The 461,373-nt window shown below is 34.1% G+C and carries 359 protein-coding genes, 8 tRNA genes, 1 other RNA gene, 42 pseudogenes and 1 riboswitch (2 of these 411 cut by a window edge); of the genes and pseudogenes, 217 read left to right on the top strand and 193 right to left on the bottom strand.

Annotated elements, in window-relative coordinates; all coding sequences use genetic code 11:
* The 9 genes and pseudogenes from mnmG to ACICP1_RS04770 form a co-directional block, all read left to right on the top strand.
* Positions 1-1,647, top strand: the 3' portion of a protein-coding gene (gene mnmG / locus ACICP1_RS04810) for a tRNA uridine-5-carboxymethylaminomethyl(34) synthesis enzyme MnmG (protein ID WP_395461193.1). The gene continues 402 nt to the left of window position 1, outside the view; 1,647 of the gene's 2,049 nt are visible here — the last part of the coding sequence; its start codon lies off the left edge, out of view; its stop codon occupies positions 1,645-1,647.
* Between the two features lie 8 nt (positions 1,648-1,655).
* Positions 1,656-3,452 (top strand): M24 family metallopeptidase, encoded by a 1,797-nt coding sequence (locus ACICP1_RS04805; RefSeq protein WP_395461192.1) that lies wholly within the window; start codon positions 1,656-1,658, stop codon positions 3,450-3,452.
* 94 nt (positions 3,453-3,546) lie between these two features.
* Positions 3,547-3,912, top strand: a complete 366-nt coding sequence (locus ACICP1_RS04800) for a hypothetical protein (protein ID WP_019236690.1) — start codon at positions 3,547-3,549, stop codon at positions 3,910-3,912.
* 155 nt (positions 3,913-4,067) lie between these two features.
* Positions 4,068-4,778 carry an ankyrin repeat domain-containing protein gene (locus tag ACICP1_RS04795; RefSeq protein ID WP_395461191.1) on the top strand — a complete coding sequence of 237 codons (711 nt, stop codon included), beginning with the start codon at positions 4,068-4,070 and terminating at the stop codon, positions 4,776-4,778.
* A gap of 217 nt (positions 4,779-4,995) precedes the next feature.
* A complete protein-coding gene (locus ACICP1_RS04790) occupies positions 4,996-6,333 on the top strand; it encodes an IS110 family transposase (RefSeq protein ID WP_395460864.1) in 1,338 nt (445 codons plus the stop codon).
* On the top strand, positions 6,326-7,006 hold the full coding sequence (locus ACICP1_RS04785; RefSeq protein WP_395461190.1) for an ankyrin repeat domain-containing protein: 681 nt from the start codon (positions 6,326-6,328) through the stop codon (positions 7,004-7,006). Before ACICP1_RS04790 ends, ACICP1_RS04785 begins: the two co-directional genes overlap by 8 nt.
* Before the next feature lie 208 nt (positions 7,007-7,214).
* Positions 7,215-7,860, top strand: a pseudogene (locus ACICP1_RS04780) (alpha/beta hydrolase).
* A gap of 5 nt (positions 7,861-7,865) precedes the next feature.
* On the top strand, positions 7,866-8,645 hold the full coding sequence (locus ACICP1_RS04775) for an SDR family oxidoreductase (protein WP_007302062.1): 780 nt from the start codon (positions 7,866-7,868) through the stop codon (positions 8,643-8,645).
* A gap of 90 nt (positions 8,646-8,735) precedes the next feature.
* Positions 8,736-9,764 carry an ankyrin repeat domain-containing protein gene (locus ACICP1_RS04770; protein ID WP_353281369.1) on the top strand — a complete coding sequence of 343 codons (1,029 nt, stop codon included), beginning with the start codon at positions 8,736-8,738 and terminating at the stop codon, positions 9,762-9,764.
* Positions 9,765-10,018: 254 nt separating this feature from the next.
* Here the strand turns inward: ACICP1_RS04770 and ACICP1_RS04765 are convergent, their stop codons facing one another.
* The 7 genes from ACICP1_RS04765 to ACICP1_RS04735 all read right to left on the bottom strand — a co-directional run bounded on the left by ACICP1_RS04765 (position 10,019) and on the right by ACICP1_RS04735 (position 19,021).
* Positions 10,019-12,913 carry a hypothetical protein gene (locus ACICP1_RS04765; protein ID WP_395461189.1) on the bottom strand — a complete coding sequence of 965 codons (2,895 nt, stop codon included), beginning with the start codon at positions 12,911-12,913 and terminating at the stop codon, positions 10,019-10,021.
* A complete protein-coding gene (locus ACICP1_RS04760) occupies positions 12,894-15,248 on the bottom strand; it encodes a type VI secretion protein (protein WP_264375800.1) in 2,355 nt (784 codons plus the stop codon). The genes ACICP1_RS04765 and ACICP1_RS04760 overlap by 20 nt, the downstream gene beginning before the upstream one ends.
* Positions 15,249-15,302: 54 nt before the next feature.
* Positions 15,303-15,668: a hypothetical protein gene (locus ACICP1_RS04755; RefSeq protein ID WP_010402638.1), complete on the bottom strand. Its 366-nt coding sequence runs from the start codon at positions 15,666-15,668 to the stop codon at positions 15,303-15,305.
* A gap of 104 nt (positions 15,669-15,772) precedes the next feature.
* Positions 15,773-17,173 carry a DUF350 domain-containing protein gene (locus ACICP1_RS04750; RefSeq protein WP_395461188.1) on the bottom strand — a complete coding sequence of 467 codons (1,401 nt, stop codon included), beginning with the start codon at positions 17,171-17,173 and terminating at the stop codon, positions 15,773-15,775.
* A 123-nt stretch (positions 17,174-17,296) separates the two neighbouring features.
* Positions 17,297-18,301, bottom strand: coding sequence for an NAD(P)H-dependent flavin oxidoreductase (locus ACICP1_RS04745; RefSeq protein ID WP_265025294.1), 1,005 nt, complete (start codon positions 18,299-18,301; stop codon positions 17,297-17,299).
* Positions 18,302-18,306: 5 nt separating this feature from the next.
* Complete coding sequence (locus ACICP1_RS04740) at positions 18,307-18,828, bottom strand: cytochrome b (protein ID WP_265025295.1); 522 nt, start codon at positions 18,826-18,828, stop codon at positions 18,307-18,309.
* Between the two features lie 49 nt (positions 18,829-18,877).
* Positions 18,878-19,021, bottom strand: coding sequence for a hypothetical protein (locus ACICP1_RS04735; RefSeq protein WP_395461187.1), 144 nt, complete (start codon positions 19,019-19,021; stop codon positions 18,878-18,880).
* A 41-nt stretch (positions 19,022-19,062) separates the two neighbouring features.
* Here ACICP1_RS04735 and ACICP1_RS04730 point away from each other — a divergent pair, with 41 nt between their 5' ends.
* Positions 19,063-20,235, top strand: coding sequence for an NADH-quinone oxidoreductase subunit D (locus ACICP1_RS04730; protein ID WP_395461186.1), 1,173 nt, complete (start codon positions 19,063-19,065; stop codon positions 20,233-20,235).
* A gap of 18 nt (positions 20,236-20,253) precedes the next feature.
* On the opposite strand, the gene recJ is transcribed toward ACICP1_RS04730, so the two are convergent.
* Entirely contained in the window at positions 20,254-21,987 is a 1,734-nt protein-coding gene (gene recJ / locus ACICP1_RS04725; protein WP_395461185.1) for a single-stranded-DNA-specific exonuclease RecJ, read from the bottom strand.
* A gap of 669 nt (positions 21,988-22,656) precedes the next feature.
* Between recJ and miaB the strand changes: the two genes are divergently transcribed.
* Positions 22,657-23,979 (top strand): tRNA (N6-isopentenyl adenosine(37)-C2)-methylthiotransferase MiaB, encoded by a 1,323-nt coding sequence (miaB, locus tag ACICP1_RS04720; RefSeq protein ID WP_395461184.1) that lies wholly within the window; start codon positions 22,657-22,659, stop codon positions 23,977-23,979.
* Positions 23,980-24,043: 64 nt separating this feature from the next.
* Here the strand turns inward: miaB and ACICP1_RS04715 are convergent, their stop codons facing one another.
* Positions 24,044-24,277: a hypothetical protein gene (locus tag ACICP1_RS04715; protein WP_010402600.1), complete on the bottom strand. Its 234-nt coding sequence runs from the start codon at positions 24,275-24,277 to the stop codon at positions 24,044-24,046.
* Between the two features lie 138 nt (positions 24,278-24,415).
* Here ACICP1_RS04715 and ileS point away from each other — a divergent pair, with 138 nt between their 5' ends.
* Both ileS and ACICP1_RS04705 read left to right on the top strand, forming a co-directional pair.
* Positions 24,416-27,586, top strand: a complete 3,171-nt coding sequence (gene ileS, locus ACICP1_RS04710; protein ID WP_395461183.1) for an isoleucine--tRNA ligase — start codon at positions 24,416-24,418, stop codon at positions 27,584-27,586.
* 44 nt (positions 27,587-27,630) lie between these two features.
* Entirely contained in the window at positions 27,631-30,426 is a 2,796-nt protein-coding gene (locus ACICP1_RS04705; protein WP_395461182.1) for a hypothetical protein, read from the top strand.
* On the opposite strand, the gene pheT is transcribed toward ACICP1_RS04705, so the two are convergent.
* Positions 30,423-32,762 (bottom strand): phenylalanine--tRNA ligase subunit beta, encoded by a 2,340-nt coding sequence (gene pheT, locus ACICP1_RS04700; RefSeq protein ID WP_395461181.1) that lies wholly within the window; start codon positions 32,760-32,762, stop codon positions 30,423-30,425. The genes ACICP1_RS04705 and pheT overlap by 4 nt on opposite strands.
* Positions 32,763-32,872: 110 nt before the next feature.
* Positions 32,873-33,142 (bottom strand): hypothetical protein, encoded by a 270-nt coding sequence (locus ACICP1_RS04695; RefSeq protein WP_254229521.1) that lies wholly within the window; start codon positions 33,140-33,142, stop codon positions 32,873-32,875.
* Positions 33,143-33,358: 216 nt separating this feature from the next.
* On the opposite strand from ACICP1_RS04695, the gene ACICP1_RS04690 reads away from it, so the two are divergent.
* The 6 genes from ACICP1_RS04690 to ACICP1_RS04665 are packed head-to-tail and all read left to right on the top strand — an operon-like array spanning position 33,359 to position 37,910.
* The gene (locus ACICP1_RS04690) at positions 33,359-34,084 is read left to right on the top strand and encodes a F0F1 ATP synthase subunit A (RefSeq protein WP_007302047.1); all 726 of its coding nucleotides are present in this window, start codon (positions 33,359-33,361) and stop codon (positions 34,082-34,084) included.
* Between the two features lie 59 nt (positions 34,085-34,143).
* On the top strand, positions 34,144-34,371 hold the full coding sequence (locus ACICP1_RS04685) for a F0F1 ATP synthase subunit C (RefSeq protein ID WP_006014985.1): 228 nt from the start codon (positions 34,144-34,146) through the stop codon (positions 34,369-34,371).
* A gap of 3 nt (positions 34,372-34,374) precedes the next feature.
* A complete protein-coding gene (locus ACICP1_RS04680) occupies positions 34,375-34,854 on the top strand; it encodes an ATP synthase F0 subunit B (protein ID WP_007302046.1) in 480 nt (159 codons plus the stop codon).
* A gap of 7 nt (positions 34,855-34,861) precedes the next feature.
* The gene (locus tag ACICP1_RS04675; RefSeq protein ID WP_010402542.1) at positions 34,862-35,338 is read left to right on the top strand and encodes a F0F1-type ATP synthase subunit b; all 477 of its coding nucleotides are present in this window, start codon (positions 34,862-34,864) and stop codon (positions 35,336-35,338) included.
* A 5-nt stretch (positions 35,339-35,343) separates the two neighbouring features.
* Positions 35,344-36,933: a glycosyltransferase family 2 protein gene (locus tag ACICP1_RS04670; RefSeq protein WP_052264898.1), complete on the top strand. Its 1,590-nt coding sequence runs from the start codon at positions 35,344-35,346 to the stop codon at positions 36,931-36,933.
* Positions 36,915-37,910, top strand: coding sequence for a COX15/CtaA family protein (locus ACICP1_RS04665; RefSeq protein WP_395461180.1), 996 nt, complete (start codon positions 36,915-36,917; stop codon positions 37,908-37,910). The genes ACICP1_RS04670 and ACICP1_RS04665 overlap by 19 nt, the downstream gene beginning before the upstream one ends.
* Here the strand turns inward: ACICP1_RS04665 and ACICP1_RS04660 are convergent.
* Positions 37,893-39,983 carry an acetyl-CoA carboxylase biotin carboxylase subunit gene (locus tag ACICP1_RS04660; RefSeq protein ID WP_395461179.1) on the bottom strand — a complete coding sequence of 697 codons (2,091 nt, stop codon included), beginning with the start codon at positions 39,981-39,983 and terminating at the stop codon, positions 37,893-37,895. The genes ACICP1_RS04665 and ACICP1_RS04660 overlap by 18 nt on opposite strands.
* A 61-nt stretch (positions 39,984-40,044) precedes the next feature.
* Positions 40,045-40,722 carry an ankyrin repeat domain-containing protein gene (locus ACICP1_RS04655; protein ID WP_395461178.1) on the bottom strand — a complete coding sequence of 226 codons (678 nt, stop codon included), beginning with the start codon at positions 40,720-40,722 and terminating at the stop codon, positions 40,045-40,047.
* 151 nt (positions 40,723-40,873) lie between these two features.
* Here ACICP1_RS04655 and gltX (ACICP1_RS04650) point away from each other — a divergent pair, with 151 nt between their 5' ends.
* Entirely contained in the window at positions 40,874-42,226 is a 1,353-nt protein-coding gene (gene gltX, locus ACICP1_RS04650) for a glutamate--tRNA ligase (RefSeq protein ID WP_395461177.1), read from the top strand.
* A gap of 857 nt (positions 42,227-43,083) precedes the next feature.
* Here gltX (ACICP1_RS04650) and ACICP1_RS04645 read toward each other — a convergent pair.
* Complete coding sequence (locus tag ACICP1_RS04645; RefSeq protein ID WP_017532141.1) at positions 43,084-43,539, bottom strand: Hsp20/alpha crystallin family protein; 456 nt, start codon at positions 43,537-43,539, stop codon at positions 43,084-43,086.
* 372 nt (positions 43,540-43,911) lie between these two features.
* On the opposite strand from ACICP1_RS04645, the gene ACICP1_RS04640 reads away from it, so the two are divergent.
* Positions 43,912-44,619: a pyridoxine 5'-phosphate synthase gene (locus ACICP1_RS04640; RefSeq protein WP_010402508.1), complete on the top strand. Its 708-nt coding sequence runs from the start codon at positions 43,912-43,914 to the stop codon at positions 44,617-44,619.
* A gap of 1 nt (position 44,620) precedes the next feature.
* Here ACICP1_RS04640 and ACICP1_RS04635 read toward each other — a convergent pair whose 3' ends face one another.
* The 3 genes from ACICP1_RS04635 to rplM form a co-directional block, all read right to left on the bottom strand.
* Positions 44,621-44,923, bottom strand: coding sequence for an HU family DNA-binding protein (locus tag ACICP1_RS04635; RefSeq protein WP_019236673.1), 303 nt, complete (start codon positions 44,921-44,923; stop codon positions 44,621-44,623).
* 145 nt (positions 44,924-45,068) lie between these two features.
* Positions 45,069-45,506, bottom strand: a complete 438-nt coding sequence (rpsI, locus tag ACICP1_RS04630) for a 30S ribosomal protein S9 (protein WP_395461176.1) — start codon at positions 45,504-45,506, stop codon at positions 45,069-45,071.
* 11 nt (positions 45,507-45,517) lie between these two features.
* Positions 45,518-45,976: a 50S ribosomal protein L13 gene (gene rplM, locus ACICP1_RS04625; protein ID WP_395461175.1), complete on the bottom strand. Its 459-nt coding sequence runs from the start codon at positions 45,974-45,976 to the stop codon at positions 45,518-45,520.
* A 104-nt stretch (positions 45,977-46,080) separates the two neighbouring features.
* Here rplM and ACICP1_RS04620 point away from each other — a divergent pair, with 104 nt between their 5' ends.
* From ACICP1_RS04620 to ACICP1_RS04605, 4 genes and pseudogenes are all read left to right on the top strand, one after another.
* Positions 46,081-47,319 carry a TolC family protein gene (locus ACICP1_RS04620; RefSeq protein ID WP_395461174.1) on the top strand — a complete coding sequence of 413 codons (1,239 nt, stop codon included), beginning with the start codon at positions 46,081-46,083 and terminating at the stop codon, positions 47,317-47,319.
* A 10-nt stretch (positions 47,320-47,329) separates the two neighbouring features.
* Positions 47,330-47,850: pseudogene (locus tag ACICP1_RS04615) on the top strand (PopZ family protein).
* A gap of 75 nt (positions 47,851-47,925) precedes the next feature.
* Entirely contained in the window at positions 47,926-48,504 is a 579-nt protein-coding gene (locus tag ACICP1_RS04610; RefSeq protein ID WP_395461173.1) for an RlmE family RNA methyltransferase, read from the top strand.
* Between the two features lie 176 nt (positions 48,505-48,680).
* Positions 48,681-49,967, top strand: coding sequence for an ankyrin repeat domain-containing protein (locus tag ACICP1_RS04605; protein ID WP_395461172.1), 1,287 nt, complete (start codon positions 48,681-48,683; stop codon positions 49,965-49,967).
* A gap of 507 nt (positions 49,968-50,474) precedes the next feature.
* Here the strand turns inward: ACICP1_RS04605 and ACICP1_RS04600 are convergent.
* The gene (locus ACICP1_RS04600) at positions 50,475-52,052 is read right to left on the bottom strand and encodes a lysine--tRNA ligase (protein WP_395461171.1); all 1,578 of its coding nucleotides are present in this window, start codon (positions 52,050-52,052) and stop codon (positions 50,475-50,477) included.
* 64 nt (positions 52,053-52,116) lie between these two features.
* On the opposite strand from ACICP1_RS04600, the gene ACICP1_RS04595 reads away from it, so the two are divergent.
* The 9 genes from ACICP1_RS04595 (at position 52,117) to ACICP1_RS04555 (ending at position 67,772) form a co-directional block, all read left to right on the top strand.
* Entirely contained in the window at positions 52,117-52,413 is a 297-nt protein-coding gene (locus tag ACICP1_RS04595) for a type IV secretion system protein VirB3 (protein WP_006015054.1), read from the top strand.
* 9 nt (positions 52,414-52,422) lie between these two features.
* Positions 52,423-54,828 carry a VirB4 family type IV secretion/conjugal transfer ATPase gene (locus ACICP1_RS04590; RefSeq protein ID WP_010402460.1) on the top strand — a complete coding sequence of 802 codons (2,406 nt, stop codon included), beginning with the start codon at positions 52,423-52,425 and terminating at the stop codon, positions 54,826-54,828.
* The gene (locus tag ACICP1_RS04585; protein ID WP_395461170.1) at positions 54,821-57,418 is read left to right on the top strand and encodes a type IV secretion system protein; all 2,598 of its coding nucleotides are present in this window, start codon (positions 54,821-54,823) and stop codon (positions 57,416-57,418) included. Before ACICP1_RS04590 ends, ACICP1_RS04585 begins: the two co-directional genes overlap by 8 nt.
* A 17-nt stretch (positions 57,419-57,435) precedes the next feature.
* Positions 57,436-59,961, top strand: coding sequence for a type IV secretion system protein (locus ACICP1_RS04580; protein WP_395461169.1), 2,526 nt, complete (start codon positions 57,436-57,438; stop codon positions 59,959-59,961).
* The gene (locus tag ACICP1_RS04575) at positions 59,958-62,945 is read left to right on the top strand and encodes a type IV secretion system protein (protein ID WP_395461168.1); all 2,988 of its coding nucleotides are present in this window, start codon (positions 59,958-59,960) and stop codon (positions 62,943-62,945) included. The genes ACICP1_RS04580 and ACICP1_RS04575 overlap by 4 nt, the downstream gene beginning before the upstream one ends.
* Positions 62,946-63,026: 81 nt before the next feature.
* The gene (locus ACICP1_RS04570) at positions 63,027-66,272 is read left to right on the top strand and encodes a type IV secretion system protein (protein ID WP_395461167.1); all 3,246 of its coding nucleotides are present in this window, start codon (positions 63,027-63,029) and stop codon (positions 66,270-66,272) included.
* Positions 66,256-66,885, top strand: coding sequence for a hypothetical protein (locus tag ACICP1_RS04565; RefSeq protein WP_395461166.1), 630 nt, complete (start codon positions 66,256-66,258; stop codon positions 66,883-66,885). Before ACICP1_RS04570 ends, ACICP1_RS04565 begins: the two co-directional genes overlap by 17 nt.
* Positions 66,886-66,989: 104 nt before the next feature.
* The gene (rsmD, locus tag ACICP1_RS04560) at positions 66,990-67,538 is read left to right on the top strand and encodes a 16S rRNA (guanine(966)-N(2))-methyltransferase RsmD (protein WP_007302024.1); all 549 of its coding nucleotides are present in this window, start codon (positions 66,990-66,992) and stop codon (positions 67,536-67,538) included.
* 87 nt (positions 67,539-67,625) lie between these two features.
* Positions 67,626-67,772: a hypothetical protein gene (locus ACICP1_RS04555; RefSeq protein ID WP_164819305.1), complete on the top strand. Its 147-nt coding sequence runs from the start codon at positions 67,626-67,628 to the stop codon at positions 67,770-67,772.
* Between the two features lie 553 nt (positions 67,773-68,325).
* Here ACICP1_RS04555 and ACICP1_RS04550 read toward each other — a convergent pair.
* Positions 68,326-68,856, bottom strand: coding sequence for a hypothetical protein (locus tag ACICP1_RS04550; RefSeq protein WP_395461165.1), 531 nt, complete (start codon positions 68,854-68,856; stop codon positions 68,326-68,328).
* A 135-nt stretch (positions 68,857-68,991) separates the two neighbouring features.
* On the opposite strand from ACICP1_RS04550, the gene ACICP1_RS04545 reads away from it, so the two are divergent.
* Together ACICP1_RS04545 and ACICP1_RS04540 are read left to right on the top strand one after the other, a co-directional pair.
* Positions 68,992-69,600 carry a superoxide dismutase gene (locus ACICP1_RS04545; RefSeq protein WP_264375731.1) on the top strand — a complete coding sequence of 203 codons (609 nt, stop codon included), beginning with the start codon at positions 68,992-68,994 and terminating at the stop codon, positions 69,598-69,600.
* A gap of 1 nt (position 69,601) precedes the next feature.
* The gene (locus tag ACICP1_RS04540) at positions 69,602-70,876 is read left to right on the top strand and encodes a M16 family metallopeptidase (RefSeq protein ID WP_395461164.1); all 1,275 of its coding nucleotides are present in this window, start codon (positions 69,602-69,604) and stop codon (positions 70,874-70,876) included.
* Here ACICP1_RS04540 and ACICP1_RS04535 read toward each other — a convergent pair.
* From ACICP1_RS04535 to ACICP1_RS04520, 4 genes and pseudogenes are all read right to left on the bottom strand, one after another.
* Positions 70,873-71,190 carry a hypothetical protein gene (locus tag ACICP1_RS04535; protein ID WP_395461163.1) on the bottom strand — a complete coding sequence of 106 codons (318 nt, stop codon included), beginning with the start codon at positions 71,188-71,190 and terminating at the stop codon, positions 70,873-70,875. The two genes, ACICP1_RS04540 and ACICP1_RS04535, sit on opposite strands and share 4 nt — an antisense overlap.
* Positions 71,191-71,293: 103 nt before the next feature.
* A pseudogene (tgt, locus tag ACICP1_RS04530) lies at positions 71,294-72,504 on the bottom strand (tRNA guanosine(34) transglycosylase Tgt).
* On the bottom strand, positions 72,505-73,005 hold the full coding sequence (gene nuoE, locus ACICP1_RS04525; protein ID WP_010402402.1) for an NADH-quinone oxidoreductase subunit NuoE: 501 nt from the start codon (positions 73,003-73,005) through the stop codon (positions 72,505-72,507). It lies immediately after the preceding pseudogene.
* Between the two features lie 97 nt (positions 73,006-73,102).
* Complete coding sequence (locus ACICP1_RS04520; protein ID WP_395461162.1) at positions 73,103-75,166, bottom strand: ankyrin repeat domain-containing protein; 2,064 nt, start codon at positions 75,164-75,166, stop codon at positions 73,103-73,105.
* Positions 75,167-75,755: 589 nt separating this feature from the next.
* Here ACICP1_RS04520 and ACICP1_RS04515 point away from each other — a divergent pair.
* Together ACICP1_RS04515 and rnpB are read left to right on the top strand one after the other, a co-directional pair.
* Positions 75,756-77,981, top strand: coding sequence for a hypothetical protein (locus tag ACICP1_RS04515; RefSeq protein WP_395461161.1), 2,226 nt, complete (start codon positions 75,756-75,758; stop codon positions 77,979-77,981).
* Positions 77,982-78,138: 157 nt separating this feature from the next.
* An RNA gene (gene rnpB, locus ACICP1_RS04510) (RNase P RNA component class A) lies at positions 78,139-78,488 on the top strand.
* A gap of 355 nt (positions 78,489-78,843) precedes the next feature.
* On the opposite strand, the gene ACICP1_RS04505 is transcribed toward rnpB, so the two are convergent.
* Positions 78,844-79,614 carry a response regulator transcription factor gene (locus ACICP1_RS04505; protein WP_395461160.1) on the bottom strand — a complete coding sequence of 257 codons (771 nt, stop codon included), beginning with the start codon at positions 79,612-79,614 and terminating at the stop codon, positions 78,844-78,846.
* 323 nt (positions 79,615-79,937) lie between these two features.
* Here ACICP1_RS04505 and ACICP1_RS04500 point away from each other — a divergent pair, with 323 nt between their 5' ends.
* The 4 genes and pseudogenes from ACICP1_RS04500 to ACICP1_RS04485 all read left to right on the top strand — a co-directional run bounded on the left by ACICP1_RS04500 (position 79,938) and on the right by ACICP1_RS04485 (position 83,369).
* Positions 79,938-80,915 (top strand): NAD(P)H-dependent glycerol-3-phosphate dehydrogenase, encoded by a 978-nt coding sequence (locus ACICP1_RS04500; protein WP_139686884.1) that lies wholly within the window; start codon positions 79,938-79,940, stop codon positions 80,913-80,915.
* A 19-nt stretch (positions 80,916-80,934) separates the two neighbouring features.
* Positions 80,935-81,416, top strand: a pseudogene (locus tag ACICP1_RS04495) (phosphatidylglycerophosphatase A).
* Positions 81,406-82,197, top strand: coding sequence for a GNAT family N-acetyltransferase (locus ACICP1_RS04490; protein WP_064085647.1), 792 nt, complete (start codon positions 81,406-81,408; stop codon positions 82,195-82,197). The pseudogene ACICP1_RS04495 and the gene ACICP1_RS04490 overlap by 11 nt, the downstream one beginning before the upstream one ends.
* A gap of 35 nt (positions 82,198-82,232) precedes the next feature.
* The gene (locus ACICP1_RS04485; protein ID WP_265042071.1) at positions 82,233-83,369 is read left to right on the top strand and encodes a hypothetical protein; all 1,137 of its coding nucleotides are present in this window, start codon (positions 82,233-82,235) and stop codon (positions 83,367-83,369) included.
* Positions 83,370-83,372: 3 nt separating this feature from the next.
* Here the strand turns inward: ACICP1_RS04485 and ACICP1_RS04480 are convergent, their stop codons facing one another.
* The 6 genes from ACICP1_RS04480 to ACICP1_RS04450 form a co-directional block, all read right to left on the bottom strand.
* A complete protein-coding gene (locus tag ACICP1_RS04480) occupies positions 83,373-84,161 on the bottom strand; it encodes a succinate dehydrogenase iron-sulfur subunit (RefSeq protein WP_211908529.1) in 789 nt (262 codons plus the stop codon).
* Between the two features lie 54 nt (positions 84,162-84,215).
* A complete protein-coding gene (ybeY, locus tag ACICP1_RS04475) occupies positions 84,216-84,674 on the bottom strand; it encodes an rRNA maturation RNase YbeY (protein ID WP_395461159.1) in 459 nt (152 codons plus the stop codon).
* A gap of 339 nt (positions 84,675-85,013) precedes the next feature.
* Complete coding sequence (locus ACICP1_RS04465) at positions 85,014-85,412, bottom strand: EVE domain-containing protein (protein ID WP_264330442.1); 399 nt, start codon at positions 85,410-85,412, stop codon at positions 85,014-85,016.
* Complete coding sequence (gene ftsZ / locus ACICP1_RS04460) at positions 85,412-86,596, bottom strand: cell division protein FtsZ (protein ID WP_006014742.1); 1,185 nt, start codon at positions 86,594-86,596, stop codon at positions 85,412-85,414. Before ftsZ ends, ACICP1_RS04465 begins: the two co-directional genes overlap by 1 nt.
* Before the next feature lie 232 nt (positions 86,597-86,828).
* On the bottom strand, positions 86,829-87,359 hold the full coding sequence (locus ACICP1_RS04455) for a hypothetical protein (protein WP_395461157.1): 531 nt from the start codon (positions 87,357-87,359) through the stop codon (positions 86,829-86,831).
* A 76-nt stretch (positions 87,360-87,435) separates the two neighbouring features.
* Positions 87,436-88,947: a YifB family Mg chelatase-like AAA ATPase gene (locus ACICP1_RS04450; protein WP_395461156.1), complete on the bottom strand. Its 1,512-nt coding sequence runs from the start codon at positions 88,945-88,947 to the stop codon at positions 87,436-87,438.
* Between the two features lie 120 nt (positions 88,948-89,067).
* On the opposite strand from ACICP1_RS04450, the gene ACICP1_RS04445 reads away from it, so the two are divergent.
* Together ACICP1_RS04445 and ACICP1_RS04440 are read left to right on the top strand one after the other, a co-directional pair.
* Entirely contained in the window at positions 89,068-89,838 is a 771-nt protein-coding gene (locus ACICP1_RS04445) for a polysaccharide deacetylase family protein (protein ID WP_395461155.1), read from the top strand.
* 20 nt (positions 89,839-89,858) lie between these two features.
* On the top strand, positions 89,859-91,415 hold the full coding sequence (locus tag ACICP1_RS04440) for a penicillin-binding transpeptidase domain-containing protein (RefSeq protein WP_395461154.1): 1,557 nt from the start codon (positions 89,859-89,861) through the stop codon (positions 91,413-91,415).
* Between the two features lie 99 nt (positions 91,416-91,514).
* Here ACICP1_RS04440 and lon read toward each other — a convergent pair whose 3' ends face one another.
* The 5 genes from lon to ACICP1_RS04415 form a co-directional block, all read right to left on the bottom strand.
* A complete protein-coding gene (gene lon, locus ACICP1_RS04435; RefSeq protein ID WP_395461153.1) occupies positions 91,515-93,971 on the bottom strand; it encodes an endopeptidase La in 2,457 nt (818 codons plus the stop codon).
* 15 nt (positions 93,972-93,986) lie between these two features.
* Positions 93,987-95,264 carry an ATP-dependent Clp protease ATP-binding subunit ClpX gene (clpX, locus tag ACICP1_RS04430; RefSeq protein WP_395461152.1) on the bottom strand — a complete coding sequence of 426 codons (1,278 nt, stop codon included), beginning with the start codon at positions 95,262-95,264 and terminating at the stop codon, positions 93,987-93,989.
* A complete protein-coding gene (clpP, locus tag ACICP1_RS04425) occupies positions 95,264-95,890 on the bottom strand; it encodes an ATP-dependent Clp endopeptidase proteolytic subunit ClpP (RefSeq protein ID WP_139686893.1) in 627 nt (208 codons plus the stop codon). The genes clpX and clpP overlap by 1 nt, the downstream gene beginning before the upstream one ends.
* Before the next feature lie 11 nt (positions 95,891-95,901).
* Positions 95,902-97,245, bottom strand: a complete 1,344-nt coding sequence (tig, locus tag ACICP1_RS04420; protein WP_139686894.1) for a trigger factor — start codon at positions 97,243-97,245, stop codon at positions 95,902-95,904.
* Positions 97,246-97,400: 155 nt separating this feature from the next.
* Positions 97,401-97,482, bottom strand: a tRNA-Leu gene (locus ACICP1_RS04415).
* A gap of 256 nt (positions 97,483-97,738) precedes the next feature.
* On the opposite strand from ACICP1_RS04415, the gene ACICP1_RS04410 reads away from it, so the two are divergent.
* A complete protein-coding gene (locus ACICP1_RS04410; RefSeq protein WP_019236651.1) occupies positions 97,739-98,338 on the top strand; it encodes a BON domain-containing protein in 600 nt (199 codons plus the stop codon).
* A 211-nt stretch (positions 98,339-98,549) separates the two neighbouring features.
* On the opposite strand, the pseudogene ACICP1_RS04405 reads toward ACICP1_RS04410, so the two are convergent.
* A pseudogene (locus ACICP1_RS04405) lies at positions 98,550-98,973 on the bottom strand (transposase); the annotation flags it as partial.
* An 81-nt stretch (positions 98,974-99,054) separates the two neighbouring features.
* Positions 99,055-99,906, bottom strand: a complete 852-nt coding sequence (prmC, locus tag ACICP1_RS04400; RefSeq protein ID WP_017532120.1) for a peptide chain release factor N(5)-glutamine methyltransferase — start codon at positions 99,904-99,906, stop codon at positions 99,055-99,057.
* A gap of 284 nt (positions 99,907-100,190) precedes the next feature.
* On the opposite strand from prmC, the pseudogene ACICP1_RS04395 reads away from it, so the two are divergent.
* From ACICP1_RS04395 to ACICP1_RS04335, 13 genes and pseudogenes are all read left to right on the top strand, one after another.
* Positions 100,191-101,003: pseudogene (locus ACICP1_RS04395) on the top strand (IS630 family transposase).
* Between the two features lie 242 nt (positions 101,004-101,245).
* Positions 101,246-101,620, top strand: a complete 375-nt coding sequence (rpsL, locus tag ACICP1_RS04390; protein ID WP_395461151.1) for a 30S ribosomal protein S12 — start codon at positions 101,246-101,248, stop codon at positions 101,618-101,620.
* A 5-nt stretch (positions 101,621-101,625) separates the two neighbouring features.
* Entirely contained in the window at positions 101,626-102,102 is a 477-nt protein-coding gene (rpsG, locus tag ACICP1_RS04385) for a 30S ribosomal protein S7 (RefSeq protein ID WP_006014699.1), read from the top strand.
* Between the two features lie 21 nt (positions 102,103-102,123).
* Positions 102,124-104,199, top strand: coding sequence for an elongation factor G (gene fusA, locus ACICP1_RS04380; protein WP_010406835.1), 2,076 nt, complete (start codon positions 102,124-102,126; stop codon positions 104,197-104,199).
* Positions 104,200-104,211: 12 nt separating this feature from the next.
* A complete protein-coding gene (tuf, locus tag ACICP1_RS04375; protein WP_395460931.1) occupies positions 104,212-105,384 on the top strand; it encodes an elongation factor Tu in 1,173 nt (390 codons plus the stop codon).
* 12 nt (positions 105,385-105,396) lie between these two features.
* A tRNA-Trp gene (locus ACICP1_RS04370) sits at positions 105,397-105,469 on the top strand.
* A gap of 10 nt (positions 105,470-105,479) precedes the next feature.
* Positions 105,480-105,689 carry a preprotein translocase subunit SecE gene (gene secE, locus ACICP1_RS04365; RefSeq protein ID WP_012481857.1) on the top strand — a complete coding sequence of 70 codons (210 nt, stop codon included), beginning with the start codon at positions 105,480-105,482 and terminating at the stop codon, positions 105,687-105,689.
* Positions 105,679-106,515 (top strand): transcription termination/antitermination protein NusG, encoded by an 837-nt coding sequence (gene nusG / locus ACICP1_RS04360; RefSeq protein WP_395461150.1) that lies wholly within the window; start codon positions 105,679-105,681, stop codon positions 106,513-106,515. Before secE ends, nusG begins: the two co-directional genes overlap by 11 nt.
* A 2-nt stretch (positions 106,516-106,517) precedes the next feature.
* The gene (locus tag ACICP1_RS04355) at positions 106,518-106,958 is read left to right on the top strand and encodes a 50S ribosomal protein L11 (RefSeq protein WP_395461149.1); all 441 of its coding nucleotides are present in this window, start codon (positions 106,518-106,520) and stop codon (positions 106,956-106,958) included.
* Between the two features lie 4 nt (positions 106,959-106,962).
* The gene (gene rplA, locus ACICP1_RS04350; protein WP_264375820.1) at positions 106,963-107,616 is read left to right on the top strand and encodes a 50S ribosomal protein L1; all 654 of its coding nucleotides are present in this window, start codon (positions 106,963-106,965) and stop codon (positions 107,614-107,616) included.
* 12 nt (positions 107,617-107,628) lie between these two features.
* Positions 107,629-108,147 (top strand): 50S ribosomal protein L10, encoded by a 519-nt coding sequence (rplJ, locus tag ACICP1_RS04345; protein WP_007301987.1) that lies wholly within the window; start codon positions 107,629-107,631, stop codon positions 108,145-108,147.
* Positions 108,148-108,173: 26 nt separating this feature from the next.
* Positions 108,174-108,575, top strand: coding sequence for a 50S ribosomal protein L7/L12 (gene rplL, locus ACICP1_RS04340; protein ID WP_007301986.1), 402 nt, complete (start codon positions 108,174-108,176; stop codon positions 108,573-108,575).
* 58 nt (positions 108,576-108,633) lie between these two features.
* Complete coding sequence (locus ACICP1_RS04335; RefSeq protein ID WP_395461148.1) at positions 108,634-117,153, top strand: DNA-directed RNA polymerase subunit beta/beta'; 8,520 nt, start codon at positions 108,634-108,636, stop codon at positions 117,151-117,153.
* A 34-nt stretch (positions 117,154-117,187) separates the two neighbouring features.
* On the opposite strand, the pseudogene dusB reads toward ACICP1_RS04335, so the two are convergent.
* Positions 117,188-118,138: pseudogene (gene dusB, locus ACICP1_RS04330) on the bottom strand (tRNA dihydrouridine synthase DusB).
* Between the two features lie 12 nt (positions 118,139-118,150).
* Positions 118,151-119,638, bottom strand: coding sequence for a hypothetical protein (locus ACICP1_RS04325; protein ID WP_395461147.1), 1,488 nt, complete (start codon positions 119,636-119,638; stop codon positions 118,151-118,153).
* A gap of 127 nt (positions 119,639-119,765) precedes the next feature.
* Here ACICP1_RS04325 and serS point away from each other — a divergent pair, with 127 nt between their 5' ends.
* Together serS and purD are read left to right on the top strand one after the other, a co-directional pair.
* On the top strand, positions 119,766-121,046 hold the full coding sequence (gene serS / locus ACICP1_RS04320) for a serine--tRNA ligase (RefSeq protein ID WP_264377549.1): 1,281 nt from the start codon (positions 119,766-119,768) through the stop codon (positions 121,044-121,046).
* Between the two features lie 31 nt (positions 121,047-121,077).
* Positions 121,078-122,349, top strand: coding sequence for a phosphoribosylamine--glycine ligase (purD, locus tag ACICP1_RS04315; protein ID WP_265014690.1), 1,272 nt, complete (start codon positions 121,078-121,080; stop codon positions 122,347-122,349).
* A gap of 323 nt (positions 122,350-122,672) precedes the next feature.
* Here the strand turns inward: purD and ACICP1_RS04310 are convergent, their stop codons facing one another.
* On the bottom strand, positions 122,673-123,212 hold the full coding sequence (locus ACICP1_RS04310) for an RDD family protein (RefSeq protein WP_264374984.1): 540 nt from the start codon (positions 123,210-123,212) through the stop codon (positions 122,673-122,675).
* A gap of 89 nt (positions 123,213-123,301) precedes the next feature.
* Between ACICP1_RS04310 and icd the strand changes: the two genes are divergently transcribed.
* From icd to rho, 10 genes and pseudogenes are all read left to right on the top strand, one after another.
* Positions 123,302-124,729 (top strand): isocitrate dehydrogenase, encoded by a 1,428-nt coding sequence (gene icd / locus ACICP1_RS04305; protein ID WP_395461146.1) that lies wholly within the window; start codon positions 123,302-123,304, stop codon positions 124,727-124,729.
* Between the two features lie 66 nt (positions 124,730-124,795).
* Positions 124,796-125,797, top strand: a complete 1,002-nt coding sequence (locus tag ACICP1_RS04300; protein ID WP_395461145.1) for a molecular chaperone DnaJ — start codon at positions 124,796-124,798, stop codon at positions 125,795-125,797.
* Positions 125,794-126,138, top strand: a complete 345-nt coding sequence (locus ACICP1_RS04295; RefSeq protein WP_395461144.1) for a hypothetical protein — start codon at positions 125,794-125,796, stop codon at positions 126,136-126,138. Before ACICP1_RS04300 ends, ACICP1_RS04295 begins: the two co-directional genes overlap by 4 nt.
* Before the next feature lie 21 nt (positions 126,139-126,159).
* The gene (gene nth, locus ACICP1_RS04290; protein WP_395461143.1) at positions 126,160-126,753 is read left to right on the top strand and encodes an endonuclease III; all 594 of its coding nucleotides are present in this window, start codon (positions 126,160-126,162) and stop codon (positions 126,751-126,753) included.
* Between the two features lie 28 nt (positions 126,754-126,781).
* Positions 126,782-127,144 carry a transposase gene (locus ACICP1_RS04285; protein ID WP_395461142.1) on the top strand — a complete coding sequence of 121 codons (363 nt, stop codon included), beginning with the start codon at positions 126,782-126,784 and terminating at the stop codon, positions 127,142-127,144.
* Positions 127,145-127,159: 15 nt separating this feature from the next.
* Positions 127,160-127,664 (top strand): annotated as a pseudogene (locus ACICP1_RS04280) (IS630 family transposase).
* Between the two features lie 4 nt (positions 127,665-127,668).
* A pseudogene (locus ACICP1_RS04275) lies at positions 127,669-127,767 on the top strand (endonuclease III); the annotation flags it as partial.
* Positions 127,768-128,037: 270 nt separating this feature from the next.
* Positions 128,038-128,152: pseudogene (locus ACICP1_RS04270) on the top strand (IS5/IS1182 family transposase); the annotation flags it as partial.
* 114 nt (positions 128,153-128,266) lie between these two features.
* The gene (locus tag ACICP1_RS04265) at positions 128,267-128,872 is read left to right on the top strand and encodes a cell cycle transcriptional regulator TrcR (protein WP_064086031.1); all 606 of its coding nucleotides are present in this window, start codon (positions 128,267-128,269) and stop codon (positions 128,870-128,872) included.
* A 194-nt stretch (positions 128,873-129,066) separates the two neighbouring features.
* On the top strand, positions 129,067-130,473 hold the full coding sequence (gene rho, locus ACICP1_RS04260) for a transcription termination factor Rho (RefSeq protein ID WP_264378026.1): 1,407 nt from the start codon (positions 129,067-129,069) through the stop codon (positions 130,471-130,473).
* Between the two features lie 88 nt (positions 130,474-130,561).
* Here rho and guaB read toward each other — a convergent pair whose 3' ends face one another.
* Positions 130,562-132,049 (bottom strand): IMP dehydrogenase, encoded by a 1,488-nt coding sequence (guaB, locus tag ACICP1_RS04255; protein ID WP_010402276.1) that lies wholly within the window; start codon positions 132,047-132,049, stop codon positions 130,562-130,564.
* Positions 132,050-132,172: 123 nt separating this feature from the next.
* Positions 132,173-132,967, bottom strand: a complete 795-nt coding sequence (gene rsmA, locus ACICP1_RS04250; RefSeq protein WP_264374959.1) for a 16S rRNA (adenine(1518)-N(6)/adenine(1519)-N(6))-dimethyltransferase RsmA — start codon at positions 132,965-132,967, stop codon at positions 132,173-132,175.
* A gap of 77 nt (positions 132,968-133,044) precedes the next feature.
* On the opposite strand from rsmA, the gene ACICP1_RS04245 reads away from it, so the two are divergent.
* The 6 genes and pseudogenes from ACICP1_RS04245 to ACICP1_RS04220 all read left to right on the top strand — a co-directional run bounded on the left by ACICP1_RS04245 (position 133,045) and on the right by ACICP1_RS04220 (position 138,207).
* A tRNA-Thr gene (locus ACICP1_RS04245) sits at positions 133,045-133,117 on the top strand.
* Positions 133,118-133,141: 24 nt separating this feature from the next.
* A complete protein-coding gene (locus ACICP1_RS04240) occupies positions 133,142-133,852 on the top strand; it encodes a triosephosphate isomerase (protein WP_341815426.1) in 711 nt (236 codons plus the stop codon).
* 150 nt (positions 133,853-134,002) lie between these two features.
* On the top strand, positions 134,003-135,358 hold the full coding sequence (gene murD / locus ACICP1_RS04235; RefSeq protein ID WP_395461141.1) for a UDP-N-acetylmuramoyl-L-alanine--D-glutamate ligase: 1,356 nt from the start codon (positions 134,003-134,005) through the stop codon (positions 135,356-135,358).
* An 18-nt stretch (positions 135,359-135,376) separates the two neighbouring features.
* Positions 135,377-135,967: a COQ9 family protein gene (locus tag ACICP1_RS04230; RefSeq protein ID WP_395461140.1), complete on the top strand. Its 591-nt coding sequence runs from the start codon at positions 135,377-135,379 to the stop codon at positions 135,965-135,967.
* Between the two features lie 339 nt (positions 135,968-136,306).
* Positions 136,307-136,756: pseudogene (locus ACICP1_RS04225) on the top strand (helix-turn-helix domain-containing protein); the annotation flags it as partial.
* A 110-nt stretch (positions 136,757-136,866) separates the two neighbouring features.
* Positions 136,867-138,207, top strand: coding sequence for an ankyrin repeat domain-containing protein (locus ACICP1_RS04220; protein WP_395461139.1), 1,341 nt, complete (start codon positions 136,867-136,869; stop codon positions 138,205-138,207).
* 1,068 nt (positions 138,208-139,275) lie between these two features.
* Here the strand turns inward: ACICP1_RS04220 and ACICP1_RS04215 are convergent.
* Positions 139,276-140,304: a class I SAM-dependent methyltransferase gene (locus ACICP1_RS04215; RefSeq protein WP_395461311.1), complete on the bottom strand. Its 1,029-nt coding sequence runs from the start codon at positions 140,302-140,304 to the stop codon at positions 139,276-139,278.
* An 82-nt stretch (positions 140,305-140,386) separates the two neighbouring features.
* On the opposite strand from ACICP1_RS04215, the gene ACICP1_RS04210 reads away from it, so the two are divergent.
* Together ACICP1_RS04210 and ACICP1_RS04205 are read left to right on the top strand one after the other, a co-directional pair.
* The gene (locus ACICP1_RS04210) at positions 140,387-140,779 is read left to right on the top strand and encodes a hypothetical protein (RefSeq protein ID WP_264374965.1); all 393 of its coding nucleotides are present in this window, start codon (positions 140,387-140,389) and stop codon (positions 140,777-140,779) included.
* Complete coding sequence (locus tag ACICP1_RS04205; protein ID WP_007302102.1) at positions 140,780-141,061, top strand: DUF2610 domain-containing protein; 282 nt, start codon at positions 140,780-140,782, stop codon at positions 141,059-141,061. It abuts the gene before it with no gap.
* Here the strand turns inward: ACICP1_RS04205 and dapD are convergent, their stop codons facing one another.
* A complete protein-coding gene (dapD, locus tag ACICP1_RS04200) occupies positions 141,062-141,895 on the bottom strand; it encodes a 2,3,4,5-tetrahydropyridine-2,6-dicarboxylate N-succinyltransferase (protein WP_265014680.1) in 834 nt (277 codons plus the stop codon).
* Positions 141,896-141,933: 38 nt separating this feature from the next.
* Here dapD and ACICP1_RS04195 point away from each other — a divergent pair, with 38 nt between their 5' ends.
* The gene (locus tag ACICP1_RS04195) at positions 141,934-142,344 is read left to right on the top strand and encodes a zinc-ribbon domain-containing protein (protein WP_264374967.1); all 411 of its coding nucleotides are present in this window, start codon (positions 141,934-141,936) and stop codon (positions 142,342-142,344) included.
* A 208-nt stretch (positions 142,345-142,552) separates the two neighbouring features.
* Positions 142,553-144,352: a succinate dehydrogenase flavoprotein subunit gene (gene sdhA, locus ACICP1_RS04190; protein WP_264374968.1), complete on the top strand. Its 1,800-nt coding sequence runs from the start codon at positions 142,553-142,555 to the stop codon at positions 144,350-144,352.
* Here sdhA and ACICP1_RS04185 read toward each other — a convergent pair.
* The 9 genes from ACICP1_RS04185 to rpmE all read right to left on the bottom strand — a co-directional run bounded on the left by ACICP1_RS04185 (position 144,324) and on the right by rpmE (position 155,339).
* Positions 144,324-146,372, bottom strand: coding sequence for an ankyrin repeat domain-containing protein (locus tag ACICP1_RS04185; RefSeq protein ID WP_395461138.1), 2,049 nt, complete (start codon positions 146,370-146,372; stop codon positions 144,324-144,326). The genes sdhA and ACICP1_RS04185 overlap by 29 nt on opposite strands.
* 243 nt (positions 146,373-146,615) lie before the next feature.
* Complete coding sequence (gmk, locus tag ACICP1_RS04180) at positions 146,616-147,224, bottom strand: guanylate kinase (RefSeq protein WP_010406904.1); 609 nt, start codon at positions 147,222-147,224, stop codon at positions 146,616-146,618.
* Positions 147,225-147,259: 35 nt separating this feature from the next.
* Positions 147,260-149,026, bottom strand: a complete 1,767-nt coding sequence (locus ACICP1_RS04175) for a pentapeptide repeat-containing protein (RefSeq protein WP_264683087.1) — start codon at positions 149,024-149,026, stop codon at positions 147,260-147,262.
* The gene (locus ACICP1_RS04170; RefSeq protein WP_395461137.1) at positions 149,010-149,984 is read right to left on the bottom strand and encodes an ankyrin repeat domain-containing protein; all 975 of its coding nucleotides are present in this window, start codon (positions 149,982-149,984) and stop codon (positions 149,010-149,012) included. The genes ACICP1_RS04175 and ACICP1_RS04170 overlap by 17 nt, the downstream gene beginning before the upstream one ends.
* Before the next feature lie 660 nt (positions 149,985-150,644).
* Positions 150,645-151,532, bottom strand: a complete 888-nt coding sequence (locus tag ACICP1_RS04165) for an aspartate carbamoyltransferase catalytic subunit (protein WP_395461136.1) — start codon at positions 151,530-151,532, stop codon at positions 150,645-150,647.
* An 80-nt stretch (positions 151,533-151,612) separates the two neighbouring features.
* Positions 151,613-152,629 carry a Fe(3+) ABC transporter substrate-binding protein gene (locus tag ACICP1_RS04160; RefSeq protein ID WP_007302093.1) on the bottom strand — a complete coding sequence of 339 codons (1,017 nt, stop codon included), beginning with the start codon at positions 152,627-152,629 and terminating at the stop codon, positions 151,613-151,615.
* Between the two features lie 98 nt (positions 152,630-152,727).
* On the bottom strand, positions 152,728-154,236 hold the full coding sequence (locus ACICP1_RS04155) for a hypothetical protein (protein ID WP_395461135.1): 1,509 nt from the start codon (positions 154,234-154,236) through the stop codon (positions 152,728-152,730).
* An 83-nt stretch (positions 154,237-154,319) separates the two neighbouring features.
* Entirely contained in the window at positions 154,320-155,105 is a 786-nt protein-coding gene (locus ACICP1_RS04150) for an NAD kinase (RefSeq protein WP_395461134.1), read from the bottom strand.
* Between the two features lie 21 nt (positions 155,106-155,126).
* Entirely contained in the window at positions 155,127-155,339 is a 213-nt protein-coding gene (rpmE, locus tag ACICP1_RS04145) for a 50S ribosomal protein L31 (protein WP_052264949.1), read from the bottom strand.
* 125 nt (positions 155,340-155,464) lie between these two features.
* Here rpmE and fabD point away from each other — a divergent pair, with 125 nt between their 5' ends.
* Positions 155,465-156,430, top strand: a complete 966-nt coding sequence (gene fabD / locus ACICP1_RS04140) for an ACP S-malonyltransferase (RefSeq protein WP_395461310.1) — start codon at positions 155,465-155,467, stop codon at positions 156,428-156,430.
* Between the two features lie 417 nt (positions 156,431-156,847).
* On the opposite strand, the gene gpmI is transcribed toward fabD, so the two are convergent.
* Positions 156,848-158,344 (bottom strand): 2,3-bisphosphoglycerate-independent phosphoglycerate mutase, encoded by a 1,497-nt coding sequence (gpmI, locus tag ACICP1_RS04135; protein ID WP_395461133.1) that lies wholly within the window; start codon positions 158,342-158,344, stop codon positions 156,848-156,850.
* Between the two features lie 196 nt (positions 158,345-158,540).
* Between gpmI and ACICP1_RS04130 the strand changes: the two genes are divergently transcribed.
* On the top strand, positions 158,541-159,278 hold the full coding sequence (locus ACICP1_RS04130) for a hypothetical protein (RefSeq protein ID WP_265030985.1): 738 nt from the start codon (positions 158,541-158,543) through the stop codon (positions 159,276-159,278).
* Positions 159,279-159,365: 87 nt separating this feature from the next.
* Here ACICP1_RS04130 and ACICP1_RS04125 read toward each other — a convergent pair.
* The 8 genes from ACICP1_RS04125 to ACICP1_RS04085 form a co-directional block, all read right to left on the bottom strand.
* Positions 159,366-159,437, bottom strand: a tRNA-Asn gene (locus ACICP1_RS04125).
* A gap of 476 nt (positions 159,438-159,913) precedes the next feature.
* A complete protein-coding gene (gene purH, locus ACICP1_RS04120) occupies positions 159,914-161,434 on the bottom strand; it encodes a bifunctional phosphoribosylaminoimidazolecarboxamide formyltransferase/IMP cyclohydrolase (RefSeq protein WP_395461132.1) in 1,521 nt (506 codons plus the stop codon).
* A gap of 380 nt (positions 161,435-161,814) precedes the next feature.
* Positions 161,815-162,714, bottom strand: coding sequence for a methionyl-tRNA formyltransferase (fmt, locus tag ACICP1_RS04110; protein WP_064085375.1), 900 nt, complete (start codon positions 162,712-162,714; stop codon positions 161,815-161,817).
* Positions 162,715-162,726: 12 nt separating this feature from the next.
* Positions 162,727-163,083 carry a 50S ribosomal protein L20 gene (gene rplT / locus ACICP1_RS04105; protein ID WP_063630562.1) on the bottom strand — a complete coding sequence of 119 codons (357 nt, stop codon included), beginning with the start codon at positions 163,081-163,083 and terminating at the stop codon, positions 162,727-162,729.
* Between the two features lie 21 nt (positions 163,084-163,104).
* Positions 163,105-163,311 carry a 50S ribosomal protein L35 gene (gene rpmI / locus ACICP1_RS04100; RefSeq protein WP_010402777.1) on the bottom strand — a complete coding sequence of 69 codons (207 nt, stop codon included), beginning with the start codon at positions 163,309-163,311 and terminating at the stop codon, positions 163,105-163,107.
* A gap of 98 nt (positions 163,312-163,409) precedes the next feature.
* Complete coding sequence (locus ACICP1_RS04095) at positions 163,410-163,955, bottom strand: PAS domain-containing protein (RefSeq protein WP_395461131.1); 546 nt, start codon at positions 163,953-163,955, stop codon at positions 163,410-163,412.
* Positions 163,956-164,069: 114 nt separating this feature from the next.
* On the bottom strand, positions 164,070-164,831 hold the full coding sequence (locus tag ACICP1_RS04090; RefSeq protein WP_395461130.1) for a hypothetical protein: 762 nt from the start codon (positions 164,829-164,831) through the stop codon (positions 164,070-164,072).
* Positions 164,832-165,120: 289 nt separating this feature from the next.
* Complete coding sequence (locus ACICP1_RS04085) at positions 165,121-166,077, bottom strand: hypothetical protein (RefSeq protein WP_395461129.1); 957 nt, start codon at positions 166,075-166,077, stop codon at positions 165,121-165,123.
* A gap of 218 nt (positions 166,078-166,295) precedes the next feature.
* Here ACICP1_RS04085 and alaS point away from each other — a divergent pair, with 218 nt between their 5' ends.
* Positions 166,296-168,869 (top strand): alanine--tRNA ligase, encoded by a 2,574-nt coding sequence (gene alaS, locus ACICP1_RS04080; protein ID WP_395461128.1) that lies wholly within the window; start codon positions 166,296-166,298, stop codon positions 168,867-168,869.
* A 289-nt stretch (positions 168,870-169,158) separates the two neighbouring features.
* Here alaS and nth (ACICP1_RS04075) read toward each other — a convergent pair whose 3' ends face one another.
* From nth (ACICP1_RS04075) to ACICP1_RS04065, 3 genes and pseudogenes are all read right to left on the bottom strand, one after another.
* A complete protein-coding gene (gene nth / locus ACICP1_RS04075; protein WP_108784611.1) occupies positions 169,159-169,797 on the bottom strand; it encodes an endonuclease III in 639 nt (212 codons plus the stop codon).
* Positions 169,798-169,818: 21 nt separating this feature from the next.
* The gene (locus tag ACICP1_RS04070; RefSeq protein ID WP_395461316.1) at positions 169,819-170,217 is read right to left on the bottom strand and encodes a hypothetical protein; all 399 of its coding nucleotides are present in this window, start codon (positions 170,215-170,217) and stop codon (positions 169,819-169,821) included.
* 15 nt (positions 170,218-170,232) lie between these two features.
* Positions 170,233-170,976 (bottom strand): annotated as a pseudogene (locus ACICP1_RS04065) (IS5 family transposase); the annotation flags it as partial.
* 189 nt (positions 170,977-171,165) lie between these two features.
* Between ACICP1_RS04065 and ACICP1_RS04060 the strand changes: the two are divergent.
* The 5 genes from ACICP1_RS04060 (at position 171,166) to trpS (ending at position 176,048) form a co-directional block, all read left to right on the top strand.
* Positions 171,166-172,965, top strand: coding sequence for a peptidylprolyl isomerase (locus ACICP1_RS04060; RefSeq protein ID WP_265042129.1), 1,800 nt, complete (start codon positions 171,166-171,168; stop codon positions 172,963-172,965).
* 134 nt (positions 172,966-173,099) lie between these two features.
* On the top strand, positions 173,100-173,414 hold the full coding sequence (gene rpsP, locus ACICP1_RS04055; RefSeq protein WP_006015540.1) for a 30S ribosomal protein S16: 315 nt from the start codon (positions 173,100-173,102) through the stop codon (positions 173,412-173,414).
* A gap of 10 nt (positions 173,415-173,424) precedes the next feature.
* Positions 173,425-174,411: a polyprenyl synthetase family protein gene (locus ACICP1_RS04050; RefSeq protein WP_395461127.1), complete on the top strand. Its 987-nt coding sequence runs from the start codon at positions 173,425-173,427 to the stop codon at positions 174,409-174,411.
* 62 nt (positions 174,412-174,473) lie between these two features.
* Positions 174,474-175,034 (top strand): nucleotide exchange factor GrpE, encoded by a 561-nt coding sequence (locus ACICP1_RS04045; protein ID WP_395461126.1) that lies wholly within the window; start codon positions 174,474-174,476, stop codon positions 175,032-175,034.
* Positions 175,035-175,049: 15 nt separating this feature from the next.
* On the top strand, positions 175,050-176,048 hold the full coding sequence (gene trpS / locus ACICP1_RS04040; RefSeq protein ID WP_265042132.1) for a tryptophan--tRNA ligase: 999 nt from the start codon (positions 175,050-175,052) through the stop codon (positions 176,046-176,048).
* A gap of 7 nt (positions 176,049-176,055) precedes the next feature.
* Here trpS and ACICP1_RS04035 read toward each other — a convergent pair whose 3' ends face one another.
* The gene (locus tag ACICP1_RS04035) at positions 176,056-177,423 is read right to left on the bottom strand and encodes a hypothetical protein (RefSeq protein WP_395461125.1); all 1,368 of its coding nucleotides are present in this window, start codon (positions 177,421-177,423) and stop codon (positions 176,056-176,058) included.
* A 386-nt stretch (positions 177,424-177,809) separates the two neighbouring features.
* Here ACICP1_RS04035 and ACICP1_RS04030 point away from each other — a divergent pair, with 386 nt between their 5' ends.
* Together ACICP1_RS04030 and ACICP1_RS04025 are read left to right on the top strand one after the other, a co-directional pair.
* The gene (locus ACICP1_RS04030; protein ID WP_395461124.1) at positions 177,810-180,485 is read left to right on the top strand and encodes a 2-oxoglutarate dehydrogenase E1 component; all 2,676 of its coding nucleotides are present in this window, start codon (positions 177,810-177,812) and stop codon (positions 180,483-180,485) included.
* A gap of 203 nt (positions 180,486-180,688) precedes the next feature.
* On the top strand, positions 180,689-181,462 hold the full coding sequence (locus ACICP1_RS04025; RefSeq protein ID WP_213863778.1) for a hypothetical protein: 774 nt from the start codon (positions 180,689-180,691) through the stop codon (positions 181,460-181,462).
* A 73-nt stretch (positions 181,463-181,535) separates the two neighbouring features.
* Here the strand turns inward: ACICP1_RS04025 and ACICP1_RS04020 are convergent, their stop codons facing one another.
* From ACICP1_RS04020 to ACICP1_RS04010, 3 genes are all read right to left on the bottom strand, one after another.
* Entirely contained in the window at positions 181,536-182,129 is a 594-nt protein-coding gene (locus ACICP1_RS04020) for a TIGR02217 family protein (RefSeq protein WP_213863777.1), read from the bottom strand.
* Between the two features lie 53 nt (positions 182,130-182,182).
* The gene (locus ACICP1_RS04015; protein WP_395461123.1) at positions 182,183-183,763 is read right to left on the bottom strand and encodes a hypothetical protein; all 1,581 of its coding nucleotides are present in this window, start codon (positions 183,761-183,763) and stop codon (positions 182,183-182,185) included.
* 191 nt (positions 183,764-183,954) lie between these two features.
* Positions 183,955-184,695, bottom strand: coding sequence for a DsbA family protein (locus ACICP1_RS04010; RefSeq protein WP_052264650.1), 741 nt, complete (start codon positions 184,693-184,695; stop codon positions 183,955-183,957).
* Positions 184,696-185,034: 339 nt separating this feature from the next.
* Between ACICP1_RS04010 and ACICP1_RS04005 the strand changes: the two genes are divergently transcribed.
* The 5 genes from ACICP1_RS04005 to ACICP1_RS03985 all read left to right on the top strand — a co-directional run bounded on the left by ACICP1_RS04005 (position 185,035) and on the right by ACICP1_RS03985 (position 189,648).
* Complete coding sequence (locus ACICP1_RS04005) at positions 185,035-186,918, top strand: DUF3857 domain-containing protein (RefSeq protein ID WP_395461122.1); 1,884 nt, start codon at positions 185,035-185,037, stop codon at positions 186,916-186,918.
* Between the two features lie 47 nt (positions 186,919-186,965).
* Positions 186,966-188,453, top strand: coding sequence for a UbiD family decarboxylase (locus tag ACICP1_RS04000; RefSeq protein WP_264374949.1), 1,488 nt, complete (start codon positions 186,966-186,968; stop codon positions 188,451-188,453).
* A 40-nt stretch (positions 188,454-188,493) separates the two neighbouring features.
* Positions 188,494-189,021, top strand: a complete 528-nt coding sequence (locus tag ACICP1_RS03995) for a phospholipase D family protein (protein ID WP_264374948.1) — start codon at positions 188,494-188,496, stop codon at positions 189,019-189,021.
* An 84-nt stretch (positions 189,022-189,105) separates the two neighbouring features.
* The gene (locus tag ACICP1_RS03990) at positions 189,106-189,228 is read left to right on the top strand and encodes a hypothetical protein (RefSeq protein ID WP_395461121.1); all 123 of its coding nucleotides are present in this window, start codon (positions 189,106-189,108) and stop codon (positions 189,226-189,228) included.
* 69 nt (positions 189,229-189,297) lie between these two features.
* On the top strand, positions 189,298-189,648 hold the full coding sequence (locus tag ACICP1_RS03985; protein WP_395461120.1) for a hypothetical protein: 351 nt from the start codon (positions 189,298-189,300) through the stop codon (positions 189,646-189,648).
* A 214-nt stretch (positions 189,649-189,862) separates the two neighbouring features.
* Here the strand turns inward: ACICP1_RS03985 and lgt are convergent, their stop codons facing one another.
* From lgt to ACICP1_RS03970, 3 genes are all read right to left on the bottom strand, one after another.
* Positions 189,863-190,654 (bottom strand): prolipoprotein diacylglyceryl transferase, encoded by a 792-nt coding sequence (gene lgt, locus ACICP1_RS03980; protein ID WP_010402205.1) that lies wholly within the window; start codon positions 190,652-190,654, stop codon positions 189,863-189,865.
* A 6-nt stretch (positions 190,655-190,660) separates the two neighbouring features.
* Positions 190,661-191,110 carry an SsrA-binding protein SmpB gene (gene smpB, locus ACICP1_RS03975; RefSeq protein ID WP_395461119.1) on the bottom strand — a complete coding sequence of 150 codons (450 nt, stop codon included), beginning with the start codon at positions 191,108-191,110 and terminating at the stop codon, positions 190,661-190,663.
* 88 nt (positions 191,111-191,198) lie between these two features.
* Entirely contained in the window at positions 191,199-192,110 is a 912-nt protein-coding gene (locus ACICP1_RS03970; RefSeq protein WP_007301945.1) for an ankyrin repeat domain-containing protein, read from the bottom strand.
* 103 nt (positions 192,111-192,213) lie between these two features.
* Here ACICP1_RS03970 and ACICP1_RS03965 point away from each other — a divergent pair, with 103 nt between their 5' ends.
* Complete coding sequence (locus ACICP1_RS03965; RefSeq protein ID WP_006015458.1) at positions 192,214-192,735, top strand: Na+/H+ antiporter subunit E; 522 nt, start codon at positions 192,214-192,216, stop codon at positions 192,733-192,735.
* Here ACICP1_RS03965 and ACICP1_RS03960 read toward each other — a convergent pair.
* Positions 192,728-193,144 (bottom strand): hypothetical protein, encoded by a 417-nt coding sequence (locus ACICP1_RS03960; RefSeq protein ID WP_007301944.1) that lies wholly within the window; start codon positions 193,142-193,144, stop codon positions 192,728-192,730. The genes ACICP1_RS03965 and ACICP1_RS03960 overlap by 8 nt on opposite strands.
* Before the next feature lie 266 nt (positions 193,145-193,410).
* On the opposite strand from ACICP1_RS03960, the gene purN reads away from it, so the two are divergent.
* Positions 193,411-193,977, top strand: a complete 567-nt coding sequence (gene purN / locus ACICP1_RS03955; protein ID WP_007301943.1) for a phosphoribosylglycinamide formyltransferase — start codon at positions 193,411-193,413, stop codon at positions 193,975-193,977.
* On the opposite strand, the gene ACICP1_RS03950 is transcribed toward purN, so the two are convergent.
* From ACICP1_RS03950 to ribF, 4 genes are read right to left on the bottom strand one after another with little or no spacing between them, the layout of a single operon-like run.
* Positions 193,971-195,293: a M16 family metallopeptidase gene (locus tag ACICP1_RS03950; RefSeq protein WP_395461309.1), complete on the bottom strand. Its 1,323-nt coding sequence runs from the start codon at positions 195,291-195,293 to the stop codon at positions 193,971-193,973. The genes purN and ACICP1_RS03950 overlap by 7 nt on opposite strands.
* Complete coding sequence (locus tag ACICP1_RS03945; protein WP_395461308.1) at positions 195,280-196,611, bottom strand: M16 family metallopeptidase; 1,332 nt, start codon at positions 196,609-196,611, stop codon at positions 195,280-195,282. The genes ACICP1_RS03950 and ACICP1_RS03945 overlap by 14 nt, the downstream gene beginning before the upstream one ends.
* 4 nt (positions 196,612-196,615) lie before the next feature.
* A complete protein-coding gene (lspA, locus tag ACICP1_RS03940; protein WP_007301940.1) occupies positions 196,616-197,092 on the bottom strand; it encodes a signal peptidase II in 477 nt (158 codons plus the stop codon).
* Positions 197,089-198,021 (bottom strand): riboflavin biosynthesis protein RibF, encoded by a 933-nt coding sequence (gene ribF, locus ACICP1_RS03935; protein WP_064085258.1) that lies wholly within the window; start codon positions 198,019-198,021, stop codon positions 197,089-197,091. The genes lspA and ribF overlap by 4 nt, the downstream gene beginning before the upstream one ends.
* A 68-nt stretch (positions 198,022-198,089) precedes the next feature.
* Between ribF and ACICP1_RS03930 the strand changes: the two genes are divergently transcribed.
* Together ACICP1_RS03930 and ACICP1_RS03925 are read left to right on the top strand one after the other, a co-directional pair.
* Complete coding sequence (locus ACICP1_RS03930) at positions 198,090-198,461, top strand: glutaredoxin (RefSeq protein WP_006015443.1); 372 nt, start codon at positions 198,090-198,092, stop codon at positions 198,459-198,461.
* A 95-nt stretch (positions 198,462-198,556) separates the two neighbouring features.
* Positions 198,557-199,429 (top strand): hypothetical protein, encoded by an 873-nt coding sequence (locus ACICP1_RS03925; protein WP_007301937.1) that lies wholly within the window; start codon positions 198,557-198,559, stop codon positions 199,427-199,429.
* Positions 199,430-199,668: 239 nt separating this feature from the next.
* On the opposite strand, the gene lepA is transcribed toward ACICP1_RS03925, so the two are convergent.
* The 4 genes from lepA to ACICP1_RS03905 form a co-directional block, all read right to left on the bottom strand.
* Entirely contained in the window at positions 199,669-201,465 is a 1,797-nt protein-coding gene (gene lepA / locus ACICP1_RS03920) for a translation elongation factor 4 (protein WP_395461118.1), read from the bottom strand.
* An 81-nt stretch (positions 201,466-201,546) separates the two neighbouring features.
* Positions 201,547-202,014, bottom strand: a complete 468-nt coding sequence (locus ACICP1_RS03915; RefSeq protein WP_395461117.1) for a hypothetical protein — start codon at positions 202,012-202,014, stop codon at positions 201,547-201,549.
* A gap of 48 nt (positions 202,015-202,062) precedes the next feature.
* Positions 202,063-202,407, bottom strand: coding sequence for a hypothetical protein (locus ACICP1_RS03910; protein WP_395461116.1), 345 nt, complete (start codon positions 202,405-202,407; stop codon positions 202,063-202,065).
* A 277-nt stretch (positions 202,408-202,684) separates the two neighbouring features.
* A complete protein-coding gene (locus ACICP1_RS03905; RefSeq protein ID WP_395461115.1) occupies positions 202,685-204,061 on the bottom strand; it encodes a malonyl-CoA decarboxylase in 1,377 nt (458 codons plus the stop codon).
* 282 nt (positions 204,062-204,343) lie between these two features.
* On the opposite strand from ACICP1_RS03905, the gene ACICP1_RS03900 reads away from it, so the two are divergent.
* A complete protein-coding gene (locus tag ACICP1_RS03900) occupies positions 204,344-205,036 on the top strand; it encodes a TerC family protein (RefSeq protein WP_265022388.1) in 693 nt (230 codons plus the stop codon).
* Between the two features lie 232 nt (positions 205,037-205,268).
* On the opposite strand, the gene ACICP1_RS03895 is transcribed toward ACICP1_RS03900, so the two are convergent.
* The 5 genes from ACICP1_RS03895 to ccmC form a co-directional block, all read right to left on the bottom strand.
* On the bottom strand, positions 205,269-206,075 hold the full coding sequence (locus ACICP1_RS03895; RefSeq protein ID WP_395461114.1) for an ankyrin repeat domain-containing protein: 807 nt from the start codon (positions 206,073-206,075) through the stop codon (positions 205,269-205,271).
* Positions 206,076-206,347: 272 nt separating this feature from the next.
* Positions 206,348-207,910: a glutamine-hydrolyzing GMP synthase gene (gene guaA / locus ACICP1_RS03890; RefSeq protein ID WP_395461113.1), complete on the bottom strand. Its 1,563-nt coding sequence runs from the start codon at positions 207,908-207,910 to the stop codon at positions 206,348-206,350.
* A 227-nt stretch (positions 207,911-208,137) separates the two neighbouring features.
* Positions 208,138-209,598 carry a secretion system protein gene (locus tag ACICP1_RS03885; RefSeq protein ID WP_395461112.1) on the bottom strand — a complete coding sequence of 487 codons (1,461 nt, stop codon included), beginning with the start codon at positions 209,596-209,598 and terminating at the stop codon, positions 208,138-208,140.
* Positions 209,599-210,178: 580 nt separating this feature from the next.
* The gene (locus ACICP1_RS03880) at positions 210,179-210,775 is read right to left on the bottom strand and encodes a hypothetical protein (protein ID WP_395461111.1); all 597 of its coding nucleotides are present in this window, start codon (positions 210,773-210,775) and stop codon (positions 210,179-210,181) included.
* A 338-nt stretch (positions 210,776-211,113) separates the two neighbouring features.
* Positions 211,114-211,824, bottom strand: coding sequence for a heme ABC transporter permease CcmC (gene ccmC, locus ACICP1_RS03875; protein ID WP_264377995.1), 711 nt, complete (start codon positions 211,822-211,824; stop codon positions 211,114-211,116).
* 142 nt (positions 211,825-211,966) lie between these two features.
* On the opposite strand from ccmC, the gene ACICP1_RS03870 reads away from it, so the two are divergent.
* A complete protein-coding gene (locus ACICP1_RS03870) occupies positions 211,967-212,785 on the top strand; it encodes a pyruvate, water dikinase regulatory protein (RefSeq protein ID WP_395461110.1) in 819 nt (272 codons plus the stop codon).
* Between the two features lie 69 nt (positions 212,786-212,854).
* Entirely contained in the window at positions 212,855-212,983 is a 129-nt protein-coding gene (gene ykgO / locus ACICP1_RS03865) for a type B 50S ribosomal protein L36 (protein ID WP_006015378.1), read from the top strand.
* Between the two features lie 736 nt (positions 212,984-213,719).
* Here the strand turns inward: ykgO and recG are convergent.
* Positions 213,720-215,759 (bottom strand): ATP-dependent DNA helicase RecG, encoded by a 2,040-nt coding sequence (gene recG / locus ACICP1_RS03860; protein WP_265042147.1) that lies wholly within the window; start codon positions 215,757-215,759, stop codon positions 213,720-213,722.
* A 144-nt stretch (positions 215,760-215,903) separates the two neighbouring features.
* Here recG and ACICP1_RS03855 point away from each other — a divergent pair, with 144 nt between their 5' ends.
* The gene (locus tag ACICP1_RS03855; RefSeq protein ID WP_395461109.1) at positions 215,904-216,872 is read left to right on the top strand and encodes a hypothetical protein; all 969 of its coding nucleotides are present in this window, start codon (positions 215,904-215,906) and stop codon (positions 216,870-216,872) included.
* A 364-nt stretch (positions 216,873-217,236) separates the two neighbouring features.
* Here ACICP1_RS03855 and ACICP1_RS03850 read toward each other — a convergent pair whose 3' ends face one another.
* The gene (locus ACICP1_RS03850) at positions 217,237-217,485 is read right to left on the bottom strand and encodes a hypothetical protein (protein ID WP_395461108.1); all 249 of its coding nucleotides are present in this window, start codon (positions 217,483-217,485) and stop codon (positions 217,237-217,239) included.
* Positions 217,486-217,848: 363 nt separating this feature from the next.
* Between ACICP1_RS03850 and ACICP1_RS03845 the strand changes: the two genes are divergently transcribed.
* The 3 genes from ACICP1_RS03845 to ACICP1_RS03835 all read left to right on the top strand — a co-directional run bounded on the left by ACICP1_RS03845 (position 217,849) and on the right by ACICP1_RS03835 (position 220,823).
* A complete protein-coding gene (locus ACICP1_RS03845; RefSeq protein WP_007301922.1) occupies positions 217,849-218,403 on the top strand; it encodes a hypothetical protein in 555 nt (184 codons plus the stop codon).
* Positions 218,404-218,622: 219 nt separating this feature from the next.
* Complete coding sequence (gene mtaB, locus ACICP1_RS03840) at positions 218,623-219,849, top strand: tRNA (N(6)-L-threonylcarbamoyladenosine(37)-C(2))-methylthiotransferase MtaB (RefSeq protein WP_010402133.1); 1,227 nt, start codon at positions 218,623-218,625, stop codon at positions 219,847-219,849.
* A gap of 59 nt (positions 219,850-219,908) precedes the next feature.
* The gene (locus tag ACICP1_RS03835) at positions 219,909-220,823 is read left to right on the top strand and encodes an outer membrane protein (RefSeq protein ID WP_395461107.1); all 915 of its coding nucleotides are present in this window, start codon (positions 219,909-219,911) and stop codon (positions 220,821-220,823) included.
* Positions 220,824-221,102: 279 nt separating this feature from the next.
* On the opposite strand, the gene secD is transcribed toward ACICP1_RS03835, so the two are convergent.
* Positions 221,103-222,617 (bottom strand): protein translocase subunit SecD, encoded by a 1,515-nt coding sequence (gene secD, locus ACICP1_RS03830; RefSeq protein WP_010405309.1) that lies wholly within the window; start codon positions 222,615-222,617, stop codon positions 221,103-221,105.
* Between the two features lie 72 nt (positions 222,618-222,689).
* A complete protein-coding gene (locus tag ACICP1_RS03825; RefSeq protein ID WP_010405308.1) occupies positions 222,690-223,064 on the bottom strand; it encodes a hypothetical protein in 375 nt (124 codons plus the stop codon).
* 119 nt (positions 223,065-223,183) lie between these two features.
* On the opposite strand from ACICP1_RS03825, the gene hemC reads away from it, so the two are divergent.
* Positions 223,184-224,062, top strand: a complete 879-nt coding sequence (hemC, locus tag ACICP1_RS03820) for a hydroxymethylbilane synthase (protein WP_264683152.1) — start codon at positions 223,184-223,186, stop codon at positions 224,060-224,062.
* The gene (murB, locus tag ACICP1_RS03815; RefSeq protein WP_395461106.1) at positions 224,053-224,937 is read left to right on the top strand and encodes a UDP-N-acetylmuramate dehydrogenase; all 885 of its coding nucleotides are present in this window, start codon (positions 224,053-224,055) and stop codon (positions 224,935-224,937) included. Before hemC ends, murB begins: the two co-directional genes overlap by 10 nt.
* 81 nt (positions 224,938-225,018) lie before the next feature.
* Here the strand turns inward: murB and ACICP1_RS03810 are convergent, their stop codons facing one another.
* Positions 225,019-225,489: a hypothetical protein gene (locus ACICP1_RS03810; protein ID WP_353281162.1), complete on the bottom strand. Its 471-nt coding sequence runs from the start codon at positions 225,487-225,489 to the stop codon at positions 225,019-225,021.
* Between the two features lie 121 nt (positions 225,490-225,610).
* Here ACICP1_RS03810 and ACICP1_RS03805 point away from each other — a divergent pair, with 121 nt between their 5' ends.
* Both ACICP1_RS03805 and pyrE read left to right on the top strand, forming a co-directional pair.
* A complete protein-coding gene (locus tag ACICP1_RS03805) occupies positions 225,611-226,795 on the top strand; it encodes a dicarboxylate/amino acid:cation symporter (protein ID WP_010402120.1) in 1,185 nt (394 codons plus the stop codon).
* On the top strand, positions 226,792-227,382 hold the full coding sequence (gene pyrE / locus ACICP1_RS03800) for an orotate phosphoribosyltransferase (RefSeq protein WP_010402118.1): 591 nt from the start codon (positions 226,792-226,794) through the stop codon (positions 227,380-227,382). Before ACICP1_RS03805 ends, pyrE begins: the two co-directional genes overlap by 4 nt.
* Before the next feature lie 625 nt (positions 227,383-228,007).
* On the opposite strand, the gene ACICP1_RS03795 is transcribed toward pyrE, so the two are convergent.
* From ACICP1_RS03795 to rpsB, 5 genes are all read right to left on the bottom strand, one after another.
* A complete protein-coding gene (locus ACICP1_RS03795) occupies positions 228,008-229,024 on the bottom strand; it encodes a substrate-binding domain-containing protein (RefSeq protein ID WP_010407224.1) in 1,017 nt (338 codons plus the stop codon).
* A gap of 193 nt (positions 229,025-229,217) precedes the next feature.
* Positions 229,218-229,775: a ribosome recycling factor gene (gene frr / locus ACICP1_RS03790; protein WP_395461105.1), complete on the bottom strand. Its 558-nt coding sequence runs from the start codon at positions 229,773-229,775 to the stop codon at positions 229,218-229,220.
* 7 nt (positions 229,776-229,782) lie between these two features.
* Positions 229,783-230,526 carry a UMP kinase gene (gene pyrH, locus ACICP1_RS03785; protein ID WP_010407219.1) on the bottom strand — a complete coding sequence of 248 codons (744 nt, stop codon included), beginning with the start codon at positions 230,524-230,526 and terminating at the stop codon, positions 229,783-229,785.
* On the bottom strand, positions 230,510-231,355 hold the full coding sequence (tsf, locus tag ACICP1_RS03780; protein WP_264375865.1) for a translation elongation factor Ts: 846 nt from the start codon (positions 231,353-231,355) through the stop codon (positions 230,510-230,512). The genes pyrH and tsf overlap by 17 nt, the downstream gene beginning before the upstream one ends.
* Complete coding sequence (gene rpsB, locus ACICP1_RS03775; protein WP_064085438.1) at positions 231,352-232,167, bottom strand: 30S ribosomal protein S2; 816 nt, start codon at positions 232,165-232,167, stop codon at positions 231,352-231,354. Before rpsB ends, tsf begins: the two co-directional genes overlap by 4 nt.
* Positions 232,168-232,348: 181 nt before the next feature.
* On the opposite strand from rpsB, the gene ACICP1_RS03770 reads away from it, so the two are divergent.
* From ACICP1_RS03770 to ACICP1_RS03750, 5 genes are all read left to right on the top strand, one after another.
* Positions 232,349-232,425: transfer RNA gene (locus ACICP1_RS03770), tRNA-Asp, on the top strand.
* A 130-nt stretch (positions 232,426-232,555) separates the two neighbouring features.
* The gene (gene yajC, locus ACICP1_RS03765; protein WP_006012489.1) at positions 232,556-232,969 is read left to right on the top strand and encodes a preprotein translocase subunit YajC; all 414 of its coding nucleotides are present in this window, start codon (positions 232,556-232,558) and stop codon (positions 232,967-232,969) included.
* 8 nt (positions 232,970-232,977) lie between these two features.
* Positions 232,978-234,789: a glutamine--fructose-6-phosphate transaminase (isomerizing) gene (gene glmS, locus ACICP1_RS03760; protein WP_395461104.1), complete on the top strand. Its 1,812-nt coding sequence runs from the start codon at positions 232,978-232,980 to the stop codon at positions 234,787-234,789.
* 625 nt (positions 234,790-235,414) lie between these two features.
* A complete protein-coding gene (locus ACICP1_RS03755) occupies positions 235,415-236,164 on the top strand; it encodes a hypothetical protein (protein ID WP_010407202.1) in 750 nt (249 codons plus the stop codon).
* Positions 236,165-236,391: 227 nt separating this feature from the next.
* A complete protein-coding gene (locus ACICP1_RS03750; RefSeq protein WP_395461103.1) occupies positions 236,392-237,417 on the top strand; it encodes a hypothetical protein in 1,026 nt (341 codons plus the stop codon).
* On the opposite strand, the gene ACICP1_RS03745 is transcribed toward ACICP1_RS03750, so the two are convergent.
* Positions 237,407-237,931, bottom strand: a complete 525-nt coding sequence (locus ACICP1_RS03745) for a gamma carbonic anhydrase family protein (RefSeq protein WP_010404888.1) — start codon at positions 237,929-237,931, stop codon at positions 237,407-237,409. The two genes, ACICP1_RS03750 and ACICP1_RS03745, sit on opposite strands and share 11 nt — an antisense overlap.
* A 116-nt stretch (positions 237,932-238,047) precedes the next feature.
* Between ACICP1_RS03745 and secG the strand changes: the two genes are divergently transcribed.
* The 4 genes from secG to ACICP1_RS03725 are packed head-to-tail and all read left to right on the top strand — an operon-like array spanning position 238,048 to position 240,733.
* On the top strand, positions 238,048-238,368 hold the full coding sequence (gene secG / locus ACICP1_RS03740) for a preprotein translocase subunit SecG (RefSeq protein ID WP_007302593.1): 321 nt from the start codon (positions 238,048-238,050) through the stop codon (positions 238,366-238,368).
* Positions 238,368-239,975: a CTP synthase gene (locus ACICP1_RS03735; protein WP_127464150.1), complete on the top strand. Its 1,608-nt coding sequence runs from the start codon at positions 238,368-238,370 to the stop codon at positions 239,973-239,975. Before secG ends, ACICP1_RS03735 begins: the two co-directional genes overlap by 1 nt.
* A gap of 39 nt (positions 239,976-240,014) precedes the next feature.
* A complete protein-coding gene (locus ACICP1_RS03730; protein WP_007302591.1) occupies positions 240,015-240,308 on the top strand; it encodes a hypothetical protein in 294 nt (97 codons plus the stop codon).
* 17 nt (positions 240,309-240,325) lie between these two features.
* Positions 240,326-240,733, top strand: a complete 408-nt coding sequence (locus ACICP1_RS03725) for a nucleoside deaminase (protein WP_010404879.1) — start codon at positions 240,326-240,328, stop codon at positions 240,731-240,733.
* 158 nt (positions 240,734-240,891) lie between these two features.
* Here the strand turns inward: ACICP1_RS03725 and ACICP1_RS03720 are convergent.
* Positions 240,892-242,012: pseudogene (locus ACICP1_RS03720) on the bottom strand (IS256 family transposase).
* Positions 242,013-242,091: 79 nt separating this feature from the next.
* Positions 242,092-242,469, bottom strand: a complete 378-nt coding sequence (locus ACICP1_RS03715; RefSeq protein WP_007302671.1) for a TraR/DksA family transcriptional regulator — start codon at positions 242,467-242,469, stop codon at positions 242,092-242,094.
* Between the two features lie 108 nt (positions 242,470-242,577).
* On the opposite strand from ACICP1_RS03715, the gene ACICP1_RS03710 reads away from it, so the two are divergent.
* Entirely contained in the window at positions 242,578-243,225 is a 648-nt protein-coding gene (locus tag ACICP1_RS03710) for a heme exporter protein CcmB (RefSeq protein ID WP_264686454.1), read from the top strand.
* 78 nt (positions 243,226-243,303) lie between these two features.
* Positions 243,304-244,124, top strand: a pseudogene (locus ACICP1_RS03705) (IS630 family transposase).
* 190 nt (positions 244,125-244,314) lie between these two features.
* Here the strand turns inward: ACICP1_RS03705 and ACICP1_RS03700 are convergent.
* Positions 244,315-245,025 (bottom strand): class II aldolase/adducin family protein, encoded by a 711-nt coding sequence (locus tag ACICP1_RS03700; protein WP_139686912.1) that lies wholly within the window; start codon positions 245,023-245,025, stop codon positions 244,315-244,317.
* A gap of 235 nt (positions 245,026-245,260) precedes the next feature.
* On the opposite strand from ACICP1_RS03700, the gene ACICP1_RS03695 reads away from it, so the two are divergent.
* Positions 245,261-245,845 carry an AAA family ATPase gene (locus tag ACICP1_RS03695; RefSeq protein ID WP_250120390.1) on the top strand — a complete coding sequence of 195 codons (585 nt, stop codon included), beginning with the start codon at positions 245,261-245,263 and terminating at the stop codon, positions 245,843-245,845.
* Here ACICP1_RS03695 and tsaB read toward each other — a convergent pair.
* The 3 genes from tsaB to ubiG form a co-directional block, all read right to left on the bottom strand.
* Positions 245,815-246,420 (bottom strand): tRNA (adenosine(37)-N6)-threonylcarbamoyltransferase complex dimerization subunit type 1 TsaB, encoded by a 606-nt coding sequence (gene tsaB / locus ACICP1_RS03690; RefSeq protein WP_264730634.1) that lies wholly within the window; start codon positions 246,418-246,420, stop codon positions 245,815-245,817. The two genes, ACICP1_RS03695 and tsaB, sit on opposite strands and share 31 nt — an antisense overlap.
* The gene (locus ACICP1_RS03685; protein ID WP_395461102.1) at positions 246,420-247,550 is read right to left on the bottom strand and encodes a cation:dicarboxylate symporter family transporter; all 1,131 of its coding nucleotides are present in this window, start codon (positions 247,548-247,550) and stop codon (positions 246,420-246,422) included. Before ACICP1_RS03685 ends, tsaB begins: the two co-directional genes overlap by 1 nt.
* Before the next feature lie 107 nt (positions 247,551-247,657).
* On the bottom strand, positions 247,658-248,824 hold the full coding sequence (ubiG, locus tag ACICP1_RS03680; protein WP_395461101.1) for a bifunctional 2-polyprenyl-6-hydroxyphenol methylase/3-demethylubiquinol 3-O-methyltransferase UbiG: 1,167 nt from the start codon (positions 248,822-248,824) through the stop codon (positions 247,658-247,660).
* Positions 248,825-248,969: 145 nt separating this feature from the next.
* On the opposite strand from ubiG, the gene dnaG reads away from it, so the two are divergent.
* From dnaG to ACICP1_RS03650, 6 genes are all read left to right on the top strand, one after another.
* Positions 248,970-250,703, top strand: a complete 1,734-nt coding sequence (gene dnaG, locus ACICP1_RS03675) for a DNA primase (RefSeq protein WP_010401576.1) — start codon at positions 248,970-248,972, stop codon at positions 250,701-250,703.
* Positions 250,704-250,801: 98 nt separating this feature from the next.
* Entirely contained in the window at positions 250,802-252,100 is a 1,299-nt protein-coding gene (locus tag ACICP1_RS03670; protein ID WP_395461100.1) for a Na+/H+ antiporter NhaC family protein, read from the top strand.
* A gap of 135 nt (positions 252,101-252,235) precedes the next feature.
* Positions 252,236-254,443 (top strand): DnaJ domain-containing protein, encoded by a 2,208-nt coding sequence (locus ACICP1_RS03665; RefSeq protein WP_395461099.1) that lies wholly within the window; start codon positions 252,236-252,238, stop codon positions 254,441-254,443.
* Positions 254,444-254,680: 237 nt separating this feature from the next.
* Positions 254,681-255,028, top strand: a complete 348-nt coding sequence (locus tag ACICP1_RS03660) for a ferredoxin family 2Fe-2S iron-sulfur cluster binding protein (RefSeq protein ID WP_006013713.1) — start codon at positions 254,681-254,683, stop codon at positions 255,026-255,028.
* Between the two features lie 7 nt (positions 255,029-255,035).
* Positions 255,036-256,049 (top strand): hypothetical protein, encoded by a 1,014-nt coding sequence (locus ACICP1_RS03655; RefSeq protein ID WP_395461098.1) that lies wholly within the window; start codon positions 255,036-255,038, stop codon positions 256,047-256,049.
* Positions 256,033-256,434, top strand: a complete 402-nt coding sequence (locus tag ACICP1_RS03650; RefSeq protein ID WP_010401557.1) for a cytochrome c-type biogenesis protein CcmH — start codon at positions 256,033-256,035, stop codon at positions 256,432-256,434. The genes ACICP1_RS03655 and ACICP1_RS03650 overlap by 17 nt, the downstream gene beginning before the upstream one ends.
* Positions 256,435-256,493: 59 nt before the next feature.
* Here the strand turns inward: ACICP1_RS03650 and ACICP1_RS03645 are convergent, their stop codons facing one another.
* A complete protein-coding gene (locus tag ACICP1_RS03645) occupies positions 256,494-259,763 on the bottom strand; it encodes a UvrD-helicase domain-containing protein (protein WP_395461097.1) in 3,270 nt (1,089 codons plus the stop codon).
* Positions 259,764-259,837: 74 nt separating this feature from the next.
* Between ACICP1_RS03645 and ACICP1_RS03640 the strand changes: the two genes are divergently transcribed.
* From ACICP1_RS03640 to ACICP1_RS03615, 6 genes are all read left to right on the top strand, one after another.
* Complete coding sequence (locus tag ACICP1_RS03640; protein WP_395461096.1) at positions 259,838-260,704, top strand: 4-(cytidine 5'-diphospho)-2-C-methyl-D-erythritol kinase; 867 nt, start codon at positions 259,838-259,840, stop codon at positions 260,702-260,704.
* A gap of 3 nt (positions 260,705-260,707) precedes the next feature.
* Positions 260,708-261,055 carry an Mth938-like domain-containing protein gene (locus ACICP1_RS03635; RefSeq protein WP_017532635.1) on the top strand — a complete coding sequence of 116 codons (348 nt, stop codon included), beginning with the start codon at positions 260,708-260,710 and terminating at the stop codon, positions 261,053-261,055.
* Entirely contained in the window at positions 261,049-261,858 is an 810-nt protein-coding gene (locus ACICP1_RS03630) for a metal ABC transporter permease (protein ID WP_007302687.1), read from the top strand. The genes ACICP1_RS03635 and ACICP1_RS03630 overlap by 7 nt, the downstream gene beginning before the upstream one ends.
* Positions 261,859-261,972: 114 nt before the next feature.
* Positions 261,973-262,155, top strand: coding sequence for a hypothetical protein (locus tag ACICP1_RS03625; protein ID WP_015588477.1), 183 nt, complete (start codon positions 261,973-261,975; stop codon positions 262,153-262,155).
* Between the two features lie 5 nt (positions 262,156-262,160).
* A complete protein-coding gene (gene holA / locus ACICP1_RS03620) occupies positions 262,161-263,180 on the top strand; it encodes a DNA polymerase III subunit delta (RefSeq protein ID WP_007302689.1) in 1,020 nt (339 codons plus the stop codon).
* A gap of 31 nt (positions 263,181-263,211) precedes the next feature.
* On the top strand, positions 263,212-263,427 hold the full coding sequence (locus ACICP1_RS03615; RefSeq protein WP_395461095.1) for a hypothetical protein: 216 nt from the start codon (positions 263,212-263,214) through the stop codon (positions 263,425-263,427).
* Here the strand turns inward: ACICP1_RS03615 and gltX (ACICP1_RS03610) are convergent.
* The gene (gene gltX, locus ACICP1_RS03610; protein WP_064085301.1) at positions 263,388-264,737 is read right to left on the bottom strand and encodes a glutamate--tRNA ligase; all 1,350 of its coding nucleotides are present in this window, start codon (positions 264,735-264,737) and stop codon (positions 263,388-263,390) included. The genes ACICP1_RS03615 and gltX (ACICP1_RS03610) overlap by 40 nt on opposite strands.
* A gap of 222 nt (positions 264,738-264,959) precedes the next feature.
* On the opposite strand from gltX (ACICP1_RS03610), the gene typA reads away from it, so the two are divergent.
* On the top strand, positions 264,960-266,789 hold the full coding sequence (gene typA / locus ACICP1_RS03605; protein ID WP_395461094.1) for a translational GTPase TypA: 1,830 nt from the start codon (positions 264,960-264,962) through the stop codon (positions 266,787-266,789).
* 333 nt (positions 266,790-267,122) lie between these two features.
* Positions 267,123-268,349, top strand: coding sequence for a CCA tRNA nucleotidyltransferase (locus ACICP1_RS03600; RefSeq protein WP_395461093.1), 1,227 nt, complete (start codon positions 267,123-267,125; stop codon positions 268,347-268,349).
* Here ACICP1_RS03600 and ACICP1_RS03595 read toward each other — a convergent pair.
* The 6 genes and pseudogenes from ACICP1_RS03595 to ACICP1_RS03570 all read right to left on the bottom strand — a co-directional run bounded on the left by ACICP1_RS03595 (position 268,342) and on the right by ACICP1_RS03570 (position 274,529).
* On the bottom strand, positions 268,342-270,453 hold the full coding sequence (locus ACICP1_RS03595) for a hypothetical protein (RefSeq protein ID WP_395461092.1): 2,112 nt from the start codon (positions 270,451-270,453) through the stop codon (positions 268,342-268,344). The two genes, ACICP1_RS03600 and ACICP1_RS03595, sit on opposite strands and share 8 nt — an antisense overlap.
* A gap of 101 nt (positions 270,454-270,554) precedes the next feature.
* On the bottom strand, positions 270,555-271,088 hold the full coding sequence (locus tag ACICP1_RS03590) for an HK97 family phage prohead protease (RefSeq protein ID WP_264374754.1): 534 nt from the start codon (positions 271,086-271,088) through the stop codon (positions 270,555-270,557).
* A 175-nt stretch (positions 271,089-271,263) separates the two neighbouring features.
* Entirely contained in the window at positions 271,264-271,677 is a 414-nt protein-coding gene (locus ACICP1_RS03585) for a hypothetical protein (protein ID WP_264377900.1), read from the bottom strand.
* Between the two features lie 302 nt (positions 271,678-271,979).
* A pseudogene (locus tag ACICP1_RS03580) lies at positions 271,980-273,100 on the bottom strand (IS256 family transposase).
* Between the two features lie 126 nt (positions 273,101-273,226).
* Complete coding sequence (gene tnpA / locus ACICP1_RS03575; RefSeq protein ID WP_395461091.1) at positions 273,227-273,478, bottom strand: IS200/IS605 family transposase; 252 nt, start codon at positions 273,476-273,478, stop codon at positions 273,227-273,229.
* Between the two features lie 130 nt (positions 273,479-273,608).
* Complete coding sequence (locus tag ACICP1_RS03570) at positions 273,609-274,529, bottom strand: Rpn family recombination-promoting nuclease/putative transposase (protein ID WP_395461307.1); 921 nt, start codon at positions 274,527-274,529, stop codon at positions 273,609-273,611.
* 129 nt (positions 274,530-274,658) lie between these two features.
* Here ACICP1_RS03570 and ACICP1_RS03565 point away from each other — a divergent pair, with 129 nt between their 5' ends.
* The 3 genes and pseudogenes from ACICP1_RS03565 to ACICP1_RS03555 all read left to right on the top strand — a co-directional run bounded on the left by ACICP1_RS03565 (position 274,659) and on the right by ACICP1_RS03555 (position 276,492).
* A complete protein-coding gene (locus ACICP1_RS03565) occupies positions 274,659-275,204 on the top strand; it encodes a helix-turn-helix domain-containing protein (RefSeq protein ID WP_265042172.1) in 546 nt (181 codons plus the stop codon).
* 1 nt (position 275,205) lies between these two features.
* Entirely contained in the window at positions 275,206-275,571 is a 366-nt protein-coding gene (locus tag ACICP1_RS03560) for a transcriptional regulator (protein WP_319803547.1), read from the top strand.
* 299 nt (positions 275,572-275,870) lie between these two features.
* A pseudogene (locus ACICP1_RS03555) lies at positions 275,871-276,492 on the top strand (IS6 family transposase).
* 133 nt (positions 276,493-276,625) lie between these two features.
* Here ACICP1_RS03555 and metG read toward each other — a convergent pair.
* From metG to ACICP1_RS03535, 3 genes are all read right to left on the bottom strand, one after another.
* On the bottom strand, positions 276,626-278,155 hold the full coding sequence (metG, locus tag ACICP1_RS03550; protein ID WP_353281907.1) for a methionine--tRNA ligase: 1,530 nt from the start codon (positions 278,153-278,155) through the stop codon (positions 276,626-276,628).
* Positions 278,156-278,525: 370 nt separating this feature from the next.
* On the bottom strand, positions 278,526-279,446 hold the full coding sequence (locus tag ACICP1_RS03540) for a hypothetical protein (protein ID WP_395461090.1): 921 nt from the start codon (positions 279,444-279,446) through the stop codon (positions 278,526-278,528).
* Positions 279,447-279,527: 81 nt separating this feature from the next.
* A complete protein-coding gene (locus ACICP1_RS03535) occupies positions 279,528-280,931 on the bottom strand; it encodes an NAD(P)H-dependent flavin oxidoreductase (protein ID WP_265042286.1) in 1,404 nt (467 codons plus the stop codon).
* Positions 280,932-281,065: 134 nt separating this feature from the next.
* On the opposite strand from ACICP1_RS03535, the gene coaE reads away from it, so the two are divergent.
* Positions 281,066-281,644 carry a dephospho-CoA kinase gene (gene coaE, locus ACICP1_RS03530; protein ID WP_265042287.1) on the top strand — a complete coding sequence of 193 codons (579 nt, stop codon included), beginning with the start codon at positions 281,066-281,068 and terminating at the stop codon, positions 281,642-281,644.
* Here coaE and ACICP1_RS03525 read toward each other — a convergent pair.
* The 5 genes and pseudogenes from ACICP1_RS03525 to ubiH all read right to left on the bottom strand — a co-directional run bounded on the left by ACICP1_RS03525 (position 281,634) and on the right by ubiH (position 286,543).
* Entirely contained in the window at positions 281,634-282,818 is a 1,185-nt protein-coding gene (locus ACICP1_RS03525; RefSeq protein ID WP_264375319.1) for a ribonuclease D, read from the bottom strand. The two genes, coaE and ACICP1_RS03525, sit on opposite strands and share 11 nt — an antisense overlap.
* An 84-nt stretch (positions 282,819-282,902) precedes the next feature.
* Positions 282,903-284,222 (bottom strand): dihydroorotase, encoded by a 1,320-nt coding sequence (locus ACICP1_RS03520; RefSeq protein WP_395461089.1) that lies wholly within the window; start codon positions 284,220-284,222, stop codon positions 282,903-282,905.
* 104 nt (positions 284,223-284,326) lie between these two features.
* A pseudogene (locus tag ACICP1_RS03515) lies at positions 284,327-284,605 on the bottom strand (lipase); the annotation flags it as partial.
* A 101-nt stretch (positions 284,606-284,706) separates the two neighbouring features.
* Positions 284,707-285,328, bottom strand: a pseudogene (locus ACICP1_RS03510) (IS6 family transposase).
* 45 nt (positions 285,329-285,373) lie between these two features.
* A complete protein-coding gene (gene ubiH, locus ACICP1_RS03505) occupies positions 285,374-286,543 on the bottom strand; it encodes a 2-octaprenyl-6-methoxyphenyl hydroxylase (RefSeq protein WP_264686456.1) in 1,170 nt (389 codons plus the stop codon).
* Between the two features lie 161 nt (positions 286,544-286,704).
* On the opposite strand from ubiH, the gene ACICP1_RS03500 reads away from it, so the two are divergent.
* Positions 286,705-287,421 (top strand): hypothetical protein, encoded by a 717-nt coding sequence (locus ACICP1_RS03500; protein ID WP_395461088.1) that lies wholly within the window; start codon positions 286,705-286,707, stop codon positions 287,419-287,421.
* Positions 287,422-287,435: 14 nt separating this feature from the next.
* Here ACICP1_RS03500 and ACICP1_RS03495 read toward each other — a convergent pair.
* Positions 287,436-288,565 (bottom strand): annotated as a pseudogene (locus ACICP1_RS03495) (IS256 family transposase).
* A gap of 260 nt (positions 288,566-288,825) precedes the next feature.
* Positions 288,826-289,692, bottom strand: a complete 867-nt coding sequence (locus ACICP1_RS03490) for a hypothetical protein (protein ID WP_395461087.1) — start codon at positions 289,690-289,692, stop codon at positions 288,826-288,828.
* A gap of 156 nt (positions 289,693-289,848) precedes the next feature.
* On the opposite strand from ACICP1_RS03490, the gene ligA reads away from it, so the two are divergent.
* Complete coding sequence (ligA, locus tag ACICP1_RS03485) at positions 289,849-291,804, top strand: NAD-dependent DNA ligase LigA (RefSeq protein ID WP_395461086.1); 1,956 nt, start codon at positions 289,849-289,851, stop codon at positions 291,802-291,804.
* A 77-nt stretch (positions 291,805-291,881) separates the two neighbouring features.
* Here the strand turns inward: ligA and ACICP1_RS03480 are convergent.
* Positions 291,882-292,501, bottom strand: a pseudogene (locus tag ACICP1_RS03480) (transposase); the annotation flags it as partial.
* Here ACICP1_RS03480 and ACICP1_RS03475 point away from each other — a divergent pair.
* Complete coding sequence (locus tag ACICP1_RS03475) at positions 292,482-294,020, top strand: ankyrin repeat domain-containing protein (RefSeq protein WP_395461085.1); 1,539 nt, start codon at positions 292,482-292,484, stop codon at positions 294,018-294,020. The pseudogene ACICP1_RS03480 and the gene ACICP1_RS03475 sit on opposite strands and share 20 nt — an antisense overlap.
* Before the next feature lie 340 nt (positions 294,021-294,360).
* On the opposite strand, the gene grxD is transcribed toward ACICP1_RS03475, so the two are convergent.
* The 3 genes from grxD to ACICP1_RS03460 are packed head-to-tail and all read right to left on the bottom strand — an operon-like array spanning position 294,361 to position 296,277.
* Entirely contained in the window at positions 294,361-294,684 is a 324-nt protein-coding gene (gene grxD, locus ACICP1_RS03470) for a Grx4 family monothiol glutaredoxin (RefSeq protein ID WP_395461084.1), read from the bottom strand.
* Positions 294,685-294,700: 16 nt separating this feature from the next.
* A complete protein-coding gene (locus ACICP1_RS03465; RefSeq protein WP_395461083.1) occupies positions 294,701-294,919 on the bottom strand; it encodes a BolA/IbaG family iron-sulfur metabolism protein in 219 nt (72 codons plus the stop codon).
* A 38-nt stretch (positions 294,920-294,957) separates the two neighbouring features.
* The gene (locus ACICP1_RS03460) at positions 294,958-296,277 is read right to left on the bottom strand and encodes a malic enzyme-like NAD(P)-binding protein (RefSeq protein ID WP_395461082.1); all 1,320 of its coding nucleotides are present in this window, start codon (positions 296,275-296,277) and stop codon (positions 294,958-294,960) included.
* A gap of 127 nt (positions 296,278-296,404) precedes the next feature.
* On the opposite strand from ACICP1_RS03460, the gene pgsA reads away from it, so the two are divergent.
* The 9 genes from pgsA to ACICP1_RS03415 all read left to right on the top strand — a co-directional run bounded on the left by pgsA (position 296,405) and on the right by ACICP1_RS03415 (position 302,489).
* Positions 296,405-296,947 carry a CDP-diacylglycerol--glycerol-3-phosphate 3-phosphatidyltransferase gene (gene pgsA, locus ACICP1_RS03455; protein ID WP_006012406.1) on the top strand — a complete coding sequence of 181 codons (543 nt, stop codon included), beginning with the start codon at positions 296,405-296,407 and terminating at the stop codon, positions 296,945-296,947.
* A gap of 99 nt (positions 296,948-297,046) precedes the next feature.
* Positions 297,047-298,003, top strand: coding sequence for a hypothetical protein (locus tag ACICP1_RS03450; RefSeq protein WP_395461081.1), 957 nt, complete (start codon positions 297,047-297,049; stop codon positions 298,001-298,003).
* 67 nt (positions 298,004-298,070) lie between these two features.
* On the top strand, positions 298,071-298,748 hold the full coding sequence (bamD, locus tag ACICP1_RS03445; protein ID WP_264682389.1) for an outer membrane protein assembly factor BamD: 678 nt from the start codon (positions 298,071-298,073) through the stop codon (positions 298,746-298,748).
* Positions 298,749-298,755: 7 nt separating this feature from the next.
* Entirely contained in the window at positions 298,756-299,496 is a 741-nt protein-coding gene (locus tag ACICP1_RS03440; RefSeq protein ID WP_264682391.1) for a YebC/PmpR family DNA-binding transcriptional regulator, read from the top strand.
* The gene (locus ACICP1_RS03435) at positions 299,493-300,533 is read left to right on the top strand and encodes a M23 family metallopeptidase (RefSeq protein WP_264682393.1); all 1,041 of its coding nucleotides are present in this window, start codon (positions 299,493-299,495) and stop codon (positions 300,531-300,533) included. Before ACICP1_RS03440 ends, ACICP1_RS03435 begins: the two co-directional genes overlap by 4 nt.
* Positions 300,517-301,386 (top strand): SPFH domain-containing protein, encoded by an 870-nt coding sequence (locus ACICP1_RS03430; protein ID WP_264687197.1) that lies wholly within the window; start codon positions 300,517-300,519, stop codon positions 301,384-301,386. Before ACICP1_RS03435 ends, ACICP1_RS03430 begins: the two co-directional genes overlap by 17 nt.
* A gap of 76 nt (positions 301,387-301,462) precedes the next feature.
* Positions 301,463-301,565, top strand: a riboswitch (TPP riboswitch).
* Positions 301,554-301,838 carry a SemiSWEET family sugar transporter gene (locus tag ACICP1_RS03425; protein ID WP_017532519.1) on the top strand — a complete coding sequence of 95 codons (285 nt, stop codon included), beginning with the start codon at positions 301,554-301,556 and terminating at the stop codon, positions 301,836-301,838. It overlaps the preceding riboswitch by 12 nt.
* On the top strand, positions 301,810-302,190 hold the full coding sequence (locus ACICP1_RS03420) for a thiamine diphosphokinase (protein WP_395461080.1): 381 nt from the start codon (positions 301,810-301,812) through the stop codon (positions 302,188-302,190). The genes ACICP1_RS03425 and ACICP1_RS03420 overlap by 29 nt, the downstream gene beginning before the upstream one ends.
* A gap of 20 nt (positions 302,191-302,210) precedes the next feature.
* Positions 302,211-302,489: a hypothetical protein gene (locus ACICP1_RS03415; RefSeq protein ID WP_395461079.1), complete on the top strand. Its 279-nt coding sequence runs from the start codon at positions 302,211-302,213 to the stop codon at positions 302,487-302,489.
* Positions 302,490-303,218: 729 nt separating this feature from the next.
* Here ACICP1_RS03415 and ACICP1_RS03410 read toward each other — a convergent pair.
* Together ACICP1_RS03410 and ACICP1_RS03405 are read right to left on the bottom strand one after the other, a co-directional pair.
* Entirely contained in the window at positions 303,219-304,850 is a 1,632-nt protein-coding gene (locus tag ACICP1_RS03410; RefSeq protein WP_395461078.1) for an ankyrin repeat domain-containing protein, read from the bottom strand.
* A gap of 78 nt (positions 304,851-304,928) precedes the next feature.
* The gene (locus ACICP1_RS03405) at positions 304,929-306,077 is read right to left on the bottom strand and encodes a Bcr/CflA family efflux MFS transporter (RefSeq protein WP_214303343.1); all 1,149 of its coding nucleotides are present in this window, start codon (positions 306,075-306,077) and stop codon (positions 304,929-304,931) included.
* A 149-nt stretch (positions 306,078-306,226) separates the two neighbouring features.
* Here ACICP1_RS03405 and ubiE point away from each other — a divergent pair, with 149 nt between their 5' ends.
* From ubiE to argS, 6 genes are all read left to right on the top strand, one after another.
* The gene (gene ubiE / locus ACICP1_RS03400) at positions 306,227-306,925 is read left to right on the top strand and encodes a bifunctional demethylmenaquinone methyltransferase/2-methoxy-6-polyprenyl-1,4-benzoquinol methylase UbiE (RefSeq protein WP_395461077.1); all 699 of its coding nucleotides are present in this window, start codon (positions 306,227-306,229) and stop codon (positions 306,923-306,925) included.
* A gap of 181 nt (positions 306,926-307,106) precedes the next feature.
* Positions 307,107-308,807, top strand: a complete 1,701-nt coding sequence (locus ACICP1_RS03395) for an ABC transporter ATP-binding protein (RefSeq protein WP_395461076.1) — start codon at positions 307,107-307,109, stop codon at positions 308,805-308,807.
* A 107-nt stretch (positions 308,808-308,914) separates the two neighbouring features.
* Positions 308,915-309,190, top strand: a complete 276-nt coding sequence (locus ACICP1_RS03390; RefSeq protein ID WP_395461075.1) for a hypothetical protein — start codon at positions 308,915-308,917, stop codon at positions 309,188-309,190.
* 357 nt (positions 309,191-309,547) lie between these two features.
* On the top strand, positions 309,548-309,958 hold the full coding sequence (locus tag ACICP1_RS03385) for a hypothetical protein (protein ID WP_395461074.1): 411 nt from the start codon (positions 309,548-309,550) through the stop codon (positions 309,956-309,958).
* Between the two features lie 259 nt (positions 309,959-310,217).
* Positions 310,218-310,967, top strand: coding sequence for a hypothetical protein (locus tag ACICP1_RS03380; RefSeq protein ID WP_395461073.1), 750 nt, complete (start codon positions 310,218-310,220; stop codon positions 310,965-310,967).
* Between the two features lie 179 nt (positions 310,968-311,146).
* On the top strand, positions 311,147-312,853 hold the full coding sequence (gene argS, locus ACICP1_RS03375; RefSeq protein WP_395461072.1) for an arginine--tRNA ligase: 1,707 nt from the start codon (positions 311,147-311,149) through the stop codon (positions 312,851-312,853).
* A gap of 62 nt (positions 312,854-312,915) precedes the next feature.
* On the opposite strand, the gene ccmA is transcribed toward argS, so the two are convergent.
* Positions 312,916-313,539, bottom strand: a complete 624-nt coding sequence (gene ccmA, locus ACICP1_RS03370; RefSeq protein ID WP_064085635.1) for a heme ABC exporter ATP-binding protein CcmA — start codon at positions 313,537-313,539, stop codon at positions 312,916-312,918.
* Between the two features lie 3 nt (positions 313,540-313,542).
* A complete protein-coding gene (locus ACICP1_RS03365; RefSeq protein ID WP_264682413.1) occupies positions 313,543-313,974 on the bottom strand; it encodes a hypothetical protein in 432 nt (143 codons plus the stop codon).
* Positions 313,975-314,411: 437 nt separating this feature from the next.
* Here ACICP1_RS03365 and ACICP1_RS03360 point away from each other — a divergent pair, with 437 nt between their 5' ends.
* A complete protein-coding gene (locus tag ACICP1_RS03360; protein ID WP_395461071.1) occupies positions 314,412-316,241 on the top strand; it encodes a hypothetical protein in 1,830 nt (609 codons plus the stop codon).
* 435 nt (positions 316,242-316,676) lie between these two features.
* Positions 316,677-317,806: pseudogene (locus tag ACICP1_RS03355) on the top strand (IS256 family transposase).
* 96 nt (positions 317,807-317,902) lie between these two features.
* On the opposite strand, the gene ACICP1_RS03350 reads toward ACICP1_RS03355, so the two are convergent.
* Complete coding sequence (locus ACICP1_RS03350) at positions 317,903-318,871, bottom strand: hypothetical protein (RefSeq protein WP_395461070.1); 969 nt, start codon at positions 318,869-318,871, stop codon at positions 317,903-317,905.
* A 124-nt stretch (positions 318,872-318,995) separates the two neighbouring features.
* Between ACICP1_RS03350 and ACICP1_RS03345 the strand changes: the two genes are divergently transcribed.
* Both ACICP1_RS03345 and dcd read left to right on the top strand, forming a co-directional pair.
* Positions 318,996-320,453 (top strand): TrkH family potassium uptake protein, encoded by a 1,458-nt coding sequence (locus ACICP1_RS03345; RefSeq protein ID WP_395461069.1) that lies wholly within the window; start codon positions 318,996-318,998, stop codon positions 320,451-320,453.
* A 71-nt stretch (positions 320,454-320,524) separates the two neighbouring features.
* Positions 320,525-321,082 carry a dCTP deaminase gene (dcd, locus tag ACICP1_RS03340; RefSeq protein WP_006012513.1) on the top strand — a complete coding sequence of 186 codons (558 nt, stop codon included), beginning with the start codon at positions 320,525-320,527 and terminating at the stop codon, positions 321,080-321,082.
* 155 nt (positions 321,083-321,237) lie between these two features.
* Here dcd and ACICP1_RS03335 read toward each other — a convergent pair.
* Both ACICP1_RS03335 and ACICP1_RS03330 read right to left on the bottom strand, forming a co-directional pair.
* A pseudogene (locus tag ACICP1_RS03335) lies at positions 321,238-321,578 on the bottom strand (transposase); the annotation flags it as partial.
* 15 nt (positions 321,579-321,593) lie between these two features.
* On the bottom strand, positions 321,594-322,829 hold the full coding sequence (locus tag ACICP1_RS03330) for a metallophosphoesterase family protein (protein WP_264682674.1): 1,236 nt from the start codon (positions 322,827-322,829) through the stop codon (positions 321,594-321,596).
* A 190-nt stretch (positions 322,830-323,019) separates the two neighbouring features.
* On the opposite strand from ACICP1_RS03330, the gene ACICP1_RS03325 reads away from it, so the two are divergent.
* The 8 genes from ACICP1_RS03325 (at position 323,020) to ACICP1_RS03290 (ending at position 331,300) form a co-directional block, all read left to right on the top strand.
* Positions 323,020-323,107, top strand: a tRNA-Leu gene (locus ACICP1_RS03325).
* A 20-nt stretch (positions 323,108-323,127) separates the two neighbouring features.
* On the top strand, positions 323,128-324,213 hold the full coding sequence (locus ACICP1_RS03320) for a GTP cyclohydrolase II (RefSeq protein ID WP_353281027.1): 1,086 nt from the start codon (positions 323,128-323,130) through the stop codon (positions 324,211-324,213).
* Between the two features lie 72 nt (positions 324,214-324,285).
* Positions 324,286-324,966: a virB8 family protein gene (locus ACICP1_RS03315; protein WP_007302609.1), complete on the top strand. Its 681-nt coding sequence runs from the start codon at positions 324,286-324,288 to the stop codon at positions 324,964-324,966.
* Positions 324,953-325,744 (top strand): P-type conjugative transfer protein VirB9, encoded by a 792-nt coding sequence (gene virB9 / locus ACICP1_RS03310; RefSeq protein ID WP_254230093.1) that lies wholly within the window; start codon positions 324,953-324,955, stop codon positions 325,742-325,744. The genes ACICP1_RS03315 and virB9 overlap by 14 nt, the downstream gene beginning before the upstream one ends.
* A 16-nt stretch (positions 325,745-325,760) precedes the next feature.
* The gene (locus ACICP1_RS03305) at positions 325,761-327,272 is read left to right on the top strand and encodes a TrbI/VirB10 family protein (protein ID WP_395461068.1); all 1,512 of its coding nucleotides are present in this window, start codon (positions 325,761-325,763) and stop codon (positions 327,270-327,272) included.
* A gap of 1 nt (position 327,273) precedes the next feature.
* Entirely contained in the window at positions 327,274-328,266 is a 993-nt protein-coding gene (gene virB11, locus ACICP1_RS03300; RefSeq protein ID WP_019236952.1) for a P-type DNA transfer ATPase VirB11, read from the top strand.
* 30 nt (positions 328,267-328,296) lie between these two features.
* The gene (locus ACICP1_RS03295) at positions 328,297-330,315 is read left to right on the top strand and encodes a type IV secretory system conjugative DNA transfer family protein (protein ID WP_265022799.1); all 2,019 of its coding nucleotides are present in this window, start codon (positions 328,297-328,299) and stop codon (positions 330,313-330,315) included.
* A gap of 100 nt (positions 330,316-330,415) precedes the next feature.
* Entirely contained in the window at positions 330,416-331,300 is an 885-nt protein-coding gene (locus ACICP1_RS03290) for a P44/Msp2 family outer membrane protein (protein WP_265041562.1), read from the top strand.
* A gap of 185 nt (positions 331,301-331,485) precedes the next feature.
* On the opposite strand, the gene topA is transcribed toward ACICP1_RS03290, so the two are convergent.
* On the bottom strand, positions 331,486-333,936 hold the full coding sequence (topA, locus tag ACICP1_RS03285; RefSeq protein ID WP_353275641.1) for a type I DNA topoisomerase: 2,451 nt from the start codon (positions 333,934-333,936) through the stop codon (positions 331,486-331,488).
* A 735-nt stretch (positions 333,937-334,671) separates the two neighbouring features.
* Between topA and ACICP1_RS03280 the strand changes: the two genes are divergently transcribed.
* Positions 334,672-335,943 (top strand): MFS transporter, encoded by a 1,272-nt coding sequence (locus ACICP1_RS03280; RefSeq protein ID WP_064085808.1) that lies wholly within the window; start codon positions 334,672-334,674, stop codon positions 335,941-335,943.
* Between the two features lie 66 nt (positions 335,944-336,009).
* Positions 336,010-337,353 (top strand): DNA repair protein RadA, encoded by a 1,344-nt coding sequence (gene radA, locus ACICP1_RS03275; protein WP_010404970.1) that lies wholly within the window; start codon positions 336,010-336,012, stop codon positions 337,351-337,353.
* 1,091 nt (positions 337,354-338,444) lie between these two features.
* On the opposite strand, the gene ftsY is transcribed toward radA, so the two are convergent.
* Positions 338,445-339,356: a signal recognition particle-docking protein FtsY gene (gene ftsY, locus ACICP1_RS03270; protein WP_395461067.1), complete on the bottom strand. Its 912-nt coding sequence runs from the start codon at positions 339,354-339,356 to the stop codon at positions 338,445-338,447.
* Positions 339,357-339,533: 177 nt separating this feature from the next.
* Here ftsY and iscU point away from each other — a divergent pair, with 177 nt between their 5' ends.
* The 4 genes from iscU to ACICP1_RS03250 are packed head-to-tail and all read left to right on the top strand — an operon-like array spanning position 339,534 to position 342,633.
* Complete coding sequence (gene iscU / locus ACICP1_RS03265; protein ID WP_007302620.1) at positions 339,534-339,917, top strand: Fe-S cluster assembly scaffold IscU; 384 nt, start codon at positions 339,534-339,536, stop codon at positions 339,915-339,917.
* Between the two features lie 5 nt (positions 339,918-339,922).
* Positions 339,923-340,309, top strand: coding sequence for a HesB/IscA family protein (locus ACICP1_RS03260; RefSeq protein WP_006012614.1), 387 nt, complete (start codon positions 339,923-339,925; stop codon positions 340,307-340,309).
* Positions 340,302-340,760 (top strand): iron-sulfur cluster co-chaperone HscB C-terminal domain-containing protein, encoded by a 459-nt coding sequence (locus ACICP1_RS03255; protein ID WP_265022219.1) that lies wholly within the window; start codon positions 340,302-340,304, stop codon positions 340,758-340,760. The genes ACICP1_RS03260 and ACICP1_RS03255 overlap by 8 nt, the downstream gene beginning before the upstream one ends.
* Positions 340,738-342,633 carry an Hsp70 family protein gene (locus tag ACICP1_RS03250; protein WP_395461066.1) on the top strand — a complete coding sequence of 632 codons (1,896 nt, stop codon included), beginning with the start codon at positions 340,738-340,740 and terminating at the stop codon, positions 342,631-342,633. The genes ACICP1_RS03255 and ACICP1_RS03250 overlap by 23 nt, the downstream gene beginning before the upstream one ends.
* Positions 342,634-342,636: 3 nt before the next feature.
* On the opposite strand, the gene lepB is transcribed toward ACICP1_RS03250, so the two are convergent.
* Positions 342,637-343,422: a signal peptidase I gene (lepB, locus tag ACICP1_RS03245; protein WP_064085447.1), complete on the bottom strand. Its 786-nt coding sequence runs from the start codon at positions 343,420-343,422 to the stop codon at positions 342,637-342,639.
* Positions 343,423-343,621: 199 nt separating this feature from the next.
* Between lepB and ACICP1_RS03240 the strand changes: the two genes are divergently transcribed.
* Entirely contained in the window at positions 343,622-343,978 is a 357-nt protein-coding gene (locus ACICP1_RS03240; RefSeq protein ID WP_007302624.1) for a TrbC/VirB2 family protein, read from the top strand.
* Between the two features lie 2 nt (positions 343,979-343,980).
* Here ACICP1_RS03240 and ACICP1_RS03235 read toward each other — a convergent pair whose 3' ends face one another.
* Positions 343,981-344,979: a pyruvate dehydrogenase complex E1 component subunit beta gene (locus tag ACICP1_RS03235; protein WP_395461065.1), complete on the bottom strand. Its 999-nt coding sequence runs from the start codon at positions 344,977-344,979 to the stop codon at positions 343,981-343,983.
* Positions 344,980-345,039: 60 nt separating this feature from the next.
* On the bottom strand, positions 345,040-346,509 hold the full coding sequence (locus ACICP1_RS03230; RefSeq protein ID WP_395461064.1) for an ankyrin repeat domain-containing protein: 1,470 nt from the start codon (positions 346,507-346,509) through the stop codon (positions 345,040-345,042).
* A gap of 325 nt (positions 346,510-346,834) precedes the next feature.
* Here ACICP1_RS03230 and uvrA point away from each other — a divergent pair, with 325 nt between their 5' ends.
* Positions 346,835-349,648, top strand: a complete 2,814-nt coding sequence (gene uvrA / locus ACICP1_RS03225) for an excinuclease ABC subunit UvrA (protein ID WP_395461063.1) — start codon at positions 346,835-346,837, stop codon at positions 349,646-349,648.
* Positions 349,649-349,699: 51 nt separating this feature from the next.
* Positions 349,700-350,404, top strand: a complete 705-nt coding sequence (locus ACICP1_RS03220; RefSeq protein ID WP_010405036.1) for a ComF family protein — start codon at positions 349,700-349,702, stop codon at positions 350,402-350,404.
* Between the two features lie 115 nt (positions 350,405-350,519).
* Here the strand turns inward: ACICP1_RS03220 and ACICP1_RS03215 are convergent.
* A pseudogene (locus ACICP1_RS03215) lies at positions 350,520-350,801 on the bottom strand (transposase); the annotation flags it as partial.
* A 482-nt stretch (positions 350,802-351,283) separates the two neighbouring features.
* Here ACICP1_RS03215 and ACICP1_RS03210 point away from each other — a divergent pair.
* The 8 genes from ACICP1_RS03210 to ACICP1_RS03175 all read left to right on the top strand — a co-directional run bounded on the left by ACICP1_RS03210 (position 351,284) and on the right by ACICP1_RS03175 (position 362,100).
* A complete protein-coding gene (locus tag ACICP1_RS03210) occupies positions 351,284-351,652 on the top strand; it encodes an ankyrin repeat domain-containing protein (protein WP_395461062.1) in 369 nt (122 codons plus the stop codon).
* On the top strand, positions 351,601-352,341 hold the full coding sequence (locus ACICP1_RS03205) for an ankyrin repeat domain-containing protein (RefSeq protein ID WP_395461061.1): 741 nt from the start codon (positions 351,601-351,603) through the stop codon (positions 352,339-352,341). The genes ACICP1_RS03210 and ACICP1_RS03205 overlap by 52 nt, the downstream gene beginning before the upstream one ends.
* Before the next feature lie 305 nt (positions 352,342-352,646).
* Positions 352,647-353,981 carry an AAA family ATPase gene (locus ACICP1_RS03200; RefSeq protein ID WP_395461060.1) on the top strand — a complete coding sequence of 445 codons (1,335 nt, stop codon included), beginning with the start codon at positions 352,647-352,649 and terminating at the stop codon, positions 353,979-353,981.
* 511 nt (positions 353,982-354,492) lie between these two features.
* A complete protein-coding gene (locus ACICP1_RS03195) occupies positions 354,493-357,687 on the top strand; it encodes a glycoside hydrolase TIM-barrel-like domain-containing protein (RefSeq protein WP_395461059.1) in 3,195 nt (1,064 codons plus the stop codon).
* Positions 357,688-357,775: 88 nt separating this feature from the next.
* On the top strand, positions 357,776-358,966 hold the full coding sequence (locus ACICP1_RS03190; RefSeq protein ID WP_395461058.1) for a hypothetical protein: 1,191 nt from the start codon (positions 357,776-357,778) through the stop codon (positions 358,964-358,966).
* Positions 358,967-359,085: 119 nt separating this feature from the next.
* Positions 359,086-359,937, top strand: a complete 852-nt coding sequence (locus ACICP1_RS03185) for a hypothetical protein (RefSeq protein WP_395461057.1) — start codon at positions 359,086-359,088, stop codon at positions 359,935-359,937.
* A 95-nt stretch (positions 359,938-360,032) separates the two neighbouring features.
* Complete coding sequence (locus tag ACICP1_RS03180; protein ID WP_395461056.1) at positions 360,033-361,181, top strand: hypothetical protein; 1,149 nt, start codon at positions 360,033-360,035, stop codon at positions 361,179-361,181.
* 91 nt (positions 361,182-361,272) lie between these two features.
* On the top strand, positions 361,273-362,100 hold the full coding sequence (locus ACICP1_RS03175; protein WP_395461055.1) for a hypothetical protein: 828 nt from the start codon (positions 361,273-361,275) through the stop codon (positions 362,098-362,100).
* An 80-nt stretch (positions 362,101-362,180) separates the two neighbouring features.
* On the opposite strand, the gene dnaQ is transcribed toward ACICP1_RS03175, so the two are convergent.
* From dnaQ to rpsD, 8 genes are all read right to left on the bottom strand, one after another.
* Positions 362,181-362,840, bottom strand: coding sequence for a DNA polymerase III subunit epsilon (dnaQ, locus tag ACICP1_RS03170; RefSeq protein ID WP_372436136.1), 660 nt, complete (start codon positions 362,838-362,840; stop codon positions 362,181-362,183).
* A gap of 801 nt (positions 362,841-363,641) precedes the next feature.
* The gene (locus ACICP1_RS03165; protein ID WP_395461054.1) at positions 363,642-364,061 is read right to left on the bottom strand and encodes a hypothetical protein; all 420 of its coding nucleotides are present in this window, start codon (positions 364,059-364,061) and stop codon (positions 363,642-363,644) included.
* A gap of 98 nt (positions 364,062-364,159) precedes the next feature.
* On the bottom strand, positions 364,160-365,023 hold the full coding sequence (gene lipA, locus ACICP1_RS03160; protein ID WP_395461053.1) for a lipoyl synthase: 864 nt from the start codon (positions 365,021-365,023) through the stop codon (positions 364,160-364,162).
* The gene (gene rpmB / locus ACICP1_RS03155; RefSeq protein WP_007302640.1) at positions 365,016-365,330 is read right to left on the bottom strand and encodes a 50S ribosomal protein L28; all 315 of its coding nucleotides are present in this window, start codon (positions 365,328-365,330) and stop codon (positions 365,016-365,018) included. The genes lipA and rpmB overlap by 8 nt, the downstream gene beginning before the upstream one ends.
* 54 nt (positions 365,331-365,384) lie before the next feature.
* Positions 365,385-365,708, bottom strand: a complete 324-nt coding sequence (locus ACICP1_RS03150) for a DUF721 domain-containing protein (protein WP_006012687.1) — start codon at positions 365,706-365,708, stop codon at positions 365,385-365,387.
* Positions 365,709-365,975: 267 nt separating this feature from the next.
* Positions 365,976-366,170, bottom strand: coding sequence for a Fe-S cluster assembly protein IscX (gene iscX / locus ACICP1_RS03145; protein WP_007302643.1), 195 nt, complete (start codon positions 366,168-366,170; stop codon positions 365,976-365,978).
* A 20-nt stretch (positions 366,171-366,190) separates the two neighbouring features.
* Positions 366,191-366,277 (bottom strand) — tRNA-Leu (locus ACICP1_RS03140).
* A 10-nt stretch (positions 366,278-366,287) separates the two neighbouring features.
* The gene (gene rpsD / locus ACICP1_RS03135) at positions 366,288-366,902 is read right to left on the bottom strand and encodes a 30S ribosomal protein S4 (RefSeq protein WP_006012690.1); all 615 of its coding nucleotides are present in this window, start codon (positions 366,900-366,902) and stop codon (positions 366,288-366,290) included.
* A 113-nt stretch (positions 366,903-367,015) separates the two neighbouring features.
* Between rpsD and tkt the strand changes: the two genes are divergently transcribed.
* The gene (gene tkt, locus ACICP1_RS03130) at positions 367,016-368,980 is read left to right on the top strand and encodes a transketolase (RefSeq protein WP_395461052.1); all 1,965 of its coding nucleotides are present in this window, start codon (positions 367,016-367,018) and stop codon (positions 368,978-368,980) included.
* A gap of 346 nt (positions 368,981-369,326) precedes the next feature.
* On the opposite strand, the gene ACICP1_RS03125 is transcribed toward tkt, so the two are convergent.
* Positions 369,327-371,327 carry an AAA family ATPase gene (locus ACICP1_RS03125; RefSeq protein ID WP_265042275.1) on the bottom strand — a complete coding sequence of 667 codons (2,001 nt, stop codon included), beginning with the start codon at positions 371,325-371,327 and terminating at the stop codon, positions 369,327-369,329.
* A 286-nt stretch (positions 371,328-371,613) separates the two neighbouring features.
* On the opposite strand from ACICP1_RS03125, the gene ACICP1_RS03120 reads away from it, so the two are divergent.
* Entirely contained in the window at positions 371,614-372,534 is a 921-nt protein-coding gene (locus ACICP1_RS03120) for a ribose-phosphate diphosphokinase (protein WP_395461051.1), read from the top strand.
* Positions 372,524-372,877, top strand: coding sequence for an Asp-tRNA(Asn)/Glu-tRNA(Gln) amidotransferase subunit GatC (gene gatC, locus ACICP1_RS03115; RefSeq protein WP_010401704.1), 354 nt, complete (start codon positions 372,524-372,526; stop codon positions 372,875-372,877). The genes ACICP1_RS03120 and gatC overlap by 11 nt, the downstream gene beginning before the upstream one ends.
* Positions 372,878-372,915: 38 nt before the next feature.
* Here gatC and ACICP1_RS03110 read toward each other — a convergent pair whose 3' ends face one another.
* From ACICP1_RS03110 to ACICP1_RS03085, 6 genes are all read right to left on the bottom strand, one after another.
* Positions 372,916-374,172, bottom strand: coding sequence for a protein TolB (locus tag ACICP1_RS03110; RefSeq protein ID WP_395461306.1), 1,257 nt, complete (start codon positions 374,170-374,172; stop codon positions 372,916-372,918).
* A gap of 446 nt (positions 374,173-374,618) precedes the next feature.
* Positions 374,619-376,253 carry a ribonuclease J gene (locus ACICP1_RS03105; protein ID WP_395461050.1) on the bottom strand — a complete coding sequence of 545 codons (1,635 nt, stop codon included), beginning with the start codon at positions 376,251-376,253 and terminating at the stop codon, positions 374,619-374,621.
* 169 nt (positions 376,254-376,422) lie between these two features.
* Entirely contained in the window at positions 376,423-377,541 is a 1,119-nt protein-coding gene (dnaJ, locus tag ACICP1_RS03100; protein WP_264337075.1) for a molecular chaperone DnaJ, read from the bottom strand.
* Positions 377,542-377,623: 82 nt separating this feature from the next.
* Positions 377,624-377,701: transfer RNA gene (locus tag ACICP1_RS03095), tRNA-Arg, on the bottom strand.
* A gap of 262 nt (positions 377,702-377,963) precedes the next feature.
* A complete protein-coding gene (locus ACICP1_RS03090; protein ID WP_264376426.1) occupies positions 377,964-378,272 on the bottom strand; it encodes a hypothetical protein in 309 nt (102 codons plus the stop codon).
* Positions 378,273-378,553: 281 nt separating this feature from the next.
* Entirely contained in the window at positions 378,554-381,640 is a 3,087-nt protein-coding gene (locus ACICP1_RS03085) for an AIR synthase-related protein (RefSeq protein WP_395461049.1), read from the bottom strand.
* A gap of 108 nt (positions 381,641-381,748) precedes the next feature.
* On the opposite strand from ACICP1_RS03085, the gene ACICP1_RS03080 reads away from it, so the two are divergent.
* From ACICP1_RS03080 to ACICP1_RS03065, 4 genes and pseudogenes are all read left to right on the top strand, one after another.
* The gene (locus tag ACICP1_RS03080; RefSeq protein WP_395461048.1) at positions 381,749-384,667 is read left to right on the top strand and encodes a WPE palindromic element domain-containing protein; all 2,919 of its coding nucleotides are present in this window, start codon (positions 381,749-381,751) and stop codon (positions 384,665-384,667) included.
* A gap of 215 nt (positions 384,668-384,882) precedes the next feature.
* Complete coding sequence (locus ACICP1_RS03075; RefSeq protein ID WP_395461047.1) at positions 384,883-386,289, top strand: ankyrin repeat domain-containing protein; 1,407 nt, start codon at positions 384,883-384,885, stop codon at positions 386,287-386,289.
* A 191-nt stretch (positions 386,290-386,480) separates the two neighbouring features.
* Complete coding sequence (gene fumC, locus ACICP1_RS03070; protein ID WP_010401666.1) at positions 386,481-387,869, top strand: class II fumarate hydratase; 1,389 nt, start codon at positions 386,481-386,483, stop codon at positions 387,867-387,869.
* 83 nt (positions 387,870-387,952) lie between these two features.
* Positions 387,953-388,467, top strand: a pseudogene (locus ACICP1_RS03065) (IS6 family transposase); the annotation flags it as partial.
* Between the two features lie 63 nt (positions 388,468-388,530).
* On the opposite strand, the pseudogene ACICP1_RS03060 reads toward ACICP1_RS03065, so the two are convergent.
* From ACICP1_RS03060 to ACICP1_RS03050, 3 pseudogenes are all read right to left on the bottom strand, one after another.
* Positions 388,531-388,961, bottom strand: a pseudogene (locus ACICP1_RS03060) (transposase family protein); the annotation flags it as partial.
* 28 nt (positions 388,962-388,989) lie between these two features.
* Positions 388,990-390,299, bottom strand: a pseudogene (locus tag ACICP1_RS03055) (IS110 family transposase).
* 237 nt (positions 390,300-390,536) lie between these two features.
* A pseudogene (locus ACICP1_RS03050) lies at positions 390,537-390,947 on the bottom strand (helix-turn-helix domain-containing protein); the annotation flags it as partial.
* 171 nt (positions 390,948-391,118) lie between these two features.
* Here ACICP1_RS03050 and ACICP1_RS03045 point away from each other — a divergent pair.
* The 3 genes and pseudogenes from ACICP1_RS03045 to ACICP1_RS03035 all read left to right on the top strand — a co-directional run bounded on the left by ACICP1_RS03045 (position 391,119) and on the right by ACICP1_RS03035 (position 392,878).
* On the top strand, positions 391,119-391,280 hold the full coding sequence (locus ACICP1_RS03045) for a hypothetical protein (protein ID WP_264686405.1): 162 nt from the start codon (positions 391,119-391,121) through the stop codon (positions 391,278-391,280).
* Positions 391,281-391,402: 122 nt separating this feature from the next.
* Positions 391,403-391,976, top strand: a pseudogene (locus ACICP1_RS03040) (transposase); the annotation flags it as partial.
* An 81-nt stretch (positions 391,977-392,057) separates the two neighbouring features.
* Positions 392,058-392,878: pseudogene (locus tag ACICP1_RS03035) on the top strand (IS630 family transposase).
* A gap of 29 nt (positions 392,879-392,907) precedes the next feature.
* Here ACICP1_RS03035 and ACICP1_RS03030 read toward each other — a convergent pair.
* The 3 genes and pseudogenes from ACICP1_RS03030 to ACICP1_RS03020 form a co-directional block, all read right to left on the bottom strand.
* Positions 392,908-393,091, bottom strand: a pseudogene (locus ACICP1_RS03030) (IS630 family transposase); the annotation flags it as partial.
* Positions 393,092-393,405: 314 nt separating this feature from the next.
* Positions 393,406-394,074, bottom strand: coding sequence for a septal ring lytic transglycosylase RlpA family protein (locus tag ACICP1_RS03025; RefSeq protein ID WP_012481726.1), 669 nt, complete (start codon positions 394,072-394,074; stop codon positions 393,406-393,408).
* Positions 394,075-394,227: 153 nt separating this feature from the next.
* Positions 394,228-394,849: pseudogene (locus tag ACICP1_RS03020) on the bottom strand (IS6 family transposase).
* 66 nt (positions 394,850-394,915) lie between these two features.
* Here ACICP1_RS03020 and ACICP1_RS03015 point away from each other — a divergent pair.
* Positions 394,916-395,542, top strand: a pseudogene (locus ACICP1_RS03015) (zinc ribbon domain-containing protein); the annotation flags it as partial.
* Positions 395,543-395,954: 412 nt separating this feature from the next.
* Positions 395,955-396,288: pseudogene (locus tag ACICP1_RS03010) on the top strand (integrase core domain-containing protein); the annotation flags it as partial.
* Positions 396,289-396,365: 77 nt separating this feature from the next.
* Here the strand turns inward: ACICP1_RS03010 and ACICP1_RS03005 are convergent.
* The 19 genes and pseudogenes from ACICP1_RS03005 to ACICP1_RS02915 all read right to left on the bottom strand — a co-directional run bounded on the left by ACICP1_RS03005 (position 396,366) and on the right by ACICP1_RS02915 (position 410,528).
* Positions 396,366-397,352, bottom strand: a complete 987-nt coding sequence (locus tag ACICP1_RS03005; RefSeq protein ID WP_395461046.1) for a tetratricopeptide repeat protein — start codon at positions 397,350-397,352, stop codon at positions 396,366-396,368.
* A 46-nt stretch (positions 397,353-397,398) separates the two neighbouring features.
* Positions 397,399-397,812, bottom strand: a pseudogene (locus tag ACICP1_RS03000) (baseplate assembly protein J); the annotation flags it as partial.
* A 2-nt stretch (positions 397,813-397,814) separates the two neighbouring features.
* On the bottom strand, positions 397,815-398,150 hold the full coding sequence (locus ACICP1_RS02995; RefSeq protein WP_264376411.1) for a GPW/gp25 family protein: 336 nt from the start codon (positions 398,148-398,150) through the stop codon (positions 397,815-397,817).
* A 2-nt stretch (positions 398,151-398,152) separates the two neighbouring features.
* Complete coding sequence (locus ACICP1_RS02990; RefSeq protein WP_264376410.1) at positions 398,153-398,407, bottom strand: PAAR domain-containing protein; 255 nt, start codon at positions 398,405-398,407, stop codon at positions 398,153-398,155.
* A complete protein-coding gene (locus tag ACICP1_RS02985) occupies positions 398,404-398,868 on the bottom strand; it encodes a phage baseplate assembly protein V (protein ID WP_264376409.1) in 465 nt (154 codons plus the stop codon). The genes ACICP1_RS02990 and ACICP1_RS02985 overlap by 4 nt, the downstream gene beginning before the upstream one ends.
* Positions 398,855-399,339 (bottom strand): annotated as a pseudogene (locus ACICP1_RS02980) (hypothetical protein). The gene ACICP1_RS02985 and the pseudogene ACICP1_RS02980 overlap by 14 nt, the downstream one beginning before the upstream one ends.
* Positions 399,336-399,827: a phage tail protein gene (locus tag ACICP1_RS02975; RefSeq protein WP_395461304.1), complete on the bottom strand. Its 492-nt coding sequence runs from the start codon at positions 399,825-399,827 to the stop codon at positions 399,336-399,338. Before ACICP1_RS02975 ends, ACICP1_RS02980 begins: the two are co-directional and overlap by 4 nt.
* Positions 399,828-399,846: 19 nt before the next feature.
* Complete coding sequence (locus ACICP1_RS02970) at positions 399,847-400,158, bottom strand: hypothetical protein (RefSeq protein ID WP_264954015.1); 312 nt, start codon at positions 400,156-400,158, stop codon at positions 399,847-399,849.
* Positions 400,158-401,162 (bottom strand): major capsid protein, encoded by a 1,005-nt coding sequence (locus ACICP1_RS02965; RefSeq protein WP_264954014.1) that lies wholly within the window; start codon positions 401,160-401,162, stop codon positions 400,158-400,160. Before ACICP1_RS02965 ends, ACICP1_RS02970 begins: the two co-directional genes overlap by 1 nt.
* Positions 401,163-401,206: 44 nt before the next feature.
* The gene (locus ACICP1_RS02960; RefSeq protein WP_264954013.1) at positions 401,207-401,569 is read right to left on the bottom strand and encodes a head decoration protein; all 363 of its coding nucleotides are present in this window, start codon (positions 401,567-401,569) and stop codon (positions 401,207-401,209) included.
* Between the two features lie 26 nt (positions 401,570-401,595).
* Positions 401,596-402,639, bottom strand: a complete 1,044-nt coding sequence (locus ACICP1_RS02955; RefSeq protein WP_264954012.1) for a S49 family peptidase — start codon at positions 402,637-402,639, stop codon at positions 401,596-401,598.
* The gene (locus tag ACICP1_RS02950) at positions 402,626-404,041 is read right to left on the bottom strand and encodes a phage portal protein (RefSeq protein WP_264954011.1); all 1,416 of its coding nucleotides are present in this window, start codon (positions 404,039-404,041) and stop codon (positions 402,626-402,628) included. The genes ACICP1_RS02955 and ACICP1_RS02950 overlap by 14 nt, the downstream gene beginning before the upstream one ends.
* Positions 404,035-404,721 (bottom strand): glycoside hydrolase family 25 protein, encoded by a 687-nt coding sequence (locus ACICP1_RS02945; RefSeq protein WP_395461028.1) that lies wholly within the window; start codon positions 404,719-404,721, stop codon positions 404,035-404,037. Before ACICP1_RS02945 ends, ACICP1_RS02950 begins: the two co-directional genes overlap by 7 nt.
* A gap of 8 nt (positions 404,722-404,729) precedes the next feature.
* Entirely contained in the window at positions 404,730-404,954 is a 225-nt protein-coding gene (locus ACICP1_RS02940; protein WP_230609214.1) for a gpW family protein, read from the bottom strand.
* On the bottom strand, positions 404,947-406,770 hold the full coding sequence (locus tag ACICP1_RS02935) for a phage terminase large subunit family protein (RefSeq protein WP_264688722.1): 1,824 nt from the start codon (positions 406,768-406,770) through the stop codon (positions 404,947-404,949). Before ACICP1_RS02935 ends, ACICP1_RS02940 begins: the two co-directional genes overlap by 8 nt.
* Positions 406,767-408,263 (bottom strand): ankyrin repeat domain-containing protein, encoded by a 1,497-nt coding sequence (locus tag ACICP1_RS02930; protein ID WP_353272097.1) that lies wholly within the window; start codon positions 408,261-408,263, stop codon positions 406,767-406,769. Before ACICP1_RS02930 ends, ACICP1_RS02935 begins: the two co-directional genes overlap by 4 nt.
* Before the next feature lie 7 nt (positions 408,264-408,270).
* The gene (locus ACICP1_RS02925) at positions 408,271-408,747 is read right to left on the bottom strand and encodes a hypothetical protein (RefSeq protein WP_264374877.1); all 477 of its coding nucleotides are present in this window, start codon (positions 408,745-408,747) and stop codon (positions 408,271-408,273) included.
* Positions 408,744-409,976, bottom strand: coding sequence for a DNA modification methylase (locus ACICP1_RS02920; RefSeq protein WP_264376275.1), 1,233 nt, complete (start codon positions 409,974-409,976; stop codon positions 408,744-408,746). The genes ACICP1_RS02925 and ACICP1_RS02920 overlap by 4 nt, the downstream gene beginning before the upstream one ends.
* A gap of 114 nt (positions 409,977-410,090) precedes the next feature.
* Positions 410,091-410,528, bottom strand: a complete 438-nt coding sequence (locus tag ACICP1_RS02915) for a Holliday junction resolvase (RefSeq protein WP_264376397.1) — start codon at positions 410,526-410,528, stop codon at positions 410,091-410,093.
* A gap of 241 nt (positions 410,529-410,769) precedes the next feature.
* On the opposite strand from ACICP1_RS02915, the pseudogene ACICP1_RS02910 reads away from it, so the two are divergent.
* From ACICP1_RS02910 to ACICP1_RS02860, 11 genes and pseudogenes are all read left to right on the top strand, one after another.
* Positions 410,770-411,763 (top strand): annotated as a pseudogene (locus tag ACICP1_RS02910) (virulence RhuM family protein).
* A gap of 2,258 nt (positions 411,764-414,021) precedes the next feature.
* Entirely contained in the window at positions 414,022-416,136 is a 2,115-nt protein-coding gene (locus tag ACICP1_RS02905) for an AAA family ATPase (RefSeq protein WP_019236567.1), read from the top strand.
* Positions 416,137-416,678: 542 nt separating this feature from the next.
* Entirely contained in the window at positions 416,679-417,428 is a 750-nt protein-coding gene (locus ACICP1_RS02900) for an NTP transferase domain-containing protein (RefSeq protein ID WP_262986641.1), read from the top strand.
* Between the two features lie 125 nt (positions 417,429-417,553).
* Positions 417,554-418,507 (top strand): NAD-dependent epimerase/dehydratase family protein, encoded by a 954-nt coding sequence (locus tag ACICP1_RS02895; RefSeq protein WP_264376250.1) that lies wholly within the window; start codon positions 417,554-417,556, stop codon positions 418,505-418,507.
* Positions 418,464-420,791, top strand: a complete 2,328-nt coding sequence (locus ACICP1_RS02890) for a glycosyltransferase (RefSeq protein ID WP_264377003.1) — start codon at positions 418,464-418,466, stop codon at positions 420,789-420,791. Before ACICP1_RS02895 ends, ACICP1_RS02890 begins: the two co-directional genes overlap by 44 nt.
* Positions 420,752-422,428 carry a WG repeat-containing protein gene (locus tag ACICP1_RS02885; RefSeq protein WP_263858704.1) on the top strand — a complete coding sequence of 559 codons (1,677 nt, stop codon included), beginning with the start codon at positions 420,752-420,754 and terminating at the stop codon, positions 422,426-422,428. Before ACICP1_RS02890 ends, ACICP1_RS02885 begins: the two co-directional genes overlap by 40 nt.
* 4 nt (positions 422,429-422,432) lie before the next feature.
* Positions 422,433-423,422 carry a phytanoyl-CoA dioxygenase family protein gene (locus tag ACICP1_RS02880; RefSeq protein WP_211908674.1) on the top strand — a complete coding sequence of 330 codons (990 nt, stop codon included), beginning with the start codon at positions 422,433-422,435 and terminating at the stop codon, positions 423,420-423,422.
* Entirely contained in the window at positions 423,423-425,198 is a 1,776-nt protein-coding gene (locus tag ACICP1_RS02875; RefSeq protein ID WP_211908065.1) for an ABC transporter ATP-binding protein, read from the top strand.
* A 1-nt stretch (position 425,199) separates the two neighbouring features.
* On the top strand, positions 425,200-426,249 hold the full coding sequence (locus ACICP1_RS02870) for a threonine aldolase family protein (protein ID WP_211908672.1): 1,050 nt from the start codon (positions 425,200-425,202) through the stop codon (positions 426,247-426,249).
* The gene (locus ACICP1_RS02865; RefSeq protein ID WP_211908064.1) at positions 426,246-427,289 is read left to right on the top strand and encodes a threonine aldolase family protein; all 1,044 of its coding nucleotides are present in this window, start codon (positions 426,246-426,248) and stop codon (positions 427,287-427,289) included. Before ACICP1_RS02870 ends, ACICP1_RS02865 begins: the two co-directional genes overlap by 4 nt.
* A 140-nt stretch (positions 427,290-427,429) precedes the next feature.
* Positions 427,430-428,575, top strand: a complete 1,146-nt coding sequence (locus tag ACICP1_RS02860) for an MFS transporter (RefSeq protein ID WP_264685379.1) — start codon at positions 427,430-427,432, stop codon at positions 428,573-428,575.
* Positions 428,576-428,592: 17 nt separating this feature from the next.
* Here the strand turns inward: ACICP1_RS02860 and ACICP1_RS02855 are convergent, their stop codons facing one another.
* The 5 genes and pseudogenes from ACICP1_RS02855 to ACICP1_RS02835 form a co-directional block, all read right to left on the bottom strand.
* Complete coding sequence (locus ACICP1_RS02855) at positions 428,593-429,900, bottom strand: UDP-glucose dehydrogenase family protein (protein ID WP_395461029.1); 1,308 nt, start codon at positions 429,898-429,900, stop codon at positions 428,593-428,595.
* Positions 429,901-429,947: 47 nt separating this feature from the next.
* The gene (locus tag ACICP1_RS02850; protein ID WP_019236555.1) at positions 429,948-430,847 is read right to left on the bottom strand and encodes a DMT family transporter; all 900 of its coding nucleotides are present in this window, start codon (positions 430,845-430,847) and stop codon (positions 429,948-429,950) included.
* A gap of 456 nt (positions 430,848-431,303) precedes the next feature.
* A complete protein-coding gene (locus ACICP1_RS02845) occupies positions 431,304-432,197 on the bottom strand; it encodes a helix-turn-helix domain-containing protein (RefSeq protein WP_250120255.1) in 894 nt (297 codons plus the stop codon).
* A 49-nt stretch (positions 432,198-432,246) separates the two neighbouring features.
* Positions 432,247-433,152: a helix-turn-helix domain-containing protein gene (locus tag ACICP1_RS02840; RefSeq protein WP_395461030.1), complete on the bottom strand. Its 906-nt coding sequence runs from the start codon at positions 433,150-433,152 to the stop codon at positions 432,247-432,249.
* A 79-nt stretch (positions 433,153-433,231) separates the two neighbouring features.
* Positions 433,232-433,960 (bottom strand): annotated as a pseudogene (locus tag ACICP1_RS02835) (hypothetical protein); the annotation flags it as partial.
* 207 nt (positions 433,961-434,167) lie between these two features.
* Between ACICP1_RS02835 and ACICP1_RS02830 the strand changes: the two are divergent.
* The 4 genes from ACICP1_RS02830 to ACICP1_RS02815 all read left to right on the top strand — a co-directional run bounded on the left by ACICP1_RS02830 (position 434,168) and on the right by ACICP1_RS02815 (position 437,575).
* Positions 434,168-435,136 (top strand): transposase, encoded by a 969-nt coding sequence (locus ACICP1_RS02830; RefSeq protein WP_141456909.1) that lies wholly within the window; start codon positions 434,168-434,170, stop codon positions 435,134-435,136.
* A 493-nt stretch (positions 435,137-435,629) separates the two neighbouring features.
* Positions 435,630-436,577: an IS110 family transposase gene (locus ACICP1_RS02825; RefSeq protein ID WP_395460941.1), complete on the top strand. Its 948-nt coding sequence runs from the start codon at positions 435,630-435,632 to the stop codon at positions 436,575-436,577.
* A 139-nt stretch (positions 436,578-436,716) separates the two neighbouring features.
* Positions 436,717-437,064, top strand: coding sequence for an IS630 transposase-related protein (locus ACICP1_RS02820; RefSeq protein ID WP_213864026.1), 348 nt, complete (start codon positions 436,717-436,719; stop codon positions 437,062-437,064).
* A gap of 10 nt (positions 437,065-437,074) precedes the next feature.
* Positions 437,075-437,575 (top strand): IS630 family transposase, encoded by a 501-nt coding sequence (locus tag ACICP1_RS02815; RefSeq protein ID WP_213864029.1) that lies wholly within the window; start codon positions 437,075-437,077, stop codon positions 437,573-437,575.
* Between the two features lie 115 nt (positions 437,576-437,690).
* Here ACICP1_RS02815 and ACICP1_RS02810 read toward each other — a convergent pair.
* The 3 genes and pseudogenes from ACICP1_RS02810 to ACICP1_RS02800 form a co-directional block, all read right to left on the bottom strand.
* A pseudogene (locus tag ACICP1_RS02810) lies at positions 437,691-438,101 on the bottom strand (hypothetical protein); the annotation flags it as partial.
* 106 nt (positions 438,102-438,207) lie between these two features.
* Positions 438,208-438,870 (bottom strand): RadC family protein, encoded by a 663-nt coding sequence (locus ACICP1_RS02805; RefSeq protein ID WP_230609182.1) that lies wholly within the window; start codon positions 438,868-438,870, stop codon positions 438,208-438,210.
* 164 nt (positions 438,871-439,034) lie between these two features.
* Positions 439,035-439,937, bottom strand: coding sequence for a helix-turn-helix domain-containing protein (locus ACICP1_RS02800; RefSeq protein WP_395461031.1), 903 nt, complete (start codon positions 439,935-439,937; stop codon positions 439,035-439,037).
* A gap of 129 nt (positions 439,938-440,066) precedes the next feature.
* Here ACICP1_RS02800 and ACICP1_RS02795 point away from each other — a divergent pair, with 129 nt between their 5' ends.
* On the top strand, positions 440,067-440,996 hold the full coding sequence (locus ACICP1_RS02795; protein WP_262986565.1) for an Rpn family recombination-promoting nuclease/putative transposase: 930 nt from the start codon (positions 440,067-440,069) through the stop codon (positions 440,994-440,996).
* A 347-nt stretch (positions 440,997-441,343) separates the two neighbouring features.
* On the opposite strand, the gene ACICP1_RS02790 is transcribed toward ACICP1_RS02795, so the two are convergent.
* Complete coding sequence (locus ACICP1_RS02790; RefSeq protein WP_395461045.1) at positions 441,344-453,187, bottom strand: ankyrin repeat domain-containing protein; 11,844 nt, start codon at positions 453,185-453,187, stop codon at positions 441,344-441,346.
* Between the two features lie 188 nt (positions 453,188-453,375).
* Complete coding sequence (locus ACICP1_RS02785; RefSeq protein WP_395461044.1) at positions 453,376-454,632, bottom strand: hypothetical protein; 1,257 nt, start codon at positions 454,630-454,632, stop codon at positions 453,376-453,378.
* A 670-nt stretch (positions 454,633-455,302) separates the two neighbouring features.
* Between ACICP1_RS02785 and ACICP1_RS02780 the strand changes: the two genes are divergently transcribed.
* Positions 455,303-456,244 carry a hypothetical protein gene (locus tag ACICP1_RS02780; protein ID WP_395461043.1) on the top strand — a complete coding sequence of 314 codons (942 nt, stop codon included), beginning with the start codon at positions 455,303-455,305 and terminating at the stop codon, positions 456,242-456,244.
* 228 nt (positions 456,245-456,472) lie between these two features.
* Here ACICP1_RS02780 and ACICP1_RS02775 read toward each other — a convergent pair.
* The 4 genes and pseudogenes from ACICP1_RS02775 to ACICP1_RS02760 all read right to left on the bottom strand — a co-directional run.
* Positions 456,473-456,646, bottom strand: a pseudogene (locus tag ACICP1_RS02775) (DUF2924 domain-containing protein); the annotation flags it as partial.
* 4 nt (positions 456,647-456,650) lie between these two features.
* Positions 456,651-457,112, bottom strand: a complete 462-nt coding sequence (locus ACICP1_RS02770; RefSeq protein ID WP_395461042.1) for an ankyrin repeat domain-containing protein — start codon at positions 457,110-457,112, stop codon at positions 456,651-456,653.
* Positions 457,113-457,150: 38 nt separating this feature from the next.
* Positions 457,151-457,408, bottom strand: a pseudogene (locus ACICP1_RS02765) (ankyrin repeat domain-containing protein); the annotation flags it as partial.
* 20 nt (positions 457,409-457,428) lie between these two features.
* Positions 457,429-458,249: pseudogene (locus ACICP1_RS02760) on the bottom strand (IS630 family transposase).
* A gap of 61 nt (positions 458,250-458,310) precedes the next feature.
* Between ACICP1_RS02760 and ACICP1_RS02755 the strand changes: the two are divergent.
* A pseudogene (locus ACICP1_RS02755) lies at positions 458,311-458,856 on the top strand (transposase); the annotation flags it as partial.
* 89 nt (positions 458,857-458,945) lie between these two features.
* On the opposite strand, the gene ACICP1_RS02750 reads toward ACICP1_RS02755, so the two are convergent.
* On the bottom strand, positions 458,946-461,373 hold the 3' portion of the coding sequence (locus ACICP1_RS02750) for a hypothetical protein (RefSeq protein ID WP_395461041.1). The gene runs 209 nt beyond the window's last position; 2,428 of the gene's 2,637 nt are visible here — the last part of the coding sequence; its start codon lies off the right edge, out of view; it ends in the stop codon at positions 458,946-458,948.

Genomic DNA, 461,373 nt, shown 5'->3' with positions numbered 1-461,373 from the left:
TCTTATATAAAAGCTGTAATAACAAGCTCGGGTGAACGTATACTGACAAATAAAGTTGTTTTAACTACAGGAACTTTTTTGCGTGGTGTGATTCATATCGGAGAGCAAACAACTCCTTCTGGAAGAATGGGAGATAAACCTGCAATAGAGCTTGCAAACACGCTAAAGAAGTATGATTTTAAACTGGGCAGATTACGTACCGGAACTCCACCGAGGCTTGATCGTGGCACTATAAACTGGTCGGTATTACAAGAACAAGTGGGTGACAATCCACCTACACCATTTTCTTATCTTACAGAGAAAATTAACCAGCCTCAGGTTTCATGTTTTATTACTCATACTAATGAACATACACACAAAGTAATTCGAGAGAATCTTCACAGATCAGCTTCTTCATATTTAGATAACGTTATTGCACCAAGATACTGCCCATCAATTGAAACTAAAGTTAAAAAATTTGCAGAAAAAAATAATCACCAAATATTTCTAGAACCAGAAGGGATTGATGATAACACTATATATCCAAATGGAATTTCAAATTCATTGCCCATCGAAGTGCAGTATGAAATGATAAAGAGTATAAAAGGGCTTGAAAATGCAGAAATATTAAGACCTGGATATGCAGTTGAATACGATTATATCGATCCACGAGAGCTATTTCATACTCTCGAAACTAAGAAAGTTAAAGGACTATATTTTGCTGGTCAAATTAATGGTACCACTGGATATGAAGAAGCGGCCGGGCAGGGAATTATTGCCGGAATCAATGCAGCACTCTCTTTATCTCAAAAAAGTTTTGTTCTTCATCGTACAGACTCATATATCGGTGTAATGATAGACGACTTGGTCACTAAGGGAATTGCTGAGCCTTACAGATTATTCACCTCGCGTGCAGAATATAGACTGGCAATCAGGTCAGATAATGCAGATAGAAGATTGACACAAAAAGGTTATGACATCTCTCTTGTGTCGCATGAGAGATACTCTGTTTTGCAGGGTAAACTTAAATCCATTAAGCAACTTGAGGAGAAATTAGAGAGCCTAACAATTACTCCTGAGCAGCTCAGGTCCTATGGCATTAAAATATCTTATGATGGAATAAGAAAAACAGCATTAGATTTGCTCGGTTATCCAAATATTGACTGGAATAAATTACGAGAAATATGGCCAGAGTTAAACATGGATTCCAGTGTCAGCTACTTGCATAACACCAAAGCACCTCTTCCTGTCATCCAAGTAGCTGACACTGGGATCCAGTACTTGAATGATGATAGAATGGATGCAGTTGACACTGAAAAAAATGTAGATTCCAGCGTCATGTGCTGGAATAACACTATAACTGATAGCATAGCCAAGAATGAAATATATGAAGCAGTTGCAATTGAAGCAAAATACAAGCCTTATTTAGTAAGACAAGAAGCCGATATGAAGTTTCTACAAGAGGAAGTTAATACTCAAATTCCAACTAATTTCAACTACTCACAGATTAAAGGCTTGTCAACTGAAGTGATAGAGAAGTTGCAATCAATAAAACCAGCAACAATTGGCATTGCAAAGCAAATACAGGGCATCACTCCAGCAGCAATAGTTAGCATATTAGTGTACCTTAGGAATAAGAAAACGAAAATAGCTGCTAATTCTGCGTAAGGTATTCCATGTCAAAAATCGAAGAATTTCGCTCTTTTATGCACGAAATAAATGTTGATGCATTTATGTTGCATACTAAAGACGAGTATTTAAATGAATATTCAAAAGAGTTAGCAGAGTTATGTGGCTTCACGGGAACAAATGGGCTACTTATCGTTACAAAGAGTAATAAGTGCCCATTTTTTACAGATGGACGCTATATCACACAAGCTCGCAGTCAGCTCGATCAGGGCAGTTTTCGAGTATATAATATACAAGAAGAGGATCCACACAAATGGGTAAAAGCAAACTTAACATTGACTACCTCACTGGGTTACTATCCGCAATATTTTACTATGAAGGACATAAGAAAATATGAAGGCATTTGTAAACTAGTACCATACTTAATTAAAAAAGATAGTAGTCATAAAGCACAAACAATAGTCTCACATGTATCTGGTGAGAGTGGTAAGGATAAATGTGAAAGAGTAGCTAAAAACATAGAGGCTGAAGCAGTGCTTCTGACTGATCCAAATTCAATTTCGTGGTTATTAAATTTAAGAAATGAAAGTGCTGAATATACTCCTTGTATATTGGGTCGTGCTATATTGTATAAAAATGCCAATGTTGATTTATTTATTCAAGATAAAGAACATTCAACTATAGAAGCAAATTTTGATAACCATATAAATGTTTTTGATATTAGTGAGCTAGAAAATTCACTACATAAGTTAAATTTGGTGGTGATAGATCCAAGCACGACTCCAATGAGCATTATGAATGCAATAGATCCCTTGTATAACCATTATTTAAATGAAAAATCAGCTTCGGTGTCATTCCAGTGCTTGACCAGAAATAAAAAAGCATGGATCCCAGTGTCAAGCACTGAGATGACAATAAGTAATGAAAGAGGTCTAATGGAAAATAAGCAGATAATTGAGAAGGAGGATCCTTGTTTGATTCACAAAGCAGTAAAAAATCAAACTGAAATAACTGGAGCTATAAGTGCGCACATCAAAGATGGAGTAGCAGTTACAAATTTTCTATATTGGCTTGAAAACAATATTGACAGTGAAATTACTGAGCTTGAAGCTGAAGAAAAAGTTTTAGAATACAGAAAAGAGCAGAATTTGTTTAAGCAACCGAGTTTTCCAACAATTTCAGCATTCAACGAGAATGGAGCAATCATTCATTACCGTGCAAGCAATAAGACAAATAAAGCTATTAAAAAAGATGGAATATATTTGATCGATTCTGGTGGTCAGTACCTTGATGGCACAACCGATATTACAAGAACTATAGCAATTGGTAGTCCAACCAATGAGCAACGAGCTCACTACACAATAGTATTAAAAGCTCACATTGCGATAGCAAGTGCGGTCTTTCCTTCTGGCACTACTGGTGGAGAATTGGACATATTAGCGCGTATACATTTATGGAAATTTGGAATGGATTACATGCACGGTACAGGACATGGAGTAGGAAGTTACCTTTCGGTACACGAAGGACCGCAAGCAATATCAAGAGGAAATAAAGTGGAACTCATTCCAGGCATGATACTTTCTAACGAGCCTGGTTATTATATTCCAGGAAAGTATGGAATAAGAATTGAGAATCTGATGTATATTGAAAGGCGAGAAAACGTCTTTTTAAGCTTTAAACAATTGACCTCTGTTCCTTATGATAAAAAGCTAATAGATATACAAATGCTTACTGAAGATGAAGTTAAATGGATAAATAGCTATCACCAATTTGTTTATAAAAATATAGAAAATGGCATAAAAGATAAGGAATGGTTAAAGAGAGTATGTGAATCTTTAAAATAGTTAATTTGTCATTTAATAAAGTATTAATATAGTTGTTCTTGTATTGTTTTTAATTAAAAACAATATATAATATTAGTTTCAAATAGGTGTAATTATGACAGATAAAATGCAAGATGATGAATTTATGAAGCAGTACATGGATACTTGCAAAGAGCAAATAGAAAAATTGGCAAGCGACCCTAATTTGCTTCAACAGACCTTAAAGCCATTCATGCAAATGTCTCAGCAACTTATGGCTGGCGGTATGCTAGAAGGAAATATGCCTAGCATGATACCTGATATGGGTGGTATGGATATCAACAAGATGATTGCTCAGATGAAGGAAATGTATGATTACATAAAGAGTAATCACAAAGAGCTCATGAGAAAAGATGCTTCACAAATTCAAGAGCTTGATGATTCCAGCAGAAGATTGAGAGGCTTGGTCAAGAAATTGATAGAGAAAGTTGAAGCTAAGTAGTATTTATTCATATCAAAGAGCTATAGCAGTAGTGAGGTTGCTCTCATTCCAATTTTAAATAAAAGGCATAAGTATTAAAAGAAAAAGTCTACAAAATGCTTTCATTCCTTAATAGGGATTAAGATGGTTTCGAAGTTTATTCAGGGGGCTAGTAAATGGTGTATAATTTTAACAATAAAGCAATACTTGATGCTTTGTTAGAATATTATGGTATAAATAGAGAAATTGAAGAAAGTGACAAATCTAATACTGTAAAAAATTTATTGAATCGTTTCACAAAAGAGAATCTTAATTATTTCACACATGTAGCTCCTTGGCTAAAAAATCTTGTACCAAAATTAGAAGGTGATACTCAAGAATTGAGACAACCTTCTACGTTACAAGCATTATCAATTGCACGAATAGTTAGAAGTCGTACTGAGCTACTTTTTAAATTATTTTCATCTGCCAAAAATGGTGATTTAGAGGCAGTGAAATACCTGGTAGAAAGAGCAGAAGTAGATGTTAATGCACAAGATATGTTTGAATTCACTTCTCTAATGTTTGCTGCTGCAAGTGGTCATTTGGATGTAGTAAAGTATCTAGTAAAAGAAGCAAAAGTAGATGTTAATGCAGGAAATGAATTTGGAAACACTCCTCTAATATTTGCTGCTGAAGATGGTCATTTGGATGTAGTAAAGTATCTAGTAAAAGAAGCGAAAGCAAATGTTAATGCAAAAAATGAATTTGGGGAAACTGCTCTAATGTTTGCTGCTAAAAATGGTCATTTAGGTATAGTAAAGTGCCTGGTAGAGGCAAAAGCAGATGTTAATGCAAGCATCGAACAGACAAAATCTGTCAAATCAGAAAGAAACACACAAATTTAAGTTTTTAGTAATTTTCAAGTATAATTGTAGAGGGAGCGCCTCTGCAGTTATGATCGACATTTTCAATGGTGCCTAAGTGCCCGTATGCAAGCATGGTCTTGGAAGGAACGGTCAAATCATTGATGGAGTCATTTAGACTACCTCGGTTAGGAGATTGTACTATCAACCGTTCCAAGCTGAAGCGTTTCCCTGTAACAAATTATATGTAGGAGTTACCATGAAAAAAGCAAAAAGTAAATTAGAAATAGTGAATCCTAATGCAGCAGGAATAGACATTGGTTCAGCTGTACACTATGTGTGTGTACCTGAAGGAGGAGATGAACAACGCGTTCAGAAATTTGGCTGCTTTACTGAAGACCTTCATAACTTAGCACAGTGGTTGAAAAAGTGTAAAGTTACAACAGTAGCTATGGAATCAACAGGAGTATACTGGATTCCTTTATTTCAAATACTTGAGTCATATAAATTCGAGGTAAGATTGGTAAATGCACGGCATGTAAAGAATGTACCTGGTAGGAAGTCTGACGTTCAAGATTGCCAATGGCTCCAACAACTGCATAGCTACGGACTGCTTCATGGATCGTTTAGGCCAGATAATCAGATGTGTGTATTGCGCAGTTACGTGCGGCAGCGCAGAAATCTCACTGAAAGTGCATCTACGCATATTCTACGTATGCAGAAGGCATTAATTCAAATGAATATACAATTACACAAGGTTATTAGTCATATTACTGGGATAACTGGTATGAAAATCATTGAAGCTATAATTGAAGGCGAAAGAGATTCTGAAAAATTAGCAGAATTCAGGGACGTGCGAATGAAAAATGATCAGTCTACTATTGCAAAAGCGTTAGCTGGTGACTATAGAGAAGAACACTTATTCACGCTAAAGCAAGAATTTGAACTATATAATATTTATCAAGAAAAAATAGCAGAATGTGATAGAAACATTGAAGCCTATTATAAAACGTTTGAAACAAAGTCTTGTGAAAGCAAACAGCTAAGTAAGCAAAAGAATAAAAATAGCAAAAGTAAGCCAAGCTTTGCTTTGTATGAGGAACTGCACCGAATCACTGGTATGGATTTCACTAAAATTCCTGGATTTGATGTATTAAGTATACAAACCATAATTTCAGAAGTTGGTATAAACCACAGCAAATGGCCAACAGAAAAGCACTTTTCGTCGTGGTTGGGACTCAGTCCTGCTAATAAAGTTACAGGGGAAAAAGTGTTTAATACAAGAACACGTAAAGTCATTAACCGTGCTGCAAATGCTTTGCGAATAGCTGCTCATTCTGTAGGAAAGAGTAAAAGTGCGTTGGGTGCATACTACAGAAGATTGAAAAAACGACTAGGAGCACCGAAAGCAATAACAGCTACTGCAAGAAAAATGGCATGCATATTTTATAGTATGCTCAAATACGGACAGGAATATGTAGAAAAAGGAATGGAATACTATGAAACACGCTATAAAGATAGAATTGTAAAAAATTTGATCAAAAAAGCGAGCGAATTTGGCTACATATTAGTTCAACAAGAAGAGTTAGTTGAGTGAGTTTCTTAGGAGAAATGACTGTGAAGATACTCCTCTAATATTTGCTGCTGAAAAGGGTCATTTAGGTATAGTAAAGTGCCTGGTAGAGGCAAAAGCAGATGTTAATGCAAGAAGTAATGGTAGACGCTTTGAAGAAACAACTGCTCTAATATCAGCTATATATAAGGTTCATTTGGATGTAGTAAAGTATCTAGTAAAAGAAGGAAATACAGATGTTAATACGCAAGATAGAAAAGGAAACACTCCTCTAATGCTAGCTGCTCAGAGAGGTGATTTAGGTATAGTAAAGTGCCTGGTAGAAGCAAAAGCAGATGCTAACACAAAAAACTACTATGGAGCAACTGCTCTAACACGTACTACTCAAGATGTAAGAAAGTACTTGAAAAATCATGTACGAAAAATTAATGAAATAGAACTTCGGAAGGAGCGTGTCTGCATTAGCGTTTGTGGTGCAGTAGGTTTTATTACAGGTTTTGCGGTAGCATATAATACACAAGCAGCTATTGCAACGTGTGCAACATCAGCTGTTACTGGTTTATTATTGGGTGCAGTAGTTGGTTATTTAGCTATAAAAGTAAAAAGAGAAAAACGTGAAGATCCAGATATAGCTGTAGTTACTGCACTTAAAAATATCCTTACTATTCAATGGAGTACCTGGCCGACAGTATGCTAAGGACGAGAAGCTCGGATTTAAATAACAATAAAAAAGTATTTGAAAAGATATAGCTCTTTTGAGATACTGCTTTGTTTTTAAATAGGATTTTTATCTTTAAAATAGTATTTTACCTTTTTGGGTGATGTGGAAATTCTTGAATTTTATAGAATTTTGTTTAATATTGATGCATGAGTCAGTTTTACAAAAAAACATAAACACAAAAGAGATGATTGAACTTAAAAGCCAAGAAATTTGTCCAAATGGAAATAAGAAAAATTTGATTATTTTTTTTTCATGGTTGGGGTTCAAGTGGCGATAATTTCGCTCACCTTGCTAAAGTTATGAGCAAATTTTTACCCGATTCATGTTTTGTGGTACCGAATGCTCCGTTTGAGAGGGAAATAGGTGATGGTTATCAGTGGTTTAGTTTAGAGGATCGTAGTGAAGAAGCACTATATAATGGGGTGAAAAATGCTGCATCAATTGTAAATCATTTTATTGATACAAAATTAAAGGAGCTTAATTTAAAAGATACTCAGCTTTCTTTAGTTGGATTTTCTCAAGGGGCAATGCTTGCAATACATGTGGCTCTTACCCGGCTTCAGTCTTGTGCATCGGTTGTTGCATATTCTGGTAGGTTTCTTTCACCTTCAAAAATTGCACCGGAGATCAAATCAAAACCCAGCATATGTGTTATTCATGGTGACGCTGATGATATGGTACCTTTTTCTTCCCTTGATTTAGCGGTTAAAGCTCTGAAAGAAAATGGAGTAAACGCTCAAGGATACCCAATTCATGGATTAGGCCATATTATTAATGAAGAAGGAATAAGGTTAGGGGTTGAGTTTATCAAGAAAAATTTTGGAAATTAATTTCCATGCACTTGTTTTGCTTTGGTTACGGATATGTAGCTAAATTTCTATCGAAAAAATTGCTAAATTTAGGCTGGAAAGTTAACGGTACATCAAGAAATAAAGATATACAACTTTTTGATTATGAAAAGGTTGATCAAGATCTGCTTAAAAGCGTAACGCATGTTTTAGTTTCTATTCCTCCAGACGGCGATGATGTTATGGAGAGATACGGTCATTGTCTGGAGAATATTAAATGGCTTGGTTATCTGTCTGCAACTAATGTTTATGGTGACCACTGTGGTAATTGGGTGAATGAGGAATCTGAAACAAAGCCTATAGAAATTAGAGGAGAAAAGCGCCTTGAGTCTGAAAAGAAGTGGCTAAGTAGCAAATTGCCTGTACATATTTTTCGTTTGGCTGGGATATATGGTCCTGGTAGAAATGCGCTAATTGACCTGCAGCTTGGCAAAGCAAGAAATGTGAAAAAAATTTTTTCTCGTGTTCATGTTGAAGATATATCGAATATTTTATTTTCTTCCATGCAAAATATAAAGCCTTATGAGATATACAATTGTGCAGATGATTTACCTGCTACGCAATCTGAAGTGGTCACGTATGCAGCCGAGCTTCTCAATATTAGCCCTCCAGAGCCAGTTGAGATTTCTTCCGTACCAAATTACGCACGGGGTTTTTATTTAGGGTCAAAAAAAGTAAGCAATACTAAAATTAAAAAAGACCTTGGTGTCTCTCTAGTTTATCCTGATTACAAGGTGGGTTTAAAGAGTTTGTATATATTAGAATAGAGAAAATAGATTGCCAGATGCAAAAATTTTTCTTGAATGTTCCTTGTTTTGATGTAGTACCACTAGGCATACTATTATATAGAGGTAAATATGTTCAGCAATCAATCGCTCCCGGTTGAAAATATTCTATTACATCAAGCCGCTTATAATGGTAACATAAATGAAGTTAGGTTATTACTTAATGTAAAAACTGATATCAATATCAAGGATAAAAAAGGATTTACAGCCTTGCATTTTGCTGTTTATTCAGGACATTTAGACGTAGTAAAGTTACTAATCAGTAAAGAAGCTAATATTCATGCAAGAACTACTAAAGGCAGTACAGTTTTACACTTTGCTGTTGTAGCTAAAAGCAAAGCTATAGTAGAGGAGTTAATTAAAGCGGGAGCTGATCCCAATATAAAAGACTGTACTGATGGTAAGACACCTTTACATATTGCTGCTCAAAATGGACTTGTAGAAGTTGTAAAGGTGTTACTTAATACTCAAGAAATTGAGATTGATGCTAAAGACAATGAATTTGGTATAACAGCTCTGTACTTAGCCTCTCAGAACGGACATACTGAAATAGTTGAACTATTAATTAGCACAAAAAATGCTGATGTTAACATAGTAGATAAAAAAAATAATGTCACACCCTTGTATCTAGCTGCTCAGAATGGGCATGAAGCAGTAGTCAAGTTGCTTCTTGATAATGGTGCTAAGGTCAATGGCTGTAATGTCGATAGAGATCCTTTAAGTGTAGCTATCAAGAATGGCCATAAGAAAATAGTTGAGTTATTACTTAGTATAGAAGGAATAAATGTCAATATTGGCGATAAGATTGGCAATACACCTCTACATATAGCAGCTATAACAGGCCGCAAAGAAATAGCAAGATTACTATTAGCAAAAGGAGCTGATGCTAATATTAAAAACCATTCAGGAGATACTCCTTTACAAATAGCTGAGATAATTGAAAACTCTACAGTTTTTATGCTTGAAAAGGATACAAATTCAGTACTTCTTGTGAAAAAAGGAGTTAAGGAGCTTTTGTCACAACATGTGAAGAACAACAAACCTAGCTCATCAGTAGATAAAATTGACGTATCTGTTCAGCAGAGTAGCAAAATAAGATAGATGAGAAAACTAGTTTGTGACATTGGCGTCCAGTTAAATTTACATGGATTCCAGTGTCAAGCACTGGAATGACATTATGGAAGCTGTGATGACAAGGAAGGAAGCACTAGAAAGAAATGGGTGTCACGCACTGGGATGACATTATGGGAACTGAGATACAAGAAAAGAAACACTGGTTTGACATGCACCTGAACAGATACTCTCAGTGATGTAAATTCAACTTTACCCCATTTGCAACCATCAGGGTTCTTTGACTATAGACCTAACAATTCTTTTCTAATTTCTTCTTTAATTGTATCAATAATCTTTTTATCAAGTTTATTTATTAAGGAATCATCAATACCTGTGATGTCATCTGGATTTTGTATCATTTTTTCAATAGCATCATCTATTTTTTTTACTCTTTCTTTATTAATTTCATCAAATATAGGTTTAATGTTTGCGTAACCAGGAGCGCCCTTGCTATAACTTTTGCTGCTTTCGTTGATACAACCACCAGCACCATATGTTTTATTCACGTAGTTTTTACTACATTTTGTTACATCTTTATACCCAATCTCACCATTTTCTATATATGCTATTTTATTATCTTTACTAGAGTTTAGCTTGTCCCCTTTCTTAATTTCTTCTTTTAATTTTAAACTTTGTTCATGAATTATTGTATCTTTGTAATTCTTTCCCCCATAGGTTCTGTATGTACCTCCGCCTGCAACAGTAATTAAATCTTTACAAATTGTTTCTGAAGAGTCTCTGCACATTTTTATTAAAGTTGGTCCCCCATCCTTGTTAGATTCATCATCTTCTTGTCCACCACCTCCTTCTGTCACTTTTACTTTAATATAGGGATAATTGGGGTTGATTTTTAGTTTAGCTTTAATGTAATCACCTGGCATTCCTAGTCTACTTACAGTAGACTGAGCTTTATCAGCTATATGACCAGCTTCACCACCTCCCCATGCTTCTATTTCAACGTAATCATACATTGACAGATCATCTGTATAGCCATCTCCAAGCTCATAAAGTTTTTGATCCCTGTTTTCAATAATCTGCTTCTTATGTTTCAATTGTGCTATTATTATTTCACGTAATCTCTTTTTTAAACCCTCTAAATCGAACCTACACAATTTATCAGCATAAAAGACTTCTGTTCTATTTGCTTTAATCGGTTGATTTTTTAATTGTGTGCACTTTTGTATTTCACCTTTCTCGTTTTTTACTGTTTTACCATCCTTATCCTTGCAATCCACTTCTTCATATCTTAAGTAAAATAGTTTATCATTCTTATCTACATACTGTGTTGAGCGACTACATACTCCATCAAAGCAGAGGCAACCATCATCACCGTGATTACAGTTTTTTTCTTCATACTTTCCATCTGTTAACTCATATACTATTTTGCATTTGTCACAATTTTGTTTTGTATCTACCTCTTTATCCTCTTTTGCCATGCAGTTATCTCTAGACTTATTTTCAGCAGGAATGGAAATATATCCTTTTTTATTAAATATTATTTCATTCAGTGCATCTTGTGGCTTTGCTAAAACCTCAATTGTTTCGTTACAGGGAAAATAATAAAGCTGATCAGACTCCTTTGAATAAACAGTATTGTATTTATTGTATCTTGCCCCCATTGATTTTAGCGATATTAGCTCACTTCCTTTTTCAAGAACAAACTCCTCTGGTTCTGGTTGCCACCCAGAAAGGCAGAGCATTTTACTTTTAGAATTTTCTTTATATTTTATTTCTACTTTTGGATATCCTGAGCCATCTAGTTTGCACTTACCATTCTGAAGCTCTTTACATTCTGCTTCGATATCGGGAACATACCCATATTTTTCTAGAACTTCAAATTGCGAATTATTTTTTAATATACCTTCTATTACGCTATCGATGTCGCTTTTACTGTTACTGCTATCAGTTGTTTTTGCCACTATTGCTGGCTTTACTACTTTTAAAGGTAGATGGCCAACATATGTAGGAGAATTTTTATTAACATAAAAAGTACAGATGCCATTACTGTGAGTTCCACGTGCGTCATAAGTACAAACGTTCTCACTCATTTTCATTTTTACTTTTAGCGTATTTTCGCCTTTACCCTCATTAGGCTTTGGTATGCTCACTTCTTCAATCTTTGGAGCAGGTGGCGCTGGGAAGCAGCGAGCAGGAAATTGTAATTTTCTTTCGGACTCTTCTTCCTCAGTACCATAGTATTCAGCGCAGAGCTGACCTTTTTTTCTATAGGTTTTGAGATAATGGATAGTATCTTTAATAGTAAATGGATAAATTGGAGTATTCTCACTATTTGAAAAACCGCGCGGAAAAGGTAGCTCCCTTCTTTCTTTCAGCTCACCAATAATGACTCCAACTCTTGGATGGAAATAATCATTTTCTTCATTTGTTATAGGAACAATTCTAACTTGTGGTGGTGACATTGCAAGTTGTTCACAAAATGGAGGTGGACCAGGTGCAAGTTGCACAGGGGCACACTTTACTTTTGTTTGATAGCATGTATCACAAGCTTTTTCCATCTCTCCAGGACGAAAAATATTTTCCCCAGAAAATACTCTAGAGCCCCATGAAGAAATTCCTGACATACAAGCCCCCTTTTGACTACAAGCGCATATTTTAGGGGCATTAACAAATTTTACTTTTTCTTCATCAGTAACACCATCTGCCCATTCCCATTCAAGGCGTTTCGCAATTCCTTCTTTGATTTCTTTACTGTTATCTGTCTTAATTGTTCCATCAGCTAACATTTTATCTCCTTCCCAATCGATAAAAGCTGCTGCAGAAACTCCAGCACCTGTGGCTTGTGTGCCATATATTTTGTGGCAAGATGTTCCACTGGATAATATATAACAGTTGTCGTTCCCTTCGTAATTGCAGACCTTAATCTTTGGATCGAAGTAACCTTCTGGTCCCTGATTATTTACTGCTGTAACTTTAATAAATTGCAATAATTTTTTGTCAAAGTCTAAATCGCTCCACTTGCCTTTAAAAAAATTTGCAATACCTTTTCCTGTTTTATTTCCTACAACCTCAAGTTCAGTATTGCTCTTTACAAAATACGGACAATCAGCATATCCTTGATAAGAAAGACAAAATATCAAGGAGAATATCAATAAAAAATTAAGCTTTACATTTTTCATAGAACGCCGGTAACCACTTACTCACTTTTTCGCCTTTTTCCTTTATTGCTTCATACATATACTTTATAGTCTCTTTATTAGCTGAAAGTACATGTATTTCTTTCATATTCTTCAAATCTAGATTTAAAGTTACTAAACCTTTGTATTGCTTTATCAAAAATAAACCTTCCTGTGTTGGTGTTTGCAAAATGACATTCAGTTCCTCTTTCGACAGAGAAAATGCTTTCATGTATAACCTGTTTGCATTTATGTTCGGCATCAGGATTCTCGTATCGACATGCTTATCTAAATATTGAGTAAACTTGCTAGCAAATGCTAGGTTTAAGTTTTCAGTACTTAGAATTACTACAACATTTAACTTTGTCATTCTTTGCATCCAGTCGTCAAACTCTCCCTCTGTAGGAAAAATATTACTTATCTCCCATGCTTCATCCAAAACAAGTATTGCAGGTGAGCCATCACATTTTGCTTCGAAAGAGTATAAGAAATAGTAAAGTATCACGGACATACATTCTTTTTGCTTAGTGAGATTTGCAGTATTGAGGGATATAGTTTTTGTTCCCCAGTCAATATCTGACTCATCACCATCTTGGAATAAGTAAGCAAATTCACCTTCACCACACCATTTACTTATTTTGCCTCCAAGAAGTAAAAGCACTTCAGAAATTTGAGAAATAGATCGCGATTCTCTTGGTATAGCAAATATAGAATCTACAATTTTTTTTGTCTTTTCTTCTACGTCTACCAAACTTGCATCTGCAACCATCCTTTTGATCAATTCAACAAGCATATTGCGATTAGAAGCACTATCTTCAATGTTCAGTGGGTTAAATTTTAGACTTTTATCTTTATATTTTGGATCAATTATGTAATATTGGCCGCTTACTGCTTTAGTAAATATTATTGATTTTCCAGTATTATCCAATATAACAATCCTAGGGTTAAATTTTCTTGATTCCGAAAGTAAGAAATTGATCAGTGAGGTTCTACCTGAATTTGGAGCTCCAAGTATTGTGGTATGACCATTATTTTTCTTTCCATGAAAGTTAAAAAAGTAAGGACTGCCTTTTTTTGAAAAAAAAACTGTTACTGCTTCTTTCCATCTTCCTCCTTTTAACGTACCTGATGTAAAATCATGCAACATAGCAAAGCTGCAAGCATATTTTTCTAATATATTTTTTGGTTGTGTAACAAAAGCAAAGTTTCCAGGAAGCTGTGCCCAAAAATGATTTTCCATGTGCAGATCAGTTCTAAACATCATCAACCCGATTAACGACATTACAGAGGATAAATCGCTGATATTTTTAGCTAACCTATTCTTATCATCTGCAAAGATTGTAACAATAATTTTCTGTTGACAAAAATCCATAGCAGAAATTTTTTCAAGCTCTATTATTTCATTTATTCCTGAGTTTTGAAGTAAGGTATTGTCCTCACTGATTTGCAGTATATTAATTTGTTTTTTGAATTCTTTTACTGCTTTATTATTACTAGTAAATATTATTATTTCTGTGATGATAAGCTCAGAGTCAAGTTGCAAACACCTATCTATATTTTCTAAGGGGATTTCTCGATATTCCTTTATGCAAAAAATAGAACCAAACTTCTGTTGACCTTCAAACGATGTTTGAAATTTATTGAAACCAAAAGCTACTTTTAGGTTTTTCACATGCTGCGATAGATCCCTTTCACATATTGGATAATCTTTGTGCGTTAATGTAATAATGTAATGGAGAAATTCCATCATTTGAGAATATATTTTGCCTTCACTAGATCTAAGGCCCAGTTTTTTAGCTCCAAAAGGTTCTAAATCTTTTTGAATAAGGTCAGTTATTTTTTGTAATTCTTGATGATTTTTTTGTAAAAATAACTTGTGCCTATTCTTTATCCTGCCAAAAAAAAATGCATTATTAATATGTTTGCCAAAATCACTAAGTAACACCACAATGTATAACTCATTTATATACTGTAGTTTACTATCAACTAGTTTATTAAACCACGTTGAGTGTAGCTGATCGGAAAAGTCTGCAGTTTTATTCCACTGTAAGCTCAGTTTATTGCGCTTACGGACAGTGTGAATCCAAACTGTAAAATATAAACTCTGGATATTTTTTGATATACTTTTTCTAATTTCAGTTCTAAGATCACCATAGTTATCAACTGAAGAATAGTCTTCTAACTTGATTATTTTTAACAATTCCCCCTGTTTTGTTAGTATAGTTTCTTCATCGTAGTGGCAAGCATAAGGGATAAAATCTAAATTAATACTTTCTAGTAACGCTAAATTGTTCTTTTTTTCAGAATTAGAGCTAGTGGCCGGTACTTTTGGTTGCATACAACATTATGTGTATTCAATAAAAAGATAATTAAAAAACATAAAAATACTATCTTAATTTTTATCTTTTTTTTCGCTGTCGGGCTGTAATTTTATATCTTTTGCAAAGTTGAATTTTTCTTTCAAGTAATCTGTTGCTTTTTCTGTACTCCCAAACATCATGATCAGTACACCAAACAGTATCATGAAGAAAATTAGACCTCTGAACACTACTGCAAGTATCACTGTAGCTATACATAACCCTATAATTGTCGAAGGATTCATATTTTCCATAGTATCTTTAACTGAAAATGAAGAAATAAGTTCTTTCAACGTTCCTGGTATATTTTTCAATTCATCACTTGCTTTGCTAGAACATGACATGAAGATAAAACTTAACAGGGCTACAATAGCAAAAACTCTACCCAATTGAATACGCATCAGCTAAATACCTTTAAGATACTCCTTAACTGTAACAATTTTTACATCAATAGGCAAGAACCGAATTTACTTACTCACCATAAGTAACGCATATTTAACTTTTATCACCGTGTTAGCTCTTTATTATCAACAAGAGGACTCACACTAATGGATGTCAATTTACTTGACAGAATATTTGAACAAAATTCAGCAGCAGCTGCTGTAGCAAACACTGCAGCCACCACAAACAGTCCTGCTCCTACTAATCCTGATGTCATTGCTCCTGCAACAATGCACCCTATTGCTAAGAGAGCAGAACTTGTTACAAGTGCGACGTGAAGATTTTTGTTTTTACTATTATTTTCATAATTATCAGCTTCTTGTTTATTTAAAACAATTTTCTCCTCTTTTTTTTCGAATTGCACTGAATCTTTTTTCTGATTGCTTGTCATTTGAGTAACTTGATCCATATTTTCTTTTTTCCTGGATTCCAGCATCACGTGCTGGAATGACACCTCTCGCTCTTCTTCTTCAATCTGTAGGTTCTTAGTTACTTCTTGTAGGTCATGATTCTCTACAGCAGAGTTTACGCTGCTCTTTCTTTTACTTACTGGTGATTTCAAACTTTCTTTACTCAGTTCACGTGAACCCATTTCACTATCTAAATCACTACTACTACTGAGTTTAGAAGTATTTGTACCTCTTGGCACTTCTACAGGATCTGCAGTTGTACTAGGGTTTTTATTTTCTAAATCCTCACAAAATTGGCTAGAGAAGCCATTCAATTGCGATTGTGCGCTTTCTTTTTTTGCTTGCGATTGTTTTAATGTAGGAACTGTTGAAGCATCATAACTATCTAAACTTCTCAAGGAATTATATGTTCCAGAGATTCCTATTCCACTTACACCCTTGCCTGCAGAATCCTCTTCCTGAGGAGTCATGTCCGAACTTGTAGAATTTGGAACTTCAGCAGGAAAACTTTTTTTCTTAAATAATCCCATAGCATTATCTTGCCTATCTGTTTGATTGTTTTTACGACTTTTTTGATTTTGAATAGTGCTACTAGAATGATTTTTGTCACTACTTTTATTAGTAATCCCTGTAATCTCTAAAATTATTCCTAATATTTTTCCTCTTCTTGTTGGTGATCTTTGTGATGATTTTTCTTCATTGTTAAGTACTGAAGGTTTCATTAATTCCTCTGACTCTATCACTTCTTTTTCCAATGCTGGAAGAAATTTCTCGGTGTAATAATTATAGTATTTTTGATATTCTTCTTGCTCTCTCAGTAATTTTTCGAATTGAATTAATACGTTAGGATCAGCTCCATTGTTGAACAACTCTATGCATTTTTTGATAGTTCCATCTTCCTTTTTTAGATTTTCATGATTATGTCTTTTTTTTGTGACCTTTTTGTATATATTGGTGAACAGTTTACGATCTTCTTCATTACTCAAAGATTGAATAAGCTCTTCTATTTGATAAGGTAAATCATTACTTCTAGATTTTTTTAAAGTACCTAGCATAACATTCCTCTCATACAAATAAAATGTATGAATACCTCTTTAGCGTTAATTTTACATTAAAACTGGGCAGTTATGCCTTATTACGGATAATTATAGCAATTTGCTAACTATTTTCTTTGCTGATTACTGATTTTGCATTTCAACATAATTGCTTGCCTGTTGAACTAGCATATCTATTACTTCTTTTACAGGCTTTTCTCTATCAACCATGCCAACACTTTGACCAGCCATTAAAGATCCTGTTTCAACATCTCCATCAATTACTGCCCTTCTTAAGGCTCCAGCCCAGAACTTTTCTATTTCAAGCTGCCCATTTTCTTTTGAGATCTTTCCATTTTGATATTTATCGATAATGTCTCTTTGATGCTTCATAAAATCATCACTTGCTTTGTTAACTATAGCTCTTACTGGAATTACAGGGAAATCAGCACTAATCTGCACAGAAGATACAGCATTACGCGCAGCTGATTTGATGAATACTTCTTTAAAATTTTTGTGAGCGATTGACTCATTCGTGCAGACAAATAATGTACCTATTTGACAGCCACTTGCTCCCATTTCTAGGTAGTTCACTATCATTTCACCTCTTCCTATTCCACCTGCAACAAACACCGGTGTTTTCTCATTTTTAAAATGAGGTAATATCTCCTGTGCGAGAACAGAAGTGCTAACAGGACCGATATGTCCTCCTGCTTCCATACCTTCTATTATTAACGCATCTACTCCCATTTTTACTAACCTTTTCGCGAGGCTTAATGCTGGTGCAAAACACATAACTTCAATGCCCGCACTCTTGATTTTTTCTATATTAGGCTTCGTTGGTAGTCCACCGGCAAGCACTATATGGCTTACTTTCGTTTCAATGCACACATCTATCAACTCACTCAACTTTGGGTGCATAGTAATTAGATTTACACCAAATGGTTTGTTAGTTAATTTCTGTGTCTCTATGATTTCTTTTTTCAGTAAGTCTGGAAACATTGCACCGCAAGCAATCACGCCAAATCCACCAGCATTTGAGATTGCTGAAACCAAATTTCTCTCTGAAACCCAGCTCATAGCACCACCCATTATTGAAAATTCACTACCGAGAAAATTCGTTCCTTTCTTCCAAAGCTTGCTCAACATATAGCCTATATCATACGTTTAAAAATGTTTTGTTTATCTATGAATGTATGTTTCAAAGCGCCAAGTATATGTAAGACTATAAAGAGTACCATAAAATACGCAAGTATCGAATGTAGCTGATTAGCTGCACTAGCTAGCTCTTTGTTTTCATTGATTAACAAAGGGATATGAACAAAATATTTGATCTCTTTACTAGAAGCAGAAGACATGACATAACCAGATAGTGGCATTAGCATCATCAAAGCATACAAACCAAAGTGTACCGTTTTGCTCGCGTTGATTACAAATCGAGAAAAATTTGCTGGTAATGGCGGAACATAAGTAAAGACGCGAAAAAATATACGTACTATAATTAATCCAAGAACGGTGATGCCACAAGCCTTATGAATAGCGTATATGCTGAATTTAATTTCACTGCTAATCGGCAAACTTTTCATGTACAGTCCAGAACAAAGCATACCAATAATAAGAGCAGACATTAACCAATGAATGATCCTTAAACCTAAACTATATTTATTGTCTTTCATTAATTTTGATTACTCTAAAGTAGAATTTATATAGTAGAAAAACTATTTCTCAATCAAAATTATCTATACATAATTTCGCTGCCTTGATCAACATAAGTGCAATAATTGTATGTGACACATAAACATTGTCTATCAGATCATAAGGAGATGGTGAACTTTTTGAGAGTTTTTCTATTGTATTGACTTTAAACACATTTTATCCTATACAATTTCAGTACCTTAAACTACCAAAGCATGCCTGATCTAAAGACAATGATGCTAAATTTTGGTCCTCAGCACCCAGCTGCACATGGGGTGCTACGACTTGTTTTAGAGATGGATGGTGAAGTGATCGAGAGAGCAGACCCCCATATTGGGCTTTTGCACCGTGGCACTGAAAAATTGATAGAACATAAAACATATCTTCAAGCTCTGCCTTATTTTGACCGCCTTGATTATGTGTCGCCAATGTCACAAGAGCATGCATATTCGTTGTGTGTAGAGAAATTGTTGCAATGTGAAATTCCAATTAGAGCAAAATATTTGCGTGTTTTGTTTTGTGAGCTGACAAGAATACTAAATCATTTACTAAATATCTCTTCTCAAGCACTTGATGTTGGGGCGATGACCCCTCTTTTATGGCTCTTTGAAGAGAGAGAAAAAATACTCGAGTTCTATGAAAGGGCCTCAGGTGCAAGATTTCACGCAGCTTATATAAGGCCAGGTGGACTTGCAGCAGATATCCCAGAAGGTTTGATTGAAGATATTGCAAAATTTATAGAGCAATTTCCAAAGTATATAGATGATGTTGATGAACTTTTAACGGAAAATAGGATATGGAAGCAACGCACTGTAGGAATTAGTGAAATATCAATAAAACAGGCGCTTGATTGGGGCTTTAGTGGACCAATGCTCCGTGCTGCTGGGCTTGCTTGGGATCTGCGAAAAAGCCAGCCATATGAGATATATGATCAGCTAGATTTTGATATACCAATTGGCCAAAATGGTGACTGTTATGACCGTTATTTAGTAAGAATGGCGGAGATTAGGCAATCTATCAGCTTGGTGAAGCAATGCGTAGAGAAGATACCTGAAGGGCCAATAAAAACTGAAGATAGAAAAATTTCTCCACCGCCAAGAGCAGAAATGAAAGAATCTATGGAGGCTATGATTCATCATTTTAAGCTTTATTCAGAAGGATATCATGTGCCAGAAGGTGAGGCATATGTGGCTGTTGAAGCGCCAAAAGGTGAGTTTGGAGTATATATAGTTTCAGATGGTACCAATAGACCTTATAGATGTCGAATAAGAGCACCTGGCTTTGCGCATTTACAGGCCTTAGATTTCATGGCAAAAGGACACATGCTTGCTGACATTGCAGCAATTATCGGTTCACTCGACATAGTCTTTGGTGAGATTGATAGGTAATTATTTTAAAATAGTAACTTAACTAATGGTTAAGACATCTTCTATCATAAATTGTATAAATTCATTGCCATTCCAGTAATTCATAGAGATTTTACCCAAAATGGCTTTAACATTACCCTGCATAATAGCAGAGCCGAGCTCAGTATTTGCACAGCGAAACGCAATAGCTTTGACCATAACATTATCGTCAGCAATAAAACATTTTATATGGTCAACTCCTATAACTTCCGGCTTTCTTATCTTTGCCCCTTGAATGATGAATCTTGGTTCAGGATTGCCAGCTCCAAATGGCTCTAAGCGCTGCAGTTGATTCCAAAGGGATAAGTTTATTGCTTTAGCTGTTACTATACCATCAGCTTTTATAGTTTTATCGTTTGTGGAGTTTGCAAATCTTTCAGTAAAAAAATCATGTAGATCACTTATTTTATCTTCTTCAATCGAAAATCCTGCTGCCATACTGTGACCACCACCTTCAATGATTAGGTTGGTAAATTTTGCAGAAAGAACCGCAGCACCAATATCTACTCCAGAAATTGACCTACAGCTTGCTTTTCCTATTCCATTGTTTAAAGATATCACTATCGTTGGTAAGTGAAACTGCTCTTTTAGTCTTGATGCAATGATACCAATTATTCCCTGGTGCCAATTACCACTTACCATTATAAAATTTACACCTAAGTGGGCAAAATTTTCCGCTTGTGTTGTGGCTTCCAAAATAGCCTCATTTTCTAGCATTTTTCTTGCATTATTCAAATCTATTAGTTTTAGCGCGATTGAATGTGCATCATCATCGGTGGAAAGCAACCTTGCACCGAGCGATGCTTCTCCAATTCTTCCTCCGGCATTTATGCACGGTCCAATGCTAAACCCTAATCGTGAAACACTTGGTTTTTCAAGGATTCCCAAAGCGTCAAACAAAACACGTAAGCCAACATTTTTTCTTGCTGACATAACTTTTAATCCTTGTAAAACAAAAGCCCTATTTAGGCCTGTAATCTGCATAACATCGCAAACAGTTCCAAGAGCAACCAAATCCAGTAGATCAAATAAATCTGGTTCTTTTTTGTTGGTAAAAAATCCTTGCTCACGTAGGATTCTGTTAAGAGCAACAATTAGCAGAAATGACACTCCAACTGCTGCTAAGTTATTATAAGGAGAGCTCTCATCAAGGCGGTTGGGATTAACAACTGCTACAGCACTTGGTAATTTTTCTGTTCCAAGGTGATGGTCGACAACTATAATATCAAGTCCAAAGACTTTTGCATCTTCTATTGGTTGATATGCAAGCGTACCGCAATCAACAGAAATACATAAATCAATACCATTCTTTTTAAGTTGTAATAAAGCATCTGTGTTCAATCCATAGCCCTCATCAACACGATCTGGAATATAGATTATAGAGTGTGTCCCAATCGCTCTTAGGTACCTATTAATCAATGCTGATGACGTTGCACCATCAACATCGTAATCACCAAATATTGCAATATTCTCATTATTGTTTATTGCTTTTATTATGTGAGAAACAGCTTTATCCATATCAAGGAGGTGAAAGGGATCTGGTAATAGCGATCTGATTAGTGGGTGTAAGAAGTCATGTGCATTTTCTATGTTAACACCACGAGCAACTAATATTCTTGCTAATATTTCTGGCAACTCAAATCTCTGTATAAGAGTAAAAATCTCCCTTTGATCTGCTTTTTGTAACTTCCACAGTGCATTTGTTATGCTGCGTTTTTCAATATCAAGTAGCATATTTTTTGTAAATAAAACTACTTTACCAGAACTTTTACGCTTGTTCTATAATTGTGTTAGACTTCTGTATAACCTAAAGAAAGATATAGGAGAGTGTCACTCGAAAGGAATCACATTTATTTTGACAAAGAGCATCTGTAAAATCTGATACTTCTTCTTGCATAACATGCTCTTTAATTAGTATTATATCTATATTAGCATATAAGTGTGAATATTATATTAGTGTAATTACTTTTTGGTATACATAACAAATTTATGCCTGGAAACAGTTTTTGGTTACTCAAACCTTTTCTACCTTTATTTCATATTCTTTAAAGTATTTTTTGCACTTTCTTTATAAAAACCATAGGTACCAATCGGTTTTTAGCTTAAGAATAAAGGTTAAGTATCTGGAATTCTGGACATAAAATCCTCCTGAAAGATTAGAAAGAAAATGCAGCGCATATACAACAGAATTTGAACACGTGCTGAAGAAGATACACTACGTTTTTTTTTTTTGAAAAATTGACTGAAAAGTCTGCAGACGAAGATAGATTTTTGAGCTCTTAAAATACCTCTACTGTTAGAGTAAGGAAAGCGAGAAGGTTTGTCAAGCAATCTTTATTGGCTGTTGTACTAGAATTCAGTTTTTCGTATAATTTGCTAGAATTTGTGTGAAGAATTTTAAATATGAAAGGCCTATATATTAAAACTTACGGCTGTCAGATGAACGTTTATGACTCCATTTTAATGGAGAATATAGTTAAGCCTTTAGGGTTCAACGTTGTTAGTGATGCAGAACAAGCTGATTTGGTGATATTAAATACTTGTCATATTAGAGAAAAGGCAGCAGAAAAGCTTTACTCAGAGCTTGGAAGAATCCATTCATCACAAAAAAATAAGGAAATGACCATAGTGGTGGCTGGATGTGTAGCGCAAGCAGAGGGAGAAGAAGTGTTCAGAAGGGCTCCTTTTGTTGATATTGTTGTTGGTCCGCAGAGTATTTCTGCTTTACCGGAGTTAATAGTCAAAGCAAGCAGAAGTAAAGGTCATGTAATAAATACTGATTTTCCAGAAGTTGCGAAGTTTGATAAATTGCCAGATGAATGCTATGGCAATAGCCAGGGGTCTTCTGCGTTTCTTGCCATACAAGAAGGTTGTGATAAATTTTGTACGTTTTGTGTGGTACCATATACACGCGGGGCTGAGTATTCACGACCAGTAAATGAAATATTCCGTGAAACATTGAAGTTAGTTGCAAATGGGGCAAGGGAAATCAATTTGCTCGGTCAAAATGTTAATGCTTATCATGGAGAGTGCGAAGGAGAGGTGTGGGATTTAGGAAAATTAATTAGTCACATTGCTAAAATTGAAAAGCTAGAAAGAATCCGCTACACAACTTCTCATCCAAGAGATATGCACGAATCTCTCTACTTGGTACATGCGGAGGAATCAAAACTCATGCCGTTTGTTCACCTACCTGTGCAGTCAGGTTCGAATAAAATATTGCATGCAATGAATAGAAAACACACGGCAGAGGAATATTTGGGAATAATAGACAGATTGCGCAAATTGAAACCTGAAATCGAATTTTCTTCTGATTTTATTGTTGGTTTTCCTGGAGAAACTGAAAAAGATTTTGAGGAAACTATGAAGTTAGTAGAAAAAGTAAAGTACGCTCAGGCTTATAGTTTTAAATATAGCCCAAGGCCAGGAACGCCAGGGGCGGAAAGAAAAGATCAAGTACCAGAAGAGTTTAAAACAGAGCGTCTTCTTCGTTTACAGGAATTAATTAGCAAGCAACAACTTGAATTTAATCAGAGTATGATAGGAAAAACTATTCCTGTTCTATTCAGTGATAAAAAAGGTAAACACCAAAATCAAATTATTGGTAAAAGCCCATACATGCAATCAGTATGCGTTGATGATCCTGACGATAAATACAAAGATAAAATAGTAAATGTAAGGATATTGGAAGCTCGGCAAAATAGTTTGTTGGGATGCGCTGCCTAATTAGAGAAAAGTGCTCCCATGGTCTCATGTAGAAGCACTTTGTGTGTTTTTATAAGTTTATAAGCTATCTAGATTTAATCCTTAAGGGACTACAACTCTCTGTTACGCAATCATATGAGACTTGATATAATAGATTTGCGGGATTTTTTTTCTTTTCCCACTGATAGTGTACTTTTTCAACCTTTCCAGAATTATTATATTCATAAGAAAGCGATCTCCAAATAACGCTGCTTTTACTATTATTTTTGTTAGCATCGTGAAATTTCTGATAAGGCCAACTGTTATTGTCTTTATTCATCTTTAACTTAAGTAAATAAGTCTGATTTATTAATATGCTGTATAATAATGTCAACACCTATCAATGTTTATAGAAACAGAGTTTTTGGATTTGTAATTTTCCAGAAAGCTCTATATTCTTTGATTTTATCCAGTTAAAATGAATATGAAGTATTATCCTGATACAAGCAGCAGTCCTGATTTTTCATTGCTAGAAAAGGAAATCATAAAATTTTGGCAGGAAAATAAAATTTTTGAGCAGTCAGTCGAGAAACGTTCCAAGGATCATTGTTTTGTATTTTATGATGGGCCTCCGTTTGCAAATGGACTTCCGCATTACGGACACTTGCTTACTGGTTTTATAAAAGATGCATTTGCAAGATATCAAACTATGCTGCAAAAAAGGGTTGAACGCAGATTTGGTTGGGATTGCCATGGGCTACCGGCTGAGATGGGCGCGGAAAAGGAACTTAGAATATCTGGTAGAACTGAGATAGAGAAATTTGGCATTGAAAAATTCAATAATCATTGCCGTACTTCTGTGATGAAATTTTCATCAGAATGGGAGAAGTATGTAAATAGACAAGCAAGATGGGTAGATTTTCACAATGACTATAAGACTATGGATAAGTCATTCATGGAGTCGGTCATGTGGGCATTTAAGCAGCTTTATGATAAAGGTCTGGTGTATGAATCAATACGCGTTGTTCCCTATAGCTGGGCGTGTGAAACTCCACTCTCTAATTTTGAAACAAGGCTTGATAATGCATATAGAGAAAAAATTAGCAAAGCTGTAACTGTTGCTTTTGAACTTTTAGAAAATCCAAAGCAATTTAAACAAAAATGTAGATTACTTGCTTGGACTACAACGCCTTGGACGTTGCCGAGCAATCTTGCACTGGCAGTAGGGGAGGATATTGAGTATTGTATGGTGTTAGTAAATGGTGAAGTCTGCATCTTTGCTGAAAGTTATTTAGAGAAATTTGTCAGCCACTGTGAACAAAGCAATATTCAATATGAAAACTGTAATACAAAACTTAAAGCGAGTGATCTTGCAGGTCTTTCCTATAAACCACTGTTTGATTACTTTAAAGATACAAAAAATGCGTTCCGTGTTTTCATTGCTGATTATGTTACAGGAGAAGATGGTACTGGTGTTGTGCACACTGCTCCTGGATTTGGTGAAGAAGATTTTTACCTTTGCCAAAGCCATGATATTCGAGCTGTTTGTCCAATTGATAACGGTGGGAAATTTACTGCAGAAGTTTCAGATTTAACAGGAGTTCATGTTTTTGATGCCAATGATACAGTAATCAAGAAATTAAAAAGGCAGGGGAGCTGGTTTAAAACTGAGCAATATATTCACAATTATCCACACTGCTGGAGAACTGACACTCCTTTAATCTACCGCACTATGCCTTCTTGGTATGTTGCTGTGACAAAGTTTAAGGGAAGAATGACAGAGCTAAATAAGAGAGTTAATTGGATGCCAAATCATATAAGAGATGGTCAATTTGGAAAATGGCTTGAAGGAGCGCACGACTGGTCTATTTCACGCAATCGATTCTGGGGTACTCCAATTCCTGTGTGGAAATCAGACGATGCAAAATATCCAAGAGTGGATGTGTATGGCTCAATAGCAGAACTAGAGCGAGACTTTAATGTTAAGATAGATGACTTGCACAGACCGTTTATCGATACTTTGACGAGACCAAATCCTGATGATCCAACAGGAAAATCAGTTATGCGTCGTGTGCCTGATGTGTTTGATTGTTGGTTTGAGTCTGGCTCGATGCCGTTCGCGCAAGTTCACTATCCGTTTGAAAATAAAGAATGGTTCGAGAAAAATTTCCCTGCGGATTTTATCACTGAATATATAGCACAAACAAGAGGATGGTTCTATACGCTTTTTGTGCTTTCCACTGCTTTATTTGACAGTGAGCCATTTAAGAACTGCATATGCCACGGTGTGGTTCTTGATGTGAAAGGGCAGAAATTATCCAAACGTCTGAATAATTATGCGGACCCAATGGAAGTGTTTGACAAATATGGTTCTGATGCGCTGCGTTTTCTTATGCTGTCTGGTTCCATTGTCTGCGGTGGTAATTTACTACTCGACAAAGAAGGAAATTTAGTGCGTGATGTTCTGAAAAACGTAATAAAACCTATTTGGAACAGTTATCACTTTTTTACTATGTATGCAAATGCAGATGGAATTAAAGCTGAGATTTGTAGGGATTATCAGAATACTATTGATTGCTACATGATTTCAAAATGTTTTGAAGCTGTGGAAGGTATGCGAGCTTCTATGAACAACTATAACTCTCAGGAAGCTTGCAAAATCTTGACAGATTTTTTTGAAGTGCTAAATAATTGGTATATTCGTCGCAGTCGCGAGCGTTTTTGGAAAAGTGACTTAGATCAAGATAAAACCGACGCTTATAATGTTCTGTACACAGTTTTTTATTACATGCTTCGAGCTGCAGCTCCTTTGTTGCCACTCATAACAGAGACTATATGGCAAGGGCTTCAGTACAAAGAAACATCTGTTCATTTGGCTGATTTTCCACAATCAGATAGATATGACAGTGAACTCATTGCCAAGATGGATTTGGTAAGGGAAATATGTAATGCTGCACTCTCTATTAGAAACATGTTTAACATACGTATAAGGCAGCCACTTGGTAGCATGACTATTTATCATAAGTCTTCCTGCAATTTTCTTGAAGATGAATATCAAGAGATGGTAAGAGATGAGGTGAATGTAAAAGAACTAGAAATAGTAAGTGAATTGAAAGAGGTTGCATCACTAGAGTTAAAATTAAATTTTCCTGTGCTTGGAAGAAAAGTTCCAGACAAAATCAAGAAACTAGTTCAATACGTTAAGGAAGGAAAGTGGAAGCAAGTTGAAAACGAACAGATATTTTTGGGAGATGAAACAGAGAGCTATACTATGGAAAAAGGTGAATATGAACTATTATTAAAAGCAAACAGTGAATATTCTGCTGTGTTTGATAATAACAAAGGAGTTGTTATTCTAAATACTGAATTAAATAATGAACTAATTCTAGAAGGGCTGGCAAGAGATATTGTGAGGCTTATTCAAGAAACTAGAAAACAGGCTGATTTTTATATATCAGATAGAATCAGAGTAATAATCAAAGCAGAAGATGAGAAAATTAAGGAAGCAATAAATACATGGGTTGAATATATAAAAGATCAGACCCTTGCCTTATCTTTGGACACTAATAAAGAGATCGAGGCCGATTTCTATTCTAAGGAATACCAAGGTTTGACAGTTGGTATTAAGTTAATAAAGTTGCAAAGTTAGTAATGTTTATGCTATACTTAAATTGCTTTAAGTAGGGTGGTGATATGAATCAAGTTGTTGCAGATGGTCATAGAGAAGTTATTGATTTAAATAACAACAGTGATGGTTCAGGTAAAGTAGAATCTATTTCCAATGTTGCTTTGGAAGAGGAAGAAGAGTTTTTTGATGCTATGGAAGATGTTTCTAATGTAGAAGAAGGGAATGATTTAGGTCTTGCTACTTCAGAGGAGAAGGAAGAGTTTTTTGATGCTATGGAACAACAAGAATCTACTTACGATTTAGAGGAAGTGGAAGAATTCTTTGATAGCAAGGCTGCTACTTTTGATATTCCACTCAGTATATTTCATTATAAAGATTATAATTCTGACTTTTTTACCTCCTGGTATAATATGTCAAGCGAAATATTGAAAGAGATAAACAGAGCTTGCCCAGAGAAGAAAATATTAAATTTAGCTCTGTCAGTTTTAATGCTCCCTTATATTGCTTTTACTGCGCTGGGGTTAGTCATATACAGTAGATTTAAAGCAAATAGCAAGACACAAGAAGGTGTAGTGGAAGATAAGACAAAAAAGAGTGAAACAGGTGTGCCAAAAAGATTGGCATATGGCGCTCTTGCTGCAATGGCAATTTTTGTTAATGTGACTGTACTTGTAGCTTTGGTTGTTCCTGCAACAATTGCTTTAGCTACTTTTTATCTTTTAAATAGAGATTTATCTCATTCTTTAGTGGCTGCTCTTAAAATAAGTATGGGGCATTATTCTAATAAGCACCAAAATATAGAGGTGTCTTTTTATGAAACAGTAGTTTATGATTCAAGAATTAAATATGATATGGAAATAAAATTTCCACCACAATTTAAACAATTACTTAGAGACTTATGTGAGAATGAAAATAATCAGTGGTTTAGTGCAGAGCCGGATTCGGAGCATAATATCGTACTGAAATTGCCAATTAACATCAATTTAAAAAATGGTCTTAAGCCCTTGCATAATGAAATTAAGAATGTGCTTGCAACTTCAATTCAAGAATTTGCAAAAACTATGGAAGAGCTGATGAAGCTAGAAAAGAAAGAGATTACATATGATCAACTGAAGGAATTGTTGAACGAATTCAGGCTGAAAGTGGTGAGTAGCATAGATTCTAAGTTGACAACTCACTTAATAGAAAATGCTTATCAAGTTGCTTTTATACAAGCAATTAAGTTTCAGCAAAATAGACGGGGAGAAGATTTTTCACTGGAGGATGAGCTAAAAAATACTTTAGTGAAACAGAAATTAGAAAGTCAAGGTAAGGAATTACCAAATGAGAAAGAGATGATAATAAAAGATCTGAGAGAAGCAGGAGCAAAAGTACCAGATATCTTAGAAGATAGTGAATTTCCTGTATTTAAAGCAGAATGGGAACGGCTTAAAGAAGAAGGGAAAATAGCTAAGAGGACAATCATTGATGTTTATAAAGAGAAGTATCGTGAAGAAACAGGAACAGCTCTAAATAGTGCTAAAAAAGAGATTGAGAATTTAAGAAAGGCAGGGCATGAAAGGTATCACAGTGTACGTCAAGAATTAGAAAAAATGTCTGATGATAAAGAGGGAAATAACTCAATAAATGATGATGTAAAAAGGAAATTAGAGGATCTTTTTAAGTTCGAGTATAATGATCAAGAAGTTGAGCAAAAGCTAATAAAATCAGTAATGAAAAAAGCAAAGGGTGAGTTAGGTCGATTAGGCATGCTTAGCTTAATAGATCAGTTTCAAAGTTTAGAAAAGAAGATAAAACATCATTCTAGCAAGAAAAGTTTAAAAGAAGCTTTAGATGAAGTGAATGATTTTATAGCAAAGATGTATTTAGAAATAACGAAACGTAAAACGCAAGATTTGTTTAAAAGTCAAGCAAAGGGTATAGAGAATTCATGTAAGCTGTTAGAGGAAAAGGAGCCGGATTTAGTACAGAGGATTAATGTGCACCGAGTGAAAATTGCAGAATGCTTAGATCAACCTATATCGTTAAGAGAAGTAATAGAAGAAAGTGAGGATTTAAACAAATATTTAGAAGATGAGCAAAATAGAAGGGGAGAGAAGCATCCAAGTACAAAATTAATAGAGAAGCATTTGCAAAATAACCAAGAAATCCTAAAAGCATTAAAACAGTTAGAATTAGAAGAAAAAGGATTATTGATAAATGAAGAAACAAAAAATGATTATAGAGAAGAACTGGAATCTCGCGAAAAAATAAAGTTTGCAATAATAGAAGATGATTTACTTAAAGCATTCGAGCATGAAATTTTTGATGAAGAAGCAATTAAGAAGTTACTAGAGAGAGCAGAACTTGAGTACTACTTTGCAGAAAAGTGCATAAAAAGTCCTGTGATTAAGACAAAAGACAATATCAAACATTTTTGTCAAGATTTATTGTCTCCTTTAATAAATAGGTTGGTGGAAAATATAGTAAATAATGTACCAAAAAGTGATAAGAGTTCATGGCTGCAGCCTATAAAAGCTATTAGGACAGGCTTGGGATATATTCAAACAGGTCTTGCCGTTGCAATGCGTGGGGATAAGAGCACAGAAGGGAAAGCATTGAGTGTGGCACATGATACTCATAAGGAAGTAGAGACATTTCTTCAACATTTTCAATCAAGTTATGAGGAAGTAGGAGTTTTTTTGGGTAATTTATTTTCTGATGATGGAACGACATTTAAAAATGATGTATGGCCTAAAGTAGAAGAGCATTTGCATGGAATGTGGGATAGGTTTTTCAAGGATATTGAATTCAAGATAGGGAATAAATTGGATGAAGTAAACGTGACACAGCAAAATCAGGAAACGGCGATTACGGCTTAATAATGAGCTCTCAAAGTTCCTTCAGTATTTTTACACACTAAGTTTACTATCATATTTGATTCTTTTTGGATTTCCTCTTCAGTTAAAGTGTGAGTTGGAGAGCAGAAAGTAACTGAAAATGCTATAGACATCTTATTCGATTCTATATTGTTTCCATGATATACATCAAATATCAAAACTTCTGTGATGAGCTCTGAGCTTTTTTTCACCATATTGATTATACTGCCTGCTGCTACATCTTTATTTACAATAAATGCAAAGTCGCGTTTTACACTTTGATATTTATAATCGATAAATTTTTTTCTACTTATAGGTAAATTTTCGATATTTTCTAATATCAACTCAAAGCCTACAATTTTTTGTTTAATGTTAAAAAAATCCAATATACTCGGATGCAATTCTCCAAAATAACCAACTATTTTACTTCTAAAAGATAAGGAGCCTGATTTTCCTGGGTGATAATATTCTTTTTCTGCTCTCTCTATTGCTAAATTATCACAATTGACATTAAAAAGTTCCAAAGCTGTTATGAGGTCAGCCTTTGCGTCAAAAATATCTATTTTTCTATCAGTGTTATAGTGGTTTTTCGGCGAATTATTTCCTGATCTAATTCCACTTAAAACGTACTTAGACTGAGCCTCACCATTATAAATTGGTCCAATTTCAAAAATTGCGAGATCAGATATCCCGTGAGCAATATTATCTGCAGTGACTTGCAACAAATTTGGTATGACACTTGGCCTCATTATATTGAAGTTATTATTAAATGGATTATCGATAATGAATAACTTATTCAAGTAACCAAACTTTTCAGCTGTTGATTCACTCATAAAAGACCAAGTTATCACTTCATGAAACCCTCTGCTTGTCATTAAAATGCGCAAATCATCTTGTGTCTCTTCTTCTACTGTAACGTCTTCTGCTAGTTGCTCTTCCTTTATTTTATCATAGCCGTATATTCTTACTACCTCTTCAACTAGGTCAGCAGGTATGGTTATGTCTGGTCTCCAGCTTGGTACTTGTATATTCCAATTACCTTCGGTTTTTTTATCGATACTAAACCCTAGCTTTGTTAAAATATCGAATACCTCATTAGGTGATGCAGATACACTTCCAAGTTTGTTTGCATTCTGATAATCAAAATTTATCTTGGTATAAGCCTTATTCAAATTGCCAGCAGACACTATGCTTGACACTTCTCCGCCACATAAATCCAAAATCATTTTGGCTGCAAGATTGAGTCCATCAAGGGTAAATTCAGGGTCAATTGAACGTGCAAATCTGTAACTTGAGTCTGTGGAGATGCCTAGCTGCCTTGAAGATTTAGTGATGGAGATGGGGTCAAACCAAGCAGACTCTAAAAAGATATCAGTAGTTTCAAGAGTGCATTCACTGTACTTACTGCCCATAATTCCAGCAATTGCCTGAACGTTTTTATCATCAGAAATAACGCTTATGTCTTTGTTCAATGAGTATTCTTTATCATTTAAACCAATAAATTTTTCTCCATCGTTTGCTTTACGTACTGTGAGCTCTCCTTCTATTTTTTTTGCATTATATGTATGCATTGGGCGATTAAAGGATATCATGATGTAATTAGTAATATCAACTATTGCAGAAATGGAGCGCATTCCTATCGATTCCAGACTATCTTTTAGCCATTTTGGACTCTCTTTATTTTTTACATTAGTGATATATACTCCACTAATAAAACTCTCCCCATCGATGACTTTGACGTTTATTAGTGAGTTCATAGAAGCGGTAAGTTGTGGAATGATTAAAGTCTTTAACGTTCCAATTCCAGTTGCTGCTAGATCACGTGCTATTCCATAAACACCTAAGCAATCTCCACGGTTTGGAGTGATGTTTATGTCAATTACAGGATCGCAATTGAAAAATTTATCTCCTGTTTTATAATCATCAGAAAGCTCGATTATTCCTTCACTTTCATCTTGAGTCAGCGAAAGCTCAGAGGCAGAGCAGAGCATCCCTTCACTTAGCACTCCTCTTATTTTTGTAGGCTTAATTGTAAAGTTGCTTTCTGGCAATGTGCTACCAAGAGATGCAAGTACAGTCTTCATGCCTTCTTTAACATTTTTTGCTCCGCAGACTATCTGCAGAACTTTACTTCCATCATTTACTCTACATAATTTTAATTTATCAGCATTTGGATGAGGTGCGACTTCTAATACTTCTGCAACAACAAACCCGGCCAATCTGGAATTGTCGATCACATTCTCTACTTCCAACCCTATGTAAGTTAATTTATCAGTAATTTCCTCTAAACTAGCATTGGTTTCTAAGTACTCTAATAACCAAGATAATGTGAATTTCATCTATCTAACAAGAAACAAAAATTCATAGTAATGTAAAATGTGATGTTTTTAAAGTTTGTTGTAATAAGTGGCTTCTATATTGCAAGAAACAACAGAGAAGCCTACTCTTTCTACAAAGAAAGAATTTTCTTTATATCACCTTTGCAGTCCATTTTCATGCAGAGTTGAATGTTCATATTGTGATCATCTATATGGAAATTATAAATGTAAGCATCACCAGTGAAATTTCCTATAACATCATGGCTTTCATTTAGCATTTCACCTGCCATGTGGAAAAGACCAGTGTCTGAGTTAGAAGAATAATCTGTAAACTTGATGTACCCGTTACCACATTCCTGTTCTAAATTTAAAGGTGGATTAGTAAAATCTATTTCGTTCATAATTGCCTCATACTAAAATTAAATTATAGTTAAAATAAGATGTTAAGTCAAGAATTTAGAATAAGATTGGTAGCTGACTATAATTTGCATTTTAATTGTATATTTTGTTAATATGTTAATGCTATAATAATACAGAGCTCCTTATATTAATTCTTGACTTTATTCTATAAAATTTATACTTTATTTACTGCTGCAGTTTAAGTATACAGGGTCAAAATGGCGTTAAATCCGCTAGAACAATTTAAAGTATATACAATAATAGAACTACCAAAATTATTTGGGTATGACATAAACTTTACCAACTCATCTCTTTTTATGATGATCTCGGTGATATTAATGGTACTGTTTTTGCTCCTTGGAATAAGAAAAGGTGCAGTAATACCAGGATATTTGCAAGCTGCAGTTGAATATGTATATGATTTTGTTGTTTCAATAATAGAAAGTAACACTGGAAGCAAAGGTTTGGAGCACATTCCTTTGATATTTACAGTATTTATTTTCATTTTATCGTGTAATTTAGTTGGTGTTCTTCCTTATAGTTTCACAGTTACAAGTCATGTGATAGTTACCTTCGCTTTATCAATGGTGGTTTTTACTTATATAACGATTGTTGGGTTTAAAGAAAGAGGAGTAGAATTTTTACGCATATTGCTACCAAAAGGAACTCCTTCGTGGCTTGCACCTATAATCATCATTATTAAATTATTTGCTTATTTAGTAAGACCGATTAGTTTATCAATAAGGCTTGCAGCAAATATGATTGCGGGTCATACAATCATCAAAGTGATAGCAGGATTCGTCATAAATATGAACATATTTTTTACACCTGCACCTTTTTTGTTTATAATTGCACTAATAGGATTTGAAGTATTTGTTGCAGTTTTGCAAGCTTATATATTTACTATATTAACATGTGTATATTTGTCAGATGCAGTAAAGTAATTGACTTCCTTGCAGAATATTTTACAATTATATTATAAAGAAATAGTTAAAGGTAATATATGGATTTAGTGGCTTTAAAATTTATAGCAATTGGTTTGGCTGTATTTGGAATGCTCGGTGCTGGTTTAGGTATAGCTAATATCTTCTCTGCTATGTTAAATGGGATTGCGAGAAATCCTGAGTCAGAAGGTAAAATGAAAAGTTACGTTTATATTGGTGCTGCCATGGTTGAAATCATGGGGTTGCTTGCGTTTGTACTTGCAATGTTATTAATATTTGCTGCTTAACAGATGCCACAGCTTGATGTTTCAACTTTCTCTTCTCAAATTTTTTGGTTTTTAATTTTTTTCTCTTCACTTTTTTTTGTAGTGAGTTGTTTGTTTTTACCGAAGTTAGATGAAATAATAAGCACTAGAAGTAAAGAAGTGTTAGATTCATTTAATAGTTCTATTCACCTTTTAAGACTTACAGAAGAGCAAATTGCCAAGTATAATGCAGCTTTAAATCAAGCTAGAGTACGGGCAAAAAAAATCATAGATGATGCATTTGCTCAAGTAGAAGAAATGAGAGCGAATGTTAAGGATATATTGGAAGAGGAAGACAAGAAGATGATTAAACTTGTTGAAGAAAAGGTAGTACAATTTAAATCTAAGTATATTAGTGAATTAAAACAAATGGCTACTAGTATTGCTTTGATTTACTATACTAAGTTAACTAATTCTGAGATTGAAGAGGAATTTGTTGCTGATTTGGTATCCAAAGAATTTTAGGGTTTTTATGTCTACATTACTAGTTATAAGCCTTGCTTTTTTAGTAGGTTTTATCCTCTCATATAAATTGCTAAGGAAGGTAATAAAAAACGCGCTTAACAATAAACGTAACAAAAGCAAGTTTTCAAGTGAAGAAACTGAAAAATTCAGAAAAGATATGTTGGAGTATTACAAAAAATCTTCTGAAAAATACAAAAAATTAGATGCAGAAGTTAACAAAATGATGAATGAAGCACTTGATAAGGCTAATAGTATTATTAAGCATAATAGACAGCAACTCGATCAAACGTTAGATGAAAATTCCCATTCTAATTTGAAGAAAGTTACTGACCAAGTTGAAAAAGCTCTTGGGGATTTACAAGCTAACACAGCGAGTATAGCTGCTGATGCTGTAAAAAAAATAATGCATGAACGTAAAGATGATAAGCGTAGTAGTGAGGTTATATCTTCGTTTTCACGTGACTTGAGCAAAAAGTTGCATTAAGTTTAATGCCTGTACTTCAAACTGATAATGTAGAAAAAATTAAATTTGATTCTAGTTTATGCAAAGAACAAGAGAAACTTTTCTACTATAGGTTTAATATAATTCCTTGGCAAAAATTAAATGATACTACTTTTTTTATGGTTGAAGACATAAGCCAAGATATCAACCTTTGGGTCGAATCTCATTACGGTATTGAATATGTATTGATAAAAGTAGATAGCAAACAGATTTTAAATCTTCTTAACTCACACTTTGGTATTTCAGAATTCGCAAGTAACTACTTATATTATAAGAATCCTAATTTTTCAGCTAAAAGCATTAGGCTCAGTTCAATCTTTTTTTCCTCTTTCTTTGTTATGATTTCGACTTTAACACTGACAAAAAAATATGCATATTTTGCTTTGGTGTTGATATTTATAATCGGATGTTCTAGTTCTTTATTCAAATTTGTAACTAAAATTTTTGGCTTGCGTAAAATTTCTAACCAAAAAGCAGATTATGATAAGATGAATGAACCTATATATACTATTTTATTGCCTGCTTTTAAAGAGAATGCGGTTATAAAGCAATTGATTAAGAGCATTGAAAGTTTGGATTATCCAAAATCAAAATTAGATGTAAAGCTTGTGATAGAGAGCGATGATCAAGAAATGTTGGCAGCTATAGAAAAATGCACTTTACCACAGTATTTTGAAGTAATAAAAGTGCCTCATTCTCTGCCTAGAACAAAAGCTAAGTCATGCAATTATGCTATGAGCTTTGCTAGAGGAAAGTATGTGGTAATATATGATGCAGATGACAAGCCAGATCCGTTGCAGTTAAAAAAAGCACTAATTGAATTTAATAAGGGCGACGAAAAGTTGGCTTGTGTACAGGCGAAATTAAATTACTATAACTTTGGTTGCAATTTTCTTACAAAATTCTTTTCTCTCGAGTATATGAACTGGTTTCAATATTTTTTGCCTGGATTTCAAAAAATGAACATGCCAATACCTTTGGGTGGTAGCAGTAACCATTTTTCAGTGGAAATTTTAAAGAAAGTGCTTTTTTGGGATGCTTACAATGTCACTGAAGACGCTGACCTTGGTTTGAGACTTGCGCAAATGGGATATAAAACCAGGATTATTGATTCAGAAACATTGGAAGAATCACCAACTACTGTGTTTGCTTGGATCAAACAAAGAGCACGCTGGATTAAAGGTTATATGCAAACTTATATCGTTCATTTAAAAAATATAAAATTACTTTTTAAGCACACTGGGCTTAAGGGAGTTTTGCTATTAAACCTTTTTGTTGGTTCCTCAGCTTTTATATTTTTCACGACTCCTTTTTTGTTACTTTCATTGGTGCTGACTCAAATTTTGAATGAATTATTCTTATATTATTTTATAATAGTATACGGTATTAACTTGATTTTTTTGATAATAGCTATCAGACAACAAAAAATGCCTTTTTATTTTTATATAGTATCAATATTTTTTCCCGTCTATAGTCTACTACATAGCGTTGCAGCTTTTCTCGCTTTGTGGGAATTTGTTATTCACCCTCAGCAATGGAATAAAACTCAGCATGGATTATGGAAGCAAAACCTGTAGCTATTTGGCTTTTTCTCTGCTCTCTCATGGTGATTTGCATGGTGGGAATTGGTGGATTTACCAGACTTTCAAAAGCAGGATTGTCAATCACGGAATGGAAACCAATTACCGGAACATTGCCACCGCTGAGTGAACAAGACTGGCTAAAAGAAAAATCAAAATATGAAGCTACACCTGAATATAAAGCATTTAATTATGGTATGAGTATGGAAGAGTTTCGCACCATATACTTAATAGAATATGTGCACAGGTTAATTGCAAGGCTGACAGGTTTAGTTTTTATCTTACCATTTATATACTTTACACTAAAAAAAAGAATACCTAAAAATGCAGTAATAAGGTTATCTACAGCACTATTATTTGGAATTTTACAAGCTTTTGCTGGTTGGTATATGGTAAAAAGCGGTTTGGTAGTCAATCCTCATGTTAGTCACTATAAGCTCGCACTTCACTTACTGCTTGCATTGGTTATCTTTGCATTATTGTCATATCAATTTTTTGATTACCAAATCAAACCAAAGCAAATAATTAAAATTAATAGCAACATTACATGTTACATATGGATAATTTTAATCCTAGTTACAATACAAATAATCTTCGGTGCATTTGTTGCAGGGCTAAATGCTGGTTTAATTTACAATACCTTTCCACTAATGGATGGACAAATTGTTCCGGAAGATTTATTTTACTTACAGCCTGCTTGGCTAAATATCTTTGAAAATAGAGTAACAGTGCAATTCATACACCGGGCATTGGCATTGCTGATATTAGTTCTGACAGCAATACTCACAATAAAAAATGCCAGTGTAAAACCAGTATATATTATGCTACTCTCCGTCATTATTCAGGTAATTTTAGGAGTAGTAACTTTGTTGCTGCATATACCAATGGCCATTGCCATAGCCCATCAAATGTTTTCGTTTATCTTATTCGGGTCAAGTTTATACTGCTTATGTTATTTAAGAAACCAGATCTAATACCAAATCACCAGCATGTATATTTTTTCCTTCTTTAACAGGGATATTTTTTATCACCATTTCTGATTCAGCACATATTATATTTTCCATTTTCATTGCCTCTACAACAAATAGAGGTTGTCCTACCTCTACCTGATCTCCAGCATTGACGTGTAATTTAACCAATAAACCGGATATTGGAGATTTTACAGCGTCTACTGAAATCCCTTCTGTTTTGTTGTTTAGCATTAATTTGCTTAGTTCAGCTACATGAGGTTTCAATACACAACATTTAGCTTTCATACCTGCGTGTCTTATAAAGTATTTGCTGCCTTGCCTTTCTATTTTAAGTGCTATGTTGGTATCGCCATTAATTATGATATGTAGCAATCTATAACTTGATTTCCACCTACCTACCACGGAGTATTTATTGTGGTTATATACTGTTGTTAATATATTATCTTGGTATTTTGCATTTATGGAGTACTCATTGTCATTTATTTTCACTATGAATAAATCTCTTGCATGGTCATCTGTTGTTTCAATGCCATAAGGTATCATCCGAGTAGCTGACACTGGTGCCCCTTCTTTTTTACTAGATTCCAGTGTCACGCACTGAAATGACACCTGAGTTGTTTCATTTACTGCTTCGTGATAGTACCTTTCTTCATTTTCTAAATGAACATACAGTGCAGCAAAAATAAATATTTTAATATATTCCTCTGTGATAAAATCGCCTTGAAACCCACTGGGATAATGGTCTGGAATGAATCTCGTGTGGAGCTTTGCTGCAATAAAATTTGGATTATGGAAGATGGATTCTAGAAATTCTATATTATTTGTTACTCCTTCTATATAACATTCAGACAATGCTTTTTGCATTCTGCTGATTGCTTCTATTCTATCTTTTCCATAGGTTATAATTTTTGCAATCATTGAGTCGTAGAACATGCTGATTTCTGAACCGCTAGCTACTCCATCATCTATTCTTACATCATCCGGTTTGTCGTAATATTTTATTCTTCCGCTGAAAGGGAAAAATTTCTTCGATGGGTCTTCAGCGCAAATTCTGCTTTCTATTGCAGAACCAGTAAGTTTAATATCATCCTGATTGAATCTCAATTTTTCTCCACAGGAAGTTCTAATCATTTCTTCTACTATGTCTATTCCAGTTATAAATTCTGTTACTGGATGCTCAACTTGTAATCTCGTATTTACCTCAAGAAAATAGAAGTTTTGGTCTTTATCTACAACAAACTCGACAGTACCTGCTGAAAAATAACCAACTTGCTTTGCCAAAGAAACACATTGGGCATACATTTTTTGTCTTACTTCTTCACTAATAAATGGACTTGGAGTTTCTTCCATTATTTTCTGGTTATTCCTTTGTATCGAGCATTCCCTCTCTCCAAGACACACTATATTGCCATATTTATCTGCTATGATTTGTATTTCAATGTGTCTTGGCAGCTCTATATATTTCTCTATAAAAATACTGCCATCTTTAAAACTTTTCTCTGCTTCATTTGTTGCTGATGTAAATGCTAGTTCAATTTCTTTTTTGGAATATACAATTCGCATTCCTTTGCCACCACCACCTGATGCAGCTTTGAGCATAACGGGAAAACCAATCTCTTCAGCAACGATGGCTGCGTGGGCAGTATCTTCGATCTTACCCATATATCCTGGCACTACATTTACTCCAGCCTTTCTTGCCTCTTCTTTTGCTGTTATTTTATTGGCTGTAACTTCTATTGTTTCTGCACTTGGACCAATGAAATCTATGTTATGTTTTTCCAGAGCACGGGGAAAATCTGGATTTTCTGCTAAAAACCCATAGCCAGGATGAACCGCTTCAGCACCTGTTTCAACTGCCACCTCGCATATTTTTTCAATATTTAAATAACTCAGGCAAGAAGGTGAAGGACCAATGTACTTCGACTCATCTGCTTGCCTTACATGCACAGAATTTACATCTGCATCTGAATATACGCATACACAAGATATACCCATCTTGCGCGCAGTTTTGATTATCCTGCAAGCAATCTCTCCTCTATTTGCTATTAAAATTTTACTATACTTCTTTCTTATCATCTTATCAGTATACTTTCTTAAGTTAAGAAAGTAAATTTCTATATTATTCCTTGCAAGTACTTCATGTTGGGGCTAAACCACCCTCTAAAAGTTGCATAACATTAGGATCTGTCACTATAGTACTTTCGTTATAGAGGCCATATACCTCGTTACATGCCTTAAATAACAGATATGAAGATCCTCCAGAAGCTATTGTCGCTATTGAAGCCAACGCAAGAGACTGAGAAACCGAAAATAGAAGATACAAAGATACACACATAGCGATAGCACACACTATAGCCCCTGCTATATATAAGCATAGATGAAACTTCTTATTACATATAAAGCCACATTTTATATCTGCAATTTGCTTAACTTCTTTCCGCTCTGCAGGGTCCAAGAAATAAAGGGGTGATACTGCCTTCTTCCCGTCATCCTTAATATAGCTTTTATCGAGGAGTGCTTCCTTAATATATTTCTTGTTATTCTTAAATTCCTTTTCTAATCTTTTTACTTTTTCCCAATCTTTAGCTTCTTTTGCTTTTTCAACCTCACTCCTGGTACTTTCTTCTAAATCCTTTATGATCTTCTGTAACGCAGATAATAGAAACCCTTTACTTGCTGCTATATGAAATGGGTTTCCATTTTCATCAATTCTATGCTTAGCTACACAAGCAACTCTTTTCTTGCAAGCTTCAATAAATTTATTTTCATCCTCTTTTGTTACAACTCCTTTTGCAATTTTAAATAAATTATCCATATATACACCTCACTGCATTCACTAATATTAAATTATACAATGCAGTTTGTTAAAAATAAATGTAAATTGATCTTTCAAATTTACTATAGTTCCACGTTGTTGCAAGTACAAATTTTAGTTATCATCGGTTACGTTATCACAATAGACAAATATGCCAGGTATAGTCACTAGATTCGCTCCATCACCAACAGGATTTTTACATATTGGAGGAGCTCGCACAGCTTTGTTTAATTGGCTCTATGCGCAGCGTCATGGTGGCCAGTTTTTACTAAGGATTGAGGATACCGACAGAAAACGTTCAACACAGGAAGCAATTGATGCAATAATAGATGGGTTAAAATGGCTTGGAATAAATTATGATGGAGAAATAATATACCAATCGAGAAGAATAGCTAGACATATTGAAGTTGCAAATCTTTTAGTTGAAAAGGGTAGGGCGTATCACTGTTACTGCCCTGAAGATGAAGTTGCAGAAAAGAAGGCAAGAGCAAGAGAAGAAGGAAAAATATATAAGCATAAGTGTACTCATTCGACATCAAGCGCAAACCCTGTTGTCCGTTTCAAAGTGCCAGACTCAGAAGATATTGTTGTTGACGATAAAATATACGGCCAAGTTACAATAAGTAGCGATCAGCTTGATGACATAGTAATCTTGCGCTCTGACAATACTCCAACATATATTTTTGCTGTAGTGGTTGATGATCATGATGCTGGAATAACCGATATTATACGTGGCTCTGATCATCTCACTAATACCTTCAAGCAATTACTAATATACCAAGCTCTTGATTTTGATGTTCCACGCTTTGCACACGTACCGCTTATTCATGGAGAAGATGGGAATAAGCTATCTAAAAGACATGGTGCAACAAGTGTTTGCGATTATGAAAAGATGGGAATATTGCCACAGGCAATGCGTAATTACTTACTAAGACTTGGCTGGAGTCATGGCAACGATGAGATTATTAGCGATGAGCAAGCAATAGAGTGGTTTAATTTAGAAAGCATCGGTCGCTCACCTGCACGGCTCGATTTCAAAAAACTGGAGCATTTGAATAACCACTATATTAGTAATATGAGCAATGAAGATATTCTGACTCTAATGCTTAGAGAAAATACTCTAACTGACAAAAAAAAGGGCTATTTACTGCAGGGACTGACAGAGCTGAAAAAAAGAGCAAACTATCTGACCGAATTATTGGATTTAGCAAAATTTTATATTCAAGTTGATTTGAGTGAAGAAGCTCAGCAAATTGTCAAATCTAACCTCAATGTAATTAAGTTACTTGCATCATTTCTTTCGAGTGTAGGTAGTGAAGATTGGAATAAGAATTTTTTATCTTCTCAGATTAAGGAATTTTCAAAATTACATAATATAAAAATGAGCGATATATACCACTCATTACGCGCCCCAATAACTGGAATAATGGATGCGCCTGGAATCATCGATATCATGGTAATTCTTGGTAAAGATGAGTGTATAAAAAGATTGCGAGCAGTTTAAATAAAAAATTACTTGACAGACTCTGGTGGCTTCATTATAGTGGAGAATGAAGATTTTTTAGGATCCAAAATCTATCTTCACCTGCAGGTTTTTTCACCAAATAATCAAATTTCAGCAAAAAATATATAAGTTTATTTTTGCTAGCTCTTTATTCATATAGGAGGGTTTATGTCTAGAATTCCTGATACTTGACTTTTATTTTTAAGTTAAAAAAACAATTGGCGCCTATGGTTTTCACATTAAATCATTTTAAATTGTTAAAGTTAATACGGGCTTTTTTTGCCTTTTTTTATTGGTATTTTTTTCATATTTTATTATATCATTATACTGTGGTACCATATAGACTTCAGTTTCATGATAAGGGGAGCAGGCTCCGTCTCAGCTATGGAATTAAAAAATGACTATGCATAAGATCTAATGGTGTGTCTAATCTATAGATAATTTTTTGTATTGCTAAGTTAATATTTTACATATCTGTTCAGTAAAGTGGCAAAAAAGACAACTAAATGAATGTCATGAAAGTAGCTTATACGTAGCTGTAGGAATATTCATTTTTTAAGGTAAATTACACAGCAAATATTGTCATTCAAGTAGCTGACACTGTAATTCCAGCTTCTATAATGTCATGCCAGTGCTCGACACTGGCATCGAGCAAAATTTATCACAAACAAGACAACATTTTCAATTAAAAAATCAGTGTCTGGGTGCTAAGATGACACCTTCATAAGGGAGCCAGCATCAGCTACTTTCATGACATTCATTTAGTTGTCTTTTCTCGTTTACCTTATTTTGCCACTTTGCTGAACAGATATTAAAATAGCAAGCCTCAAGGTCAGAAGCCTGCTATTACTTACTGGTTACTTTACATCAATTTTCTTGATGTGTTTCTCTGACTTAGGTATGGTTACATGCAATACCCCATCTAAAAAGTTGGCAGATACCTTATCTTGCTCTACATTTGTTGGAAGTTGAATAGATCTATAGAAAGAACCATAGTACCTTTCTTTATGGTAAAACTGCTTATCTTTTGATTCATTATTACATGTTTTTTCACCCTTCACTATTAAGTTATCGCCAGATATACTAATGTCTATGCTTTCTTTAGGAATACCTGGTAACTCTAATGATAGGCAATAGCTTTCCTTTGTTTCATAAAAATCACAAACTGGTAGTAGACTACTGCCTCTTTTGGAAAGCTCTGGGTTCCATCCTGTAAAAAAGCTATCAAATATGTCATCAACGGCTCTTTGTAACCCTCTTACACTAAAATTATCACGATTATTGTTTTTATTTAAATGAACTATATTACTCATGTTGTACCTCCTTTTACTAATACATGCATTACATAATCACTCCACTTATTAATTTCAATCCTAAATCTAAAATTTTTTAGATGCGAAAAATTTTCCCCGTTTACTATAACTTGATTATGAGAAAAAATCTTGTTTGGATTACCACGAGTAGTTCTATAAACTAGATTAACTGTAAAAAAGGGCAAGTGTATGCAAATTTATTACTTCTCTTTCCACTTCCACAATCAAACAATTTTGAATGTTTCTTATTTGACTTGCCAACAATGAGAATTGGTATAACTGCTAGCTCCGTCTTTCAGCTATGGCATTAAACAATGACATGCATAAGATCTAATAATATGTATAATTTATAAATAATTTTTGAGGTAAATTGTGAAATTGGGCGTTAATATTGATCACGTTGCAACCCTTCGCAACGCACGTGGAGCTTCTTATCCAGATCCATTAAAAGCAGCAAAAATAGCTATTGATGCTGGAGCAGATTTTATCACCGTACACTTACGAGAAGACAGAAGGCATATCAGAGATGAGGATGTATTCAATCTAAAACAAAACATTAGCACTGAGTTAAATCTTGAAATCGCAGCTACGGAAGAAATGCTCAAAATAGCAAAAGAAGTAAAACCCTATTCGATTTGTATAGTACCAGAAAAAAGAGAAGAATTAACAACCGAAGGTGGCCTGAATATCGTGAATATGCACAGTAAACTTTCTGGTATAATAGAGGAAATGCATAGCTTTGACATAAAAGTCTCACTGTTTATCGATCCAAATATTAATCAACTAAAATATCTTGAGAAGCTAGAAAGAAAGCCTGACATAATAGAAATTCACACAGGGGATTACTGTGATAATCCATCAGAAGAAAAATTAAAACTTATTACTAACTCTGCAGAATACATTAATAAGCTAGGAATAGAATGCCACGCAGGGCATGGCATAAATTATAAACATGCTAAAAGAATAAAAGAGATACCTCACATCTCAGCTCTTAATATAGGCCATTCTTTAATCAGCGAGGCTATATTTCATGGCTTACATAGTGTAACTAAAAAGATGAAAATGACAATATCTAAGTAGCTTATACTTTCTCTTTGGTATTTAAAGTACTTGAAAGAGCTTGACTTGCTTTAAACCTTACTCTTTTCTTTTCAGGAACGGTCATAATCTCACCATTTTGAGGATTACGGCATTGTCTTTCCTTACTTATAGCAGTAGAGAATGTCCCTATTCCATGCAAACGTATTTCACCTTTACGATTTAGATCGTTCTTGATTGTTTCCATAAAAATATCATGAAGCTTACCCAAACTAGCTTTTGTTATATCTATACCTTGACTAGAGCACTCTTGACTCAGTTGGTTTACTATATCTTCTTTACTCATAAATTACCTTAATATTGAAAAATTACATAAACAGCATATTATGCTAATGCCAATAGTCAACTAAATTCGTCATAAAAAGAGAAAATGTCATAAACCCTTGTAAGAACTTGTATAATATTTACAAAAAAATACCATTATGAAACAATTATCTCTTAGAAAACTGACATTTTTTCCGAGCTTTATGTTGACCATATTTCTTACGCTCAACAACACGTGAATCTCTAGTTAGGAATCCACCCTTACGTAATATAGAGTGTAGATCTTGACTTATACTACTTAAAGCTCTGCTTATTCCATGAGCTAAGGCACCTGCTTGGCCAGATAGTCCTCCACCTTTTACAGTTGCAAACACATCATACCTGTCTAACATAGAAGTTGCTATGAATGGCGCTTTAATCATTTGACACACTGATTCTCTTTTAAAATAAGAAATTAAATCATCTTTTTTATTAACACTAAATTTTCCACTTCCTGGCTTTATCCATACTCTTGCTACAGATTCTTTCCTTCGACCTGTAGCATATGAACGACCAAGTGAGTCAATCAATGCCTTTTTTGGCTGATCATTATTATTTATTTTCACTTTTTACTCCATTATTTCTTATTTTTACGATTTAAAGAGGCAAAATCTATTTTTTTAGGTTGCTGTCCTTGATGCTTATGTTCTGAACCAGAATAAACATACAAATTTTCAAACCGTCTACGTGCCATAGGACCATCATCAAGCATTCTTTTTACTGCCATTTTTATCACACGCTCAGGGAATTTGCCATTTAAAATATTATCTGGAGTAGTTTTCTTTAAACCACCAGAATAACCTGTATGCCTATAGTAGATTTTATCTTTAAGTTTCTTTCCGGTAAAATGTACCTTTTCTGCATTAACAATAATTACATTATCTCCACAATCCATATGAGGTGTGTATTCAGGCTTATGCTTTCCACGCAATAGCGCTGCTACAAACGCTGCAAGCCTTCCTACTACTAATCCTTCTGCATCTATAACAAGCCATTTTTTATCGACTTGTTTCTCTTTTAAGAAAAAAGTTTTCATATATCAATACATAACAGTAGATTATGATATACTAAGTTGCTTGATAGTGTCAACAACATTAGTTATTGATTATTAAAGTAATTTATGCTAATAACTTTAATAATATGCTAGAAAGCAAAATGTTTCGATTGATTATTATATTTGTAATCGCTTTTAGTGCTATAGATTGCTATGCAATCGATTTGGAAGAGGCTATAAGCAAAGCTATCAAAAATAGCTCAAAAATAAAGTCTCAATTTTACCAATATAAAAGCGCAGAAAAATATTATAAATCTTCTGGGTTAGCTGGATTTTTACCTGACATTAATTTACAATATAATTTCGATAGTAGTTTTAGCCTGGAAAACTCTGGAAAGCATCTAATATTAAGTCAAAGAATAATAGATGGTGGTGGCACCTTTGCTACATTCAGCCGATCAAGTAATCTTCTCAAAGCAGCAAAAATGCAATTTCAGCAGTCAAAACAAGAGCTTGCACTTAATGCTGTGAAAGCATATGTTAGTGTTTTACAAAAGACAGAAATATTAAAGCTCAGAGAACATAGAGAACGCGTTTCTTTGGAACATTTGTCAGCTATGAAAAAACGCTTTTCCCTTGGAGAAGTTACTAATGCTGAAGTTTTGCTAGCAAAAGCAAAATTTTTGTCTTCTATATCCGAAAGAGTTGATGCTGAAGGTAAATTAAAATTGGCAAATATTGCTTATTATCATTTGATTGGCGAAGATGCTGATGAACTTTCTGAAGCTAATGATAAATTACCTTCTGTTCCAGAGCTAAATGAATGTTTACAATTAGCAAAAACCAATAATTTATCTCTAAAAGCAGCAGTTTATCAAAAAAGAGCTGCTGGAATGGAAGTGATCGCTGAAAGCTCCAAGTGGCTTCCTTCTTTAAATCTAAGAGCAAACAAAAATTTTGGGAAGGATGGTGTAAAATTAGACAAGCTATTAGAAAATGTTCATATAGTTTTTACTCTTGATGTTCCAATCTTTAAAAAAGGAGCGAATGCTTTTGGTGTCAGTAAAGCTAAAATGGATGCAAAAAAATCTACCTACGATTATTATGAAACGGTAAAAAATATAGAAGGAGCAGTTGTAGATGCTTGGAATAATGTGCTAACAGCAAAAGCTATTATTAAAGCAAGTCAAGAAGCGGAAAAAGCAGCAGCTTTAGCATTGGAAGGAGTTGAGCAAGAGGTAAACTTAAGTTTAAAGAGTACATCTGACCTTTTGGACACTGAAGATGCATTATTTAAAGCACGCTCCGATCTGGTTGGAGCAAAAAGCAATTATGTAATTAGTGTTTACAACTTGCTTTTTATGATAAATAGTATAAATCTCTAAATTTAATGATATGAGCGATAATCAATCTGTAAAAGATATCCTAGAAGATATAAAAAAAGCTATATCGGGTAAAAATGCAAGTGTTGATAAAGCAGAAGTAATCGATGAAGATGATGATGTACTATGCCTTGAAGAGGAGTATCCAGAAGACATCGAAGAAAAAGAAAATAGTGAAGAAGAGAATAATTGCCAAAGTGAGAAAATGAATAACCAATTTAATAGCCATAGTTACAACTCAGAAGAGAAAAATTTGTATGATAATATCCAAATGAGTAATAACAAAGTGAGCTATCAAGAACAAAGTAACGAGCATTTAGTTTTAAAAGAAAATATGGAGGAAATTAAAACATTGCTTGAAAAGATGCAAAGCGAACTACGGCATAAACAACAAAAAGAGCGGATCTTACTGTTGAAGAATTAGTTGTATCTCTTTTAAAACCTCAGCTTTCAGAGTGGCTGAATAAGTATCTACATGCATTGGTAAAAGAAGTAGTTGAAAAAGAGCTCAAAGATATAATCAATAATAAGTAGGTTATTAGTATAAAGACCAGAGTAAAAACAGCTAGAGGTAGAAAATTATCTTCAACAAGATGGCTACATCGCCATTTGAATGATCAGTATGTGCAAAAAACCAATAAGGACGGTTATAGATCGCGCTCGGCATATAAGTTAATAGAAATAGACGATAAATTTAAACTACTCCAACAAGGGCAAAAAATTATTGATCTTGGCGCTTTTCCTGGTGGATGGTCACAAGTTGCATCTAAGAAAGGAGCGAGTGTGATTGCTATTGACATAAAACCAATAAACGCAATTAGTGGAGTAGAGTGTATACAGTGTGATATTATCAGCGAACTTGAAATTTTAAGAGAAAAATTCAAGGATCACAAATTTGATGTAATTTTATCTGATATGGCACCAGAATCTTGCGGTTTAAAATCGTTAGATCATATCAGAATTATGCTTTTATGCGAAGCAGCGCTCAATTTTGCAAAGCATTTTTTGAATCATGATGGCAAGTTCGTAGTAAAAATTTTTCAAGGAGAGTCTGATAAAGATTTCTGCAATGAGCTAAAAAAAATGTTTAAAACAGTAAGATACTTCAAACCAAAATCAAGTAGATCTGAATCTACAGAAATGTATTTGGTCAGCTTAGGCTTTATTGGTAGCAACTCTTCTATATAGAAGATACTTACAGAAACGTTGACGAATCTTATCCTATTAAACTGAAGATTAATAACGCTCGCACAAAAGCCCCTTTTTCTTGTTTAAATATTTATGATAATTAATTAGATTCTTGACTTTGTTACTTAGATATATAATAATTAAAGTATATTATTATTTTTATAGGAGAGTTTGATATGTATTTAGAATTGTTGAAACAGATATTAAGTATAGTAAATCGTGAAAATGATTTGAATGGTAATAACATAGTTGAAAAAATAAAAGAGGAACTAAAAAAAAGAGACCTCCCTGCTTATCAAGAGTGGGAGAAGAAAAATTTTGATATAAATTATAAATTTAGTAATAATAATTATTATGGCAAAGAAGAAGAATTAATATTATTACATATAGGATCTCTAGATAATCAAAAAAATGTAGTAAACGCTCTATTAGCAGCACAAGGTATAGATGTTAATTTGCAAAATCAATCTCAAGAAACTTCTTTACATTTGGCTATTGAAAAAGGTAACGAAAATATAGTAAACGCTCTATTAGCAGCACAAGGTATAGGTGTTAATTTGAAAAATCGATCTCAAGCAACTCCTTTACATTTGGCTATTAAAGAAGGTAACGAAAATATAGTAAAAGCTCTATTAGCAGCACAAGGTATAGATGTTAATTTGCAAAATCAATCTCAAGAAACTTCTTTACATTTGGCTATTGAAAAAGGTAACGAAAATATAGTAAACGCTCTATTAGCAGCACAAGGTATAGGTGTTAATTTGCAAGATAACGATAAAAAAACTCCTTTACATTTGGCTATTGAAAAAGGTAACGAAAAAATAGTAAAAGCTCTATTAAATAAGGGGGCTGATGTTAATTTGCGAGATAAAAGTGAAAGAACTCCTTTATATCTTGCTGTTGAGAAAGGCAAAATGGAGATAGTAAAGGCTATATTAGATAAGAAGCCTAGTATTGATCTTCCAAATCAAAATGGATACACGCCTTTGTGCGTTGCTGCTCGGGAACATCATAAAAAGATAGTAAGAGCTCTATTAAGAGCAGGTGCTGATCCTTTATTAGGTAAGCGTGATAACAAAACTCTAGATAAAGAACTTACTGAAGACGCAATTATGCTAGCAATAATCTCGGGTGTTGGTATATTTGTTATTGCATCTGTTGTAGCTGCGATAATAGTTACTTCTGCATATTTTATTGGTGTGTCATTATCAGTAGGTGCTATGGCTGGGATAGCTGTGGCTGCTGCTGTACTCACAGGACTTGTTGCTGGTGGCATTATATATGAAGTGTTGAAGCCTTGTGATGAGTTAAAGGAGGCTATTGCAAAAAAAATATCAGAGCTTAGTCAGAATAGTGCAGTGGACGATAGTAAGCCTGATTGTAGTCTAGAAAATCCTGGAACACGCTTACTGGCACCATTAAAAGATTTTATAAATAATGTAAAAAGTTTTTGCGCTATTTAAGGAAGAAGTCTCTTCTTCCTTTTTTTCCAATTTTTTATTTAGCAAGGTATCTAGATACCTTGCTTAACACCAAAACAGAATTAAGGTTTAAACATCCTAGGTGTATTAACATTCATTTTGAAGACAGCAAATGGTGTCATCCCAGCGCCCTCTTTCTTGTTATTCCAATACTGGGATTCAGAAAACTGACCAGGTTGGTCACGCGCTGGCTCTCTAAAATTACTTTAGCTACAAATATTAAGAAATTTACTAAATAAAAAAAGACAAAAGAATCCCCGTATAGCGAGTTTTAATAATGTAAATTGATAATGTGCTAACAAGCGCGATTTGGCTGAATGTAGAAAAAATAAAAGAAGCCACTATAATTTTATGTAATTTGCCAATAAACATCTGAATTTTGTCATTGAGCCCAAAAACAAGGATAAATACTCTTATTACTATAATAAGGAAAGTGGGAAGGTTTGTCAAGTAATAAAACTAGAGAGCTCAAATGGAAGAAGGTAAACTCTAAAGTGTACGTTCAGTAGCACTTTCTATAAGAGAGATTGTATTATCTATCCCATAAAGCTTTATAAAAGATCCCATTCTAGGACCGGTTTTTTGGCCAAGCAGCGTTTCATATAGCAACTGAAACCAATCGCGTAAGTTATTGTAATTATGTTTTTTTCCGATGGAGAAAACCTGAGATTGAATCTCTTCAGCAGTGGCTGTAATAGGCAGGGAATGTAGGTTGTTCTTTAAATCTAGTAACGCTTCTTTCTCTTTTTCGTTTGAAGCTTTATACGCTTTTGTTGGCTTGATAAAGTCGTGATAATACCTAACTGCAAAATCCGAAAGCCTATCTAGCATTTTGTTGCTTTCTGGTGTAACGTTTGGTGCATAAGTTGATATAAAACCCCAAAGAATCTCTTTATTTTCAGCATTACAAGCTGCTGCCAGGTTTAAAAGTAACGAAAAATTTATGCCTGAAGTTTCTACGTTTGGAACTTTACCCTGGTGGATGTGCCATACAGGGCTATTTACATCCTTTTCTTCACTCTCATTGTAACGCTTAGCAAACTCTAAATATTCATCAGTTGATTTTGGTATCACATCAAAATATAAACGTTTAGCTTTTTTAGGACTCTGAAAGATGTATAACGCTAAACTCTCTGTGGGTGCATAAGTTAGCCACTCCTCAATTGAAATACCATTTCCTTTTGATTTTGATATCTTCTTTCCTTCTTTATCAAGAAATAACTCATAGCAAAACAAAAGCGGTGGCTTTTTTCCAAGTATTTTACATATTTGACTTGAAAGCACAGCAGATGGAGTCAAATCCTTTCCATGAGCTTCGTAATTAACTCCGAATGCAGCCCACCTCATCCCCCAATCAGGTTTCCATTGCAGTTTACATTTTCCTTTTGTCACTGGAACTTCTATTTTTTCCCCGTTTGGGTCTTCATACGTGATTGTTCCTTTATCTGTATTTGTTTCAATTACTGGAACTTGTAAAACTTGGGAAGTTTTTGGGCATATCGGCAAGAATGGACTGTAAGTCTGCTGCCTTTCTTCCCGAAATGATGGAAGCATTACTTCCATCACTTTATCATAATTTTTCAGCAGGAGTAAAAGTTTTTCATCGTAAACGCCAGATTTATAACACTCTGTTGCACTCCTAAATTCGTATTCAAATCCAAACAAATCAAGAAATTTACACAACAACGAATTCATGTGATGACCATAACTCTCATGAGTGCCAAATGGGTCAGGTATCATGGTTAATGGCTTGTTCAGATTCTCTCTTAGCATTTCCTGATTTGGTACATTATCTGGTATTTTTCGCAAACCATCCATATCGTCGGAAACTGCAATGATTTTGGTTTTTATACTAGGAGCTATTTTTTTTAGAGCGTTTGCAATAACTGTGGTACGAAAAACTTCCCCAAAAGTACCAATATGTGGTAAACCCGAGGGACCATAACCAGTCTCAAATATTATCTCTTTTTTATTAGGGAATTCTTGTAGTATTTTTTCTGCTTCTTGAAATGGCCATCTTATAATCATTGAATTTAAATTAATTATCTTACCTAAAGTGCTATTCATTTCAATAGATTTTTAATTAATGATGTAGTATTAGTGTTAGAGCTCTTATTAGAAGGTTAAAGATATGTCTACTGGCAGCATACAAACGAATCAATTATTTAAAGGTCTTACAAGACCTGCAATGCTCTTTGGTGTGAGTTATATGTTTGCAATATTAAACGTTCTAATTTGCATGCTAATTTTCATTAATACAAATGATCTTAGAGTAATTCTCCTGATGTTACCAGGTATACATGGACTTGGCTATATAGCTTCTGCAAAGGAACCGTTGTTTATTGAGTTATTTATGGTAAAGTTGGGAAAATGTTCCAAATGTTTAAATCGGTTTTATCATGGAGCCAATTCTTATGACATTACTTGATGTTATGCAATGTTGAGATTTAGAGCTATTCAATCAAAGAATAAATCTATTCTAAGTAGAGAGGTTCACGCTGCCGAATTTATACCTTATTCTTGCTATTGGAATAGTACAACCTTGATAACAAAGCAGAATTGGTTAGTTAAATTTATAAAATTAAATGGCTTTGCGTTTGAAACGGCCGATGATGAAGACTTGGTGATACAAAATAATATCAGAAATCAGATGCTAAGAAGCATTTCATCTCCAGCATTTAGTTTGTACTTTCATACCATCAGGCGTAAGAAGAATATCTTTTCTGATGAATTTGCAAACCAGAGTTTACCAAATTTTTTTGCTAACCATGTAAATCTAAAATGGAGAGAAAAACACGCAACTAGGCAATCTTTTATTAATGATTTATACATTACGATTATTCGTAGGGCAGATACAAAGGGAGTAGAATTTTTATCACATCTACTGAAAAAATTTGGGCATGTAACTTCAAAACATGCTTGGGAAAGTGATATGCGTGATACCTATGAAGATTTAGAGGAAACGACAAATCGTATAGTAACAAGCCTTAGGAATTATTCGCCTAAAGTCCTTGGAGTAAAAGAAACTCCAAATGGACTGTTTTGTGAAATAATGGAGTTTCTGTCTAGAATTGTAAATTGTGGCTTTGTTACAAATACGCTTTTTCCACTAAAAACTGAAATATCAAGATACTTACCAGTTCATAGGTTATTTTTTGGCCATAAGATGATACAGGTTGTGACTCATAATGAAAGTAAATATGCTGGAATAGTTAGTATCAAAGAATATGGAAATAATACTTCCGCAGGAATGCTTGATTCTTTTTTACAACTTCCTTATGAATTTATTATCACGCAGTCTTTTCAATTTACAAATAGGCAAATGGCAATTGCGAAAATGCAGATACAGCAAAATCGTATGATACAATCTGCAGATAAAGCTATTTCTCAAATAGCAGAAATTTCTCATGCGCTTGATGATGCAATGAGTGGTAAAATTGCGTTTGGTGAACACCATTTAACTATCTTATGTATAGAAAAAAGCCCTAAATCATTGGACAATGCTTTATCATTGGTTGAATCGGAGCTTTCTAATTGTGGTGTTTATCCTGTTCGTGAGAGGGTTAATCTAGAACCAGCATTTTGGGCGCAAATTCCTGGTAATTTTGATTATATAGTAAGAAAAGGTACAATAAGTAGTCTTAATTTGGCCGGTTTTGCATCTCAACATAATTACCCTACTGGTAAAAAATTCAATAACCACTGGGGAGATGCTGTTACAGTTTTTGATACAACATCTGGCACTCCATTTTTCTTCAACTTTCATATAAGGGATGTTGGACATACTATGATAATTGGGCCAACAGGTGCTGGCAAAACTGTTTTAATGAATTTTTTATGTGCTCAAGCAATGAAATTTTCTCCAAGAATATTCTTTTTTGATAAAGATCGCGGTGCAGAAATTTTTTTAAGAGCACTTGGTGGTATCTATACTATAATAGAACCAAGAACTAAGACAAATTTTAATCCTCTGCAACTTGACGATACTCCTGATAATAAAACATTTTTGATGGAATGGATAAAATCTTTAATTTTAGTGTACAACGATAAATTCACTTCAGAAGATATTGCTAGAATTAATGATGCAATTGAGGGAAATTTTAAATTAAAAAAAGAAGACAGATTTTTGAGAAATCTTGTACCATTTTTAGGACTTGCGGGTCCTGATACTCTAGCTGGAGCAATATCTATGTGGCATGATGATGGCTCTCATGCTGCAATATTTGACAATAAAGAAGATTTGCTAGATTTTTCAAAAGCAAGAGTGTTTGGCTTTGAAATGGCTAGCTTGCTAAAAGATCCTGTTGCTCTTGGGCCGGTCTTGATTTATTTGTTTCATAGGATTAGTATATCGCTTGATGGCACTCCATCTATTATTGTTCTTGATGAAGCATGGGCGTTAATAGATAATCCAGTTTTTGCACCTAAGATAAAAGACTGGTTGAAAGTGCTGAGAAAGTTAAATGCTTTTGTAGTTTTTGCTACTCAGAGTGTTGAAGATGCAAGTAAAAGTGCTATTAGTGATACGCTTGTACAGCAGACAGCAACACAAATTTTTTTGCCAAATCTGAAAGCTACTAGTGTCTATCGAGATGTTTTTATGTTAACTGAACGTGAGTACATACTGATCAAACACACAGATCCAAGTACTAGATTCTTTTTAGTAAAGCAGGGAGTTAATGCTGTAGTAGCTAGAATAGATCTGAAAGATTTGGATGATGTGGTCAACGTGTTATCTGGACGTGCGGAAAGTGTTCTATTGTTATATGATATACTGAAAGAAGTCGGAGATGATCCAAAGATGTGGTTGCCTGTGTTTTATCAAAAGGTGAAAAATGTTTAAAACTAAACTGTCATTACTGTTAGTTGCGATATTTTTGTTAAATATAGATTTTTTGCTCTCGTATCCAGTGTTTGCAGATACAGTAAGTGGTACTGACAAAACGGAATTTGTTAGCAGATTTAATTCTACTGGTAGCTTTAGCCGTGCCTCTAATCCTGACTGTAAGGCGTTTAAAACAGCTGCAGCAGTTGCTGGGATAGCAATTGCTATTGGTGCAATATTTACTGGTATTGTTTTGATTGTCTCTTCTGCTGGTTTATTTACTGCTCTTGTTATCGTTGGAATGATAGCTGCAATTGTTGGAGTCTGGAAAGCAATAGGGGGGCTTGTTGTTTGTGAACATAGTTTTGTTAAACACCCAGTTGCACGTGGTCATGATGGAACATACAAAAATTTTAAAGAAGACACAGGTTATAATGGCTGCACCAATAAAAATTACCAAACAGAAGATGAATATTTTTCTTGTTTGCAAGATAAAGCTCGGGAAAACGTGAACAAAAAAGACTATGACGGGAAAAGAGTAGAAAAAGAAGCCTTAAATTCTAACGTTCAGGAGAGTACAGAAAGTTATTACTGGCCAAAAAACGGTGTGCAATACAGTGAATATATAGAAATATGTCATCGAAATCCTTTAACTTTTGGTAATCTTTTTAACAAGAAAGACTTTGATTCCAGAGAAAAACCTGGATACATAGACTTTGATGTAAGGGAAAAAGATACTGGATATGTAGATGGGTCATGGTCCCCGACGGTCGATGGTGAGCTGAAATGTAAAGTTCTCAAAGCAGGACAGAGCGAACCCATACATGGATCAACATTTAAAGCAGTGAAAAAAATGGGCAGATTATGTGTGGAGTTAGCAAGTGTGAGAATGCTTGGTATCGAAATGACTCCTTGGCCGCAAGGGGTTGATATGGGGTGCACGGAATTGCCACCTGACCCACTTGCTCCTATGTGTGAAAAATCTGTGATGAAATTCAAAAATAAAGATGGTACGGGTGAATATAAGGTTGATCTTAGCGACCTTATAAATAAAGATAAAGATTATAGAACTATTATAAGGGAAAAGGAAAAAGAAGGAAAAACTTTTGTAGGTTATGACAATAAGAGTTGTTTTCAAGATTACGTTTCACAAGCCTGCTACAATCAGGCAGGAAGTAAATCATTAGCTCCTATTCCCATAACTTCCATGATAGTGCAATGCATTAAGGAATCGTTAGACAATTTAGTGGCAGGTATCGATTCAAGTGGTGAGCTACTGAAAGACAAGGATAGGAATAACAAAGGCAGTTTCTTGTCTGTGGCACAGAAAAAGCTAAAAAACACCGTAACTGCTGTCCTGGTTTTGGCTTTAATACTGTTCTCTATAAAAGCCATGTCTGGTGGAATGCGTAGTCCACAAGAAATGTATATATTGATCATTAAATTCGCTTTAGTGATTTACTTTACGACAGGTAGCACTATGTCTCATTATTACGGGGAATTAACAAAACTTTCGAACGGCTTATCAGAAATAGTGCTTAAAGCTTCATCTGAGAGTAAAAATATATGTAATTATGAGGCAGGTAAAGATTATGAATACGATCGTGCAGGGCAGAAGGTATCCTACAGTTATCTTGCACCTTGGGATAGGCTTGATTGCAGAATTTTATTTTATTTAGGTGCCCCTTTAGATGGAATTGGTGGCAAAATTGGTACTGGAGGTGTTGCAACGTTAGCGGTTTTGCTTGGCGCTGCTCCTGTCTTGTTAGTTGCAGGTTCGGTGATTGGTATTATTTTCGCTGGTGGACAAATTTTAGTAGCTCTTGTCTGTATATTTATGGCCATTTTGCTGATGATGGTTATTTTGTGGATGTGCTATGTATTTATCTTATCTTTAGTTGCGCTTAGTGTAATTATCATCTTATCGCCTTTATTCATTCCTATGGTTTTATTTCAACATACTAAGGGATATTTTGATGGTTGGCTAAAAGAGTTAATTACCTACAGTTTATACCCAGTTATCCTTTTTGCGTTTTTATCCTTTATGTTCATAGCATGTGATAAAATCTATTTTAAAAATTTAAATTTTAAACTGGACGAGTCATATAAAAATGAACAACCAGACAAGTCATATGAAAAGAAACAAGCAGAAATCTCATATAGTAAGAAAAAACAGTGGTTTAAATTGAAAGATGGGGAATGTGATAAAAATGAAACTACTCTCGCATGTATGATGCAAAATTATAGCTTTAAAAAGAGCAGCATACTTGGTCTATTCGACTTTACATACATGGAGTTTGGCAGCTCTCTAATCGGAGAATTATTAAAATTGTGTTTAGTATTATTCCTCTTTTACCACTTTTTAAACGTTCTTCCCGGCATGGCTGCTGAGCTTGCTGGTAATCACAGAGCAGCACTTGGTTCAGGTAGCACTCCTGCACAAATGGTGAATAAAGCTTTATCTGCTGCCAAAGCTGCTGCTGGAGGTGCTGGTCAAGTTGCTGCTGCGGCTGTAAATAAGGCAAGAGGGGCTATTGGAGGAGGTGGAGATGATAATAAGGGATCGGGATCTTCCTCTAGTGAATCTATAAAACCAGGTGGAGAGTGAGCGCAGGTGAGTAACAGATGTTTGAACATTTGAGCAACCAAAACTTAGTTAAGCTATGCATAAGTTTTGTGATACTCTTTTTATTATCTGGGTGCGGGTGTATTAAGCCAGAAGATTCATCAGGCTTGCGTGAGAAATTGGATATAGTGTCAACAGAGCAGAAATGGGTTGATTCTGGAGTCTATATTTCGAATAAAATAAAAGTAACAGAGATTAATATAATACCTGATAAGGTTAATTTTTGTTCGCAATATAAAGATTTTGTAATTGAACCTGGAGTAAGAAACGTTACATTACCGTTTGCGCTTAAAGCTGGCGATGCTATAAGCTTTAGTGTTGTTGGAAGTAAAATGTGTAGAAACGATAATGGCACGGTCACCTATAAAAAAATTGACGAGAGTTGCGGTGAAGGAGAGACGGAGTATTTTGCACATGTTTTAAATCAAGAGAATTGTCAAGGTGAAATATGCCCTAATAAATATATCATAGGTAACGCAAAATGGTTGAATGGAAAAGAATACTGGAATCCAAGTTTTGTAAAATCTGATCAAGATGAAAAGGAGATTGAAAATATCATTAATTCTATAAAACAAGGAGAAAATATAGATTGCAGGAGGCTTTCAAGCAGTCAGAAAGTTGAGATAGATACGTACCTTTTAAATCTTGCGTGTGAGAATACATGTTATTATCCCAGTCAAGATTGTGTGCAAATTGAATCTAATACTATAGATGGCAATAAACGTAATGTAGCTAAAAATCTTGCCAACGAACTAGCTGTTGGAAAAGTAAGTAAGGAAGAAGCTATCAAGAAGGCTGTAGATGGTATAATGGGAGTGTTAGATGATAGCAACATAGCTAAAGGACACAGCGATAGTTCAGATGGTGAAAAGGATAAAGTAAATACAGAAAAAAATACCAAGGGAGCTGTGGATGATATAAGAAAAAAGAAAATGAAGAGGATAAAGACTTACATTCCATCATTAAAGGTGTCGATAGGAGGAAAGGAAAGTTTTAAATATGTAAGGAGTGATGGTATACGAACTAACTTTGATCATAAGATCAAAGAAAACTATGATAAGGGTACAGAGTTAGTATTTACACTTAAAAATGCTAAAGAAAAGAATGCTGGTAAAGGGGGATATAATATAAGGGTCACAAAGAGCCATAGTCTAGCAAAAAACTTATATATACATGTTTCTGATAAGTTTCCTGAGCACAATCCTGGTGAAATTCTGGGGGATATACCTGTGGATATCAGTGAAGTTCATAATACTGAGTATATGGAAAGATTAAAAGAAAAGCTAAAAGACAAGAGTGGCACTATATATTACGGAATAAGAGATCATGGCTGTGATTATAAGAAAAATGAAGGTCAGTTTAGCATTAACCTTACAACTAAAGAGCCACCTGTAAGAACTTTTAGTGCGATATATAATTTTTTTGATGAAAAAGTAAAAACTGCATTTTTTGGCTCTAGCTACAAAGACACTAATGAGATTCACTCTGATACTAGCCCTGTAAAACTTCTTTATCAAGGTTTTGTGGCATCAAGAACAAAGACCATCAGATCTACAATAGTGTCGTTATTAGTGTTATATATAGTTTTGTACACACTTTACTACTTTTTTGGGTTGACTCATATTTCTATATATGAGTTTTTAATTATATGCGTAAAGATAGGAATCATTACCCAGCTATTGCAGAATAACAGCTGGAACTTTTTTTATAACAACGCATTTTCTATGTTTGTTAACACTCCAAAACAGTTAATAGAAATAGCAAATTTCAGAGGTACAACGTCAAATGTTTTTGAATTTCTTGATTTACCACTCAATAGGTTTTTATCAGCACACTCAGTGTTACTAATAGTATCTCTTATATTCTCTGGTCCTTTGGGTATTGTATCGTTTTGCTTGGTGATTTGGGGTTTGATAACAGTGAGCTTATCGATGTTTAACGCCTTATTTTCTTTTATCACGTCTATAGTAATAGTTGCATTGTTGCTTTCCTTGGCACCTATTTTTATTATTTGTCTTCTATTTGGATATACCAGACAGATGTTTCACAATTGGGTCAAAAATTTAGCAAGATTTGCAATTCATCCGGTAGTGCTTTTAATTTTTATATCATTAATAAGCCAGGTTATGGATTATATTGTGTATTCGGTCTTTAATTTTGAGGTCTGCCCTACATGTATACTTAATCTTAACTTAAAGATTTTTAATCCTTGTATTATTTATGGTTATGCTTCCAAACATGCACCTAATATCACCGCTATGATGGCTTTTGTGATTTTGGGACATGCTATGAAAGCTTTAGTTGAGGCATCTTCAACAATATCTGATTCGTTGTTTGGTGTTTATGTGGCAAGCGAACCAGGAAGGCAATATCAGCAAAGCTTAATGGGAACAGTAGGTTTAGATGAACAAAGTATCCAAAGAAGAGCAGGTCAGCAATCTGGTACACCAAGTCGAAGACCTCAAATACCACAATCAGCTCAAAGATCAGCACCTAAAATACCGACAAACACAGGAAATCAATGATGAGCAGAAAATCATTATTATTGATACTATGTCTTGTAATTACTGGCTGCACAATGGATTGTGTTGAACCTGGGCTGCAGAGCAGAAATACTAGTGTCAGTATAGATGTTCCAGTTCGTGAAGCTGGCGAAGGAGTTAAAATTCATTGGGTTGATTCTGGTCAAGTAATTAGCAAGGATGAGAAAATCAAATTTACTCTTGGTGGGTCAGTAAATTTTTGTCCTCTTAAAGAAGGGAAAAATCCAAAGAGAGTACTTGTGCCCGCTGTATTTTGTGCTAATGATTTAATACCAAATTACAGTAATAAGTTAATTGATAATGCTAGTCTTGATGAACGAGAAATATGTGGGGATATAGGCTTTGGAAATAATGAATTCTATAGCAATAGACGTTATGTAGATACTGGAATTAAAGCAAATCCTGGTGATAAGTTAAGCTTTAGCTTAGTTCCCAGAGAGATAACGATTAATTATGACAATCCGGAAGGGAAAGGTATCAGCTTTGATGACAATTGCTATAGAGCTGAAGAAAATGATAAAAAAGACAAAGCTACAATAAAAGACATGCTCAATGGAGGAACGTTCTTTTGTGGAGAAAGTGGTAAGAGGACTAAAGTAGAATTTCCTAAGATTAATAAAGAGAACATAGAAGAAAGAAGAGTGCTAGTTGGTAATGGCTACACTCCATATGATAATAAGGTACATTTTAATAAGGATTATATTCAAAATTCATGGATAAATGGTGCATTGTTAGATTTACGACGAACTAAAATAGGACTGGATAAATTATGTAATGGGAAAAAATGTGATTTTAATGAGATAAGCAAGTACAGCTCTTATGAGCTTAATTGTTACTATCAAAATATATGTTACAACGCAAAAGGTATAGGGGAGAATTGCGTCTCTTCTATAAGGTATGAGAAGTATGATAAAAGAAATACATGTGACATGTATTCTCACCTTAAACGTATTGAGGATGAACTAAAAGAGATTGAAGAAAATAAGAGGGATTCTAAGCAGATTGACATTAATTTAATATCAAATTCTAAATTAAACTTCAAAGAGGACAGAGAAGATATTTCTTGGGCTGAGGCTCTTGTTGCAAAAGTTGGCGATCTTAATAATCAGAATACTGCTAAAGGTATTCAATGTTTTCCAGAGAGAAAGGGTGCAAAAGGGGATAATGTGTGTTCGCAAATTGGTGATAATTTTGAACATTTTTCTTTGAAATTAAATCATGATTATAAAATAGATGAAAAAGATATAATACCTGGTAGTAGTGTGATGCTTGCTATAGCAAGCAATGGCAATTACTCTCTTCATAGAGGTGGATATCATGTTGCAGTGACTAGATCATGTAACTTCGATAGTGGTGAAAAACTGTATATGTACTTGGGTGATAGCCTGCCAGAAGATCCATCTGCTCGAAAGACTAATAATTTCAAAAAAGTAAAGAAATTAGATAAAATAACAGAGGATAATGTAGACTATTACATAATAGATGGAAGTCATTTAAAGGATAAAGAGTCTAAAAAGATATACTTTGGTATTAATGTAGAGAACGTAAAGAAAGATGATATTACGGACAAAGAAGGCAAATATTATGAAGATAACAAATACACAGTAAATTTATTTTTAAAAAGAAAAATAAACGATTTTATTTCATCAACTATAAGAAATATCTTTTGTATTGCAACAGGAAGAGAATGCCCCTCATGTGATACAACAGCAAGAGAAAAATGCTCCTCATGTACTGAGACAGCAGGAAAAAAATGCGAAACAGGAATTGTAGGTAGTGTTGAAGATTTATACAAAGGATATGCAAGAGGCCTTCTACAAGGAGTAAGAGCTTTGCTTATTCTATACGTTATATTTACTGTTGTTGGCTATATGCTTGGAACAATACAATTAAGTAAATTCGATTTTATTATAAGAATATTCAAAATAGCATTTATAGCTTTTGCTTTTAGTGATAGAAGTTGGGAATTCTTTGGTACAACTTTGTCTGGGCTTTTTGTTGATGGTAGCATTTATTTAGTTGATAGTTTTTCTGGCTATATAGGAGAAGGAGGTAAAAAATTTGCATTCTTAGATTTAACAGCGGGAGTATTATTTACAGGAGAAACATGGCTGAAATTTTTGTCTTTAATGCTATCAGGACCTTTTGGCTTTATTGCATTTTTGGCAATACTTTATGCTACTTTTGTGTTTTTAAGATGCATTATTAGTGCTACGTTTAAGTATGTAATATCTACTGTTTTAGTGGCATTTTTATTGTCATTAGCACCTTTATTTATCGTATTTATTCTATTTCAACAAACTAAAACATTATTTGATAATTGGATAAAAACGCTGGCTCATGTTTCATTGCAACCAGTCATTTTATTTTCATCCTTGTCTCTTTTAAACCAGTTAATGTATTCAGTTCTATACAACCTCACAAATTTTTCTGCATGCTATCAATGCTTAATTAGTGTAAATTTTTTATCGTATGATCTGTGTCTTATGAAATCAATATTACCTCTTGGGTATAGTCCTGGTACTAGTGTTGATGTTGCGTTCAGTACTGGAGAAAGGGCTGGTGGGCACTTTGCAGCATTACCTATAGATCTAATCCAGGCATTTATATATCTCATCATTGCTAGTGCAATGGAAGCTTTTGTTTCTATATCAGAAACTATGGCGCAGGCGTTGTTCAGCTCTGGTTATGGAGTTGCTCAAAGTGTTAGTCATATTTCTAGGAGCGCATCACAAGCTATGCTGTCAACTGTTGGCCTTGATGATAGAACCCAAAATATGATACATAACATCAAGCAGGGAATGAGTAAAGATCGTAGCAAAATTGAAGCTAAATTGCCTGATACACCAAAGCAAGCAGATGGGAAAGGGAGTGCTGGCAGAGAAATGAGCAAATCTGAAACACTAAGCCAGCCAGATAAGCAAAAGGATTCTGATAAAACAAAAGGACAAGTCAAGGAAGATTGATGAGATATATGGAGTAACTAATTAAAAAGATATTTGAAGTAAGGTTTTAGAAATTTATTCTGTATTGGAAAAAGTTTAGGTATGCAATCACGCTTAGGCAAATGTTGGTTTAGGTTATTAATTTTGGTAATCTGTGTTCTGGTTACAGGTTGTAGTAAGAATGATATGCCTTTTCCAAGATGTATATCTGCTGATTATTTTGGTCCTGAACCCATTGCAATTGGTGCTCATTTTTCAAGAGATCATGATGCTTTTGTTCCAGAAGATAGAGAAATTATTGATCCTAATACTGGAGAAATTAATTATGGTTTTCACTCTAATCAAGTGGTGAAGTGGAAAGATACTGGATTTGAAACCAATGGAGATAGTTTAGTAGTACGAGTAAATGGTGCATGGACATCTTGGAGCAATAGTAATAAGAAGAAATCTCAAAGTAGTTATAGTTTTGAAAGTTTGGAGCAGTTAAAATATGCAACCAAATTTGAAAGAGGGGAAGGTGACAACAGTCTGCCTGACTTTCACTTAGTTTGTAATGATTATAAATCTAGCATACAAAAATTTTCAAGTAAGCCTAAAGCAAGTTGCACTGTAAAGTGCAAGTGCATTAATGAAGATGATAGCGCAAATACAGTATCACGTGGTGCTCCATGTTGGTTTACCAACGGTCATGGTGCTTATCTTTTGTTTAAAACGGGGAAAGGTGATCCTAACGAAAATCTAAAGTTAATGCGCGATCCTCAATATCCTACTGTACATCTAGGTTACAACTCCATGGCAGAAAATGGGAGCGGTCTTTTTACTTTAGACAGAGATAACACCATATTACAGGACAGGAATTGTAATACGGTGAGGTTAGAAAAAGGATGGAAAATATATGTAAAGATATTAGATAGATATTATCTAGATAATGCAGGTGGCTACTCTTTTGAATTTTTGAGCGGAGTGCAGAAACCAAGTAACTTTGGATTTTTTGATTACGTTTATAACTATCTAAAATGTGTATTATTGATTAACGAAAATTGTAAAAAGCATTTTGATAGCAATGATCCTGCAGCTGCACAAGCGATATTTCAAAATATAGCTGAAAAAAGTACGAGCTTTCACAATTTTGTTCTTTCCTTGCTTGTTCTATTTATAGTGATTTCATCGCTTCTTTATCTTTTTGGAATGATAAGAGAAACTAAGCATGATATGCTCATCAGAATGATGAAAATCACTCTAGTAATAGTGCTTATATCTCCTGGAAGTTTTAGATTTTTCTATGATCATTTTCTTGTTTTATTTGTTAAAGGTCTTGAACAATTGATAAGCATAATTACTAATTTTGCTCCCAACATGAACACCGGAGGTAATTCAAACGTTGCTCAAGGAAATGAAGCTAAATTGTTTAGCTTCATGGAGGATATGTTTAATAAGTTTTTTGCTTACTCTGTTTGGAAAAAGTTTGCAGCATTTTTACATTATCAAATGTGGGCAAGTCTCCTTATGATACCGGCAATTTTTATAGGGATTGTCTTATATTTCCTGCTGTGTATGTATGCTTACATAATATTCCTTTCTGGTTTTATGGGTATAGCTTTTCTTGTAGCTATAATGCCGCTATTCCTAATCTCTATTTTATTTTCACCACTGAAAAGTCTATTTGAGGGTTGGATAAAATTCTGTATTAGTTTCTGTTTGCAATCAATTATGATATTTACCCTGCTGTCATTACTTGCTGCGATGATAATGAATACCTTTTATAAACAGTTAGGCTTTACTGTGTGCTATAATAAATGGCTTGAAATAAAGTTATGTGCTCCAAAATGGGTATTTGGTGGTTTTTGTATAATTGATAAAGAATACTTTAGCTGGACTCCAGGGCAAATTTTTGTACCTTATGCTATTGGAGAGGCTTCTCCATTGAACGTAGATAAGAATATAGAAGGTATAGAAAAACTAAGCAGAATAGGTGGTACAGTAAAGTTTACTGGTGGCGCTGGATATATCCCTCTTCCACCAGATTACATTAATAAAGGTTTTCGTTATATAGATTATCCTTTCTTTAATCCAATTCCTGGAACTAAAGATAATCCAGCAGACCACTATATTGCGGAAAGTGATATGATAGTTAGTAATGGCTGTAGTGCAAAAGATCTAGTACGCTTAACAAATAGTTTATCTCATGCATCAGAGAGGGCTGACATTATATTACTGATCAACAATATAGAGAAAAGGATAGGTGATGTTAGTGAAATAATAAAACGCTACTGTCAAGATATAAATAAATGCAATAGTTATAGGGAAATAATTAATGAAATAAGATCTTTAGTGCGGAGTGCGATAAAAAAACAAGGTTGTAGAATACTGAAACTTCATGATTTATATAAGGATCCCAACAGTGAATACTGTCAGAAATGTAAAGATTGTGAGGATTGCAAAAATTATAAAGAAAATAGTGATTACCAAAGGGTGCAAGACATACAGAGAGGTTATTTAATCAACGCAGGAGAGATCTTTGTATTGTTCTTGCTTTCGTTTTTGATGTTTTCTTTGAAGGAGTTTGTACAACAGATGGGCTCAAGCATTGCCGGTGGTGGGTTTGGTGTTTACAATATATCTAGTATGTATCAAGCATCACCTGTGACTGGTTTAATGCAGGGATTAAAACAACAGATGCAAGATAAAATTGGTGGAGGGCTAGAGTCTTTAGGTAATTGGGCTACTCATGTACCGGACAGATTAGCTGGAGGTACAGCTAATTTGCTAGGTAGAATACCAGGAGTTGGGGGTGTGATGAAATATTCTATTAATGTGCCACGTAAGCTTGTAGGTGCTACTATTGAAGCAACAAAATTTGCAACATCACCTAAAAATGATGTTGATAAGCTTGAGGAAAAAATCTACAGGGCGTTTGGAATTGATAAAGAAGATATTGCACATAGAAGAATTGATAAATATTTAGAATATTATAAAGGATATGTAGGATCACATTTGGGCTATACAATAGAAGATGCTATGAAGTTTACTTGGGAACATGGTCTCGACTCTATAGGAATTAACCCTGCTACAGGAGAAAAGGATGGTTACCAGCATAATCTACTCTATAGAGCAAAAACATATAGACGGGAATTTCTTGAGAAGCTTCATGACTACACTATTGGCCGCAAGAGAGAACCAGAAGAAGATGAATCATCAAAAGAAAATAAGCCTAATCAATCAAATCGAAAATTAGGTACGGAACCAGAAACCCTAAAAAACACTACAGAAGCTATACGTGCCGGAGAAGATAGAGAGCGTCAAGATAATGAAAGGAATGAGAACATAGAGAATGATGAAGAATCGTAATTTCAAAGGGCTAAGTTATTATGGTCTTCAGCAAGACGAAGATGGTAATATCAAGTTAAACGATTACAATGATGTTTTAAATGCGCGCAGAGCGAGGGTAGATTTGTTACTAGATAGCACTAAGCAAGGTGATGTTAGTCTTTCAAAGCTAAATAAAGCTCTGAATGAGAGACTTATAGATGATAAAGGGCTATCGTCAGAATTTGACAAAGAAGACAAAGAAATTGCACAGAAGGAGCTTAAGATGTTCTCTATTTTAGACGATCTTGATAATCTTGCAAACATTGAAAGTGAAGATCTATTAGAGGTTAGTTTGTTACTATCAGATCTTAGTTTTATAGAGAGAAATATTGTGTTGAATGCCCATAAGAGTTCTGATCTAATAGGGTTCAAAAGTCTATTTATAGAAAAAAAAGCATCTGGTGAGGAATATAGTGATGAAGAGTGTCACAATTTCCTCGATAGTATAGAGAAAATCAATACTTTAATTAAGTTAGAGTTAGAAAGTAGAATTGAAGGGATGGGTCATGATGAAAAAAACAACCATGATGATTTACAAGACGAGATTGGTCGTGCAATCAGTATAGAAAATAAATCAAAGAAAAGCGATTGATCTTGCGTTCCTCCACAAGCAACCTTCTTTCTATTAGACTGCTGAAGCTATGTTGACATTAAATGTGTGTTATAAATAATTAGTTAACTTCGAACTTGTTTTATATGTTACGTGTTATTGCGGGTAAATATCGTGGAAGAAAAATAACTACAGGCAAGAATTTAGCTGCACGGCCCACTATGAGTAGTGTCCGAGAAGCAATATTTAGTATACTTTCTTCAAGAAAACCTATTTATAACCTAAATGTACTTGATTTATTCTGCGGAAGTGGCTCTTTTTCATTTGAAGCACTTTCTCGAGGTGCTAAACATGCATTCATGGTAGATTCAGATTATTACAATTTGCAACTGCCTAAAAAAACAGCAGAAGATTTTGGAATTACGAACGATATCACGTTAATTTGTTGCAATGCTAACGGATTACCAAGACCTATTTCAAAGTGCGATATAGTTTTTATGGACCCACCTTATAATATCAATCTGGTTAACTCAACTTTAGACGAGTTAGCTCACTCAGGCTGGTTAAATGATAATGCGTTAATAATTCTAGAAATGAGGAAAAATGAAGGTTTTGAGTGCAATAAAAACTTCAATATAATTGTGGAGCGTACCTACGGTATTGCAAAAATAATTTTTCTTTCTTCACTCACTTGAATTTCTTTTGTAAACATCTATAGCTAAGCTAAGTAAGATTTTTCCGAGGACTGAAAGAAAAAATCAATTCGTTTTGTTGGGAATAGGGTGTGTAACAGCAAATCAATACGAGTTGATATACTAGAAGAAGCAGTATGGAAAGAAATGAAGATGGTACTCAAAGAACCAGAGGCAATGACTAAGGAATATCAGCTCAGACTCGTAAAACATGAAAGTACGCAAGCAAAGGATTAACTTGAAAAGCGTGCAAGTAAAATAGAACAAGGTATAGAAAAATTAGCTTATGTATATGCAAGGGGTCATATAACGAAGGAAAAGTATGACTTAGAAGTTGAGAGCATGGAAAAGGAGTTAAAGGAATCAGAGATCAAAGGGAAGAAGCTATCGATGAAAAGAGTCTACAGAGAGAATTAGATTTTATCACAAACAGTGTAGAAAGTTTTTCCTCTGAGAGAGCTTAATCAAGCAGACTATGAAACTAAACTTGATATAATAAGAAAGTTAGTTCAACGCATTGAAATTGACGATGATAACGTACATATAGTGTTTCGATTGAAAGAACTTGCTCGAAAGGGAGTGTTAAATAAACTGTGTCAAACCGAGAAGTAAAGTAATAAATTGATAAAATGGAGGTTTGACACAGTTTATTTAACACTCCCCAACATTCTATCGGGATGCCAGTGTCAGCTACTTGCATGACATCCTCTTGCTTCTATAGGTGTCTTTATCTCGTCTACTTTATTTTGCCACACAGATACAATGGTTTCACATGCACTTGGTAGGCTATCTATTTTGACAAAGAAGGACTACCAACACCTTCAGCGTTTGCATCACTAAACTTACTTGCTACTTTATCAATAGTCCAAACGAGTGGCGTAACAACGAGCGCAGCAGCCCAAATAACAGCACTAACAACATAACTCAAAACTGTGTTAACAAATTTAGATAATGCCCTACTATGGTCCCATGTCTTACGTGACAACATGGATGAATAATCTATGAACGATTTTGTGTTACGCTTAAGATCAAAACTATCTACTACTTTCGCTAATCCTTTTGCCGGCCAGTATGACAAATACGCCAATGCTAGATATAAAGGTTGCAGAATTACACTAGCTAACGCAAAAGTAGTAGTCTGAATCATAGAAGGATTTTGGTAACTACCAAGAGCTACATTTTTCACTGGCCCAACAACACTGTTGATAAGGTAAACGGATTTATAGAAACTATTTTGTGGAATTTTGTTACATCCAACACTTTTGGTAGGAACATCTCCAAACTTAGCATATTTCTTAAAATTATCATATAAATTTAACATATTACCCCTCTAAAATAAAAACATAATTATCTTACTAATATCGCTTGTTTTAGAATAAATGCAATCACTACCTAACTAAATTATCTGTTGCGCAAAAGCACATATTACCATACCATCGAAAATAAAGAGGTCAGCATGAGTTTTACTTTACCTGAGCTGCCATATGATAAAGCAGCTTTAGAACCTTACATATCTGCAAATACATTGAATTTTCATTATGATAAGCACCATAAGGGATATTTAAATAAACTCAACGAACTGGTTGAAAACACAGATTATCAACATATGGAAATTGAGGAATTAGTAACGAAAGTTCATGGAAATAATAATACAGTTCCTATTTTTAACAATGCAGCACAAGTTTGGAATCACACTTTTTATTGGAATTCAATGAAAAAAAATGGTGGTGGTGAGCCTAAAGATGATGGTCTTCTAGCAAAAAAAATTCAAGATGATATTGGTGGCTTTGACAAATTTTGTGAAGAATTTTCAAATTATGGAGTAAGCCAATTTGGCAGTGGATGGGTGTGGTTAGTGCTTGAAAAAGGAAAACTCAAAATCACTAAAACTCCAAATGCGGATCTACCGCTAATTTATGGCCAAGTGCCACTACTTACTATGGATGTATGGGAGCATGCATACTATTTGGATTGCCAAAATCGCAGAATTGACTACATAAAAGTTTTTCTTGATCATTTGATCAATTGGGATTTTGTAGAAGAGAATTTAAAGAAGAATATATAAGATGAATATACCACAAGTAACAAAACTAGATAATGGTCTGCGCATAATAACTGAGCGAGTGCATGAAGTTGATTCCGTAGCTTTAAATATACGAGTTGGTGTTGGCAGTAGAGCTGAAAGTGCAAGTCAAAATGGAATATCTCATTTCCTAGAGCACATGGCTTTCAAAGGAACAAAGACAAGAACTGCTTTTGAAATTGCAAAAGCTTTTGACGACATAGGTGGAGCCTTCAATGCCTGCACCGGTAGAGAAAGCACCAGTTATTATGCAAAGGTTCTTAAAAAAGATATAAAAACTGGCATTGATATATTAATAGATATATTAATGAATTCTACATTTCCAGAGGATGAATTGGAACGCGAAAAGGGTGTTGTAATACAAGAGATTTTTCAAACTAATGATTCACCGAGCGATATCATTTTTGATAAGTATTTTGAAGCAGCTTATAAAGATCAACCATTTGGTAGGTCAATCTTGGGTACGCAAGATACTGTCAAATCTTTTACTCGAGCTAATCTAGATAACTACATAAATGAGCATTACTTTGGCGAGAACATTATATTTGCTGTTGCAGGAAATGTTGAACATGAGGAGGTTGTTCAATTAATCAAAGACTTTCTCTCAAAGATTCATTCAAAAGAGCTGAAAAAAAGCGAGAATGCAAGTTATACCGGTGGTGAGTATTTAGAACATCGTAAATTAGATCAAGTACATTTATTAATTGGTCTACCTAGTGTTTCTCGTGATGATAATAGATATCACACATTCAAAGTTCTTGATGCCATACTGGGAAGTGGCATGTCATCACGCCTGTTTCAGGAAGTAAGAGAAAAGCAGGGGCTTGCTTATTCCATTTACTCATTCAACTCTAGCTATGCTGATACAGGAATGCTTTCGATTTTTGCTGGTACAGATAGCAGTAATCTAGATAAGCTTTTGAAAGCTATAACGACAGAGCTAAAGAAATTGTCTACAGATGATTTAAAGGAAGAAGAAGTAAATAGAGTAAAAGAACGAGTAAAATCTCAAATTTTAATGTCACGCGAAAGTGTTAGCTCGCGTGCTGAAACATTAGGACACTACTACGGTAACTATAATAAATACATCAGTAAAAATGAATTAATAGAAAAAATTAGTGCTGTTACTATTTACGATATAAAAAAAGCAGCAGAAGAATTGCTATCTCAGCATGAAAGAATTACTTTAGCTGCGATTGGAGAAATTAAGTCACTGCCAAGTTACGATAAAGTGGTTTCTATGCTTAGTGTACTTTAATTATGTTGCTTATGCTCACTAAAAAGTTCAATGAATGGTTGCAAAATCCTTTCTATAAAAAGTTTGCTTTCTGGTTCATCGCATATACCACTAATCATTTTATTGAAAGTTTTTTCGCTGTTTTGTAAAAATAAATAGCTTTCTACTGATTGCACAATAGACAAGGCAGTTAAAATTCCTCCTGTCACTAAACAAGAAGCTATAGCAGGTACAGTACCCACTGCAATTCCAGTTGCGATCAATGATAAACCAGCTAATAGTGTAAAGGCTGAAACGCAAAACGCTATTTGATGTTTTTCTTTATTTTTAACCATAAATGCCTCACAAAATTATATTTCTAGTATACCCGTATATATACGGTACTGTCAAGTTTTTAAAGAAGATTAAAAAATGCAACGCACATGTGCAAAATATGAACTAGGTATATAATTCACAATGCAGCGGTATTTCACTAATCCAATTATTTTTTCCTGATCTAGCCTATCATTCAATATTGCTTGTCTTATTGATTCCATCAACTTATTCATGAAGAAAACATTGTGAATGGTAACGAGTGTATAAGCCAGCAACTCTTTAGCTTTCAGTAGATGGTGTATATAAGCTCTTGAATGTTTTCTGCAAGTAAAGCACAAACAGTCATTTTCAATTGGGTTATCATCTAGTTCGAATCGTTGATTTCGCAAATTAATATGCTCTTTGCACTTTGAAGAAATAGAATCTCTATTTTTTACTTTAACAAGCGCGCCACCATGTCTTGCGAGGCGAGTTGGATGCACGCAATCAAATGTATCAACTCCAAGCTCTACTCCACGAAAAATGTCTACAATTCCACCAATACCAAGCAAATGAGTAGGCCTATCTTTTTTTAAATGTTCTATAGTAAAGGAAACTACATCATACATCTGCTCTTTACTTTGACCAAGTGATCCACCTATTGCTTGACCAAAAAATGGCAAATCGTTGATAAAATCACAACTTTCTCTACGCAAATCTTGGTACACTCCGCCTTGACTAATTCCATAAAGCACCTGTTTGCCATTATTATTTTTTTCAAATTCATTTAAAGAACGTTCAGCCCATCTATGGCTCATGAGCATCGATTTCCTTGTGTACTCCTTGCTGACGTGAAATGGAGTACATTCATCTAAAACTAAGATTAAATCTGCACCTAATTTTTGTTGAATTTGTATCGACTTTTCAGGAGTTAGACAATAAGTTTTACCATTTATGTAAGAACGAAAAATTGCCCCATCTTCGTTAATTTTGATCAGAGTTTTTTGCTTCTGTCTTATTCCCTTTATCTCTTCTGAAACTGATCCGTGTCCTAAACTAAATATCTGGTATCCACCAGAATCAGTGAGCATTGGCCCACTCCATCCCATCATCTTGTGCAAGCCACCAAGCTTTGCCACAGTATCCTCTCCCGGTTGGAGCATTAGGTGATAGGTGTTGGAAAGTATTATCTGAGTACCTGCTTCTCTGATTCTCTCGATATCTGCAGCTTTAATAGCAGCTTTGGTTGCACAAAATATAAATGCTGGTGTTTCTATACTTCCATTTGGAGTTTTGATCGTTCCAACTCTTGCAGAACCTGATTGCTTGGTTATCCTAAACGAGAACTTTTCCATCTATTTACTTGAAAGTTCTGCTATGATATTTTCCACTTTTTCAGGAGTGAGGTTTTCATAAAAATCGTTATTGATCTGTACAACAGGGGCATTAACACATGCACCAAGACATTCAACTTCCTTTAAAGTAAATAGATTATCTTTAGTGGTTTCACCGATATTGATTCCAAGCTTCTTTTTAAAGGTACTTAAAACTTCCTCGCTATTGCATAACCAGCAAGGAGTTGTTCTACAAACTTGTATTAGATATTTACCTACTGGCTTTAAATTATACATGGTATAAAAATTTGCCACTTCATACACGCGAATATGTGGAATATGAAGCATGTCAGCAACGTAGCGCATGGCAGATTCAGGAACCCATCCGCATTGTTCTTGTACTAGATACAGTAAAGGCATAACAGCGCTTCCTTCTCTACCTTTAGGATACATCTCTATAGACTTTTTTGCTTTGCTAAGATTGTCTGGTGTAAAACTAAACTGCTCTTCTTTCTCTTTCATCTAATAAGGTTCATGTAAATCTCAACAAATTATACTTGAAGAGTTAACAATTGCAATTAGACTTCTTGCATAATCTAAGACCTACTGTAAACCAAGCTTAGTATAATCCAATTTGACGTACCTTATTATTTTTTTTACTTTGTAATTGATCTACATGAGAAACTTTTTCACCACTTTGTAATCTTTCTCCCTGGAAAATTCCTGCAGGCCTTTCAAAGTACCCACGTTCAATAGCATTGTAAACTGAGTAACCACCAAATAAGCAATTTTTTCCTATTTCTTCTCCACAATCTTTTAATTCTTTCAACCTCTCTTGATCTCTTACTTCTACCTTTATCCAGTCTTTATTTTGCTTATCAGGATATAACCTAACGTCTAACTCTCCCTTAGTGGTAGGGAAAGTCAACACTATATCACTATCGTCCGCAAGATTGGTGTAATTCCTTATACCATTCTTTGTTATAATTGCTACCTCACTTTTACCAATCTTTATTATATCTCTTTCATAGCCTATGTTGCCCTGAGCTCGCCTTAACTCACTAGCTTTTTCTGTGAGCCTTGCAACATTTATTATACTATCTTCGGAATATTCCGAGTATAAAGTAGTGTTATCTATTTTTGCATTCTTTACCATACCATTAATAACTGCTCCTTTTATAACTTCCATAAAATCTAGGGTACTCTCTAGATAATCTAGATAAGCTTCTATCATATTTTCTTTGTGCTCTTTAAATTCAGATTCTAGTGTATCAATTACTTTCATATTATCTTTATTATATAACACTGCCCCTATTGATACCAACTTGCATACTATCTTGCTTGCAACTTCAGGATTCTTTCCTAACTCACCAATCCTTTCCATAACACAATCTGTAAAATTACGCTTCTTATCTTGAGAAAATCGTCTATTAATCCTTCCTCCTGAGAGAATAGCTTCGTTTACAACTCCTTCCAGTTCATCCATATTTTGAGCTTTAGAAACTTTATCTAAAAATTCTTTTAGCTTTATCTGTCGATTCGGCGGTAAATTACTCCATAAATCCCTAGAACAATACTCCTTCTCATCATAACTTGACCATTGTAAATTGATTGCATCTGCTTTCAAAAGTAATCTTTTTACTTCAAATTTATTTGCTCTTTCGTCAGTACCTGAACGAGCAAAAGAATCAAGATTTTTAGCATGTTGATGCACCTGTAACTCTCCTTCATTACTTCGAAGATTCAAAACCATTCTTAGATCTTGATCATTCCCAAAATCATCTAAGAATTCTTGTAGATCTTCAACAACTGAATCACCTTCTGAGTTGTTTACTATATCCAACAACTTTCTTCTCAAGCCCCCCTGTCTCTTAGTTAAAACGTAACCTGAACCATCTTCGAACCAATCTTTTGTTTCCATTATAGAGCGTAACTTATCACTCAACTTATCTCGCTTATAAGTCACAAAGTACTTTTCAATATGTTCATGATGATTATCACGTGCAACTTGCAGAGGAGTTTTTCCTTGTTTATCACCTTGATCAGAAATAGCTCCTTTCTCTAAGAGTAAAACTACGCCTTCAGAACAACCAACACTAGCAACATGATGCAAAGGCGTTTTTTTTTCATTATCTTCTGCATTAAGGTCAGCTCCCTTTTCTAAGAGAGCAGCTATACTATAAGGTCCAGTAGCATAGTGTAATGGTGTCCTTCCTTTATCATTCTTGATATTAGGGTCAGCTCCTGCTTCTAAAAGCAAACTTACGGCACAATCATATTGTTTTCTTGCCCAAGCCATACTTGATATTATGTGCAATATCGTCAAACTAGACTCTCCCCTTTCACAATTAAGAACGGTTTTTAGATCTTGATTATCTTTATTATTTAATAAAAACTTTTGAAGTTGTCGGTAACTATCTCCTGCACTCAAAGATCTCATTGCACTAAAAATAGATAGCAATTCCTCATCTAACTTTTCTTGACTGTCTGTCAACTCAGTTGTAACAAGCCACGCACACATTAAATTATCAAACGAGCCTTTTGTAGCTTCAGCAATATCTACCAAATGACGCCTATCAGGAAACATGAATAAACTTTTAATCAATTCATATTCATAATCCTGTTGTAGCTCGTTTTCTATTCTACTTTCCTTATTAGAATCTTCCCCAGTAACTTCTGGCATATTTACTCCTCACTTTATAAAACCGAATGTAATTATAACAAATAAAGCTAATGCAAGCTAGCTTTCTACTACTTCTTGTATAGTTATATCACTAACACGTAGCGGGATTATAAACATTAAGAAATTAACTAGATGGAAAAAAGGCAAAAGAATCCCCTAGTAGTGAGTTTTATAATGTAAATTAGCATTGTAATAATGTTCTAACGCTTATTTTAAGCAGATTTTGGCTGAATGTAGAAAAAATAAAAAAAGCCGCTATAATTTTATGTAATTCGCCAATAAATACCCTGAGTTTTTTACTGAATTTTGTCATTGAGCCTGCAGATCAAAAACAAGTTTTGAGTCATAAATACCCTTGATGTCATGGTAAGGGTATTTGGGGGATTTGTAAAGGAATTTCTGTTGTCAACAAGCTGCTAAATTTATTATATGGTTTCAAAGGAAACATATTGTCTATGGGAAATCTGGGTTTATTAGCGTATTATCTTAGAGTACTTAAAAATTAATTTCTTAATTTTAGTTAAAATTTTATTGACGTTACATATAGAAATAATCATAATAGCGTTTTATTAAAATTTTAAATATAATTATGTCTATATTAAGTAGATTATTTAGAGTTAATACAACTACACTGAAAGTTAAAGAAGCGATAGGTTTTAACCCAGTAAACGTAGGGTTGATTGAAGGAAATGGAGTTACTTATGGACTCAGCTATCAAGATAACGGCAATGGAAGCAGTAGAGTAAAGTTACTTATTAGTCCATTATATCAATCGAAAACATACGAGTGTGATACATGTGTCAACGTAGCAAATGAATTCAAGGGCCAATTATCTCCCACACTAATAGAAAATTCAGCTGAAATAGATAAAGTTGGAGTTATCTTTCCTACAGAAGAAATTAACAAAAAAGAAAAGTGCATCAAAGGCTTAACATTCAACACTTACGAAATCAAGCATTCAACTAATGTTCCCTTAGTTGAATACGTAGGAAAAGTAAAATTACAAAAAAACATTGATATAAATAGTCTTGCAAATGAAGGCAATAATTACTTTCAACCAAAAGCAGTAAAAGTTAGTACTGGTAATGTCATTGTAATCGCTCATAACTTAAAGGATCAAGCTTTAGTTTCTTGGTATTTACAATCAGACACGAATGGAAAGTTCAGAGCTTTACCTGGAGCAAAACACACCATAGAAAGAAAATTATTCAAGTTTAATAATCCAGGGCAATTAGTATTGGATGAAAATACGATGCTTTATACGCAGATAAAGACTACTAAAAACCAAGAAGTAAGAACAAATATTTTTAAGTTCGATATGGCCAAAGTGGTTGAGGATCTAAAAAGTGGAGAGAAAGATGAATGTTTGCTTAGTAAGAAAGGATGCCAATTAAATATAGCACCATCTACTATCTATAATCCAGGAAAAATAAACTTTTTACAGTATGTAAGACGAACTGAAGGTGATGATTTAGTTGCTTTTCTTGCGAAAAAACAATCTTCTAATACGCAAGAATTGCATTTAGCAAGGCTTGCTAAGAGAGGACCAAAATCAAATTTTACTGTTTGTGAATGTGAAGATCCTATAGAACAATTGTATGTTAAAGACAATGGCCAAGGAGGCTTTATCGTCACTGCGGTAAGTGGAGAGAGTATTATAACTTTTAATAGAGAGAGCTCTGGAAAATCTTCTGAAGCAACGATAATACCGACAAGCAGTATCAAAGCTCTCAATGATTTTGTTAATATCATTAACGGCCAATTGATGCCTAGTATTATTTCCAGCAGTACTGTGGCTCCTATAACTGTTACAGAGACGGTTGTGACTTCTAAGAAAACGACGACTGCTGCAATTACTAGCACAACAGAAACCGACACTGTAAAGACTACCAAATTAACAACAGAAGCATCAACTATCATTGTACCAACTTCCACAATGAGTAAATCTTCAACAGAGTCAACAACTCAGGCAAGTACAGTAACAGTGGAGTCAACAACAGTAGCATCAACTACCACTGCACCTACTTCTACAACGAGTAGGCCTTCAACAGAGTCAACAATTCAAACAAGTACAGTAACAGTGGGGCCAACAACAGTAGCAAAAACAACTTCTACTTCACAAACGACCACGGTTGCTAAAACGTCAACTAGTGTGCCTTCGGAAACTGAGACAAGTACTGTAAAATCTACAGCAGCGACTGTTGAGTCAACTTTTACAGCAAGCAGTACTACGATGAGTAAGCCTTTAACAGAATTAACAACTAAGATGAGTACGTCATCAGAACCAACGACAGTAGCTGAAACTATTGCGACTTCACAAGCAACTATGATTACTACAATGCCAACTAATGTGCCAACAACAAACTCAGAGGCAACTATACAAACAGTGTCCACTATATCAAATACTGGAACAAAGGTAACAACTCCTTTGTTCACTACAACTTTACTTCCTCAAACTACTCTTTCAACACAGCCCGCTCAGCTTGCTATAGAGTCTAATAGGGCAGGAATGATAGGTGGGTCTTTGGTTGGAGCGATAATAAGTATTGCTGGAATTATAGGATTCATAGCATACAAATATGTTAAGGGTCGTAATTCTGTCCCTGTGTTAGAACTAACTAATTTCAATGATAGAAGGCGATCATCTTCAAGTGGCAATAGCGATGAAGAAATTTTTATCGCTAATAACAGAATGAGACATATATCTATGCGAACTATGGATCAATCTGAAACAGTGCTAAACAGTATATCGGTGGAGAGTAGTAGTCGGTCAAGAAGTAGCTCATCGTCTTCAAGCGGTGGACCAGGATCTTGACTGACTGAGCTAGAGTCTAAAAGTGAAAAAAGCTTATCTTGGGATAGCAATGATGTACCGGAATATCACCTTTAGCTATTTGTCTGAATGTTTTTAGTATGTAGACTGTTAGGAAATTTTCTTTTGCTTTTGTGATTTTAATGTTAAAGTATAATTTCTAGGTGAAATAAGTAGCTGCTGTTGTGTGATAAACACAGCAGAGGAAAGTCCGAGCTCCAAGAAAAGGTAGTGACGGGTAACGCCCGCCGGAGGTAACTCCAGTTATAGGGCTACAGAAAATTACCGCCTAAAATATTATTAGGCAAGGGTGAAAAGGTGTGGTAAGAGCGCACCATAACAATGGCAACATTGGTAGTCAAGTAACCAACACTAGGAGCAAGATTAAATAGAAGTAGATTTTATGTTTTTCTCATATCTACTCGGGTAAATCGCATGAAGTAAATGGTAACATTTACTCCAGATAAATAGCTACATAAACAGAACTCGGCTTATATTTCACCTAGGCAATGCATGAATGTCAGCCATACTATGTAAATGTATCAAACATTTCACATATCCTGTACGCTCAATTTGACCACCTATATTCCTTTTACTTCTTGGCTTATCTCTTTTTTTATTTCCTTTTGAACTTAACAAAGCTTGAATTTTAACCGAGCTTTTCCTTTAACTCGTCATTCTCTATCTCTAAAACCTTATTTTCTTACCTATAACTTTTTAGCTTAGCTTCCAACTTTTCTATTTTTTGCTGCAAGTCTTTGTAAAGTTCTAAAAGACTAACCATGTTACCTCACTTTTACGATTGGTTTTTATCTTATTTCATCTACCTATTTTGTTGCTTCAATGAATGGGTGAATAAAGCATTTCATGCGTTGTCCTTCACTTGTTCTGCTTGATAGTCACTACTGCTTTCGCTTATATTAACACTAGAGTATTCTTCATCGTCAACATACTCTTTTAGAACATATCCTCTACCCCAAACGGTTTCTATGTGGCTTATTCCATCATTTGCACTTTCAAGTTTTTTACGTAATTTACACATAAAAACATCAACTATTTTGTTGTCTGAAGGTTCGTCCAAGCCATTGTAAAGATGGTTTAAAAACATTTCTTTTGTCAACACTGCTCCTTTACGCAATGCCAGCAATTCTATCATGGAATACTCTTTGTTAGTAAGGTGAACTGTTTTGCCTTTTACCTCAACAATCCTGTGATCAAAATTGATATTCATATTACCAATCTTTATCACTGATTCGGGATGGCCTTTAGTACGTCGGACTATGGCCTTAATTCTAGCTAATAATTCGCTCTTGTGAAATGGCTTGGTTAAGTAATCGTCGGCACCATACCCAAGTCCTTTAGCTTTATGGTTGGCAGCGGAGATACACGAAAGTATTAAAACAGGAACTTTGATTTTTGCACTTCTTAATCTTAACAGTATATCATATCCATCAATATCACCAGGCAGGTGTATATCTAGAATAACTAGATCGTAACAGTCTCCACCCGAGGAAACCATATTATTGTTATAATCTTGTGCAGAAGTAACAACTTCGCAAAAATGTCCATCAGAAGTTAAGGCATTAACTACAGTCCTTGCACTTACTTGATCATCTTCAATTAATAATATACGCATATTTTACACCCCATAAATAATTTATAATTTTAGTAATATATATAACCAAGGAAAGTAACAAATCAAATTTTTATTAATGAATAATAGAAATTACACTTATTAATTAATAGTTAATGTGTCGTTCCAAAATTATACAAATAGATCTAAAATACAATAGATATACTATAATAATACTATTTTTAGTAAATATTGAATAGAAGCTATTTTTATTAAAAGAATACTTAGGTTAATAGATATTTAAACTATTTTATACTTTTATGTTATATTTTTAATTTACTTATTCTACAGTTTTAAATTATAAGTAATACTTTCAGGAATATTGAGTGGTAATATCAGTTTTAGGTGCTGGCGCATGGGGTACAGCAATTGCGATTTCATTAAGTAGTAAGAAAAATGTAATTTTGTGGACTCGCAATAAGGCCATATTTGAATCAATTAAAGAGAAAAGAGAAAGTGACAAGCTACCTGATTGTCCAATTTCTGATAATGTATCAGTAAAATTAGCTATTGAAGATGCAGTTAATGCTTCAGTAATAATTCTAGCTGTTCCCACTCAGTCTCTAAGGGAGATATGTCATCAATTGAATGATTGTAACCTAAAAAAAAATGTGGCAATAATTTTGGCTTGTAAGGGAATAGAAAAATCTACATTAAAATTACCTAGTGAAGTAGTCAATGAAGTTTTACCTAATAATCCTCTTGCTGTTTTTTCTGGTCCTAGCTTTGCTATAGAAGTTGCAAGAAAATTACCATATTCGATGGTTCTTGCATGTCAAAATGAAGTATTAGGTTCAAAATTAGTATCAGAGCTACAGCAAGAAAATATTAAATTGTACCTTAGTAGCGATGTTATAGGAATACAAGTTTGTGCAGCGTTAAAGAATGTTTTTGCTATAGCATGTGGGGTTGTTCTAGGTAGGTTTGGGTTTAATGCTCATGCAGCATTAATTACGAAAAGTATGAGTGAAATTAAGGCTTTATACTCAGCAAAAGTTGGTGACGGCAATGTAGATATAAATACACTACTTGGACCAGCATGCTTAGGCGATTTGGTTGTGACATGCACATCATTAAATTCAAGAAATCTATCTTTTGGATCTAAAGTAGCTAATAGTAATGGTTCTAGTGCTCAGCAGATTTTATCAGAAGGTAAGTCGGTAATTGAAGGTTTTAACACTGCTAAGTCTGCATTTGATTTAGCAGAAAAGCTAAAGATAAAAATGCCCATATGTGAAGCGATCTATAGATTGCTATATGAAAATACTTCTATAGAAGATACTATTTCTGTTCTTGTAAATTAGTTTTATATTTCGGTATATTGTGAAATTTTTATATAAATTAATATCAACATGGTGGCTATCTGGCACGGTAAAACACATGCCAGGTACTATAGGCAGCTTGGCTGCTTACCCAATTGTTCCTATATTACTCAATGACAGAATTTTAGGTACAGCAATTATTTTTTTTTATTCTTAGTTGGATTATGGTCTACAGGCAATTATATACAACATTACAAAGCTCCGCATGATCCAAAAGAGGTAGTAATTGATGAAGTAGTTGGTCAATTGCTGACAGTACTTCTAGTTTCAATATTATTAGAACAAGAAATGAATAGCTCTGTATTGTTGGTGTGCTTTTTCTCCTTTAGGTTTTTTGATATAATAAAAGTGTGGCCTATAAATTTGATTGATAAAAATACAAAAGGTCCTTTAGGTATTATGCTAGATGATGTTGTAGCTGCAATTTTAGCCTTTGTTTTTATAGGAGCCTTTTATTGTTTATTGTTGGTTTATGCAGAATAAAAAAATTTGTTATTCAAGCTTAATTATTCAGAACCTAAAGGATTATATACTTTATGCAACGAATTTGTCCAAGTGGGAAATACATGACGAATTTGATAATGTTATATTTACAGTAAATGGTACCAGAGAATCGTTATTTAATTTTGTGTTTTGTGAAGATCAATGTACTGAGCTTTCCATATGCAGAACTCTAGATTATCTCAAAGCACGAAATATAGAAGCAACATGGATAATAAGTCCACGTATAAAAATAGGGGGTATTTTAGAAAAATGCGAAATAAAACACGTTAGCACACCAAAAAAAGTTTTACTCAATATAAAAGATTATTTTTTGCCTGATGATGCTGTTCCAAATTTGAAGTTCAATGTTGTAAATAGTAGTGAGCTCTTAGAGCAATTAGATTTACACACTTCTAAAATTTTTTATCACAGAATTAGTATTGTTAGCACATTTTTTCGCCAATTATCGAATTATGATGATAAGAGCTCAAGGTTAAGATTTTTTCTTGTAATGCTAAATAACGAAATTGTTGGAACATGCGGTCTTTATATTCAAGACAGCATAGCTGGTTTTTATAGCGATGGAGTTTTACCAATTTACAGGGGTCGTGGAATAGGAACTCAAATGGTTCTAGAAAGAATAAAGATAGCTAGGCAATTTGAATGCAAATACATAGTAGCACATTGCATGAAACCTTCTGTAAACCTTTATAAGAGATTAGGCTTTAGGGTATTGGGCAATCTTCACTTATATACCTCTTCAGTACAATCTCTTTGCTGAGAGGTTATAAATTTTTATATTTGTTTTAGAATACTATGTTTTTTTTGTATGAAATAGTTTTACTACTAATTCTAGTATTCTTCTTTTTCTCATATTCTAAATTAAAAATTAGTAATAAAATTAAGGACTTACAACATCAAAATGTTATCATAAATAATTTAATAGATACTGTAAATGATGGATTTTATATTTGGGACGCAAAAAAACGTATAGAAAAATTTTCTCCCAATTTACTAATTTTGCTTAATACTGTTTTTTATTCATTTAATGAGTTTGTAAATTTTTTTGAGCAATCAGAAAGCTTAATTAAAAGTTTTGCTGAGGCAAAGGAAATAAATAAATCTTTTACTCTAGATTTAAAGTCAAAAGACAGTGAGGTTTATTGCACATGTTATGGTAAAAGCATAATAGATTATTCTAATAATGTGATTGGTGTGTTGTTGTGGATAAGAAATATCTCCGATTATAAGATAAAAGCTAATGAACTTGAGTTAGAAAATAGTAAGCTTATGCGAGAATTGGAGAACTATAAAAAAATTTTTGATTCTTTACCATTTCCAATACTGAAGCACAATAAGAATAAAAAAGTAAGGTTTTATAACTTATTTTATGATAAATATATAGGCAGCTCTAAAAAATTTACTGTTGCGAGTGGCTCCTATAACGTAAAACCAGGAGAGTGTGTAATAACTTACAAGAACGAACCTAAGGTTTTTAATTTTGTTGAAGTTCCAGTGCAAAATTCTAATAGCATAGTAATGTATGGAAAAGATATTAGTGATGAAAAAAAATTACATACTGAGCTAAGCAATTGTTTAGCTGCACAAGAAAGTTTGCTTGAGAAGCTATCGATTGCTGTAGCGATATATAGTAAGAATCAAAAGCTAAAATTTTATAATAATGCTTTTATAAAAACTTTTCAGTTTGATCCAAAATTTTTGGAGTCTTATCCAACTTATCACGAGATTATGCTTCACCTATTTGAATCTAAAAAGCTTTTAGGAAAAGAGGATTTTCAAACTATTAATAATCAAAGACATGAGTTGTTTAAAAGATTACTGGAATCATATGGTGAAACAATACATTTCATGAACGGAAGAACGTTTAGAGTATTAACAATACCCTATGCTTCAGAGGGTCTACTATTTTCTTACGAAGAGTGCCAGAAATAACACTCAAATTCCTTCTCTCTCTACCATAAGCTGTTTTACTTTCGCTATCGCTTTTGCTGGGTTAAGACCTTTCGGGCAGGTTTTTGTACAATTCATTATTGTATGACAACGATACAACTTAAATGGGTCGTTTAAAGAAGCAAGTCTTTCTTCTTTCTTATTATCACGACTGTCAGCAATCCATCTATAAGCTTGCAGTAATACCGCTGGCCCTAAAAATTTATCACCATTCCACCAATAGCTTGGGCAACCAGTCGAACAGCAAGCACATAGTATACAATCAGACAGACCATCCAATTTTTTTCTATCTTCAGGAGATTGAAAGTATTCTTTATTTTGTAAGGCAGATTTATCTGTTTGTAACCAAGGTTTAATCGATTTGTATTGCTCATAAAATTGGCTTAGATCTGGAACTAGATCCTTTACTATATACATATGAGGTAGTGGATATATTTTTACTTCACCTTTTATATCATGTATAGATTTAGTGCATGCAAGAGTGTTGGTACCATCAATATTCATTGCACAAGATCCGCATATTCCTTCTCTGCAAGAGCGTCTAAAAGTTAAGGTTGAATCTATTTCATCCTTTATTTTTATTAATACATCAAGTACCATAGGGCCACAATTATCCATATCGATAAAAAATGTGTCTATTCTTGGATTTTTATCATCATCAGCAGACCAACGATAAATTTGAAATCTTCTAATATTTTTTGCTCCAGTAGGAGTAGGATAAACCTTGCCCTTTTTATTAACTTTAGAATTTTTTGGTAAAGAAAACTGAACCATATTGCTTACCTTTTACAGCTAAAACCCCTTTTTTGTAAATAACATATTTTGGTATTATCTACCATACTTTTCCTTTTCAAATTCAAGCAAAGCTAAAATCTTGCTCTCTAAACTTTTCATTATAATTTCTTCATCTTCTTTTTGATGATCATAGCCAAGTAAATGCAGCAATCCATGAACTAACATGTGTGCAGTGTGAGTGAGGATAGATATACAGTACTCATGAGACTCTCTTTCTATTGTATCTACTGCAATTGCTATGTCTCCTAGATCACATTCACTAGATAACCGTTCGCATGGAAATGATAGTACATTAGTTGGCTTATCTATTTCTCTAAACTTAAGATTAAGTTGATGTAGCAAGTTATCATCAGCGAGAGCTATTGATATATTTGGTTTATAATGATCTATTTTTAATTCTTTTAGAGAAGCATTAATAATATTTAATACAAAACTCTGTGGGTCCTTCGTAATACTATGCCACCTCTTATCAAGAATATTTACTTCTAACATGAATAAATCACCAGAAAGGACATTATCCCATCACTTGACATTGGAACCCAAAAAAGAAGAATTATAGACCATCGTATCATACACACAACTATACGAATATTGTACACTAGAAGTATGTCATCCCAGTGCTCCGACATTGGGATCCAGGAATTCTGATTAGACATTAGGTGAGTGAATATAAAAGCTATATTAAAACACAACATTTTTAATGTGGTTGCATTACAGCTGGATTCCAGTGTCAAGCACTGCTTTGTGTTTGATGAAAAATCGGCTACTTCGAAACAAACACTCATACAGCTGTATGTTGTGTGCTGAGGTAATATTGTTTGGCAACAGGTATTACACATCACTCATCCTTATTATTTCATTCCACTCAGTTTCTAAAACTGGAGAAACTGATAAACGTGATTGTTTTAATATAACCATATTTTTCAAAAGTGGGTTTTGTTTTATACTGTTTAACGTCACTTGGTTACTTAAAGGTTTCAAAAGTTTTACATTCACTAGTCCAAATTTGGAATTATAAACATGATAATACTCCTTTAATACTTCAACTATTCCAAGTATAACTCTCTCTTTACCTGTATGATAAAAAAATGCAAGATCGCCTAATTTCATAGCTCTCATGTAATTTTGAGCTTGATAATTGCATACACCATTCCACTGCGTCACCTGCTCCTTTCCCATTTTTTGCCACGAGTATTCACTTGGCTCTGACTTGAGTAGCCAAAATTGCATTATTTTTTTCTTCTTAAATAAGCTGGTATATCATAAACATTGCTACCCCACTTAACTCTTTCATTTGTTTGCTCAGTTGAAGCATATTCTTTTGTTTCTGATATTGGAATTTGATTATAAGGCCATTTAAAATTTTTTTCCTCTGCTGGGATCTTGTTTTGATTAACAGATGAATTGTTGTTACAGCTATCAATGCCAGTTGCAAGAACAGAAACTCTAACTCTTCCCTCCATCGCCTGATCAAAAGTGGCACCAAATATTATATTTGCATTTTCATCCACTTCTTCACGCACTCTATTTGCTGCAGAATCAACTTCAAATAGAGTCATATCTCCACCACCAGTAATATTAATCAATATTCCTTGCGCACCTTTCATTGATACATTATCAAGCAATGGATTAGATATCGCAGCTTCTGCAGCACTAATTGCCCTATCTTCTCCTTCTGCCTCTCCAGTACCAATCATTGCTTTACCCATCTCACTCATTACTGTTTCTATATCAGCAAAATCAAGATTAATCAGTCCTGGCATGATCATCAAATCAGTTACTCCTCTTATGCCAATATGTAGAACATTATCGGCGAGTTGAAATGCGTCAGCAAATGTAGTTTTCTCGTTAGCAATTCTAAATAAATTTTGATTGGGAATGACAATAAGTGTATCTACGTATTTTTGCAACTCTTCAAGTCCAAGCTCTGCAATGCGCATACGTCGCACACCTTCAAAACCGAACGGCTTAGTTACAACTCCAACAGTCAGTATCTTTTTTTCTTTTGCTCCTTTATCTTTAACTACCGCTCTTGCTTCTCTGGCTGCTTTTGCAATTACCGGTGCAGCACCTGTTCCAGTACCACCACCCATCCCTGCTGTGATAAAGAGCATATGGCTATCTTTTATATGCTCCATAATTTCATCAATTGATTCTTCTGCTGCACCTTTACCAACATCAGGCAAAGCACCAGCACCAAGGCCCTTAGTTAAGTTAATACCAAGTTGAATTTTTTTATCACATAATGACTTCTCTAACGCTTGAGCATCGGTATTTGCTACAACAAAATTTACTCCTTGTAAATTGGATTGAATCATGTTGTTTACAGCATTTCCGCCAGCACCACCCACTCCCACAACGGTAATCCTTGGGTGTAATACAGGTAGCTCTGGTAAACTAAGGTCGATTGACATTTAAATTTTACTCAAATATTAGTGAATTCACTTGATAACAAGTTACTGCTTTTTTAACAATATGCAAACATTTTTCATTTTGACATACGCAAACAGTAAACAAGATTTACTTATTCTTAACATTGTTAATCAGTAGGTATAATAATTGCAGGCTTTCAAACAGCACTACTTAGAATGCAAAAAAAAATTGTGAAAAAGGGATAGAAGCCTATCCCTTTACTTTGTAAAACTACTAATTAAGTTGTTGTAATTGTACAATTCCAAGTTTTACACAAGCGTTAGTAAGAAGTCTTTTTGGTGCATCACCTTCAGCAATTTCAACTTTATTGTTTTCTAAGTTAACATTGCCATCAGAATCTTTCTTAAGAGCATTAGAAATATCTTGTTTCACTTCCTCAATTTGACTTGCCTTATTACTGTTTTTATATGCATACACAGGTGCAGTTATTAAAGCTGCTACTGCAGCAAGAACTACCAAACTAGCAATGAGTGGATGAGCAAATGCAAAATTAGACATTGCAGTAATCGCAGGATTAACAAGTGTTGCAGCTTTTGTTCCAACTGTACCAACAAAGGTTGCATAAGCTGGACTTAAAAAATAAGCAGCTGTAAGTGAAGCTACTGCTGCAATTGCTACAAAAGTAAAAACTGTTTTACGCGGATCTTCTTTTACAAGATCCCAACCTTGCACAGGAACTTCTTTAGCTGCTGACCAAAGCCCTTCACTTCTGTATTTATTTTTTATTTCTTTAATTCCTCTCATAACTTTACTCCAAAAATATTAAAATTTCACTAATGGCAGTATATGGCAAAAAAAGTTTTCTGTCAAGCAGATTAATTTATTTATACATTCTTATTCTGTAATTCAGCGCTTCTGCGATGTGTGCTCTTTTTATTTCCTCACTTTTCGCAAGATCTGCAATGGTTCTTGCAACTCTTAATATGCGCGCGTAACCTCGATTGGAAATGTAATTTTCTTTCAGTACGTATTTTAGCAATTCTAACCCTTCCTGATCTGGTTCAGTGAATTTATTTAATGCTTCACCACTGACTTCTGCATTGCAACGAATATTAAATTTACTATAACGCTCAGTTTGAATTTTTCTCGCTGCTATCACCCTTCCTCTTATAACCTCGGTACTTTCTCCCTCCACAGAGATTTCAGGAGAAAGTATGCTAACGTTTGGCATTTCAATGCATATGTCTATTCTATCAAGCAATGGTCCTGATATTTTATTTCTATAATCTGTGCCGCATTTTGGAGCTTTGTTGCACGATCTACTTGCATCACCTAAGTAACCGCACCTGCAGGGATTCATTGCAGCTATAAGTTGAAAATTAGCTGGATAAGTAATGTGAGCATTTGCACGTGCAATAGTTACCTTTCTATCTTCAAGTGGTTGGCGTAGAGAATCAAGCACAAGCCTTGGAAATTCAGGTAGCTCATCAAGAAATAACACACCATTGTGAGCCATGGTGATTTCCCCAGGCTTTGCATTTTTTCCTCCTCCTATCATCGCTGGCATGGAGCATGAATGATGAGGTTCACGAAAGGGACGAGTTACTTTAAATGTTTCGTTACCGGCTTTTGTTATGCTAGAGATGATATTAACATCAATCATCTCTTGTTCAGTCAAATCGGGTAATAGCCCTATAAATCGCTTAGCAAGCATTGACTTTCCAGTACCAGGAGGTCCAACAAGAAGCATATTGTGTCCACCTGCTGCTGCAATTTCAGCTGCTCTTTTTGCAACAACTTGACCTTTAATATCCTTTATATCTGGAACTGAATTTTTTTCTTTGGGTGCAGCGCTATAGTTAAAAGTTACCGGCTGAATTAACTGCTCACCCTTAAAATGTCTGATAATATCGGTTAATTTCTCTATAGCCAGAATAGAAACATTCTTTACCCATAAAGCTTCTACTCCATTTCCCCTTGGGCAAATTACTCCTTTATTTGCCTGTTTTGCATTGATTGCTGTTGGAAGTACTCCTGAGATTGGTATGACTCTGCTGTCTAGTGCAAGCTCGCCCATAATTATATAAGACTGAACTTTTTCAACTGGTATCACATTCATTACAACAAGTAATCCAACAGCAATAGCTAAGTCATAATGACTACCTTCTTTAAGCAAATCCGCAGGGGAAAGATTAACTGTGATTCTTTTTGGAGGTAGGAGTAAATTAATTGAGTTTAATGCTGCTCTGATGCGCTCTCTGGATTCTGCAACAGTTTTATCCGGCAGTCCAACAATATTAAAAGCTGGAATACCATTTGCCATGTGAATTTGTGCATTAACATTTACTGTGCTGGTTCCCTGAAGTGCAACGGTATTTATATTTGCAATCATACTATATTATATAAAGTTATTAATATAATATATTGACAAAGTAACGAAGTAAACAGTAGCTGTTAAAAGTGGTTTAATTTAGCAAAAAAGTGTAGTACTCTATCACTTTGCTGATTATATATGTTTATAAGAATAATCGCTTTTCTTTTGCTATATTCAAGCGCAGTTTTCTGTAGTGATTGTAACTTTAACTTACCATATCGTGGGCTCAATTGTGATTTGGATCTATCATATAAAAATTTAAGTAATATAAAGAAATTATTGAATAACAACGATAAGTTCGTTGCGCTTACGTTTGATGATGGTCCATCTTATAATAGATCAGGAGATATTATTAATATTCTGGAGAGCAATAAAACAAAAGCGACATTTTTTTTGCTTGGTGAACGCATAAATAAAAAAACATCTAAAATAGTAGAAAAGATCCATCAAGCAGGTCATGAATTAGGTAATCATTCTTGGTCGCATAGGAAGTTGACATCACTTTCAAGTGAGGAGCAATTGCAAGAACTGGAAAAGACAAATATAGCAATTAAAAATGCAACAGAACAGAATATAAAATGGTTTCGCCCACCATATGGATGTCATAACGATAATTTGATCGAAAATACTAATCGATTAAATATGTATTCCATATTATGGACAGTCGATTCTCTGGATTGGCAAGGTGATAAATCAGAGATTTTGGTTGAAAGAGTTTTAAGCAATGTACATAATGGAGCGATTATATTGTTCCATGATCACGATAACAAATCAAATACAGTTGAAGCTTTACCTCAGATTATTGAAATACTAAAAAAATCGGGTTACAAACTTGTTACCTTAAGTGAGTGGGAAGAAAGGGTTTGTGATGTAGTGAAAGCTAGAAATGTGCCAATAAAAGGAGGATGAGTGCGTTCTAAAGGAATTCTATGTGGACAAAAAACAAGGTCTTCAACCGTAGGTCATTCATATTAGGTGGTATTCAGCTTACTATTTCTGCTATTTTTAGTTGTAGGTTGTATACTTTACAAGTACGAGATAGACAAAAATATGAAGTGCTATCCAATAATAATAGGATAAAAGTTGTTACTATTGTGCCTAAACGAGGCAGGATTTTGGATAGGAATAGCGTTGAACTCGCAGTAAACAAAATTTCGTATATTGTTTTGTTTGATGGGCAAAAAAACTTTACTAGGGAAGTTGACTTGCAGATGTTATCAGAAATTAAACCTGATGCGATAAAATCATCAGAAAGAAGAATAACTGCTCTTTATAAACGTTACTACCCATTTGGTTCGATATGTTCTCATATAATCGGATACACGAAAAGACAGCAAGGCATAAACGAAGCAGGGGTTAGTGGCATTGAATATACATATGATGATATATTAAAAGGCAGGACAGGCAAGTCTGAGCAGGAAATAAATTCTAAGAAGCGTATCATGAGAGAGTTGTCTAGCATACCTCAACAAGACGGACAAGATGTACAGCTGACAATTGATGTTGATTTACAGAAGAAAATTGCAGAGATATTTAAAGACCACCAAGGTTCCACAGTGGTAATTGATGTAAATAACGGAGAAATTTTAGCATTATATAATTCACCTTCTTACGATAATAATCTTTTCACTAGCAGATTATCAAATGAAACTTGGGAAAGTTTAAATATTCCTTCGTTACCGCTTGTAAACCGTGCATTATCATATCAAATTCCACCTGGTTCAATATTTAAAATAATAGATGCGCTTGCGGGTTTAAAAGATGGAATAATAACACCAGAAGAAAAATTCTCGTGTAGGGGATATATGAAGATAGGTGAGCGGAAATTTCGTTGCATGAAAAGCAAAGTTCATGGATATGTATCTTTAAATGAGGCAATGGCTCTCTCATGCAACACTTACTTTTATAATATAGGAAAAAAAATAAATGTAGATTCTCTACTAGAAATGGCTAGCAAATTTGGTATAGGAAGTGGACCATTAATTGGAATGTTTAAGGAAGAAGCTCCGGGATTGTTGCCTGACATGAATTGGCGTGCACGCAAGCTATATTCAGAGTGGTATTTAGGTGATACCATTAACTTAGTTATAGGACAAGGGTATTTACTTACAACGCCATTACAGCTTGCGGTTCTTGCAGCGAGGGTTGCAACAGGAAAGGAGGTAATTCCCCACATTGAGATGAGTAAATCAGGGCAAGACTTTCTTGATATTGATGTGAATCATGAGCATCTTAGTGTGGTTCGAAAAGCTATGTTTGACGTGGTGAATTCTAACTATAGAAAAGGACTAGGCAGTATACAAATTGCTGGCAAAACCGGAACACCAGAGATAAACTCTAAAGGTGAAAGTCATAAATTGTTTATCGCTTATGGCCCCTACCATGATCCGCGCTATGCAATCTCAGTGTTTATAGAACATGGTAAAACTCCACGCCAAGATGTTGCAATTGCTAGTGAGATATTGCAATATATGCTTGAAAAATGAACTTATGAAATTGCCATATATGTTACTTGTAATTTATATATTCAAATCAGAGCTTTGAGGTTAAAAAAAAGAAACGAAAATTGCATAAACCTTTTCAATTTAGTGCTTTAATGTTTCTGATGAAAGGAAGGTATTATCCTTATTTTCTATGGAGCTAGACACACTAATTTCGTTATTATCATCAATTGAAGTAATAGGGTGCATCAAAGCAACTTTTATAACTTCATCAATATTCTCAGCAAAAATTACATTGATTTCTTCTTTTATATTTGCAGGAATCTCTTGCATATCTTTCTCATTTTCACTTGGTATAATCACAGTTTTGATTGATCCTCTTAGCGCAGCAAGCAATTTTTCTCTCAAACCCCCAATAGCCAACACTCTACCACGCAATGTTACTTCACCTGTCATAGCAACACTTTTGTTAACTGGTATATTTGTCATAAGAGAAACAATAGATGTACATACTGCACTGCCAGCAGAGGGACCATCTTTTGGCACAGCACCCTCAGGTACATGCAAATGTATATCATTATTTTGAAATTTTTCGGGTTTTATACCGAAAAATAAACAATTTGATCGCACATAACTATACGCAGCTTTTATAGACTCTTGCATAACCTCTCCAAGCTTTCCTGTGTATTTTATTTCCCCCTTGCCCGGAATTAGGACTGACTCTATCATTAAAATATCACCACCTGTTTCAGTATAGGCGAGACCAGTTACTACCCCTACCAAACTCTCATTTTCTGCAATGCCAAAGGTATACTTACGTACCCCTAGGTAATCTTGTAAATTACCAGTCTCTACGGATATTTTCTTATTTTTATCAGTTAATATTGCTTTAACTGCCTTTCTCATGAGTTTTGCAAGTTCCCTTTCCATGCTTCGCACGCCGCTTTCACGTGTATATAAACGTATCAACTCGTATAATGCTTCATTGGTTATTTTCCACTCCTTCTGATGCAAACCATGCTCTTTTTTTAATTTTGGAATAAGGTGATGCGTAGCAATACTGATCTTCTCATCTTCGCTATATCCAGATAATTGTATAATTTCCATCCTATCACGCAAAGGATGTGGCAAATTTAAGCTGTTTGCCGTAGCTACAAACATTACACTTGAAAGATCAAATTCAACTTCCAAGTAATGATCCGTAAAGTGTTTATTGTGCTCAGTATCCAAAACCTCAAGTAATGCAGATGCAGGATCACCACGCGAATCAGAACCCATCTTATCTATTTCATCAAGCAGAAAAAGCGGGTTGCATGAATTAGCTTTTTTCATGTGTTGAATGATTTTACCAGGCATTGAGCCAATATAAGTTTTTCTGTGTCCTCGTATTTCAGACTCATCACGTATACCACCAAGAGATATGCGAACAAAATCTCTTCCTACTGCTTTTGCCATAGACTTAGCTAAAGAAGTTTTACCAACACCAGGTGGTCCAACTAAGCAAAGTATAGGACCCTTTATCTCTTTTACTCTCTTTAATACTGCTAAAAATTCTATTATTCTATCTTTTACTTTCTCTATGCCATAATGATTTTCATCTAAGATTTTTTTAGCCGCATTTAAGTTAATTTTTGCATCTTTGTACTTTCCCCATGGCAAATCAAGCAACCAATGCAAGTAACTAGATATAACTGTTGCTTCAGGAGAAATGGGATTCATTTTCTTATATCTCTTTAAGTCAGTTATGGCTTTCTCTTTTGCTTCCTCAGAAAGCTTTGTTTCATTTATCTTTTTTTCAAATTCATTGAGTATATTCCCTTCATCTCCATTTTCAAACTCACCTAATTCTTTCTGTATAGCTTTTAATTGCTCATTAAGGTAGTAAACTTTTTGAGTACTTTCAACCTGTGATTTAATTGTCTTATACAAGCGGTTTTGTGCACTCAAAATACTTATTTCTCTCTCAATAAGAGCAAAAACTTTTTTTAAACGCTCTTTTGGGTTATAAACTTCAAGTATGTTTTGCTTATCTGATACCTTTATATTTAAGTGCGAAGCTATCATATCTACAATTTGATTAACCTCTTTAACTTGATCAATGGGGTCAATAATAATCTCGGGTCGACTTTTCTTGCTTAGTTTACACCAATTGTCGAATGCATCTATAACAGAACGCCTTAAAGCTTCTAAATCAATATTATCTTCATTTTCTCCATACTCATAATGACCATCTAACGCTACTCTGGCCTGTAACAAAGTGTGAGAGCTAATATATTCTATAACTCTTCCCCTTCTTACCCCATGAATCATGACTTTTACTGCATTGTCAGGCAGTTTTATTAATGGTTGTATAATGTTTGCTAACACGCCTACTTCATAAAGATTCTCTGGCTCTGGATTATCAATAGAACCATCTTTTTGTGCTATGAGAAAAATCTCGTTTTGGTGACTACTGCTACTTATTGCATATTCTAGTGCATGAACAGATTTTTCTCTACCTACGAATAAAGGCAACATTATATTTGGAAAAATTACTACATCTCTTAGAGGTAATACTGGTAATACAGTAGAATTAAAGTTTACAGCACGTCCAATACTCATAATATATGCCTCAAATTAATCATTAACCGTTATAACACTACCCTTATTATTATGATTAATCGTCGCTTTGCCTAATTCTACCATTTTCTTAGTAACCGTTATAGTGCTACCTTCAAAACCTCCGTTGCCGGATATATACATAACATCAAGCAAAAGTGACTCTAAGATAGCACGTAACATCCTTGCACCTGTTTTATAGCTTATAGCTTTTTTAGCAATAGCTGATATTGCTTCATCTGAAAACTCAAGGTTTACTTTACTAAATGCAAGCAATGCTTTATATTGTTTTACTAGCGCATTTCTTGGCTCTGTCAACACATGTATTAAATCCTCGTGATCCAGCTCATCTAGAACAGCAGTTATTGGAACCCGTCCTACAAATTCGGGTATCAAACCGAATTTGATTAAGTCCTCAGGTTGAGCATCGCATAAAGCATTTTTTTTCTTTTGTGCTTTAGACTGACTTATATCTGCTCCAAAGCCAACTGATGTTCCCTTTTTTCTTGCCTCAATAATTTTATTTAGGCCTTCAAAAGCTCCTCCACAAATAAATAGTATGTTACTAGTGTCTACTTGTATAAACTCTTGTTGCGGGTGTTTTCGCCCTCCTTGTGGAGGAACATAAGCAACCGTACCTTCCATGATTTTTAGTAGAGCTTGTTGGACCCCTTCACCTGAAACATCACGGGTTATTGAAGCGCTTTCAGACTTTCTTGTGATCTTGTCTATTTCATCGATAAACACTATACCATGCTGTGCCTTTGCAACATCATAATTTGCAGCTTGTAATAGACGTGACAACACGCTTTCTACATCATCACCTACATAACCTGCCTCAGTCAAAGTTGTCGCATCGGCCATAGCAAATGGCACATCTGAAACTTTAGCAAGTGTTTTTGCTAGCAAAGTCTTACCAGAACCAGTAGGGCCAATAAGCATTATATTTGACTTCTCAATTTCAATATCACTTATAGAATGAAGTTGCACCATGGATTGACAATGGTTATACATAGCCACAGATAAAACGTGTTGCGCATGTTCCTGACCTACAACATGCTTACTAAGAAAATTTTTTATATCTTCAGGTTTCTTTAGTAATAGCTTCATATCAGATATATGATCTGAATTAAAAGCTCTCTCTTTCTTTTGACTTATTGCTTTATGGGATAACTCTATGCATTCATTACAAATGAACACCTTTAAACCATCTGAAGAGTTAGTAATCAATTTATCTACTTCGTTTTGTGCCTTGTTACAAAAAGAACAGTAGTGTAAATCATTATTGTTATCCATTAAACTACCTTTTGTTTAACTTTAATATTTTCAATCTTCATATCTTTACGCTCAGCTATTACTTTATCAATCAAGCCAAGTTTCATTGCTTCTATAGGATCCAAAAATTTATCTCTTTCCATCATTCCTTCAATCTTCTTGAGTGAATGCCCAGTATGTTTTTCATAAATTTGATTTAGCTTTTTCTTAATTCGCAAAATTTCCTTAGCATGTATTTCTATATCAGTTGCTTGACCTTGATAACCACCAGATGGTTGATGTATCATAATTCTTGAATGAGGTAGAGAGTGGCGCTTACCTTTCGCACCAGCTGCAAGCAACAAAGAACCCATAGATGCAGCTTGACCTATACATAAAGTTGAAACGTCTGGACTTATGTACTGCATTGTATCGTAGATTGATAAACCAGCAGTTACAACACCGCCTGGCGAATTAATATACATATGAATGTCTTTATCAGGATTTTCCGATTCTAAAAATAAAAGCTGTGCTACTATTACGCTGGCCATGTTGTCTTCAATAGGGCCAGTTACGAAAATTATTCTTTCTTTTACTAGCCTTGAATATATGTCATAAGCCCGCTCACCGCGACTAGTTTGTTCAACTACAATTGGTATAAGAGTCATACCTTTTCCTATCAAATATTATCAAATAATTCCTTTAATTCTTTCACAGAAACAATCTGTTCTTCTTTACTAGCTTTTTCTATCATATAATCTGTCACTTTATACTCAAGCGCTTGCCCTCTAACTAATTCCTGAAATTGTCCGTCTGATTTAAAATGTTTAAATACTCTGTCAAATGATACATCTTTACTGACATATTGATTTACAATAACATTCATAATATCACTTTGAGTTAATGATATTTCATGTTCTTTACTGAACTCCATAAATAGCATTGCAAGCTTTACACGTCTTTCAGCTTCTTTACAAGAATCATCTTTAGCATTCAACTCTCTTTCCACTCTCTGCTGTTCCTGTTTTACTACTTCTATAGGCAAATCAAAACTATAACTAGCATCCAAACAATCAAATAGCTCTTTCTTAATTAAGAGATCTCCCATTTCTTTACACTGATTATCAATTACTTCTTTTACATGATTTATTAGCGAAGAATGATCTTCAAAACCAATTCTCCTAGCTATTTCATTATCACTTTGCAAATCTTCGGCAATCTGAATATCATTAACTCGAACAGAAAAAGCAGCCTCCTGCCCCGCAAGGGAAATTACCTGGTAATCTTCAGGAAATCTCAACTTAAAGCTTTTTGTTTCCCCTTTTTTCATGCCAATTAATTGATCTTCAAAACCATTTATAAATGTTCCAGATCCTAAATTAACAGTAAAATTTTTGCCACTTCCACCTTGAAAGAGCTTATTTCTAATTCGCCCTTCAAAGTCAATTATCAGTTTATCCTCGTTTTTTGCTTGATAAGAAGCATCATCAACAGAGACAAAGTTAGGAAATTTTGTTTTTATAGAATCAATAAATTCTTTTATGTCTCCCTCTTTGATTTTTGCCTTAACTTTCTTCAAATTTATTTTATCAAGATCTATTACTGGCACTTTTGGCATCGATTCAAAAGATAATTTGTACAGAAAGTCGCCTTTTTCATCCTTTTTATCCAGGTTTGGTAATGACATAATATCAACCTTAGGATGGATGTGAGACTTAACTTCGATTTTTTTCATTAAATCACTTGAGCAATAGTCAATCGTATCTTTTATCACATATTCCAAAGCTTCGTTTTTATAATTTGTAACAACAAGATCGTAAGGCATCTTTCCGGATCTAAATCCAGGCAATTTTGCATCCTTCGCTATTTCTTGTAATCTAGAGTTTATCTTTTGTTCTATATAATCACTACTAACTGTGATTTCATACTCATACTTTAGTTTATCTACACTAAGTTCCTTATAGGTATATATATTACTTAATGTATCTGCTTCGACTGCATTTTGAGTTATATTACTAGACATTACAACCTGTTATCAATATTTTATTTATGTTTTAATAAAGCCATTTTACCAGAATTTAAGTTAAATACAATCCTTAAGAACAGGTTCTTATACAAACAAAAGTGTACTTAGTGATTATAAATTTTCTCTTAAAACCTGAGTTACATGACTTTAAGTGCGGATAGAGGGACTTGAACCCCCACGAGCAAGCTCACCAGGACCTAAACCTGGCACGTCTACCAATTTCGCCATATCCGCAAGAACCCTTCATTAACTTATAGATAACCACTTCTGTCATCTTATGCAATTTAAAGATTAGATTTTAGTACCACAGACTGAACTTATAATACTGGTTAACTCCACTATGAATCTAAGCCTGAATTACTTTAACTAACATTATTGAGATAAGTACTGTCTTAGAAATATTCAAGGCTTATTCAATTTATAGTATTTACACAATAAAAAAAGCTTATTAATATTCTTTAATTAAAGCTCTAAACTCTGGAAATTAATAATGAGATTAATAGCAAGCTTCTTACTCGCAATTTTTCTGATTACACAGAGTGGCTGTACGACTCTTGTGAGTGGTATAGTGGTAACAGCAACTGCAGCGGCTACAGCAATAACAATGCAAGATAAATCCTTGGGAAACATTATTGATGATACAACTATAGTAATAAGAATCAATAAGGGACTCTTAAAACACGGACTGTTCTCATCTATAAAAGTTAAAGTGAGTGAAGGAAGAGTATTACTCATTGGAAATGTTGATAATCATGAAAAGCAACTCACAGCAGAGAAAATAGCTTGGCAGCAAAAAGAGATTAAAGAAGTGATAAATGAAATAAGAGTCACACCAATTAAAATGACTTCTATGCTAGATGTTACTGTAGATGGTATGATAACAGCAGAGATAAGCACGAGGCTTCTGGGAAAAAGAAATATTAAATCAATTAATTATAGCGTTAATACAGTTGATAGAGTCGTTTATTTGATGGGTATAGCTCAAAATAAGGCGGAATTAAAAGCTGTAATAGCAATTGCAAGAAAAGTAAAAGGAGTAAAGCAAGTTGTAAGCTATGTGAGATATAGACATAGCAAATTGCGTCATTGATGAAAATTTACTTGAGTGTTAGTACCATGTAGCTAAGCCATAAAACTCCTTTACAAATTTCGTCAGTTCACTCTTATGGTATGTATAACAATGTTACAAAAAATAATATCATAGAATTCAATAGAATAATTCCTAGAAAATCTCTACATACTAAAAAAAGTAAAATGCTATTTAACACTCCCAAGCTTAAGAATAAATAGCAAACATCTATATCTCGTGCGATATGGCGTTTTATTCCTGAGATTTTTTTACCAGCGTCATAGCCTTTTTCTTCATCAGTGTCTGCGTTCTTTACACTCTGAGTGTCAATTATGCAAAAGCTGATTTTTTCTTTCCAAACATTGTTTTGTCGGACCACACTAACTATTTTTTTTAACATGCACTCCAAAATACTTTTTTTTATTTCCTTTTACTTTTTCACTCCATTTTTGAAATAATCATAACAATTGCGCCATTTTGGAAACTCTTTTGGTAGCATCCTCCACTGATAACCACTTTTTAGGGCGTACAACACTTCGCAAAATATATCATACAAATCAAGTTTTCTTGGTTTTGTTTTTTCCACAAGACTCCAGATCTGGTGAAATAATCTCAAACTTCTCTCGACTTATGTCACTTGGGTATACACTCCTCATATATCCTAATTTATACACTCTATTTCTTACTTTATGCCTTTCTTGAGATTGTGAACAGGTTCTTAGAAAGCTAGCGTTCTGCTAGTCATGTTCTTTATCTTGCTTTACAACAATGCATCTTTTCATTCCAGCCAAGTCGTATACGTATTCCTGAAAAGCCAGTCCATATAAGGGTATTATTTTGTCAATATTGCTTTGATCTTCGCCTATTTCCAATATCGCAAACCCATCTTTTTTAAGGCACTTTTTCAATATTGGAAAAATACTCAGGTAACAGCTCAATCCATCGATACCGCCATCAAGAGCAATTCTTGGCTCTTTTTGCACTTCAGCTTGCAGATCTTTTAACTTACTTCTTTTAATATATGGAGGATTGCTTATTATGAGATCAAATAAATCTCTGCATTCTATCCACGAATTTGGAAATATTTTAGCTCTGTTGAGAAGATTATGTTTCTTTGTGTTCTGGTAGGTAATTTTGTATGCTTCCAGGCTTTTTTCAAAACCAACTCCAATAGCATATTCATACTCACTAAGTACGGAGATCAACAAACAGCCTGTGCCTGTGCCAAAATCTGCAATTTTTATTTTTTGCTTCTTATTTTGGTAATATTTTAACACTGTTGAAATTACTGTCTCACTGTCTGGTCTTGGATCTAGAACATGTTGGTTAACTATAAAATTTTTACTCCAGAATTCACGATTACCTATTATTTGCGATATTGGATATCTTTCTGCTCTTTTTTTTGTTAATTTCCAGAATAGAAGTTCTTTGTTTCTTGGTACCTGATTGATGTGATTCATGATTGTGAATGATCTTTCTACTCCAAGTACGTACTGCATGATGATTTCACAATCCAAATGTGGTGATTCAATTCTATGTGATGATAGTAGCTTTGACCCTTCTTTAATTAAAGCGCTGATTGTTTTCATTATTCTAAAAACGTGTTCCTTGTATGCAAAAACAGCAAAATTGAGTATAGAATTTTGAACTTAGGGTAGCTGCATTAAATCTAAGTGTCAAGAGTAGGATTGTAAAAATCATCCGGCTTTACTGGTAATTCGGTTGGTATTTTTGCATTAATGTTAGAAGCTCTTGGCTCTATTATCAGCATTATTTTCTGCATATTCTTTGATAGCCATCACAGTATATTATAGCCCTTCTCATAATAGTCCAAAAAGAGTAAGATATGGATTGATAGTAGTGGAAGGTAAGGATGCCAGCAGCATATAGTTATAAAAAAAGCAATGGAAGCATTGGATGAAGGAGAGAGTGGAGAAACTGTTGCCAAGAGATTTAAGATCGGAAAAACAACTTTATATGAGTGGAAGAAAAGACGTGAGAAAACGGGAGATTTTCAGTCAAAAAAGCCTGGAAGCGTGGCATAAAATTACCGACTGGAATGCATTTGCCGAATTTGCAAATGAGCAAGGTGGCAAAACTCAGTCAGAGATGCTGGGGCAATATTAGTAGACAAACAATTCATCGAGCACTTAAAAATATAGGATTCACAAGAAAAAAAAGACCTACGGATATAAAGAAAGAAATGAAGAAAAGCGAGCTCAATTTTCAAAGGTTATAGCAACAAAAGAACCTAAAGAATTAGTGTATATAGATGAGTCTGGACACTGAACCTATGGTTATTGCCAGAAAGGACAGCGGTTTTATGCCCTAAAATCTGGGAAGAAAACTCAACGAATTAGCATGGTTGCAGCCTTAAGTGGAAGAAAAATAATTGCTCCGTTAACCTTTAAAGGCCACTGCAATATGGATATCTTTAATAAATGGTTTGAGCAGTTTCTGACACCGATTTTGGAACCTGGACAAACTGTTATCCTTGATAATGCTACTTTTCATAAGTCTAATAAGATTTGCTAAAGGAGTTGGTGCAGAAATTTTATATCTTCCTCCATATTCTCCAGATTTTAACAAAATTGAACATTATTGGTTTGCTATAAAAAACAGAGCTAGGAAAAACATCCCTCTATTCACATCTTTTCGTCATGCTGTTGATTCTTCTTTCTTATGACCTTTTTGGACTATTATGGGAAGGGCTATACTTGTTCCATATCTATATTAATTAGACCACAGCAAGTGATAATTTCTTAATATTAAAACCAATATGCGCTTTAGCATATAATTATCAGTAGCTTTCAAAGCAATTAGGCTGAGATTATTAGAGTAGTAATGTTTATTTTTATATTGACTATTGAGGTTTATTATTTTATAACTTAAGACTTAGTTATTTTTAGAGTTTTAAGTTTACAGTATATGCCTACAATAAATCAATTAATATGTAAAGGTAGATCAGGGTTAACTCGCAAGAAGAAGGTGCCAGCTTTGGGAAAATGCAATCCTCAAAGAAGGGGTGTTTGCACTAAGGTATATACTACAACTCCTAGAAAGCCTAATTCAGCACTACGTAAGGTAGCTAGAGTAAAGATTAGTGGATGCGGTGAAGTGACGGCTTATATACCTGGCGAAGGTCATAATTTACAAGAGCATTCTGTTGTTTTAATACGTGGTGGGCGAGTTAAGGATTTGCCGGGTGTACGTTATCACATAATAAGAGGTGCTCTTGATCTACGTGGTGTGCAAAATCGAAAGAAAGCTCGTTCAAAATATGGTGTAAAGAAATCTGGTTAAAATTTATGGCGCGTCGTAATAAAGCAAAAAAAAGAACAAGCCCTGACTCTCGTTATGGTAGTGTCTTGCTTATGCGTTTTATTAATATAATTATGAAATGTGGTAAAAAATCTATTGCAGAAAAGATTGCTTATAGTGCTTTATCCTTAGCTGAAAAGAAAATAGGCAAAGATGCCTTATCAATTTTTGAAACAGCAGTAGAAAATGTTACCCCTTCTATAGAAGTACGCTCTCGGCGTATTGGTGGTGCAACTTATCAAGTCCCTGTTGAAATTCGTCAAGATAGAGCAATTTCTTTGGCATTAAGGTGGATTGCTAGAGCAACTTCTGCTGCTCGAAAAAAGAGCGGTAGAACTACTGTTTATTGTTTGCAGTCTGAAATATTAGATGCTTATAATAAATGTGGTGGTGCATTTAAGATGTGTGAAGAAAAGTATAAAATGGCTGAAGCTAATAAGGCATTTTCTCATCTTCGTTTTTAATATTAGCTGATTGATTGTGGTATGGAAGTTTTAATATCTAGGTATAGAAATATAGGAATAATGGCTCATATAGATGCTGGCAAGACCACCACAACAGAGCGTATTTTATTTTATACTGGCAAACAAAATAGGATTGGTGAAGTGCACGATGGTGCAGCTTCTATGGATTGGATGGAGCAAGAGAAGGAGCGTGGCATTACAATTACCTCTGCTGCAACAACATGTTTTTGGAATGATCATAGGATTAATATAATAGATACTCCTGGTCATGTTGACTTCACTATTGAAGTTGAGAGATCTTTGAGGGTTTTGGATGGTGCGGTTGCTGTATTTGATGGAGTTGCTGGAGTTGAGCCTCAGTCTGAGACAGTTTGGCGTCAAGCTGATAAATATAACGTTCCTCGTATCTGCTTTGTTAATAAAATGGATAGAATCGGGGCAAATTTTTATCGATGTGTCGATATGATAAAAACGAAGCTTGGCGCATCACCTTTAGTTATTCAGTTGCCAATAGGAAGTGAGAAAGATTTTAAAGGCATAATCGATCTTATTTCTATGAAAGCTATTATATGGCAAGAAGAAACATTAGGCGCTAAATTTTCTTATGAAGATATTCCTTCTGATTTGCTTGATAAGGCTCAAGAGTATCGAAATCTTTTATTAGATGCTGCAGCTGAAATGGATGATGAGGCGATAAATACTTACTTTGAATCTAACGATCTGCCAATTGATTTGTTGAAAAAGTGTGTGAGAAGCGGGACCATTAAAGGAAAGTTTGTCCCTGTATTATGTGGGTCAGCTTTTAAAAACAAAGGCGTGCAATCACTTTTAGATGGTGTGGTTGATTTTTTACCCTCTCCTATTGATGTTGATGTAATTATTGGAACTGATCCTAAAGATTCAGAAAAGAAAATTGAGATCAAACCTTCAGAAAAAGAGAAATTCGTTGCTCTTGCGTTTAAAGTGATGACGGATAAATTTGTAGGTAGCTTGACGTTTATTCGTATTTATTCCGGTAAGTTAAAATCTAAATCTGCTGTGTTAAATGCTGGAAAGAATGAGACTGAAGGAATTGGTAGAATGTTGCTTATGCATGCAAATAACAGAGAAGATATAAACGAAGCTAAAGTTGGTGATATAGTTGCCTTAGTTGGATTAAAGAAAACAATTACTGGTGATACTTTATGTTCATCTGATTTTCCTATACTATTAGAGCGTATGGAATTTCCTGACCCTGTTATTGAAATTGCTATAGAACCGAAAACCACCTCAGATCAGGAAAAATTAGGTGTTGCTTTGAATAGATTGGTTGCAGAAGATCCTTCTTTAAGGATGTCAGTAAATGCAGAGAGTGGGCAGACTATATTGAAAGGTATGGGTGAGCTGCATCTTGAGATTATTATTGATAGAATGAAGCGCGAGTTTAATGTTGAAGCTAACGTTGGTGCGCCTCAAGTTGCATATCGTGAAACTATCACTAAATCTGTTGAAATTGATTACACTCATAAAAAACAATCAGGTGGTGCTGGTCAGTTTGCTAAAGTTAAAATAAAATTCGAACCTCTTGAGCCTGGTTTTGGCTTTCAGTTTGAAAGTAAAATTGTAGGCGGTGCTATTCCAAAAGAGTATATACCTGGAGTGCAAAATGGCTTAGAGTTGATAAAAGAAGGTGGTATAATTTCCGGCTTTCCATTGATTGATTTTAAGGCTACTCTTCTTGATGGTGCTTTTCATGATGTTGATTCTAGTCCTTTGGCTTTTGAACTTGCTGCTAAAGGTGCTTTTAAGGAAATGGCAAATAAAGCTGGTCCAAAAATGCTAGAACCTATAATGAAAGTGGAAATCATTACTCCTGAAGAATATATGGGTGATGTTATGGGTGATATAAATAGTAGAAGAGGCAGTGTTGTTGATATGCTGGATTTAGGTAATAATAGCAAAATAATTACTGCTTCGGTTCCTCTTGCAAATATGTTTGGTTATATAAATGTTTTGCGTTCTATATCTCAGGGAAGAGCTCAGTATAGTATGCATTTTTCTTGTTATGAACAAGTGCCACAATATGTGGTTGATGAGTTAAAGTTAAAGTATAATTAAAGGTTAGTAATTATGACAGCGATAGTAGAAGCATTTGGAAAGCCGCATGTAAACGTGGGAACGATAGGACATGTGGATCATGGGAAGACAACGTTAACAGCGGCGATAACAAAGCATTATGGTAATTTTGTAGCATATGATCAAATAGATAAAGCGCCAGAAGAGAGAAAGAGAGGTATAACAATAGCAACAGCGCATGTTGAATATCAAACAGAAAAGAGACACTATGCACACGTTGATTGCCCTGGACATGCTGATTATGTAAAGAATATGATAGTAGGTGCAGCACAGATGGATGCAGCGATATTGGTAGTGTCAGGGGTTGATGGGCCGATGCCACAAACGAGAGAGCATATATTGCTGGCAAAACAGGTGGGTGTTGGATATATCGTGGTATATATAAATAAAGCTGATGTTGCTGATGCTGATATGATAGATTTGGTAGAAATGGAAGTGAGAGAGTTGCTGAGTAAGTATGGATTTCCAGGTGATGAAGTGCCTGTGATAGTTGGGTCTGCGTTAAAAGCATTAGAGGATGATAGTAGTGAGTATGGAAAGAAATCAATAGATAAATTGATGGAGAAGTTAGATGAGTATGTGGCAGTACCTCCAAGGCCTGTAGATTTGCCGTTTTTGTTGCCAATAGAAGATGTATTTTCAATATCGGGCCGAGGGACGGTAGTAACAGGAAGAATAGAGAAGGGGGAGATAAAGACAGGGGATGAGATAGAGATAATAGGTCTGAAAGCGACGCAAAAGACGACATGTACTGGTGTTGAGATGTTTAAGAAGTTGCTAGATAAGGGGAGTGCAGGACTCAATGTAGGAATACTACTAAGAGGAACAAAGAGAGAAGAAGTGGAGAGAGGGCAAGTATTGGCAAAACCAGGGACAATAACCCCGCATAAGAAATTTAATGCGGAGGTGTATATATTGAAGAAAGAAGAAGGAGGAAGGCATACACCATTTTTTGGAAATTATCAGCCACAGTTTTATTTAAGGACAACGGATGTAACTGGGAGCATAAAATTGCTAGATGGAAAGGAGATGGTAATGCCAGGGGACAATGTGAGTATAGAAGTGGAGTTGCAAGTACCAATAGCAATGGATAAAGGATTACGTTTTGCGATAAGAGAAGGTGGTAGAACTGTTGGTTCTGGCGTTGTTTCGGAAATTTTAGAGTAAACTTTGAATTATAGGAGTGTAGCTCAATTGGTAGAGCGCTGGTCTCCAAAACCAGAGGTTGTAGGTTCAATTCCTATCGCTCCTGCATTAATATTATGGTAGAAATGTTAAAAAACCTGTATGTTTTTTTTTGCGATATAAAGCAAGAAATAAGGAGAATTGCTTGGATAAAAAAACAGCAGGTATTGTCATCTTTGTTTATTGTAATAACTGTTATATTATGCTTTTCGATTTTCTTTTGCTTCGTAGATTTTATGTCTCTTTACGTAATTAAGACTTTATTTGGAATTATTTATGGAATATAAGTATAAATGGTATATCATTAAAGTCGATTACGGGTATGAGAAGGATATATGCGAGTTGGCAACCAATACTGTTTACTTTAAGGAGGTGTTTATTCCTTATCAGACAGTATGTGGTGTAAAATCTGATATAAAAGAGTTATGTGAAGTATATATATGTATGCATCTGTGTGATGAAAGCAAAAATATTTTGAATCAAATGACTGGGTTTTGTGGTGATGAGTCTGGTCATTTTGAGATGATTTCAGATGATGAGGTAATTTTAAAACGTAAGGAATTTAATAGATATAAGTGGTACATTTTAAGAGTTGCCTCTAATTATGAAGAGAAAGTGCGCCAATATATATTAGAAAATTCTATGAGATTGAATATTAATAATTATTTTAATAGGGTTTTTATTCCTTGTGAAGAATTAAGTGAGATGGATTTAAAATCTAAAAAAAATGCTAAACGAAGGAAGTCCTTTCCTGGTTATGTCTTTTTATACATGAATTTATGCGATGAGGTATTAAATTTTATTAATAATATACCAAAATCTCTTAAGGTTTATGGATTTTTGAAAAATGGTAATGTTCCAAAGGTGATTGAGGATAATGAGATTCGCTCAATGTGTAGTGCGCTTTACAATGCTCAAGAAACGAAAAAGTTGAGTTATGGTTATGAGAAAGGTGAAAAAGTAAAAATTAATGATGGTCTTTTTCAAAATTTTACTGGTAAGGTAGATATGGTAAATGATGAGAAAAAAATTATTAATATTGAAGTATCAATCTTAGGTAAGCCAACAATAATAGAGCTTGATTTGGCTCAAGTAAAGAAAATAGAGGATTAATTATGAGTAATGTAGTTGCTAAGATTAACTTGCTTATGGAAGCTGGAAAAGCAGTTCCAGGACCGAAAATTGCTTCAGTACTTGGCCCGCGTGGTATACCTGTTCCTAAATTTTGTGAAGCTTTTAATAAAGCTACTAGCGCTGCTAACGCTAGTTATAAAGTAGGTGATTTAGTAACAGTGAGAATTTCCATAAAGGATGATCGCTCTCATGATTTTACTGTCAGCGGTCCGACTGTGGCTTATTTGCTTAAGCAGGAAGCTAAATTAAGTAAAGGTTCTGGTAATTCTGGTAAAGAATTAGTGGCTAAATTATCTATGTCTGCTATCATTAAAGTGGCAAAGTGTAAGATGGTTGATATGAAAGTGGATAATGAAGATTCAGCAGTGAAGATGGTTATAGGCACTGCAAAATCTATGGGTATAGAAGTTGTGGAAGGTTAGGTAAATGAGTACATATAATGATGATTTTAAGCAGTGTTTGGAGAAGATTGTTGAGTCTGCTTCAGCAAAATTTAATGAATCAGTTGATATCGCAGTCAATTTAGGTGTAGATTCACGTAAATCTGAAGAGCAGGTGCGTGGTACAGTAGTGTTGCCTAAAGGTATCGGGAAGAATATTAAAGTAGCTGTTTTTGCTCAAGATAAACATTTATTAGAAGCTGAAAAAGCTGGTGCTGATATTACAGGAGGAGAAGATTTAATTGAAGAGATAAAAAAAGGTAGAAAGTTGAATGTTGATTGGTGCATCACTACTCCTGATTTCATGGCAAAAATCACTCCTATTGCAAAAGTATTGGGTGCTAAAGGGCTGATGCCTAACCCTAAATTTGGTACTGTGACTTCTAACATTGCGGAAGCTACTAAAACCATTAAGTCTGGTCAAATAAAATTCAGGACGGATAAAAATGGGGTTATTCATGGTAAATTAGGAAGTATTAAATTTGATATTGATGATTTGCTGGAAAATTTAAAAGCCTTTCTTAAAGTAATTAGAGACAATAAACCTGCTTCTGTGAAAGGAGTTTACTTTAAAAGCGTTTTTTTAAATTCAACTATGGGTAAAGCTCATAAAATAAACAAAGTAGAAGATATAATTTAAGGGAGCGAAATTGTGAAGCGTAAAGATAAGGATGAATTTATACAAAACATAATGAATGTGTTTGTAAATAATGATTTCTTAATATTGGTAAATTTCAAGTCTATGAATGTTAGCAATTCATTAATTCTTAGGAATAGTCTAAAATCTGTAATGGGTGGGATGTTAGTAGTTAAAAATACTCTAGCTTGCTTGGCTTTGGAAAGGACTGGTAAATTTTCTTATTTATCAGGTAAATTTTCTGGTTCTGTTGCTATTATATATTCTAGTGCTATAGTAGAAGCTGCAAAGTTAATAGTTGATTTTATTAATGCTAACAAAGAAAAAATGTCTGTGATTTGTGCGGCTCATATAAATGAATTGTTAACAGTGGAAGATGTTAACAAATTGGCTAAGCTTCCCTCTCTGGATGAATTGCGTGTTAAAATTATGCGTTTAATATCTTATGATATTCCTGCTCGGTTAGCATTGTCTATTAATTCATCTTCTATGAGGCTTATGAGAGTTTTGGATTACTATAGTTCTAAAAAATAAATTTGTTGTTAAATAAGGTGGTCAGTATGAATAATGTAACAAGTGATTTGGTTGATAAAATATTATCTTTAAATCTATTAGAAGCTTCTGAACTTGTAAAAGTTCTAGAAGAAAAAATAGGGTTGCCTAGTGGTTCTTTTCTTGGTGGAGCTGTTGGTGCTGGGGTGCCTATTAGTGATAATGCTAATGCTCCTGTTGCTCAAGAAAAAGCTGAATATAAAGTTGTAATCAAAGAGATTGATGCAAGCAAAAAAATAGGAGTGATTAAAGCTATTAGAGAAGTTAATTCTACATTGAATTTAAAAGAAGCGAAAGAATTAGTTGAGTCTTTACCCAAAGATTTGACTGCTAATGTTTCTAAAGACGAAGCAGAAAAAATAAAGCAAAAACTTATTGAAGCAGGAGCAACTAAAGTTGAGCTTGAATAAAATGTTAGTATATTAATTTTATGTTGATATAGCTCTTTTAATTAGTGAAGGTATTTTAATGGTTGATTCTTCTTATATGTGTGCTTCTAGTGCTTTTGTTCCTAGAGTTTCTTATTCCAGGTCGATTGATTTAAAAGATTCTTTGTTGGATTTGGTTAAAGTCCAAAAGGGGTCATATAATTCCTTTACTCCTAATAATGAGAGTAATGAAAGACTTGAAGCTATCTTTCATACAATTTTTCCAATATCTGATCCTTTGCATAGGGCTACTATCGAATTTTTGAATTGTAGGGTAGATGATCTTAAGTATAGTGAGTCTGAATGTATAAAACGTGGTATAACTTTTTCTGCTCAGGTTATTGCTTCTATACGTCTTGTTATTATGCAGGATGGTGTTTCTCTTGAAAAATATCAAGAGATTAAAGAAGATGATGATCATTCTAAGCTTGCAACTGTTATAAAATCTGCTGAAGAGCAGGAGGTTCGCTTTTGTGAACTGCCTATGATGACTGATAAAGGTACTTTCATCATCAATGGCGTAGAGAAAGTTATCGTTTCACAAATGCATAGATCTCCTGGAGTCTTTTTTGATAGTGATAAGGGAAAAACTTACAATTCTGGCAAATTGATCTATTCTGCTAGAGTTATTCCTTATAGAGGTTCTTGGCTTGATATTGAGTTTGATGTTAAAGATCATTTGTATTTTCGTATTGATAGAAAGAGAAAGTTGCCAATATCAGTTTTATTAAAGGCTTTGGGCTTATCGAATAATGACATACTTAATAAATTTTATGAAAAAATAGAGTATATAAAACATAAAAGTGGCTGGAGAGTACCTTTTTCCCCTGATAAATTCAAGGGAGTGAGGCTTCCTTTTGATTTAAAGAATGTTGAAGGCAATGTGTTACTTAAAGCTAATGTTCGTATTACTTCAAAATTAGCTAAAAATCTATATGATAACGGATTGAAAGAGTATCTAATTCCTTATGATTCTATATGTGGTTTATTTCTTGCAGAAGATTTAATAGATAGTGCTAGTTCTACAAAAGTCTTATCTGCTGGTGAATCTATAAAATTAGAGGATATAAAAAAGCTTGAATTATTATCTATAGATAAAATATCAGTGTTGAACATAGATAATGTTTCTGTTGGACCTTACATATTAAACACACTTTTCTTAGATGAAAACATGTCTTATGAGAACGCTCTATATGAAATATATAAGGTTTTGCGTCCTGGTGAAGTTCCTGTTTTAAAGATAGTAGAGGAGTTTTTTCGTAATCTTTTCTTCAGTTCGGAATATTATGATTTGTCTAACATTGGTAGATTAAAACTTAACTCTTGCCTTGGGTTAAATTATGAGGAAAATTTAACTACTTTAACACATGAAGACATTATTGAAATTATAAGAAAAATAGTATTGTTACGTGATGGTCAAGGATCTGTAGATGATATTGATCATTTAGCAAATAGAAGAGTCCGTTCAGTTGGAGAGTTTATAGAAAATCAATTTAGAACTGGATTATTAAAATTGGGACGGGCAGTAGTTGATTCTATGTCTACTTCTAGTTTAGATAAAGTCTCTCCATCTGATTTTATAAATCCAAAAGTGTTAACCAATGTCTTAAGAGATTTTTTCAACTCTTCCCAATTATCTCAATTTATGGATCAGACTAATCCATTATCTGAAATAACACATAAAAGAAGGTTGTCAGCGTTAGGTCCTGGTGGTTTAACAAGAGAGAGGGCGGGATTTGAAGTGCGTGATGTTCATCCAACTCATTACGGAAGAATTTGCCCTATTGAAACTCCTGAGGGGCAGAATATAGGCTTAATTAATAGCTTAGCTATATACGCTCGTATTAATAAATATGGGTTCATTGAAAGTCCTTATAGGAAAGTAGTTAATAAGGTTGTTACTGATCAAATTGAGTATCTGTCTGCTATAGATGAAGGTTTATATTATATAGCCGATACCAGCGCAAAGCTTGATGAGAACAACTGCTTTGTTGATGATATGTTATACTGTAGGTATGCTGGTACCTTTGTAATGGTAAATAGTAATCAAGTAAGTTACATTGATTTATCTCCTAAGCAGGTAATATCGGTTGCTGCTTCTTTAATTCCATTTTTAGAAAATGATGATGCTAATAGAGCGTTAATGGGTTCAAATATGCAGCGTCAAGCTGTACCTTTATTGAAGCCTACTGCTCCTTTGGTTGCTACTGGCATGGAATCTTTCGTAGCTTCTGGCTCTGGTGCTGTAGTTTTAGCAAAACGTGGTGGCATAGTTGACAGCTCAGATAGTAACTCTATAGTTATACGTGCTTTTGACAAAGGAGGAATTAACTACTTGGATGTAGATATTTATCATCTAAGAAAATTTCAGCGTTCTAACCATAATACTTGTATTAACCAGAAACCACTGGTGCATGTAGGTGATTGTGTTAAGGAAGGTGATGTGATAGCTGATGGTCCTGCTATTAATAACGGTGAATTGGCACTTGGCCAAAACTTGCTAGTCGCTTTTATGTCTTGGCAAGGTTATAATTTTGAAGACTCAATCATTATTTCTAGTGAAGTTGTTAAAAAAGATCTATTTACTTCTATTCATATAGAAGAATTTGAATGTGTTGTACATGACACTCCTTTAGGGTCGGAAAAAATAACTCGTGCCATACCCGGTGTTAATGAAGAAAATCTTTATCACTTGGATGATAGTGGTATAGTAAAGGTTGGTACAAGAGTTAGTCCAGGTTATATTTTGGTGGGGAAAGTTACACCTAAGCATTCTCTTTCATTGCCTCCTGAGACAAAATTGTTAATGACAATTTTTGGTGAAAAGTCATTTGATTGTGTGGATTCCTCTTTATATACATCTCCAGATATTGAAGGGATAGTGATTGATGTGCAGGTCTTTACACGCAGAGGGGAAGAAGAAAACGAAAGGGCGTTTCTTATTAAGCAAAAAGAGGTAAATGATTTTGAGAAAGAACGAGACCATATAATCAATGTTATTAATCAATATTTCTATGATGAATTAAGAAAAATTCTTATTAATTCTGGCTCTCAAGATCAAGAAAGTATTAATTTTATTGAACGTGAGGGATGGTGGGATATAGGATTGAAAAACCAATCTATTTCTAAGCAAGTTGAGAGCTTAAAAAAAGATTTTGATGAAAAAGTATCACATGCAATAACAAACTTTAAGCGAAAAGTAGAAAAATTGCATGAAGGTTATGATCTGCCTCAAGGTGTGTCGATGTCAGTAAAAGTTTTTATTGCTGTAAAACATAGTTTGCAGCCAGGGGATAAAATGGCTGGTAGACATGGAAATAAAGGTGTGATTTCTCGAGTTGTTCCAGTAGAAGATATGCCTTATTTAGAAGATGGTACTCCTATTGATATTATTCTTAACCCTCTTGGCGTTCCTTCGCGAATGAATGTAGGTCAAATATTGGAAACGCATGTAGGTTGGGCTTGTAAAAAATTAGGAGAAAAAGTAGGCAATATTCTTGATGAGATCAATAAAATCAAACGTGCTTTTTGTGAGGCAATTAGATCTCTCAGTAATGATGATTTTGAAAAATTTGCAGCATTATATCTTGATAATAAAAAATTTGAGGATATTAATGATGATGAAATAACGGCTTCTATTTTAGATACGCCTAATAAGGATGAACTAAATAATGAATTGACTACATTAGTAGAGAATTATTTCAACTCTTGTAAAGATGCACACAGTAGTTTACGTCACTTCCTGATTGAGGTTTATAGTTGTGGCAGTAATTTATCTATTTGTAATAACATTCGCGATATTAATGATAATCACCTCATTGAATTTGCGTATAAGTTGCGTGATGGCATTCCTGTTACTGCACCTGTATTTGAAGGCCCAAAAGATGAACAAATAGTAAAGCTATTTGAACTTGCTGGATTGGATAACTCTGGGCAAGTTGTATTATATGATGGTTGTTCGGGTGAGAAGTTTGATCGCAAAGTTACAGTTGGTTACATGTACATGCTTAAGTTGCATCACTTAGTAGATGGTAAAATTCATGCGCGTTCAGTAGGACCTTATAGTTTGGTTACTCAACAACCTCTTGGAGGAAAGTCTCATTTTGGTGGTCAGCGTTTTGGTGAAATGGAATGTTGGGCACTGCAAGCCTACGGTGCTGCTTACACTTTGCAGGAAATGTTAACTGTGAAGTCTGATGACATTAATGGCAGGGTTAAGATTTATGAATCGGTAATAAAAGGTGACAGTAACTTTGAATGTGGAATTCCTGAATCCTTTAATGTCATGATAAAAGAGTTGCGTTCCTTGTGTTTTAATGTGGATTTGAAGCAAAATGACATAGTAATTGAAGATATATCTCACACTAATATCGCACAATCTTTTAATGAGGTTAGCATTTCCATTGCTAGCCCTGAAAGTATTAAACGTATGTCTTATGGAGAGATAACAGATGTTTCAACTGCAAACTACCGTACATTCAAAGTTGAGAAAGGTGGATTATTTTGTCCTAAAATTTTTGGTCCTGTCAATGATGATGAATGTTTATGTGGAAAGTACAAAAAAAGAAGACATAGGGGCCGTATATGCGAAAAATGTGGAGTAGAAGTTACATCTTCTAAAGTAAGAAGAGAAAGAATGGGTCATATAGAGCTTGCATCTCCTGTTGCTCATATATGGTTTTTGAAGTCACTTCCTTCAAGAATTGGAGCATTATTAGATATGTCTCTTAGAGATATCGAAAGTATTTTATATAGTGATAATTATGTTGTAATAGATCCTCTTGTTTCCTCTTTTGAAAAAGGTGAAATTATTAGTGAGAAAGCTTATAATGAAGCTAAAGATAGCTATGGGGTCGATAGCTTTATAGCTATGCAAGGTGTTGAAGCTATAAGAGAATTGCTAATACGCCTTGATTTACATGAAATTAGGAAGAATTTAAGACAGGAGTTAGAGTCTGTTGCTTCTGAAATGAGAAGAAAGAAAATTATAAAGAGATTACGTATTGTTGAAAATTTTATCAAGTCTGGAAACAGACCTGAGTGGATGATACTTACAGCTATACCTATTTTACCACCTGACTTGCGTCCCTTGGTATCGCTTGAAAGTGGTCGACCTGCAGTTTCTGATTTAAATCATCATTATAGAACTATTATTAATAGAAATAATAGATTGAGAAAATTGTTAAGTTTGAATCCTCCTGAGATTATGATTCGTAATGAGAAAAGAATGTTACAAGAGGCAGTTGATTCTCTTTTTGATAATAGTCGTCGTAATGCTCTGGTAAATAAAGCTGGCGCTACTGGGTATAAAAAGTCTATTAGCGATATGCTGAAAGGAAAGCAAGGTCGTTTCCGTCAGAATCTTTTAGGAAAAAGGGTAGATTATTCTGGACGTTCTGTAATAGTTGTTGGTCCAACTTTAAAACTAAATCAGTGTGGATTACCGAAAAGAATGGCTCTTGAGTTATTCAAGCCTTTTGTTTACTCAAGGCTTAAAATATATGGAATCGCTCCAACTATTAAATTTGCTAGTAAGTTAATAAGAGCAGAAAAGCCAGAAGTCTGGGATATGCTTGAAGAAGTAATAAAAGAGCATCCTGTTTTACTAAATAGAGCGCCTACACTACACAGGCTTGGTATTCAGGCTTTTGAGCCAGTCCTTATTGAAGGTAAAGCAATACAGCTTCATCCACTTGTTTGTACAGCATTTAACGCTGACTTTGATGGTGATCAAATGGCAGTACATGTGCCAATTTCATTGGAAGCTCAACTTGAAGCTAGAGTGTTGATGATGTCAATTAATAACGTTTTAAGTCCTTCTAATGGAAGACCGATTATAGTTCCTAGTAAAGATATAGTGCTTGGTATATACTACCTAACTTTACAGCAACTTAAGAAGGATGATTTACCACTTTTTTGTGCTTTTTGTGAAGTTGAGCATTCCTTAAACAACGGTACTCTGCATATTCATTCTCATATAAAGTACAAAATGGAACACATCAATAGCGATGGAAACATTCAGTATAAAACTATTTGTACAACTCCTGGACGTTTAATATTATGGCAGATTTTTCCTAAACATGAGAATCTAAGCTTCGATTTAATAAATCAGGTATTAACAGTTAAGGAAATAACTAGTATTGTTGATTTAGTATATCGTAGCTGCGGTCAAAGTGCTACAGTGGTATTTTCTGATAAATTGATGACACTTGGCTTTGAGTATGCTACATTTTCTGGTACTTCTTTTAGTCGTTGCGATATGGTCATACCTGAAACTAAAGCTACACACGTTGATTATACAAGGGGTGAAATTAAGAAATTTTCTGCACAGTATCAAGACGGACTAATCACTAAAAGTGAGAGGTATAATAAAGTTATAGATGAGTGGTCTAAGTGCACAGATATAATAGCGAATGATATGTTAAAAGCGATATCTGTGTATGATGAAAATAGTAAGTACAATTCAATATATATGATGGTTAGCTCAGGTGCAAGAGGTTCTACTTCCCAGATGAAGCAGTTAGCAGGAATGCGAGGGTTAATGACCAAACCTTCTGGTGAAATTATAGAAACACCTATAATTTCTAATTTTCGCGAAGGATTAAATGTATTTGAATACTTTAATTCTACTCACGGTGCGCGTAAAGGTTTAGCTGATACTGCACTTAAAACTGCAAACTCTGGATACTTAGCTCGTCGCTTGGTTGATGTATCTCAAAATTGCATAGTTACAAAACATGACTGTAAAACGAAAAATGGCCTTATTGTAAGAGCTATAGTTGAAGGTAGTACTATAGTTGCATCTCTAGAGAGTGTTGTACTGGGTAGAACAGCTGCAAATGATATATATAACCCAGTAACTAAAGAGTTATTATTAAAAGCAGGGGAATTAATTGATGAAGATAAAGTAAAGCAAATCAACATTGCAGGTCTTGATGCTATAAAAATTAGATCGCCTTTAACTTGTGAAATAAGTCCTGGTGTGTGTTCTTTGTGTTATGGAAGAGACCTTGCAACTGGTAAAATTGTTTCAATAGGTGAAGCAGTTGGTGTTATCGCTGCTCAATCTGTTGGAGAGCCAGGTACTCAGTTAACGATGCGTACTTTCCATATAGGTGGGGTAATGACTAGAGGTGTTGAATCCTCAAATATTATAGCTTCTATTAATGCTAGAATAAAACTAAACAATAGTAATATAATTATAGATAAAAACGGAAATAAAATTGTGATAAGCCGTTCCTGTGAAGTCGTTTTAATTGATAGCCTTGGTAGTGAAAAATTGAAGCACAGTGTGCCTTATGGTGCTAAACTTTATGTAAATGAGGGTGAGTTAGTAAAAATTGGTGATAAAGTTGCGGAATGGGATCCGTATACACTACCTATTATTACGGAAAAGAGTGGTACAATATCTTACCAGGATTTAAAAGATGGAATTTCAATCACTGAAGTGATGGATGAATCTACAGGAATATCAAATAGAGTAGTAAAAGATTGGAAATTGCACTCTGGTGTAGCTAATTTACGTCCTCGTATTGCACTGCTTGATGATAATGAAAAAGTAATAACACTTTCAAGTGGTGTGGAAGCATGTTACTTTATACCAGTTGGTGCAGTGCTTAATGTACAGGATGGCCAAAAGGTTCATGCAGGTGATGTTATCACAAGAACGCCGAGAGAGTCAGTTAGAACTCGTGATATTACTGGTGGCTTGCCTAAGGTTATAGAATTATTTGAAGCACGTCGTCCTAAAGAGCATGCTATCGTTAGTGAAATAGATGGCTATGTAACGTTCTCTGAAAAAGACCGTAGAGGAAAACGCAGTGTAGTAATTAAACCTGTAGATGAGCAAGCTTCTCAAGTTGAGTATTTAGTATCAAGAAGTAAGCATGTAATAGTCAATGAAGGTGATTTTGTGCGTAAAGGTGATTTATTGATGGATGGCGATCCTGATCTTCATGATATTCTACGTGTGCTTGGGTTAGAAGCGTTAGCACACTATATGATTTCTGAAATACAGCAAGTTTATAGATTGCAAGGTGTGCGCATAGATAACAAGCATTTAGAAGTGATCTTAAAGCAAATGCTACAAAAAGTAGAAATTACCGATCCTGGTGATACTATGTACTTAATTGGAGAAAATATCGACAGGCTGGAAATTGATAGAGAAAATGATGCTATGAATAACTCTGGAAAACGACCTGCTCATTATCTTCCTATTCTGCAGGGAATTACTAGAGCAAGCCTTGAAACTAATTCCTTTATTTCTGCTGCCTCTTTCCAAGAAACAACAAAAGTACTTACGGAAGCAGCATTTTGCGGAAAGAGTGATCCTTTGAGTGGGTTAAAAGAAAATGTTATAGTAGGAAGGTTAATTCCTGCTGGTACGGGTCTAATTATGAATAAGGTGAAAGCACTTTCGCTTTGTGAAAATATAGATAAATATGAAAAATATTTTGATATTGAGACTTATGACGAAAAATTGCTGAGTGATAATAGTTATCAATTACATTCTGATGAAGAAGAGAGTGTGGTGGCATCGCACTATGATCAGTCAAATTGAATATAGCTAATGAGGTAGTATGTTTAATCTGTTTTTAACTAAAAAAATCAATTATATTTTCTTTCACCTCTGTGCTGTCTATTATGTTATTTACTCTTACACGAAATTCAGATGAGTTTTAAAGCCCGCTACTGTACCATCCTATATGTTTGCGGGCCATCTTTATTCCTGTATCGCTTCCATAGTACTCAAGAATACTGTCATAATGCTTGAGTATTATGCTTAATCTCTCTGAGGCTGTTGGCTCAGAAACTTTATTTCCACTCAAAAAGTTTATTGCTTGATTAATCAGCCAAGGTTTGCCGTAAGCACCACGACCTATCATTACTCCATCTGCCCCAGATTCTTTAAGTGCACTTTGAACATCATTCAAACTCTTAATATCTCCATTTACTATAACTGGAATTTTTACCTGCTCTTTAACATTTCTAACGAATTTCCAATCTGCTTGACCATTATAAAGCTGTGCCCTTGTCCTTCCATGTACAGTAATCATCTTTGCTCCCAAATCTTCTGCAATTTTTGCCAAGCGCGGAGCATTACGATTTTCGTCATTCCATCCAGTACGCATTTTTACTGTAACTGGCACACTCACTGCCTTGACTACAGCTTCTATTATCTCAGCAGCCTTTTTTTCATCACGCATAAGTGCTGATCCTGCGTAACCGTTTACAACTTTTTTAACTGGACAACCAAAATTTATATCTATGATTTTCGCACCCATGTCCTCATTTAACTTTGCAGCTTCCGCCATAACATCAGGCTCACAACCAGCAAGTTGTACAGCGGTTAGTTCATCGACTTTTGCTTTTTGCATGCTCTGGCGAGTTTGCATGATCATAGCTCTGCTTGCAATCATTTCTGAGACTAGCAAACTTGCACCAAGTTTCTTTACAATACTCCTAAATGGATAGTCAGTCACTCCAGACATTGGCGCTAAAATAACTGGAGAATCAATCGTCAAACTTCCTATTTGTAGGGACATAGATTTTATAGATTAATTACTTAAGCCCAAACGTCTTGCACACGTTGTAGTAACATTTTGAATAATCGAACTTATGGTAGATTGTGCCTCCTCTTTCTTACTATCTTCAGAAATGAGCTGCTGTATAGTATCATGTAAAATTCCACCTTCAGCAATGGATTCTTTCCACTCTTCATCCTCCATAAGTGCTTTTGCGAACTCTCTTCTCTTCTCGTGCAATTGTCCTGGCCTAGGCTTGTACTTTGATAACTCTCTGTCAATTTCATCAAATGATTTATCCTCGTTGAGCATTTCCGTAATCCTATGAGCATTTTCTAAAGCAAATACTCCACAATTACAGCCATCTTTTTGCTGATCAACCGCAGAACTCTTTATGCTATCATTTCCTATCTCTAAGGTTTCCTGCAATATGCCCACTATATAACTAGTATCAATTGGCTTACTAACTAACTTATTTCTATATTCTCTTGCATGACCTAATGTTTTTTCAACATCATCTTTTTTTTCTTTAAGGCTAGCATTATCTGGATTATTTTCTCTTTTCCGTATTAAACTTCCCACCTCATTATTTAAGGGTACTAGACACTTCTCAGCAATCTCATTAGCAAGACTTATATCGTCTTTTACCTTTCCTTCAACCTCATTTGGTAATTTATTACCAAATGAGTCACAATAATAAGCTCTAAATTGTCTGTTACCATTACATGTGACTATCAGTGTTACCCAGTGATTTCCTCCTAAATTAATAATCGAGGCAAAGATTTTTTTTGTGTTCCCTTGTTCTATTTTATACTCTTTCAGTTTTGAGTTTAAAGTACTCACATCACCAGGAATACAAAAAACTACATTGCCACTTGAATTTTCTGAATAGTTATATACAGCTCTTGCAATATGAGAAATATCATGTTCTTGTAGCCAGTAATAGTAATTTTCTCTATTTGTCTGATGCATAAGAGTTTGTAAATTTTCATGAAACTCTTTGCCACCCAAACCACTATCTCCTGAAGCATTAGAATTTCTACGACTATTGTTACTTGAGGCAGGTTCACTTCCTGGTACAATACCACTATCTGTAGATGGAGAATAGGAATTTCTACGTACCCTCTGATCCGAATCATTTGTTTGTCTTGATATAGTATCTAGTCCACTATCCAGTGATTTACTTCTTGTGAATTTTTGCTCTTTTGGACTCTTTTCTTCCTTTACAGTTCCTTTTTCATCAACATAACCTTTTACCAAGTAAAATAAAGGTTCAATAACCATCTTGTATGTCGCTGCAAGCACTATTCCCATTAAGATCCAAGCTATAGGGTTGGAGATGAGCATAGCAAGTGGTAAGGTTAAGAGGAAAGACCCCACTATCAGTCCCAAACAGCCGATAGTAACTGTAGCTGCTAAGTATATACCAAGCGCATAAATGGCAAATCTTCCACCAGCTTTAAGTTTGGTGAAGTGAGTACTCTCTTTAAATTCATCGTATTTTTCTATGACGCCTAACATATTATATTTTACGTTTATTAATTCTAGCAAATTATGAAGGTAAAATCAATATTAGCATTTATATGTAAAAATATTGAGCATTCAAAGCTTTTGAAGTAGAGTAATGATGTTAGTAATAGCACAACATATGCATGATATAGAACATATACGCAAAAACCCTAAAGGATTTGAAAAAGCAATAAAAAGCAGAGGGGTGAAAGAATTTACTGCAAAAGAAATATTAGAGATTGACCATAAAAAAAGATCACTGACTACTAAATTGCAAGCTTTAAATAAGCAACGAAACGAGGTCACGGAAGAAATAAAGAGGCTTAAAATGAACAAAAGCCCATGTGAAGAACAAGTAAAGTTATCAAAAAGCATCACAAGTGAGATAGAGACAATCAGCCTCAAGGAGCAAACAGAAAAAAATAAGTTAGTGAATGTTTTATCTAACTTGCCGAATATTCCTGCGCAAGATGTACCAATAGGTGAAGATGAGAGCTCCAACGTAGAAATCAGAAAATATGGAGAAAAAAGGCAATTTAGTTTTATGCCAAAATTTCATTATGAACTCGGAGAAAGGTTAGGCTTGATGGATTTTGAACAAGCAGCAAAAATTTCTGGATCAAGGTTTACAATACTAAAAGGACAGTTAGCTAAGCTTGGACGAGCATTAATAAATTTTATGCTGGAAACACATGTTAATGAATTTGGTTATACTGAAGTGCATCATCCAGTTTTAGTAAAGGATAGGGCGATGTATAATGTTGGTCAACTACCAAAATTTTTTGATGATTCATATTTAACTACCGATAAATTAAGATTAATTCCCACAAGTGAAGTAGTTTTAACAAATTTAGTTGCTGACAAAATAATAGAAGAAAAAGAACTGCCTATTCGTTTTACTGCATATTCAGAATGTTTTCGTAAAGAAGCTGGTAGCGCAGGACGAGATACAAGAGGTATGATAAGGCAACACCAATTTGGTAAAGTGGAGTTGGTAAGCATCACAACTGAAGACCAGTCAAATGATGAGCTTGAACGCATGACAAATGCTGCTGAGGAAATATTAAAAAAATTAGAACTACCGTATAGAATAATGCTGCTTTGTAGTGGTGATATGGGCTTTGCTGCACAAAAGACTTATGATATAGAGGTATGGTTACCTGAGCAAAATAAGTACAGAGAAATATCAAGCTGCTCAAATTGCGGTACGTTCCAGGCAAGAAGAATGAACACTAAATACTTCTTAGAAACTGACAGAAAAACAAAAAAATACGTTCACACTTTAAACGGCTCAGCTTTAGCCATAGGAAGAACAATTGTTGCCATAATGGAGAATTATCAAAATTCCGATGGGTCAGTTACAATACCAAACGTGTTGCAAAGATACATGAGTAATGATACTGTTATAAGCAAACAATAATTTTGACATATAGAAAAGCGAGGAAATAAAGATGAAGGTTCTGGTTATAGGTTCTGGTGGGCGTGAGCATGCTTTACTTTGGGCTTTAAAGAAGTCTCCTACCTTGACTAAGTTATATGTTACTCCTGGTCGCCCGGCCATGGAAAATTTTGGAGTTCTTGTGAATATAAATATTCAAGATTCAGTGGATGTTACACAATTTTGCAAGAAAGAAAATATAGAGCTAGTGATTATTGGTCCAGAGCAGCCGATAATTAATGGGCTTGCTGATGATTTAACTGCGGAGGGGATAAACGTTTTTGCTCCAAGTCAAGCAGCTGCAAAACTTGAGGCATCAAAGTCTTTTACGAAGGAACTATGTAAACAATATGGTATACCGACCGCCAAATATGAACGTTTTATTGATGAAAGGTTAGCTAAAAATTTTGTCCGTAGTAATAAAATAAAATTGCCGCTTGTAATTAAAGCAAATGGAATTGCAGCAGGGAAAGGTGTCATAATATGCCACACAGAAAATGAGGCTTTTTCAGCAATAGATTCAATGCTAGTGGAGAAAAATCTTGGTGAGTCAGGTGAAGAAATAATCATAGAAGAGTTTTTAATTGGAGAGGAAGTAAGTTTTTTTGCTCTTATTGATGGGTTGAAAGTAGTAACCTTTGGTTGTGCAAGAGATTATAAGAAAGTTGATGAAAATAACGAGGGCCAAAATACTGGAGGCATGGGGTCATACTCATCACCTTCGATTATAAGTAAGGAGATGGAGCAAAAAATTATCCAAAAAATAATATATCCTACAATTCAAGCACTGACTAACATGGGAACATCCTATAAAGGCGTACTCTTTGCTGGTTTAATGATTTGCAAAGATAGTCCAAAGCTTCTTGAGTATAATGTTAGGTTTGGGGATCCGGAAATACAATCTATTTTACCTAGACTTGATCCAAATTGTGATTTGTTAAAGTTGATGTTGTCAGTTGCAGAAGGCAAGTTAAATACAAAAATGGTGGAGTTTAATCACAAAACTACAGTTTGTGTAGTTGTTGCAAGTAAAGGCTATCCTGGTGATTATCAAAAAGGAGAGGTAATTAAAGGATTGGATAAAATTGAAAACATTCCTGGTGTGCTAGTTTTTCATGCTGGTACTAAGTTGGATGAAAGTGGTAATTGGATTTCCGATGGCGGAAGAGTGCTAAATATAGTAGGAGAAGGAAACACTGTGGAAGAAGCTAAAAGTAAAGTGTACTCAGCGTTAAATTTTCTAGAATGGTCAGGTGGGTTCTTCAGGTATGATATTGGTAGTTAATTTAGCTCATGCAGAAACAAAAAAAGTCACTTTGTAAGCAGTAAACTAAAGAAAAACATGATATCTGTTCAGATTCATGTGAAACCAGTGCTTCTTTTCTTGTCATGAAAGTAGCTGACACTGGGATCCAGGTTGATGAAAGCACACTAGCATAGAAAGTGGTTACAACGTTTTCGATGAGATTATATGGAAAACTGGATTCCAGTGTCAAGCACTGGAATGACACCCTCTATTATGCAAATTACCTGCTAATTGCAATGTTCGTACAGATGTGGGTCACGCGCTGGAATAACACCCTTGGTGGTAACAACTAAAGAAAAATATCAACTAGGTTTATAGTCTATTACTACTGTTTTTGCAATTTTGTCGTGAAGAAATTGTTTACGCTGGTCAAGGATTGCAAATAATATGATTAAGATTGATACAACTATGAATAGACTAGAAATATTGAATAGTGTGTAGCAGATTATAAAATATAATACTCCAAAAACTGCTGTTCTGCTTATTGCTTGTATTAGAGTGATTTTTTCAAGTGTATTTTCGTCTTTTACACGCATGCGAAGTAACAATTGTCCTGGAGTACCACCAAATTCTATTATCGTAAATACATAAAATATTAATTCCAATATCAACCCTATTACTTGTATAGCTACTGCTTTATCTAAAAACATTTCAGTTACATTGAGTGATAGAGAATATGCCAAAGTAAATCCAATGATAAATCCGATAACAAACCCCATTCCCTGTACTAAAATATAATCGATTGCAAATGCAAAAATACGTCTTGTAATCCCTGCATAACTTATTTTAGTATCCATACACTTTCCATATTTTGCAATGCTATAACCAGCATAAAAGTTCATTATTAAATAACCGTAAATATGCTATTTTAGCAACATTGACCCACTTTATTATTTGAATTAACATTAAATCATTTACAGTTAAGGAAGTTATGTCAACATCAGTCACAGTTGCGTATGGTGATGGTATCGGACCAGAAATTATGGAAGCGGTGCTGTCGATATTGCGTGAAGCGAAAGCAGAGATCTCAATAGATATTATTGAAATAGGAGAGCGTGTTTATAGTAAGGAATGGTCTCATGGAATTTCTCCGAGTGGTTGGGAATCTATCGAAAGGACAAAGATATTACTCAAATCTCCAACAACAACCCCTCAAGGTAAAGGGCACAAAAGCTTAAACGTTGCGCTCAGAAAGAACTTAGGGCTGTATGCAAACATTAGACCATGCATTTCGTATCACCCTGTTATAGAAAATAAATTCGATAAATTTGATGTTGTTGTAATACGCGAAAATGAAGAGGACGTTTACACCGGAATAGAGCATAGGCTCACTGGTGACTCGTACCAATGCACTAAAATTATTACTAGATCTGGCTCAGAAAAAATATGCAGGTACGCTTTTGAATATGCGAAAAAACATAACAGAAAGAAAGTAACTTGCCTGACTAAAGACAACATAATGAAAATGACTGACGGCGCTTTTCATGCAGCGTTTGATCGTATTGCAAAAGAATATCCGGATATAAAGGCGGAACATTATATAGTTGATATTGGAATGGCACGTGTTGCCACAGAACCCGAGAATTTCGATGTTATAGTAACTGAAAATCTATATGGCGACATATTATCAGATATAGTGGCACAAACCTCAGGTTCTGTAGGGCTTGCAGGAAGTAGCAATATAGGTAATGAATATGCAATGTTTGAAGCGGTTCACGGCTCTGCTCCTGATATTGCAGGAAAAAACATAGCTAATCCTTCTGGTCTTTTAAATGCTGCAGTGCATATGTTGGTCTATATCGGTCAAGTGAGTACTGCAAAACTAATCTATGATGCATGGCTCAAGACTTTGGAAGATGGAGTACATACCGCTGATTTATATAAGGAGAAAAAGAGTAAACAAAAGGTTGGAACAAAAGAATTTGCAAAAGCTGTTATAGATAATCTAGGGAAAAAACCCACAACGTTATCTGAGCTTATAATTAGCAGTGATTCGGATAGTAAAATAAATAAAGTACAAGACAATTACGAACAAGATTACAAAGTTAAAAAGCTAGTGGGTAGTGATATAACGCTTGCCTGGGACAAATCCAACAATTTTGATCAAATAGTAGGATTATTAGAATCGAGTAATCTGCAGATGATAGCAATATACTCAAAGGGTCTTGCAGTTTGGCCAGGAAGTTCAAAATCTTTAAGTGACCAAATAACCTGCAGGTTTATCGCAAATAATGAAAAGCAAGCTATTACAAATATTGATGTGAATAACTTGCTAATCAAACTTGAAGAAAATAGCTTTGACGTGGTGAGAATGGATAAATTGTATTTATATGATGGAAAAGAGGGTTTTTTCTCCTGATTATTGTTTAATGTTTTTGTGTTTGCGTAAAACACTAAATATGATATATTTATGTGAGGAATAGTAATGAGTCAACATTTTAAGTTAACTAATCAGGAGTTTCGTGATAATGCTAATCTGTTCGACATATTAGAAATAGAAGCTAAGCAAGTTGTAGACAAGAATTATGAAGAGCTTAGCGCAATTTTGAAGAAGCAGCATAAGAAGTTAATTCTTGTAAACCATCCTGACAAGGGTGGAGATAAAAATAGATTTAATCAAATTTGTAAAGCTCATCAAGAGCTAAAAAAATACATTGAACCTTTAAAATCAGGAAATCCTTGTGTCAAAGTTAGTGTTGATGCTGAAAGTGATGGGCATTTAACAGCGCGTGAATTCCATTATAGGAAGAAACTATTTGAAAAATTAAATATCACTGAAGAGGAAGTGATAGGAAAGAATTTTGTTGAGCTTGCTTCCATATTGAAAAAGAAAAATAGCTCACTAGAAGAAGACTTGAAACACAAAGATAGATTAATTTATAAGAGAAGTTCTTTGGCAAGAGGTGGCTCACTTTTCGATGATGAAGTCAAAAAGGTAAGAAATGAGCTCGATAAGCACTTATTGAATCCTAACATGCAACTGTTTAGTTATATTTCTCCTTTAGAAAAGTGTAGGAGTCTAATAAGGGAAGACAAACAAGTACTAGCGCAAAAGTTTATAAAACGTAGAGACGATTTGCTATCTAGTATTTTTAAGGCTAAAGTATATACCTTACTTCTTTTAGCTCTTGCTGAAGCAAGTTATTGTTATTATTTCTTGCCTACTTGGTTAATTGCCAGTAATACCTTGATGTGTTTATGCTTGCCACTAGTAGCATTAAATTCTATTATGGTGCAGTTTTTGGCTTTGTTAACAGAACATTACGGAAAAAAATATAAAAACTATGAGATTTCTACTGACAAGTATGTAAGTAGAATGAATTGTATTTACTTATGCTATAGTCTTTGTGTTTTTTACCCTTTGCCTATCTTTTTTACTTCTTTAATGATAGAGGGTTTATTTCTAATAGTCTTTATGTTGATGTGACAATATTTGGTACTTTGTCATTGTTAGCACTGCTAGCTACTGAGATATTTAGCCCTGCATTTTCAAAAGGTTGTGAAATATATGCCGAGAAGCACGCAAAAGATTTATTAGAGGAAGATCCAAGAGATAGAGTGCAAAAGGAGACTGATCTGTTAGGACGGTATGATCCACGAAGGCTATTAATGCCGATAATTATGCCTCTTGTTAGAAAGTGTTTTGCAGAAGTGGCAAGCGAATTTGCTGAAAGGAATTTTGATGAGGTAAAAACTGATATGTCTGATGTTAATACTGAAGGACTATCTAATCCTCAAGCAATTGAATTTGCACAGCAAACAGTATAGTATAAGCTTTTAGCTCTATGCATGGACTCAAAAAAAGTAGAATTAATATTTGAAAAATTTCAACAGTCAAATCCTGCGCCAAAAATAGAGCTAAATTATACCAATCATTTTACGTTATTAGTTGCAATAGTTCTGTCAGCGCGGACGACCGATATAAGTGTTAATAAAATTACAAAGGAGCTATTTAGTATCGCTGATACGCCAGAAAAAATGTTGAATCTTGGGCAAAGTGAGCTGAGAAAATGCATAAGCAGTATTGGTTTATATAATTCCAAAGCAAAAAATATAATCGGGCTCAGTAAAATATTGATTGAGAGGTACAATAGCAAAGTGCCTACTAATTTCGATGATTTGGTATCTTTACCAGGGGTTGGGAGAAAGAGCGCTAATGTGTTCTTAAATTCAGGGCTTGGTATTCCAACATTGGCAGTTGATACTCACGTTTTTAGAGTGAGCAATAGAGTTGGGCTTGTGAAAGAAAAAGATGTACTTAAAACAGAGCAGTCTCTTTTGAATGTAGTGCCAAAAAAATACCTACTTTATGCTCATCATTGGCTAGTTTTGCATGGTATAGCTAACCCAAGAAAGGTTTACCTGCATTGCGAAATGGGTTAGAATGGAATAATAAATAATTAGAAGGAAAATGATGCCAAGTCCATATAGTGAGGATCTGAGAGACCGTGTTCTCAAAGCAGTAAGTGAAAAAACAATGACAATAAAAAAAATTAGTCAAGTATTTAAAGTAAGCATAAAAACGATATATTTGTGGAGGAAAAGGAAAGAAGAAACAGGAAGCATAAAACCATATTCAGGTTATCAAAAAGGATATGGTCATAAGATTAAAGACATAGATAGATTTACCAAATTTCTAAATGAGAATCCGGATATTACAATTGAAAAGATAATAGAAGCATTTGGTAATATGTGCAAAAACACAGTATACAATTACCTTAACAAAGTAAACTATACATATAAAAAAAACTTTTCTCTATCAGGAAAGGGATGAAGAAAAAAGAGGAGAATTCATAAAAAAAGTAGCAGAAATAAACGAGGAAAGTTTGTATTTATAGATGAGTCAGGCATAGAAGATAACGAATTTTATGCATATGGGTGGTCTCTAAAAGGCAAAAGGTTATTTGCTGATAAACCAGGATTTAAAAGAAAAAGAGTAAGCATAATTGGAGCACTAAATGAAGGAAAAGTTCTGGGTAATTGAAGGCTACTGCAACAGCGAGATTTTTGATGCTTATGTAGAAAATATACTTGTTCCTATATTAAAACCTGGACAAACTGTCATTCTCGATAATGCAAGCTTTCATAAATCTGCAAGAACGAAAAATTTGATAGAAAATGTTGGGTGTAAAATTTTGTTCTTGCCCCCATACTCGCCGGATTTAAATCCAATTGAGAAATTCTGGTTTGCCATCAAACATTCGATAAGGAAAGCTCTACAAACCTTTTGGCCAGATATTAGTTCTGCCATTGATTCCGTTTTTCAGTATTCAGGTAAATCTTTCTTGGGTTAGCTATAGATATGTTTGCAAAGCGCAAAAACCTTCGTGTGAAACATGCATAATTCATGATTTATGTGAGTTTGAATGCAAGAGGTTAGTATCTCTTCTTTTTTAATTCAAGTAGCTCACAGAGGTGAAAAAGATTACTTTACATATTTTCCTTATCATAAGACTGAAGGTATTTTATTATCTTCAATCTGTGCAGATTAAACGACAAAAGTATTATACAGTTGGCGTCTTATTTTTAATTTTTTGCACTATGTGCACCTTATGTCTTCACAATATTTCTAGGTTTTACCTACATAAGCTGAAACGAGCTTATAAAACGTTTAAGACAGTATAGAACGCCAATTTTCAGGATTAGAGAGTAACAACTAGCTAACGTGAGAGATCTTTTGCCTGGTTGGAAAAATGTAGGCGACTTTGGAAAAATTGCGAGCGTAAACTTAATACTAGCCTACAAATTTGCTTTTACTTCTTTCCTCCTCAAAAGATTATGAACAGGTTCTAAGAGATAAGAAATATAAACCAAAAAGCCATTGGATGACAAAGTTAATGCTTTTTTAGTTTTAATGGTTTATATTTTATTTCTATAACAGTAAAGGAATATTAAAATGGGAGATGTTTTTTCGATGTCAATGGAATCTTCTAAAGACAATAAAGATAGAAATGAACAATTTCTCATGCAAGTAGCTGCTTGGTTGGTTGATAACACTAGCTTAACTTTTGATCAAATAGCACAATGTTGCAAGTTATCCCTTGAAAAAGTACAAGACATAGCTGATGAGGAAATAGAAGTTGAAAAGTATGACCCTATTATTTCTGAAATAATTACTGAAAAAGAAATCGATAATTGCAAAAAAAATCCAAATCGTGTACCAAATTTGATTATAAAAAATATGAAAAAAAGGGCAAAGACGATTAGCTTTCTTGCCTTTGCTTCCACAGCAAGGCGTAGAGATAAACCTAATGCGATTTATTATTTGGTAAAAAAATTTCCTATCTTGAACAATAATGTGATAGCTAAGCTAGTTAGTACAACAAATTACACAGTTGAGCAGGTAAGAGATGGATCTCATCATAACATACTCAATATCAAACCTCAAGATCCTGTACTACTTGGTTTATGTAGCCAGGAAAATTTAGAAGCGGAAGTAGAAAAAGCGAAAGTAGAAGAAGAGAAGAAACAAAGATTAAAAAATATAAATAATAGCTATTGATGATTCTCAAATTCTTGTACTTTGTTAATATTAAATTGACTTGACTTGTTAGTTTTTATCAGTATAATGTAAGTAAAGTATCTAGTTTAATAATAATTAAGTCTAAATACGCACTAAAAACTAGCTCAGCCTAATTTATTGTTTTATACTCACATTTTAGGTTAGTAAGCATCAATTAAAATTTTTGGAGGATTATGACAACAATCAATGAAGATGTCTTAGCAAAAGGAGAGGTTGTAGGTCAACCTGAAAAAAGCGAACAAATTCATAATGCTGACGCAGTAAAACAAATGACCAGTGAAGGTGCTGAAAAAAACAAGAAAACGTTGGACCTGAGCGAATTGAAAGAGAAAACAGCAGAAGAATTGTTAGAGCTAGCTGAAGAAAGAAAAATTTCAACTAGTGGTAAAGGCAATGGCAGGATGCTAAAACAGGAAATGATATTCAGTTTAATGAAGAAAATGAGTGAAGAAGGAGGCATAACCACAGGAAGTGGAGTAGTGGAAATATTGCCTGATGGTTTTGGTTTCTTACGTTCATCAAGTGCAAATTATGCTCCAAGTACCGATGATGTTTATATTTCCAATGGCCAAATAAAGAAGTTTAATTTACGTACAGGAGATATGGCATGTGGAGAAATAAGGCCACCTGGTGATAAGGAAAGATATTTTACTTTAACTAAGGTTCACAGTATAAACTCTACTGAAATCAGTGAATTAAGAAAGTACGTACATTTTGATAATTTGCTTCCACTTTATCCTGAAAAAAGCCTCATCCTTGAAAACAATAGTAGCGGAGATAATAAAAAAGATATAAACATGCGTGCTGTAGATATAGTTACACCTCTTGGAAAAGGACAAAGAGCATTGATAGTTGCTCCACCTCGTACAGGAAAAACGATATTGCTTCAGCAAATGGCTCACTCTATAGCTACAAATCATCCTGAAATAGAACTAATAGTATTACTTATAGATGAAAGACCCGAAGAGGTGACAGATATGATACGCTCTGTAAAGGGTGAAGTGGTAAGCTCTACATTTGATGAACCTGCCTACCGTCATGTCCAACTTGCTGAAATAGTAATAGAAAAAGCTAAAAGAATGGTTGAACACAAAAAAGATGTAGTGATTTTGCTTGATTCTATAACTCGTCTTGCACGTGCTTATAATGCAGTCATTCCTTCGTCTGGAAAGGTTCTAACCGGCGGTGTAGATTCAAATGCGCTGCAAAGACCAAAACGCTTTTTTGGAGCAGCTCGTAATATTGAAAATGGTGGTTCTTTGACAATCATCGCTACAGCCCTTATAGAAACTGGTTCAAAAATGGATGATGTTATTTTTGAAGAGTTTAAAGGCACAGGTAATGCTGAAATTATACTAGATAGAAAACTTGCTGATAAACGTATATTCCCTGCTATTGATATTACAAAATCCGGAACAAGGAAGGAAGAGCTATTAGTTGATAAGGCCATACTAAATAAAATATGGGTATTGCGTAGGATACTTAATCCTATGGGGTCTGTTGAAGCAATGGAGTTTTTACGTGACAAACTACTTTTAACAAAGAGCAATGCTGACTTTTTTAACTCCATGAATCACTAAAAGTAAGCCAATTCTGATGGAGCAAAAAAGCTATGTTTATACAATTGTGTACCAGTGTTGAAATGACACCCTCAAAAGGGGATTGTATTTACTCTGAATCAGATGATAAATTAGATGCTTGGTAAGCGTAATTTGGAGCTTCCTGTGTAATGATTATATCATGAGCATGACTTTCTCTTAACCCTGATGAAGTAATAGTGACAAATTTGCAGTTTTTTTTCATCTCTTCTATATTACGGTTGCCAGTGTAACCCATTGCAGCTTGCAACCCACCAATTAACTGACAGATCACTCCTGAAGCTGGACCTTTAAAAGGAACTCTTGCTTCTACTCCTTGTGGGACTAAATCAAGTTTTGAATCTTGAAAATAACGGCTAGCTGACCCTCGTTTCATTGCACTAATAGATCCCATTCCTCGATATTCCTTATATGCTCTACCCTTATACATGATAATCTCACCTGGGCTTTCCTCAGTACCAGCAAAGATTGAACCTATCATCACAGTATCAGCACCAGCTGCAATAGCTTTTGCAACATCTCCCGAATATTTTATTCCACCATCAGCAATTAGTCTGACGTTTTTTGCTCTACACACCTCTGCAACATTCTTGATTGCAGAGAATTGCGGCATACCAACACCTGTAACTATTCTGGTAGTACAAATTGATCCGGGCCCTATTCCAACCTTTACTGCATCAACACCAGCATCAATCAACGCTTCAGCAGCCTCCTTTGTTGTAATATTTCCGCCGATTAATTGCGTATTCGGATACATCTTTTTTATTTCCTTAATAGTGCTGATAACGTTCTCGGAATGACCGTGAGCGGTATCTACAATAACCACATCGACTTCCTCTCCGATCAAAGCTTCACATCTTTCTATACCATCTTTTTTACCAGTACCAATTGCAGCGGCAACTCTGAGTCGACCTTTACTGTCTTTACATGAATTTGGATATCTATTGTATTTTTCGATGTCTTTAACTGTGATTAGACCTATGCAACAAGAATTTTCATCAACAACCAAAAGCTTCTCTATTCTATTTGCATGCAACAATTTCATTGCTGAGGCGCTGTTTACTGCCTGCTCTCGAACTGTTACTAACTTATCTTTTGTCATTACCTCGGAAACTTTTATATTCATGTTCTGGTCTTCAATAAACCTCACATCTCGATTAGTTAAAATTCCCACTAACTTGCGTTGATCAACTACAGGAATGCCGGAATAATTATACTCTCTCATTAATGAAACTGCTTCTGCAACTGTTTTATCTGGGGAAATTGTAATTGGGTTATACACGATCCAGCTTTCATATTTTTTCACCCTTCTTACTTCTAACACTTGTTCATCTATTGATAAATTCTTATGTATGCAACCTATTCCACCATGTTGGGCAATAGCTATTGCAAAGCCTGATTCAGTGACAGTGTCCATTGCAGAGGATATGAGAGGGATATTTAGTTCTATATTATTTGTTAGATAAGTTCTTGTGTCTGCATCACGAGGCAATACATCAGAATAGGCCGGTAAGAGAAGTACATCGTCAAACGAATAACAAGCTTCCATTTTTTTCATATGCTTTATTTAAAGCTTATACGCCAATTAATGAAATTGCAATAGAGCTTTTGCAAAATTAGCCTGGCTCCAGCTATTTTTAGATCAAAATAGGATAGAAGAGGGATGTAGCTCCTAATATATTTATCGCAAAATTACATTATTTGCTAGCAAACAGAACTGCTCAATAGTTAAGCTTTCTGGACGTTCGTCTCCACTCAGTTTAGCATTCTCAAGAATAGTTGAGACATCACTAGTTATACTTTGCAAGCTATTTCTCAGCATCTTTCTTCTTTGAGCGAACACAGCACGTGTTAGCTTTGTTAAGGTTTCTAAATTTACTGCAAATCTTGGAGTGGGTAAAGGTTTTACTGTAATTACTGAAGAATATACTTTTGGTCTTGGAAAAAATTCCTTAGGTTCAATATCAAATTCCTTTTTTATGTCGCATAGTAACTGGCTTAGCACTGATAGGGAACCATAATCCTTAGAATTAGGTTCTGCTGTAATACGCTCTGCTACCTCCTTTTGGAACATTAACGTCAAATTCGTAAAAAATTTTATATTATTTAACCACTTTAAAAATAACGCTACTGAGATATTGTAAGGCAAGTTAGCAATGACTTTGACTGGACATTCTACCAGCTCTTTTTCTACAACATTAAGTGCATCTGCTTCTATAATTCTATATTTTCCCTGATGCTCATTTAGCAATTGTTCGTGATGTTTCACTAAACTACTATCTTTTTCTATAGAAAGTAGAAACTTTGGATTATACGCCAATATTTCCCTGGTTAACGCACCATATCCAGGACCAACTTCAATAACATTAAAATCTTTCAGGCTACCAGCTAAGGCAACTATTCTTTTTGTTATCTCATTCGATAAAATAAAATTTTGCCCTAGACTCTTTTTTGGCTTCAGTAAAAATTTTCTCATATAATCTTATTATGCAGTTTTTTAAAAATTAGTTGACGAAAATTCATCAATAATTGTATATTGTCAGTGTATTTAATGCCGGCTTAGCTCAATTGGTAGAGCAACTGACTTGTAATCAGTAGGTTGTCAGTTCAAGTCCGACAGCCGGCACTCTTATCCATACAAGTAAAGTTGATGTCCTTTTTAATAGTAGCAAATTGGAAAATGAATGGAACACGTTCTTCATTTGTTGACTTTATAGGCAAACTTAACAACAAGAGCAACGAAATTACCTCTAAATTAGTAATTTGCCCTCCTTTTACATCATTTCCAAGCAGTATAGAGTTGAACAATAATATTAAAATAGGAGGACAGAATTGCCATCATAAAGAGTTCGGTTCTTACACAGGTGAAATTAGTGCAGGAATGTTGAAGGAACTAGGATGTAGTTACGTAATACTTGGACATTCTGAAAGGGCTCATGAAAAAGATAGTGAAATAAAACTTAAATCGAAAACAGCAATAGAATCAGGATTACACCCAATCATCTGTGTAGGTGAAAACTCAGAAGATTATAAAAATAAAAAAACAAAAGAAGTAATAGAATATCAATGCAAAAACCGTTTGCCAACACAAGGTGAATATACCATAGCATACGAACCGATATGGGCAATAGGAACAGGAAATGTGCCAAATAATGACGCAATTGCTGAGGTGATAGAGATAATAAAATTGTGTACTGGTAAAAAACACATTATATATGGTGGCTCAGTCAGCTCAGAAAATATAGGAAACTTGCTCAGTATTCCAAATCTATTGGGAGTTTTAATTGGTAGTGCAAGCTTAGATTTTGATCACTTTTATCAAATTATACAACAAGTCGAGAAAAAACTTTCTCTTAATTAATTCTAAAGGATAAATACTCTTATTGTAATGGTAAGGGAGTTGGCAAAATGTGTCAAGGAGTTTTCTATTGGCTAAGGTTGTGACAATAAAGTTAAGCACTGCCAAAAACTATGGAAGAAGTCATTATAATTTGTATTATATCTTTATAAAATGGTTCGCATAAGTTATCTAGAAGTGCAACTAAACAAATACAAAAATCAAAGTGTTGCGGTTTTCGGCCTTGGTAAAACTGGTTTGTCCGTTATTAATGCTCTAACAAAAAGCAGTGCAAAAATATATGCATGGGATGATAATAAAGAGCAAATAGCAAATGCAAAAAAGATATATAAAGAGTGTAACTTTACTCATCCCAATGAGTATAATTGGCATGAGATAAGCACACTAATTTTGAGCCCTGGAGTGCCAATACCAACGCATTGGGTAGTAAAACTTGCAAGAAGCTTTGACTGCAAAATAAAATCAGACATTGAGCTATTTCTCGAAACTAAAACTACAAGCCAGAAGGTTGTAGGCATCACCGGAACAAATGGCAAATCAACCACCACGTCACTAATAGGGCACATATTAAAATCCACAGGGAAAAAAGTAGCTATTGGCGGGAATTTAGGTGTGCCTATTTTGGATTTAGAAAGAGATGCAGAAATTTATGTAATTGAATTCTCCTCTTTTCAATTGGAGCTAATAAATAAAATTAATGTAGACATTTCTGTATTGCTAAACATCACACCAGACCACATAGATAGACATGGAAGTATGAATAACTACATAGCAACTAAATTAAAACTGATAAACAGTAGCAAGATTGCCGTGATAGGATGTGATAACAAAATTACCGCTGATGTATTCAATAAATTCACTGGGAACAAAATTCCAATTTCAGCTTCGATGTCACCCTCTTTGTCATCCCAGTGCCTAGGCACTGGGAAACTAGAGAATCATAGCTTATCAGTAAGCGACGTGAAAATAAACCTAGTATCCAATGTAGAAAATATAGTAGCTGCACACGCTGTGTGCAAGTTACTTGGAGTAGATAGCAGCACTATTGTCAATGAAATCAAATCCTTTCCAGGGCTAAGACACAGAAATGAATTTCTTGGCAAAATACATAATGTACTTTTTATCAACGATAGCAAAGCAACCAATTCAGAATCGACCGAAAAGGCAATTTTATCTTATAAAAACATATATTGGATTGTTGGCGGAAAAAGCAAAAAAGGCGGAATAGAATCATTAAGCAAGCATTTCACCAAGATTAGAAAAGCTTTTCTTATTGGAGAATCAACTGAAGTTTTTGCAAACATTATGGAGAACAAAATAGATTATATGAAGTGCTATAATCTAGAAAACGCATTTAAACTGGCTTTTGAAGAGGCCATAAATAGCAAAGAAGAAGTAGCGATATTACTTTCTCCTGCATGTTCTTCTTTTGATCAGTGGAAAAATTTTGAAGAGCGCGGTGAAGCATTTTGCAGAATGTTTGAAAATCTCAGGTACAATTATATGTGATGTTTAGTATAATATTGTATGGAACAAAAGTTAATAGTAGATGAGCTGATTAAGGTTATTCCATTTGAAGGAATAAGTGATGCAACCTTATTGAAAGTGTGCATGAACCTTAACCTAGCCAATAGTTTTTGTAAATTTCAAAATGGAATATATAGTGCTTTGGAGTACATAGCAGAGGACTTAAATAGCTCAATGGAAACTGAACTTTGGAATTCCAATTTAGAAGATATGAAGGTAAGAGAGCGGATAAAGTTAGCTGTCCAAATACGCCTTTCAAACTATGCTAAGTTACAAAATTACAGAGAGTTTTTAAAAAACGTTTTATCATTCTCTATATTACCAAAAAATGCATACTTTTCTAGTAAACTCTTGTACAGAACTGTTAGCACGATTTGGTATGGCATTCATGATCAATCAACAGATTTTAACTACTATACAAAAAGAGCAATATTAGCTGGAGTGTACTTAAGTACGATACTTTTTTTTATCAATGATTATTCAGAAGATTTTGCAGATACCCTGTCGTTTCTTGACAAACGTATCAACAATGTCATGACATTTCAAAAGTTTAAAACCCGTTTGAATAGAATGGTAAGAAACTTCTTATAGCCTCTTTACTTATACGAGTTACTCGTATTTATACCTAAAGCTGCCTTGATTTTTATGTTAAGATAATTGAACATCCACTAACAGTGAGCTTAACAAAGAACTTGATTGAAAGCAATACATTAGAAAGTAGTTTTGCTGGAAACTTGAAGTAGACAGAATTGATACACATAAAGCTGATCCATGTACAAAAGTATCTGTTCAGATACACGACTAATGCTGTGTGATCCATAGAGGTTATTACAATAAGAATGTAAGATCAAATAGAAATTTGGATTTGCAGTAGTTTATAGACCTTATTACAATTGCAAAGGATAAATTAGTTAATCTAGGGTTAAACTACGTCTGAGTTGGATAAAACTATACAAAGAGTTGGGTCATGCAAGAAAGGTATGTCAGCATTATGGTGTTTCACGTTTTACCTTACGCAAATGGTACAAACGTTATGAAGAGTTAGGTGAAAAAGGATTAGTAGATCTCAGTAGTAAGCCTAAAACTTCACCTGTGCAAAAGATCAATGAATCAGATGAGCAGCTTATTCTTCATCTAAGACAAACTAGAAAGCTAGGGGCAAGGCGTATTCAAACCGAGTTAAGACGTCTATATGATTTATCCTTGTCATTGGCTACTATACACAAAATTTTCAAAAAACATGATGTAAGTCTTCTGCATGTTAAACGTCATTATCGCAAACAGGTCAAGCGTTATAACTGTAAAGTACCTGGAGAGCGTGTGCAGATGGATGTGTGCAAAATATCGTCAGGGCTTTATTCAGGAAATTGTGGACTTTAATATATCGGAATTTAGTAACTTCAATAAATTGTGATATATCTCTTACAGATTCATTCAAACTTAATTAAGTGGGAGTATTGTTAATGCGAAAAGGGTTTAATTAAAATGGTATGGCGTGTGAGGAAGACATACATCAATTGGTAGAAAGTGGATTTGATATTAACTCAAAAGATGTAAGCGGAGTCACTCTCTTGCATAAGTTTACAAAAGAAGGCGATTTAGTTAGAGTAAAATCATTATTAGAGCACGAAGCTGACTTTAATGTTGTGGACAATGAAAATAGAAATCCACTGCATTATGCTATTATGCATGGACACAAAAAAATTGCTAAACTTCTTGTTAATCAATTGACAATTAATTCTAGAGATAAAAATGGATTTACTCCACTTCACCTTGCTACACTACAAGATGACACAGAATTAATGGATTTTTTAATAACAAAAGGCGCAAAAGTTAATGAAAAAGATGCTGAGGAAGGCTATACTCCTCTTCACATAGCTTCATTATACGGTTCTAAAAAGAGCGTCCAGATTTTAATTGATAGCGGAGCAAATCTTGAATGTGAAGATAATAACTTTCGTACTCCTTTATTTTTGACCATTTATCAATGTACTACACATTATGAAAGTAGAGCAGAGATTATAGAATATCTGATAAAGAAAGGTGCAAACATAGAAGCAAAAGATGCAGAAAATAATACTACGCTTTTTCTAGCAGCATATGACAACAAAATGCAACTGGTAAAGCTTATTGTAAAGCAAGCAAAAGCTAAGTTAAAAGAGTTTATTTGCACAAAAAATAAACATGGTTTTGATGCACTGGATTGCGCTATTAAGCATAATAATAGGCAAATGGTAACATTTCTTGTTTCAAAGGGAATAGAAGCAGATGACCAAGATTGTAGCGGTAACACCAGGTTACATAAAGCTAGCTATAATGGTGATACTAAAGCAGTTAAGTTCTTATTGGAGCTTAAGGTAAACGTTAATGCCGTCACTAGATGCAACAGAACTCCTCTGCTACTTGCAGCTAAAAAAGGCCATGTAGAAATTGTAAGAATGTTGTTAGCAGTAAAAGCCAATATGAATATTTGTGATCAACAAGGTTTTACACCTCTGCATCTTACTATTCAAAAGGATTATTTTGATATAGCTCAGCTATTAATAGAAAAAGGGGCAATTAATTGTAGTAATGATTATACTGCAATAGATATGTTTATTGACAAGGCTCATAGCAAAAAAAATATTGAAGAAAATTACAAAAAATTTTGTAGGTTTTTGATGCTTTACTTGAAAGAGCTACATAGTAAACACAAAGCCTTTTGTGTACTTTCAATCCTAGCTCTAAGCTTAACAATTATAGGTTTACCATTTATTTTCAAGCCTATTATTAAATATAGAGAAAGAAGTAAAATATATAAAAAAATTAGGGCTATGCTGATTTATATTTAAGTATAACAGGAGAACTAAGCTAATATATGACAATTATCTGCTCGATAAAAATGGAATTAAATGTATCCGTTTAGCAGAGTGGCAAAATAAAATAGACAAAACCATAAAAATAAATGGTGTCATGCAATTTGAGCTTCGGCATAGATCCCACATAAATTTTTTGGTACATATTTTTTTCAACATCAATTTCGTATTCCATGCAGTCGAAAAAGCCCTCTATTTCTAAGCTTTATTGACTCGGATAATCCATAACTGGGGTATATAGCATTTCTGCTTACATTGATCCTGTCTAAATTTAATCCCTATATCTTTGTTTGATGCTTGTTGTTCCATAATATTCTTCAATTCAAAGAATATTAATATTAGCATATAAGTATGAATATTATGCTAATATAATTACTTTTTAGGTATACATGGCAAATTTATGCCTGGAAACAGTTTTTCCTACACTTTCTTTATAAAAATCACAGGCGCCTGTTATTAGCTAAAGTAAAGGTCAAGTATCTGGAATTCTGGACATAAAATCCTCCTGTATAAAAAGATTAGAAAAAAATGCAGCGCACATATGACAGACCGCTGAAAAAGATACGCTACGTTTTTTATTGAAAAGTTAACTGAAAGTCTGCAGACAAAGATAGATTTTGAGCTCTTAAAATATCTCTAATTGTCATTATAATCAGATTCAAAATATGCGGAAGTAATTTTTTGACAATAGATTTCTTGCATAACCAAGTGTCATTCCAGCTGGGATCCAACTAAGTTGGTAAACACTTTACAACGTTTTTTGCGCGAAAAGGCTGGATGCCAGTGTCAGCTACTTGCATGACATCGTCTTGGATGAAAATCAGTACGTGATGCACCAAAAATTGTGCATCAAAAGGGTGTCATTTGAGTAACTTTTTTGTTGTCATGCCAGTGTCAGCTACTTGCATGACACCTATTTGTTCCTATGATAGTCTTATCTGTCTATCTTATTTTGCTACTCTGCTGAACAGATACGTTTTTTTTACCTTTTTTATTCTGTAAATTTTTTAGTATTTGTATGTTTAACATAAGAACTACACAAGACTACAAATGGTGAATCAGCATTACCTTAAAGAGAGTACCCATATTTTCAGTTAACCTTAAAAATTCACTGAAGATCTTATTCTTCTGTTCATTACTTGCATTTTCCATTAAAGCTTGCGCTCTTTCCTTTATACCAAACAAATATAAAAATTCTCTTTGAGTTAAAATCTCACAATTTAAGTATTTTAATGAATCTTTTAATGCTTGAAAGTTTACAAGTGCAGTAATATCACTGTTACCAATATTTTCAAGAAAATTAGCATACTGATGCTGCCTTATCGATTGCAAAGTGCTCTTGTATGAAGGATATACATAACCATAATCTATAATCAGGGCAGCTCCTCCGTTATTGACTATCTTATTCTCAAGTTTCTTTAATATTTCGATTCCGGCTAGGCATACTTCCACTACTGCACCATTGAAACCCCCTGTCATTCCAGTCTGGAATCCAGTTTTTGGTCTGGTTAAGCACTGGAGTGACAATGAAAGACTGCCATCATCTTGTTTTATTACTCTATTTTCATACCACTGCCCATCACGATAAATAAATTGGTCAATTGGAAGGGCGTCAAATAACTCATTTGCAAAAAAAATAGTTGGCTGATTTGGTAAGTTGTCGACATCTGTGTGCCAATTAATATCTAATCCCTTTAATTTTTCCTTTTGTATTTTCTGTAAAATAGGGCTTATCTCAACTAGATGAATGTTCATTGAGCTAAAAAAACAGCTGTATTTTTTAGTAACTCTTATTATATCGTGAACGAGTGTTCCTTTACCTGGTCCAAGTTCAACTAGAGAAAATTTTGATGGCTTTCCTAATTTTTCCCATGTATTCATTATCCACACTGCAATTGTTTCACCAAATAGCTGACTAATTTCAGGTGCAGTAATGAAGTCACCATCTTTGCCAAGTGGTAATTTATTCATGTAATAGCCGTACTCTTTATGATATAGAGCAGCATTCATAAAATTACTGATGGATATTGATCCTTGGCTTTTATCAATTAATTCGTGTATATAAGTAAGCATATTATTAATAAACATTTAACTATAGCGTGCCATACTATAAAATAGTGGAGTATTTATATATATAATATAAGTTTAAAAACATATGAGTAGTATTGCTTTGGTTATGGACAATCAAGATACGGATTATGTTACCCTTATACCTCAAGATGATGGTATTGAATATAAATTTAAAGAAGCTATCAATTTTGTAGAAAATAAGGTTGTAAGTGCTGATGGATTAACTTTAGCGGAGGTATTTCAAGCATTGGTTCAAATGTTGAATGGTGATCTAGAGTTAGTAAAAAAAGTGTTAGCATATACTAATATTATGGTAAAGCATGGAATGAGGGTAGCAAAAGAGTCACAGCTAAGCAGAGCCGATGTTCGTCGAGCTTTAGAAGGCAAAGAAAGTGTGTTTAATAGGCAAGATTTTATCAAAAAACCACCTCTTGTATCTTCTATAAAATCGGTTAAAAAGAAAAGTAGAGGTCTTTAAATGGCTGAGTCTATAAAAAAATTTACTGTACAGTGTGATTTCAAAGGACAGAATGCACCTTTTGCAGTATATATAGGAAATCCAAAGGGTGATACTCATCCAATTCACCATCAAGATTCATGGCTTGCAAAGGAGCGTGGAGGAAACATTCCTAATAAAGTTAAAGAAAGTTTGCAAAAATTATACAAGCTGTCTCAAGAAAACGGGATCTCTTTTCCAGAATTATGCGCATATGCCATTACTATAGTTAGTAATAATGATAAAAAAAGTGACGGTAAGTAGTTAGATTCTCAATATTTCATTTATAGAAGTTTTTGATCTCGTCTTCTCGTCCACTTTTTTTACTATAACTGCGCAATAGGTTGAAATGTTGTTTTTAGGTGGAGTAGATCCTGATACAACTACAGAGTAAGGTGGTACTTCACCATAAAATACCTTGCTTGTTTCTCTGTCAATAATTTTTGTTGATGCTCCAATAAACACACCCATGCCAAGGACTGATCCTTCTCTTATTATAACACCTTCGGCTACCTCACTACGCGCTCCAATGAAGCAATTATCCTCTATAATGACTGGAGAAGCTTGAATAGGCTCGAGAACTCCGCCTATTCCCACTCCACCGGAAATATGGCAGTTTTTCCCTATTTGTGCACAACTACCAACTGTTGACCAAGTGTCTATCATTGTGCCAGAATCAATGTATGCACCAACGTTGATAAAGCTTGGCATTAGAACAACATTTTTACCTATGTAAGCAGATTGGCGGACAAAACACCCAGGAACTGCTCTAATTTTTGAATGGTAAAATTTTTCTTCATTCCATTCACTAAACTTACTACCGATTTTGTCAAACCAGCAATTGGTGTTGTCTATTATTTTGCTTTCCTCAGTGAGGAAATGTAATAATATTGACTGCTTTATCCACTTATGTACTATCCATTCTCCACTTGATAGCTTTTCTGCTACTCTAATTTTACCACTGTCAAGTAACTCAATTACCTCTTTGATTATTAATCTTGCTTCGTGTTTTAGGTTAAGTTTTTCTTTATCTTTCCAAATATTTTCTATCTCATCTTGTAATTTTTTAGTTGCAAATTTTTCATTTATTATATACATATTGATATCAAATTTATATTATTTTATACGTAAGCACTATGAAAATACAATGTCATAATTGTACTAAAACTTACTTAGTATCTCGTGGGCAAATAGGTGAATCTGGAAGAAAAGTGAAATGTACAAACTGCAATCACATGTGGCATGAGTATCTAAAAGAAATGTCAAGTGAATTGTGCCCTGCTGGTATACAAGAAAAAAAAGCTAGCTGGAGGCAAAGTTTAACTCTAGCTTTTGCAACAGTTGCAGGGTTATGCGTTATAATTGTTGGTGGTATCTTTCCAGGAGAGGTAAGTAAGATATATAAAGCAGTTAGTTCATATAAAGATTCAATAAGCCATAAATTAGGATACAAAAAAGTGCAAACGGAAAATTCAAGTGCGAGAGAACTTGTTGTAAATGAGTTTTATCAAGATTACCTTTTTCTATCTAATTTTAGATCTAATTAAATAGGCATAAGTCATCAATGTTATGCAAATAACTACACTTATTCCTTTATGATAGTGTCATTCCAATGTCAGCTACTTTCATAACACCCTATGGTTGTTATTACATCGTTTACTATAGATTTGTTTCAGAAGCTTACATCCAGAAAACTTGTATAGATTTTTTCTACTTCTGTGATATTATAAGCCTGTGATGATAAAATAAGTGGATATGGATAAGTCAGCGTATGAAATCATAGAGCATGAGTATGATGTGGTGATAGTAGGTGCAGGTGGAGCAGGGCTTAGAGCAACACTTGGAATGGCTGCAACTAATTTTTCAGTTGCCTGCATTTCTAAAATTTTCCCTACACGAAGTCATACAGTTGCAGCACAAGGCGGAATTAGTGCAGCCTTGAGCAACATTGCTGAAGATGATTGGCGCTGGCATGCGTATGACACAATAAAAGGTTCAGACTGGCTTGGCGATCAAGATGCAATAGAGTATATGTGTAAAAATGCTGCAAAAGCTGTGATTGAACTTGAAAATTTTGGTGTACCCTTTTCTCGTACGGAAGATGGAAAAATATATCAGCGTGCCTTTGGTGGAATGACAACTCACTTTGGTAAAGGAAAATCGGCTCAGCGTACTTGTGCAGCAGCAGATAAAACTGGGCATGCAATTCTTCATACTCTATATCAGCAATGTCTTAAATTTAACGCTGAATTTTTTGTCGAATATTTTGTAATCGATTTGATTATGGACAAAGGGACATGCTGTGGGGTGATAGCTTGGTCGCTGTGTGATGGTACGTTGCATAGATTTCGTGCACATTCTGTGGTAATAGCAACAGGTGGTTATGGACGTGTTTATTTCTCTGCAACAAGTGCACACACCTGCACAGGTGATGGTAATGGCATGGTGGTGAGAGCTGGGTTGCCACTTGAAGATATGGAATTTGTGCAATTTCATCCAACAGGAATATATGGCTCAGGGTGCTTGATGACGGAAGGATGCCGCGGTGAAGGTGGGTACCTCGTTAATTCTCAGGGTGAGAAGTTTATGGAACGTTATGCGCCAAAGGCAAAAGATTTGGCTTCTCGTGATGTAGTAAGTCGAGCAATGACAATTGAAATTAGAGAGGGAAGGGGAGTTGGGCCAAAGAAAGATCACATGTACTTGAATATATCGCATCTTGATCCGGAAGTGATCAAACTCAGATTGCCAGGTATTAGTGAAACAGCAAAAACCTTTGCAGGAGTTGATGTTACTAAAGATCCGATACCTGTTATTCCAACTGTTCACTACAACATGGGCGGTATTCCAACCAACTATCATGGAGAAGTGATAACACTGAAGGAAGGTAAGGAAGAAGTAGTGGATGGATTGTTTGCAATTGGAGAAGCGGCATGTGTTTCTGTACATGGTGCAAATCGACTTGGCTCTAACTCGCTTCTTGATCTTGTGGTTTTTGGTAGAGCTGCAGCGCTCAGAGCAAAAGAAAAATTGAAACCTGATGCACCACATAAAAAATTGCATTTAGACTGCACAGACTGGATAGTAGATAGATTTAATAAAATGCGATTTGCTTCTGGAGAGCTCAAAGTAGCAAAAATACGCAGTGAAATGCAGCACACTATGCAGAAATATGCATCAGTATTTCGTGTTGCTGAAGTTTTAGAAGAAGGTAAAAAAGCTATAAAAGAAGTAGCAAAAATGATGCCTAAAATTGCAGTTGAAGATCGCAGTATGATATGGAATAGTGATTTGGTTGAAGCACTGGAGCTTGCAAATATGATTCCACAAGCGGTTATTACCATGGAATGCGCAGCTAATCGTAAGGAAAGCAGAGGTGCCCATGCTCGTGAAGATTTTCCCGAGCGTGATGATAAAAATTGGATGAAACATACTATGGCATGGCTTAAAGAAGAGAAAAGCCAAGTCAGTGTAGAAATTGACTATAAAAAAGTTGCTAAAAAAACTCTGAGCGATGAGATTAATTTCATCGCCCCGGAAAAGAGAATTTATTAGTCAATCCATCTAGCATATTTGTAAATTGACGTGATATTGATATATTGCTCATTTGAGTAGCTGGACTTTCTGTATGCTCTGATTGATCTGACGATCTTTGTACTTCTTGCTCTGCTGAGTTGTTAGCTAAATTTTGTTGTTCAGTAATATTTTCAGGTTGTTTTGCAGCTAGGTGATCATCTTTACGGCTTTGCTTATCGTTGGTTAATTCCTTAACAGACTTCCTAATGTCGCTAAGTCCCAAAGTGAATATCAGACACACCACTCCTGTTATAGCTATGATGGGTAACGCTGCTCCAATTGCAATTTGTCCTTGGAAGCAAGAAAGTGTTACCATTGTAATAATAGTAGTTGCTACTGTGATTGCTAACAATACACTAGCTCTCCTGCCCGGATCAATGCATTTCCATACAGCAGATGCTCCTTTTTTTACACCAGAACCTAGCTTTTTAATGCCTGATTGACATTTTTTCGAAGCAGTTCCACAGTGGTATTTTTCCTCAAGCTTCTCTTTTAGTTCTTTAGCTTTCTCCTGTGCTTTCTGTGGAGTACTTGAACAATCTTTTAGATCTCGTAAAGTTAAATAGTACTTTTTAGTATGGAATTCTGGATCTTCTAACCATAAAGAATCAGGGTTAGCACCGTTTTGTAATAATGCTGCACAAAACTTTGTTGTATTATCATAATTAGTTGCTAAATCAAAAATTGTTTCTTGCGATAGGTATTCGATACTTTTTTTTTCTGCTTTTTTCTTTAGTGCTAATTCTAGAGGTGTATTGCCTTGCCTGTTAGTTGCTTTTATAGATTCATCTAATTTATCTTCAGATATTTTTCTTTCTTTTACTAAGGCTGATATTAATTTCAAGCATGTAACTTTTTGCTTCCCTCTCAGCAAGGCAATATGGTGTAAAGCATTATTGCCATTTGCATCTTTAAGGTTAATATCTGCTCCTTTTTTCAATAATTCCTTAAAAGATTTTTCATCTTTATCTTTAATTGCTAAATGTAGTTGATAATTATCATTACTATCTGGAGTATTTATGGTATGGGCTATAACTTCTTCAACTTTTGTTTTTATTTCTGGTTTTCGCTCAGCCAATTTCTCTAAAAATTTAAGATAGTATTCATTTTGCTTTTTAGATAATTTTTCTAAATCCTCTGTAGGTAAGCTTAGCTTGGCTCCATACTTTAACAATTTTGCAAGAAACTTAAGTGTATTATCGCTACTTCTAACTGTATTAGACTCATGTTTCCCTTTTATTATCTTGTTAATTAGTGCTACCTGAAAAGGAGTCTTTCCTTCTTGATTTTCACTATCAACAAGTTGTACTAAATTTTTCTCGTTAGCTATTTTTATCAAGTTATCTAGAAACTTAAGCTTTTGTTTCTTTTTGAGCGATGCAATAAGGTGTAAAATATTATTTCCTTTTTCATCTGTTATGCCACTGACATTTGTGCAATCTTTTAGGTATTTTCTAAATTTCCTGTTGTTTCCATTTTGGATTGCATTTAGTAATTGAACGTCATTATCAGAATCCGATATTCCGTTTATTCCATCTTCAAAATCGCTATCAGAATCTGATATTCCGTTTATTTCATCTTCAAAATCGCTACCGTAGCCACTGTCTTGTTCGCTGTACCTACTAAAACAACTTTTAGTGACTTCAGAAATTACTTGTTTTTTTGTTTCATTTGATATTCTTTTCGATCGTTCTATTACTTCACCTAGCACTGGAAGGAAACATTGGACATAATATCTGTGATATTTTTCCTGTTCTCTAAGCGATTCTTCTAATTTAGTTAATACTTCAGGACTAGCGCCTTCCTTAAATAACCTTTTACATTCCTTGAGTGTTCCATCTCGACTTCCTGGTTTTTTATGCTGATGTTTTTCTTTTTTTACCTTTCTCTCTATAATATTATACAATTGCTTGTCTTTTTTATCTTGTTTTTCATTTTTGTTTATATATTTATCTAGTTTGTTTGCATTAGTAACTGATACACTTAGATCTATACTCATATTAAAACCTCAATATTAAAAGCTATTTGGCGTTAACGAATTGTATTAAACTTTTAAATTGAGCTAGATGTTATCGAAATATAGGTGAAAAGGCAGAAAACTAGTTTCTATTAGAAAATCTATTGTCATAGTCAAATCCCTACTTTAGCACTTGTCTACTATTTTAACTATTTTATCTTAAAAAATAATAAATGTGGCTAAACTGTGAAGCATGAGTGCTCTGAAAGAGACAAACCAATGTTTTTATAGATCTTTCAAACTTGATTTTTCTTCTAATTTTTTAAGCATTCCTTTACTTAGTATTGATTTTATCTCTTCTACGCTTTTATCAAGATCATCATTAATTATTACGTAATCATATTTATTACTTTTACTTATCTCTTTTTGCGCTTCGGCTAATCTACGCTCTATTTCAATTTCATCATCACTATTACGCCTTTGTAGACGCAGTCTAAGCTCTTCCATTGAGGGAGGTAGTATAAAAACACTTACAACTTTTTCTCTTAAGATTTCAAACAAATGAAATGCTCCTTGCCAATCTATATTCAGTAAAACACTTATTCCACTGCTCAGGTTTTGTTCTATAAAATCTTTTGGTATACCGTAAAAATTCTCAAAAACTTTGGCATATTCAAGCATTTGACCAGCCTTACATAGTTCATGAAACTTTTCTTCAGTAACGAAAAAATAGTCTTTTCCATTTACTTCACCGGGACGAGGTTTGCGTGTAGTCATAGAAACAGACATAACTAAATCAGTTGATTGCTCAAGTAATTTTTCTGATATAGTAGTTTTTCCAGCTCCAGAAGGAGAGGATAGAATCAGTAGTATGCCCTCATTTTTTACGGTCATTTTTCTTTATTTAACAAGTACATTATAGAGCTTTTTTAAGACTTTGTATTTTTTGAATCAAAGTTTAAAAGACTAGAGCCCTCTAAATTAGAATTTGATAAATTGGCATCAATAAGAGAGGAATTATCAAAGACAGTATAACGTAAATCGGCTTTTTCAAGATTTGCCTTATTCAAATTAACGTTTACAAACTTTGCTCTACTTAATATTGAATTAGAAAAATTAGCATTTTCTAAATTCATATCCTTAAACTCAAAGTAAGAATAATTTACATCAAATTTTTTGCCCTGCGATATTTTCTCTTGCAGATCTTTAATTGAAGTTATGGCATTCTCTAGATTTGTAATTTTTGTCTGTCCTTGATTGTCAATCAAAATTGAATTATCAAATTTGCAATCTGTTAAATGAATATCAGCAATTGAACTTTTATATATGCTTGAAGAGAGGAAAGAGACATCACTCACTGTTGAATTACTTAAATTGCTAAGAAAAAAACTAGTCTTTCTAAAGGCATTATCATAAAACACGGAGGATTTGAAATCACTTTCAATAAAGTTTGAATTAGTGACTTTTGACTTAGACCAGCTCGAATTATCAGCTAATAATTTGAAGAATATTGAATTTTCTATCTCACTCGAATCCATATTATGGTGGGAAAGAGTACTATTATAAATTTGAGAGTCTTTAATTTTTGTCTTATACATTGAAGTTGTGGAAAGATCTGAATCTTCTATTTTTGCAGAGGTAAACAATGAATGGTCAAAGAACGAACCATTCATGTCAGAATTCACAACTTTAGTATTATGAAACTTTCCATGACAAATGTTAGCATCATAGGCGTTAACTTTATACAATTCACTAAAACTAAAATCAATATTAGATAAGTCAGCATCCTGAAGGTCTGCTTCGAAAACATATGCATGTTTTATCTTGGAACCATTTAGTATAGATTTAATGAAGTTTGAATTATCCCCTTTCACATAGGAAATTTGTGAATTGCTTAAATTGGCTTTTTCGAAATTACTGTTGACTATAATGGAAGAATTAAAATAGGCGTTTGAAAGATTGCTACCTGTAAAATCCGATTTTTTTATTTCTGCACCATATATGTTAGCATTTTTTAATGAAGAAAATTGTACCTTGAGCTTATGTGCATCCACTCCAAAGAAACTTGCGTTGTCGAAATTATTTTTCTGCATAACAGTGTCGTTTATTTCACTATCACTAAAATTGATGTAGCTGGCACTTGAGTTTGATAAATTGGAGAAATTCATTTTTACATTCAAAAACTTGGTATGCAAACCAATTATATTACGCATACTTACTTTGTTGAGATTAGAATTGATAAAATCAGCATAACTGATATTAGACTGATCAAATATGATATCTGTTAAATTTGTAGAAGCAAATTTTGAAAAACTTAAATTTGTGCCTTTTATTTTAACGCCATGTAAATTAGCATTGGAAAAATTGGCACCACGTAAATCAACATCGATAAAAGACACATCTGATAAATCGGTGTTAGAAAAATCGGCACCAATTAAACTTACTCCATCAAAAATAGATTTGCTTAAATACAATTGACTAAAATTAGCACCATTTAAATTAGGACCAAAACCTTTCTTAAAATCTTGTGGTATGCTGGCTTTATTACACTGTACTAAAAATTTAGCAAAATCTTTTGTATTGTAAGATACGTATTTTACATCATGCAGAGCGCTTAAAAAATCATTGATTGCATCATCTCCATAGCATAAATGACCAACTAAAATTAATATCAAAAGTCTAATTATCTTTTGCATCACACGTGTTTTCTTTTGTTTTTATAGCAAAGTTATACATCTCTGAGTTTTCTTGATTGTTTATTTCTTTATCCTCTAAAAGGTATGGCATCATTTCGGCAATTGCGTTTATTATGTTGATCTGATTCCTTTCGATTGCTATTTCAATAGGGGACTTAAAATTATTATCAACTACTCTAGGATCAGCACCTTGTAATAAGAGAAAGCGAACTGTGTCTATTTCACCTTGTTTCACTGCATAAATTAGAGGAGTATCACCCAATTTATTTCTAAATCTTAGTATTTCTTGAATTGTTAATCCAATTTTTTCTAGCTTATTTATTACTCCTCTTAGACAAATTAAGTTGCCCTTCTTGATGCAGTAAAAAAATTGCTTACTGTAATCATCAGTAAATATAGTTTTAGGAAGGTGCTCATTTAGGCTATCATATTGTCTTTTATATATAGACTTGCTTTTATGTTTTTTTATTTCTTTGTTTAGCTTTGTCCATTTTTCGCTTTCTTCATTTTCTTTTTTCACAGGTGTTATATTTTCAGGCTGTTCTTCTTTCTTTTTCTCTGTTAATTGGCTTGTTGAAAGTTCGGTGTCTTTTTTGCTAATCTCCTCTTCAGGCTGTAGGTTTGTTTGATTATTGTGACTGATTTTCTTCTCTTCAGGTTCTTCTTTTTTTTCTTCTGATAAAGGACTTGTTAGAGCTTTGGTATCTTTTATATTAGTCTCCTCTTCAGACTGTAGGTTTGTTTGATTACTTGAAGGTACTTCTTCATTGATTACATTTGTTGGGTCTGTGCTTTCTTTGAGTTCGCTCAGAAGCGGAGAAGTTTTTTCAGCATCAGTGTTGCTTTTCGATACGTCTTCTTGATTTATACTGCTTTCATTTTTATTTTCTTCAGGCTGTTCTGCAGCAAGCAGGTTAGATATAACAATTAATAGTATGAAGAATGCTTTATATTTCATAAACATTGCAAATATAGGCTTAATTAAAATGATACTATAATCAAATGATTAATCTACAGTAAAAAGTGCTTTAGTTATTGTACAAGTATGATTATGTAAAAATTTATTTTTCTCTTTTATCTAGGTTTTATCTGAAATTGTCATTCGAGTAGCTGACATACAACTGTACGGACATTAAAGAAATCAGTATACAGCTGTATGAACATTGTGGTAATTTGCGTACTAAACAATGTCATCTAAGTAGCTGACACTGGGATCCATTTTCCATCATCATTAGAAACGTTATATTTTAGCATAACTTTTAACTCACAAATTTAACTGGATGCCAGTACTGGCTACTTTTATGACATCTATCATTTTATGTTTATAGTATTTTTTGCAAATAAACGTTCGTAGTTGTAAATTAAATGCAAAAAAATACTTGACACATTTGGTAAGTTGATTATTATCAGTAAAAATGAGGGTATTTTAGAGCTCGAAATCCACCTTATTCAAGTCTGCAGACTTTTCAATTAATTTCTCAATAAAAAATATAGCACAGTCTACTTCAGTGCGTACACGTACGCTTAATTTCTGTCATAAGGTGTGTTATATTTTTCTAAATCTTTTCTTTATAGGAGGGTCATTATGTCTAAAATTCCTTAAACATTAATTTTTAACTTAAACATTTATTAAATAGTGCAGTACTGCCTTACGCGTTGCTAATCCAAACTTTACTTGCTGTAAAATAACACAATCTGCTATATCATTGCTAATTTCGATACCTCTATTTATTGGTCCTGGGTGCATAACAATTGCATCTGGTTTTGCGTGCGATAGTTTTTGTGCATCAAGTCCATACAAGTGAAAATATTCTTTTTCTGAATAATTATTATTCATGCGCTCTTTTTGCAATCTTAAAAGCATAATTACGTCAGCATCCTTTATACCTTCGATTAATGAATAGTGAAGTGAATCTACTTCAGGAAGATGCTTGCAAATCAAAGCTGGTGGTGCAACTAAGCTTATTTTTGCTCCAAACATTTTTAGCAATCTTATATTTGATCTTGCAACTCTACTGTGCAAAATATCTCCACATATCACAATTTTGAGGTTTTTTATTTGCTTTTTATGACTGATAATTACGAGATAATCTGCAAGAGCTTGAGTTGGGTGTTCACTGCTTCCATCGCCTGCGTTGATTAGCGAGCAGTTGACATGCTTTGCCAATGTATTAATAATACCACTACTTTTATGCCTGATTATCATATAGTCAGGATTCATTGCATTTAATGTTTTTATCATATCTTTTAGATCTTCTCCCTTATTAATAGAAGAAGATTTTATTGGCAAAGTTACAACATTTGCTCCAAGGCTTTTTGCTGCTATTTCAAAAGATGCGAGCGTACGTGTTGAATCTTCAAAGAATAGGTTTATGACTATTTTATTTTTCAGAACATGACTATTTTCAACTTTTTCTTCAAGGTATTGGTTGGCTAATTTAGTTATATTTTCTACATCACCGATTGTGAGGTCTGAGATATTTAATAAATTCCTTCTCTTGTCCATAGCTCCTTTTTTGAGCTTATTCTACTTTCTTAATTTCAATTACACAACTGTAAAGTAAAGTAGAAGGAAGCTATAAAATTTTATTTCCACTTACATTCATCTGCTATCATAACAGCCTCAAAGAGATGCTTCTCAAGCTCACTTATAGGCAGAGTACTTTGTAGGTAATTTCCCCAAGATTTTAACACATCAGAAGTTTCAATACCTTCAACAATAGGATATTCTTGATTTTTTTTAGCATATAGCTCTTGAGCCTGTTTGCTTACAAAAAACTCCAATAAAGCTATGGCATTTTCTCTGTGTTTTGCGTTTTTTGTTACTGCTGCACCACTAATATTCACCATTACACCATCACTCGGGAAGAAAGCTCCTAACTTTTCTGTGATATTCTTTTTATTTTCTGATGAAAGGATTCTTGCAAAGTAGTAGCTATTTACTATTGCAACATTGCCTTCACCAGCGGCTACAGCATAAATTTGATCTGTGTCACCACCGCTTGGTTTTCTTGCCATGTTGCTTACAATTCCACTCACCCATTCTTTTGTTTTTTCAAAACCATTTTTTGCAATCATAAAAGCGATCAATGATCGGTTATATGGACTTGTGGAAGAGCGTACTAATATTTTCCCTTTCCATTTTTCATTCGCTAAATCTTCATAGGTACTTAATTCCTTAGGATCTACTGATTCTTTATTGTAAACCAATATTCTAGCTCTTTTTGTGAGACCAAACCAATAATCTTCATTATCTCTAAATTTTGCAGGTATGGCATTTTTTAGAGTCTCTGAATCCACTTGAGATAAGAGCCCTCTTTTTTTGGCTAAAATCAAATTCACTGCATCTGCAGTTAAAAACAAATCAGCTTCACCGCCATTTTCCATACGTGAAAGCAATTGGGAATAATCGTCAATGATATAACGTACCTTGATGCCAGTGGTTTTTGTAAAATCATCAAACAAACTATGTACTAATTCTTCTTTACGAGATGAATAAACGTTTACTACTTGTGAATCATCAATTCCGCTATTTTTATATAAAAAATTAACGACTATCAATAAAGCCGCTACTAAAGATATAAATATTAAACCTTTTTTCATAAACAAACCCCTTCCTTTTCATCATCTCAAGCTATCAAAATAGCAAGGTCTTAGCAAGTGTAAAAATTCCAATCAATGGACATTGTAGGAGATTTATTTCATTCACCTATACTATAGATAGCATCCTTATAATTGTGAGATTGAACTATAACCTGCTCAAGCGTTAAACTGATGCATTTAGCGTCTTTGTTATGATTTTCTCCAAGAACATTTGTTCTTTCTCGTTTTATTTCCTCAATGAATTTCCCATTAACATTTTTAGGATCAATCGTTTCTTCAGAATATACAAGATTAGTGCAATTTGTTTTTCTATAGTAATGCACGCCAACACACACAGCTAATAATGCAACTATACCTAAGCCTGTAAGTGGTAATAATCTTATATTATTGGTCAAAGGGTTTTGGTAAAATTTTTGTATATTATTAACACCACCTTCTGCATAAAGCAATAAAGGGAGCGCTATATTTGCAGCAACTACACCAGTTAATAATGCAGTAAATAGTGGCCTATTATTAATTACGGACTCTATTTTATTAGTTTTACTGATTACTTTTTCATCAATATTGACGAAGCCTTTTTTAGATTCCCAAGCATTAAATACAAAATTTGAATGAGTGCCATTGCTATATTCCAGTCTTACAGACTTTATAACTTTACCTTCTGGCTGGTCCATCAAAACATTATCTAAAACTTCATCTGCATTTTTTACTTGAGTTTGATATTCTTTGGTATTTACAAACTGTTTTATTCCAAGCAGCATTGGGCTAATTGCAAACAATGAAGCAACTGCAATAATCGGTACGATGGTATATAGCGGACTGTTTGTAAAGAACGCAATAAATTTTGCTTTATCTTGTAAATATACTAAAGCTGTAGATGTGCCAAGCACGATAGCGGCCGCACCAAAAATTACAACGCCTTTCTGCTGCATGGCATACTGCGCTTTGGGCCAGAATCTGTTTTTTTGCAGTTTAAACACCCTATCTGTAGGCGAAGACTCTTGAGAGCTACTTCTGCTCGTGTATGATGGCGGAGAAGTTGAAGGTGTATCGCTATGCTGACTGAGATTTTCAAAAGGGTTTTTTTCACTTTCATTCCTATTACAAGTTTCATCAAATACTGTCTCTTTAGAAGCCGATCTTTCTAATCTTTGATTATCTACTCCATTATCTAAACTCTTTTTCGAAGTTTTTTTATTTTTATCTATGGATGCATAAATAGCACTTCCTGGTTCACCGTGAACTGACTCACTTGAAGTAGGTAAATCCAATTCAGTATAATGAGTTGGCTCATCTTTTCCTTGAGAAGAAGAAGGTAGTGGTATTTGAGTATCAAGATCAAATGAATTTCCATCTCGTAAAGCTTGATTCCTTTGCGGAAGGGGAGGGGGTGTTTCATCAAGTTGTGAAACTTGATTAGTTGGTAGAATAGATGATGGCTTATTCGAGGTAGCTTCTCCTGCTTCTTCAAGTGGATTTGTGTTTTTGCCATCTTGTTTTGGAGCACTTGTTCTGGGAGTTGGTGTTGGTGAAGTTGCTGCACTATTTTCACTCACCGTTGTATGAGAAACCAGTGTGACTTTATCTTTATTTCCTGATCCAGGCATATTCGCTCCAAAATTAATTACAATGTTATGTTGATTACGCTATAGTTATTAAGATATAGTGAATACTAATTTAAGAATAAATATTAGTATAAGAACTGCTGATCAAAGATCCTTTCATTCAAAGGGCAATCTTTGTCAAAAAGTAGAGTGACTGTATTTTCGTGATCTTTCTGTATTTTTACCTGCGATATGTCGTGAAATTCCTTGTAATCTGATACTACAAGTGCTGGACGATTTTCCACGTCGTTGATATCAATTTGCACTATTGTATCATTTGAGATTAGCGCTCCATTCCAATGCCTTGGGTAGTAACTATTTATGGAAGTAAGTGCAAATAAATTTGAATTAAGTGGTAAGATTGGCCCACCGGCAGAGAAGTTATATGCAGTGCTACCTGTTGGGGTAGACAATATAATTCCATCTCCTCTGAATTTTTCTACTTTTAGCTTATCATTAATGGTAATATTCATCTCTACTATTTGATTTGCATTTCTAAAGACATACACTTCATTTACTGCGATGTAACGGTGTTTTTTGCCACTTATGTCTGTGGCTTCCATTTTTAGTAAAGTTAGCTGAGTAGGAACTGCATGTTCTATATGATCAATTAGATCTTCAAAGCATTTATTCATCAAAAATCCGACGTTACCGGTATTTATTCCATACACATGTATATCTTTATTTCCTATGACGTAGTTGTGTAGGGTGCGTAGCATAAAACCATCGCCACCAACAACTATCAGCAGATCAACTTCATGCTTACCTGCTTCTGCTATATTGATAAAATTGAGTTTCTGTAGTAGTTTAGATACTTCCTGAGACTTGGGTAGCGAAGAAGCAATATAGCCTACATTTTTATATTTATACATGTTAAATAAAGAGGGGAGGAACTAAAAAAAACTCCCGTATTTATCATTAAACTTAGCTATTTTACTATCCTTCTCCCCTGAACCGCTTGTCAAACTTCCAGTCCATGCAGGATGAGTAAGAGGATCTCTATCAAGCTTTATTCTTTGACCTTCTTTTCCATAAGTGGAATAAGTTTCAAACTCTTGACCATCTGTCATAACTATAGTAACTTTGTGATAATCGATTTCTGCCATTGTTCTTACAAATTTCTTACCAGCTAAAATTTTAGTGAATCTGGTTCATTTGGTCAATCATTATTGTGAAATATTGACAAAAAATAAATAAAGTAGTATTCTCAATGAAGAATGAAAAATTTTTTATGATTTTTGCTTTTCCTGGTCAGGGCTCCCAATTTGTAGGAATGGGAAAGAGCTTATATGATGAATTTTCAGTTGCAAGGAACGTATTTGATGAAGTAGATGACATATTGGGTAGAAAGCTGTCTCATTTGATTTTCAATGGCCCTATTGAGAAATTAACCATCACGGAAAACGCTCAGCCAGCTATAATGGCGGTGTCAATTGCAACGCTACGTGTTATGGAGCATGTGCTTGGTAAATCTCTTCACAATGTTCAGTATGTTTGTGGGCATTCAGTTGGCGAGTATACAGCGCTGTGTGCTGCAGGGGCATTGACGCTTGAGTCTGCAGTCAAATTGCTAAAAGTTCGTAGCGAAGCAATGCATGAAGCTTCACTAAAATGCAAAGGTGGAATGTTTGCTCTACTTGGAGCAGAAATAAGTGAAGTAGAAGGTATATTAAAATCAGCTCAAATTGATTGTGAAATTGCAAACGATAATTGTGGTGGGCAGGTAGTGGTGAGTGGTACTGCAGAGGCTCTTGAGGTCTTACCTGATTTATTCAAAAACTCAAGTGTCAAGAAAATGATAAAATTACAAGTTAGTGGGCCTTTTCATTCATCTTTTATGAAACCTGCTGATGAAAAACTTCTGGAATTTTTAAAAAGCATCAACATAACTCGCCCTTCGATTCCTTTTGTATCAAACGTTACAGCTAAGGAAGAAAGTGATCCAGAGATCATAAGAGCTTTGCTCGCTAAGCAAGTTGTAAGTAGAGTAAGATGGAGAGAGATGGTTTTATATATGATAAGCCATGGCACTAATAAGTTTGTTGAAGTTGGCCCTAACAAAGTTTTATCTAATCTAGTTAAAAGAATTGACCAATCTATCAGTGTGAAAAATATAGATAGTATTGGTGATATTAATAGCTTCTTTGATGAATCATTAGTACTAACAGCGAAAAATTTAAAAGTTGGGTTAAGTTAAAGCATATCTATGTAATATCATTCAAGTAGCTAACACTAGTTCCTTTATGATGGTGTCATCCCAGTGCTTGACACTGGGATCCAGATTGGGCATTAAGTTGGTAAACACTTTACAACGTTTTTTGTATAAAAGGACTGGATGCCAGTGTCAAGCACTGGGATGACACCGAATAGGCTACTTGAATAATACCGAAAGAGCTACTGGAACGACAAGGTGCTACTGAATGACACCTCTGGGCACTGCCGTCATAAATCTGCTACTTTCTCGTGACGCTGGAATCCAGGAGTCAAGAAGAATGGGATCCCAGCACTGGGATGACACTGAAGGGGCTACTGAAATAACACCGGGACTACTTTGAGTGACACCCTTACGATGTTTCAAACTACAACAGCTGTGCATAGAGAGTAATGCGAAAAATTATACAATCAACGAACTACCTGTCATTTCATTTGGCTTTTTGAGCCCAAGTAGCTGTAAAATAGTAGGAGCAATATCAGATAATTTTCCATCTCTCAGTTTTAAATTTTCACAAGATATAATAAATGGAACTTTATTTAGAGTGTGCGCTGTGTGAGGTGTGTTATTTTCTTCATCGAACATACATTCCACATTACCATGGTCTGCTGTAACAATGAGTGCAGTATTACCCACTTCTTTGACAACGCTGAGTACTTTTGCAAGGCAATCATCTACAGCGAGCACAGCTTGCTCGGCTGCTTTTATATTACCTGTGTGTCCCACCATATCAGGGTTAGCGTAGTTTACAACTATCAGCGCAAATTCTTGAGAATGAATTTTTTTTACAAGTTCTTCTGTGAGCTCAAAGGCTGACATTTTAGGCTGCAAATCATAAGTTTTAACTTTTGGTGAAGGAATGAGTATTCTTTCTTCACCAGAAAAAGGTTCTTCTCTTCCGCAATTGAAGAAGAAAGTCACATGAGCATATTTCTCAGTTTCAGCAATGCGCAGTTGCCGTAATTTATTGTCTTCTATTATCTGTCCCAAAGTGTTGGCAAAAGATTCAGGAGGAAAGAGATAAGAGATTTTTAAGTCCGCTTTATATTGCATCATACTTAAAATTGAAGAGAATTTTGCCACTTCAGTATAGCCTGCTTTACCAAGACAAATACTTGCCAATTGTATCATTCGATCAGCACGAAAGTTAGCCAATAGCAATCCATCTTCTGGTTTTATACCTTGATAATCGGCTATTACTGCGGGCCTGATAAATTCATCGGTTATATTATTTTGATAATTTTCATCAATAAGCGATACTGCATCATCATAACGAGGCGCCTTTGCAAATGCGATGGCTTCATAAGCTTCAATTGTTCTTTCCCACCTATTATCACGGTCCATAGCATAATAACGCCCAGAGACAGTGGCGATTCTTATATCATTTTCCTTTATGCTTTCTGTAAATTCTTGAATGCATCTTTTCCCTGAATTTAGCAGTGTGTCTCTGCCATCTAAAAATGCGTGTATTACAACTTTAATTCCGCGCTGTGATATCTTGTTTGCTAAAGCTGAAATGTGCTTTTGATGCGAATGAACACCGCCATCTGATATCAATCCCATTATATGGCATATGCCATTCTTACTTTTTAGATCATTAATAAAATTCTGTAGATTTGCATTATTTTCTATCGTTTCGATTGCTTGATTAATACGCTGAAGGCTTTGCATTACCACTCTACCGCTACCAATATTCATGTGACCAACTTCTGAATTGCCTATTTGGCCTTCTGGTAATCCAACATCAGTTCCACAGGCAGATAAACTGCACTTTGGATAATTAGAGCTAATATGTTGCCAACAAGGTGGATTTGAATTGCTAATAGCGTTGTATTTACTATTTTCTATTCCATTACCCCAGCCATCTAATATACATAAAACGACTGATTTAAAGTTCATATAAAAGTTATCATCGAGAACCTCCGATGATACCAAAAACAAACTCTTCTCACAACTTTTGTGTTAAAATAAGAGATATAAAAAGCTGCTTGGAGGCAATGGTATATGAAGTTTTTCATAAAATATTTTATTAAAGTGATTGACAGTTGCTGAAGTGTTTACTAAAACACTTGCATAGCTTTAATAGTGAGGTCAAATGAGTTATAGTCAATATGTAAAGGGTAATACTTTAGCAACATCAGCTGCTATAATTAATGTTGATAGATTAGTAAACTTTTTAAAAAGCAATACAAACATTACAAGACTTATTTTACGATGTTCAAAAATTAATTATGAGGTTATAAAAGAATTAGCTCAGCTTTCTCATCTTACTTCACTTGATCTAAGTTGCAGTTATGTTGTTACAGAATATGTAAAGATTTTAGCAAGCGGGAATCTTATAAATCTTACTTCGCTTGATTTAGGAGGAAACGGAATTGGTGATGAAGATGTAGAGGCTTTAACCAGTGGAAATCTTACAAGTCTTACTGAGCTTAAATTATATGATAATAAAATTGGCGATAGGGGGGCAAAAGCTTTAGCAAGTGGAAACCTTCAAAAGCTTACTTTACTGAGTTTAGGATGGAATGAAATCAGTAATGAAGGTGCAGAGGCTTTAGCAGCAAGTGAAAACCTTAAAAATCTTATTACACTTAAAGTATATGATAACAGCATTAATTACAGAGATGTACAGACTTTGGCGAGTGGAAATTTGGTGCGTCTTACTTCGCTCATTTACAATTATTGCAGTATTGATGAAACATTGCCAAAAAATGTCCTTCCTCAATTAAAAAGGAAATGTAATAAAAGAAAAATAGGAGAGGAGCCAGATAGCAAGCTAAGTGAAGCGCAGACATCTTTGCATTTTGACAGTAAAGGCTTTAAACCTATATAACTTCACACGTTTTGTCTGTTTAATAGACAAAAAAAAAGTAGTGAATTTTGGGCTAAAAGTGAAATGTACAGATTGTATAAAATAGTGCTCCCCGGGCCGGATTCGAACCAGCGACCAATTGGTTAACAGCCAACTGCTCTACCACTGAGCTACCGAGGAATAAACTGCTTTCAACTTATCACATTGAACGCCGATTGTAAACGATTTTTATGTAGACTTTAGACCTAGATATCATTCCAGTGCATGGAGCTGTAATCCAGTTTTTCTTACCAACAAAAACTTAGAATAACTTTTGTTCTTAAAAAATTTCTAGATTTCAGACTCATGTTTCAATGTTAAACAAGGTACAATAGAATTGAGTAGGGTAATTTCTAGGGAATTATTATATTCTAGAAAAAGTAAAATGTCATCCAGATAGACTAATGTACAAGGTAAGCTGAATGTCTATAAGGAAAAACAGCAAGGCATTTTAGGATTTGCTATAAATCGCATCAGGAGCTCAAGAGTACAGCTTACAATTACAGATAGGTATAGTTGAGTTTAAAGTAACTACATAAATTTACTACAATTTTCATACCTATAAGCTGCTATGCAACAAAGCCCTGTGTGGGTATAATTTTGACAAGATACAAAGCTTAATGGAGAAAGTTACGAACATCAGTGAAAAACATGGCAATTTTATTCTCATTTGCAGCTGCTATCACGTTTTGATCTTTCAATGAGCCACCTGGCTGAATTATAGCTGTAATTCCATGCTTTGCACTCTCTACTATACTATCTGGAAATGGAAAAAATGCATCTGAAGCAAGCGCTGCGCCTTTACATTTTTCACCTGCTTTTTTTACTGCAATATTCACACTATCTATTCTGCTTGTTTGTCCTGCACCGATGCCAATAGCACAACCGTCTTTTGCTATCACTATTGCATTGGATTTTACATGTTTACATATTTTCCAAGCAAAAATAAGATCTTCCTTCTCTTTTTTTGTTGTAGTGCATTCTGTCACTCGGTTTATTTCTTCTACTTTTACTGTATGGTTATTATTTTCTTGCACTAAGAACCCGCCAACAACATTTTTGATTTGATATTTTGCATTTTGCTGAAGAGATTGATGAATAATCACTCTTAAATTTTTCTTTTTTTGTAAAATTTTTAGTGCCTCTTTGTTTACCGATGGTGCTATCACCACTTCCAAAAATATCTCGTTTAATTTCTCTGATAGCTTGAAATCTATCTCCCGATTGAAAGCAACTATTCCACCAAAACTGCTTATTTCATCACATGATAGAGCTTTTTCATATGCTTTTAAAGCACTATCACTAACAGCAGCGCCACATGGATTATTGTGCTTTATTATCACTGCTGCAGGTTCTTGAAACTCAGAAATTATGTTAAGTGCAGACTCTATGTCGACTATATTATTATAGCTCAACTCTTTTCCATGTATTTTCTCCAGTGGATATTTGCTAAATTGATTGCTATAAAATGCAGCTTTTTGATGAGGATTTTCACCATATCTGAGTCCTTGTGCTTTACATCCATATAAAGTAAAAAACTCTGGTAACTCATTGCTTTTACCCTGTGATAAAAACCAATTGTAAATATTAGAATCATACTGTGCAGTCAGAGCAAATGCTTTAGTTGCTAGATGTTTTCTATATTCTAATGTTGTCTGATTGTTATTTTTGATCATCTCAGCTTTCAGTGTTTCGTAATCTTGAATGCTAGAAATCACTGAAGTGAAATGAAAGTTTTTTGCTGTAGCTCTAATTAATGCTACTCCACCTATATCTATTTGTTCTATGATTTGCTTCTCACTTGAGTTGCTATTAACCGTTTTCCAAAATGGATATAAGTTAGTTATAAGCAGATCTATCGGCTTAATTTCTAGATTCTGCATTTCCTTTTCGTGCCTTTTTCGATCACAGAGTATTCCTCCATGAATTTTAGGATGTAAAGTTTTCACTCTGCCATCTAGTATTTCTGGAAATTGTGTATAATCTGAAACTTCTTGCGTTTTTATTCCCGCACCTGATAGCACTTTATAAGTATTCCCTGTTGAGAGAATTTCTATTTGTTGCTGCATCAAAAACGATGCAAGTTCAATTATATTTGTCTTATCGTATACTGATATTAAAGCTCTTTTAATTTTCATATGGAAGGTTTCTTAAGATTATATCTAAGAAAAGAAAATTTGTCTATATATAGCTACTACGTCATACCACTGCGGTATCTCGTTGTAGATTCCGCTAACAAGCACATAGCTGTACGAACATTGTGATACAAGAGAGCAAGAAAGATGTCATCCCAGTCCCCAGACACTGGGATCCAGAAAACTTCACTTTAAATGAGCACACCAGGTAATAGAAACTGGATTCCAGTGTCAAGCACTGACCATCTATTACTCAAATTACCTGCAAATTGCAATGTTCGTACACCAAAACGCGTTATCTTGTTGTAGATTCCGCTAACAAGCAGCGGAATACCAAATTGTAGAAGTTGCTTTAGCTCTCCTCACCCTCCCTTCAAAGTAGTCTATTCTATAAATTTTTTTGTTAAACTTGATTTTAAGCCACGAACAAAGTCTTTAATATCGCAAGGATTTCTTCCTTCCATTTGTACAACTTTAGGAATTAAAGTACCACCTTTTAAACTTATATGCATATTATCATTAATGATCTCACCTTGTCCTGAAGTGAAGGCTTCAAATTCAGCATCAAGTATCTTGATACGTTTGTTCTCTACCTTAATGAATGCTTTTGGATAAAATGCTTTAACCTTTCTATAAGCAATTTCACAGGCGTCACTTGCGTAAATTTTATAGTCTTTTACTTTGTCAGCATAACACGCATCGTTATCGCTCTGTTTTAAGGGAACTTGCTTTTCAATTTCGTTTAGTACTTTCAGCAGTAAATCACTACCTAATTCAGACAATTTATCATACAACGTCTTATAATTATCGCTTTTTTCAATAAGAAATTTTTTCTGTTTTAAAATAGGGCCAGAATCTAATCCTTCATCTAGCTGCATAATGCTAACTCCGGTTTCTTGATCTCCGGCTAAAATTGTGTGCTGTATCGGAGCTGCACCGCGCCACCTAGGCAGTAATGATGGATGAATATTAATACAACCATATTTGGGAATATTTAAAATTTCTTTTGGAAGTATCAATCCATACGCAGCAACAACTGCAACGTCTGGCTTAAAATTTCCAAACTTTTCTTGCTCTATCGAAGATTTTAAAGAGGCAGGAGTGCATACCTCTATGTCACTTTTTTCAGCAACGATGTGTACTGGGGATTTTGTTAACCTCTGCCCACGTCCAGAAGGTTTTGGAGCTTTGGTATATACTGCTACTATTTCACTCTGTAATTTCAATAGTAAGTTTAACGCACCAACAGCAAACTCCGGTGACCCCATGAAAATAATTCTCATGGTGTTTTTGCTTTAAGCTAACTTACTATTTACAATTTCTATTAATTTAGCAAAATCATCCTTATGATTAACAGCCATCTCAGCAAGAATTTTCCTATTTAAATCAATTTCAGCAAGTTTAAGACCATGCATAAATCTACCGTAAGTAAGTCCATGTTCTCTTACTGCTGCATTAATACGTATTATCCACAAACCACGAAAATCACGTTTACAGGTTCTTCTGTCTCTGTAAGCATATTGGAGTGCTTTTTCAACTCTTTGTAATGCAATTCTATAACAATTTTTTGCCCGTCCTCTATAACCCTTTGCTAGTTTCAATATTTTTTTATGACGAGCATGAGTAGTGACTCCACGTTTTACTCGAGCCATTTTTATTTTACCTCCATTTTGTTAAATACCATAAGGCATATAAAGCTTAACTATACGCGAGTCAGATTTACTAAGAATCGTCGTACCACGCTGATTACGAATATTAGATTTACTTCTCTTTACCATACCATGTCTTTTACCTGACTGAGTAGAGATGACTTTACCCTTAGCTGTAAGGTGAAAGCGCTTTTTGACAGAAGATTTGGTTTTTAATTTTATTTTCGTCATATTCTAAACAAATTTACAAACACCACTATTTAGTTCTTTATTAGTAATTAAGTATGAGTATAGATAACTTTATTAAAAAATCAAATTAAAATTGTATTTTAAAGCAGCTTGAATGTAATCACACCCAGTATATGTGTTATACCTTCTTTATCTCCAATTGGCAACAATACTTGCCTCATTTTAACACTTTCACTTTCTTCCTCTTCGTTAATTGAGCATTTACTCTCTATTACAGTCTCAAGTTTATCAATAACTGCATCTATTTTATATAGCCGCAAAAATGGTGCATCAATTGCATACTTATCATCGATGTACATCTTTTTTTCAAAACCATAGAATTCAATAGCTTTTTCTCCTGCATTTTCACAAATATAACCTCGATCTTTAACTTCAATGATAAAACAATGCTGCCATGACTCCATGATTTCTGCAGTGTCTATTTCATGTCTTTCTGGCCATTCTCTATCTGATCCTTTTATATCACTCCAATGTTGAGTAACTATATTCACTATTCTTCTTTCTTTGCTTTGCCTGCATAATTTTCCATTCGAAATTCCACATATAAAACACAGATATGAGGTAAATTTATCGTGAATGTATTGATTTTTTCTTACTAAAGGATGTAGATTATTGAAAATTCTCATCCTGTTTACACAACAGGTAATGATAAATTAAGTATAATAATTAGAGCATAAAAATTATTAAATGAGGAAACTGTAAAAAAATAATAAAAAAATTCTATTTTTGCAATATTTTGGCTAACGAATAGAATTAGTTCCACTTTCTAAAGTTATTGCACTTAATAAATAACTAGATGGAGTTTCTTCCTTAGCACTACTATGGCTTTTATTTTTTCTATTATAAAACCAACATTTAAATGGTACAGCTGCTGCGATAGCTGCTACCAAAGCTACTGTTACTGCTAACATACCTACTGTGAACACTATATTATTTTTCTCGTTTGAAGGTGTTTCCAATAATTTAAACTCTCTCAAGTTTGTATCATGAATCATAGGATTACCCAAAATATTCGTCGTATTTTGAACACTTTCTATATTTCGCATTGTAATTCCATTGCTAGCGTTTGATTTTTTCATTTCTTCCATTACTTGTTTTAAGTTTGGTAGTTCTGCTGTTGTATTTTCAATATCACCAGCTTCCAGCTTTTGCAAGTTCTCATTACTCAAAAACTCTTTGAGATACTTTTCATAAAACTCTTTGGCATTATATCTTTTACAACTTCGTATTTGTCCACTCTTGAGATCAGAAACAATATCATCAATCATCACTTTTGGATTTTCTGCATGCACTATTTCTCCTTCAGCAACAAGAATACGATAAGATGTATCGTCAAGCATACATACATACTTAAGTTTTAAATCACCTCCTCCCAATAGAAAATATATTGTTCTGTTTTGTTCTACATCTCGCAATTCTGATTCAATACTAATCCATCTATTCCTTTTTTCCTTATTGATTGATCTTTTTTTTCCTACAGTATTTTTAAATCTTCTTGACATATATGACCCCCAAGCTGACCAATATTTCCTTATGTATAAAAGATAAATTATTTAAGTCCACATCTTTTCACTAAGATTTTTATATTTTTATTATACTAAATAATACATATATTAATATCTGAATTTCTCATTGCAATTTATTATACCTTAGTAAAAACAATATAAAATTAGAGAAAGAGTTATAAAATTTTTTGTAAGACAGGAAAATTTCTTCTCCTTTGGTTCCAGAGCATATAAGTGCTGTAAGAGCTAAGTTGATGGCACTGTTGTGCCATCAAACTCTGGAATCTTACTCGACACTAATCTGAGAAGATAGATGTGCTACCGATGTAGCATTGCTGAGCAAAGATTCTATTTCTGATGTAGATCCGGAATGCTCAAGTTGAGCTTGTTCAGGAAGGTTTTTCATCGCTTTTTCAACATCGTAGCTACCTTCCCTATTTTTTCTATGCCATACAAAGTATCCTAATCCTGCAAAAGCTACTGCTAGCACTCCACCCAATATACCACCAGCAATCCCTGCTATTCCTATATACTGTCCTCCATTTATTTCGGGTAATTTAGGCCCTTCCACATCTGTGCTATTAAATATAGAATGATCTAACACTTCTTGTGAATTACTATCAAAACGGGAAACACTACTTATATCTTCAGGAGTAATTCCATAACTAGCATTTGATTCTTCTATTTCATTTATTACGTCATTAATCTCTTTAGTAGTTACTTTGCTTGATGCAAAATCGAATTCTTGTTTTGTTAAAGAAGCTGATTCGATAGTTACATCTTCCTGCATCTGATAATCAATTTCTTCAGTAGTAGATTCTCTCAATTGGCTATTTTCATCAGTTCTTTCTTTTAGCTTTTTTGAACTATCCTTACCCAATTCATCTACAAGGTTTTTTAGATATATTTTCTTAAATTCTCTATAATTATATTCTTTACCTTTTTCTATTTCTCCACTCTTAAGACCTAAAATAATTCCATCTATTGTCGATTCACGAATTGCTTGAGGAATGTCTATTGAATTTACTATTCCTGTAACCAAGCCTATCTCAGCTGCTCTAGAAGATATAGAGAGGTCTTTTACTGTTAAATTCTCTCCTTTAATTAAAAATTCTACTCTTCTGTTTTGTTTTATACTTTCCAAGTCAGATACAATTCTAATTGTTGGACCATCCATCTCCTGCTTATTTGTTGTTTCTCTCTTTCGCATGCTATTCTTAGTGTTTTGGCATTTTTTTGGCATTTCACACTCCTTAAATGAATTAATAAAAGTATTATTTGAATTAACAAATACTTCTCTATGTTAGTGGATAAAATATTTAAACCTATATCTTTTTATTAAAATTTTTATGTAAAAGTTACTTTTATTATACTAAGTAATGTATATATTAATATTTAGATTGATAAATTGATTTTACTTCTGTTACAACTTATTATGCATAGATAACCTCAGTAAAAACGATGAAGCTAAACGAAATTAGAGAAAGATTTATAAAATTTTTTGTAAATAATAATCACGAGCAAGTTCCTTCTTCTCCTTTGATTCCAGAGCATGATCCAACACTCATGTTTACAAATGCTGGTATGGTACAGTTCAAAAACATCTTTACCGGCACGCAAAAAACTGAAATGAAACGTGCCGTCTCAAGTCAAAAGTGTCTCAGAGCAGGTGGTAAACACAATGATCTTGAAAATGTTGGCTATACATCTCGGCATCACACATTTTTTGAAATGCTCGGAAATTTTAGCTTTGGTGATTACTTTAAAGAAACTGCGATAGAATTTGCGTGGAAATTTATTACTGAAGAATTGTCTCTTGATAAAAACAGACTATCCATAACTGTTTACCACACTGATGATGAAGCATATGAAATTTGGCGTAAGATAAGTGGCTTTTCAGATGATAAAATCATAAGAATTACAACAGATGATAACTTTTGGAGCATGGGCAATACTGGTCCATGTGGCCCATGTTCTGAAATCTTTTACGATCATGGAAATTCCGCTTTACATGAAGACGACAGAATTGTTGAAATTTGGAACCTGGTGTTCATGGAATTTAATAAAGATGAAGAAGGTAATTTACAAAAATTACCAAAAAAATGCATCGATACCGGAATGGGCCTTGAAAGAATAGCAGCTGTTATGCAGAACGTTCATGATAACTATGATATTGACCTATTTTCTGCTCTGGTAAGTAAATCGCAAGAGTACTGTGGAAATACGGAAAATAAGGTAGCTCATAAGATTATCGCAGATCACCTTCGTGCAGCTGCATTTCTCATCGCAGAAGGAGTGCTTCCTGGAAATGAAGGAAGAAATTATGTACTACGCAGATTGATCAGGAGAGCAGTACGTTATATCCACCTACTTGGATATAATGATTCTCTATTGAACCTTGTTTTTCCTGCACTCATAGATGGCACAAGTTTGGCTTATATGGGAGATGCTTATCCAGAGCTAATCAGAGCTAAAAGCTTAATAGAAACAACGTTAAAATCAGAGGAAGAAAACTTTAAAGACACTTTAATGAAAGGCATTAATCTCTTGGACAAATTCACTGCAGATTTAAAATCAGGTGACACTCTATCTGGAGAATCAGCATTCAAACTATATGACACTTATGGATTTCCTTTGGATATCACACTTGATATTTTGAAAGAAAGGAAAATAAATTTTGACCAAAAAGGTTTTGATAATGCAATGAAAGAGCAAAAAGAAAGAGCACGTGCTAATTGGACTGGATCTGGTGAAAAATCTGTTGAACAAGTATGGTTTAATTTAATCGATCAGTTTGGCAAAACGGAATTTGTTGGTTATGAACGTGATGAAGTAAAGGATGCAACAGTACTCGCAATAATTTCCTCTAAAAATGAAGTAATTGATTCTGCAAAAGAAGGAGAAAAGATAACTATTATACTTGATAAAACACCTTTTTATGGAGAGTCAGGTGGACAAGTGGGAGATATTGGAAATCTTATACAGTCTGATGGAAGTATGGTAACAGTCGAAAATACCAACAAGATTAATGACTTGTATTTGCACAGGTGCGTCGGCTCAATTTGTAAAGGTAACACAGTTACAGCTAGTATTAATAAAAAAAGAAGACAAGACTTAAGAAGAAATCATTCAGCTACACATCTTCTACACTTTGCACTCAGAAAAATCTTAGGTGATCACGTTGCTCAAAAAGGTTCTCTAGTCGCACCAAATAGACTAAGATTTGACTTTAGTCACAATAAGCCAGTCACTCAGGATCAGCTGTCTTCAGTAGAAGATATAGTAAACTCTCTAATCAGAGAAAATCTTTCTACGTCCACAAAAGTTCAAGGTATGGATGAGGCAATAGACGAAGGAGCGATGGCCTTATTTGGTGAAAAATATGGTGATAATGTTAGGGTTGTAAAAATTGGAGATTCAAAAGAATTATGTGGTGGTACACACGTGGAGCGTACCGGAGAAATTGGTTTGTTTAAGATAGCAGCAGAATGTTCCGTTGCATCTCGAGTAAGAAGAATTGAAGCTTTAACCGGTCAAGAAGCAATTAATTATGTACGCAATAACGAAATTAGCTTAAAAAAAGTTGCAGAATGCGTAAAAGCACCAGTAAATGAAATAATAAGTCGACTCAGTATTTTAAGCCAGGAGCGCAAAGAATTTGAAGTCAAAATAAAAAATCTTTATAAAAAGCTTATCAGTGTAGAAACTGTAAAAAGTACCGAAATAAATGGAATAAATTTCGTAAGCCACACTTTCAATAACGTTCCAGGAAGTATAATAAGGGAATTTGCTCTACAGCAACAAAAACCGAAAACTGTAATAGCCTTCATGGTAACAGAAAAGGATAAAACAGTTTTGATTGTCAAAGTAAGTAAAGATTTAACTAATAAGATCAATGCAAAAGAGCTAGTATCTACTGTAACCAGAAGGGATTGCGGTGGAAATGCCGAACTTGCCCAAACAGGCTGTGATAACAATAAAATAGATGATGCCATTACAGCAATCCATAGCAAAATAACAGCTTGCAAAAACTAATACACCCTACTACCTCGGTATCTTTTAACCATGAGCGAAGGTGTTATGCAAATCGTGGTAGAGAAGACTTAACTGTCAAATGAGCATATCAGGTAATAAGAACTGGATTACAGCTCCATGCTCTGGAATGACATCATTTTATTCATCAAAGTAGCAGCTTTATAACGGCAGTGCACAGAGGCATCATCAAGTAGCCCTTCATTGTCATCCCAGTGTCAGCTACTCGGATGACACCATCATAGAGATCAGCTACTTGGATGATAAAAGTAAGAAATATCGAAGTGTTGTGCTAGACTTTATACCTCTTGCATTCAAACTCACATAAATCATGAATTATGCATGTTTCACACGAAGGTTTTTGCGCTTTGCAAACATATCTACCATGCAAAACTAGCCAATGATGAGCATAAAGTAGGTATTTTTTTGGCACTACATTCAAAAGAGACTGCTCTGTTTTAAGTACATCTTTTTCTTTCACAAGCCCAACTCTATTGCTCACTCTAAAAACGTGAGTATCAACTGCCAATGTTGGAATACCAAGCCCTGAATTTAAGAACACATTAGCGCTCTTTCTCCCAACCCCTGGTAAAGATACCAAATCATCGAAATTAGTAGGCACTTTGCTATTGTACCTCTCAATCAATATTTTACTGAGCCCGATTATATTTTTTGCTTTGGAATTATATAAACCAATACTGCTTATGCATTTTCTCAGCTCACTTTGCCCAAGATTCAACATTTTTTCTGGCGTATCAGCGATACTAAATAGCTCCTTTGTAATTTTATTAACACTTATATCGGTCGTCCGCGCTGACAGAACTATTGCAACTAATAACGTAAAATGATTGGTATAATTTAGCTCTATTTTTGGCGCAGGATTTGACTGTTGAAATTTTTCAAATATTAATTCTACTTTTTTTGAGTCCATGCATAGAGCTAAAAGCTTATACTATACTGTTTGCTGTGCAAATTCAATTGCTTGAGGATTAGATAGTCCTTCAGTATTAACATCAGACATATCAGTTTTTACCTCATCAAAATTCCTTTCAGCAAATTCGCTTGCCACTTCTGCAAAACACTTTCTAACAAGAGGCATAATTATCGGCATTAATAGCCTTCGTGGATCATACCGTCCTAACAGATCAGTCTCCTTTTGCACTCTATCTCTTGGATCTTCCTCTAATAAATCTTTTGCGTGCTTCTCGGCATATATTTCACAACCTTTTGAAAATGCAGGGCTAAATATCTCAGTAGCTAGCAGTGCTAACAATGACAAAGTACCAAATATTGTCACATCAACATAAAGACTATTAGAAATAAACCCTCTATCATCAAAGAACCTGTTCATAATCTTTTGAGGAGGAAAGAAGTAAAAGCAAATTTGTAGGCTAGTATTAAGTTTACGCTCGCAATTTTTCCAAAGTCGCCTACATTTTTCCAACCAGGCAAAAGAAGATCTCTCAACAACCCATCTTTTTGGCAATACAGCAAAGGTATGTAATTCACTTCACCTCAACAGTTGCACCAATAGTTACTTTCATCTGTGTTGCAAAATTTTCTCCATTGTAGCCTGCATCAACCAGTATGTTTTTAACTTCAGAGAGACTTTCTTTAGCATTTTTAACCATTGTCAAAGCACTGCTACGATCAGTTATTTCTGCCGTTGTTATATGAATTGCGTGTGTCAAACCTTGTGTATCTACTGCAATGTGACCCTGAAATTTTCTTGCCGGCATCATAACCTTTTTCTTCAGCAGTATCGGTATTTTTTACACTTTGGGCATCAATGATGCAGAAGCTTGTTTTGGTATTCCGACCACTGTTCTCTCCAACCAATTTTTTTTAAGACAATTTCTAGAACACTTTCTCTATCTTCATTCGTTTTTTTACTCCATTTCTTGAAGTAATCGTAAAAATTTCGCCATCTTGGAAACTCTTTTGGAAGCATTCGCCATTGACAGCCACTTTTTAGTACATAAAGCACACCACAAAATAACTCATATAAACCTAATCTTCTTGGCTTTGTTTTCTTTCGCACGCTTTCTAAAATTAGTCTAATCTTTTCGAATTTTTCACAACTTATGTCACTTGGATATGTATTCCTCATACTTTACCTCATGTCAACTATACCTCATCTTAACATATTCAGAGATCACTTACAGGCTCTTAGGTTAATATAAGCTTCCATTCAATTTAATACACTACAATATTACATATATTAGCTAATTTGTTAATAGATTTACAAATATTAAATTATTGCTATTCTAAATTTAAGTGTTAGTTAACTGAGTTTACAATGAGTATTAGAAATTTTTTTACCAAGGCAATCGTTCTCCTTTTAGTTTGCTTATTAATCTTTATGGGGATTGGCAATCTTTTATCAAATGATGATGAAAGGAAAGAATTAGCTAAAGTAGGAAAGGAAGTTATAACATCAGATGAATATAAATTACTATATCAAAATTATGAAAAGCAAATTTCTGGATCTGATGTAAGTAAAGAACAAGTAAAAAAGCTGAAATATGATTTACTTAACGCACTTATAGAGCAAAAACTATTGTTTAACCTAATTAGCGAACTTGGATTAAAAGTTGGAGAAGAATCTATCAAAAGCCATATAAAAAATACCAAGTACTTTCAGGACGATAAAGGAGAATTTGACCATAATAAATTCCATCAAACTCTAAATAGCCTGCATATAACAGAAAAGGAATATATAGAAAAACTAGAGAAAATCCTGCCTGCAATGATGTTCATGACTTCGTTATTTAAAGATAATTATCCGGTAACTTTTGGTGAGAGTGTTGATGAGCAGATATACAAAAATCGCTACCAAACTAGAGTAGTTGATATTGTTAAAATAACTGAGGATGCAATTACAGACGTTCCTGAACCAGATGATCAAGCCTTACTTGATTTGTATGAAAGAAATAAGTCCAATTTTTATTACCCTGAGTATCGAACTGCGCAATACATTTCTCTGGATCAAAAATATTTTGAAGATCAAATCAGAATTTCAGATGAAGAGGTTGATAGTATAATAGAACATCAGGAACTTAAAAATCAAAGAGACATATTCAATGTGATATTTCCTACCAAAGAAAAAGCTGAAATAGCAAGAAGAGCACTTGAAGAAAGTAAAGCAAGCTTTGAACAAATAATAGAAGAGTTTAATAAAGTGAAACTCGATGAAACCAGAGTAAATAATATAACTAAGGATTTCTTACCTGAAAATATGAGAGAAAAGGTATTTGCTCTCAAAACAGGTGAAGTAAGTGAAGTTTTAACAAGCAATTTTGGATGGCACGTAATAAAGGTAGAAAGCATACATCAAATCTCTGATGAAGACTTGGTTGATTTAAAAAAAGACATAAGGTCAGTTTTAACCAATCAAAAGTCTTTTGAAAAAGTCAATGATTTCATAAATCAAGTGAATTATAAGATATACAATGGTGCAACGATTGAAGAAATCTCCAATAATTACAATTTACCTATACAAACCATTGGTCCAGTAGATGCTAGTGGGAAAGACCAAAGTGGTAATGAAGTAGGAAATTCCAGTGATTTCATTTCTTTCATTTTTTCACGCGAGAAAGATCAGAAGAGTTATTTTAAGGGTGTTGGAGATACTGTTGTTGGTGTGAAAATCAGTGATATCGTTCCTCCTAAATTACAAAATTTTGAAGAAAGTAGGGAATCAGCCATAAAGCTTTGGCGTAGTGAATTTATAAAAGAAAGAATGTTTAAAATGGGACAAGAAGTAGCAGTTCAACTAAGAGAAAAGACAGATTTGGAAGAAATGCAAGGTATAAAATTGGTTAAAGGCCAGCAAATACAACGCAATGAACAAAACTACCCTTTTTCTTTCATAGAAGAGATTTTCAATATGAAAACAACTAATTCGGTAACAGATCCTATTCAATACAATAATGAAATTATAATAGGCGTTCTAAAAGAAATGCATTCATCAAATGGTAAATTAAACATGCTTGATACCGGAAAACGTGTGATGATATCGCTAAAGGAACAGTTAATTAGCTATCTAAAATCAAAGTATAGAGTAGAAGTTAATCATGCTATGATTGATGATATATAAAAAAGTTTATTATCTTCCTTTTATGAGTGATTGGAGGGGGCTATATTGTATTTTTAGGTAAAAGAGGTACAATTAGTTTGACTTGAGCTGTTTATTGTATTTAAATTATAATTAATATATGAATAAAGGTTGACATGGCAGTTAAAATAAGGTTAGCAAGGTTTGGGGCAAAGAAACGTCCTTTTTATAGGATAGTTGTAGCCGATTCACGAGCACCAAGAGATGGGCGCTTTATTGAGAGAATAGGACAATATGATCCAATGTTGCCAAAAGACAATAAAAATCGTGTTGTGGTAAAAGCTGATAGATTAAAACATTGGCTAAGTGTAGGAGCGCAAGCAACTGAAAGGGTAATGTGGTTCATTAAAAAAGGCATAGTAGATTTAGAAACAGAATCGAAAAAAATAGAAAAGAAAAAAGTTGAGAAAGTACAAGGGCAAGAAGCATAAGTCCTATTAAATGCTAAACACTGATTTAACAAAAAGTAGTAAATTAGATGATATTGTATCTTCTGATTTATTGGCTATGAATGACTTTATCTTCAAAAATGTCAATGATGAAGGTATTAAGCTTGCTACCGATATTACATCTCATCTTATTAATTCAGGAGGAAAAAAGATAAGGCCTAAGCTCATTTTTATTATTTGTAAAATGCTGAATTACTCTGGAGAGAGTAGGATCAACATTGCTGCATCGGTAGAATTTATACACAACGCTACTTTACTTCATGATGATGTGCTTGATGAAAGTAAGGCACGCCATGGAGTTGCAACAGCAAATAAAATTTGGGGGAATAAATCAAGCATTTTAGTTGGTGATCTATTATTGACCTTAGCATTTAGATGGCTTATAGAATGTGGGAATTTAAGTGTTCTCTCTATTTTATCTAAGGCATCTAATTTGCTTGTCAAGGGTGAGATAAAGCAGATGACAACGCGTTTTGACCCTAACACAATTAGGAAAAATTATTTTAATATCATTGGAGAAAAGACAGCATCTTTATTTTCTGCATGCTGCGAGGCTGCATCAGTAGTATCTGGAGCCACAAGTGACGAAACAGAGAGGCTAAGGAATTTCGGGTTTAATTTTGGTATAGCATTCCAAATAATTGATGACGTGCTAGATTATACTGCTAATCAAGGCACTTTAGGAAAGCAACTTGGAAAAGATTTCTTTGAAGGTAAAGTTACTTTACCTTCTATTATAGCATATGAAAAAGGCAGCCCATCAGAACAAAAATTCTGGGAGAAATCTTTTTCTTCAGCTAGACACAATTTTGACCAAGCATTACAATATATTAATCATCATAATGCCATTCATGTTTCTATGGAAGAAGCTAAACACTATATTAATATGGCGCAAAGTAATATTGATACTTTTTCTGATTCTCTTTATAAAACTGCTTTGATTGACTTTTTAAATGCAAGCATAGAAAGACAAGGATAGCTAACGCTTGATATTTTTAGATTGATTGTTATATATTTATTAAGTTTGTAAGGGTGAATGATATGTCAGATAGTAATAAAGAGAAAAAAAAGAAATTTGCAGATATGGTCAGTAAACGAAAAGGGGATGATCAAGAAGATCAGCAAACAGGTGATTTAAGTGAAGAGCTTAATATATTAAAAGAACGTGCAATTCAGCTTGAAGATCATTTACGTCGCGCTGTTGCGGATAATGAAAACGTTAAACGTATAATGCAAAAGCAAATTAGCGATGCAAGTGATTATGCAGTCACAAAATTTGCACGTGATATGATCGACTCTTGTGACAATTTAAAAAAAGCAATGGAAAACTTGAAAGATGATGATCCTATTCATGAAGGAATAAAAGTGGCGCACCAAAAGATTGTGAGTGATCTAAAAAAACATGGAATAGAAGAAATAGATCCAATAGGTAACTCTTTTGACAGCAATTTACATCAAGCTGTTGTGGAAAGAGAAGATAATGAAAAAGAGCCTGGTACTATTGTAGAAGTACTACAAACTGGTTATACAATTAAAAATAGGTTGCTTCGTCCTGCAATGGTTATTCTTTCTAAAAAATCTGCTGATTGCGAAAGTAACTAATAAAACACTCAAGGTATGGAAGAAGTTGTCTTCTCAGGTATTCAGCCAAGTGGAGTATTACACTTGGGCAATTATCTTGGTGCAATTAAGCAGTGGATAGGCTTGCAGGATAAATATAAATCTCTTTTTTGTGTTGTTGATCTGCATGCAATCACAGCAAATAAGCTTCCCGCAAATGAATTAAAAAATAATATTTTTAAAGCAGCAGCAACTTATATTGCATGTGGAATAGATCCGGAAAAGTCGATTATTTTCAATCAATCCGCAGTTAGTGGTCATGCAGAATTGGGCTGGCTGCTAGGGTGCTATACACCAATTGGTTGGCTTAATCGTATGACTCAATTTAAAGATAAGGCTGGAAGCGATAGACAAAAAGCTTCTCTTGGGTTATATAGCTACCCAGTACTTATGGCTGCGGATATATTGCTGTATCAAACTAAATATGTTCCTGTTGGCGATGATCAAAAACAGCATTTAGAACTTGCACGTGATATTGCATCAGCTTTTAACAATCATTATAAATGTAGTCATTTCATCATACCTGAAATCTTAACTTTGGATTGTACATCAAGGATAATGAGCTTAAGAGATGGAGCAAGCAAGATGAGCAAATCTGATCCTTCAGAATATTCATGCATTAACCTTGACGATACAGATGACTTAATTGTCAAAAAAATAGAAAAAGCAAAAACAGATTCAATTCTAGGCTTTGATTTTTCTACTTTAAAATGTCGTCCAGAAATAAGCAATTTGATAAATATTTATTCAGTGCTTAGTGATTTAAATGTAGAAAAAGTGTGTAAAAAAGTGGATAAACATGACATGAAGAACTTTAAAAAAGAGTTAGCTGACTTAATCATCAGTGTTATATCACCCATACGTGAGAAGTTGAACGGTCTTTTGAAGGATCAGCTCCATTTACATAAAATATTAAAAGAAGGTACAGAAAAAGCAGCAGAGATTGCAAATAACAATATAAAAAAGATCAAGGATATTATAGGGTTTGTTCAATAGGTTACAACTATTTCTTCCCATGGCTTTCAAATCGTGCAGCTATTTTCTTTACACTAACATGAGTGAGAAGAGGTTTTTTACTAACCGGAAGTTTAGAATCGGACTTTGCTGTTATGGGGTTCATTTTAGATCTTTTATTTCCTACCGGAAATGAGTGAGATTGGGAGGCAGTTTCTTGCGATGGTGCAGGATCTTTCTTCATACCGATATCTGCTTGTGTTGCAGGGGTGGCTTTGCTCTTAGCAACTTGATTTTGCTCAAATTTTCCTACTATTGACTTTACTCTACCGTCCTTCTTGTTATTTACTTTTTCTTTTATAATAACCGCTTTTACTTCTGATGCTGCTTTATCAGCAGATTTTTTCAGGATTGGTTTACTTTCAGCTGATTTTTGCGAAGTCACTTCTACTATTATTGGTTTCGTGCTCACTTGTTGATCAACAATATCTAGCCTTTTAGGATTTGACAGTATTTCAGATTTATCTTCTTTAGTTTCTTGCCTAATTTCTTGATTGGTAGCGTTTAGCGCTGGTGGCTCTGGAGCCTGTCTCTTTTTATATCCTCTTCTTGTTCCTGCATTTTTCTTAGGTTTCGTTTTGTGAGTTGGCTCCTTTTTAGCTAACTTTGAGTCTTCCGAATCTTTTGTTGAAGATTTACTACTTTTCTCTTGATAATTTGATATTTCCTCATGTCCAGACTCTTCACTTAATGAACTTTCATAGCCTGAATCTTCAGGAGATACATTCTCTATTTCTGGTTTAAAGTGTACCTTTTTTGAGGCAGTAGGAGGTGGCGGAGGTGCTGTTGTTGGCCGTTTTATTCTCTTCATAACTAATTTTCCTACCGGCTGTTTTCCTTCTTGCAGCTTAGGAGTATCTTCCTTCTGCTTTGATGTCGTTTTATTTTCCGTGCTTACTTCGTATGATTTATGTTCTTTATTGCCTTTTCCACTCTGTTTCGAATCTAAAATTTCTTTAAGTCCTTTCTTGAATAGATTAATTGTACTTAAAATATTTGTGTATTCGGCTGCTTTTTCTATAGTGAAACCTGATAATTCATCACCAACAAAATTTTTTATGTCATTATCATTAGTTGGAATATCTTTTCCCAAGACTCTATCTAATATCCCTTTTAATGTTCCAATAAAACCGAGTGGCTTTGTGCTCAAAGGTTCTACATAATTATTCAAGTCAGTATATATAACAAACTTGGCTATATCTTTTGCCTTGCTTGTAAAAGCCTTCAGAGCTTGAGATAAATCTCTCAATGTTTCATCATATTGTTCATTAATTTTTTTTGTATCATTCAGCTTTATGACTCTTATCAAAGAATTGAGATTTTTATCATAATTGTCACTTTTAAATAGATCACTCATACCAATTACTGTTTATCGTTTACTTAAATATAAATTCAAAGTATTAAGACCGAGTAAATGTTATATGACTTATCCTCTGACTCATAAACGCTTGCGTTCCTTAATGTGCAAAAAAATTTCAATAATCAGCAATAGTATAGAAATCCAAAAAACAAGTAGCTAACACTGGAATCTAGGAATTATGATTGGGCACAAGTTGATGAGTATAGTTGTTTTATGTTGAAATACAGCATTTATGGAAAGATTAGATGTCAGTCTAGAATGACACCCTTTCTGGAAAACTCGGATTACAGTGTTTGTATAACTTAATAATTAGAAACTAAAGGAGTTCTTTTTTAAAAAACTTAAGTTATACTTATAAGTATTTGATATCTTTTGTAGTGATTATGCTAAGTCTAAGCTGCCTTTATGGTGATAATGCAGAATTTGTAGAAGAAATGTATAGCCGTTATCTGCAGGGCGATAAATCAATCGGGGAGGATTGGAATAGGATTTTTTCAAGCAATTTAGAAATGAATAAAACGGAAGCCTGCAATGCACAGCACGCAGTCAAGTCGGATGATTCAATTTCTAGCTTAGCAAATTTCTTCAGATCTTACGGTCATTTTTTTGCGGACTTAAATCCATTATCACCGCATGTAAATAAAGAAATAGATTATCAGAAATATTTGAATATCTCTCCAGCGCATGATGCTGAAATATATAGAGATATTTACTGCAAGAACATCGGGTTTGAATTTATGCATATTTCCTCTTATGAGGAAAGAGTGTGGCTGCAGGAGAAAATTGAAAATCAGGTCTATACGCTAAGCCCTCAGGATAAAAAAGAAATACTAAGGCACTTGATTGAATCTGAGATGTTCGAGCAATTTCTCCATATGAAATTTCCTGGATATAAGCGTTTTTCTATCGAAGGTGGGGAGTCAGCCATTGTTGCAATTGAAAGAGTTATTAGTGATTCTGCAGCTTTTGGTATTGAAGAAATAGTTCTTGGTATGGCCCACCGAGGACGGCTTAATGTTCTAACCAAAGTTATGGGGAAAGAATATGCGGCAATGCTGTCTGAATTTCAAGGCAATCTTGCATACCCAAGTGGTCTTGAGGTATCTGGTGATGTCAAATATCACCTTGGTTACTCTTCTGATCGAGCACTTGCTGGTGGTAAAAAAATACACTTAAGTTTATGTCCTAACCCATCTCACCTTGAGGCGGTAAATCCAGTTCTAGCTGGAAGAGTAAGAGCGAAGCAAAATATAAGATCTGTGCTTGGAGTGTCAATTCATGGTGATGCAGCTTTCATCGGGCAGGGAGTGGTTGCCGAAACCCTTACTTTGAGCAACATTGAAGGTTATACAGTAGGTGGTATCGTGCATATTGTTATTAATAACCAAGTTGGTTTTACCGCCAACCCATCCTGCGCACGCTCATCTTTTTATTGCACTGATGTAGCAAAATCAATAGAAGCTCCAATATTTCATGTTAATGGAGATAATCCAGAAGCTGTGAGTTTTGTTGCGAATTTGGCAATGGAGTATGTGCAGAAATTTAAAAAGGATGTGGTGATTGACATAATATGCTACCGCAAATATGGCCATAATGAAGGCGATGAGCCAAATTTTACTCAGCCACTTATGTATAAAGCAATATCAAAGCATAAAACTCCAGGCACGCTGTACGAAGAGAAGCTGACTGCAGAGAAAGTGCTAGGTAGCGATGAAGTAAGTAAATTATGCAGCGAATTTAGAACAAGATTGGATAAAAGCCTTACTGAGTCAACGACTTATACTCCAAAAAAAGCTGATTGGTTTGATGGAGTGTGGTTAAAACTCAGGAGAGCAAAGTTGAACGATTTGAGTGAATATTATACGGACTCTGGTGTTTCACCAGATGAGCTAAAAAAATTAGGTGTACACATAAATAGCAATATTCCAAGTAGTTTTAATCTCAATAATAAAGTCAGAAGAATACTTGATGGCAGAATAGAAAGTATAAATTCCGGTAGCAACATAGACTGGGCAACTGCTGAAAGTCTTGCATTCGCGTCATTGCTTAAAGAAGGAATAGGAGTGCGCTTGTCAGGACAAGATTCTGGTCGCGGTACCTTCTCGCACCGTCATTCAAGACTTGTTGATCAAGTAACAGAAGAAACGTTTATTCCACTGAACAACATAAGTGAGAAGCAAGCTCGCTTTGAAGTTATAGATAGCGCACTATCTGAGTATGCTGTGATGGGTTTTGAATATGGATATAGCCTTGATTCTCCTTATTCACTTGTGCTCTGGGAAGGGCAGTTCGGTGATTTTGCAAATGGCGCGCAAATTATGATCGACCAATTTATCTCATCTGCAGAAACAAAGTGGTTGCGGTCAAGTGGTCTAGTTCTACTTTTGCCTCATGGTTATGAAGGGCAGGGGCCTGAGCATAGTTCTGCTCGTATAGAGAGGTTTTTGCAGCTCTGTGCAGAGGATAATATGCAGGTGGTTAATTGCTCTACTCCTGCGAATTATTTTCATGCTTTACGCCGACAAATTAATCGAGATTTTCGTAAGCCTTTAGTGGTGTTTACACCTAAATCACTATTGCGTCATAAAAGCGCAGTTTCTAACCTTTCTGACTTTGAAGGAAAATTTCTTACGGTAATTCCAGAGTGTAGAACAGGTTTAGTTGCAAGTGATAAAATACGTAAAGTTGTAATATGTAGTGGTAAAGTTTATTACGACATAATTGAAATGCTTGAAGCACAAAAAATAAACGATATAGCAGTAGTGCGTTTAGAACAATTTTATCCATTCCCGGCCGATAAACTAAACAATGAACTCGAAAAATATAAGAACGCTGAAATTATATGGTGTCAAGAGGAACCAAAAAATATGGGAGGATGGTTCTTTGTCAACCCATTGATAGAAGAGGTATTGTCTGGCCTCAATGCTCAAGCAAAAAGACCTAAGTGCATTGCAAGACCTGCTGCTGCATCTCCTGCATGTGGTTATGCTAATATCCATGCTCAGCAACAAGCAGAAATTTTGAAGCAAGTTGCGCAGGTACAACTGTACAAACACTGAGCGGCTTCAAGCAGACTTATTAATTAGACTCTAGCACTTAGATAACTTACAACAATCAAACCTTTTATATACTTATACAAATATAAAAAGACTTTTATTTTTTTATAAAAGTATAATATTTATTAACATTTTCATTTATTTTTCTTAATATAGTTAATATAGTTAATATAGTTAATATTAATATTAACTATATTAAGATATATATGAAGACAGAAATATTTGAGAGGCTAATAGGGCAAACTAGACTACGCAGCGATAGCAAGGCTAAAATCATACGGTTAAATAGAGACAAAAAGGCTTTTATAGATGAGGATAAAAAGTCTATCGAATTAGCTGAGGCTATTTTTGCAGAAAATAATATGTTTCGTTTTCGTAAACCAGGTCCTGCTACGGATTACATTTTGCACAAACTAATAAATGATAGAAAGCTTCTCGAGGAAATGAAAGATAGAGGTACAAGTATAATACGTCTTTTTTCTTTGCTATCAATGTATCGTGGTCTTCCTAAGTGCTATGTTGTGAGAAAAGAAGGGTGTATTACTGAGTTTGGAATACTTACTTATATTGACGAATGTTTAGAATCAGTACCTTTAGAAGACTTTATACTTATTGAGTCTGCTTCGTACCTAGAGTACATTTTGTTTGAGAATGATGATATTAGAAATAGGTTAGCTGAAGATTTGACTGAAGATAAAACAAAATTAGATATTTTCGTAAATGGAATTTTAGCAATAAATAGCTCGGATTTAGTATTATCTTGTATCAACACAATCGAGGCTTTTAATGAGGAAGCTAGAAATTTTGTCAATCACATACAGAAAACCAATAGGATGGACTACCTCTTTAAGGAAAATGGTACAACACTTGTAAAGTTAGTTCTAAAAGAATTATTAAAACTTTCTATTTTACAAGAAAGAGAAAACACTACATTAGAATTTCCTCAAATTTCGAGTGTGGAACATTGTAATGGGCGATAGACTTTAAAATGTGCAAGGCTCATTTAAATATGAGCCTCAGTATCGCTTAACTTTTATGGAGCATACTTTAACTTTATTTCACTTCCACCAAGGGAATATTGTTCCAGCTATTGCTGCCATAGTTATCAATAGAAGCGTTTAGGTAATCTGTATCAAATCGTACTGGTACATCAAATTCGAAGCTTGCAGTAATTATTCTGCCTTTTGCTGGTGGTTTCATAAATGCTATTTCTCCAGTTGAATAATTCACTGAATATTTTTCTGTCTTTTCACCATCTAGGTAAATTTTTATTGTATCATGCACTGGCTTTTTAATAGTTCGTGTATGCTTGTCTTTTCCACTTATGTAAGTTTTCATCAGTTGAAAGATCGTTTTTTTATCGTCTCCTATGCCAATTTCTTGATTGATAACGGTAAAGTCTGACCAATCCTTAAAACGAAATCCTATTGCTTTACCTTTTCGTGCCTGAAAAAATGTTATGAGTTCTGTTAGCTGCTCGTTTGACCTAACTCCATAAGCTATGTTATACCTGGCACGTGCACGAGACCAATTGATATTGCGCTGCTCACAACCATTATGAGTTGTTACAACGTCAGTGGAAAATTCAGGTCCTCCAGTAGAGCCATAAGATATATTTTCTGGAAATCTAATTTCTGTAAATGACATATGTCCTCCTGTAAAAATAAAGTTGAGTTGATATAGATGAAGTAGGAAAGATCTTAAATTTTTGAAGCTGCTTTATCAATCAGGCTATAAATTTTAAATCCCGTTTCTTCTAAAAAAGTAAAGGTGTTGTTTTCTCCTACCTTACCTTTCAGTTCGTTAATGTCTTGATGACTCTGCGTTAACTGATATACACAAACACATGCAATGGCTAAAGCAACTCCAGCAAGACATGCTAAAGGAATTGGTTGGGTAAAAATAGCAACTGTAGCAAATGCTGTGAATGCTATAGCTGTTATTACAGTAGCTATGCTATAAATAGCTTCGCTTCTGTAACTATTGATTAATTTCTTTTCTATTTCCTCTTGTTGTGTTTCTTGCCCTTGTTGATGAGAAATAGTAATTACTGTATCTGTATGAATTGGCTCACTAGCGCTGGTATTAATTCTCTCTTTTTGTGTTTCATGATCTTGCACAATTGCTGATTTGCTAGTTCTGATATTATATTGTTCTTCTTGCTCTGATTGATCAGAAGCAGGAACTTCTTTCACCTCACCAAAGATTTCTTCATTAGAAACTGGTTGACTTTCTGTTATATCTTCAGAAATTTCACTTAGGAGTGGCACAAAATGCCTCATGTAATTCACTACTCCTACAGTTTTTTTGCTACTATCTATCTCTAGTTGATTGAGATTTATATCTTGTATAAAAACTTCTGGATCATCATCATGTGCTGTAATTTTAGTTACCGTAACTTTTTGACTATCTTCCTCTATTGAATAAATATAAAGTTCCACTTTGTACTTGTCGCATATCATTCTACCTTCAATGTTTGGACGACCCCATATAGCTAGAGAATTAGTTTCTGTAGACATATTTTTAATGTTGTTTAGATATTTAGAAAAAGACTTGGAATTATCTGGCTTAATAGTAACTTTTTCTCCTTTTTCTTTTCCATCTTTGCTTATTTCTTCTTCTTTATCTTTACTTGTTTCATATTCGTCATAGTCGTCTAGTAACCAATCATTATCTGTGCCATACCTACTTTTCAAAATCTCTGAAATCTTCTCTTCTCTATCTTCACGATATTCCTCTAGTAACCAGCTGAAAAACTCCTCTTCTGTATATTTGGTTATTATTTCTTCACCTTTACACCAGTCTGTTTGTGCAGATATGCCTTTTTCATCTTCGCTATTTCTTTCCTTCGCTATTACTTTGCTATCCAAATTTCCTTCACCTACAAAGTATCCTCCTTCTTCAGCATCTCCTGTTATTTTTTTATAAACCCACGAATTTGCATTTGCTCTAGCATAATTTTCACAATCTTCTCTTAATGATTTTGCGGTAAAACGATGACCAGGTTTTATATTTAGCTCATTCAATCCTTGAGCCAAGGAGTCAAAAAAGCAATCTCCTTCTGATATAGAAGCTCCTATTTTTAGCTTTTCAGGATAAGCTCTCTTTAGCTCATTCAATAAACTACTTCTTTTTGTTTTTTGTGCCCGAAATTTATAAACTAGTCTTTCTAGCCTTTGAGAATAAAAAGAGTCTAGATTCTTAAATAAAAATTGACTTAATTTTGTGCTTTTTTCGACTTGCCGAAAAAGAGCAATTGGTTTTCTGTTGAAATTTTTCATGTTATAACTCCAAAATAATGATTGTATTTTAATAGATTAATCAGCCTAGGAAGGCTAATTACTTAAGGTCGTGCTGTGTTGCAAGCAAACATCACCTACTTTTCTTGAACTAATATGTAGCCTATACATATTGTTACTTAGTATATCTTAACTATACTTAAACTCTCTTATGCTGTCAAGCAGGGAATTTATTAATCTTTTAACTCATCCACTTTTTTGCGTAGCACATTTAAATCAGTTGCTCCTACAAAAAGACTATCTCCAATTATCAAAAAAGGTGTACCGCCTACTCCTAAATTCCTTACTAAAAGTTTGCTGTTGTTTATCATTTGCTCAATTTTGTCTGCATTATTTTTCATAGAGTTATTAAAATCGTTCTCGTTAATCCCTATATTTTTCACTATACCTAATATAGTTTTATCTGAAAATTCTCCTCTGTGATCTAGTGCAGCATAGTGAAAATCTAAGTACTTTTCTTTATCGATAAAATAAGTTGCTAAAGCACCTTTTGCTGCCTTTAAAGAATTGTTACCAAGTATTGGAGCATCTCTAAAGATATACTTAATTTTGCCATCATTGATCAATTGTTTTACATCGTTCTTTATAGCTTTGCAATATCCACAAGAATAGTCAAAAAAACCTACAGCTATGATATTGCTATTTTCATTTCCCGAGTAAGGATAAGTGGAGTCGAATATTTCATTTTTATGCTGAGAAATTTTATTTTTGGTTGCATTAGCATAACTATTTTTAGCTGACTCTTCCTGGAGAGCTTTTAGAACTCTATCAAAATTTTTACTGATGTAATTATCCAATCTCTCACCTATATAATCATCATTTAAGTTCTGACTGCGGTGTGAAAGCCAATTGTTTATTACTGGTAAACTTGCTACTGCAAGTATAAAAATCAATAAAAATGGTATTTTAGACATATACTTACTTAAAGAATACAAATATTAAAGAAATGCTTAATGTTAAAACATTTTTATCAAGAAATGCAAACTTTATAAAATGAAATTTAAGATATTTTTGTAAAGTTCATCATAAGATTTGGTGATGAAAAATTTTGCAGAGTAAGGCATTTATAAAGATTTAGATAGTCTTTACCGCTATTTCTAGCAAATTGTAAGCAAAAAAGTTGATTATCTTGTAATCGCTGCATATAATATCGGTAAGCGCGTCGCTAAGTAATATGAACACACTAAGTCTTACATTTCCGATAGTGTTGTTCGGATATAATAGAATGATTTTTCAATAAATGTAAGTAAAAAATGAGGTTTTTAAAAGCTGTCTTTAACTTAGCAATGTTAGCATTTTTTGTAGCTTCGACAGCTGAAGCAAGGTGGAGCAAGTACGAAGATGCTTCTGTTGAGGTTAAGTTTTCTAATGTTAACATTAATGTTAATAGAGATGGTACCTACGAAACGGAAGTAGAACTTCAAGCAAAAATACTCAAAGAATCTGGACGTGATAGATTCTCTCTATATAGTCTTATTTACAATGATGATAGTGCAGATCTTACTGTTTTAGAGGCTAAAACAGCTTATAACGGAGAGGAATATATAGTCACTGAAGACATGATAGAGGATAAACCGCTAGCTAGTCCTAGTAAAGGCTTCGATCAGTTAAGGCAAGTAACTATATCGTTTCCTAAAATAGAAATTGGTACAGAAGTATATTTAAGGTATAAACAAGTTAACAAAAAGGTTCCTGTTGATAATTTTTATGGCTTGAGCTTTTCTTATCATGGGGATTATTTACAAGCAGAAAATACTAAAATCAATTCTGAATTACCCCTGGAGATTAAAGTTAATGATCCAAGAGAAGTATTAGAAATAGCTGAGGAAAAAAATGATGATATACACTCTATAAGCATTGCTTTAAAGAAAGCAGTTTATGAAAACACAACAAATGAACCACATAATGGAATATTGAACATAAAACACAACACTTGGGTATCACTTTCAAGCTTATCTGAATGGGAGGATTTAGCTAAAAAATTAGCTCCTGGATATCATAGCGTCATCAATCAGCCGCTTCCTGCAACTTTTGAAGCTATAGCAGAATTTGCTGCCAATGAGAGTACCGATGAGGAGAAAATTAATGCAGTTACTTCTTTATTGAATGAAAAAGTTCAGTACATGGGAGACTGGCGTACAGTGTCAGGAAAATTTTTTCCGAGAGATTTGGAGAAAATTGCTGATTCTCAAGTTGGGGATTGCAAAGACTTTTCTGCTAGCACGGCTGCTATTCTGCAAAAACTTGGTTATAAAGTTCAACCTATTTTAGTTATGAGAGGAACTACTAGTATTTCCAATCCTGAAGCATTACCTAATATGGGTAATTTTAATCATGTGATGCTCAAAGTAACAAATAGAGGTGGGAAGATATATTGGATCGATCCAACTAATACCGTCAGTATGGCACAGGGTGTTTTTCCAGACATTGCTGATAGGAACGCTCTAGTACTGGATTCTGAGGAAGCAGATTACATAAAGATTCCTGCTGTACAAGGTGAAAATTCAAAAGTGATATCCCATAGTGAATTAACTATAGAAGATAACGTTGTAAATGAATATGGCCAGCTTACCGTGCAAGGGGAAGCAGCCTTAGGCTTAACAGGTGTTGGATTATATTATTCAGATGAGCAATTAAGAGATTCTGTTTTTCGTATGATTAGTGGAGTATATCTTGATGAAGAAGAAAAGAAGTTCTTAGAATTGCCTGACCTTACCTTGCGTAATGTAGAGGATCTTACAATAAAATATGAGTTCCAGCAAAAAAATAAGATTTTTAAGACAAATCTAGGGCCGGCTTTGAATTTAGGAGATAATTGGCTTAATGATGTTGTCAATACAGCTTCTGACCAAGTGTCAGACCTTTTTATTGGTGTTCCTAAAACTAAGGAAAGCCATATGATAATAAAAGATATCAAAATTAAAAACTGTGAAAATTTGAATTTTGAAATAGATTCTCCTTGGTTATATGTAAATAGGTTCTGTAAATATAAAAATGATGGAACCGAATTTAGCAATTTAATAACCATAAAGAAAAGCTTTATTACCAATGAAGAATTAAAGACTGCTGAATATAAAAACTTAAAAAGCGAATTGGAGAATAATTTTTCTAGAGCCTCTATAATAATAAGTGAATGAGTTGTGCTGGGAAAAGCACTTCTTAAAAGGCTTAAAATTTTTAAAATATGTACAATAACTTACGCGACTTCATCAGAGCATTAGAAGAAAAAAAAGATCTAATTAGAATTAAAAAAGAAGTTTCAACTATTCTTGAAATGACAGAAATTCATCGTAGGGTTTTGTCAAACAAGGGACCAGCTATCATCTTTGAAAATGTTGTCACAGAAAATGGCAAAAATTCAATTCCCGTTTTAGTGAATTTATTTGGTACTATTGAGAGAATTGCATTCGGACTTGGTATAAATTCTGATGAATTAAGGGATCTGGGTAAACTTCTAGCATTTTTGCGATCACCTGAGCCGCCAAAAACCTTCAAAGATGCTGTGAAAATGTTTCCTCTACTAAAAGTTGTATTGTCGATGCGGAGCAAAGTTGTGAGCAAAGCCCCATGTCAAGAGCTGGTGCTAACTGGGGATAAGGTGGATCTTAGTTTGCTACCTATTCAGACATGCTGGCCAAACGAGCCTGCACCGCTTATCACTTGGCCACTTGTGGTAACAAAAGGACCAACAGCAGACAAGCAAGATAATTTCAATCTTGGAATATATCGTATGCAGGTTGTGAATAAAAAAACGACTCTCATGCGCTGGCTTGCACATCGTGGTGGTGCAGGTCACCATAAACGGTGGAAGGAGAGGGGGCAAAATATGAAGTTTCCTGCGGCTGCTGTGATTGGTAGCGATCCTGCAACGATTATTGCTGCGGTAACTCCGGTGCCGGAGACTTTATCAGAATACCAATTTGCCGGGCTGCTGCGAAAAAAAACACTTGAGCTTGTAAATTGTAAAACTATTCCTCTTCAGGTTCCAGCTCATGCAGAAATTGTTTTGGAAGGATATGTAAGTTTGGATAATTACCAAGATGAAGGGCCATATGGAGACCATACCGGTTACTATAATGCTGTTGAACAGTTTCCTGAGTTTAACATCACTGCAATTACAATGCGCAAAGATCCAATTTATCTCAGCACTTTTACTGGCAAACCACCTGATGAACCATCAATTCTTGGTGAGGCACTCAACGAAATCTTTGTGCCGATTCTCATCAATCAGTTTCCGGAGATAGTAGATTTTTATCTGCCTCCAGAAGGTTGTTCATATAGAATAGCGGTAGTGTCGATAAAAAAGGCTTATCCAGGGCATGCAAAAAGAATTATTATGGGCATACTCGCTTTTCTCAAACAGTTCTTATACACCAAATTTATTATAGTTGTTGATGATGATATAAATGTACGTGATTGGAAGGAAGTAATGTGGGCAGTTTCAACAAGAATGGACCCTGTACGTGATACAATCATGATAGAGAATGCTCCAATTGATTATTTAGACTTCGCTTCTCCTGAAAGTGGTCTCGGAGGTAAAATAGGGTTTGATGCAACAAACAAACTTCCACCTGAAACCAAACGAGAATGGGGAAGAAAAATTGAAATGAGCGAGGAAATAATAAAGAAAGTTACAGAGAAGTGGAAGGAATATGGGTTGACAGATGATTAAACTATGATGTAGACTACCGCCGTGTATTTAGGTGTGGTTTGTGAGGCTTTTATATCTTTTATTTTTGTCGGCATGTTTTTCTCTGTATTACTATGTGGGTCCTACATTCTCGCCTTGCCCAAAAGCAACAGTTTGCTTCTCACCTGAACAAGACTGTGCTGTACCGATAATCAGCGAGATAGACCAATCTAAAGAATCTATCTTAGTTCAAGAATATACATTTACTCTTGGAACAGTTGCAAAATCTTTGATTAACGCCAAAGAGCGTGGTGTTGATGTTAAAGTCATTTTAGATAAATCACAACTCCATTCAAAATATAGTGTCATAAGCGAATTGTTTTCAAATGGAATACCGATTTGGATCGATAATAAGCCAAAAATTGCTCATAATAAGGTAATAATTGTTGATAATCAAAAAGTCATCACAGGATCGTTTAACCTCAGTAAGACAGCTGAAAAGGGAAACGCTGAAAATTTATTAATTATTGAAAATTATCCTGAATTAGTCCAGCAGTATGTGAAGAACTGGGAAATACGAATGTCACAATCCTATCAATATGCTCCCTAGATACTTGATATCAAAAAAAGTCTTTTTATTGATAGATGTAATTTCTTGTGAGATAATAAATTAAAAGGTTTTAAGGGGTAGGTAATGGATTACATAAATGATGCTGCTGATAGTTACGCTGCCATTCATGATTTTTTTCAAAATAATGGTGTTGGAGATTACAAAGTTCAATGCAATTATGGTGGTGTACCGTATGCTACTGACTAATATGTACATTCTGGAGACAAATTTTGGAGCAATAATTTTATAGACTCACATTTTGGAAGGGAAATAAAAATGTATCCTCAAAGTGAGCTTTTAGCTAAAGAGTATGCTGGGAATACACTACCGGTTTCAATATCACTAGACAAGGATCTAATAAAAATAAAAGAATGTCAGAAAAAAACTAAATTTGTAGAACTAGAAGGGGAATCAGGTGATATAGTATATGATAAGCAAAAGCATATAAAGTGCTACACGACAAGGTTATCATATGACGATGTTTCTGTTCATAATAAAAACGAAGTTTCAATACTGAATATTAGATATGATATGCCAAATGATCCGAGATACAGTTTAAACATAGCCTTCACAAAGGTTAATGATAATCAACCAGGTTTTTGGCAAAAATTTAAAAATATGTTTTAATAAAGTAGCTTCTCAATCAGGAACATTCTGGTGGAAAATGAATATCTACTTAGTAATGAATTTGGTCAGTAGCTACTAAGTTTTTCTTATAGCTATACAACGAAGGTTTGCTGGTCTTACATTTATTCTCTGCAAGACAAAAAATTCACATAATTGTACATAGTATGGAATAAATAAACTTCCACTATATTTTTCGATTAAACTTACCTTTTCTCTATTGAACAGATTTCGTATTAAATCTTAAGCTCAACGCACCTAAATATATAAGCATTCCCAGCAAAATCATAGGTATAGAAAGAAATTGTCCCATAGTTAAATTGAACCATAAATAGCCAATTTGATAGTCTGGCTCGCGGAAAAATTCAACCACAAAACGTGCTATTCCATACCACATAACTGCAATACCAGTTGTTGCACCGTAATACAGTTTCACTCTAGTCAAGAAAAACAGTGAATTTGCAACTACAAAAAGTAGCGCTCCTTCAAAAAATGCCTCATAAAGTTGGCTTGGATGGCGCAATAAATTATCACCATTTTCTGGAAATACCATACCCCACGGCATATTTGTAACCCTGCCAAATAACTCTCCATTTATAAAATTACCTATGCGGCCTAGAAGTAAACCTATCGGAACTCCACAAGAAATTAGATCCAGTGTGTAAAATATAGGAATGTTATGTCTTCTACAGGAGATTATTACTGCAAGCAAAACTCCTATAGCACCGCCATGAAATGACATACCTCCTTCCCAGGTCTTTAGTATTTCGATAGGATTGCTTATATAGAGAACTGGATCATATATCAATACGTACCCAAGCCTACCTCCAAGGATAATGCCTATAATAACGGCTGTTAATAACGAATCGTAAAAATTCTTAGTAAATATTTTTTGATTGTCTAGCTTATGTAAATACCAATATGCAAAAACTATACCCAAAACATATGCTAAAGAGTACCAATATATAGAAACAGGACCGATGCTAAAAATAACTGGACTTAAAGACATATTTTACTACAAATTATTCTTAGACAATCTACTTTTCTCACGTTCCCACTCTCTCTGCTTTATGGTTGCTCTCTTATCATAGAGTTTTTTTCCTTTCACAATGGCAATTTTAGTTTTTGCCAACCCTTTATCATTAAAATAGATAGAAAGTGGCACAATAGTTATTCCAGAGGTTTTGATTTGACCAATTAGCTTATTTATCTCTTTTTTATGCAAAAGCAATTTTCGTTCTCTTTTTGGCTTGTGATTCTTTTGGTTTGCAGCTTTATACTCTGCGATATGCATATTGTTTAGCCATATTTCACCTTTTTTTTCAGTAACGTAAGCATCAGAAATGTTTGCTTTTCTTTCCCTTAGTGATTTCACTTCACTACTTAAGAGGATCATACCTGCTTCAAATTCTTCTAAGATAAAGTATTCAAACCTTGCTTTTCTATTTTCTGCAATAACTTCCATATCTAAAGATATCTTTAAGCTTCAATATATTACAGAACTTTTGGTTTAATTCATAACAAAACAATTATCTCAGTAAATGCAAGTTTGGTTAAAAAAGCTCCAATCTTCCTGCAAGTGTAATTTGTTCCACTCTTCCTACTGCCATTTCAGCCCTAGGACTAGCATTACCTGACAAAGAACTTATCACATCTTTGCAGCCCCATTCAATAGCAAAGTGTAAAGGAGCATATCTATTATTGTTCTGTTTACTAACATATGCCCCACTTTCAATTAAAATATCTCTTATACTTTCATGATCGCTAGCAAAATGCAAAGGAGTGCGTCCACAACTATCCCACACATTAACACATGCTCCATGTTCAATCAGAGTTCTTACTATGTTTTCATTATCACTTTCAGCAGCAAAATGCAAGGGAGTGCTTCTATAATTATCCCACGCATCGACATATGCTCCGTGTTCAATTAGAGCTATTACTATGTTCTCATAGCCACTCTTAGTAGCAAAATGTAGAGGAGTGTGTCCATCATTGTTCTGCGCGTTAACATCTGCTCCACATGCAATTAGAGCTCTTACTACACTTTCATTCCCACCTTCGGCAGCAAGATGTAAAGGTGTACATACATCATTGTCCCACGCATTAACATTTGCTCCACTTTCAATTAAAATATCTAATATGCCTTTGTGGTTCCATTCAGCAGCAAAATGTAAAGGAGTGCATCCATCGCTGTCCCATGCATCAACATATGCTCCATATTCAATTAGAGCTATTACTATGTTCTCATAGCCACTCTTAGCAGCAAAATGCAACAATGTAGTTTCTACAGGATCTAGATCACTATGTGTAGTGAATATATGATTGATATTAAATCCACTATCTTCCCACCTCCGTAAATCAATTCTTTCTAATTTTATTTTTATTCGTTCAACTATGTTGTTCTTGCTTAAACCTGAAGTATCATTTATTTCTTCAAGCATTTTTAGAAAATCATCAAGCGTCATAATCTCCACTACTTATTAAAATAACTTGGTTATTATGTTCTTTGACACAAAAATCAAGAACTTTTTATTTTCCTAAAAAATCATTTAAGTTATACTCCAAATCATGAAAGTCAGGCAAAATATTAAGTTTTTTTCTCTATCATTTGTGATTTTGTCTTCTCTATGGATTACATTGTCTGGTTATTTTGAGCCTTTTTTTATTCTCTGTGGAGTATTTTCTTCTGTGTTCACATTGATTATCTTTAAAAGGTTAATTGATGCTGAAAGTGCCCTTAGTCAAATTCTAAATGATAGTGGTAGGCTGTCACTTTATCAGCTTATAAGTTATATACCTTGGCTAATTTACCAAATTATTTTTTCAAGTATTTATGTAACAAAAAAGGTGCTACGATTCAAATCTACAGTTGAGCCAATTGTTATTGTAAGAGAATGCATAGGACATAATGATAAGACCATTGCATTATTTGCTAACTCGGTTACGATTACTCCTGGAACTTTAACTATCAATGTTGAAAAGAAGCAGAAAACATATTTATCTACCATATGTTTGATAGATAAAGATCTTGAAAGTGGCATTTCTGAAATAGAAGGTAAAGTCTTAAAAATGCTACACCTAGTTAAGTAATTGCTTTAAATAAGTTAACAGCGTCTCTGTATTCTCTTCTTAGGCTTTCAAGCATTTCTTTTGGAAGGCTATCAATAACAGTAGAACATAAATAATTGTACAAATCTTCTAGCCTTGATATGTTATTTTTCTTCTTGCTGTTGAATTTGTACGGAAAAATGCCCTCCATAATTTCAATATCAACAACCTTATTTAAAAATGCATTTTCACTTGTTATGCTTATTCTTGTAAGTATAGTATTAATTTCAGGTTCATTACTCGTATAAATATCTGATAATTCTGCCATTTTAATGACGTATAAAGTTACTACTTTTGATAAACAATTATCAGAATATTCACAATTTTTTATTACCTCCCACTGAGTAACCTGAGACTTGCTTGTTTTTGCATTGCTTGGTAATTTATTCATTGAATTTTCTCCATTTAATTCAGTGTAGTAAATTATACTAATACTTTGTTAAATAAATAATAACGCAGCCATAAAAATATGCATTTATTTACCATAAATTGTATAATATTCCTAAAATTAAATGTTAAAGTTACTTCAAACTGAATGATTTCTTTAATTCCATGTTATCCAGCAGTGTAAAATATTGCTACACAATAGTATTTATTCTAAAATAAACTTTCCTTTTGAGCTATTTTATTAATATCCATTCTTACGGCTGCACTAAAATGAAAAAGATAAAACTCGGAATACTAATTTCAGGTAGAGGATCAAACATGCAGGCTTTAATAGAAGCATGTCAAGATCAGAATTTCCCTGCTGAAACTGTGTGTGTTATCACAAATAATAGTGAAGCTGGAGGCCTTAAAATAGCAAAGCAAGCAGGAGTTTCAGCGTTTGTTGTTGAAGATAAGCCACTTGATACTGATAAAATTCATGAAATACTTGTTCAACATAAGGTTGATTTAATTTGCCTTGCAGGGTTTATGAGAATTATAAAGGCCAATTTCCTGAATAAATGGCATAACAAAGTTATAAATATTCATCCCTCTTTACTTCCGTCATTTAAGGGCCTAAATGCTCAGGAGCAAGCTCTGAAAGCGGGTGTAAAAATTACAGGATGTACTGTGCATTATGTTACTCCTGAAATTGATGCTGGAGCCATAATCGCTCAAGCTACTGTTCCAGTGTTACCAAATGATGATGTTCACAGTCTCTCAGAGCGCATTCTAGCTGAAGAGCATAAGTGTTATGTAAAAGCAGTAAGATCAATAGTAGAAGGTATTAACTATTGACCTTGAGCGTTTCTTCCAACTTCAACAAAAAATAAATTTTCAGGATTCAGTAAAGAACTTGCCAGCTTGTTTACTTTTTCCAATTGAACATCATTAATGATATTTGCATAATTATTTATATGGTTAATATCACGATCATCTATCTGCATACTATCCAGTAACGTTGCTGTATTCGCATTATTGGATAGAAAAGAGAAGATAAGGTTATTTACTAAACTGGTTTTTGCATCCTTGAATAATTGTTCGTCAATTCCTTCCTCTTTTATTCTGCTAAATGTATCTTTTACTGCTGATATAGCTTTGCTAGCAGTGGAACTATCAGTACTCATAAATCCAGATATAATATTTCCATGCTTATTAGGAACATTACGTGCACTAACACCATAAGTAATACCTAGATTTTGTCTCAACTCTTTCATCAGTATTGAGTTTAGACTCATACCACCAAGCGCATTAATCAAAACACTGGCATTATAGTAATTAGGGTCTTCATATGCTATGCCTTTTTGAGCAAAAAGTATTACACTCTGTGGTATATTCATAAAAACGCTCTTACTTTCTGCAGGCCCAAATTCATTTTTTACAGATATCTTCCTAACTTTCGATCTTTTTGATGGTAACTTAGATAAATATTTATCGAGCAGCATACTAACTTCTTCTTTTGTTTCACAACCAACAACACTAATGACGATATTATCCTTAGTAAAACTACGCTTTATGTATGTTAAAACATCGTCTCTAGTAATGCTCATTATAGTGTCTAGAGTTCCATATGGATCTCTTGAGTAAGGATGTTTTTTGAACAACAACGTATCCAACTCTTTTGCAGCAATAAAATAAGGATCTTTTTCAAAATTATTAAAGTTTACTTTGGCTTTTTCAAAAACTCTGTTCAATCCTTCTGAATCAACTTTAGGTCGCATTATAGCATCACTCAGTAGTGAAATTGCATCCTCTAGATTCTCAGACAAAGTATTTAATGAAACCCTAAATGCTTCTAAACCAGCAATAAAATTTAAACTAATTCCTTTATCCTCAAGCTTTTTTACAAAATCTCTGGCATCATTTTTTCCTGCTCCTTCTTGAATTACAAGAGAAGTAAACCAAGCAAGCCCCTGCTTTTCTGCACTTTCATACACACAACCTGCATCTTTGAATGATATATTAAGTGAAACTTTTGGTAGATCATGGTTTTCAACAAATAAAAACTTAAATCCTTTATTAGTAGTAACCTCCTCTATATTTAAGTGACCGCTTGCTTGCAAATTAAAGCCTAGACAGAAAAAAAATAGAAATACAAATTTACTTATTCTTATCATTATTAACTCCTTTTGGTAGTAAACGACCGACTAATTTATTAGTAGAAAAAATAGTACGAATTTTGTGATTTACATCTTCCAGATTGACATCATTAATTTTGCTATATGAAATGTCTATTTTATCAAGTGGAATACCTAGTGCTAGACGTGGTATATAAAACATTGCTATATTAGTTAAATCAGATAAATTATCAAACTGTGCTGATTTGTATTTAGACTTTGTACTTTGCAACTCTTCACTTGTTATTCCTTCAGAGTTAAAGTGATTAATAGAATTTTCTAACTCTCTTGCAACAGCATCCAAATTTACCCCGCTTTTTGGAGTTACCCGAATCTCAATGTAACCATTACTAAAAGCTAAGCTATTATAATAAGCAAACACTTCTACTGCTACATTCTTATCTAGAACTAAATCTTTATATAGCTTACTAGACTTGCCATTCCCCAAAACATCAACTGCCAAATCAACAGGAAAAGTTTCACTTATTTGCTCAAATAAAGGAACACTATAGCGAAAGTATAAAACTGGCTCTCTTACTTCAGTGCTTTCTAAAATTACCGATATATCTGCATTATGTATTGAATCTTGGTTCGGATAATGCTTAACTACAGGCTCAGCTTTAATTGCACCATATTTTTCCTTTGCTAATCCCGCTACTTCTTCAAATTCTACATCACCAACAACGAGCAGTATAGCATTACCTGGATGATAATAGTTATCATGAAACCTTGTTATGTCATCTTGATTGTAAGTTTTAATATCGCTCTCCCAACCAATAACAGACCTACCATAGCCATTACGATAAAATGCACTGTTCATTTCCTCCCATAGTAAAGCTTCAGGATTATTATCAAATCTCATCTTTCTTTCTTCTAATACGATATTTTTTTCTCTATCTATTTTGTCTTGAGTAACATCAAAATTGCCCATTCTATCTGCTTCAATTTCCATTGCTAGTGGTAAATCTTTTTTGAGAACTAATTCGTAGTAGCAGGTGTATTCTTTAGTGGTAAAAGCATTAAATTGGACCCCAATGCTGCCCAAAGTGGATTCTATGTCTTTAAATTTTCCTGTAGTTTCAAACATTAAGTGTTCAAAGTAGTGAGCCAAGCCTGCTTTGCCAATTGGGTCATCCATTCCCCCAACTTTATATATTATTGCATGAAAAACAGCTGGAATTCGGTGATTAGGTACTACATAAACATCCAATCCGTTACTGAGCTTAGCATGCTTTATGATTTCAGCTTCCAAAGAAATCGGACAAATGAAAAAAAACACAGATAGTATAAAAAAACTAAAGAATTTGCGAAGCATTATTTCATTCCTCATTTTGCTTAGAGATAGACCTATCATATATATACCACTTATATAACAATGTACACATTCCACAAACTATAGATAGATCTGCTAAATTAAAGGCTGGCCAATACCAATCATTGATATGAAAATATATGAAGTCATATACAGCTCCCCAATAGATTCTATCAATTACATTTCCGATCGCTCCACCAATCATCAGAGAAAAACTAAGGTAAATTGACTTATCATTAGATTTATATATCAAGTATGCAAGTATACCAATTATTAATATTGAACATGCTGAAAAAAAGAAGCTGCCATGCGGCAGAGTACTACACATTCCAAAGCTAATTCCTGAATTCCAAACTTCAACTAATTTCATAAAACTAGTAATCTCGATTGACTCCCCCTCATCAATCAAAGAGTTTATATACAATTTACTTGTTTGATCGAATGATACTATAATCAATATAATAACTAAACATATCCTTTTCATAAATTTATCTTTAACTGGTAAGCCTTCATTATATCACGATCTATCTGTTTTGTTAACTCGTTAATACTATGGAATTTTTTTTCTGCCCTAATAAATTTTAAAAGTTGTATATCAACCTTAAAATTGTATACATTTTCGTTGAAGTCAAATATATGCATTTCTACTATAGGTTTTTTTAAGTCCTTAAATGTAGGTCTCATACCAATGTTGACTACTCCATATAGCCAACTTGAACTATTTTCAGAAAATGCAACTTTGGCGTAATATGTACCAAACTTAGGTTTTATCATGTAATCTTCTATCGGAATGTTTATGGTTGGAAACCCTATTTCTCTACCTCTACATGCACCTTTTGTTACAATACCAGAAACTTGATAAGACCTACCAAGCAATTTATTAGCAATTTCTATTTCTCCTTTTTGTAAACACTCCCTGATTGAGGAAGAAGAGCAAATTTTTCTATCGATTATCAATGGCTCTAATTTAGTTAAAGAATATTCATACATCTGAGAATATTTTTCTAGAGTTAATATGTTACCCAATCGTTTGTGACCAAAAGTACAACTTTCTCCAACAGTTATATGTTTAGCACCATACTTCTTTACCAAAATCTTACCAATAAAGTCATCGCAGCTAACCTCAGAAAAACCTCTACTAAAATTAATAATATACAAGTAATCTATACCATAGCTGCTGATTAGTTCCTTTTTTTGTTCTTGATCTATTAACCTAAAATTGTTCCTACTAAATAAAACAGTTGATGGGTGAGGCTCAAAAGTTAAAACTGCAGAGGGTAATCCTCTTTCTTGTGCTACATTCTTTAGATTGGAAATTGCAAACTTATGTCCTAAATGAACGCCATCGAAATTTCCGAAAGTTAGTGCCACATTATCTTTTATCCCTTGCTCACAGTTGTAAATAATTTTCATACAATTTGATATTTTATATATATTTTTTATATATAATAGTTGTATTTTATAAACTATGGAGATAAATCGTGAAAAACACTAAAGGAAAAGTTGTAATATATGTGAAGAAGTACTGCCCATTCTGCAAGAAAGCAAAAGAGTTATTGGATGAAAAAGGTGTGAAATACGAAGAAATTGATGTACTTAGAAACTCGGATTTGTTTGACGGTATAAAATCAAAATATAACGTCAGGACAGTTCCACAAATTTTTATTACTGATGAAAATGGTGATTATGTACATCATATTGCTGGATGTGACAAATTGATGGATCTTGAAAAAGAAGGAAAGTTGGATAATATGTTAAATAACAATGAAGATAGCATTAATGCAACAGCTTACACAAGCGGCAGTGATGAACACGAGGGATGTAATATAATACATAATGAAGATTTTATGTGATTTTTTTGTCTTACTGTTGCTGGCATACCCACTTTAAACAATTTTTAATGAATTAAAAATACAATTCATCTAGTGAGTTTTTTTAGTGGGAAAAAATGATAAAAAATATTATAATTGTTAGCAAAAACTTAATTAGTATTGAATTAATTAACAAACAAGATTTAGAGAGTTTCATCAAGATTTTCACAGTGCTTGATAAGCATATAGCAGCTAAAACTCTTTTTACAGAAGAAGTGACAATAGAGTATAAACAACACAATTGCATAGAAGTTGTTGAATTGATAAAAGATACAGGTTTTACATATCATGATGTTGAGAATGTGTTAAATCACCTAAGTAATCATGGAATGAAAGTACCAAGTAGCGTTATAGCAAGCACCCTTTCTTCTTCATACAATCACGCACTTGAGTCTAAGGATGTAGCATTTGCCTGTTCTAAAGGGTTGCCACAATTTTACATCAGGGTAAATAAGAATACCTTTATAATGACTCCTATAAGTGAAGAGAATCTGGAATTGAATTCGCAAAATAGCAAAATGCTTATAGAGTCATTAAAGAGCGAAAAAAGCACTTATGATTGCATAGTGGAAGAAAATATCATCAAAGTTATAGTGCATTCTGAAATACATCAGGCTATAAACTCGATTATAAAATCACTTATAAAGTCTTGCCTTTTAGCAAGAGATGAAGAAGAAAAATTCAAAGAGAAATTAAGACAACTTGCTTTTAAAGATCAAGCTTTCGTTGAGTATTCTAGCATCAAAACCATTCATAGATATCCGAATAACCATCCTCTGAGAAAGCATGAAAGTGTTATTAAAGATATAGAAAATATTTTATGTGATTTCATAATAAATGAGAACAGCGGGTTTGCTATAGAGCGGTTAAATAGACTGGGCTCAGAAGTCTCTCCAAATACTCCAAGAATCATCACTAAAACTATAGATAAGCTTGTTAAGTTTCACTAAAATGTTGTTGGAATGGTTTTAGCGAATGTCTACATATATCTGATTTTTACTGATTGAGTGGAGCAATTGAGCTGCTCTCTGTCATCCCAGCGTTTAACACTGGGATGATTTCGTTGTATGGTATCTTATATAGTGTTTTACAAATTCACATAGCTATTTCAAATTTACCCATATCAATGTCAGTAAATTTATTGAGAAAATATCACTTAGTTCTTTAAATTTATGTTTTTGGATATATATTAATCATTTATTTTCAAAGCCTCAATAAAAGCATTTTGTGGGATGTTTATGTTTCCTACAGAATGCAATCTTTTCTTACCTTTCTTCTGCTTTTCAAGCAGCTTCATCCTTCGTGTGACGTCTCCACCATAGAGCTTGGCTGTTACATCTTTTCTATACGGGTTAATCGTTTCTCTAGCAATAATTTTTCCGCCTACTGCCGCTTGAATCGCGATTTTATATTGCTGGCGTGGTATCAAGTCTTTCAAACGTGCACATATTTCACGGCCTCTTTTTTCTGCCCTGCTTTTATGAACAATGCAGGCTAACGCATCCACAGGTTCTCCATTAACTAAAAAACTTAATTTATCTATCTGACTTTCCTGATAATCGGATATTTCCCAATCTAAACTTGCATATCCCTTGGAAATTGATTTTAGTCTATCGTAAAAATCAAAAACAACCTCAGACAGCGGTAATTTATACTTCAGTAGTGCTGTTGTCGTATTACCAACATAAGATAAATCCTGCTGTTCTCCTCTCCTCTCTTCACACAGAGATAGAATCTCTCCTAAATATTGATCAGGTACCATTATAGTTGCAGTGATCCACGGTTCTTCCACTATTTCAATTTTTGTAGGGTCTGGCATATCGCTTGGGTTATGGATATTTAAAACTTTACCATTTTGTGTTGCAACTTTATATATAACACTCGGTGCAGTTGCTGTTAGATCTAAATCAAATTCTCTTTCGAGTCTTTCTTGAATGACTTCAAGATGTAGCATTCCTAAGAAACCGCAACGAAATCCATAACCTAGGGCATTTGACGTTTCAGCATCAAATGTAAAACTAGCATCATTTAAATGTAATTTTTCTAGTGCTTCCCTTAAATATTTAAAATCATCTGTGTTATTGGGGAAAATACTGCAAAATACTACAGGATGTACTTCTTTAAAGCCAGGTAATGCCTTGCTGCACGGCCTTTTCTCTTCAGTAATAGTGTCTCCTACTTTGCAGTCTGCTACTTCTTTCATTGAAGCAGTTATAAAACCAACTTCACCTGCTGAAAGTTCACCAGTCATAACTTTTTTAGGAGTGAAAATACCGATATTATCGACCTGATATGTAGCATTATTAGACATCATAACGATTCTCATGCCTTTTTTTAGTACTCCATTTTTAACTCGCACTAAAATTACTACTCCTAGGTAAGGATCATACCAACTATCAACTAAAATTGCTTGCAGTGGAGCATTTGTATCACCTTGAGGAACGGGAAGTTTTGTCACTATAGCTTCAAGTACATCCTTTATCCCAAGACCAGTTTTTGCCGATATCAAAATTGACTCACTTGCATCAATACCAATTACTTCTTCAATCTGAAGCTTTACCTTTTCTGGATCTGCAGCAGGAAGGTCAACTTTATTGAGCACAACTATTATCTCATGATTATTGTCAATTGCCTTGTACACATTTGCCAGAGTCTGAGCTTCAACTCCTTGGCTGCTGTCCACCACCAAAAGTGAGCCTTCACATGCAGCTAAGCTTCGGCTGACTTCATATGAAAAGTCAACATGACCTGGTGTGTCCATGAGGTTGAGGCAATATTTATTACCATTATTTGCAGTGTAATTGAGTCTTACCGTTTGTGCTTTGATTGTGATTCCGCGTTCACGCTCTATATCCATTGAGTCAAGTACCTGATTGGTCATTTCCCTTGTCTCAAGACCGTTACATTCTTCTATCAAACGATCAGCAAGAGTTGACTTCCCATGATCTATATGTGCTATTATTGCAAAATTTCTTATATTGTTCATAGATCTACTTATTTAAGTAGATCTATTTTACATTTTAAGTATTACAAGAGCAATTACTTATCTTCCTTTTTGCTGAAAACATTAAGCTGGCGTCTGTACTGGTCGGAAGTATTCAGTAGTTGATGGTTGACTCAGTTTGCTACTTGCCTCATTCTTTTCCTGCTTGCATGTTTTTACTGCATCAGCAAGGCTTAGGTAATCATTACCAACTTTAATTCTTACATCTTTATTTTCTTCTAAATCTTTATCATCTGGCTTATCACTTGCTATTTTAATAGTGCCATCGCTATTAGCACTTAATATAATGATAAATTCCCTTTCATCTATATACCAATTAAACTTTATTCCATATTGAGCTGCAGTACCTAAATTATAACACCTCACTCCATTTTTATCTACAAAGCCACAGACAACTTCTTCTTGATCGCCATTTAAAATACGAATTTCATGAATATTGTTTTTTTTACGAAAATCATTATTTAAAAACTCGCTTATCCCAATATTTATGCTTTTACTGTTGTCTTTTAGATTGATTACTGCATCACACAAACTACAATTATCATATTTTTCAATTGATACTGCATCAATAGTGCCGTTTTATATATACTTTCTAAACTTTTCTTCAATTTTCTTTTCTAATTCTTCTTGCCTTGCTTCATTTTGTTGTTGCATTTCTAACTTTTTTTGCATTGCTGCACTTTGTTGTTGTTGCATTTTTTCCAGCGCTTCTTTCATTTTTTTCTGAAGTGATTCGATATCACAAATTAACGTGGATTCATCAATGCCGAGTATCACGTATTCTTGGCCCAATCCTGTCTTCAATCCTTCAATTATGATTACCATCTCTAAGATAGACCCTAAGTTTTGATAATGTATATTAATTTTTTCACTACTTAGGCTACCTCGATTGCTATCCCAGTCGATAGCAATGTTAGTAAACATAGAATTAAGGCCTTCATAAATATCTTTCAATAGACTTGATTTCTCTGAGTTTATTCCATCACGTTTAATACTACTAACATAATCATTAAATGACTTTATTTCTTCAGAATATGTAAAGACACTGTACAGTTCTTTACGTGTTACTCTATCTTGTATTTTTTGTTTTATTTTTTTTAATATCTCACTACTAATACATTTTACCTTATAAAACTATTCAATATTATATACATAAACATTAGGGAATGTTAGCACTTTCTATATGCTTGCGCACTTCCTATTATTCCTTTAACATAGCTGACACTTTTTTTGAATGAGAAACCACTTTATTGATCATATAATTCTCATGATTGTTATCTATTTTAGGCAATTCGTACAAATAATTCACCATTATTCCGGCTGACTGACTAATGCCTTTTTCAGAAGTATCAGCCATCCAGTTGATTTGTTTGATTGATGCACCATTGCTTAAATGAAAGTGTGCGACCGGATCATAAGCACCCCCACCACTGCTTTTAACCTTTAGCAAATAATGTGCACAAAGTTTCAGTAGGGACTGTTTTTCGCATTCAATGTTAGTTTTTATGCTTTCTAAAATTTCTGTACCTGATTGTTTTATATTAAGCTTACCTAATAAAGCTACGTCTTGATTTTTTAGCCATTTTGTAAATCCAGGAACTGGAGAAAGAGTTGCATAGACTTTTACGCTTTTAAATTCTTGCGATAGTTTTTCTACGACTCTCTTTATTAAAAAGTTACCGAGGCTAATTCCAGATAAACCAGTTTGAGTGTTTGATATTGAATAGAATATAGCAGTACTTGCACTGCTTGGGTCACTTGAGGGCACTGACTCATCCAAAAGGTGTTGAATACTATCTGAAATCTCATTCATCAATGCAACCTCTACAAAAATTAGAGGTTCGTTTGGTATTTTGTAATGAAAGAAAGCAAAACAGAGACGATCAGAATCTAGCCTATTTTTTAGGTCACCCCAAGAAGAAATTTTATGTACAGCTTCATATTTTATAAGTTTTTTCAACAATGATGCAGGTGAATCCCAGGTGATTTGATGAAGATCAAGTAAATCAACATCAACCAAAGTACAGAGTATATTTTTTAATTCATTTTCTAGTGGGTTTAGATTTTCATATTGGTTCTTTAGCTTAAGCACATCAGAACGCATATCAACAATAAACTTAAGACCTTCTGGTAAGGAGATAAACTGCTTCAATATTTTAGAGCGTGGTGATTCAAGGACTTTTATTAAGTCTTGTTCAAACTTATAGCTCAACTCAGAATCTTGATTTTTCTTATATACTTTTATTTCTTCATCTATTTTCGTTTTATCCGGATTGAACTTTTCTGCCAGGGTTTGTAAAAATTTTATTTGACCTGCCTCTGATAAACTCAAGTACAAATTACCAAGAGATACGGTGTTCTTACGTGCTGAGACTTCACCCCCCTTTGGGTTTAAGCATTCGTTCATCTTCAAGACTAAACTATCGACATCGCGACTACTACTTAAATCAGGGTTAATATTGCCAACCCATGATCTTACAGCGTTTGCTACTTCACCTAGTATCTTAAAAAAGCTCTTTGGTGCTTTCTGATCTTCAACTTTCACTATATCAGTTTTTGCTAATGATTCTTTTGTCATAAATTCCTTTTACTATGTATCTATCTTAATTTAAAGAAAAATCTTAGTCTACAAAGAAGGCATATACTTTCATGGTACAACTATTTTATAATCTATTTAAAATTTTCGTAAAGAGAGTTAGATTTTTAAATTTATTATTCTTCTTATAAAAGTACTTTTATTATAAAAATGACCTTTTTTCTCTTCCTTTTTCGGGTAAGGCTGATTTTTTAATTACCTAGGCGAAGTTACTTAATTTTTACACATCTATTGTAAAGTACAAAATCTGACTTTGGAATGAAAATGCTAGCTGATGCTTGGACTTTATTGATACTTACGCTACTTGAAACTATACTTGGTATAGACAATTTAATCTTTATTTCTCTAGCAATAGATAAGGTGCCAAATCTGCTGAGAGAAAGAGCCCGCCTTATAGGTTTTGGCTTGGCGCTATTGATGCGTTTTGTAATACTATTTTTTACATCATATATATTATCAATGCAAAAGCCTATATTTCACACTGTATCGCTGGATATCTCAGTAAAGGATTTGCTTATGATTGCAGGAGGATTATTCCTTATTGTTAAAAGCTCTATAGAATTATGGAGCGACATTTTTGTACATAAGGAGAACCAAACAAAGGCAAACGTTAAATCACAATTTTTTTTAGTTGTGCTACAAATTATATTAATAGATTTAGTTTTTTCGGTTGATTCGATATTAACTGCCATAGCATTAACTCACAATATGATAATCATTGCCATAGCATTTACATTTTCCATACTAGCGATGCTATTTTCATCAAGTTATACCGCTCAGGTAATAAAATCCAACCCAAGCTTAAAAGTAATTGCCATTCTATTTATTTTACTCGTCGGTGTATATCTAACACTTGAAGGGCTTCACATAGAACTACCAAAAGCATATTTGTATTCTTCATTTATGTTTGCATTGCTTGTGGAAGTTATAAGCAAAATAAAGAAAATACAGCCTTGAAACTATTTTACACGAAGCAAAAATCCAATCAGTGCGTGACGTACAACTGTGCGAACATTTTCTAGCAGGAAGGTGTCATCCCAATGCTTGACACTGGGATCCATTTTTCCATCATCAAAAACATTGTATTTTTACATTACTTTTATGCTTACCAACTTAACTGGATGCCAGTGCCCAGACACTGGCATCCTACAGATAATGTTCATACAGCTGTGCGTCACACGCTCTACTGTCAAGCAGCTCCTTGCTGTTCATTTGTTGTTAAAACGGCAGATGGTTTCTCTGCTCCATCAACTTTAGTACTAGGCTTTAGTAATGCATATGTAGCACAACCAACTACCAGTGCTGCTGCTGTAACTGCAACCACTGCTATAACGATAGGTGTCAACTGAGCTGTAATTGTTCCAGTTGTAAAAAGTGCCACTGCTATAGCAGTGCCTAATAATCCAGTTACTCCACCGGCAATCTTTGCTTTATTACGCGCTTTTACAAAAGAGCCTCCTCCTGCGTCTAATAGAGCTTTTACTACGTCTTGACTCTTAGCATGATCTAAAGGAGTCTTTCCATCTTTATCTACTGCATTAACTTTTGCTCCTTCTTTGAGTAAAACCTCTACTATCTCTGTGTAAGCAGCAAAGTGCAAAGCAGTGTACCCACTTTTATCTCTCACATTAACATCTGCTCCTGCTCCGATTAAAACCTCTACTACCTCTTTGAAACCATACAAAGCAGGATAGTACAAAGCAGTGCACCCATTTTTATCTATCACATTAACATCTGCTTTTGCTCCGATTAAAAACCCTACTGTCTTTTTGTAACCATTCTCAGCAGCTATAATTAATAACGTCCACTTTTCGTATGGGTAAATATCAAATACATGATTTACATCAAAATTACCTTTCTCCCACTCTTGATATAGATCTTGATTCTGTTTCTTTAGTTCTTCTTGTATTTTCTTAATTATATTATCTTTATTTAAATCTTTCTTAGCCTCAATCGTCCTCAGTACTGTTTTCAGTGATTCATATTCTCTTGTCATGATTTTACCTTCAATATCAAACGATATGTTTAATTATTACATGATTATGATAAAAAGTCGATTAAAACAAGCTAATAACTGGGATTGTGAATAGTAAATTAGATTCAAGTAGCCTCTGTGGTGTCATTCAACTTCGTTGTCATCCCAGTACTGGGATCCAGGAACCAGCGTCACGCGCTGGAATGACATTAAATAGTTTTCCTTAAAATTTGAGTTATGCAAGCAGCCTCTTTGGTGTGATTCGAGTAGCTGAAACTGGAATGAAATTATTGCTACTCCCACTCAATAGTTGCTGGTGGCTTGGAAGTTAAATCATACACAACTCGATTTACTCCGGAAACTTTGTTAACAATTATACTACTGACGTCTTGCAAAAACCTCCAAAATACTAACGAATGTTGATCTTTATTTTCAAATGGAAATGCATCAGCTGTCATGCCATCAGATGAAGTCACAGCCCTTAAAGCGCAAACATATCCGTATGTACGATTATCTCCCATAACTCCCACAGTTTTTACTGGTAACAGTACAGCAAAAGCCTGCCATATTTTATCATACAGATCATAATTTTTCATTGTGTTGATATATATTTCATCTACTTCTTGCAATATTCGTACCTTTTCTTCATCAACCTCACCTATGATCCTCACTGCAAGTCCAGGCCCAGGAAATGGATGTTGAAATATTATCTCATCTGAAAGCCCAATTTCTTTGCCAAGCAGCCTTACTTCATCTTTAAAGAGATAGCGTAAAGGTTCTACTAGTTTCAGATTCATTTTTTCTGGCAACCCACCAACATTGTGATGAGATTTAATTGTACTAGTGTTTCCTGAAGCGTGCCCTGATTCAACTACATCAGAGTAAATGGTGCCTTGCATTAAAAAATCCACATCACCTATTTTTTTTGCCTCTTCTTCAAATACTTCGATAAAAGTATTGCCGATAATTTTTCGCTTTTCTTCCGGATCAGTTATTCCCTTTAACCTACTTAAAAACAAGTTTGATTTATCAACGTAATTTATTGGAATTTCTTTTAACATAGCAGTGGTCTGGCTCTTACGCAATAACCCAGTATCGATAAAAATACAGTTTAATTGTTTTCCTATAGCTTTGTGTGTAAGAACTGCTGCAACACTTGAATCAACCCCCCCACTTACTGCAGCAATTACTTTTTTCTCCCCTACTAAGTTTTGAATTTTTTCCTTCTGTTTTTCAATGAATGACTTCATTGTCCAATCTCTCTCACAATTTGCAATATCTAAGAAATTAGAGAGAAGTTTACTACCATTTGTCGTAGGTTTAACTTCAGGATGGAACTGAGTACAGTAAATCTTCCGCTGTTCGTTGGCAATTATTGCGATTGTTTGATTTATTATACCTGAGGCAATAGCAGTAAATCCTTGCGGTATAGTTTCGACACTGTCTGCATGGTTCATTAGCACATCGACTTCGGAATTAACGTCCCAAGTATCCTTTATAATTGGGGATTCTTTTAGTATCTTGATTTTAGTTTTGCCAAATTCCTGATTGAATTCTTTTCTTACCTTTGCCCCGAAATAATGACAAATGAGTTGCTGTCCATAACATATTCCAAGTATAGGAGTGTTTATTGTTTCGTTAAGTTTTATAATTTTATGTGCTACTTCACTTACTTCAGAGCAATTGTCATTTACAGATTGCGGTCCTCCAGAAAAAATAAATCCATTGAATTTTGATACTGTTTCGAAATCGATATTGCTTGGAAATATTTCACAGTAAACGCCCATTTCCCTGATTTGTCTTGTAATAAGCTGTGTAAACTGTGAACCAAAATCAATAACGGCAATTGCTGACAATGTGCTCCTCCATATTATTTAAAGCAATATTTGATAATAAAGAAAACAATAAAGTAAGTAAACTAAGACCTGTTTAAAAACTTTAATATATGACTAAAGTAACTTAAATTTACCGCAACAGATTTGTGATTAAGCTGTCTTAATTATCATTCTGATACTCTCTTCTTATCATAATAGCAACCCCAACATCTTTCCTTAAGTTGATGCCATTGCCTGAACGGATACGTTTAATATATATATAAATTCCTATCTTTTATATCTAATAAACCAAGTGTTGGTACGATTGTTGCTTTCAGGAAGATGACGGTTTCTACTGTCTTAGCCAGTTTTTTTGACTTTTGATGCAATAAGTTTTGGTTATCTTTTCTATGCTCTATAAGCCCACCAATTACCATAACTTCGCCGCTCTTAATTTTTAACGTAGAGTGCATTTCTCTGGTTTCAATAATTGGAATGTCACTATTTAATTTCATTTTATTCTGCTGTGCGACATATTCTATATTTGGGTCTTTAGTGTAATCGTTAATTCTTGATAAGGTTGGATGTATATCCATGAATATTTCATTAGTATCAATGTTAATGCTTGGGTGGATTATTAACACCACACCTATTGGAGTGCTATTCATCTTGGTAATTAAGGCATGATTGGAGTTTTCGGTATCTTTCTGTATATCGGAAGTAAAATAGATATGGTTTTTAGTAAATGAAATCATTGCTTGCTGATTATTTATAGCATGTACTCTAGGGCTTGAAATTACGGTTGAAGTGCCAAATTTATTTAAAATTTTTACTAAATCTCCTAAATCACTTACACTAGAGTTAATTGCTAGGTCAATAATAGAGTTACCTTGATTTGTTATAGATTTGGTTTCATTATGCAAATCATTTAAGTTGATACCAGAAAGGTATTTATCGTCTAATAAAACTTCAACTATTTTGGCCTCGATCATTACTTGAGAAGACGCCAATTTCTTAACTTTATTAATATATTCTTCAACAGCTTTGTGAATATCTTTTCTAGCATTTAGAATAATGACACCAGCTTCTCTGTTGGATGAAAGAAACTCACCATCATCTACTCCGTTAACATCCATTATTGCATTTAAGCCTTTTTCTAATGAATTCCATAAATCACTACTATATTGAGATTTCATATAGTTTCTATCACCATCACTGTCGGTAATATTGTTACCAATGATAAAACTCCTTTGCGCAGAGTGTTGAATATTGATGAAGTCTACGTAATAATTTTGTGCATATGGCAAATCTTGTTCAATTCTAATTACACCATTATTCATTGAGTAACGCAATTTGGCGCTGTTGGCTATATTCTGAATTACTTCGTTTATGTTCTTATCTTTTAGTTTTAAAGTAATATTACCTGATATTTTGGGGTCTATGTCTAAGTTAATGTCAGAAAGTTTTCCTATCTCAATCAGTAAATCCTTTACTGGTACTTTTTCATCAACATTAATCGAAAGAAACTGATTACTGGTTGTAAGATCGGGAAACTCTACCGGTAAAGGTATCATTTCTGGTATTGCTGGTTCGTTATTCTTCAAAGGAGTATTATATTGTTGCAACGAATAATCGTGCTTATAATTGTCTATATTAACAGAATGTTGCTTGTTAGGTAGATGTGTACAAGAAATAATGAAAAGGAGTATTAAACATTTTAAAATAGCCATGAGGGCAACATACAAATCTATACTAATAGTTTTCTATAAAAATGTTAAAAATGTATTTAATTGTATCCGTTCAGGGGAGTGGTTTAAGAAATGATAGATAGGAGATTATGAAAAGGGTTTTAGCCGCATGAAAGTGGGATGAAAAGAAGCACTGGTTTCACATGCGTCTGAACAGACACCATTTTACAGCATTTTAAATTTGTCCTGTGCAATGTTTGTACAGTTGCGATAAAAATTACTTGAAAAATTTTGACAGCTTTGTTATTTTGATAGTGAAGATATTCTAGAGCTCGAAATCTATCTTCGTCTGCAGACTTTTCAACTTCATTAATTTATAATCTCTAGTTAAAGTATATTGTACTTATGTATAGATAACTTCTATCATAGCTATATACATTTTTCTGAGTTTTTTTGTATTACTTAGGAGGATCATCATGTTTAAAATCATGGATTACGCATATCATTGACATAAATGCCTTAAAAGGACAGATGGTACCTACGTCCTCTTTATATAGATTATGTATTTGTTCAGATACGACTAAATTGTGTCTAGTGTAGAAAAAATTAGACAAATTCAGCCTTATATAGAACCAAATTCAACGGAAGTAGAATTATCCTCATTTCCATAATAGTAAGGATTTGCTTCTTGCGTATTATTAACAGCAGTTTTTAATAGTACTTCCTTATCACTATTCCATGCAACTTTCTCCATAATTGGAATATAATCCTTACACTTTTGATTATCTCCACAATCCTTGATTTTACTATCATCATTTAGATAACGCTTCAATGCATCATAGTATACTTTAGTGTTATTACCCTCTTTATCTATCATTTGTCCTAAGGTATTAACAAGTATCAATGGTGCAACTTGTTTTGCTTTTACAACACTTGTTTCACTGGACTCTCTAAAGAGATTAGGGCATGATCCTCTGGAAAAAAAGCTCTTGTTGAATTCTGGATTACTACGGTAAACGTTCGGGTAACAGAAACTCTTAATCTCTTCTTCTTGACACGCTAACTCTATTTGATCATCGACACATTTTTCACATTCTATATTACCAAGCCAGGATATTGAATTAAGATCCTCTGTAAAGGCAAATTTAAAATTTACTGCACCATAATTACCATTTGCTCCCTCTTCTATATATTTTGCAATCTTAGGATTACTGTACATCTCAGGATATAATTCCTTTAGTAAATCAGATGCACTAAAACCTTGACAACCTATCTTATTATCAACTTTATAAAAATGAGAATATGGCCCACAATTTTCATACTTGGAACAATCTGAGGTTACTTTTTGAGATGTAATTTCTCCATTTTCATTCTCTCCTTCATCAGTAACAGGTTCGCCCGTATCAATTTCACCTTCTCTATCGGTAACAGGTTTATCTATACCACTTCCTTTTTACATTCTTCAGCTATTTTTTATACCACTTAGTCTCTGCTGATGATTGCTCTACATTTTAATTTCCGTCGCTGTTCACAACATTACACTCTGGAACTGCATACCTAATATCGCATGCTGATTTCTCTCTTTATCTTCTGCAAATTAATTAAATGAAGGGCATTAAGTATCCACACTACTAAAAAAAGTGTGGTACAAAATATAAACATTGCAATGAGTGGCAGCAGTAAAGAACCTTCTATTGCTACTCCACCTTTTCTAAAAATACTTGCTGGCTGATGAAGAGTAGACCATAAATTCACAGAAAATTTTACTATGGGAATATTTATAGCACTAAAAATGGCAAATACTGCTGATGATTTCTCTGCTCTTGCTTGATTATCAAAAGCGCTCCACAATGAAAGATAACCAACATACAGAAAAAACAAAATCAGCATTGAAGTAAGCCTTGCATCCCATACCCACCAAGTACCCCATGTTCCTTTTCCCCAGACGCTACCTGTGATTAAGCATATTGCCGAAAAGACTGTCCCTGCAGGAGCAGCAGCATGTGCCAAAACACTAGCAACGCTATTGTTCCACACCAATGAAATGAAACTGAGTGATGCAATGAGTCCGTATATTCCAAGAGCAAGCCATGCAGAAGGCACATGAAGATACATAATTCGTACAATTTCTCCTTGTTTATAATCTCCTGGGGAGAAGAATAATGCCAAGAACATTCCAATTAAAAAACATGCGAAACAAATAACCCCAAGCCAAGGTAGAGCTTTTTTAGCAAAAGAAGTGAAATTTGTAGGCTTTAATAAAAACATTCGTTTTGAGAATAATTGTGTTAAGAATTTATCAATTAGTTTGAGTTTTATCAACAAGATAGTTTTTCTATATTTACGTAGTATAATAAATTAGCACAATTTCAGTAGCAGATTGCTTGCTATTATTTTTATTATAACGTTGATGACCCTTAAAAAGCTTAACCTACACTTAGTGTCAGATTCAAGTGGTGAAACTGTTATATCAGTTGCAAAATCAGCTCTGAAACACTTTCGTTCTGTAGAAACGATCGAATATGTTTGGTCTTTCGTAAAAGGAGAAGAGCAGATTGACAAAATTTTAGAGGAAATTAATAGAAAAAGTGATGAGCATAATTTTGTTATATGCACTATTACTAATGATGAGCTAAGAAAATATCTAAAAAATAATTGTATAAAGCTAAAAATTCCCTACAGAGCGATATTATCACACATTATTAGGGAAATCTCATCCTATCTTGAAATTGAAAAAGACGAAAAACTTGACTTATATGCTGAGATAAATAACGAATATTTTCAGCGCATTGAGGCAATAAACTATACCATTAATCATGATGATGGACAAAATATTCAAGATATTGATAAAGCCGATATAATTTTGGTTGGAGTTTCACGCACATCAAAATCTCCCACCAGTATGTATTTAGCTTACCGAGGCTATAAAGTTGCAAATGTTCCTTTTGTTAGCGAGATACCCTTTTACGTCGACTTAGCAAAATTAAAAAATAAACTGACTATAGGAGTAACAATAGACGTAAGAAGGCTAATAGAAATACGCAAAAATAGACTGACTTCAATTAATAATGAAGGTAATAATATATATGCTGACCCTAGAAAAGTAGAAAAGGAAATTAAAGAAGCAGAGGAGTTCTTTAAGCAAAATAACTGGCCAATTATTGATGTCACGCAAAGGTCAATCGAAGAAGTATCAGCAACAATTATACAGTATTTTAATAAAATGTGAAAAATTTATCAATTGACTAACTCTCTGTCAGTGATCATAATGTAAGGTAATTCTATTCTTACTGTAGATATGAAAGTTAAAGGGTCACTAAAATCTCATCGTAACAGAGATAAAAATTGTAAAGTTGTGAAAAGGGGTGGTAAGGTTTATATTATAAATAAGGTAAAGCCAAGATGTAAAGCGCGTCAAGGTTCTTAGCTTTTTGTTTTCCTTTTTATGTCATATGTTTTTCATATGGAAGCATGGTTAGAAAGAAACAAAAATTGTTGCATAGCACTGCCCATTTCTTCTCTTACATTATATTTTGGTATTAACATGATTACAGGCAGACGTGGCTTGTTAACATTAATTAACTTAAAAAAAAGAAATTAATTACGTGCGTCAACAAGTCCATGAATTTTAGTTCCACCCTAAGCCCTCTTGAGCTTGAGAATTTTTTCTATATATAGGCTGAGCATGAATGACATCTGATCATCAATTATGCAAATCTGGATCTTGTTGTGCATACTTAAGTCATTTTGCCAAAATTCCCTTTTTGCATCACCTTTTAAACCTCTTGTGTATACTTCTGTAATTGTGGTAAATTTTTGATCATTGGCAGCCACTTCTCCACACTGCTTCCATACATATTCTCAACTTCTTCTCGCTTTTACTGTGTATTCCTTTTGTGCTCTTTAAAACGGTACCTTCTATATATATATTTATTGTCATTAGGCTAAGTTACCGCTTTTTTTCCATTTTTATACTTCCTGCCCTTGATTAATTTGACCTGCTAACATTTTGTTTACAGGGCCTGCTATTAACTCTGCACAATTTATTCTTATGGTAAAAACTTCTTCTTCACTCTTATTTTTCCTTAACTTGACGCGTATGGTTTTTTAAATACTCCCGTCTGTCAAGGAATTTCTACTCATGAAGGTTATGGCTTGGAAGATTACTGAAATTTTGAAAAATGTAGTCTACTTCTATATTCAAATATATCAAGCAGTAATTCAAAATTAGCTATTGTACCTTTTGCACTATTATATGCAAGGTTGAGCAATTCTCTGTCCTCATATAAATCAGCAAATTTAAACTCCATGCACCCTGATTGTTTTGTGCCTAGAATATCTCCGCTACCCCTCAGCATCATATCCTTTTCAGCAATATAAAATCCATCTTGTGACTCACACATAATCTTTAACTTTGAATACGAACTTTTACTGAGATTGTCATATAACAGTACACAAAAAGACGGTTTATTTCCTCGTCCTACTCTACCTCTTAACTGATGTAATTGCGATAACCCGAACTGCTCTGCATTCTCTATAATCATAATAGTTGCATCTGGTACATCTATGCCAACTTCTATCACAGTAGTTGCAACAAGCAGAGAAAATTCATTCCTCTTGAAGGAAAACATCACTTGATCTTTCTGCTCTTGAGTTAGTTTTCCGTGTATTATTCCAACTCTATCAAAAAATGTCTTTTGTAGTTCCTGAAAGCGCATTTCTGCTGCGGCAATATTGAGTTCTTCGTTTTCTTCTATATATGGACAAATCCAATATGCTTTTTCGCCTCTATTTATAGCATCTTTCAGTCTTTGAATAATATCTGATACTTTTTTAACGTTCATAATAACGGTTTTTATTGGCAATCTAGATTTTGGTTTTTCCCTTAAAATAGAACATTCAACATCACCATACATAGCTTGCTGCAAGGTTCTTGGAATGGGAGTTGCAGTAACAAAAAGTATATCGGTATTTTCTCCTTTTCCTACCAACCGATTCCTCTGTATCACTCCAAATCGCTGTTGTTCGTCTATGACTGCGAGTCCTAAATTTTTAAATGTAACGTTGGCTTGAAATAATGCATGAGTACCAATTACTATATTTAAAATACCACTTGCAAGTTCGTTCATAATAATCTTTCTTTCCTTGCGCGCAGTTTTACCGGTAAGCAAAGCAACTTTTATATCAGTACAAGATAGAGCTTCTTCGATCCAATTATAATGTTGCTCAGCCAAGATAGTAGTTGGTGCCATTAGAGCTACTTGCATGTTATTTTCTACCACATTCAGCATCGCAAAGAGTGCAACTACAGTTTTGCCACTCCCAACGTCACCTTGCAGCAGACTTACCATGCGGTATCTGGATTTTTGTCTTTCTGAGATTTCATCTATCGCTCGAATTTGATCATTTGTTAATTGGAACGGTAATTCATTTAAGACCTGCTCTTTGTATTTACTCAATATTATAAATTCTTTTCCCTCTTTTTTTACATGATTTTCCCTTGCAAGCTTTAGTGCCAACTGGTACGCAAATAGCTCATCATAAGCAAGTCTTTCTCTGCAAACTTCTGCTTCTGCGAGTGAGCTCGGTCTGTGCAATCTTATGATGCTTTCTTTCCAATTCAGCCATTTCTTTTGCTTGATTAATGTTTCATCTATCCACTCTGGCAAATCAGGCAAATCTTTTAGATTAGAACTTATTATGTTTCTAATGCTCTTGTTAGTAATACCGCGACATAATTGGTAAATTGGCTCTATGCAGGCTATTTCTTTAAATTGATTGATATCAGATAACATATAATCTGGGTGAGTAATTTGCCAATGTTCGGCAAACTTTTCAAGTTTACCACTGATTACTATATCTGTTCCAACTGGAAATAATTTATACAAATATTTAACTGAGTAATTAAAAAAAACTATAAATAAATACTGACTTTCACTTTCAACGATTATTTTATATGGCCTACCTCTAACAGTGGGGCGCTGGTGCTCATACACTTTTGCCATAAAAGTTGTAAATTCTCCCACTTGAGCATCAGGTAGTGATTTACTTCTATCCACATAACTGAGCGGCCTATAAAACAGCAAGTCCATTACTCTGTCTCCGCCGCAAAGTTTAGGCAATATTGCGGAATGAAACCTTGGTATATTCTCAATTTTACTATTTAGAAAAGTCAGCACACTTGACTGCTCATCAACATTCATACTGTGTAAAACCGTTTATTCATAATAGAGCCTTACTAAAATCCTGTCACCCTATTATGACTGTCTATGTTAAGTATATTATTGACATATTAACTATTTTTATGTATTATTATACTATAAGCAATTCATATCAAAGTATTAACAATGAACAACTCTACACAGGAAAAAAATGAAAATCCAGTCGTTACACTAAAAGCTCAGGCAGAAAAGTTTGATTTTAGCAAGTTAAGAGCTGACAAAAACAACAAGTTAGCAACTACTGGAAAACAGATGTATGACGATTTTCGAAGAATGAGGTTTGTTATTAACAGCAAAAGTCTAGACGAAATTTTAATTGGTGCATTGATAGATGGAGTAGATCAACATAATTTTGATGAAGTTTGGGATAGACATTATAAAAAGCAAGAGATACCTGGCAATAAAAAAACCGACCAATATAAAGAGGAGTTTGAAAGGTTTTACAATCTAGGTAAAGGGTACACTCATCTATTACCAAAAAAAGGAGATAAAAACAATAATTATCGCCTAATTGCAAAAGAAGTTTTCAGGGAAATGTTCAAATATGCTGCAGCAAAAGTTCCAAGTGATCCTATTTTGGAAGAGTTAATCACCAGTTGTAACCAACTTGGTTATGATGGTAATTTATCTTTTCATGTTGATACACCTGCGTTGGCAAGCCACAACCTCGTAACTGGGGTTCTCAAGAAAACAATAAATATTAATTGCACTGAATCAAGTTATACAAAAATTGAATCTAAAATGTCTATATCTGTATTAGACTCTAACAAGACAAAGGAATATGAAAACTCAAAAGATGCAGCTATAGCTACTATACAAAGTTCAATCAAATTCATACTTCAGTATCAAGATGGGAAAGATGATGTAGTATATCAAGATGGCAAATTGTCACTTACTGTACCTCGAAAATTGAGAGATTACAAAATTGATGGCAGAAGTTTATTTGATATTATTAAAGAATATTTCTACAAATTCTGCGAGAAGTTAGGGTTCAAGTTTGAAGTAGAAATAGAGCATGATTTAGGTGATCCGATGAGCTACCTCGAAGAGGTAGCTCTGCCCATTCATAGCAATGAACACGAAAATACACTCTAAAACTAACAATTAAAATATCTCAAAGCTTATTTGCATAGTCAGTTGTACTAGACGCAACTTAATCTGACAGAAAAACTAATATCAATCTCTATGTTTGATGCTACTAATATTTTTCTAAAAAGCAATATGCTTGCTATCAAGAAAAGTCTGCATAGCAATATTTACCTAAATGAGGCCTTGTCTCAATTCCTAAATATAGCTGTGATTTTCTGGTTTATCATAGCCCATATCAGTCAAAATGCGCGATAATAGCACCATCAAAGAAAGATATATTAAAAAGATTAGCGGCAGTAATTGCAGTTTTCTCTGTTTGCCATAGCAACTCTTGAGTAGGTATCAATAATAATGATAATCTATATATCTGCTATAAAACCTCGAGATCCGTAGAATAGGGCTGACTAAGGTTATCATACATTCCTGTATGCTGAGAACATAAAAGCTCTTTTGATTCTATTCCTAAATCCTCAAGTATTTGCTCCTGTTCAGCTATAAGTTCTAATAGCCCTGTTCCACTTTCACTTACTTCACTTCGTTCAAGACACATAAGTTCTGTTAACTCTGCTATGTCTTCTCTAGAAAGCTGATTTTTTTCAGAAAAAGTTGCTTCACTCATATGGTCCTCTTTTTGATATAAAGAGTATCTTATACAAGAGAATAACTAAAATAATCTAAACTCTTGTGTCATATTTGTAGCTTGGTGTAGTTATATGGTACATTTCAGATAAGAGTACTGATTATCTAATTGTAGGAGAAGACCTAGTCAAAATATAAAAAAGCAGTGGAATTGGGGGTGGTAAATTCAGAAGTGTCTGAATAACTGTGTGAACTAAGTTCGGAGGAGAATAGTATCAAGAAAGGAGAAAATTATATGGTCTTACCTTTATTGATGTATTAATTGAGAAGAGTTCTTAAAAGTTAATGTTTTGTTAGTTGTTTCATACTAAAATAGGCATATATAAATAATTAGGAGAATGTTATGCGGTCTAATTCCAATTCACTTAATAAATACGGATATGTATCTGATGCAAATGGATTGTCTCACCAACAAATGGGAATGTATGATGATTTAGGAAGATATGAAGTTGCTGATGAAGATATGATGTACCAAAAAAACTATGGTATTATTGGTGATAGTTTAAAAAAAGTAACAAATCTGACTGGAGATACAGCAAAGAGTATAGCAGATTACCTTATTAAACCTGTTAGTGATCAGGTTGCAAAGCAAATCGTTGTTCCATTAGGAACGGAGATTATAAGTAAAATTGTCGTACCTATTACAAAGAAAGTTGCAGAACAAAATCAAGACATGATAAAAGAGCTAACAGATAAACTCATGGTTCGCGTGGAAGATTTTGCTCGGTTACAAATAGAAAAATTAAAAGAAGACGTGAAGCAAGAGATAACATCAATACCAGGTAAAGTTTTAGAGAAGATAAAACCTTCTTCATGGCTTCCATGGAAAGCAGAAAGTTTGGATGAAGCTTATTCTGACACTTATGTACCAAATGATATAGATGAATTTGCATGGTAGAGCTTCAAGGTTTAGCAAAATGTTTTTTGGTTTATATTCGCTTGAGGTTAACATCATTGGCCTTAAGCTTTTTTTAATGCTAAATGATCTTACTGTATATCTACAAATTCTTCCTGTGATTTTCAACTCTAGAGGTTATGCTTAAATTATAATATCTACCAAAAAAATAGTCATTTTGCTTGGATATTTGATATAATTTAGATCTATTAAAGCAAAAGCATGAATGAAGTAATAACATTTGGTTGTCGTCTAAATTTCTACGAGAGTGAGTTAATCAAAGAAGCATTAAAAAAAGCAAAGAGAGAAAATGTTGTTGTAGTGCATAGCTGTGCAGTGACAAACGAAGCAGAACGCCAAGTGAAGCAAAAAATACGTAAGATCTATAAAAACGACCCAAGTAAAGAAATTATCGTAGTTGGCTGTGCCGTTCAATTAGATCCTAAATCATATAGTGATATTCCTGGTGTAAGTAAAGTGCTAGGTAATCAAGACAAGCTAAGAGCTGAAAATTATCTACTAAATAATGATGAAATCTTAGTCAGTGATAACCAAGTAGAACCTATTCTCATTAATGGATTTGAAGATAAATCAAGGGCATTTATTGAAATTCAAAATGGTTGTAATCATAGTTGTACATTTTGCTCAATTACTGAGGCAAGAGGAAATAATCGATCTGTGCCAGTAAACAATATTATAGAGCAAATTAAGATTTTTATAGAAAATGGGTATCAAGAAGTGGTGTTTACAGGTGTTGATATTACTGACTTTGGTACAGATTTGTTTGGTAAGCAATCACTCAGTTCAATGATTAGAAGAGTTTTAAAGGATATACCACAGTTAAAGAGACTAAGACTTTCCTCTATTGATGTTGCTGAAGTTGATGATGAACTAATGGATTTAATAGCTAATGAGTCAAGACTTATGCCTCACTTACACTTGAGTCTACAGTCTGGTAATAATTTAATACTAAAGAGAATGAAACGTCGTCACAATAGAGAACAAGTGATAGAATTTTATCATAAAATGAAGAGCTTAAGACCTAATATAGCATTTGGCGCTGATATTATTGCTGGATTTCCAACAGAAACTGATGAAATGTTTCAGGATACAGTTGATTTACTGAAAAAAATAAATGTAGTTTATCTACATGCTTTTCCATATTCAGAGCGGAAAAACACACCTGCTGCACGGATGCCACAAATACCAGAGAATGTACGTAAAGAACGAGTAAAGCATCTAAGAGAAATAAATAAAGAAATGATGAGCAGTTTTTATCAGTCTTTGCTCGGCACTGAGCAAAGCGTTTTGGTTGAGCAGAATAATATTGGTAGAACAGAAAATTTTGCATTAATAAAACTTACATCAAGAGTTCAAGCTAAAAGTATTGTGAAAGCTCATGTTAAAGGAATAGAAAATAATTGTTTAATTGGAAATATTATTTCTTAATTTTTGTACATTAAAGGAATATATGATATAGTAGTTATACTATAAGTGATAATTCATTTATGATAATTAGAATATCTATTGCTTTATTTTTCATCTTCATTCCGTGTGTCTATTTTTTTATTACTTATATCAGTAACAATACACACATTGAGCAAGTGCAGCCCTTAAAATTAGAAACGGACAATAATGAAAGTGTGATACATTCTGAAGAAGTTACTGAAAAAGAAGTGCCAATAAAATGTCAAGAACTTGAAAGTAGTTCACCTTCTGTTTTCCAAGTAGCTAATCAGAAAAATATGTGGCCAAGTATTGCAGATCAAGCTGAACCTACAAAGGAAAAATCAAAAAAACTTGATTTCTATGTTAGTGCTAATGGTGGTAAGATATATTCTGATAGCTCAGAAGTATTTGTGGAGGGTATACGTGTAATAGGAAAAAGAATTCTTGCTTTAGCTGAGGGCCGTTATGGTGGTTTTCTTTTAGACCTATTCTTAGGAGATGAAATTAAAAACATAAAAAAATTTAACGGTAAAATTGATTTTCAGTGGCTTAGCAGCATATCTGTAGGTTACTATACTGGAGAAAATGGCCGAGTTGATTTTGAGACCATGTATTCTAAAGTCAATATTGAAGATAGTAACTCTCCTCCGGTATTTGATAAATCAGCAAGTGTATCTGCATTCTTATTAAATTTTTACTATAACCCTAATGTTCAAAATACTCAATTTGCTCCGTATATTGGTCTTGGTATAGGATCAACAGTTTTTAGATTAAAAAGGATTGATAAATCATCTAAAAATTTAATGCCACTGAATGTTCCTTGGCTTGTTTATCAAATAAAGCTTGGTGTTGATTACTCAGTAATTCCAGAAGTTAAAACCTTTCTCGGCTATCGTTACTTTAATATTCCAACACCTATTGCAGACGATATATCCACTCATAATATTGAAGTTGGTTTGATGTTTAATTTTTAGTAATAATATCTGTTCAATTCTAATATCCTGATTTCCATTCAGAAATTTGATAAATCTATCCATATCTTTAATCTTATGGCCATATCCTTTGTGATAGCCTGAAGATGGTTTCTGTTTCTTTTTTCCTTTTCCTCCACAAATATATTGGTTTTATGCTCACTAAATTGGTGAGCATGTTACAACGTTTTTGACGACGAAAAGACTGGATAGCTACTTTCATGACAACCATTTAGTTGTCTTTTCTCGTCTATCTTATTTTGTCACTCTGCTGAACAGATACTAAAGTACTAGCTTTTGTGGGTTGATGCACAATTCTATCAGAAGTTTTGTGACTATAATTGCAGAAAACATCGAGCACAGGATTCCTATCGATAAAGTGACAGAAAACCCTCTAATTGCTCCGCTACCAATAATGAACATTATTCCTGCAGCAATCAGTGTAGTGAGGTTTGAGTCAAGAATTGTTTTTATTGCGTTTTTAAATCCTTCTTCAATGGCACGAGCTGTTCTTTTTCCTGCTCTTATTTCTTCGCGGATGCGTTCAAATATTAAAACATTTGCATCCACTGACATGCCAACAGTTAGCGCAATTCCAGCAATTCCAGGGAGAGTAAGAGTTGCTTCAAGTAAGGTAAGAATGAGTAGTATAGAGATTACATTAAAAACGAGTGCAACAGACGCTAATAAGCCTAATTTGCCGTAAGTAATGATTATAGATAAACCAACGGCTATGATAGAGATTATTGCTGCAATTTCTCCTGCTTTTATTGACTCTTCTCCAAGGCTTGGACCAATGTTTTTTTCTTCAATTATTTTAAGTGGTGCAGGTAGTGCACCTGATTTTAAAAGTATTGCAAGTTCACTCGCTTGTTTTTCAGTGAAATTACCGCTAATTTCTCCCTCTCCATTTAGAATAGGTTCACGTATTGTTGGTACAGTTAAGACTGTGTTATCTAAAACAATTGCAAAAGGCTTTCCTACATTTTCTTTAGTAATTTTTGCAAATTTTTTACTTGCTATGCTGTCGAATTTGAAATGTACTGTTGGTTTACCTAAATTGCCAAATCTAACTGATGCGTTAACTAATGAATCACCGCCTATTTCAGTTTTGCGGAATATCGGGTAGGAATTACCCAAAGAATCCTTGAGCATAATCGTAGTGTCATGATCGATATCTTGCATTTTAGCTACATTGGTGTTTGCCAAATGGAAGGCCAGCTTGGCTGTTTTGCCAAGCAGAGATTTTATCTGCTGAGTGTCTTCTACTCCAGGAACTTGGACTAATATCTTATTTTGTCCTTGTTTTTGCACACTTACTTCCTTAGTACCAAGCTTATCTAAGCGTCTTTGAACATTAACTATTGACTCTGAAACTACTTCATTGATTAATGAATTCTTATAATGCGGTTTATATGAAATGAAAATTGCAGTATTTTTTCTACTCAATTCTAAATTTGGGTTTATTTTATGTATTAACGTTGAAACTTTTTTGTAATCATCAATATTATTTAAAGTTACAACCACTTGTTTATCGTTTTTTGCGCTAAATTCAATCTTTTGTGTTAACAGACCTTCTTTTATTTCATCGGTTAGCATGCTTAGTTTCTCTTTGAAGTAAAAATCTAAGTCTACATTTAGAAGCAGAGATGATCCACCTTTCAGGTCAAGCCCTAAATTTATTCTCTTTTTTGAGGTAAAGAACTTATTATCAATAAAATTTGGCAGTATTATATATAAGGACAGCAAAAAAATTAGTAACACTGAAAGAGATTTAACTATTATCTTGTTTGGCATAAATTTAAACTATATTAGTGCATTGTAGACCGAATAGTTGCTAATCACAAGCACCTAAAAGATTAGGACCGCCTAAAGCCCTGATCTATAATTGATGGTCTGCGTTTGTTTTTCTAAAATATCATTATAAATCCATGAATGAGGTTCAGAGGTAGCTTTAAGATTCTCTATTTGTTTATTTTTTCTAATGCTATCAATCGGAAGGTAAATGCATAAACCAAGTATTGAGAAAGTAACTATGGTAGCTGGTATGTGAATAGCAAGAAATTCACTATAACTTGGATCTTTCCAACCGAGAGGACTAGATAGAGAAGGATGAGAGGAAAATCTGGGAATTGCTACTACTGCACTTAATGCTGTTAGAATAATAGCGACAGTGGCACCTACAAGAGGTAAAATATTCTTTTTATTAAATCTGCCATTAGAATCTTTTAAAATATCAAACATACATACTCGTCGATTACTAAATGTTCGTGATACTATGCACTAATTATAAAGTATTCAATAACTAAACTGGAGATAATAAAAAATGGACATAGAATATAGACATATAATATGAAGGATATATGTTAGTTAAAATAGGTACGAGAGGAAGCGACCTTGCGATCATCCAAGCTTTGGAAGCAAAACAAAGATTATTAGAGTCTTTTCCTAATCTATCCGTTGAGATCATTAAAATCAAAACTTCTGGTGATAAATATGCTAATGTAACCCTTGCTGAAATAGGAGGTAAAGGACTGTTCCTCAGGGAGATTGAGGCTGAATTACTCAAAAATAATATAGATATGGCGGTTCATTCGCTAAAAGATGTACCTGCGTTTTTCTCGAAGGACTTAACAATTCCTTGTGTTTTAGAGAGGCTAAGTCCATGTGATGTATTTATTTCTCATAAATATAAGAGCCTAAAAACTTTGCCACAGCAGGCTACAATTGCAACTTCTTCAATAAGAAGAAAAGTTCAGCTGTTAAATCTCAGGCCAGACTTAAATGTAGTGCCACTGCGTGGAAATGTGACAACTAGACTGCAAAATCAGAATTTTGATGGAATGATTTTAGCTGAAGCAGGGCTGATAAGATTAAAAAAATATCACTTAATTACAGAGGTATTGCCACCAAAAGTCATGTTAAGCGCAGTAGGGCAGGGGGCAATTTGCATTCAATGCCGAAAGAATGATATAAAAGTTATCGATCTTTTAGAGAAAATTAATAATAATATGTCTTTTATAAGGGCAAAATCAGAGCGCAGTTTCATGAAGACAGTAAATGGTTCATGCTTTACACCGCTTGCAGCTTTAGCAGAATATGTGAGTGAAAACATGCTACATCTTTATTGTATGTTAGCGGGCGAGAGAGTTATATACTTTACTGAACGCACTTCGTTTGTAGAAGATGCAGAAAAAATGGGTATGGATGCAGGATTAGAGTTAAAATCAAAATGCTTATAAGCTTACCTAAAGTATGTGGAATCTACCGTTATAATGTTTCAATGTCTAAAATGACTTGGTTAAATGTTGGTGGCCAAGCTGATGTACTATTTAAGCCACATGACATTGAAGATCTAATGTGCTTGATAAAAGATGCGGAGTTACCAATTAGCGTTATCGGTGCAACATCCAACATAATAATTCGAGATAGTGGCATTCGAGGAATAACGGTGAAATTAGGTAAGGAATTTGCGTATATTAAATGTAAAGATAATAGCTCCATAGTTGCAGGTGGTGCTGCACTGCTTAGTAACCTTGCCTACTTTGCAGGGGAACAGCAAATTAGTGGGCTTGAGTTTCTTGCTGGAATTCCAGGAACAGTTGGCGGTGGGGTAGAGATGAATGCAGGTGCATATGGTAGTGATATTGCGAGTGTTGTAAAATTTATAAGGGCAGTGAATCTAGAAGATGGAAATTTATATGAATTCTCCAGCGAAGAAATGGGATATTTTTATCGTGGACATAGTCTAAAAGGCAGGTGGATTTTTATTGAAGCTGAATTTAAAGGAGTAAGTTCAGAGTATGAGCTTATATTTCAAAGATTGAAAGAAGTTATTGATAAAAAAAATAAAAGCCAACCAGTAAGAGGAAAAACTGCTGGTTGTATATTCAAAAATCCAATAGGCTGCAAGGCATGGAAACTGATTGATGAATCTGGCTGCCGAGGATTAGATAATGGTGTAGCTAAAATTTCTAAGAAACATTGTAATTTTCTACTCAATTACAATAATGCAACTGCACTTGACTTAGAAAACCTTGGCAACAGAGTAAAAGATGCAGTAAAAGATAAATTTAACATTGAACTTGAGTGGGAGATAAGGGTTTTGGGTAGGTAACTTCTAACCTTCTCTAATATGACCTATTTCAATTGAGTACACTTCAATTTAAGTCCAAGGTACACTATTTGCGAGGACAATTTATGCTTCCTTCGAAGAAAAGCATTCTTTTACTTTTTCGACTGTAGGTTCTAGAATACATTCATTTATTTTTTTAGCCGTCAATGCTAATAAACCTAATCCAAAAAGACTTACAAATGGTGCAATAACTCCTATTGTTGCACTCATCAAAGCTGCTGATTCTATATTTAACATTACAGCAGGAAAAATAGTACCTATAGCTGCACCAAGACCAATCCCTACTGCGGCAGTGGTAGCTAAGGTACATAAAAAATAAGCTATTAGCTTTGTTTGGCTTGTTTTTTCATAATGCTTAAGACTATCTTCTCTGGAAGTAATTAAAATGAGAAATGAGTATGTAGAAACAAAAGAAATAATTCCGCCTATGATTAAAGGTGATAAAGCTGCAAAGTTTAAACTAAAGCCTATAAGTGTTCCTATTATAGCTGCTACCCCATAAGACTTTAAACGCTTTTTAATTTCTGGACCCATACCTTCTTCTATGTATATTTAATTAATAATGAAATGTTACTCATTTTTCCTTCATCTGTAAAGTTATATTAACCTAATTCCAAAAATTGTTATATAATGTTATTTTGAGGTTTTATTTTCAATGCGCAAACTTGCAATACTCTTTTCTATACTGTTTGCGGTAATTGCTTACTATTTAAACAATGAAGTAATATTTGAAATAGCAAAGCTATTTAGCGATATATTCATCAGTCTGTTGAAATTGATTAGCTTACCTTTAGTTTTTCTATCTATAGTGTCCACAATTTCAGGGCTTAAAGACTCAATTGAAATTAAAGTATTACTTAAGAAGACGCTGTTTTATACGCTGCTTACAACCATTATAGCTGCATTTGTTGCGCTATCTTTCTATTTATTCATAGATCCAGTAAGAAAAAATTTCATAAGTAACACAATAGAAAGTGTGAGTGACAGCAACCACAATTACTTTTCATACTTAAAATCACTCATTCCTTCGAATTTTGTGCAAGTTTTTCTTGAAAATAATGTTATTGGCAGCATATTGATTGCTTTTTTGATGGGTGGAGCTATTATTTCGCTCTCAAAAGAAAAACAAGATATATTACACCAAATATTTTCTGCACTATTTGATACACTTCTTAGAATTGCTCAAGGGTTATTAAAGTTTATTCCTCTTGCTGTATGGTCTTTTATCACATGTTTTTTATACGAGTTAAAAGGTGGCAGCGAATTCCATAGTCTTTTTTGGTATTTTGCTTGCATAATGTCTGCAAATTTCGTGCAAGCATTTGTGATTTTGCCACTACTCATGTGGTATAAAGGTATATCACCAATTCAAACGATGAAAGGTGTTATGCCAGCACTTACACTTGCGTTTTTTTCTAAATCATCTAGTGCAACGCTGCCTACAACTATAGAATGTGTGCAAAATCAGCTAAAGGTACCAAAGAAATTGTCATCTTTTATTCTACCAATATGCACAACAGTCAATATGAATGCGTGTGCTGCATTTATTTTAATCACAGTGATGTTTGTTGCAGAGATGAATGGGCACACATTTTCCTTAAGTGAGATGTTCATATGGATTTTTTTAGCTACAGGAGCTGCAATTGGTAACGCTGGAGTGCCGATGGGGTGCTATTTTATGGCAACTAGTTATTTGGTATCAATGAATGTTCCTTTGTACATTATGGGATTGATTTTGCCTATTTATACAATCATTGATATGTTTGAAACTGCAATAAATGTGTGGTCTGATATCTGTATAACGCAGATAATTAATAAAGAATTTCAAACTCAAGAATGATATTAGATAATACAATAATAAAAGAATTTGAAGAGGCTGGTGCGATTTTGCACGGACATTTTGTACTCTCGTCAGGGCTGCACAGCAACACTTACATACAATGCGCTAAAATTTTTGAAAATCCAAGCAGAGCAATGAACGTTTGTGAGCTATTGGCGAATAAAATAAGAAAAGAGCTTATTGAACCCATAGATTTAATACTATCTCCTGCGATTGGTGGAATAATCGTGGGTTATGAGATTGGTAGACAGCTTGGAATCCGAACAATATTTTGCGAACGTGTTAATGGTAAATTTGAATTACGCCGTGGATTTGAGATTAAACAAGGTGAGAAAATCTTACTAATTGAAGATGTGATTACCACAGGTAAATCTTCACTTGAAGCAGTAAAATGTGCAGAAGAGAAGGGAGGTAAAGTTGTTGCTGGAGCTTCTTTGATCAAGAGAAATAGTGAAACAAAACTGCCCTTTCCTGTAATATCTTTGATTGAACTAAATATCAAAAACTATAGCGAGGAAGAACTGCCAAGTGAATTAAAACAATTACCTATAATGAAACCTGGGAGTAGAGAATATTTAACAAAATAATTCTATATATGGCTAAAGTGATTCAGTAACTTTTACGTGTTATATTTTTTGCATCAAAGTTAGATATTACAGTTTATTTTCCTGTATTCGTTCAACAGAATGGCAAAATAAGATAGACAAATAAAGATATAAAGTAAAAACAATAATAGGTGTCATTCCGGTTCGTGACACTTGCTTTATGTAGTTTCATTGAAAACGTTGTTTTTATTATAATACCTCCTATGATTAGTTTGCTTGTGAGCACCAGTGTCTGGGCACTGGAATGACAAGAAAAGGCTACTTGAATGACAGGAAAGGAACTACTAAAACAAATAGGTGTCATTCCAGCGCGTGACGCTGTAATCCAGAAAGGAAGGGAGTGTTAAATAAACCATACGCGTCAAGTTAAGGAAAAGTGGTATAAGGAAGAAAGGAAACGAAAAAAAACTATTTTATATATTAAGTAATAAAGTTATTAATTTATAGGTTCTTCTGAAAAAATCATCTTCTTCTAGATAAGAACTCCCTAAAAAAATAAATGTAACAAATAAAATGCCCATCTCAAATGTTGCTATATTTCACGATATTTCCTTAACTTGACGCGTATGGTTTATTTAACACTTCCAATAAAAAAATATCAAAGTCATCATATTATATCACGAACCTTTTCCAAGACTTTTTTCATATTTTCGCTTGAAAGTGGAATTAAGCCAAGCCTAGATAAATATCCACCTTCAGTACTAATAGAGTCTATAACTTCTCTAATGAATTCCCTTAATCCATCAACAGTATCTAAGTGTTCTTTCTTTATATAAAGATATAAAGGCCTTGCTAACATATACTCCCCCGATGATATATTTTTATAAGTTGGCTCAATTCCTGCGATTGTGCTTCCTTGAATCTCATCTTGGTTTTTCGCTAAAAAGCTGAAGCTAAATATTCCTAAAGCATTTTTATTGCTCTTCAATTTTTGTATTATTATGTTTTCATTAATTCCAACTTCTATATATCTTCCATCATCTCTGATATTACTACATGCTTTCTTTCTTTTTTCTTGGTCTTGATAATTCTCTTTGAAAATCCTTGAGTTCATACATGAATATTGATCAAGCATAATAAAATTAATTAAAGTTTCATGTGTACCTGTATTTTGATGTGGGCCATAGATTTTAATTTCTGTTTTTGGTAGAGCTTGATTTACATCAGACCAAAATTTCTTGTTATTCTTTACTAATCTATCATTGTCTTCAGAATATGAAGATAAAGTTTCAAACAGGTCATTTTTTGTAAAATCAAATCTATGGCTTTGATTTGAATTTGCAATAACAATTCCATCATAGCCAATTATGATCTCTATTACTTCATTCACTTTATTTCTTTTACATAATTCTCTCTCTACTTCCTTCATAGGGCGAGATGAAGTAGTGATATCTGGTGTGCCTTCCCCTATTCCTGAACAAAACATTTTGAACCCTGATCCACTTCCTATCGATTCTACAACTGGAGTTTTAAAGGAAAATATACGGCTGAATTCTTCAGATATAAATGAGATAAAAGGAAAAACAGTTGAAGATCCAACAATTCTGATATATCTTCTGGCATCAACATTTGACAGTGGGATGAGTAATACAAATGCAAAAATAAGGAAAAGGCGTTTCAGCATCGTTTTCGCTCAAGAGTGTAAACTTAATTATCGTAATAAAAAATCAAACTGAAAAGCTTTTTTTCTAGATTTCAAAAGGTATAACGATCAAATGTGTGCGTAATGATGAGATCTGAATCACAGCATTCATACAACTGTATCTATATCGAATCCTCTTATGTTTTTCAATACTGAAAAATTCTTTCATATTAACTTAATGATGCAATATATCCTTTTCTTTAATAGATAAGTCATCATCGACTTTTTTTACATTATCATCAGTAATGTTTTGTATTTCCTTTTTGGCAACATGAAAATCATCTTCTGAGATTTCCTTATTTTTCTTCATTTCCTCTATTTCTTCCATAACATCTCTGCGTATATTTCTAATTGCAACTCGTGCATTTTCAGAAAATTGATGCAATAATTTCACTAATTTTTCACGAGTTTCTTGTGTTAAGTCTGGAAGAACTATACGTATAATATTTCCTTCAACAACAGGATTTAAATTCAGGTTAGCATTGATTATCGCATTTTTTACTTCACCGATAACAGTAGCATCCCAAACTTTAACTGATAGAGTTTTGTTATCTATAGCTGAAACGCCTGCAACTTGGTTCAGTTTTTGATGTCCACCATAGATATTTACAACTATACCATCAAGTAATGATGCGTTAGCTCTACCAGTACGTACACCTTTCATATCATCGTGAAAAGACTGAATAGTTTTTAGCATTCTTTCTTTTGTTTTAGCTTTTATTTCGTTTAACATAAATTACCTAATGTTTACAATCTGAAACTATAGTATAAGTGCCTTGACCCTTAATAATATCAACCATTTTTTCTCTTTTTAAAGAAAAAACTACAATTGGGATAGAATTCTCACGAGCAAGTGAAATTGCTGATGCATCCATAACTTTTAAATCACGAGTTAGCAGATCTGTATAAGAAAGCCTATCATACATCACAGCATTCTCATTTTTTTTTGGATCGGCAGAATATACACCACTTACTTGAGTACCTTTTAAAATAACATCACAATTCATTTCAACAGCACGTAAAGCTGCAGCTGTATCTGTAGTAAAAAATGGGTTACCTGTGCCTGCTGCAAAAATGACCACTCTACCTTTCTCTAAATGATGAATAGCCTTCCTTCTTATATAAGGCTCACATATAGTAGTCATGGGTATAGCAGACAACACCCTAGAGACTATAGAGCTTTTTTCTAAAAAATTTTGCAAAATTAAAGCATTAATGACAGTACCAAGCATTCCAATATAATCACTGCTTGCTCTTTCACAGCCACTTAAAGATGCTGATGCACCACGAAAAATATTCCCACCACCAACAACAATACAAACTTGAACTCCGAGATTACAAACTTCAACTATGTCTTTGGATAGTTTATCTATAACTTCCATATCATGGCCAAATAGCTTTGATCCCATCAAAGCCTCCCCAGAGATTTTGAATAACACTCTGGGGTACTTTACTTCTGAAGTTTTGTTACTTATTTGCACCATCCAAAGTAAGTAACTTATAATTAGCTAATTTAACAGCACTTGATTCTATAAAATCAGCAATCTTCATTTTATCATCTTTTATAAACTTCTGCTCTAGCAGAACAACTTCTTCATAGTATTTAGCCATTCGTCCATCTACTATTTTTTTCGCTACCTCTTCAGGTTTATTTAAGCTCTTTACTTGCTCCTCGATTATAGAACGCTCATTTTTTAATTTTTCTTGATCTAAATCATTTATAGATAAAGCTTCAGGTTTCATAGCAACTACATGCATAGCTATTTGCTTTCCAATCTCTTTTTTATCACCAGATGACTGCAATGCTACTAAAGCACCAATCTTACCTAAGCCAGGCATATCACCATGTACGTATCCAGAAATAATCCCATCTTTAGTCTCTAGGTAGCAAAGATTGCTTAACTCTAACTTCTCACCAAGAACCGATGTACCACTCATAATAGCTTCCTGCACTGTACCAACATCTTCATATTTGGCATTTTTTAACTCATCAAGACTAGTACAACGTTCTTGACAAGCAATTGATGCTAAATTTGAAACTAATGCTATGAACTTCTCATTTCTAGCAACAAAATCAGTTTCACAATTGACTTTAACCAATACACCATAATTTTTAGCCAAGCACATAGCAATAAGCCCATCCGAAGCTACTCTATCAGACTTTTTGTCAGCTTTAGCAAATCCTATTGTACGTAACCTATCAACGGCTTTCTTAATATCACCATCACACTCTTCTAACGCTTTCTTACAATCGCTTAAGCCAAGCCCTGTTCTATCGCGTAATTCCCTTATACTACTTGAATCCATCTTCATTTACTTACTATTACCTCCCTTTCTGTTTCAACCTTAATACGCTTCTTTTTAGTTTGCACAATATCCTCTTCTTTTTCTTGAATAAGCTCATCATCCTTAACTCTAGACCTTGTCAAACTAGACTCTATTCCAGCTAATATAGAATCAGCAACTAATTTACAATAGAGCTCTATTGATTTTCTTGAATCATCATTTCCTGGTATAGGATAGGCAATACCATCTGGGTCAGAATTGGTATCAAGTACTCCAACTACAGGAATACCCAGTTTTTTGGCCTCTTTAACCGCTATATGCTCTTTGTTAGTATCAATAATAAATAAAATATCAGGAACTGCTCCCATTTCTCTAATTCCACCCAATTCTTTATCAAGCTTTTTTCTTTTCTTTTCAATGTTTCCTAATTCTTTTTTTGTTAAGATGCTATCTTCATCATTGGATATTTTCTCATATTGTATCAAAGTTTTTATCGAAGAAGAAACAGTGTTCCAATTAGTCAGCATACCACCAAGCCATCGATCATTTACATAATACTGACCACAACGAACTGCTTCACTTGCAACAATATCTAAAGCTTGAAATTTTGTACCAACAAATAAAATGCGACCATCTTGAGATGCAACATCGTATAAAGCTTTCATCGCCGCCTCTAACAATGGTAATGTTTTTCGTAAGTCTATTATGTGTATACGATTCTCTTGATGTATACCATATATATATGGGGCCATTTTCGCATTCCAGCGACTAACTTTATGGCCAAAATGCACACCAGATTCAGCTAAATCACGTATAGTGACTTTAGGCAAATTTGTCATATTTACTCCTCCAAATAGTTTATCCTCCATGGCATAACCCTAACGGGACTACTTGCATAAGCCATGTGTGAAATTAAGTTATTTACATAGTAATAAAAAAGACAAAAAAGCGCAAACAAAAAATATTGACAAGTGGCAACACGTTGATTAGCTTTAAGGTTGCAAACGTTAAAAAGCAATGGGGGGTGTAGCTCAGTTGGTTAGAGCGCATGCCTGTCACGCATGAGGTCGTGAGTTCAAGTCTCATCACTCCCGCCATTACAGCAGAAACATCTTAAAATTCTTTAACTTTCTTATTAATTTGAATTAATTTCTTTCAGAGACTTGACATGATATTGTAATTGCTGCTTAATCTATTTAATTTTATCATTAATAATTGGGATTAAATATGTTCATTTCTGAGGTTTTTGCGGCAGATGCGACTAACAATGTATCAGCATCTGTTGCTAGCTTTATTCCACTCATTTTAATATTTGTAGTATTTTATTTTCTCATTATTCGCCCCAATCACAAAAAACTAAAAGAACATAGAAGGATGATAGATCAAATAAAACGTGGTGATACGGTTATTACTTCTAGTGGAATAATAGGTGAAGTAAACAAAGTTGACGAAGTAAATGCACAACTAATACTAGAAATAGCACCAAAAATTGAAATAAAAATCCTAAAGTCTGCTATATCTGAAATCTTAAATAAAGAAATTCAAAAGCCAGTAGCTAAATCTATTGAAAAAAGCAAAGTTGAAAAGAATGGCAAGAAAAATAAACTAGAGGAAAGTAAAAAAGACAAAAATGCTTCATAATTTAAGAAGTGTGTGGAATATTAGGTATAGTAAGTAGCGGTGATTCAGTAATACCAACTTTACTAACCGCGTTGCAAAAATTGGAATACAGAGGTTATGACTCTTCAGGTATAGCAATTATAAATAATAGAGGTAAGATAGAAGTAAAAAAATCAGAAGGTAAAGTTGAAAGATTGTGTGAAGTTGTTCATGAGAGCAAGATATCTAGTAGCAAAGTTGGTATAGCACATACTCGTTGGGCTACACATGGAGCTCCAAATCTTAAAAATGCTCATCCCATTTATATAAATAATGTTGTTGTTGCTCATAATGGCATAATTGAAAATTACAATATATTAAAAAAGGATCTGGAGGAAAAGGGAGTATCTTTCCACACCGATACTGATACAGAAGTGATACCAAACATATTAACTTCATATCTTGATGAAGGGTTATCACCAGTTGATTCTATATTACAGTGTCTAAACAATTTACAAGGTTCACTTGCTTTGGCTTTATTATTTGCAGAATATCCAGATACTTTATTTGTTGCAAAAAGAAATTTGCCTTTAGCAATAGGATATAACTGTAATAAAGTGTTTGCTGCTTCTGATACTAATACTTTGAATTCATTTGTAGAAAAAATATTGCATTTAGAAGATAATGATATTGCAGTAATAAAATCTAACGAATTCAGTATATATAATAATGGTATACAAGTTAAACGCAGAACAGAAAATAGCAGTCCAAGAAATTTTCTAATTAGTAAAAATGGTTACCCTAGCTTTATGCTAAAAGAAATTTTTGAGCAACCGTATGCATTAAACAAAACAATAAATCAATTTTATAAACAATATAAAGAAATCAACAAAGAATTATTTTCTGAACTAGGTTACATTACTATAGTTGGATGCGGTTCATCCTATTTTGCTGGACTAATAGCAAAGTGTTGGCTGGAAAGTATTGCTCAAATTCGGGTATATCTAGAAACCTCGTCAGAATTTAGGTATAGCAGCGTCAAGCTCGAAGAAGGTAGTATTGGCTTATTCATTTCTCAATCTGGTGAAACTGCAGATACTATGGAAGCACTACGTTATGCGAGATTGCAGAAACAAATGATCATTAGCATAATTAATACATTTAATAGCAGCATAGAAAAAGCCTCAGATATTGTATTGCATACTCTTGCTGGACCTGAGATTGGTGTTGCTTCGACAAAAACCTTTTCTACGCAGCTTGCAATTTTAGCATGCTTTGCTGTAGAGCTTGGAAAAATAAAAGGTATACTGGGTAGAGAGAGGATAAAGGAACTAAGCGGTGCTATTAATTCCATTCCCGAACATGTAGAGCATGTTTTGAATGTGATGGAAATACAACATATATCAGGCAGTATATTAGAGCACAATAATATAATTATAATTGGGAGAGGAAGCTCATATGGAGTTGCAATGGAAGGTGCATTGAAGATAAAAGAGCTTTCATATATCAACACAATTGGTATTGCAGCGGGAGAAATGAAGCACGGTTCTATCGCCTTGATAGACTCTACTGTACTTGTTATCGCAATTATTCCTTACGATAATTTATTCTTTAAAACGCTATCCAATATACAAGAGATTATTGCAAGAAAAGGTAAAGTAATTGCCTTTAGTGATAAGCAAGGAGCACCGCTCTTAAAGGGAATTTGCATAGATGTGGTGCAACTTCCAGAAGTTGACAATTTTGTTTCTCCAATTATCTACAGTGTTGCTATGCAATTTCTTGCTTATTCTATTGCAGAAAAAAAAGGGTTAGATGTAGATTGTCCGAGAAATTTAGCTAAATCTGTCACAGTTGAGTAACTTATTTAAAGTGAGTTGCTAATTAACAGCTCTAATTGTCAGTTATAAATTACTGAATTTTACTAATAAATTCATTGCTATCATTAGCCCTCTGCGAAAGAATATGTAACTAATGTAAGGATGAGAGAGGCTAAAATCCACACCTCAAATTAACAAGATTTGCCATTATGGTTACCAGACACAACTTAACCTAGCAAGCAAGAATTAACTAACAGAAAAATTGAAAACTAATATCAGTCTCTTATGTAATGCTACTAATATTTTTCTAATATGTTTTCTATTCAGGAAAGTCTACATCGCCATAACAATATTTACTAGAATGAGGTCTTGTCTCATTGTAAAAACACAACCAATGATCAACGTCTATCTGAAGATCTTCTAATTAATTGTAGATTGTTTTACAAAAAAAGAGGAGTAAATGAGAGTTCAGTAACTTGATTATAGAGTTGTACTGCCTTTCCATATTTGAAGCAAGTTGTTATTCTATCTCAAACCGTAGCACAAAGTAAATATGGCAATTTACACTAAAATTTTCTGTTTATGATTTATATTATGTAAAGATACTATTTGACCTTGAGCTTTAAAGATATTATGTAATAGCATTATTTAATATGCGAGGTTTATTATGGCTAAAGTAAATGCAGGTGAAAGCGCAAGAAAGCTCAAAGAAATTAAATTTCAGCTTATGTCACCAAAAAAGTCCAAAAGTAGTCAACAAATGTCACCAAAACGGAGTCGGAATTCTGGTGAAAAGCTATGGAATGCATTAGAATCATTACAAGAAGCAAAATCAGAGTTAAAAAAAAGAAAGTTTGAAATAGAACTAAAAAAAGACACTGAAATATCAGACGAAGGAATAGAAAAAGTAGTGGAATTGGAAAGGAAAACAGAAAAAGAGATAGAAGAAATAGCAATGCCAATATCAACGTTACTACTTAAGGAAACAATAATAAAATTACAAGGAACAAAAATAATAAATTTTTTAAAAAAATTAGAAAAACAAGTAAAAGAAATGCAAGAATTATGTAAGAAACTAGAATTAAATGCTAAAATAGAAGAAGAAGATCTAAATAAGCTCGAGGACATAAAGAAAGAATCAGAAAAGTGTTGCAGAGAGTTAGTGAGCTATATGCCTAATTCAAATAATCCTAGAATGTTGTACACTGCTGTTATTGGTGTTGGTCTTGCTGTTGGGCTGGTAGCAAGTACTATACTTGAACATACAACTAGACTAAGTATGTTAGCAATAATTGGCATAGCTACATCATCTGCACTCGTAGCTGGTGGTGCTACATATGCAGCACTAAGACCTAATACTAAAATAGATGAATCAAAAGAAGTCCAAATAAAGAGTTCTCATCACTCACTTTCCTAATCACACTTTAATTCAAACTTTATCAGTTTTATTCAAGTTGCTTCTAAAAGGAGAATATCAATGGTGTTCTCCTTACTGATTTGGTTAAAATGCAGAAAACGCCTATGTCAAAATTTACACAGATGTTAAGTGCTGCCACTAATTCCCAGTTAGTACAATTTGTGTATCTTATTGACATATTTAATTTATTCTGTTACAATTTTTAGTAATTAGGTTGGGGTAAAACAATGAAGAGTTTTAAATGGCTACTTAATCAAGTCAGACTTTCATGGATTAGCTTAATATCAAAAGTAAAGAGCTTTTTTCAAACTAACGATACACATTATCAAACAACTGCTAGCAATGGAAATGATCATACAAGAAAAATAAGTGTAGAAAATACAATAGAGGCGAAAATTAATGAAGAGGGTGTATGGTATGATTCTCTGAAAGAACAAGAGCCAGGTGAAAAAGAAAGAGATCTGGATGAAGAAGAATTTTTTGATGCTATTGAAAATTTGGATGAAGAGGAAGTGAGTGCTAACATAGAAGGAAAAGAGTATGAAAAAAATAAGTACTATAGTTTACAAGATGGTCTACAAGAAAAAAATGAATTTGATCACACAACGCACACTCTTACACTTGCTTTTGAAATTGAAAAGCCATTTCCAGACTCTGACCTTAGTAAATTTAAGTTATGCGAACTTAAGCAAAATGGTGATAAATATACGTTTGTCTTAGAAAATGATCAGAAAAATCGAATAGAATTACACTCTGAATATCTCAATATTTATTTTCCTAAGTATTTTGAGAAACACAGAAAAAAAGGAGCTTACACCGAACTTTTTTCTCAAGAAGAAAATAGAATTAGCAATGATATTATAATACCGCTACAAGTTCCAAAAGAAGCAAGCATACTTACCAAAGAGTGCAATTGGTTAATAAGAAAGGTTGTAGGTGAAATACCATATTATCCAGTGGGCAAATCGCTTGAATACTGCAGGAGTCGTGTAAATTTCTTTCTTAACTTAAACAATATTATGTCTTTTTCTCTAAAATCAGCAAAAGCACAATATGCAGCTATGCTATCAGGTACTCCAACAGAAACAAACTGGCCAATAAAGGATATTCTAGTCAGAGGTAGTTTTATTAATCAGCATATTCCTAGAGTTGAAGAAGCTTATATTGATAAGCATTATATAGTTGAAGAAACTTTTGAAGTAGTTAACGTAGAATGTGCATCAGAGCTGAAGATTTCTCAACCTAGCATATAGCCTTATATTCTTTCATCAGCATGATATAATTTTGTGCAGATTGTGTAATATGTTTTATTTCTTCATTTGACATTTTTTTGAAGAATTGTGCTGGCCTGCCAGCCCATACTTCACCACTTTTTATCACTTTTCCATGTGTCACCAGTGAACCAGCAGCTACCATAGCTTCAGACTCGACAATCGCATGATCCATTATAACAGAGCCCATACCAATAAATGCTTTATCATGTATCGTGCATGCATGTAACACACAAAAATGTCCAACCGTCACCATACTACCAATAATCGTGTCACCGCCTGGATTTCTATCTACATGAATTACGGTGCCATCTTGAATATTCGTTTCATCACCTATTTCGATTGATCCAACATCTCCTCTGATCACACAATTAAACCAGATACTCGCATTCCTTCCTATTTCAACGTTACCTATAATACGCACACCATCTGCGATAAAAGAACTTTCATCCATTTTTGGTTCATAATCTTTGTATTTTAAAATGTGATAGCTCATAATTTAAATAAGGTTTAATACATACTTGGGTTCCAGTAGTCAAGTTACTCGGGTAAAGATATTCTTGACTTATGATCCTTATGCTCCTAAAATCTTTATTTTTAGCTCTATTTATAATGTCAGTAACAGTACTTAGTGTACTTCAAATAATATTAGTTGTTGTATTGGTAATTTTAGTGCTCCTGCAGCCACCTGGAAGTAGTTCATTAAGTGGCTTTAGTAATTCACAACAGGGAATGAATTCAATAATTCCGGTAAAGTCTTCTGAAAATCCACTCAGTAGAATAACTTCTATAGTTGCTGGGCTGTTCATTATAAATACACTGTTACTATCAGGATTATGTTCAAAAGATGTACATAAAAAATCAATTGCAGAGAAGATTATATCAGAAAAGAAGCAAGAAGGCCAATCAACTTCTGTTCCATTTGAAAATTAATGAAAGAAACCAAGTTTATCTTTGTTACAGGTGGAGTTGTTTCATCACTTGGTAAGGGTTTAGTTGCTTCAAGTGTGGGAGCACTTCTTCAAGCTCATGGATTCAATGTTCGCATCAGAAAGCTTGACCCATATCTCAACATTGATCCTGGAACAATGAGCCCAGCTCAGCACGGGGAAGTATTTGTTACTGAGGATGGTGCTGAAACTGATTTAGACCTTGGACATTACGAGCGTTTTACTAAAATTAAAGCAACCAAGGACGACAATATAACAACTGGTAAAGTATATAATAAATTATTAAAGAAGGAAAGGTGTGGTGATTATCTAGGCAAAACTGTGCAAATCATTCCTCATGTGACAGATTTAATCAAATCTTTCATTTTTAATGGTACAGAAGATTTAGATTTTGTAATATGCGAAATAGGCGGAACCGTAGGTGATATTGAAAGCCAACCGTTTTTGGAAGCTATACGCCAAGTTAATTATAAACTAGGAAAGCAAAAAGTTATCCTTATTCACTTAACTTTAATACCATATCTCACTGCAGCACAAGAATTAAAGACAAAACCGACACAGCATTCAGTTCGAGAGTTAAACTCTGCGGGGTTACAACCAGATATTATATTATGTCGCAGTGAAAAAGAAATTTCCGATAATCAAAAAGAAAAGATAGCCAATCTTTGCAATGTTTCTTTATCTAACGTAATACCTGCTCCTGATGTAAACCATATATACGAGTTACCGTCCTTGTATAATCAATGTGGGCTCGGGACACAAATTTTGGATCACTTTCACTTAAGTAAGCCAAAACCAAGCTTACCTGAATGGGACCAAATAGTACACTCTATGAGACATCCAACACAAGAAGTTATCGTTTCCATAGTAGGAAAATATACTGAATTTCCTGACGCATATAAATCACTGATTGAAGCATTAAACCATGGTGCAATTAGTAATAAAGCTAGAGTGAAGATAAATTGGGTCAACTCAAGAGAAGAGAATGGAAAATCTATAGATGCAAAGTTTATCAGAGAAAAATTACAAAGCTCTAATTCAGTCCTTGTTCCAGGAGGATTTGGTGATAACGGAATAGAAGGTAAAATATTAGCAATAAACTATGCCCGTGTAAATAACATTCCTTTTTTAGGAATATGTCTTGGTATGCAGCTTGCAGTGATTGAATTTGCTCGTAACGTTATTAAGCTTGAAGATGTACACTCTGAAGAATTTTATACTTGCAAACACCCAATCATCAAGCTCGCTGATGGTAAGAACGTTGATCTTGGTGGAACCATGAGACTTGGAACATACAAGTGTAATGTAAATCCAAATTCAAAAATGGCAAATGTGTATAGTAGTGTCACTATTTCAGAAAGACACAGACACAGATATATAGTTAATTTAGATTATAAAAATAACTTAGAAGAGAATGGAATGATATGCAGTGGTATATCAGAAGATAAAACATGCATAGAGGCAGTGGAGCTAAAAAATCACTCATGGTTTATTGGTGTGCAATTTCATCCAGAATTTCAATCAAGACCATTTTCTCCTCATCCTCTCTTTACATCATTTATTAAGGCAGCTATTGACAATAGAGTTTAATAGAACTGAATAAACTCTATTCTAATAGAGAGGTAAAAAATGTTACTAAGAAATAGTAAAGATAGCATTACATATGGATCTGCGACCTTCGAGGAATTGAATAGACATGTAGAACAAATAATATATAAATTAGAGGAGGATCAAATTATAGAGGATATAATGGAAGAAGTAGTTGTAGCTATAAACGAACTAAAATCGGTAGAAGAAATAAAAAAATATTTAAAGCGAGAAATAGATAGCCTTGTAAAAAGGACAATAGTCCTTAGTGAATTCTATAACCTAGAAAAAATAGAAAAGCCAAGAAAAGAAAATTATATTTACCCAAGCACCTAATGTTTAAGTACCAATACATGGAACTTGCCATAGAGCAAGCAAAACTTGCTCAGAAAGATGGCGAAGTGCCAATAGGTGCTGTAATAGTTAATGGAAACAATATCATCTCCTCTGCACACAATATATCTAATGATCCAACTGCACATGCAGAAATGTTAACAATTAGACAAGCATTTTCAACTTCCACGCTTTATGAAGCTGAAATGTACGTAACGTTAGAGCCGTGCCCGATGTGCGCTCAAGCTATCTCTTTTGCAAAAATTAAACGTCTGTACTTCGGGGCTTACAATCCCAAAGGTGGAGGAGTTGAAAACGGCACTAGAATATTTCAATTCTGTAACCACATACCTGAAGTTTATGGTGGAATATTAGAAACAAAATGTTCTCTTTTGTTAAAAGATTTCTTTGAGAAATTGAGAACTTAGTTTAAGATGTGTGAGATTGTTTCAATATTTTTTGAGTAAAATCTGTATTATAACTCTTTCGTATATTTGACCAATTTGCTCATGCAACGTACATAAGGGGTGTTATTACGATAACTCCGTTGCAGGGAGTGTTAAATAAACTGTGTCAAATCGCATTTTTAGTTCAACTCGATTTTTAACCTACCAGGAAAAAAGATATCAAGTTGAGAGATAGTAAAAGCCCAATCATGTATAGGCATAGTCCATTTCTCTCCTGCCTTCTTTATAGCACAATATACCTATTCATACAAGGCATTTGTGCTAGTAAATGAGCCCTTAGTTTTAGTAAATTTTCTGATCTGTCTATGTAACCCTTCAATAGGATTTGTGGTATAAATTAACTTTCTTACAGGGCCGGAATATTTAAAATAACTAGACAGATTTTCCCAATTATTCTCCCAAAACTAAAGTATATTTTTCTCCCCATTTTTCCTCCAGTTCAAGTAAATAATTCTCGGCTATTTCTCTACTTGATATGTTTTTTTCAAATCATTCATGAAAACTTTTGCTCGATACATATTTCAGTGAATTTCTTATCTGATGTACTATACATTTCTGCTTTAGGAAATACGCTATTTATAGCTGTAGGAAAGCTTTTTAACACAAGCTATCAGAATATCATCTACTCCTCTCTCCTTTAGGTCATTTAGTACTCCCAACCAGAACTTCACTTTCAGCCAAATAAAAACCCAAAACTTCTTTTCTGCCATTTTGCTAATATGTTATACATACATTTGCTTACACAATGCCCGTCCTCCTTGACCTTAAAAAACCATGAACACTATTGGATATACAGATTGCAGCGGACGACTGCGCCATTCGTTGATTACCGGTAACAATTTGTCAGTAATACTTGATATCTCTGCTGCAGATATTTTATATTTCTTCTACATGCGATGCTATATCCCATGCCACTGGCATATGTACTTAAAACCTTTGCTTCAAGTTCGGTTTGTTTGCCTTTTTCTGACTACTTGTGGCTCGAAACTTCCTTCTCTATCTCTTGGTGTCAATAGTTCAAATACTTGTCCGTAAAGTCTTTGAATTTCTTCGTTTGTTTTCTTTGCTTTCAGCCGACAAATGGTTTTCTATCTCGCCTTCCCTCTAGCAGTTTTTTTATAAATGGTGTTAATGCTCCATCTCTTCCTGTCAATGGTCTTCCTTCTCGTATAGATGATAAGATATTTGTTTCTAATTCTTTATAGTCTACCAAACCGGTAGTTGTGTTTGCTTGACTCATTGTCAAACCTCCATTTTTTTATCAATTTATTACTTTACTTCTCGGTTTGACACAGTTTATTTAACACTCCCGACAAGTTCTAATCATTAATGTTATACACGTTCTTTTCTTTTTCTATTCTCTCTTGTTCTTCAATACAATACATAGCAAGCGGATTAGCTTTAAGTCTTTCGACTCCTATTTCTTCTCCCGTTCCATCGCAGTAACCATAAATGCCTAATTTTATTTTTTCCAACGCCTCCTTAATTTTTTCTTTTCTATCTTTTCGGCGCTTAATTAATTCTCCATTTTCACTATCAGAATAAATACTACTATCTTCTAGATCTTGTTTCTCCAGTTCAGAGAGTATTGATTGTAACTTTAAGCTAAAGTATTCCAGTTGTTTTACGTTCATATATTCTTCATTTTCTGAAGGAACGTAATCTTCCGGTAACTTTATTTTTATTAATTTTTCCATAGCATTATCAATAAAATATATTAAAACTTATATAACTTGTAAACACAAAAAATTATACTACCCTCAAAGTAAACACTATAATTTATAATAAACATTTAAAATCCTGGTATGATTAGTTTGGTAAAAAAATTAGTAATAAATGATAATAATCTTGCTTATATAGTATGTATTTTTATTATAATGTTAAGTTTATCTTCATATACACTTGAAAACAACAGTAAACAAGAAGTCATATTAACATTAACATGGATATGTGCTACATTTGTTTTGCAGATCTCTACAAATAATTTATTTACATCTGATTATCATGATGGAATATTAGAGCAAATCTTTTTACAGCCACTCTCTTCTAGGCTGATAGTTGCTTATAAAATCTTCGCTCACTGGTTGTTATTTGGGTTACCGATTTCAGTGATTTCTTTCATGTTCAGCTTTGCAATTCTAGGCAATAATATTGAACATTCAATAGCAGTTGGAGTGTCTTTATTATTTAATACGCTGATAATCATTAATATTTCAGCTACTGGAAATGCATTGATGATTGGTCGAAATAACTTAGCATCAGGAGTGTCGCAAATTCTTGTTTTGCCAATGATAATGCCAACTTTTGTATATTTCAAATTGCTAACTCAATTTGAAAATTTATCCTTGAATATTTATACACTACTAATCACCATCTTAGTTTTTGTCATTTTAATTGTTAACAGCACTATAACTACTCACATAGCATTAAAATTTGCTGTGGAGCAGGATTGAAAAAACTTACTAGTTATAGCCCTTCTCATAATAGTCCAAAAAGAGTAAGATATGGATTGATAGTAGTGGAAGGTAAGGATGCCAGTAGCAAATAGTTATGACTTAAGAAAAAAGGTAATGGAAGCATTGGATGAAGGAGAGAGTGGAGAAACTGTTGCCAAGAGATTTAAGATCGGAAAAACAACTTTATATGAGTGGAAGAAAAGACGTGAGAAAACGGGAGATTTTCAGTCAAAAAAGCCTGGAAGCGTGGCATAAAATTACCGACTGGAATGCATTTGCCGAATTTGCAAATGAGCAAGGTGACAAAACTCAGTCAGAGATGCTGGGGCAATATTAGTAGACAAACAATTCATCGAGCACTTAAAAATATAGGATTCACAAGAAAAAAAAGACCTACGGATATAAAGAAAGAAATGAAGAAAAGCGAGCTCAATTTTCAAAGGTTATAGCAACAAAAGAACCTAAAGAATTAGTGTATATAGATGAGTCTGGACACTGAACCTATGGTTATTGCCAGAAAGGACAGCGGTTTTATGCCCTAAAATCTGGGAAGAAAACTCAACGAATTAGCATGGTTGCAGCCTTAAGTGGAAGAAAAATAATTGCTCCGTTAACCTTTAAAGGCCACTGCAATATGGATATCTTTAATAAATGGTTTGAGCAGTTTCTGACACCGATTTTGGAACCTGGACAAACTGTTATCCTTGATAATGCTACTTTTCATAAGTCTAATAAGATTTGCTAAAGGAGTTGGTGCAGAAATTTTATATCTTCCTCCATATTCTCCAGATTTTAACAAAATTGAACATTATTGGTTTGCTATAAAAAACAGAACCAGGAAAAACATTCCTTTATTCAAATCTTTTCGTCATGCTGTCGATTCTTCTTTCTTATGACCTTTTTGGACTATTATGGGAAGGGCTATATTTACTTGTATCTGCTTAGTTAAGGGTGTTAACTTAAGTAGAGATGGAGACATTAGACTTCTTACATGAATTGAAGAGTTACAGCGTGTGAAACCATTATTGGATTTCAGACTGGCTGGTTATGCAAGAAATCTAATATCTATCGAAGAGTCAGAAACTTTTATAACTTACCTTTAATCAACCTAACCCATGCGTGCCAATCTCTCTCACCAAGATTGCTTTCGAAAGACAGAAGATCCTTTACGGCTTTTGAGCAAATTTCTTCACTTGGAATTGACAACTCCCTATTCATTGCTAGCGTCAGGCATTGAGTTTTACAAGCTTGTTCTAAGTGATACGTATAAAACATTGCTTCTTGTATAGTCTGACCACATGTTATAGATCCATGATTGCGCATTAACATCACAAAATTTTCTTTCAAATCAGCTATTAATCTTTTTCCTTCTGTATCATCAAGTGCCAGGGAATTATAATCATGGTAAGATACCTTATTATAAAAGTGCAGCGCCCACTGACTTATTGGGAGTAATCCATCCTTGAGAGAAGAAACTGCTACAATAGAAGGTGTATGTAGATGAAAAATTGCTTGAATATCTTTTCTTGCTTGATAAATGAAGCCATGGATTACATAGCCAGTTTTATTATATTGATATTCTTTGCCTTCAATTATATTCCCATCAAACGATACTTTCATCAATGAACTTTCATCTACTTCATAAAAACGTATACCAAACGGATAAACATAAAATGACTTTTTATCTTCAGAACGTACAGAGAGATGAGTATACGTATGATCATCTAATTTAAGATAAGATAAAATTTGATAGGCGTTAACTAGGTCTCTTTTCAACTCACTATTTGTTAATAACATAGCTCTTGACTAAAATTTTCTAAAGATTTATACGTAAAAAAAAGTTTATTACAAACTAAAAGGTGAACCTACGTTAAAATACTAAGCACTTTTACTTGCCTTAGGTGATTAGAGTTTACATTTCTAGATTACATAGTATTTTAACTATAAAAGCGACTTTTTATGTAATATTTCATATGTTTTAAAGCCTTGTTTTTATGTTATTATAATTGTAGGTTTTAATATTAAAAATAATATGATAAACGTTGACATAAAAAAACAGCTAACAAAATTTTTCATATATATCACTGGTCTTCCAGGAAGTGGTAAACTTTCTACAGCAATAGTATTATCTAGTATGATAAATGCAGTAATTGTAAGTGGACTTGAATATAATCAAACTTCCAAAGAAGCTCGAGATAGAATATATAACACTACACATGTTATGTTTCAGGCAATAGAAGCCTATCCTATTGACTCAAAAAATTATATATTTGTTGATGAATTAATTAAAAATAATGATTACAACATAAGAATATATAACTCAGTAGTAGAACTTAGTAAAAAAATGAGCACAAAAATCCTCCCTATAGTACTTAGGTGCAATCCATTGATATTACAAGAGCGTACTATATCAAAAAAGCAAAGAAAAAATAGGAAGGTTACTAATATAAATAGTATTAAATTTAGGGAGGAAGATTTATTTGTACCACAAAATGCTATAGAGGTAGAAAATTCAAATATGAGTATAAAAGAAGTAGCAGAAGAAATAGTAAGTCAAATGTACAAACTTGGCCAAATTAATAGTGTTTACGCAATAGGCAACGATTTCATATACTGAGGCTCATTTAAATATAGAGCCTCAACCCCATTTAATTTTTGTTTATTTTTTAGTCTATAACGGACTAATAGCGCTGCATGGCTAGCATCCAACTTTGGTAAACTGCAATCCATATATGTAATGCAGTGCGTTTCAGGCTGGAGTTCACTTACTACAGCAGGATTTGATAGCGGTAACAAATTGAAATCAAATAACTGCGTATAAAACTTTTGATCATCTTCGATTATAGCTTTAATATTTTTTTTGCTATTTGTACAAAGTAGCGATATTGCATATGCTTGAGCTTCCAGGGCACTAACCCCATATAACGGCTTATTTGTAGCAAGATTTATACCTTGTGCAGTTGATATACCAACTCTGATTCCAGTAAAACTTCCTGGTCCAACTATCACTGCTAAATGGTCTATTTTATCGTAGCTGTAATTATGCTTATCAAACAAAGTATTCAGTATTTGAAAAAATGATTCTGCATGACTATTGTTTGCAGAATTGCGTTCTACAAAACAATTACCATCGTAATCAATTACTGCTATTGAACTACCAGCACCTACAGTATTAATTGCTAGAATGGACATCACTTAAGCTTATCATAGAGCTTTGTAAACATCATAGTGAACGCACCGTTACCCATAACATTTGCTGAAGTTATTATTGGGTCAAACACTATATACAATGCTGTAATTAATGAAAGCATCTCTGGGGAGAATTTAAGATACTTCTCAAGAACAGGCAACATTACTATAATCCCTCCCGCTGGAACTGCAACAATAGCAAATTTAAATAACAGAAAGTAGAGAAGGAAAGTCACATAGTCTGTTGCAGACAATGCACCACCAAAAGTCATTATCATTGATAGTATTATAATAAAAAAGCAATCACCTACTAAATGAAAGCTAGCAGTTATTGGCACAACAGACGATGCTATATCATGCTGCTTTACATTTTTTTTGCTTCCTTCAAGAGTAAGCGGCATAGCTATATTACTAGACATTGTGCTCATTGCAGTAATAAATGCTGGTATCATATTACCTATACTAGCTATCCAGCTTGTGATCTTGAACGAATTTGCTGCTCCATATAAGAGAAAAACATAAAGGTAAGTTGAAGATGATATAATAATAAAAATTATTGAGTAATCCTTAAATATTATGGGTAAAACCTGATCATGTTCCATTTTTAAAGCAAGACCAAGTACAAACATTGGAATAATTGGCGTCAAAAATGTCTTCAAAATAAAGAGAGTTAAATCTAACATTTTGTTCGAGAGCTCTTTGCTTTTTTTTGGTAATATTGTGGACACTAATATGCTTAATACAAATCCACAAGCAAGGGCATAAAAATTAGAAAGCAATGCAGGTATCCTAAATGACCATAAAGGAACAATTGTTTCTTCATATGTTATATCTTGTATTGAATAAGTGTTTTGTGTGATGAAATGCCCAACAGAATAAGCTATTAAACTTGAAGCTAGATTCGACAAGAAAATCGTTATAATAAGTAATAATATAAACTTTATAGCCGACTGCTTAAGATTGTTAACACTACTAAAGATTAATGCAAAAACAATAAAAGGCATTATAAATAGTAAGATCTCTTTTATACTAAGGCTTATTGAATACAAGAAGGTTTTCACTTCCATTGGAACTAGATGACCAAAAAATACAACCGAAGTGATAACAGCAAGTAAGGTTAGTAATTGTAACATATTCTAATATAGCGATATCCTATGGAAATACATATGATAAATTAGCTGCTAAGTAAAGTAAAACTGCCTAAAATATTTGCATTACCTTCTAGTACTTGAATGAGATTTCAAATTACAACGTTTCCACAAAGTATATAATTAACATCCACACCTTTGGTCAAGTTCCATTCACGCTTTATTACATTATATTCCATACCAGTCATATCTTGTAGTGTTACATTGTTTTCCCTTAGATGATTTGCAATTTCTGATGGCTTGAGAAATTTATTCCAATTATGTGTGCCTTTTGGCAGCCAGTTTAATATGTACTCTGCGCCGACTATTGCAAGACAGAAGGATTTAATAGTTCTATTTATCGTCGATATAAAAATTAGCCCTTCTGGCTTCAACAGCTCTATTGCTTTTTTCATGAAAAACTCTAAATTATTGACATGTTCAACCACTTCCATCAACAAAACCACGTCATACTTCTTGTCATTGCTTAGCTCTTCAATGCTAGTGTGTGTGTATTCTATATTTAACCCTACTTTCTTCGCATGCGACTGTGCCACTTTTATGTTTTCCTCACATACATCTATTCCCGCAACGCTAATACCAATACGCGCCATTGACTCTGACAAAATGCCACCACCACAACCAACATCGAGCAATGATAGTTCTTTTAAATCGCATTTTTTTAATTCTTTTATTTTCTCAACGATGTATGATACTCTCACAGGATTCATCATGTGCAATGGCTTGAATTTGCCATTCTCATTCCACCATTCACCTGCTATTTTAGCGAATTTTGATATTTCATCTTCGTTATAAGTTTTTGTGGTTTTTTTCTTGCTAATATTGCTAAGTTTATCAAGGCGTTCTTTATGTCTACTTTCTTTTGAAAATTCTGTTTCGAGGAATTGTTTGACTATGTCTTTTGCTAATCCACTCGCAGTAAACCCTGCACCAAGACAAAGTATATTCGCGTTGCCATGCTCGCGAGCTAATTTTGCGATCTCAACACTATTACATAAAGCAGCGTAGATTCCTTCAAAACGATTTGCCACAGTACTCATGCCCAAACCTGTACCGCAAATTAATATTCCATAATTTGCTTTTTTGTTTGTTATATCTTCTACAACTTCAGCAGCATAGTCAGGGTAGTCTACACTCTTTTGTTCAGCAGTGCAGCCACGGTCTATCACTGTATAATCTAAAGTTTCCAAGTAAGCCTTTATTTCTGATTTTAGTTCATAACCTGCGTGGTCTGAAGCAACTGATATCACATCTGACATATAAGAAATTGCAACTTAAGGGTATTTATATGGGTAATTTATTTTGAGCTTTTTGTCAAGCTCTCCTGATCTTTCTGAATAAATTTCGAGTCAGATATGCATAAATTCTATATAATTTTTATCCTACCACTACTCATTCGGTAAAATGGATCATATAGATATTATAAAGTCAAAATTATTGTTGTCCGACATAGTAGGAAAAAAAGTTAGGTTAATAAAAAGAGGAGATAGTTTTGTTGGACTCTGCCCATTTCATAACGAAAAAACTCCATCTTTTTCGGTCAGCAATGTTAAGGGCTTATATTACTGTTTCGGTTGCTCAGCTCATGGTGATGCGTTTGAATTTATTTCACAAACTGAGGGCTTAAGTTTTAAGGAAGCGTTGGAAAAATTGGCATCTGTTGCAGGTGTTGAGTTACCCAAAAACCTCAGCTTTGCTAAAGAAAATGACAAACTGTTTTCAGCACTGAATTTAGCTGCAAGTTGGTTCGCGCAGAAAAATCGAGGTGTTATGGCTTATTTAAGGCAGCGCAAAATCTCACTCAAAATCATAGATAAATTTAAGATAGGTTATGCACCAAGTTCTGGCTTGAAGGAATATTTGAACTCCTCTGGTATTAAAGACGAGATTTTGATCGATGTTGGGTTAATAAATAAGAATTCTCGTGATTATTTCTATGATCGGCTGATATTTCCTATACACAACATCACGGGCAAAGTTATTGGTTTTGGCGGACGTGCGCTGAACTCTGAGCAACAGCCGAAGTATTTAAACAGCCCAGAGAGTCAGCTCTTTAAGAAAAGAGAAAATTTATATGGATTAAACTTTGCTTTGAGTGAAATACGCAAAAAACAGCATCTATTTGTTGTTGAAGGATATATGGATGTAATAGCACTACATCAAGCGGGAATTAGCAATACAGTTGCTCCGCTTGGTACCGCAATTTCTGCAGAGCAGATAAAAAATCTTTGGAAACTTGCTAAAGAAATTTCTATCTGTATGGATGGCGATAGTCCTGGATGTCATGCTGCTATTCGAATTGCAGAACTTGTTCTGCCGATACTGGAGCCTGGATACACATTGAAGTTCGTGACTTTGCCAAGCAACAAGGACCCATACGATATATGCAATGAACTAGAATATAAGACGGAAGATGTACTATCCGCTTTTAACCGCTCAACAGAACTGCACTCTGAATATTTATGGCATCACATAATTGGTAGCAATTTGCAAAATTATGAAAAATTTGCTCCGGAAAAATATTCAATTCTTGAGCACAAGTTCATGAAATATGTCAATGCTATCGGTAACAGCAGTATTAGAAGGTATTATAGAGATTATTTTTACAATAAGGTCAGTGAATTAAGAAGAAACTTTAAAAAGCTGATTTTTAATAGCAAAGCAACAAAAGGTGAGTATCTTTACAATAAATCTCCAGAGCTAATTGAAGCAGAGCAAAATCAGGCCATAATTTTGCGTATAGCCGTAGAATTTCCTGAAATCTTGAACCGTCCTATATTTTTTGAGCAATTTTCTCATTTCGAATTTACTAATGAGATGAAAAAATTACAACAGTGCGTAATTAATATGGTAACTAATGAGAGCAACTTTAATAAAGAAATTCTGCTACAGGAGTCTAGTGTTATAAAGTTTATATTTGAAAAAACTAGCGTACTAAATAGTCAATTAAGTGAGAAGAGATCGGCAGAAACTGTCTGGAATAACATAGTATTACGGAAAGAATTAAATGTATTACAAGAAGAAAAAATTAAAGCAAGGCTGGGCGGTAATTTTGACTTAGAGGAAAGGCTAATAGAACAAATAAAGCAAATAGAGGATAGTATACAAGAAATGCAAATGGAATTTATTCAAAAGTAGATGGCTTAAGATGTTCAAAATTATTAGAAAAACACTGTATTAGTAGTTGCTTAAAATAGCTTATTCTAGTATATTTCTGGTTTGTTCAACTACGATAAGTGTTTTCATTTCTTCCTCTTATTATCTTTCTAGCCTTATACCTTGGAAGTGGTATTTATTTTTCTTTTATCGGACTTGGTAATCCTCTTCATCACATTTCACCGTTAGTTTGCTTATTACCAGCATTATTTTTTGCTGTTCTATTAAATAAAAACAAAATTCAACATAGTATTGATACTCTTATAAAAGGTATGGGTAATAAAACTACTCTTACCGTATGTTTGATTTTTCTCCTTGCTGGGGCATTTTCTACTGTTACTGAATCGCTTGGTAGTATAAATGTTATTGCTAGCTTAACTATTTGCTTTCTTCCAGCACAATTATTACTTCCTGGAATGTTTTTAATTTCTGCGTTTATTGCAAGTGCAATAGGCACATCAATCGGAGTTATTGCACTTATAACACCAATAGCTGTGAATCTAGCACAAAATGGAGCTTTTGATTGTGCGGTGGGCGTTGGAGCTGTGATAGGTGGGTCTATGTTTGGCAGCAACCTTTCAATGATATCTGACACTACTATTGCTGCTACTTCTTCACAAGGAGCTTCAGTAAAGGATAAAATAAAACTCACTTTCAAGACAGGATCTGTTACAGGTCTTATAATACTTATTTATCTAGTAATAATTTCAAATAGTACAGAAGTTGTTTCTATCTCAAGTCTGAATTATTTATCCATAGTCAAAATTATCCCTTATATATCTTTAATAATTATGGGTTTATTTGAAATAAACACTCTGGTAACATTAGCTATTAATATGGTTATTGCTGGGATATTAGGAATAGCTTTTTTTGATTATTCTCTTATTGAATATTCTCGTGACATATATAGGGGTTTTTATAAGATGAATGAAGTAATGATATTTATTCTCTTCAGTAGTGGATTAAGCCACTTAATGTACGAATACAGTCAGAAAAAGATAGATAAATTCACCGATGAGGTGAATCTCACAAGAAGTCAAGCTGAACTTATGATTGCAGGAATATCATCTTTGTTTACTATTTTAGTTTCCAGCAATGTTGTTGCTATTTTATTAACTAGTAATATTGCGAAAAGGCTTGCGCAAAGATATAACATTGCACCACACCGTAGTGCGTACTTATTAGAGATATTTACTTCTATCACAAAAAGTATCTTACCTTATGGTTCTCACGTATTACTAGCAAGCAGCATTGCCTCTCTGTCACCTATCATCGTACTAACAAAAGTATATTATTGTTTTGTTTTTGCAGCAGTTGCGATAGGTGAAATAGTTATTAACGGCAGACGTCGTGCGGTTGTAGCTCCTCAATTACCATAAATAACTCTTTAAATTTTCACTCAATTTGTTGATAAATATTATAATATTTGCTAAAATACTTATATAGTACCAATTCTTTTAAAGACATAGTGTTACTAATGTTATAAAAAATGTATCAAAATAGTGGAGAAACAAATGCCTGATTATTATGAAATATTAGGAGTAAAAAGAGATGCTACTCATGGTGAGATAAAAAAAGCATATTACAAATTGGCACGTGAGTTTCATACAGATAAATTGCATAAGGAAGTAAAAGCTTTAGATAAGCTAGAACGAGAAAAGAAGAACAGAACGCTACTACAATCGGAAGAAAATGAACGAGCTCAACTTAAAGAGAAATTGACAAAATTCAAGGAAATATCAGCAGCATACACAGTGTTATCTGACCAAACAAAAAAAAGCCAGTACGATAGAGGAGAGGATCCTAATCAACAAACTTTTGAGACGGAACCTACATGGGAAGAGGAGAGTGACTTTTATAAAAAGATAAGTAAAATACTCAAAGACATGTCTGACTTGCACGAATCTACATCTGAAATCAATGTAATATTAAGGCAATCTAGAATTCTTGACGAAATAACTGATACGTATCATCAGAAAGTAAAAGAGATTAAAAAGCAAAAAAACGGAATAGATAAAACTGAAGAGATTAATGAATTAGAAAAAAGACTATCCTATTTCTTGACTTGTATTAAGTTGGCCAAAGAGATCAAGTCAGGCAACTTTAAATATTGTAGCTCTATAATGAGAGAAGCTATAATTGCTACTGATGACATTACATCTCTAGCACAAATTGCTGTTGCGTATGATCATGTAGAAATTTTTAAGCTCTTAGATGGAGAAGGAACCAAAGTATCACTAAATTCTTATTTGGGTATTACTGCTAAATGTTGCTCTGAAAAGATTTTAGATTTCCTTTTTAATAAATACATTAATGAAATGGATGTCAGGTATAAAGATGAAGAAGGAAAAACAGCTTTACATCATGCATTAAAATGGCTTGATAGGAATGAATCGAAATACCAAATTCTTGTCGAGTCACTTCTTAGCAACGGTGCAAGGCTCGATGTTAAAAGTGACAAAGGTGAAACTCCATTTGATCTCTTACTTAACTATGCTGAGAAATCTTTCTGTCCTCAAGCACAAATAAAAAGATTGAATAATGTTTCAGCGTTGCTTAGTTGTTGTAAAATTGATGAGCTGAAGAAACTACAAGGTACTTCTGCATTGAATAAGCTGGTCAAACTTGCTGCTAGTAAGCATCACAAAGAAATTTTTAATCTCTTGACCAAAAATAACATACATATTGCATATTTAGGTGATGAAGACGGTAACACAGCCTTACATTGTATATTAAAAAGTATTCATTATAAAGATTATGAATGGACAAATTTTGCCAAATTCCTTCTTAGTAAAGGTGCAAGGCTTGGTGTTAAAAATCGTGAAGGTGAAACTCCATTTGATCTCTTGGTTGACTATGTCAGAATGCATTTTTATGATAGGCATAGTTCTGAGAGAAATGCTGATGGAACTTATGACTTTATTTGTCGTGACTCACGTAGTCCACTGCAACGGCTAGATTTAGTTGTGAGGTTACTTAGCGAACATAAAGATAAACTGGAAGATCTAAATGGTACTAGTAAGTTAGGTACATTAGTAAATATTGTTGTTGATTGTAATCATAAAGGAGCTCTAGATCTTCTGCTAGAAAGTAACATACGGATTTCAAGTTATGCTTTAAATAAAATTGTTGAATGGGATTTTCATGAAAAGATTTTTGATTGCTTTTTACATAAAAATAAAATTGACTATCAAGATGAAAGTGGGGATACAGCTCTACATCATGCTTTAAGAAAGTTGCACTCCGATAAGTCAATGCTTTGCAAAGTTGAATCACTTGTGAGTGCAGGTGCGAGATTTTATGTTAAAAATGACCAAGGTGAAACTCCGTTTGATCTCTTGGTTGAATATGTTGAGAAGGGGTTTTATGGTCAAGCGTCAAGGTTAAGTTATGCTTGGAAGTTGCTTAACAAATGTGAAAATAAAGATGTACTAAGAGAGCTAAAATATAAAGATGGTACTACTGCATTAGATAAACTAAATGAGCTTCGTATTAAGTGTCGTAATACTTCTATCATAGTTGCTTCTACGTTAGCAGTAGTAGGAGTTGCTTTAGAAGTAGCTATTGCAGTTTACTCAGGAATGTTAGCGTTAGGGATAGGAATTGGAGTTTGTTGTCTTGTTGTTGCTGCAATCATATACCATTGTAATAGTCCTGCAAATTTATTGAAAGATAGCAATGCTGAAGTTGCAATTAATCAAATGGCATTAGTAAAATTATAACTTAAGATCAGAAGAAATGGCAGATCAAGTTTAATAATGTTAATTCAGTAATATATTTAGTAAAATCTAAAACTAAGAAAATTCTATACTTGCAACTCTGTGAGATGCTGGTGGTATCTATCTTACTTTCTTGATAGGAATATAGATGACAAGAGATAGGCAATGGAATTACAAAGAGTTTGCAAATATTAGTTATTATTTGTAGAATATAGAGAAATTAGTAGAGATTTTAATAGTATGCCATCCGTTACTTTTATTTTACCTGATGGAAGTAAGAAAAGTTATGAAGCTGCAGAGGGAGAAACTCTTCTTAATTTAGCCCATAGAAGTGATCCAGATCTGCTTGAAGGTGCATGTGAAGGTTCTCTTGCTTGCTCTACATGCCATGTGATTGTTGATCCAAAATTTTATGATGTTGTAGAAACACATAATCCTATATCTGATGAGGAAAATGACATGCTGGATCTAGCTTTCGGTTTAACAGAGACATCGAGGCTTGGATGTCAAATAAAAATCACAAAAGATATTGACGGTTTGTGCGTAACCGTGCCCAGAGGTACAAGAAATATATCATTAGATAAATAAGAGGATAATGCGTAAAATTTTTATCTATATTCTCATCTCCTTACCTTTGTTTATTCCTCTAGCGTATAGTGGTTTTTGGTATTTTTCTGCATTTAAGGTAAAAAGTCTTTTAACTGATTACATTAATGACGAAAAAGTTGATATTTCACATGATTTTAAGGGATTTCCTTTTAACCTAGTTTTTCGTGTAACGAATCCAAAATTTTCTAATGAGCAATTAACTGTTTCATCTGAAGCTTTAATGATAAAAAACAGATTATTTGATAAGTCAGTATATATCTATATACCAAGCAATAAAGTAAACATTGCTGTCCGTAGTGATGAGAAAAAGAATATAAAGTGTCACACACACGTGAGTAGCCACTTTGTTGTTAAACTAAATGATTTACTATCTTCATTAAAATTCAACAGAAATAGCACTGTAATAGACTATATAGATACATTTCGTTACGAAGATTATGGATTAAAATGTGATGTTTTAGAAAATCAGCAAAGTGTTATAACTGAAGTGAATGATAAAAGTAATTACATTCAATTTCACTTTGATAAAGAACTGAATGAAAATACTAAACTAGAATTTGATTTTTATACTTACCGTTATAAACATACTGCAAGTCCTGAAAATTACCTTGGTGTCGACGCTAAATTAGATTATGAATTTGTAAACCATATTTCAGCTTCTAAGATTAATTTCAACATAGAAAAATTTTTGATTGAGAGTAATAACTTTTCTATTGCCGCGAATGGTGGAGTAAGTAATTACAATTTAGTTACATCTTCATTTGAAGATAAAATCAATGTAGCCATATCAAATTATAAAGAATTAATTTCGTTTGTGACTAATGATTCAAAGACTGCAGATAAATTGGAAAAATCAATATCTTCCTTATCAGAAAAAATCACTGATAACGACATTCAATTTTCAATAAAGTACGACAATAATGTAGGTTCAGGCTTTATTGGAAAATTATCCACTACTGATTTTATCACTCAATTCACCAAGAATGAGAATAGTAATTAGCTTACTTTTTACATTGATATTCCATTTAAGCATAAATGCTTTTACTTTGGATGATAAACTAAGAGACGAAAGCATGGAAGAGCGAGCAAGTAGCTTATTTGCAGTAATAAAGTGTCCAGTATGCTCTGGTGAATTATTATCCGAATCTGAGTCTCAAGTTGCATATGGTATGCGTAAGACAATTCGCAAGAAGATCAGTGATGGATATACTAACGAGCAAATAGTTTCAGAGTTAAAAAATTCTTATGGAGATTCAATTATCATTGTACCACCTGTAAAATCTAGTACCTACATTTTATGGTTTATTCCTTTTATAATTCTTCTTATTGGATGTTTTCTAATACGAAAATCAGTTCAGAAAATAGATAAAGTAGTAAAAAGATAACTATAGAGTAAAAGTGAGTTTACAACAAATGCAAGTAGCTACTATACGAACATTTGAGTTTAGATCAAAGATTGTAAGGTTAAATCTTCCATCCAAATAACCACGCACTCTACCTGCTTATCTGGGTAGACTTCTTGCACTAAGGTTTTATAGATCAACATTTGCTTTTTTATTTCATTTGATGAGGAAATAGAAACGTTATGGTGTGATTTATAGTCAATTATGATTGCTTTGTCTTCTGTTATACACAGTCTGTCTAGCCGCACTAATACTGGTTTTCCGTCAATTGTTCCACTAAGTGGAATTTCTGATTTGCCCTCCAAGTCGAACAGGTAATCATATTTTTCATTAAAGGTTAATATTTTGCTGTAAATTTCATCCTTATCTTCACTAGTGTTTATGCTATCAAGATATTTCCTAACCCAATTTTTTCTCCTGTCTTTCTCTATCTTGGGCATATATTGCAATATACTGTGAATTATTAAGCCTCTTGCATAGCTGTCTGTCGTCCCAATGCTCCTTTTTGTCATTCCAGCATTCTCATCTGTCATCCCAGTGCTTGACACTGGCTTTTTTTCTCCAGGTTCCAGCGTTACGTGCTGCAATGACATTGATAGGTTTGATGGAGGTGAAATCACTGGAACATCAAAATAATCACGTTTTTTATAAATAGAAGGGTAGTTTGCATTCATGCATAGCACTTCAACTTTTTCTTTAAATATCGGCTGTAAGTATAGTTTTTTCCTCTCATATAATGCTCCATATTGAATAACTAGATCATACCAAGAGCCCTTTTGCACTGGCTCTTTGCCTAAAATGTATAACTCATCTTCAGCACGCGTAAGTGCCACGTACAGCAAACGCAAATATTCGTTATAATCCTCTAGTTTTTTCTCTCTTTTTACTTGATTACAATAAGCATTACTATTTTTGCCACACCAAAATGGTGCTTCCGTTGCATCAAACAAAATATTTTCGCTGTTTCTTGGTACTGTATTTGTGTCAACTAAAAACACTATTGGAGCTTGTAGACCTTTTGATTTATGAATTGTCATTATTCGTACAGCATTGAGTTCTGATTGCATATCGTTTTTAATCTCAGGATTATTTTCTTTGATCCACTGAACAAATGCTTGAAGAGATGGGTGCTCAAATTGCAATACGAGGTTCATAAATTCGTCTAGAATCTCGAAGCACTCAAGACCTAGCCTTGCAGCAAATTTCTTCTTGCCTGTGCGCAATATATGCGTGAATAGTGTAAGGGGGGATTCTGTCTGAGATAAATTAATTAGATAGTTTAATTCATTAGAGATAATCTCCTGATAATCTTGAAGTTTTTCCCACAACGACTGTTCTTTACGATCGTATGCAATATTGAATAAATCATCCTCAGTGAAGTTAAATAGCGGTGATTTTAAAACATTTGCAAGAGCAAGATCATTTGCCTGGAGGAGCAAAAATTCAGCTAAAGCTATTAAGTCCTGCACAGCTATGTAATCCATAATTCTAAAATAATCTCGGCCTATAACTGGTACATTTACTTTTTTTAGTTCACTTATTATGTAATCAACTAACACATTTCGCTGCCGTACCAAAATCATAATATCCCTTGGTTCTATATGACGATCTTTGGCGACTAAAATCCGCCCTTCGTTTAACCAATTGTGAATTCTTTGGGCTATTGCCTGAGCAAGTAATCGATCTGTTACTACATAATCTTTCCTCTGTATTAAATGAATTTGTAAGGCTTGCTGCTCTTCCTCTTTATACCTTGGCAGTAACGGCCAGATTTCAATGTACCCTTGATCGTTTTCTCTATATGGAATATGTTTTATCTTGTTATCATTGAAAGATATTTCTTCACGAAAATTGTTAAATATTCTGTCTACAAGCATCAAAACTTCTGGAGTTGAGCGAAATGACTTTTCAAGTTGACATGATACCCAATCTCTGCCACCGGTTTTCGTGTGAAAATATTGCTGCATGTAATTAAATAGATGGGGATTTGCTCCTTGAAATCTGTAAATTGATTGTTTTACATCTCCAACAACGAATAAAGTTCTCTTTTCGTCACCACCGGTAAAAAATTCATTGCAGAGATTTGTTATAATTTTCCATTGACTGATACTATTGTCTTGTGCCTCGTCAACAAGAATGTGGTCTATTTTTTGATCTAGATTAAACAATATCCAATCTTTATAGCCTGGATTGCTAAGGAGATTTGTTGCTAAATTGATGATATCATCATAATCAAGCAGTGCATTCTTTGATTTTTCACTATTATATAGATCAACATATACTTTAAATATACTAAGTAAACTACTGGTTCTTGCGAATATTTGATAAGAATTTATATCCTTTACATGGGTAAACAATGCATTTTGAATGCTTTCTATCATTTGCTCTACGTCTTCAAATTTTTCCAAAGCACCCTTTGTTATAATGGATGATATGCTCTTTTTTTCGTACGATTCTGATTTGAGAAATACTTTAGCTAAGTTCTCTATCTTGTTGTCATCCCAGTGCTTGACACTGGGATCCATATTTCTTTTTTTCTGGATCCCAGTGTCAAGCACTGGGATGACAACATTTGGTACGGACGATTTTGTGCTATTACACCAATCATAAAGTATCGCACTGTAACTCTGATCTCTTTTGCTGCCCTCACTTAATATTTTAGCTAATCTTTTTATCTGCTCAATCGTTTCACTCTGTAAATCGTGAATCTTATCTGGGGCACTTAGTTTATCTTTGATATACCCTAAATTATTTTCTAGACCTGATCTCTTTATACATAAGGTATAGAGTAAATCACTCAGCTTGTTTTCATCAATTTCAGCTGCAATGATATTTATATCGTCCTGCACAGTTTCATTATGAAGCGTTTTTTCAAATACGATGGAATGCAATTCTTTACATTCGCTCAACGTACAATTTGGAGCGATACCAGCTTCTGTAGGAAAGCTGGAGATTAATTTGTAACAAAAGGCGTGTATAGTTTGAATATTAAGACCAATATTTTCCAGTTCAGAAAAAAGCCTTCTTGCTCTTGTTAAATAATCTTTATTTTCTCTGGTCACACACTGGGCTAATTGTTCTAAATCTGTGACCAATATACCCTCTGGACATATTGCCCACTTACTAAGTGTACTGTAAATGCGATCCTCCATTTCATTTGCTGCAGCATTGGTAAATGTTAAGCAGAGAATATTTCTCTTATTCTCTAATAGAAGTCTTAATACTCTGTCTATTAAGATCTTTGTTTTACCTGTACCAGCTGATGCACTTACCCATACAGAGAAGTTAGGATTTATGGTATTTGATCTCATTAGGAGTGTATAAAGTTTGACTGAAGTGGCATTTCAAGTATAGTAAATAAGATAGTGTTAGTGAAGATATACAGATGGAAAGTTTTTGTGTAAAGGCTCCTGCAAAGATCAATCTTTTTTTACATATTATAAATAGAGAAGAAAGAGGGTATCATTTAATTGAAAGTTTGGTTGTCTTTGCTAAACTTTCTAATTTTTTAGAGATAAAAGTAGGAGAAAAAAACTTTAGATATGATAACTCTACAGTTCAATTTGTAAACTCTGAGTTTAAAATAAACTATCGATATAATACTATAACGAAAGCATTGAGTCTACTGCTTAGGCATGCTCCTGTAAGCACTAAAGTCACTGTGAAGGTTGTAAAAAATGTACCAATTGCTGCGGGATTTGGTAGTGGTTCCTCAGATGCTGGAGCTGTGATACGCATGCTGGGAGAGCTTTGGAACATTGATAGGCAAATTTTAAATGATATAGCTTTAAGCGTTGGTGCTGATGTGCCTGCAAGTGTAGATAGTAAGCCAGTTTTTGTTAGAGGTGTTGGTGAGGAATTATGTCCCATTAAACAATGCTCTTTACCCATAAGTCTGGTACTTGTGAAACCAAAAAAAAAGTTTTTGAATACATCAGAAGTATTTTCCAAGTATAAAGAGGATTTCTCTAATCCAATTAAGTGGAGTGATAAAACTGAGGAGAATTTGTTAGAGCTTCTTAAAGAGACAAAAAATGACCTGCAAGAAGCAGCAATAAGTCTTGTACCTGAAATTCAGAATGTAATATCAACACTAGAGTCACAAGAAGGCTCTATACTTTCTCGTATGTCAGGTAGTGGTGTAGGGTGTTTTGGAATGTTTGATAGTGAAGAAAGTGCAAAAGCTGCAGCGGCAAATATCAAAAAGGAATATCCAGAATGGTGGGTGTGCGACACGGAATTAATGGTTTGATTTATGCCCTTAATTTCCAAGAAGAAAAATCTTATAGATGGTTACAGGGAAGAAAGATTTTGGGTAAATAATCAAGAATATCATGGCTCAATTATAATTTTTCCTGAAAAGGTGATTAAATTGAAAGAAAGTGATATAAATAACAAGGAGTATTTTAAATCTTTTTTAACAGAGGAAATAGAGATTTTGATAATAGGTACTGGTAAGATACGCGATTGTTCAATGAAGTCTTATCTTATGGAGCAAAAGAATTTAAATTTTGAATTTATGACGACGGGTTCTGCATGCAGAACCCATAACGTTTTAATATCTGAAGATAGATTTGTTGTCAGTTATCTGATAGCATGTTAGAGATATTTACACAGAGTTTTTTTATAAACAGTCTAATTGCGGTAATTATGATTAGCCTAGTCACAGGAGCTCTAGGGTCATTTATGATATGGCAAAGGTTATCGTATTTAGGTGATAGTTTGTCCCATTCTTCATTGCTTGGTATTGCACTTGCTTTGATCTTTAATATCAGCCCATCGGTAAGTATAATGCTCATTGCAATTATGTTTGCTATACTACTTTCTCTTAATTTTAATAAATTATACTCTGCTGATACGATATTGAACATAGTTACCAATGTAGTTTTATCATCGAGTTTAATACTTATGTCTTTTCTTCCATCAGGTAATAATAGTATTATTAGCTCACTTTTTGGTGACATATTAATGATTGACCAAAGTAATATAATATCAATTTTTCTAACCTCCGTAATAGTTACTTTGATATTAATATTTAGATGGCGCTATTGGCTGATGATTTCGATTAATCAAGATTTGGCAACAGTTGAGAAAGTACATGTTAATTTTGTTAGGCTAGAATTTTTGATTATACTCGCTATCTTTATTGCAATTTCTGCTCAATTAATAGGAATATTACTCATTGCTGCATTTTTGTTAATACCTGCTGCATCAGCAAGACTCATTTCAAAAACTCCAATGCAAATGATTATTGTTGCAACAGTTTTTTCTGTGATTTCTGGAGTATCAGGTTTGATATTATCTGCAAGTTTTGACTTATTAACTGGACCTGCAATTATACTTATCGCAGCTGTGTATTTAATCATTGCTTATTTTATAAGATTGGTGTTAAGTAGATCGACTTAATTTTGGTCTCGGAAGTTCATAATTCATTAACAAATGAGTGTAACTATCTGAGCGTAAAGTAGTTTTTGCTACGTTGTTTTTATGTGCTAATTGTTAATTTGTGGAGTGAAAGATATGGCCGAAGGATTTTTTTCTAGATATATAGGACAGCCTATAAAAAATTTTTATAATTATGTTACGGGAAAGAAAGAAGTGTCTGATGATATGCAGAATACAGCAAATCAAGAAAGCTCAGAATTGTTGGAAACTGATGTGCAATCAAATGATGTACCACCAAGTAGTGATAATATAATATAGATGGCATGAGAATCACGCCATCTAAAGTTAAAAAATTCCTTGAGAAACCCGATACTTTAAGTGGTGTATTAATTCATGGGAGTGACAATAGTAAGGTCGATATTTTTGTACAGGAAATAATTGCCAACTTGAATGAGTATTCAGTTCAGGTGATGGATTTTGCAGTAGTGAATAAGTCGCCTGGCTTGTTATTTTCCGAGTTGGCAAACATTTCGATGTTTACTAAAAAAAGGTTAGTTAAGCTGATAAATGTCAGTGGAAGTATATCTAAAGAGTTAAGAAACATATTGGATCATAATATAGGCGATCATTATATAGTAATGATAGCAAATGATCTTCCATATAGTTCTACAACTAAAAGTTATATGGAAAGCTCAAAAATTTTCGGTGTCATTACCTGCTATAAGGACAGCGGTAGTAATCTTTGTGATATTATATCAAGTTACTTGAAACAAAATGATATAGAGTGCACAAGTGAGATAATCTACCACTTGCAGTCTTATTTTAATCATAGCAAACTGCCTATATATTCAGAGCTTGAAAAATTAGTTTTATATCTAGGAAAAAGAAAAGATCTTAAACTTGCTGATATAGATCTATGCTTTTCAACCTCCGGCAATGATTATGTTACACTTGATAATCTGTGCTCTGCAATAGTGAGTAAAGACATGGGACAATTCATCAAAATTTCCGATGTATTGATATTACAAGAGAATTTTTCACCGATAGCATTAATCCGTATTATATCAAATTATTTTCTACGGCTAGAAAGCGTTTTGCTGTTAATACAAAATGGAATGAATGAACAAGCTGCAATTGACCAGCTGAGTCCTCCATTGTTCTTCAAACAATTGCAGAGTTTTAAATCTCATTTGAAAAGTTTGCAACTTTCAGAACTTAAGAAGATCTTAGAAAATTTGATGAGCTTGGAAGTGACTTGTAAAAGAACTGACTTGGACCATAAAATGATCTTTCAGCATGAGATTAACTATTGGTGTTATTCGTTCAGCAGAGTAGTAAAATAAGGTAGACGAGAAAAAACAACTAAATGTTGTCATGAAAGTAGCTGACACTGGGATCCAGAAATATGGGATATGTGTAGAAGTTATTTTAAAATACAACGTTTTGGCAAGATTATGGATTCCAGTGTCAAGCACTGGAATGACAGGAGCAGAAACTGGAATGACAAGAAATCTAATATTTTCACATTTCCTGAACAATGCTTATTGGTGTCATTCAAATACATTCGGTGCATTTAAACCTTTTGTATGATTTTCTTCTAACCTTGCAACAATGCTCTCTCTACCGATAAAAATTAATAATTTAGCGAGTTCTGGACCTGTTTCTGTTCCTGTTAAAGCGAGGCGCAACTGCATAAATAGATCTTTTGCCTTTATATCAACTGTCTGTCGAATATTTTTAACCCACTCTGATAATGTGTTTTCATTACAATCACCTTTAGGCAATGAACTTAGCGCTATTTTTATAAACTCTTTATTAAGAACCACAGGCTCTATACCAAATTTGCATGTTTTCCACCATTTGGCCACCTCAGAAAACTTTTCTATATTACTCCTTATAAAATACCAAAACTCTGAGCCAATTTGACTTAAACGATCTTGCACCATTTCAAATGGCATTTGTTGCAGCACTTTGCTATTTAGCTTATACATTTCACTCAAGCTGAATTGTGCAGATGCTGAGCTAAATTTTTTAATATCAAATGAGTTAATTAAAGACTGCATATCAACATGAGCTTCTATCGGATCAGATGTGCCAAGTTTTGCTAAATAGCTAGTTAGCGCCATTGGCTCAATCTCATCTTCTCTTATGGACTTAATATCCAACCCACCTTTCCGTTTCGATATCTTGCTATCATCAAAATGTAGTAGGGGAAGGTGAGCAAATATAGGAATTTTCGCTTTTAATGCTTTAATAATTTGGATCTGAACTGCGGTATTAGTTACATGATCTTCCCCGCGTACAACATGGGTTACATTAAAGTCAACATCATCAACAACAGAAGGTAACATGTATGTATAAATTCCATCTTCTCTTTTTACCACAGGATCGCTAATGTGAATTGTTGCAATATTTATTTCACCTTTAACTTCATCATTCCATTTTACAATTTCGTTTCTATTCAATTTAAATCTGAAATGTGGTTTTCGTCCTTCTTGCTCATAACGAATTTTCTCTTGCTCAGTTAGAAGCAACGCACCTCTATCGTAAACAGGGGGAAGACCTTGTTTTAATTGCAATTTTCGTTTAGTGTCTAATTCTTCTCTTGTTTCATAACATGCATAAATATGACCTTCTTTCATTAACTGTAAGAACACCTCGTTATAGCTCTCAAAACGCTCTGATTGTTTAAAACTTGAATTCCAATTTATGCCAATCCATTTTAGGTCTTCTATGATATTATCTACATATTTGATATCTGAACGCTCAAGATCAGTATCATCAAAACGTAGTAAAAATTTTCCATTTTGATTACGTGTGTACATCCAACAAATGAGTGCAGTGCGTATGTTTCCTACATGTAGGTAGCCAGTTGGGCTTGGAGCGAATCTTGTTAGCATTTAAATGATTACTTTAGTTTATTTTAATTTTATATAAATGTACTGCTAAAGCAAGATTCTTCTTTGTCTTGGTGTTAGTTGCTACAAAGTACAGCGAACATGAAACCTTTTTGTTAGAGTTCCATGATCTGCCTAAAATACTCTGAAAGCACGGCTTTAGTTATTTACTCTAAATATATTATACGTATACTTGTTATTAAATTAAATTTGAAATGATAAGAAATGAGTGAATTTAAATCAATCCGCAATATTGCAATAATTGCACACGTTGACCACGGAAAAACTACTTTACTTGATAACATGTTAAAACAAAGTGGCACGTTTCGTGAGAATCAAGAAGTTCAAGAACGAGTGATGGATAGTGGTGATCAAGAACGCGAACGTGGGATTACAATACTTGCAAAATGTACGTCAATAATGTGGGGTGATGAGAAAATCAATATCATTGATACACCAGGACATGCGGATTTTGGTGGAGAAGTGGAAAGGGTGCTCTGCATGGCAGATGGTGTATTACTACTGGTTGATGCTGCAGAAGGTCCAATGCCACAGACTAAGTTTGTGTTGTCAAAGGCACTAAAGGCAAATTTAAAACCGATTGTGATAATCAATAAGGTTGATCGACCAGACAGCAGAATTGATGAAGTACTAAATGAAATATATGAGTTATTTTTTAACCTTGATGCAACCAACGAGCAACTAGATTTTCCAGTACTCTATGCTTCAGGTAGAAATGGTTGGTGTGCTAAGGAGCTATCTGATGAGAGAAAAGATTTAAGCCCATTATTTTCAACGGTGATAGATTACATAAAACCTTCCGTTTATGATCAAAATGCACCTTTTGCTATGCTAGTTACTTTACTTGAATCTGATAAATTTCTTGGCAGAATATTGACAGGAAAGATTTACCAAGGAATCGCGCAAGTTAACTCAGATCTTAAGGTAATTGATCTTGATGGTCAAGTGGTTGAGCGAGGGAGATTAACTAAGTTACTCTCATTTTCTGGCTTAAAACGCGTTCCAGTAGAGCAAGCTGTAGCTGGTGATATCATTGCCATTGCAGGACTTGAGAAAGCTTCAGTTTCAGACACTATAGCAGCACCAGAAGTTACAACTGCGATCAGCTCAACTCCAGTTGACCCGCCAACAATGGCGATTACTATAAGCGTTAATGACTCACCTTTTGCTGGGCAAGAGGGAACAAAACTTACCTCAACTGTTATAAAAGATCGTTTATATGCAGAAGCAGAAACAAACGTTGCAATTACTGTAACTTTGGCTCCAAGTGGTGAAGCATTTGAAGTAGGTGGACGTGGTGAGTTGCAGCTTGGGGTACTGATTGAAAATATGAGAAGGGAAGGTTTTGAACTTTCAGTTTCACGGCCTCGAGTGCTGTTTAAAGAAGAAGATGGCAAAAAACTTGAACCTATAGAGGAAGTAGTAATTGATGTAGATGATGAGTATAGTGGAATCATCATGGAAAAACTTAGCTTTCGAAAAGGTGAAGTAACTGATATGAGACCTTCTGGTAGTGGCAGAACTAGGTTGACATTTTTAGTGCCATCAAGGGGATTAATTGGCTATCAAGGAAAATTTTTAACTGATTCTCGCGGCACTGGTATAATCAACCGTTTATTTCACAGTTATGCTCCACATAAAGGTTCAATTTCCGGAAGGCGTAATGGGGTTTTAATTTCAACAGACAAAGGCGAAGCAGTAGCGTATGCAATTTTCAATCTGCAAGATAGGGGAATTATGTTTGTTAAGCCACAAGATAAGGTATATTGTGGTATGATTGTCGGTCAGCATAGTCGTGACAATGATTTAGAAATAAATGTACTTAAAGGTAAGCAATTAACAAACGTAAGAGCTTCAGGTAGCGATGAAGCTATAAAGCTTACTCCACCAAAAATAATGACACTGGAGGATATGATAGCATATATAGACGATGATGAATTGGTAGAAGTAACTCCAAAATCTATACGTTTGCGTAAGAAGTTCCTCGATCCAAATGAACGTAAACGTGCAGGAAGGGCGAAGAATAAAGAGTAATCAACGTTCCTGATAAAAAGCTGGATGAGCTACTCGGATAACACCATCATAAAGGGAACCAGTGTCAGTTACTTGAGCAGGTACTGGGATGACAAGAGAAGGCTACAAAGGTGTCATGCAAGTGGCTCATCCAGCTTTTTTATAATCATCGAAAACATTGTATTTTAACATTACTTTTATACTTATAAGTTTCTAGGCACTGGATTTGTTGTAGACTTACTCTATCACTTTACCCTCTTATTTTACCACTCTCCTGCCTATATATTTTTATATGAGGATTTTTGCAAAAGTTTCGCATTTTTTGTAACATGATTTTCAGTATGTGTAACCTAAATGCAAATTGATCACGAAACTAGTGTAATTATTGAGGCCATAGAGAAATTTGGTGGTGAGGCAAGGCTTGTTGGTGGATGTGTTAGAGATTCAATTTTACAGCGTGACATTCACGACATCGATCTTGCTACTAATCTGCTGCCTAATCAAGCAGTTAAAGCGTTAAAACTCCGTAATATAAAAACTATTCCAACTGGCTTAAAACATGGAACTATTACTGCGATTTTAAATAAAAGATCCTTTGAGATTACAACGCTAAGGCATGATGTAAAGTGTGACGGTAGACATGCGAAGGTAGAATTTACTAATGATTGGCAAGCTGATGCTTCAAGGCGCGACTTTACGTTTAATGCTCTTTATGCAGACAAATATGGCCATATATACGACTACTTTGGTGGCATTCAGGACTTAAAAGCACGAAAGTTAAACTTTATAGGTAACGCTGAAGATAGGATTAAGGAAGACTATCTACGTATTTTAAGAGCGTTTCGTTTTCACGCTAAAATATGCATAGGAGATTTAAGTGATGAAATATTGGATGTGTGCAAAAAGCATTCGCACATGATTCAAAACCTCTCTGGAGAGAGAATAAGAGAAGAAATATTTAAACTCTTGGAATGCAATGATCCTGCTCCAACACTTAAGAGCATGCAAAAATCTGATGTTTTACAAAAAATTATTCCAAAAGAAGTAAAATGCGAAATTTTATCTTCACCACTTCTTATCAACACTAAACCTCCTACAAAACCCTCAGCGTATGGCCATACGCCTTTCCTAGATCCCACAATCGATGCACTAACAAAATTAGCGTTGCTTATTAGGACTGCTGAAGATAGAGTTAGTCTTGGGGAAGAAGTGAGCAAGTTTTTACGTCTTTCAAATAAGCAAAAGAAAAAAATATTATTTTTATTATCAAACAATATCAAAACAGAGCTTTCAGAAAAAGAGCAAAAGAAATACATATCTTTATTTGGTAAGGAATTATATTGTGACTTAATGAAGATTTGTGGTATTGAGTCTGAAATAAATGTTGATGAGTATATTTCATTTGCTAAGATGTTTAACATTCCAAAATTTCCTTTATCTGGTGATGATTTAATAACTATAGGTCATCAACCAGGGAAAAGTTTAGGTAGAAACTTGGAATTGCTACGACAACATTGGGAAGACAGCTCCTACACTTTAACAAAGGAGGAGCTGATACTTTATGCTAAAAGTTTTATCTAGACATTGCTTCTTGCTTCACACTTACCGGAGTGCTATTAGTGTGACTCATGGAAGGATTAGGTGTTAATTTGTATTTTTCTTTAGCTTTCTTTGTTAATTGATACTCGTTTACTCCTCCTTGAGTCTGATTACACATTCCCTGATTTGGGGATAAAAATGTATCTCGTATGCTTGATGCTAGTTCTAGTACTTGAATATTAATTGAAAAAAGTTCCATTTGAGCTTTTGTTAACTTCTGCACAACAAATTTTGTGCATGAATCATTATTGCTATCATTTCTGTTAGCCAAAAAAACTGTGAAAGAATTTAGTATTGCTTTACTATCTTCTTCATTTAAATACAACTTGTTTACACAATTTTTAACAAAATCTCCATTTTTAATGGAATGTTTTTTACCAACTTCTGTAACAACTTTGTTAACATTAGTTTCTATGATCGCTCTTCCAGATTGAACCAAATTCTCTTCCAACAGTGCAAGTAACTTATCACTTTTAAATTTATAACCATTTTGATATGGTAGAGATTGTATAGTTTTCTTAAGCACGTTATGGCAAAAGTGTTTTTCTTTAAATTCAGGAAAACCTTTTTTCAACTCTTTATTTTTATCAGATAAAAAGTTATCGAGGCTCTTATCTCTAAAAATCTTGTTAGGAAGATTCTGCAATTTTGAAAGAGTTGATTTGGTAGTTGATTTTGTAACAGACGCTGTATCTAGCGCTTTAGCTTTTGCTTGTTCTTTAGTTTTTTTATTCATACCTTCTGACTCTGTATCAACATTTCTCTTCTCTTTTTTCAATTTCAGTAACTCTTGATTATTTAACAGTAGTTGTTTTTGTGACTGTTCTTTCACAATTGACAAATTTCCCTTTTCAGCTAACAGACCTTTTTTTTCTTCCTCTAGTTTTGTAGTATCAGCTTTCGCTTGATTTTCTGTTCCAGCTGATTCCCACTCTTTACTTTCTTCTAATGTCTGTACTTTTTCTTGTAATTTGTTCACTTCACTTTCCAAGTCTTTTTTCTTTATTTCAGCAGCATTTAGTTTACCTTCCCAATCACTTTTGTCTTTCTCTAATTGTTGCTGAGTACTTTTCAATTTTTTTCTAAGATCCTCTAATTCAGCATCTTTTTCCTTAGCTTGTTCTAATTCTGCTTGTTTCTCCTCAAGTTGATTTTTTAATTCCTTTATTTTAGTATCATATTTGTTTTTCCACTCAATAGCTTTACTTTCTAAATCTGTGTTTTGCTCTCTTAGGCTTTCATTATCTTTCCTCACAGTTTCATTTATATCTTTATTTTCACGAAATGAATTTATTAAATTATCTTTTTCCCTTATTCTTTTCTCTTCTTCAATTATAATTTGCTGTTGTTCGTTCTTTTTATTCTCCATTTCCTTTTGTTCTAATGCTTTATTTAATTGCGTTAAAATGCCTATTTTCGCGTCTTTTTCTTCTACCTTTACTGAGAGCGTTTCTATTTTATTTGCAAATTCTTTATTGCGCTCAATTAATTCTTTCTGCAAATGTAATATCTCTTCAGACTTTTTCTTCAACTGTACTAAAAATTCTTCTCCTCTTTTTCGTGCAACTTCTGCTAATTCTTTATAACTCTTTTCAAGTTCTGCAAGTTTAGACTTTAACTCTCTATTTTTCTCTCCTAAGAAATCATTTCCTGATTGTAAGCTTCCAATCTGCTGTGCTTGATTATTACAGAGCCCAATAAATGCTTCGAGTGCCTGACTTACACCTTCCAGTTGCTCCTTTAATTTTTCATTCTTATCCTCTGTCTCAACAAATTCAGTCTGAATTTCTGTATCTTTAAATGTAGTTTTACCTTCACTAATTATTTTACTTTGGACCTCTTGTGCTACAACTTCAGAAATTTGAACACTTTGATCTACTACTTCGGGAGCATCAGTTTGAACTCCATTATTCAAAATAACTTTATTGTGGTGTAGGATATTCTCTGCCCATTTATTCCATCTCCCTGGCAATATTCGTCCGATTGTTTTTAGATATAGCCAAGCAAGCACAGTGGATAAGCTATATTTTTTTTCCTTTTGTTTAATACTAGGTTCGTCATTAATCTTATTTTTAGTATTTACCATAAAATTACCTAATTTTTAAAGTATTGAAGTTATATATATTAATATAATTATTAAATAAATAATAATATAAATGTTAAATTGTGTGAAAATTTTTATAGATTTTAAGTAGAAATACACATGTTCGTAAGCACAGAATTTGCTTTTTCTATTGCTCTTGCTAACATTTCTTGTTCATTGTAATGATTCTTCACATTGATTACCTGAGCTGACAAATTTGCAGGGAAAGTGACTAAACTAACTTCCCATAGCTCCACTTGTTTTAACACTCGAGCTCCGCTTTCATGATCAACATCATACTCTATCGGTATATAGCCAATCGAAAGCCCGTTAATAGTTCCAGTTTTTAGCATTAAATATGCTTCCTCTGCTTTTTGAATACCAAAAAGCAAATGTGCAGTTATATATAGGCCAACATCATTTTCGCAAATATCTGTAATATTACCTATAGGCTCACTTGGGTTGTGCTGCCAAAGAAGTTTTATCTGACTTTTATTTAAGTTGTTCTTAAATGCTCCGGGTAATATCAGATCATTTTGCTTATCAACTATATTAAAAACGCTCGCATAGCCAGAAAATACTCCGTTTTCTTCTATGCTTTTTATTGATAATGGTGAATAGAGAAATTTCTTATTCATAAGTCCTCCTTGTAAATTATGGTATTGGGTTTGCCAGCGCTCTGAGCCAGCTTAAAATGTTGTATAGATTGTTTTCCTATATCTCAGGATGAGTATAAGGCACTACAATATAATTCTATTGTATGCAGTGCTTTGAAAATGGGGAAGTACTTTTTTAGTTATAAAATTTGTCATTTTATATACATAAGGGTAGGGTTTGTTGCACATTGGGTTGTTCAACAGCAGCGTTTTCCAGATTTGTAGAAACAGCTTCATTTGTAGGATTAATTATTTTTCCTAGAAGGAAGCCAAATCCCAAAGAAACAGCGGCTATAAAACCATTCATTAATGACTCTGTCCATGTTTCTCCCTCGTATTCTTGATAGATTTTAGAATATATCATTGTGCCTAAGAATGCTCCAATCATTGATCCAACCAGTTTACTTGTTTCAGCTACTCTCTGTCTTCTCAACTCAACTTCTCTTAGACCTTTATTATTGGCTTCATTCAGGTTTAAATTTCTTTCCAACTCTTCTGATGTTTTCTCCTCAGCATCTTGGGATTTTGTTGATGAACTTTTCTGTAAGTTTTCTAATTCTTGTGTGTCCATCAACACCTCACTATTAAAGCTTAAGTACAAATCATACAGCACTATAATTGTTTAGTCAAGGTAAATACTAGTATATTAAGTAAATATTTACTATATTAATATGATTGCTTAAATTCACAACTAATTGTTTGGGGGAATAAAAAGATTGTGTTTTGTAGGTGATTTGCGTAGTGGAAGGTGTTACCCCAGTTTTACAACACTGGGATAACGGTAAAAGTAGCTATATGCTCTGTCCTTGAATATTTTGTTGTTCAGTGGTAGCATTTTCGGGAGTGTTAAATAAACTGTGTCAAATCGCATTTTTAGTTCAACTCGATTTTTAACCTACCAGGAAAAAAGATATCAAGTTGAGAGATAGTAAAAGCCCAATCATGTATAGGCATAGTCCATTTCTCTCCTGCCTTCTTTATAGCACAATATACCTATTCATACAAGGCATTTGTGCTAGTAAATGAGCCCTTAGTTTTAGTAAATTTTCTGATCTGTCTATGTAACCCTTCAATAGGATTTGTGGTATAAATTAACTTTCTTACAGGGCCGGAATATTTAAAATAACTAGACAGATTTTCCCAATTATTCTCCCAAAACTAAAGTATATTTTTCTCCCCATTTTTCCTCCAGTTCAAGTAAATAATTCTCGGCTATTTCTCTACTTGATATGTTTTTTTCAAATCATTCATGAAAACTTTTGCTCGATACATATTTCAGTGAATTTCTTATCTGATGTACTATACATTTCTGCTTTAGGAAATACGCTATTTATAGCTGTAGGAAAGCTTTTTAACACAAGCTATCAGAATATCATCTACTCCTCTCTCCTTTAGGTCATTTAGTACTCCCAACCAGAACTTCACTTTCAGCCAAATAAAAACCCAAAACTTCTTTTCTGCCATTTTGCTAATATGTTATACATACATTTGCTTACACAATGCCCGTCCTCCTTGACCTTAAAAAACCATGAACACTATTGGATATACAGATTGCAGCGGACGACTGCGCCATTCGTTGATTACCGGTAACAATTTGTCAGTAATACTTGATATCTCTGCTGCAGATATTTTATATTTCTTCTACATGCGATGCTATATCCCATGCCACTGGCATATGTACTTAAAACCTTTGCTTCAAGTTCGGTTTGTTTGCCTTTTTCTGACTACTTGTGGCTCGAAACTTCCTTCTCTATCTCTTGGTGTCAATAGTTCAAATACTTGTCCGTAAAGTCTTTGAATTTCTTCGTTTGTTTTCTTTGCTTTCAGCCGACAAATGGTTTTCTATCTCGCCTTCCCTCTAGCAGTTTTTTTATAAATGGTGTTAATGCTCCATCTCTTCCTGTCAATGGTCTTCCTTCTCGTATAGATGATAAGATATTTGTTTCTAATTCTTTATAGTCTACCAAACCGGTAGTTGTGTTTGCTTGACTCATTGTCAAACCTCCATTTTTTTATCAATTTATTACTTTACTTCTCGGTTTGACACAGTTTATTTAACACTCCCGCCTTCCTGGATAGATATGTACTCTTGTATAACCTCGTCTGTCAGAACTTACGGCTCAATATCCACGTGCCCAAAGGTGCCTGCCCCAAAATTGCTTCCTTAGACTTGCAAAATCTTGCATCAGCAACCTTGAACTTGTTCCTTTCAAAAGTTGTACAATTTTACTAACACTTTGCTGTGGTTTATATGATATAAACATATGAATATGATCTACTGCAACTTTGCCTGAGATAATTTGGATCTCATTTTCCATAGTAACCTGCCTTAACAGCTCCCTAACTCTAACAGCAATTTGGCCTATTAGCACCCTTTTGCGATATCATACCAAGTGTACTTTCATATCGTACTTAGAGTGTGCATTATACCCATAACGTCGCATACGCGACTATTGTAACTTGCCCTTCGCCTCAAGGCGGGACAATCCCCGAAGGGGGACACTAAAAAATTTCTTCCTTAAGTTGTGTAATGTCAGCTTGAGGAAGACCAGTAGATTCAGCTATTAAGTCAATAGATACACCAGCTTCAAGTAAATTTTTTGCCACTGCTATTTTAGCCTGTTTTTCGCCCTCTTCCCTACCTTCCGCTTTACCTTTTTTATGGCCGATTTGGATGCCTTTTTGAGTAGCATCATCGAGTTTTTGTTCTAAGATAGCAGCTTCTTTCTGTAAATCCATTACCCTTTCTTCATAAGCTATAAGATCCTTCTCATTCCAATGAAACTTATCTAACTCATCATATGCTAGCTTTATTATTGGTGATTTTTCTGCTATTTTTCTTAAATCTTCATCGGTCGTTTCTTCTGCATATTTGAAGAAAAATAGCCAACGATCTACTACATTTTCTAGCTGCTCTTCTCTACTCTTAGGAAACTTTGGTAACTCAATGAAAATAAATTGAAAATCTTTTAAGTCATGCTCGTTAGTTTTTTCATCTCTTATGGTATGGCTAGATATATAATCAAGCTTATCAGGAAATAAATTACAGTTAGAAATAGCAATAAAGAAAACCTTCTTTAAATCAATGTACTTACCACCTTTATCAGCCTGCCTTGAGTAAGCCTTAGCAGCATATAATTGAGCCCGTTTTTCGAAGCCTTTATCACGAGCGAGTTGCATCTCAATCACGTATCTGGCCCCAGTAGAATCTCTGCACAGAACATCGACAATACTCTGCTTATCAGAGGCAATTTCAGGGTCCATAATGGTGCTAAGGAATTCAACTTCTTGTATAGTATTTATTTCAGTAAACCCCAAAATATCATTCAAAAAGTGGATAAGGATATTCTTATTTTTTTCAGTACCAAAAATTTTCTTAAATGTTAAATCAAGCTTAGGATCTAAAAATCTTGAGAGAGCTATAGAAAATCCACTTAAAAAGCATTAATAATTATACACAATTGTGAAGAAATATTCAACTAAAATTCAAACATAGAAAGAAGCATCCCTTTTGTATATCTTTATTTGGTAGTATTAACCTGTATAATATTTATGACAAATACCTCGATAAGGTACCAGATAGCACAAAAAGTAAGGAGCTGGAGGTTAAAACAAAAATATACCCTGAAAAACTTAGCAGACAAGGCAGGCATAAACTATCATACACTGCTAAGATATGAGCAAGGAGCATGTGGCATTCCAATTGGAAGGCTAAAAATCCTAGCAGAGTCGTTATCAATCCCTATTAGAAATCTCTTTCCAAGACAAAAAGTACTAAAAGAAAACAGTTGTTTTGATAAAGCTAAGATCCAGGAAATGTATAATTTCATAGAAAAATACAAAAGAATAGAAGGACGCAAAGCAATTTATGCATTAACCAAATCTATCCGAACTGAGGAAGAAAGTAATATAAAAGCAGCAAGAATAAAAATTGCAAAGGATCTAGTTAAGGTAGGGCTTGATACTGAGATTATCTATCAAGCAACAGGCTTATCAACCGAAGAATATGCTGATAAAGAGAGATACGAGCCAAACAGAGGACAAGAGATAAAAAAGTGGAAGAGGCTATACGCAAGAAGAATTAGCAAAAAAGCTTAATATAGGACCCTCACAGATACATCACTACGAGCAAGGGAGTGTTACGATTTTAAGTGAAAGGTTATGGAAAATAGCAAGAGAATTATCAGTGGATGTTGAAGATTTGATAAAGGAATATAAAGAAAATGATTGCAAAGATGGTGAAGCAGAAAATGAATTATTAAGTTGGGCAAGAGAATATAGAAAAATTGATAATCAAGAATCACTAGATGAACTGAATATATGGGTAGAATTTTTATTGCAAAGAAAGCAAATTTACAAAGAGAAGATTGATAAAGTAGAGGAAATGAAAGTTGCAAATAATTTACTCAAGTTAGGTTTTTCTACTGATGTTATTTCTAAAATAGTAACAACTTCTTTTACATAAAGAATTAATTTTCAATTAGATAAAATAAGCATCTGTTAATATCTTAATTTCTTGATGAAAAAATAAGTAAAAAAGATTGAAAAATTGATTTGACTTCACTCGAAAGCTATGGCCTTATGCCAATGCTGATAAAAAACAGCAGTAAATAATTAAAAACAATTTGTTATTAACGAGGAGTATATTTTATGAATAATGGTAAAAAACTTACAGAAGAAATTGAGAGAGTACTACAAAGGGTTCTGTCGCATTTGTAGGGAAGTAGAAAGAAGAATGATATAATTGTCTAAAAAAAAGCAAAGATGTTTCGTATCAATCAAAAATTGTTGCCATATTTCAAAGGATTTAGCTTTTCAGCGGATGTTATCTGTATACATGAAATGTCGATTCTCTTTGAGCTATCGAGATTTGGAAGAAATGATGAGTATAAGGGGAGCAAAATGCTACGTTACAAAGGTGGGTTATCACCACTGATAGATGAGGCAGTAAGGAAAAGAAAGAAGCAGGTTGGTAGTAGTTGGAGAGACTTACATTAAATTAAACGGTAAATGGGTTTATTTATATACTGTAGACTTGTGTGTTAGTAGAGACAAGTCTGCAGCACTTGCATTCTTTCGTAAAGCCTTCAGGAGTAACTATCTTCCTGAGGAAATTGTAATTGATAAAAGCGGCAGTAATACTGCTGCTCTTGATGATTTGAATGCAGAAATTTCTGAAGATTACAGTTCTTCAAATAAAATATCTAAATAATATTGTTGATAGATTTATCAAAAAACTAATAAAGCCAATGCTTGGGTTTAAAAGCTTCCATTCCGCAAAGATTACCATCACAGGCATAGAAAATATTCGTATGATTCAAAAAAGACAAATTATTAAAATAATGTTTCTACTTTTGAGAATTTTGCTATGTTAATGGCTTCATAACTCCTATAATCCCACCTTTTTTCCTATGGTTTATAGATTCGACAGAACCTTTTTTTTGACTCTGTTGAATTAAAAAGGCTAACTACAGAACGGCCAACTCAGTCTAGTCTTGTAACGGCTTACTAAGGATTCTTTAAATATCGATCCTCAAAAAAATCGGCGTAGGTTTAGGCAGTGTAATGCCTAAGCTTACACATGCGTTGCACAGAGATTTTAAATCACGTTGTTCTTTTGGAATTTGCAACTGATCGAGTATCATTTTTGCTGACTTTGGAGCAATTGGCTGCAGCAAAATGCCAATCATTCTAATGTATTCAAGTAATTTGTAGATTACTAGATCCATGCGCTCTCTATCGGTTTTACTGAGTGTCCAGGGTGCACTTTTATCTATGTAAGCATTGGCCTTGGAAGAGATATTGATAATCAGGAGTATAATCTGGTTAAATTCATACTTTGATAGATGATCCATTACTTGATCAATTATGGCTTTGCAATTTGGTAAACTCTCATCATCTTTAAGCAAATTGCGATCGACCACTGGTACAACTCCAAAGCATTGCTTGTGCAGAAATGAAATTGTTCTTTGCACTAAATTGCCTATATTGTTTGCCAGCTCTGAGTTTATGCGGCTGATCATGTTCTTCTTACTGAAATTACCATCTTGACCGAAACTTGCTTCCCGAAGGAGAAAATAGCGTAGTTGATCAACACCAAACTCTTCTGCCAGACCAATTGGATCTATAACGTTACCAAGGGATTTGGATATTTTTTCCCCCTCGTTCAGCCACCAACCATGAACTGCAATTTGCTTTGGCAGTGGTAAATCTGCTGCAAGAAGAATAGCTGGCCAGTATACAGCGTGAAAACGCAATATGTCTTTACCGATCACATGAACGTTGAAGGAGTTTGTCCAAAATTTCTTATATTCCTCATCTTCTATATTAGGAAAGCCTATTGATGTGAGATAGTTAGTGAGCGCATCTATCCAAACATAAATTACGTGCTTGTCATTCCCTGGTACTTTTATTCCCCAATTAAAACTAGTACGAGAAATCGAAAGGTCAGTAAGTCCTGATTTTACAAACGATACCACCTCGTTTTTTCTGCTCTCAGGAAAGATGAAATTCGGCTGATTTTCGTATAACTCTAGTAATTTATTTTGCCAACTTGACAAACGAAAAAAGTAGCTCTCTTCTTTTATCCACTGAACTTCAGCACCTGTTGGTGCTCTGCCATCTATCAACTCTGATTCCTGATAAAACGCTTCATCACGAACTGAATACCAACCTGAGTAAGAATCCAGATATATTTGCCCTCTCTCTTCAAGCCTATTCCATAGAGCTATAACTGCTTTTTCATGACGTTCTTCTGTGGTGCGAATAAAATCATCATAATCAAAGTTCATTAGCTCAGCCAATTTTCTGAACGTAACACTTATTTCATCTGTAAATTCTTTTGGCTCTATTCCCTTTACCTTAGCCGCTTTTTCAATTTTCTGTCCATGTTCATCTGTACCAGTGGTAAATTTGACGTTCTTTCCAGCTAATTTCATAAATCTAGCTGTAACATCACAGATAAGGGAAGTATATGCGTGGCCGATATGTGGCTTGTCGTTTACGTAATATATTGGCGTAGTGATGTAAAAGCTCTCAAATTGCTCCATCTTGTAGTGCTTAAAGCTTTATCGTATCTGCACTAGTAATAAAAATCAATATATATCCTATCGTACAAGCAATCTGAAAAGCCATTATACCGCTGCGTTTTGCAGCGGTATAATGTGAGTAACTTACGTTTGAGTTGCTATGATATTGTTGTCCATAACTTCACAACTGTACAAACATTCATCTGTGAAAGCAGTGTGTTAAATATTATAGCAGATTTTGCCTCAAACACAAAAGTGTCATCCCAGTGCCCAGACACTGGGATCCAGAAAAATTAATTGTAAACAAACGACTATACAACATGTTCAATAAAATTACAAAAAAGCTGGATTCCAGTGTCAAGCACTGGAATGACACTATTTGCTGTACAATTTACCTTCTACAATCAATATTATATCCATGATTTCCAGAATGTTTTTCCGCATTAGAATGAGAAAACAACCCACCAGGTCTGGTGTCATCATAAGAAGGAGCACTTGGAGCAGTATTAAAATCGTAAGGAGGTGGTGCCTCGCGATGAGAAGAATCTCCCAAATCATATCCAGGTCCTGATTTATGATAGTTAATTACCGCTTCTTCAGCCTTCTTAATATTTTCTGACTCTTTCTCATGCTTCATATGAAAAGCCACACCACCAGCAAGACACACAAGAGAATTAATGCCAAGAATGACTAAACCCCAAACTGGTAAGACTGGGTTAATAGCGCAACCTATCAAAGCTGCTAAAGAAATTGCACCAACTGCAAATTCTATATTTCTGAACATTTTAAGTTGACTATCTAGATAATCTATTTTTTCTGACTTTCTAGCCGTTTTTTCGCTGCTGTTGTACCAAACACACATTAAAGCATGGAAAGCAACACACGCAACTACAGCTACTATCCCTAAAGCTAATAATTTCCTGCTGTCTTCTGAGTCTTTTTTCTTATCTTCTCTGCTTTGGTAGCCAACAGTATCAAAACCAGGGTTATTTATAACTGTAGTACGACCACCAAACAGGTTGCTAAGTAGTAAATAATCCCAAAAATCTAAACCTCTATTATCGTTTATATGTACGTGCGTGACTTGAGGGCCTGTAGTTTGTTGCCTATTGCTTCTATCATATTCTGTACTGTGCTGATCATTAGTTGGATTACTGCGCTTAAATCCCTTATACGCATCTTCAAAAATTTTATCACTCCAGTTCTCAATATTTTGCATACCACAAGAACATAAAAATTCTTGAACACCATTGTCACTGCCATTTTCTTTTATATAGGCAAGTGCATACCTTTTTAAAACACTATCACGCATAAAAGTTCCCCCTAAATTAAGGTTAAATTAATAAACATTTATTATAACAAAGTAAAGTTTACTTGTCAATTCAACCATACCCTAATACCCAGTTAATATCCTTCCCACCAGTTCTTTTACTGTCGGTACGTAGCCATTTTCATAAAATGGGTCTTGCTTAAATCTGTACACATTGTGTCCAGAAAACATGAGTTCATTTTCAACATTGCCGTCATGTACAATGTTTTGCAGTGTCTTTTGTATACAGAAACTCCGTGGGTCTGGCTTTCGCCCTGTTGAATGGTCACCATGATCTTTCCAATTGCTAAACAGACAATGGCTTAAACATCCCATGCAATTAATTTGATCTTGTCTTATTTCCGCAAATTTGCCTGGTGTCACAAAAATAACAGTTGTATCTGGAGTTTTCATTACCTCTGTATACCCTGCTTTAATCCATGCATTTGCTAGCTCTTTGTCTTTTACAGTGAGGTAAATCTTTCTACCTCTGCTACCCATTGCAAATTCATTATTAAACTCTCCGCTTGCACTTTCCGAAAATTTTATTTGACGTGAATTCCTCTCCTGTAGCTCACGTATGAAGTTATTTCTTACTGCAGATGAGTAAAACCCTGTTGGACTAAATTTGTTTAAAAATACATCACCTTCTTCTAAAGTAAGTAACTTCTTTTTCCACTCTGTAGAAATCGGGCTTTCTTTTGTTAAAAGTGGACGAGTACCAAGCTGAAAAGCTATTGGTCCGATTTGTAAATTGTCAAACCAATGTTCCCAATCCTTCAAATGCCACACTCCCCCTGCCATAACAATTGGCGTTTCAGCAAGACCAACTTCGTTCATGAAAGATCTAAGCTCTGCAACTCTTTCAAATGGAGCCTGTAGTAATTCCGGATCTTCACTATTACTTAGTCCATTGTGACCACCAGCAAGCCACGGATCCTCGTATACTACTCCACCAAGTAAAAAAGAAGATATTTTTTGGTAAGCACGTTTCCACAACGCTTTAAAAGCACGTGCTGATGAGATAATGGGGTAGTAATAAACTTGATATTTAGCTGCAATTTCTCCAAGCCTGTAAGGCATACCAGCACCGCAAGTGATGCCATGAACTAAGCCTTTTGCTTTTTCTAATATGCCATGAAGGACTTGTTCTGCTGCTCCCATTTCCCAAAGCACGTTCATATGTATTCTTCCACGGCCCTTTGATATTTCATTCGCTATTTTTGCTTGACTAACTCCAGCCTCAATACTATACTTGATTAACTCTTCGTGCTTTTCATTTCTTGTTTTACCTTTATAAATTAGTGGTACCAGCTCGCCATTGTCATCGATAAGTTTAGCATTTGCACCAGAAAACGTACCAACAGCATCCGCTGCAGCAAATGCCCCACTTGATCCTCCATCACTGATTGCAATACCTTTACCGCCCTCAATGATTGGCCACACTTCTTTCCCTGAAATCACTATCTTTTTTATCTTATCTTTCAAAATTTCCTCTTAATCTTTCACTCTATTTTACTTAATTACTAAAAAAATAATAGCTTTTCTTTTTATACCTATGCATTCAGTTTTAAATAGGCATAGGAGATGCTATAAATATAGTTTTATAAGAAATTTGCTATATGATCATAGGTTTAACAGGTGGGATTGCAGTTGGAAAGAGCTTTGTAGCCAATTGCTTTAAAGAATTTGGTGCCGCTTTGTTTGATGCCGACTCTGTCGTGCACCAGCTTTATAAAGTGGACAAAAACATAATAAGTTATGCAGAAGAAAAATTTCATGGGGTAGTAGTAAATGGAAAAATTGATAGAACAGTATTGTCTAAATATTTTTTAGCACATGATGAAAATTGGAAGCAATTCCAGTCTTTAGTACATTCCGCTGTGCGAAATGAATTAGAATTTTTTATTGATCATGAGAAAGAAAACAACAGAAAACTTCTAGTTCTAGACATTCCACTCCTGCTGGAAACGAGATTCCATTTGTATTGCGATTTTATTGTTTTTATCCATGCAGATAGCGTTGTGCAAGCTCAAAGGATTAGTGAGCGTAATATGGATAAAGAAAAGCTGAATCTAATGTCCAGTATTCAGCTACCTATTGAAGAAAAAAGGCAAATGAGTAACTTCATAATCGATAGCAGCGCAAATGTTTTTTCTCAAGTGAAAGACATAATAAACTCGTTAGACCTCAGCACGTGATACGGTTATTTTTCACGAGATTACTCCGAATTTTAGCTGTACTATCAGCAGATTTTACCATTAAAATCTCAAACCTTGAGCCTGCGTTCAAAAATGATTCAACTGACTTACCGAAAAAATCATATCTCCACCCCTTGAATAGTTTATCTATCTGCCCAGATATTGAACCAGCTAACTCATCTTTTGATGAAACTAACTTTCTTGATATGTTATTTTCCTTACATTTGCTCTCTAAAATAATCGAGAGTATATCAAATACAGATTTATCATAATTATCTGACAGAGTATAATTTTGCTGCACAAACTCCTTCTCATTCTCATTGAAAATATTCATAAATTCTAATAAATCTTCCTCTTTTATATTTTTTGTGTTCCTCTCAAGATCATCTAAAACCTCGTCAATACGCTCCACATTTTTTTCAATAAGACCAATTATTACAGCATTATTAATTACTTTATTACGATTGATGTTATAGCGTTGTGCTAAAGTCTCTTGCCACTCACTCACTGCTTTAACAACTAACATTAGCCTCGGATTTGCTTCATAGTTAAATTTAATCCTCCTCCATGCATCTTTTGGACTATGCAAATACTTATTTATATCAACCAATAATTCCATCTCTTCTTGAAACCAACTCATCCTATTACTTTCTTCAAGTTTATTGCACAATATTTGGTATAGATCATATAGATATACCACGTCGTTTATTGCATAGTCTAGTTGATCCTCAGACAATGGACGCCTTAACCAGTCTGAATTTTTAGCTTTAATTTTATCCAGTGCTATTCCTTGATATTGCTCTACTACTTTTGAATAACCAATAAAGTCATGATAATAATGGCAAAACATAGCAGCAACTTGGGTATCAAAAATAGGAGTGGGAACACATTTAAACACAGTGAGTAAGGATTCTATATCCTGCCGGCAGCTATGAAACACTTTGATTATTCCCTGATTTAGCATCATTTTCTTAATGAATGATAAATCAATTTCTGGCACTAATGCATCTACAATAAAACTCTTCTCTCCGTAAGAAATTTGAATTAACGATAATTTTGGGTAGTAGGTTAAATTATTTCTAATGAACTCCGTGTCAATTGCTATAAATTTTGGATCTTTTTCCATCAATTCTTTACATGCATTTTCCAGTTCCGATGTCGTACTAATTAGCATATATTTTTTATTCAGTGGCTATATTTTACCACTTATATTAAATCTTTACAATTGATTGAAATTGAGAGCACAATTGTATAATAACTAACTCTTCTGTAAATATACAGTTTTGCCAGACACAACGGTACGTACTACGTGCCCTTTCACTTTGCGTCCACCGAAAGGCGAATTCTTTGATTTACTAGCAAAGTTGTCAACTTTAATTTCCCATTCATGATCCAAATCAACTAAAATTAAGTCCGCTACAAGGTTTTTCTGTATGCGGCCACGTGGCATATGTATGATATCTGCAGGCTTATATGTCAATTTTGCAAGCACATCAAGTAGACCCATTTGTCCACTATGATATAGTTCAAGTGAAAGGGGCAGCATTGTTTCAAGGCCAATAATACCAAATGCAGCATTTTCAAGTGGCAGATCTTTAGAACTAAGATCATGCGGAGCATGATCGGTTGCAATGCAATCAATCACACCTGTCTTTAAACCTTCAATCATAGCTAAACGATCCTCTTCAGTGCGAAGCGGCGGGTTCATTTTTGCGATTGCTCCGTGTTGTTTTACTATATCTTCAGTTAAAGTAAAGTGATGAGGAGTTACTTCACATGTAACATTTAATCCCAAATCTTTTGCACGTTTAATAGCATCAAGTGAATCTTTTGAAGAGACATGTAAAATATGGTAGTGTACATTTTCTATGTCCTTCATTAGTAGTATATCGCGAGTTACCATAACCGATTCTGATGCACTCAAGATTCCCTTTACTCCCAATTCTTCAGAAATCTTACCCTCATTAATTGCGCCACCAGCAGATAGATTTAAATCTTCTGCATGTTGAGCAATAGGAACACCAAGCATACTTGAATAAAGCAGTGCCTGTCTCATAATCATTGGATTCATAACTGGCATACCATCATCGGTGAACCCAACCGCACCTGCTTCCTTTAAAAGTGCCATTTCAGTTAATTTTTCTTCCGAAGTGGTGATTTTAGCGTAAAATTCCACATTCACATGCGAAGTTTCAAATGCCCTACATTTCAAATACTTAGCCAAGACAACACTATCAATTGCTGGAACAGTGTTTGGCTGGCAAACTACAGTTGTAACGCCCCCTGCAGCTGCAGACTTGCTGCCTGTATATATAGTTTCTTTATGCTCTTGACCTGGTTCACGAAAATGTACGTGAATGTCAATAAGGCCTGGCATTAGAACAAGTCCTTCACAGTCTATTGTTTCATCAACTCCACTTGTTGAAAATAATGATTCGCCAAAATCAACAATTTTACCCCCTTCAGTCAATAATGAACCTTTTATATCAAGTTTAGTTTCCGGGTCAATAATACGAGCATTGGTATACGCAATTTTATAGCCTTCCTTTTGCCCTGTCTGCAATAAATTCCAAATCATATTTGAGTATCGATTATAAAATAAATCTAAAGTTTTTTTAGTAAAATACAACCAAATTAAAGTGATGATATAAAACTAGCAATAAAGAATATTTAAATTAATACTCAAGCAGCTATTCTATAACTACCATTTTCGATTTCAACGTTATTAAGTGCGGTATTTGCGTTATAAGAACAGTAACATCCTACTGCAAGAAAAGTTAATGCAGCTACAGCAAGCGAAACACACATTGCTAAATGAACCATTGTTAGACTTGTACCAACAGCAAATGCTCCAGATAATACAAAAGAAACAGAAGCATAATTACCTTGCCTTTTACTATAAATTTTTGCTTTCAAGAATTTTTCATTTAGCTCTTCATCCTTGCTTTCAGATTGTTTCTGTTGAGTTACTTCATCAGTTAGACCTTGCCTTGTATCATTCAGCTGCCCTTCCGGTTCTGTCGAATCTATAAACCATAGGAAAAAAGGTGGGATTATAGGAGTTATGAAGCCATTAACATAGCAAAATTCTCAAAAGTAGAAACATTATTTTAATAATTTGTCTTTTTTGAATCATACGAATATTTTCTATGCCTGTGATGGTAATCTTTGCGGAATGGAAGCTTTTAAACCCAAGCATTGGCTTTATTAGTTTTTTGATAAATCTATCAACAATATTATTTAGATATTTTATTTGAAGAACTGTAATCTTCAGAAATTTCTGCATTCAAATCATCAAGAGCAGCAGTATTACTGCCGCTTTTATCAATTACAATTTCCTCAGGAAGATAGTTACTCCTGAAGGCTTTACGAAAGAATGCAAGTGCTGCAGACTTGTCTCTACTAACACACAAGTCTACAGTATATAAATAAACCCATTTACCGTTTAATTTAATGTAAGTCTCTCCAACTACTACCAACCTGCTTCTTTCTTTTCCTTACTGCCTCATCTATCAGTGGTGATAACCCACCTTTGTAACGTAGCATTTTGCTCCCCTTATACTCATCATTTCTTCCAAATCTCGATAGCTCAAAGAGAATCGACATTTCATGTATACAGATAACATCCGCTGAAAAGCTAAATCCTTTGAAATATGGCAACAATTTTTGATTGATACGAAACATCTTTGCTTTTTTTTAGACAATTATATCATTCTTCTTTCTACTTCCCTACAAATGCGACAGAACCAACCCCATAGCGTGACGAATGAAGCGTTTTTTAAGAAAATCTGAATTTTCAACTACCATTAAACCAAGATTGCTCAGAACTTTAACGCAAAGTATTCTGTTGGAAAATATTCTATTTAGTCCATCAGTTGCAAGTGCCATAGTAAAATTATCAAAGTATCTATCACGTGAAATTTTCTTCAATAGATAATTACTGCCAACATCAATGCCAGAGGATTTTGCAGCAGTTATTTGTCTAATAACACTCTCTACATCTCTCATTCCAAGGTTAAGTCCTTGACCTGCAACTGGATGGATTGAATGTGCTGCATCGCCAATAAGCAAAATTCTGCTTTTATGAAGCTTTCTCGCAAAAGTAAAACTCAAAGGGTAAGATTTTCTTTCACCCTCTAATTCAATTTCTCCCAAATAAGAACCAAATCTTTTTTTTAGTTCTATGATAAACTCCTCTTCAGATAAGCTCATCAGCATTTTTGAAATTTCGCATTTTTCTGTCCAAACTATTGAAGAAGTATAGCCACCTTTCATTGGCAAAATTGCAAATGGACCACCAGGAAAAAACCGCTCTACAGCTAAGTTTTGGTGATGTAGTTCATGTTTTACATTAAATACCATGCTATTTTGTTTATAATCAAATTTTATTATTGTTATAGAAAACAACTCTGGCAGCTTAGAGTTTTTACCTTCAGCACAGATAAATAGCGATGATATCAATTTTTGATCATTATCAAGAGTAACTTCCACGTATCCTTCGTCACAAGCGATTGTTTTATAGAAACGTGGAGAATATATATTGAGTTTATGCAAAAAATTATTATTAATTGCATTCCATATAATAGCGCTCTTGATTACATAACCCATTGGCTCTTCACCAACCATTTTATGGTCATAATGAACAGTAAATGGGCTATCTCCATCTAATATGCATATATCAAGTATTGGTTCAGCTTCATCTTCTAAGAACTGCCAAATTCCTAATTTTTCTAGTATTTTTTTTGACCCTTGAGAAATAGCAAATGCTCGATTATCATCAACTGCACGTGGTAAACTATTTTTCTCAATTACGGCTACAGATACAGAGTCATTACTCAGGCCAATAGCAGTAATAAGACCAATTAGCCCACCACCTGAAATGATTACATCGTAATTCATTTTATTTACCTAAAATTACATTTTATTCGTTTTGAAAATAGTTTAAACAAACTTCGTAGATGCTGGACTTCTTATCACTACCTTAGTATACCTCAGATTAGTAATAAAGTATTAATTATTTTATGCTAAAATAGGTTTTATTTTATTAAAGGAAACAGCTTATGACTACAGATTGCAAAGAAGAATTATCAAATTGCACTTCTAGGTACAGAGAAGAAATTGTAAACAACAAAAAAGCAATTGAACAAATCATAACTGGCAATAATAAAATCAATATAAGCGATTACTTTTATCAGGGTAATACAATCTGTAATGAAGAACTATTTAATGTAGGAGGCGAGTGTCAAGATACACAACGTGGTAAATATACGTATGATGAATGGAAGCAAAAAATTGAAAAATCTCACGCTAACGAGTTGTTAAAAGACAAAAATTTGCAAGAAACGTTAAAAAGCAAAGATTCGCAAGAAGAGTTAAAAGGCAAAATATTAAAGAATTTTGAAGATTATGAAAAGTATTATGAAAAGTATCATGAAGAGTATTATAAAAATGCTACTGAAGCTATAAAAAAAGAATTAGACGAAGCTATAAAAAAAGAATTAGACATAGATTCGAAATTAAAGGCAATATTAAAACAAAAGCAAAAACCAGAATCAGAAACTGATGAAACTCGAGCATATTATGACGTTATACGAGGTTTATATGAAAATGGAGACATGCGCTCTCAACTAAAGTGCAATGATCTTGATTGTTTCAATAGAACAATAGAAGATAATCTATCTCAAAAACAATCCGAGCTAGCTGCTATAAAGGATGACTTTTTGGATAATACGCAAAATATTTTTCAACATATTCAAGTTGAAGATAGTATTTTTTAGAGAAATAGGGAGTGTTAAATAAACTGTGTCAACTCGATTTTTAACCTACCAGGAAAAAAGATATCAAGTTGAGAGATAGTAAAAGCCCAATCATGTATAGGCATAGTCCATTTCTCTCCTGCCTTCTTTATAGCACAATATACCTATTCATACAAGGCATTTGTGCTAGTAAATGAGCCCTTAGTTTTAGTAAATTTTCTGATCTGTCTATGTAACCCTTCAATAGGATTTGTGGTATAAATTAACTTTCTTACAGGGCCGGAATATTTAAAATAACTAGACAGATTTTCCCAATTATTCTCCCAAAACTAAAGTATATTTTTCTCCCCATTTTTCCTCCAGTTCAAGTAAATAATTCTCGGCTATTTCTCTACTTGATATGTTTTTTTCAAATCATTCATGAAAACTTTTGCTCGATACATATTTCAGTGAATTTCTTATCTGATGTACTATACATTTCTGCTTTAGGAAATACGCTATTTATAGCTGTAGGAAAGCTTTTTAACACAAGCTATCAGAATATCATCTACTCCTCTCTCCTTTAGGTCATTTAGTACTCCCAACCAGAACTTCACTTTCAGCCAAATAAAAACCCAAAACTTCTTTTCTGCCATTTTGCTAATATGTTATACATACATTTGCTTACACAATGCCCGTCCTCCTTGACCTTAAAAAACCATGAACACTATTGGATATACAGATTGCAGCGGACGACTGCGCCATTCGTTGATTACCGGTAACAATTTGTCAGTAATACTTGATATCTCTGCTGCAGATATTTTATATTTCTTCTACATGCGATGCTATATCCCATGCCACTGGCATATGTACTTAAAACCTTTGCTTCAAGTTCGGTTTGTTTGCCTTTTTCTGACTACTTGTGGCTCGAAACTTCCTTCTCTATCTCTTGGTGTCAATAGTTCAAATACTTGTCCGTAAAGTCTTTGAATTTCTTCGTTTGTTTTCTTTGCTTTCAGCCGACAAATGGTTTTCTATCTCGCCTTCCCTCTAGCAGTTTTTTTATAAATGGTGTTAATGCTCCATCTCTTCCTGTCAATGGTCTTCCTTCTCGTATAGATGATAAGATATTTGTTTCTAATTCTTTATAGTCTACCAAACCGGTAGTTGTGTTTGCTTGACTCATTGTCAAACCTCCATTTTTTTATCAATTTATTACTTTACTTCTCGGTTTGACACAGTTTATTTAACACTCCCGAAAGGAACAATGGATCCCAGTTTCTGAGCACTGGGATGACAAGGTAGTAAGCACTGGGATGAAACCTTTTTGCTTCAATATTTTGCACAGTAGCCATGCAACTTAACAGATACTTTTCTCTTCATTTATCCTAAGGTTTTTATGGGTTAAAAAACCCATAAAAACCTTATATAAAACCCCTGTTGTGATTAAAAATACACTAAATCTTGGTTTTCACATGTTTCATTTTCTGCCATAAGCGACAATAATTTTGTGCTCTCATAGAAACTTTTTGCACTAGCTTCTAAGAGATTAGATTTTACTTCTATAAGTTCACATTTAATCTGATCTATTTTCTCATTCAAATTTTTATGTGCATCTTCGATTAATTTATTCATTTCATCTTCTAAAAGCTTCCTTACTTCTTTGTTTTGTGAAGTGACAAGATCATTTATTTTGCTTGTAATTTCAGGTTTTATAAGGCTTTCAATTTTTTCTTCAGTATATTTTTTTACTTCTTCTTCTACCTGAGTTTTTATTTCTGGCTTTAGCAAATCTGCAACTTCTGGTCCTACTTTTTTCACTGCTTTTTCAGCTGCATTTTTTGCTGCTTTTTCAGCGTTTGCTTCTACTGACTTTACTGTCTTATCAATTGAAGTCGATATTTTTTTTTCTATTTGATTAGCTTTTTCGGTAGCTATTTTGTTAGCTTTCTCTTCAGCTAAAGTTAGCATTTTTCCTTCTATTTTTTTTACTTCATCTTGAGCTGCTTTTCTAGCTTCTAGTTTTAAATCGTTACCCATTTTAGATATTACTTGTTCTGCTGCTTTTTTTGCTGCTTTATCTATGCCCAACCAGCCTCCTAATGTATCACTCACACCATATGCTAAAGTTTCAGAACTCAATTGACCTTCTGAATTTTGTGGCTGGTTCCTGTGTACTTTCCATACTGTATTCTGTGTGTCGTAACTCGATTGACTTTCCGAATTTTTTGGTAGTGAATTGAACAGGTCAAAATTTGATCTTAGATTATAATAGCTTGGTTGATCGTTCGAATTATTACTATATTTTGCCATATAATATACTCCTTAATTTAAAAACTATACTAATATTAATATACAAGTACAAAAATTATATTAATATTAGTATTGCTTTTCAGGGCAGTAGTATAAATTTATAGTACCTTTTGAAAAAATTCATGACTTGACGACAAAGAGCATTATATTGGTATCATGACTGACTTGGAAAAGATGAGAGAAAAACTGCAAAATCAAATTAATTATCATAATATCTTATATTATCAAAAAAGTAAGCCAGAGATAAGTGATGCTGAATATGATGAACTGAAAAAAAAGTTAGCTGCAATAGAGCCAGAAGCTTATGCAACACAAGATAGTGTTGGTGCTCCGCCTGATGAGAGATTTTCTAAGGTGGAACATCAAGAACCTATGCTTTCTCTTGAGAATGCTTATGATGAACAAGGTGTAGAAAAATTTTTGTCTAAAATAAAGAGATTTTTAATTGCAGATGAAATAGAGATATTATGTGAGCCAAAAATTGATGGATTGTCATTTTCTGCAATTTATGAAGATGGGAAATTTGTTAAAGCTGCAACTCGAGGTGACGGTTTTGTAGGAGAGGATGTAACTCACAATGTTGCAACAATAAAAGACTTTCCTAAGTTTTTACAAGATGTGCAAGGAAGACTAGAAGTAAGGGGTGAAATATATATCAGTAACAGCGACTTTTTAAAGTTAAATGAAAATAATGAATTCGCTAATCCTCGAAATGCAGCTGCTGGTTCTTTAAAGCAATTGAATGCGAACATTACAGCAAAAAGGCCTCTTAGATATTTTGCTTATTCTTTAATTGGTGGAATAGAGAAAAGTCAAAGTGAAGTACTAGAAAAACTTGAGAAACTTGGTTTTTGCGTAAATGAGCATCGTTCCTTAACAAGTAGTTTGAATGGAATGATAAAGTTCTATAACGAGATCTATGATTATCGTTATAACTTGGATTATGATATCGATGGGATAGTCTATAAAGTGAATGATTTGGTGCTACAAAGTCGTCTGGGAAGTACACACAAAGCGCCACGCTCAGCGCTTGCATATAAATTTTCTGCGGTTTATGCAAAGACAAAGTTAAATAAAATATTTATACAGGTGGGTAGAACGGGGGTTTTAACTCCAGTTGCAGATTTGGTACCAGTCAATATTGGCGGAGTGCTAGTTAGCAGAGCAAGTCTACATAACCAAGATGAGATAAAACGTAAAGACATAAGAGAAGGAGATGTTGTAACAATTAAAAGAGCTGGAGATGTAATTCCTCAAATTGTCAAAGTAGATGAAGGTTCTCGTCATGCAAATATGCCTGAATTTGTGTTTCCTGACATATGTCCTGAATGTGGTAGTAAAGTGCAGATTGAAGGAGTTGCAGTAAGATGTCCTGAAGAATTTAATTGCAAGGCTCAAATAGTAGAAAAACTAAAACATTTTGTGTCAAAAGATGCATTTGACATTGTTGGCCTTGGTGAAAAACAAATAAAGTTTTTTTATGATCTGGAACTAATAAGACAAATTCCAGACATTTTTATTTTAGAGGAAAGATTAAAAGAGTTTTCCTTAAAAGAGCATCATGGTTGGGGCGAGAAGTCAATAGCTAATCTATTAAGTGCTATACAAAGCAGAAGAGTAATCTCTCTAGATAGGTTCATATTTTCTTTGGGTATCAGATTTATCGGCCAAGTTGCAGCAGAATTGCTCGCAAATTATTATGTATCTTATGATAACTGGTATAATTCGATGTCATCAAATGATGTTGAGTTGGTAGGTATAGATGGTATAGGAGAAAAAGTAGCTGAATCTTTAAAATCGTTTTTTTCTCAGGAACGTAACATTAAAATGTTAAATGATCTTACTGCATATCTGCAAATTCTTCCCGTGAGCTCCAACTCTAGCGATTCTTTTTTGAATAACAAAATTATAGTGTTTACTGGTAAGCTACGTGCTATGAGCAGAGGGGAGGCAAAAGTAAGAGCTAAAGTTTTAGGGGCAAAGATCAGTTCAAGCCTTTCTACTAAAACTGACTATTTAATTGCAGGAGAAGATCCAGGTTCAAAATATAAAAAAGCAATGGAATTGGGTGTGGAAATTTTAGATGAAGAACAGTGGAACAAATTGTGCTAAACACAACTTAATCTGACGGGAATGAATTAACTGATAGAAGAATGGGAGTGTTAAATAAACTGTGTCAAATCGCATTTTTAGTTCAACTCGATTTTTAACCTACCAGGAAAAAAGATATCAAGTTGAGAGATAGTAAAAGCCCAATCATGTATAGGCATAGTCCATTTCTCTCCTGCCTTCTTTATAGCACAATATACCTATTCATACAAGGCATTTGTGCTAGTAAATGAGCCCTTAGTTTTAGTAAATTTTCTGATCTGTCTATGTAACCCTTCAATAGGATTTGTGGTATAAATTAACTTTCTTACAGGGCCGGAATATTTAAAATAACTAGACAGATTTTCCCAATTATTCTCCCAAAACTAAAGTATATTTTTCTCCCCATTTTTCCTCCAGTTCAAGTAAATAATTCTCGGCTATTTCTCTACTTGATATGTTTTTTTCAAATCATTCATGAAAACTTTTGCTCGATACATATTTCAGTGAATTTCTTATCTGATGTACTATACATTTCTGCTTTAGGAAATACGCTATTTATAGCTGTAGGAAAGCTTTTTAACACAAGCTATCAGAATATCATCTACTCCTCTCTCCTTTAGGTCATTTAGTACTCCCAACCAGAACTTCACTTTCAGCCAAATAAAAACCCAAAACTTCTTTTCTGCCATTTTGCTAATATGTTATACATACATTTTGATCAACGTGCTAACATAGAAGCTAAAGACGATGATGGATGGACACTTTTACACTATGCTGCATGGAAAGGCCGTACAGAGATTGTTGAATTTCTTGTTGATCAAGGAGCTAATATTAATGCTAAAGCTAATGGTGATAATAAAAAGCCTATACATGCTGCTGCTAAAGCAGGTCATAAAGAAATAGTAGAATTTTTTCTTAGTAAGGGGATAGGGGTTGATGATGCTGATAATGATAAATGGACACCTTTACACTATGCTGCTGGGAGAGACCATATAATGGTTGTTAAATTTCTTGCTGATCAAGGAGCTAACATAGAAGCTAAAGACGAGAAAGGACGGACACCATTGTACCATGCTGCATGGGGAGGCCATAAAGAGATTGTTGAATTTCTTGTGAATGAAAAAAAAGCTAATATTAATGCTAAAGATAATTGTAATAGTAAAAAACCTATACATGCTGCTGCTAAAGAAGGTTATAAAGATATAGTGGAATTTTTTCTTACTAAGGGGATGGGGATTGATGATGCTAATAGTAATGGATGGACGCCTTTACACTATGCTGCATGGAAAGGCCATAAAGAGATTGTTGAATTTCTTGTGAATGAAAAAAAAGCTGATATTAATGCTAAAGTTATTTATGAAGGTAAAAAGTCTATACATATAGCTGCTAAAGAAGGTTATAAAGATATAGTGGAATTTTTTCTTACTAAGGGGATGGGGATTGATGATGCTAATAGTAATGGATGGACACTTTTACACTATGCTGTTGCTTATAGCCATTTCGAGCTTTCTAGATTTCTCCTTGCTCAAGGAGCTACCATAGAAGCTAAAAATAAGGATGATAAAACATCTTTAGACTTAGCTCGCGAAAGAAATAACACGGGAATGGTACATCTTCTAGCGCAAGCAAAATTAGATAAAGACTTGAGAGTTGCAGTTATAAGAGGAAATCTCCAAACAGTTAAAAATCTTATTGAGCAAGGTGCTAACATAGAAACTAAAGACAAGGAAGAATGGAAACTTTTACACTATGCTGCTGTGAGAAACCATATAATGGTTGTTAAATTTCTTGTTGAGCAAGGAGCTAACATAGAAACTAAAGACGAGAAAGGACGGACGCCATTGCACCGTGCTGCTGAGAGAGGCCATAAAGAGATTGTTGAATTTCTTGTTGATCAAGGGGCTAGCATAGAAACTAAAAGTAAGGATAATAAAACACCTTTAGACTTAGCTCGCGAAAGAAATCACACAGAGATAGTAAATTTAATGCAAGCAAAATTAGACCAAAAACTGACAGCAGTTCCGAAAGAAAATCTCCAAACAGTTGAAAATCTTGCTAAGCAAAGTGCTAACGTAGAAGTTAAAGATATGGATATTTCCAATGACAATTTAAAAAGTGACAGAAGTGCTTCTTCTAATGATAGCTTAGAAAGTGACGGAGATATTGCTCCAGGTACGACTGTAAAAGAGGCAAAAGTAGAATCTTATACTAAATCAAGAAAAGCACAAAGACAATAAGTTGAAAATGTGATGTAAAGGAGATATGTGCAACTGAGACTGAGGTACATTAGCCAATCTATTTGTTAAGCCTGGTGATAAGGTATAACTCGAATGTAACATGACAACGAATCCTGTCATCCCAGTGCGTGGTCATAATCTCATCAAAAACTCAAAATTCCTGGATCCCACCTGGGATGACACCAAATGAGCTACTCGCATTTTTGAGGACAATATTTGTACAGTTGTGTGTGTGCTACTAAAAGGGTGTCATTCAAGTAGCTGACACTGAAATCCAGAAAAGAAGGCAGTGTCTGGACACTGACACTATGTTTTTATTTTGCCACTCTGCTGTGTAAACTTACTCCGCAATAAGCTTTTTCTCTTTTAGCAAATCTTGTAATTCACCTTTTTCATACATCTCACGGATTATGTCACAGCCACCAACAAATTCTCCCTTTATATATAATTGTGGAATTGTTGGCCAATCAGAAAAACTTTTTATGGACTGACGTATTTCATCATTCTCAAGTACGTTGATGCATTTAAACTTTACATTCAAGTTTTTGAGAATTGACACGACAAGTCCAGAGAATCCGCATTGAGGAAAATCAAAGGTGCCTTTCATATACAGCACTACATCGTTTTCTGCTATGTCTTTTTTTATTTGTTCAAAGTTGTTCATAAATATCACCTTAATTTTAAGTGCTAGTTTCTAATTGCAATGCATGTATAGACTGACCTTCAAGAGCTTTATATATCATTCTATGTTGTTCTATTTTTGTCTTTCCAGAAAAACACTTGGAAGTTATTTTTAAATGGTAGTGATCATCATCTCCAGCAAGGTCCTTAATCTTTATATCAGCATCAGGAAACGACTGTTTAATAATTCTCTCTAATTCATGAATTGTAATAGTCATCAGTTTATTTTAATTATAAGTCTAAGATATGCAATTGGTTATTGTGAAGACAATAGGTTCAGCGTGCTGAGAGCACTAGCAAGACGAGATTTTAATTGACTTTCATACTTATCCCAATCCTCTATTTCCTTTCTTGCAACACCTGAGGTAACTGCGGCTTTTGCAACAGCAGGAGATACTATAGAAATTAATCTTGGATCAAATGGAGTGGGTATTATATATTCACGTCCATAGCTCATTTTACGACCGCCATAGGCTGCAGATATCTCATTCGGCACTGGCTCACGGGCAAGCTTTGCTATTGCATCTGCAGCGGCAATTTTCATTTCTTCATTTATTGTCGTTGCATGTACATCAAGTGCTCCTCTGAATATATAAGGAAACCCCATTACGTTATTGACTTGGTTGTTATAGTCTGATCTACCAGTTGCAATTATTGCATCTGGCCTGACAGACTTTGCAAATTCAGGCCTTACTTCTGGATCAGGATTAGCAAGAGCAAAAATGATCGGGTCTTTACCCATGCTTTTTAACATCTCTTCGCTGAGCACATCCTTTGCAGAGAGTCCGATGAATACATCAGAGCCTTTTATGGCATCAAGTAGAGAACGTTCTTTAGTGTCAATTGCATATTTTTCCTTCCACTCATTCATGTCCTCTTTTCTGTCTTTGTGTATTACTCCTTGTTTGTCACATAGTACTATGTTCTTAGCGCCCATAGACTTTAGTATTTCCAAACACGCAATACCAGCTGCTCCAGCTCCATTCATGATGATCTTGACGTCTTCTAATTTCTTTTCAGCAATATCGAGGGCATTTTCTATACCAGCTGCAACAACTACTGCAGTTCCATGTTGATCATCGTGAAAAACCGGAATATCCATCAACTCATTTAGACGTTTCTCTATTATAAAACAATCAGGAGATCTTATATCTTCTAGATTTATTCCCCCCCAACTTGGACCAAGATACCTTACTGCATTGATGAAATCTTCTATGTTTTCTGTGTCAACTTCTATATCAATTGCATCAATGTCAGCAAAACGCTTAAATAAAACAGCTTTTCCTTCCATGACGGGTTTTGAAGCAAGAGGACCGATATTGCCAAGTCCCAGCACTGCGGTGCCATTTGAAATGACAGCCACATAATTGCTTTTTGCCGTGTAATCATAAACAGCTTTAGGATTTTTAGCTATTGCAAGGCATGGAGCTGCAACCCCAGGGGAATAAGCAAGTGATAGGTCATACTGTGTGGATAAGGGTTTTGTTGGTATAATCGACACTTTACCAGGTTTACCACCCCTATTATGATACTTCAGTGCTTCTTGTTTTGTGGTGTTATCTAAATCATTATTCATTCTTATGCTTTGAGCTTATTGTTAGTAATTTTTTAAGTATATGGGGTTTTTATGAATGTTCAACTATTAGCTTGTGAACTCTATTGTACTTCTGTATAAATTTATCTACTACGTAGGGTGATGTGACATGCTTAAGAAAAACGTGCCTAATTTGCTAACAATTTCTCGTGCGCTCGCAATACCGGCAATAATATCAAGCTTTTATATAGAAAGTAAATATGCAAGTCTAATAACAATATTGATCTTTATGTTTGCGTGCATTACAGATTTTTTTGATGGTTATTTAGCGCGTGCATGGAAAGTCCAATCGAATTTTGGCAAGTTATTTGATCCAATTGCCGACAAGTTAGTAGTAGCTTCAACAATAATCATGCTAGTTTATAAGCATAAGATAGATGATATTACAATTATACCGTCAGTTATAATTGTTTGTAGGGAGATATTAGTTTCAGGCTTGCGGGAGTTCTTGATAGCTACAAACGTTAGTTTACCTGTGAGTAAGGCTGGGAAAATTAAAACATTTTTGCAGATGGTTGCTATAGTAGCGTTAATAATGAGTGATTATGAAGCAACTAAATATATAGGTGTGGTTTGCTTATGGGCTGCGGCTGTTATGACTATGTGGTCAGGCTATAATTACGTTCTAGCTGGCATCAAACAGATTGACTAAATTACTTAAGAGTATACAAAGAAAGTTAATAATTTCACAATATTGACTGATTAGTTAAAATCCTGTATAATGTATTAGTTCATAAGTTGGTCTGTTCATATGACTAGTATTACAGGCACTAAGTTTTTTTTAAAAAGATCCAAAGGTAAAAAAGGTGCTAAAATGGAAGATTTTTTCTGGGATTTTTGGCCAACAGTTGATGAAGAAGTCAGAAAAGAAAGAGAGGAAGAAAAAAGAAAAAAGCTCGAACAAGAACTATTAACACTAAAAAAAAGAGAGCTACATAGGAAATGTGTATCATTGGTAACAATGGTTCCATTTGCATTATTGATGGCAATTGAGCTCGAAAAAACATGTAGCGATCAGGTATTACTTGGCCTTATAAGCAGCTCATTAGGCCATACTATATTACCTTTCACAGTCTTATCCCTTATTTGCACGCTATATTTAATTTATAATAATAGAAAAATAGCAGAAAAAGAACGAGAATTGGAGAATATTGAAAGTGGGAAAACAGTAGAAAAAGAAAAGAGAGACCTTCCTTGTACCGTTGATGATTACTTTAACTATGCTGATGCTGCTTTAGTTACATTAGTTATTGTGGCTAGCATAGTAGGTGAAGCATTGGAGCAAGGAATAATAGGAGACGTAGCTTTTTCAATTTCTAGTCTATTTTACTTTGTAGCGAGTGCTACTTTTTGCTATCGTGAGTACAAGAAAAATAAAAATTCTGAAGTAGAAAAAGAGCAAGATTTTGATGAGAAATCTGAAAAAAAGACAAGCAATATGTCTGCAGCTAAGTTAATGCTCGCTGGTTCTTCTTTATTACTAATCAGGAAAATAATATTGATTTCTGGAGTAGCATTAGCATCATCTGCTGTTGGGCCTGCTTTAGGTCTGGTAGGTATTGCTCTTTTGATGGTAGGAAGTGGATTGATCACACATTCTTATAGTAGAAAGCTAGAGAACGTAGAAGTGAGTGGAAAGGGTGTTGCAATAGGTGGTGGTGCGAGCAATATAGGTAATGGTGGCCAAGAGACGCTTTTCGTTCGATGATAATGCCAAAAATTTGTTTATTTAGGTAATATTTAGTCTATACTTTATTTTGATCAAAAAAAATCTTATGTATAAGACTTTAATCATATGCTTTTTTCTTCTGACTTGCCCCTTCACGCAGTCGTATGCGAATGATCTTGAACACACTGAAACTGAACTATATGAGGAGGCAGTTAAGCTTTATGATCAGAAAAAATATAAGCAAGCTATTAGAGCATTTCAAAAGATAGAGGATTTGTATCCTTTATCTTATTGGGCAATGAAAGCCAAATTATTGTCTGGGGTTTCTCACTATAATATGGGTAAATACAGCGGTGCTGCAAGTGATATGGATGATTATATATACGTTTATCCAAATGGTGAAGATTTGCCATATGTATATTACTTAAGAGTATTATCTTATTACATGCAAATTAACAAAGTGCAGCTTGGGCAACAAATTGCATATAAAACTTTAGAGCTAGCTACTGAATATATTAATCTTTTTCCGAATAGCGAATATATAGAAGAGATCAAAGAAAAAGAAAAATTAATCACAGAACATATATCAAAAAAAGAGTATTCTATTGGTGAATTTTACCTAAAGCGTGGTGAATATTTAGCAGCAATTAAGCGTTTTCAAGATATGATAAGCGATAAATATTCTTCTAGAGTTATTAGTTATTTAATAACAGCTCACTTAGCTCTTGGCCTTGACTTAGAAGCTGAGCAGTATGAAAATATGTTAGCAGAAGGGGTGAATTAGTTTTTTTATGGCTGGTCATTCACAGTTTTCAAATATAAAACATCGAAAAGGTGCTCAAGATGCAAAGCGCTCGCAAAAATTTACGAAGCTCATTAGGGAAATAACAGTTGCTGCAAAACAAGGGCTACCTGATCCCGAGCTTAATCCACGTCTTCGCTCTGCTATCTTTGCTGCGCGAAAGGAAAATCTACCAAAAGATAAAATAGAAACAGCAATAAAAAATGCAACTGGTAACGTTGCTGGAGAAAATTATGAAGAAATACAATATGAAGGCTGCGGACCTTCTGGTACTGCAATTATTGTTCATGCTCTGACGAATAATCGCAACCGAACCGCTTCTGAGATACGTTATATCTTTTCTCGCAAAGGCGGTAATTTGGGAGAAACAGGATGTGTGAGTTACCTTTTCGATCATGTAGGCTTAATTGTCTATAAAGCAGAGGGTATAAATTTTGAAGATTTATTTAACTATGGAATTGAATTAGAAGTATTGAATGTTGAGGAAAATAACAAGGAAGAATTATATGTTATAACTTGTGGAGTGAAAGATTTTGGTAGAGTGCGTGATGCTTTCTATACAAAATTTGGAGAACCAGAACTTGCTCGTCTTTCATGGCAACCAAAGGACCTGATTGAAGTTAGCGACAAAGAATTAATTGATAAATTATCTACATTAGTTGAAGAGCTAGAAGATAATGATGATGTGCAGTATGTTGAAGGTAATTTTATTTTTGCTGATAAACTATGAGGCTGGTAATATTTCTACTGCTTTGTATTTTACCAGCATATGCAACTGAAACATTTGCGCAGAAAGACTATTGTCATTCCAGTGCCCAGACACTGGAAATTGATTGTAAACAGCACGCTATACAACATTTTCGATTAAAAAATTGGTCAAGCACTGGAATGACACTAACCCACTCTCCAGTGTTATTCCAAGACGGGATCAGGAAAAAAAAAGCTACAGAAAGTGATAGAAAGTTGTTATTCATATCCAGTGACATAAAATCCTCTTTTTTTGATGCAGAAGGTTTGGCGCCAGATACAATAATGAGATTAATCGGCATATATAAAGATTATGGTGTAGATTTTAAAAAAGACATTGTGCCAAAAGGTAAGTTGGAGGTTCTTTTTGAGAAATCGCTCGGTAATCAGAAGGCTGAAGAAAAAATTTTATATACTTCACTCACAACAAGCAATAAAGCTATAAGTTTATATTATTATGAGTCACAAAACAGCAAAGAAGAGTATTTTAATAAAGAGGGGGTAAGCTTGAAGAGTAGCGAAATTTTTGTAAGTCCTTTAAACGGAGATTTTCGTATATCCTCGAATTTTGGTAATAGAAAGCATCCCATTCATGGTAAAATTGCTTTTCATAAAGGAGTAGATTATGCAGCTAAACTTGGCACTCCTATACACGCCACTGCAGAAGGTGTAATAGAATATATAGGAAAGAATGGTGGCTATGGGAATTACATCAAAATAAAGCACAACAATAAATATTCAACTTGTTACGCACATATAAGCAAATTTAGTAGCGATGTAAAGTTAGGCTCTAAAGTAAAGCAGGGTCAGGTTATAGCTTATGTTGGTAGCACTGGTGTTGCAACAGGGCCCCATTTACATTATGAAGTTATGTATAATGGTAAACACATTGATCCGCTTACGATAGCTCATGGCAATGAGATAAAGTTGCCTGATTGTGAATTAAGAGAGTTTAAATTATTTGTAAGTAAGGTAGATGAAATAATCAGCAGAGAGGGTGCAAGTGAAAAAGCAATCTGATGAAGACAGTACAGATAAAAATACAATAAATGATAGAAATCTAAGTAAAATTCGGGCTTTTCCTGTACTAATAGCGCTAGGGTTAATTTTATTGGTACTTTTTGTGTATGACAGCACAATTGCACTTGGAGTTGCTGCTGTTTCAATATTGACTTTTTCTCAAGGATTTTTCGTTAATGATCCTAATGAAGCAAGAGTGATAGAGTTTTTTGGTCATTATATTGGAACTTATTTTAAGTCTGGAATATGCGTAACGCTTCCATTTTCGAGTAAATATAGAGTTTCTTTGAAATTTCAGAATATCAATACAGAAAAAATTAAAGTTAATGATGCTAATGGAAGTCCGATAGAGATTTCAGTAGTAATTGTTTGGAGAGTGAGCAGTCCTGCGAAGGCATATTATAATGTTAATAATTATCATGATTTTGTTTTTGTGCAAAGTGACTCGGTAATTAGAGAACTGGCAAGTAATTATCCGTATGATAGCGAAAACGATGAGGAATCTTTGCGTAAAAATTCTGATAAAATTTCAAATGAATTGAGATCAATGCTACAACAAAGATTGAATATTGCTGGAATTGAAATTACAGAAGCGAGAATATCGCATTTGGCGTATTCATCTGAGATTGCACAAGCAATGCTGAGACGTCAACAAGCACATGCCATCACCTCTGCAAGAAGGCATATAGTGCAAAATGCAATAGGAATTATCGAAGAAGTAATAGCCCATTTTGAAAAAAATAAAAGCTTACAATTGGATGGAAAACAAAAGGTTCAATTGATAAACAATTTGCTAGTTGCTCTGATCTCTGAGCAGGATGCACAGCCGACTATTAGTTTGGATAATAATTAGCATAGAAGCCGATTGGGTTTCATGAATGCAAGTCACTGTTAATTTCTTGATTAATAGACTAAATGATGTTATAAATTACACGCATTAGGGGTGCTCTAAAAAAGCTGAGAGTACATAAAGTACAACCCTTTGAACCTGATCTTGTTAAAACAAACGTAGGAAAATGTATGTATATAAATATTGAAGAATGCTTTGGCTTCATCGCGTTCATTACATCTCTCATTGGGTTATTGCCTCAAGTATATAGAGCATATATCACAAAACTTACTCGTGACGTATCGATGCTAATGTTGGTGAATTATCTTATTTGTTCATCATCTTGGCTTATTTACGGTATTTGTCAGGGTTTAACTTTTGTGATACTCAGTAATATTGCTGGATTAGTGATCAGTATAATATCAATTGTTCAAAAATGTTACTACGATGCAAAAACTGCACGAAGCGTTTTATAACCATATGCTACATTGTAGCGTGGAGCAAGAATATCGTTCTATTGTAGTACTAAATGGAGAAATACCTGATTCATCGTTTTTTAAACAAGATATACCTGTTATTGCTGTAGATGGAGGAGCAAATAAGCTTCTATCAATTGGCGTAAAACCTGATCTTGTAATAGGAGATTTGGATAGTATAAATCCGAATTTACGTGCTAATTTAAATACAGTATATCTACCTGATCAAGATTATTGCGACTTTTCTAAAGCAATGGCTCACTTAAAAACAGTAAAGTTATTGCCATCAATAGTAACGGGTATTACTGGAGGAGCAATTGATCATATACTACAAAATATTAACTTTTTTTAAGTACAGATAGTATCTTTTATATGCCTTCGCCTCCCATGGTGGGGTACGCCTTACAAAAAGGTATTAGCTATTTTTCCTCTTTGCTAAAAAATACTAAAATATCCTTACTTGGTATACCGAAAGCTCAAATATCAACTAAAGGATTACAATGGGAACTGTACCTTAGTAACCTTGCTTTTCCAGGAAAGAATTCTTGCTTTAATCGAAGTTTAGGCAATGAGTTATCTATAGAAATACACAGCGGCGTGTGTTTAGCAATGATATATTTAGAAGCAGTAAATGATGATGGTGTGTATTGAGTTAAAACATTAAGAAAAAAAAAAGTAGAAAAACCGTGTTAACACTAATTCTAAAAACTACAGGCGCCTGTTGTTAGCTAAAGTAAAGGTCAAATATCTGGAATTCTGGACATAAAATCCTCCTGTATAAAAAAGATTCAGAATGTACACACAACAGATGTGGCTGAATTTTTATTGAAAAATTGGTTAAAAGGTCTGCAGACCGAGATAGATTTTGAGCTCTCTAAATATCTCTACCATCATTATAATGGCATCTTGAGTATGCGGAAGCAATTTTTTCATTAAAATAAAAAATTTTATTCTACAGCGAATAAAAAGGAGTTTGCTAATTTTCATACTGATCGGATTTCACTACTCAAACCTAGAAACTTTAATGTATCAAGGTATCTGTTCAGGGGAATGTGCAAGTCATTGCTCCCTTTCTTGTCATTCCAGTCACAGCTGTACGAACATTGTGGTTTGTGGGCAATTCGCGTAGCAGACGGTGTCATTCCAGTGCTTGACACTGGAATCCAGCTAAGTTGGTAAACACTTTACAACGTTTTGGATGGAACTCTGTGAAAGGACTGGATGCCAGTGTCAAGCACTGGAATGACACCATTTGCTGTGCAATTTACCTGCAAAAATGAATGTTCGTACAGCTGTGTGCTTGACGCTGGAATCCATTATACTCCGTAAATTTAATTGGTTTCATGACATCAACTTTTGCATTCCAGTTATGCAAGAAATCTATTGTATAATATTATTATCACCCTCTTGATAGTTTGTTAGCTCCTCTCTTCCTGAGTTACTTGGTGCAATTATTTGATCAGATTCAGTTGATGGTTCATCAGATCCAAACAACCATGAAAAGAAATTACCAAAAAATGACCCTATTAAAGAAAAAGGCTTCATAAATATACTAAACAAGTTACTAAAAAAAGAACTTTCTGTCTCTGTAGATTCTGGAGTAGAAGCAGCATAAGCTTGTACATCTGTTTCTTCTATGCTTTCCTCCTCTTCCTCTAAATCATCTACTTGTCTCTCTCCCTGTTGTGTATCAGTATCCTCCTTTAGATTTCCTTCATTATCTTTCGATTCTATAATGTCATCAATTTTTTCTTTGGCTTTTTTTAATAGAGTTTTTATTTCTTCTGTGCTAGCTAAATCTAAAGGAGTATTTCCATCCTTATCTGCTAAATTAATATCTATTTCTTTTATTTTCAGTAGGGCTTCTACTACTTTTATATCGCCACTCATAGCAGCATAGTGTAAGGGAGTCCTTTCATATAGATCTTGTGCATTAACATTTGCTCTTACTTGTATTAGAACATTTACTATCTCCAAGTTTTCTTTGTGAACAGCCCAATGTAAAGGAATCCTTCCATCTTTGTCCACTGCATTAACATTTACCCTTGCTTTTATTAGAGCAATTACCATTTTAAAGTTCTCCTTTTGAATGGCATAATATGAAAGAGTCTTTCCTGTTTCATCCGATATATTAACATCTGCTCCTTTACTTATTAGGTGTCTCACTTTCTGAACATCACCTTCTTGAACAGCCTTAAGTAAAGCAGCATTTATTAATGGCACTTTTATTTCTTCGTCAATAGCTAAATCTAAAGGGATCTCTTCGTTTTTACCTGTTATACTAACATCTGCTCCTGCTTTTATTAGAGCCACTACTATCTCTTTGTTGTTGTTTTGAGCAGCTAAATGCAAAGGAGTCTCTCTGTTTTTATCTCTTATATTAAGATCTGCTTCTGCTTTTATTAGAGCTACTACTATCTCTTTGTTGTTGTTTTGAGCAGCATAATGTAGAGAAGTCTTTTTGTTGTTATCTTGTGCATTAACATTAATTTCCTTGTTTCCTAATAGGGCTTCTGCTATTTTCACATTGCCACATTTTATTTTAGCATTAGCATGCCGATCCCAATCCCAATAATTATTTACCTCATCTTGATTTGATATATCATGGTAGCACATTTCAACAGCCAAATGTAAAGGAGTCTGTCCTTTATCATTTTTTGCATTAACATTTGCTTCTTTCTTTAATAGGTCTTCTACTGCTTTCAAGTCGCCAAGTCTGGCAGCCAGATGTAGAGAAACCTTACAATGCTCAGCTTTTACTTCTTCGTATTTATTTAACACGTGGCGTTCTCGAGAAGAGTCATAAGCAATAAAATCTGCTCCATTATCTAATAGAACTTTTGCTATATAAGAATGATTATTTTTAACAGCCCAATATAGAGAATTACCTTGAGATCCATCATATGCATTAACATCAGCTTCTTCAATTATTAGGCGCTTTGCTTCATTAAGATCACCTCTTTTAGCAGCATCAAGTAAAGCAGCATCTATATTTCTGATTGAATAATTCATTTAACACTTCTCTATAAAATTGCATTACTATAGTAAGGTAATTAATAATTCATGAAATCTGGGTTGTAGAAATAATGATTATCCTTCGTGTTTTTCAGTATATTTAAGTAAACTATATATAAGAATTGCAATTATAGAACATACAACTGTTAATAGTAAATTTGGTAAAATGCCATAAGAAAAGAATTTTCCTACTATGTATATTCCAACAGCCCCAAACATCATATTGCAAAATGAGAGAACTGCACTACCAAGCCCTATACTTTTGACCGTTTCTAAAGCAGAAGTTACGTTATTGCTGATTACGAGTGCAAGTCCTATATTGCTTGGAATCCAAAGAACTTGAAGAATAAGTACGTTCAATTTGTTCATGAAATAAAAATATACCAATAAACCATCAGATATTATTGGTAATACCAAACCTATGATTAGCATCTTGCTCACTCCTATTTTTGGTACGTACCTTCTGTTAATTAAAGTGCCGATTACGTAAAATATGACTATGATTGATATGAGATAGCCAAAATATTGTACTTCAATACCCATTGATTCAAATATGAACGGATAGTTAGCAATGTATGCCCAAAGCCACATGAAAGTTAATCCATGAATGGCTGAAAACCCAAGAAAACGATAATTCTTAAATATTAATATATACTGCTTGAAGATATTAATGCTGGCTTTACTTTTATTTACGGTCACCGTTTCTTGTAGTTTCGAGTAAATAAAAATGAGCATAATAATTGCAGCAAGTGATATGATAAAAAACAAAAATTTCCAACTATAACCATGTGAAATTATATAACTGCCTACCACTGGAGCTATTCCAGGTGAAAGCGCTACTACCATATTTAACTTTGAGATTACTCTTGAGTATTCACTACCTGAATACATATCCCTGATTGCTGCATATCCGACAACGCCTGCAACACCAGCTCCAGCTCCTTGTATAAAACGGATTAATATTAAAAGTATAATATTATCAGCTATGCAACATACAATACTTGCCAAAGTAAAAATTGTCATACCAATAAGCATTATTAGGCGCCTACCATAATAGTCTGACAATGGGCCATAAATTAATCCAGATATTGCAATTCCTAATAAATTTAAACTGATCGTAAGCTGCGCTATATTACCTTTCACCTTAAAATAGTTGGCAATACTTGGCAATGCAACTGAGTATAAGTCTGTTGCCATATCAACAACTGCTACAGATAATATCATAATAAGAGAGATGATATTTTGTGAAAAAGCTGTCGACACTAATGATTTACTGGATTAAATATGTTTAATTGTAGTATATTTTTCTCATTAGTATATTAATTTAACTGCTAAAGTTTAAAATAATTATGTAAGCAATCTCTATATAAAATATGGATAAATCACAACTAGTTAAAGAGGTTTTCGATTCTGTAGCAAATTGCTACGACATCATGAATGATATAATGAGTCTTGGAATGCACAGGCTATGGAAAGAGAAGATGGTAAGTAGTGTGCATTTTAAAAAGAACTCCAAGGTTTTGGATATTGCTGGAGGAACCGGAGATATAGCTATAAGAATAGCAAGAGGTGAACCAAGTACTCAAGTTACAGTATGTGATATAAATCAAAACATGCTGGACAAAGGGCGTGATAAAGCTATAAATTCAAATCAGCTAAATTTCAATTGGGTATGTGCAAATGCAGAGAGTTTACCATTTGAAGATTCCGAATTTGATTATTATACAGTAGCTTTTGGTATTCGAAACTTTTCCGACCGTAAGAAGGCTTTAAGTGAAGCATATAGGGTACTAAAGCCAAATGGACAATTTGTCTGCTTGGAATTTGCCCCTATGCATTATCAAAATGAGATATTCACCAAATTTTATGACTTATACTCATTTAAAGTAATTCCTAAAATTGGTAGCATAGTTGCTAAAGATAAGGGTTCTTATGAATATTTAGTGAAAAGCATCAGAGAATTTCCAACTCAAACTAATTTTAAAATGGAAATTGAAGAGATAGGCTTTAAGAATGTTGAGTTCTATAATATGAGTTATGGAATAGTAGCATTACATATTGGAACAAAATGAATATTAAACTCTGGTCTATTCAGTAGTTTTTTTGCTAACTTTCTGTAATTTCGCAGCGTTTTTTCTTCAGTAGAAATCAAGCTAAAGTTTCTTGAACGTATTGCTCTAACGAAGTACACTGTAAACTAATATTGTAACTTTTTCCTGAAGCTAAAATCTATATAATTAACTTAAAAATAAAATGCGATCTAACATTAAGCAGTTATTTTATTATATAAAACCTAATCTACATTATTTTACCGTAGCTTTTATTGCAGTTCTATTTTCAGCTTTAACGATTCTTCTTTTTGGTAGGGGCTTAAGCAACATAATTGATTCTGGCGCAGAGCATAACTTTACTACCAAGCTCGTAGTTTCAATACTGATAGTTTTAGGCATTTCTTTCACTGCATTTATTCGGTTATATTTCATTGGCATTGGCAGCGAGAAAGTTATCGCAAGAATCAGATACGACTTATATAGCAGTATCACTGACTTGCAACCAAGTTTCTTTGAGAACACAGGCGTACAAGATGTTATCTCAGCACTCATTACTGATACCTCTGCATTGCAATCGATAATAAACAGCAGCTTACTGACAATATTGAGGAATTTTGTGGTACTGACTGGTAGTGTTGCAATGCTGTTATACACAAATCTACATTTAACCGCATATGCAGCTGCAATAATACCCATACTGCTCATTATCATGACTTCACTTGGAAAAAAAGTTCGCAATTATGCACGCTTTGCTCAGGATAAATTAAGTGAGCTTGCATCATTTAGTGAGGAAAATTTTAGATCTATAGTAACCATTAAATCATTTGTACTAGAAGAAAATGAAAAAATTCGTTTTCAGAAACATCTAAACTCAGTATCAAAATCATACGTAAAATTAGTACTCTTGCGTGCTATTTTAGTAACTCTAGTTATCACGTGTGTGATAGGTTCGCTAGTTATTTTGCTTTTTTTTGGAATAAAAGAAGTCTTAAGTAATAATATGACCATTGGAGAACTCTCCTCATTTGTGTTTTATTCAGCGCTTGCGGCAGGAGCTATAAATAATTTGAGCGATAACGTCAGTGACCTACAACGAGGTCTTGGAATTGTAGAGCGTTTGTTTGAGTTTACGAACATGAAAAGCTCTATAGTAAATGGCGAAAATCCTATAAGAATTAATAGTATTCAAAAAGAAATTGCGTTTAACGATGTAACATTTTTTTATGCTGATAAGCCAGCATTAAATAACGTATCATTTTCTATAGAGGCAGGCCAATCAGTATCAATTGTTGGACCATCTGGCAGTGGCAAGAGCACCATTTTAAAGCTTCTGCTCCGTTTTCACGATCCAAGTGAAGGCAGTATTACTATCGATGAACAGAATATTAAGACAATTGCGCTAAATGATCTAAGATCGCTGTTTGGCTTAGTACCACAAGATCACATGATATTTTCTTGCTCAATAATGGAAAATATACTATACGGCAAACCGGGTGCTGAATATGAGGAAGTCAGGCAAGCTGCTATCAGCGCTTATGCGATGGAATTTATTGATAAGCTGCCGGATAAATTTGATACATTTGTAGGAAAAAGAGGACTAAAGCTTTCCGAAGGACAAAAGCAACGTATTATAATAGCAAGAGCAATACTGAAAAATCCTCAGGTTTTAATACTGGATGAAGCAACCTCTGCTCTTGATTATAAAAGTGAGAACCTAGTGCAAAAAGCACTGAGCAAGTTAATGCAAAACAGAACAACAATTATAATTACGCACAGGCTATCAACCGCACTCAAAACTGACAAGATTATAGTGATTAATTGCGGGAAAGTAGAAGAAGTAGGAACTCATGATTCTCTAATGAGTAAAGATGGGCTGTATGCAAAATTGGTGAAGATAGGGTAGAAATTTAAATCATAATGTTGTTAACATGCTAGATTTAGCAATCAAATTATGAAATCTTTAATTATTTTAAAGTACAATAATATCATAGTATTTTTCAAAGGATTATTATGGTTTATAATTACAGTAATTTACCAAAATTGCCATTTACGGCTTATAATTTACCAGCAGCTTTACCAGTATCGAACTATGCACAAGCTTGCACACCTCCAATGGCTTATAATTTACCAGCAGCTTTACCAGTACCAGTATCGAACTGTGCACAAGCTTGTACACCTCAATTTGTACCTTGTGCTACTAATTCCTGCCATAATTATTTTAACTCGCATCATAACTATTATGACACATGTCATAATCCTTGTGATGGATTTGGTTTTTTTTATTAGAAGATTGTTTTTAAACAATTCATAAACGCACGTGCTGCCATCTAAGAGCACATGGTCTCCCATGTGCTTCACATTTTGCTTAAAAATATAATAAGCAGGTGCTTGATTTTCATTTGCAGCGACATAGCAGTTCTACCAAAATTTATTTCAGCAACACAACTAGTTTGACTACTGACAGCTCCTTCTTGGAATCTTATCATTATTCTGCTCATAGTAAAATTTCTAAGCTCTAATATCTATTACTTGTATAACGGCTGGAAAGGAAATTTTAAATATATCAATCTTAGTATCAAGATTATAAATTTATTAATTATTTTATCCTATAATAGTCTAATAGTTATTTTTTAAAGGATATTTATGACTCACTATCACACTTCATCTCCAAAAAACGTTTGTTCTCATAATACCAAAACTTCTTTTCCAGACTGTAAATCAATATGCATTCCTGATAAAGATGAGCATTGTCATACTACTCGTTTATGTCACAGTAAAGACCCGTTTTTCAAGCATCATTGTACTCCATACCACTATGGTTATAACTCACATTGTAAACATGGTTATGACTCATGCTACGGTAATAATCATTGTTATGACCCATGCTACGGTAATAATCACGGTTATGGTCATGGTACAGCATCATGGTATCATGCTCACGATTCTGGTAACACAGTAGTGTTAAATGTACCATGTTGTGGTTGGGGAACAAGAACTGGGATAGGAACTGATACAGCTGCAAAATTAGCTCCAGAGCACAACGATTTATTCTGAATGCGATAAAACTTAGTGAGGGTGTAAAAGGTGTGAAGGACGTGTAGGGATACTATGTGCTGAAAGCATAATGCGACGATAGGTATAGCACTGATGTGATATGGTAATAACATAATAATTTATACTATGGATATGGGGTATGTATTATGCCCTTATATCTATAGATTTAGAGCTTTATTAATAACTAATTCGGCGTGTAATTTTTTACCTTGTTCTATTAATAATTTTATATATAACTCTAATTGTATGGGAGATTTCTATGTTAAAGTATAATCTTAATAACCAGTATGATAATAAAACATATACTAGTGTTACTGATAATCTAACGAATGCTGTTCAATATGGAGGAGAAGAACCTACTGGAGGAGAAGAACCTACTGGAGGAGAAGAACCTACTGGAGGAGGAGAACCTACTGGAGGAGAAGAACCTACTGGAGGAGAAGAACCTCCTGTAGATGAAGTAAATAAAGTAAAACCTCCTATAGATGAAGGAAATAAAGTAAAACCTCCTATAGATGAAGGAAATAAGGTAAAACCTACTGTAGATGAAGGAAATAAGGTAAAACCTACCGTAGATGAAGGAAATAAGGTAAAACCTACCGTAGATGAAGGAAATAAGGTAAAACCTACCGTAGATGAAGGAAATAAGGTAAAACCTACTGTAGATGAAGGAAATAAGGTAAAACCTACCGTAGATGAAGGAAATAAGGTAAAACCTACCGTAGATGAAGGAAATAAGGTAAAACCTACTGTAGATGAAGGAAATAAGGTAAAACCTACCGTAGATGAGTGTAAACTACACCCATGCTGCAAGTATTATTATAATTTGTGTTTCAACGATTGTTATGATTCATGTTGTAGTAATCATGACGTAGCATGGTTTAATACTTGCGACGATGGCAACACAGTAATGCTGAATACAACTTGGGATTGGGAAATAGAACTACCTGGAATTATATGGTATCCGGAGTTTTTTGACTTTGGTTATTCTGAATTAATGTTGATCTAAGTTTATGGTTTCAGAGTATAATGCTATGATATACGAAAAGTTGCTGTCTAAGTTTAATCTATCAAGTGTTACATCAGCCTGTTAAAGCAAAAGAGAAAATGAAGGTAAAATAGTTAAGATAACCCTTCAACTCCTTCCATTTATCAACTATACTGCTATAGATTTTAGTAGTATAATAAATGAACATTTTCAAGCAGGTTTCCTCTCTAATTTCTAGCAAATTAAATAAGTTGAAGCAAAGGGGTGTTATAAGTACGAATGCAACAAACTTTATTGTAGAGCCTCCGAGCAATAGAGCGCATGGAGATATTTACACAAATGTTGCTATGGTGCTTGCAAAGCATGAAAAAAAGAATCCAGTTGAGATTGCAGGGATCTTAGCAGAAGAATTTAAATCTTTTGATGAAGTTGCAAAAGTGGAAATAGCAGGTCCTGGGTTCATCAATATGCACTTGAAAATGGAAGTATGGCATGGGATTTTAAAACAAATAAATGAGCTAAAAACGGAGTTTGGCACTCTCAACATTGGAAACAATCAGGCCATCAATGTTGAGTTTGTATCCGCAAATCCAACTGGGCCACTACATATTGGTCATGCAAGAGGGGCAGTGTTTGGTGATGTTTTAGCAAATTTGCTAAAGAAAGTTGGTTATAAAGTTACTAAGGAGTACTATATCAATGATGCTGGAGCGCAGATAGATACGCTAATTCGGTCAGTATATTTGCGGTATAAGGAAGCTCTGGGAGAGAAAATTAGCATCGAAAAAGGTTTATACCCAGGTGAATATTTAAAACCAATAGGGGAGGGGCTAGCTAAAAAATATGGCAAGGAGCTTAGAGAAGAGGATGATAATCAAATAATTAGAGAGTATACTTTAAGTTCCATTTTAGAGATAATAAAGGAAGACATGAACTTACTTGGAGTAAGTCATGATGTCTTTACTTCAGAGTATGAGCTACAAAAAAGTGGCAAAATCGAAGAGAGTATAAAGATATTATCTGATAAGGGTCTAGTGTATGAAGGGTACCTGGAGAAACCAAAAGGTAAAGAGAATGAAAATTGGATTTCCAGAAAAGAAATGTTATTTCGCTCTACAACATTTGGTGATGATGTTGACCGCGCACTAAAAAAAGAGGATGGTAGCTGGACTTATTTTGCATCGGATATTGCTTACCATTTTGATAAGATATCACGTGGTTTTAACAATATGATCGTAGAGCTCGGCAGTGACCATGGCGGTTATATTAAAAGGCTTAGAGCAGTTGTCTCTGCGCTCAGTGATGATCAAGCAAAGATAGAGGTAAAACTGCATAATATTGTGAATTTCTTCGAAAATGGCAAACCTGTTAAGATGTCGAAAAGATCAGGAAATTTTCTTACAGCTAGGGATGTAGTGGAAGAGGTTGGCAGGGATATAACTCGTTTTATAATGTTAACACGCAAGAATGATATGGTCTTGGACTTTGATTTTGCTAAAGTTAAAGAACAGTCAAAAGACAACCCTATTTTTTATGTGCAATATGCGCACGCCCGTGCTCATTCGTTAATGCGTAATGCTCCAAAAGAGCTCCCAACAGCAGACCCTTCACTTTTAAAGACAGATGGGGAGCTATTCCTCATAAAAACCTTAGCAAAGTGGCCAGATGTGGTAGAAATATCTGCAAGGCTTTGTGAGCCACATAGAATCACTTTCTACTTACTTGAAGTTGCAGAAGCGTTTCATGTTTTATGGGGATATGGCAAAAGTGATTTAAATATGCGGTTTATACTGGAGAATAACTTAAATTTCACCGCTGCAAGAATGTTTCTCGTCCAAGCCTTAGCACACGTCATTGCTTCTGGACTTTCGATTTTTAATATAGAGCCTTTGAAAGAGATGAGTTAATTTTAATGCGTAATATTAAATGTGATAATAAATTATTGATGTAAATACAATAAGGCCAAAAATTATACAAGAGGTCTGTTAAAATCACGTATGTCGATTGTCTTGAAGTCACACAATTGTTCTGTAGAGCTATGTCCTGTAATAATTACTGTACCGTTCTGCTCAGAGCGTATTGAGATTAGGTTCAATACTAATTCACATGTTGTGCTATCAAGATTACAGAATGGTTCATCTATCAGCCAAATGTTTGCATTAGAAATTAAAAGGCGAGCAAGCGCAACTCTTCTTTTCCAGCCTGCAGAAAGTTCACCATATCTAATGTTAAACACAGGCTGCAACTCTAAACAATAAGCAGCTGCCATAACTGATTCTCTAGTGTTCCGTATTCTTGCCCAGAATTCTATGTTTTCACCAATTGTTAAACTATCTTTACAGGCGTTTTTATGTCCTACGTAAACCATGGAAGATATAAAGGATTTTGGATCATCATATATGTCTTTTCCGCAGTATCTTATATTGCCTGATACTGGTGGTAAGAGTCCAGATAAACTTCTGATTAAGCTGGTTTTGCCGCTACCATTTGGACCAGTGATTAAGATTTTTGATTTTGGCTCAGCTTTAAAATTGAGGTTTTTAAATAATACTTTGTTATTACGAGCACAGGATAGATTTTTACATTCAAGCATGGATTATCTGCCTTTTCCTTTATATTTACCCTTAGTTGAAGACTGAGCTTTTATAAATAGCTCCCAAAATCCTTTCTTATCACCTTCTCTGTTTATCAATTGTGCAAAATGTTTCATTAAACTATTACCCATCATAACCATCTTTGTCCATTTACCTAACGGTTTTGCTATATCAACTATTTCTAGATCTTCTTTGTAAACTTGCATATTCTTTTGTTTCTCCCTTAGCATTTCCTGTTGTTTCATCAACTCTTTTTGCTTATTTTTTTGATACAATTCATTAAATCTTCTATTTTCTTCCCACTCTTCTTTGAGAACTTTTAGAGGAAATATAATTTTTCTAATATGATTTTTGTATATTTTTCTCAAAAAGAGAAATACTGCAATTATAGTAAGTAATATCGTGCTATATGTAATGATTTGTCCGAACGGCATTTTTATACTCAGCTTATTGGCAAGCGGTATTTACAATTATACCATAACTATAGAAATTTTACAATTTTTTTCTGGATAAAGATAGTAGACTAAAAATTTCTAAAGGACAAAAGCAACGTATTTACGTACAGGCTATCAACTACTACACTCAAAACTGACAAGTGATTAATCATTGGAGAGTAGAGGAATCACGGCTCTCTAATGAATAAAGATGGACTGTGTCAAGCTGGTGAGTAAGGTGGAAATTGAAAGAAAATCTAATTGTTGGTTATCATGCTAGATCTACAATATAAGTTATAAAATTTTTAATCATTTTGGCTTATAATAATTTCTGAGTTAACCTTAGATTTCCTGAGCTGTGGTTTCTTTTACCCATGTTGAATTCCTAGCTTTTATACTCTAATTTAATTCCAGTTTTGACTATATAGGAGGTCACAATGTCAAACAATATCTATAGCGATCAAGTTAATAATAGTAATTTATATGCCAACAAACTTTTTTATGGTGAAGAGGGTGAGCAAGTCGAAAATCTAGGAGATCAGGTTGCGGGAAAAGAGGATGATAAATCAGAAGAAGATTTACTTCGTGACTGTAGAGATGAAACTAAGAAGGCAAAAGATAAGTTAATACAGTGTAAAAAAGATGCTGTGGAATCACAAAGAGAAATTACACAATTAGAAGCAGAAGCTAGTGAATTAAAGTCACAGGTTCAAGAAGAAAGAGAGAAGGTAGAACAAACTAAGAATGAAGCTAAAGCAGCAAAAGCAGAAGTTGATGAGTTAAAATTACAGGTTCAAGAAGAGAAAGGGAAGGTAGAACAAACTAAGAATGAAGCTGAGGCAGCAAAAGCAGAAGTTGATGAGTTAAAATTACAGGTTCAAAAAGAAAGGGAGAAGGTAGAACAAACTAAGAATGAAGCTAAGGAAGCAAAAGATGAGTTAATACAGTGTAAAAAAGATGCTGAGAAGATGAAAGAAGGCTCTGAACAGGCAATTAATCAGGCAAAGTATGATGATGCTCAAGCAGAAGCTAAACAAGCAAAATTAGAAGCTAAGCAAGCAAAATTGGAAGCTAAGCAAGCAAAATTGGAAGCTGAGCAAGCAAGAATAGAAGCTTTGAGGTGCGAAATTGGACAAGAGAGAGAAGAAGTTATGCGGTGTAAAATTGACAAGGTAAAAGAAGAACTTATGCAGTATAAAATTGACATGGCAAAAGCAGAGAATAAGTGTTATAAAAAAGCAGCTGAAGAATGTAAAAAAGAGAAAGGAAGTGATAAAGAAGAACTTATACAGTGTAAAATTGACACGGCAAAAGCAGAGACTGAGTGGTATAAAAAAGAAGCTGAAGAATGTAAAAAAGAGAAAGGAAGTGGTACAGATAAACCTTGTCCCAATGGAGGAGGTGGAACTAATGTAGTCAAACCTGTTACTAATGGAGGAGGAGATGAAACTAATGTAGTCAAACCTGTTACTAATGGAGGAGGAGATGAAACTAATGTAGTCAAACCTGTTACTAATGGAGGAAGGGATGAAAATAGAGAAATTACGTCTCAAAAAATAACCCCAGATTGTGGCAAGGAAGAAATTTGTGGATCTTATGCTCGTTTTTATGGAGAAAATGCAAAGATAGGTTATCAAGGTTTTAATACATCTGATTTATTAAAGAATTTGTATTCTGAGATGTACGGTAATCCTAAAATTGCACCATATATAGAAAAGGGAGCAGAGGGTGGTTATGGTGCAGTAAATTTTAAATTTGCCTTTACTGATACTCTTAGTTCAATAGGCTACTTTAGTGATATAAAATGTGATAAATGCATTAATAGTCCACAAGAGTTAGCGTGTCAAGAAGAAGGGATTAAGAGTTTCTGCTACTCTAACGAGTACTATGCTACTAAAGAATGCAACAAGAATTTTTTTTCTAGAGAATCATGTCCTGATCTCGTTAAAGAGTTCGGTGAAATAAGTGTTATGAAAGCAAAACAAGTTGCACCATTGATACTTGTTAATAACTCAGGACAAATGATAGATAAAGAGGGCAATAACACTCAAATACACTATAATTTATTAAAGCCTTATCTAAAGGCTAATGGTAAAATCAAGGACTGTGGAAATGACCAAAAGTGTAAGGATTATATTCCAATCATGAAGAAAGTTGCATGGGATACTGATAAGGAAGTACTGTTAAAAACTGTTTTTGATGATATGCAAAGAGCGAGTCCTTACTATGAAGATAATCCTGTTTCTGATGATACTAATTTTATATAAGACTAAATGTTTTCTGGGCTTTTCAGCTCAGAAAACACTTTTTTAGAAAAATAGAATTGGTGACCTTACTCAAAAAAAAGTAGAGAAGAAGTTTTTGTTGTGAGAATAAATTTAGCAGAGTTTATAATATAATATTTAAGTTATTTATGATAAAAAATAGATTTCTTGCATAACTAAGCGTCATCCCAGCTGGGATTTAGCAAGAAAATCTAGATTCCAGCGTTACGCGCTGGAACTCTTTAAATTCCAGTAGTGCAAGAAATCTAATTTCTACGTGTTTAAATATGGAAGTTCTAGTTTGTTGAACAGAACGTTGAGAAGTATCAATAAGAAGCTCCCTTTTGAGTAAACTTTTCTGCAACGGGGGAGTGTTAAATAAACTGTGTCAAACCGAGAAGTAAAGTAATAAATTGATAAAAAAATGGAGGTTTGACAATGAGTCAAGCAAACACAACTACCGGTTTGGTAGACTATAAAGAATTAGAAACAAATATCTTATCATCTATACGAGAAGGAAGACCATTGACAGGAAGAGATGGAGCATTAACACCATTTATAAAAAAACTGCTAGAGGGAAGGCGAGATAGAAAACCATTTGTCGGCTGAAAGCAAAGAAAACAAACGAAGAAATTCAAAGACTTTACGGACAAGTATTTGAACTATTGACACCAAGAGATAGAGAAGGAAGTTTCGAGCCACAAGTAGTCAGAAAAAGGCAAACAAACCGAACTTGAAGCAAAGGTTTTAAGTACATATGCCAGTGGCATGGGATATAGCATCGCATGTAGAAGAAATATAAAATATCTGCAGCAGAGATATCAAGTATTACTGACAAATTGTTACCGGTAATCAACGAATGGCGCAGTCGTCCGCTGCAATCTGTATATCCAATAGTGTTCATGGTTTTTTAAGGTCAAGGAGGACGGGCATTGTGTAAGCAAATGTATGTATAACATATTAGCAAAATGGCAGAAAAGAAGTTTTGGGTTTTTATTTGGCTGAAAGTGAAGTTCTGGTTGGGAGTACTAAATGACCTAAAGGAGAGAGGAGTAGATGATATTCTGATAGCTTGTGTTAAAAAGCTTTCCTACAGCTATAAATAGCGTATTTCCTAAAGCAGAAATGTATAGTACATCAGATAAGAAATTCACTGAAATATGTATCGAGCAAAAGTTTTCATGAATGATTTGAAAAAAACATATCAAGTAGAGAAATAGCCGAGAATTATTTACTTGAACTGGAGGAAAAATGGGGAGAAAAATATACTTTAGTTTTGGGAGAATAATTGGGAAAATCTGTCTAGTTATTTTAAATATTCCGGCCCTGTAAGAAAGTTAATTTATACCACAAATCCTATTGAAGGGTTACATAGACAGATCAGAAAATTTACTAAAACTAAGGGCTCATTTACTAGCACAAATGCCTTGTATGAATAGGTATATTGTGCTATAAAGAAGGCAGGAGAGAAATGGACTATGCCTATACATGATTGGGCTTTTACTATCTCTCAGCTTGATATCTTTTTTCCTGGTAGGTTAAAAATCGAGTTGACACAGTTTATTTAACACTCCCTTTTTATTCTGGATACTAGGTTAAAAATAGAACGTTTAAATTTCTTGTTTTTATTGTTATCATACTTAGATTTCCTAAGAACTTATTTACTACAAAATACAACAAGTTCTATTTATTTGAGAAAGTTGTGCGTCTTGTAGAACAGATTTTGTTGTAGGTTTCTCTGTAGCTATTTCAAGGTTTTCTTCTATGCTTTTTTGTTCTCTGTAATCTTTAACTTCTTGAATGAAATCTTCAAGCCACTTCTCACTACCTATCTTGGCATGTCGTTGTTGCTCACCTTTAAGAAGTTTTATTACAGCTGCATCTTGATTTTCAGGCACTCTTTGATATTTAAGCCACAAATCACGAATATCAGGAGGAGCTTTTTTCAAATGAGCTTCAAAGGTTGCTTTTGTGTCTTTTGTATTTTCTTCTTGTTGATCTTGATGGAATTTAAACCAGAAATTGCGAATATCAGGAGAAGCTTTATCCCAAAGAAGTTTAGTAATTTCTTTTATATTTCTCAGATCTTCTTGTTTCAATCTTTTACCATCACCTATATATCGTTTATTAAGACCAACTTGCAGAGGATAAAGTAAAAAGGTAGTTTTGCTCTGTGAATGTATAGGTCTATTTAAAATCATTGCTAGATTTGTATCACAATCTTCTAATACTGCTTTAACTTTTTTAACATCTAAATAATCTATTGCTTGACGTAATTTATGGTGAAGATCACTTGTTCTCTTTAAGTTTTTCACTTTTTGCATATGCGAATCATCATTTCCTTTCGCTTCTTGCATAGCTATATCACACGAAATACTCTCAATTTTTTGCTCCATTTTCTGTATACATTGATTAATTTCCTTTTGATTTTTTTTGAATATAATCAACTGTGAAGTGGTACAAGGGTTAGGTAGATCGTCTTTAAACTCTTTTTGTATATTACTAGGTAATTCGCTTTTCAAAACTTCTTGTATATCGCTATCGTAATTATTTTTTATATTCTCAAAGTTGCCTTGTATAGCTTCACTAATTAATGAATCTCGAATGTTTTTTTGTCTGTCAGTTAATAACATACCTTACCTCTATCTCTTATGGCAAATTTAGCGCTATAATTATACGTATTTATAATCAAGTCAAGAGAAAAAATTAGCAAAGCGGTTGAAGTTTTAATAACATATAGCTTTCACAGTACTGTCTATGGAAAGTCTGCAAGTTTTACGTTCAATTGCGTTTATTGTGGGAATTTTTCTATTGTTGTTTGGCGTAGCAATGCTTATTCCTGCTATTACTAATAATTATCTAGGTTACGAATGGAAAAATTTTCTGGTTGGATTTATAGTTACCTGCACATTTAGTGCGATTTTTATTCTACTGGGTAAACTAAATAGGGTACATGGAATGCCGGCAATTTTTGCGATTACCAGTTGTACCTGGATTGCATTATCTCTATTTGCAGCTATTCCATTTTATCTTGATAGTTTAAGCTACATTGATGCACTGTTTGAAGCAGTATCTGGGATTACAACCACAGGAGCAACTGTTCTAAGTTACATCGAGCAACAATCTCCGGGGATACTACTGTGGAGAGCAATGCTGCACGGTATAGGTGGTTTTGGAGTAATTACAGTAGGAATTGCAATTTTTCCCATATTTAAGGTTTTGAGCTTAAATAATTTACTCTATTCTGAGTACTCAGATGCTCTTAAAAGAAAGTTACCACATACGCGAAGCGTAGTAATACATATTGCAGAAATATATTACTGCCTAATTTTATTGTGCATATTTTCCTACTATCTAGCTGGCATGCCATTATTTGACGCAGTATGTCACGGAATGTCCGCTGTATCAACTGGTGGATTTGCTAACTATAACGATTCTATAGGCTACTACAATAACCCTATATTGGAGGTCATAACAATTATCTTTATGATTTTAGGCTCTTTACCTTTTCTGAGCTATTTAAAAATTATAAGACGATTAGACGTTTGTTATGATGAACAGGTCTCTTACTTTATTAAGATAGTTGTTATCTCATCTTTGCTTGCTTGTTTTTGGTTATATAAAAATTTTGACTTAGGAGTATTTTTATCATTTAGGTACAGCACATTCACCATTACCTCCTTTATCACATCAACTGGCTATGTAATGTGCAACTACTTGAATTGGAGCTTTATTTCAGTCTTAGCTTTCTTTTTAGCCTTTATTGGTGGATGTGGTGGTTCTGCTAGTGGTGGAATCAAAATCTTCCGTTTAGTCATTTTTCTAAAATCTATAAGGAATTACTTTAGCTCTTTATTAAATCCAAGTGAAAGCGATAGAGTAAAACTCAATGGTAAAATACTGGAGAATGATGAAGTTCAATCTGTCTTTACGTTTTTTGCGATTTACATGTTAACGTTCGCTATATCATCAATAGTGATGTCTTACTTGAGCAATACGGACTTTATAACTAGCATCAGCTCTGTTTCTGCAATGCTTACAAATTCTGGCCCAGGATTTAGTAACCTAATAGGTCCTTCAGGTAATTATTCCTCCTTTAGTGGTGGAGTAAAGCTATTTCTATCGTTTTTGATGCTGCTTGGCAGGCTTGAAATATTGCCAATTTATTTTTGTATAGGTAGTTTATACTGGAAACTTTGCCATTCCAGAGTGTAACGCTAATTCAGGTTTACATTTAAATTCTATTACATATTATTATAAGTATTACAAAACTTTAAAGGACAATTATGGCAGTTATGCCAGATAAATGGATAAGGGAAAAGGCTGAAAACTCTAGAATGATAGAGCCTTTTGTGAATCATAAAAGCAGTAAGGGTGTTGTATCTTTCGGATTATCATCTTATGGCTATGATGCAAGAGTTAGTAATAAGTTTAAGATTTTTACTAATGTTAATTCAGCTATTGTAGACCCAAAGAATTTTTCTGAGAATAGTTTCATAGATAAGGAAACAGATGTATGTATAATTCCACCAAATAGTTTTGTACTTGCCAGCACAGTGGAGTATTTTCGTATACCAAGGAATGTACTGGTAATTTGTGTTGGTAAGTCAACTTATGCAAGGTGTGGTATTATAGTAAACGTTACTCCCTTAGAACCTGGATGGGAAGGTCACGTCACACTTGAATTCTCGAACACCACTCCACTTCCTGCAAAAATTTACGCTAATGAAGGCGCATGCCAATTTGTGTTTTTAAGCGGCGAAAGTGAATGCGAGAAATCATATGATGATATGAAAGGAAAATATATGAATCAACATGGTATCACTTTGCCGTTAGTTAAGTGATTACTTTAGATGCATTTCTTTATTAATTGATATCCTTTCAAGCCGCTAACACTGATTGCATTTGCCTAGTTACAAAAATAATGTCTGTGCTAAAACATGCTTATATATAGCTCTTTTTCTAATAGTTCGAATAGCTGGATATTCTTTCTGGCTCAATTTTTTATAACAAACCAATGATTTGATTAAAATCAGGAGAATATGGAGGCAGATATATAACTTCAGCACTGACACTTTTAATAAATTCACTTATTTTCTATGAAAAGTTGCATTATCCAAAATCACCCAGCAAAAAGTTTGAACTAGCTATTAAAAACGTCTGTATCGCAGTAGCCTTCAAAAATCATAGGCGCCATAATTTTTCCCTTATTCAAAGCTGCAATCATACTAATACGCTGACTTTTGTGTTATCAATTCCAGATTAGTCGATATATACAAGAATTTCAGTGTTTTTTGTTGCTATGAGTTTTTTAAGCTCAGCACGTTTTTTCTGCGTCCTTAAATAGTCCTAATTTTAATTTGTTTTAAGTTTAAAGTCTTTCGTTAGGTTTGCAGAATACATTTCCTTATTATCTTGGTTATAGAAAGTAAATTTGTGATCGTCTAAACCTAATATTGCAAAGCCAAAGCCGAAAAAGTTTCTAACTTCGTGTGCTAAGTAATTTCTACTATTTGGATAGTTAAATTCTACGTTTTGATAAACAGGTTCTTGATCTTGAGCGTGTAATAATGCACCGCCGTTTCCAACTATAATCTGATCTGGAACATTATCCATTAATAAAATCTGGGCTATATGAATGTGGCCAGAAACTATGGTAGTAACATTGCTTGGAAATTTATCTCCAAAAGCTTCAATTTGTGTAAGATTACCATGGCTTTTTAATGTCAAAAATTCTTTTTTTGGAGATCTCCAAAGTGGTTTATGAGTCAAAAACCACGTGGGCTTATCTTGTATCAATTTATCAAACTGCCTCTCAAAAGCATCAACTGTGCTTTGGGTTGTAAAAATTTCCTCACCGGATGAAGAGTCGAAGATAAAAAACTTCATCGGCCCAGCATCTAAGAACCAACTGGAAATAAGATCTTCACATTTTTGAGGGAAAAAGGGGTATGAATCTAAATATCTGAACCATCCTTCATAAGCTCTATTACAACTCTCATGATTTCCACGAACAAAAAGAAAAGGAGATTGTGTTAAAATATCTTTTGCAGGCTCAAACCAATCAGCGTACCAAGCTTCTTTGCTATATCCATAAATATCGCTGCACTTTTTTGTGTTTCTACATTTTGTTTGTCTATAATGATAATCACCAACATGGATAATTAAATCTGGTTTATGAAAAGCGATTGAATCTAAATTTTTTTTCAAAGGCCAGTTATCTACAGAATTACATTCTTGCTGAAATAACATATTTATTCTACATCCTGTATCGCCAATGAAGGCAATTTTGCTGATCTTTTCCGCTAATACGGGAACTTTTATATTGTCAATACTAATGTTTTGAGCATTTGTTTCTACTATCAGTTCACAAACTGTTTCGGTATTGTTAATTGAGCTGCGACTTAGCATTTCTACTGCCTTATTATCGACGTAAGCAATGGGACACATGTTATTGTCTATAATCGCACGTATGCTTAATTTATTTTCTGGAATGATTTGAGACCATGTGTACAATATTTGTGCATGAGTGGGGTAAAAGCTAATTGTAAGAGATAGAATTAAAAAAATGAAGATATTAGCTATTTTCATTTGTATAAAGACCTAAATTAAGAATTAGTAGTAAGATTATCTTAAATGATTAAAGTTTGTAACCATAAAATTCATAGTTAAATTATACAGGCATTTCCTAAATTATCCTAGTATCAGATTGACACTTTAGATGAAAAATCCTAAAATGATTAAGTAATTTAAAGTAATTATATAGAAACTAGAATAAAGTGCGGTCGTGGTGGAATTGGTAGACACGCAGCGTTGAGGTCGCTGTGGCTCACAAAGCCTTGGAAGTTCAAGTCTTCTCGACCGCACCAAGTTGTTTGGTGTAGGTGAAATGTTTATAGGAAATCAAAGTAGAAATAAAGTAGAAAGGGCCATCAGTGAAGTCAGGCGTGGTCTTCCAATTTTAATATATGATGATGAAAATAACTATCTATTGCTTGCTGCTGCTGAAACTTTAGAAAAAAATTTATTTAGTCAATATAAGCTTATATCAGGTAATGTGTATGTTACTTTGACTGCAAGTAAGGTAAAATACATATGTCAGAGTAAAGAACATAGTAGCAAACGTCTGTTGATAAGCAATTTTGATGAACTGCTCCATTTAATAAACTGTTCAAAGGAAGATTGGATAAAAGAGTTGCAATGCTCAAAGACAATAGATGCGTATGCTGTTGCCTTGCTTAAGTTCTCAGAATTATTGCCATACGCGTTAGTGGCTGATATGACTTTTGAGAATAAACATGAAATGCGAAATTGGTGTGAAGAAAATGACATTATTGCACTAAATACGTTACTTGTGAATGATTTTCAACAAAATCATAGTGTGTATGAAGTGTGCAAAACATCATTATTTTTAAAACAGACTCAAGAAGTAGATATCATATCTTATAGAACCAAAAGTGGCGGAAGAGAACATTATGCAATTATAATTGGCAATTCAGATAAAGATAATGAGCCATTAGTGAGAATCCATTCTTCATGCTATACAGGAGACTTATTAGACAGCTTATCATGTGATTGCAGAAGCCAGTTACATCAAGCGATTCAAATAATGACCGACTTTGGGAATGGCATTATATTATACTTGATGCAAGATGGGAGAGGCATTGGTTTAACTAATAAGTTAAGAGCATACAGTATGCAAAGAAAATATAATCTTGATACTGTTGATGCAAATAGAGTATTGGGTTTTGAAGATGATGAAAGGAGCTTTGCTGTTGCAGCTAAAATACTTAAGAAATTGAACATTAACAAAATACAATTACTTACAAACAATGGTAGAAAGTTATCAGAGTTGAAAAATAACGGTATAGAAGTTACAAAGTGTATACCACTTATTATGGAACGCAATGAATATAATGATTCATATATGGAAACAAAATTTGGCAAGTTAGGCCATGGATTAAGGGTTTATTAGCTTTTTTGTTATAACTACTTTGTTAGCTTGCTATGTTAATTAATATAAGTTAAGATTTTTAAGAATATTGAGATGCTGAAATTTTTAAAACAAGAAAAAAGTAATGAGTCATTGGATAAGGATATAAATTGGAATTCAAGTCGCTATAGCACAGTTGTTGCTCAGAGAAATACTTTACTTTTATTTACATTAATATTACTAGTTGCAATTTCTATAAGCATATTAGCTATATTTAAAATTAGCACAAGTAGCACTATTGAGCCATTCGTTATAGAAATTGATAAAAAGTCAGGCATAGTGCAATTGGTTGATCCTGTTACAGTAAAACAATATTCTGCAAATGAAACGCTGAACGATTATTTTATTTCAGAGTATATAAAAGCAAGGGAGGTTTTTGACCCATATAATTATAATTATAATTATTATACAAAAGTAAGGTTGTTTTCTTCGCCTAGTGTATATAGTGAATTTAGCAATTATATAAAATCGCAGAATATGAATGACCTTTTTAATTTATATTCAGATGCTAAAGGTGAGTTGAAAATTCGTTCAATTCAAAAATTAGGTAATGATGCTCTTCAAGTGAGATTTTCTATAGAATTTACACGAAAAGATGGAAATTCCTCAAGGAAAAATAAGATAGTTGTGATGTCGTATAAATATGCATCGCTTGAAATGAATGATCAGCAAAGATATATTAACCCGTTAGGGTTTCAAGTTATTTCATATAGAGTAGATGATGAATATGTGTAGGATATTGTTAGTTTTAGCTTTACTAATAAGTGGCAACTTAAATGCATCTATTAATAATAAACCTATTTCTGTAGATAGTAGAATAAAGACTTTTGTATATAGCCCTAATGAGGTGTTTACAGTAATTTTTAGTCAAGGTTACTATTCTTATATTGAGTTTGCAGAAGGGGAAAAAGTCAAAAATATTGCTGTTGGTGATGCATCAAGTTGGAAAATTAATCCTTATGATAATAAACTGCTTGTCATGCCATTTGAAGTCAGTAGTCGCACTAACATGATTATTACGACAACTAAAAAGAGAAATTACATTTTTGATCTAATTTCAAGACCAAATTACGATAAATACCCAGATGCTGATGCTAAAAAAGTGGATCATGATTATTCCGTTGAAAAGGATATATCTTACGTAATACGTTTTTATTATCCTCAAGAAGAAGATGAATTTGATGTTGATTTAGATGAGGTTTCTTTACCTACTCAAATGCAATACATTACAGAAAAGCCAGAAAAAATAATACAAGAAAATAATACGAGGTACAACTATACATATATTGATGAAGGTGGTAACGTAGATATAGTTCCAATTGAGTTATTCGATGATGGTTATTTAACCTATTTAAAGTTTAGAAATAGTAATAAAATTCCTCAGATTTTTATAGAAGGCGAATCCTGTAAAAGGCTGTTATTTGATGATTATGTTGTAATAAAAGGAGTACATAAAAAGCTATTAATGCGTTATGAAGGTAGTGAAGTTGAAGTTATAAATAGGTCACTTTAGTTGTGGTACATACAATATGAGTAAAGAAAGGCATAATAGTGTAGAAGATGAATCAGAGATAGAAAGCAAGGTAGTAACAGTTGGCTCTAATCAAGGTTATAAGGCATTGATGATAGTTATGGTAGCGCTCTTAGTTGGTGGAGTGTACTATCTTTATTTTAGTCCTTCTAATAAAGAGGGTCCAGAGATTGTTAAAAAAGAGGAAACAAAGCAAAACATTCAAGAATTGAAAGGAAAGTTAGAACAAGTTCCAGATAATGCAATAGTTTCCGAAAGAGTAGTAACTGATCTCTTGCCACCCTTACCTCCTCTTCCTATTCCACAAGTCATACCAGAAGTAAAACAAATCAAAAAAGAGGAAGTGACAAAAAAAGAAGAGCAACTAAAAGAAATTCCCTTGTCAAATATACCTGTTTTACCAAAGCAAAATTTTCCTTCTGGTAATGTTATTAGCAATTTGCCTACTTCATTTCCTACAATAGGGGGTGGCGGTTATCCTAGAGACAGACGTAGTGCACAAATGTTAGCAATTTCAGGTAGTAGTGGGGAAGGTAAAGCTACAGATGCTGTTTTATCCAATACCTCAGCACAATCGAGCAAAGCTACCAAAGCTGGAAAGCTTGGTTTAATGATTATTCAAGGTAAGGTTATTGACGCTATTCTTGAAACTGCAATAAGTTCTGACTTACAAGGAATGCTCCGTGCTGTTGTTAGTAGAGACGTTTATGCAGAAACTGGTGATACAATTTTAATACCAAAAGGTTCAAGGTTAATAGGTGGTTATTCATTCGACTCAAATGTTGCAAAAGCCCGCGTGAACATAAATTGGAATAGGATCATTCTTCCTCATGGTATAGATGTTGCTATTGCATCATCTGGTACCGATGAGCTTGGAAGGGCAGGGATAGCTGGAATAGTTGATAATAAAATATCAAGTGCATTATTCTCTTCAGTGGCACTTGCTGGTGTTTCGATTGGTTCAGCTGTTGTAGGACAAAAAGCCTCTAATCTTATCGATGCGCTAACTGCCATGGATGCAGTGAAGTCTATTACTGCAACTGAAATAGATATTTCTTCTCTCAAAGGGGCTATTGTTGAGAGATTGGAGAATTCTATAAAAACTGAAGTTGGGAAGGTAGGAGACGAAAAATGGAAATTGGGTATTAGGGCTATTGAAAAAATTCGAAATGCTAAAAGTGATCAGGATTTGCTGAGAATAATAAAGGAAGAAATAGTAAGTGTGATAAAAAGTTCTGGAGCTAGTGGAGTTGATACAATTACTAGTGACAATATCGGTATAACTTTAGACGATGTACGTCAACTGTTGAGGCAAACTCAGAAAAGAAGCAAATCTGTTTATGATGAAGCAATTGGGAAGTCAATCAATGATTTTTCCAAAGACATGCGAGATATAGTTGATAGGAGTGTAGATAAAAAACCAACTATTTATGTTAATCAAGGAACTGCATTGAAAGTATTTGTTAACCAAGATATAGTATTTCCTCCACAGTCAATATTAAATAACTGAAATGAACTATGCTGCACTTGATACATACTTGGAGCCATTACAAGGGATATTTCAAGAGGAAGGTGTAAATGAAATATCAATAAATAAACCGAAGGAAGTATGGATTGAAAATCGCGGTGAAATAAGATGCGAAAAGTTAGAAATATTTGATCTTAATCATTTAAAATCTCTTAGCAGGTTGATTGCTCAAGCTACAGAACAAAAACTGAGCGAAGAGACACCGCTGCTTTCAGCTACATTACCAAATGGTTATCGTATACAGATAGTGTTTCCTCCAGCATGTGAGCCTGATAAAGTAGTCATTTCAATTCGTAAACCTTCTTCTATGCAATTGGCATTGGATGATTATGAAAAAATGGGGGCTTTTTCTGAAACTGTTATAGGAGTGACCGATAATCCAGTAGATCGTCACCTAGATTTGCTACTGAAACAAAAAAAAATAAAAGAGTTTTTAGAATATGCTGTAATAAGTAAGAAAAATATCATAATTAGTGGTGGAACTTCCACTGGTAAAACCACTTTTACTAATGCTACTTTGCGTGCTATTCCATCTGAAGAAAGAATTATTACTGTTGAAGATGCAAGAGAGATAGTTTTGAATGATCATCCCAATAAAGTCCATTTAATTGCTTCTAAAGGAGGGCAAGGCAGGGCAAAAGTGACCACTCAAGATTTGATAGAGGCATGTTTACGTTTAAGACCAGACAGAATAATAGTTGGTGAGCTGCGTGGAGCAGAAGCTTTTAGTTTTCTTAGAGCAATAAACACTGGCCACCCAGGGTCAATATCAACTCTTCATGCGGATAGTCCGGCAATGGCTCTTGAGCAAATAAAACTTATGGTTATGCAAGCAAATCTTGGAATTCCCCCAGATCAGATCATACCATACATTAGAAATGTAATTGATATTGTTATTCAGCTAAAAAGAACCAGTGGAGGCAAAAGAAGCATTTCTGAGATATTATTTACTAGATCTTCAAATGAAAATACTTAAATTTATACGTAAGTTAAGAAAAAGTAGTTTATGAGTAATGGAAATCACCTACGCAATATTCTCATAGGAGGTGTAGTATCTTTTAGCATATTTGAATTTTGCTTCTATTTGTCTGGTATATTATTCTACCTGTTTGTTGACGGTCCAGATGGTGTAGATTTTAGAGCAATTAATCCTAGCTTGACACCTTTTCCTCAAGCTCTCTGGCCGACAATTTTTGATCATATACAATATTGTTGGCATCATCCAGAGCTATATAGCTTTGAGCTCAAAATTAAATTAGTTGTATCTTCTGTACTGCCTCAAATTGTTTTGATGATTATTTTGTGGAATGTGAGAGAAAGACTAATTGAGTGGCGGCCATTTAAAAAGAAAGAATCACTTCATGGAGATTCACAGTGGGCATCAGAGAAAGACATACGAAAAGCGGGATTAAGAAGCAAAAAAGGTCTATTGCTTGGTAAAGATAAGAGAGGATATTTTATTGCTGATGGGTTTCAGCATGCATTGCTCTTTGCACCTACAGGCTCTGGTAAAGGTGTTGGTTTTGTAATTCCTAATTTGTTATTTTGGAATGATTCGGTAATTGTGCATGATATAAAATTAGAAAACTATGAAATAACAAGTGGTTGGCGAGAGCGACAAGGACAAAAAGTATATGTATGGAACCCAGCGCAGCCAGATGGGGTAAGCCATTGTTATAATCCACTGGAATGGATTAGTGAAAAACCTGGACAGATGGTTGACGATGTGCAAAAAATAGCTAACCTAATCATGCCTGAACAAGATTTTTGGCAAAACGAAGCAAGAAGCTTATTTGTTGGGGTGGTACTATATTTACTTGCTGCACCAGAGAAAGTTAAATCTTTTGGTGAGGTTGTGCGTACGATGCGTAGCGATGACGTAGTTTACAATCTTGCTGTAGTTTTGGACACAATGGGTAAAATAATACATCCGGTAGCGTATATGAACATTGCAGCTTTTTTGCAAAAGGCTGACAAAGAAAGATCAGGTGTTGTGTCAACTATGAACTCGTCGCTTGAATTGTGGGCAAACCCATTGATCGATACTGCAACTGCATCAAGTGATTTTAATATTTTGGATTTTAAAAAGAAGAAAACTACAGTTTATGTTGGTTTAACTCCTGATAACTTAACTAGGCTCAGGCCTTTAATGCAGGTTTTTTACCAACAGGCAACTGAGTTTTTATGTAGAAAATTGCCATCGGATGACGAGCCTTACGGCGTATTATTTTTAATGGATGAGTTTCCAACACTTGGAAAAATGGAGCAATTTCAAACGGGCATCGCATACTTTCGTGGCTATCGAGTAAGGTTATTTTTAATTGTTCAAGATACTGAACAGCTTAAAGGAATATATGAAGAAGCAGGAATGAACTCCTTTTTATCAAACTCAACCTATAGAATAACTTTTGCAGCCAATAATATTGAAACGGCTAATTTGATATCTCAGCTTATAGGAAACAAAACTGTACAACAAGAATCATTAAACAAACCTAAATTTTTAGACTTGAATCCTGCATCAAGATCATTGCATATCTCTGAAACACAGAGAGCATTGCTCTTACCTCAAGAAATTATTATGCTGCCACGTGATGATCAGATAATTTTGATAGAATCGACTTATCCAATTAAGTCAAAGAAAATTTTGTACTATAGTGATAGCACATTCACAAGAAGGCTGATTAAACCAACACGTGTGCCTACACAAGAGCCATATGATCCAAACAAGGTCTTTTCTGCTGCTAACAAAGATAAGATTAGTAATGAAGAAGAGAGTAATGCTATTGAAGCTGCTGATTATCCTGTTGAAGCTAAAACTGAAGATGCAATATACGATGAGCCAGAGATTGAAGATGGATTTGAAGACGAGGATATTGATGATAAGTTTGAAGGTGGTGATGGGTTTGATGATGAGGAAGACGATGATGGGTTTGATGATGAAGACAGTAAGGATGAATTTGACGATGATGATGAATTTGAAGATGAGGACAAACTAGACGGCAATAAAATCGAGGATAGAGGTTAATTTTACCTATTTTTTAGCTTAGAAAATAATTAGTTTTTTCATATTAAATCATTTTTAATTAATTAGTACTAGATTAGCTATTTTAACTAGAGGAATAGTCATGATGAGTAAAAAAACATTAGCAGTTACAGCACTTGCTTTATTGTTGTCACAACAATCTTTTGCAAGTGAAACGGAAGGATTTTACTTTGGTGGTGGATATTACGGTCAATATTTGAACTTGGGTAAGTTGAAAGCAAAAATTGGAGGCAAAGATGCTACAGATGATAACCGTGTATCTATAAATGACATAGACGCTCAGAGAACAGAAGGTCAGTTAATAAGTAAGTATAAAGGAGATTATAACCCACCTTTTGCTGCAAATGTAACGTTTGGTTACACAGGAGAACTAGGCAATAATAGCTATAGAGCTGAATTGGAAGGGATGTACTCTTCTGTAAAAGTAGATAATATTGGTTTATCAAGTAATCAAGTAACTGTTTCGTATCTAAAAGACGTTGGTGAGAGTACTAATAAAAAAACTTATATGTATAAAACTGTAATTAATCATGACCAAGTAGAAAACGCATCTGTAATGGCAAATGTTTATCATTATTGGAAAAGTGATAGTTTTTCTTTTTCTCCTTATGTTGGTATTGGAGTTGGTGGAACAAGAATGACGATGTTTGAAAAATCGTCAATAAGACCTGCAGGTCAATTGAAAGCTGGCTTTGATTATCGTATAAACGAAGATGTAAATATGCACATCGGATATAGAGGTTTTGGTGTTCTTGGTAGTAATGTTGATTTTGAAGCAGAGGTGTTAGGAGAAATGAAAGCAAAGCAACAGGTAAACTCAGATGGAAAAAAGATATTAGAATTGAATAAAAATCAAAAACCATCGGACCAGAAGTTACACAAAGAAAGTATCAGTATAGGCAATCAAGTGTTTCACACACACGGTATAGAAGCTGGTCTTACTTTTCATTTTGCCAGCAAAGCTTAACTCTGATAGAGACTATTTTCCTGTTAGCACGTCTGCGTCACACGACTGTAGCTGCTAACCAGATGACAACTTTCTCGTTATCTGAATATTTTCTTTCTTGTAATTCAGGCTCTTTTTTTCTCAGTTCCAGCGTGTAGCGCTGGAACAACAATAAAGAACATATAAAGAATGGTTATGCAAGAAGTCTACTTTTTATTCTTAATTAACTCTAAAGCCTTCTTCAGATCTATACTTTCAATATCTGCATTCTTGCCCAAAGCAACGTTTGTTTTACCGCATTTTATATAGAATCCGTACCTACCGTTGCAGATAAAAACTTCTTTTCCCTTTTCATTAAAACCAAGAGATTTTAGCTCTTTGCGTGGGCTGCTCTCAATAATTTGTATAGCTTCGTTTAATTGTGTGTCTAATACCTCCTTAGAGCTTTTTTTAAGAGAAAAGTATCGACCATCATAGAGAATATAGTACCCAAATCGTCCAAGACCTATTTTTACTTCCTTTCCAGTTTCTGGGTGTTCTCCGATTATTTTCGGCAGGGAAAGTAATCGAGTGGCGGTATTTAGATCAATATCATTAACATTTATATCTTTTGGTACAGAAATCTTTTTTTTCTTTTCTGACTCACTATTAAACTCCAGATAAAGTCCAAAAGGACCTTTTTTGATCATTATCTCTTGGCCTGTCACATCATCTATACCCAAACTTTTTGGATATTCTGAATTGTCATTACTGCCCGTAATTTCTTTTGTATGATTGCATGCAGGATAGTTAGAACATCCAAGAAACACACCGGCTTTTCCAAAATTTAATTTCAATATACCACCAGAGCAATTAGGACATTTTTTACCTATTTCTTCCTTTCCTTCCTCTGAGCAAAACCAATTGACTACCAAATCATGAATACCACTAAAAATCTCATCATGTGTCATTTGCTTAACAGAATTTACATGATTAAAAAATGGCACCCAAAAATAGCCTAGTTCTTTTTTCCAATCTGCATGTCCATTTGAGATTGAATCAAGCCTTTCTTCCATTTGTGCTGTAAAGTCATACTCTACACAACGCTGAAAAAAAGTTTCCAAAAATATAGTCACGATCTTACCGCGGCTGCTTGGAATAAATCTTTTGTTATCCAATGAAACATATTCACGATCTTGTAATACCGAAATAATTGTTGCATAAGTTGATGGGCGACCTATACCGACTTCTTCCATTTTTTTTACTATACTCGCTTCACTATAACGAGGTGGCGGTTGAGTAAAATGCTGTTTCGGATCAACAGAAATCAACTTGCACGCTTCCTCTTCCTTCATGGCAGGTAGCAGGCCTTCATTTTCGGCTTCTATGTTATCTTGATAGACTTTATAAAAACCATCAAAGAATATACTTGATCCACTTGCTCGCAGAATCACTTTCTGGTCAATAGAACTAATTTCAACTACCACTTGATCAAGAATCGCCGATTCCATTTGACTTGCAATGGTTCTTTTCCAGATTAAATCGTACAATTTAAATTGCTCTGGCGTTAAGTAATCCTTAATACTACCCGGTGTTCTATTAATATCAGTTGGCCGGATTGCTTCATGTGCTTCTTGAGCATTTTTGACCTTTTTTACATATTTACGAGGAGAATGCGGTAAATATTTATCACCATATAATGACTTAATTGATCCCCTGATTGAGTTTATAGCCTCATCTGCAATATGAAACCCATCTGTACGCATGTAAGTTATCAACCCTACGGTTTCACCACCAATATTGATACCTTCATATAAATTTTGCGCTACTCGCATAACATTTTTCACATTAAAATACAGTTTATTCACTGCATCTTGCTGAAGACTTGAGGTGATAAATGGAGGAAGCGGGTTTCTCTTAACTTGCTTGCGTTCTACTGTGCTTACAGCATACTGCCTTGACTCGATCTCCCTGACTAAGTTCTTTGCCTCTTCTTCATTCTTAATATCAAATTTTTCTAGCTTTTTATTGTCATAGTGGCTTAGCATAGCAAAAAAAGCCTCATCTTTGCTATTTTGCATTTCTGCCTTTATGCTCCAATACTCCTGTGTTATAAACTTACTGATTTCATCCTCTCGTTCGCATATAAGCTTTAATGCAACAGACTGCACTCGCCCTGCAGATTTGCTTCCCGACAATTTTGTCCACAGCAGCGGTGACAAGCTAAATCCAACTAGATAATCCAAAGCTCTGCGTGCTTGCTGTGCACGCACTAAGTCCATATTAATTTCACGTGGATTTTTTATAGCTTCTTGCACTGCTCTTTTTGTTATTTCGTTAAAGACTACTCTATGAATGTTGCTTTCATCATTGATTGCTTTTCTTTCCTTTAGTGCCTCTATCACATTCCAAGCTATTGCTTCCCCTTCTCTGTCTGGATCTGTTGCAAGGTATATATCTGATGTTTTACTAGCTTCCTTGACTAACTCTTTTACATACTTTTCTGCTTTTTCAATAATCTCATACTTCATGGCAAAGTCATTATCAGGATCAACAGAACCATTCTTCGCTGGCAGATCTCTGACGTGGCCAAAGGATGCAGCCACTTTGAATTCTTTACTCAAATATTTACCTATCGTCTTTGCCTTTGCCGGCGACTCAACTATCAATAATGCCATAATTATTAGTACTTAAAGGTAATATGTTGAAATATATAGAATAAAAAGTAAAAAAATATTTTAATGGTCTTCTCAGTTTTTTAAGTGAATTGTTTTAATGTTAGCAAAAAACCTAATGAAAGAGCCTACTTTACAAATTTTCCCAACTCCCTTACCATAAGGATAACGCTATACTATTTATCTTCGTCTGTGGAGATTAAACGACAAAAGCATAACGCAGTTGTCGTCTTATTTTTAATTTTTTGCACTATGTGCATCTTATTTCTTTACAAAACTTCCAGTTTTTTAACCATATAAGCTGAAACGGGCTGTTTAAGACAGGCCAATTTTCAGGATTAGAGCTAGCTAATAGGGGGTTTCTTTTGTCTTTTTTCTACTTGGTAAATTTCTTGATATTTGTAGCTAAAGTAATTGAAGAGAGGTGTCATCCCAGTGCTCCGACACTGGGATCCAGTTAAATTTACGAGTATAAAAGTAATCAACGTTTCTGATGATGGAAAAATGGATCCCAGTGTCGGAGCACTGGGATGACAAGAAAAGGAGTACTGGAATGACAAGAAGGACATTCCACCATGTCATTCCAGCGGATGACCAGATTTTTTTATTTGATCCCAGACTGGCTGGTTATGCAAGTTCCAATTTTAATAATATTTACATATAAGCCATACGCTTGAGTTGCAAAGTTCTAAAAAGCAGCCAAAATAAAAATAAGTAGACATTTACAAATTAAACTAAGTGTACAATCAACAAACAAGAGTATTGATTGCAACAATACTCTGTAGAATCGCAATATGGTATGACCATATGCTCTTTATTGATCTGGTTAATATAATTAGTAGAGAATTTTGTTATGCAAAAGATATCTACTACAGCATATTGCAATTGTTTGGAATTGCAGGACTGGGTGCAATGGTAAGACCACTTGGTGCATCTGTATTTGGTCACATTGGTGATAGGTATGGAAGGAGAATGGCGTTAACGATTGCTATCTTGCTAATATCGATTCCTTCTAGTCTCGTTGCGTTTATTCCAAGTTATAGTAAAATAGGAATAACCTCTACTATGTTGCTTCTTACAATCCATCTGATACAAGGGGTTGCACTTGGCGCTGAGCAAGGAGGTAGCTCTGTTTATCTCATAGAGCATTTACCTAATAAGAAAAAACTAGGAATGTTTTTTGGAATAATAAGTTTTGGTCGCTCTATTGGCATATTGCTCTCTGTGGTTGCAGTGATCATTTGTAAAAAAACCACTGATTTTAACGCTTGGGGTTGGAGGCTGCCGTTTATTTTTTCAGCCATTTTAGGATTAATAAGCGCATATAGTATATATACACTAGGAGAAACTCCAGTGTATGAAAAAAATCGAGAACAAAGAAATTTACCTAATGTACCAATAATAGAGCTTACAAAACGCTATAAAAGAGCCCTGATACTTGCCATTTTAATATCTGTACCTGTTAATGTTGCTGTTGGATTTACCATATTTCTTAGAACAATTGCAAAAGAAATAGTGTCTGTTGAAACTTATGTAACAACGTATGTCAACGAAGTTGTACTCATTATAACCAGTATATTAATGCCGATATCTTCAATAGTGCTTGGAATTTTAGCTGATAAAACAGGAAGAGAACGCACTGCAATCTTATTTATAGTGATAACAATGGTAATATGTTGTCCTATGTTATCTATTGCATATTACTATAAAAGCTACCTAATAATTATGTTGAGTGTGATGGCTCTTTCTATAATCGAGAGGGGTATTAATCCTATAGGGATAGTTACTGCTGAGCTTTTTCCTACTAATGTTAGATTTAGTGGTGTGAGTTTATCACGTAACATTTCTTATGCCCTGCATGGTGGATTTACTCCTATGATATGCACTTGGTTTACTATAATGTTTCCTAAAATAGACTTTGCTGCTGGGCTTTATGTAATTTTTTGCTTATTAGTCAGCTTAGTAGCAATATTGCAAATAAAACCACAAGATAAAAAGTGTGATTGGTAATTTTCTCTATTTAAATTTATTTCACTTATTTAGCTAATTTTTATTACAATTATAATTTTGGCTTTTATGAAAACTGCATACGTATGTCAATTCTGCGGTCATAGCACTGGAAGGTGGGTAGGAAGGTGTATTGCATGTGACAGTTGGGATACGGTTGTCGAAGAAATAGTACTAAAAACAGAAACGAGAAGTACATCTGCACCAATTTCAATAAAAGCGTTATCAGATAGTGAAATTATTACCCCCGATCGTTTTTTAACAGGAATAGAAGAGTTAGATAGAGTTTTTGGTGGAGGTATCGTTCAAGGTGCTAGCATTTTAATTGGTGGTGAACCTGGAATTGGAAAATCTACTCTTTTGCTTAGGATTGCAGCTAATGTTGTACAACTTTCCTCTTTTGAATGTCTTTATGTATCTGGCGAGGAATCTTTAGAGCAAGTGAGCCTCAGAGCAAAGCGTCTTAAGATAAATGAACCTAAAATTAAGCTTTTATCTACAGTGTCTTTAACTGATGTAGTAGCAACAATAAGGAAAAATAAAAGTATTAAGTTCTTGATAATTGATTCTATACAAACTATGTATGATAGCAAAGTCACATCAGCACCAGGAACTGTAACTCAAGTCCGTACCTGCGCTCATGAATTGACTGTTCTTGCAAAGCAATATGGTGTTTCTCTCTTAATAGTTGGCCATATAACGAAAGATGGACAAATAGCGGGACCTAAAACCCTGGAGCATATGGTAGATACAGTACTATATTTTGAGGGTGAAAATAGTAATCAATATCGCATTTTACGTACTATTAAAAATAGATTTGGCCCTGCAAATGAAATTGGTGTTTTTGAGATGTCTAAAGCAGGACTCATGCCTGTTGATAATCCATCATCATTATTCTTGACCGTACATGATAGAGAAGTAGTTGGCAGCGCCGTATTTGCAGGAGTTGAAGGCTCAAGACCAATCTTAATGGAAGTGCAAGCATTAATAGCAAGGACTAATATGGCAACTCCAAGAAGAGCAGTAGTTGGTTGGGATATTAATAGATTAGCTATGATAATCGCGGTTCTAAGTGCTCGTTGTAAAATGTTTTTGCATGATAAAGAAGTATACCTAAACATTGCAGGAGGACTCAAAATACAGGAACCATCAGCTGATCTTGCTGTTGCTGCTTCCCTTATTTCAAGTTTAGTAAATTTACCGCTACCAACTTCTTCAATAATCTGCGGTGAAGTTGCACTTTCAGGAGAAATTAGAAATGTTTCGCATGCTGATCTCAGGCTAAGGGAAGCACAAAAATTAGGGTTTAAAAAAGCGATTATGCCTAAAAATGGCAATTATTCTTCTCATGATATTGAGATAATTAAGCTTGGTCATATAAAAGAGTTAAAAGAGATCTTCAATCACAATTAAATATTATCTGCATGAACATTTTGCTTGTGAGAAGGATGTCATCCCAGCTTCCATAATGTCATTCAAGTAGCTGACACTGGCTTCTTTTTTTCTGGATTCCAGCGTCACGCGCTGGAATGACACTATCATACCTGCTTGAAATATGGGTGTCATTCAAATTGTCCTCCGTTGTCATGCCAGTGCCCAGACACTGGCATCCAGTCTTTTCGTCATCAAAAACATTGTAAAGTGTTTAGCTGGATTCCAGTTTCACGCACTGACCATTTGCTGTTTTTACTCATAACTACCTTGTCTGGACGAATACGAAAACAAGTAGCTAATTATCGCATAAAAAAAAGAAGATGTAGAATATCTTCTTTTTTGTGATTAAAGATACATTAAATCTTGATTGTGTATTTCCTCTGCTATAAGCAATAATTTTTCGCTCTCATCATAGAGACTTTTTGCGCTAGCTGCTAATTTCTCACTAATTTGTGGTAGACATTGTCATAATATACTCCTTAATTAAAAACTAATACTTATATTAGCATACAAGTATAAATATTATATTAATATAATCACTTTTTAAGCATGAGTGATAAGCTGAAGTGGTTTTTTGTTACTCAAAAAATGGGTTAGATTCTTTTCTTTAAAGATTTTCTATTTTTCGTATTTTTTTATAAAAACCATAGGCGCCCATTATTAGCTAAAGTAAAGGTCAAGTATCTGGAATTCTGGACATAAAATCCTCCTGTGTAAAAAAGAGTTAGAAAAAAAATGCAGTGCACATACGACAGAGATTAAGTATGTGTGTGCACCCACGCACACTGAAGAAGATACACTACATTTTTATTGAAAAATTAACTAAAAAGTCTGCAGACAAAGATAGATTTTGAGCTCTTAAAATATCTCTATTTGTAATTATAATGAGATTGAAAATATGCGGAAGTAATTTTTATACGTTAACGGCTCACCCAACCCACTTGCAATCTGGATCCCAGACTGGGATGACAAGAAAAGGCTACTCAAATAGGAAGTACTGGAATGATACCATCTAAAAACGGCTTCTCATGATAATTAAGCTTGGTCATATGAGAAAATTAAAGAGATCTTCAATCACATTTAAACAGCGCTTCAGCAAACTCTTTGCCAGTAAATTCCCTCAGGTCTTCTATACTTTCACCAATTCCTATAGCGTGTAATTTCACCTTATAAGCTTCTGCAAGCCCAATCACTACTCCACCTTTGGCAGTACCATCTAGCTTTGTTACAATTAACCCGGTAACACCAACCATTTTACTAAAGGCCTCTAATTGGCTATAAGCATTTTGGCCAGTAGTTGCATCAAGAACTAAAATAACATCATGAGGAGCAGTATCATCCAATTTCTTTATCGTTCTATGTATTTTTGACAGCTCTTGCATGAGATTTACATTGTTTTGTAGCCTTCCTGCTGTGTCAATCAAAACAACATCAACGCTATCTTTTATCGCTTGACTTACAGCTCTATATGCCACACTTGCAGAATCGCTACCGTGCTCTCCAGTAACAATAGAGCAATCAGAACGTTCTGCCCAAATATTTAATTGCTCACTCGCAGCAGCTCTGAATGTGTCGCACGCAACAAGCATAACGGATTTTCCTTTTTCCTTATATTTATGGGCAAGTTTACCTATAGTTGTAGTTTTTCCATTACCATTCACTCCGCATACCATTATTATGTGTGGTTTTTTATTCAAAATGAGCGGCTGCACAACAGGGTTTAATATCGACTCTATTTCGCTCATTAACTGCTGTGTGATAACGCTATGCTCAACTTCTGATTCAAATTTGATACTTGCGAGCTTATCAATAAGCAATCTAGAAGTTTTATGACCTATATCCATGCTAATCAGCAGCTCTTCCAGATCATCTAAAAGCGACTGATCTAATTTTTTTTTGCCAGAAAAAATATTTTTTACTCCATCACTAAAACGGGAGGAGGTTTTTAATAGTCCTTGATAAAGATTACTGAATAAACTCAAGAAATACTCCTTCTAAAATTACCATATAAAGAATGACATGCACTATATGTATTTGTAAAGTAAATACACTCGTAACCTATATATTTTGTGAGTAAAATGTACTTCTTGCTAGTGTATTTTACTTTAGTTTTTAACCTAAATATGTTATAATGTAAGTAATGGTTTACGGGTAGTTCTATGAGTTATAATGAGAAAATTTTAGATCATTACGAAAATCCAAGGAATGTTGGTTCTCTGGATAAAAATGATCCAAATGTTGGTACTGGTTTAGTTGGTGCACCATCATGCGGAGATGTAATGAAACTGCAAATAAAGGTCAACGATAAAGGTGTTATTGAAGACGCAAAATTTAAAACTTTTGGTTGTGGTTCTGCTATAGCTTCAAGTTCTTTGCTTACAGAAATGATCAAAGGAAAAACTATTGAGAATGTAACAAAGATAAAGAATACTCAAATAGTGGAAGAATTGTCTTTGCCGCCAGTAAAGATACACTGTTCAGTACTTGCTGAGGATGCTATAAAAGCTGCTATTCATGATTATCAAAATAAACAAAAACATTGAGGAATATGAGTGAATTTCAAGGAGTAAATTCTGTTAAAAAACCTATCACTCTAACTGCAAATGCAGTAGAGAGGGTAAGGTTTTTATTGGACAAAAAGAAGCATGCTAACCTTGAAGAAGCAATAGGAATAAGAGTTCTAATTAAGCAAAAAGGATGCTCTGGTTTAAAATATGATATTGAATATGCATATGATGTTCGTCCTTTGGAGTCGGTAATTGAAGAAAGCTGCAGTGATGATCAAAAAGTCAAGGTGCTGATCGATCCAAAATCTATCATGTTTATCCTTGGCTCTGAAATGGATTATGTAGAGGAAAAATTCTCATCAGGTTTTATTTTCAAAAATCCTAATGAGAAAGGAAAATGTGGTTGTGGAGAGAGTTTTCATGTCTAGCAACCATTTCACATTATTTGGAATTGAACCGGCTTTTAACATCAGCTTTGATGAGCTGGAGAAAAAATATATTGAGCTAAGCAAAACTGATATAAATGAAAGAGAGTCCAAAAATATGGAAAGTATCAACAAAGCTTATCAGGTACTGAAGTCACCGCTAAAGCGTGCCGAACATTTGTTGGATCTTTTTGACGTACAAAGCAAAAAAGAGCATCTTGATCCTGAAATATTAAATGAATCAATGGAAATAAGAGAATACTTTCTAGACTGCGATGATTTACAATTTGCAAGTAGGATGATTGATGAAAAGGTAAAAGATTGTACTAAAAACCTAATTAATGCTTTTGCTACAAAAAATTTTGATGAAGCTGCTACGCAAGTTTTTAGATTGAGATATTTATATAAGTCATTTGAGGAGATAAAGGAAAATGCGGCCAGTTCAAATTTCTGAACCAAGTTCAAATGAGGTAGTTTTTGGTATAGATCTTGGAACTACTAACTCTTTAATTGCCATGGTAAATAAAGCTGGCAATGTAGAAATATTTAAAGATGAGCAAGGTCGTGAACTATTACCTTCTGTCATTTCATATGAAAAGGATGTACTAAAAGTAGGCTACGATGTTGGCGAAAACGCTATCTGCTCTATAAAACGCTTAATGGGTAAAAGTGTTAAAGACTTGCATAAAGAAGGTATCAATTGTGAAATAGATAACGAAAGTGAAAAAGTTATTAGGGTAAAATGCTCAGAAGAAAAGTATCTCACTCCTATTGAGATCTCTGCTGAGATACTAAAAACTCTATGCAAGAGGGTAAAAAAATTCACAGGGATGAAAGTTAACAAAGCAGTGATTACTGTACCAGCTTATTTTGATGATTCAGCACGTAACGCAACCAAATATGCAGCAAAATTAGCTGGCATAGATGTTCTTCGCCTCATTAATGAACCAACCGCTGCAGCACTTTCTTACTCCATTGGAAAGAACAATAACAGTGGCATATATGCAGTTTATGACCTCGGTGGTGGAACATTTGACATTTCAATATTAAAATTACATCAAGGAGTGTTTCAAGTTCTTGCAGTTGGTGGTGATACTAAACTTGGTGGTGATGATTTTGATCATCTACTTAGTTTAATCGTGCTTAAAAAGTATAGAGAACAGGTAGGTTTAAATAAAAAATGCTCTAGTGTCATCCCAGTGCTCCGACACTGGGATCCAGAAAGTTTGATTGCAAGTGAACACACCAGAAAGTTATATAATAAGAACTGGATTCCAGTGTCAAGCACTGCACCATCTGATACAACTACCTACAAATTACAACATTCATACACTAAAACTGGTATCTGCAATATACGTGCTATAAAAGAGTACCTAAGTGAAGATACCTCTGGCACTTTTGAATTCAGCATCAATGGTGAATTATTTAAGTGCAAAATTACCAAAGAAGAATTCGAGCAAGCAATCAGTCCTTTGGTTAATAAGACTATAAATATAGTTACTCGTACTATAAGCAACATAGATCTTAAAATCGATGATATAAAAGGGGTAATTTTAGTTGGTGGCGCAACTAGAGTGCCATTAGTGCAAAATTCACTAATCAAACTCTTTGGCAATAAAGTGCTGAATGATGTGGATCCGGACAAAGCAGTTGCCAATGGGGCAGCTTTGCAGGCTCATTATTTAACTTCAAACTCAAAAGATAGGAATATTCTCCTTGATGTGCTGCCTTTATCACTTGGCATAGAAACTATGGGGGGAATAGTTGAAAAAATTATACCAAGAAATACACCACTACCAGTTTCAGAAATAAAAGAGTTTACAACTTACGCTAACGGGCAAACAGCAATGAAAATTCACGTTTGTCAAGGAGAACGTGAAATGATAAAAGATAATAAATCTCTAGCACGATTTGAACTCAAAGGTATACCACAATTGCCTGCAGGTTCTGCAAAAGTTGAAATAGGATTTACAGTTAGCATTGATGGAATATTGACTGTCACTGCAAGAGAAAAAACTACTGGAGTCGAACAGACAGTTGAAATAAATTCAAGCTCTGGCTTAAGTGAAGAAGATATTCAAGATATGGTCAATCAGTCAGTAAGTAACTTTGATGAAGACATGAAGGCTCGTTCCCTTGCAGAGGCTAAAATTAACGGTAACAAGCTCATACATCTAGTTGAAAATGTTTCCACTGAGCAAAAGTTAAAAATTTTACTACAGAACGCAAAAGACGCTTTACAGGAAAATGACTTAGACAACATTAATAATGCTATCTCTGAGTTAGAAAACTCTGCTTTAGAATTATGCGAATCAGCAGACAGATAGAGTTCATAAAACTTTGTGAAGTACCCTGTCAAATCTCAGAGCAATAGGTAACCTAAAATCAAACGGCAACCAATCAACTTTGCCTAATTTAAACGATAAACCAACCATGCTTACGCGCCCAACTATATTTTCAGTTGGTATTAACCCAATTTCAGAAAACCTGCTATCAAAAGAATTATTTCTATTGTCTCCCATAACAAAAAATTGATCATCAGGCACATAATAAACTGGAGTATTGTATGATAACTTATTAGAAAGATTATCTATTAGAATTTCATGCTCCTTGCCGCTCGGGAGTGTTTCGATGTATCTTGCTATATTACGCTTTGACTCATAATCAAAAAAATTTTCAATTTGTCTTCGCTTTACTTTCTGATCATTTAAATATAACTCCCCCTCTATCATTTGCACTTTATCGCCCGGTATTCCTATTACCCGCTTAACAAATCTAATGCTGTCATTTCTTGTAGGCTTGAAAACTATTATATCACCACGCTCCGGAGGGGTATAAAAGATTCTACCGCTAAAGATGTTTGGAGAAAATGGAAAAGAGTGTTTACTATAACCATATGAATATTTACTAGTAAAAATATAATCTCCCTCAAGTAGAGTGCTTTTCATTGAACCAGAAGGAATATGAAATGGCTCAAATAAAAAACTACGTATTGATAGCGCAATTAGTAGCAAAAAAAACAGTGAAGATAAAAACTTTCTCGTTCTTGCTATCCGGTTCTCTCTCAATTCTTTCAATTTTATTTTCTTTATAAATTTAAGCTTATCATAACACATAAAAGTGGTAATGTGAAATTTTACTCATGGGTGTTATTGCTCTTTTTCGAAAGTTGAAATAAGCTCTCAAGTAATTGACAGTGATTGACAACCAATAGACATCATTTGCTATGCAATATTGTATAAATCACAATGCTAGTTTTACTGAAAATTATACTATTTTAGATATAATTATAGTATTTAAACTTAAGGTATAGGGATGAACCCTACAATTAGAAAGGTTTTTTGTATTCTACTTATAGTATTATTTATTTCTTTTTCTCATGTTGGAAGTGCTGCTAACTCTAATGACGATACAACTGCTCAAGTAATATGTAATATTATTGGCTACGTTTGGGGAATAGGTGGACCGCTTATGACCGTAGTGATAATAGGAGCAGCTTTACTTGCAATATTTGGTAGAATGCCGTGGCCTGCTCTTTTCGCCCTCGGTGTATTTTGCGCTGTGTTTTTTGGCGCTAAAACTATTGTCATAAAAGTAATGGGTGGTATAAACTCTACAAATGCCTCTTTTATGGAAGAATGTGGAACGGGAGATAAAAAAAAGAGTCAATAGGGCTATTGCTTTCTAAAGCAGACTTGGTGTACAGCTTCAACTATATCTTCCACTTGTGGTAATGCTTTCTTTTCTAGGTTTGCAGCATAAGGTAAGGGGACATCCTTGCCGGTTACCCGTACAACCGGAGCGTCAAGGTAGTCAAATCCTTGTTCCATAATCATGGCTGAGAGTTCTGCTCCTATTCCTGCAAATGGCCAACCCTCTTCTATGCTTACTAATCTATTGGTCTTCTTAATAGAGTTAATAACTGTTTCAGTGTCAAGTGGTCTTAAGGTTCTGAGGTCGATAACTTCAGCTTCTATTCCTTCACTAGAGAGTAAATCTGCTGCATTTAACGCATCCATTAGTTTCAATGAAAAAGCAGTGATAGTTACATCCTTTCCTTCCCGTATAACAGCAGCTTTGCCTATCTCAAGTAGATAATCTTTATTTGATAGCTCAGAATCAGGAATCTCATGTTCATGCCCATAAGCGATCTCGTTTTCTAGAAATATTACAGGATTAGGGTCACGAATTGCAGCTTTAAGCAGACCTCTGCAATCGGAGGCAAAGTAAGGTGCTATTACTTTCAACCCTGGAACATGCGAATACCAAGATGCAAAGCACTGAGAATGTTGTGCTGCAACTCTTGCTGCAGCACCATTTGGTCCACGAAATACTATAGGGCATCCAAGTTGTCCACCCGACATATAATTTGTTTTTGCTGCGGAATTCACAATTTGGTCGATAGCTTGCATAGAAAAATTAAAAGTCATAAACTCGACTATTGGCCTCAGTCCAGCAAATGCTGCTCCAACAGCAAGACCAGCAAATCCATGTTCAGTAATGGGTGTATCAACTACCCTATTTTCTCCAAACTCTTTCAGTAATCCTTTCGTTACTTTATAAGCACCATCATACTCTGCAACTTCTTCACCCATGATAAATATATCAGGGTCATTTTGCATTTCTTCTCTAATCGCTGTGCATAAAGCTTCTCTTACACTTAAGATTGCCATTTGTAAACCTGTAGATTTCAACTGAAATAACTATATCAAAATTACCAGGAAGCGCACAAGTTAAGTTTTACAAGCATCATGTTGCATTGAGCATTGAATACTTACTTCTTTTAATTCAGTAGGTTGCGGTGATAGTGCGTATGTAACTCCACCGACTATCAATGAAGACATCACAGAAGTTGCAATCATCAATAGAATTGGTAATTGGAAGGCTATACTAAAGGCAACACCTACTGTCAACATGATTGCAAAGTTTACAGAAGCAATTTTTAAGAAAGACAGTTGTCCTTTTTCTGTTTTTTCTAGTAATACTTTATTTGCTTTGGTTTTGCTTAATTCACTATTAAGTGTTGTATTCTCGTTTTCCAGATCTTTTATTTTTTGCTTTAGTGATTGATTCTCTTTGTTGAGCTTGCTAAGTTCTTCCAACTTAATCTTATGTTCATTTAAATCATTAGAGTGCTGACCTTTTATTTTTTCTAATTCACTATTAAGAGTTGTATTTTTACTTTTTAGATCTTGTATTTGTTGTTTTAGTGATTGATTCTCTTCACTGAGTTTATCAAGTACTTCTAACCTATTCTCATGTCCAGCTAAGTCACTCTTTAATTTTTCTAGTTCTTTCTCAACATGTTTTAATTCTTTACCTGGCTTTTCTAACTTCCGAATTTGTCTATCTCGCAACTGAATTTGAGATGGCAAACTTTCTAAAGTTTGATTATCAACTGCCTCGTCGTGATTTATTTCGGAGCAGGAAGAGGTATTAAATGTAGTTTCAAGTTCTAGACCGCTGTCGTCACTACTAACACTTTCGTCAATAGGAGTCTGTTTACCACTACATGTAGCACTTTTTCTTTGCGGTGACTCAAATTTTTCTACCATATTCTTAACACTAACACGTAAGTCTTGCTCACTTACTACACTGTCACTACTTTCGCACGTAACAGGAGCCTGTGCACCACTACGTATGGTATCATATTGTTTCACAGAATTTATAACATCTGCTGGTGCAGCAGTTTTTTTCTCATGCTTTGTACAAAAATTTTGTTCTGCTTCCTTTAACATTTTTACTATAGCTTCTTTATTTTCTATATTACCAACCACCTCCCTTGGAGTCTTATTTTTGCTTTTTAATGAAGGATTAACTCGATCATCACTTAGTAGTTGTTTTACCATGCTTTCATGTCCACAAGAAGCAGCAATATGCAAAGCAGTTAGCCCATCATTTTTAGAACCATCTTTTACTCGAGCGCTAACACTTGCTTTCTTTTTCATTAGAAATTCCGCTATCGAAAGATTGTTGCATGCTGCAGCAAGATGTAACAACGTCCAATCTTCTGCAGCTTCTTCTGAAAATTTTATACTAAATTGATGTTCTTTACTAAAATTTTTACTAAACTTGTTGTACTCTCCTGCATCTTTTCCTTTTAACTCATTCTTTATTCTTTCAAGTAAATTATCTTCATCCAAACCTCCACTTTTACTTACCTCATTTATTATTTCAAAAAACTTCTCCTTCTCTATTGCCATAACCTTTCCCTCTCAATTTATTTTTATCACTGCATAATCTCACAAAAAAGTTAAATTTATCAAAATTCTATATTTTATATAAAATAAAATTTCCTGTTTCCAAAAATTGGTAAGCATGTTTTTGATGAGATTGTAGAAAACATACTTTTATGACACCATTTGTTGTACGAACTAACTTGGCGAAAACAGATGTTCATATAGTTGTGTGGCAAAATGTTTTGCACTAGTTATGCTACTTCGCTTTCCATAATAGTTGAAAAAATTAGTAGCAAGTTGTTGTGAGTTTATGTATTTTGAGGCTGTAATGGTCAAAGGTACATGAAGTATGATCAGAGTTAAAGGTGCAAGAGAGCATAATTTGCAGGGTATTGATGTCAATATACCAAAAAATAAGTTAGTTGTTATAACTGGACTAAGTGGTTCTGGTAAGTCTAGCCTTGCATTCGATACGATTTATGCAGAAGGCCAACGCCGATACGTCGAAAGTCTATCGGCTTATGCACGTCAATTTCTTAATATTCAAGATAAACCAGATGTTGAGTCAATCACAGGCCTCTCTCCTGCAATATCAATTAATCAAAAGTCGATCTCAAAAAATCCAAGATCAACTGTTGGAACCGTTACTGAAATTTACGATTATGTACGTTTGATATATGCACGAGTGGGAATACCTTATTCGCCTGTAACTGGGTTGCCAATAACGAAACAGGCTGTATCTCAAATTGTAGATACTATTATAGCATTACCTTTAGAAACTAAAATATATATACTTGCTCCTATTGTGCGTGGCAGAAAAGGAGAGCACTTCAAAGAGATATTGGAAATTAAAAAGCAGGGTTACGTGAGACTAAAAATAGATGGTGAAACATACAATATAGATGACTTGCCTAAACTCGACAAAAACAAGAAACATGATATTTTTGTTATTGCAGATAGAATCTCCATGTCAGATGATATAGGAAATCGACTACCAGGCAGTATAGAATCAGCATTGAGGCTGGGCCATGGCTTAATGTATGCAGAAATAGTGAACTTACCTGATAACCACAATTCCGAGTATAAAAATGGTCAAACTTTAACTTTCTCAGAGAATTTTGCATGTCCTGAGTCTGGCTTTACTCTTGAAGAAATAGAGCCAAGATTGTTTTCTTTTAACAGCCCCTACGGTGCATGCAGTTCATGCAGTGGGCTCGGTAAAAAACTAAGTGTTGATGCAAAGCTAATAGTGCCAGACGAAACGCTCTCGATATCTGAAGGTGCTTTAAAGCCAATTGGATCAATGTTCCGTCAAGTGCATACAAACTATGGATTGCTAAAAAATGCAATTCTATCACTGGCTGAAAATTGCAAATTTAGCCTTGATGTTCCGTGGAAGAATATAGACCAAAAAGTGAAGGATTTAATACTTTTTGGCTCTAGAGAAATGAAATTTCAAGGTTTGGTCAGTATCCTAGAACGCCAGATGGATTACGATGCATCACTTATTGATAGGTATTGTTCTGTTACTGACTGCAAAGAATGTGCTGGCTATAGATTGAGAAAAGAAGCACTTACAGTGAAAATTGACGAAAAACATATAGGTGAAATATCAAGGCTCAGCATCGATGAATCCCTTAAGTGGTTTGGAAATTTATCAGACAAACTTACAGAACAACAAAGGCAAATTTCAAATAAAATATTAAACGAAATAATCAAAAGGCTGACATTTTTAAAGAATGTAGGGCTAAATTACCTTACACTTGACCGTGAATCTAGCACTCTCTCTGGTGGTGAAAGCCAGAGGATCAGGCTTGCTTCGCAAATTGGCTCTGGTTTAACAGGAGTGCTATACGTGCTTGATGAGCCCTCAATAGGCCTTCATCAATGTGATAATGATCGATTAATTACCACACTTAAAAATCTGAGAGACATGGGTAATACTGTGATTGTTGTTGAACATGATGAAGACACAATAATGGCTGCTGATTATGTGATTGATATTGGTCCTGGAGCTGGCGTGAATGGAGGAAAAATCGTTGCAGAAGGAACACCAGATCAGGTACAAAAAAATTCAGAAAGCATAACAGGACAGTATTTAAGTGGAAAGAAGGAAATTTCAATTTCAAAAAGAAGAAAGCAAACAACTCAGTTCATAAAGGTAGTTAATGCTTGTGAGAACAACTTAAAAAATATAAATGTTGAATTTCCTATAGGGAATTTTATTTGTGTTACTGGAATATCAGGAGGAGGGAAATCAAGTTTAGTAATAGAAACATTATATAAATACTCAGCACACAAGATAAATCATTCATCTGCAAGGCATGGTCAATGCGACAAAATAGAAGGCCTTGAGTATATAGATAAAATTATAGAAGTTGATCAATCGCCAATTGGTAGGACCCCAGCATCAAATCCAGCAACATATGTTGGTATGTTTACTCACATCAGAAATTGGTTTGCAGGTCTCCCAGAGTCGAAGGCACGAGGTTACAATATAGGCCGATTTTCATTTAATACCAAGGGAGGAAGATGTGAAACTTGTAAAGGTGATGGGCATTTAAAGATCGAGATGCATTTCCTACCGGACGTTTATGTGAAATGTGAGCAATGTAGAGGACAGAGGTATAACCGAGAAACATTGGAAGTTACTTACAAGGGAAAATCAATTTCTGATGTGCTTGATATGACAATAGATCAAGCATGTGACTTTTTTGAAAATCTTCCAATGATAAAGGAAAAGTTGATTTCTTTACAGGAAGTAGGGCTTGGCTATATAACTCTTGGACAGTCGTCAACAACGTTGTCCGGGGGTGAAGCACAACGAATAAAGCTGTCTAAGGAACTATCAAAGCGATTTACCGGGAAAACATTGTATATTCTCGATGAGCCAACAACTGGGTTACATTTTGAAGATGTAAATAATTTACTGAAAATACTCCATAGGCTAGTTGATTTAGGAAATACTGTTATAGTTATTGAGCACAATTTACATGTTATAAAAACTGCTGATTACATAATAGATATTGGTCCAGAGGGTGGAGTAAAAGGTGGCGAAGTGGTTGCTGTAGGAACTCCAGAAAAAGTTGCACAGACTCCAAAAAGCGTTACAGGCAAGTATCTTAAAACATATTTATTGGATCAAGTATCGACTATTTCTTAATAATTAGGTTATGAGGAGCATTTTAAAAGGTATACCTAACATATTTAATTCATGAATCTTCTCTTATTAAAAAAAGCTACAGATCTCATATTTCCAAACGTATGCGTAAGTTGTGAACGTATAATTGATAAAAGTTATGATTTATGTAGTGAATGCAATAAAAAAATCAATTTTTTAACTAAGCATTACTGTAATGTTTGTGGTGTAGTAATTCCAGATAACATTGATACATGTGGTAAATGCATCAGTAACCCTTCACCATTTAAAGTATTAAGATCAGTTTTTGCTTATGATGAACATAGCAAAAATATGATTATAAATTTTAAATTTTTTGATAATTTAAATTATGTGAAAGTCTATGCAAAGTGGATGTACAAAGCTAACAAAGACATGTTTCAAAATGCAGAGGTCATAGTTCCCATACCGCTACATAAAATACGCTTATTTAAACGTAAATATAATCAAGCAGCATTGCTCGCGAAGGAATTAAGTAAGTTATCTAATTTATCTTATACACCATTTGCAATAAAACGTATTCGTCACACCAAACCTCAAGCTGGTCTTTCACTTAAACAGCGTGAAAAAAATTTGAAAAATACTTTTAAAGTAAGTAACAGCGAAATTATCAAAAACAAAATCGTGATATTGGTTGATGATGTAGTAACAACTGGCGCAACCGCAAGGTCTTGCTCTCAGGAAATTTTAAACTCTGGTGCAAGAGAAGTGAGAGTGCTATCGCTTGCAAGAACTGTATGAAAATCAGCTTTAAGGTATAATTTTCATTTTTGAAAACTGTTTAGTGTCTTAGTACTAACTTCTGTATCATTCCTCTTAAAAAAAAGTCTAGTTATAGTGTATACGGAGTCTATAATTATAGCTCTTTTTCTAATAGTTCGAATAGCTGAATATTCTTTCTGGCTAAATTTTTTATAACAAACCAATGGTTTGATTAAAATCAGGAGAATATGGAGGCAGATATATAACTTCAGCACCGACACTTTTAACAAATTCACTTATTTTCTATGAAAAGTTGCATTATCCAAAATCACCCAGCAAAAAGCTTGAACTAGCTATTAAAAACGTCTGTATCGCAGTAGCCTTCAAAAATCATGGGCGCCATAATTTTTCCCTTGTTCAAAGCTGCAATCATATTTTTGAATACTCACTGCATTCAGAAAAAAATAGGTACATGCTAGTGTAATAGCACTGGATGTAATAATTGGAACAAGTAAAAAAGCCTCTATTAGTTTTCTTATAGAGCTGGCTGGTTTAATGCTGTTATTATTCAATGATGCAAAATAATTTTCACTAAGGTTGGCCATCCATTTTGCGCCAGATAAGACCCCTCACTATTTTTTTTAGATAAGTTGACTTGTATTTGCTTTCCCATGTTTATAATTATGCTAATAATAAATATGATAAGATCAATATAAATTTTTTACTTCCGTGTTTTTTCTATTGTTGTTTATAATGACTATAGTTACATCACATATTTCTTTCAATTAAATAGATCAGTTATTTATTGCAAATCACTGACTTTTTTAATGGATTCTTTTTCTAAATAATTTCCAAAAATGTGTTTACTTTTGTTTGTAATTGTGTAGTAACTGCAACGTAAAGTTATAGGAGGTAAAGATGGATTTTGAAAATCTGAAAAAGATATTAAGTGCAATTGATAAAGATGCAAGTGTAAATAAAGATAACGTAATTAATAAAATAAAAGAGGTATTGCGAAGGGAAGATACAATAGCGTATCAAGAGTGGGAAAATAAAAATTTTAGTATAAATCATACATTCATCCAAAGTGATCCTGATGCCGAATTTACATTATTAATTGCAGCTGCAGCAGCTGGCTGTAAGGATTTAGTGAATGTTTTATTAGATAGGCATGCGGATGTTCATGTAGAAGGTGAAAATAGAGAGACTGCTTTGCATCATGCCGTTTATAGTCGATGTGTAGGTGTAGTAAATGCTCTACTAAAAAAGGTGCTGATGTTAATGTAAAAGACAGAAGTGGTAGTACTCCTTTGCATTATGCTACTATATATAAATTCATAGATGTAGTAAATGTTCTACTAAAAACAGGTGCAGATATTAATGTAAAAGATGAAAATGGTAGTACTCCTTTGCATTATGCTACTTTAAGTAACCATGTAGAGGTAGTAGATGCTCTGTTAGCTGAAGGCGCAAGTGTTCATGTAAAAGATAGAAATGGTAGTACTCCTTTGCATTATGCTGCTAAAAATGGCTATTTAGAGATAGTAGATGCTCTACTAGACAGAGGTGCAGATGTTTATGAAAAAGATAGTTTGAAGAAAACTCCTTTGTATTATGCCATTATAAATCACCAAGAAGATACGGTAGAGAGTATAAAAGGGTTTTTAAAAAATAAAGTAGTTCAAGGTAGTGTAGTTGTTGGTGGCTTAGTTGCCATGTTAGGGAATTTTGTAACATCGACGCTTTTTATAACCGAGACAATGGAAATTACATTAACATCTGTTACGGCAGCAATAGCTGTATCTGTATCAACATCATTAACATCTGGTTATGCTAAATATCTAATGTCAAAATTCGATAACGAAATAAAAGAAATAAAAGAGCGACAAAACGTAATGGAAGGGAGGCAAAGCTTAACAGAAGGGTGGCAAAATGTGAATCTACAAAGCATACTTATACATAATGCTCTTTCGTAACTTTTTACTTCCGCACTTCTTTAGTGTTGCTTATAATAACTATAGATTTAGATCTTAATTAGAGGCTTTAATTACCTACTTTAAGTTATTGAATTTCTTATCATAGCATCTATCATTCCAGTACCCTGGAATGATAGAAAAAGAACACTGAATTAAAAATACAACATACCATCTTATATCTTAATACTGCATAATACCTCGATCATAGATTGATTAAAGATGCCTTAAGTTAGTCTTGCTTTACTATGAAAAGCTTGTACTCTTTAAATGTATTATTTATAAATTAACTGTTTATAAGCTAAAATATGTCTAATAGAGCTAATATAACTTTTTTTATAGCTGGTGCTATTGCTTCCCTTACATTAATTACATCTGGAGTTTTTGCTGTAGCTCCTTACGTTGCATTTTTATCTTCAGTTGCAGCTTTAAGTATAGCTCCCCCTGTTATTTTTATTTTATTTGCGCTTTCTGCAGTAGTAATTGTGTTTTCATATAAAATGATTAAACAAAATAAAAAATCTCAAGAAAACTCGAAAGCTGAAGTCGAAGAGCCGAATAAAGGGTTAAGGAAAGAAGAAAATAAGCTAACTCCAATTAAAGAAGAATTAGAAGATGGAAAGGATAAAGAAAATAAATACGGGTTTAGTGGTCTAGAAGAAAAAGTTCATAGAATTTCAGAGAATTTTGTAACGAAAGATGAAGTGAATGGGTTAAAAAAAGAGGTTAGTGATCTTTCTGCAAGGTTAATTAATAGTCCTGCAACAAAAAATGAAGTAGAAGCAAAGCTGAAGATGGAATTTTACGCAAAAGATAAAGAAAGAGGGTGGAATACAACATTTAGTGATATTATATTACCAAATGACATAAAAGAAAAATTGCAAGGGATTTATACTTTACAAGGCAGAGGATATCTCTTATATGGTCCACCAGGAACTGGTAAGACTAGTATTAGTAAGGCAATTGCAAATCAAACTAAATCTCTGTTTGCGTTTATATCTGTTTCTGCATCTTGCTTGTCTAATCAATCAAATATAGATCAGGTTTTTGAGAAAGCAGAGACACACAGTCCTTGTATAATTTTTATAGATGAGATTGACGGAATTGGTAAAAAGCGAACTGTTAATGAGGATGCAGGGCCTTTAACTTATTTACTCACTAAATTGGATAAAGAGTTTTTATCCTCAAAAGGTATAACGGTAGTTGCTGCAACTAATCATAAGAATCATTTAGATCCTGCGCTTATTAGGGGTGGTCGTTTGGAGTGTATTGAGGTTCCTGGGCTGGATAAAGAAAGTACACGTAGGGGAATACTAAAAGAATATCTCAAAGAATTAAGCCCTCTAAATATTGAAACTATTGTAAAGAGTACTAATGGTTTTTCACCAGCAAATCTGATTGGTTTAGCCAAGTATATACGAGAGGAGAAAAGTAAAGGCAAAAGCACTCCTATTTTCACTTTATGTGAAAGATTTAAGAAGGAACATAACATTGAAGATAAGAAGAATGAGAAACATAGTAACGGAAAAACTAAAAACAAGGATACAAGGCTATCATCTGGAAGCTTATCTAGAAGTTCATCAGTAAGCTCTTCATTGAGTGATGTATCTTCTCGAGGAAGTAAGTGGCAAATCGAGGAATAAAGAGAATTACTACACAGTCTGGGATGACGCCATGCAAGTCGAATCATGTCATTCCAGTGCTTGACAATAGTTTTTATCCAGAAGGGTCATTGAACTTCTAAAAGGGTGTCATTCCAGTACTGGAATCTAGGAATTTTTTGAGCACGCAAGTTATGCCAAGTTTTTTGTTGGTAAGAAAGGCTGGATCCCAGTACTGGGATGACAGGAAGAGGGCTACTCGGGTGACATCGAAGGGGCTACTTGCATGACAACAAAGGGGCTTGCTTGCATAACTCAAATTCAAAGAAAAATCATTTAATGTCATTCCAGCGCATGACGCTGGAATTCAGAAATAAAGAACAATGGATCCCAGTGTCAGCTACTCGGATGACAGGAAAAGGGCTACTCGGATTACATCCTTTTTTTCCTGGATACCAGTCGCATGACACTACTATATAGTAGGTCCCAATTTTATCCCAGTCTGGGATCTTCTTTCAAAAATTCAAAACAATCTATTAAAAAGGAGAATATTATGTCTACAATAATTTTATCATCAATTTTAAGTAAAGCGGGCAGTATTTTTGGGCCAATTGGCCAGATTGCTGGCTCAGAACTCGGTGCTCTGCTTGGTGCACAGCTTGATAATGCAATATTTGGTCTTGATGCCGAGCAAAAGATAACGCATGGGGCGAGGCTGAAAAATCTGCAAGTTCAAACCTCAACTTATGGCAAAGCAATTCCAATTATCTATGGCACTGCTCGCATTGCTGGAAACATTATTTGGTCACAGCCAATAAAAGAGGAGGCGATAACCACTCAAAATAAAACAGGAAGAGGTATAAATATTACATATAACTACTATGCAACACTCGCAATTGCAATTTGCAAGGGGAAAGTAGAAAAATTAAATAGAATCTGGGCGGATATAAAATCGCTTAGTTTTGATGAAATAGATTATACTTTTTACCACGGCAGAGAAGACCAAAACCCTGATCCGTTTATGTTATCAATCGAAGGTGAGAAGAATGTACCAGCTTATAGAGGAATATCTTACATAGTCATCAAAAATTTCCCTTTGGCAGACTATAGTAATCGTGTTCCGGTGTTTACATTTGAAGTGCAAACTGCACTGAAGCTCAGTGGATTCTCAGTAGCAGAAAACATTAAAAATATCAATATCATACCAGGTTCAGGGGAGTTTGTGTATGATACGAAAATACAGAAGAAAATTGCACGAGAAAAAATAAGCAGTAGTCAATATATTCCCTATGGACCGGTACAAAGAGTAAATCACAATAATCACACAAAAAAGAGCGATGCTATGCTTTCTTTGGACCAATTGAAGGAAAGTTTACCAAATGTTGAATGGGCATCGGTAGTGGTTAATTGGTTTGCAAGCAGTTTGAATATCAAAGATTGTAAAATATATCCTGCAGTTGAATTTCAAGACGATTCTGCTATAGTGCCTGATGATTGGCAAGTGGGAAATATAACCAGGGATAATGCCCAGCTCATTTCAAAAGATGATGATGGTAATCCAAGATATGGTGGTACAGTTAGCGATGCAGCACTAATAAGATATATAGAAGAGCTGCATAGCAGAGGTTATAAGGTGATGCTCTATCCAATGCTCTTGCTTGACACAAAAAACAAAGAGTGGCGAGGAAAATTGAGCGGTACTCCTCAGGATATAAGTGATTTTTTTGAGAATCAGTATAGCAAATTCATAGAGCATTACACGAGCATTGCCAAACAAACTAAAGTGGAAGGGTTTATTATTGGTTCTGAGTTTGCTCAGCTTACCAGAGTAAAAGATGTAGAGGGTAACTATCCTGCAGTAGCAGAGCTAGTTAAAGTTGCAAAGCAAGTAAAATTTCAGCTTGGAAAAGAAGTAAACGTAACTTACGCTGCCGATTGGAGTGAGTATCATTCATATGATGGTTGGTATAATATGGATGAACTTTGGTCTTCACAGTTCATCGATGTTATTGGCATAGATGCTTATTTTCCACTCACCGATGGCCCAGAACCTCCTTTTGGCTATTCCGCGAAAGATGTAACGGGTGGTTGGAGCAGTGGGGTAGGGTATGATTATTTTTACGATTACTCAAAAAGTGATCCTGAGAAAATAAAGTATAATGACAGCGAATATGCGTGGAAAAATATCGAGAAATGGTGGAGTGAAGTTCATGTAAATCCAGGTGGTAGTAAAACAAAATGGCAACCAAAAATGAAGAAAATATGGTTTACCGAATATGGATTTCCCAGTATGAACGGCTGCACTAATGAGCCCAATGTGTTTGTTGATAAAGGTAGTATAGAGAGTAAATATCCACGATACTCAAACGGAGAGGTGAGCTTTCTTTCGCAGAAAACTGCAATCGAAGGAACATTTAAAAAGTGGCAAAGCTCAGAAATGGTGGAGAAAATGTTCCTCTGGGCGTGGGATGCAAGGCCATTTCCTTATTTCCCCAATTTATGTGACATGTGGGCTGACTGCCATAACTGGCAGACCGGGCACTGGATTCAGGGAAAAATTTCACAACTTAATGTTTCCGATGTTTTGTCTGATCTGTTGCAAAAGGTAGGTCTCAAAGGCGATCAGTTTGATACAAGTGATGTTAAAGGATTACTATCTGGGTATGTAATAAATGATCAGCAACCCGTACGCTCAATTATTAAAATGCTGCGAAGGTGCTATTTTTTTGATGTGGTTGAACAGAACTCAAAACTGAAATTTATTCAAAAGGGCAGGGGAGTGAAAACTGAAATACCAATTGGCGAGATGGTTACCAATAACGTTGCAAAACTTGTTAATATTAGTCAGCTAGATTTAAATAGTAAAGTCAATGTTGTCTATTTTAACCGCAATTTTGGCTATCCAATTGATGTGAAATATGCTGAACTGCCAAAGCAGGGCAATGCTGCAACAGTTGAAATACCTCTCATTATGGAGGAAGGGGAGGCGCAAAATATAGCTGAAGTTTTACTTTATTCTTCGTGGCAAGAGAGAAATGTATACAACTTTAAGCTCCCGATAAAATATGCATGGCTTTTACCAAGTGATGTCATAGCAATTTCAGATGGCGAGAAAAGACATACGATGAGAATTATAAAAACAAAGTTTGAAAGCATGTCCATTCAAGTAATGGGAGTTGGTTATGATCCCTCTATATACAAGCTCTCCTTTCCTTCAACAAGATCACTTATGCTTAAAGAATACCCTCCTTCTCGCGTCAGTAAATCTATCGTGGAAATGATAGATTTACCGCATATTAAAGGTAATATCGCAAGTTTTACTTTAATTAGTGAAGAGGAAGGTTGGAAAGGAGCAACACTTTTTATTTCGTATGATGATAAAGATTATAAGCCTATCGCAAGTGCAAATATACAATCTACTTACGGATATATAATGGAATCTAGCAATGAGGAAATTGTAGTAGTATTACGCTTTGGCAAGCTGGATGCAACTGCATCAGCACTCGTTGGCAAAGAGATAATAAAATTCCAAAATGCTGAGCTTATAGGTAAAAACAAATATAAGCTTAGTGACCTAATTAGAGAACAAGAGGGTACTAAGAAATATGAACACACCTCAGGTGAAAAATTTATTCTACTTGATGATTCAATAATTTCTTTTGAAGTGCAAAAAGGGAGAAAGTTTTATCTTAAGGCAGTCACTTACGGTGATTCATTAGATAATACGGAAACAAAAATTGTAAACTGAGAGAGCGTAAGTGAAATCTTAATGTCTACTTGCATTTTATTAAAAAATCTACTATATTATAAACATAGCAATATAGTAAGGTAAAATAATGATCGGTAATGTAAAAAAATTATCAAATGAAGCGCCAATAATACTAACATGGGTGCCAAGAGTACATGGTGCATCTTTACCAGATGGTAAAAACAGTGACCTTAATTACTTAGATATAATAAAAAATCATAAATTAATAAATAAAGAAGAGAGGGATATATATTTGATTATCAACGGTCCTGGATTCAAAGAAAATCAAATAGATGATTTAAAATGTAAACTGAAAGGAATTGAAGGAGTACATGTTATAGACTTGCATCAGTATGACTGGAGCGAAATAGATCAAGGATGGAAGATAGATGGTAAAGATACTAGTATCAAAGATTTCTTTAGAGATATGTATAACATGACAGATGAACAAAGAACATACTTTGCTGTTGAAATAGATACTTTTAGATTAGTTGCTCTGGCACTCTTAAAGCAGTTTACAGGACACGAAGGTGGGATATATATAGATTTTGATTCTTTAAAAGCCATTGACTCTCATATAGGGAAGGATATAACAATCCCTGAGGGAATTTTATTAGGAAATGTTATAGCGTGTTTTCTTGATCAAGAAGGAAATACGAACTACACAAGTGCAGTAGATATAAAGAACTCGAATCATTACGACGAATATAAAAACCTAATGATTTTTACAAATAATGATTGCATTGCGGTAAATAATTCAAGTGTAGCAGTTAGCATCTTGTCTAATTATAAAGATAGAATACTGAGCCAAAAAGAAGCTTTTAATGAGGTTAAAAAGCGCTTATCTCTAGCCTTAGAACAAGAAGAAGAATTAGATATAGGAGTTTCCTTATTAATAAAAGATGAAGAACTCAAAAATGAAACAATTAAGCAAGCAAAGGAAAAGATAAAAAAATGTATTTCAGACTTTGAAAGCAATGGAATACAAGAGCTATATAATATTGAAAACTTTCATTATATTAACACCGGACTTGGTGAATTTAGCTTAAATTCTGCTCAAATGAGTACAATAAAACCTCTTCTTGTTCAATTAAGTGGTGAGAAAGTAAGCAAATGTCCATCATTTTCTTTTAATTGTAATAATGGTAATTATGTTTCCTTACTAGGAAGTGATTTATCCTGGATGAAAGGAAAAGATCTATACCGTGAACGAGTAGATAATAAGCTGGAAGGAGCAGAAGTAGACAGGGTGGCAATGGGAGAGCTATCACTTATATAGCATTGATTAAAGGACTTTTCTATATTAAAAATAGAAAGTCCTTTAAAGCAAAGGTTCTAAATAATTGACAGTCAATAAAATATAACACTATTATTAATCTATGTGATAGAGGGAATAATATGTCAAAAAAAATAGTTAATGCACTGAAAGCTAAAGTAAAAGGGCTGGAATATAATTACTTAAAAGCTCAAGCAAAAACATCAGGAGGATGGAGTGAAGTTAACTCTGGCGATCTGACATATAAAGATCTTAGAAGAATGGATAATATTATCATTAATGGTAGAGTAATAACTAATGAAGTTATTAGTGGGCTGTTAAGAAACGCAAATGAAGCAGAGAGCAGTCGTTTATCTCTCAAGAGAGTCTTTATAGGAATGTTTGAGTACGCTGATGCAATAGTTCCAAATGATTTGATTATTGAGGAGCTGATAACTAACTATAATCAGGCGGGTTATTCTGGCTTTTTTAAACTCTTCTATAATGAAGCATTAAAACCTTGTGATTTGATGGCATCTTGCTCTGAAAGGATAAGTATTCATATGGAGTGTAATGATCCTAACTATCTTAGATGCTTTTCTAGCACAGAAAACGTGAGAGTGTCTTACTCTACAGACGGTTATATGTCATTAGATGAGCTATGCAATTTATCCGGCTCAGTAGAATTTAAACTGAAATATAAAGATGGAAATGTGACATATGAAGATGGTAAAGTGTTGCTTACAATTCCTAAAGCATTAGAAGACTACAGAGCTGGTAATGACAATCTGCTCGATAAGCTTACTGATATTATTAACAAGGTTGTTGAATATTTAAAAAAGCTCTGTGAGAAATTGGGCTTTAAGTTTGATACAAAAATAGAGTACAATTCTGAGCGTAATATAAACATAGAGCACAACCTTGGCAAGCCACTGCTGGTGATGGATGAACCAGATATATATGCTGTCAATGGCTTAAGGCCCAGAGAACACTGAAGCTTTTCCTAAAATATTTTAGCTAGAAGCAAGGACTTTTAGTTGAGTTTTTTTGCTAAAATCTCATTATAACATAAATGTGTTAAGGTAAAATAATGATCGGTAATGTAAAAAAATTATCAAATGAAGCGCCAATAATACTAACTTGGGTACCAAGAGTATATGGTGCATCTTTACCTGATGGTAAAAACAGTGACTTTAATTACTTAGATATAATAAAAAATCATAAATTAATAAATAAAGAAGAGAGGGATATATATTTGATTATCAACGGTCCTGGATTCAAAGAAAATCAAATAGATGATTTAAAATGTAAACTGAAAGGAATTGAAGGAGTACATGTTATAGACTTGCATCAGTATGACTGGAGCGAAATAGATCAAGAGTGGAAGATAGATGGTAAAGATACTAGTATCAAAGATTTCTTTAGAGATATGTATAACATGACAGATGAACAAAGAACATACTTTGCTGTTGAAATAGATACTTTTAGATTAGTTGCTCTGGCACTCTTAAAGCAGTTTACAGGACACGAAGGTGGGATATATATAGATTTTGATTCTTTAAAAGCCATTGACTCTCATATAGGGAAGGATATAACAATCCCTGAGGGAATTTTGTTAGGGCAAATTACTGCACATGTTAATCAAGAGACCGGCAAAATTATTAAAACGGATTTAAATAATGATCTGATTGCAGTAAGTTGTCCACATATAGCGATTAATATTTTATCTCAATATAAAAGCGCAATACTGAGTCAAGAAAAAATGTGCTATGAGTTAGCAGAGCGTTTATCTAATTTTGTGAAAAAAGAAAAACTACGGTTTTTTGCTATTTATAAAGGGTTGGGAGAGAAACAGCTGTTAGATGATGAAGCGAAGAAAAAAGGGAAGAGTGTTATAGAGGAATTAGATAAGATAGAGCGCAAAATAGTTGATCTAAGAAATGGTAAGATAAGAGAACTATATGATCCGCTAGTCTGTCATTATTCTAGGTATCGTGAAATAGGTTTAAATTTAGGTCAATTTTATACCGTGGAAGTAGTCCGTAATGGATTGATCGGTCAAGACGAAAGCAAACTAGGGCTATTTTTTTTCGAAAAGAACAATGGCAATTACGTTTGTACAATAAATGGTGACCTATCCTGGACGAAGGGAAAAGATCTATACCATGAACGAGTAGATAACAAGCTGGAAGGAGCAGAAGTAGACAGGGTAGCAATGCGCTTGCATAACAGTTGTTAAAGATAGAAAGTCCTTTAAAGCAAAGGTTCTAAATAATTGACAGTCAATAAAATATAATACTAGTATTAATCTATGTGATAGAGGGAATAATATGGCAAAAAAAATAGTTAATGCATTAAAATCTGAAGTGGAAAAGCTCAAGTATGCTGATTTAAAATCTGTGCCAATAAAATCAGATTGTTGGAACTCTGGTTACAACACATATATTGACCTTGGTAGATCACACAACCTTACTATTAATGAGAAAGAAGTGCCTAATGAGCTTATTGAGAAGCTATATTCAAAACATAAAGATCTCATTTTAGAAGATGAGAATGGAAGAAAGAACTATAGTCCATTTCTTAAGCAAATTTTCATAAAAATATTTGAATATGCTGGTGCAGAAGTTCCGAGTGACTCTATCATGGAAGAATTGATAACTAACTATCATCAAGAAGGGTATAATCATTTTCTGTTTCTTCATATATTAAAGGCTCTTTCTCCATTTGGCTTGCTTGTGTTAGATTCTAGCATAACAATAACTTATAGTATGGATTGCCGTGACTCCAATTGTCTAAAATTTAATTTTAGCATGGATTGTATAAAGGTGTGCAGCAGTGATCTTGTTAATGATATTAAAACACCAGGTTTTTGCAGTTCAGTAGAATTTAAACTAAAATGTAAGGGTCGAAATGTAACATATGAAGATGGTAAAGTGCTTATTACTATTCCGAAAGAGCTGAAAAATCATAAAGCAAGTGGTAGAAATTTTTTTGATATTGCTACTGAACGTTTTCAAGAATTTTGTGAGAATTTAGGATGTAATTTTGAGACAAAAGTGGAACATAGTCTAGGTGAACCACTTAAAGTGCTAAAAGATGTAAATACATACCATGATAAGAACTTAAACTTGAACCAACAGTTAAGTAATTTAAGATAAGATATTGAGATTCGCATTTTTAAAGCTAGAAAACACATTCATTGAGAGAATAATTTCGCTACTGAAAGCAAAAGGCGTTTTTACAATCTTCTATCTACTACTCCCTCATGAACAGATACGTTAATCTCATCTAACTGCTCACTAACTTCTTCATTACTTGGCAAGTGTCCTCTAAGAGATAAGTTACGTACTGCATGCTGACATCGATCCAAAGGAGTTTGTAATCGCTCAACATATACTTTTGCTAGCAACTCAGCGTCAATTAGCGCTCCATGTAACTCCCTACTCTCTAGTGATATACCAAAACGCTCACACAATGCACTTAAAGAAGCCGGTGGTCCAAATTTCTTTCTTGCAAGCGGTAATGTATCTAACACTCTGTCTGAAGAGATTAATTTGGCATTCAGTTTACCAAGTTCCATGTTCAAAAATTTAATGTCAAATCCAGCATTGTGAATTACCAAAGTATCGCTAGATATAAAATTAAGAAATTCAGATGCAATCTCTGAAAATAATGGCTTATCCTTTAGAAATTCTTCGCTGATACCGTGAACTTTAAATGCACCTTTGTCTATGCTCCTTTCTGGGTTGATGTATCGATGGAATACTTTGCCTGTTGGAATGTGATTAATTAGTTCTACACACCCTATTTCGATAATTCGATGGCTATTGACATCAAGACCTGTAGTTTCAGTGTCAAGTACTATTTCACGCAGCCCATCTTGTTTGGAAAGTTCTATACTTAACCTACTACTAGGATCTGACTGACTATTGGTAGCTTGTATCGTTTTTTTTCTTTTAGCTACTAATTTTTTTGTAGCACCTTCACCATCTTTTACTCTAGAGTGTCCAGGCGCTTCGGTTATTGAGCTTTTTTTTATACTATAAAGGATAACTTCTTTATCATTTAAGAATTTTTTACCGTTACCTTCTACATAAAGTGAGGTGAGATTTTTGAGTGCTATATCTACTCCATAGTGGTGGCGCCACACTCCAACAATGTTGTTGTTTTCTACATTTAATAAAGTAAGATTTGGGAGACGTTTGCTGCCAATCAAAAATGCAAAACCTCTGTCTCCAATATTGTTATTACTTATTTCAAGTAAAGTAAGGTTTTTTAGATTGCCTTGACCTATATATCCTGCACCTTCAAAACCGAGTTTATTGTTCCTTAGAGTAAGCGAAGTAAGATGTGTAAGTTTACTTAACTCTTTTACATCTTTACTATCAATCTCTACATTTATTAAATTAAGCTCGTTAATGCCTTTTTTACTCTGTAGAAAGTTTGCTAGCTCTCTTATATCAATTTTAGCACTTACATCTGATATTGTTAAAGCTTTATCATGTACATATCTACTAAAACCCACCTTACCCTCTGTTAATATACTATGTAAATATTTTAACTGGCATCTCAGTAGCTGTCAATTGCTTATATAAGATCTTAAACAGCTGGTTTAGGTGCTGTAAAATTCATACTTTTTGTGATCAGCTAAGTAAAAAGTCAAGCCTAGGGCAACTCACTAAGCTTTTCTGATTTATTGTTATACAGTTCTTGAGTTTTTTTCTTCCTTTACAAAAGAATCTGTTACTAAATCCTTTAAAGTTTCACCAGGCTTTTCTAGCAATTCAGGTTTAAATAAATACTCAAGTCCATATATTGCTAATGTAACAGCTACAGCAACTAAAGCCGTAGTTAAGAATGAATAATTTCCTGTGATTAATGCTAAACTTACTAGTAACCCAATTACTGGTGGAGCAAGAATTGCTGCACCTCTCTTCCATAATTGTGTTTTCTGTTTCTTTTTTTTGCGTCGTTTACACTCTCCTTTTTTTTCTTCAAGTGGAATTTCTTTAACTTGGACTTGCTGACAAAATGTGACCTTTTTTTTTGGCTTTATTTTGTCAGAAATAGAAGATTTTGATAACTCAGTGTAGTCAACTTTTTCGTTAGAATCACCCATAACTTTTTCGCTTCATCAATACCTATATTAAATTATATTCTAAATAAAGTCAAGATATTAATTACTATATTAAACTGTACTCTGAAAAAATTAAGATATTAACTACAAGCCTTGAGCCTGTTAAAATCTTCTTCAGCGTGATATGATGAACGGGTTAATGGACTTGATGCAACTACCAAAAAGCCTTTGGAATAAGCAATATATTTATAATGCTCAAACTCTTCTGGAGTAACATATCTATCAATTTTTGCATGCTTTGGAGTTGGTTGCAGATATTGACCAATTGTAATGAAATCAACTTCGGCGCTACGTAAATCATCCATAACCTGAAAGATTTCTTCTTTTGTTTCTCCAAGACCGACCATCAGCCCTGACTTCGTGAAAAGTTTAGAATTAATCTGTTTCACCATCTTTAGCAAATATAGTGAATGAAAATAACGAGCTTTTGGCCTGATTTTTGCATATAGCCTTGGTGCTGTTTCAACATTGTGATTATAAACATCAGGTGATGCAACAGCGATTGCTTCAAATGCTCCTTTCTTATTTAAAAAATCAGGAGTGAGAATCTCTATTGTTGTTTCCGAAGTTATCTTTCTAATTTCTTCTATACACCTTATAAACTGATTTGCACCACCATCTGGTAAATCGTCACGGTCAACAGAGGTAATGACAACGTGCTTTAAATTTAACTTTTTTATTGCTTTTGCTAAATTTTCTGGTTCGTGAGGATCGAGCTTATCAGGAATGCCAGTTGCAACGTTGCAAAACGCACAAGCACGAGTACAAACAGAACCGAGAATCATCACAGTAGCATGACGTTTATTCCAACATTCACCAATATTTGGACACGCAGCTTCTTCGCATACTGTATGTAAGTTATGTAGCTTAACAGTGTTTAAGGTTTCATTGAATATTTTACCAGCTGGAGCTTTTGCTCTGAGCCATGTAGGCTTACTATGCATCTGAAACAGCTAGCTCTACCTCTTGTTTTGCTAAAACTTTCTTTAATCTTCTTTTTATCTTTTGCGCTTCTTTACTTAGTTTAATTGTTTTTGTGTTGAGCAAGAAAGCATCAAGATCACCTTTGTAATCTATAGTTCTTAAAGTTCTTGTCGCTATACGAAAGCTAAACTTTTTTTCTAATATATTACTCGTTAATGTAACCTTATGTAAATTTAAGAGAAAGGTACGCTTTGTTTTACGATTTGAGTGCGATACCTTATTACCAAAAGACTTTTTTCTATTTGTTAATTCACAAATTCTACTCACTTCAATATACCAATTTATCCTATGTAACTAGGTTAACCTTATATAGTTAAATAGTCAACTCCCTTGCTTGATTTTTATACCGTATACTGCTTTATAGCCAAAAAACACTGTAATTTTTTCTATTACAAGAGAAACCATATGCTGCATTTCTAATGCTTTACTGCCATTTGTTACTAACAGATGCAGAACACCAGAATTTACGTTTTGTGCGTATGAGATCTTTTGTGGTTTTGTACATTCTGCTAATTCCTCTCCAACTATACTTTTCCAGTTTAAAATAAGACGTATTTCATTTTTGCTGATCTTATTTTTCATGCATTTTAATGCATAGTTTTCTATTATAGATTTTAATTTCTTTGGCCCGCTATATTTAAACATCTTTCCAGTGCTTAAAATTAAATTATATTACAACTTTCTTATACAAAAAACTAACTTATTGTTTTCATAATCCTCGGCCTCACACATAAAAAGCAGTATTTATATATCTAGCATTTGCCAGAATTTTGTGTTTCCTACCTTGTAATCATTTTTAATTTTAATTTGTTAAATTATTATGAAGCTAATTAAAATTCGAGTAAAGTATAGTATTTCCAAGAAGATTATCTTTTTACTGTATGCAGTAATTTTCTTATAGCTATCTGTTTTTTAAGATCTTTCTGCAATCCAAGCTGCTTGAATGGCCTCTAATATTTTTTCATTACAATACTTTTCATCATCATCAAACTCTTCTAAATCCAAGACTTTTCTTTTAAGTTCAGTGAATCTAATACTAATTATATCTTCATTTGGAAATTTCTCTTCTAGAGCTTCTGCAATATCTTCTATATCAAGCCATTTCATACTTTTTTAATAAATTAAACTGGTGCCCATGGGGAGACTTGAACTCCCAAGGTCGCAAAACCCACGGATTTTAAGTCCGCTGCGTCTACCGATTCCGCCACACGGGCCTTATGTTGTTTATCTAGAGTAAAATTCTACTACTAAATTGACTTCCATGTCTGCTGAATAGGGGACTTCGGAATATTGAGGCGCTCTCAAATACTTCACTGAAAGTGCTTTGCTGTCTGCCTCTAAATAATCTGGAGCCTTACGTTCTTGTTTTTGTTCAGCCTCTATTAATATAGGAATTTTTGCTGCTCTTTCCCTTATTTTTACTATATCACCAGGCTTCACTCTATAACTTGATATGTTAACCACCTTATCATTAACTGTAACATGTTTATGAGATATAAGCTGTTTTGCCGAGTAAATTGTTGGCACAAAACCAGAGTGATATAAAACAGAACTTAACCTTGATTCCAAGGCACCAATAAAATTATCAGCCGTATAACCCTTTCTTTTGTAGGCATCTAAAAATGTACGTCTAAGCTGCTTACTTGAAATTGCATAGTAGAACTTAAATTTCTTATGTGCAGCAAACTGCTTACCAAAATCAGATAACTTCTTAAATCCAAGAATACCATGCTGACCTGGAGGGTATTTTCTTTTATTGACCGAATCTTTTGCTCTACCCCATAAGTTTACACCAAGCCTGCGACTGATTCTATACTTTCTATTGATAACAGTTGTCATACAAAAATTCTCACAATCTAACTATAAATTATTAATGATTTTAACATTAAGTGTCAACTTGTTTTTGCCACTATGATGTAGTATACTTCACTTTTAAGTTTTCCTATTAATACATGAATCATCTACTACTAAAATCCATGGCAAATGCTGTCCGCTTTTTATCAATTGATGCGGTACAAAAAGCAAATTCTGGACACCCAGGTATGCCACTTGGCATGGCAGATGTTGCCACTGTATTATTTGCTAAATATCTAAACCATAACCCTGATGATTCTCAATGGATCAGTAGAGATCGTTTCGTCCTATCAAATGGTCACGGTTCAATGTTGCAATACTCTATATTATATCTGACAGGCTACATTAGTATAGATGAACTAAAAAACTTCAGGCAACTTACATCAAAAACTCCAGGTCACCCAGAATTTGGCTTAACTTCTGGTATAGAAGCAACAACAGGCCCGCTTGGTCAGGGATTTGCCACTGCTGTTGGCATGGCACTTGCTGAATCGATTCTTGAAAAGCAGTTTGAAATCAGTCACTACACTTATGTAATGCTAGGAGATGGTTGTCTTATGGAAGGTATAAGCCATGAAGCAGCGTCCCTTGCTGGGCATCTTAAATTAAATAAGCTGATAGCACTTTTTGACGACAATGACATCTCTATAGACGGCTCTACTAGCCTCTCTTGCTCTGATGATGTAGAAAAGCGTTTTTCAGCGTATGGATGGAATGTTGACAAAATCGATGGGCATGACTTTGATGCTATATCCCTTGCAATAGAGCAGGCGCAAAAGTCTGATAAACCTACACTAATCTGTTGCAAAACTATTATCGGAAAATTTTCGAGCCGTGCTGGCACATCTTCTGCTCATAGTGGTGCCTTTACAGAGGAAGATGTAAAACAGATGAGAGAAAAATTAAATTGGGACTATGAACCATTTCATGTACCAGAAGATGTGAGAAACGCTTGGATAGAAACAGTTAAGAGGGCAAAGCAAAACTATACATCCTTGATCAATAAAGAACTACAAAGAAGACTTGAGAAACGTTTGCCGAATAATATCGAGAGTGATTTGGCTGATCTGAAGAAACAAATATGTAAGCTAATGCCAAACGAAGCTACTCGATCTTCTTTCGGCAGAGTAATGGAACTATTAACTAAGTCTATGCCAGAACTAATTGGTGGCTCTGCTGATCTTACCGGTTCAAATTGTACTAAATATAAGCACATGCAGGCAATAGATAGTAATAATTATAGTGGCTCTTATGTACACTATGGAGTGAGAGAGCACGCTATGGCAGCTTGTATGAATGGTATGGCTCTTCATGGTGGGATTATTCCTTATGGTGGAACTTTTTTAGTATTTTCCGACTACTGCCGCCCTGCTATACGTCTTTCAGCCTTGATGAAACAGCAGGTTATATATGTAATGACTCATGACTCAATTGGAGTAGGAGAAGATGGTCCAACTCACCAGCCAATAGAGCATTTAGCTTCTCTGAGAGCTATACCAAATCTGTATGTTTTTAGGCCAGCAGATGCAATTGAAACTTTGGAGTGCATTAGCATTGCACTTGAAAAAAAAGAGTCACCTGCACTATTTGCGCTTTCAAGGCAAAATATTAATTACATGCACTCTTATACTGACCAATTGGCCAACCTATCAAAATTTGGTGCATATATACTATGCGAATATTCAGGGAAGCTAGAAGTGACGATATTTGCTACCGGATCTGAAGTTGAAATTGCAGTTGAGGCAAGAGAAAAATTACAGGAAAAAGGTGTAGGTACAAGGGTCATTTCTATGCCGTGTTGGAGGCTTTTTGACGAGCAAAGTGATGAATATAAAGGGGTAATATTAAATAATGATAGTATTAAAGTTGCAATTGAAGCTGGAAGTGAAGTGGGTTGGCATAAATATATAGGTTCAAACGGTATATTTATTGGCATGAAAAATTTTGGAGAATCAGCACCTTATGAAGCTCTTTATAAGCATTTTAATATTAGCGCTGATTATGTAGTAAAATGTGTTTGTGAAAACGCTTTTTATCATTCCACTGCCCATAAAATTACTTAATGAACTCAGCCAGTGCCGTTATTATGATATATATAACAATTTTACAAAAATAATATCATAGAATTCAAGAATTGCTACGTGCTAAAAAAAGCAAAATGCTGTTTATAAGAATAAATGGCAAACACTCAACCAATTTCTATTTGTAAATCAGGTGAAGTCAAACCTATAAAAAATTTGGGAGTGTTCATACGCGTCAAGAAAGGTGGTTTTTTTAAAAATATCTTAAATTTTTGATCAAAAACTACCTCACTCTACACTTCCGCCATTTTCTTCAATTTAAGCTACAGCACCAGCAAGGACTTTTTAACTTGCCAAACAGGTACAGATTTAAAAGCCTAAAAACTATCTAAACAACTACAAGATTAGTAGTTTGATCAATTTCAACATTACTAAGTGTTGTATTTGCCTTATACAAACAGTAACATCCTGCTGCAAGAAAAATTAATGCGGCTACAGCGAGTGAAAGACACATTGCTAAATGAAACATTGTCAAACTTGCACCAACAGCAGATGCTCCAGATAATACAAAAGAAATAGAGGCGTAACTACCTTGCCTTTTACTATTGTTGCTTGCTCCTAAGAATTTTTCATATTTACTATTTAGCTCTTTATTTTTACCTTCAAATTGTTTTTGTAGATCTTTAACACGATTCTCTAATGTGCTTTCATGTTTCTTGAGTTCGGTTGTTACCATACTCTCTAATTCACTCTTTAGTTGAGTATATTTTTCAGTGATAGTCTTTAGATCATCCTTTAATTGAGTGTATTCTTTAGTACATTGAGTTACTTTAATTAAGTCTTTCCTTACAGAATCTAGGCCCTGTTCTAAGTTACTGTTCCTAGAGTCAAGTTCTTCAAATCTTTCCTCACGTTCTTTCTGTAGCGCATTAATTTTAGTTTGTATACCATTAAGTAATTTAGTCACTTTAGCCAACTGTTGAGTAACTACAACATCTGAACTACTATTTGCAGAGCTATGACTTTCTACATTATTTTTATTACGAAGAAGACTATTGAGTGACTCTAGATCATTATTAACTTGCTCACCTTCAGGCTCTTTAGATTTCTTCTCCTTAATTGCCTGAATGAAGTTACTAGTACCAATAGTGACTTTTCCTTCACTTTCAAAAGAAGATATGATATCCCCTGTTGTTTTATCTATTAAATATTCTAACTCAGCTCCCGAGAAACCATCAGTTTTATCTGCAAGTTTTTGAGTATCTACTGTAACTTCCAACTCTTCAATACCTTTGAATTTTTTTATATATAAGTCCAATATATCCTTACGCTGGGCATTACCTGGCAAAGGAATTTCAATATGATTAGAGAGACGGCCTGGCCTAGTAAACGCTGTGTCTAAAACATCTCTACGATTAGTTGCAGCAATTACTGTTACACCTTCTAGTGGGTTGAAACCATCGAGCTCGGTTAAAAACTGATTCACAAGGCTGTCGCATGATTGAGCATGACTAGAACTACCACCGCTACCACGTTTTGTAGCAATACAATCAATTTCATCTATAAAAATTATACAAGGAGCATTTGCTCTTGCCTTTTTAAAAATTTCTCTTACGTGCTTTTCACCTTGACCAATATACGATTTCAGAAATTCAGATGCAGAAACACTAATAAACTTTGCTTTAGCTTGACATGCAATTGCACGAGCAATTTTGGTTTTACCATTTCCGGGTGGACCATAAAAAAGATAGCCTTTTTCTGATTTGCAACCTGCCTTTTGAAGTAATGCTTTATTTCTTTCTGGAATAATACCAAGAATCTTGTTTAGCTCCTTTTTAACGCTTTCTGGAATTATAATATCATCAAGTGTTGTTTTATTTTCCGATTTATCTGGATCAAAAATTTCTATTGAAGAGTTACTTTGTTTTAATTGATTTATAAAACTATCTATTATTCCAAAATTTTCTATACCTTTAACATTAACTTTTTTAAGATCAGCTAAAGCTTTTGCTCCTTTATCACCAATGTTGTTCAAAGCTACATCAAGTGAAGTAAGGTTTGTAAGATTACCATTAGCTAAAGCTTCTGCTCCTTCATCACCAATACTGTTACAACTTAAATTAAGTTGAGTAAGGTTTGCAAGATTACCATTAGCTAAAGCTTTTGCTCCTTCAGCATCAATTTTGTTACAACTTAAATCAAGTTGAGTAAGGTTTGCAAGATTAACATTAGCTAAAGCTTTTGCTCCTTCATCACCAATATAACAGCTTTTTAAACTAAGCTTTGTAATACTAAGATTGCTCTGTAAAAAGCTTACTAATTCACTTATGTTTATTGTTTTCGAGGACAAATCAAGAAAGTCGTCTAGAAGAAATTTACTAAAATCCATTTCGTTTCTCCATTAAATATATAGATATTTTAGCCTATATTTTAATAATTGTCAAATTTTTAATAAATCTAATGAAAAATTATAGAAAATGCTTAGCATCACAAAAAATTTACTTTATTTTTAAGTAGAAAAATAGTACGTACCTTTGTGAAAACGAGTTGCATGATAAGAAAGCTGGTGAAATGTTTCGAGTAACTTTTTCGTTTCTATGATCCACTTGGCGGCAAGAATAAAGTTTTAATCGTTCCATGGTTTCTGTATAATTTTCAAAACTTAATTGGTATATATGAAGGTAATAATAGGTAGCGCTAGTAAACGATTAGGAGATTCAATAGCAAGTGGGCTAAATGCTCAGCTATTCCCCAATCAGGTGTCAAGATTTGCCGATGGTGAGGTAAATGTAGAAGTAGCAAATGATCTACGTGATCAAGAAGTATACGTAGTGCAATCTCTTTCTTCCCCTGTAAATGATAACCTTATGGAGCTTCTGCTTACAATTGATGCAGCAAAGAGATCTGGAGCCAAGAGAATAACAGCTATTATTCCTTATTACGGATACAGTAGGCAGGATAGGGTTATTAAAAACAATAATATGCAATCTGCTTTAAGTGCTAAATTAACTGCAAATCTTATTCAAACAGCTGGTGCAAACAGTGTTGCTGCTATTGATTTGCATTCAAGTCAAATTGAAGGTTTTTTTGATATACCAGTTACTAATCTAAGCTGTTTTGAAGTATTTGTTAACTCTATATACAAGGAAAACTTGGCAATAGTTGCGCCTGATGTTGGAGCAATTGGCAGAGCTCGTGCTTTTGCAAAGATTTTAGAGGAAAAACACAAGTTGGATAATGATATTGTTGTAGTAGATAAATATAGAGAAAAAGCAGGTACATCTGAGGTAATGAATGTAATCGGAGAAGTTGCAAACAAAAATTGCGTCATTGTTGATGATATAGTTGACTCTGGCGGAACATTATGTAATGCAGCTCTTGCTTTAAAAAACCGAGGAGCAAAGTCTGTAGTTTCGTGCATTACACATGGAATACTTTCAGGAAATGCAGTTGAGAAAATCTCTTCCTCTTCTCTGGATAAATTAGTAATTACGGACACCGTATTTCACAAATTTGAAAAAAATGATAAGATAGAGGTTGTTTCAATTGCAAATATTTTAATTTGCTTTATGCAAGGAGGTAAAAGTGCCAGCTAGATCAACAGAAGATGTTATCACTTCGTTAATAGAATTTGCAAATAAGAGAAAAATAACAATTACTAAAGAAGAAATGCTTAAAACTGCACAGCTTGTGAGGATTAAGTTATCCGATGATGAGATTCAATACTACTCAAAAGAACTGACAATGCTGGATTGGATACATGATACTTTGTTGAAAGTTAATACTGAAGGTGTTTCTCCTATGCGTTATGGAACTATAGATAAGGATGTCCATGTACGCGATGATATTATAAATTCTCAAAACATTAAAGAAGAAATATTATCCAATACAAAATCGGAGCATGGGTATTTCGTAGTACCGAAGGTTATAAACGATTAAGATAAAGCAAGATTTATACCGATTTTATAGATCTACTTTCAAAAATAAGACCAATCTGGTAAAGAAGCATTCGTTGGAGTAAAAACCATTTTTTGATTTTTCTTTACTAAATCTACTAAATATAATTTAGAGTTGCTTGGTGATTCTGCGTTAGTAAAGATAATTTCTCTGCCATTTGGTAGCCATGCCGGAGATTCAATTTTATGTCCCTCTGAAAGCAAGCGCTCTTCTTTGCCATCTGGCTTCATAACTCCTATGTAAAATTTTCCTGACTGAATTTTTGTAAAAGCTATCAGATCTCCTTTTGGCGACCAAACAGGTGTAGCATATCTTCCATTTCCAAAACTAATTCTCTTGGGTTTTTTGCTTTTTTTAGTGAAATCTATGATATATAGTTGCTGACTTCCACTTATATCAGAACTAAAAACCATGTACTTTTGATCTGGAGACAAAGAGGGAGAAGTACTTATAGCTGAACCTTTAGTAATTTTTTTTGTTCGTTTACTACTTAAGTCTAGAGATAATATATTTGTTTCACCACTCAATGAGTGGGAAATTAAAAGAGATTTACCATCAGGAGAAAATCTTGGTGCAGAAATAACTCCTTCAAATGCGCTGATTATTGATTCAGTGTTATCTTTTAAATTTTTTAATATTATATAACTTTTACCATTTGTGTATGAGATATAAACAATACCCTTTCCATTTGGTGAAAATCTTGGTGTTGACACAAATTTCTCACCATTTGTTAAGTACTTTATATTACTTCCATCTTGATTCATCACAGCAATTTTACGGACGGATTTGTAATTGCTATCTTTTTCTTCAGCGATATATGTAATTTTTGTATTGAAATGCCCTTTCTCACCAACCAATCTATCATGTATCACATCTGAAACAAGATGACTAATTTTCCTCCAGTCTTTTGCTGGAAAAACAACCGACTGAGTAAGTAATTCTCTGTTTGTAAAGCTGTCAGATAAACGAAAAGATAGCTCTAAATTTCTGTTTGATACTTCACTTAAACTTACTGTGACCACAGTATCGCTTTTCCAAGAATCAACTTTCGTGTTACGTTTCACATTAAATAAGCCACAATTAGATAGATTTGTTTCAATTACTTTTGTGATGCTTTCACTTAGCTCACTTTCCACTTCTGTCTTGCATGCACATTTAGATACAACAAGATCAATATTACCAATATTGCTTTTTTTTATATCAACATATAAAACAGCTTTTGTGGAATAAGGAATAAATAACGAAATAAATAACACCAATTGAACGAATAGCTTCATTAGATTTCTTGCATTACCTCCTGTCATCTCAGCAAATAGCTTACTTTTGAAGTTAAACTGCATGACAGTATAGTAAATCAATTTCTGCAGTACTTGACACTGGAATCCAGAAATTTGACTGCAAGTAAGTGCACTGAGGTGGCAAGCATAAAAGTAGCTGTTTTATTCTAAAATAAACGTCTTTGACAAGGTTGCATGAAAAACTGGATTCCAGTGTCAGAGCACTGGGATGACACTCTACTGGTGGAGATTGCTCTAAAACTACAATGTTTGCCTGGGCGTTGAGATGGCACCCTTCTGGTAGATTCAAATCACAATGTTTGTATAGTTGTGTGATCTGACACTGATTTTTTTTTACGGATTCCAGTATTTCATGCTGAAATAACATCAAAGAATACATTGTTAACTTCTTACTCAAATAATGGTTAATAAAAAGAGGTATATTTCTATACCTGTTCTATTTGGACTTCAATTATAGGTCTTTTTAGTAAATATTCCTTTAAGATACTAAATATTGAACTTTCAATCTTATTTCTTATTTTTTTTATCGGTTGTGGACTAAATGCTGACTCAACCTTCTCTATGATCTTTTGCATAATGGCTGCATCTTCTTGCGCTTCGAAAACACCAGGTGCAAATACTTTTGGCTTAGCGAGCAATTTGTTTTTCTTATTCACAATTGCTGTTACTACAATAACCCCAGCATCTCTCATTCTCTCACGCATCTTTATAACGCTGCATTCTGGATGGCGTAGCAACGTACCATCAATACCAAAGTAGTCAACATCAATTGAACTAACTTTTTCTCCATTCTCCAAATTCACAATATCACCTGGTGCAATCATTATTGCTTTTTTCACACCGCACTCTTTAGCGAACTTTACATGTGCATCCGTATGAATATACTCACCATGAACTGGAATAGCTATCTTAGGTTTTATCAAAGAATACATTTCCCTTAGCTCTGCTTTTACTGGATGTCCGGAAGCATGAACATTCTCTGTTTTTTCAGTAATAACTTCCACTCCCATCTCAATAAAGGCATTGAGCATGTTATGTGCACGAGTTTCATTGCCAGGAATGATTTTTGATGAAAAGATCATGGTATCACCTTGCTGCATTTTAAATGCTTGATGACTCTTAGCGGCAAGTCTTGCGGTAGCTGCCAGTGGCTCACCTTGACAACCTGTGCAAAGTAGCACCAGCTTTTCCCTTGGAAAATTTACTGCCTCCTTTGCTTCTAGAAACTCAGGAGAATCAGTTAAATAACCACTATCCTGCGCAACTTTCACTATTCTCCATAAAGATCTGCCAAGTAAAACCACTTTTCTATTTAGTGCTTTTGCAGCTTGGCTTATTGTTTCAATTCGCGCCACATTCGAGGCAAATAGCGAGACAGCAACCAATTTTTTAGACCGCTTTATTATATTGTAAATATTATCATAAATTTCACTTTCTGACTCAGGGTGATGCTTGCTTAATATATTGGTTGAATCGCAAATTGCTGCAAGCAGATCACCTTTATCGCCAATTTCTTTTAGACGCTCCATATTAGAAGTTAATCCAACAACAGGTTTTGGGTCAAATTTCCAGTCTCCGGTATGGAGTGCACTACCCATTTCAGTGCTAATTAATATTGAATTTGCTTCAGGAATTGAATGAGTTACATTTATAAACTCAACGGTAAAAGGACCCAAATTTATGCTGCCATTTATGTCCACCTCTTTCAAAGGCACTATACCTTCCAATCGAAATTCTTTCAATTTTTCTTTGAGAAAGTTAACCGTAAACTTTGTTGTATATATGGGACATTCTAACTCTTCCCACAGATGAGGCACTGCACCACAGTGATCCTCATGTGCATGTGTAATGATTATTCCAAGCAAATCTTTTTTTCTTTGAGCAATAAAATCTACATCAGCGATGAGCAGCTCAACACCTGGCATAGTTTCATCTGCAAAACCGATACCAAGGTCGATCATAATCCACTTGCCTTGATAATGATATAGGCTAACGTTCATCCCAATTCTTCCTACTCCTCCAAGAGGAAGAAATAAAAACTCATTTTTGTTTATGTTCATTAATTTTAAATTATTAAAATGCGAGGATAGCAAAACTTCGACCTTAAATAAAGGAATTTATCACTTTTGCATAACTTAAAAAAATCTTTTCACTAAAAGAGAAGGCTTTCAAATTGGTAAAAAGAATTAAGTGTAGACAGCTACCTCTTTATATCATTTAGCAAATTTCTCATTTTTTTTTTACTTTTCCAAAGAATCCTTCAGATTTCTGCTCTACACTTTCATGTTCCCCTTCCTCAAGCGCTTTTAATAGCTCAATCTGCTTTTGGGTTAAATTCTTTGGATTTAAAGTCTCAACTATTACCTGTACGTATAAATCACCACGAGCATGTGAGTTCATATATGGCATACCCTTTTCCCTACAACGTAGTTTGGTACCAGTTTGAGTGCCTTCAGGGACCTTTACTTTTATTTTAGCTCCATCAATTGATTGAATATCGATTTCACCACCAAGTACTGCTAGTGTCATTCTTATAGGCACTTTACAGTGTAAATCTGCTCTATTGCGAGTGAAGATCTGATGAGTAGCTATTTTCACACATACGTATAAATCTCCGCTTTTTCCACCTCTTGCTCCAGCTTCTCCTTTACCACTGACCCTTACTTTAGCTCCTTCTTCTATGCCTTTTGGAATTGAAACGGAGATATTTACTTCATCTCTTTTACGTCCACTTCCACCGCATTTCTTACATTTATTTTGTATTATTTCTCCTTCCCCATAGCATGTAGTACACGTTCTTTCAATGGTAAAAAAGCCCTGTTGAGTTCTAATTCTACCGCTTCCCTGGCATGTGTTGCACTGAACTGGTTTGATTGCTCCTTCGCTACCTGTGCCTTGGCATGTATTACATTTTATATTTGTCACATAATGTATAGGTGCTTGTATTCCTTTAAATGCATCTTCCAAGGTAATTTTAAGGTCGTAGCGCAGATCTGCTCCAGATACTCCTGTTGTACTTCTTTTTGTTCTTGACCTACTTGTACTGCCGCCGAATCCTCCACCAAAAAAATCGTTAAATATATCGCTAAAATCCCCTCCAGCTTGGCTGAAATCAAATCCACCGGAAGCACCATCGTGACCATAACGATCATAACCTGCTCTTTTTTCAGAGTCAGATAGAACTTCATATGCAGCTGTTACTTCTTTAAATTTTTCCTCTGCTTCCTTATTACCAGGATTTCTGTCAGGATGATATTTTAATGCTAGTTTTTTATATGCTTTTTTTATCTCGTCAGTACTAGCATTTCTGCTCACTTCTAGCAGATCATAGTAGTCTTTTTTGTTCATATATAATAGCTCAGTATTTTACCTTTAAAGATAGGTATTACATATATGAATTTCAAGTATGACCTCTATTTCCTATAAAATATGGTGCACCCTGAGCGACTTGAACGCCCGACCTTTTGATCCGTAGTCAAATGCTCTAATCCAACTGAGCTAAGGGTGCTTGCACAAAGCTGACTTTAACAGATTTTATAGCTTATTTCAATTGGTTTAGCTAAAAATAAAACTCTTATCATGTATGAAACCTGTAAGAAATTGTACTAGCTCTCTTAAAGGATAACTTAAGTTAACAGTTTCCAATTACTGTGATTTTAGAACCGCTATCCGAATAAGAGCTTTTCACATTATACTGCCAAGCTACTAACAAATAGCGGAATGACGGTTATAGTTAAATCTAAACTATTTTGGCTATATCAGAAGACGGGTTATGCAGAAACCTTAAAATACTTCTTGCTTGCCAAGGAGAATAAATACATTCCTACAAACAAGCAGATACTCAATATCGATGCATAGGAAAACTTGAAAATTAAATCTTTAATATATATTGATAAGCATTTACCTGCAGAAATTTTGTATAGTAGTCCAACACAAATAATCGTACTATCAATGACCGATGCTATAATTAAAGTGATGAAATTTGCCATATGAAAATTCAATTTCGACTTTAATTCTTCAAAAACAACTATGCTTGAGAGAAGAGAGATTAAAATTGCAGTATATAGAACCAGTATCATAAAACTAAAATTTTGCAATTTAAAAAGACAGCATATCACTGTACACACTATTAAGCTGTAAGTAGCTTTGCTTCTACCATAAAACTCAACCATTGAGTTTACAACTAAAGTAGCTCCCACAAATAAGGCAGCACATATCATTAATTTATTTGAAGTGTTAAGTAAAGAAAGACTGATAAGCAAGAGTATTGATAAAATGGACATAATCACCTACCCAAATTTAATAATATGCATTTATTTTAATCAGACATTACACATAATGAAAAATTTGTCTAGCGTAATCAAAAGTTATTTAAACTAGTACCTAAGTCTTTCAAATCTATTCTTATAATATCCTTTATATTGAGAGCTTTCTCCTCTGTCACTTTTCCAATACATGAAAAAACTATACCTTTAAACAATTCTTCAAACTTCCGCTGATTTTGCGGGGCAATGGTTACTAATATTCTACTTTGCGATTCAGAAAACATTATTATCTTGTTTATTATGTCTGTATTTTGTGTTTTTCCTATTGGTACTAGTGAAAGATCAATTTCAGCACCAAGGTCTCCTGCAATTAGCGATTTTGCCAAAGCAATAATTAAGCCGCCTAAGTTTGGTGCAATTGCAGAGACAATTATGCCATCTTTTATTGCCTGGTTGTAACGTTCATACAACTTCCTAGCGCTCTTTGCATTAACTTTTGGCACGTTGTTATTATCTATTCCACTATATAACTGATATTCAGATCTACCAAGCTCATCGTGGGTTGTACCAAGCACATATATCAAGTCCCCTGGCATTTTCACATCAAGCGATACCGCATTTTCAATATTGTCTATAACTCCAATTGCTGAAATGAGTAGTGAAGGTGGTGCAGATATCATCACTTTCTCGCCATTTTCGTCATATCCCTTGAAGTCATTGAACATACTGTCTTTTCCGGATATGAATGGCGTTTTAAATGCAGTTGCAAAGTTGTAACAAGCCTCTGCAGATCTCTTTAGTTGCCACAATCTTTCTGGATTATAAGCATCGCACCAGCAAAAATTGTCGAGCAACGCTAGATGATTTATATTTCCTCCTGCAGCTACGTAGTTGCGTATTGCAGTGTCAATCGCACATGCTGCCATGTGATAAGTGTCAATTTCTCCATAACTTGAGCCAAATCCCTGCGATTTTACAACACCTTTGTTTGAAGAAAGGACTGGCCTCGAGACAACAGCTTCACTGCACACTCTTCCCTTGCCTTGCAGTGGTTTCAGTATTGACGATCCTTGAACCTCATGGTCATATTGCACCACTATAAACTCTTTGCTGCGTATGTTTGGTCTGCTTAGCATTTCTTTTAGTGCAAAGGTGTCATTCCAGTGCTTGACACTGGAATCTATCTCAAGCTCAACTCTGCCATCGCACGTATTTTTACATAAAGTTTTAGATTTATTTGCAGACAAAGCCTGCTGGATTCCAGTGTCAAGAACTGGGATAACAGGAGAGAATTCTGGAATGACAGCGTATGGGTTAGATTTTCCAGACCATAGCTTTGTCTGTAAATGCATTTTAGGATTACCATCATGCAGAAATTCAGTTTCGATGTCCATTATTACTGCCCCTGGGGGACATTTAACAACGGCTTTGCCACTTTTGTTGAATTCTCCAATTACACAGACCTCCACATCATGTGTTTTCATGATTTGCTTAAACGCAGGAAGATTTTCTTCTGGCACTGCTAAGGTCATTCTCTCTTGTGATTCTGATATCCATATTTCCCACGGAGCCATACCATCGTTTTTAAGGAGAACCTTGCTCAAATCAACTTCAAATCCGTCTTTTCCCATTTCACCAATGGACGATGATAGACCGCCTGCTCCATTATCCGTTATTGCATTATAAAGACCAAGATCTCTTGCTTTTACGACGGCGTTGGATAATTTTTTTTGTGTTATAGGATCACCAATTTGCACAATTGTTGAAGGGCTGTTTCCCGACAATGCCTCTGAAGAAAAAGTTGCACCGTGAATTCCGTCCCTTCCAACTCTTCCACCAATAATTACGATTTTATCACCGTTTTTGGGTTCTTTTATGTGTGAAGGTGCATTATTTACATTCCGTGGAATAATTCCGATGCTTCCAACAAAAACTAATGGCTTTCCACAGAATCTATCGTCAAAGTATACCGATCCAAGTTGCGTTGGAATACCGGAGCAATTACCAGCAACATTAACACCGTGAATCACTTCTTTCATTATATATTTTGGTGGTAAGATTTTATCAGTACGCTCTTTATCTCTATAAAGTTTGCCTTTTGATTCTTTGGCAAAGCAAAAGTAATAAGTATTCATGATAGGTTCTGCACCTTTGCCAAAACCGACTATATCTCGATTAACTCCAAGCACTCCAGTCATTGCTCCACCGAACGGATCGAGAGCTGAAGGACTATTGTGAGTTTCAACTTTATCTACAATCAAGTAATCGTCATCAAAAATTATTCCTCCTGCGTTGTCGGAGAAAACTGACACGCATATGTTAGAATTTATCTCACGCGTTGCACGCTTAATATAATGAGCATATAGACCATCTTTTATTTCATCAATAGGGGAGCAAAAAATATTGTGTTTACAATGTTCAGACCAAGTCTGTGCCAGAGACTCAAGTTCAATATCATATGGATTTCTACCGAGTTTTTTAAAGTAATCCTTTATAGCTTTCATTGCTGCCAGCGAGAGCCCTAAAGTGCCATTACCATCGATTCCATCTCTGCTGATTTTTTCAAGCTCTTGGTCACTTACATTGAGTTTGACAGATTTTGCTCCATTATTACCTGGTGTCATCCCAGTGCTTGACACTGGAATCCATTCTTTTTTTTCCTGGTCACGCGCTGTAATGACACCAGGTGGGGTATTTGGTTTACTGTAATACTTCCAATGGCAATTGCCGTTTTCTTTATAGACAAGTGTGCAATATTCAGTAATAGGATTGAATTCCTGTTTTATGTCATCTTCGGTTGGAAAACCTCCTTGACTTAGAATCAATTTTGAACTTCTTGCCTTGATAGAAACACTTTCATCAATGTGGCCTTTGCTCATTAGATATTCTCTAACAATTTGTTTTGCCGTGTTTCCTACGTTATCGGTCATGCCAGGTAAAAAGCTTATCTCCAAGCCCCACTTTTCTTGTGATTCTATGAAGTTATATTGAACTTCTTCAAGGTTTTCATTGTAGGAATAATAACGGCAGTCTTGTATGACTTTATTATAAAATAGCCCACAAATTTCTTCATGTAATTTTGATGGTAATTCTTTGCTTATGTAAATCAAGTAAACATTAACTACCCTTCTGCGGCCAACTTGTTCACATTTATTAAAAACTTCTATTCTGATGTTTGCCATGTAATATTGTGAAAGACTTTAATATATCATAGCATAAGAAACTGCGAGCACATTTATATTTTAAATAATTTCTATACAATAAAAGTGTTGTATTAATTGTTACTGTTAGTGGGAAGAGTTTTTACTGTTAATGTGAATGAGTCCCTTTTTGATGTGCTGGTTCAGCACATATTTTCTGAATATGAAAGAGAAAAAATTCCCGAGATAAAGATCATACTTCCCTGCAAGAGGGATGTGATAGCATTGCTGAGTGCATTCAAGAATTACAGAACTATAATTTTGCCAGAGATAGTTTCACTAGAAAACATTGATGAAGAAGATTTAATATTAAATCTTGATAGAGTTAAAGTTATTAACCCGACAAAGAGAACGCTGCTACTCATTCAATTTATATTGGAGTGGAATAAAAAACACAATGATAGTTTTCCAATCGATCTAGTTTACAGTTTGCCGTCATTACTTCAATATACCCAAATAGCGGATTGTTATCAGCTTGATGAGCATTCGAAGAAAATGGAGAATTTCATAAACTTACTTATCAAAACTTGGAGTAACACTTTAAAAAATTTAGGAGTAGTAGATATACTAAAGCATAAGAGTGACTACATAAACAATATGATAGCCTCCCTGAAGAAAGATCAGCATATGATCTTTATTGGAATTGGAAAGGAGGAGATTTATAAGTTGTTGATTAAAGCTGTATACGACCTGACATTTGGAAAGATAATTTTACCTAATCTGAATTTGAAAATTAAAGAGAAAGATTGGCAATCACTTGATAAAAAACATTATCAATATTGCCTGAAAGATCTGCTCGATTATTTAAGTATAGGCAGAGAGGATGTAAGTTTTCTGCCAGAAGCGTGTTCTGATGTCATTCCAGTGCCCAGACACTCGGATCCAGAAAACTTAACTTTAAATGAGTGCACCAGGTGGCTGTACAATAGAAACTGGATTCCAGTGTCAAGCACTGGAATGACATCATCTACTACTCAAATTACCTGCAAATTACAATGTTCGTACACTAAAAATCAGAGGGCTGGGATTACAGGCAGTCCTGAACTAGATTATGTCTTTGATACAACTGCCGATCTAAGTAAAGTTAGTAATGGATATATTGGCAATATTGAAGTCATCACTTGTGATTCCAGAGAGGAAGAAGCACAGGTGACGTCACTAATTATGGAGAATGAAGGTTATGAAAACGTTTCTTTGGTTGTTTTTGATAAATTACTTGCAGTTCGTATGGTGTGCCCCATATCGAAAAACTATTCTTATGCGACGCTTCTGCTTTATAGTATTGAGATTTTGAACTCAAAATGGAACGGTGTGGCATTGCTTTCTCTTCTTAAACATAGGCTAGTGACTTTTGGTTACGCTCAAGAAGAGTACACTCGTATTTTATCTGAGTTTGAGATAGAAGTATTGCGTAGCTTTGATATAAATGGTCTTAAGGATATTATCAACGCTATTAGTACTTGTAAAAAGCTAAGATATAAAGAAGATATATTAATTATTATCAGTAGATTAGAAACTATATTTAATCTTTTACTTAATCTTATAAATTATCCTATTTCTGATATAGCAGCAGCTCATTTACAGTGTGTTAATGTGCTTTCTAATGTGAATTTTCTAGAGCTAAATGGTGAAATAGGTAATTTTACTCGTGATTTCTTAAATGCATGTGACGGTATAGCAATTGAGTGTTCCTTAGAGTTATATAATCAAATCCTGATATTATTTTTAAAAAGGAAGTTTTTTTCTCCAGAAAATAACTTTGATAAATTTAGCTTATATCAAAATAAAGTTGTAATACTTGCTGGATTTAATGATATACCAAATTTTCAGAATCCGTTTTTGAGTGCACTGAATAGAGAAAAATTTAACCTTCCTTCTGTGCAAGAAGAGCAAGGGTGCTTTTTGTATACTTTGCGCAATTTATTTGGTGCCGGCAAGGTTTATATTACGAGGCTAGTGAGTGATAGAAAATCAATTCTATTGCGCCGTTTGGAGGTTCTGTTACAAGAACCAAAATATCCTTATCGCAATTGGCTAAGAATATTAAATACACCTGAGTGCATTGTTCCATGTACTCAGCCTATGCCAAAACCTCAAGCCAAAGTCAGAGAAGAAAAAATGCAAGTGATGTCTTGCAGTGCGGTAGAAAAACTGATTCGTAACCCTTATTCATTTTATGTTGAATACATACTGAACCTTAGACAGTTGAAAGACTTAAATTTTAAGCCATCGATATTGGAGTTTGGCACTATGGTACACAATATTTTTGCAAGATATTTACGCAACGAAAAGTCGCTGATGAGTATTGCACGAGAAATATTCTCGTCTAATCGATTCCACTTTTCAAATATGTGGTGGGTAAGGTTGCAGAGGATAATTCAATCTTTTGTTGAGTTTGATAGGACTGGAAACAATCAAGTTGAGTTGGAGAAGAGCTTTTCCTATCCGATATTTCATATTCCAGCGCGTGACACACAACTGCGCGGATGCTGTACAACTTCCACTAAGAATAAGGGTGTCATCCCAGTGCTTGACTACTTGGATCCAGAAAATTTGATTGCAAATGAACACACCAGACAATTGTGTAATAAGAGCTGGTCAGATACTCGAATGACAGAAGAAATTTTATTGACAGCAAGATGTGATAGAGTTGAGTATCTACCAGGTGGGCAAGTAGCAATTATAGACTATAAACTTGGTTCACCACCTTCCAATGAGGAAGTTATGTCAGGATTTTTCCCGCAATTAATTTTACAAGCTTTAGCAGTGGAATACACAACAAAAAAAGAAGTCTCGGAGCTTGCTTATTGGAAACTTGATTATGATAAAATAAAGGTTATTGCTTTGAAAGATTATAGACAAAAAATGCATGAATTTCAGAATATTCTACCAGATTTCTTATCTAATTATTTAAGAGATACTACTCCCTTCATTGCCTCTCCTTATTTTGATAAATTCCTGAGATTTAACATCTACAAACAACTAGAAAGGATAGGGGAGTGGTTATAAATTATATCTCCTCTCATCCAGATCAAAATAGCTGGTTGTACAGCTGGTTTACTAAGTGCAGTAGGAGAATTACTAGATTGTGATATAGACTCATCTTTGCTAGACTCAAACAACCATAAAAAAACACTAAAAAGTGATTCAATCAATTTTAGCCATTAAAACTTGAATAGTGGCTAAAATAGCTTTAAATTGTATATTTATTTTAGGAGGGGTATATGCCATCACAAAAACAGCTAAATGCGCAGCTAATTGATGCTGCTAAAAAAGGACAGCTAGATTTTGTTCAGAAAGCTATACAGGGTGGAGCAATTATTAATACAATAGATGATGATTATGGGAGAACTGCTTTAATATGGGCTGCTGACAATGGTCAACTAGAGATATTACAATACTTGATAGAAGAGGGAGCAAATGTTAATGCAGAATCTCCGGGAAACATAACTGCTCTAATTCATGCTGCTGCCCATGGTCATCTTGAGGTAGTACAACTTCTAATAGCAAATGGAGCTGATTTAAATGTGAAACGTAAAGGTCAATTCTCTGCCCTAACATATGCTATTGTAAATGGCCATACGGAGATAGCAAAGCTTCTAACTAGATATCATTTAATAGCTAATCTTGATATGTCAATACCTCGCTTGCCTCTTCCTACTTGTATACCAGAGTTATCATCTTATTGGTATGACTGTAAGGATGAGCTCAATAAAATGAAGGAAGAAGATAGTGAATTATATAATTTTCTTGTAAGTAAGAGAATTAATGAACAGGTAAGAATTTGGACAGGGAGTGAGACAATACGAAATATTTCACAAGATAGATTAAATATAGAATACTCAATCTATGCTAAAGATTTAACAGGTAAAATAGAATTAGTGATATTTTTTCTTAACAACAGGGAAATAATCAATTCTTTATCGCGGTATTATAAGGTAAGAATTCAAACAATTGATCAGGTAAAAAGGCTACTTGATCGTTTCACAAGAGAACATGTAGAGCTTGAAGTAGAAATTGTTCCAGCACAATTAAACTTTAATACTCAAGAGTTACAACCCCCTAAACTAAAAACATTATCATTTGCACAAATGATTAACAATCATGCAGGATTATTTTCAGCTGCCAAAAATGGTCAATTAGAAACAGTAAGATACCTGATAGAAAAACAGAAAGAAGATATTAATTCAACAGATCACTATGGAAGAACTGCTCTAATGTGGGCTGCTGGAAGTGGCTATTTAGAGGTAGTAAAGTACCTGATAGAAACAGCAAAAGCAAATGTTAATGTGAAAGATGGCTATGAAAACACTGCTCTGAATTATGCTACTAGAAACGGGCATTTAGATGTAAAAGAATATCTGAAAGGTTACATACAAAAAGAACTGCGGAAGAAATACGTCTGCATTGGCGTGAGTGGTGCAATAGGTTATGTTGCAGGTATGACAATATCATGTTCTGCGGGAGCAGCGATTGCAGTTTGTGCAGCATCAGCTACCATTAGTCTAGCGTTAGGTGCAATTTTTGGTTATACAGTTGTAGAAGTAAAAAAAGAGAAAGCAAACACAGGTATAGCTTCTGCGCTTAAAGATGTTTTCACTATTCAAGCTCTAAGTAGAATAGCCTTATAGAGAGTGAAAGTAGGTTTATTGCTTAAGGTTGCATGATTGCCTTAATAACAATAAAAAAATAATAGAAGCAAAAGATATGGCTTGAAAGTTTTCTAAGGTCTTCACTAAAAATGTCTCAACTTGACACTGAAATACAATTTGATTTAACTAATCATATATGTAGGTAATGTCAAACACTAGAATGAGGAAATATGGATAAAAAAGTTAGAATAGAATCAGATAGCTTAGGAGAAGTAAAAGTACCAAGTGAACATTACTGGGGAGCGCAGACTCAGCGTTCTTTGGAAAATTTCAAAATTGGTACAGAGAAAATGCCAGAGCCCCTGATTAAAGCGCTAGCAATAGTAAAACTTGCAGCAGCACGTGTTAACATGAAGCAGGGTAGCATAGATAATAGAGTAGGGGATGCAATCTGCTCAGCTGCAAAGGAAATAATAGACGGTAAATTTAATAATCAATTTCCACTTGTTGTTTGGCAAACCGGGTCTGGGACGCAGACCAATATGAATGTGAATGAAGTGATCAGCAATCGTGCAATAGAAATTTTGGGCGGTGATTTAGGTAGTAAATCTCCAGTGCATCCAAATGATCATGTAAACTGTGGTCAGTCATCAAATGACACTTTTCCAACAGCAATGCATATAGCAGTAGCAGAACAAATAGACCGCTTGCTTATTCCCAATCTTGAAGAATTATATAAAGCGCTAAATAATAAGGTTCATGAATTTAAAGATATAATAAAAGTAGGGCGTACTCATCTGCAAGATGCAACTCCTCTAACACTTGGGCAGGAATTTTCTGGCTATGCAGTTCAGATTAAAAAGGGAATAGAGAGAGTAAAGTCAACTCTAAGCAATGTATATGAACTTGCACAAGGTGGCACTGCAGTTGGCACGGGAATCAATACTAAAAAGGGTTTTGCTGAGGATTTTGCTAAAGAAGTGGCAAAAATCACTAATTTTCCATTTATTTCAGCAAAAAATAAGTTTGAAGCACTAGCAGCAAATGATGCTTTAGTTGAGCTCAGTGGAGCACTCAATACAGTAGCAGTAAGCTTGATGAAAATTGCAAATGATATAAGGTTACTTGGTTCTGGTCCAAGATGTGGAATTGGAGAAATAATGTTACCAGAAAATGAGCCTGGCTCTTCAATCATGCCGGGTAAGGTGAATCCAACTCAATGCGAAGCAGTGACTATGGTATGTGCTCAAGTTATGGGAAATCATGTTGCAGTGACAATTGGTGGCTCAAATGGTCACTTTGAATTGAACGTGTTTAAGCCGGTGATAATTTACAATGTTTTGCAGTCTATAAGACTTTTAGCTGATACAAGTTTAAATTTTGCAGAGAAATGCGTAGTTGATATTAAAGCAAACGAAGAAAGAATAAAGGATTTACTAAATCAGTCGTTAATGCTAGTTACTATATTAAATACGCATATAGGATATGACAATGCAGCAAAAATAGCGAAGCTTGCTTATAAAGAAAATATCACTCTAAAAGAAGCAGCAGCAAAACTTCAACTGCTCACTGAGGAGGAGTTTGAAAGGATAGTGAAACCAGAGGAGATGGTAGGTTAAACTACCACCTTTTTTAGGGTTCTGTCGCATTTGTAGGGAAGTAGAAAGAAGAATGATATAATTGTCTAAAAAAAAAAGCAAAGATGTTTCGTATCAATCAAAAATTGTTGCCATATTTCAAAGGATTTAGCTTTTCAGCGGATGTTATCTGTATACATGAAATGTCGATTCTCTTTGAGCTATCGAGATTTGGAAGAAATGATGAGTATAAGGGGAGCAAAATGCTACGTTACAAAGGTGGGTTATCACCACTGATAGATGAGGCAGTAAGGAAAAGAAAGAAGCAGGTTGGTAGTAGTTGGAGAGACTTACATTAAATTAAACGGTAAATGGGTTTATTTATATACTGTAGACTTGTGTGTTAGTAGAGACAAGTCTGCAGCACTTGCATTCTTTCGTAAAGCCTTCAGGAGTAACTATCTTCCTGAGAAAATTGTAATTGATAAAAGCGGCAGTAATACTGCTGCTCTTGATGATTTGAATGCAGAAATTTCTGAAGATTACAGTTCTTCAAATAAAATATCTAAATAATATTGTTGATAGATTTATCAAAAAACTAATAAAGCCAATGCTTGGGTTTAAAAGCTTCCATTCCGCAAAAGACCTGCTGCGAATCAAGCGATAAAAAGAAGGAAAGGAGGGTGACTAAAATGAAGGTTAACTAAAAGGCGTGCTTAAGATTTACAATACCAGCAATAATATTGAATCTCAGGTTATATTTTTTCTGAAAATTGCGATAAACATTCGACATAATCTTAAATATCTTTATCTCTCGTATCTTGTTTTCTACTCTCATTCTAAATGATGCTAATCTTCTATTATGCTCTTTCTGCTCTGGAGTTAATGGCTTTTTACGATACTTTTTATATGGAATTATAACATTGCTTTGCAATTTTTGCCAACCTTGATATCCAGAATCGGCATGTTTTATGCTATCAAGTGGTTTCTTGTTTCCTTATGCGAAAATCACTACACGATATGGCTTTGACACTGATAACATTCTTCCTACTTCTTCGATTCAGTTTTCATAGTGTTGGTTCTTTTTTTTCCTGAATATGATTTCTTCCGTTTTTTACTATCTTCTGGTCTCTGTATTTGCTTCTAAGAAACTTCCCATTAGTTATTCCTGTTGAACTAAGATATAACCGAATTCCTGTGCCTTTTTGATTAAATTTTTTACAACTTTCTCTTTGTAACGTGTTTCATAATAATCTATTCCTCTTTCTACATATTCTTGTCCATACTTCAACATACTATAAAAGATACATGCTAATTTCCTTGCCGTAGCAGTAATCGCTTTTGGTGCACCTAGTCGTTTTTTTAACCTTCTACAATATGCACCTATTCCGCTATTGCTTCTTGATACACAGTGAGCAGCCATTCGAAATGCATTCGCGGCACGATTAATGACTTTACGTGTTCTTGTGCTAAACACTTTTTCCCCTGTAATTTTATTAGCAGGGCTTAGCCCCAACCACGAAGTAAAATGCTTTTCTGATCGCCATTTATTATAGTTAATACCAACTTCCGAAATGATAGTTTGTACAGTTAGTATATCCAATCCAGGAATTTTGGTAAAATCTATACCAGTTACTCGATATAATTCTTCATGCAAAGCAAAGTTTGGTTTACTTTTTCTGTGCTTATTTTTCTCTTCACCTAACTTTTTACTCTCATCAGACTTTGTCTCAAATGTTTTATAATATTCTTAAATGCTCCTGTCACATTCTGCTACTTTTTCCTGATAAATATTATATAGCTCAAATTCTTGCTTTAATGTAAATAGGTGTTCTTTTCTATAGTTTCCTGCTAATGCTTTTGCAATAACAGATTTATCACTTTTTATTCGTCCATCTCTTAGTTCAGCCAATTTTTCAGGATTATTCTCACCATCTATTATTGCTTTAATAATTTGCATTCCAGTTACACCAGTTGTATCGCTTATAACTTTATGTAGTTGAATATTCATTTGTGTTAGCGCTTTTTGCATACGCAAAGTATGTGTAGAAGCATTTTCAATTAAATTTTTACGTTGCCGAACATAACTACGCAATACACACATTTGATCATCTGGCCTAAATGACCCTTGGAGTAACCCGTAACTGTGTAGTTGTTGAATCCATTTGCACATCTGATTTTCTCCCAGGTACATTTTTAACATGTTTTGCGTTTACCAGTTTTACTTCAAATCCGTGTGATTCAAGTACTTGAAACAAAGGAATCCAGTACACTCCTGTTGACTCCATGGCTACTGTATTAACTTTACATTTTTTCAACCATTTTGCTATGTTGTAGAGATCTTACGTAAAGCAGCTAAATTTTTGTATACGTTGTTCATCGCTTCCTTCGGGTACACATACATAATGTACAGCCGAGCCAACATCGATTCCTGCTGCATTAGATCTCTAATTTACTTTTGAACTTTGCCATTTTTAATCTCCATTATATAATAATCCATAATTGAGAAGTGCTTAAGCTTGGGACGGTTGAGTTATACATTCTTCTAATCGAGGTAGCCCAAAAGGCTCAATCAGTGGTTCGACCGTTCCTCCAAAGCCACGCTGTCCTACGGGCACTTAAGGCACCATTGCACAGTTCGGCTATAACTGCAAAAAGCTCTTCTCTACAAAATTATACATAAAATTTGCTATACACTCAGCTAGGAAGTTTCTTTTTGGTTTGACAGGTTTTATCTGTCCGGCGCTGTTCTGTAACATCAGCCAGAATCTTTAGTATTTTTTCTGATGTCATACTTCTATCTTTTGTTATAGTCACTTTTTTGGCGAGTAATGGCTCTATTCTCTTAAGTAACCTACATACATTTGCGTTGTGTACATTGAATAGGCATCCTAAAAATCTATGCGTTATGTAAGTGCGATAGTACAAAATTACGCAAAACAACTTATCTTCCAGAGTTGGTAGTTTTGATCTTCTACCATGACACTTTTTCTGTTTTTCAAGTTTTTCCCATTCAGACCTCACTTTTTCCACCACCTTTTCGAACTCCTCTATAGTTAAACCTGTTATATTACGAAAGTTTCTTGGGTGTTTTTTCATATTATAGTAACTAAAGCTCATTTTTTTCCTTACTTGATCTGCTTATTCTTCTTCTACCTCTCTCACATCATTTTTTCAATCACCTTTTGCAGCAGGTCTTTAGAAGAAACAGATGTACAAGCTTATGCTGCTTCTACTCCAGAATCTACAGAGACAGAAAGTTCTTTTTTTAGTAACTTGTTTAGTATACTTATGAAGCCTTTTTCTTTAATAGGGTCATTTTTTGGTAATTTCTTTTCATGGTTGTTTGGATCTGATGAACCATCAACTGAATCTGATCAAATAATTGCACCAAGTAACTCAGGAGGAGAGGAGCTAACAAACTATCAAGAGGGTGATAATAATATTATATAATAGATTTCTTGCATAACTGGAATGCAAAGAAAAATCAGTTTCAAGTGGCCCGGGAGTGTTAAATAAACTGTGTCAAACCGAGAAGTAAAGTAATAAATTGATAAAAAAATGGAGGTTTGACAATGAGTCAAGCAAACACAACTACCGGTTTGGTAGACTATAAAGAATTAGAAACAAATATCTTATCATCTATACGAGAAGGAAGACCATTGACAGGAAGAGATGGAGCATTAACACCATTTATAAAAAAACTGCTAGAGGGAAGGCGAGATAGAAAACCATTTGTCGGCTGAAAGCAAAGAAAACAAACGAAGAAATTCAAAGACTTTACGGACAAGTATTTGAACTATTGACACCAAGAGATAGAGAAGGAAGTTTCGAGCCACAAGTAGTCAGAAAAAGGCAAACAAACCGAACTTGAAGCAAAGGTTTTAAGTACATATGCCAGTGGCATGGGATATAGCATCGCATGTAGAAGAAATATAAAATATCTGCAGCAGAGATATCAAGTATTACTGACAAATTGTTACCGGTAATCAACGAATGGCGCAGTCGTCCGCTGCAATCTGTATATCCAATAGTGTTCATGGTTTTTTAAGGTCAAGGAGGACGGGCATTGTGTAAGCAAATGTATGTATAACATATTAGCAAAATGGCAGAAAAGAAGTTTTGGGTTTTTATTTGGCTGAAAGTGAAGTTCTGGTTGGGAGTACTATAGCCCTTCTCATAATAGTCCAAAAAGAGTAAGATATGGATTGATAGTAGTGGAAGGTAAGGATGCCAGTAGCAAATAGTTATGACTTAAGAAAAAAGGTAATGGAAGCATTGGATGAAGGAGAGAGTGGAGAAACTGTTGCCAAGAGATTTAAGATCGGAAAAACAACTTTATATGAGTGGAAGAAAAGACGTGAGAAAACGGGAGATTTTCAGTCAAAAAAGCCTGGAAGCGTGGCATAAAATTACCGACTGGAATGCATTTGCCGAATTTGCAAATGAGCAAGGTGGCAAAACTCAGTCAGAGATGCTGGGGCAATATTAGTAGACAAACAATTCATCGAGCACTTAAAAATATAGGATTCACAAGAAAAAAAAGACCTACGGATATAAAGAAAGAAATGAAGAAAAGCGAGCTCAATTTTCAAAGGTTATAGCAACAAAAGAACCTAAAGAATTAGTGTATATAGATGAGTCTGGACACTGAACCTATGGTTATTGCCAGAAAGGACAGCGGTTTTATGCCCTAAAATCTGGGAAGAAAACTCAACGAATTAGCATGGTTGCAGCCTTAAGTGGAAGAAAAATAATTGCTCCGTTAACCTTTAAAGGCCACTGCAATATGGATATCTTTAATAAATGGTTTGAGCAGTTTCTGACACCGATTTTGGAACCTGGACAAACTGTTATCCTTGATAATGCTACTTTTCATAAGTCTAATAAGATTTGCTAAAGGAGTTGGTGCAGAAATTTTATATCTTCCTCCATATTCTCCAGATTTTAACAAAATTGAACATTATTGGTTTGCTATAAAAAACAGAACCAGGAAAAACATTCCTTTATTCAAATCTTTTCGTCATGCTGTCGATTCTTCTTTCTTATGACCTTTTTGGACTATTATGGGAAGGGCTATAATTTTGTGATTATAACCTCCATTTCCAAGTTTTTTTGACTGAAAATCTCCTGTTTCTTTTCTTCTTTGCTGCCACTCCCATAACGTAGTTCTTCCAATTTTAAATCTTGCTGCCACCGTTTCACTGCTTTCTCCTTCTTCTAGTGCTTCCATTGCTTTTTTTATAACTATATGCTGCTGGCATCCTTACCTTCACTACTATAAAACCTTATTTTACCTCGTTTGGACTATTATGAAAAGAGCTATACTTCTCGGTTTGACACAGTTTATTTAACACTCCCGAGAAATGCTATTTTTTTAATGAAATTTCTTGAGTGGTAGATTATTTTTTACAGCTCTAGCTGAGGTAGCTGTCACTACCTGAAATGTAACAAATAAAATACCAATCTTAAATATTGCTATATTTCACGATAGTTTCTCAACTTGACGCACATGCTTTTGGAACATTCTCATTTGTCAAATAGTTTCTGGCATGCTACACAATCTGTAATGCAGGTTTTAACTTACTTTTACGCAATATTGATCATTCTTGAAAAGCAATCTAACATTTTCTATTCCTTGATTGCGAAGCTTTGATGCAGCTGATTTAGCTACTTGAGCGTTTACAAAAAATGCTACATATCCCTTACTTTCTGCATTGTTTTGTTTTGGGTGACGTTTCTGCATTTCTTTTTCATATTGCCTTTTGTAATGAGGAGTATTTTGTATCAATTGTTCTGACCTCTTTCTTAAGTACTCGACTTTTACCTTCGCAAGCCCAGACTTATGAAGTCCTAAAACTTGTGCTGCTTTTTCTGACAAGTCTATTATTCTACCTTCAACAAATGGCCCTCTATCATTAACTCTTATAACAAGCTTTCTTCCATTTTCTAAATTAGTAACACGAACAAAGCAGGGTAGGGGCAAGGTCTTATGTGCTGCAGAAATCAAGTGACGATTAAACACTTCACCGTTGGCTGTAATTGTGCCATGATCTTCTATTCCATACCACGATGCTATTCCTACTTCTTCGTAACAGCTACAGTATTTTGGGTGGTAGGTGATACCATTTATTGTATAGCTATTGCCAATTTTATAATGACCTGCAGTGTGATTACACCTATTGCTAAAACTACAACTACTCATCAAAACGAATATTAGACATAGAAAGGCTAGTTTTTTTATCATTGTACTTAGTGAAATGGTTCGATACCATGAGGATTTTAAATTATACTATAATAAATTTAGTAATAAGTAAACGTCTACTGCCAAATATGCACAGCACTAAAAAAGGTTCTGTCGAATCTATAAACCATAGGAAAAAAGGTGGGATTATAGGAGTTATGAAGCCATTAACATAGCAAAATTCTCAAAAGTAGAAACATTATTTTAATAATTTGTCTTTTTTGAATCATACGAATATTTTCTATGCCTGTGATGGTAATCTTTGCGGAATGGAAGCTTTTAAACCCAAGCATTGGCTTTATTAGTTTTTTGATAAATCTATCAACAATATTATTTAGATATTTTATTTGAAGAACTGTAATCTTCAGAAATTTCTGCATTCAAATCATCAAGAGCAGCAGTATTACTGCCGCTTTTATCAATTACAATTTCCTCAGGAAGATAGTTACTCCTGAAGGCTTTACGAAAGAATGCAAGTGCTGCAGACTTGTCTCTACTAACACACAAGTCTACAGTATATAAATAAACCCATTTACCGTTTAATTTAATGTAAGTCTCTCCAACTACTACCAACCTGCTTCTTTCTTTTCCTTACTGCCTCATCTATCAGTGGTGATAACCCACCTTTGTAACGTAGCATTTTGCTCCCCTTATACTCATCATTTCTTCCAAATCTCGATAGCTCAAAGAGAATCGACATTCCATGTATACAGATAACATCCGCTGAAAAGCTAAATCCTTTGAAATATGGCAACAATTTTTGATTGATACGAAACATCTTTGCTTTTTTTTAGACAATTATATCATTCTTCTTTCTACTTCCCTACAAATGCGACAGAACCCTTTGACGTACTCAAAAAAAGAGAATAAAAGGTACCGATATTACGTATGCAACAATCACTTAAGGGGAAAGAATTGTGAATCAATAAACCGAACAATAGTAGCAGGAGAAGTGGAAAAAGAAATAATGAAGAAAGCGGAGCAGCTATATGAAAAATGGAGAGAAAAAGCAGAAGAGTGGAAAAATTTAAGTTTTGGAAAACAGAAAGAAGTAGTGAAAAAGTTAATAAGAACAGTATTGGTGAGAGAGGATGGAATAGAGGTGAGTTCTGAATCAGAGGAAAAATTTATACCAATGAAGAAGAAAGGAAACAAATGCACAGTAATCGAGCCAGAAGGAAAAACAAATAATGCGTTACTCAAAGCAGTGGTAAGAGCCCATCTGTGGAAACGGCAACTAGAAGAAGGAAAATACAGAAGTGTGAAAGAGCTGAGTGCCAAAATTAGTATAGGTACAAGACGTATACACCAAATTTTAAGATTAAATTATTTAGCACCAAAAATTAAAGAAGATATAGTAAATGGAAGGCAGCCAAGAGATTTGAAGTTGGTTGACTTGAGAGAAATACCGATGCTGTGGAGTGAGCAGATGAAGAGATTTTATGGGTTTAAGCAAGCTGTCTGCCAATAAAAAATAAGATAAATGGGAGTGTTAAATAAACCATACGCGTCAAGTTAAGGAAATATCGTGAAATATAGCAACATTTGAGATGGGCATTTTATTTGTTACATTTATTTTTTTAGGGAGTTCTTATCTAGAAGAAGATGATTTTTTCAGAAGAATCTATAAATTAATAACTTTATTACTTAATATATAAAATAGTTTTTTTTCGTTTCCTTTCTTCCTTATACCACTTTTCCTTAACTTGACGCGTATGGTTTATTTAACACTCCCTCTCAAAGAGGTGCTTTTAAAATGCTATTTGATTAATAACTTTACTGATATAGGTATGCCTATTTTCAAATTTGCCTAGTAAATTCCTTTCATTACTCCTCCTCATTCCTTGCCATTCAACAAAGCCTCCCAGAAGCACCATAAATACGCTTTTCAACACATATTTAATAGAGTTTGTGAAGAAAATGACACTGAACACCGTTTGACAAAAGTCTTGGACAAATGGGCAAGTTGAACGTATTAATAAAACTTTTAAAAATGCTACAGTTAAAAAATATTACCACCGCTCACATCAGCAGCTCAAAAAGCATCTTTACAATTTTATGATGGCTTACAATTATGCTAGAAGAATTAAAACTCTTAATGGTCTTACACCTTTCGAATTTATATGTTTACAGTGCTCCTCATTTATTTACACTACCATCACACTCTGGAACCATGTATCTAAACTTCTGCTGAAACCTTACTGTAATTGTCCTTAGATTATCATTAAATAATATTAAAAATTTAAGCATCTAGACCCATCTGTTGTAAGAAGATAATGTTTTGCCAGTCAATATTATAAATTGACTATAGCATCTTGCTGACGGCTAAGATTTACGTTGACATCGTTAAGATAACTCTTAATGGCTGGCTGGTTATCTATTTTTCTCCTTTTAGTTTTTGTACTCTCTGTGTCTAGAAACCTTTTGTTTCCTAGCAGTAACTCTTCACTTGATACTGAAGAAGAACTTTCGCTATTTTTTTCTACATAAAGCTCTTTTAAGATTGAGACACCCTTAGCATTCAAATCAGATTTTTCAAATTGTAAGAGCGATTCTCTTTTTTCTACCTCATTTTTTAAATATGTTGATTTATCTTCATCTCTAGTAAACAACTTTTGTATAGCATATACAGTATCTAAAGTATCAGGATGATTTATCCCTATAACCTTCTCTTGTAATTCTTGCAATCGTTGAAGTTCTTGTAATGCTTTTTCTTTATCCTCTAAGCAACTATGTAAAACAGCTATATAAAACTTCACAGATAGTACGTTAGGATGATTATCTAAAAATCCATAATTTTTTTGTAGCTTCAGCACTTTCTCAAAATATTGCAATGCTTTCTCTCTTAATTCTCTTTGAATTACTTTTCCTACCTCTATTTCAACAAAATAAGGAGCCGGTTGTAAGTACTGACTACTCTCTTGATTTATCAGAATATCTTGTAGCTGCCTAAATAAAGCTTGTATACTCAATTCACGAGGTAAATCTTCTTTATGTGGTAACGCTTCTTCATTTATAGTTACTTTTTTTCTTTCTTGATTCATAAAGAAATATGCTAAGGCATAGATATATTTTGTATCTAAATTATAAAATTCATACACCTCGGAAGGATCAAGATAAGGATCATCATCGGAGTTAAAATCACTTATTTTAAGGAAAATTTCATTTCTTAGTTGTCTTACATAGTACAAAGTTGTAAATGCATCAGTATATCTTTTTTGCATTACAAATACTTCAGCTATAATAACTGCCATATCTAGATGTTCTTCTATAAGTTCCATGATTTCTTCGTTAAATGAACTAGTAAATATAAAGTTATTGTATTTACTGTACGCTCCCAGGAACAAGAGATTCAACTAATGTATCTTTAACACGAATGTCAGCTGATAGTGCATGATAGCGGTAATATTCTTTCCCACCAGGTGACCAACCTACTATTTTTATTTTTACCCTCTTTCTAAATCTTTCATCCTCTTCTTCTTTCTGCCTCTCTACTCCATAAAACTCAGCTAAATTATCAAGATCTTCTCCCATTGCAAACTTCAGTACATTACTTTTTACTGCCTCATTTATTCTTTGTCTTAGTAACAATTCCCTCCATGCTGTTACTTCTAATACCTTCATCGCTGGGTCACTTTCTACTAATGCTGTAAAACTTTCATCTCTACGCACTAACTCTTCCTTCATTCTCGAAAAGATTTCCTCAAAGTTCAGTGGCTCGATAATATTTGGCTGCTGCATCTTTATACCACAACCCCATCAAAGCGAATGTTTTTCCCACTTGGCACGTATAATCCTTCCAGGTCAAGCGTTACTTTTCCCTCTTTTACTTCTGTAATTTTTACTTTTTCTAATTTAAACCTTTTTTCCCATTTTTCCAAAGCTTCTGCAGTTGCTGCATATATCTCAAGTGTTAAATCTCTATTTATTGGCTTATCCACCAATTCAAATAATCTTGACCCATAATCTCTCCTCATTATTCTACTGTTAATAGGAGTGGTCAGTATATCAATTATCGATTGCTTTAAGTGCTCTATTCCTTCTAACGCTTTTCCTGTTTTAGCATCCATACCCTTCATTTCTATTTTGCAAAAACGCTTTCACTGCATTTTATTACTTTAAAACCACATGAAACTATATCTCCTACTCTTCCTACACTAAGACCATTTGCAAACACTGTTTTTGATCCTTGAATCATTACTTTTCCTTCACTAAAACTTTCTCCTTGTCTACATATTGACTTACCGTTTACAAAAACATTATTACTTCCGCTAATGCAGAAATGTGGTATAGCTTCTCCACAGTAGTCTCCTAACCTCACTATTCCTTTGTTCAATTTAAGTCGATCCTTTCTGCTTTCAGTTTTATTCCACTTTTTGTCATTTCTATACTTGATCCCCCAGCTTTCAGTGTTATTTTGTCTACTACTTCAATCTCTAAATGATGTTTTCCCTTATCATATAACAATCTTGTTCCATCTTGAAACTTCATACTATTTATTTCTTTTTTATTCTCTGGTGCAGGGTATTTTTTCTGATATATTCCTCCTAATACCACTCCTAATGATAGTTCACCAAAAGGAGAAAATACCACAACTTGTTCATCGATACCTGGTGAAGACCAATTTCTATCTTTTCCTGCTTTACTTGTTATCCACGGTAAATAATCTGTTAAAAATTCTCCTATTTTCACTCTTACTTTTGCTTTTTCATAATCTACTTCTTTTACAACTCCTATACGAATGATATTCGCTACTTTTCTACTTAGCTCTGAAATCGCAAAACTATGATCCAACATGTACGTTACCTATCTCTATAATATGCGGTTTAATTCCAGTTTCTGACCACACTGATTTACCAATATGTATCTCATGAACCCATTCTCAACCATCCACACTAAATATGCATCGAGCTCTGGTCTAAAGTCATCTCCTCCTCCTGATATAAATTCTCCTGGTGAAACATTTTTCACGTTCCAAGTGTTTTTATTTACTATTTTCACAACCTCAGCAGCTAATGTTCTGACAATAATAGGGGCATTTTCTATAGTACTATCAACTACTATTCTTGCCTCAAATCTTACCCTCAGAGCTAGTTCACCTGTTCCTGGATCACTTCCTTTTTCAAGACTACTAAGTTCTACTAATACCGCTGGTGCTAACAGTTCTTTTCTTATCGTCGGGTATACTTCGCATGTTTGTATAGTTAGGATTTCTTTCTTCAGTGTAGTACAAATTGCTTGATGTAAATCTATCCAGAACTTTGTCATACCTTTAAAATATAATTTAGCTCATGCTTAAAGTATTTCTCAAACTCTCTCTCACTCTCATAATTAACAAGGTCTTTTATTATTCTTGAGCCTTCAGGTTCCAGTGGTAGCTTTACTTCTTGTATTGGCAATGCTGCTCTTCCTTCACGTTTAAACATACCGCTATTTCCTTTTGGCATAACTGCTGCAAATCCTCCTATAAACTCATGCTTTCCTACTTTCGACCCTCTTCTTGTTTTTTGTATTTTGCCAATTGCCGATGCTCTAATGTCATAGAGATTTGCTCTAATTAACACTTCTAATCTGCTAGTTTTCGCCTTAAAAATTCTTAATCTCTTTCTTATCAAACTTAATTTTATCTTCTTTTCCTCACTGATTTCCTTAGCTGCTTGCGCTTTTAACCATAGTGCTGTTCTATTTAGTGCTTTTATAGCTGCCAGTTTTACTTTCTGCTCTTTTCTGTCAATATTGGAGATTATTTCATTAATATTATTACCAGTTTTAATATCAAACACTTTCTATTGCCTTAATTTTTAATATTTTACCTGAAGAATCTTTCAATGGTGGTTCAAAAATCTTGTAGAACATTTTTTCAATCTTGATATAATCACCTATGCTAAAGGAAGTAACGTCCTGATCACGTATTTCTATAGAAGCAATTTGCTGAGTTAATACTCCATCTGCACCTAGAGAGTACGTAGTGTCGGGACGTTTAATTAGCACTTTTATTTTACGAATACCCTCCTTATTTTTATTACAATATGTGGCTTCCACTCCTAAATGCTCAAAACAGTCTTCTAATAATCTACCTATATTCATCAACTAGAACTAATTTTGACCAAAACTGCCGGACGATGGCACATTGGCAGAGGGTTCGACTGCGTATGTAAATCAGTCCCTCTATCAAACCTCCTTGGCTCTTGTTTTGCATATAGCGGTTTTCCCAAAGTATTTACTATTTCATTAAAATCTGCTGGTGCAAAATATGTTGTAAATGTGCTCGCTGTTCCTAGTGGAAAACAGTGCCCTGTATCTTTCTCAATAAATCTTCTCACCGTTCCTTCAGGGTCAGTTGCTTGCCCTCTATATTCCTCAAATGTGATGCCACAAAACGTAAATCCCGATCTCATATCGTTCCTTAGCACTGCTCCTTCTTGCCATCTCTCATATGCTTCTTTTACTTTAGCATGAGAAGTTAATGCATCAAAAAACTCAGGGCTTACCAAGGCATGAATTCCAGTCATATATTCACCACTTAGATTATCTTCTATGTGCCGGAGTACTTCCAGACACTTACGTTTTACATCTGTTGTTGCTGTTCCAAGGGCAAAATTTACTACTTTTGGTGTTATTTCAAATTCGTTGTACAGATTTAATAATTCTGACCCGTCAGCATCAAGAATAATTCCCTTCAGCGCTCCCATTCGCAAATGTTCCAATGTTATTGCATGTTTGTTCCTCATCAATTGCAAATGATCGGTTATTACATCTGCCAGCGCTTTAAGTTCACTCTCTGATCCAAATGCCCTTATTCCCTGTACTTCCTCTGGTAACACTACATCATCATGTGGAATATGCGGAACCGTAAATGTTCTTACCTTTCTTTTGCCGCGTTTTCCTACTGTTGCTGGTGCCCCTGGTACTTGCGTTGGTAGTAGACTTAAAACTCCATTATGTTCTTCTATTGTAATATGTCTAAATCTTACTGACCTACTTGGAAACAAATTTAGATTTTCAACTCGTCCATAATTTATCGGCAATATATTCATCGCATTTGTTAGTGCCGTCATGCTAAATGCTGTATTTGTAAATGGATTTTGCATTTTTTCTTTTCCCCCTTTGTGTTTTTTTATTGTTTAATATAGCCTTAGACTGCTTTACGGATAATGATCCCTCGTCCTTCAAGTTGCTTTATTGCTGCAGCTTTTTGCTCTTCAGTGATACCTGCTGGCCATACAACTGCATGATCTGCTAGCATTGCTATACGTGTAATGATTACTGCTTTGGCATTTTCTGTCGCATTTACATCACTTGTTATTACACCTATTGCTCCATCTGTTGCAGTTGGATTTAAAGCTTTAATTAAACCATCTTTAGTATCATAACCAACTACTGTTCCCAGCTTTAGATTTTGTCCCTTGGCTACTGTTATCTGATCTCTTGAATATAGACTTGATGCCTCATATTTTAATAGGTCACCCAGATTATTTTGTTCGGTTATACAACTCATAAAATTTTCTCCTTTTGTTATATATTTTAAATGTCTGATTGTGCACGACTTTTCGCTACCTGCATCATCAACTCTTCTCCTGAATTCTGTGGTATTGCACTCAGTATCTCTGTCTTCTTCGTTCTCTCTGCAAGTAATTCCATTAAAACTTCCCTTGCTTGCTCAATACTTACACCCTGCTCAATAAATTCTCCTATTTTCTCTGGCATTCGTGATAAGTTACATAAACGTATTAATTCAACAACTTCAGTACGATACTTAGTTAAATTATCAGTTTCTAGGTCAGTTGTAGTTTGTTTATTCATAGTATTTTCTCCTTTGTTAATAAATTCACAAAATGTTGTTATTCCATCGGCAAGACCTATTTCTATTGCATTATTGCCAAAGTAGAGACCTGCTTCAGTATTTTTTATTGCTTGTACAGAAAGTCCTCTGTTGCGTGCTATAAGTTCAGTCAGCATTTCATATAAGCGATTTACTTCCTCCTCTAAGCTTTTTAAACTTTCTGAACTTATCGGCTCATGTGGGTTTAAATCATTCTTTCTCTTGCCTGCGAAAATAGTTGTGTATTTTACCCCTTGCTTTTCATCAAAACCGCTTTGGTCAATATGACTTGCTATTACTCCAATGCTTCCAACACCAGAGGTTCTACTTACAAAAACCTTTTCAGCGCTAGAAGCTATAGCATATGCAGCAGAATACGCATCATCATTTGCTATTGCTAATATTTTCTTTTTTGCTCTTGATTCGTAAATAAAATCAGCTAAATCAAATACACCGTTTACTTCTCCTCCTGGACTATCTACATCCAAAAGAATTATTTCCACTTTTTCATTCTCCAAAGCTTCTGCTATTTCCTCTTGTATCTTCTCGTACGATGTCATGCCTAGAAAATCATCAAAAGCTCCTGGTTTTTTAGTTAAAATGCCATGTATTGGTATAATTGCTGTCTTTTCTATATTGTTCTTTACATAGTGTTTTACGTTTTTAAAGATAGGTTGTTTTTGACTTTGGAGAGATAGTAGTTCAAAACTTTTTGGTTCAAGCATTAATGGTCTACTTAGAAACATTGTTTCCTCCAACATCAGAATCAAATATTAAATTGAGACTATTGGCACGTTTATTATCCTCTGCTATTTCTTGATCAATTTCTTCTACATCGTAACCCATTTCTGATACTACTTCTGATCGACTCTTAAATCCATTTCTTACTGCCATTTGCTGTGCTTGCTGATCTTTTAGTGGATCCACCCAATCAAATCCCTGTGGTATCCATTTTACTTCTTCTTTCGCTGCTTTTACTACTTTTTCATCTATACAGAGTTCTCCACAAAGTACTGCTAACTCTAGCCATCTACTCCATACTGGTCTGCAAAATTGAAATACTATAATGTTGTGTTGCAGCATAGCGCATCGACGACGAAACTCTATTAATCCCGCTCGAATGGATGAATAATTAACGCCTGTTAAATCTCCTGTTAGCTGCTCATATGTTATCCCTGTGCCTATTGCTATTGCCCTCAGTTGCTGTCTCATAAATGCTTCATAACTTCCTCCAACATCAGACGGCTCTGAAAATTTTATATCTTCTCCTGGATCTAAAAGTTGCATTGTTCCAGGTTCTAGGCCAGATAGTGCTACTCCTTGCTCATTTGACTCACTTTCACCTAAAATATTTGCTTCAGGATCGAGTCTAGTAATGAATCCCGCAAACATTGCTGCAGTCTTTTTTCGTACTAATTCTGCATCATCATACTGGTCAAGTTCGTAAAGTTTTAAAAGCACGTTAGAAAGCCAAGGTTCTCCTCTAATTTGTCCAGGTCTTAGTGGTCTATAAATATGTAAAACATCATTTGCTGGCACTCTCACTGATTCACCAAATGAGCCTTCGCCTGGATGTTCTCTAAATAAGTAATATGCTTCTCTCTGCCCAAGTCTATTGAACTCAATCCCGTTTCTTATTACATTACCATTTCCTAAAGTTTGATTTGTTTTATTATCTAAATGTTCAGACTCAAGTACTTGCAGTTGTAATGGCACAGAAAATCTATCTTCCAGCTTTCTCGTTCTTAAACGTACAAAACATTCTCCTCCCTCTATCATACTTCTGCATACTAGAGCTTGTAATCCATAAAAATCACTTATTCCACAGCTATCTGCTTCATCTGTCCATTTTAGCCATAATTCTTGCACCTTCTTTCGAAATTCTGCATTCTTTGCTTTTGACTGCGGTTTTATTCCTGTGCCAATAGAATTGCTCATAATAGTATCTATAATATTTGCTGCATATGGATTTTTTCTTACCATATCACGAGAGCGGCTACGCAAGTGCTCAAGGCTTTGAGAAAGCAAATTATTTATGCTTCCTGCTTCTCCTTGCCAATACATTACCCTTCTTCCTGAGCCTGCTGCATCCCATGCAGAACTTTTGATTTTTGGCTTGCCAAATAATTGTTTGAAGGTTTTTAACATCCTGATAACCAAAATTCTCTTAATTCTTTCAAAGTTCCGTTAAATTTATTTCTGTCACATTTTCCGATTCCTTCTACTTCATGCGGCTTTGCTCCTGTTTGACCGTCGGTATATTGCCATAGAGTCCAGTTCCTCCATCCTATTGGTAATGTCAGTTTTGTTCCCCATTTTGCTAACCATAGTGGACATTCTGTTAAAGTTGGCGTGGCAAAATCCTTGAGAAAACTAGGGCTTCCATAAATTAACGGCAAACGTCCGGTTACTAAATAGACCCTATTTACAAAGTCCTCTGCTTGTTTTGGCATTATGCTTTTTCCATCTTTGTTTTCCTCAATGTCAAGGGCTAACAATATATTTGAACTATCACCAATTGTTTCGAGAAAATGCTCAGCTTGGTCTTTGCCGCTTTTTTCCCCGACACCAAAATGGTATGCACCCCAAAGCAATTCCTCTTTTTCAGCGGCTTTTTTCCTTTTTGTATATTCAGGATCTACGTACTTTACCCCCTGGGTGGCTTTGTGAATTATGCCTACTATGCCATCTTCTTTTGTTAATCTAAAATCTATCTCCTGATTCCAGTGCGACAAATCTATTACTGCATTTATAAGCATGCCTGGTGTAGCGGTAGCTATCATATACCTCAAGTGCTCTAGAAAATCTGGGTATCCATTTTCTACCATGCAACTTCTCATACCACTCCTTTATTCGTTGAAATAACAATCTTTCTTTTTGGTTTTTGACCTTCAACCTTGAGCTCAGCCTTGATTCTTTGTCTTAAGTTTAAAAGATCGTTTATTTGCACTTCAGCATATCTCACAACATGGTCACCATATGCAATTGATACTACTCGCTCTCCGCTTTGCAGCTTCTTTATTGCTTGTTCAACTTGAAACAAATACTCTTCGTTATACATTTTTCAACCACTTACTCTGTCTTACTTTTTTAGGTTTTTTACTTTCTCCACTCAAACTATTCCATTTACTCTCTGGCCATCGATCGATTCCAAGCGCAATAGATGCAGCCCTAGCATAAATTCGGCAATCTAGTACTTCATTTCTTTCTCTTACCTTTTGCCACTCTTGTTTGGTGTATCCTTTTACTACCTTACTGACTAATTGCTCTGCCGTTAGCTGCTTAAAATATTCAGGTGCATACTCCGGAAAATGACAATATCCAGGTAGAGCTTTTCCCTCTTCTTCTTTCAAAATATTAAGTAGTTGAAAAAGCTCTGACTTTAATATCGATACTCCTACTGGCCAGAGCTTTATTCCTCTTTTCAGCTTTTGACCGCCAACTGTTATATCAACTCTACTTGGGCTGCTAAGCGGCACTAGTGCTTTATTTACACCTTTGACTGCCATTACTCTTCCAGATCCTTGATGACCTCTTACCCAATTGTATACTTCTTGTGTTGCATATCCTGCATCTACTGCCATCATACTTATCATATATTCAAGCCCATTTTCACCGATAAAATGATGACTCAGAAGCTCCGAAAGCTTTCCCCATACTTCCCCACTCCCAGTATCTCCTTCAAATACTCGGTAGTCTATTGACCAACTTTCGCGGCTTTTTCCCCATGCTACAACTTCTACTTCTAACCGATCTTTTTGTACATCTACTCCTGCTGTGAGAACTACTTCACCCTTTGGTACTGTGCCAATTTGATAAGATTCTCTCCTGTTAAATAATTGCTTCCAGTCCGGTACTTCTCCTTTGTCTACCCAGGTTTCTCCAAGCGTTGTATTTATCCAAACTTTCAGTAATTGTTCACTTTCTTTGGCATGGAGAAAATCTTCTACTGCTTGTTGCCAACTATACCAGCCAACTGGACTATAAAGACTTGAAAGATGAAATCCTTTTTTCTCACCTTTTACTCTATTAGTAGGTCTCCATTCTCCACGCTCAAGCATCTCTGTCTTTTGATGATTTTCTATTTTGCCGCTACATTCAGTGCAGACATAATGTGCTGTTTTCGAATCGTTATTTTCCCATTTTATTTGTGACCATTTTAGAACTTGATAGTAATTACAATATGGACATGGTACAAAAAAATATCTCTTATCTGTTGCTTCAAATTCCTTTTCAATTCTGCTTATTCCATGAATCGTTGGTGTTGACACTAAAAAAATCTTTCGCCTTGCAAATGTATTAGTTCGGGCAATACTGAGCAGCACTGGATCTCCTTCTCCTCCTGAATCTCCTGGATAGGCATCTATTTCATCAAGAAAGAGATATTTTACTGGCATGGATCTAAGTCCTACACTGCTATTCGCTCCAGTTATTACTACTATTCCACCTGGAAACTCCTTACTTTGTACAGTATTGCCTGAGTCTCTTGATCTTGGGTCTTTTACTTTACTCTTTAAACATGGTGTACTCTCTATCAACGGTGCAAATCTTCCCTTCGACCAACGTTTTCCCATTTCGACTGTTGGCTGTACTACTAGCATTGGTCCTGGTGTTTGATCGATGATATAGCCAATCCAATTGTTGCCAGCTTCTGTTCCCCCAATCTGCGCTCCTTTCATGAATACTACTTTTTCAGCCGGTGAAGAAGGAGATAGTGAATCCATGATTTCTTTTAAATAAGGAGTTCTTTCCGTTCTCCATTTACCTGGCTCTGACGCTGCAGTTGGCGCTAAAACTCGATACTCATTTGCCCACTCTGATACTTTAAGCTCTGGATCTGGTTTTAAACCTTCAGAAAAAGCTCTAGCGTATATCATTGTCTGCATTTACTCATAATTGGTTCTATCTCAATATTGTTAACAGTAGAGTTTATTCCTCCACACTCCTCCAATTCCATAAACATCTTTTTCTGAAACTCTTTTTCTATATATCTTTTGCTCATCTCACTTATCATTAGTGCTATAATAAGCGCAAATACCCCTGTTATTGTTGCAAAAATGATTGCACTGCTTATTGTTGTTGCTGTTAACCCTATATATGCTGCCATTGCTACTGCACTTACTGAAGTAAAAATGCAGATCACATTATTGTATTTTCTTACTTTTACTTCTCTATGTTCTATACACCTATTCAGAGCACAATAAACTGGTGAATTTATTACAGATACTCTCCTTTCGTCTGGTAATTTGACGTTCTTTTCTTTAAACAAAGCTTTAAGTAACTCTAAATTATTTGACTTGATTGCTAAATGCAAAACAGGTGTGTAATTTGCTCCTTTTTTCAGCAGTAACTTTACTACATGTAAATGCCCTTTTTCTGCAGCAAGGTAAATCGGTGATAGACCTTTATTATTTGAAACGTCAATATCAATTTCTTCTTTTAAAATAGACTCTACAATCTCAATTTCTCCTCTTTGTGCAGCTAAATGGAGTAGACTATTCTTTTCAGAACCGTATTTATTACTTATCAAAGCCTTCTTTATCTCAGGTTTAGCGTAATCAAATGGTGTCTTGCCGCTATCGTCTTTTACCAATGGATCTATATCTTCTCGCGTTAGTAAAACTTCTATTGTTTTAAGTCTTTCAGCATAATGTAGTGGTGTTTTATTTTCATAGTCTTGCAAATTGACTTGAGCATTAGGCTCCTTTATTAAGGATTTGAGGATATCAAGACATAAGTCTCTTTCATCATAATTAGTATTACTTACAGCTATATGCACAGGCGACAATTTCATTGAGTTTTGTCCCATGCGCGTGCTATTTACATCTGCTCCAAGCTTCAGCAGTAACTTTACTATCTCCAACTTTTTATTATTAACTGCATAGTGCATTGGTGTCTGATTTCGTGCATCAAAGACATCTATTTCAGCATTTCCTTCTCTTACTAAAATCTTTACAACTTCTACATGTCCAATACCAGCTGCCAAATGTAATGGCGTATGATGCAGAGCATTTCGTATATTAACGTCAATACCTTTTCCTATCAAATATCTAACTGCATTAACTTCACCTATCATTGCAGCTAAATGAAGTAAGCTATCTTCCTCAGAGCCATATTTATTATTGACTAATGCCTCTAATATCCTTGTCTTTTCACCTTCTTTTGCATAATCTAAAGAGGTTTTGCCTTCATTGTCTTCAACAAAAGGATTAATATTCTTCTTTGTTAGTAACAAATCCACCATGCTTAATTCGTCAAATTCTATAGCGCAATGTAGTGGTGTCTTGCCATTTAATCCTCTAACATTAACATCTAATCCAGGTTGATTAATGAGGCACTTTATTAATTCTAAACTTAAGTGAGCAGACATTTTATATTTAAAATTTAGTGTTAGATAATTCTTCAAGCGAGTTTGTAATCTCTTCAGTTAGCGCCATATGAATCTTTTCAGTATCACTCAGTGATGCAAGTAGTGCTGAAACTCTATTTGGAATATTAAGCAAATTATTACGGACAACTCTTGCTACGTTAAATGCTTCACTTTTTACTTCTTCTACTGCTACAAGTTCACCAATCTCAGCTTTTGCCTTTGCCTCAAGCAGTTTACCACGTTCCATTTCATTTTTGATTCGAGTTTTAAGCAACATCGTGGAAAGTTTTTCTCCGTTTTCTGAATAGTTTTTTCTTCTCAATGGTTGACTTGGATCTCTTATTGCTGCTACTGCTTCATTTGCTTGTTCTCTATTGATCAAACCATCCTCCAACTCAACTATTCCTTTTTTTACTAAATAACAGACATATTGCTTTGAAAATCCTTGTTCTCTTGCCCATTCTGTTTGTGTTATTAATTTCACTTTTTTTGCTCCTTTTTTTCTTCTTGAATCTCTTGAAAAGTTTTACCAGCACCAGAAAGAATTGCCTCCCTGCCTGTATACACTTGCCAACGTTTTATCGTTACATCTACAAACTTTGAATCTAGCTCTATTGTTCTACAAATTCTTCCTGTTCTCTCACATGCAATCAGTGTGCTGCCAGAACCGCTAAATGGATCAAGTACTATGTCTCCAGATCTACTGCTGTTTACTATTGCTCTCTCCATTAGCTCTACTGGCTTCATCGTTGGATGTAGTGAGTTATGTATTGGCTTATCATAAAACCACAGATCACTTTGATTTCTTCCTCCATGCCACTCACGTTTATTGCCGCTTTTCCATCCATAGAGCATTGCTTCGTATTGTCTTTGATAATCTGATCTTCCTAGCGTAAAGTGATTCTTTGCCCAAATGATAAATGTTGACCAACGACCACCTGCTTCTTCAAATGCTTTTTGCAACGTCGAAAACTCTGATGATGATATGCAGATGTAAATTGCTCCTTTCGTATATGCTAAAATATTGGAACAGATGTAGTAGAGAAAAAGTTCGTACTTTTCACCTTGATTATCGTTTAGTATTTTTTTATCTTCTCTTTCCTGACTGCTACCGTAATCAACGTTATATGGAGGATCACATACGGTAATATCTGCCATTTTATTGTCTAATACCGCTTTATATGATTCAACTAAAGAGCTATCACCACAATAGATTCGATGATCACCTAAAATCCATAAATCCCCTGGTTTTGTTATTTCTACTTTTTTGTCATCAACAACTAAGTCAGAAAGATCTTCTTTTTCACTGTCTAAATCATCAAGAAAGTTTTGAACTTTTTCTAATTCAAATCCAGTCATTTTAAGATCAAACTGTAAATCTTCTAACTCTTGAATTTCCACTTTTAAAAGCTCATCATCCCACTTTGCCCAGTTAGCTGATTGATTAGCAAGTAGTCGAAAAGCTTTAGTTTGTGGTTCATTTAAATTATCACTGAGGACTACTGGAATACTTTCCATACCAAGTTTTCTTGCTGCTTTAAGTCTTAAATGACCATCAACCACAGTGCCATCGCTTTTTGCAACTATTGGTATACGAAAGCCGAATTCCCTGATTGAAGCACACATTCTGTTTACTACGTCATCATTTTTACGAGGATTACGCTTATATTCGACGAGGTTTTCAACAGGATAGTAGTGGATTGCTAAATTCATATCTTAATAATTAAAAAGTTAATATTCAAAATATCTCTGACACTAGAAAAGGCCTGGGGTCAGCACCACCAAACCCGCCATTATGGCCGAAAGGACCCACTTTTTATGAGCTTATTAATATCTTTCCATAACATAGAACATCAAAGCTAAAGCATCTGCTTGATTATCATCTCTAGGTGAAAAACTTTTTTCACGTATCGCTTCAATAACTTCACTCTTACTTGCATTACCTTTGCCTGCTATAAAGCGTTTTATAGTTTTAACATTAACACCTTTGTATGGTACGTGATGTTCTTCACACCAAGCAGACAGCACTGCAAGAAAACCACCATAGCAATGAGCTGCATCAGTTCCTAGATGTCTTCTTACTTCCTCAAAATACACTGCAGAAATGTCTTTCAAAGAATTAAGCCAATTACGAAAATTTAAGAAGCACATACCGCCTCCACTGAAACGACTACCATGAAAGCCTTTGCTTCCACTTTCAATTATTCCATCTGTTAGAATTGCCCAGCCCGTTTGCTTGCCAAGGTCGAGTGTTAGGATTGACATTTTCTTTGTGTTTGAAGCGTATAGAGGTAAACTAACCTCGTTGAAACAATGCCCTTCTATTATATATATACCGGATTTCTTACTACTTTTTCCGGGATTTTCTAAAAAAAAAGTTAAAATAATTTCAAAACTGCTCACCAGCTAAAGAATAAAGTAGATAGTTCTCTATTTTTAGAGTTTTACAGTTGCTTGTCTTTTTTACAAATAACCTATATGCTACTTGAAGTAAGGTAGAGTAGATATGATAATAAATGAAAACGAAATTTTATTATATACAACTCCAGATGGAGACGTGAGAATTGATGTTTTGTATCGAGATGAAAACATTTGGCTTACACAAAAAAGAATGGCGGAGTTGTTTGATGTTAATATTAGAACAATTAGTGAGCATTTACAGAACATATTTGCTAGTCAAGAGTTAGATAAAGATTCAGTTATCCGGATTTCCCGGAATACTGCTGAAGATGGTAAACAGTACCCTACACAATTTTATAATTTGGATAGCTATTGGTTATCGAGTTAATTCTAAAAAGGCTACATCTTTCAGAGTATGGGCTACAAAAATTTTGAGAGATTTCATCATCAAAGGATTTGCATTAGATAGCGAACGGCTAAAAAACGGCCTAAAGTTTGGCAAAGACTACTTCAATGAATTACTTGAAAAAATCAGGAGCATCCGAACGTAGGTTTTACCAGAAGATTACCGACATTTATGCTGAATGCTCTGCAGACTATGATCCAAATTCAGAAATAACAAAACAATTTTATGCAAAAGTACAGAATAAATTATATTGGGCGATTTACGGCTTGACTGCAGCAGAGCTATCGAGTTGATCATAAAAAACCACATATGGGACTAACTACTTGGAAAGATGGTCTAGGTAATAAAATTCATAAGAGTGATGTAAGTGTTGCAAAAAACTACTTGACTGAAAAAGAATTAAGTGAACTAAATCACATTGTCTCAATGTATCTAGATTATGCAGAACTTCAAGCAAGAAAGCATCGGCTAATGAAAATGCAGAATTGGGTTGAAAAGTTGGATGCATTTCTATTGTTCAATGATTATGAAGTACTTAAAGATGCTGAGTGCTGAAGTTGCAAAAGCTCTAGCTGAAGGAGAATACGAAAAGTATAGAGTTATACAAGATAAATTACATGAATCTGACTTTGATGAATTAATTAAAGCAAGTAAAGAAAGTGAGAAAATAACTACAACAAAAACCAGCTTGTAGTTGAGCTATCTGTGTTTGACATCTTGCTTTTGTTTTAATTTCAAGGGGGGTGAACCACCCTTTAGAAAGCCCTATCTGCCAATAAATAGTGAAAACATAAATCTTTGTCTCCATTATACGAGATAAAATTAGAGACGTAAATAAATAAATTTTGATCTTTGTCTCCATTTTAAGCGGTACATAAGTTTTAGATGCAGAAAAAGCTCAATAGAAAAAAATGATTCATTTCTGTAATTTTAGACACCTATGCCTAAAGAACAAACAAATCATATCCTCTTTTTCCGGAATACTCAATAAATTGGCTGAAATCTTGAACGGAATACATATTGTAATTTAATTGTTAGGACATTTATATTATAAGCAAAGCAGAAATTTAATAACTAAAGGAGAAAACCTATGTTTTAAAGCTAGCCACAACTTTTAAGCAAAAAAATACTCCCCTGATTAAAGATCGCTTATAAAACAACTCTAAACTCAACTAAAAGGTATTTTAATTAATCTTACTATCACGAAAGAAACTTACATATAAGTTTAACACGGTTTTCATGCCTTGTAAAGAAAATTTTTTAAAAAGAATTTAACGTTTCCTGTCTCAAATCCTTTTTTTTTAGAGAGCTATCTATAAGAGTTAAAAAATTAAAGAATAAATAAGAATGAAAAATATAAAATATAAATAGGGTATTATTATATACCTTATTTTTATTATTTATAATAATAGGGTTTTTCTCTAAACTAAGAAACACTCAAAATCAGCCAAGGAACAGCCTTTTATGATATTATAGTAGTTTGCTTGACTTGTAACCTTAAATTATGTTAAACTCCCCTACAGTAGCCCACTTCTCAGCTTAATGAGATTTCATTTTCCAATCTAAAATGGCTTAAACTGCCAAAAGTCTATATAATCTCGAATCTAAAGTACTTAATTCACAAATAATTATTATTAATAGTTTTACTAATATAGCATTTTTACGGCTACCTCTTATAGACGGAAAATCTCTCACCTGGGTATATTGTAAACACGTTAAGCTCTATTAAAGTTTAATAGAAAAATCGTAATAAAAAAAATTTTAGAGCAATTCATATTTCAAACCACATTTACAGTATATATCTGTTATGGAGGAGAAGAAAAGTAGTAGATAGCTTATTTGATTATGTAAGTGTCTCATAAGGAAAGTATAGTATATTTTGCAACATAATGCAGATGCAACTTATAGGTGGCCTTTTTGTTTAAAGTTAAAATGAAATTAAATTTTGTAATTTTTTTGAGGAGTGTAAGTTGAGAGCAGAGCTAAATTTTCAATACCACCATTGTCCTTTACAGAATTTGCGTTACCTGTTCATTTTTGTAATTTCAATGAAAAATTTTTAGAGCAAATCATATTTCGGACTGCATTTTTAGTCGTTAGAAAAGTAGGTCATTTAGTGGAGTATGAAAGCGGAGTTGTGCAAAATTTTTTAAAAAAGTGAACAGTTTTTAGAATTTTTGTGAACATATATAGTAAGGAAATAGTGTAAGTTTAAAGTCAGATGTTTTTATAATAAGGAGTAAACGTGTTTTGGAAAAATTTCCCTCACTTCCGGAAAGATCGATAAGGGATCCGGTATACTATAGTCAATGGTACAGAAATATAAGCATCTCTTGAGTTATGTTAATAAGTGAACTTAGTTTATGCAGTAAGCAACTGTTATAAATTTTCTAGCATATAGGTATATTTACTTATTAAAGTAAGCTTCAAAATGCAAATCATTTGGCAAACCTACCAAATAACCAGATGAACTTACAAAGAGAAATACAAGAAAATCAATACCTTAAGAGAATTTCAAATGGCAAATAAAATTTCATTTGGCAAAATTGCCAATCGGCTCCAAAGCTGCGTATATGTGGAGGTTTAACCAAAATGTTAAATGGCAAATTTCCTTATATATAATATATATTACATACTATAAATATGTAATATATCAATGTGACAAAATAGAAGCATTATGATTATTTAATAGGAAGTTGACATAGTGAGGAAAATATTGTAGAATTATATTAGAGTATTTTGTCTTAAAAGAAAGAAAACTCTAAGAGCCTTCAATCTTACCTTTACTGTAAACCTGAACTGACTTCCTTCACTTATTAATATATTTTTCAAGCTTTGCCAAGAGAACCACCTACTACATTTTTTACTTCATGATAAGAGAACAAGACCGCAACCAATACAGCCTTGCTCAAAAACCTTTCAAACACTTAACTTTAAAAGGAGCTTCAACCTATGGTACAAGATTTTTTAACTGATGTCAAAGAAAAAAATACTTTAAATTATGATTTTAACGACGCTGTCTCACATTTAGAACCATTAGAACAATTTGATGTAGAAGAAATAAAAAGACAACTATTATTAAACATCAGATCATGCCTTTCTTATTTATTTCCAAGAGGAACTTTTCATGGTGACAAATTTCAGATAGGTGATGTACAAGGTAATAAAGGCAAAAGCCTCAAAGTTGAATTAGCGTATGGCAAGGTCGGATTATGGATTGATTTTGCAACTGGGGACGGTGGTGACATTATTGATCTTTGGGCAGCTGCACATGGGAAAAACGCTAAAATAGAATTTGTTGAAGTAATTTCTTCGATAAGTGAATGGATAGGATGTAACAAGCGACCTACTAAAGAGCAAAAGAGAATAACTCAATGGGACTATCTCGATCAGGATAATCAGTTGATTGCCAGCAAATATCGTTATGATACTGCTTCAGGAAAAAGTTATCAACCATTTGATGCTAAAAAATCTACCTTTACTGCACCTGAGATCAGGCCTCTGTATAACATTCCAGGCATCACTAAATCTGATAGAGTGATATTGGTAGAAGGGGAAAAATGTGCTGAGCTACTCATAGAACAAGGGATCACTGCAACAACAGCAATGTTTGGAGCAAAAGCACCTATTGAGAAAACTGATTGGACTCCACTTAAAGGTAAACACATTATTATATGGCCAGATAACGATGATCCTGGAAAAGATTATGCTCAAGAAGCCGCAAAAAAGCTTTCTGGTTTTGGAGTTGCATCACTTTCTATTCTCAAGATTCCTCAAGATAAGCCAAAATCTTGGGATGCTGCAGATAGTGTGCTAGAAGGAATGAACGTTGAAGAATTTATCCTTAACAACAAAAGCCCTTATTCTTCAAGAAAGTCAAAAAGAATTGATACTACAGTTTGGACCAATATCCCTCCAGAAAGAAAGTGGGTTATTAAGGATTGGCTCCCTGTAGGAAGTGTTACAGCTCTTTATGGTGATGGTGGTGTTGGAAAATCTCTCCTTGCTCAACAATTAATGACAGCCGCTGCTTTTGGTAAACCTTGGCTTGGAATAGATCTGGAAAAAATAAAGACATATGGTGTGTTCTGTGAAGATGATGAAGAAGAACTTTGGCGTCGGCAATGCGCAATAAATGAATTTTATCAATCAGGTATGGAATCTTCTGATTTTCAGGATAATGTTGGCTTATGGTCACGAGCAGGGCACAATAATCAACTTATGGTTTTTAATAACAAAGATACTGGTCAATTAACTACGTACTTTCAAGAGTTACTTGAGGATATTGAATCGTTTCAGCCGAAGCTTGTGATATTAGATACAGCAGCAGACCTATTTGGAGGAAATGAAAACGACCGTTCTCATGTGAGACAATTTATTCAAGGTTGTTGTGGTCGAATAGCTCAAGCAATAAAAGGAGCTGTTTTATTACTTGCCCACCCTTCTGATGCGGGAATAATACGTAAAACTGGCACAGGCGGTTCAACAGCATGGAATAATACAGTAAGGTCTCGTTGGTATTTGACTAGACCAGATAAAGCTAATGCTTCTCCTGATGAGAGAATTTTATCGCGCAAAAAATCTAACTATTCGCAGTGCAATAACGGGCAAATGACACTTTACTGGAAAAATGGGGCATTTGTACATGACAATTCAGTTTTAAATTCAGAACCAATAATCAGAGATCAATATAGTAAAAAGTTGGATTTAGAACGGATGAGAAAACATGAGGTTATCTTGAATTTAATTCGCAGTAGCGCATATCAAGGTAATATTTATACTGCTGGACAATTTGCAAAGCGTTTTGAAGGAGAAGAGGGGCTTGGCAGTGAGCGCAATATTAGAGAAAGAATAAATAATCTTGCAACTCTTGGACAGATTAAATTCTTTCGTAATGCTGCAGGATATGGGACCAATTCTAAATATGGATTTCTTTGTGTGCAGGATATGGAATTTAAAGTTTCAGTAGGAGATAAAGTAGAGCACAAGTTAATAAAGCCAACACATTACTATCTACAAGCAAATGGTGCGGTCTTGCCTATTAAAGATTTAGATGTTTTGTGGTAATTTTTCAAAAAGTTTCTGAAAATAGCAATTACTTTTATTCAAATTTTCAGGATGTTGAGAGCATTTAAGAGGGGCAAGTGAGTTTTCTAAAAAACCTTCATACAAAATTTTCTTTACAATGAATAAAAATGACGATAAAATCATGTGCAAGTTTATTTTATACTAATAGAATTAGTATAAGTACATTTTATTCAAATTTTAAAGGGCATTACAGACGCTAAAGAGATACAATCGATTGGGTTGGACACACTCGCTTTAGAACTTAATTACAGGCTTTTTGGTGAATTAAGCAGTAGTTACCTTATTTCAAACAGAGTGGTCTAAGAGGTTTCATCAATAAAAACCATACTTGAAAGTAGCACACACTCAATTATAACTATGGGGCGTCTCTTTCTAAAATTTTACTTAAGAATTACTACAGATGCTAATTTAACGAATTTTGTCTGTTCGATGGTAGTTATTTTCCTCTAGAAAATCAAAGTGGACTTTACATCTTACTAATTATAAATTAACTTACTACCTAATCAATTCCTGAATTATGTATGAGTAAAATTTTGATAATATTAGCAGCAGGAAAGAGCAGTAGAATGAATTCTGAATATCCAAAAGCGTTGCACCAAGTGGGAAATCTTACTCTTTTAGAACATATAATTTCTAATGCAAAATCGCTGAGTCTAAAAAGCTTATCAATTGTTGTTAACAACTCCCTTCTAAAAGATTTAGAAAACTTTGATACTCTAAAAAGTATAATCGATCAATACAATATAAAACTAATAATTCAAGAAGATATTACAGGCACTGGCACTGCAGTTAAAATTGCTCTAGAAAATCTGGAGGAGTTATCTGATCAAGACATAGTTTTAATACAGTATGGAGACACTCCTTTTATATCTAGCGATACAGTTATGAAAATGACTGATTGTTTAAAGTATAATAATTTAGTTCTTCTTGGATTCAATAGTCAAGATGAACAATATGGAAGATTAGTAATTGATAATTACGGAAATGTTCAAAAAATCCTAAAAAATGGAGATAAAATGCTTCTTGCAAACTCTGGAATAATGGCTTTATATGCTAAAGATCTCTTTACCTTAGTAAAAGAAATAAAATTCAATAATTCGACCAATGAATATTGTCTTAATGATATAGTGCCCATTGCAGCAAACAATAACTTGAGTGTAGGTTATGTAGTTTCTGATGAAAGAGAAGCAATGGGAGTAAATAATAAAGAGGATTTGATTAAAGCCGAACACTATTTTCAAGAAAGAAGGCAGCCAACTTTTCTTTCATAACTACATTTTTTTATTCATTAATTTAAGTTGACATTTGTTTTATACTGGTTTTATAATACCTTTTGATTCTTACTTGTAAGATAATTGGTACGACAAATTTTCCTATTTGTAGTGAGAGGGTATACATGGGGATATTAATAACAGGTGCTGCAGGTTTGATAGGGTCAACCTTGGTGAAAAAGTTAGAAAACCAGGGCCATGAAGTAATAAGCTGTGATATTAGGTTTCGCAACAATCCACTCAGTTTTTTTTCAGAAGATATAGTACCACTACTTGCTAAGTGTACAGGAATTATTCATCTGGCTGCAATTTCTCGAGTTATACATGGTGAACTTTATCCTGAACTGTGTAAAAAAATTAATGTTGATGGTACAATGCAGTTTTTAGGGTTATGTAAGTCACTTCCAAATAAACCATGGTTTATATATGCAAGTAGTAGGGAAGTCTATGGAGAGCAGAAGGAACTGCCGGTTACAGAATCTGCTAGTATCGATCCAATAAATAATTATGCCAAAGGTAAAGCATTTATTGAGAAGCAAATAACAAGTTTAAAAGATTTTAATGTAGCAATATTACGCTTTTCAAATGTATACGGTGGTTTACTAGATCATAACAGTAGAGTAATTCCCGCACTCTGTATTAATGCATTAAGAGGTGATCCAATTAAAATAGAAGGTAAAGAATGTGTTTTTGATTTTACCTACTTGGATGATGTTATAGAGGGTATATGCTTAACTGTTAAATATTTACAAAGTGAAAAATCTTCTCTTCCTGCTATTCATCTTACTACTAATAGCCCATGTACTTTAGAAAACTTAGCAAAAACAATATTAAAAGTCACGAAAAGTGATTCTAGAATTGATTTTTATCCTCCAAGAAATTTTGACGTAACTAAGTTCCATGGTGATTTTACTAGAGCTAAAGAGCTACTTGGTTGGTCTCCAAAGCATTCATTAGAAGTAGGATTAAGCAATTTTATAAAAAGTCTACAAAACAATATACAAGAGTATCCTAACAATATAGATATGGTAATATATGAAAATATTAAAAGTTATTCATGGTTACCCTCCTTATTATAGCGCTGGTTCAGAGGTTTACAGCCAAACTCTTGCTCATGAACTAGCAAATAACAATGAGGTACAAGTATTTACTAGGTATGAAAATAGCTTTTTACCTGATTTTTATTACACTACAGTCCTAGATCGTAGTGATTCTCGAATCTTACTGCATTTAATTAATATACCCATAGCTAAATATCGTTATAAATTTATTAATGAAGAAGTAGATATAAAATTTAAAAGAGTAATAGATAACTTTCAGCCAGATCTTATACATTTTGGTCATCTTAATCATCTATCAATTACTTTACCAGAAATTGCTTTTAAAGAAAATATACCTACAATTTTTACGCTACATGACTTTTGGTTAATGTGTCCAAGAGGAAGGTTTATTCAACGCAATTCTGAAGATTTATTACAGCTTTGTGATGGACAAAAGGATCAAAAATGTGCAACCCAATGTTACAAGGGATATTTTACAGGAGATGAAGAATTCCTGAATTCAGACCTAAATTATTGGGAACAATGGGTTGCAACTAGAATGAAGCACACAAGGAAAATAATAGACTATATAGATTACTTTATTTCCCCATCGAAATTCTTGATGGATAAATTTACTCAGGATTTTTATGTTCCGATAAACAAAATTTCTTATCTTGATTATGGTTTTGATCTCAATCGTCTTAAGAATAGAAATAGAGTACAAGAAAAAGAGTTTATTTTCGGTTATATTGGTACTCATACTCCCGAAAAAGGTGTTGATCTATTATTGAAAGCTTTTTCTCACTTATCATCTAAAGCAAAACTTAGAATTTGGGGAGCAGCAAGAGAAGAAACTAAAGCTTTAAAAGCGATTGCCGATCAGTTTTCACCTGTTGTTAAAGAAAGAATAGAGTGGATGGGAAGTTATGATAATAAGAATATAGTTACTGACGTATTTAATAAAGTTGATGCAATAGTCGTTCCTTCAATTTGGGGTGAAAATTCACCGTTAGTAATACATGAAGCACAGCAACTTAGAATACCAGTTATAACAGCCGATTATGGTGGTATGGCAGAATATGTAAGAGATGGACTATTATTTAAGCACAGAGATGCAAGTAGTTTGTCAGAAAAAATGCAAGTCCTATCTACAAATCAGGAGTTATACAATAAACTTACCCAAAAAGGCTATCCTTATACTAAAAATGGAAATATACCTTCTATGAGTGAGCATATTGAGAAACTTAACAAGATTTACCGTAATGCTATTGAAAAGAAAGGCAAATCAGTAGCTGTTAAACCCGGTCCTTGGAGAATTACTTTTGATACTAATCCAGATTACTGTAATTTTGCTTGTATAATGTGCGAATGTTTTTCACCATACAGCAAAGTTAAAGAAGAAAAGAAAGCTAAAGGAATAAAACCTAAGATACTGTCGATAGAAACTATCAGAAAAGTAATTAAGGAAGCAGCTGGCACACCTTTAAGGGAAATCATTCCTTCTACTATGGGTGAGCCTTTAATGTATAAAAGCTTTGATGAAATAATCAATTTGTGCCATGAGTTCGGCCTTAAGCTTAACCTCACAACCAATGGTTCTTTTCCCATTAAAGGAGCTAGAAAATGGGCTGAACTATTGGTACCAATTTTATCTGATGTTAAGATTTCCTGGAATGGGGCAACTAAAGAAACTCATGAAAGAATCATGAAAGGTTCAAAATGGGAAGTAGTGACAGAAAATTTAAAAACTTTCCTTGAAGTTAGAGATAAATACTTTAGCGATACAGGTGAAAGGTGTACCGTTACTTTACAATTAACATTTTTGGAAAGTAATTTACATGAACTCTATGACATAGTTAAGATGGCCATAAAAAACGGCATAGATAGAGTTAAAGGACATCATCTTTGGGCACATTTTGAGGAAATTAAGGATCTATCTATGAGAAGAGATGAGTTAGCAATTAGTAGATGGAATACAGAGGTGAGAAGGTTATATGAGCTTAGAGATAATATGCTATTACCAAATGGTAAAAAGATAAAATTAGAAAATTTTACAATTCTTTCTCAAGAAGGTATTAAGGATTTGGCTCCAGGTGGTCAATGCCCATTTTTAGGTAAAGAAGCATGGATAAACAATGAAGGAAAGTTTAGTCCTTGCTGTGCTCCAGATGAACTCCGTAAGACATTAGGAAATTTTGGTAATGTTAATGAGGTTAAACTCGAGGAAATATGGCAGAGTAGTGAGTACCTAAGCTTACAAAAGAATTATTTAAATTACAAATTATGCAAAACATGCAACATGAGAAAACCTTTGATCAATTAATCAAAGATAATCTTAAATCTATTAAAATTTCACCGTGTGAGAGTTTTCACGAATTACTAGGAAATCCTTTGTATGAAGATAGGTTTATAAAGGTTGGTAAATTTCATGAGCCCGGTCTTGCACCGGTTTATGATCAGACAGGTGCTTATCATATCAATGTAAGAGGAGAAGCAGTTTATCATCATAGATTTCTAAAAACTTTTGGATTCTACTTTAATAGAGCGGCCGTAGAAGATGATACAGGGTGTTACCATATTGATTCATCTGGATGTAGAGTATACAAACAGTCGTATCAATGGATTGGAAATTATCAGGAAGATATTTGTGTAGTTAGAAGACATGATAAATGTTTTCATATTAATTTAAATGGCAACAGGATTTATCAGGAGGAATATGATTATGTTGGAGATTTTAAGGATGGTATCGCTGTAGTCTATAAGGATGGTAAAGCTACACATATTAATCATCATGGAAAGTTAGTACATAATAAATGGTATAAAAAACTTAATGTTTTTCATAAAGGGTATTCTATTGCAGAAGATCAACATGGTTGGTTTCATATAGATATTAATGGTGATCCTGTTTACCAGCAGAGATTTAAAATGGTAGAAGCATTTTATAATGGGATGGCAAAAGTTGAAACTTTTGAAGGTGTGTTAGGACAAATCGATATTACCGGAAATGTAAAGTTTAGTATTTTTGATTTAGGTAAAGAATCTCAAGTGCATAGGATTTCTGCAGAACTTTCAGCCTTTTGGAAAACTTACCTAACAAGCGTTGCTATTGAACTTGATTTGTTAAATATTTTACCTGCAACTGTGCCGTTTTTATCTAAAAAGTTAAACATTATCGTACCAAATCTAGAAAGGCTGTTAAGGGCGTTGTGGGAAATAGGGTTTATTGATTACGATAAGGACGAGGACTTATGGAAACTATCATCAAAAGGTAAGTGTTTTAAGGAAATACCATTTTTGCCAAAAGCAGCAACAATGTGGGCAAGAGTTGCCGCTGAAAAGAATTGGTTAAAGATGGCCGATATACTAAAACAGAAGTCTATCTCTTCATTTGAATCTTTTAAGGAAAGAGAAGCATCAGAAGATAAGAAAATAGCATTTTACCAAGCATTACTAGGATATTCTAGGTTTGATACTAAAGAGTTTAATTCTAGAATTAATATAGATGATGCTAAGAATATATTGCTATTTGGTGTACACTCTTTATTTCTTGCTTATTCTGATATACACAATAAAGGTTCTATAGGCCTATATAACGAACATAAAGTACCAAGACAGTTAGTAGAAAATTTAAAAGTCAAACTTATAACTCAGGAAGAACTATCAGTTACAAATTATGAATTAGGTGTCTTTTGCCGCTTTCTACAGCACTATGATGATGATAAAGTATTGTCTTATTTAAAATTGGTCAAAGGAATATCTCGTATTTTATTGATAGAAACTATTTTAGATTACCGCTCTCCAACTGGAGGCTCTGTAGATATTAATGTCATGGTTGAAACAGGAGGTAAACTAAGAACATTAAACGATTGGGAAAAAATACTCAAACAAGTAAAAGGATTCAAAATTTTTGCTGTTTTACCTTTAACAGATTACTTATCAGTTATTGATGTCAGATGTTAATCACATGGAAACATTACAAAAAAATGGTTTTTTTATTATCAAAAATCTGGTTCCTTTAGAGCTAATAATTCAGTCTTTAAGTGATATAACAAATAAGATATCAAAGCTATCCCAAGAAATAAGTGTTTCAACTTCTGACTACTTAAACTGTACCGGCAGATGGGGCATGTTATCTCAAGTAACTAGAATTATATCTCAAGCATTAGATAAAATTATTAAAAATTACCTTGAAAAGTCACTTCAGTGTCAGATACTGCAGAAAAAATCAAATGTTATATGTAAAACTGCTGATTTAATAGATGCAGTTCCCTTTCACCAAGACATCTCCTATAGTTTCAATGATCCTTACCACTTTTCCGTTTGGTTAGCTTTGAATAATGTAAGTGAAACTTCAGGTGCACTACAAATTATAGAAAACAGTCATAAATGGGAAATACAGCCTTTAGTTGATTTTTGGTACCCATATTTTTTTGATCAGTACTCAAACAACCGAGAAAATTACAAAATTAAGTCACTACCTATTTCAGCAGGAGATGCGATAGTTTTTGATTCACGGTTATGGCATGGTAGTGATAAGAATACAGATGCTAAAGATAGATTTGCTTATGTAACAAGGTGGATTATAAAAGATCAAGACCTTCCCTATGTGCCAAAACCTCAGCCTTCAGTTTTTGGTATACTCAATTGTGGTGAGTTAACAGAATCTATACTGAGAGAATGCTTGTCATTGTTTGGCTACCAGGAAAGTATAAAAGCAAAAAACATGGAAGAACTTATCAAGAGCTGGTTAGCCTTTATTACAGATACAACTACAAATATTTCTGAGATCGACACTACTGAGGCTAAGCGAGATTTATATAAGCTGCTTATTCTAAATCAAGCATCAGCACTACATGATGCTGGAGACATCTCAGGAAAAATATACAAAAATTTATGGTTTTCACTACTTGTATTTCTCAATAAAAAAGTCAACGTAGTGGAGCTAGCATTGTAAATGAACAGAAGTAGAGTTGATAGCTTCAAATGTGTATTGATGTTCATCTTGAATATAGTATCTAAATTCAAGCTTAATGTACTTATAATGTCTTTAGTTGCTCTGGTGGTAGCTGTTGATTTGTCTTTTAGAAAGTATTTAGTAAAAAATATTCTAGATACAGCTGTAAAATATCAGGAAGGTAATGTAATTGAAAATCTTTTATTACCTGTAAGCGCTTATCTTGGTATGGCATTACTTATCACTACTGCTTTTAGATTCTATGGCTATTTTGTTGACATTCGAATGTTTACCTTAATGCGTCAAAAAATAGCTGATATGTCTTTTTGTAGGCTACTCCAACAAGACCATTCCTATTATCAGAACAATTTATCCGGAAGTTTAGTACATAAGGCCAGTAACTTAATGGATAGTGTGATAGAGTTAATAAGATTGCTTATAGATTGTTTTTTCGGTTACAGCATAGCATTAGTCTTAGCTATTTATACCTTATCATTAGTAAACATAAAATTTGCAATCGCCACATTCACTTGGGTAAGCATTTTTATTTTAGTATCGATTTTCAGCTTTCGTGTACTTACTGAACTAGCTGATAATTACTCTAAACAAAATTCACAAGTAATAGCTAGTATAGCAGATAGTATTTTAAATGTTATATCAGTAAGGCTATTTTCTCAGCAAGCACATGAGAGACACAAATTTTTTCAAATATGCAAGAAAAGAACTATTGCAGAGAGAAAATTACAATGGGCATACTTTTGTCTTTGGTTTATATATGGCTATTCATTTGATATACTCCAAGCAGTAAACTTGTACTTTTTAATTTATGACTATCAATTGAACAAAATTGCAATAGGAGATATTGCTCTTGTACTTGGAATTAATATATCGATTATAGAGTTTCTTAACCATCTAACTAGGAATCTTACCCAATTTTCTACTCATTTCGGCAAAGTTTCAGATGCATTGCCAATCTTGACTACTGTACCAGAAATTCAAGATAAGGAAAATGCTAAAGAATTAAATTTATTAAGTGGAAGAATAACGTTTAACAATGTTTCTTTTTCTTATGAAGGTCAGGAGCCATTATTTCAAGATTTCTCAGTTACCATTAATCCTTGCGAAAAGGTAGGTCTAGTTGGTTATTCTGGAGGTGGTAAATCTACTTTTATAAACTTAATTCTAAGGCTATTTGATGTTAAAAAAGGTAATATACAGATTGATAATCAAATAGTATCAGAAGTTACACAGAGTTCTTTGAGGCAACAAATATCTGTAATACCTCAAGACCCATTGTTATTTCATGATACTATTTTAGCAAACATCATATATGGTAGACTTCAATCTACTATCGAAGAAATAATGAGAGCTGCAAAGCTGGCTGGTATTCACGATTTCATTATGACTCTACCAGATCAATATGGAACTACAGTCGGAGAAAAAGGCATCAAGCTATCTGGAGGAGAAAGACAAAGAATAATAATAGCCAGGGCATTTTTAAAAAACGCTCCAATATTATTTCTCGATGAACCAACTAGTCAGTTAGATTCTATAACAGAAAAAACAATTCAAATGAGTTTATTCAAATTGATGAAAAATAAAACTACGATTACTATAGCACACCGTATTTCTACACTTTTACACATGGACCGAATTCTAGTATTTAACAAAGGAAAAATTGTCCAAGATGGTAAACATGCTGAATTAGTTTCTAAGCAAGGTCTTTACAAGGAACTTTGGAATGCTCAAATTGGTTGTTTGAATGGCAAAAAATAAGATGGAAAAAATTATTGATCTGAGAAGTGACACTACAACTCTGCAGGGCTCCAACGTTATACATGCAATAAGTAATGCAACTGTTGGAGATTTTGCTTATGGTGAAGACAAAAGCTGTAATGACTTATCAGAATATTGCAAACAATTATTCAAAGTAGAAGAAGCATTATTTGTAACCAGCGGTATGCTTGCAAATAGATTAGCCATTGCCAGTCAAACAAGTCCTGGTGATGAACTAATAACTCATTATAATTACCACGTTAATTTTTTCGATAGCGCAGGCAATGCAAAAGTAAATAATATCGTATTTAATTGTATTAGAAATAATAGCGGAATCTTAGATGTTGATGAAGTAGAATATGCTATTAATTCTAAGCCGAGGTATAAAATTTTTGCTCAGGTGAGTCTTGTTTCTATAGAAAATAGTATAAATGGGTTTAATGGTAAAATTTATCCTTTTGAAAAACAAGTCGAGTTATATCACTTTTTAAAAGCTCACAATGTAAATCTTCATTTAGACGGTGCAAGAATATTTAATGCTCATATCGAAACAAATATTGCTTTAGCAGATTATGCTAAATATGTGGATACAATGAGCTTTTCTTTTACTAAAGGACTTGGCGCTCCTTTTGGTTCAATGCTTATGGGTAAAAGAGAGATAATTGAAAGGGCTAAAAAGCTACAGGTTTGGCTAGGTAGTGGTTATCATCAGATAGGGTATTGTGCTAATGCAGCAAAATACGTACTACAGAATAATATCTCTAGGCTTAAAGAAGATAATAAGCTCGCTAAATTGTTTGCAGATAAGATTAAAGAAATTCCACACATAAAACTGGTACTACCTTATCCAGAAACTAATATAGTAAGCTTCAGTATAAAAGCACTAAATGTAACTAATGAGGTTTTCTTGAGTAAGTGCCAAGCTTATGGTTTATTGCTTTTTCCTTGGCTCGAGTCTCATATAAGAGCAGTTACCCATCTTGGCACAAAGGAAACAGAAATCATGAAAGCTGCTGAAATTATAAAGGAGGTTGTGTTAAATTTAATATGAGAATAAAAATAGATTTCTTTAGCGATTCAAACACTGACCCTTCAGCTAAAATGAGGGAAGCGATGGCTAAAGCAAAAGTTGGAAACGAAGCTGCATGTGAAGATCCAACTGTAAACGAATTAGTGGCAACCGCATGTAAAATATTAGGTAAACCTGCAGGAATCTTTTTGATTTCAGGAACGATGTCCAATGTAATTGCTTATAAAGTACACATTCAAAGACCTGGTGATTACTTGCTGCTTGATGAAACTTCACATCCACTCATAGTACAATCTGGCTTGATCGCAGCCCAGGCACATGCCACTCCTTTGCCCATCAAAGGTACGAGAGGAATATTTACTGGAGAACAAATTGTTGAGTTTATTACTCGTCCTAGTTTAAGAAATATTCCGAGAGTTGGGCTTGTTTCTATCGAACAAACGACAAATTTTGGTGGTGGAGCTGTGTGGCCTTTAGAATATATTCAAGAGATCTCAAGTCTCTGCAAAGAGAATGACGTATTCACTCATTTAGATGGAGCAAGACTGTTCAACGCTTGTGCTCATACTAAAATATCTCCAAAAGAGTATGCAAGTTATTTTGATTCGATATTTATTGATTTTAGTAAAGGATTAGGTGCTCCAATGGGCGCAATATTGCTTGGAAGTGAAGATTTTATTGAAAAAGCTTGGTACTATAAGTTTCAAATTGGCGGAGGTATGCACCAAGCTGGCATTATTTCAGCTGCATGTTTATATGCTCTACATAATAATGTAAATTCTTTAGAAGAAGATCATAAAAAAATGCAGCACCTTATAGAAGGCCTAGGCTCTATAGATCAAGTTATAATTGATATCGACCTGTATAAAACTAATATAGCGTATTTTTCATTACATACTAATTGTATATCTACTCAAGAATTAATAAACGTACTAATGACAAATTATGGAATTAGAATGGCTAACATCAAAGGTAAAATCAGAGCTATAACACATAGAGATATAAGCTATGAAGATATTAATACTACTGTATCTGCTATAAGAAAGATACTAAGTAAGTAATTTTCTGCACTAATTGTTTGCAAACTTCTTGTCAAACAATATTATACCAATATAGTATTATGCTAGCATCTGCATAGAGCTATTTGGGAATAGGTGTGAACTTTGTCTTCTTTCAATATTTACTATTCTTCTGTGGATATATGCTGCTTTATTTATCAAGACAAAGTATACCAATTGCTCTACCACTGTTAATAGATACTGACCATGTAAAATTAAGCTATTTTTTTGCCTGCTTTTCTTTTTTTTATGGAGTATCAAAATTTGTTAATGGAATAATCATGGACTCCAAAAATAATCCATTATTTATGTTTGGGCTATGCAATATTGCAACTGGATTATTAACCATTGGTATAACTTCATCATATAATAATCTAACTTTATTACTGTTAACATTAATATTATTAGCTTGGACACAAGGGTTAGGTTGGCCAGCTATTACCAAGTTTATGGTTACAAACTCTAGCATCTCTTCAATTGCATCATCATGGGGAGTTATGAGCTCATCTCAGCAACTTGGTTCTTGTATTACTTTAATTGTATTACCAAGTATAATTAAAATATATGATGCAAAAAGTGCATTTTTGTACTCTGGTCTCTTATGCTTACTTTTTGGAATTTATACAATATTAAAAGCATATTACAAAGAAAGTGCCAACTTTACTACCTATTATAAGGTGCAGAAATCTCAAATAGGTATCAAGGTAACAAGTTCCATATGGTTTCTATGTTGTGCTACTTTTTGTGCTTATATTATAAAAATGGGAATCTTTTTTTGGTTTCCTATAATTTTAATGGATAAATTACAAATTTCTCTTGTACAATCCTCACTAATAACAGGCGTATATGATTTAGGTGGAATCCTTGGAACTTTAATCACAGGAAGAATTAGTGATATGTACTTCTTTCAAAATAGAAGCTTGCTGGCATTACTTTACATGTTGGGTATAGCACTCACTTTTATTGCAATGAACTTTGGTCAAAACATAATTCTTATGAACCTTGGTGCAATCTTATCAGGATTCTTTATATTTGGAGTGCAAGTACTGACAGGTGTTATAGCTGTAGAAATTGCTCCACAAAATAATGTGTGTGCAATTGTAAGCTTAACAGGATTATTTGGGTATATTGCAAGTTCAATATTTTCATGCGTGCTCTTAGGAGTACTTGTTAAGCACTGTGGTAACAGTATTATGTTTTCATTTTTTTCCATTTGCTCTGTTGTTGCACTCGTTTGCTTTTCCATACTATCAAGCAAAGATCTAAAAAAACTAAGTAAAGCGGTGTAAAAAAAATTTCTCAACAGTTAAACTTTGTAGATAGATTTTTTACCCAAGGAATAAACATGGTAACCATATCTTAGTAATAGCTCGCTATCTAATAAATTACGGAAATCAAAAACATTAGGTGCAGCCATAATACTCTTTAAACTTGCAAAATCTTGATTTTTAAATTCTTTCCACTCCGTTAATAATAATAAGGCTTCCGCGTCTCTTGCAGCCCCTATAGCATTGTCTGCGTACTCTATATCCTTTAGAACTTGCCTAGCATTATCCATCCCCATTGGATCATATGCAGTAATTTTAGCCTTGTTATTCACTAACAATTTTGCAATATCTATAGCTGGGCTATTTCTTACATCATCAGTACCAGACTTAAAAGTTAGCCCCCATATTGCTATTTTTTTATTTTGGACTCCATTTAATACATATTCTACCTTTTTAGCAATGTTTGTTATATGATTATAGTTAGATTCTTTAACTGAATTTAAAATTTGTAGCTTAACATTGTAGTCTTCAGCAAGCCTTAATAAAGCTGACAAATCCTTAGGAAAACATGATCCTCCAAATCCTGGACCAGCTTTGAGAAATTCCTTACCTATTCTATGGTCCATTCCCATACTGTTAGCTAAAAGGTCAATGTCTGCTCCTAATAGCTCACATAAACCTGCCATCTCATTGATAAAAGCAACCTTTGTTGCTAGAAAGGCATTAGAAGCATATTTAATCATTTCAGCAGTAACTGTATCAGTGACTATTAACGGAATATTCTTATCTATAAATGATCTATATATAACTTCTAGTTTTGCCCTAGCTAGCTTAGTTTTTACTCCTATTATTATCCTATCTGGGTATAAAAAATCTGATACTGCAGAGCCTTGCTTGAGAAACTCTGGATTAACTCCTAAATCAAAGTTATAGCCCTTATTAGATAAATAATTATGTATATTTTCTGCAGTACCAGGAGGAACAGTTGACTTTATCACTATTAAGCAATCTTGATTAACTCTCTCAGAAACTTCACTTACTGCATTATATACATTCTTTAAATTTGCATTTCCTAGGGAGTCTGATGGAGTATCTACAGTTACAAATACTACTTCTGTATTGGGATTTATTTGAGAATACGAATCAAAAAATCTTATCCTTTGTGACTTTATATTATTCTCTAAATAATCTGCTAATCCAGTTTCATATAAGGGAATTTTCCCTGATTTCAAAAGTTCAATCTTCTCAGTATTTATGTCAATGCAATCAACTTTATGGCCCTGCTCCGATAACATTGTACCAGATACTAAGCCTACATACCCTACTCCTATAATAGTTATGTGCATTTTATTATCACCTTAAAAATATAGCTTAGCATCTAAAATAAATACCATTAACAATTATAAACTTTTGTTGTTACATTATTTTTCTTAATTGCCTTACCTTCCGAATAAGCTATAAATAAGGTTGATGGTATTAATATCAAAGTACCATATAAAGCACTTTTATCAGGTAATTCATTAAATATAACGTATGCTACTATTGCAGAAATTATTAGCTCTATGTATCTATAAGGTGCAAGTGCAGTAGCATCAGTAAGAGCAAAAGCTTTTAACATGAAGAACAGAATTAGGTTTGAACTTATTCCTAAAATCAGCAGTAATACTAACTCCAACAAGGAAGGCATATGCCAATAAAATAACAAAGATGGAGTGGAAAAAATTGTTGTTGTTAGAGCTGAGTAAAATAATATACTTATTATTGTCTCCTTCATTACAAGCTTCTTATTAAGTACATCTAGTATAGCGAAGATTAATGCGGATACAATAAAAATAAGAATTTTAGGATTAAAATCCTCACTATAAGCTTTAGTAGTAATAGCAATACCAATAAAACCAATGACAGCTACTACCCATCTTTGCCAAATTATATTTTCTTCCAGAAAAGGAATTGCAAGAAGCATAACAAATAATGGTATTGAGAAACCTATAATTGTTGCAGTTACTATTGGGCAAATAGTCAACCCATAGGTCCATAAGGTCATTCCACAAAACAACAATGCACCTCTAGTTATTTGAATAGATATTCGACTTGTTTTACAAACTCCTATTCCATAGTAAAATATAAAAGGTATAAGAGTAATAGTGCTAAATAAAAAACGGAAAAAGATTATCTTAAAACTTTGAAGGTGTAAACCGAGACACTTTGATATAGTATCATTAACTACACTACTAAGTAAACTGAGTATAAACCAGGTAACTCCAAGCAAATAAGCTCTTAGTCTGTGATCCATAAAACTCCAAATTTAATATTTTATGAGATAACTTTACTGTACAAAAGATCAATAATAGAAAAGGTTTCTTCTATCTACTGTTTAACCATATTCATAAATATTTAGTAGAAATAATTTGAGAAGTGTTATATAAAATGCAGCTTTATTGCATAATTTTAATAAACAGAAATGCTAACTGATTTTTTTGTAATATATGATAATACTTGCGAATACTCTCACATTATCAGGAAAAGTAATCGGGAGTACTGACGGCTGTGGCGATTTTACCAACTAGCTCCTCTGCTAGCATTAGCAATATGTGTTTTCAGCATCAATTTTAAAAGCATTAAATTTGAAGTTTATCAAACAACACGAATTAGCAGCAAAACTTTATGAAAATGCTTCAGTTGAGTTAGCTAAACAAGGATTTATAATGGTTAATATATTGACTATTTTTACTTGTATCTTAAACACAATTCAATTTTCACACTCATCGGCAGTTAGGCCACTTGCTCGCAAAATAACATCAGTAGAAACACCCGCCTTCACTAGATTTTTCGCAACCTTGATCTTTTCTGTTTTTTTAACTTTCTCTTTGCTATTCTTCATATCCCTAGATAAAAATTTCTTCACTAATTCTTGCTCTTCAGTTTTTCTTAGTAAATTAAGTAGTTCACTATCTTCATTTGTTTTAGGCAGCAGAACTTTAATATTCACTGATAATCCTTCTGCTATTTGATATAATTTGTCAAATGATATGGCAGTGTATCCTATTTCATACTCGTGTATTTCCTTGAGTGTTAAACCAACTTTGTTTGCTAAATCTTTCTGAGTATACCTTTTTATCAATCTCCATTCTCTTATTCTTTGCCCTATTCTGTAGTATATAGAATCAGTGCAGACTTCTTTCTCTGTATTATCATACTCGTAAATAGATAAGCCGGTTGCTTGGGAAATTATGTCAACTGAAACCCCTTCTTTCACTAGATTTTTTGCTATTTCCAACCTTGCCTCTTCTTGATTAATTTTTTCGCTAATATGAACAAACCTGACTAATGAAGGTACTATTTTGCCTAACTTTTGATTCTCGTATATTTTCGTTAGATAGAGTATTTCCTCGTCTTCATAGCTGTCTTCCCTTACTATTACTGGTTCAGGTAATAAATCTACAACGTCAACTGATAATACTCTTGCTATTATATATAGTACTTCAATTGGAATAGGAATATACCCATCTTCATAGCTGTTTACTTCTTGGTATGTTAAACCTATTTGACTTGCTAATCCTATTTGAGTATGCCCTCGCATTAACCTACAATTTTCTATTCTTTGCCCTATTCCGTAACTAACATTGCTTGCAGAAACAAACATTTATCCTCCATTTAAGAAAAAAACTTTATTGCTATAATTTTTTTACGAGCTATCCATCTAAAACCATATCAATAGATAAACCTACCGCTTGCAAAATAGTATCAATAGAAATTCCCCCTTTTACTAGATCCTTTGCAACTTTAATCCTTTCTATCTCTCTCACTTTCTCCTCACAAATACGTATCCCTTCAAACAAAGATCTTATTAGTGCATGACGTAGTTCTTGGCTCTCAATTTCTTTGTATTCTTTAATCAAATTCGGTAGCTCATTTTCCACTTTACTACCTTCATCTTCCTCTGTTAGTAGATCTGTAATACTAATCGATAATGTTTCTGCTATCTCATATAATTTTCCCAGTGGAGTAGCTACGCGTCCTTGTTCATAGTTGCTTATTTCGTCACGTGTTGTACTCATTTTCTCCGCTAAATCCTTTTGAGTATACTCTCTCACTAGTCTCCATTCCTTTATCTTTTTGCCTATTTGGTAGTAGATAGAACCAACTTTTTCTTCAACACATTCATCAGCAGACAGACCAATTGTTTTTGCAACAATATCAACAGAAACTCCTGCTTTAACCAGACTCTTTGCAATTTTTATTTTTTCCGATTTTCTACTACTTTTCTCACTAACTTGGACAAATTTGGTTAGCAAACAAAACATCTTACGTAACTCCTGATCGTTAATCTTTTTATATTCTCTTACTAGATTTAATATTTCTTCTTCATCTTCAAGACAGCTTTTTGATACAGGAATAAGATCCGTAATACTGATTGATAGTGCCTCAGTTATAGCATACAACCTTTCAATTGGAACTCTACGATTCCCTTTCTCATATTGCAATATCACCCAGTATTTTACACCAATTTTCTCTGCTAAATCTTTCTGAGTGTACCCTCGCTCTAACCTCCAGCTTTTTAATTTTTCTCCCACTTTATAATCTAGACTTTTTTCCACAAAAAGAACCTTGCATATAATATTTTCTATTATAGCTCAAAGGCTCCAGATATAATAGCCAGACTCTGGAACCTTTAAATTAAAGTGCCCTACAAGTTTCTTTACTATTTTCACGTACTTTGTCTGCCCATGAAAACAATTTTTCACTTACTTCCTTCTGCTTTTCACTCCATATGCCACATCTAGTGAAACTACCTCTTTCTACCGCTTCTTTAAGTTTCACTCCTCCAAAGAGACAGTTTTTTCCTATTTCTTCGCCTCTTTTTTGTAACTCAGCCCACATTTCCTTATTTTCTACTCTCACTTGCACCTGATCTGCCTCTTGGTACAATATAATATTTAGCTTACCAATGCTTGTAGGAAATTCTAACATGATAGAGCTGCCATCTGAAATATCGGTATAGTTTCTTATACCTCCCTTCTCACTTTTAACTTCAACTGCATCATTACCAATTTTTAAGATATTACTTCCTAACTTTCTGTTTGCTTCCAGTATTTTGGCTACCTCTACCTTACTATTCCCAGAAAATTCTATATACGATGTTGTATTATCTATCTCAACATCTATTAATTCTCCTTCTTGCACAGCATTTTCGCCAGCTTCCTCTAGCTCTTCTAGTTGCTTATCTATCTGTGGCTGAACTTCTGGCTGTAGCTCATTATAGATTTCACCTATCAGTTTATTCTGCAGTAGAGTATCATGAAACTCTGCACCACTTAGCATTAATTTACGTATTAGCTTTTTACGATCAGCCTTATCAAATTTATGAAAATGTGTGCCCAGTATCACATATTCCGCGAAGCTTGTATCTTTATAATGTAAGGTATTAGAGCTAAAATATCTTATAGGAGAGGGTGAAGCCGTAGCGAAGCTAATGCCAGTAAGGCCGTAGTGGAGATTTTGCTCTCCCTCTCAATAGGGTTAAAAGACTGAACAGTATCTTTGGAATTATATCCCGTATTTACAAGGTTAGTCTAAACTCTCAACCTAATTTATAGTCTTGGAGGCAATTTTATGCAAGCAAATGCTGTTTTAGGTGTGGACATTTCTAAAAAGAAATTTGATGTTTGTTTATTGGTAGGCAACAAAGAACGGTACAAAGTCTTTCAAAATAATCATGATGGTTTTGAAAAGCTTGTGGCTTGGTGCAATCATCATGGAGCAGAACTTATTCATCTGTGTCTCGAAGCAACCGGTTGTTATAGTGAAGATATAGTTAATTTTATGTATGACTTGGAGCATAATGTAAGTGTGGTAAACCCAGCCCAAATCAAAGCTTTTGGCAGAAGTGAGCTACTTAGAAACAAAACAGATAAGTCAGATGCTGCCATGATTGCTAGGTTTTGTATTGCTAACAAACCTAATCTTTGGAAACCTGCTCCTCCCGAAGTTAGGCGTTTAAGAGACCTTTATCGTTGTTTGCAAGCATTTAAAGATGACAAGCTACAACAGATGAATCGCTTGGAAAATAAAAATACGGATTCCCATTGTAAACAAGCAATACTTGAGGTCATTGCTACAATAGACACACAAACTGCTGCTCTAGAGAAAGAAATTAATGAACATGTTAATAACCATTTGCATCTAAAAAATATAACAGAAAAGATCAAGACTATAAAAGGCGTAGGACATCTTACAGCTGTTGCTGTTGTTGCAGAAATGCCATCAGTTGATAATTTTGATAATGCCAGACAATTCACAGCTTTTGCTGGTCTAAACCCAGAACATTATCAATCAGGATCATCCGTAAGTAAAAAAAGTCGAATATGTAAAATAGGATCTGAGCGTATTCGCAAAGCTCTTTATATGCCAGCTATAGTAGTCAAGAATCATAATTCTTACTTTCAAAAGTTTTGTCAGCGTTTAGCAAGTAAAGGAAAATGTCCAAAGGTTATAATTGTTGCTTTAATGAGAAAACTAATGCATGTATTTTTTGGTATTCTTAAAAATGATCAACCATTCAATGGTAATTTAGTGAGATAATTTTGACAGTAAAAGCTTGGATCTTATGCTCAACTGTTTAGGATGTAATTTAACATGTACTTTGAGTTATAATATGTATCATTTTGATTTTAACTGAGCTCTGTACTTTGTAAAACTATTCTCAGAAGATTAAGAAGATATGGTCCTATAACTGTGGATAAATACGTCCACACACACTTAAAGTATTTATCCACAGTTACACTAATTTATAGAAAATGCAGATAAATTTTTTGTTGTTTTATAGCTAAATAACTTGTTGACAATAAAGACAGTTGTAAGTTGGAAATATGATATAAAAGAAGCAAGAAGGAAGGTAACTCTATAAAAAAATATAGTTATCAAAGGCTTGAGCGACCGTAAGACGGTAGTATTACACATACGTAGATATCAAGGTACTCAAGCCTATCCTTCGAGACGTTTGAATAGTTGTTTGGGACATACATATGCACCCGTTTACAATCTTAAATTTTAACTTAAACTCTCGAGGTTCTTTATGGTTATATCCTATCAAAATTTTATTGGCATTGATATCGGAAAACTTGAATTTGTTATTGCAGTGAATGAACAAAAAAGTGTTATCAAGTTTGACAATAGTTGTTCTGGCTGGAAACAATTTTACCAAAAATTTTCAAATATCTTACCCAATTCCATGATAATTTTAGAAGCTACAGGAGGCTATGAGCTTGGCTTATTGTATTTTCTTATTGACAGAAACATTGCTGTGCATCGTGCTAATACTCGTCAAGTTAAAAACTTCATTCTATCTCATGGAACTTTGGCAAAGACTGACAATCTGGATGCAAAAGCGCTCGCCCAATATGGTGCTGAGCGTTGTGGACGTCTGCAGCTATTTACACCTATCTCAAAAGAACAAACCACCTTATTTACACTTTGTCAGCGCCGTGATGATATTACGAAAATGCTTGTTCAAGAAAAAAATAGGCTTAAAACTCCTGGAAATGATTACATTAAGGAAAGTTGTCAACAAACTATTGAATTCCTCAATAATCAGGTAGAAAAGCTTGATCAAGCTATACAAAAAATAGTCAATGAAAACCCTGAACTGAACCGATACCAGAAGATTCTTGAAACAGTTCCTGGAATAGGTAGAAAAACCTCTCAATGTTTATTGTGCCTTATACCGGAACTTGGTTCCTTAAACAAAAGGCAAATTGCAAGCCTTGCAGGTGTTGCACCTCATCCTAAGGAAAGTGGTAAAGCTATTGGTTACCGAAGGATTGTAGGTGGAAGAAGTAACGTTCGTTCAAAGCTTTTCACAGCTGCTATGGCTGCTAGAAACTCCAAGTCAGAACTTGCTGCTTTTTATTGTAAGCTTATTGATAGTGGTAAAAGAAAGATGGTAGCACTCACTGCACTTATGCGTAAAATTATAGTCATCGCCAATGCCAGACTTAAAGAAGCAATTAATTTGCATGTTTAGAAATTTACATGGCAATAATTAAAATTAGTTAATGAATATGTGCGTCCACACACACTAAACGCACATATTCATTGGTTTAAGCAAGGTATAGTATTTCCTAAAGTAAATGATAAAGGTATAATAAAGTATTTGAGTTATAATGGCATATAGTGTGGATTTAAGGGAAAAGGCAGTATTGATGATAGAAAAAGGTAAGACAAAGGTTGAGGTAGCAGAGCTTATGGAGATAGGAATAGCAACTCTGTACCGTTGGTTAAAAAAGAAAGCTGCTGGTGAAAGCCTCAAGCCATCTAAAAACGGTAGCTTTATTCGAAAAATAGACCCCAAAATACTCGAAGAATATGTTACAAAGAATCCAGATCATACTCTGGCAGAGATGAAACAAAATCTTGGATTTGGAATAAACTCAATTTGGTATAGACTAAAACAGCTAAAAATTACTTTAAAAAAAAGTCACACTATATCAAGAGCGCAATCAAGAAGATAGGGAGCAATTTATTGATAAAATCTCAAAAATAGACCATTCCAGCATCTTATATATAGATGAAGCAGGAGTTGATAATAAGTTATACCGAGAATATGGACGCGCTCCAAGAGGAAAGAAAATTTATGCAGATATTCCAGGGAGAACTCGAGAGAGAATCAGTATAGTAGCCGGGTGGATTGGAAAGAGATTTATTGCACCAATGACTTTCAAAGGTGGGTGTGACAAAGAGGTATTCAATACATGGTTGGAGAAGATGTTATTACCTACATTGCCACTTGGCACAACTATAGTTATGGATAATGCTACATTTCATAAGACCACTAAAACAAAATCATTAATAGAGTCTTTTGGCTGTCATTTGCTGTATCTTCCAACATATTCACCAGATTTGAATCCTATAGAATACTGTTGGCATACCATCAAAAGCCGCCTCAGACCTCTCATGTATAAATATACAGACTTACAGCTTTTGGTTGGTAATACCATAATGGAACTTTATCATCCATTTTAGAAAATACTATAGTAGCTGTTTGATATAAAATTCTATTCTTATACGACAAAGCAGGGGTTTATTGCCCATATGAAGTTGCAAAATTACACAAATAAAAAATTTTTAAACATAGTTGATATCTCCATTCTCCATCATTACATGCATTTAGCCTTGCTCCAGAAGCTAGTACTTTGTCTATAACTTTGTGCAATTCATTTACGTTTTTTGCCTCTACTATAGAACTCTTAAACCAGCTCAGCTTCTCTGTATTTGGCTTTATTTTTTGCAAAGCTGAGGCAAATGGATTTTTATCTTCTTGATCACTTACAGGTTTTGTGCCATATATATAATCAAGTCCTTTTCCATAGTTGATTTTGTTTTCGCGAACGTTTCTGCTAGGGAAAGGCATTGTATCTTCCAGTTTTATCTCCTTCTGGCTATTAATTTTACTCACAAATTTAGACTGCTCTATATCAACGCTTTCAAGAGCACCAAATATTTTCTTGTGATTAACATTAGTCTTTTTATTCTGATCTTTACTAGTCATATAAACCTCATATTAAAAATACTTTTTAAGTGTACAATAAACTTTGTTATTATACATTATATTACTCATTATAAATTGATATGAGTAGATTTGCAAATACTTTCTGCTATAACAATCCGTTTTCTCTAAAGCTAAAATAACCCCCACTTGTAATGATAATATGATCAAATAATCTAACGCTTACAGTACTACATGCTGCTGCTAAGCTCTTTGTTACTTCTTGATCTTCTTCTGAAGGTTCTAAACTTCCCCCAGGGTGGTTGTGTGACATTATTACTAATGTTGCATTCTTTATTAATGCTTTTCTTGTAATTTCCTTTATGTATACTGGTGCTTTTTCCATTTCACCAATATAGGATTCTTCTCCAATTAGTTGACGCCTTTTATTCAAGTACAGTATTTTTACACATTCCCTTTCTGAGTGGCCTATACTTACGTTTAAGTACTCTACTAGCCCTTGTAAGTCCATTATTGGCTCACTTTTGAGCTTTTCTCTCAGTACCCTTTCTAGTGTTTCCTTAACACACATAATCATTGCTACTGCAGAATCAGTTACTCCTTCTATAACTTTCAGGTCATCCATTTCTCTACCTAAAATCCTTCCTACTCCTGCATAAGTATTCACCAGATTTTTAGCAATTTCTTGAGCTTGCGGCCTTTCATGTACTGCACTTAAAAATGTTTCCATTATTTCACGATCAAGTAGTGCTTTGCCTTTGCTTTCTAATATTCTGAATTCTATTTCTTCTTTATTCTTATTATTATTCATATAATTTACCCTTCACTAACAACAAACTTTTTTTTAATATTTACTGCTTTATCAGCATTGGCATAGAGCCATAGCTTCCGAGTGAAGTCAAATCAATTTTTCAATCTTTTTTACTTATTTTTTCATCAAAAAGTAAAGATATTAATAGATACTGATTTTTTATTTTAAATTTGTTGAATTTCGTCTAAAGAGATGCCTACTGTTTTTAAAATAATATTGATAGAAATTCCTTCCTTAACTAAATCCTTTATCTTTTCTGCTCTTTTCACTTTCTCTTCGCAAATTTGTATGCTTTCAAACAGAGATTTCATTAGTGCATGACGTAGTTCTTGGCTTTCAATTTTTTTGTATTCTTCAATTAAATTAGGTACCACTTTATCATCTGCATCCTCTGTTAGTTCAAGTAGGTCCATGATATTAATCGATAACGCCTTTGCTATCTCATATAATCTTCCCAGTGGAACAGCAGTTCTTCCTTGTTCATAGTTGCTTATTTCATCACGTGTTGTACTCATTTTCTTTGCTAAATCCTTCTGAGTATATTCCCGCACTAGTCTCCATTCTTTTATCTTCTTTCCTATTTTGCAGTATATAGAACCTATTTTTTCTTCAACACATTCATCAGCAGAGAGGCCAATTGCTTGTGAAACAATATCAACAGAAATCCCTGCTTTAACCAGGCCCTTTGCAATTTTTACTTTCTCTGCTTTTTTACTACTTTTCTCACCAACTCGGGTAAATTTTGTTAGCAAGTAAAACACCTTGCGCAACTCTTGATCATTAATCGTTTTATATTTTCTTACTAGATTTAATATTTTCTCTCCCTCATCTTCAAAACAGATTTTTTCATTTGATACAGGAATTAGGTCTACAATACCAATCGACAATATCTCTGCTATAGCATACAATTTTTCAATCGAAATTTTACGTGTTCCTTTTTCATATTGTAGTACTACTTGATACGTTACACTGACTTTCTTCGCTAAATCTTTTTGAGTATAGCCTCGCTTTAACCTCCAGCTCCTTACTTTTTGTGCTATCTGATACCTTATAGAGATATTTGCCATAAATATTATACAGTTTAATACTACCAAATAAAGATATACAAAAGGGATGCTTCTTTCTATGTTTGAATTTTAGTTGAATATTTCTTCACAATTGTGTATAATTACTAATGCTTTTTAGGTTAATTCGTCATGGCTCTTTCGAAATTTCTTGATCCCAAAAATGACTTGAGCTTTAAAAAGATCTTTGGCTCTGAAAAGAATAAAAATATCTTAATTCACTTCCTCAACGATATCTTAGGTTTTTCTACTTCTGATCAAATAATGGAAATTGAATTCCTTAGTACCATTATGGATCCTGAAATTGCCTCTGACAAACAAAGCATTGTTGATGTTCTTTGCAAAGACTCTATTGGTAATAGATTTGTTATCGAAATGCAACTCGCTCGTGATAAAGGCTTTGAGAAACGTGCTCAACTTTATGCTGCTAAAGCTTACTCTCGGCAATTAGATAAATCTGGTAATTACATTCATCTTCAGAAAGTCTTCTTTATTGCTATTTCCAATTGTAACCTTCTGCCTGAAGAAGTTGACTATATTTCTACTCATAATATACGCGATATCAAAACCAATGGGCATTACTTGAAAGATTTACAATTTGTCTTTATTGAGTTGCCTAAATTTACAAAAAATAAGGTAGAGCAATTAGAGAATACTACAGAGAGATGGTGTTTCTTTTTTAAATACGCAGAAGATACAACTGAAGAAGATCTAAAAAAGATAGCAGCAGAAGCTCCGATAATAAAGCTAGCATATGATGAATTAGACAGGTTTCGCTGGAATGAAAAGGATTTGATCGCATATGAAGAAAGAATATTGAGCGTGCAGAAAGAAAACGCTATCCTTGCTCAAAAACTCGATGATGCTAAACATGAAGGAATCCAAATTGGAGAAGAGAAAGGCAGGAAAGAAGGCATCCAAATCGGCCATGAAAAAGGTAAAATTGAAGGTAAAATTGAAGTTGCAAAAAATTCACTCAAGGCCGATGTCCCTATAGATGTTATAGCTCAAATTACCGGTCTCTCTCATTCTGAAATTTTACAACTCAGGGAAAAAACATAAATACTACAACTTATTCACTTCAACATTTATGAAAATCTTCTTTAAGTTAGATATATTCCCTAATTAAGAATCTAATGAACTGTCTAAAATAGCTATAAGGATTGCACATAGAATTATATAAATTACTATCATAACGTTACTCAAACTTCTATATCAAAGCTACGTGCTGTAAGTTCAATATGGAAAACACATTAACCACTTAGTATTTAATGTCTACTTCATCCATTTTAGTATTAGGACCATCAAACTTGCTACTGGTTTCCCTAATTATTTTGGCTAATTTTGCTACCTTCACTTTAAAATTTTCACTACTTGGCATTTTATAGCTGCACCTCTTATATTATAACCTACCTATTGATATTACCTCCAAGCTTGGTTACTCCTATCTCAGAAAGACAAGTTGATACTTCTGAATGGCTGTGAACTGAAGCATTACTTAAATAACTTTGAGGCTCTAAACTCATTTGCTTTGCACCATCAACTTCTAATGTACCATCTCTGTTGTGTAATATCTGCTCTATTGATTGATTTAGCAGACCCTTATTAAATTGAGCTATAAACTTGTCAAATTTCTTCGGACTTAATTTACCAGCTTCTTTACCAGAACATGCTTTCTCTACATATGAGTTGAAAATCCCTGAAATTTCATTAAATTTACCACTCATGATTTTTCCTGTAACTTCTTTCTGTATTTCCATATAATCAATATTTAACCGGTGCATTGATATGCCACTTTTTAATGCAGCTTGTTCTACTACTTTCTCAAATTTCTCTGTAATATTCAATGCATAGCCCTGCGCTTCCAGTAATGATACGTTCTGATCTGATGTAAAAATGTATTTTTGACCCGTAACCTTTCTAACAAGCACATCAAGTAACATTATCGTACCATTTACATCTATTGGCGCATCAACTTGTAAAATTGAACTTGTAGTACTTGATGTTTCCTCAGGTAAAACAGCTCTAAACCCACCTACAGAACTTTTCACCCAACTAAACAAATCATTTATCCATGAAGATGGTCTTGTGCTACTACTTGCTGCTATTCCAGGTTGATTACTTGAATCTACAGAAAGGAATTTATGTGATGAGTGATTATGATTGCGATTGTGATCCCCGTGGTGATGACGGCGTCTGCGTTGCACAGGTTTTTCTCCTTTTTCATTGAGTTTTTTCTCTAAATATTCTGCAATACTACTATCTCTAGCAATATCTAGCGGTGCCTTGCCGTAATCACCTCTAGCATCAAGATTAGCATGAGCATCGACAAGAACTTTTACTATATCAAGACTGTTGGTATCAGCAGCATAATGTAAAGGTGTCCAATTGTCTTTGTCTTCAGCGTTAACGTTTGCACCACGATTAAGAAGCAATTTGACCACATTTAGTCTTTCATTTAACACAGCTCCATGCAAAGGAGTTGCTTGATATTCCCCATTTTTAGTTTCAATATTAGCACCATTATCAAGAAGGAATTTTATTCTATCTAAATCACCGATTTCAGCAGCTGAATACAGTAGTGTACTGCCATCTTTGTCTTTGGTATCAATATTAGCACCTTGAGCAATAAGACCTCTAACTTTATTAAAATCACTATTTCCTATTGCGCTTAATAACTGTTTATCTAGGATTAATTGTGTTTGTTGTAAGTACTGTACAAGATTATTATGTCCCTTATCTCTAGCAATATCTAGTGGTGTGTTGCCACTACTATCTTTAGTACTAATATTAGCTCCATTATTTATAAGATGCTGCAATGTATCTAAATGACCACCCCAAGAAGCCAAGTGTAGTGGCGTCTCACCATTTTTATCAGCCTCATTAATACTTGCTCCTCTCATGAGAAAAAGTTGTATAACCTCTTCATCACTGCTCTCAGCAGTAGTGTATGTAGAACCTCTACCATATACATCTTGAATATCCTTGTGATTATTCATAACAGCAAAGTGAATAGGAGTCCTGCCAAGTATATCCTTAGCATTCACATTAGCTTCCTTATCAACTAAAAACTTAGCAATATCTGAATGACCTTTCAATGCAGCCCAGTGTAGTAATGTGCAGCCATATTTATCAGTCGCATTAACACTCACATCTTTACTAACAAGAAACTCTACTGTACCTAAATTACCACTCCAAGTATAATAAAACCCACCATGCGTTCTGTCGTCAATATCTTTCGCAATAAGATCACTAATTGTCTTTAGATCTTTTTCATTTTTTACAGTAAGTAACAATTCTTTATCTAAGTGTGCTTGCATAAAAACTTGCCTCATTGTATCAGAATTAGTATAACGTTCCTCATCTTCAGGAGTTCTACCACTGTTATCTTTAACATCAATATCAGCACCTTTACTTATAAGATACTTCACCATACCTAAATGATGAACAGAACATGAAGCATAATGTAGAGGGGTTTTACCATCTTTATCTTTAGCATTAACGTTAGCACCTCGATTTACAAGGCCTTGAACTTCATTAAAATCACTATCTTTTACTGCAGCCAGTAATTGCTCATTTAATTGAGCTTGTTTTAAGTATTTTACGATGCTATCATGCTTTCGGTCGATGGCGATATCTAGCGGTGTCTTACCATCCTTATCTTTAGCTTTGATATCTGCTCCCTTACTTGCAAGATACCCCACTACATCCAGATGGCCGCCACCAGAAGCCATGTGCAATGCTGTCTGCCCATCACTATCTTTTAGATTAACATCAACTTCCCCTTCATCTACAAAATACTTTACCACATCTAGCTTACCATTGTAAGCAGCATAGTGCAGGGGAACTCTACCGCCATTATCTTTAATTTCTAAGCTATTTTTTGCATCTGCTACAAAATATTTTACTATATCCAGATTACCACCATAAGCAGCAGAATGCATAACAGTCATCCCATTACTATACTTAGCATTCAAGCTAGCCCCTTGACTTACAAGATCTCTAACTTCATCAAAATTACCATATTGTGCTGCAATAAGTAATTCTTGATTTAGCTGCACTTGTTTTAAATAGTCTACAACATCGCTGCGCTCTTGATGAGTAGCAATATCTAGTAATGTTTTACCACCTTTGTCTTGAGTATAAACGTCAGCTCCCTTTTCTACAAGGTACTTTACTACACCCAAGTGACCATTCCAAGAAGCACAGTATAGTGGTGTTCGACCATATCTATCAACATCATCGATGCTCATTCCCTTGCTGAGAAAAAATTCTATAATGTTTGTATTATTATTTTCAGCAGCAACATGTATAGGTTTCCTGCCAAAAATGTTCTCAACGTTAATATTAGCACCCTTTTCTATTAAAAAGTTAGCGACTTCTAAGTAGCCTCTCCATGCAGCAAAATGTAGCGGTGTCCAACCATTATTATCAGACTCATTAATATCAACGCCTTCCCCAATAAGGTACTTTAGTATATCCAAATTACCACTATAAGAAGCATCACATATAGAGGGGCGACAACGATGATCTTTACCCTCTAAACTAACGCCATTTTCAACAAGGTATTTAAATATACCAAAGTGACCTTTTAATACAGCATTGCGTGCAGGGGTATTACCATCTCTGTCTTCAGTATTAACATTAGCTCCTCGATTGACAGAATCTCTTACTTTGCTCATATCTCCAACTTTTACAGCATCTAGCAATTCTTGATCTAATTCTCCCTTAGCATTACTAACAATATCTCTAACTTTTCTTACATTAGACCCACAATCTTCTATCTTCCATACACCTTGCATAACCTTGCCCCCTGGAATCCAAGTAAATACTCTTCTCCTATCTTTGTCATATTTAGCATAATCAGCAGCATACAAATACTCATTATGCTTAACATTCCTTATATTACATTTATCACCGTTAGGCTCAATCTTCCACACACCTTGTGTAACCTGTTCACCTGGAATCCAAGTAAATGCCATTCGTCTATCATTATCATAATTAAAATAGTTACTAGCAGCATACAAAGTTTCATTAAATGCAACATTCACTATATAAAAGTTGTCACCATCAGGTTTAATATTCCACCTAAACTTATCATTTTTTTCATTCTTTGGAGTCCAAGTAAATGCCATTCGTCTGTCGGTATCATAATTGAAACATTTGTTAGCAGCATATAAATATTCACCTTGATAAATATTCTTAATACATACTTTCGATGAAAATACTGCATTCCTTACTGATTCTGGCAATCTGCTTTTTAGTTTCTCAAGGTTAGATCTTTCTTCTTGATGAACATCAGGATAGTTCTTCATCTCGATTGCTTCTTTAACATAGTAAGCTAACTTAAATACTGCACTATTATTTAAATCATTATTTCTTTGCATTGCGTTAAATACAGCCACATAACCCAATATACGCTGACTAACATCATTATGGCTTTCTACACAACTTAATATTTTTTTCGTATCTACTTTCCTATATACGTCATTTATAACTCCCTTAATTGTATTATTAAACAACCTTTGATCGAAATTATAAATGTCATTAGCAAGTGTATTAACCGAACCATAACGATCATGTAACATACCATCCTTTAGCTTCTCTTTTACTACATTTTTTATTGAATATTTTAACTTTTCTACAAAAAACTCTGCCCATCTTTTTACGTTAGGCACGGTTTCTGCTTGATTAATAATCTCCTTCTTTAAAACCTTAACCGTTTCCATCATCTTATATGGATCGTTGTTTCTATCCTCAATACTTGTTGCATCCTTACTAAGGAAGAATTTGACCACATCTAAATTACCATTGCAACCAGCTATACGAAGAGGTGTTCTACTATCTTTATCTTCAGCTTTATCTTTAATATCATAACCTTTATCGATAAGGAACTCAGCTATATTTAATTTACCCTCCTGAGCAGCTAAGTGCAGAGGAAGGGCGTCCTTATTTTCAACACTAAAATCCTTTCTATCAAAAAGAACTTTTACTACATCCAACCTACCTCCTTGAATAGCCATATTTAAAGGTGTTAATTCATGCTCATTTCCAATATCTATACTTTTAATCTTTTTTATCAAATCCTCAGCTTTACTATTATTTCTTTGCAATGTTGCATTAAATACCTGCTCTTTTAATAAATCTACTTTTTCCTTATAAAAATCCTCTATAATATCTTCTGAATTACAAGTAGAGACTATGCATTTCAAATTAGAAACCATCGTATCATTAAAAGCAAACATCATTTCCCTTGCTGGTTGATAGGTATTCCAATTTTCTACTTTTGCTAAGGTATTATTCTTATGTGATAACACTAAACTATCATCAGCAATCTCTGTATCAAAATCCAATATAGACTTATCTCTAAAGTCAACTAAACCAACATCATTCTTATTAGTAGGTTGATTATGATAAATTTGTAATCCTTGTTCCTCTGGTTGATAGTATCTGAAAGAGCTAGGATTGATCTCTAGATGCTCAAGCCTTAAGTTTGTACTATCAATTTTATAAAGCTCATTGTTTATTCGTAATACAATTTGTTGATTCTCTGGATTTTGAAAATAATCAACTAAACCAATGGATAAAGACCATTTAGTACCTACACTATCAAATATTGTAATATCTTGTATCTTTAAACTATCCTCTGTAAGGTCAGAGATTGATTTGCCATAACATTCATTTATATAATCCCTTTTACCTTCTTCTATGCTTATACCATCAACATCTGTTACACTTAACTCAGCAAAATCAATGATACTATAAGGTATGTTTTGATAAGACACCACTTTGTTTTTTATTTTTAAATTGAGCCTTATTGGCGACAATGAAGTTTTGCTATTTAATGTATCTGGTAGTTTGATAATATACTGGTGTTGCCCTTTCTCTCCTTCTATTGTAATGTCCTGATAGTAATTACACAGCATCAGATAGTCATCATAACCATAGTTCCGTCCACCATTAAGGTATTTCTGATAACTACTTGTAACGTCAGAGCTACTATAGCTAAAATCAACAATGACTTGACCTGAGTACATGCCAGCAATTATCACTTTTTCACTAGGTACTCCCATATGGTTTTTAATAACTTCTACTTGAGATACTGGTATGTCAAAATTATTGTTATTGACAATATCTTTTGCAATTTGGTAAGTATCAAGTAATTGTTGGTCTAGAATACTTGCTTGTATAAATGCTTTTAACTTTTTTGCACTATTTTGTATTACCTCTCTACTAATATCACTTCCTGAACTTTTCAGCTCTTGATATCTAATATCTTCTATTGTATCAGACAAAGACTTATCTTGTATTGCAACAGACTCTGTTATTCCATTGCTATTTACTTGAATTACTAGATTTTTAAAATCATTGATTTTAGTACTTGAAACAATACTTTGTGTATTATTAGCTAAAACATCTAAGCTATAGCCGACCTTTTCTATATCTTCACTTATTCCCCACTGTGTGATATTAGCAACTTGAACCTTTATTATGTCAATATTTCCTTTTATTTTTCCTGTACTGCCCAAATCACTTACTATCTTAGCATTATCACTATCTTCATTAACAACAAATATTGTTTGTTTTAATCCCCTGTTATGCACATTTTCTTTGTTAACTACTCTAACTTCATAATCTTTGTCTGTGCAGTTAAATGAATTCTGCCAGACTTCTGCATTTTTTACATTAATCAATCTTGTTTTACAGTGAGTAGTAATATTTTGCTTGCTGTCAGAATTAGACACATAGTTATATGTGTTAACCAATCTTATGTTATTACTATTACCATAACGTATAGTTCTACCATGCAAATTTGCAACGACATTATTAGCCTTAACATTCATTACTAGAGTATTTTCTTTTCCTGGTCCACCTTCAAGAGTACCAGACGTATAGTCATTAATAATAAAAATAGTTTCATTATTTTTTGAGCCAACATAACGTATATTACTACCCTCTGGAATATGCATTACTGCTGGATAATTTGCTGCTGCTGTTAATGTTTTAGGTCCTGAAATATATAATACTGATCCTCTAGGAAATGTTTGCTTTTTTGTATTACTATGCTCTTTTCTTGTTGGATTAGTAAAGATAAAAGGTCCGCCTGAGAGAGTAAAGCTCTCTTGACAATTTCTATAAATTTTGCCACTGTTACATGGAGCGAACGCATCGTCACCTGTGTGCTTTGTATTGATTGTTTTGCTGCATTGAGATTTTTGTATCGGATTTGTTAATGGTGCATCTACAATTCTTAAGCCAAGATTTTCATACTCGTATTTTGTTAGATGAGGGATATGTTTTGCATCCGTATTAACAACATAAACTTTCTTTTCTTCAATCTCTTGATAGCATTGAGGACTATTCTTTATACCACAGATAAACCTTTCCCAACCTTCACTCATAACCAAAGTATAAGGTGTCATAGTCAATATCTTAGAGATATCAATAGAAGACAAATCTCTTTTTACACTAGAGGCTATATTGATCTTGTCAAAAGAGATATCTTTATATTTTTTTTCTAAATCACATGTCCACTTCATCTGCGTCGCACACTCAGGACCATACGGTGATGGCATAATACATATAGCCTGTGCACCCATATTTTTAATCACCTCACTATATTTCTCTTCAATGGAGATTACGTATTGTACAACCGCATCTATGTCATAATTGTCATTTAACAGTTTAATAGCTGCTTCTTTTACGTAAGTTAAATAACCTTTTATTCTAATTGTGTCTTCATATTCTTTTTCTACATCTCTTCCTGTAAAAAACTTGATTACCCCTGCAAAAAATACTTCCGCTTGTTCACCACCAGGTAATAGAGGTACTTGTTCTGCTATTGCTTTTGTATACTCTATTCTCTCATGAACTTCTACACCAATTGTTATTAATACATCAGCAACCATAGTAACTACTGCTACCCTACCTAAAACTTTACCTGCAGCAGATAACCCTCTTAAAATCTTAGTAGTAGCACTTACACTTTTTACTGTAAAGCTAACACTTGCACTTATAGGCCTTATGCTCATACTTGCTAGTTTTACACCACTACTAGCTGTCCAATAATAATTTAATGGATGATGATTACCTTGAGCTATTTCATTTATACTATACCCAAATTGATAAGCAATAGTTGCAAATGTAATACTTTGAACTATGGGGTTACTGATAATCTTAACAAACGTTTGACGTACAGGTTGTGGTACTTTACTAATCAATTTTCCTACTTTACTATTAGAAGAAATACTTACACTCGTCCTAACATCATCCATAGCATCTAGTATACCATTGATACCAAATACTTGCTTTAAAGCATTATTATCATGTCGTCCAAGTGTTGCTGTATCACCTATACTATCAAGCAAGTCATATATAGCCATCATGGAAAAAAACTTTCCACCTTTTGCTCCTTTTATTTTCGCTGAATCAAATTTATCACGATCAAATGCAATTCCTTTTTCTTGAAGGCTGCTTTCTACATTACTAATATAATCTGCAAAAACTTTTTCACCAAGATCATCAAAATGATTTTTAAACGTATCAAAAGTATCTTCCCTAACACCTTTTGCTAGCAAGTTCTGTTTAATTTCCTCTACAATATTAGAGTAATCTTGATTAGTTTGAACATCACCTATATCTTCAATGTATTTTTTATTCTCTAACAACTGCTTATCATTTGATAGTTGATGTAATTTATTATGAATTTTCTCTCTTTCTGCATCTGTAGTAAAATTTTTAATTATATCATCGAATTTTACTTCATAGCCATCGATGCTTAAATAATACTCAATATTTTGTCCTTTTATTTTTTCTTTTATAACGCGATCCTTATCTCTGCCTACTTTTACTAAGATCTCAATACCATCACTATAATCATCTACAAAATATCTTTCTGCATTCTTCATTTCTATAATATCACCTATTATCAATTTTTTATCATTACCATTGTTATCTTTTACTTTTACATCAGTCCTATCAGCATTGCCTATCATATCAAACACTTGCTCACGACCTATATCTACAATTTCATTAGTTAAATCCTTAGCATTATCAATATCAAATAGCTCTTTAACACGTTGCTTTTTTTCTTCCTTTGTAATCTTTTCTTCATCAAACGAATCTATGCAGGCCATACTTACACTTCTTTCTCTTCTTGGCTTTTTACTTGGTGGATACTCCGGCGATGAAGATTTTCTTTTAGAACACTGCCCTACAGTAGGCAACATATGATGTGAACTATGAACTACTCCAACAGGAATAAATCCTTCCTCGGCTGTCCTACTTGTTAAAATAAGTTTATTCGGATTATTAGATCCTTTATCGAAAACAACACCGATAAATTTTACCTCATCACCATCTGTAAGTGTTTTATAGGTAACACCTTCTTTGTACTCTTCATTTATTTGATCATTTGCTTCCCTCAATAAAGCTTGAGCCCCTTTACCCTGCCTTGATGCCTTAAGTTCTAACCCTATTGGAGTGTACTCCTCAGCATTTCCACCTTGAGCCACAAACTTAATACCATGAACTAGCATGTCAATACGTTCCCCTCTACCAGTTTGAAACTCAGTTAAAACTAATGCTCTAGTTTCTGGTGATTCCTGTAATTTTAAGTCACTATAATAACTAAACACTCCATTCAATATTCCCTGGAAATGAGCTTCTTTATTAACGAGACTCTTAAAAGGAAAGATTCCTTCTCCAATTTTTTCTAATAATCTACTATATCCTCTTATTGATAAGGATTGGATATCTAGTGCTTTATCAAATGTTTCTTTTAACTCATTAGGATAAGTAACTTCTTTAAAAGTACCTTGAAATCTATTATCTCCGTTGTTGTACTCTTGTAAAGAATTGTATTTTTCAGCCCAAATAGTAAGATATCTTTTAAAATCTGACTTGTATCTAGTATCAAAATTAAGACTTAATTCGATTATTTCCCTATTCCCTATTTCTCTATTTAATCTATCAAGAGGAAGAACTTCATTCAGCCCGTTCAAAACATCTTTTCTGTTAGCTTCAACAATATTCATCACATAAACCAACTTCTCTGTATTTTCTGGGATGAGCACCATTGTTACAACTGCATGGCTTGCATCAAGGTTAGCTGACAGTCTTTCTCTGGCTCTTTGAGCTGCCGGACGTCCAAGCCTACGAAGATTAGGATGCACTTCAGTAGGTATATTGTCTCCATAGATAAAAATATACTTTTTTAAACTTGTTCCTGAATCTTCACTTAATAATAATGATTGCCCTAGTAAAAACCTACTAAAATAATGATTATCTCCCTTCTCTGATGTACCAGGAAACGTATGATAAATACGTTCCATATTATCTTTTATCTGTTCTTTTAATTCTCTTTTACCAATCTCTTGCGTATCCCAATCATCAGAGGATTTTAACATATCTTGAAAAAGAGGAATTATTTCTTCTCCACGATTTGATACTTTAATATCAGAGATAGGAGACGGATTATCAAGGTTGACACCAACATATAAAATGTTATCTGCAGTAGTTAAAACTCGCTGAACATTTGGTTGGAAACCTTGTGCATACCTTTCTGCTTGCTGCAAAGCCTTATCTGGAGTAGCATTAGAACCTGCTCCCGCTTTTAATTCAATAATAATGGGAATAGAATCCAATGCACGATCAGGACCACGAGCCAGCAAGATAATATCTGCATAACCCCTTCCTGCAAATTGCTCTGGGTAAACTCTAAGATTATACCTATAGTGGAAATTCATGAAAACGCCTACCATAAATCCATGATGTGCTGCTTCACGTGCACTATTATCATAGACTACTGATCCTACATACTCAGAATGAACGTTATTAATTTTTTCAAGAACTTTTTTTAAAGACCTGCTAACTGTTTGCGCATCAGAATCAGATAGCTTCGCTATATCACCTTCCGGATTATTCCATATTCCTTTTTCTATTTCATAAAATTCCTTGCTAGTAGCAGAATCAAGTATCTCTTTAGCTTCCATATTAACAAAAATATCACCCTTTCCTTTATAGATCTGTACTAATCTAGATTTTATTCTATCTTGAATTTCATTCTTAATATTTAGGATCTCATTCTCAACATCCCGATCTCTAATCTTACTCCTATCTATATTCTTTCTTAATATGTTCTCCAACTCATTAACAGTAAACTGATGGCCACGCTTACCTTCTGAAATGGAAAATAAATCTATATTATTAATAGCATCTTCAGCATTTCCAATTTGACCATTTTTAACAATAGCTACTTTTAAAGTTTTTGAAGTATCAAAACTAAAATAAATCTTTTTAATATTTAACTTTTCTGCAATTTTTATATCTGGCAAAGTAGAAAAGCTCCCTAGGAAGAAGTGTGTAAAAAATCCTGCTTTTTCTACAGAGTGTAAATAAGATGGAATCTGATCCACAAATGACTGAAATCTCGGTTCAAAAGATTTAAAATCCTCATCTTGCTGGCTTATACCAACTTCTTTACTTGCTTCCTCTATCAATAACTGTATTAACTCAAAGTCTTGTGGTCTTACTTTACCCATGACTCTTTTTAAGCCTTTTGCAAGCTCTTTATCATTATCAATAATATTCCTTTCAAGACCAAAATTATAATGGTTTCGTTTACCTGGTGCACCAACATGAAATAACTGTATTTGAGTATTTCCATTACCATATTGAGTTTCAACCTCACCAGAAACACTAATCGTTGCGCTAAGCATTCCACTCATTGCTCTTATTTCAGGTTCACCTCCCCAAGTATCAGGGTTCCTCATGTTTTCCAAGTAACGCTCAAAATCACCTTCAACAAAATCTCTGAACTCATTTCTATAAGAACTTATGTGATCAACTACTCGATTACGAAATACGTTTCTTACTAAATTTGCAAATGTATCATCATAATTCGCAGCACCTAAATTCCGAACCAAACCTCTAATATGATCTAAATTTTGGGTTACAGTTCCATCATTTCCAAATAGTACTTCATACCTTTGTCGAAATAAAGCATCGTCGTTTCTGACGGGTATTAAGTAAGCCATAGTAACAGACCAAAATAAGCAACTACCGTCTCCTGGAACATCGATTCTCTTAACCTGACTTCCACTTTCGGAATCAACATCAGATCTACGATAACGCTTAAGTTGATAAAATTCTTTAGCTTGCTCTATATATTGTATTTGATCCGATAATTCGGTAATCTTTGAATTAACGCCTTCTTTTTTTAGGTGATCTGTTAGATATTGTGTCTTAAACATAAAGCCCCCTTCATTACATTATACCAAATCCACTATTTATTATCAGAGATATCAACAATATAAGCTATTTTTACCTGCATACTAACTTGGATATATAACATTTATATTATAATGCAACGCCTTTTTGACAGAAGCTAAAGTAGTAACAAGAAACCATCACCTGTTTTATAGAATTGCCTTATAATACCTTAATTGCCCAACCCTAATTGCTCACATGCTTTGCTTAATTTAACCTCAGTCAAGCTAGTAAACCCTTCAGCTGTAGACTTACCGTATGATAAAAATTTATTTAATGAATCAATATCTCTTTGCTCTAACACAGATCGTATATACTCCGCTTGCCTAGAATCCATAAATTCTTTAATTTGATCAGAATTAGCCTTATCTAATATTGCCCATACCGGTTCCATGTAATTTTGATTTACCCAAGGTACTAATAAACTTGTAACAAGAAAGCAAGATCTATTACAAACTTCTTCCTTCAGCACATAAGTACGATGGCTATCAAATCCCTCCTTTCTCCACATATGCATGAAAAGCTTTGCACCTTCACCAGCATAATATGAGCTGTTTTCTGTTTTTATATAGTGTAGCCAGACAAGATATTTATCTTCTGAAACATTACTTGGTTTCAAATAGTCAAACAATGCTTGAAATTGATCAAAGCGAAGTGCACCCTGTAGCGTGTTTAGACTACCATAATAACCATTTTCAGCTAAGTCTCTTTTTAGAAGTTCTGGATATTTATCAGGACTTATTTGACTAAAACAAAACTCGAATATTTCAGGATAACTATTACAACGGTTCCCTGCTACATATACTGCTGTCTTCATCAAGATTTCATCCTTTTTCTGTTCACTCATCTCACTTTCAGGTAATGATTTTATTTTATTCCAAAAGAATTCCACTGCCTGCTCTTGCTTAAGACTCACAGCACATTTAAGCCCGTACTCATATGGATGACAGCCATCTAAATTTAGTTTAGAGATGTAACCACTAACAAAATGTGACCAAAAAACTATTAAAAGGTTGCCTCCTAGAGTCTTAACTAAGTGACCATACTCCAACAGACTGCTCTTACCTTGAGCTGATAGTTTATTTTTTCTCTCTTCAAATAGAGCAATAATATCTTCTTCCAGGCAATAACGACAGGCAATCTCATATCTTTTATCAGTACTAAAAGGACTATTTGAATTTTGCACAATCAATTTTTTACCTACCATTTGCCTATCAAGCTTAACTCCGTGTAAATTGTCTACTTTTTTCCAACAATCCTCGCTAGACAATACCTGTGCAAGAAAATTACGTCCTTTCTTGCCACTTTTTTGGTGCAGACGCCAATTTGCATAGCACCAGCGTTCAATTTGAAAAAGCTTAGATGCTCTATGGGGATCATCCTCTTTAATAGACGAAAACAAAACTTTTGGAATATCTGAACGCAACATAGCCACTACCTTAATTAATTAGATTATCAATTACATTTTAAGTATAGTATTCTATCTTTAAAACTTGTCAATCATTATTGTAGAAAATTTTCTAACCCAAAGTAGTTTTAGGCAAAAGTCTCTTAAGAAGGTCGGTACGGGATTTTTCTTTACCTTCAAATTCTGTTTTCATTATGAGTTTGCCTTAAATTCCTCCTTAAGAAAATTAGTATTAATCTAACAACGTATTTTACTAATAGCTTAAATAATATAGCCATTTTCAGTGCTCAAAACCAGGGACGGTGAGAACAATTTTTCTTGGAATCAGTTGGTCTACCAAATAACCAGTACGAACTTTTTTATATGGCAATTTCACTGTGCGCTAAAATCAGCTGTATTAGCTCACTTTCGCTAAATTTACATATAAACTAGTTTGCTTAGCTTTGTTGCAATAACTTTACGTTTTTATTTTTACAACCCTGTTTTACGCGGCTTATTCTCAAAAATATATGACGTTTTTTACTTGTTAAAAAAGTAAACATTCAAGATTTTTGTCACACTAATTTTTAGTACGTTTCTGAAGCTAAAATGAATATTAATAATCTTATATATAATATAAAAAATATATAAGTCTTGATTTTTTCATAAAAATAGCAAATAATTAAACCATATTATTTTAATAGAAAAAATTATGACTTTAGAGTGGAGAGAAATATTAGATGTAGCAAGTGATCCTAAAATTTCAATGGATATAGATAAACAAACTAACTTAAAGGAAACGTTGGTTCTTTTTTTAAGGGAGGCTATAGATAAACAAGATGTTTCAACTATTATAAATCTATCCGAACGTTTTACACAAAAACTCACTGAAAATGGATGCAAGTACCATGATTCATTACTCCCAATTACTCGGGAAATATATAAAAATGCCCTTATAATTGTAAGCAATGATATTGCCAAGCTTAATGAAAGAAGTCTTAATCAGATCATTAGTGGAAAAGTAGGACAGATCGAAGCAATTTTAGCTATAGCTTCATTAATTGATAACAAGCAACTTATAAAAAAAATGTTAGACTTGGTTGAAAGGAATATAAAAAACAACCTGGAAGGACAGCAAGTTCTTTTAAAGAGTTTAATTAATATACTAACATACTCGATAAAAAATGAACGTTTTCAGACTATTGGGTATATATGTCACAGACGATTCTCTCAAACTTTTTGTCCTGTTATTCGAGGAACATATATAAAAGCATTTGCAGATAGCAAAGTAGTAAAAGAGCTAGCAAAGAAAATAAAAAAACAAGAAAAATCTACTAAATATGAGTTTTGGATGGCGTTGACAAAATATCTTGCAAAGATGAACAATCATTATCCAGAAGAAAGTAAACCGAAAGAAAATAATGTGATTTCTCAAAATAAAAAAATGTATATTGTAGCTACTTCTGCACTTGTAGTAGCTGTAATTATTTCAGGGATAGCTATTGCAGTTTACTCAGGAATGTTAGCGGTAGGAATAGCAGTTGGAGTTTGTTGTCTAATTGCTGCTGCAGTCATATACTGTTGTAATAGTCCTTCAAATTTACTTAAAGATAGCAATGTTGAAATTGTAGTGAATCAAATAACAGTGGAATGATTATAACTCAAGGTAAGGAGAAATAGCAGGAGGGTTAAATAGCTACTTATGAAAGGCCAACTTACTGTAAATGTTATTTTTTTGCAATCAATTTATCCAATTTAGTGGGAGTGTTAAGTTTACTAATTTCTCAAAAAATGAGATCTAAGAATTAGAAAGGGTTTAATAATTTATAGATTCTTCTAAAGAAATTATCTTATTTTTTATTGGCAGACAGCTTGCTTAAACCCGTAAAATTTCTCCATACGCTTTTTCCTGCATTCTATAAGCTAATCTCGGTATCAGATATTTCTTTGAGTGTCTAGGTGCTTCTTCCCCAAACACCTTCTTCCACATTCTCCTTAGCTCTTCTAACGTTTTTTTCTCTAAATTCATTACTTTCTTTTCTATTTCTTCCTCCATATTTTTAGCCTTTCATAAATAACTTTTCAATTCTGTCTGTTTCTTTCTTCAATACTTCAGTTACTTCTTTACTGTTTTTCGCATAATCCATCGCTATCATTCCAAATTTATCCGCTTGCTCTATTTCTGCTCCTGCTTCCACTAACTCTTTTACTATTTCCACTTTCCCCACCATACATGCAAGGTGCAATGGAGTGCATTTACCTCCATATTCCTCAGCATTTACATTTGCTCCTGACTTTATCAATTCTCTAACTGTTTCTAGACGTTTCTCCGTTACTGCTAGGTGCAGTGCTGTATATCCTTCTATATCTTTAGCATTCACATTCGCTCCTTTTTCGACTAATAACTCCACTGTTTTTACCTCTACTGCATAATGTAGAGCTGTTCTTCCATTCTCGTCTCTTGCATAAATATTTTTATATGAGTTCTCTAATAGTGACTCCTCTTTTCCTTTTTTACTCATGACCTACCTCACCTTTTCTTTGAATTTAAATCCCTTTTCTAAGCCCTCCTTTTCACCACCTCATCTATCATCTCATTTACTTGGCTCATTATTTTGCTTGCTAAATTTTCACATTCTTCCTTTATTAGTGATTTGTCTCTCTTTCTTATTTCTTCTATCTCTATTATTTTTAGCTCCGGCATATAGCTCCCATTCAGCATGTCTGCTATTTCTCCCACTATCCTCTCTATTCCATAGCACGTCAGTTCTCTACTTTTTGTTATTCCTCCTTTTTCTCTCAAAAATTTATAGCCCTTCCCATAATAGTCCAAAAAGGTCATAAGAAAGAAGAATCGACAGCATGACGAAAAGATTTGAATAAAGGAATGTTTTTCCTGGTTCTGTTTTTTATAGCAAACCAATAATGTTCAATTTTGTTAAAATCTGGAGAATATGGAGGAAGATATAAAATTTCTGCACCAACTCCTTTAGCAAATCTTATTAGACTTATGAAAAGTAGCATTATCAAGGATAACAGTTTGTCCAGGTTCCAAAATCGGTGTCAGAAACTGCTCAAACCATTTATTAAAGATATCCATATTGCAGTGGCCTTTAAAGGTTAACGGAGCAATTATTTTTCTTCCACTTAAGGCTGCAACCATGCTAATTCGTTGAGTTTTCTTCCCAGATTTTAGGGCATAAAACCGCTGTCCTTTCTGGCAATAACCATAGGTTCAGTGTCCAGACTCATCTATATACACTAATTCTTTAGGTTCTTTTGTTGCTATAACCTTTGAAAATTGAGCTCGCTTTTCTTCATTTCTTTCTTTATATCCGTAGGTCTTTTTTTTCTTGTGAATCCTATATTTTTAAGTGCTCGATGAATTGTTTGTCTACTAATATTGCCCCAGCATCTCTGACTGAGTTTTGTCACCTTGCTCATTTGCAAATTCGGCAAATGCATTCCAGTCGGTAATTTTATGCCACGCTTCCAGGCTTTTTTGACTGAAAATCTCCCGTTTTCTCACGTCTTTTCTTCCACTCATATAAAGTTGTTTTTCCGATCTTAAATCTCTTGGCAACAGTTTCTCCACTCTCTCCTTCATCCAATGCTTCCATTACCTTTTTTCTTAAGTCATAACTATTTGCTACTGGCATCCTTACCTTCCACTACTATCAATCCATATCTTACTCTTTTTGGACTATTATGAGAAGGGCTATAAATGACCTAAAGGAGAGAGGAGTAGATGATATTCTGATAGCTTGTGTTAAAAAGCTTTCCTACAGCTATAAATAGCGTATTTCCTAAAGCAGAAATGTATAGTACATCAGATAAGAAATTCTCTGAAATATGTATCGAGTGAAAGTTTTCATGAATGATCTGAAAAAAATATATCGTGCTTCAAGTAAAGAAATTGCTGAGAATTATCTTCTTGAGCTGGAAGAAAAATGGGGAGAAAAGTATCCTTTAGTTATAAAATCCTGGCAGAACAATTGGGAAAATTTATCCAGTTATTTTAAGTATTCTGGGCCAGTTAGGAAGCTGATTTACACCACTAATCCAATTGAGGGGTTGCATAGACAAATCAGGAAATTTACTAAAACTAAGGGTTCATTTACTAGTACAAATGCCTTGTACAAACAGGTATATTGTGCTATAAAAAAGGTAGAGCAAAAGTGGATTATGGCTCTAACTAATTGGGCTTTAACTATGTCTCAACTTGATATTTTCTTTCCAGATAGATTGAAAATTGAGTTGAACTAAAAATGCGGCTTGACACACTTTTTTGAACATTCCCTTTTATAGATAGCAAACTCAACCCTCCTGCTATTTCTCCTTACCTTGAGTTATAATCATTCCACTGTTATTTGATTCACTACAATTTCAACATTGCTATCTTTAAGTAAATTTGAAGGACTATTACAACAGTATATGACTGCAGCAGCAATTAGACAACAAACTCCAACTGCTATTCCTACCGCTAACATTCCTGAGTAAACTGCAATAGCTATCCCTGAAACAATTCCAGCTATTGCTAATGTGAAAGCACATACAGTAGGCAGTTTATTTTTTTCTTTACTTCGTGGAGCATCATTATTTAAATTACTCGGCTGTTGATTATTATTTTGAATACCATTTGTTTGATCTGTTGCTACAACTGAAGTTTCTGAGTATAACCTTTCTGGAACTAACGGTTCTTCATCTGTGTCGCTTTCTCTAATAGTTGCACGACTTTTATTATAATTTTCTGCATCAAAAAACTTATCCTCACTATTCTCATCAATTTGAGCTTCCGTTTCTCTTATGGTATTCTCCTGCTGATTAGATGGATCTTGTGCAAAATCTTGCATTACTTTTATCTCTGGCAGTTTCTCGATGATAAGTTTGTATTCATCATTATTTGGTATATTTCTATCGTAATTCGGTAAAGCCTCTTTAATATTTTCATAAAAATATTTATTTATCTCTGCTAAAATTTTTTGCCGTTCAAAGGTAATTTCTTCAGGCTTATCAATATCTACATTGCACACAGCAAAATCTTTAAGAGCTTCTTTCAATTCTGGATAAGATTCCACATGTTGAACTAGATTCTTAGCCAAATCTTCCAGAAATGGTTTAATGTTCTCTTCTGTAATAACAACTTTCTGTGCTTCTAGTTTTTGTTCTTCTTCTAAATAATGATCATATTGTTCCAAGATCTCAGAGCTAATTTCGTCTATACTATTAATAATTTGGGTCCATGTGCCTTGAATGCAGGCACTGCTACCTTCACCATATGTTGTTGACGCTATATATATTTGTTTTAGAAGAATGAACTCTTTTTGCTCTCTCCAGATCTTTTCTATATCTAGATCACTGATTTCTTTAAATAACACATCTACTTTTTTATTGTCGTCTATATCATTTAACAATGTATGTAGTTTCGTTTTATCAAGTTGTTCTTTATCGAAATCTCCAAGTTCTCTTTTTACTGCAGAGAGTTTGCTCATTACTAAATCTTTGTTTTGTGCCATGAGAGTAACTAGCAATTCTTTTTTTTCTTTCAATGGAATGGAAAAATTATCAATAAGTAGTTTTATACGGCCTATAGATTCAGGTATAGTAATCTTTGCATCATCTCTCTTATAATCATATTGTAATGGTTCTGTAGGATATCCTTGGTCATATTCACCAAATTGATTTTTCCTTAAGTATTTAGTGTTTAATGCATCTTTAGCTTGGTCGATTACAGTTTTTATAAACTCTTTGTCATTTGGTACAGGATTACCACCTAATGTTTTCTCCATCACACTTCTTTTTTCTTTGTCATCTACACTAAGAAGATTTAGTCTTATTGGATCATTCTGATATTGTTTAAGTAGTTCTATACTTTCTACGTAAGAAGTCGCTGCTTGCTTTAACTGTTCTTCATCTTCTTTCGTCGATTCAACCAGTTTTTTAGCAAGAAAGTTTGTTTTTTTAACTGCTGGATTTGCATGGACAGATTGACGGTCTTGTACAATGCGCAAGTCATCTCTTTTTTGTTCAGGTCTTTGTTTAGGTATCATACCACGTTCAAAGAAAAACCTTTGCATTCCAGGGTCGTGATTATAGAAATGAGATAGTGTATGCCCTTGCTCATCTCTTGAATTAATTAGAAAAGGATATTTATCATAGTCATCCAGCAAAACCTTTATTCCCCCTGTATAACCGCGTTGTGCAAGATCAAAAAACAAACTCCTTATAGTGCTTTCATCTAGCTTGCTAACATTACTGTTAGATTTTGCTCTTGCTTGAGACCATGATTTTTTCAGACGTTTACAAAAACCCATAGGTTCGTTATTACCTTTTATATGAGTAATTTTATCTATGAATTCGCAGTATTTCTCAGATTCGGCTAAAGCTTTTGCTCCTTTGTTACCAATCTTATTGACACTTAAATCAAGTTGAGTAAGTTTTGTAAGATTACTATCAGCTAAAGCTTTTGCTCCTTCTGCATCAATATAGTTAAATTGCAAACCAAGTTGAGTAAGGTTTGTAAGATTACCATTACCTAAAGCTTTTGCTCCTTCGTTACCAATCTGATTGCTAATTAAATCAAGTTGAGTAAGGTTTGTAAGATTAGCTAAAGCTTTTGCTCCTTCGTTACCAATCTGATTGTAACTTAAATTAAGTTGAGTAAGGTTTGTAAGGTTACTATCAGCTAAAGCTTCTGCTCCTTCTTTACCAATCTGATTGTAATTTAAATTAAGTTGAGTAAGGTTTGTAAGGTTACTATCAGCTAAAGCTTTTGCTCCTTCT

It is taken from the genome of Wolbachia endosymbiont (group B) of Ablattaria laevigata (genome assembly GCF_964277395.1).
GTDB lineage: Bacteria > Pseudomonadota > Alphaproteobacteria > Rickettsiales > Anaplasmataceae > Wolbachia.
The sequence above is the reverse complement of the archived record's forward strand: the minus strand, read 5'-3'. Positions and strand labels throughout refer to the sequence as shown.

What these genes read in the sequence shown, in the direction of transcription:
- miaB (WP_395461184.1), top strand. Translation starts at nt 22,657, where the DNA reads ATGAAAGGCCTATATATTAAAACTTACGGCTGTCAGATGAACGTTTAT.
- ACICP1_RS02825 (WP_395460941.1), top strand. Translation starts at nt 435,630, where the DNA reads ATGGTTATATCCTATCAAAATTTTATTGGCATTGATATCGGAAAACTT.
- ACICP1_RS03490 (WP_395461087.1), bottom strand. Translation starts at nt 289,692, where the DNA reads ATGGCAAAATATAGTAATAATTCGAACGATCAACCAAGCTATTATAAT.
- ACICP1_RS02905 (WP_019236567.1), top strand. Translation starts at nt 414,022, where the DNA reads ATGGTACAAGATTTTTTAACTGATGTCAAAGAAAAAAATACTTTAAAT.
- ACICP1_RS03190 (WP_395461058.1), top strand. Translation starts at nt 357,776, where the DNA reads ATGATCGGTAATGTAAAAAAATTATCAAATGAAGCGCCAATAATACTA.
- ACICP1_RS04195 (WP_264374967.1), top strand. Translation starts at nt 141,934, where the DNA reads ATGAAAATACAATGTCATAATTGTACTAAAACTTACTTAGTATCTCGT.
- ACICP1_RS04310 (WP_264374984.1), bottom strand. Translation starts at nt 123,212, where the DNA reads ATGAACTTTTATGCTGGTTATAGCATTGCAAAATATGGAAAGTGTATG.
- ACICP1_RS03835 (WP_395461107.1), top strand. Translation starts at nt 219,909, where the DNA reads ATGATAATTAGAATATCTATTGCTTTATTTTTCATCTTCATTCCGTGT.
- secE (WP_012481857.1), top strand. Translation starts at nt 105,480, where the DNA reads ATGGTAGAAATGTTAAAAAACCTGTATGTTTTTTTTTGCGATATAAAG.
- ACICP1_RS03585 (WP_264377900.1), bottom strand. Translation starts at nt 271,677, where the DNA reads ATGGACACACAAGAATTAGAAAACTTACAGAAAAGTTCATCAACAAAA.
- ACICP1_RS03110 (WP_395461306.1), bottom strand. Translation starts at nt 374,172, where the DNA reads ATGAAGCTATTCGTTCAATTGGTGTTATTTATTTCGTTATTTATTCCT.
- ACICP1_RS04685 (WP_006014985.1), top strand. Translation starts at nt 34,144, where the DNA reads ATGGATTTAGTGGCTTTAAAATTTATAGCAATTGGTTTGGCTGTATTT.
- ACICP1_RS03200 (WP_395461060.1), top strand. Translation starts at nt 352,647, where the DNA reads ATGTCTAATAGAGCTAATATAACTTTTTTTATAGCTGGTGCTATTGCT.
- ACICP1_RS04585 (WP_395461170.1), top strand. Translation starts at nt 54,821, where the DNA reads ATGTTTAAAACTAAACTGTCATTACTGTTAGTTGCGATATTTTTGTTA.
- ACICP1_RS02915 (WP_264376397.1), bottom strand. Translation starts at nt 410,528, where the DNA reads ATGTCAATCCTAACACTCGACCTTGGCAAGCAAACGGGCTGGGCAATT.
- ACICP1_RS04490 (WP_064085647.1), top strand. Translation starts at nt 81,406, where the DNA reads ATGCAGAATAAAAAAATTTGTTATTCAAGCTTAATTATTCAGAACCTA.
- ACICP1_RS03390 (WP_395461075.1), top strand. Translation starts at nt 308,915, where the DNA reads ATGGTTTATAATTACAGTAATTTACCAAAATTGCCATTTACGGCTTAT.
- ccmC (WP_264377995.1), bottom strand. Translation starts at nt 211,824, where the DNA reads ATGTTTTTATTAAAGCCTACAAATTTCACTTCTTTTGCTAAAAAAGCT.
- ACICP1_RS03185 (WP_395461057.1), top strand. Translation starts at nt 359,086, where the DNA reads ATGTCAAAAAAAATAGTTAATGCACTGAAAGCTAAAGTAAAAGGGCTG.
- ACICP1_RS04770 (WP_353281369.1), top strand. Translation starts at nt 8,736, where the DNA reads ATGTTCAGCAATCAATCGCTCCCGGTTGAAAATATTCTATTACATCAA.
- ACICP1_RS03315 (WP_007302609.1), top strand. Translation starts at nt 324,286, where the DNA reads ATGCTGAAATTTTTAAAACAAGAAAAAAGTAATGAGTCATTGGATAAG.
- recG (WP_265042147.1), bottom strand. Translation starts at nt 215,759, where the DNA reads ATGAATGTTGATGAGCAGTCAAGTGTGCTGACTTTTCTAAATAGTAAA.
- ACICP1_RS04680 (WP_007302046.1), top strand. Translation starts at nt 34,375, where the DNA reads ATGCCACAGCTTGATGTTTCAACTTTCTCTTCTCAAATTTTTTGGTTT.
- dcd (WP_006012513.1), top strand. Translation starts at nt 320,525, where the DNA reads ATGGCAGTTATGCCAGATAAATGGATAAGGGAAAAGGCTGAAAACTCT.
- ACICP1_RS03180 (WP_395461056.1), top strand. Translation starts at nt 360,033, where the DNA reads ATGATCGGTAATGTAAAAAAATTATCAAATGAAGCGCCAATAATACTA.
- ACICP1_RS04480 (WP_211908529.1), bottom strand. Translation starts at nt 84,161, where the DNA reads ATGGTTCAGTTTTCTTTACCAAAAAATTCTAAAGTTAATAAAAAGGGC.
- ACICP1_RS04775 (WP_007302062.1), top strand. Translation starts at nt 7,866, where the DNA reads ATGCACTTGTTTTGCTTTGGTTACGGATATGTAGCTAAATTTCTATCG.
- ACICP1_RS04455 (WP_395461157.1), bottom strand. Translation starts at nt 87,359, where the DNA reads ATGAGAGGAATTAAAGAAATAAAAAATAAATACAGAAGTGAAGGGCTT.
- ACICP1_RS03220 (WP_010405036.1), top strand. Translation starts at nt 349,700, where the DNA reads ATGAATCTTCTCTTATTAAAAAAAGCTACAGATCTCATATTTCCAAAC.
- ACICP1_RS03540 (WP_395461090.1), bottom strand. Translation starts at nt 279,446, where the DNA reads ATGCGTGATAGTGTTTTAAAAAGGTATGCACTTGCCTATATAAAAGAA.
- rsmA (WP_264374959.1), bottom strand. Translation starts at nt 132,967, where the DNA reads ATGAGAAAATTTTTACTGAAGCCAAAAAAGAGTCTAGGGCAAAATTTT.
- ACICP1_RS03500 (WP_395461088.1), top strand. Translation starts at nt 286,705, where the DNA reads ATGACTACAGATTGCAAAGAAGAATTATCAAATTGCACTTCTAGGTAC.
- ACICP1_RS02830 (WP_141456909.1), top strand. Translation starts at nt 434,168, where the DNA reads ATGCAAGCAAATGCTGTTTTAGGTGTGGACATTTCTAAAAAGAAATTT.
- ACICP1_RS02885 (WP_263858704.1), top strand. Translation starts at nt 420,752, where the DNA reads ATGCAAAACATGCAACATGAGAAAACCTTTGATCAATTAATCAAAGAT.
- ACICP1_RS02920 (WP_264376275.1), bottom strand. Translation starts at nt 409,976, where the DNA reads ATGAATTTAGCAATCCACTACTATCCTGTTGAAAACCTCGTCGAATAT.
- ACICP1_RS04580 (WP_395461169.1), top strand. Translation starts at nt 57,436, where the DNA reads ATGTTTGAACATTTGAGCAACCAAAACTTAGTTAAGCTATGCATAAGT.
- ACICP1_RS03435 (WP_264682393.1), top strand. Translation starts at nt 299,493, where the DNA reads ATGAGGCTGGTAATATTTCTACTGCTTTGTATTTTACCAGCATATGCA.
- tsf (WP_264375865.1), bottom strand. Translation starts at nt 231,355, where the DNA reads ATGAAGATGGATTCAAGTAGTATAAGGGAATTACGCGATAGAACAGGG.
- frr (WP_395461105.1), bottom strand. Translation starts at nt 229,775, where the DNA reads ATGTTAAACGAAATAAAAGCTAAAACAAAAGAAAGAATGCTAAAAACT.
- ACICP1_RS03990 (WP_395461121.1), top strand. Translation starts at nt 189,106, where the DNA reads ATGGATTACATAAATGATGCTGCTGATAGTTACGCTGCCATTCATGAT.
- murD (WP_395461141.1), top strand. Translation starts at nt 134,003, where the DNA reads ATGGTTCGCATAAGTTATCTAGAAGTGCAACTAAACAAATACAAAAAT.
- ACICP1_RS03025 (WP_012481726.1), bottom strand. Translation starts at nt 394,074, where the DNA reads ATGATAAAAAAACTAGCCTTTCTATGTCTAATATTCGTTTTGATGAGT.
- ACICP1_RS04515 (WP_395461161.1), top strand. Translation starts at nt 75,756, where the DNA reads ATGTCTATATTAAGTAGATTATTTAGAGTTAATACAACTACACTGAAA.
- pyrH (WP_010407219.1), bottom strand. Translation starts at nt 230,526, where the DNA reads ATGGTGCAAATAAGTAACAAAACTTCAGAAGTAAAGTACCCCAGAGTG.
- ACICP1_RS03450 (WP_395461081.1), top strand. Translation starts at nt 297,047, where the DNA reads ATGACTAGTATTACAGGCACTAAGTTTTTTTTAAAAAGATCCAAAGGT.
- ccmA (WP_064085635.1), bottom strand. Translation starts at nt 313,539, where the DNA reads ATGCTTGAATGTAAAAATCTATCCTGTGCTCGTAATAACAAAGTATTA.
- ACICP1_RS02780 (WP_395461043.1), top strand. Translation starts at nt 455,303, where the DNA reads ATGACTTTAGAGTGGAGAGAAATATTAGATGTAGCAAGTGATCCTAAA.
- ACICP1_RS04575 (WP_395461168.1), top strand. Translation starts at nt 59,958, where the DNA reads ATGATGAGCAGAAAATCATTATTATTGATACTATGTCTTGTAATTACT.
- tig (WP_139686894.1), bottom strand. Translation starts at nt 97,245, where the DNA reads ATGTCTAGTAATATAACTCAAAATGCAGTCGAAGCAGATACATTAAGT.
- lipA (WP_395461053.1), bottom strand. Translation starts at nt 365,023, where the DNA reads ATGCATAGTAAGCCTACATGGCTCAGAGCAAAAGCTCCAGCTGGTAAA.
- ACICP1_RS04035 (WP_395461125.1), bottom strand. Translation starts at nt 177,423, where the DNA reads ATGAGTGATCTATTTAAAAGTGACAATTATGATAAAAATCTCAATTCT.
- ACICP1_RS04795 (WP_395461191.1), top strand. Translation starts at nt 4,068, where the DNA reads ATGGTGTATAATTTTAACAATAAAGCAATACTTGATGCTTTGTTAGAA.
- nusG (WP_395461150.1), top strand. Translation starts at nt 105,679, where the DNA reads ATGGAATATAAGTATAAATGGTATATCATTAAAGTCGATTACGGGTAT.
- ACICP1_RS02855 (WP_395461029.1), bottom strand. Translation starts at nt 429,900, where the DNA reads ATGCACATAACTATTATAGGAGTAGGGTATGTAGGCTTAGTATCTGGT.
- clpP (WP_139686893.1), bottom strand. Translation starts at nt 95,890, where the DNA reads ATGACTCTTATACCAATTGTAGTTGAACAAACTAGTCGCGGTGAGCGG.
- prmC (WP_017532120.1), bottom strand. Translation starts at nt 99,906, where the DNA reads ATGAAAACAATCAGCGCTTTAATTAAAGAAGGGTCAAAGCTACTATCA.
- ACICP1_RS03970 (WP_007301945.1), bottom strand. Translation starts at nt 192,110, where the DNA reads ATGACGCTTGATGATTTTCTAAAAATGCTTGAAGAAATAAATGATACT.
- ACICP1_RS03230 (WP_395461064.1), bottom strand. Translation starts at nt 346,509, where the DNA reads ATGGCAATAGAGAAGGAGAAGTTTTTTGAAATAATAAATGAGGTAAGT.
- ACICP1_RS03965 (WP_006015458.1), top strand. Translation starts at nt 192,214, where the DNA reads ATGAAAGTCAGGCAAAATATTAAGTTTTTTTCTCTATCATTTGTGATT.
- ACICP1_RS04215 (WP_395461311.1), bottom strand. Translation starts at nt 140,304, where the DNA reads ATGCTTACTTATATACACGAATTAATTGATAAAAGCCAAGGATCAATA.
- ACICP1_RS04800 (WP_019236690.1), top strand. Translation starts at nt 3,547, where the DNA reads ATGACAGATAAAATGCAAGATGATGAATTTATGAAGCAGTACATGGAT.
- ACICP1_RS04205 (WP_007302102.1), top strand. Translation starts at nt 140,780, where the DNA reads ATGGCTGAGTCTATAAAAAAATTTACTGTACAGTGTGATTTCAAAGGA.
- ACICP1_RS02890 (WP_264377003.1), top strand. Translation starts at nt 418,464, where the DNA reads ATGAAAATATTAAAAGTTATTCATGGTTACCCTCCTTATTATAGCGCT.
- gltX (WP_395461177.1), top strand. Translation starts at nt 40,874, where the DNA reads ATGCCAGGTATAGTCACTAGATTCGCTCCATCACCAACAGGATTTTTA.
- ubiE (WP_395461077.1), top strand. Translation starts at nt 306,227, where the DNA reads ATGGATAAATCACAACTAGTTAAAGAGGTTTTCGATTCTGTAGCAAAT.
- ACICP1_RS03845 (WP_007301922.1), top strand. Translation starts at nt 217,849, where the DNA reads ATGCGGTCTAATTCCAATTCACTTAATAAATACGGATATGTATCTGAT.
- rsmD (WP_007302024.1), top strand. Translation starts at nt 66,990, where the DNA reads ATGTTACGTGTTATTGCGGGTAAATATCGTGGAAGAAAAATAACTACA.
- secG (WP_007302593.1), top strand. Translation starts at nt 238,048, where the DNA reads ATGTCAGTAACAGTACTTAGTGTACTTCAAATAATATTAGTTGTTGTA.
- rpmE (WP_052264949.1), bottom strand. Translation starts at nt 155,339, where the DNA reads ATGGCAGAAATCGATTATCACAAAGTTACTATAGTTATGACAGATGGT.
- ACICP1_RS04750 (WP_395461188.1), bottom strand. Translation starts at nt 17,173, where the DNA reads ATGCTAGGTACTTTAAAAAAATCTAGAAGTAATGATTTACCTTATCAA.
- ACICP1_RS04590 (WP_010402460.1), top strand. Translation starts at nt 52,423, where the DNA reads ATGTTGAGATTTAGAGCTATTCAATCAAAGAATAAATCTATTCTAAGT.
- ACICP1_RS04620 (WP_395461174.1), top strand. Translation starts at nt 46,081, where the DNA reads ATGCTAGAAAGCAAAATGTTTCGATTGATTATTATATTTGTAATCGCT.
- ACICP1_RS02850 (WP_019236555.1), bottom strand. Translation starts at nt 430,847, where the DNA reads ATGGATCACAGACTAAGAGCTTATTTGCTTGGAGTTACCTGGTTTATA.
- ACICP1_RS03290 (WP_265041562.1), top strand. Translation starts at nt 330,416, where the DNA reads ATGATGAGTAAAAAAACATTAGCAGTTACAGCACTTGCTTTATTGTTG.
- ACICP1_RS04060 (WP_265042129.1), top strand. Translation starts at nt 171,166, where the DNA reads ATGAGTATTAGAAATTTTTTTACCAAGGCAATCGTTCTCCTTTTAGTT.
- virB9 (WP_254230093.1), top strand. Translation starts at nt 324,953, where the DNA reads ATGAATATGTGTAGGATATTGTTAGTTTTAGCTTTACTAATAAGTGGC.
- rplA (WP_264375820.1), top strand. Translation starts at nt 106,963, where the DNA reads ATGAGTACATATAATGATGATTTTAAGCAGTGTTTGGAGAAGATTGTT.
- ACICP1_RS02820 (WP_213864026.1), top strand. Translation starts at nt 436,717, where the DNA reads ATGGCATATAGTGTGGATTTAAGGGAAAAGGCAGTATTGATGATAGAA.
- ACICP1_RS04665 (WP_395461180.1), top strand. Translation starts at nt 36,915, where the DNA reads ATGGAAGCAAAACCTGTAGCTATTTGGCTTTTTCTCTGCTCTCTCATG.
- ACICP1_RS04565 (WP_395461166.1), top strand. Translation starts at nt 66,256, where the DNA reads ATGATGAAGAATCGTAATTTCAAAGGGCTAAGTTATTATGGTCTTCAG.
- ACICP1_RS03380 (WP_395461073.1), top strand. Translation starts at nt 310,218, where the DNA reads ATGTTAAAGTATAATCTTAATAACCAGTATGATAATAAAACATATACT.
- ACICP1_RS03415 (WP_395461079.1), top strand. Translation starts at nt 302,211, where the DNA reads ATGCCTTCGCCTCCCATGGTGGGGTACGCCTTACAAAAAGGTATTAGC.
- ligA (WP_395461086.1), top strand. Translation starts at nt 289,849, where the DNA reads ATGACTGACTTGGAAAAGATGAGAGAAAAACTGCAAAATCAAATTAAT.
- ACICP1_RS03870 (WP_395461110.1), top strand. Translation starts at nt 211,967, where the DNA reads ATGACCCTTAAAAAGCTTAACCTACACTTAGTGTCAGATTCAAGTGGT.
- coaE (WP_265042287.1), top strand. Translation starts at nt 281,066, where the DNA reads ATGATCATAGGTTTAACAGGTGGGATTGCAGTTGGAAAGAGCTTTGTA.
- typA (WP_395461094.1), top strand. Translation starts at nt 264,960, where the DNA reads ATGAGTGAATTTAAATCAATCCGCAATATTGCAATAATTGCACACGTT.
- ACICP1_RS02865 (WP_211908064.1), top strand. Translation starts at nt 426,246, where the DNA reads ATGAGAATAAAAATAGATTTCTTTAGCGATTCAAACACTGACCCTTCA.
- nth (WP_395461143.1), top strand. Translation starts at nt 126,160, where the DNA reads ATGGACTCAAAAAAAGTAGAATTAATATTTGAAAAATTTCAACAGTCA.
- ACICP1_RS03305 (WP_395461068.1), top strand. Translation starts at nt 325,761, where the DNA reads ATGAGTAAAGAAAGGCATAATAGTGTAGAAGATGAATCAGAGATAGAA.
- ACICP1_RS03755 (WP_010407202.1), top strand. Translation starts at nt 235,415, where the DNA reads ATGGCTAAAGTAAATGCAGGTGAAAGCGCAAGAAAGCTCAAAGAAATT.
- ACICP1_RS03795 (WP_010407224.1), bottom strand. Translation starts at nt 229,024, where the DNA reads ATGCTGAAACGCCTTTTCCTTATTTTTGCATTTGTATTACTCATCCCA.
- rpsD (WP_006012690.1), bottom strand. Translation starts at nt 366,902, where the DNA reads ATGACAACTGTTATCAATAGAAAGTATAGAATCAGTCGCAGGCTTGGT.
- ACICP1_RS04765 (WP_395461189.1), bottom strand. Translation starts at nt 12,913, where the DNA reads ATGAAAAATGTAAAGCTTAATTTTTTATTGATATTCTCCTTGATATTT.
- ACICP1_RS03250 (WP_395461066.1), top strand. Translation starts at nt 340,738, where the DNA reads ATGCGGCCAGTTCAAATTTCTGAACCAAGTTCAAATGAGGTAGTTTTT.
- ACICP1_RS04730 (WP_395461186.1), top strand. Translation starts at nt 19,063, where the DNA reads ATGCCTGATCTAAAGACAATGATGCTAAATTTTGGTCCTCAGCACCCA.
- ACICP1_RS02950 (WP_264954011.1), bottom strand. Translation starts at nt 404,041, where the DNA reads ATGTTAAAAACCTTCAAACAATTATTTGGCAAGCCAAAAATCAAAAGT.
- ftsZ (WP_006014742.1), bottom strand. Translation starts at nt 86,596, where the DNA reads ATGTCAATCGACCTTAGTTTACCAGAGCTACCTGTATTACACCCAAGG.
- ACICP1_RS03615 (WP_395461095.1), top strand. Translation starts at nt 263,212, where the DNA reads ATGAAAGTAGCTGACACTGGGATCCAGAAATATGGGATATGTGTAGAA.
- ACICP1_RS04010 (WP_052264650.1), bottom strand. Translation starts at nt 184,695, where the DNA reads ATGTCTAAAATACCATTTTTATTGATTTTTATACTTGCAGTAGCAAGT.
- ACICP1_RS04155 (WP_395461135.1), bottom strand. Translation starts at nt 154,236, where the DNA reads ATGCCTGGATCAGGAAATAAAGATAAAGTCACACTGGTTTCTCATACA.
- ACICP1_RS03235 (WP_395461065.1), bottom strand. Translation starts at nt 344,979, where the DNA reads ATGGCAATCTTAAGTGTAAGAGAAGCTTTATGCACAGCGATTAGAGAA.
- ACICP1_RS03885 (WP_395461112.1), bottom strand. Translation starts at nt 209,598, where the DNA reads ATGGCTATTTTAAAATGTTTAATACTCCTTTTCATTATTTCTTGTACA.
- ACICP1_RS04690 (WP_007302047.1), top strand. Translation starts at nt 33,359, where the DNA reads ATGGCGTTAAATCCGCTAGAACAATTTAAAGTATATACAATAATAGAA.
- ACICP1_RS03595 (WP_395461092.1), bottom strand. Translation starts at nt 270,453, where the DNA reads ATGGTAAATACTAAAAATAAGATTAATGACGAACCTAGTATTAAACAA.
- ACICP1_RS04030 (WP_395461124.1), top strand. Translation starts at nt 177,810, where the DNA reads ATGCTAAGTCTAAGCTGCCTTTATGGTGATAATGCAGAATTTGTAGAA.
- sdhA (WP_264374968.1), top strand. Translation starts at nt 142,553, where the DNA reads ATGGATAAGTCAGCGTATGAAATCATAGAGCATGAGTATGATGTGGTG.
- ACICP1_RS04165 (WP_395461136.1), bottom strand. Translation starts at nt 151,532, where the DNA reads ATGGACAAGAGAAGGAATTTATTAAATATCTCAGACCTCACAATCGGT.
- ACICP1_RS03880 (WP_395461111.1), bottom strand. Translation starts at nt 210,775, where the DNA reads ATGTACAGTAATCCTAAGATTGCAAAATATATAGAAGAGGGAGCAAAT.
- ACICP1_RS03825 (WP_010405308.1), bottom strand. Translation starts at nt 223,064, where the DNA reads ATGTTTGATATTTTAAAAGATTCTAATGGCAGATTTAATAAAAAGAAT.
- ACICP1_RS04240 (WP_341815426.1), top strand. Translation starts at nt 133,142, where the DNA reads ATGTCCTTTTTAATAGTAGCAAATTGGAAAATGAATGGAACACGTTCT.
- nuoE (WP_010402402.1), bottom strand. Translation starts at nt 73,005, where the DNA reads ATGAAAGAGAAAGAAGAGCAGTTTAGTTTTACACCAGACAATCTTAGC.
- ACICP1_RS03565 (WP_265042172.1), top strand. Translation starts at nt 274,659, where the DNA reads ATGACAAATACCTCGATAAGGTACCAGATAGCACAAAAAGTAAGGAGC.
- radA (WP_010404970.1), top strand. Translation starts at nt 336,010, where the DNA reads ATGAAAACTGCATACGTATGTCAATTCTGCGGTCATAGCACTGGAAGG.
- ACICP1_RS03385 (WP_395461074.1), top strand. Translation starts at nt 309,548, where the DNA reads ATGACTCACTATCACACTTCATCTCCAAAAAACGTTTGTTCTCATAAT.
- ACICP1_RS03810 (WP_353281162.1), bottom strand. Translation starts at nt 225,489, where the DNA reads ATGGGTCCAGAAATTAAAAAGCGTTTAAAGTCTTATGGGGTAGCAGCT.
- ACICP1_RS03650 (WP_010401557.1), top strand. Translation starts at nt 256,033, where the DNA reads ATGAGAATAGTAATTAGCTTACTTTTTACATTGATATTCCATTTAAGC.
- ACICP1_RS03195 (WP_395461059.1), top strand. Translation starts at nt 354,493, where the DNA reads ATGTCTACAATAATTTTATCATCAATTTTAAGTAAAGCGGGCAGTATT.
- ACICP1_RS03350 (WP_395461070.1), bottom strand. Translation starts at nt 318,871, where the DNA reads ATGTTATTAACTGACAGACAAAAAAACATTCGAGATTCATTAATTAGT.
- ACICP1_RS03165 (WP_395461054.1), bottom strand. Translation starts at nt 364,061, where the DNA reads ATGGGTGATTCTAACGAAAAAGTTGACTACACTGAGTTATCAAAATCT.
- ACICP1_RS04660 (WP_395461179.1), bottom strand. Translation starts at nt 39,983, where the DNA reads ATGATAAGAAAGAAGTATAGTAAAATTTTAATAGCAAATAGAGGAGAG.
- ACICP1_RS04595 (WP_006015054.1), top strand. Translation starts at nt 52,117, where the DNA reads ATGTCTACTGGCAGCATACAAACGAATCAATTATTTAAAGGTCTTACA.
- ACICP1_RS03405 (WP_214303343.1), bottom strand. Translation starts at nt 306,077, where the DNA reads ATGATATTATCTGTAGCAGTTGTTGATATGGCAACAGACTTATACTCA.
- tsaB (WP_264730634.1), bottom strand. Translation starts at nt 246,420, where the DNA reads ATGTCCATTCTAGCAATTAATACTGTAGGTGCTGGTAGTTCAATAGCA.
- tuf (WP_395460931.1), top strand. Translation starts at nt 104,212, where the DNA reads ATGACAGCGATAGTAGAAGCATTTGGAAAGCCGCATGTAAACGTGGGA.
- rpsG (WP_006014699.1), top strand. Translation starts at nt 101,626, where the DNA reads ATGGCGCGTCGTAATAAAGCAAAAAAAAGAACAAGCCCTGACTCTCGT.
- fumC (WP_010401666.1), top strand. Translation starts at nt 386,481, where the DNA reads ATGGATAAAAAAGTTAGAATAGAATCAGATAGCTTAGGAGAAGTAAAA.
- ACICP1_RS04485 (WP_265042071.1), top strand. Translation starts at nt 82,233, where the DNA reads ATGTTTTTTTTGTATGAAATAGTTTTACTACTAATTCTAGTATTCTTC.
- ACICP1_RS03640 (WP_395461096.1), top strand. Translation starts at nt 259,838, where the DNA reads ATGGAAAGTTTTTGTGTAAAGGCTCCTGCAAAGATCAATCTTTTTTTA.
- ACICP1_RS04095 (WP_395461131.1), bottom strand. Translation starts at nt 163,955, where the DNA reads ATGAGAATTTTCAATAATCTACATCCTTTAGTAAGAAAAAATCAATAC.
- ACICP1_RS03120 (WP_395461051.1), top strand. Translation starts at nt 371,614, where the DNA reads ATGAAGGTAATAATAGGTAGCGCTAGTAAACGATTAGGAGATTCAATA.
- ACICP1_RS04635 (WP_019236673.1), bottom strand. Translation starts at nt 44,923, where the DNA reads ATGAGTAAAGAAGATATAGTAAACCAACTGAGTCAAGAGTGCTCTAGT.
- ACICP1_RS03320 (WP_353281027.1), top strand. Translation starts at nt 323,128, where the DNA reads ATGTTTATAGGAAATCAAAGTAGAAATAAAGTAGAAAGGGCCATCAGT.
- pyrE (WP_010402118.1), top strand. Translation starts at nt 226,792, where the DNA reads ATGATATTAGATAATACAATAATAAAAGAATTTGAAGAGGCTGGTGCG.
- ACICP1_RS04150 (WP_395461134.1), bottom strand. Translation starts at nt 155,105, where the DNA reads ATGTATAAATATAAAAATGTAGGCTATATTGCTTCTTCGCTACCCAAG.
- tkt (WP_395461052.1), top strand. Translation starts at nt 367,016, where the DNA reads ATGAATCATCTACTACTAAAATCCATGGCAAATGCTGTCCGCTTTTTA.
- ACICP1_RS04000 (WP_264374949.1), top strand. Translation starts at nt 186,966, where the DNA reads ATGTACAATAACTTACGCGACTTCATCAGAGCATTAGAAGAAAAAAAA.
- icd (WP_395461146.1), top strand. Translation starts at nt 123,302, where the DNA reads ATGTCAACATCAGTCACAGTTGCGTATGGTGATGGTATCGGACCAGAA.
- smpB (WP_395461119.1), bottom strand. Translation starts at nt 191,110, where the DNA reads ATGGAAGTTATTGCAGAAAATAGAAAAGCAAGGTTTGAATACTTTATC.
- purH (WP_395461132.1), bottom strand. Translation starts at nt 161,434, where the DNA reads ATGAAAATTAAAAGAGCTTTAATATCAGTATACGATAAGACAAATATA.
- dnaG (WP_010401576.1), top strand. Translation starts at nt 248,970, where the DNA reads ATGGATCATATAGATATTATAAAGTCAAAATTATTGTTGTCCGACATA.
- ACICP1_RS03695 (WP_250120390.1), top strand. Translation starts at nt 245,261, where the DNA reads ATGATAAACGTTGACATAAAAAAACAGCTAACAAAATTTTTCATATAT.
- ACICP1_RS02900 (WP_262986641.1), top strand. Translation starts at nt 416,679, where the DNA reads ATGAGTAAAATTTTGATAATATTAGCAGCAGGAAAGAGCAGTAGAATG.
- ACICP1_RS02965 (WP_264954014.1), bottom strand. Translation starts at nt 401,162, where the DNA reads ATGCAAAATCCATTTACAAATACAGCATTTAGCATGACGGCACTAACA.
- ACICP1_RS03295 (WP_265022799.1), top strand. Translation starts at nt 328,297, where the DNA reads ATGAGTAATGGAAATCACCTACGCAATATTCTCATAGGAGGTGTAGTA.
- ACICP1_RS04130 (WP_265030985.1), top strand. Translation starts at nt 158,541, where the DNA reads ATGAGTTATAGTCAATATGTAAAGGGTAATACTTTAGCAACATCAGCT.
- lgt (WP_010402205.1), bottom strand. Translation starts at nt 190,654, where the DNA reads ATGTCTTTAAGTCCAGTTATTTTTAGCATCGGTCCTGTTTCTATATAT.
- secD (WP_010405309.1), bottom strand. Translation starts at nt 222,617, where the DNA reads ATGCCAAACAAGATAATAGTTAAATCTCTTTCAGTGTTACTAATTTTT.
- ACICP1_RS03630 (WP_007302687.1), top strand. Translation starts at nt 261,049, where the DNA reads ATGTTAGAGATATTTACACAGAGTTTTTTTATAAACAGTCTAATTGCG.
- rho (WP_264378026.1), top strand. Translation starts at nt 129,067, where the DNA reads ATGACAACAATCAATGAAGATGTCTTAGCAAAAGGAGAGGTTGTAGGT.
- ACICP1_RS03905 (WP_395461115.1), bottom strand. Translation starts at nt 204,061, where the DNA reads ATGACAAAAGAATCATTAGCAAAAACTGATATAGTGAAAGTTGAAGAT.
- ACICP1_RS03855 (WP_395461109.1), top strand. Translation starts at nt 215,904, where the DNA reads ATGAACAACTCTACACAGGAAAAAAATGAAAATCCAGTCGTTACACTA.
- ACICP1_RS04745 (WP_265025294.1), bottom strand. Translation starts at nt 18,301, where the DNA reads ATGTTGAGCAAGCTTTGGAAGAAAGGAACGAATTTTCTCGGTAGTGAA.
- ACICP1_RS02875 (WP_211908065.1), top strand. Translation starts at nt 423,423, where the DNA reads ATGAACAGAAGTAGAGTTGATAGCTTCAAATGTGTATTGATGTTCATC.
- ACICP1_RS02945 (WP_395461028.1), bottom strand. Translation starts at nt 404,721, where the DNA reads ATGGTAGAAAATGGATACCCAGATTTTCTAGAGCACTTGAGGTATATG.
- ACICP1_RS04520 (WP_395461162.1), bottom strand. Translation starts at nt 75,166, where the DNA reads ATGCCAGAAGTTACTGGGGAAGATTCTAATAAGGAAAGTAGAATAGAA.
- ACICP1_RS03520 (WP_395461089.1), bottom strand. Translation starts at nt 284,222, where the DNA reads ATGATTTGGAATTTATTGCAGACAGGGCAAAAGGAAGGCTATAAAATT.
- ACICP1_RS03910 (WP_395461116.1), bottom strand. Translation starts at nt 202,407, where the DNA reads ATGTTTACTAACATTGCTATCGACTGGGATAGCAATCGAGGTAGCCTA.
- ileS (WP_395461183.1), top strand. Translation starts at nt 24,416, where the DNA reads ATGAATATGAAGTATTATCCTGATACAAGCAGCAGTCCTGATTTTTCA.
- ACICP1_RS03525 (WP_264375319.1), bottom strand. Translation starts at nt 282,818, where the DNA reads ATGCTAATTAGTACGACATCGGAACTGGAAAATGCATGTAAAGAATTG.
- ACICP1_RS03105 (WP_395461050.1), bottom strand. Translation starts at nt 376,253, where the DNA reads ATGAACATAAACAAAAATGAGTTTTTATTTCTTCCTCTTGGAGGAGTA.
- rpmI (WP_010402777.1), bottom strand. Translation starts at nt 163,311, where the DNA reads ATGACGAAAATAAAATTAAAAACCAAATCTTCTGTCAAAAAGCGCTTT.
- ACICP1_RS04535 (WP_395461163.1), bottom strand. Translation starts at nt 71,190, where the DNA reads ATGGTTAAAAATAAAGAAAAACATCAAATAGCGTTTTGCGTTTCAGCC.
- ACICP1_RS03205 (WP_395461061.1), top strand. Translation starts at nt 351,601, where the DNA reads ATGTGTAGGTGTAGTAAATGCTCTACTAAAAAAGGTGCTGATGTTAAT.
- ACICP1_RS04440 (WP_395461154.1), top strand. Translation starts at nt 89,859, where the DNA reads ATGTGGACAAAAAACAAGGTCTTCAACCGTAGGTCATTCATATTAGGT.
- ACICP1_RS04570 (WP_395461167.1), top strand. Translation starts at nt 63,027, where the DNA reads ATGCAATCACGCTTAGGCAAATGTTGGTTTAGGTTATTAATTTTGGTA.
- ACICP1_RS04705 (WP_395461182.1), top strand. Translation starts at nt 27,631, where the DNA reads ATGAATCAAGTTGTTGCAGATGGTCATAGAGAAGTTATTGATTTAAAT.
- ACICP1_RS03685 (WP_395461102.1), bottom strand. Translation starts at nt 247,550, where the DNA reads ATGTTACAATTACTAACCTTACTTGCTGTTATCACTTCGGTTGTATTT.
- lon (WP_395461153.1), bottom strand. Translation starts at nt 93,971, where the DNA reads ATGAGTATTGGACGTGCTGTAAACTTTAATTCTACTGTATTACCAGTA.
- ACICP1_RS03735 (WP_127464150.1), top strand. Translation starts at nt 238,368, where the DNA reads ATGAAAGAAACCAAGTTTATCTTTGTTACAGGTGGAGTTGTTTCATCA.
- ACICP1_RS03005 (WP_395461046.1), bottom strand. Translation starts at nt 397,352, where the DNA reads ATGGAACTTATAGAAGAACATCTAGATATGGCAGTTATTATAGCTGAA.
- ACICP1_RS04045 (WP_395461126.1), top strand. Translation starts at nt 174,474, where the DNA reads ATGTCAGATAGTAATAAAGAGAAAAAAAAGAAATTTGCAGATATGGTC.
- fmt (WP_064085375.1), bottom strand. Translation starts at nt 162,714, where the DNA reads ATGAGAATTATTTTCATGGGGTCACCGGAGTTTGCTGTTGGTGCGTTA.
- ubiH (WP_264686456.1), bottom strand. Translation starts at nt 286,543, where the DNA reads ATGAATTACGATGTAATCATTTCAGGTGGTGGGCTAATTGGTCTTATT.
- ribF (WP_064085258.1), bottom strand. Translation starts at nt 198,021, where the DNA reads ATGAAAATTATTTACAACTGTGAGCAAGGGATAAAAGATAATGTGGCA.
- ACICP1_RS04170 (WP_395461137.1), bottom strand. Translation starts at nt 149,984, where the DNA reads ATGAAATATAAAGCATTCTTCATACTATTAATTGTTATATCTAACCTG.
- rpsB (WP_064085438.1), bottom strand. Translation starts at nt 232,167, where the DNA reads ATGACAAATTTGCCTAAAGTCACTATACGTGATTTAGCTGAATCTGGT.
- ACICP1_RS02785 (WP_395461044.1), bottom strand. Translation starts at nt 454,632, where the DNA reads ATGTTGCGTTCAGATATTCCAAAAGTTTTGTTTTCGTCTATTAAAGAG.
- ACICP1_RS03945 (WP_395461308.1), bottom strand. Translation starts at nt 196,611, where the DNA reads ATGCTTCGCAAATTCTTTAGTTTTTTTATACTATCTGTGTTTTTTTTC.
- yajC (WP_006012489.1), top strand. Translation starts at nt 232,556, where the DNA reads ATGTTCATTTCTGAGGTTTTTGCGGCAGATGCGACTAACAATGTATCA.
- ACICP1_RS03465 (WP_395461083.1), bottom strand. Translation starts at nt 294,919, where the DNA reads ATGACTATTACAATTCATGAATTAGAGAGAATTATTAAACAGTCGTTT.
- ACICP1_RS04450 (WP_395461156.1), bottom strand. Translation starts at nt 88,947, where the DNA reads ATGATTGCAAATATAAATACCGTTGCACTTCAGGGAACCAGCACAGTA.
- ACICP1_RS03730 (WP_007302591.1), top strand. Translation starts at nt 240,015, where the DNA reads ATGTTACTAAGAAATAGTAAAGATAGCATTACATATGGATCTGCGACC.
- ACICP1_RS03395 (WP_395461076.1), top strand. Translation starts at nt 307,107, where the DNA reads ATGCGATCTAACATTAAGCAGTTATTTTATTATATAAAACCTAATCTA.
- purN (WP_007301943.1), top strand. Translation starts at nt 193,411, where the DNA reads ATGAAAAAGATAAAACTCGGAATACTAATTTCAGGTAGAGGATCAAAC.
- ACICP1_RS02770 (WP_395461042.1), bottom strand. Translation starts at nt 457,112, where the DNA reads ATGAGTAAAAAAGGAAAAGAGGAGTCACTATTAGAGAACTCATATAAA.
- clpX (WP_395461152.1), bottom strand. Translation starts at nt 95,264, where the DNA reads ATGGATAACAATAATGATTTACACTACTGTTCTTTTTGTAACAAGGCA.
- lepA (WP_395461118.1), bottom strand. Translation starts at nt 201,465, where the DNA reads ATGAACAATATAAGAAATTTTGCAATAATAGCACATATAGATCATGGG.
- ACICP1_RS03710 (WP_264686454.1), top strand. Translation starts at nt 242,578, where the DNA reads ATGATTAGTTTGGTAAAAAAATTAGTAATAAATGATAATAATCTTGCT.
- ACICP1_RS04020 (WP_213863777.1), bottom strand. Translation starts at nt 182,129, where the DNA reads ATGTCATTTACAGAAATTAGATTTCCAGAAAATATATCTTATGGCTCT.
- ACICP1_RS03440 (WP_264682391.1), top strand. Translation starts at nt 298,756, where the DNA reads ATGGCTGGTCATTCACAGTTTTCAAATATAAAACATCGAAAAGGTGCT.
- rplT (WP_063630562.1), bottom strand. Translation starts at nt 163,083, where the DNA reads ATGGCTCGAGTAAAACGTGGAGTCACTACTCATGCTCGTCATAAAAAA.
- ACICP1_RS02995 (WP_264376411.1), bottom strand. Translation starts at nt 398,150, where the DNA reads ATGAAGGGTATGGATGCTAAAACAGGAAAAGCGTTAGAAGGAATAGAG.
- ACICP1_RS04755 (WP_010402638.1), bottom strand. Translation starts at nt 15,668, where the DNA reads ATGCGTATTCAATTGGGTAGAGTTTTTGCTATTGTAGCCCTGTTAAGT.
- ACICP1_RS03420 (WP_395461080.1), top strand. Translation starts at nt 301,810, where the DNA reads ATGCAAAAACTGCACGAAGCGTTTTATAACCATATGCTACATTGTAGC.
- ACICP1_RS02880 (WP_211908674.1), top strand. Translation starts at nt 422,433, where the DNA reads ATGGAAACATTACAAAAAAATGGTTTTTTTATTATCAAAAATCTGGTT.
- recJ (WP_395461185.1), bottom strand. Translation starts at nt 21,987, where the DNA reads ATGCTACTTGATATTGAAAAACGCAGCATAACAAATGCACTGTGGAAG.
- ACICP1_RS03625 (WP_015588477.1), top strand. Translation starts at nt 261,973, where the DNA reads ATGGCCGAAGGATTTTTTTCTAGATATATAGGACAGCCTATAAAAAAT.
- ACICP1_RS04160 (WP_007302093.1), bottom strand. Translation starts at nt 152,629, where the DNA reads ATGAAAAAAGGTTTAATATTTATATCTTTAGTAGCGGCTTTATTGATA.
- iscU (WP_007302620.1), top strand. Translation starts at nt 339,534, where the DNA reads ATGAGTTATAATGAGAAAATTTTAGATCATTACGAAAATCCAAGGAAT.
- ACICP1_RS03590 (WP_264374754.1), bottom strand. Translation starts at nt 271,088, where the DNA reads ATGAATAAGAAATTTCTCTATTCACCATTATCAATAAAAAGCATAGAA.
- ybeY (WP_395461159.1), bottom strand. Translation starts at nt 84,674, where the DNA reads ATGTTAGAAGTAAATATTCTTGATAAGAGGTGGCATAGTATTACGAAG.
- ACICP1_RS03725 (WP_010404879.1), top strand. Translation starts at nt 240,326, where the DNA reads ATGGAACTTGCCATAGAGCAAGCAAAACTTGCTCAGAAAGATGGCGAA.
- ACICP1_RS02795 (WP_262986565.1), top strand. Translation starts at nt 440,067, where the DNA reads ATGGCTCTTTCGAAATTTCTTGATCCCAAAAATGACTTGAGCTTTAAA.
- ACICP1_RS04715 (WP_010402600.1), bottom strand. Translation starts at nt 24,277, where the DNA reads ATGAATAAAGACAATAACAGTTGGCCTTATCAGAAATTTCACGATGCT.
- pheT (WP_395461181.1), bottom strand. Translation starts at nt 32,762, where the DNA reads ATGAAATTCACATTATCTTGGTTATTAGAGTACTTAGAAACCAATGCT.
- ACICP1_RS04545 (WP_264375731.1), top strand. Translation starts at nt 68,992, where the DNA reads ATGAGTTTTACTTTACCTGAGCTGCCATATGATAAAGCAGCTTTAGAA.
- uvrA (WP_395461063.1), top strand. Translation starts at nt 346,835, where the DNA reads ATGATCAGAGTTAAAGGTGCAAGAGAGCATAATTTGCAGGGTATTGAT.
- ACICP1_RS03805 (WP_010402120.1), top strand. Translation starts at nt 225,611, where the DNA reads ATGCGCAAACTTGCAATACTCTTTTCTATACTGTTTGCGGTAATTGCT.
- ACICP1_RS03175 (WP_395461055.1), top strand. Translation starts at nt 361,273, where the DNA reads ATGGCAAAAAAAATAGTTAATGCATTAAAATCTGAAGTGGAAAAGCTC.
- ACICP1_RS04790 (WP_395460864.1), top strand. Translation starts at nt 4,996, where the DNA reads ATGAAAAAAGCAAAAAGTAAATTAGAAATAGTGAATCCTAATGCAGCA.
- ACICP1_RS04445 (WP_395461155.1), top strand. Translation starts at nt 89,068, where the DNA reads ATGTTTATAAGAATAATCGCTTTTCTTTTGCTATATTCAAGCGCAGTT.
- gltX (WP_064085301.1), bottom strand. Translation starts at nt 264,737, where the DNA reads ATGCTAACAAGATTCGCTCCAAGCCCAACTGGCTACCTACATGTAGGA.
- ACICP1_RS03210 (WP_395461062.1), top strand. Translation starts at nt 351,284, where the DNA reads ATGGATTTTGAAAATCTGAAAAAGATATTAAGTGCAATTGATAAAGAT.
- ACICP1_RS02930 (WP_353272097.1), bottom strand. Translation starts at nt 408,263, where the DNA reads ATGTCTGCTCACTTAAGTTTAGAATTAATAAAGTGCCTCATTAATCAA.
- fabD (WP_395461310.1), top strand. Translation starts at nt 155,465, where the DNA reads ATGATTTTTGCTTTTCCTGGTCAGGGCTCCCAATTTGTAGGAATGGGA.
- ACICP1_RS04210 (WP_264374965.1), top strand. Translation starts at nt 140,387, where the DNA reads ATGAGTAGTATTGCTTTGGTTATGGACAATCAAGATACGGATTATGTT.
- rpsL (WP_395461151.1), top strand. Translation starts at nt 101,246, where the DNA reads ATGCCTACAATAAATCAATTAATATGTAAAGGTAGATCAGGGTTAACT.
- ACICP1_RS04070 (WP_395461316.1), bottom strand. Translation starts at nt 170,217, where the DNA reads ATGAACAGGTTCTTTGATGATAGAGGGTTTATTTCTAATAGTCTTTAT.
- ubiG (WP_395461101.1), bottom strand. Translation starts at nt 248,824, where the DNA reads ATGTCAGATGTGATATCAGTTGCTTCAGACCACGCAGGTTATGAACTA.
- ACICP1_RS04090 (WP_395461130.1), bottom strand. Translation starts at nt 164,831, where the DNA reads ATGTCAAGAAGATTTAAAAATACTGTAGGAAAAAAAAGATCAATCAAT.
- iscX (WP_007302643.1), bottom strand. Translation starts at nt 366,170, where the DNA reads ATGAAATGGCTTGATATAGAAGATATTGCAGAAGCTCTAGAAGAGAAA.
- holA (WP_007302689.1), top strand. Translation starts at nt 262,161, where the DNA reads ATGAGAATCACGCCATCTAAAGTTAAAAAATTCCTTGAGAAACCCGAT.
- ACICP1_RS03255 (WP_265022219.1), top strand. Translation starts at nt 340,302, where the DNA reads ATGTCTAGCAACCATTTCACATTATTTGGAATTGAACCGGCTTTTAAC.
- ACICP1_RS04025 (WP_213863778.1), top strand. Translation starts at nt 180,689, where the DNA reads ATGAAGACAGAAATATTTGAGAGGCTAATAGGGCAAACTAGACTACGC.
- ACICP1_RS03655 (WP_395461098.1), top strand. Translation starts at nt 255,036, where the DNA reads ATGCGTAAAATTTTTATCTATATTCTCATCTCCTTACCTTTGTTTATT.
- ACICP1_RS03745 (WP_010404888.1), bottom strand. Translation starts at nt 237,931, where the DNA reads ATGAGCTATCACATTTTAAAATACAAAGATTATGAACCAAAAATGGAT.
- ACICP1_RS04805 (WP_395461192.1), top strand. Translation starts at nt 1,656, where the DNA reads ATGTCAAAAATCGAAGAATTTCGCTCTTTTATGCACGAAATAAATGTT.
- ACICP1_RS02955 (WP_264954012.1), bottom strand. Translation starts at nt 402,639, where the DNA reads ATGTTTCTAAGTAGACCATTAATGCTTGAACCAAAAAGTTTTGAACTA.
- ACICP1_RS04175 (WP_264683087.1), bottom strand. Translation starts at nt 149,026, where the DNA reads ATGCAAAAGATAATTAGACTTTTGATATTAATTTTAGTTGGTCATTTA.
- ykgO (WP_006015378.1), top strand. Translation starts at nt 212,855, where the DNA reads ATGAAAGTTAAAGGGTCACTAAAATCTCATCGTAACAGAGATAAAAAT.
- rplM (WP_395461175.1), bottom strand. Translation starts at nt 45,976, where the DNA reads ATGAAAACTTTTTTCTTAAAAGAGAAACAAGTCGATAAAAAATGGCTT.
- ACICP1_RS03475 (WP_395461085.1), top strand. Translation starts at nt 292,482, where the DNA reads ATGTTATACATACATTTTGATCAACGTGCTAACATAGAAGCTAAAGAC.
- alaS (WP_395461128.1), top strand. Translation starts at nt 166,296, where the DNA reads ATGAAGCTAAACGAAATTAGAGAAAGATTTATAAAATTTTTTGTAAAT.
- dnaJ (WP_264337075.1), bottom strand. Translation starts at nt 377,541, where the DNA reads ATGAACAAAAAAGACTACTATGATCTGCTAGAAGTGAGCAGAAATGCT.
- metG (WP_353281907.1), bottom strand. Translation starts at nt 278,155, where the DNA reads ATGGAGCAATTTGAGAGCTTTTACATCACTACGCCAATATATTACGTA.
- ACICP1_RS04230 (WP_395461140.1), top strand. Translation starts at nt 135,377, where the DNA reads ATGGAACAAAAGTTAATAGTAGATGAGCTGATTAAGGTTATTCCATTT.
- bamD (WP_264682389.1), top strand. Translation starts at nt 298,071, where the DNA reads ATGTATAAGACTTTAATCATATGCTTTTTTCTTCTGACTTGCCCCTTC.
- ACICP1_RS03600 (WP_395461093.1), top strand. Translation starts at nt 267,123, where the DNA reads ATGCAAATTGATCACGAAACTAGTGTAATTATTGAGGCCATAGAGAAA.
- ACICP1_RS04760 (WP_264375800.1), bottom strand. Translation starts at nt 15,248, where the DNA reads ATGCAACCAAAAGTACCGGCCACTAGCTCTAATTCTGAAAAAAAGAAC.
- ACICP1_RS04300 (WP_395461145.1), top strand. Translation starts at nt 124,796, where the DNA reads ATGAGTCAACATTTTAAGTTAACTAATCAGGAGTTTCGTGATAATGCT.
- ACICP1_RS03360 (WP_395461071.1), top strand. Translation starts at nt 314,412, where the DNA reads ATGTCAAACAATATCTATAGCGATCAAGTTAATAATAGTAATTTATAT.
- ACICP1_RS02935 (WP_264688722.1), bottom strand. Translation starts at nt 406,770, where the DNA reads ATGATATACGCTAGAGCTTTTTCTGAAGGTTTAAAACCAGATCCAGAG.
- ACICP1_RS02790 (WP_395461045.1), bottom strand. Translation starts at nt 453,187, where the DNA reads ATGTTTAAGACACAATATCTAACAGATCACCTAAAAAAAGAAGGCGTT.
- ACICP1_RS03085 (WP_395461049.1), bottom strand. Translation starts at nt 381,640, where the DNA reads ATGGCAAACATCAGAATAGAAGTTTTTAATAAATGTGAACAAGTTGGC.
- ACICP1_RS03960 (WP_007301944.1), bottom strand. Translation starts at nt 193,144, where the DNA reads ATGAATAAATTACCAAGCAATGCAAAAACAAGCAAGTCTCAGGTTACT.
- ACICP1_RS02985 (WP_264376409.1), bottom strand. Translation starts at nt 398,868, where the DNA reads ATGTTGGATCATAGTTTTGCGATTTCAGAGCTAAGTAGAAAAGTAGCG.
- ACICP1_RS02960 (WP_264954013.1), bottom strand. Translation starts at nt 401,569, where the DNA reads ATGAGTTGTATAACCGAACAAAATAATCTGGGTGACCTATTAAAATAT.
- mtaB (WP_010402133.1), top strand. Translation starts at nt 218,623, where the DNA reads ATGAATGAAGTAATAACATTTGGTTGTCGTCTAAATTTCTACGAGAGT.
- ACICP1_RS03900 (WP_265022388.1), top strand. Translation starts at nt 204,344, where the DNA reads ATGCTAGCTGATGCTTGGACTTTATTGATACTTACGCTACTTGAAACT.
- ACICP1_RS03410 (WP_395461078.1), bottom strand. Translation starts at nt 304,850, where the DNA reads ATGAATTATTCAATCAGAAATATAGATGCTGCTTTACTTGATGCTGCT.
- grxD (WP_395461084.1), bottom strand. Translation starts at nt 294,684, where the DNA reads ATGAACAACTTTGAACAAATAAAAAAAGACATAGCAGAAAACGATGTA.
- ACICP1_RS04670 (WP_052264898.1), top strand. Translation starts at nt 35,344, where the DNA reads ATGCCTGTACTTCAAACTGATAATGTAGAAAAAATTAAATTTGATTCT.
- ACICP1_RS03925 (WP_007301937.1), top strand. Translation starts at nt 198,557, where the DNA reads ATGATAAAAAATATTATAATTGTTAGCAAAAACTTAATTAGTATTGAA.
- ACICP1_RS03260 (WP_006012614.1), top strand. Translation starts at nt 339,923, where the DNA reads ATGAGTGAATTTCAAGGAGTAAATTCTGTTAAAAAACCTATCACTCTA.
- ACICP1_RS04050 (WP_395461127.1), top strand. Translation starts at nt 173,425, where the DNA reads ATGCTAAACACTGATTTAACAAAAAGTAGTAAATTAGATGATATTGTA.
- dapD (WP_265014680.1), bottom strand. Translation starts at nt 141,895, where the DNA reads ATGTATATAATAAATGAAAAATTTGCAACTAAAAAATTACAAGATGAG.
- lepB (WP_064085447.1), bottom strand. Translation starts at nt 343,422, where the DNA reads ATGTGTTATGATAAGCTTAAATTTATAAAGAAAATAAAATTGAAAGAA.
- ACICP1_RS03985 (WP_395461120.1), top strand. Translation starts at nt 189,298, where the DNA reads ATGTATCCTCAAAGTGAGCTTTTAGCTAAAGAGTATGCTGGGAATACA.
- serS (WP_264377549.1), top strand. Translation starts at nt 119,766, where the DNA reads ATGCATGATATAGAACATATACGCAAAAACCCTAAAGGATTTGAAAAA.
- ACICP1_RS02870 (WP_211908672.1), top strand. Translation starts at nt 425,200, where the DNA reads ATGGAAAAAATTATTGATCTGAGAAGTGACACTACAACTCTGCAGGGC.
- ACICP1_RS02860 (WP_264685379.1), top strand. Translation starts at nt 427,430, where the DNA reads ATGCTGCTTTATTTATCAAGACAAAGTATACCAATTGCTCTACCACTG.
- ACICP1_RS04185 (WP_395461138.1), bottom strand. Translation starts at nt 146,372, where the DNA reads ATGAGTATAGATCTAAGTGTATCAGTTACTAATGCAAACAAACTAGAT.
- ACICP1_RS03365 (WP_264682413.1), bottom strand. Translation starts at nt 313,974, where the DNA reads ATGCCGTTCGGACAAATCATTACATATAGCACGATATTACTTACTATA.
- ACICP1_RS04505 (WP_395461160.1), bottom strand. Translation starts at nt 79,614, where the DNA reads ATGCGTATATTATTAATTGAAGATGATCAAGTAAGTGCAAGGACTGTA.
- ACICP1_RS04675 (WP_010402542.1), top strand. Translation starts at nt 34,862, where the DNA reads ATGTCTACATTACTAGTTATAAGCCTTGCTTTTTTAGTAGGTTTTATC.
- lspA (WP_007301940.1), bottom strand. Translation starts at nt 197,092, where the DNA reads ATGAAAAGGATATGTTTAGTTATTATATTGATTATAGTATCATTCGAT.
- ACICP1_RS04540 (WP_395461164.1), top strand. Translation starts at nt 69,602, where the DNA reads ATGAATATACCACAAGTAACAAAACTAGATAATGGTCTGCGCATAATA.
- ACICP1_RS04005 (WP_395461122.1), top strand. Translation starts at nt 185,035, where the DNA reads ATGAGGTTTTTAAAAGCTGTCTTTAACTTAGCAATGTTAGCATTTTTT.
- ACICP1_RS04465 (WP_264330442.1), bottom strand. Translation starts at nt 85,412, where the DNA reads ATGCAATTTTGGCTACTCAAGTCAGAGCCAAGTGAATACTCGTGGCAA.
- gpmI (WP_395461133.1), bottom strand. Translation starts at nt 158,344, where the DNA reads ATGAACTTTAAATCAGTCGTTTTATGTATATTAGATGGCTGGGGTAAT.
- ACICP1_RS04550 (WP_395461165.1), bottom strand. Translation starts at nt 68,856, where the DNA reads ATGTTAAATTTATATGATAATTTTAAGAAATATGCTAAGTTTGGAGAT.
- gmk (WP_010406904.1), bottom strand. Translation starts at nt 147,224, where the DNA reads ATGACCGTAAAAAATGAGGGCATACTACTGATTCTATCCTCTCCTTCT.
- ACICP1_RS03150 (WP_006012687.1), bottom strand. Translation starts at nt 365,708, where the DNA reads ATGTTTAAATATAGCGGGCCAAAGAAATTAAAATCTATAATAGAAAAC.
- ACICP1_RS04335 (WP_395461148.1), top strand. Translation starts at nt 108,634, where the DNA reads ATGGTTGATTCTTCTTATATGTGTGCTTCTAGTGCTTTTGTTCCTAGA.
- hemC (WP_264683152.1), top strand. Translation starts at nt 223,184, where the DNA reads ATGTTAGTTAAAATAGGTACGAGAGGAAGCGACCTTGCGATCATCCAA.
- ACICP1_RS03850 (WP_395461108.1), bottom strand. Translation starts at nt 217,485, where the DNA reads ATGAGTGAAGCAACTTTTTCTGAAAAAAATCAGCTTTCTAGAGAAGAC.
- ACICP1_RS03425 (WP_017532519.1), top strand. Translation starts at nt 301,554, where the DNA reads ATGTATATAAATATTGAAGAATGCTTTGGCTTCATCGCGTTCATTACA.
- ACICP1_RS03700 (WP_139686912.1), bottom strand. Translation starts at nt 245,025, where the DNA reads ATGTTATTAACAAATAGTGAGTTGAAAAGAGACCTAGTTAACGCCTAT.
- ACICP1_RS03635 (WP_017532635.1), top strand. Translation starts at nt 260,708, where the DNA reads ATGCCCTTAATTTCCAAGAAGAAAAATCTTATAGATGGTTACAGGGAA.
- virB11 (WP_019236952.1), top strand. Translation starts at nt 327,274, where the DNA reads ATGAACTATGCTGCACTTGATACATACTTGGAGCCATTACAAGGGATA.
- ACICP1_RS03460 (WP_395461082.1), bottom strand. Translation starts at nt 296,277, where the DNA reads ATGAATAATGATTTAGATAACACCACAAAACAAGAAGCACTGAAGTAT.
- ACICP1_RS03045 (WP_264686405.1), top strand. Translation starts at nt 391,119, where the DNA reads ATGAAGCCTTTTTCTTTAATAGGGTCATTTTTTGGTAATTTCTTTTCA.
- ACICP1_RS04695 (WP_254229521.1), bottom strand. Translation starts at nt 33,142, where the DNA reads ATGAACGAAATAGATTTTACTAATCCACCTTTAAATTTAGAACAGGAA.
- ACICP1_RS04085 (WP_395461129.1), bottom strand. Translation starts at nt 166,077, where the DNA reads ATGCCAAAAAAATGCCAAAACACTAAGAATAGCATGCGAAAGAGAGAA.
- ACICP1_RS04410 (WP_019236651.1), top strand. Translation starts at nt 97,739, where the DNA reads ATGAGATTAATAGCAAGCTTCTTACTCGCAATTTTTCTGATTACACAG.
- ACICP1_RS04285 (WP_395461142.1), top strand. Translation starts at nt 126,782, where the DNA reads ATGATGCCAAGTCCATATAGTGAGGATCTGAGAGACCGTGTTCTCAAA.
- ACICP1_RS03660 (WP_006013713.1), top strand. Translation starts at nt 254,681, where the DNA reads ATGCCATCCGTTACTTTTATTTTACCTGATGGAAGTAAGAAAAGTTAT.
- purD (WP_265014690.1), top strand. Translation starts at nt 121,078, where the DNA reads ATGAAGGTTCTGGTTATAGGTTCTGGTGGGCGTGAGCATGCTTTACTT.
- murB (WP_395461106.1), top strand. Translation starts at nt 224,053, where the DNA reads ATGCTTATAAGCTTACCTAAAGTATGTGGAATCTACCGTTATAATGTT.
- ACICP1_RS04740 (WP_265025295.1), bottom strand. Translation starts at nt 18,828, where the DNA reads ATGAAAGACAATAAATATAGTTTAGGTTTAAGGATCATTCATTGGTTA.
- ACICP1_RS03240 (WP_007302624.1), top strand. Translation starts at nt 343,622, where the DNA reads ATGAACCCTACAATTAGAAAGGTTTTTTGTATTCTACTTATAGTATTA.
- ACICP1_RS02805 (WP_230609182.1), bottom strand. Translation starts at nt 438,870, where the DNA reads ATGAATAATAATAAGAATAAAGAAGAAATAGAATTCAGAATATTAGAA.
- ACICP1_RS04220 (WP_395461139.1), top strand. Translation starts at nt 136,867, where the DNA reads ATGGCGTGTGAGGAAGACATACATCAATTGGTAGAAAGTGGATTTGAT.
- topA (WP_353275641.1), bottom strand. Translation starts at nt 333,936, where the DNA reads ATGGCATTATTGATAGTTGAGTCGCCGGCAAAGGCAAAGACGATAGGT.
- ACICP1_RS03645 (WP_395461097.1), bottom strand. Translation starts at nt 259,763, where the DNA reads ATGAGATCAAATACCATAAATCCTAACTTCTCTGTATGGGTAAGTGCA.
- ACICP1_RS04645 (WP_017532141.1), bottom strand. Translation starts at nt 43,539, where the DNA reads ATGAGTAATATAGTTCATTTAAATAAAAACAATAATCGTGATAATTTT.
- nth (WP_108784611.1), bottom strand. Translation starts at nt 169,797, where the DNA reads ATGGACTCAAAAAAAGTAGAATTAATATTTGAAAAATTTCAACAGTCA.
- ACICP1_RS02940 (WP_230609214.1), bottom strand. Translation starts at nt 404,954, where the DNA reads ATGTATAACGAAGAGTATTTGTTTCAAGTTGAACAAGCAATAAAGAAG.
- ACICP1_RS03075 (WP_395461047.1), top strand. Translation starts at nt 384,883, where the DNA reads ATGCCATCACAAAAACAGCTAAATGCGCAGCTAATTGATGCTGCTAAA.
- ACICP1_RS02845 (WP_250120255.1), bottom strand. Translation starts at nt 432,197, where the DNA reads ATGTTTGTTTCTGCAAGCAATGTTAGTTACGGAATAGGGCAAAGAATA.
- ACICP1_RS04355 (WP_395461149.1), top strand. Translation starts at nt 106,518, where the DNA reads ATGAGTAATGTAGTTGCTAAGATTAACTTGCTTATGGAAGCTGGAAAA.
- fusA (WP_010406835.1), top strand. Translation starts at nt 102,124, where the DNA reads ATGGAAGTTTTAATATCTAGGTATAGAAATATAGGAATAATGGCTCAT.
- ACICP1_RS02895 (WP_264376250.1), top strand. Translation starts at nt 417,554, where the DNA reads ATGGGGATATTAATAACAGGTGCTGCAGGTTTGATAGGGTCAACCTTG.
- ACICP1_RS03750 (WP_395461103.1), top strand. Translation starts at nt 236,392, where the DNA reads ATGAAGAGTTTTAAATGGCTACTTAATCAAGTCAGACTTTCATGGATT.
- ACICP1_RS04325 (WP_395461147.1), bottom strand. Translation starts at nt 119,638, where the DNA reads ATGTTAGGCGTCATAGAAAAATACGATGAATTTAAAGAGAGTACTCAC.
- pgsA (WP_006012406.1), top strand. Translation starts at nt 296,405, where the DNA reads ATGCTTAAGAAAAACGTGCCTAATTTGCTAACAATTTCTCGTGCGCTC.
- ACICP1_RS04265 (WP_064086031.1), top strand. Translation starts at nt 128,267, where the DNA reads ATGGGAGATGTTTTTTCGATGTCAATGGAATCTTCTAAAGACAATAAA.
- ACICP1_RS04655 (WP_395461178.1), bottom strand. Translation starts at nt 40,722, where the DNA reads ATGGATAATTTATTTAAAATTGCAAAAGGAGTTGTAACAAAAGAGGAT.
- trpS (WP_265042132.1), top strand. Translation starts at nt 175,050, where the DNA reads ATGGAAGAAGTTGTCTTCTCAGGTATTCAGCCAAGTGGAGTATTACAC.
- ACICP1_RS02970 (WP_264954015.1), bottom strand. Translation starts at nt 400,158, where the DNA reads ATGAATATAGGTAGATTATTAGAAGACTGTTTTGAGCATTTAGGAGTG.
- rpsP (WP_006015540.1), top strand. Translation starts at nt 173,100, where the DNA reads ATGGCAGTTAAAATAAGGTTAGCAAGGTTTGGGGCAAAGAAACGTCCT.
- ACICP1_RS03345 (WP_395461069.1), top strand. Translation starts at nt 318,996, where the DNA reads ATGGAAAGTCTGCAAGTTTTACGTTCAATTGCGTTTATTGTGGGAATT.
- rplL (WP_007301986.1), top strand. Translation starts at nt 108,174, where the DNA reads ATGAATAATGTAACAAGTGATTTGGTTGATAAAATATTATCTTTAAAT.
- ACICP1_RS03330 (WP_264682674.1), bottom strand. Translation starts at nt 322,829, where the DNA reads ATGAAAATAGCTAATATCTTCATTTTTTTAATTCTATCTCTTACAATT.
- ACICP1_RS04015 (WP_395461123.1), bottom strand. Translation starts at nt 183,763, where the DNA reads ATGAAAAATTTCAACAGAAAACCAATTGCTCTTTTTCGGCAAGTCGAA.
- ACICP1_RS03090 (WP_264376426.1), bottom strand. Translation starts at nt 378,272, where the DNA reads ATGATACTGGTTCTATATACTGCAATTTTAATCTCTCTTCTCTCAAGC.
- ACICP1_RS04605 (WP_395461172.1), top strand. Translation starts at nt 48,681, where the DNA reads ATGTATTTAGAATTGTTGAAACAGATATTAAGTATAGTAAATCGTGAA.
- argS (WP_395461072.1), top strand. Translation starts at nt 311,147, where the DNA reads ATGAACATTTTCAAGCAGGTTTCCTCTCTAATTTCTAGCAAATTAAAT.
- ACICP1_RS03715 (WP_007302671.1), bottom strand. Translation starts at nt 242,469, where the DNA reads ATGGAAAAATTAATAAAAATAAAGTTACCGGAAGATTACGTTCCTTCA.
- ACICP1_RS04600 (WP_395461171.1), bottom strand. Translation starts at nt 52,052, where the DNA reads ATGAATAGCACTTTAGGTAAGATAATTAATTTAAATTCAATGATTATA.
- guaB (WP_010402276.1), bottom strand. Translation starts at nt 132,049, where the DNA reads ATGAAAAAAATGGAAGCTTGTTATTCGTTTGACGATGTACTTCTCTTA.
- ACICP1_RS03665 (WP_395461099.1), top strand. Translation starts at nt 252,236, where the DNA reads ATGCCTGATTATTATGAAATATTAGGAGTAAAAAGAGATGCTACTCAT.
- ACICP1_RS02800 (WP_395461031.1), bottom strand. Translation starts at nt 439,937, where the DNA reads ATGGCAAATATCTCTATAAGGTATCAGATAGCACAAAAAGTAAGGAGC.
- ACICP1_RS03125 (WP_265042275.1), bottom strand. Translation starts at nt 371,327, where the DNA reads ATGGATTTTAGTAAATTTCTTCTAGACGACTTTCTTGATTTGTCCTCG.
- ACICP1_RS03895 (WP_395461114.1), bottom strand. Translation starts at nt 206,075, where the DNA reads ATGACAAGAGAATATGAATCACTGAAAACAGTACTGAGGACGATTGAG.